We start from the raw sequence: 356,693 nt of genomic DNA, 5'->3' as shown, positions 1-356,693 counted from the left end.
GCGCCGACCTTCCCGATCGCGGGAAGGTCGGCGCTCGTCATTTCCCCACACGCACCCAGTCGCCGGTCGGAGTAGGTCATGTTCGAAGCAGTTGAGGGACTCGTCGAGGAGCACGCCGCGCTGGAGAGCCGGCTGGCCGAGCCCGAGACGCATGCCGACGCGCGCCTGGCCAAGAAGCTCAACCAGCGCTACGCCGAGCTCAACGCGATCATCGGCGCGTGGCGCGACCTCACCCAGCTCGAGGGCGACGTCGAGGCGGCGCGCGAGCTCGCCGCCGACGACCCGGACTTCGCCGATGAGGTCGAGACGCTGTCGGCGCGTCGCGTCGAGGCCGAGGAGCGGCTGCGCCGACTGCTCGTGCCCCGCGACCCCACCGATGACAAGGACGCGATCCTCGAGGTGAAGTCGGGGGAGGGCGGCGAGGAGTCGGCCCTCTTCGCCGGCGACCTGCTGCGGATGTACATGCGCTACGCCGAGCGCCTCGGCTGGAAGGTCGAGCTGATCGACGCCAACGAGTCCGACCTGGGCGGCTACAAGTCCGTCACCGTCGCGGTGAAGGCGAAGGGGACGCCCGCGCCGGGGGAGGCCCCGTACGGGCAGCTCAAGTTCGAGGGCGGCGTGCACCGCGTCCAGCGCGTGCCCGCCACGGAGTCCCAGGGCCGCATCCACACGTCGGCCGCCGGCGTCCTGGTGATGCCGGAGGCCGAGACCGTCGACGTCGAGATCAACGAGAACGACCTGCGCATCGACGTCTTCCGCTCCGGCGGCCCCGGCGGGCAGAGCGTCAACACCACCGACTCCGCGGTCCGGATCACCCACCTCCCGACCGGCATCGTCGTCTCGTGCCAGAACGAGAAGTCGCAGCTGCAGAACAAGGAGTCCGCGATGCGGGTCCTGCGCGCCCGGCTGCTCGCCGCGGCCCAGGAGGCGGCCGACGCCGAGGCCAGCGACGCCCGCCGCTCGCAGGTCCGTACGGTCGACCGCTCCGAGCGGATCCGCACCTACAACTACCCCGAGAACCGGATCTCCGACCACCGCACCGGCTACAAGGCCTACAACCTCGACCAGGTGCTCGACGGCGACCTCGGTCCGGTGCTCAACTCGGCGGTCGAGGCCGACCTCGCCGCCCGGCTCGAGGCGCTCGAGAAGTGAGGCGTCGCGAGCTGCTCGCGAGCGCGACCGACCGCCTGCGGGACGGGGGAGTCGCCAGCCCCGAGCACGACGCGGCCGAGCTGCTCGCCCACGTGCTCGGCACGACCCGGTCCCAGCTGGCGCTGGTCGATGAGGTGGAGGCCGCCCACATCGAGGCGTACGGGACGCTCATCGCGCGCCGGGCCGCCCGCGAGCCGCTGCAGCACCTCACCGGCACCGCGTACTTCCGCCACGTCGAGCTGGCTGTGGGCCCCGGCGTCTTCGTGCCGCGCCCCGAGACCGAGCTGTTGGCCGGCTGGGCCATCGAGCAGGCGTCGCTGGTCGAGGCCCCGGTCGTCATCGACCTGTGCACCGGCTCGGGCGCCATCGCCAAGGCGATCAAGGACGAGGTCCCGGGCGCCGAGGTGCACGCGGTGGAGCTCTCCGAGGACGCCTTCCCCTGGGCCGAGCGGAACCTCGCCGACACGGGTGTCGATCTGCGACAGGGCGACATGGCCACCGCCTTCGACGACCTGCTCGGCGCCGTCGACGTGGTGGTCTGCAACCCGCCGTACATCCCGCTCGAGGCGTGGGAGTCGGTCGCCACCGAGGCCCGCGACCACGACCCGCACCTGGCCCTCTTCTCCGGCCAGGACGGGCTGGACGCGATCCGCGTCCTCGAGCAGCGCGCAGCCCTGCTGCTCACGCCCGGCGGCGTGGTCGGCTTCGAGCACGCGGACGAGCAGGGCCCTGATGGCGCTGCGGGCGGCGCGCCCGCGATCTTCGCGGCCACCGGCCGGTGGATCGACGTCCGCGACCATCTCGACCTGGCAGGTCGACCGCGCTACGTGACCGCGAGGCTGGCACGATGACCTCCATGAGCAAGCGCTTCACCACCGGCACCGACGAGGAGCGCGAGGCCGCGGTCAGCGCGGCCGTGCAGGCGCTCCGCGCGGGCGAGGTCGCCGTCATCCCGACCGACACCGTGTACGGCATCGCCGCCGACGCCTTCGACGCCGCCGCGGTCCGCAAGCTGCTGGCGGCCAAGGGCCGGGGCCGTGAGATGCCGCCGCCGGTCCTCGTCGCCGCCCCGAGCACCGTCGACGCCCTCGCCATCGACATCCCCGACTGGGCCCGTGCCCTGTTCGTCGAGTTCTGGCCCGGCCCGCTGACCGTCGTCCTGCATCAGCAGTCCTCGCTCCAATGGGACCTGGGCGAGACCCGCGGCACGGTCGCGGTCCGCGTCCCCGACCATGCCGTGGCCCTGGAGATCCTCGGCCGTACGGGTCCCCTCGCGGTCAGCTCGGCGAACAAGACCGGCCGCGCCGCAGCGCTGGACGCCGACGCCGCCGAGGAGATGCTCGGCGAGGACGTCATCGTGATCGTCGACGACGGCACCGTGCCCGGGGGAGAGGCCTCCACGATCCTGGACGCCACCGCCGCCGAGCCCCGCCTGCTGCGGCTGGGCGCCCTCTCCGTGGAGCGCATCGACGCGGTCCTGGCCGCTCACGGGGTCAGTGTCCAGGGCGTGGTCTGATCCATGCGGGTCTACCTCCTGCTCTTCCTCGTCGCCGGCGCGGTCACCTTCCTGCTGACCGTGGTGGCCCGTGAGGTCGCGCTGCGCACCGGCGCCGTCGCGAAGGTGCGCGACCGTGACGTGCACGCCGAGCCGATCCCGTACATGGGAGGTCTGGCGATGCTCGGCGGCCTCGGTGCCGCCTACCTGGTCGCGCGGCACATGCCGTTCCTCGCCGAGACGCAGCCGTTCGTGGTGCACGACGCCGGCATCGTGCTGGCGGCCGGGGCGCTGATCTGCGCGGTCGGGGTGCTCGACGACATCTTCGAGCTGGATGCGCTCACCAAGCTGGGCGGTCAGATCCTCGCCGTCGGGGTGCTCATCTGGTTCGGCATCCAGTACACCTTCATCACCTGGTCCGAGGGCCGCGTCTTCTCGCTCGACCCGGCCCAGGGGGCGCTGCTGACCGGACTGGTGGTCGTGGCGACCATCAACGCGGTCAACTTCGTCGACGGGCTCGACGGTCTCGCGGCCGGGGTGGTCGGCATCGGCGCGGTCTCGTTCTTCCTCTTCTCCTACGAGCTGCTGCGCGCCAACGACCTGCCCCGCGCCGCCACGCCCGCGCTCCTGAGCGCCGCGCTCGCGGGAGCCTGCGCCGGGTTCCTGGTCCACAACTGGCACCCCGCGCGCCTCTTCATGGGCGACAGCGGCTCGATGCTGATCGGCCTGGTCCTGGCCGCCAGCGCAGTCAGTCTCTCGGGCCAGTTCTCCTCGGCCGACCTCACCTCGGGCGCCGACGGGGCGAAGGCGAGCCTGCTGCCCACGCTCCTCCCGGTGCTGCTACCGGTGACGATCCTGATCGTCCCGTTCACCGATCTGGTGCTGGCGGTCGTACGACGCACCCGGGCCGGCCGCTCGCCGTTCGCGCCCGACAAGCTCCACCTGCACCACCGACTGCTGGAGATCGGCCACTCCCAGCGCCGTGCGGTGCTGATCATGTGGCTGTGGGCCGCGCTGATCGGCTTCGGATCGGTCCTGGCCAGCCTCTATACAGGTCCATTGATGTGGTCGGCCATCGGCGTGATGGTCGTCATCACCCTCTCGCTGACCTTCCTGCTGCCCAAGGTCTCGGCCCCGGGGCACCCCGCTCCGGACGCCCCTTGATCGATCCATTTCAGGCGTGAAGCACGCTCGTGATAGCGTTCACGAGCGTTGAGGGGGACCTTCCCGAGACGTACGACGACCGCCCTTTTGAACAGAACGGCCGCCAATGTTGACGACCGAGTCGAGCATGACCAGCCGCGCCACGAGCGCCGGTCAGCTCCTCGTCGCCGCGTCATTTGCCGTGGTGGTCGGACTGCTGATCGGCCTCGGCGCCGAGCTCCTGAGCGGACACGGCGCACTCGGTGCGGCCCTCGCCGGCGCCGGCATCGGCATCGGTGTCCTGTTCTTCGGCTCCTTCCTGGTCGACCTGGTCGCGAGCGTGATGCCGGCAGCGGCACTGGTCGTCGCCCTCCTGACCTATACCTTGCAGCTGGTCCTGCTGCTCGTGCTCCTCATCGCGATCGACCACTCGCACGTCTTCGCCGCTCCGGCCGAGGCCCGTGCGCTGGCGACCTCGGTGATCGGCGTCGTGCTCGCCTGGACGGTCGCGCAGATCACGCTGGCGGTCCGTCGCCGGACGCCGGTCTTCGACCTGCCCGCCCAGAGCGCCATGGCGGGGGAGCGATGAGTGCCGGTGACTGTTATCCTCCGGGGCGTGAACGGTCCCGAGCGATCGTCTTCGGACGAACCGCAAGGGGACCCGTGGCATTCGTTCGGCTACATCACGGCGGGCGTCGGTCTCTACGGACTGATCGGCTTCCTGCTGGATCGCTGGCTGGGCACCCACTTCCTGGTAGCGGTCGGCATCATCGCCGGAGCCGCGTTCGGGATCTACATGACCTGGTCGCGCTTCAACAAGCCGCACCAACCCAAGCAACCGCCGTACGACGACAAGACATGACGAAGCAGGAGGAACAGTGAGTTCCGTGATCCGAGCCGAGAGTTTCCACGCCCCGGGCCCGGCGGACTTCGACCTCCCGGGCTTCTTCAGCATCGGTGGCACCGAGATCACCAAGCCGATGATCCAGCTGGTCCTCGCGGCCATCATCGTGTTCGCGTTCTTCGCGCTCGCGATCCGCCGCGGCACCCTGGTCCCCGGCAAGCTGCAGTTCGCCGGCGAGAGCGCCTACGGGATGGTCCGCAACAGCATCGGCCGCGACATCATCGGCAGCCATGACTTCGCGAGGTTCGTCCCCTACCTGGTGACGGTCTTCTTCTTCATCTTCGTGAACAACATCTTCGGCTCCGTGCCGCTGATCGCGTTCCCGTCCTTCTCGCGCGCCTCGATGGCGTACGCGCTGGCCGCCGTGAGCTGGGTGCTCTACAACGCGGTCGGCATCAAGAAGCACGGCTTCCTGGGCTACCTGAAGCTGCAGTGCGTCCCGGCCGGCGTCCCGGTCGCGATGTACCCGCTGCTGATCCCGCTGGAGTTCTTCTCCAACCTGCTGATCCGCCCGGTCACGCTGGCTCTGCGTCTGTTCTGCAACATGTTCGCGGGCCACCTCCTGCTGATGCTGTTCGCGACCGGCGGCCTCTACCTCATCGAGCACGTGGGCGGCATCGGCTACGCCGCCGGCCCGCTCGCCTGGGTCCTGGCGATCCTGGTCTCGTTCCTGGAGATCCTGGTCCAGTTCCTGCAGGCCTACGTCTTCACCCTGCTCAACGCGATGTACCTCCAGGGTGCACTCGCCGACGAGCACTGATCCACCCGGATCACCCGGCTCCACCACCGCTTTACCCCCTCTCAAATAGAGAACAACCGAAAGGAAGAGAGTCATGGACGGCTCCCTGAACATGGTCGGCTACGGTCTGGCTGCCATCGGCCCCGGTGTCGGTATCGGCCTCATCTTCGCGGCCTACATCTCCGGCGTTGCCCGCCAGCCCGAGGCGCAGAGCCGCCTCCAGTCGATCGCGATCCTTGGCTTCGCGCTCGCCGAGGCGCTGGCGATCATCGGTATCGCCCTCGCGTTCGCCCTCTGACCCACGCGTTTCGCGGTACCTGACAAGGAAGCTGCCCCATGCAGACAGTTCTGATCCTCAACGCCGTGGCGTCGGAGGAGAAGAAGAACCCGCTGGCCTTCGTGCCCGTCGAGTTCATCCTCTCGCTCGTCACGTTCGGCATCCTGCTCTTCCTGATCACGAAGTTCGTGGCCCCCAAGTTCGAGCAGACCTTCAGCGAGCGCGCCACCGCGATCGAGGGCGGACTCGCTGCAGCGGAGAGCAAGCAGGCCGAGGCCGACGCCAAGCTCGCCGAGCTCGAGCAGCAGCTCGCCGAGGCCCGGCACGAGGCCGCGCGCATCCGTGAGGAGGCGCGTGCCCAGGGTGCGCAGATCGTGAGCGAGATGCGTACCCAGGCCCAGGCCGAGGCCGACCGCATCGTCGAGCACGGCAAGACCCAGATCGAGGCCGAGCGTCAGCAGGCGGTCACCGCCCTGCGCGCTGAGGTCGGCTCCCTCGCGACCGGCCTCGCCGGCCGCATCGTGGGCGAGAGCCTGGAGGACGACGCTCGGCAGAGCCGTGTCGTCGAGCGCTTCCTGGCTGACCTCGAGGCCGGGGTGAACTGATGGACGTTCGTGGTGCATCCGCGGACGCCGTTGCGAGCCTGACCTCCGAGCTGGAGACGACTGTCTCCGGCTCGGAGGGTGTGGCCGCCGAGATCGCGTCCTCGCTGTTCTCGGCGTCCCAGACGCTGCGTGCCGAGGGCACGCTGCGTCGGTTCCTCACCGACCAGGCGGTCGCGGAGCAGGCCAAGTCCGGCCTGGTCCAGCAGATCTTCGGCGGCAAGCTCGCCGCCGGCGCCCTGACGATCGTCATCTCCGCCGTCACGCGACGGTGGACCCACGGCGGGGACCTGCCCGCCGCGCTCGAGCACCTCAGCGAGATCGCTGTGGTCCGCTCGGCCGGCTCCGGTGACGCCAAGCGCCTCTCCGACGAGCTCTTCGGCCTGCGCCAGCTGGTCCAGGACAACGCGGAGCTGCGCGACGCGCTCTCCGACCCGAGCCGATCGGTCGCCGACAAGTCGGCCCTGCTCGACTCGCTCCTCGGCGGCAAGGTCCTCGCGGCCACCGCCACCCTCGCCAAGCAGGCCCTCGCGGGCACCTACCGCACCGTGTCGGTGGCGCTGAACGAGTACCAGAAGGTCGCCGCCGCGGCCTACAACGAGGGCGTCGCGACGGTCCGCGTCGCCAAGCCGCTCGGCGATGCCGAGACCTCGCGTCTCGCCGCAGCCCTCGAGCGCCAGTACGGCCGCCCGGTCCACCTGAACGTGCTGGTCGACCCGGCCGTCGTGGGTGGCATCAAGGTCGAGATCGGTGACGACGTCATCGATGGGACCGTGGCCAGCCGCCTCGACGACGCCCGCCGCCTCCTGGCCGGCTGACCGCCCGCACCCACCGCAGCAGACTTAGACAGACAAGAGAGAAGGCATCTGAGATGACGGAGCTGACCATCCGTCCGGAGGAGATCCGCGACGCGCTGGCGAAGTACGTCGCCGACTACCAGCCGGAGGCTGCGAAGACCGAGGAGGTCGGCACGGTCGCGCAGACCGCTGACGGCATCGCCCGTGTGTCCGGTCTGCCCTCGGCCATGGCGAACGAGCTTCTGGAGTTCGAGGACGGCACCCTGGGCCTCGCCCTGAACCTCGACACCCGCGAGATCGGCGCCGTCGTCCTCGGTGACTTCGACAAGATCGAGGAGGGCCAGGTCGTCCGTCGTACGGGCGAGGTCCTCTCCGTCGCCGTCGGCGAGGGCTACCTCGGCCGCGTCGTCGACCCGCTCGGCACCCCGATCGACGGCCTCGGCGAGATCGCGACCTCCGGTCGTCGTGCGCTCGAGCTCCAGGCGCCGGGCGTCATGCAGCGCAAGTCGGTGCACGAGCCGCTCGCCACCGGCATCAAGGCGATCGACGCCATGACCCCGATCGGCCGTGGTCAGCGTCAGCTGATCATCGGCGACCGCGCCACCGGCAAGACCACGGTCGCGATCGACACGATCATCAACCAGAAGGCCAACTGGGCCACCGGTGACCCGTCGAAGCAGGTCCGCTGCATCTACGTCGCCATCGGCCAGAAGGGCTCGACCATCGCGTCGGTCCGCAGCGCGCTCGAGGAGGCCGGTGCTCTCGAGTACACGACCATCGTCGCCGCTCCGGCGTCCGACTCGGCCGGCTTCAAGTACCTCGCGCCGTACACCGGCTCGGCCATCGGCCAGCACTGGATGTACGAGGGCAAGCACGTCCTCATCGTCTTCGATGACCTGACCAAGCAGGCCGAGGCCTACCGCGCGGTCTCGCTGCTGCTCCGTCGTCCGCCGGGCCGCGAGGCCTACCCGGGTGACGTCTTCTACCTGCACTCCCGCCTGCTGGAGCGTTGCGCGAAGCTCTCCGACGACCTCGGCGCCGGCTCGATGACGGGTCTGCCGATCATCGAGACCAAGGCCAACGACGTCTCGGCGTTCATCCCGACCAACGTCATCTCCATCACCGACGGTCAGATCTTCCTGCAGTCCGACCTGTTCGCGGCCAACCAGCGGCCGGCCATCGACGTCGGCGTCTCGGTCTCCCGCGTCGGTGGCGCGGCCATGACCAAGGCGATGAAGGCCGTCACCGGCTCGCTCAAGGTCGACCTGGCGCAGTTCCGCGCCATGGAGGCGTTCGCCATGTTCGCCTCGGACCTCGACGCCGCCTCCAAGCAGCAGCTCGCCCGGGGTCAGCGCCTGATGGCGCTGCTCAAGCAGCCGGCCTACTCCCCGTACTCCATCGAGGACATGACCGTCTCGCTGTGGCTCGGCACCTCGGGTCGCCTCGACGCGCTACCGGTCGTCGACGTCATCAAGTTCGAGCGCGAGTTCCTCGACTACCTGCGTCGTTCGCAGCCGGGCATCCTGGACGGCATCCGCGAGACGCTGAAGTTCGAGGACTCCACCGAGTCGCAGCTCACCAGCGCGTACGACGCGTTCCTGAACGAGTTCGAGACCTCGGACGGCGAGTCGATCAAGCCGGGTTCGGCCAAGGCCGACGCGCTTGAGGACGGCGACGTCGCTCAGGAGCAGATCGTCAAGCAGAAGCGAGCCTGATCCATGGCCGTTTCGCTGCGTGAGTACCGTGCGCGGATCAAGTCGACGGAGTCGATGAAGAAGATCACGCGCGCCATGGAGCTCATTGCTGCGTCCCGCATCATCAAGGCGCAGCAGCGGGCCAACGCGGCCGCGCCGTACGCTCGAGAGCTGACCCGGGCGGTCTCGGCCGTGGCGACGTACTCCAACGTCGACCACGCCCTGACCACCGAGCCGGCCTCGCCGGACCGGGCCGCCGTCCTCGTGATCGCGAGCGACCGCGGCCTGGCCGGGGCGTACGCCGCCAACGTCCTCCGCGAGGCGGAGGGCCTGGTGGCGAAGCTCCAGGCCGAGGGCAAGTCCGTGGACCTGTACGTGTCCGGTCGCAAGGCCGAGGCGTACTTCAAGTTCCGCAACCGTCCCGTCGTCAAGACGTGGACGGGTGGCTCGGACCAGCCGACGTTCGAGGTGGCGCAGGAGATCGGCTCGACGCTGATCGACGCGTTCCTCGCGGGCCAGGAGCTGGGTGCTGAGGGCGTGCACGAGGTGCACCTCGTCTCGACCCGCTTCCTGTCGATGCTCCGCCAGGAGCCGCAGGCCGTGCGCCTGCTGCCCCTGGAGGTCGTCGAGGGTGAGGCGAAGCCGGAGCCCGGCGACGTGCTGCCGCTCTACGAGTTCGAGCCCAGCCCCGAGCAGGTGCTGGACTCGCTGCTGCCGCAGTACGTCGTGAGCCGGATCTGGTTCTCGATGCTGCAGGCCGCGGCCTCCGAGCTGGCCGCGCGCCAGAAGGCGATGAAGTCCGCCACGGACAACGCCCAGGAGCTCATCAAGAAGTACACGCGGATCGCCAACCAGGCTCGCCAGGCTGGCATCACGCAGGAGATCAGCGAGATCGTCGGTGGCGTCAACGCCCTGGCCGATGCCACCGCTGCCAACGACTGAGAACCCACTCGAGAAGGACACCGAAACCATGACCGCAACGGTTGACGAGACCCAGACGGCGACCGGACGCATCGTCCGTGTCATCGGCCCGGTCGTCGACGTGGAGTTCCCCGTCGACAACATGCCGGCTATCTACAACAAGCTCGAGACCGAGGTCATCCTCGGCGGCGAGTCCACCACCCTCCCGCTCGAGGTGGCCCAGCACATCGGTGACGGGGTCGTCCGCGCGATCTCGCTGAAGCCGACCGACGGCATGGTCCGCGGTGGCGCCGTGCGGGACACCGGCGACATGATCACCGTCCCCGTCGGTGATGTCACCCTCGGCAAGGTCTTCAACGCCACCGGCGACATGCTCAACCTCGAGCCGGGCGAGACCGTCGAGGTCAAGGAGCGCTGGGGCATCCACCGCAAGGCTCCCGACTTCGACCAGCTCGAGCCGAAGACCCAGATGTTCGAGACGGGCATCAAGGTCATCGACCTGCTCACCCCGTACGTCCAGGGCGGCAAGATCGGTCTGTTCGGTGGTGCCGGTGTCGGCAAGACCGTTCTGATCCAGGAGATGATCGCTCGCGTCGCGCGCAACCACGGTGGCGTCTCGACGTTCGCCGGTGTCGGCGAGCGGACCCGTGAGGGCAACGACCTGATCCACGAGATGCAGGACGCCGGCGTCTTCGGCCAGACGGCCCTGGTCTTCGGTCAGATGGACGAGCCGCCGGGCACGCGACTGCGTGTCGCCCTGTCGGCCCTGACGATGGCGGAGTACTTCCGTGACGTCCAGAAGCAGGACGTGCTTCTGTTCATCGACAACATCTTCCGCTTCACCCAGGCCGGCTCCGAGGTCTCGACCCTTCTCGGTCGCATGCCCTCGGCCGTTGGCTACCAGCCGAACCTCGCCGACGAGATGGGCCTCCTCCAGGAGCGCATCACCTCGACGCGCGGTCACTCGATCACCTCGATGCAGGCGATCTACGTGCCGGCCGATGACTACACCGACCCGGCTCCGGCGACCACGTTCGCCCACCTCGACGCCACCACCGAGCTCTCGCGTGAGATCGCCTCGCTCGGTATCTACCCGGCCGTCGACCCGCTGACCTCGACGTCGCGCATCCTCGACCCGCAGTACATCGGCGAGGAGCACTACAACGCGGCCATCCGGGTGAAGCAGATCCTGCAGCGCAACAAGGAGCTCCAGGACATCATCGCCATCCTCGGTGTCGACGAGCTCTCCGAGGAGGACCGCACCGTGGTCCACCGCGCGCGTCGTATCCAGCGCTTCCTGTCGCAGAACACCTACGTCGCCAAGCAGTTCACCGGCATCGAGGGCTCGACGGTCTCCCTGCAGGACACCATCGAGGCGTTCAACAAGATCTGCGACGGCGAGTACGACCACGTGGCCGAGCAGGCGTTCTTCATGTGCGGCGGCCTCGACGACGTCGACCGCAACTGGGCTGAGATCCAGAAGAGCCTCTGATCATGGCCGAGAACCTGCAGGTGGAGCTCGTCGCTGCGGACCGTGTGGTCTGGAGCGGCGAGGCCACCATGGTCATCGCCCGTACGGTCGACGGTGACGTCGGCGTGCTGCGCGGTCACGCGCCGATGCTCTCGGTCCTCACCGACGCGGTCGTCGAGATCAACCCGGCCGAGGGCCCCGTGGTCGTCGCCCAGGCTGACGGCGGCTTCATCTCGGTCGCCAACGACCGGGTGTCGATCCTGTCGGCGCACGTGCTGCTCGCCGAGGAGATCAACGTCGACGAGGCCCGTGTCGAGCTGGAGAAGGCCCAGGGGATGCTCGGCGTCGACGACGAGGCGGAGCAGCGCATCCGCCGCGCCGAGGCGCGCATCCGCGCGGTCGAGAAGGCGCACTGATCCGTCGATGACGTGGTGGGAGGAGCTGCTTGATCTCGGTGGGCTGCTGCTCCTGCTCGTCGTCGTGTACGGCGTCTGTCTGATGGTGCGTCGCCGGGTGATCGCCCGGCACGGCGGCACCTTCGAGCTGAGCTACCGCGTCCGGGCCACCAGGCCCGGACGCGGTTGGCTGCTCGGGGTCGGCCGCTACTCCGGATCCACCCTCGAGTGGTTCCGCGTCTTCTCCCTGGCCCCCGCCCCCAAGCGGACCTGGGAGCGGACCGGCCTGATCTACCTCACCAGCCGTGCTCCGCAGGGCGGTGAGGCGCTGGCGCTCTATCCCGACCATCTGGTCGTGGAGTGCCGCACGCCCCAGGGCGAGGTCGTCGAGCTCGCGATGGGGCCGCAGTCGCTGATCGGCTTCCAGGCCTGGCTCGAGTCCCGCAATCCCGGCACCGACTGGTCCCGCTGATTCGACCAGGGCGCCCTCGGCACGCTCCAATGAGAGCGTGACCAGCCCGACGCCCGCCCTGGACCAGACCCGTACGGCCGTCGGCCTCACCTTCATCTTCAACGGGCTGCTCTTCGCCTCCCTGGTCTCGCGTCTGCCCGATGTCCGCGAGAACCTCGCGCTGAGCAACTCCGCGCTCGGGCTGCTGATGGTCTGCGCCTCGGTCGGCTCGGTCGCGTCGCTGCCGCTGAGTGGCCGGATCATCGAGCGATTCAAGCCCGGCCCGACGGTCCGCGGCGGTGCGGTCCTGCTGGCCGCCGCCATCCTCGTGATCGGCCTCGGCGCCGGCGTCCTGGAGTGGGTCCCACTGACCGGTCTGGGCCTGCTGATGTACGGCGCGGGGACCTCGGTGTGGGACGTGGCGATGAACGTCGAGGGCGCCGACGTCGAGAAGCGGCTGCGGCGCACGATCATGCCGCGCTTCCACGCCGGTTGGAGCATCGGCTCGATCGCCGGCGCCGGCATCGGCATCGTGATGGCGGCCCTGGGCGTGCCGATGCTGCTGCACTACGCGCTGGTGATGCTGGTCGGCGTCGGCGGCACCATCTACGCCTCGCGCGCGTTCCTGCCGGTCGAGGAGCACCACGCGGCCGCCGCTTCGCCCAAGCAGGTCTCGGCCTGGCGCGAGCCGCGCACGCTGATGCTCGGGCTGCTCGTGCTCTGCTACGCCACCGTCGAGGGCACCGCCAACGACTGGCTCTCCCTCGCGGTCATCGACGGGCATCACACGGCGCACTGGGTCGGCGTCGCCGGCTTCTCGCTCTTCGTCGTCTCGATGACCGCCGGCCGCCTCGCCGGCACCGCTCTGCTCGACCGCCTCGGCCGCGCCCCGGTGCTGTGGGGCTGCTCGGTCGCCTCGGCCGTCGGTGTCCTGATCGCGGTGTACGGCGGCTCGCTCGCGATCATGTTCGGCGGCATCGTCATCTGGGGTCTCGGCGCGTCCCTCGGGTTCCCGGTCGGGATGAGCGCGGCGGCCGACGACCCTGCGCGGGCCGCGGCCCGGGTCTCGGCGGTGGCCACCATCGGCTACACCGCGTTCCTCGCCGGCCCGCCGCTCCTCGGTGTGCTCGGCGACCACGTCGGCACGCTCCACGCGCTGGTCGTGGTCGCGGTCCTGATGGTCCCGGCCTCCCTCACCGTCTTCGCGGCTCGCCCGCCGCGGACCGGCGTCGAGGCCGTGCGAGAGGCCGCCTAGCAGCGCTCGCCTGCGGACGAACGGATCGCTCGAACGGTCGCCTCACGGGCTCCGTTCGTGCCTCACTGCGCCCGCTCGCCTCCGGGCACCCACAGCACGTCGCCGTTCGCGCGGTTGGCGTGCCGGGCCAGGATGAAGAGCAGGTCCGAGAGCCGGTTGAGGTACTTGATGGCGAGCGGGTTCATCGTCTCGCCGTGCACCTCGTAGGCCGCCCAGGCCGAGCGCTCGGCTCGCCGGGCGACCGTACGAGCCACGTGGAGCCGCGCCGCGGTCGGCGTGCCGCCGTTGAGGATGAAGCTGCGCAGGTTCTCCAGGTCGGCGTTGTACTGGTCGCACAGCGCCTCGAGCCGGTCGACGTACTCCTGCTCGACGCGCAGCGGCGGGTACTCCGGGTCCGGCACGATCGGGGTGGCGAAGTCCGCGCCGACGTCGAAGAGGTCGTTCTGGATGCGGGTGAGCGCGGCGACGACGTCATCCTCGAGCCCGCCGTCGGCGATGGCGACCCCGATCACGGCGTTGGTCTCGTCCACATCGGCGTAGGCGCCCAGGCGCAGGTCGGTCTTGCTCGTCTCGCTCATGTCGCCGAGGCGGGTGGTGCCGGCGTCGCCGGTCCGGGTGTAGATGCGCGTCAGGTTGACCATGACCCGACTCTAGGCCAGGCGCAGTGGACTGGACCGGTGATGTCCGATGCAACCGATGGGCTGCTCACAGCGTCATATGAGTGAGAACACATCGTCTGGTGGGTACATGTACACGCACGACTCGGGGAGTGGGGAGCAGGCGATGGAGATCTATGCCGACGGGCCGCGACTCGCACTGGCAGGCGACTTCGACGTACGCAGCACCTGGCAGGTCCGCAACGCGCTCTACGAGCACCTCGCCCACCATCCCGAGGATGTCATCCTCGACCTCAGCGGCGTGACGACCATCGACGTGACCGCGCTGCGCGTGCTCGCGGTCGCGAGCCGGTACGCCGTGGGCCACGGTCACCACCTCACGCTGCGCGGCTGCCAGCCCGCCGTGCGCCGGCTGATGCTGATCTCCCGCCTGAACCGGCTGGTCGAGATCGAGCCGCTGCGCGTCTCCGCCTGAGCGGACCCGCCCGGCGCAACGTGGCGTTTTCCACATCGCGCAGGGTTACCGGCCGGTAAACAAAGGAATATCCTCCCTCCCATGAGCAGTGAGAAGCAGGAGCGTCCGGTCAAGGATCGTCCGTGGGTCATGCGTACGTACGCCGGCCACTCCACGGCCGAGGCGTCCAACGCCCTGTACCGGACCAACCTGGCCAAGGGCCAGACCGGCCTCAGCGTCGCCTTCGACCTGCCCACCCAGACCGGCTACGACCCGGACAGCCCGCTCGCCAAGGGCGAGGTCGGCAAGGTCGGCGTTCCGGTCCCGCACCTGGGCGAGATGCGCAAGCTCTTCGCCGACATCCCGCTCACCGAGATGAACACCTCGATGACGATCAACGCCACCGCGATGTGGCTCCTGGCGATGTACCAGGTGGTCGCCGAGGAGCAGAACCCCGACCTGTCGCCCGAGGAGGTCGCCGTGCAGCTCGCCGGCACCACCCAGAACGACATCATCAAGGAGTACCTGTCGCGCGGCACGTACGTCTTCGGGCCGGAGCACTCGCTGCGCCTGATCAGCGACATGATCGCGTACACGGTCAACAACATCCCGAAGTGGAACCCGATCAACATCTGCAGCTATCACCTGCAGGAGGCCGGCGCCACGCCCGTGCAGGAGATCGCGTACGCGATGTGCACCGCGATCGCCGTGCTCGACCAGGTGAAGGCCTCCGGGCAGGTCTCCGACGAGGACTTCGAGAAGACCGTCGGCCGGATCTCCTTCTTCGTCAACGCGGGCGTCCGCTTCGTCGAGGAGATGTGCAAGATGCGCGCCTTCGTCGACCTCTGGGACGAGATCACCCGGGAGCGCTACGGCGTGCAGGACGAGAAGATGCGCCGCTTCCGCTACGGCGTCCAGGTCAACTCCCTCGGCCTGACCGAGGCCCAGCCGGAGAACAACGTCCAGCGCATCGTGCTGGAGATGCTCGCCGTCACCCTGTCCAAGAAGGCCCGCGCGCGTGCGGTCCAGCTCCCGGCGTGGAACGAGGCCCTCGGCCTGCCGCGTCCGTGGGACCAGCAGTGGTCGCTGCGCCTGCAGCAGGTGCTCGCCTACGAGTCGGACCTCCTCGAGTACGGCGACATCTTCGACGGCTCGCCGGTCATCGAGGCCAAGGTCGCCTCGCTCATCGAGGGCGCCAAGGCCGAGATCGACCGGGTCCAGGGGATGGGCGGCGCGATCGCGGCGGTCGACTCCGGCTACATGAAGTCCGAGCTCGTCTCCAGCCACGCCCGCCGCCGTGCCGCGATCGAGGCCGGCGAGGAGATCATCGTCGGCGTCAACAAGTTCGACACGACCGAGCCCTCGCCGCTCACGGCCAACCTCGACGAGGCCATCATGGCCGCCGACCCGCGCGCCGAGCAGGCCGCCAAGGACTCGGTCGAGGCCTGGAAGGCCCAGCGCTCGCAGGACGAGGTCGACGCCGCCCTGGCCGCGCTCGCCGCTGCCGCGAAGACCAACGAGAACCTCATGACCTACACCCTGGCCGCCGCCCGTGCGGGCGCGACCACGGGGGAGTGGGCCGCCACCCTGCGCGGCGTCTTCGGCGAGTTCCGTGCGCCCACCGGCGTGCAGGGCGCCGTCGGCGTCGCCGAGGCCGGAGCCGAGCTCACGGCCGTCCGGGAGAAGGTCGCCGCCACGGGCGAGGAGCTCGGCCGCAAGCTGCGCTTCCTGGTCGGGAAGCCGGGCCTCGACGGTCACTCCAACGGTGCCGAGCAGGTCGCCGTACGAGCGCGCGACGCCGGCTTCGAGGTCATCTACCAGGGCATCCGCCTCACCCCGGACCAGATCGTGTCCGCGGCGATCGACGAGGACGTCGACGTGGTCGGGCTCTCCATCCTCTCGGGCTCGCACATGGAGCTCGTGCCGATGGTCGTGGAGGGCCTCAAGGCGGCCGGCATGGGCGACGTCCCGGTGATCGTGGGCGGCATCGTTCCCGACTCCGACGGCAAGGCCCTGCTCGCCTCCGGCGTGGCCGCGGTCTACACCCCGAAGGACTTCTCGCTGACCGACATCATGGGCGACGTCGTCGAGGTCATCCGCAAGGCGAACAACCTGGCCTGAGTCAGGCGTCGGCCGCGATGACGCGCTTCAGCGAGTCCTCGTCGCGGCCGACGACGGTGGTGCCGTCGGCTGCGGTGATGATCGGCCGCTGGATCAGCCTGGGCTCGGCGGCGAGCAGCGCGATCCAGGCAGCCCGCTGCTCGGCGCTCCTCTCGGGGAGCTCGACCCCGAGCCCCTTCGCATCCGGGCGGCGTGTGATGTCCCACGGCTCGAGGCCGAGGCGGCCCAGCACGTCCTCGATCTCGGTCGCGGTCGGCACGTCCTCGAGGTAGCGGCGGATGACGTACTCGCTGCCGGCGGCGTCCAGCCCGCTGATCGCCGTGCGGCACTTCGAGCAGGCGGGGTTGATCCAGATCTCGATCATCAGAAGAGCCGATCTGCCGAGTTGTCGATGCCGCGCAGGGCGTCGTAGTCCACGACCGCGCAGGTGATGCCGCGATCCTCCGCGAGCACGCGGGCCTGGGGCTTGATCGCCTGGGCGGCGAAGATGCCGCGGACAGCGCCCTTCTCGGTGAGCAGCGGGTCCCGGTTGAGCAGCTCCAGGTACCGGGTGAGCTGCTCGACGCCGTCGATCTCGCCGCGGCGCTTGATCTCGACGGCGACCGACAGCCCGCCCGCGTCGCGACACATCAGGTCGACCGGGCCGATGGCGGTGGGGAACTCCCGGCGCACCAGGGTGAGGCCGGCCGACAGCGTCGCGGGGTGCTCGGCGAGGAGCTCCTGGAGATGCTTCTCGACGCCGTCCTTCTGCAGGCCGGGATCGATCCCGAGGTCGTGGGAGGTGTCATGCAGGACCTCGTCGATGAGGATCCGCAGGGTGTCCTCGCTCTTGGTGGCCGAGACCGTCCACTCGGGGCGCCCGTCCTCAGTGGTGCCCTCCTTGAAGGTGCACGGCGGCGACATCCAGTTGAGCGGCTTGTACGAGCCGCCGTCGGAGTGCACCAGCACCGAGCCGTCGCCCTTCAGCATGAGGACGCGGGTGGCCATCGGCAGGTGCGCCGTCAGCCGTCCGGCGTAGTCGATCTGGCACCGCGCAACGACGAGTCTCACGGGCCAGGAATCTACAGCGTCGCCAGCGCGCCCCCGATGAGCGGTACGACGTCGGCGGCCGACTCCGGGCGTCCGATGAGGTACCCCTGGACGATGTCGCAGTCCAGCGTGCGCAGCCGCTCGAGCTGGGTCCTGCGCTCGACGCCCTCGGCGATCACGCTCAGGCCGAGGATGTGCGCGGCGTTGATCACCCCGGCGATCAGCTCGGCGTCGGCCTGGTCGGAGTCGATCCGCTCCACGATGCTCTGGTCGATCTTGAGCGTGCTCACCGGGAGGCGGCGCAGCATGGCCAGCGAGGAGTAGCCGGTCCCGAAGTCGTCGAGGTGGACCGTGACCCCGGCCGCCTCGAGCTCGCGCAGCTCCGCGTTCGCCAGTCCCTCGTCGAGCACGGCGCGACTCTCCGTCACCTCGACCTGCAGGAGCCTCGTCGGGATGCCGGCGGCGTCGATCGCCGCCAGGACGGCAGCCGACAGGCCGGGCGCCGCGAGCTGCAGCGGCGAGATGTTGATCGCCACCGACCAGGCGTGGCCGGCGTCGAGCCAGGCCCGCGCCTGGGCACAGGCGGTGCGCAGGACCCAGTCGCCGAGGGAGCGGATCTGTCCGGTGTGCTCGGCCACCTCGACCAACTCGCCCGCCGGGACGGCTCCCAGCTCCGGATCGGTCCACCGCACCAGCGCCTCCACCGAGGTGATCGTGCCGGTGCGCAGATCCAGCTTCGGCTGGTAGTGGAGCCGGAGCAGATCGCCGCTGATCGCCTCCGGGAGTCGCTGTCGGATCAGGGCACGCCGCTCGGACGCGCCGCTCGCGGCAGGCTCGCTGGGCCGCCCCGTACGGGCCTTGCCGGAGCGCTTCGCGTAGAGCATCGCGGCATCGGCCTGCTGCAGCAGGGCGTCCAGCGGGGTGAGCGAAGCCGTGAAGGCGGCCAGGTCGGTGCCGACGGCGATGCCGACGGTCGCGGAGAGCTGCACGTGGTGCTCGCCGAGGTCGAAGGGCTCCAGGGCGAGCTGCACGATCCGGTCGGCGACCGCGGAGGCCTCCGCCTCGGAGGTGTCGTGCAGAAGCACCGCGAATTCGTCGCCGCCGAGGCGCCCGGCCAGGTCGGCAGGGCGTACGGCCCGGGCCAGTCGCGCTGCGAAGCTGAGCAGGAGCTCGTCGCCGGCCTTGTGACCGAGCGTGTCGTTGACCTGCTTGAAGCCGTCGAGGTCGATGTAGAGGACGGCCATCCGCTCGGGATCGACGCCGGCCGCGACTAGGTCGGCGCCGCGCTCGTCGAGCATCCGGCGGTTGGGCAGCCCGGTGAGCGGATCGCGCAGGGCGACCTCGCGGAAGACGGTGCCGACCTCACGGAAGACGACCGACACCGCCACGATGCCCAGCGGGCTGCCGTCGTCCTCGACGACCAGGACGTCCTCCTCCGCGCCGCCGCGGGCCAGGATCTCCGCGGCCGCGTCGCGCAGCGACAGCTCGGCGTGGAGGCGCAGCGCGTCCTCCTCGAGGATGTCGCACACGCGCGCCCGGGAGAGCAGCGCGCGACCGAACCCCAGCCGGCCGCTGAGCATGGTCTCGAGCCGCAGCCGTGTGAGCAGCGCGGTGTCCCCGGGACCGATCACGGCGACCGCGCGCAGGTGCGGGTCGTCGCGGAAGGCGCGCTCCACCGGGCGCAGCGGATCGGACGCGGACACCTCCGGCACCCGCGTGCTGATCTCGCGCAGCGTTGGGACGCGGATCGTGGTCATGTCCGGCACCACCAAGGCGTAATCGGTCACGCTCCACCCGTCGGGCCCGGGGCGGGGCGGGTGAGCGGAACGACATGAACGATGGCCGAACATCCGGTGCGATCGCTTCGGAAAACTCGCGTGATGCCGATCACTCCGGGGTTACCCGTAAGTAGGAAGGGTGCCATGATGCCGCTCATGAGTGCCTCTGAGTCGCCCGAGCAGATCGCCCAGACGCTGATCTACCCGTACCTGAACCATGCGGTGAAGTTCCTCCAGGACGAGTACGCCACGGCCACCGACATCGACAACGGCATGCGCTTCGGCTGCGGCTACCCGGTCGGTCCGCTGGCCTACCTCGACCAGGTCGGTCCGGCCGTCGTGCGCGACGCGCTCGCCGCGCGCTTCGCCGAGACGGGGGACAGCCTGCACAAGCCGGTCGCGCTGCTCGAGCAGGTCGCGGACGCGGGCAGCACGTTCCACGCCGCGGGTGACGCGGCCGGTGCCGCCGCCACCGAGCTCAAGCACGCCATCGCGAAGGTCGGCGTCGTCGGCACGGGCACCATGGCCAGCGGCATCGTTCAGGTCTTCGCCCAGGCCGGCTACGACGTGGTCTACGTCGGTCGAAGCCAGGACAAGCTCGACGGCGTCGTCGCCTACATCAGCAAGAACATCGACCGCGCCATCGCCAAGGGCAAGTCGACCGAGGACGACAAGGCCGCGATCCTGGGCCGCCTCACCGGCGCGACCGAGCGCACGGCGCTGGCCGACGTCGACATCGTCGTCGAGGCGATCGCCGAGGACCTCGCGATCAAGACGGAGCTGTTCACCGACCTCGACGCGATCCTCAAGCCGGGCGCGATCCTGGCGACCACCACCTCCAGCCTTCCGATCACCCAGCTCGCCGAGGTCACGCAGCGCCCCAGCGATGTCATCGGCATGCACTTCTTCAACCCGGCCCCGGTGATGAAGCTGGTCGAGATCGTCACGACCACCCACACCAGCCCCGAGGTCGACGAGACCACCCGCGCGCTGACCGCCAAGGTCGGCAAGGTCGGCGTCTCGTGCGGCGACCGCGCCGGCTTCATCGTCAACGCGCTGCTGTTCCCCTACCTCAACGACGCGGTGAAGCTGGCCGAGTCGGGTCTCGAGCTCGGCACCATCGACGCCGCCATCAAGGAGCAGGTCAGCCTGCCGATGGGTCCGTTCGAGCTGCTCGACGTGGTCGGCAACGACGTCTCGCTGGCCATCGAGCAGGAGCTCTTCGCCGAGTTCAAGGAGCCGGGTCTGGCCCCGGCCGCGACCCTGGAGCAGAAGGTCGCCGAGGGCAAGCTGGGCCGCAAGAGCGGCGAGGGCTTCCACTCCTACTGACATCGGCACGCGGTCGCTCGGGCCGCCACCGCACTCCGCCGGGTCTGTCGACAAGCATCGACAGGCTCGGCGGATCCCATTTGCGGGTACCTGCGTCGCCATGAGCAGCGCGAGCACCGTCGAAACAGGCAGGATCACCACCGACATCCCGGCCCGGCTGGACCGGCTGCCCTGGGCCAGATGGCATTGGCTGGTCGTCCTGGGCCTGGGCACGGTCTGGATCCTCGACGGCCTCGAGGTCACCATCGTCGGCTCGATGTCGGACGCGCTGCGCCCGCACGACACCGGTCTGGGCATGACCGGGTGGGACATCGGCTTCGCCGGCTCCTCGTACGTCGCCGGCGCCTGTGTCGGGGCGCTCTTCTTCGGACAGCTCACCGACAAGTTCGGCCGCAAGAAGCTCTTCCTGCTCACCCTCGGCGTCTACACGGTCGCCACCGTGCTGACCGCGTTCTCGATGAACCCCGCGTGGTACTTCGCCGCCCGCTTCTTCACCGGCACCGGCATCGGCGGCGAGTATGCCGCGATCAACTCCGCCATCGACGAGCTCATCCCGGCCGCGTACCGAGGTCGCGTCGACGTGGCGATCAACGGCTCCTTCTGGGTCGGCGCGGCAGCCGGCTCGCTGCTCACCATCCCGCTGCTCAACCCCTCGATCGTGGACGCGAGCATCGGCTGGCGGCTCGCGTTCGGCCTCGGCGCGGTGCTCGCCGTCGGCATCCTGGTGGTGCGACGCAACGTGCCGGAGTCGCCGCGCTGGCTCTTCATCCACGGCCGCGACGAGGAGGCCGAGCGGATCGTCGCCGACGTGGAGCGCACCGTGCGCGACGAGACCGGCGGCGAGCTCGGCGAGGTGGGGGAGTCGATCACGATCCGGCAGCGGCGCAGCATCGGCTTCGCCACGATCGCGCACACCGTCATCAAGCGCTACCCGCGCCGGACGGTGCTCTGCTTCAGCCTCTTCGTCGGGCAGGCGTTCCTCTACAACGCGTTCTTCTTCACCTACGGCGACACCCTCTCGACCTTCTTCGGCGTCGGCCAGACCGGCTGGTATCTCGCCATCTTCGCGGCCAGCAACTTCGCCGGTGCGCTCCTGCTCAGCCCTCTCTTCGACCGGATCGGCCGGGTGCCGATGATCACGACGACGTATGTCGTGTCCGGCGTGCTGCTCGGCGTGGCCGGGCTGATCCTCGGTCATCTCGACGCCACCACCCTGACGCTGATGGGCGCGATCATCTTCTTCCTGGCCTCGGCCGGCGCGAGCGCGGCGTACCTGACGGCCAGCGAGGTCTTCCCGATGGAGACCCGCGCGCTGTGCATCGCGTTCTTCTACGCGGTCGGCACCGCCGCCGGCGGCATCAGCGGGCCGCTGCTCTTCGGCTGGCTGATCGACCGCGCGGAGGCTGACAAGGACGTCACCGAGATCGCCGTCGGCTACTTCATCGGCGCCGTGCTGATGATCGGCGGCGGCCTCGTCGAGGCCTTCCTCGGGGTCAAGGCCGAGGGCCGCTCGCTGGAGAGCATCGCCCAGCCGCTCACCGCGGACGATGACGCCGGGCAGAATGAGAGCCATGAAGAGCAGCCGGCTTGAGGCATTCAGTGATGGCGTCCTCGCCATCATCATCACGATCATGGTCCTCGAGCTGCACGGCCCCGAGGGCCCGCACCTGCAGAACCTGTGGGACAAGGCCGGCCTGAGCCTGTTCACCTACCTGCTGAGCTTCGTCTACGTCGGCATCTACTGGTCGAACCACCACCATCTCTTCCAGGTGGTTCCGCACGTGGACGGCCTGGTGCTCTGGGCCAACCTGCACCTGCTCTTCTGGCTCTCGCTGTATCCGTTCACCACGAGCTGGATGGATGAGGAGCGTCTCGCTCGTACGCCGACGATCATCTTCGGCGTCAACCTCATCGGAGCCGCGATCGCGTACTGGCTCCTGGTCGGGACGATCCGGCGCCTGCCCACCAGTGGGCACTTCGACGAGGTCTTCGGTGCCGACTGGAAGGGCAGGCTCTCGATCGTCTTCTACGCGGTCGGGATCGGGCTGTGCTTCATCAAGCCGTGGCTGGGCGTCCTGCCGTACGTGGCAGTGGCGCTGATGTGGCTGATCCCCGACCGGCGCGTGGAGCGCTGGCTACAGCAGCGCGACGAGATGCCGGTCGTCTAGGCGGCGGCCGGGCGCCACGGCTTGACGAACGGCATCTCGGGCCAGCCCTCGCGCCCGGCGAGCAGCTCGATCGAGGTGGCGCCGTCGAGCGCCTCGCGCACGATGTCGGCGTGACCCGCGTGGCGGGCGATCTCCTCGATGACGTGGAACCACACCCAGCGCACCGACCAGGACGCGACGTCCTTGGGGAACCACGGCGCGTCGGGGACGGGCGCCGGGGTGTCGAGGTCGGCCTGCGCGACCGCGGCGAGGATCGAGGCGCTCACCTCGTCGAAGGCGCGCAGCGCCTCGGCGAGCGAGTCGGACTCGGTCCAGGTCCAGGCCGCGAGCCACGCCTCGGTCGCACCCTCGGCCGACGGGCCGAACGCAGGCCGCTCGGGCGCCGCGAGCGCGACGTCGAGCCAGCTGCGCGACACGAGCGTGACGTGCTTGATCAGGCTGCCGACGGTGAGCGCGCTGGCCGTCGTCCGCAGGCCCGCCTGCTGGTCGGTCAGGCCGAAGGCGGCGTTGCGGAAGGCGTCCTGCTGCTGGCGCAGGTAGCCGGCCAGGGCGGAGCGCTCGTCGGGGGCAGCGGGGGCGTGTGCGGGCATCGTGGGTTCCTCTCGGGGTGGTTGGTGGGTCTGCGGGAAGCCTTTCGCCCCTAGCGGACAGGATCGGTCCGCTATCTCTGAGACAGTGGACCCATGAGCGAGACCGGGACCACCGAGCGCGTGTTGCGTCTGCTCGGTCTGCTGCAGCAGCGGCCGGTGTGGACCGGCCCCGAGCTGGCCCAGCGACTCGGGGTGACCACGCGCAGCATCCGGCGCGACGTCGAGCGGCTGCGCGCTCTGGGCTACCCGGTCAACGCAGCTCAAGGCGTGGGCGGTGGCTACCAGCTCGGTGCGGGCAAGGCGCTGCCGCCGCTGCTGCTCGACGACGATGAGGCGATCGCCACCGCCGTGTCACTGAGGCTGGCCGCGGGCGGCACCGTGACGGGGGTGAGCGAGGCGGCCGTACGCACGCTGGCGAAGCTCGACCAGGTGCTGCCGACCCGGCTGCGGGCGGAGGTGCGGGCCCTCCAGGAGGCGATCTCGACCCTGGTGGGCTCTCCGGTCGAGGTCGACGCCGAGGCGCTGCTCGCGCTGGCCCGGGCCTGCCGCGACACGCTGCGCGTCGAGTTCGGGTACGTCGACCGCGCCGGTGCGGCGACGGTGCGCCGTTGCGAGCCCTACCAGCTCGTCGCGACCGGGCGCAGCTGGTACCTGGTCGCTTACGACCTCGACCGGGCCGACTGGCGGACGTTCCGCCTGGACCGGCTCGCCGAGGTCCGGGCCATGACGTTCCGCTTCGCCCCGCGCGACCATCCACCGGCGACCGAGATGGTCCGGCAGGCGATCAGCCGCACACCGGAGCCGGAGACCGTCCGCGTACGGATCCAGGCCGACGCGGCGCTGCTGCGCAGCCGGGTGCCGGCCTCGGTGGCCGTCGTGGAGCCGGACGGTCCGGGCGCCTGCGTCCTCACCGCGGGCGGCGCCGAGCCGGAGTGGGTGCTGATGCACGTGGCCCGGCTGGGCTTCGCCTTCGAGGTCCTCGAGCCGGCGCGGGCGCGTGACCTCGCCGCCGACCTCGGCCGGCGCCTCGTCGCGGCCGCTCAGCCTCCGGACGCGCGGACGTAGAGATCGCGCAGCAGGCTGACCTCCGCGAGGTGGTGGATCACCTCACGGTGGATGTGGAGGACCAGCGTCGCGCGCGGCATCGCGGCGTACGGCCCCTCGCTCGGGCCGCAGGGGACGCGCAGATCCTCATCGCTCCACCCCTGCACGCCCGTACGCCAACGCTCGACCTCGGCGTCGAGCTGGGAGAGCGCCTCGGCCGCCGTGGCGGCGAGGGGATAGGTGTCGTAGGAGGCGGGCGGAGCGCCGAAGTGCGAGGCGCTGCGCATCGCGAGCACGCCGACGATGACATGCGCGAGCCGCCAGGCGATCGTGGTCACCGGTGCCGGCTCAGGAGCCGGCCAGGCCCAGTCGAGCGTCAGGCGGCCGTCCGCGGAGGGCCGCAGGCTCCAGCAGTCCGGCACCGGCTCCCAGAGGTACTCCGCGTCGCTCAGCCCCGCCAACCGTGGTCGGAGCTGATGGGTCCAGTGGAAGTCGAGCTGATCGAGGAGCTGTTCGCGCCAGAACGCCATGCCTCCAGGCTGCCACGTAAACTCCGGCCCATGGGTGGAGTGGTCCTTCTTCTGGTCGTCGCGGCGATCATCGGTGTCGTCGTGGTCAGCCGCAAGCGCAGTCGGGCGGCCGCACTCGAGCGGGCCCAGCGCGAGCTCGTACCGGTCAAGAAGCTGGCGCTGGAGGACGTGACCGCGCTCGGTGAGCAGCTGCGGGACCTCGACCTCGACACCGCCGGACAGGCACTCGACGACGGCGCCCGCGCCGACTACCAGCGCGCGCTGGACGCGTACGAGGCGGCCGGCAGGGCCGGGGAGACGATCACCCGCCCCGAGGAGATCAGCAACGTCACCAAGATCGTCGAGGACGGCCGCTACGCGATCGCATGCGTGCGCGCCCGCCTCGCCGGCGAGCCGCTGCCGACGCGACGTCCGGCCTGCTTCTTCGACCCGCGCCACGGCATCGCCGTCACCGACGTCGACTTCGCGCCCCGCGGCGGGGCGGTGCGCCAGGTCCCGGCCTGTGCCCTCGACGCCGAGCGGGTGCGCGCTGGCGCCGAGCCGGACGCCCGCCAGGTGATGGTCGGCTCGCGCCGCGTGCCGTACTGGGAGGGCGGTCGCGCCTACCAGCCGTACGCCCAGGGCTACTTCGGCGGCTTCGGCGTCCTCGACTGGATGTTCATGGGCTTCATGTTCGAGGGGCTCGGCGAGGGGATGGGTGCGCTCGCGGAGGGCCTCGGGGAGGGCATCGGCGAGATCGGCTCGGGCATGGGCGATCTATTCGGCGGCATCGGCGACGGCATCGGCGACATGTTCGACGGCTTCGACCTGTGACGTCGCTCCACACCCTCCAGTACGGCGAGGGCAGCGGCTCGGTCGTCTTCCTGCACGGCCTCTTCGGCCAGGGGCGCAACTGGAACACCATCGGCAAGGCCCTCGCCGCCGACCACCGCATCACCCTGGTCGACCTGCCCAACCACGGCCGCTCCGACTGGACCGACCGGATGGACTACGTGCAGATGGCCGACATCGTCGCCACCGAGGTGCTCGCGCCACTGGCCGCCACGGGCCCGGTCGCGCTGGTCGGGCACTCGATGGGCGGGAAGGTCGCGATGATGGCGGCCCTGCGCCACCCCGAGCTGATCGAGCGGCTCGTCGTGGCCGACATGGCGCCCGTCTCCTACTCGACGGCGCGCGAGTTCACCGGCTACATCGAGGCGATGCACGCGCTCGACCTGAACACGCTCGCCAGCCGCGAGGACGCCGACGCCGCGCTGGTGGAGGCGGTCCCGAGTGCGTCGGTGCGCGCCTTCCTGCTGCAGAACCTACGCCGCGACGGCGTGGTGTGGCGCTGGCAGCCCAACCTCGAGATCCTCGCCCGTGACGCGGCGAGGCTCTCCGACTGGCCGGCCGACGAGGTCGCCGGACTGGCGCCGTACGACGGTCCGGTGCTGTGGATCGCCGGCGCGGAGTCGGCGTACATCACGCCCGAGTTCGACGCCGCGATGACGGCGCTCTTCCCGCGCAAACGGCTCGTCACCATCAAGGGCGCCGGGCACTGGGTGCACTCGGAGAAGCCGGAGATCTTCACTGAGGCCCTGCGCCGCTTCCTCGCCGGCTGAGATTTCCGCACGCCCGGGTGCAACGAACCCTCGCGTCCGGGCGTGAGTCGTGCATGGATGTACGGGTGAGCGATCGACTCCGTCCCGTCGCCACGCCGTCGTTCGACGACTGGGTGGCAGTGCGGGGTGCGTCGCTGCTCCGGTTCGCCTACCTGCTCACGGGCAGCCAGAGCGAGGCCGAGGACGCGGTCCAGGGCGCACTCGAGCGTGCCCTCGCGTCCTGGCCGCGCGTCTCGAGGACCGAGGACCCCGAGACCTACGTGCGCCGCATGATCGTCAACCAGCACATCTCGCTGTGGCGGCGCTGGCGGCGCCGGGTCATCCCGGTGGTCGAGGTGCGCGGGACGACGCCCGACCCGGCCGATGAGGTCGCCGGCCGGGAGGTCGTGCGCAACCTGTGCGCGGGCCTGCCGCCCGCGCAGCGCGCGGCCGTGGTGCTGCGCTTCTACCAGGACATGGACTACCGCGAGATCGCCGTGCTCCTGGGCTGCGCGGAGTCCACCGCCCGATCGCACGTCCATCGGGCGCTGCAGGTGCTGCGGCGCGAGCTGGCGAAGAAGGATCGTGATGACTGATCCGGAGCAGACCCTGCGGGAGCACCTCGCGCGGCTGGCCGACGAGGTCGCGACCGGCGCGCCGTTGGCGCAGCGCGCACGCGCGGGCCGCCGTCGTCGCCTCCGCGGGCGGCTGGGCACCGCGGCGGTCGCGGTCCTCGTGGTGGCCGGTGCCGGTGCGGTCACGGTGCCGCGGCCGGACGGCAGCGGTGCGCCGCCGAGCCCGGGTGGGGCGACCCCGGCCGCCCGGGCCCCCGATGGGGCGTCCGAGGTGCGGGGCGGCTACCGCCTGGAGGTGTGGCGCGACCTCGGCGTCTACGTGCCGGCGACCTGGGGCTGGGGAGGTGCGCCGGGCGCGTGCGGCGTGTTCCCGACCCGGGGCGCTGACGGGCACAGGCTGGGCGAGGGCGAGACGGTGCCCGGGTACGTCGGCCGGCCGGTGGCCCAGGTCCCACGTTGCCCGAAGCCCCAGGGCGGGCGGCCAACGGTCCCGTACGTCTGGCTCGGCGGCCACGTGCCCGTCGGGACGGTCGACCTCGGCGGCGGTTGGGTACAGCAGACCCGATCGATCGGCGGCATGACGGTGACCGTCGGCAGCCCGGACGCGCACCTTCGCCGGAGCATCCTCACCTCGGCGGCGGTGATCCCCACGGGGCCGTGCAGCACGACCCTCGCCTCGCCGCCGACCGCGGACGAGGTGTCGACGGGTGACTCGAGCGCCGCGACCTTCGTGCCCGACAGGATGACGGTGTGCGCCTACCGCCCGACCGGGTCCGGCTACCAGCTCGTCTACCGGCAGGACCTCGATGCCGGGGCGGCCGAGGCACTCGTCGCGGGTGTGGATGCGGCGCCTCCGGCGGGGGAGTTCAGCTGCGTCGACGCCAGTGGCGGAGAGTGGGCGCTCCTCCACCTTCCGGGGGAGGACGGAGGCAGCCGCGACTACGTCGTGGACCTGTCCTGCCCGAGCATCACGGACGGCACCGGGCTCCAGCACCTGCTCACCCCGGAGGACGTCGTGCCCTGGGCGGTCGACGGGCTCAACGCCGTCCTGGACGGCAACCCGCTCATCGACGTGCCCGGAGTGCTGATCGGCGGTTGAGCGCGAGGCGACCAGGAGAGCGACAGCGCCAGCGAGGAACAAGCTCCGGCGCCGGCCGCGGGCCCGGGAGTCAGGTCCGAATCGCCTGGTCGGTCGCCGCCTGTCGGGCGCGGTAGGCCGCGACCGCGTTGCGGTTGCCGCACGCCACCGAGCAGAACCGCTTGGACCGGTTGCGCGACAGGTCCAGGACGACGCCCTCGCACGTGTCGTCCGCACACGTGCTGAGCCGGGCGTGCTCATCGGCGCGGATGACGTCGATCATCGCCATCGCGGTCTCGACGCGGATCCGGGTCGCCAGCGGCGCCTCGTTCCCGACGGCGTGGATGTGCCAGTCGAGGGGGGCGTGCCGGATCAGCTGCGGCACCGCGCGCTCCTCGCTGAGGACCGCGTTGACCCGAGCGACCGCCTCATCGCGCTCGCTGAGCAGGAGCGCCCGCAGCTCCGGGCGCAGGGCACGGACCTCGGCCAGCTCGGCACGGGTGCGGTCGTGGCGCCCGGTGTAGCCGAAGCGCTCGTAGAACGCATCCAGCTCGGCGACCGCGGTCATCGTCTCCGGCGGCTGGGCGCTGTTCACCAGGGCGACCGCGGCGAGGAGCGACTCCTCGGTGTCATGAGCGAAAACCACATTGACAGATTACCGAACGCCTCCCTAATGTCATGAGCGATGGTCACTTACGCCAATGACAGGCTCGTCCGCGTCCCCGCCGCACGATTCGGGCGCGGGCTGCTGCTCGCCGTCCTGTCGGCGGTCAGCTTCAGCCTGTCCGGCTCGATCGCCTCGAGTCTCTTCGAGATCGGCTGGACGCCGGGGTCGGTGGTCCTGCTGCGGGTTGCGCTCGCGGCGGTCGTGCTGGCGCCGTTCGGTGCGCACGCGCTGCGTGCGCATCTGCGGGCGGCCCCGCGCGGCACCCTGCGCCGTGAGCTTCCGACGGTGGTCGTGTACGGCGTGCTCGCGGTCGCGGCCTCGCAGTTCTGCTACTTCTCCGCCGTGCAGCACATGGAGGTCGGGCCGGCGATCCTGATCGAGTACACCTCGCCGGCCGCCGTCGTGATCTGGCTCTGGCTGCGACACGGCCAGCGGCCCGCGCCCCTCACGGTCGTGGGGGCCGTGATCGCCGCCGCCGGCCTGGTGCTGGTGCTCGACCTGGTCGGCGGGGGAGTCGGCCTGAGCCTGGTCGGCGTGCTGTGGGCGTTGGGCGCGATGATCGGCGCCTCGGTCTACTTCGTGCTCAACGCCGAGGGCGGCATCGACCTGCCGCCGATCGCGCTCGCGTGGCTCGGCCTCGTCGTCGGGTCGGTGGTCCTCGGCCTGCTCGGCCTCGCCCACCTGATGCCGCTGCACGCCGCGCGAGGCACCGTCGAGCTCGCCCACACCCAGATGCCCTGGTGGGTCGCCGTGCTCGTGCTCGGCATCGTCACCGCCGCGCTCGCGTACGCCGCCGGCATCGTCGCCGGCCGCCTCCTCGGGGCCCGGCTGGCCAGCTTCGTGGCGCTGATGGAGGTCGTCTCCAGCGTGCTCTTCGCCTGGCTCCTGCTCGACGAGCTGCCGGTCGGCGTGCAGGTCGTCGGCGGTCTGCTGATCCTGGCGGGCGTGGTCGCGGTGAAGCTCGGCGAACCCGCGGCCGGTGAGCCCGACGCCGCCGATGCGCTGGCGGTGGTGAGCCGTACGGCGCTCTCGGAGCCGGCCGGGCGCGACTAGCGGTAGAGCTCCTCGTCGATGCTCGCCACCTCGCCGTGCCGGCGCAGGTTGGCGGCCGTCTGCGAGCCGGCGCCGATGCCCAGGACGGCGCGATTGCCGAGCCAGAAGACCGATGACATCGGCATCAGGTTCGTGGTGCCGTCCGGGTTCAGGCTGCTGAGCAGGACCACAGGAGTCCCGAAGTAGAGGATCGCCGGGTCGATGACGACCTTGTTCGTCTCGTGCTCGGGGCGCAGGGCGGAAGCAGTCACAGCGACGATGCTCGCCGAGTCACCGGGCGTGCTCCGGCGGGATTCGGACGTCGCAGCGGCGCGGCTAGCGTTCGTCCTGTGCCTTGACGAAGACCTCGCGGACGAGCATCAGGATGGCCGCGGCGGTCGGGATGGCCAGCAGGGCGCCGACGACACCCATCAACGAGGCGCCGACGAGCGCGGCGATGACGGTGAGGACGCCGGGGATCTCCACCGAGCGTGACATCACGCGCGGGTAGATGACGTAGTTCTCGAACTGCTGGTAGGCGATGTAGAAGATGGCCGCGATGACCCCCGTCTGCACCGAGTCGGCGAAGCAGATCGCGGTCACGATGACGGCGCCGATGGTGGCGCCGATCATCGGGATCACGTCGGTGACCATCACCACGAACGCGAGCGCGACGGCGTAGCGGCCCATCCCGATGCTGAAGAGCAGGATCAGGGACGTGATCCCCGCGCACAGTGCGATCACGAACGCCCCGGAGACGTAGCCGCCGATGCCCTCGATGATCCGGTCGCCGAGCTTGCCGACGCGCTCGCGGCGCGAGCCGGGCGCGAGGCTGTACGCGGCCTTCTTGAGCGTCTCGAAGGAGCCCAGGAAGTAGAGCGTCAACACGATGATGATGAAGCTGTTGAAGAACGCGTTGAGCACGGCCAGGCCGACGCCGAGCACGCCGCCGAAGACACGGCTGGCGAAGTTGCCGTTGGTGACGAACGACTGGATGTGCTCGATGAACCCGTACTGCTCGTCCAGGTCGCGGACGCGCTGATTGTGCTGCAGCCGGTCGAGCCAGTCGGGGGCGCTGCTGCCGATCGCGCGGACCTGGTCGGCGATCACCGGTGCCAGCGCGAAGACGAAGAGCGCGATCATGCCGATCACGCCGACGATCACGACGAGCACCGCCATCGAGCGACCCAAGCCCCGGCGCTCGAGCCAGCGCACCAGCGGATCGAGGCCGGCCGCGATGAAGAGCGAGACGACGATCAGGATCAGCGTGCTGCCCAGCGAGATGAAGATCCGGCTGAAGGCGTAGGCGGTGAGCAGGCCGAAGCCGCCCAGGAGCCCCACCATGTAGGGCGCCTTGCGGTCGAACGGCCGCCCCCGGTGCCCGAGCTCCGGCGCGGGCGCCGGCTGCTCGGTCTCGGGCTGCTGCGCGTCGGCGACCGCCGTCTCGTCGCTCACTCAGCGTCCTTGTCGGACTCCTGGTCCTGGCCGAGGCCGGCGAGGAGCTTGCTCAGCGGCGCGAGCTGGGCGGTGATCGCGTCGCGGCGCTTGGCGAGGCGCTCGACCTCGGCGCGGATCGCGGCCAGTCCGCGCTCCGCCTCGGCGTGACCGGCGGAGGCCAGCGTCTCGGCCTGCGATCGGGCGCTGCTGAGCAGGTGCTCGGCCTCGCGCTTGGCGCGCGTGACGAGGCCCTCGGCGTCGGCCTCGGCCTGCGCACGTTGGCTGGCGATCTGAGCGGACGCCTGGCGGGCGCGCTCCTCGGCCGCGGAGGCGCGGGACTCGGCCTCCTCGACGAGGCGGCGGGTCTCGGCCATCGAGCTGTTGTGGTGGTCGGTCGCCTCGCGGGCGAGCCGCTCCTTCTCCACGGCCAGCATGCGGCGGGCCTCCTGGACCTCGCGGTCGGCACCGGCGCGGGCCTGCTCGACCTCGCGCTGGGTGGCGGCGCGCAGCTCGGTCGTCTCCTGCTGGGCGGCCAGGCGCAGCTGGTCGGCCTCGCGCTTGGCGGAGGCGAGGAGGTCCTCGGACTCGCTGCGGGCCAGGGCCCGCTCCTGCTCGGCCTGGGTCGTCACCCGGGCGCGGTGGTCGTCCATCTCCTGGTAGTGCGCCTTGCGCAGCTCGTCGACCTCGCGCTGCGCGTCGTTCTTGATGGCGGCGGCGTCACGGGTGGCCTGGTTCTTGATCTCGGTCGCGTCGCGCTCGGCGGCGTCCTTGATCTCGGCCGCCTCCTCCTCGGCGAGGCGCAGCATGGCCTCGGCGCGACCGCCGAGACCGGCGTACGAGGGGTTGGCGGACTCGGCGAGCTGCTCGCGCAGCGAGGCGATCTCCTTCTCCAGGTCCCCGAGGCGCTGCTGCGCGCTCTGGGCGGCGCTGTGCGCGGCGGCGTGCGCGGCCGTCAGCTGCTGGATGCGCGCGTCGACCGTGGCCGGGTCGTAACCGCCGCGGCGGACCAGGGGGAGCGGCGAGGAGGCGACGCCGGGGACGGTGGGCGTCGCCGGGCGCTGCGGCGGTGTCGTCGGAGCGGCACCGCTCGGTGCGGGACGGCTCGTCGGGGCGCTGGTGGCGGGGGAGGACGTCACGCGAGGCATGACCTGGGTCCGGTCACTCGCCTCACCGGCCGGAGCCTTCTCGGCGGCCGGCGCGGCGGCCTTCGGAGCGGCGGGCGCGCCGGGGGAGGACTTCTGCGTGGCGGCAGCGGCGCCGGCGTCGGCCGGCGTGCTCGGCTTCTTGCCGCCCGCGGCAGTGCCCTTCTCGGCAGCCGGGTTCGGCTCGTCGTCGAAGATAGAAAGGCCCTGATCGCTCATGGTCGGCGTTACCTCTTCCGTGCGGTGGGGGTGAACTGCGTCCAAGGGTCCCACATCGGTGGGCGTCGAACGACGAGGGCCGCCCCGGGATTCACCCCGGGACGGCCCCTCGAAAGAACTGGACGATCGACCAGCTCTTACGGCTCAGATGCCGCGGAACAGGTTGATCTTGTCGAGGTGCTTCTCGCGCAGCTCGGGGTTGCGGACGCCGAGGCCCTCCTCGGGGGCGAGGCAGAGCACGCCGACCTTGCCCTGGTGCTTGTTGTGGTGCACGTCGAGCGCGGCCTGGCCGGTCTCCTCGAGCGTGTACGTGCGCGACAGGGTCGGGTGGATCTTGCCCTGCGCGATGAGGCGGTTGGCCTCCCACGACTCGCGGTAGTTGGCGAAGTGGCTCGAGATGATCTTCTTGAGGTTCATCCACAGGTAGCGGTTGTCGTACTCGTGCATGTAGCCGGAGGTCGACGCACAGGTGGTGATGGTGCCGCCCTTGCGGGTGACGAAGACCGAGGCGCCGAAGGTCTCGCGACCCGGGTGCTCGAAGACGATGTCGATGTCCTCACCGCCGGTGAGCTCGCGGATGGCCGCGCCGAAGCGCTTCCACTCCTTCGGGTTCTGCTGGGTGCCCTCGTCGTTCCAGAACTTCGGAGCCAGCTCGGAACGGTTGATCACCATCTCCGCGCCCATGTTGCGCACGATCTGGGCCTTCTCCTCGTTGGAGACGACACAGATCGGGTTCGCGCCGCCGTTGAGGGCGTACTGGGTGGCGAAGCCACCGAGACCACCCGAGGCGCCCCAGATGAGGACGTTGTCGCCCTGCTTCATGTTGCCGCCGTTGGCGGAGACCAGCTGCCGGTAGGCGGTGCAGTTCACCAGGCCCGGCGAGGCGGCCTCCTCCCAGGTGAGGTGCTCCGGCTTCGGCATGAGCTGGTTGGCCTTGACCATCGCCACGTCGGCGAGGCCGCCGAAGTTGGTCTCGAAGCCCCAGATGCGCTGCGAGGGGTCCATCATCGTGTCGTTGTGCCCGTCGGGCGCCTCGAGCTCGACCGAGAGGCAGTGCGCGACGACGCGGTCGCCGGCCTTCCACTTGGTCACGCCGGGGCCGACAGCCAGCACGACGCCGGACAGGTCGGAGCCGACGATGTGGTACGGCAGGTTGTGCCGGGCGCCCAGGTCGGACTCGCGGCCGTAGCGCTCGAGGAAGCCGAAGGTGGAGACCGGCTCGAAGATCGAGGTCCACACGGTGTTGTAGTTGATGGCCGAGGCCATCACCGCGACGATCGCCTCGCCCGGGCCGAGCTCGGGCAGCGGCACCTCGTCGACGTGCAGCGACTTGCGCGGGTCCTTGTCCCTCGAGGCGACGCCCTCGAACATGTCGACCTCGTCCTTGTGGACGGTGACGGCGCGGTAGGACTCGGGAAGGGCGAGGTTGGCGAAGTCCTCCGGAGAGGAAGCGTCGCTCTGGATCGCATCGAGGATGTGCTGCACAACGGCTCCTGGGATGTCAGAGGCGGGGCTGGTCTCGGCGTAGATTACTGATGAGTAACACGCCTGGGTAGGACGTGTGACCTAAGGCTCAGTGGGCGGCGTTCTGGTGGGGCTCGACGAGCTCGAGGAGCACGCCGCCGGCGTCCTTCGGGTGGACGAAGTTGATCCGGCTGTCGGAGGTACCCCGACGGGGCGCGTCGTACAGCAGGCGCAGGCCGCGGTCCGTGAGGTGGGCCATCGCGGCCTCGACGTCGGTGACGCGCAGGGCGAGCTGCTGCAGGCCCGGGCCGTTGCGGCCGATGAACTTCGCGATCGTCGACTCCTCGTTCAGCGGCGCGAGCAGCTGGACGACGGCGGCGCCGGCGTTCGCGGGGTAGCCGATCATGGCCTCCCGTACGCCCTGCTCCTCGTTGGTCTCGCTGTGCAGCACCGTCATCCCGTAGTTCGACTCGTAGAAGGCGATCGCGTCATCGAGGTCCGGCACGGCGATGCCCACGTGGTCGATGGCGATGAAGAGGCTCTCGGGGATCAGGTCAGTCATGAGGGCCACTCTGGTCCACGCCCAGCGGGCGAGGGAAGATGTGTGAGCATGGGCACACCAGCCGACGGGCCCGACCCCTCCCCAGGATTGCTACTCGTCGGTAATGTCGGAGCCCACTGACCGCTCAGCTTGGAGGCATCATGTCCGGAACCGTCATCGTCGCCGGGGCTCGCACCCCGATCGGCCGCCTGCTGGGTGGTCTGTCGTCCCTCTCCGCCGCCGAGCTCGGCGCGGTCGCCATCAAGGGCGCTCTGGAGAAGGCCGGCGTGAGCGCCGAGCAGGTCGAGTACGTGATCATGGGCCAGGTCATCCAGGCCGGGGCCGGCCAGAACCCGGCCCGTACCGCCGCCGTCGGCGCCGGCATCCCGATGAGCGTCCCGACCATCACCACGAACAAGGTGTGTCTCTCCGGCCTCAACGCGATCGCGCAGGCCGACCAGATGATCCGCACCGGCGAGTACGACATCGTCGTCGCCGGCGGCATGGAGTCGATGACCAACGCTCCGCACCTGCTCCCGAAGTCGCGCGACGGCTTCAAGTACGGCGACACCACGCTCGTCGACTCGATGGTCTACGACGCGCTCTTCGACCAGTTCACCAAGCAGGCCATGATCAACCTGACCGACACGTGCAACGCCGCGTCGAACAAGTTCACCCGCGAGGAGCAGGACGCCTTCGCCGCGCAGTCGCACCAGCGTGCCGCCGCCGCCCAGAAGAACGGCGTCTTCGACGACGAGATCGTCCCGGTCACCATCTCCTCGCGCCGCGGCGACGTCGTCGTCAGCCAGGACGAGGGCGTGCGTGCCGACACCACGGTGGAGTCGCTCGCCGGGCTGCGTCCGGTGGTCAAGGAGGGCACCATCACCGCGGGCTCGGCCTCGCAGATCTCCGACGGTGCTGCCGCGGTCGTCGTGATGAGCAAGGCCAAGGCCGAGGAGCTCGGCCTCGACTACCTGTGCGAGATCGTCTCCCACGGCCAGACGGCCGGCCCGGACTCCTCGCTGCAGCTGCAGCCCGCCGCCTCGACCACCAAGGCGCTCGAGAAGGCCGGCCTGCAGGCCAGCGATCTCGACCTGGTCGAGTTCAACGAGGCCTTCGCCGCGGTCGGCATGGCGTCGGCGCAGCAGCTCGGCATCTCCGAGGACATCGTCAACGTCAACGGCGGCGCGATCGCGCTCGGCCACCCGCTCGGCATGTCCGGCACCCGCGTGGTGCTGCACGTCGCCAACGAGCTCAAGCGTCGTGGCGGCGGCACCGGTGTGGCCGCCCTGTGTGGCGGCGGCGGCCAGGGTGACGCCCTGATCGTCCGCGTGCCGCAGGCCTGACGGGCGCGCTGAACGCCTGAGATGGCTCGTACCGACATCGAGGTCGCCGACCTCGTGGAGACCGCCCGCGGAGGACTCGGAGATCCGGGTTCCTCGCGGGCGGTCGCCCGTTTGATCTCCCTCATCGAGGACGCCTCCGACGCCTCCACGGGACGCCTGCGCGAGGTGATGGCGGCGCTGTCCCCGTACGTCGGGCACGCGCACGTGATCGGGCTGACCGGCGCCCCCGGCGTCGGGAAGTCGACCACCACGAGTGCGCTGGTGCGCGAGCTGCGCGCGGCCGGCAAGCGGGTCGCGGTGCTGGCGGTCGACCCGTCCTCGCCGTTCTCCGGCGGGGCCCTGCTCGGCGACCGGATCCGGATGACCGACCATGCGGGGGACCGAGGCGTCTACATCCGCTCCATGGCCTCGCGCGGTCACCTCGGCGGCCTCGCGTGGAGCACGCCGCAGGCGATCCGGGTGCTCGACGGCGCCGGCTTCGACGTGGTGCTCGTGGAGACCGTCGGCGTCGGCCAGTCCGAGGTCGAGATCGCCGGACTCGCCGACACCACCCTGGTGCTGCTCGCGCCCGGCATGGGCGACGGCATCCAGGCCGCCAAGGCCGGGATCCTCGAGATCGGCGACCTCTACGTCGTCAACAAGGCCGACCGCGACGGCGCGATGAAGGTCCGGCGCGACCTGCGCGGGATGCTCGCGCTCGCCGCGCGTCCCGAGGGCGCCTGGAAGCCGGCGGTGCTGCCCATCTCCGCGCAGAGTCATATGGGGCTCGGCGACCTCGTCGCCGCCATCGCGGAGCACCGCGCCTGGCTCGACGGGTCGGGCATGCTCGCCGTACGGCGCGCTCGCCGCGCGCGCGAGGAGATCGAGGCGATCGCGGTGGCCGCACTGCGCGCGCGCTGGGAGCTGCAGGGTCGCGACCGGCTCGACGAGCTCTCGGCGGCGGTCGCGGGCGGCCGGCTCGACCCGTACGCAGCGGCCGACACCCTCCTCGGCTGAGCACGGGCTGTGTGCTCGGGCGCGCCTCCACCGATCCCAGGCGTCACACCGGCATCATGAGGCCCCATGAAGAAGCTGATTCTCGGGGTGCTCGTGCTCTTTATCGGGTTCTGGCTCTTCCAGGATCCCCACGGCCTGGCCGACACCGCCAAGAGCGCGGGCAGCAACGGCTGGGACGGTGCGTCGGCCTTCATGACCAAGACGATCTCCTTCGTCCAGGACCTGTCCGACTAGGTCATGAGCGCCTTCGGGTCGCCGGACATCCGGCGACACCTCCTTCGTGAGGAGGGCGAGGTCGTCGTCGACGAGGTCGAACGGCACTGGGTCGCCTTCGTCCGCCCTGCCCTCGAGGCGTTCGTCGCCTTCCTGCTGCTCGTCGCCTCGCTGCTGGTCAGCATCGGCGTCGCGTGGGTGCTCCTCCTCGCCGGCGGCGCGGTGGCGCTGCACGCGGGCTGGGCGACCCTGCGCGAGCGTCGTGACCGCTTCGTCGTCACCAACATGAGGGTGTTCCGCATCCACGGCGTGCTCTCGACCCGGCTCGCCACGATGCCGCTGTCGCGCATCCTGGACATCACCGTCGACAAGCCTGTCACCGGGCGGATCTTCGGCTACGGCCACTTCATCTTCGAGTCCGCCGCCCAGGAGCAGGGCCTGCGCGAGATCCGGTACGTCGGGCGTCCCGACGACCGTGACCTCACGATCCAGCGGGTGGTCCAGCGCACCGGCCTGCGTGGTCCCCGGGTCGGGTGACCTCGTGCGTGCGCTTCGCGCACGCGGCTCCCGCGCTCGCGGCCAGCGCCAGAGCTCGTCCCGCGCTCGCGGCCAGCGCCAGAGCTCGTCCCGCGCTCGCGGCCAGCGCCAGAGCTCGTACCTCGCTCGCGCTGTCGCTCGCTTGGTCTCCTAGGATCGGAGCATGACGCAGCAGCCGTTCTCCCGTCCTGGAGCGATCGACCTCGGCGCCCTCCAGCGCCCCGCGCAGCCGCCCGCGGGCGGGCCGGGCCCCGGTGCCCCCGCCGACGGCGCCGCGGCAGCCGGTGGCACCGCGTACAGCGTCGAGATCGGGCGCGACAACTTCCAGAGCACCCTGGAGGCGTCGATGCACGCCCCGGTGCTCCTCGCGTTCTACTCGCCGACCCGGATGCCCGAGTCGGCCCAGCTCGCGGCCGACGTCCGCACGCTGTCGGACGAGTTCGAGGGCCGGTTCCTGGTCGGCCTGGTCGACATCGACACCGCCCCGGAGATCGCCCAGGCGATGCAGATCCCCTCGATCCCGCTGGTCGTCGCGGTCATCGACGGGCGCCCGCAGCCGCTGCTGCAGGACGTCGTCCCCCTCGAGCAGCTGCGCACCATGCTCACCCAGGTCGCGCAGCAGCTGACCGCGTCGGGCCTCACCGGCCGGCACCAGCCGCGCCGCGTCGAGGCGCCCGAGGGCGACGAGGAGTACGTCGACCCGCGCTACGCCGCGGCCCAGGACGCGCTCGGTGAGGGCGACATCGACCGAGCCGTCGCCGAGTACCAGAAGCTCGTCGACGCCAACCCGGCCGACGCCGAGGCGGCGGCCGGTCTGGCGATGGCGAAGGTGCTCCAGCGCACCGCCGGCGTCGACGCCGACGCGGCGCTGGCCGCGGCCGAGGCGGAGCCCGACAACGTCGAGGCGCAGACCCTCGCCGCCGACCTGGACCTGGTCATGGGCCGGGTGGACGAGGCCTTCCAGCGGCTCATCGCCCTGGTCACCCGTGCGGCGGGCGACGAGCGCAACGCGGCTCGCGAGCACCTGATCGGGCTCTTCGGCGCCGTCGGCAACGAGGACCCGCGGGTGCTGAGCGGGCGGCGCGCCCTCGCCTCGGCGCTCTTCTGAGGTCGAGAGGTCACTTCTCGCGGCTCGAGAGGTCACTTCCTGCGGGACGAGAGGTCACAGCCGGGCGCCCGCCTCACACAGCGCGCCCAGCAGGGCGGCGATCGTGGGGGAGTCGGCCATGCTGCGCCGGTGCAGGGCGACCACGGCACGGGTCGGCACGGGATCGGTCATCGGCACCGCGACGAGGTCGTCGGCCAGTGGCGCCCGGCCCAACCGTGGGATGAGCGCGACGCCCAGGCCGGCCCGCACGAGCGCGAGGTGGGAGTCGAACTCCATCGCGACGTGCGCGAGGCGGGGGAGGCGCCCGGTGCCGACGTACATCCGGTTGAGCCACTGGCGACAGATCGTCCCCTCGGGCGTGGCGATCCAGCCCTCCTCGACGAGGTCCTTCGGGGTCAGCGCCGCGCGGTCCGCGAGCCGGTGCGTGCGCGGCATGATCACCTCGGCCAGATCGAGCCCGACCCGCGTCGCGGCCAGGTGATCGGGGATCTGGAGCGCGACGTCGCCCCAGCTGTGCACCAGGCCGAGATCGGCCTCGCCGCGGGCGATGAGGTCGATGGTGTCCCAGGGCTCGCTCTCGACGAGTGCGACGCGCAGGGCGGGGTGCTGGGCGAGGATCGTGGGCAGCGTCGGCGCGACGAGGCCCCGAGTGGCGGTGGAGAAGACCGCGAGCCGTACATCGCCGGCGACCGTCTCGGCCTGCTGGTGCAGGCCCGCCTCGAGCTCCTCGAGGTCGGCGAGCAGCCGGGTGCCGTGCTCGACCAGATGGCGTCCGTGGCGGGTGAGCATCACGCCGCGGCCGACGCGCTCGAGGACCGGCACGCCGGCGCTGCGCTCCAGGCGCTTGACCTGCTGGGAGACCGCGCTCGGCGTGTAGCCGAGTGCCTCGGCCGCCGCGACCACTGAGCCGTGGGTGGCGACGGCGCGCAGGGAGACCAGCGCATCCAGATCGATCATGAAGCGATGCTAACGGGTTGGGTGCAATTCTATTCGCTGGTCCTTCATGGTTGTGGCGGCGACGATGGATGCCATGAGCCGCCGTGACTCGCTCCTCGCCGCCCTGGTCGCCTGCATCTGGGGCTTCAACTTCGTCGTCATCGACTGGGGGATGGCGCCGCGGGGCGGGCACCACGTCCCGGCGCTGCTCTTCGCGGCGATCCGGTTCGCCCTGGTGGCGTTCCCGGCGCTGCTCTTCGTCCCGCGGCCGCAGGCACCGTGGCGCACGATCCTGCTGGTCGGCACGTTCATGAGCATGGGCCAGTTCGGCTTCCTCTACGCCGCGATGCACGCCGGGATGCCGCCGGGCCTGGCCGCGCTGGTGCTCCAGTCGCAGGTCGTCTTCACGATCGTGATCGCGGCCGGCGCACTGGGCGAGCGGGTGAGCTCGGCCCAGGTCCTCGGCATCAGCCTGGGCGTGGTCGGCCTGGTCACCGTCGCCCTCGGCCGTGGCGGTCACGTTCCGCTCGGGGCACTGTTGCTCTGCGTCGCGGCCGGCCTGTCGTGGGGCATCGGCAACGTCATCGCCCGTGCCGCTCGGGTGCCGGGCGGTCTCGGCCTCGTGGTCTGGTCGGCGCTCATCGTGCCGGTGCCGCTGCTGGGCCTCTCGCTGCTGCTCGACGGCCCCTCGGCGGTCGGGCAGGGGATCGTCCACCTCGGCTGGCGCGGCGGGGTCTCGACCGTCTACACGGTCGTGATGAGCACCCTGGTCGCGTACGGCATCTTCAACACCCTGCTGGCCCGGCACCCCTCGCACCGGGTGGTGCCGTGGATCCTGCTGGTGCCGCCGGTGGCGATCGCGTCGGCGTGGACGCTGCAGGGGGAGGTCCCGAACGCCGCCGAGCTCGCGGGCGCGGCGCTGCTGATCCTGGGCGTGATGATCGCCCAGGGCGTCCTACGCCTCCGGGTGCGCCCGGCCGCTCTCGGTGTACGGCGCCCCGCGCCCGTGCGCCCGCGCTAGCGCCGACTCGATCCGCCGCGCGGTAAAGTCGGCGGCGAGCTCGCGGACCTCGGCCATCGTCTTGAACTCCGCGGCCCGGATCTCGTTGGGCTGCAGCACCAGCTCCGCGGCCAGGTCCGCGGGCTGGACGCCGCCGTCGAAGACCAGGCAGACCGCGTCGTCCCAACCGCTCCACGGCGGCAGCCAGTCGGTGAGCAGCAGCTCGCCCGCGGGGATCTCGACGCCGAGCTCCTCCTCCAGCTCGCGGCTGACCGCGAGGCGGGGCGACTCGTTGAGCTCGACGACGCCGCCGGGCAGGTCCCAGTCCTTCTTGTACGTGAGCTGGCACAGCAGGACACGGTCCTGATCGTCGCGCACCAGCATCTGCCCGATCGCGCGTTTGCGGGGCAGGAAGGAGTTGAGCAGCGAGCGGAAGCTCTGCGGGTCCTCGAGCGGGACGTCGGAGGCCAGCCGGGCGTAGACCAGCCGGTCCTGGGGCTCACCGGAGACGGTGACGCCACGCATGGTGCCCTCGCGCTGCATCCCGGCCCAGGCCGCGACCCGCTGCGCGGTCTCGTCGCGCGGGTCGAGCAGCACCTCGACGCGGGCGTGCGCGGTCAGGGCCGCCGCCACCTCGCGCCGTACGACCGAGGCCGGCACGTAGGCGGGCCACTCGATCCGGGCGACCCCGTCGGCCACCGTCGTCACGATCGTCAGCGGCTCCTCGGTCACGCGCCCACCCTATCGGCGCGTCAGGAGGCGGCGGGGCGCAGCCAGACCGTGCCGAGCGGCGGGATGGTGATCGAGGCGCTGGCCGGCTGGCCGTGGGACGGCTCGTCGGTCGCCTCGACCGCACCGAGGTTGCCCACGCCGGAGCCGCCGTAGGTCTCGGCGTCGGTGTTGAGCACCTCCTCCCAGGTGCCGGTCGACGGCAGGCCGATGACATAGCCGTGGCGCGGGACCGGGGAGAAGTTGGTGACGCACACCAGCGGCTCCGCATCGCTCGAGGACCCGTACCGGACGAACGCGAGGACGTTGTTGGCCGCGTCGTCGCCGACGAGCCAGCCGAAGCCCTCCGGCGAGCCGTCCTGCTCCCACAGCGCGGGGGTCTCGCGGTAGCGCGCGTTGAGCTCCTTGACCGTGCGGTGCATCCCCAGGTGCTCGGGGTGGTCCAGCAGCCACCAATCCAGCTCGCGCGACTCGGCCCACTCGGACTCCTGGGCGATCTCGCAGCCCATGAAGAGCAGCTGCTTGCCGGGGTGGGCCCACATGAAGGCGTAGTAGGCCCGCAGGGTGGCCAGCTGCTGCCACCGGTCGCCGGGCATCTTGCGCAGCAGGGAGCCCTTGCCGTGCACGACCTCGTCGTGCGACAGCGGTAGCACGTAGTTCTCCGACCACGCGTACGAGAGGCCGAAGGTCAGCTCGCCGTGGTGGTGGGAGCGGTGCACGGGGTCGTGCTTCAGGTAGGAGAGCGTGTCGTGCATCCAGCCCATGTTCCACTTGAAGCCGAAGCCGAGCCCGCCGCCGTCGGTGGGCGCGGTGACGCCGGGCCAAGCGGTCGACTCCTCGGCGATCGTGGTGATGCCGGGGGTGCGCTTGTAGGAGGTCGCGTTCATCTCCTGGAGGAACTCGACGGCCTCGAGGTGCTCGTGCCCGCCGTGGCGGTTGGGCAGCCACTCGCCGGCGTTGCGGCCGTAGTCCAGGTAGAGCATCGAGGCGACGCCGTCGACGCGCAGGCCGTCGGCGTGGAACTCCTCGAGCCAGTACGCGGCGTTCGCGTACAGGAAGTTGCGCACCTCGGGCCGGCCGAAGTCGAAGATGTGCGAGCCCCATTCGGCGTGCCAGCCCTTGCGCGGGTCCGGGTGCTCGTACAGCGGGGTGCCGTCGAAGCGCGCCAGCGCCCACTCGTCGGTGGCGAAGTGGCCCGGCACCCAGTCGAGGATGACGCCGACGCCGGCCTGGTGCAGCCGGTCGACGAGATACCGGAAGTCGTCCGGGGTCCCGAACCGGCTGTCCGGCGCGAAGTAGCCGGTCACGTGATAGCCCCAGCTGCCGCCGAACGGGTGTTGCATCACCGGCATCAGCTCGACGTGGGTGAAGCCCAGGTCGGAGACGTAGCCGACCAGCTCGTCGGCCAGGTCGCGATAGCTGCGCCCGCGGCGCCACGAGGCCAGGTGCACCTCGTAGACCGACATCGGCCGGTCGATCCGCTGCCGCTCGCCCTTGCTCTCCTGCCAGGCCTGATCGCCCCACTCGTACTCGGACGCCCACGTCCGCGACGAGGTCGCCGGCGGCACCTCGGCGAAGCGGGCCATCGGGTCGGCCTTCGCGCGCCACTCGCCGTCGGCCCCGCGGACCATGTACGCGTAGTGGGCGCCGCTGCCGACGCCGGGCACGAAGATCTCCCAGACCCCCGACGTGCCCAGGCGCGTCATCGTGTGCGCGGCACCGGTCCAGTCGTTGAACTCCCCGGCGACCTGCACCTCCTGGGCGTTGGGCGCCCAGACGGCGAAGTGGGTCCCCTCGGCGCTGACGTGCGCGCCGAGGGCGTCCCAGAGCTGCTCGTGGCGGCCCTCGTTGATCAGGTGGATGTCGATCTCGCCGAGGCCGTGCGCGGACACGGTGTGCGATTCGTTGGGCATCAGGCTCCGATCCGCGCTACCGCCGCCAGCGGGATGTCGATCCACGTCGGGCGGTTGCGCGCTTCGTAGACGGTCTCGTACACGGCCTTGTCGGCCACGTACGCGTCGAGCAGGAGTCGCTGCTCGTCCGAGAGGTCGCCCCCGTAGGCGACCAGGAAGTGGTTGCGGGCGCGATGCGCCCACTCCTCGACCCGCTGGTGGAGCAGCGTCTCGAGGTCGGTGGTGACCTCGGGGTCGAGGTCGGGGAACTGGTGCATCACCACGTGCGGGGCGTAGTCGAAGGAGCGCAGCATGCCCGCGACGTCGCGCCACGGCGAGTCCGGCAGCGAGCGTACGAGCAGCGGCTTGGCCGGCTCGCCCTCGAAGTCGACGAACTTCCAGCCCAGCGACGTGCGCAGCGTCTGGCCCAGGTGCAGGTCACCGTGGATGCGCTGGACCTGGATCTCGCCCAGATCGGCCACCTTGGCGAAGACCGATCGCAGCGCGCCGTCGTACGGGGCCAGCTCCGGGACCGCCGCGATCGCGGCCTCCAGGCGCTCGGTCATGCCCGCGGCCAGGTCGGTGGCCGAGGCCGTGGTCACCGGGAAGTGCGCGACCAGGTCGCGGTGCACCTCGGCGAGCGCCTCCCCGAGCCGCGCCGCCTCGGCGGCGAAGTCCCCGCCGGAGGCCGAGGCGTGGACCTCGGGCTCGGCGAACATGTTGCGCACCGACGCGAGCGCCAGGTCCCAGCCGTCGGTGGCGGTCCGCAGGAAGCGTTGCAGCATCGCCAGATGCAGGGTCTCGGGGCCGCTGCCGAGGTCTGCGGTGCCCTCCACCCAGCCGTACAGATCGGCGATGTGGGTGCTCTCCGCCTTGGTCAGCACCTCGTGGATCTCGATGTCGGGGTTGATCCCCGGCGTGACCTTCCGGAACACCTTCATGATCGAGTCCTCGCCGTAGGCGACCGAGGAGTTCGACTGCTGGCCGGCGAAGAGCGTGGAGTGCGTGCTCAGGTCGAGGTCGTGCCCAGGGAGGCGGTGGAACTCGAGCGCGTCGCTGGTTGCTCCCTCGTCGAAGGAGCGCAGCCAGCAGGCCATCGCCTCGCGGTCGTGCAGCGCGTCGTAGGCGTGCACCCACCCACGCTCGTCGTCCTCCCACCAGCCGACGAAGGCGTGGTCGAGACGGCCCTGCGGCTGCTCGTAGAAGGCGAGCGGCACCTGGTATAGCTCGCTCCCGGCCTCGTCGTCGGTGAAGCGCACCTCGACGAGGTGGATCACGACGGACGGGCCCTCGTCGGCGCGGCAGGGCACCTCGCCGAGCACCCGGACCTGGCCGATCTCGAAGGACCGGCCCTTGCCGGCGAACCAGCGCGTCCGGGTCAGGTAGTCGGCGAAGATCCTCGTATCGACGCTCACAGCAGCTCTCCCTCCTCAGCCGGCTCCACCGGATCGACGAGACGGAACCAGTAGAAGCCGTAGCCGCCCAAGGTCAACAGGTAAGGCAGTTCCCCGATGGAGGGGAAGGAAACCCCGCCGAGGACCTCGACGAGCTGCTTGCCCTCGAAGCGGCGCAGATCGATCTCGGTCGGCTGCGGGAACCGCGAGAGGTTGTTGACGCAGACGATGATGTCGGTGCTGCCGTCGGGGTTCTCCAGCTCGCGGCTGTAGGCCAGGACCGACGGGTTCGAGCCGCCCAGGTCGTGGAACGTGCCCAGGCCGAAGGCCGGGTGCAGCTTGCGGGCGTGGATCATCCGCTGGGTCCAGCGCAGCAGCGAGGACTGGTCCTCCATCTGCGCCTCGACGTTGACCGCCTGATAACCGTAGACGGGGTCCATCACCAGGGGCCGGTCGAGCTTGCCGGGGTTGGCGGTGGAGAAGCCGGCGTTGCGGTCCCCGGACCACTGCATCGGCGTGCGTACGCCGTCGCGGTCACCGAGCCAGATGTTGTCGCCCATGCCGATCTCGTCGCCGTAGTAGAGCACCGGCGAGCCGGGCAGCGAGAGCAGGAGCGCGGTGAAGAGCTCGATCTGGTTGAGGTCGTTGTCGAGCAGGGGAGCCAGCCGGCGGCGGATGCCGATGTTGGCCTTCATCCGCGGGTCCTTGGCGTACTCGCCCCACATGTAGTCGCGGTCCTCGTCGGTGACCATCTCGAGGGTCAGCTCGTCGTGGTTGCGCAGGAAGATGCCCCACTGGCAGCCGGACGGGATCTCGGGGGTCTGCTCCAGGATCTCCGAGATCGGGTAGCGCGACTCACGGCGCACGGCCATGAAGATGCGCGGCATCACCGGGAAGTGGAACGCCATGTGGCACTCGTCGCCACCGAGGTCCGGGTCGCCGAAGTACTCCACCACGTCGGCGGGCCACTGGTTGGCCTCGCACAGCAGGATCCGGTCCGGGTACTCGTCGTCGACGATCTTGCGGACCTTCTTGAGCATCTCGTGGGTCTCGGGCAGGTTCTCGCCGTTGGTCCCGTCGCGCTCGTAGAGGTACGGCACCGCGTCCAGACGGAAGCCGTCGATGCCCATGTCCAGCCAGAACCGCAGGCCGTCGATCATCGCGTCGTGCACGGCCGGATTGTCGAAGTTCAGGTCGGGCTGGTGGCTGAAGAAGCGGTGCCAGAAGTACTGCTGGCGCACCGGGTCCCACGTCCAGTTGGACGGCTCCGTGTCGACGAAGATGATCCGGGCGTCCTCGTAGCGCTCGTCGGTGTCGGACCAGACGTAGAAGTCGCCGTACGGGCCCTCGGGGTCCTCCCGCGAGGCCTGGAACCACGGGTGCTGATCACTCGTGTGGTTCATGACGTAGTCGATGATCACCCGGATGCCGCGCTCGTGGGCGGCGTCGAGGAAGGCGTGGAAGTCGTCGACCGTGCCGACCTCGGGCAGGACGCCGCAGTAGTCCGCGACGTCGTACCCACCGTCGCGCAGCGGGGAGGGGAAGAACGGCGGCAGCCACAGGCAGTCGACGCCGAGCCACTGCAGGTAGTCGAGCTTCTCGGTCAGGCCCTTGAAGTCTCCGGTGCCGTCACCGTTGGAGTCCTTGAAGGAGCGGACGAGCACCTCGTAGAACACCGCTGTCTTGAACCACTCGGGCTGGTGGCCGAGGACCGACGACCCAGGCTCGCTGTGGATGGGTTCGTTCAAGACATGCTCCTGACGGTGAGGATGTGTGCTGGCTCGTGTCCGGGATCGAGCCGGACGTAGTTGTCCCGACCCCAGGTCCAATCCTGCCCGGAGATCTCGTCGTGCACGCTGAAGGCCGCGCCGTCGGACAGCCCGAGGGCGGCGAGGTCGAGTCGGACCACGCTCTCTCGGGCGGCGTGCGGATCGAGGTTGAGCACCACGATCACGGTGTCCTCGCTGCCGTCGGGGAGGGTCGCGCGCTTGGAGAAGCAGAGCGTGTGGTCGTCATCGGAGTGGTGGATCGTGATGTTGCGCAGCAGCTGCAGCGCCGGGTGCTCGCGCCGCAGCCGGTTGAGCAGCGTGAGGTACGGCGCCAGGCTGCGGCCCTCCGCCTCCGCGGCCGCCCAGTCCCGCTGGCGGATCTGGTACTTCTCGGAGTCGAGGTACTCCTCCGAGCCGGGGCGCACCGCGACGTGCTCGTACAGCTCGAAGCCGGCGTAGACGCCCCAGCTGGGCGAGGACATCGCCGCAAGAGTGGCGCGGATCTTGAACGCGGCCGGCCCGCCGTACTGCAGGAAGGCGTGCAGGATGTCGGGGGTGTTGACGAAGAAGTTCGGCCGCAGCAGGTGGTCCGACTCCGAGGACACCTCGAGGAGGTAGTCCTCGATCTCCGTCTTCTCGGTGCGCCAGGTGAAGTACGTGTACGACTGGTGGTAGCCGATCGCCCCGAGTCCGTGCATCATCGCCGGACGGGTGAACGCCTCGGACAGGAAGAGCACGTCGGGGTCGGTGGAGCGGACCTCGGCGAGCAGCCGCTCCCAGAAGGCCAGCGGCTTGGTGTGCGGGTTGTCGACGCGGAAGATCCGCACGCCGTGGCCCATCCACAGCCGCACCACCCGCAGCACCTCGGCGTAGATCCCCTCGGGGTCGTTGTCGAAGTTGATCGGGTAGATGTCCTGGTACTTCTTCGGCGGGTTCTCCGCGTAGGCGATGGTGCCGTCGGCGCGGGTGGTGAAGAACTCCGGGTTCGTCTTCACCCACGGGTGGTCCGGCGCGGCCTGCAGCGCCAGGTCGAGCGCGACCTCGAGGTCGAGCTCCTTGGCGCGGGCGACGAAGGCGTCGAAGTCGTCGAAGGTGCCCAGGTCGGGGTGGATGGCGTCGTGGCCGCCGTGCTTGGAGCCGATCGCCCACGGGCTGCCGGCCCAGTCGGCCGGCGCCGGGCCGGGCGGGTTCATCACCGCGTTGTTGGGGCCCTTGCGGTTGACCTCGCCGATCGGGTGGATCGGAGGCAGATAGATGACGTCGAAGCCCATCCCGGCGACCGCGTCGAGCCGCTTGGCGGCGGTCTGGAAGGTGCCGCTGAGCAGCCGCTTCGTCTTCGGGTCGGTGGTCGCTCCCTCGGAGCGGGGGAAGAACTCGTACCAGCTGCCGAAGAGCGCGCGCCGGCGATCGGCGTACGCCGGGAACGGGCCCTCGACCGTGAGCAGGTCGCGGATCGCGCGGCTCTCCAGGACGGCGATCAGCGTCGGGTCCTCGAGGACGGCGAGGCGGGCCTCGTCGGGACGGCGGGTGTCGAGCGCGGCCTCGATGCCGGCCGCGATCGCGTCCAGCTCGCGCTCCTTCAGCCCGCCTGCCGAGGCGACCTTCTCCAGCAGCAGCCGGATCTCGGTGTACATCAGCTCGACGTCGACGCCGGCGCGGATCTTGATGGGGCCGTCGTGGAACCAGGTGCCGAGCGGGCTCGACCAGGCCTGGACCTCGAAGCTCCACGCGCCCTCGGCGTCGGGAGTGATCCAGGCCTCGTACCGATCAGTGCCTGGGGCGATCTGCTCCATCCGCACGGGCGGCCTTCGCCTCCCGGACGGATCGATCGCGACCACCTCGCAGCCGAGCCGATCGTGACCTTCCCGGAAGACGGTCGCCCGCACCGGGAAGGGCTCGCCGAGGGTCGCCTTCGCGGGCTGACGCCCGCGGTCGACCACGGGCATGACGTCCATGACGGGGATGCGTCCGACCATGGGTACCAACTAACCAGACCCGGGTCGACCTATGCGAGGGCGGGCGTGGTCAATCGAACATGCGCCTCGTCCGTGAGGCTTCCGTCACAGCGTGATCGGGGCACGGCCGATCGTCAGCAGCTCCACCGGTGCGGCCGGCGCGGGCGCACAGCAGCCGCCGGCGGAGGCGCCCTCGGGGTCGTCGTAGAGCCCCGACCCGCCGCACACCCCCGTGTCGGGCAGGACGAGCTCCACCCGCTCGGCGGCCCCGACGTCGCCGGCCAGCATCGCGACGACCGATCGCACCTGCTCGTAGCCGGTCATGGCGAGGAACGTGGGCGCCCGGCCGTACGACTTCATGCCGACCAGGTAGAGGTTCGGCTCGCCGGCGTGGGCGAGGTCGCGGGCACCGGTGGCCTGCACCGATCCGCAGGAGTGCAGGTTCGGGTCGATCTCGGCGGCGATCGCCCTCGGCGCCTCGAGGGTGGGGTCGAGGTCGAGCCGCATCTCGGAGAGGAACGACAGATCGGGGCGGAAGCCGGTCAGCACGACGAGCGTGTCCGCGGGGGAGAGGCGGCGACCGTCCTCGGCGACGAGGACGATCCGGTCGCCGGCATCGGTCACGACGCGCTCGACGGCCTCGACGCGGAAGCCGGCCACCACGTCGACACGGCCCTCGTCGACGGCCTGCCGCGCCCGGATGCCGAGCGCGCCGCGCTGCGAAAGCTGGTCGGCGGATCCGCCGCCGAAGGCGTTGCCGGCGCTGCCGCGGCGTACGGCCCAGGTGATCCGGGTGCCGGGGTGGGCCTGAGCGATCCGGTCGAGCTCGATGATCGCGTTGAGCGAGGAGTCGCCCGCGCCGAGGACGACCGTGTGGCGGCCGGCGAACCGCCCGGCGTCGCCGCTGTCGGGCACGCCGTACGAGATGAGGTCGGTGTGGACGCGCTCGCCGAGCGCCGGGAGGCCATCGGCGCCGGCCGGGTTCGGCGTGGTCCAGGTGCCCGAGGCGTCGATGACCGCGCGCGCCTCGAGCCGCAGCTCCGTGCCGGCGCCGTCGGTGACGTGCACGGTGAAGGGCTGCTCGCCCCGGGCGGCGTCGACCAGGCGGTCGCGGCCCTTGCGCGAGACGCCGGTGACGCGGGTGTCGTACCAGACCCGCTCGCCGAGGGCGGCGGCCAGCGGAGCGAGGTAGCGCTCGACCCACTCCGCACCGGTCGGGTAGCCGGTCGCGGGGGTCTGCCAACCCGCCGGCTCGAGGAGGCGGGCGGCGGCCTGATCGACCAGCTCGGGCCACGGCGAGAACAGTCGGACGTGGCCCCATTCGCGCACGGCGGCACCGGGGCCGTCGCCGGCCTCGAGGACGAGCGGCTCGAGGCCGCGCTCGAGGAGGTGGGCGGCCGCGGCCAGGCCCTGGGGGCCCGCGCCGATCACGATGACGGGAAGACCGGTCATGTCCCGATCTTGCGGCGATACATCGATGTCTGTCAATATGGATATATGTCGAAGTCATGGGAGCTGACGGCGGTCGAGGCGGTCGCGTGCTGCTCACCGCTGCTCGCCGAGCCGATGAGCGCCGAGACCGCCGAGCGGATCTCGCCGCTGCTCAAGGCCCTCGCCGATCCCGTACGTCTGCGGCTGCTCTCGCTGGTGGCCGCGCACGAGTCCGGCGAGGCGTGCGTCTGCGACCTCAACGAGGCCTTCGACCTCTCCCAGCCGACGATCAGCCACCACCTCAAGGTGCTCCACGAGGCGGGCCTGCTGGACCGCAGCAAGCGGGGCACGTGGGTCTATTACGCGGTGCGGCGCGAGGCGCTCGCCGACGTCGCGGCCCTGCTCGGCGGGGTCGGCGCATGACGTACCTGTGGCGACGTGGCGTCGCCGAGCTGCTCGGCACCGGCTTCCTGGTCGCGGCCGTGATCGGCTCCGGCGTGATGGCGCAGCGGCTCTCGCCCGACGATGTCGGCCTGCAGCTGCTGGAGAACTCGCTGGCGACCGGTGGCGCGCTGATCGCCCTCATCATCGCCTTCGGCTCGGTGTCGGCGGCCTTCAACCCGGTCGTCACCCTCGTCGAGATGGCACTGGGCCGGATCTGGCTGGCCGAGGCGGTCCTCCTGGTGGTGGCGCAGGTCGTTGGCGGCGTGCTGGGCGCGATCGCGGCCAACCTCATGTTCGAGCTGCCGGCCGTCACCTGGGCGACGCACCACCGGGCCTCGCCGGCGCATCTCTTCGCCGAGGTCATCGCGACCATCGGCCTGATGCTGGTCATCCACGGCGCCCTGCGCCGCACGCACCTCGAGTCGGTGGCGGTCGCCGTGGCCGGCTACATCGTGGCGGCCTACTGGTTCACCTCCTCGACGTCGTTCGCCAACCCGGCGGTATCGATCGCGCGGATGCTGTCGGACACCTTCGCGGGCATCGCGCCGGCCAGCGTGGCGGCCTTCATCGCCGCCCAGGCGGTCGGCGGCGCACTGGCGTACGGCCTGATCCGCTTCCTGCAACCGCAGTCCACCACCCAGCCCCGGGAGTCCCGATGAGCGAGTCGCAGCACACCGTCCTCTTCGTCTGCGTCCACAACGCCGGCCGTTCGCAGATGGCCGCCGGCTTCCTGCGCGAGCTCGGCGGGGACCGCGTACGCGTCCTGTCGGCCGGCTCGATGCCGGGCGACCGGATCAACCCGGTCGCCGTCGAGGCGATGGCCGAGGTCGGCATCGACATCGCCGGCCAGCAGCCCAAGGTGATCACCGACGAGGCCGTGCAGGCCTCTGACGTGGTGATCACGATGGGCTGCGGCGACGAGTGCCCCTACTTCCCGGGCACCCGGTACGAGGACTGGCCGTTGGACGACCCCGCCGGCCAGGGCCTCGAGGCGGTACGCCCGATCCGTGACGCCATCGAGGCGCGGGTCCGGGCGCTGCTCGCCGAGCTCGGCTAGGCCTTCGCGACCGCAACGGCGCGGCGTGCCAGCATGCCGCCGACGAAACCGGTCGCGGTCATGCCCGCGATCAGCGCGAGGCCGCTCCACGCCGCCCAGCCGGACCAGTCGACCTGGCGGTGGCGCACGGCGAGCGCGACGAGCGCGAGGGTGCCGATGCCGGTGACGCCGAGCAGGCCGCCCCGCACCCGGACCAGGTCGTCCTCGACCAGTGCCGCGAGCAGTGCCACACCCAGGGCGAGACACCAGGCGCCGATCATCCGGGCGTCGATCGCGTTCATCCGCCACGGCATCTGCTGGGCCCAGAAGCGCGGCGTGGCGAGGAGCCCGAAGCCGAGCCCTGCCAGTCCGGTGCCCTCCAGGGCGATCAGCGGCAGGGTCCAGCGGGGGAGTGCGGCGAGCCGGCGCAGCGGCAGCGCGGGCTCGAAGAGCTGGAGGCAGAGCGCGGCGAGCGTGCCGAGGGTGAGGCCGCCGACACCGAGCAGCCAGGCCGCGCCGAGCAGGAAGGCGGGGTCCATGATGCTGCCGGTCGTGACCCCCGTACGGCCGATGTCGCCGATGGTGACGACGGTCATCAGGGTCAGCACCGAGGCGACGGCGATGACCGGAACCCGGATCTCCTCCCAGAGCACCCGAGTGACGCAGTGCAGCAGCATCGGCACGGCCCCGATGAAGCCGGCACCGAGCAGCGCGGCCGTCACGGGGCTCTCGATCGTCCAGGAGAACCACGTCAGTCGGCCGCCGGCCATCAGCCCGCCCACGAAGGCGATCAGGCCGATGAACGCCGCCGCGGCCGCCGTCAGTCCGAGCATGACGCGCAGCAGCGGCGCGGTCGCGCGCCCCTCCAGCCCCGACGGGATGTGGATGCCCGCGCCGGGCGTGTGATCGGTATGGCCGAGAGACGACATGGTGGTGCTCTCCCTTCCTGGGGTGCGGCTCACGGGAAGACCGCAGGTTACCCACAGGTAATCGGCGGGCGGCCTGGTCACCTTCGGGGTGTTGCCCATCCGTCTTCAGCGTTACGTTCGAGGACATGCGAGCGATCCGTCATTTCACGGTCCGTCCCGTCCTCCCCGAGCCGCTCTCGGCGCTCGGCGTGCTCGCCGGCAACCTCCGCTGGTCCTGGCACCCACCGACGCAGGACGTCTTCGCTGCCGTCGACCCCGAGGTGTGGGAGAGCGTCGAGCACGACCCGGTGCGGCTACTGGGCCAGGTCTCGCGTGAGCGGCTCGGCGTGCTCGCGGGCGACGAGGCCTTCCTCGCCCGCCTCGGTGACGCGCGACGCGGCCTGGAGCGCTACCTGACGGAGGACCGCTGGTACCAGCGCGAGATGGCGCAGGGCCCGCGCTCCATCGCCTACTTCTCACCCGAGTACGGCGTGGCCGCGGCCCTGCCGCAATACTCTGGCGGCCTCGGCATCCTGGCGGGCGACCACCTCAAGGCGGCCAGCGACCTCGGCGTCCCGATCGTCGGCGTCGGCCTGCTCTACAAGCACGGCTACTTCAGCCAGTCGCTCTCCCGGGAGGGCTGGCAGCAGGAGGCCTACCCGCTGCTGGACCCGGTCGGGCTGCCGATCGCCGCCCTGCGCGAGGCCGACGGCACCCGCGCCACGATCGGCATCGACCTGCCGGACGGCCAGCACCTGACCGCGCGGATCTGGGTCGCCTCGGTGGGCCGGGTGCCGCTCCTGATGCTCGACACCGATGTCGAGGAGAACACCGAGACCCTGCGTGGCGTCACCGACCGGCTGTACGGCGGCAACTCCGAGCACCGGCTGCGCCAGGAGATCCTCCTCGGCGTCGGTGGCGTCCGGGCGCTGCGGGTGCACAGCCGGATCACCGGCTGCCCGACACCCGAGGTCTTCCACACCAACGAGGGCCACGCCGGCTTCCTCGGCATCGAGCGCATCCGCGAGCTGACGGTCGACCCGCAGGGTCCGGGGCTGGACCTCGACACCGCCCTCGAGATCGGGCGCGCCTCCACCGTCTTCACCACCCACACGCCCGTGCCCGCCGGCATCGACCGCTTCCCGCGGACCCTGGTCGAGCAGTACTTCGCCGAGGGCTCCGGCGCCGTGCCCGGCGTGCCGTTGGACCGGCTGCTGGCCCTCGGAGCCGAGGACTACGAAGGCGGCGACCCCGGCGTCTTCAACATGGCGGTGATGGGCTTCCGGCTCGCGCAGCGCGCCAACGGCGTCTCGCAGCTGCACGGCCACGTCAGCCGGGAGATGTTCAACGGGCTCTGGCCGGCCTTCGACGAGTCCGACGTGCCGATCGGCTCCATCACCAACGGCGTGCACGCCCCGACCTGGGTGGCCCGTGAGCTGCTCGCCCTGGGCGCCGAGACGGGAGCCGATGCCGACGCCCAGGACGCAGAGGCGTTCGCCGCCGCCATCGAGGCGATCCCGGCCGAGCGGGTCTTCTCGCTCAAGCGGACGCTGCGCGCCCGCCTGGTCGAGGACGCCCGCCGGCGGCTGTGCGCCTCGAACCTCAAGCGCGGGATGGCTGCCGCCGAGCTGGGCTGGGTGGAGCAGGCGCTCGACCCGGACGTGCTGACGATCGGCTTCGCGCGGCGCGCGGCCTCGTACAAGCGGCTCACGCTGATGCTGCGCGACCCCGAGCGGCTCAAGCGGCTCCTGACCGATCCGCAGCGCCCCGTCCAGCTCGTCATCGCGGGCAAGGCCCACCCTGCCGACGACGGCGGCAAGAAGCTGATCCAGGACGTCGTCCGGCTCACCGACGATCCCGAGCTGCGGCACCGGATCGTCTATCTCCCCAACTACGACATCGCGATGGCGCAGCCGCTCTATCCGGGCTGCGACGTCTGGCTGAACAACCCGCTGCGCCCGTACGAGGCCTGCGGCACCTCCGGGATGAAGGCGGCGCTGAACGGCGGCCTCAACCTGTCGATCCTCGACGGCTGGTGGGACGAGTGGTACGACGGCGCCAACGGCTGGGCGATCCCGTCCGTCGACGAGCCCGCGGTGGCCGGCGACCCCGATCGCCGTGACGACCTCGAGGCCGCTGCCCTCTACGACCTGATCGAGCACGAGGTCGCGCCGAGGTTCTACGACCGTGACGAGGACGGCGTGCCGGTGCGCTGGGTCGAGATGATGCGCCACACCCTGACCTCGCTGGGCCCGAAGGTGCTCGCCACCCGGATGGTGCGCGAGTACGTGCGGGAGCTCTACGTGCCGGCCGCGGAGTCGCGCCGGGCGCTGGTCGACGCCGACGCCGCGGACGCCTCCGCCAGGTTCGCCTGCGCCCGGGAGCTGGCCCAGTGGAAGCAGCGGGTCCGGGGCGGGTGGCGCGACGTGCGCGTCGAGCACGTCGAGGGGGTCGCGCCGCGCCACCCCGAGGTGGGCGGCGTGCTGGGGGTGCGGGCCTATGTCGCGCTGGGTGACCTGACGCCCGACGACGTCGAGGTGCAGCTGGTGCACGGTCGTACCGACGAGAGCGACCTGATCGTCGAGCGCACCACCACCGCGCTGGGACTCACCGAGAGCTACGACGGCGGTCGGTACTGCTTCGGCGGCTCGCTCACCCTCGAGCGTGCCGGCGGCTTCGGCTACACCGTCCGCGTGGTGCCGCGCCACGTCCGGCTCGCCACCCCGGCCGAGCTGGGACTGGTCGCGCTCGCCTAGGGCGGCCCGGCCGCCGGGTCAGCGCCCGCGCAGGGCCAGGAACGTCTTCGGGCCGAGCTTGATCCTCGCGCCCGCCTTGACCCGGCTGCCGGTCACGATCGCGGGATCGGTGCTCAGCGCGACCTCGCCGGCCTGCACCCACTGGTTGGGCGGCAGCCGGACGGTGACCTCGTGGTCGGAGGCGTTGGACCACAGCAGGAACGACGCGTCGATCTGCTGCTCGCCGTGCGGGCCGGGCTCGCGCAGCGGTGAGCCGTTGAGGAAGGTGCCGAGCACGGCCAGACCTTCGTCGTTCCAGTCCTCGTCGCTCATCTCGCGTCCGTCGGGGTGCAGCCAGACGATGTCCTTGGGGCCGCCCACGATCGTGGGCCGGCCCTCGAACCAGTGCCGCTGGCGCAGCACCGCGTGCTGCCGGCGCAGCGCCAGCGCGGTCTTGGTGATCTCGTACACGTCGAGCCACGCGTCGTCGGGACGCCAGTCGACCCACGAGATCTCGTTGTCCTGGCAGTAGGCGTTGTTGTTGCCCCGCTGGGTGCGGCCGCGCTCGTCGCCGGCGGTGATCATCGGGACCCCGTTGGCCAGGCACAGCGTCGCCATCATGTTCGCGGCCTGGCGCCGGCGCAGCGCGTTGATCGCCGGATCGTCGGTCGGACCCTCGGCGCCGTGGTTGCCGGAGCGGTTGTTGTCCGAGCCGTCGCGGTTGTCCTCGCCGTTGGCCTCGTTGTGCTTGCGCTCGTAGGAGACCAGGTCGCGCAGGGTGAAGCCGTCGTGGGCGGTGATGAAGTTGACCGAGTTGTACGCCGAGCGGCCGTCGTCGGCGTACAGGTCCGAGGAGCCGGCCAGTCGGGTCGCGACGTCGCGGATCCCGCCCGAGGCGCCGCGCCAGAAGTCGCGGATGGTGTCTCGGAACTGGTCGTTCCACTCCACCCACGGCGGCGGCATCCGCCCGACGAGGTAGCCGTCCATGGAGGCGTCCCACGGCTCGGCGATGAGCTTCACGTGCCGCAGCACCGGGTCCTGGCCGATCGCGATCAGCAGCGCGTTGTGGAAGTCGATCTCATAGCCGGTACGACACAGCGCCGGCATCAGGTCGAAGCGGAAGCCGTCGACGTGCATCTCGGTGACCCAGTAGCGCAGCGAGTCCAGGATCAGGCGCAGAGCCAGGTCGTCCCAGCTGTTGACCGTGTTGCCGCAGCCGGTGACGTCCCAGTAGGTGTCGTTGAAGCCCGGGTTGAAGTCGTGGCCTGGGTCGTCGTGCGGATCGTCGTGCGGGATCGGCGGCATCAGTCGCTTGTAGAAGCCGCGGTCGTCGAGCCCGCGGAAGGAGAGCGTGGGGCCCATCGGCCCGGCCTCCGCGGTGTGGTTGTAGACCACGTCGAGGATCACCTCGATGCCGGCGCGGTGCAGTGCCTTGACCATCTGCTTGAACTCGGTGACCTGGCCGCCGCGATCGCCTGAGGCGCTGTAGGCGGCGTCCGGGGCGAAGAAGGAGATGGTGTTGTAGCCCCAGTAGTTGGTCAGCCCGCGCTCGAGCAGCGACGGCTCGGAGAAGGACGCGTGCACCGGGAGCAGCTCGACCGCCGTCACGCCCAGGTCCTGGAGGTACTCGACGACCGGCGCGGTGGCCAGCCCGGCGTACGTGCCGCGCAGCTCCTCGGGGACGCGATCGTGCAGCTTGGTGAAGCCCTTGACGTGCAACTCGTAGATCACGGTGTCGCGCCACCGGATCTTCATCGGCTCGTCGCCCTCCCAGTCGAAGGCGGGGTCGACGACCACGGAGCGCCCGGTCACGGAGGCGGAGTCGGCGCCGTCAGGCTGGGTCGGGTCGTCCCAGTCGTAGCCGAAGAGAGCCTGCTCGTTGCGGATCGTGCCCGAGGTCGCCAGCCCGTACGGGTCGAGCAGGAGCTTGTTGACGTTGAACCGGTGTCCCTCGGTCGGGTTCCACGGCCCGTCGGCGCGGTACCCGTAGCGCTGCCCGGGCCGGATCCCCGGCAGCCCGCCGTGCCAGATGCCGAGGGAGCGCTCCGTCAGCGGGTAGCGCGTCTCCTTGTCGACACCGTCCTCCTCCTCGAAGAGGCACAGCCATACGGCGGTCGCGCCGGGGGAGTAGACCGCGAAGTTGGTCCACTCCTCGCTCCAGTCCGCTCCCAGGGGCCAGTTGCGGCCGGGCCAGATGGCCGCTGTCTCGCCGAGCTTGCTCCAGATTCCGGGCTCCACCCGCCTCATCGTGTCAGATGCCCCTATCGTCAGGAACATGAGTGACTTCACCGGCGAGTTCGTCCGCCTCGAGGTGGCCGACGGCGTCGCCACCCTCCGGCTGGATCGACCGAAGATGAACGCGATCAGCCTGCAGGTGCAGGCCGAGGTGCGTGCGGCGTGCGCCGAGGCGACCGAGCGTGACGACGTCCGCGCGGTCGTCGTGTACGGCGGCGAGCGGCTCTTCGCCGCAGGCAACGACGTCGCCGAGATGTCGGAGATGTCGTACGCGGACATGGTGAAGGCGACCCGCGGCGTGTCGGCGGCGGCCACCGCGATCGCCGACATCCCCAAGCCGACGGTGGCCGCGGTCACGGGCTACGCGCTCGGCGGTGGCTGCGAGCTGACGCTGGCCTGCGACCTGCGGATCGCGGCTGACAACGCCACCTTCGGCCAGCCCGAGATCCTGCTCGGCATCATCCCCGGCGCCGGCGGCACCCAGCGCCTGGCCCGGCTGATCGGCCCGAGCCGCGCCAAGGACCTGATCTTCACCGGCCGCTTCGTCAAGGCCGACGAGGCGCTCGCCATCGGACTGGTCGACCGGGTCGTCCCCGCCGAGAGCGTGTACGACGAGGCGCTCGCGTGGGCCAAGCAGTTCGGTGGCGCCGCCGCGCTCGCGCTGCGAGCCGCCAAGGAGTGCATCGACCGCGGCCTGGAGACCGACCTGACCACCGGCCTGGGCATCGAGCAGCAGCAGTTCGCGGCCGTCTTCGCCACGGAGGACGCCCGTACGGGCATGTCGTCCTTCCTGGCGAACGGCCCCGGCAAGGCCGTCTTCGAGGGGCGCTGACATGGCCTCGAACCTCTTCCGGGTCCGCCGGATCATCGCCCAGGTGATCTGGACACTGGCCGTCGTCGCCGCGCTGTTCCTCGCCCTCGGGGCGCTGCTGGTGGCACTGAAGGCCAACCAGGACAACGCGCTGGTGAAGCTCGTCCTGAACGTCGCTGATGCCGTCGACCTCGGCGTCTTCGACCGCGACAACGGCATCAAGCAGTTCACCGGCAACGACGCCGCGGTGAAGAACGCCCTGTTCAACTGGGGGATCGGGGCGCTGGCCTGGCTGCTGGCCGGCCGACTCGTGGAGCGCGTGCTGCGCCCAGGCTCCACCGCGCGGGACTGACCCACGGACCTACCTACCGCTTGCTCCAGACAGCGGATGTGACATTCTGCACGCGAGGCGCTGTTAACCAGACGCCTACCCATCGGTAACATCGACGTCGTTCAACGACCGACACAGGAGGGGCCGGCTCCGGCCGCACACCATGAACATTGTTGTCTGTGTGAAGTACGTGCCCGACGCGACGGCTGACCGTCGCTTCGAGGCCGACAACACCGTCGACCGCGTCGATGTCGACGGTCTGCTGTCCGAGCTCGACGAGTATGCCGTCGAGCAGGCGCTGCAGATCAAGGAGAAGCGCGCCGACGAGGAGATCAAGGTCATCGCGCTGACTGTCGGTCCCGAGAAGGCCGCCGACGCGGTCCGCAAGGCGCTGCAGATGGGCGCCGACGAGGCCGTCCACGTCTCCGACGAGGCCATCGCCGGCTCGGACGCGATCGCCACCTCGCTCGTCCTCGCCGAGGCCGTCAAGAAGGCCAATGGCGGCTCCGTCCCCGAGCTGGTCGTCTGCGGCCTCGCCTCGACGGACGCCGGCATGTCCGTGGTCCCGGCCATGCTCGCCGAGCGCCTCGGCCTGCCGCAGGTCACCCAGGCCTCGGTCGTCGAGACCCAGGGCGACCAGGTCCGGATCAAGCGTGACGGCGACACCGCCACCGAGGTCATCGGCGGCACCATGCCGCTGGTCCTCTCGGTCACCGACCAGTCCGGCGAGGCCCGCTACCCGTCCTTCAAGGGCATCATGGCCGCGAAGAAGAAGCCCCTCGAGACCTGGAGCCTCGCCGACCTCGGCGTCGACGCCGGGCAGATCGGCCTCTCCGCCTCGTGGAGCCAGGTCCAGGAGACGGCGGCCCGCCCGCCGCGTACGGCCGGCGAGATCGTCAAGGACGAGGACGGCTCGGGCGCCACGGCGCTGGCCGACTTCCTCGCGTCCAAGAAGTTCATCTGAGAACCGGATCGATAGGAGTTATTCGACATGTCTGAGGTTCTGGTTCTCGTCGACTTCGTGAACGGCGCGGTGAAGAAGCCGACCTTCGAGCTGCTCACCATCGCCAAGCGCATCGGCACCCCGTCCGCCGTCTTCATCGGCGCTGCCGACCAGGTCGGCACCGTCGCCGAGGCCGTCAAGGCGTACGGCGCCGAGAAGGTCTACGCGATCGACGACACCGAGATCAAGGGCTACCTCGTGGCCCCCAAGGCCGAGGCCCTCCAGCAGGTCGCCTCCGGCAAGGACGTCGCCGCGATCCTGCTGCCGTCCTCCGGTGAGAACAAGGAGATCGCCGCTCGTCTGGCGATCAAGCTGGGCTCGGGTCTGATCACCGACGCCGTCGACGTGGACGCCGACGGCACCACCACGCAGTCGGTCTTCGCCGGTGGCTTCACCGCCACCGCCAAGGTCACCACCGGCACCCCGATCATCACGGTCAAGCCGAACTCGGCCGCCCCGGAGCAGTCCGCGGGCGCGGGCGAGGTGGAGACGGTCGCCGTCACCATTTCGGATGCCGCCAAGACCGCCCAGATCGTGGCCACCCAGCCGCGCCAGGCCACCGGTCGCCCCGAGCTCACCGAGGCCGCGATCGTGGTCTCCGGCGGTCGTGGCACCGGCGGTAACTTCGAGCCGGTCGAGGGCCTCGCTGACGCCCTCGGTGCGGCGGTCGGCGCCTCGCGTGCCGCCGTCGACTCCGGCTGGAAGCCGCATTCCTTCCAGGTCGGCCAGACCGGCAAGGTGGTCTCGCCGCAGCTGTACGTCGCGAACGGCATCTCCGGTGCCATCCAGCACCGCGCCGGCATGCAGACCTCGAAGACCATCGTCGCGGTCAACAAGGACGAGGAGGCGCCGATCTTCGAGCTCGTCGACTTCGGCGTCGTCGGCGACCTGCACACGGTCCTCCCGGCTCTGACCGCGGAGATCCAGAAGCGCAAGGGCTGATCCGCCCGGATCTCGCTCCACCACGTACGGGCCGCCCGGGTCACCGGGCGGCCCGTCCGTGCATTTCAGATGCTGTGAATCAGGCCTGGACACGTGGTCAAACACCCTCGGAACCGGGGGACGCGGGTAAGGTCGCCGCGAAGGTCTCGGAAACGAATGGGGTGCACTGTGCAGGCTGGACGATGGACACTCGCGGCGGTGACGGCGGCAGCAGGACTGCTCGTCGGGACGGTCGCCTGGGTGCCGATGCAGGCGAACGCCGCCGACTCGGCGGGCGCGCCGCTGGGTGCGGTGCTGACCACGGTGTCCAGCACCCTGACCGGTACGCCGACCGCGCCGCAGTCGCCCACCGCCACGAGCACCCCGACCCCGAAGCCGCCGAAGAAGCGCTGGATGCCGGACGCAGGCGTCGTGATCAACAACCCGCTCGGAGATCACGACGCGCGCGCCGTGATCGTCCAGCGGATCATGGGCGGCATCCGCCACACCCATCGGGGTGACACGATCCGGTTCGCGACGTACAACCTCGACCGCAAGGACTCCGTCGACGCCCTGATCAAGGCGCACAAGCGCGGGGTCAACGTCCAGGTCGTCGTCAACGACAACTACATGGCGCCGCAGTCGGTGCGGCTGCAGAAGTACCTCGGCAAGAACATCCACAAGGGCAGCTTCCTGCGGTTCTGCAGCGGCTCCTGCCGCGCCAAGCGTGGCAACCTGCACCTCAAGGTCTACTCGTTCTCGGGGACCGGTGCCGCGAAGAACGTGATCATCTCCAGCTCGGCGAACCTCACCAACGCCGCCCCGGTGGCGCAGTGGAACGACGCCGTCACGATCATCGGCAACACGCGCCTGTTCAAGGTCTGGACCAAGGAGTTCAACCAGCTCAAGCAGGACAAGCCGGTCAATCACCGTGTGATCACCTACTCCACCCGGAAGCTCAACGTCGCCTTCCACCGCATCAGGGCCGGCAGCGCCGACATGGTGAACCACGGCCGGACCACGGTGGCGCGCAAGACCACCTCCGGCGACCCGATGCTCGCCCGCCTCAACAAGATCCGCTGCAACACCGGTCCCCGCTTCGGCGTCAACGGCCACACCATGATCCGCCTGATGGAGTACGCCTGGTTCGGCGCTCGTGGCGCCACGCTCGCCACCAAGATCGCCTCGCTGAAGCGCCAGGGCTGCGACGTCATGTCGATCATGTCCCACAGCGACAAGCGCGTGGAGAGCATCCTCGGCGCGGCAGGCATCCCGATGAAGGACATCACCTGGGCGTACGGCGAGAAGCTCTCGACCGACGGCCACTCCATCGTCTACGGCTCGCGGCAGTACTCCCACCTCAAGGCGATCGCCATCAACGGCCGCTACGGCAAGAAGAACATGAAGACCGTCATCACCGGCTCGGAGAACTGGTCGGCCATCTCGTTCCAGAACGACGAGGTCACCATGCAGCTGGTCGGCGGCACGGTCTACAACACCTACCTGCACATGTTCCAGCACCAGTGGGCGACCGGCGCGACCCACGCGCTCGGCATCAAGCCGACCGCGCACGCCCCGATGGAGAGCGCTCAGTGACCGCTGAGCAGGTCGTACGAGAGATCGCGCTGCGGGCGCGCGAGGCCAGCTACGAGCTGGCCCTGGCCACCCGCGGCGTCAAGGACGCCGCCCTGCAGGCGATGGCCGATGCGCTGATCGCGCGCGGGGAGCAGGTCCTGGCCGCCAACGCCCTCGACGTCGACCGCGCCCGTGAGGGCGGCACGCCGGAGAACATCATCGACCGGCTCCGGCTCACCCCGGACCGGCTCGAGGGGATGGCCCAGGGCCTGCGCGACGTCGCCGGACTGCCCGACCCGATCGGCGAGGTCGTCCGTGGCTCGACGCTGGCCAACGGCCTCGAGCTGCGCCAGCTCCGCGTGCCCTTCGGCGTCGTGGGGATGATCTATGAGGCGCGTCCCAACGTCACCGCCGACGCGGCCGGCATCTGCCTCAAGTCCGGCAACGCGGTGCTGCTGCGCGGCTCGTCCTCGGCCGCGGAGTCCAACGCTGCGATCGTGGCTGTCCTGCGCGACGCCGTGGCGGCGAGCGGTCTGCCGGCCGACGTGATCCAGCTGGTGCCCGCGGAGTCGCGCGAGTCGGTCAAGGCCCTGATGCGTGCCCGCGGTCTGGTCGACGTGCTCATCCCGCGCGGGGGAGCGGGCCTGATCCGTACCGTCGTCGAGGAGTCGATCGTGCCGGTCATCGAGACCGGGATCGGCAACGTCCACGTCTACGTCGACAAGGCCGCGGACCTGGAGAAGGCACTCGCGATCGTGCTCAACTCCAAGACCCACCGCACCTCGGTCTGCAACTCGGCCGAGTCGCTGCTGGTGCATGCCGACATCGCGGACGCCTTCCTCCCGAAGGTGGTCGCCGCGCTGCAGGAGAGCGGCGTCAGCATCCACGGCGACGAGGCGTTCTGCGGCTTCGAGGGCGTCACCCCGGCGACCGACGAGGACTGGGCGACCGAGTACCTCGCGCTCGAGATCGCCGCGGCCGTCGTGCCGTCGATCGAGGACGCGATCACCCACATCCGGCGCTGGTCGAGCCAGCACACCGAGGCGATCGTCACCGAGGACCTCGCCGCCGCGCGCCGCTTCACCGCCGCGGTCGACGCCGCAGCGGTGATGGTCAACGCATCGACCCGGTTCACCGACGGCGGCGAGTTCGGCTTCGGTGCCGAGATCGGCATCTCGACGCAGAAGCTGCACGCCCGCGGCCCGATGGGCCTGCCGGAGATGACGTCGACCAAGTATGTCGTCACCGGAGACGGCCACATCCGCTGAGCCTGTCGCGGTCCGGCGGCCAGGCTCCGATAGGGTGCGGTCATGATCTCCACGCTTGCCATGCACGCCGCTGAGGCCGTCGAGACCGCTGAGAAGTCCGGCGGAGTCAACCACTGGGTCGTCGGTGGCATCGTCCTCGTCATCCTGCTGGCCTCCCTGGGCATCCTGATGGCCTTCGGTGGCGGCCGCGAGCACTCCTGAGGCTGAGGTCGACGGGGGCCGCGCTGTGGCGATGGGCGCCCGCCGTGTCGGGGTGATGGGCGGCACCTTCGACCCGATCCACCACGGCCACCTGGTGGCCGCCTCGGAGGTGCAGTCGTGGTTCGACCTCGACGAGGTCGTCTTCGTGCCCACGGGCGACCCGTGGCAGAAGTCGGACCGTGAGGTCAGCCCGGCCGAGCACCGCTACCTGATGACGGTCATCGCGACCGCCGCCAACCCGCGGTTCACCGTCAGCCGGGTCGACATCGACCGCGACGGGCCGACGTACACCCGCGACACGCTCACCGATCTGCGCGCGGCGATGCCCGAGGCGGAGCTCTTCTTCATCACGGGCGCCGACGCGCTGGCGGAGATCTTCACCTGGCGTGACGCCGAGGAGCTGTTCGACCTGGCGCAGTTCGTCGGGTGTACCCGACCGGGGTACTCGATGGACGACGAGGCGATTGCCAATATTCCGGCCGATCGGGTGACCATGATCGAGATCCCCGCGCTGGCGATCTCGTCGACCGACTGCCGTGATCGTCACCGGCGAGGCGAGCCGGTCTGGTACCTCGTCCCCGACGGGGTCGTCCAGTACATCGCCAAGCACGACCTCTACTCAGCTGAATCGGAAGTTCTATGACTGCCACTGACTACGCCATCGAGCTCGTCACGATCGCGGCCCGCGCCGCGTCGGAGAAGCTCGCCTCCCAGATCATCGCCTTCGACGTCAGCGAGCAGCTCGCGATCACCGACGCCTTCGTCCTCGCCTCGGCGAGCAACGAGCGCCAGGTGTCCGCGATCGTCGACGAGGTCGAGGACAAGCTCCGCGAGTTCGGCGCCAAGCCGATCCGCCGCGAGGGCGAGCGCGACGGCCGGTGGGTGCTGCTGGACTACGGCGACATCGTCGTGCACGTGCAGCACGAGGAGGAGCGCCAGTTCTACGCCCTCGAGCGACTGTGGCGCGACTGCCCCTCGATCGCGCTGCCGGACGACGTCCGCTCGCACGAGCGCTGATCCGTTGAGCGCCGCCCTGCGTCGTCTCGTCCTGCTCCGGCACGGGCGGACGCCCTGGAACGCCGCCCACCGCGTCCAGGGTCAGCTCGACGTCGAGCTCGACGACACCGGGCACACCCAGGCGGCCGCGGCGGCCGTCCGGCTGGCCGCGCTGAAGCCCGCCGCGCTCTGGTCGTCCGACAGCGCGCGTGCTCGCCAGACCGCGGCCTACGTGGCCAAGGAGGCGGGCCTCGAGCCGACCTACGACGCGCGCCTGCGTGAGTACTTCCTCGCGGGGCGCCAGGGGATCACCCACGCCGAGTACGCCGAGCAGCACCCCGAGGAGTTCGCCGCCTTCCGGCAGGGCGACTTCGACGTCGTGCCCGGAGGGGAGAAGGCCGCCGAGGTCGCCACCCGGATGGTCGCGGCCGTGCGCGAGCTGCTCGCGTCGGTCGCGCCGGGAGAGGTCGCCGTCGCCGTCTCCCACGGCGCCGCGATCCGCGACGCGATTCCCGCCCTGCTCGGCTGGCCCGTGGCCGAGCGTGCCGCCCTGCACGGACTCGAGAACTGCGGCTGGGCCGAGCTGACGGCCGCCGAGCCCCAGGGGCCGCTCCGGCTGACCGCGTACAACCGGGTGACCCCGATTTCCTGAAGCCGTACGGGTCGGCTAACGTTCTTTCTCGTCGGGAGCGATCCCGATGATTCCTTCGGGGGTGTGGCGCAGCTGGTAGCGCACCTGCATGGCATGCAGGGGGTCAGGGGTTCGAGTCCCCTCACCTCCACCGACACAGAGGCCCGGTCCGCAAGGACCGGGCCTCTGACGTTTCCACCGGAGTTGGCGTCAGCCGATGAGGGTCCCGCCGTCGACGACTGAGACGGTGCCGGTGACGTAGTCCTGGTCCATGAGGGCGAGGAAGGCCTTGGCGACGTCATCCGGCTCGCCGACGCGGCGTAGCGGGAGCGTGGCGGCGAGGTGGGCGTACATGCCCTCGCGGTCCGCCTCGGTCATCTGTGCCCACAGTGGCGAGCGCACCACTCCTGGCGCGACGACGTTGACCCGCAGCGGTGCGAGCTCGACGGCGAGGCTGCGCGCGACGGAGACGATCGCGCCGCAGACCGCCGTGCCGAGGGTCCAGCCGGTGCCGCCCCGGTAGGCAGCGGTGCCGCTCATGAGGGTGATCGAGCCGTTCTCGCTCAGGTGCGGCACGGCGAGGCGGACGGCGTCGAGCATGTGGAAGAGTCGCAGGGCGAAGAACTGCTGGGCGCTCTCGACGGTGTAATCGGCCAGCGGGAAGCCGGTCAGGTTCTCCGCGGCGGTGTAGGCGAAGTGGTCGAACGTGCCGATCTCGTCGAAGAACCCGGCGACGGCCTCGGCGCTGCTGGCGTCGACCGCACGGCCGACGACGCCGGCCGGGAGCTGGGCGAGCGCACGGTCGACGGACTCGGAACGGCGCGAGGCGATGGTCACGGCGGCGCCGGCCTCGGCAGCCCGGCGTGCGGTGGCGAGGCCGATGCCGCTGGTGGCGCCGATGAGGACGATGTGGGAGGAGGCGGAGACTGTCATGCCTCCAGGATCAGCGGGGCCTCGTGGTCTCGTCCAAGACCCTTTCCGTCGTCAGTGATGTCCGCAGGGCATGAGCCAGCTGGATCGCTCGCATCAGGGTCTCGGTGCGGCGATGCGCCGCCCACGCCACGCCGACCTCGCTCGATCCGAGGCCGGCGACCTCTCGGGCGACGACGTCGGGTCGGGTGTAGTAGGCGGCGGTGGACGCGGGCAAGAACGCGACGCCGAGCCCGAGGGCGACCTGTTCCAGCTTCACCTCGACGTCGTGGGGGTAGTGCGCTTCCGTCGACACCACGAGCCCGCGCCGGCGGCGGGCGTCACGCCACTCGGGTACGGCGTCCGGAGACTGCAGCAGCTCCAGCTCGGCCAACGCGTCGATGTCGATCGCCGGTTGCTCGGCGAGGGGGTGGGATCGCGGGAGGACGGCGAGCCGCCGCTCGGCGAACAGCGGACGGATCATCAGTCCACGTGAGGGGACGGGCAGCCTGACGAGCCCGAGATCCACCCGGCCGTCGAGGATCGTCTCGACCTGGTCATCCCAGCTCGTTCGCACGGTGCTCACCTCCAGATCGGGGTACGCGGCCCGCAACCCCTGGAGGATCGGAGTCGCCAGCAGTCCCGGCATGAAGCCGACGACCAGGCGCTGCGCGCCGCGGGCGGCCTGCCGTCCGCGCCGCTGGAACGCCAACGCGGACTGCAGCATTGCCTCCGCGTCGGACAGTAGCTCGCGACCGGTGTCACTGAGGGCGGTGCCCCTGCTCGATCGCTCGAAGAGCGGCACACCGAGTTCTCGTTCAAGAAGCGCGATCTGACGGCTGAGCACCGGCTGCGTCACGTGGAGGCGTTCTGCGGCGCGGCCGAAGCTCAGTTCCTCGGCAACGGCCACGAAATACGCCACCCGACGCAGGCTGAGGTCGCTCACACCGCGATGCTCTCAGACCCCGGGCAAGGCGACCCGCTATTCACACGACAGCGGCCGACCGGGGCGTCACTTTCGCCACCAACGGCGACCGTGCGGTGTGTGTGCTCTTCCACGAGCCGGTCCGCGCCATCGATCCGACCGGTCGGATCCGCCACCCCGGCGCCACGTTCACCGTCGCCGACCCAACGGGTCTGATCGCTAGCCTCGGGGAACGCTGACGCGCATCTCGGACGATCCGGTCGCCGGTGCGTGGCGCCGTCGAGCGGCGAAGTGACGCTCCGGGTGACGCTGGTTCAAACGAGGCCGAGGCGGGCGGCGAGCTTGTCGAGGTGGGCGAGGACCGCGTCGGGCTCGGCGTCGGGGACGCCCCAGATCAGCTCGTCGGCGACGGCCCACTCCGACATGTCCTCCGGAGTGGGCCGCCTGGCGACGAGTACCCGGATGTCGGGCTTACCCTCCCGTCCCGCCGACTCCCACTCGGTCTGGAGCTGCTTGACCTTGTCCCCGATGCCGGCCTCGGTGGGCGTCGTCATCCACCCGTCGGCGTGGCGCGCGATCCAGCGCATCGTCTGTGGGCCGCCGCCGGCGCCCACGATCGTCGGGATCCGGCCCTGCGGGGGCTTGGGATAGGCCCAGGACGGTCCGAAGGAGACGAAGTCCCCGTTGTAGGCGGCCTCCTCCTCGGTCCACAGTGCGCGCATGGCCTCGAGATACTCGCGCAGGACCGTGCGGCGGCGCTCGGCGGGCACGTGGTGATCGGCGAGCTCGTCGGTGTTCCAGCCGAAGCCGACGCCCAGCGTCACCCGCCCGCCGGAGAGGTGGTCGAGCGTGGCGAGCGTCTTGGCCAGCGTGATCGGGTCTGACTCGACCGGCAGCGCCACCGCTGTCGCCAGGGCGATGCGGGACGTGACCGCCGCGCAGGTCGCCAGCGAGACCCACGGGTCCAGGGTGCGCAGGTAGCGGTCGTCGGGCAGGTCGGCACCGCCGGTGGGGTGCAGCGCGTCACGTCGGACGGGGATGTGGGTGTGCTCGGGCACGTAGAACGTGTCGAAGCCGCGCTCCTCGGCCGCCGCTGCCAGGGCGGCCGGGGCGATGCCGCGATCGGACGTGAAGAGGACGAGGCCGTTGCGCATGGGCCCACGGTAGAACACGTTCTACTTCGGGGGAATGGCCGACGGGGAAATGACGCAGGCCCGGTCCTCGCGAACCGGGCCTCCGTCTTCGGTGGAGGTGAGGGGACTCGAACCCCTGACCCCCTGCATGCCATGCAGGTGCGCTACCAGCTGCGCCACACCCCCGAAGGAATCATCGGGATCGCTCCCGACGAGAGAGAACGTTAGCCGACGGGCACCAGCATGGCGAAATCAGGGCTACGACATCACGGCGGTGAGGCGCAGGCGTCTCAGTTGCCGTGCGGGTCGAGCGCATTCAGCGCGGCGACCGTCTCGGCGTAGTCGCCGCGGGCCTCGCCGTAGCGGAGGAACTTCACCCGCTCGACCTGGATCTCGGTGGCGTCCTGCTGGGTCTCGAGGATCTCCAGCACCTCGCTGACGTACTCCTCCAGCGGCATCGCGAACGGGCTCTCCTTCTGGCCCGGGACGATCTCGGTCGCGACGGACGGGGGCTCGAGCTCGAGGATCCGTACGCCGGTGTCGGCCAGCTGCAGGCGCAGCGTCTCGGTGAGCATGTGGACGGCCGCCTTCGTGGCGTTGTAGGTCGGCGTGACCTTGAGCGGGGTGAAGGCGAGGCCCGAGGAGACGGTCATCAGTGTCGCGTCGGGTTGCTTCTGCAGGTGCTCGACGAAGGCGGCGACGAGGCGGATGGTGCCCAGGAGGTTGGTCGTGACGACCTGCTCGGCGTCGGCGAGGAAGCCGGCCGTGGTCCAGTCCTCCACCTTCATGATGCCTGCCATCGTGATCAGGACGTTGAGGTCGGGGTGGGCGCTGAGGACCTCCGCCGCTGCGGTCTCGATGCTGTCCCGGTCGGTGATGTCGATCGTGACGGTGCCGAGGCCCGGATGCTCGGCGGCGAGCTGGTCCAGCAGCGCCGCCCGACGGCCGCCGATGACGACGGTGTTGCCCTTCGCCTGCAGCTCGAGGGCGAGGGCCAGCCCGATGCCGCTGGTCGCGCCCGGGATGAAGACGGTGTTGCCGCTGATCTGGTTGCCGGTGGTGTTCTCGTGGATTCGCATGACTCCACTCCACCGCCGGTCGGGCGGCCGCGGCAGAGAGCGCTTATCGGGGGATCGGCGATCCCTGGTTGTGCGTCAGGACGCCCTCGATACTGGGCGGCATGGACCGCGTTGCGCTCGCCGACTTCCTTACCCGCCGCCGGGAGGAGCTCCAGCCCGGCGACGTCGGGCTCCCGGCCGGACCTCGACGCCGTACGCCGGGCCTGCGACGCGAAGAGGTCGCCGTCCTGGCGACGATGTCGACCGACTACTACACCCGGCTCGAGCAGCAGCGCGGGCCGCAGCCGAGCACCCAAATGCTCGCCTCGCTCGCCCGGGCGCTGCGGCTCTCCGCCGACGAGCGCGACTACCTCTATCGGGTCGCCGGCCACCACACGCCCGACCGGATGTCGCCGAGCGGCTACGTGGCGCCGGCGCTGATGCGGGTCCTGGACCGGCTGACCGACACCCCGGCGCTGGTCCTGTCGGCGTTGGGCGAGGTGCTGGTCCAGAACGAGCTCTCGCTGGCGCTGCACGGCGACCGTACGCACTTCACCGGGCTCGAGCGCAGCGAGATCTATCGATGGTTCGTCTCGCCCGAGACCGAGCGCGCGCTCTATCCGGTCGACGACCGGGACCGGCAGAGCCGCGCACAGGTCGCGTCCCTGCGAGTGGCGTACGGAACGATGGGTGCCGCGTCCCCGGCCGGCGAGCTCGTGCGCGAGCTGCAGCGGGTGTCGCCGGAGTTCGCGGAGCTCTGGGACCGCCAGGAGGTAGCGCGCCGGTTCGAGGACCACAAGGTGCTGCTCCACCCCGAGATCGGCGCGATCGAGCTGGACTGCCAGGTGCTCTTCACCGAGGACCAGTCGCAGGCGCTGCTCGTCCTGACCGCGGCGCCGCGCACCGAGGCAGAGGAGCAGCTGCGCCTGCTGCGGGTGCTGGGCACCCAGCAGTTCGCCGGCACGCAGCGCTGATCGTCGAGCGTCAGGCCAGCGCCATCCGCGGGCGGCGTCCGGCGGTGATCAGCAGCCCAGCGGCGACGATCAGGAGCAGCATCAACACCCCGAAGCCGATGACGGCGGCGTGCACGGCGACCAGCTGCAGCGCGATGCCGAGCAGGACGACCGGCAGCCCCATCCCCACGTAGGCGACCAGGAAGAGGGCGGCGAGCGTCTCGCCGCGGACCGCGGGCGGAGCGAGGGCGATGACCGCGGAGACGCCGCCCTTGAAGGTCAGGCCCGCGCCGAGACCGACCACGATGCCGCCGGCGACCAGGGTGTCGAGGGTGCTGGTGAGGATCGCGCCGACGGTCAGCGCGAGACCGATGGCCAAGGTGATCAGGCCGGCCGGGTAGAGCTCGCTGGTCCGCCACTTCGCGGCGACGATCTGGGCGATCGCCGCAGATCCGAAGGCGCTCGAGGCGATGAAGCCGGCCAGGACGTGCGAGGTGTGGTGCAGGGTGCCCGCCACGAAGGACGGAGCGAGCGAGCTGAAGAAGCCGAAGCTGGCGAAGGCGACGAACGCGGCCACCGAGGCTGCCCAGAAGCCGGCGCGAGCCTCGTCGGGGATCGAGACGCGCTGCGGACGGTAGCGCCACTCGTCGGTGGGGAGCTCGACCGTCTCGGGGACCGTGGCGACCAGGAGGACGCCCGCGGTGAGCAGGAAGAGGAAGACGACGAAGGGCGTGAAGAGCGGTCGCGGGGCGTACTGGGCCAGCAGGCCTGCCGCCAGCGGGCCGATCGCCAGGCCGCCGAGGTTCGCGGCCGTCGCGACCACAGCGGCGAGGGTCGGCGTGGCCTCAGGCCGGGCCTGTCGGTGCAGCTCGGTCAGGTGAGCGGTGGCGGTCGCGGTGAGCATCCCGACGCCGATGCCGCACAGGAAGCGCGCCACCAGCAGCCAGCCCAGCTCGTGCGAGGTCACGAAGACCAGGCCGGACAGGATGTTGAACATGACCGCGGGAATCGCCAGGCGGCGCCGGCCGAAGCGGTCCGAGAGGTGCCCGGTGAGGTACAGGCTGAGGGCGACGCCGACGGCATAGACCGAGAAGATCACCGTCACGGTGAAGGAGCCGAAGCCGTCCTCGGCGGCGTACAGCCCGTACAGGGGTGCCGGGACCGTCGCGAAGGCGAGGGTGGCGGCGAAGAGCAGCGCCACGAGCCAGAAGCTGCGGGCGTGGTGCCGGCGGGCGGCCGGTGAAAGAGCCGATGCGGTGGTCATGTCCTCGATGGTGACGCGATCGCAGCATCACCTCCAACGAAAGAATCCGATGGGTTCGATCTCGTCCCGCGATAGTGTCGGAGGGTGCAGCCGCATCAGCTGGAGTACTTCCTCGCCGTCGCCGAGACCGGCAGCTTCACCCGCGGCGCGGAACGGGCCGGCGTCGTGCAGTCGGCGGTCTCGACAGCGGTCAAACAGCTGGAGCACGAGCTCGGCGTCGCGCTGATCGAACGGGGCTATCACCGGCTCGCGCTGACTCCGGAGGGCGAGGCGCTGCTGCCGCGGGCGCGGGAGGTGCTGAGCTCCTTCGCGGCGGCGAAGGACGCCGTGGCCAGCGCCCGCGGCACCGTGGTCGGGACGGTCGTCCTCGGCACCCTGGCGTACACGGGACGCTTCGACATCGCCGCGGCCCTACAACGCTGCCGCGAGGCGTATCCGCAGGTGGCGGTGCATCTGCGGCAGACCTTCTCCGGCTCGGCGAGCAGCATCGACCAGGTCCGTACGGGCGACCTCGATCTCGCGCTGGTCGCGACCCAGGGCCGGGTCGCCGGCATCGAGTTCCACGAGATCGGCACCGAACGGCTCGTCTTCGTCTGCTCACCCGGACACCCGCTCGCGCGAGCGCGCTCGGTGTCGGTGGCCGACCTCGGTGAGGAGCCGTTCGTCGACTACCCGACCGGCTGGGGCAACCGCACGACCGTCGACCTGGCCTTCGCCGCGGCGGGCGTGCGCCGCACCGTCTCGACCGAGGTCACCGACTTCCCACTCGCCCGGTCCCTCGTCGCGCGCGGCCTCGGCGTCACGATCCTCCCCGAGCACGCGGTGCCGGTGGACGCGGGTGCCGTCGCGGTGCCGCTCGCCGAGGACCTGCGGTGGGTCTGTCGGCTCGCGATCTCCTCCGAGCGGCCGCTCTCGCGCGCCGCCGACCGCGTCGCCGCGATGTTGCTCGGCACCTGACGGCGTCATCCCATTCCGCTGGCGCTGTCAGTGGGGGAGAGTGTCGCCATGACGCGCGGAACCAGCTTCTCCGTGGCACGCGGGCCGGACGACGCGGACGCGGTGCCGCCGGTCCGGTACGGAGCGCCCGATAACGAGGTGCCGGCCGTCCTCGCCGTCGAGAAGGTGCTGGGGGCCAGCGACGATCTGGTCATCTTCCTCGCCGGGATGCGGGTATACAGCAACGGTCTCGAGTTCGAGCTCGAGGCGCGCTTGCGGCCCGGGGCGCGACTGGGTGACCGGGCTGGGATCTGGGAGGTACTGACGGAGTACCACTCGCCGGGCCGACCAGCGGGTCAGCGCGCACTGCTAGGCGTGCAGTTCGCCGACGGTCGACGTGGCTCGAACGTCGAGGGCGTCGCCGACGGCGGCGTGTCCCTCGGGTCGAGCCGCAGCGGCGGCGGCCCCCGAGCGGCTCAGGCGACGTACTTCCTGTCGCCGCTGCCGCCGCCAGGGGAGCTCCGGATCATCTGCGCCCTTCCCGGGGCGGGCATCGACGAGACGGTGACCGTCGTCGACGCCGAGGAGATCCTCGCCGCAGCGGCCCGGGTACGTGAGCTGTGGCCCTGGGAGCCGGAGCGGCACGACCTGCGCCGCCCGTCGCCTCCCGCGTTCCCGGACGGCAGCTGGTTCAGCTCCTCCGCCCAGCCGGAGGTCGACTGACGGACTCAGCGGCCGCGCCGTGAGCCGCGGTAGGCCGCCTCTCGTACGCCGGAGAGGAACCGCACCGGGTGAAGGTGCGGATCGGCGTGCAGCATCGGGTCGAAGGGGAGTGACGCGTCCGCGCCGACCTCGTGCACGATCAGCCGCCCGACCGAGTGCCAGCCGCCGTGGGACTCCTCCACCGCGAAGGTGAGCGGGTGCTCGGCGTCGACGTGGTCGAGAGCCTCGAGAGAGGCGTCGGGCAGCGAGTCCTCGGTCGGGGTGAGCGCGATCAGCGTGTGCTCGTGCTCGCCGGTCTGCGGGTCGTCGGCGGCGTACGGCATGACCGTGCTGAACGATCGAGCCGTCCAGCGCGTCGACGGCAGGATCAGGCGCCGGCCCCAGCGCCCGTCCCCGGTCGTGGTGAAGAGCAGATCGATCGGCTCCTCACCGCGCTCGATCCGTACTGCCAGACCGAGGAAGTCCGCCAGGCGGCCGGGCAGCCCGACGCCGCGGGAGAGGCGCACGGTCACCGGGTGATCGGCCGCGCCCACGACCCGTCCGATCGCGGAGTCCGGGTCGGACACCACCAACAGGCCGCGGCCGACGCGTCCGTCGGGGTGGAAGCCGCGCGCGTGGCGCAGCTGGGCGAGGCGGCGGAAGCCGGCGGTCACGGGAGTCAGGGGAGTCGCCATGGGTGGCCGGTACCCACTCGGCGGTGTGGGAGGGCCGAGTCGGCGGTGCGGGAGGGCCGAGTCGGCGGTGCGGGAGGGCCGAGTCGGCGGTGCGGGAGGGCCGAGTCGGCGGTGCGGGAGGGCCGAGTCGGCGGTGCGGGAGGGCCGAGTCGGCGGTGCGGGAGGGCCGAGTCGGCGGTGCGGGAGGGCCGAGTGACTAGCCTGGCCTCCATGTCTGCTCCCACCCTCGGCGACGTCGTCGACCTGCTGCACGGTTGGTACCCGCCGGAGACCGCCGCGGGATGGGATGCCGTCGGGCTCGTGGCCGGCGACCCGGCGGCGCCGTGCGCGAAGGTCCTGTTCGCGGTCGACCCGACTCCCGAGGTCGCCCACGAGGCCGCGGAATGGGGTGCGAACCTCCTGGTCACCCACCACCCGCTCTTCCTCAAGCCGGTGCACGGCTTCGCGCCGGTCACCCCGAAGGGGCGCACGGTCTGGACCCTGATGCAGGCCGGCTGCGGACTGCTGGCCGCGCACACCAACGCCGACCAGGCGCTCGACGGGGTGAGTGAGGCGATGGCGCTCGCGCTCGGGCTGCGGGACATCCGCCCGCTGGAGCCGCTCCCGACGCCCGACAGCGAGATCGGGTTCGGCCGGATCGGCACCCTGCCCGCGCCCATGTCGCTCGCCGACTTCGCGCAGCACGTGGCCGGCGCGGTCCCGGCGACGACCGCGGGGATCAAGGCGGCGGGCGACCCGGCCCGTACGGTCCAGCGGGTGGCGCTGTGCGGGGGAGCCGGCGACTCGATGCTCGGCCTGGCTGCGGACAGCGGCGCCGACGTCTACGTCACCAGCGACCTGCGCCATCACGTGAGCAGCGAGTTCCTCGAGGACGGGACCACCGCCCTGGTCGACGTGCCGCACTGGGCGGCCGAGTGGACCTGGCTGCCCGTCGTCGCGAGGCGTCTCCAGGAGGCTCTGGGCGATAGGGTGACCACGCGCGTCTCCGAGATCGTCACCGATCCCTGGTCGCTGCGCGTCTAGTCCTACATCTCAAGAGGAGCCACCTGGTGAAGGCCGACCCGTTCGCACAGCTCAAGCTGCTGGACATCGCCGAGATCGACGCGCGGATCCTGCAGCTGCGTCACCAGCTGAAGAACCTCCCGGAGAGCAAGCAGATCGCCGAGCTCCAGATCGAGCGCAAGAAGGTCGACGACACCGCGATCGACTTCCGCATCCAGCGCGACGACCTCGCCGTGGCCGTCGCCAAGGCCGAGAAGGACGTCGAGGCCGTCCGCGTCCGCCGCACCAAGGAGCAGGCCCGCATCGACGCCGGCCAGGTCACCAATCCCAAGGACCTCGAGCGCCTCCAGGCCGAGCTGGCCAACATCGACCGCCGCATCGGCGTTCTCGAGGACGAGGAGCTCGAGGTGATGGAGCAGCTCGACGAGGCCACCAAGGCCGCCGCCGGCTTCGATCTCAAGATCGACGAGTTCGACGCCCGCATCCAGGAGCTCACCAACGCACGCACCGAGCGCGCCGCCGACGTCGAGCGGGAGCTCGCCTCTATCACCGCCGACCGTGGGCCCGCGATCGAGGGCATGCCTGCCGACCTGATGGCGCTCTACGACCGGATCCGCGAGCAGAGCGGCATCGGCGCCGCCGAGCTGCGTGCCAAGCAGTGCGGCGGCTGCCGGCTGAGCGTCGAGCCGGCTGAGCTCTCCCGCATCCGCACCGCGCCCAGTGACGAGGTCATCCGGCACGAGGAGTGCGGCGTGATCATGGTCCGGACCGCCGAGTCCGGCCTCTGAGTCCCGTGTCCGGACTCGAGCGGGTCATCGTCGAGGCCGATGGCGGGTCACGGGGCAACCCGGGACCGGCGTCGTACGGCGCCCTCGTGCGCGACGCCGCCAGCGGCGACGTGCTCGCCGAGGACGGCACCCCGATCGGCATCGCGACCAACAACGTCGCCGAGTACTCCGGTCTCATCGCCGGCCTGCGCCTCGCTGCTGAGGTCGCGCCCGGCGCGGCGATCGAGGTCCGGATGGACTCCAAGCTCGTTGTCGAGCAGATGAGCGGACGCTGGCAGGTCAAGCACCCGGGCATGAAGCCTCTCTTCGCCGAGGCCCGGCTCCTCGCGCCAGAGGGCACCACGTACGTCTGGGTGCCGCGCGAGCAGAACAAGCACGCCGACCGGCTCGCCAACGAGGCGCTCGACGGCATCCGGCACGGCGCGACCATCACGTCGCGCTCCGAGGACGAGTCGAGCCTGATCGCGTCCGTCGAGTCGGTGAAGGGCGAGGTCCCGGCCCGCGGCTGGGGCGCCCCGGGTGCCGCGACGACGCTGATCCTGCTGCGGCACGGCGTCACCCCGCACACGGCCGAGAAGCGGTTCTCCGGCGGCCTGGCCTCGGCCAACCCGCCGCTGTCCGACGACGGGCGCGCCCAGATCCGCGCCGCTGCGGAGTGGCTGCTGCCGATCAAGGACCGGATCGCCGGCATCGTGTCCTCGCCCGTCCGCCGCACCCGCGAGTCCGCCGAGATCGCCGCCGGCGTGCTCGGCAAGGAGGTCGCCGAGGAGCACGGGTTCGCCGAGATGGAGTTCGGCGAGTGGGACGGGCTGACCTTCGCCGAGGTGGGGGAGCGGTTCCCCGGGGAGCTGGAGCGCTGGCTCGGCTCGTTGGACGAGGCGCCTCGCGGTGGCGAGTCGCTGCGCGCCGCCGAGAAGCGCGTCCTGGCCGGGCTCGACCGCGTACTGGACCGCTTCCACGGCCAGACGGTGCTGGTCGTCAGCCACGTCACGCCGATCAAGGCCCTGGTCGCCCGCGCCCTCGAGTCCGAGCTGGACGCGGTCTACCGGATGGAGCTTGCGCCCGCCTCGATCAGCGTGATCACGTTCTACGACGACGGCAACGACGGATCGACCCGCGGATCGCTGCGACTCTTCAACGCCCTCCCGCCGTCGCGCGACCCGATCCTCACCGTCTCGACCTGGTGAACGCCGAGAAGTCACTTATTGCGGCTTGAGAGGTCACTTCTCGAGCCGCCACAAGTCACTTCTCGAGGCTCGAGAGGTGACCTCTCGCGCCGCAGAAAGTGACTTCTCGACCTCAGAGGTCCGTGACGACGACGTCGAGCTGGGTGCCCTTCTTGGTCGGGTCGCCGACCTCGACGGCCCAGCCGAGGTCGCGCAGGGCGTCGGCGAGCCTGGCGGGGGTCTTCGGGGCGGCACCGGACTCCATCAGCGCGCGGACGATGCGGCCCTTGGTGGCCTTGTTGAAGTGGCTGACCACCTTGCGCACGCCCTTGACCTCGTGCAGCACGCGGACCGTGGCCGTCCGGGCGGCGACCTGGTCGGGACGCCAGAAGGCTGCGTACGTGCCGGAGCGGAGATCAATGAGAAGGCCGTCGCCCCCGCCCGTCTGATCCAGCGCCTCGACCGCGGCCGGGCCGAGGTGGCTGCGCCAATGCGCCTGGACGCCGCCCAGACCGGGGAGGGTCGTGTCGCCCGACAGCCGGTACGCCGGGATGCGGTCGCCCATCCCGACCAGGCCGAAGACCGACGACGTGACCATCACGCGGGAGGCCGCGCGGCGCTTGGCCGGCGGCGACATCGAGGGCGCATCGAGAGCGTCGTAGAGCACGCCCGTGTAGATCGCGTCCGCGCGCGCCGTCGGCGCGGACGCCAGCCCGGCGTTGAGCGCGACCAGCTCGGGCTGGGTCTTCGGCACGCCGAGGACCTCCATCGCCTTCGCCTCGTCGCCCTGGCACAGCGCGACCAGCGAGTCGATGACCGCGGCGCGAGCTGCGGTCAGCGACGGCAGCGAGAGGCCCTCGAGATCGAGCGCGGCACCGCGCCTCGGCGCGGTTTTTCCCTCGGAGGGCGGGAGCAGGATCAACACGAGCCGCTATCTTTCCAAGCGTGCCGAGCAATCAAGTGATCCGGGTCGCCCAAGCCGACGATGACGTCGCCGCGCAGTCGTTGCGCGCCGGCATCCAGCAGCTCCAGACCGAGCTCCAGGTGACACCCGAGTTCCCGCCGGAGGTGGAGGCGGCCGCCGCGGCCGCAGCCGCCTCGCCGCGGCTGCCGGACCTGGACCGTACGGACCTGCCCTTCATCACCATCGACCCGCCGAGCTCGATGGACCTCGACCAGGCGATGCACCTGGTCCGCAACGACAAGACCGGCGGCTACACGGTCCACTACGCGATCGCGGACCTCGCGGCCTTCATCACCGCGGGCGACCCGATCGACGTCGAGGCGCACAAGCGCGGCGAGTCGCTGTACGGCGCCGACTCCAAGATCCCGCTGCACCCCAAGGTCCTCTCCGAGGGCGCCGCCAGCCTGCTGCCCGACCAGGTCCGCCCGGCGCTGCTGTGGACGATCGAGCTCGACGCCCACGGCGAGGGGACCTCGACGCACGTCGAGCGCGCCCGGGTGAGGTCGACGGCCAAGCTCGACTACGCGGGCGTGCAGGCCGACCTCGATGCCGGGACGGCCTCCGAGACCATCCAGCTGCTCAAGGAGATCGGGCTCAAGCGGCAGGCGCTCGAGGTCGAGCGCGGCGGGGTCAACCTGACCCTGCCCGACCAGGAGATCGAGGTGACCGGCGACCAGTGGCGCCTGGCCTACCGCAAGCAGCTCCCGGTCGAGGAGTGGAACGCCCAGATCTCCCTCCTCACCGGCTTCGGCGCCGCGGCGCTGATGGTCTACGCCCGCGTCGGCGTCCTGCGTACGCTCCCGCCGGCTGACCCGCGCGACGTCCAGCACCTGCACCGGACCGCCCGGGCACTGGGCATCGAGTGGCCGGCCGAGATGCTCTACCCGGAGTTCATCCGCACGCTCGACGTCGCCAAGCCGCAGCACGCCGCGATGATGGTGGCGTGCACCCGGCTGCTGCGCGGCAGCGGCTACGCGACCTTCGACGGCGAGCTGCCGGAGCTGACCGAGCACGCCGCACTCGCCTCGGAGTACGCGCACGTCACCGCCCCGCTGCGTCGCCTCGTCGACCGCTACGCCGGCGAGATCTGCGTCGCGCTCTGCGCCGACGAGCCGGTCCCCGGGTGGGTGCACGACGCGCTCGCCACGCTGCCCGACGAGATGCGCGCCAGCGCGCGCCGCTCCTCGGCGTACGAGCGCGGTGTCGTCGACCTCGTCGAGGCCGGCGTGCTCGCGCCGCGGGTGGGGGAGAGCTTCCAGGGCGTGATCGTCGAGGTGGACGAGAAGACCGGCAAGCGCGGCAGCGTCACGATCCAGGACCCGGCCGTCGAGGCGGGCGTCTCCAGCGACGGCCCGCTGCCGCTGGGCACCGACGTCACCGTGACCCTGGAGACCGCCGACATCGCGACCCGCACAGTGGCTTTCACGCTGGCGCCCGGGCGCACGTAAAATCCGGCCAATGAAGCGCCTCGCCCTCGTCCTCGTTGCTGCGTTCGGGGCGCTCCTCCTGCTCGCCGGTCCCGTTGCCGCGCCGGCGTCGGCGCACGCGGTCCTCGAGTCGAGCGACCCCGGCGCGGACACGGTCGTCTCGACCCTGCCGGGTGCGGTGTCGCTCACCTTCAGCGAGTCGGTCTCGCTCGTGCCCGGCTCCCTGCGCGTCTACGGACCCGACGGCGCGCGGATCGACCGCGGCGACGTCGACCACCCGGGCGGCCACGGCGACCGGATCGGCGTCTCGATCGGCGACGGCGATGATGCGGGTCAGGGCACCTTCCTGGTCGCGTGGCGGGTGATCAGCGCCGATTCGCACCCCGTGTCCGGCGCGTTCGCCTTCTCCGTGGGCCACGCCAGCCGGGCGCCGGTCGCGCCGTCCGTGCACAGCTCGCGCCCGCTCGGGATCGCGCTCGGCGTCGCCCGCTGGACCGGGTACCTCGGCTCCGCGCTCCTGATCGGCATCCTGATCGTGATCGGCTGGTGCTGGCGCGCGGGTTGGTCCTCCACCCGCGCCCGCCGGCTGATGGTCGCGGGCGGGGTGCTGCTCGCCGTCGGGTCGGTGGCGAGCCTGCTGCTCAAGGGCCCGTACGACGCCGCGCTCGGACTCGGCGCGACGTTCCGTGGCGAGCTGATCCGCGAGGTCGTCGGCACCACGTACGGCCGCGCGACGATCGCCCGGATCGTGCTGGCGCTGGTCGGCCTGGTGCTGGTGTGGCGCCGCGTCCGCTCGCTGCGCGTCGCCGGCGCCCTCGCGGCTGCCGTCGGCGTGAGCTTCGCCCTCGCCGGGCACGCCGCCGCGGGCGATGCCCGCGTCGTCGCCTCACTCAACGACACCGTCCACGTCGTCGCCGCCAGCACCTGGCTCGGCGGTCTCGTCGTGCTGGCCGTGGCGGTACTCCCGCAGCGTGACTCCGACGCCTCGCGCCTGGCCGTCTCCCGCTTCTCCGGTCTGGCGCTGGCCCTGGTCCTCGCGCTCGTCTGCACCGGGCTCTACCAGGCGATCCGCCAGGTCGGCAGCCTCGGCGCGCTGACCGGGACGACGTACGGCCGCGAGCTGCTGGTGAAGATCGCCATCGTGCTGGTCGTGTTGGCCCTGGCGCAGCTCTCGCGCCGTCGCCTGGCTGCCGGCGACACCCCGCTGCGGGCCGTCGTCGCGGCCGAGGCCGCGCTCGTCCTGGCGATCCTCGGCGTCACCGCGAGCCTGGTCGCGACCGAGCCGGCGAAGACGGCCTACCGCCCGACGATCTCGGCCAGCCTCACCGTGCTCGGCCAGACCGTCGACGTCACGGCGGTGCCGACCGGCAGCCGCGCCGTCGACCTGCACGTCTACGTCCTCGACGCCTCGGGCCAGCCGGCGGAGCCGGAGGAGCTCACCGCGAGCATCGGGCTGCCGGACAAGCAGATCGAGGCGCTTCCCGTACCGCTGACGCTCGCCGACCCCGGCCACTGGCGAGCGCCGGTGTCGGTACCGGTCGCGGGCGACTGGCGCCTGGCCATCACGGTCCGCACGACCGAGATCGACGAGGCGAGCGGCTACGCCACGCTCACGATCCGCTGATCACTCGTGCTCGCGCAGGCGCGCGAGCATCCGGTTGTACGCATCGAGGGCCTCGTCGCTGTCCGCGTCCGTGATGCCCTCGGAGCCCTCGCCGGCGTGCTCCATCAGCGTCGAGCGGCGCACGCCCTCGAGCCAGGAGCCGGTCATCCGTGCCCGCTTCGCAGGCGTCGTGATCACGGTGATCATCAGGCCCATCGCGAGGATCATCATGAGGCCGTCGCCGGCCGCCCACATCAGCGCGCCGGCGGTGTTGACGTCGCGCAGACCGTCGGGTGCCCAGTCGGGGTGCATCGCGACCATCCGCGGGAAGGGCTGATGGTTGGTCTGCAGCAGCACGATGCCGACGATCGTGTCGGGCACCATGCCGACCACGAACACCCCGAGACGCGAGAGATACGACGGGCTCGGCCGGGTCGGCTCCTCGCCGAGCAGCGGCAGCAGGAACAGGTAGCCCGCTGCCACGTACAGGACGAGCTCGGCGGTCATCGCCCACTCGTGCTCGGCCATGAAGTCCATGAAGCCGGTCAGGTGGGTGCCGATGATGGTCACCGAGTAGACGAGCAGGCCGACGGCGGGGTGGCTGAGCACGGTCACCGGCCACGAGTGCAGCGCCCGCTGCACGCGCTCGCGCGCGGGACCCTCGAAGGCCTCGAGCAGGACGGTCAGCGGGTGGCCGAGCACCAGCAGCGCCGGCACGACCATGATCATCATCAGGTGGAGCACCATGTGCATCCAGAAGACCGACATCGCGTAGGCACCGATCGCGGAGGCGACCGAGACGTACATCAGCACGACGCCGGTGATCCAGGAGACGACCCGCCACGGTCGTACGGTCGAGTCGCCGCGCCTCACCGCCCGCCGGTGGCCGAGCAGGTAGAGGCTCAGGAGCAGGATCGAGGCCTCCAGCCAGCCGGCCTCCAGACGCCAGGTGGTGAAGAAGGTGGACCAGGTCAGCGGGTCGAGCTCCGCGCCCATCCAGGGCATGCCGCTCATCAGCCCTGCTTGCGGCGCAGCGCGGCGACGGCGAAGGCCCCCACCGAGACGGCCAGAGCGATCGAGGCCAGGATCAGCGGCGTGTGGTCGGGTGCGGGCTGTGCCGCCGTCGGCACGGGCTTGCTCGGGCCGGCCTCGTCGGTGGCCCGGTCGGCCGCCGTGATCGTGAGGACGGGAGCGGGGTGCTCGGGCTCCGTCTGGCCGGCCGCCGGGACGTCGATCCAGCGCACCACCGAGCCGTCGCTGTAGGTCTGCAGGGCCTTGAAGGTCAGCGTCCCGGAGTCGGGCAGGGGGCCGACGGAGACGTCGAACTCGTCGAACTCGCCCGGCCGGATCTCGTACGCCTTGGTGATCGGGGTCCAGGTGATCTGCTCGACGGTGTCGTTCGTCCGGCTGATCGAGTAGCTCCAGCCCGGGTGCGGCTTGACCGTGACCGACTGGAAGCCCGCGTCGGCGGGGAAGTACACCTGCACCTTCGTCGTCGAGGCCGTCTCGGACTCGGTCGGCACCCGGAAGGTGAGCTTCGACCACGAGCCTCCGGTCGCCGTGCTCGGGTTGACCGTCACGTGCGCGCTCGCGCCCCCTGCGAGGGCGATGAGTGCGGCGAGGGCGAGGGCGGGTGCGGCGAGGAGGTGCTTCATCACGTTCTTTCGTACGGGCTGGGCTCAGGCGCCGGTGGCGACCGGACGGTCCTGGTTGCTCCACTGCGACCAGGAGCCGGGGTAGAGGGCGGCGTCGATGCCGGCGATCGCCAGCGCGGCGACCTCGTGGGCCGCGGTGACGCCGGAGCCGCAGTAGGCGGCGACCGGGGCCTCGGGGGAGACGCCGAGGGCGGCGAAGCGGGCGCGGAGGTCGTCGGCGCTCTTGAAGCGGCCGTCCTCGGCGAGGTTGCCGCCGGTCGGCGCGTTGACGGCACCGGGGATGTGCCCGGCCTTCGGGTCGATCGGCTCGGTCTCGCCGCGGTAGCGCTCGGGTGCGCGCGCGTCGAGCAGGACGCCGTCGGCGGCCCAGGCGCCGGCGCCGTCGGCGTCGAGCGTCGGCATGCTGCCGGGCGTGACGGTGAAGGTGCCGGGTGCGGGCGTCACGTCGTCGGTCTCCAGCGGCCGGCCGGCGGCGATCCACGCGGGCAGCGCGCCGTCGAGGATGCGTACGTCCTGCGCGCCCGCCCAGCGCAGCAGCCACCAGGCGCGCGCGGCGGCCAGGTTGCCCTCGCCGTCGTAGACGACCACCGTGTCACCGGCCGAGACGCCCCACGTCCGTACGGCGTCCTGGAACGCCTCCGGCGTGGGCAGGGGGTGCCGGCCCTGGGCGGGATCCGTGGGGTGCGAGGCGAGGTCGTGGTCGAGGTCGACGAAGACGGCGCCGGGCACGTGGCCTGCGAGGTAGTCGGCGCGGCCGTCGTACGGCGGTCCGCCCGCGGCCGTGAGCCGCCAGCGGACGTCGAGGACCACCGGCGGGTTCGGCGACTCCAGGGCGGCGGCCAGCTCGGTCGTCGTGATCAGCACGCTCACGTGCTTGAGCGTAATTGCCGATCCCCAGCGGCGACGAATGGGTACCACCCGGGGTATGAGAGTGCCGAGCTCGACCCTCGACGGGGTCTCGACCGACAAGAAGCAACCCCGGGCGGCGTGGGGCAGGCGGGGATTCCTCGGCCTGATGCTCGTCTTCGTCCTGCTCGCGCTGTTCGGCTTCCTGGGGATGCGCCAGCACACGGTCTCCGCGACGGGTGGCGGCTACCGGCTGGAGCTGCGCTACGCCTCGATCGCGCGGGCCGGGCAGGACGTGCCCTGGGAGCTGACCATCACCCGCGACGGCGGCTTCGACGGTCCCGTCACGATCGAGACCACGTCGGCGTACTTCGACATCTTCGAGTCCCAGGGCATCACGCCGGAGCCGTCGAAGGAGACCGCCGGTGGGACGTGGGATCGGATGACCTTCGACCCGCCCGACGGCGACACCCTGGTCATCGGGCTCGACATCTACGTCCAGCCCGCCAGCCAGCAGGGGAGGTCCGGCACCGCCCGGGTGCTGGGCCCCGACGGCACCCCGGTGGCGAGCGTCGACTTCCGTACGAGGCTGCTGCCGTGAGCCGGGCCGTGACGACAAGAGGAGTGCGCTGATGGAGATCGTGCTGCGTGCGCTGGTGGTGTTCTGCTTCCTGTGGCTGGTCACCCGCGCGATCGGACGCTCGACGCTGGGGGAGCTCTCGACCTTCCAGCTGCTGGTCTACGTGACGATGGGAGACCTCATCCAGCAGGCCGTCACCCAGCAGGACTACTCGGTCACCGCGGGCCTGCTGGCCGTGTCGACCTTCGCGCTGATGACGGTGGCGATCGGCTGGGTGCAGTGGCGCTTCCCGCGGGTACGCCCAGTCACGGCGGGTCGCCCGGTGATCGTGTGGCGCGACGGGCATCCGATCGAGGATGTGCTGCGCGACGAGCGCATCGACGTCGCCGACATCCTGGTCTCCGCGCGCGAGCAGGGCATCCGTTGGACGCGCGAGATCGAGTACGCGGTCCTCGAGGACGACGGCAAGATCGCGTTCTTCACCTACGACAAGCAGCAGGAGGGCGCCACCGACACGTCGCCCCAGACCTAGGGACCGATCGTGGTGGCCCTCACCTCGAGAACGTGTTTCGTTCGGGATAGTCGGGCCCTGCTTCGGGTAACGCCCAGGCATGACGCAAGCACAGAGCAACGGATACAGCGACGAGCAGCTCGAGGCGATCCAGGCCGTGGTCGACCGGGTCACGTCCTGGCAGGACGGCGCCACCGAGGGCACGGTCGTCGAGGAGCTGCGTCGCGGCCTCGACGAGGTCGGCGTCCAGGTCGGGGACTCCGACGTCGCCCGGCTGGCCGACGCCATCGAGGCGCGTCACGGAGCCATCTCGGCCGCCCAGATCCTCGGCGGCTGAGGCGAAGGAGAGGGAGAGCGATATGTCAGGGAAGTTGAACCTGCTGATCGGGATCGGCGTCGGGTACGTCCTCGGGACGCGCGCCGGGCGCGAGCGGTACGAGCAGCTGAAGGCCAAGGCGCAGACGGTGTGGCAGGACCCTCGCACGCAGGAGAAGGTCCATCAGGCCCGCGACGTCGCGGCGGAGAAGGCCGGCGAGGCGGCGCAGAGCCTCAAGGAGACCGCGCAGGAGAAGATCCGCCACTCCGGCAGCGAGGGCTGAGGCGATCAGCGACACTGGGCCCATGGAGCTTCCCACGAGCCTGGTCGCCGCAGGTCCGAGCGCCCGCGAGATCGCCGACGACGTACGCGCCGGGCGGCTGAGCGCCCGGGCGGCCGTCGAGCGGTCGCTGGCGCGGATCGCCGAGGTGCAGCCGCAGCTCAACGCGTTCTCGCTGGTGCTCGCGGAGTCGGCACTCGCGGCGGCGGACGCGGTCGACACGCTGCCTGCGGCCGAGCGTGGTCCGCTGGCCGGTGTCCCGGTCGCGATCAAGTCCGAGGAGGACATCGCCGGGGTCGTGACCACCTTCGGTGGCCGCGGGAACTCGACGCCCGCCTCCGCCGACTCCGAGGTCGTGCGGCGACTGCGCGCCGCGGGCGCGATCATCGTCGCGACGACCACGATGCCGGAGTTCGGGCAGTTCCCGTTCACCGAGTCCGTCGCGCACGGCGTCACCCGCAACCCGTACGACCTGTCGCGGAGCACCGGCGGCAGCAGTGGTGGCTCCGCGGCGGCGGTGGCCTCGGGCTGCGTGCCGGTCGCGATCGGCGGCGACGGCGGCGGCTCGATCCGGATCCCGGCCTCGGCCTGTGGGCTGATCGGGCTCAAGCCGGCGCGCGGCCGGGCGAGCATGGCGCCCCACCCGTCGTTGTGGGGCACGCTCGGCACCGCCGGGCCGCTCACCCGTACGGTCGCGGACAGCGCACTCGTCTGGGACGTCATCAACGGCGTGGTCGAGATTGACCGCTGGCGCGCGGCGCCGCCCGCGCGCCCGTATGCCGAGGCGGCCGCGGACACCGCGCCGCGCCGGATCGGGTGGCTCACGAAGCCGGCGCTCGGTCCGGTCAGGGTCGACCCGCAGGTCGCGGCGGCGGTCGAGCGGATGGCCGGTCGGCTGGCCGCCGCCGGCCACGACGTCGTCGCGCTCGACGGCCGCTGGCCCGACGTGCAGGCGTCGTTCGTACCGCAGTTCTTCGCCTCCCTGCGCGAGTGCGTCGGTCTGGTCGAGCACCCCGAGCGGCTCGAGCTGCGCAGCCGTCACACCGCTCAGCTCGGCATCTGGGCGCAGGGACCCCTGTTGCGCAAGGCCGTCGAGCTCGGCGAGCGGATGCGGGAGAGCTTCCAGGAGCGGTTCGGCGCGTACGACGCCGTGCTCTCGCCGACCCTCGCCTGCCTCCCGCCGGCCCTCGGCCAGCTCGATGGTGCCGGCTCGATCCGTGCCCTGCTGCGCAGCCTGCCGATGATCGCCTTCACCACCGTGGCCAACACCACCGGCCTGCCCGCCCTCTCGATCCCGGCCGGCCAGTCGCGCGAGGGCCTCCCCATCGGCGTCCAGCTCTCGGCCCTCAGCGACGACGAGGGCCCGCTCCTCGGCATCGCCACGTCGCTGGGGCTCTGAGCCCGGCAAAGGGTCACCGTGACACTTGCGAACTTTCACGGTGACCCTTTGGGCCGCGGGTGATGGTTTGAAGGGTCACGGTCGCCGCAATGGGTCACGGTGACCCTTTGGAAGGCGCCCGGGGTCGGGCGAGCGGCCGTTCGCTGAGACTCCGGCGGTCCCGGGGCCGAAACACGTCTGAAGCGCCCACTTTTCGAAAGCGTGACAAGAAGACCGTTGACACGGGATTAGTAAGTACGCTGAACTAACAAACGTGAGCCAGGTCACCACGCGCCGCCGAGCCCTTCGCCCCAGTGGCAAGCTGCTGCAGGAGGACGCCCGCCGTCATCACCGCGCCCTCATCCTCCAGCAGCTCTTCGGCGAGGGCCCGGCGAGCCGCGCGGACTTGGCCCGCAGCACGGGTCTGACCCGGGTGACGGTCTCCGACCTGATCGCCGAGCTGATCGAGGACGAGCTCCTCGCCGAGCTCGGCGCACCGGCCGAGACCCGGGTCGGCAAGCCGCCGACGCTGGTCGGGCTGCGGGAGGACGCTACCCACATCGTCACCCTCGACCTCAGCGTCGACGACCGCCTCACGGGTGCGGTCGTCACGCTGGGGGGCACCGTCACCCATCGCGACGAGCAGGAGCTGGCCGGCGCCAAGGGCGAGGCGGCCGTGGCGCTGCTGCACACCCTGACCCGCCGCCTCGTCGAGGCCACCGGCGCCCGTGTCCTCGGCATCGGCGTCGGCAGTCCCGGCATCGTCGACGACGCCGGCACGGTGGTCGACGCCCCCAACCTCGGCTGGAGCGACGTCCCGCTCGCCGCCGGACTGCACGCCGCGTTCGAGGTCCCGGTCTACGTCGCCAACGACGCCAACACCGCCGTGCTCGGGGAGCACACCTTCGGCGAGTCCGGCGAGGGCGGCCTGATGCTGCTCCGCGTCGGCACCGGTGTCGGCGCCGGCCTCGTCCTCGAGGGCGCGCTGCTCCACGGCCACCACGGCGCGGCCGGCGAGATCGGCCACGTGGTGGTCGACCCGGCCGGGGAGCAGTGCGCATGCGGCCGTACGGGCTGCTTGGAGACCGTCGTCGCGGTGCCCCACCTGCGGCGCCGCGTGGAGGCGAGCAACGAGCCCGCCAAGGAGCTCACCGCCGTCGGCGAGCAGCTCGGCGCGGTCCTCGCGCCGGTCGTCGGCACCCTCAACCTGCACGAGCTGGTCCTCACCGGGCCCGCGGAGCTCCTCGACGGTCCGCTGCTCACTGCGGTCGACACCGTCATCCGGCAGCGCACCATGCCGGTCACCGGCGAGCGACTCGTCGTCCGCACCAGCAGGCTCGGCGACGACGTCGTCCTGCTCGGCGGGGCCGTCCTGGTCCTCGCCGGCGAGCTGGGGGTCTCATGACCGCCCCGGCACCCCGAACCTCCCGAGGCGACCGCCCCGGGTCCGACGCGGGCACCCCGCGCAACACCCCTAGGAGAAACCTTGCGTAAGACGCGCAATCTCGTGGCCGGTGCCCTCGGCATCGCGACCGCCATCGCCCTCACCGCCTGCGGCAGCAGCGACAACAGCGGTACGAACGCCTCGGCGGACTCGACGCCCGACGGCGCAGGCAAGACCATCACGGTCTGGAACATGCAGGGTGACCTCACCGACGACACCATGAAGGCGATCAACGACGAGTTCACCAAGGAGACCGGGGCCCAGGTGAAGGTCGAGACCCAGGAATGGGCCGACATCGCCACCAAGGTCACCACCGCGCTCGCCACCGACACCCCTCCCGACGTTGTCGAGCTCGGAAACACCGACGTGCCCCTCTTCGCCGCCAGCGGTGGCCTCGCCGACCTGACCGACAGCAAGGACGCCCTCCAGCAGGGCGGCACCTGGCTCGACGGCCTCGCCGGCCCGGCGACCATCGACGGCAACCTCTACGGCGTCCCGGCCTTCGCCGCGACCCGCGCGGTCATCTACAACAAGAAGATGTGGAGCGAGGCCGGCATCACGGCGGCCCCGACCACGTACGAGGAGCTCACCAAGGACCTGGACAAGGTCAAGGCGAAGTTCGGCGGGCAGAAGGACTTCGCGCCGTTCTACCTCCCCGGCAAGTACTGGTACGACGGTCTGCAGTGGGTCTGGGACGCCGGCGGCGACGTGGCCGCCAAGGACGGCGACAGCTGGAAGGGCACGATGTCGGACAGCAAGGCCCAGCAGGGCCTCGCGGACTTCAAGGCGTTCCAGAACGCGTACTCCACCAAGGCCTCGGCCTCGATCAACACCACCGGTACGGGCCAGCCCGACCAGGACAAGGACATCTTCGCCGCCGGCAAGACCTCCGCGGTCATCGGCAACGCGTGGGAGATCGGTGTGATCGAGCAGGACAACCCGAAGCTGAAGGACGCCGACCTCGGCACCTTCCCGTTCCCGGGCAAGTCCGGCAGCACCCAGCCGGTGATGCTGGCGGGCTCCGACTGGGGCATCGCCGCCAAGAGCAAGAACCAGGACCTGGCGACGACCTGGGTGAAGATCGCGGCCAGCCAGGCCATCCAGAGCGGTCCGGTCGTGGCGCAGGGCTGGATCCCGGTGACCACCGAGATGATCGACGCCGCCAAGGGCTCGGCCGACGCACTCCACCAGGCGTACTTCGTCGCGGCCGGCAACTCGAAGTCCACCCCGGCCACCGCCGGCTGGGCCACGATCGAGGGTGACAAGGCCGTCGAGCAGTTCTTCGCCGACATCGCGACGGGGGCCAAGAGCCCGGCCGATGCCGCCAAGGGCTTCGACGACCACCTCGACTCGGTCCTGAACGATCAGGGCTGAGCGGGCGAGATCCCCGAGAAGCACTGACACGATTCCGCTATGAGCTCACCAGCTGCGACCTCCGTCGCCGCCGGCGAGCCCGTGGCCGCCGCGGAGACCCCGCGGCGGCCACGGAAGCGGCGAGGCCCCGGAGCCGTCACACGCCCCGGTCTGACCCCGCTGCTGTTGCTCTCGCCGGCCGGCTTGGTCATCACCGCCCTGACCATCGTCCCCATCGGCTACCTGATCTACCTGTCCTTCACCAACGCCGGGCAGAAGATGCTGTTCACCGGCACCTACGACATCGTCGGGCTGCGCCAGTACCGCGACATCCTGCACGACCGCGAGTTCTGGCGATCCTTCGTCCGGACGATCCTCTTCACCGCGGCCATGGTCGCCGGCAGCGTCGTGGTCGGCATGGGCGTGGCCCAGCTCCTCGGCAAGATCGGCACCGGCTTCCGCTACGCCGTCACCGTCGTCCTCATCTTCGCCTGGGCGATGCCCAACGTGGCCTCCTCGATGGTCTGGGGCTGGCTCTTCCAGCCGGGCTACGGCGTCGCCAACTGGCTGCTCACCCAGACCCATCTCTTCGGCGACGTCACCGCCACCAACTGGGCCAACAGCCCCCGGCTGGCGTACGCCTGCATCTGGATGCTGATCGTGTGGCAGGCGGTGCCGTTCATCGCGCTGACCCTCAACGCCGCCCAGACCCAGGTCGATCCGGCCTACTACGAGGCGGCTCGCCTCGACGGCGCCAGCGAATGGCGGGTCTACTGGACGATCACGCTGCACTTCCTGCGCCCGACACTGCTCCTCATCACGATCCTGTCGGTGATCTGGGACTTCAACGTCTTCAACCAGATCTGGCTGATCTCCAACGGCGGTCCCAACGGGGCCACCTCCACCCTGGGCATCTACGCCTACCGCAATGCCTTCGTCAGCTTCCACTTCGGCGTCGGGGCCGCGATCTCGGTCGTCACCACGCTGCTGCTCCTGGTCCTGACCGCCTTCTACATCCGCAGCCTGATCAAGGCAGGGGAGGACCTGTGAATCACCCCATGCGAATGCTCGCTTCGCTCCGCTTCGAACAGGGACCCCGATGAGCGCCCACACCGCCACCACGCCCGTACGGCGTCGCTCCCGCGTCAAGCTGACCCGCGGGCGCGTCGTCGCCAACACCCTGGCCGTGCTCTTCTGCGTGGTCTGGATCTTCCCGGTCTACTGGATGGTCAACACGGCCTTCAAGCCGCCGGCCGACGTCACCACCGCGACCCCCCAGTTCCTGCCGCTGCACGCGACGATCACCAACTTCCACGCCGCGATGACGCAGTCGCACTTCTTCCGCAGCCTGGGCAACAGCCTGATCGTCGTGGGCGGGACGCTGCTCATCTCGATCGCGCTGGGCATCTTCGCCGCCGCGGCGTTGACCCGGTTCCGGTTCCGCGCCCGCCGGCTGATCCTGGTCGTGATCCTGGTGGTGCAGATGCTGCCGAGCGCGGCGCTGCTGATCCCGCTCTTCCTCACCTTCAACAAGATGCATCTGCTCGACCACTACTTCGGGCTGGTGCTCGCCTACGTCGCCGCGGTGCTGCCGTTCTCGATCTGGGTGATGCGAGGCTTCTTCCTCGCCATCCCGCGCGAGCTCGAGGAGGCCGCGATGGTCGACGGCGCCAGCACCCGCCAGATCCTCTTCCGCGTGCTCTTCCCGCTGGTGGCGCCGGGTGTGATCGCGACGAGCATCTTCGCGTTCATCTACGCCTGGAACGACTACCTGCTCGCCTACTCGTTCATGAAGGACCAGGACATGTACACCCTGCCGGTCTGGCTGGCGTCGTTCTCGACCCCGACCACGGGCACCAACTACGGCGGTCTGATGGCCGGCTCGACCCTGTTCGCGCTCCCGGTCGTGCTCTTCTTCCTGCTCATCCAGCGCAACCTGGTCACCGGCATGACGTCGGGGGCGGTGAAGGGATGACCTCGATCGAGACCCTCGCGTTGGGCGTGCTGATGCCGTCCTTCGCGGGTCCGGAGCTCACCGCCGACTACGCGGAGCTGCTGGCCGAGGGACTGGGGGGCGTCTGCCTGTTCGGCTCCAACATCGCGACCGCGAGCATCGCCGACGTCCGTGCTCTCACCGACGCGATCCGCGCCGCCGGCCCGCAGGTCGTGATCACCTCCGACGAGGAGGGTGGCGACGTCACCCGGCTGCACGCGCTGGCCGGCTCACCGGTGCTGGGCGCGGCCGCGCTCGGCGCCGTCGACGACCCGGCTCTGACCCGTGCCGTGGGCGCGCGCGTCGCGGCGGACCTCGCGGCTGCCGGGATCGACCTCGATCTCGGTCCGGTCGCCGACGTCAACTCCAACCCCGACAACCCCGTGATCGGCACGCGCTCCTTCGGCGCCGACGCCCACGCCGCGGGCAAGCACGTCGGCGCGTGGGTCGAGGGACTGCAGACCGGCGGGATCGGGGCCTGTGTGAAGCACTTCCCGGGCCACGGCGACACCGGCGAGGACAGCCATCTGGCGCTGCCGGTGCTCGACGTGTCGCTCGAGGTGATGGCGGCGCGCGAGCTGGTGCCGTTCGAGGCCGCCGTCGCCGCCGGGACCGCGGCCGTGATGACCTCGCACATCGTCGTCCCCGCGCTCGATCCCGAGCTCCCCGGCACGTTGTCGGCACCCGTGCTCGCGCTGCTGCGGGAGCGTCTCGGCTTCGAGGGCGTGATCGTCTCCGACGCGCTCGACATGGCCGGTGCCTCGGCCGCGCGCGGCATCCCGGCCGCCGCCGTGCTCTCGCTGGCAGCCGGCGCCGACTTCCTCTGCGTCGGCCCCGACAAGCCGGCCGCGCTGGTCCGCGAGATCCAGGCGGCCGTGGTGGCCGCCGTCGCCGACGGCCGGCTGAGTCGCGAGCGTCTGGAGGAGTCCGTACGGCGGATCGCCGCCCTCCCGCGCGCGTCGAGCGCCGGGGCGCCCGTCGGGATGCTCGACGTGCCCGCCCAGGTCGATGCCGCCCGGGCTGCGATGACGCTGCAGGGCGACCTGCCCGACCTCGACGGAGCACGCATCGTCAGCATCAGCACGCCCGCGAACGTCGCCGTCGGCGAGGTGCCGTGGGGTCTGCCGCCCGACGCTGTCGTCATGCCGGCCGACGCACTCCCCGACGGGCCGCTCGTCATCCAGGTCCGCGACATGCACCGTCGCCCCGACGTGCTCGCGCTGCTCGCGAGGGTCTCCGACCCGACGCGGGCGGTGGTGGTCGAGTGGGGGTGGCCCGGACCGTACGAGGGGCCGCTGCCGCGGCTGTGCACCCGCGGCTACTCGCTGCCGAGCGCCGCCGCGGTCGAGACCGTGCTGCGCGAGGCCGGGTGGCAGCGATGAGCGGCACGGGATTCTCGATCGGCCTCGACATCGGCGGGAGCAAGGTGCACGGCGTCGCGGTCGACGGCGAGGGCACGATCCTCGCCGAGCGCCGTCTGCCCACCGCGCTCGGGCCGGACGGGGTCGTGCAGACCGCGGCCGACGTGGTCGCGGCGCTCACCTCCTCCGCCGACGTCCCCGCGGGCGTCCCCGGCGCCGGGCCCGCGTGGGTCGGCGTCGGCATCCCCGGTCTGGTCGACCCCGACCGCGGCGCGGTCAAGCACGCCGTCAACCTGGGTCTGGACGGCGAGTGGTTCGACCTCGGCGAGCTGCTCGCCCAACGGCTCGGCACGGCGGTCCTGGTCGAGAACGACGTCAACGTCGCCACCCTCGGGGCCCATCTCGTCGCCGGGGCCGACGACGTCGCGTACGTCTCGCTCGGCACCGGCCTCGCCGCGGGGTTGGTCCTCAACGGCGTGCTGCGTCGAGGTGCGCACGGCGCCGCCGGTGAGATCGGCCACCTGCCGGTCGACCCGAACGGCCCACCCTGCTCCTGCGGCCAGCGCGGCTGCCTCGAGCTGATCGCCTCCGGGCGTGCCCTCGCCGCGGCGTGGCCGACCCAAGACGGGCCGCCGGCCCAGGCGCTCTTCGCCGCGGCGGCGTCGGGCGACGAGCGGGCGATCGCGATCCGCGACCGCTTCGCTGCCGGGGTCGCCGACGCCGTCCGGGTGGTCGCCCTCGCCGCGGACCCCGAGGCCGTCGTGATCGGCGGAGGCGTGGCCAACCTGGGTGCGCCGTTGGGCGAGGCCGTCCGCTCCGCGCTGCGCCGACAGGCCGCGAACTCGCCGTTCCTCGCCTCGCTCGACCTCGCCGGCCGGGTCACCCTCATCCCGGCCGGGACCCCGGTCGCGGCGCTCGGCGCGGCCTCGCTCGGGCGGGGAGCGTGATGAGCGGGACCATGCGGATCACCGGCGGCGTCGACGCCACCGGCGCACCGCTCGAGGTGACGATCGTCGAGGGCCACGTCGTCGACGCAGCTGCCGGCTCGGCGGTCACCGCCGCGGACTCGGTGGATGCTGCCGGGCTGACCGTGCTGCCCGGGCTGATCGACGCCCAGGTCAACGGCGCTGTCGGTCACGACCTCACCGCCGAGCCGGAGAGTCTGTGGGAGGTCGCGACCGGGTTGGCGCGGTTCGGGGTGACGGCCTTCGTGCCGACCGTCATCACCTCGTCACCCGCGGCCCGGTCCCGTGCGCTCGAGGTGCTCGCCGCCGGCCCGCCTGACGGCTGGTGCGGCGCGGTCCCGCTCGGGCTGCACTTCGAGGGGCCGATGATCGCGGCGGCCCGCAAGGGAGCGCACCCGCATCAGTGGCTCGTACCGCCGTCGCTCGAGGTGATCGAGGGCTGGTCGCGGGAGGCCGGCGTCCTGATGGTCACGCTGGCCCCCGAGCTGCCCGGCGCGCTCGACGTCATCCGCGCGCTGGTCGCCGGCGGCGTCGTGGTCAGCATCGGGCACACCGAGGCGAGCACCGCCCAGGTCGAGGCCGCCGTCGCGGCCGGGGCCCGGATGATGACGCACCTCGGCAACGCGATGCCGCCGCTGCTCGCCCGCGAGCCCGGCCCGGTCGGCCACGCGCTGGGCGGAGACGTGCTCACCGCCGGCGTCATCGCCGACGGACACCACCTCGATCCGCTCATGCTGCGGACCGCCTGGCGGACGCTGTCCCGCGACGGCCGGTTCCTCGCCGTCACCGACACGACCGCTGCCCTCGGCGTCCCCGACGGGGCCGGACGCCTGGGCGATCAGGAGGTCGTGATCAGCGCCGGCACCGTCACGCTCGCCGACGGCACCCTGGCCGGCTCCGCGGCGAGCCTGCCGCAGTGCCTGCGCGTGATCCGCGAGGCCACCGGGGCCAGCCTCGCCGAGGCGGTGGCCACCTGCACGACCGTACCTGCCGGGCTGCTGGGCGAGGCGGACCGCGGCCATCTGCGGCCCGGCGCCCGCGGCGACCTCACCCTGGTCGACGCGGACCTGACCGTGGTCGCCACCGTCGTCGGCGGTCGACTGGTCTACGAGAAGGAGTCCTGATGGAGCTCGTCCCGCTCGCCTCGGCCGAGGAGATCGCCTCCCTCGTCGCCGACATCGTCGAGCTCGCCGTCACGCGCGACCCCGGGACCGTCCTCGGCCTCGCCACCGGATCGACCCCCCTGCCCACGTACCAGGAGCTCATCCGGCGCCACCGTGCCGGCAGCGGACCGTCATGGGACGGCGTCACCACCTTCAACCTCGATGAGTACGTCGGGCTGCCGCCTGGTCACGAGCAGAGCTACCTCGCGACCATCCGCCGCGAGCTGACCGACGACCTCGGCATCGAACCCGCACGGGTGCACGGACCCGACGCCGCCGAGGCGGGGCTGCCGACGGCGGGGGAGCGGTACGAGGCGGCGATCGAGGCCGCCGGCGGCGTCGACCTGCAGATCCTCGGCATCGGCACCAACGGGCATCTCGCCTTCAACGAGCAGGGCTCCTCGCTGGGGTCGCCGACCCGGATCAAGACCCTCACGGCCCAGACCCGGCTGGACAACGCCCGCTTCTTCGGCTCGCCCGACGAGGTCCCGCGGCACGTGCTGACTCAGGGGATCGGCACCATCCTGCGCGCCCGCCACCTCGTCCTGATCGCCACCGGGGCGGGCAAGGCCGAGGCGGTCGCGGCCGCGGTGGAGGGGCCGGTCTCCGCGTCCTGCCCGGCCTCGATGCTGCAGCTGCACCCGCACGCCACGGTGCTGGTCGACGAGGCGGCTGCCAGCCGCCTCGAGCGGCTGAGCTACTACGCGGAGGTCTACGCCGCCAAGCCCGGGTGGCAGGCGCACTGAGGGGCTCACGGGTCGAAAGGACCAAAGACCTCGCCGGTCCCGGGCCGTCGGTCCACACCCCGGCGGTACCGTGAACGCGTGAGCGAGCGTACGCGGATCCGGGTCTATCTCCTCGACGACCACGAGCTGATCCGGCGCGGGATCAAGGACCTGCTCGAGGAGAGCGGCGAGATCGTCGTGGTGGGCGAGTCGGGGCTGGCCCAGGAGGCGGCGGCGCAGATCCCCGCGCTCAAGCCCGACGTCGCGATCCTGGACGGTCGCCTCCCCGACGGCTCCGGGATCGACGTCTGCCGCGACGTGCGCTCCGAGGACCCGGAGATCAGGGCGCTGATCCTGACCTCGTACGACGACGATGACGCGCTGTTCTCCGCGATCATGGCCGGCGCGTCGGGCTACGTGCTCAAGCAGGTCCGCAGCAACGACCTGGTCGAGACCGTTCGCCAGGTGCACGCCGGGCACTCGATGCTCGACCCGGTGATCACCGCGAAGGTGCTCGACCGGATCCGCAGCGGTGACTTCGTCGCTGCCGGCGCCGGCGGTGGCGAGCCGGGCCTCGACGTCGAGGCCGCCCACCTCACCCCGCACGAGCAGCGCATCCTCACCCTCATCGGCGAGGGCATGACGAACCGTCAGATCGCCCGCCAGACCAACCTCGCGGAGAAGACGATCAAGAACTACGTCTCCTCGCTCCTCGCGAAGCTCGGTGTCGAGAGCCGCACCCAGGCCGCCATTCTCGTCACCCGCAACACTCGATGACGGCTCGCGACGAGCACCGCTGGCGCCTGCTGCTCGACGCCGTGCTGACGCTCTCGTCGGGTCGCGACCTCGACGAGCTGCTCACCCGCATCGTCGAGGTCTCCCGCGACCTGGCCGGCGCGCAGTACGCCGCCCTCGGCGTGCTCGCCGAGGGCGAGCGCCGGCTGCGGCTCTTCGTCACCGACGGCATCTCGGACGAGGAGGCCGCCCTGATCGGTCCGCGCCCGACCGGTCGCGGCGTCCTCGGCCTGCTGATCGACCACCCCGAGCCCGTCCGGCTGCACGACATCACCGAGCACCCGCAGTCGTACGGCTTCCCGCCCAACCACCCGCCGATGCACTCCTTCCTCGGCGTGCCCGTACGGACCGGCGACCGGATCTTCGGGAACCTCTATCTCGCCGAGAAGATCGGCGGGGGAGACTTCACCGAGGCCGACGAGGAGATCGTCACCGCGCTGGCGGCGGCGGCCGGTGTCGCGGTCGAGAACCGGCTGCTCCAGGAGGAGCGCGAGCGGCTCGCCGTCTTCGAGGACCGCGACCGGATCGGGCGCGACCTGCACGACATCGTCATCCAACGGCTCTTCGCGATCGGGCTGCGCCTCCAGGCCGGGATGAAGTGGACCGACGACCCGCGACTCATCGAGCGGATCGACGAGGCCGTCGACGAGATCGACACCACGATCGGCGACATCCGTCGCACGATCTTCGAGCTCGGCACCCGCCCGCGCAGCGGCGACCTGCAGACCCGCGTCACGCGGCTGGTCGACCGCGCGGCCGGGTCGCTCAAGATCCGTCCGACCCTCGCCTTCAGCGGTCCGATCCGGAGCGCCGTGCCGCCGGAGGTCGCCGAGGACGTCATCGCAGTGCTGCGCGAGGCGCTCTCCAACACCGCCCGCCACGCCCACGCCGGCCGGGTCGCCGTCGAGCTCACTGCGGGCGCGGAGGTGGTCCTGCGCGTACGCGACGACGGCGTCGGCATCGCTGCCGACGCCGTCGAGGGCGGTCTGAGGAACATGCGCGAGCGCGCCGCCGCTCACGGCGGGCGCTGCGCGGTCACGGCGGTGGAGCCGTCCGGCACCCAGATCGAGTGGGCCGTACCCCTGTCGTAGGGGTCAGGCGGCGTGCGTGCCCGTGGCGAGCACCGGCGGCACGATGGTGAGGTCGGGCGATCCGGGGACCGGCGCCGAGACGGGGTGCCACTGCACGTCGGGCATCGGCTGCATCGGCTCGGTGGGGTAGTTGGTCGCGTCGACCAGCCCGGTGCGGTGGCTCAGGTTGAAGCCGACGGCGAGGATGAGCGCGGCGGCGACCATCCACACCGGGCCGATCGAGCCGCCGAGGCCGAGGGTCGTGCCGACGACCACGAGGGCGAAGGTGGCGACACCGAGGATCAGGCCGAGGGACTGCAGCAGGACCATCCGGGTGTACTGGCGGGTCCAGACCTTCTCGCCGGCCTCGACGCGACGGACGGACTGCCACTGGTAGATGTGCTGCGAGACGGCGCCGGTGCGCTCGGCCCCGGGCTTCGCGACCGGGGCGGTGTACGTCGAGCGGAGCTCGTCGCCGAGGATGCCCTTCGCGTCGCCGCTGAAGAGGTGGGGGCGGGCCGCGTACGTCCACATGAAGATCGCCAGAGCGAACGTCCCGCCCGCGACCAGGAGGGCCACCGGCCGCGCCGGGCTCGGCGCCAGGGCGAGCGTGACGACGACGAGTGACAGGGCGAAGAGCCCGGTGACGGTCGAGACCACCTTGAGGATCCGGGCCTCGCCCGCCATCTGGGAGTTCTTGTAGATCATGACCTCAGGCTCCCTCCCCACTCGGGCGAGCACAGGAGGCATCGGTCCCTGGGTCTCAGGGTCCTTCGGCCAGGTCCTCGGTCACTCGCCGCGGGCCGTTTCCCGCTCGAAGGCCGGCGGCGGGTCTCCCTACGTCCCGGGACCTGCGTCACCTCCCGGGGCGTGCGTCGCGTACCCCGTTCCATCACGCCCCATCCGGCTGGCTACCGTCTCGCCTGTGCGTGTGCCCGTGGCTTCTGACCTCGTCCATGCGGCGCGGGTGAGTCTGGGTCTGCTCATCCCCGGCGTCACGCTCGTCGCAGCGGGCGAGCCGGACCTCATCATCTACGCGGTCTTCGGGTCCTTCGCCGGGATGTACGGTCGCGCCGACTCCCGTCCGCTGCGGCTGCTGCATCAGAGCCAGGGCGCTGTCCTGCTGCTCTCCGGTGCCCTGGCCGGCGTCCTGCTCTCGCAGGCTCACGCCGGGGGAGCGTTCGTCGTGCTGCTGGCGACGGTCTGGGCCGTGGGCGGCTCCCTGGTGGCGGACTACTTCGGGCTCCGTCCGGAAGGTCCGTTCTACGGCGTGTTCGCGCTCGGCGCCCTCGCCGGTGTGCCGGCCGGACTCGCGTCGCCGAGCGTCCTCATGCTCGTCGCATGCGGCGGAGCACTCGTCGCGCTGGCGATCGGTCTCGTCGCGCGAGGAGTCCCCGCGCCGTACGGGACCTCTCTCGCTGATCGGTTCCGGGAGCACCGGCAGCGCGACCGGGCGGCCGCCGTCACCCACGCGATCCGGTACGGCTCGGCCGTGCTGGTCGCCGGAGGCGTCGCGCTCGTGCTCGGGCTGGGGCACGTCAACTGGGCGATCGCCGGCGCAGCGGTGACCCTCGCTGCGGCCGACCCGCGGGGGCGCGTCCGACGGGCGACGCACCGGGTGGTCGGGACCGTCGTCGGTCTGGCCGTCACCGCTCTGGTGCTGGCCCCCGGCTTCCCGCCGCTGGCCCTGGCGGTCATCGTGATCTGCCTGCTCTTCCCGACCGAGCTGTTCATGGCGGTCAACTACGCGGTGGCCCTCAGCTTCTTCACGCCGATGATCATGCTGATGGCCGAGCTGGCGCACCCGATCGGCGTGCGGGAGCTCGTGACCGACCGAGGCCTGGGCACGCTGGTCGGCGTCGCCGTCGCGCTCGTCGTCAACTGGGCGATCCGCGACGCTGACCCGGGAGACACGAAAGGCCCCGCGAACGGGGCCTGACCTGCTGTGACTTCTGGTGGACGATACTGGGTTTGAACCAGTGACCTCTTCCGTGTCAAGGAAGCGCGCTACCGCTGCGCCAATCGTCCTGACCGGCCTGGGGCCGGGTGAAGCTGGAGCGGACGACGAGGCTCGAACTCGCGACCTCAACCTTGGCAAGGTTGCGCTCTACCAACTGAGCTACGTCCGCACTGTCACCGCTGGCTCCCCGTCTCCGGGCTGCCTTGGCAACGACGAGAACGTTAGCGGAGGGTGGAGCGCGCGCCAATTCCGGGGGTGTCCCGTAGTCTCACCGCCATGTTCAAGGTGATGCTCGCTCTCCACCTGCTGACCGCCATCTTCGCGATCGGCCCGCTCGTCCACGCGTCCACGACCGCCTCACGCGGTCTCCGGCAGAAGGATGCCGCCGCGCTGTCCTCCTCGGCCCGGACGATCAAGATCTACTCGATCGTCTCGGTCGTCGTGGTGATCTTCGGCTTCGGCCTGATGTCGGCCGACGCGCCGTGGGGCACCGGCGGTGAGAAGGTCGCCAGCTTCAGCGAGGCCTGGATCTGGATCTCGGCCCTGCTGTGGCTCGTCGCCGTCGGCCTGTGCCACGGCCTGGTGATCCCGCCGCTCGAGAAGGCGGCAGCGGACGTCGAGCTCGCGCCGTCCTTCACCGCCAAGGTCGCCGCCGGCGGCGGCCTCATCGGCCTGATCTTCGCCGTGATCGTCGTCCTGATGGTCTATCGCCCCGGAGCCTGATCGCCCCAGACCTACGAAGGCCCCGGACCGACCGGTCCGGGGCCTTCGCGCGTCTGGATGCGGTCGTCGCGACGAACCCGGGTGAGCGAGATGTCATGCACGCGGTCGGCCCGTCAGAAGCCGAGGGCGGCGCCGTCGCCGCGTGGGTCGGCGCCGGCCTCGTAGAACCCCGTCTCGTGGTCGATCAGGATCGCCTGCGCATGGCCCATGTTGTCGTTCCAGTCGGTGAGCGGCTGGACGGGATGGCCGCGTCGTTCGAGCTCGCGGACCACCTCGTCGGAGATCCGGCCCTCGAGCGAGAGGTTGCGCGAGGCGACGCCCCAGGTCCGGCCCATCAGCCAGCGCGGCGCCTCGATGGCCTGCTGCACGTCGTAGCCGAAGTCGATGATCCGGGTCGCCATCGCGGCCTGCGACTGCGGCTGGCCCTCCCCGCCCATGGAGCCGAACGCCAGGACCGGGCGGCCGTCCTTGAGCAGCATCGCGGGGGCGAGGGTGTGGAACGTGCGCTTGCCCGGCGCCAGGACGTTCGGGTGGTTCTCGTCGAGGGAGAAGAACGCCCCGCGATTCTGCATGATGATGCCGGTGTCACCGGCCACCACGGTGGTGCCGTAGTCCATGTAGATCGACGAGATCAGCGAGACGACCAGGCCGTCGTCGTCGGCGGCGGCGAAGTAGCAGGTGTCGCCCTCGGGGACCTTGAGCTCGTGGTCGGTGGGGTAGGGGATCCCGGCGGCCACCGAGCCCACCGCCGCGGCCGTCTCCGGGTCGATCAGCGCGCGGCGTTCGTCGATGTACTCCCTCGCGAGGAACCGCTCGAGCGGGATGTCGACGAACGCCGGGTCCGTGAGCCACGTGTCGCGGTCCGCGAAGGCGATCTTCACCGCCTCGGCCATGTGGTGGTAGTAGTCGGCGGTGCCGTCACCCCACGAGGCCACGTCGAGGCCGTCGAGCATGGCGAAGATCTGCAGCGCGCTGAACCCCTGGGTCGGCGGCGGCATCTCGTACACGTCGTGGCCGCGGTAGGCCGCCGAGACGGGCTCCACCCACCGCGCCTCGTACACCGCGAAGTCGCTCGCCGCCAGCGGTGAGCCCTCGGCGCTGAGCGCGGCGCAGATCCGGGAGGCGATCTCGCCCTCGTAGAACGAGCGCGCCCCTCCGGACGCGATCGCCTCCAGCGACGCTGCGAGGTCGCTCTGCACCAGCCGGTCGCCGTCCTTCGGGACGCCGCCGCCGGGCAGGAAGATCGCGGCCGTACGGGGCTGGGCCCGGAGCAGCGGCTCGTCCTGCGCCGTCCAGTCCGCGACCGAGCGCGACACCGGCACGCCGTCGCGCGCGAGGCCGATCGCGGCGTCGAAGAGCGAGGCCCACGCCAGCTTGCCGTGCCTCTCGTGCGCGAGCCGCCACCCATCGACCGCCCCGGGGACGGTGAGCGCCGCCAGCGCGCCACGGGCCGGGATCGCGCCGTTGACGGCCTGGGCCCGGTACGACGCCAGGGTGGCGGCCGCCGCTGCCGGGCCGCTGGCGTCGATCGCCTCGACACCCTCGATCCCGCCACCGGCGAGGAGCCAGAACCCGTCGCCGCCCAACCCCGCCATGTGCGGGTAGGCGACGCAGAGCACGGCGTTGGCCGCGATCGCCGCATCGACCGCCGACCCGCCGCGCTGCAGCGCCTCCACTCCGGCCTGGCTGGCCAGGTAGTGCGAGGTCGCGACGGCACCGTTCTGCCCGCGGAACGGGGGCCGTCCCGTACGCGGGCCGTCGGGGTTGCTCATCAGCTCACCCGCTCGTCGCGCTCAGGACCCATGTCTCGGACCTTGTCCTGGGAGTGGTCCATGGAGCGGGTGACGACCGGCAGGAGGCCGGCGAGGATCATCAGGCCGATGCCGAGGATCCAGACCGCCCGGGTGTCGTTGTCCGTGCCGTGGCTGATCACCGGGAAGGCGATGATCAGCAGCACGAAGGCGAGGGTCTCGATGGCGAGCTTCTTGTTCATGGTTACCGCCTCAGGCTCAGACGTTGACGAGGATGATGGTCGCGATGCCGGTCGGCACCAGGACGACGAGGGTCCAGCCGGGGCCTGCTCGTCGGTGTTCGCTCCAAGACGCCATCAGCATCTGGCCGACGCGAGGGTCGTGCCGAGGGTCAGGATGAGCGGCCAGGCGTGCTTGACCGCGGCCCCGTGGCCGTGCAGGTAGACGAGCAGGGCGACCACCGGCAGGACCGCCAGGATCCAGTGGCCGAGATCGACGGGTACGCCAACATCGAGGTTGTCCATGAACCCTCCCCGAATCGCCTGAGCCGCGTCCGTGCTGGGCAGCAGCCTTGACGTTCACCTTGGCCGCGAGGATGGACACCTGTCCAGCGGTTCACGGTTGTTCCTCGGGATTTGCGGCGCTCCGCCGCGGGCGGGCCAGGTGCCGGCAGACGCACGCGCGGGCGGGGCCGTCCGGGCCCGCCCGCGCGAGGTGCCGCGGTCTAGCGGAAGGCGCACCCCGACGTCACGCCGAACCGCTTGAAGATCCAGACGGCCGGGCACAGGCCGGTGATGCTGGCCTGGAGCAGGTTGAGCCCGATGAACGCGGTGAGGAGCAGCCACCAGGGGAGGCCAGGGCGACGAGGGCGACGCTGATCAACGTCATGATCCCGGCGAAGCCGAGGACGGCGCGGTCGAGGTTGAGCGACATGGGTCGGTCCTTCGTGGAGAGGGTCAGTGGGAGAAGCGGATGGTCGGCAGGATCCGCCGCAACCAGGACGGGCAGGCCCAGGCGGCGCGGCCCGTCAGACGCAACAGGACCGGCAGCAGCACGAGGCGGACCAGGAAGGCGTCGAGCAGGACGGCGACACCCAGGATCACCCCCATCTCCTTGGGCGGCAGCGGGCCGGAGAGGGAGAAGGTGAAGAACACCGCGACCATGACGGCGCCGGCAGCGAAGATGACCCGACCCGATGACGCGACGGCCCCGACCATCGCCTCCTTCGGGTCCCCGGTCCGCTCCCAGTGCTCCTTGGCCGAGGCCAGCAGGAAGACGGTGTAGTCCATCGCGATGGCGAAGATCATCGCGAAGAAGAAGACCGGCGCCCACGCGTCCAGGAAGCCCTGCGGCTCGAAGCCGAAGAGACCGGACAGGTGACCGTCCTGGAAGACAAGGCGGGCGACCCCGAAGGCGGCGGCGGTCGACAGCAGGCTGGCGAGGGTGCCGAGGAGCGCGATCAGCGGGGCCTGCAGGGCGATCAGCAGCAGCACGAAGCCCAGGCCGAGGACGATCCCGATCACCCACGGGGTGGATCGGTCGAGCTGGCTCTTGAGGTCGAGGTTCTCCACCGCTGCGCCACCGACGAGCGCGTCGGAGGGCAGGTCGGCACGCAGCCGGTCGACGGTCTCGCCGAGCTCCGGGTCGGAGGGGTCGACGGTCGGGACGGCCTGGATCAGCGCGTACGGGGCGCCGTCGCCCGCGGGCATCGGCGGCATCGCGGCGGCGATGCCGGGGTCGGCAGTGACCGTGGCGGCGACGTCGGTGGCCTGGGCCGTGGGGACGACGATCTGGAGCGTGCCGGGGGCGCCGGGACCGAAGGCGGCCTGGACGCGGTCGTACCCGATCCGAGCCGGGGCGTCGGTGGGCAGCACCTTGATCGATGGCATCGCGGTCCGCAGACCGAAGATCGGTGCGGCGAGCGCGATCAGCACGATGAGCGCAGCGACGCCGAAGGCGACCGGGCGCCGCCACAGGATGCGGCCCCACTTCTCGAACAGCGGGGAGCGGTGCTCGCCGATCTTGGACCACGGCAGGGCGAGTTTGTTGATCCGGGTGTCGAGCCCGCCGAGCACCAGCGGGAGCAGGGTCAGGGTCGCGGCCAGGACGAAGACGACCGAGAGCATGATCCCGCCGGCCATCGAACGGAACGACGGCGACGGCACGATCATGACGGCCGAGAGCGAGACCAGAACGGTCAGTCCCGACAGCAGGACCGCCTTGCCGGCCGTGTCCATGGTCTCGGCGATGGCCTGCTCGCGCGTCGCGCCCTTCGCCGCGCGGGCGGCGCGGTAGCGCACGACCAGGAAGAGGGCGTAGTCGATGCCCAGCGCCAAGGCGAACATCATCGCGAAGTTCATCGCCCAGATCGAGACCGGGACGAAGTGGTTGATGACGACCAGCGAGCCCGCGGAGGCGACCAGGCCGGCGAGCGTCAGCAGCAGCGGGAGCCCGGCAGCGACGAGCGCGCCGAAGGCGAGCACCAGGATGGCGAGCGTGATCGGCCAGGAGATCATCTCCGAGGTCATCATCGCCGTGAGGTTGGCGGCGTTGAAGTCGCCCCACAGCTGGGAGGCCCCGGTCGGGGTGACCTGGATGTCATTGCTGGACAGCGCGGTCAGCGGGTCCTTGAGATCGTCGGCGGTGCGCACCATCTCGTTGGTGTCGACGCCTGCACCGCCGATGACGATGGCCGTACGCCCGTCGTGGCTCAGTGTGGCGCCGGGCTGTGGCGCGACCACCTCGGCGATGCGCGGGTCGGCCTCGAGCGTCGCCTTGACGCGGGCGATGACCTGCTGGCCGGCGGGGGAGGTCAGGGGGCGCGCGTCACTGTGGATGACCACCTGAAGGGCCGAGCTGGCGTCGCCGCCGAAGTGCTCCTGGGCGAGCTCGCGCGCGGCGACCGAGTCCGAGCCGCTCGCCTGCCAGCCCGCGCCGGAGAGCGACGCCTCCACACGCGGGGCGAACGCACCCAGGCCGACGATCACCAGCAGCCAGATGAGCGTGGTGGCGCGCCGGTGGCGCAGGACGGCCAAGCCGAGTCGGCCGAGTGGACCGGTCGTGGTCGCAGTCGTCATCACAATTCCCTTTCTAGAACCCCCCGGGGGGATATGGATGCCAAGGTAGCAGAACCCCCCGGGGGGATATAGAATCGTGACAACGGAAAGGAACTGACATGACAGACTTCACCCTGAGCGCCACCGTCGGCGCCCCCTTCGAGGCCACCGTCGAGCGGGTGCGGCTCCTGCTCGCCGATGCAGGCTTCGGGGTGCTCACCGAGATCGACCTCGCCGCCACGCTGCACGCCAAGCTCGGGGTCGAGGTCCCGGCGCAGGTGATCCTCGGTGCCTGCCGACCCCAGCTCGCGCACCAGGCGATGCAGATCGATCCACGGGTCGCTGCGATGCTGCCGTGCAACGTCGTCGTCGCTGATGCGGGCGAGGGTCGTACCCGCGTCGAGGTCTTCGACCCGGAGGTGATGATGGGGTTCAGCGCCGATCTCGCCGCCGTGGCGGACGACGCCCGCGCGCGACTCCAGGGCATGCTCGCGGCCTTGGCCTGAGCCTTCGCTACGGTGAGCCTTGTGGTGCGCGTGCTGCTGGTCGAGGACGATCCGGCGATCCGGTCCGGGCTGGTGCGCGGTCTCGCCGAGCACGGGCACGTCGTCCTCTCGGCCTCGACCGGCGCTCAGGCCATCGCGATGCTCTCGGAGGACCGGCCTGACGTCACGATCCTCGACCTGGGCCTGCCCGATCTCGACGGCTCCCACGTCCTCGAGATGGCCAAGGTCCTCAAGTCGGCGCCGGTGATCGTCGCGACCGCACGTGACGACGAGCGCGAGATGATCCGGCTGCTGAACGCCGGGGCGGACGACTACCTGGTCAAGCCGTTCTCCGCGGCTCAGATGGACGCCCGGATCCGTGCCGTGCTGCGTCGCGTCGCGCCGCCGGAGACCGAGGACCGGGTCCTCGCCGTGGGTGGCCTACGGCTCGACCCGGTCGCACGGGAGGCGTCCCTCGACGGAGAGGCGCTGGACCTGACCCGCAAGGAGTTCGACCTGTTGCAGGCCCTGATGCAGCACGCCGGTGAGGTCGTGACCAAGCGCGCGTTGCTCGCCGAGGTGTGGCAGCAGCCGTGGGGCGGAGCGGACCGCACGGTCGATGTGCACCTGTCCTGGCTACGACGCAAGCTCGGCGAGACGGCGGCCAAGCCGCGCTACCTGGCCAGCGTGCGTGGCGTCGGCGTGAAGCTGACGGCCCCGTGAGGTCGACGCTACGGGCGCGGATCATCGCCCTGGCCGTCGGTACGGCGCTCCTCGTCACCCTGTTGGCGGCCGTCCCGATCCTCATCCTGCTGCACGCGCAGGCGCACGCCGAGGCCGACCAGCGCGCCACCTACGCCGCCCAGTCCGCGGCCGACTACTTGAGTGCCTCGAGGCAGAAGGCCGACCTCCTCGCCCCGTATGTGGCACGTCTCAACGGTCGCGACGACCCACCGGTCACGGTGATCCTGGCCGACGGCCGCACCGTCGGCGCCCGCCTCGACGCCGATGTGGCCGATGCGGTCCACGACGTCACCGGGCCGCATCTGGATGCCGATCGCGACAAGGACACGTTGCACGAGGTGTCCACCCCGTACACCACGGACGTGCCCGGTGGGCGGGTCGTCCAGGTGTTCACCCGCACCCCTGAGGGGTCGGCCCGGGCGGTTGCGCTGGTCACCGATTCGTCGGTCCGCAGCCGCCTCGCCCAGGAGTACGCCGGGGTGGGTCTGGTCGCCGTGGCGCTGCTGCTGGTGGCCTGGGCTGCTGCCGAGGTCACGGGGAGTCGCCTGGTGCGCCCGCTGTCACGGACGGCTCGCACCGCCGTCGCCCTGCGCGACGGAGATCTGTCGGCCCGTGCCGCCGTCGAGGGGCCTGAGGAGGTCGCGGCGGTCGCGATCGAGCTCAATGCGCTCGCCGCCCGGATCGGGGAGCTGCTCACCCAGGAGCGCGAGGCCACCGCCGACCTCTCCCACCGGCTGCGCACGCCACTCACCTCGGTCCGACTCGCCGTCGACGGGCTGCCCGACGACGCCCGTCGCGCCGAGGTCGAGGCCGGTCTCGATCGTCTTGAGCGCACGCTGACCCAGGTGATCCGGGCCGCCCGCAGGGGCGTGCGCGAGGGCGTGCACCCGCGGTGCGACGCGACCGCCGTGGTTGCTGACCGGGTGGGGTTCTGGCGCCCGCTCGCCGAGGACCAGGGGCGCCGGGTCACGCTCACCTTGCCGGACCGTCCGATCTGGGTACGCAGCGCCGTCGACGATCTCGAGGCCGCTCTGGACGCCCTCATCGAGAACGTCATCGCCCATACCGGCGACGGCACCGACTTCGCGGTCGCCCTGCAGGCGACCGCGGAGGGCGCCGAGCTGCGCTTCACCGACGAGGGCCCGGGCCTGCCGCGGGAGGCGGCCACGCGAGGGTGCAGCGACCGCGGCTCCTCGGGACTGGGGCTGGACATCGTGCGGTCAGCCGCGGAGGCGACCGGAGGCAGCTTCGGTCTCGAGGAGATCGATGCCCATGGCCGGGCGCACGCGGTGGTGCTGCGCCTGCTCCGCGACGGCAGCAGCTGAGACCGGCGCCGCTCTCAGACTTCTCTTGGCGAGGCTTGATCAGGGTTTAACGGTCGGCTGAGGAAGACATAGGCACCTCCGCGGCACCGTGGTGGACATGATCAGCCGCACCCGCACCTCCGTCCGCGACCGCATCGTGGTCCGCACCCGCGTGTACCTCGCCGCTGTCATCACCGGCGGAATCGCAGCCGCGGCCGGGCTGACCGCCGCCGCGGCACATGCCGACGACGCCCACGCGGGCGTCCACTCGGAGCCTCGCACCGACGACTCTCCGGCGCGTGCCAGCCATACGGACCGGCTCGCACCGCAGCCCCACACGAACAGCAGCCGGCCGGTCCGTCCGGCTCCGCAGGCCCAGAGCCAGACCCAGAGCCAGCCGGCCCCCCAGGGACGGACACACTCCTCATGAGCACCCGGACCTGGCAGGACTGGTCGTGCGCGGTGTCGGTCACGACCCTCGCCGAGTGCGACCTCGAGCCGGCGGTCGACGAGGTGCGTGCCGTGATGGCCGAGGTCGAGGCCGCCGCGAGCCGCTTCCACCCCTCCGACCTGGCCAGGATCAACGCCGAGGCGGGCCGCTTCGTCCTGGTCCGGCCGCTGACCGTACGCCTTGTCGAGCTCGCCCTCGAGGTGGCCGAGCGCACCCGCGACGCCGTCACACCGACGGTGGGCGCGGCGCTCGTGGCCCAGGGGTACGACGCCGACATCGCCGTGGTCCGCGCTCGCACCGACGCCCCGGCCGCCCAGCCGAGCCCGGCGCCGCTCGCGCTCCGGGCGATCCGCATCGACCGCACGCTCCACCGGGTCGGCGTCGCCGCCGGTGCCGTCATCGACCTGGGCGCGCTGGCGAAGGCGTACACCGTCGACGAGGCGATCGTCCGCATCACGCGGCGCCGCCTCGGGCCGACACTCGTTTCGATCGGAGGGGACCTCGCGGTCCACGGCGAGGAGAGCTGGCGTATCGCCGTCTCAGAGACCGCGGACGCTCCCGGGCAGGAGGTCACCATCGACAGCGGTGCGCTCGCAACGTCCTCGACCCAGGACCGGCGCTGGGCGCGGGAGCGACACCACGTCATCGATCCCCGGACGGGGGCTCCCGCGTCGGGGACGTGGCGCACCGCCACCGTGTGGGCGCCGAGCGCCGTGGAGGCCAATCTGTTGAGCACCTGGGCGCTGGTCGACGCCGGCGGCTTCACCGTCGATCTGGAGAAGACACCGCGCCCGGTCCGCCTGGTCGACGCCGGCGGGCACGTCGTCAGCCGGCACGGCTGGCCGGCCGAGGTCCTGGAGTCCGCGTCATGACCATGTACGCCCTGATCCGCGCGCTCGGTCTCGTCGCCTATCTGGCGTTCAGCCTGAGCCTCGCCCTCGGCCTGGCCAGCCGCTCCGGCGGGCTGAGCCCGCAGGCGCTCGACCGTCGCGTCATCCGCCAGCTGCTGCACCGCTCCGCCGCGGTCGTCGGCGTGATCGTGCTCGCGATGCACATCGGCCTGACCGTGGTCGACACCTACGTCTCGACGTCGGTCTCCGCAGTCCTGGTGCCGTTCACCGCCAGCTACAAGGGCGGATCGCTGGGCATCGGCACGCTGGCCCTCTATGCCTTCGTCCTGGCGGCCCTCTCCGGCTGGTTGCGCCTGGTCACCGCCCGGCTCGCCTCCGAGCGGGGTTGGCGCTGGCTGCACCGCGTCGCCTACCTCGGCTGGGGGCTGTGCCTGCTGCACGGCGTCCTGGCCGGTCCCGACCTCGCCCGTCCCTGGGCCTTGAGCACGTACGGCGTCGGGGTCGCCGCTGTCGCGGTCGGCTATCTCGTCCACCGGCTCGGCTCCCGGCACACCCTGCGCCGCGGGGTCGACGGCTCGTTCCGCTTCCGGGAGGCGCGATGACCATGCTCGGAGAGCACCCCGTGATCGACGCGATGCCGGCCCTGTTCACCGTCGCGGACCCGCGGCTGCTCGCCACCCGTACACCCGATGTCCCCCCGCGCGACCGGGAGTGGCTGGTCGAGGCCGCGCAGCGGGTGCGGCTGCTGGGCCGTGGTGGCGCGGCGTTCCCGGTGGCGACCAAGCTCGCCGCGGTCGGCAAGGGCGCCCGCGTCGTCGTCAACGGCAGCGAGGGCGAGCCGGCCAGCTGGAAGGACCGCGTGCTGATGCGCCAGCACCCCGACCTGGTCGTCGCCGGTGCGGCGCTCGTCGGCCGGGCGCTGCGCAGCCCGCAGATCGTGATCGCCGTCAATGACGCGACCTCGGCCGCGGCCCTGCGCGCGGCCGTGCGTCGCTGTGGCGACGAGCGCATCGAGGTACGCCATGTCGAGCACCGCTTCGTCGGCGGTGAGATCAGCGCCCTCATCAACGGCCTCAACCGCCGTACGCCGGTTCCGGACGGCGTGCGGGTGCTTCCGCACGAGCGCGGGCTGGGTGGGCGCCCGACGTACGCCTCGAACGTCGAGACGTTCGCCCACCTCGCTCTCCTCGCGGCGCTCGGCCCGGAGCGGTACGCCACGACGGGCAGTGCCGGCGAGCCGGGCACCAGCCTGGTCACCCTGCACGGGACCGAACGGGGCGCCGCCGTCCTCGAGGTGCCCCACGGCATCGACCTCAGCCGGCTGGTCGGTGAGCACCGGGGCCCGATCCTGATCGGCGGCTACCACGGCGCCTGGACGGCCCGAACCGACCTCGTCGTCGAGCGGCCGGCCCTGCGAGCCGCCGGGATCGGCTGGGGCGCGGGTGTCGTCGCGGTCCTGCCCGAGCGCACCTGCCCCGTCGGGGAGATCGCCCGTGTCGCGCAATGGCTCGCCGACCAGTCGGCGCGTCAGTGTGGACCGTGCACGTTCGGCCTGCCCACGATCGCGGCCGACCTCCAGCGGATCGTCGCCGGTGGTCATGCGGACCGCGGGGAGCTCAGCCGCCGCATCGGCCAGGTCACGGGCCGCGGCGCCTGCCACCACCCGACGGGCGCGACCGGCTTCATCGCCTCGGGCCTCACCGCCTTCGACGCGGACGTCCGGGCCCACCTCGCCGGACGCCCCTGCGGTCGTACGACCCATGGCGTCCTGCCGCTCGGAGGCGGGCGATGAGCCGGCTCGCCATCGACTGGACCCGCTGCGACGGGCACGGGCTGTGTGCCCGACTGCTGCCCGAGGCGATCAGTCTCGACGACTGGGGCTTCCCGATCGTCGGCGAGATCGGCGACCTGGACCGGGCAGTCGTCGGCACCGCCGTCGCCAGCTGCCCCCGTCTCGCGCTGCGCGTCGAGAAGTGAACCCCGTTCTGTCCAGCAACCCTCGCGAAAGATGACCCTGTGACCATCAACGGACTCCCGCTCCACCCGCTCGTCGTCCACGCCGCCGTCGTGTTCGCGCCGCTCGCGGGCCTGCTCGCCATCGGATACGCCGTGCCGAGGTGGCGCTACCACCTGCGCTGGCCGCTGCTCGCGGTGGGCGTCCTCGCCGCCCTCTTCGTGTGGCTCGCGGCTGCTACGGGCGACTCGCTCGCTCACGCCACCAGTGGTGAGATGGCGACCAACCCGGCCCTGGCGAAGGCCATCCACCACCACGAGGACCTGGCCGGGAAGCTCCAGGCCTCGACCTGGGTGCTCGCGGCGCTGGCGCTCGGCGCCTGGTGGACCCATCACCGCCCGGGCTGGTGGCGTACGGCGCTGCTCGTGCTCCTGCCCGCGAGCGGTGTCGCGGCCCTGGTGCTGGTCGTGCTGACCGGCGACGCCGGTGCCCGCGCCGTCTGGATCAACTGACCGAGCGCGCGGTTCCCGGCGGTCCGAGGAGCGCCCCGATCCGGATGGTCTCGTGCCGGATGCGCGCGCGAGCGTAGGGCTACGAGCCGTCTCGCTCCGCGCGCATCGCGGCCACGCCCTCGTCGGTGCAGAAGTCCGTACGCGAGCGCTTGAGGCACAGCAGGCCGAGCAGATGCATCCGATCCGCGGCGACGTCGTCGACGACCGCGGCTCGGCGCAGGCCGGAGTCGGCCATCGCCTCGCGCAGGGGAAGGAGCGGATCGTCGGCGGCGACCACGCGCCCGGCGAGCCGGCCCGCATCGCGGGCGGGCGCGGCCGGGTCGGTGAGGTCGGCGACGTCGTCGCGGGTCACGGTGCTGACCAGCACGCCGTCCTCGACGAGCACCAGCAGGTGCGTCTTGGCGCGGGCGGCGAAGACCGCCTGCGCCTCGCCGACCGTGAGGTCGGCGGCGTGGACGGTCGGATGCCGCAGCATCGCCGCACCGACCGTTCCCGCCTCGTTCATGAGCGTCAGCTGCCGAGCTTGGCGTCGACGTCGGCGTACATGGTCGCCTTGATCGCGGCCAGCGTGGCCGGGTCCTTGCCGGCCAGCGGAGCCACCATCGCGAGGGCGGTGCTCAGCACCTCGTCCTCGGAGGCGGTGGCGTCGGCGATGCCGGCCGCGGCCGCCTCCTCGCCGCCGTAGCGGCGACCCGTGGTCATCGCGTCGTTGGCCGCGCGCGGCGAGAGCTTGGCCTGGATCAGCGCAGCCATGCCCGTCGTGAACGGGATGTGGATGTCGACCTCGGGCAGGCAGAAGAAGCCGCGGTCGGCGCGCATCACGCGCCAGTCGTGCGACAGCGCGAGCATGGCGCCGGCGGCGAAGGCGTGGCCGTTGATCGCGGCGACCGTCGGCACGCCGAGGGTCAGGACGCGCGCGAAGACCCGCTCGACGCGGGCGGCGTACGGGATGAACTGATCGGGGTGCTGGCCCACCCAGTCGAGGTCGAGCCCCGAGGAGTACTGCTTGCCGTCGCCGACCGTCACCAGGGGCGCCGGACGGGCCGCGATCTCCTCGAGCGCCCCCTCGACGGCGGTGAGCCAGTCGGGGGAGAAGCGGTTCTCGTCGTCGCCGAGGCGCAGGACGTGGATGCCGTCGACGGAGGTGAGTGTGGGGGTTCCCATGGATCAGTTTCCCTTCGAGGAGGTGACCGCGCGCTTGGCGACCTGTTCAGTGTTAAGGCGAAGATGGTGCGGAAGGCAACAGCGAAGTGCCGTCGGTACGAGGTCTCTCTCCTCGATCAGGCGCGGAGGCCGCGCAGGCTCTGGATGCCGTTGTTGAGCATGTAACGCGTGACGTTGATGGCGGCGTGCCGATCCGGCGCCGGCTCCTTGCCCGCGGCCATCCGCCACATCTGCACGCTGTAGTAGGTCAGCTCGGTGAGGTTATCGATCAGCTTGATGCCGCTGCGTCGCGGGCTCACCACGCTCTCGTGGACCCGGCCGGCGAGCAGGTCGGCAGGGAAGTCCGGCTGCACGGTGAGGGGTCGGCCGAGGCCGACCAGGTCGATCGCCCCGGACTCGATCGCCTCCACCATGCCCGCCGCCGTACGGAAGCCGCCGGTGAGCATCAGCGGCAGGTCCGGGCGCTCGGCCCGGACCCGCTCGGCGTAGGCGAGGAAGTACGCCTCGCGCTTGCGGGTGCTCTCCTTCAGGGATGCGTCGACGCCGAGCATGGCTGCGGAGGTGTACGTGCCGCCGGAGACCTCGAGCAGGTCCAGGCCCTCCTCGGCCAGGGCGTGGACGACGGCGAGCGACTCGTCCTCGCCGAAGCCGCCCTTCTGGAAGTCGGCGGAGTTGAGCTTGATCGCCACCGGCACGTCGGGGCCGACCTCGGCACGGATCGCCCGGAACACCTCGAGCACGAAGCGGCGGCGCTTCTCGGGGGTGCCGCCCCAGGCGTCGGTGCGCTGGTTGGCGAGCGGGGAGAGGAACTGGCTGACCAGGTAGCCGTGGGCGCCGTGGATCTGGATGCCGTCGAAGCCGGCCCGGGTGACGACCCGGGCGGCGGTGGCGTAGCGGGCGATCAGGTCCTCGATCTCGGCGTTCGTGAGCTCGCGGGGCGTGGCGAAGAGCCGTGCCGAGCCGGGCAGGGCGATGGCGGAGGGGGCGACGGGGTGCGCGGTGATGGTGCGCGGCGTCTGCCGGCCCGGGTGGTTGATCTGGACCCACGCGGCGGATCCCCCCGCCTTCGCGCTCTGAGCCCACGCGGCCAGCGCGGCCAGGTGGCGTTCGTCCTCGACGAGCACGTTGCCGGGCTCACCCAGGCCGCAGCGGCGGTCGATCATCACGTTGCCGGTGATGCTCAGGCCGACACCGCTGGCGGCCCAGCGGTCGTAGAGCCGCAGGATGCGCGCGCCGGGGCTGCCGTCGCGCTCGGCGAGGCCCTCGCTGAGGGCGGCCTTGGCCAGCCGGTTCGGGATCACGAAGCCGTTGGGCAGCGTGAAGGGCTCGCTCAGCGCGGCCCGGTCGGTCGCGGTCGGGGTGAGGGTCATCGAGTGCTCCTGGTCTCGGCGCGGGGTACCGGCACCGGATCGAGGGGGAGGGCGAGCACGGCCCGTACGGCAGCGGCGATCCGCTGCTCGATGGCCGGTTCGAGGGGAAGTCCGGCGAGGAGCCGGCGGCGGATCAGCCCGCTGGGGAGATCGACGACGCACGCGGTGATGGCGTCGACCGCGGTCCGGTCGCGGCGTTGCCAGACGCCGTCGGCGAGCTGCTGGAGCAGGTCGACGAAGCGGTGCTGGCTCGCGGCCAGGGCGGTGACGAGCTCGGCGGGGATGTCGGCCGAGAAGAGCTGGTCGCTGCGCTGGCCGAAGAAGAGGAGGGCGCTGCGGGCGTGCGACCGGGCCAGCCGGACCGGGGCGAGGGCGACCGCGACGACGCAGGCCGCGCTGTCGTCGTGGGCGGTCTCGGCGAGGGCTGTCTCGATGATCTGCGCGAGCCTGGTCGAGGCGCGCAGCCAGAGCCGGGCGAGCAGGTCCTCCTTGGAGCTGAATGCGTGGTAGATCGTCCCGTTGGAGACCCCGGCGCTGGCCGCGAGTCCGCGCAGCGTCAGTCCGGCGGTGTCGCCGCCGGTGACGAGCCGCTCGGCGACGTCGAGGAGGTCGTCGAGCTCGTGGAGTCGGGGTCGAGCCATGCCGGCTAAGTTACCGAACAGTACGTTCTAGATCAATCGTTCTAGTTCAAAGAGTCGGTAGGGCGTGGGTCACGTGATGACCACGATCTGCTCCGTGCCGGCGGAGGCAACGCGGTACTCGCCGGGCCAGCCGGTGAGCGTGAGGTGACCGCTCGCGTCCGTACGGGCGGGCGTCGGGGCCACCCACCACTCGTCGCGGATCAACCGCTTGAGGGTGTCGTACCCGGGCTTGGGAGTGCCGTCGAGACGGACCAGGCCGGCGGGCGCGCCGAGCCAGGCACCGGCGTCGGGCAGGCCCCAGTAGGTGATCGCCTCGACCGCGGGGTGCGACGTGAGCGTCCGGTAGTGCCGCTCGAGCTCCTCGGCCTGGCGGGCCTCGCCCTCGGGCGTGCTCGGCCACGACGCGGGCTGGTAGTCGTTGAGGTCCTCGATCTCTGCCGGCATCAGGTCGCCGGAGACCAGCGTCGTCTCGGTCCAGTGCAGCGGCAGGCCGTAGCGGGCGAACCGGTCACACACGTCGAGCACCCGCTCCTCGCCCCAGTAGCCCTGGTGCATGTGGCTCTGCAGGCCGATCGCGTCGATCGGGATCCGCGCCTCGAGCAGGCCCTCGATCAGGCACTCGTACGCGGTGCCGAGGTTGAAGTCGTTGATCAGCAGCGTCGCGCGCGGGTCGGCCGCCCGGGCCTCGTCGAAGACCATCCGTACGGTCGCGATCCGGCCCCGCTCGCGGCAGAAGCGGCTGAGCGCGTTGGGGCCGACGTCGCCCTCGAGCGCTGCCTCGTTGGCGAAGACCGGCATGATCACGACCTCGTTGATCACGTCCCAGGTGTCGACCAGGCCACTGAACGTGGTGACGTCGCGCTGGATGCGCGCCCGTACGGCCGCCCCGACCTCGTCGGTGGACAGCGGCTGGAGCCAGGTCGGCGCGATCGTGTGCCACGCGAGCGGATGGCCCTTCACCCGTACGCCGCGCTCGGCGAACCAGCGCGCCGCGGCGAGCAGCCGCTCGGTGTCCGGCCTGCCCCTCTCTGGCTCGAACTGCCGCCAGTAGAACGGCAGCGTCGCGGTGTTGAACACGTCGAGCCACAGGTCGGCGAGCGCCTGAGCCGAGCCGTCGGCGTCCTGGCCGTTGGCCAGGTCGACCAGCTCGAAGCCGGTGCTGCCGAAGCCGAACGCGTGGGTGAGCTGGCTGATCGCCACCTCGGTGTCGGCGAGGGGTCGCCCGTCCGGGTGGGTGAGGACGACGTCGTGGGCGCGGGCTCGAGTCACGCAGAGACGCTAGCGGCGCGGTTGTGACCTGCGGTTGCATGGGCTCATGACGCCCACGACGCAACGTCGGTCGATGCTCAGCCCCGTCGCCGTCTCGGCCGGCGTGTTCGGCGGCCTGGTCGGTGCCGGCGCCCTCTCGCTGGTCGGCTGGGGAGCCGGGTGGTTCGACCACGACTCGGGGGGTGCCTGCGCCGTGGTGACGGTCGCGGATCGGGTGCTGCCGTCGGTGGTCACCCTGTCGGTGCAGACCTCCGGTGGCGGCGGCACCGGGTCGGGCATCGTCTACCGGCTCTCGGACGGCCGGAGCGTCGTCGTGACCAACGCGCACGTGGTCAACCCGCCCACCGGCGGCACCGTCTCCTCGGTCCAGCTGACCTACTCCGACGGCCACACCAGCGACGCGACGATCAAGGGCGTCGACACCACCACCGATCTGGCCGTCGTGACGCCCCAGGACACCGACCGCAACGCACCGGCGATCCGCGTCGGCGACTCCGGGGCGCTGCGGGTGGGGACACCCGTGGTGGCGCTCGGCGCTCCACTCGGGCTCACCTCGACGGTGACCACCGGCATCGTCAGCGCCACCAACCGGTACGTCCGGGTGCCCACCCAGGCGGGCGCGGCCCACCTCCTGGGCGCGATCCAGACCGACGCCTCGATCAATCCCGGCAACAGCGGCGGCGCGCTCGTCGACTGCCGCTCGCGGCTGGTCGGGATCAACTCCGCCGGCGCGGCCCCCGGCGGCGAGTCGGGCAGCGCCGGGCTCGGCTTCGCCATCCCGATCACGCTGGCCCGCCCGCTCATCCAGGAGCTCGCCGAGCACGGCCGGGTGGCGCACCCGACCCTCGGGCTGCAGGCGGTCGGCATCCCGACCACGATGCAGAGCACCGCCGGCGGGTCGGTGGGCATCGTCGGTGTCGAGGCCGGCGGCCCGGCCGAGAGCGCCGGGATCCAGCGCGGCGACATCCTGCTCTCGGTGCACGGCACGCCGATCCGTACGCCCGACGACCTGACCCATGTCGAGATCGGGCTCAGCGTCGGCGACTCGGTCGAGGTGCACGTGCTGCGTGACGGCGAGCAGAAGACGCTCGACGTCACCGTGGCCTCCTCCTGAGTCGCCGGTCAGGCGTGGTCGCGCCTGCCCTGCTTGCGTCGCCCCGGTGCCGGCCGCGGTGGCGTGGGTAGCGTGGGACATGAGGGCCTCCTTTGGTGCGGAGCGGTTTCTAGACAGCTCCACTCCACACCGGGAGGCCTTCGCCTATCTACAGATCAGACCGAGTGATCGCAGTTCCTCGACCAATGTGCTGGGCATCACACCTAGCTCGGCGGTGCGGTGGTTCCTCGCACGCGCAGGCGGGTGGGGAGGATCGCGCTGTGGGCGCTGGGGGCGTCCCCGCCGAGGATCTCCAGCGCGAGCCGGCCGGCCGTACGGCCCTGCTCGGCGACGGGCTGCTCGATGGTGGTGATGTCGGCGAGCGCGGCGAGGGGGTGGCCGTCGACGCCGATGACGGAGATGTCCTCGGGCACGCGCAGGTGCGCGCGCCGCAGGGTCTGCGTGATGGCCAGCGCGAGCTCGTCGGAGTAGGCGAAGATCGCGGTCGGACGCTGGGGGAGGCTGAGGAGCCGCTCGGCGGCCTCGATGCCGCCCTCGATCCGGTGCGGAACGGTGACCAGCAGCTCGCTCAGCTCCTCGATCCCGGCCTCGGCGAGGCCGCGGCGGTAGCCCTCGGTGCGGTCGGCGTCGGCGAAGGAGGTGTTCACCTCGGGATCGGTGGTGCGCACCATCGCGATGCGGCGGTGCCCCAGCCCGACGAGATGGCGTACGGCCTGCCGCGCGACCTCGACGTCGTCGATCCGGACGTACGGGTAGTCGTGGATCTGTGCTCCGGTGACGACGACCCCCATGCCGAGGTCGGCCAGGCGCGCCATCTGCGGCTCCGAGAGCGGCAGCGTCATCGCGATCACCGCGTCGGCCTTGCGGCGCGCGGGCAGCTGCTGGAAGAAGCGCTCCTGCGCCTCGGCGCCGTCGACCTGGTAGACGAGCACGTCGACGCCCGCATCCTGCAGCTCGGCCTGGGCACCGGCGAGCATGGTGGCGAAGAACCAGCTGTCGAGGGTCGGGACGACGATCGCGATCCGGCCCGTCGAGCCCCGGGACAGGTGCGAGGCCTCGGGGGAGACGACGTAGGACATCGTCTCGGCGAGGGCGCGGATGCGCTCGCGGGTGCGCTCCGAGACGCCGGGCAGCCCGCGCAGGGCCCGTGACACGGTCGCCACCGAGACCCCGGCCTCGCGGGCGACGTCGGCCATGTTGAGGTGGCCGGGGTGCGGAGTGGTGGCAGGCACGAGCGGCATCGTAGCGCGCAGGTGGAGTAAACGTTTGAGACCTTCTTGTTACGGTGCGGCTCTTGGTGCCGATCGACATGCGACATACAGTTGACGCAACCGTTTACGTATCCGGCCCAGGAGGGATTCGCATGCAGCAGGGGAACACCGCACCGGAGTGGTGGCGGTCCGCTGTCGTCTACCAGGTCTACATCCGCTCGTTCGCGGACGGGAACGGGGACGGGATCGGCGACATCGCCGGTCTGCGCTCGCGCCTCCCATACCTGCGCGATCTGGGGATCGACGCGATCTGGATCAACCCCTGGTACCCCTCGCCGCAGATCGACGCGGGCTACGACGTCTCCGACTACCGCGCCATCGAGCCGGCCTACGGCGACATCGCCGAGGCCGAGCAGCTGATCGCCGAGGCGCACGCGATGGGCATCAAGGTCGTCCTCGACATCGTCCCCAACCACACCTCGTGGGACCACCCGTGGTTCCAGGCCGCCCTCTCGGGTGACGAGGCTGCGCGTGCGCGCTACCTGTTCCGCCCCGGCAAGGGCGAGTACGGCGAGCTGCCGCCCAACGACTGGGAGGCCATCTTCGGCGGCCCGGCCTGGACCCGCTCGACCAACCCCGACGGCACCCCCGGCGACTGGTACTGCCACCTCTTCGCCCCGGCCCAGCCCGACCTGGACTGGACCAACCCCGAGGTCATCGCCGAGTTCGAGGACATCTTGAGGTTCTGGTTCGACAAGGGTGTCGACGGCTTCCGTATCGACGTCGCCCACGGCCTCGCCAAGCAGGAGGGCCTGCCCGACGCCGGCCTGCGCAGCGGCCGCAAGGACCGCGTCGACCACCCCGCCTGGGACCAGGACGGCGTGCACGAGATCTACCGCGGCTGGCGCCGCGTCGCCGACCAGTACGACGACCGCGTCTTCGTCGCCGAGGCCTGGGTCGAGGACAACGACCGTCTCGCCCGCTACCTGCGGCCCGACGAGCTGCACACCGCGTTCCAATTCGACTTCCTTCAGGCGCCGTTCGTGGCGCCCGTGATGAAGGCGACCATCGACGACGCCCGCGCCGCCGCGGCCGCCGTGGGCGCGCCCGCCACCTGGGTGCTCTCCAACCACGACGTGGTGCGCCACGCCACCCGCTACGCCCGCTCCCAGCCCGACCACGCGGTGTCCTCCATCTGGGAGCAGGCGCGCTGGCACGAGGGCGCCCCCGACCTGGCCCTGGGCCTGCGCCGCGCCCGCGCGGCCGCGCTGCTGACCCTGGGCCTGCCCGGCACCGCCTACGTCTACCAGGGCGAGGAGCTCGGCCTGCCGGAGTACGAGGACATGCCGGCCGAGGCGCGTCAGGACCCGGCGATCAAGCAGTCCGGCGGCGTGCAGATCGGCCGCGACGGCTGCCGCGTACCGCTGCCGTGGTCCGGCACCGAGGCGCCGTACGGCTTCAGCGAGGGCTCGCCCCAGACCTGGCTGCCGCAGCCCGCCGACTGGGCGCACTACACCGCCGCGGCGCAGGAGGCCGACGACGAGTCGACCCTGCACCTCTACCGCCGCGCCCTCGAGCTGCGCGCCAAGTGGCTGCAGGGCGAGGGCTTCGCGTGGGTCGAGGCTCCCGCAGGCGCCTTCGGGTTCTCCCGCGGCGAGGTCCAGGTCTGGCTCAACACCTCCGGCGAGCCGATCGACCTGCCGGGCGAGCTGCTCCTGGGCTCGGACGCCGACGCCGAACCGGGCACCCTGCCCAGCGACGCTGCCGCCTGGGTCCGCGTCTGATCCCAGCCCGTCCGGGCGCACAGCGCTCCGGCCCGGTCGACCACACCACCCGCGTACGGCATGCTCGGAGCATGCTCGAGCCCGCGGACTGGCTGTTGACCGTGCCGGAGCGCGCCAACGCCCGCACTCGGATCGATGATCGCCATCCCGGCGACCAGGCCTGGGCGGAGCACAACCGCGTACGCGCGCTCATCCACGGCGCGACCTACTTCCGCGAGCTCTACGACGCCGTCGAGGCGACCCGCTCCGGAGACCTGGTGCTCTTCACCGACTGGCAGGGCGACGCCGACGAGCGACTCACCGGCGAGCCCGGCTCCGAGGTCGTCGAGATGTTCACCCGGGCCCATGAGCGTGGGGTGATCGTGCGCGGACTGGTCTGGCGCTCCCACCTCGACCAGACCGGGTTCTTCGCCAAGGAGAACCGCCACCTCGGAGAGCACCTGCAGCGCCGCGGCGTCCGCGTCCTGCTGGACATGCGGGTGCGGGCCGGCGGATCACACCACCAGAAGTTCGTCGTGATCCGGCACCGCGACGACCCTGAGCGCGACATCGCCTTCGTCGGCGGCATCGACCTCGCGCACAACCGCCGGGACGACGCCGAACACGCCGGGGATCCGCAGCCGCAGCCGCTGACCGAGGAGTACGGGGAGCATCCACCGTGGCACGACGTGCAGGTCGCCATCCAGGGGCCGGCGGTCCACGAGGTCGAGACGGTCTTCCGCGAGCGCTGGGACGACCCGGCGCCCCTCTCGCTCGCCCCGTGGCGCCGGATCGCCGATCGGCTGCGTGGGCTCGACAGCAAGGCCGACGGGCTCCCGGAGCAGTGGCCGCCGCCCCCACCCGCCGGGGAGCTGGTGGTGCAGCTGCTGCGGACCTACCCCGACCTGCGCTTCGACCGCGACTACCCGTTCGCCCCGGGTGGCGAGCGCAGCATCGCGCGCGGCTACGTCAAGGCGGTGGCCCGCGCGCGGCGGCTCGTCTACGTCGAGGACCAGTACTTCTGGGGCCACGACGTCGGTCGCGTCTTCGCCCAGCAGCTGAGCGCCGAGCCCGAGCTGAGGCTCATCGTCGTGATCCCGCTGGTGCCCGACGTCGACGGCGCCAACCGGACCGCGCAGATCCTCGGCCGCGAGCGCTCGCTGCGCGCGCTGCTGGAGCGGTTCCCCGACCGGGTCGCGGCGTACGGGCTGGAGAACCACGCCGGCACGCCGGTCTACGTGCATGCCAAGGTCTGCCTCGTCGACGACGCCTGGGCCAGCACCGGCTCGGACAACTTCAGCCGCCGCTCGTGGACCCACGACTCGGAGCTGACGGCGGTGGTGCTCGACGAGGCGTACGCCCGGGACCTGCGGTTGACGCTCGCCGCCGAGCACCTCGATCGGCTGGAGGCCGTCGCGGACGAGGGCCTGGCAGCGGCGATGGCCGACTGTGCCGATCCGGCCGCGATGTTCGAGGCGTACGCCGCGTGTGCGGCCGCGCTGGAGGCATGGCATCGCGCCGGTCGTACGGGCGAGCGCCCGCCGGGCCGACTGCGCCGGCTCGAGGTGCCTCGGGTGAGCGCGGCACAGCGAGGCTGGGCCGCGGTGCTGCTCGACACCCTGCACGACCCGGACGGGCGGAAGCGTCAGTTCACCTGGCGGTCGCGGCCCTCCCAGTAGGGCGCCCGGAGCTTGAACTTCTGCAGCTTGCCGGTGGCCGTCCGGGCGAGGCTCTCGCGCAGCTCCACGACCGTCGGCGCCTTGTAGCCGGCCAGCCGCTCCTTGCACCAGGCGATGATCTCGGCCTCGGTCACCGTCTGCCCGGGGGCAGGCACGACGAGCGCGAGGATGGTCTCGCCCCACTTCTCGCTGGGGACGCCGATGACGGCGACCTCGGCGACCGAGGGGTGGCTGAAGATGACGTCCTCGACCTCGATCGAGGAGACGTTCTCGCCGCCGGTGATGATCACGTCCTTCTTGCGGTCGCTGATCGTCAGGTAGCCGTCGTCGCCCAGGGTGCCGCCGTCGCCGGTGTGGAACCAGCCGTCGCGCAGCGCCGCGGCGCTCTCCTCCGGCTTCTCCCAGTAGCCCTCCAGGACGACGTTGGAGCGGGCCAGGACCTCGCCGTCGGGCTCGATGTCGAGGGTGACGCCGAGCGCGGGCGCGCCCGCGCGGGTGAGCAGCCCGGCCCGCTCGTGCGGGTCGAGGTCGTCCCACTCGGCGCGGGTGCGGTTGATGGTCAGCAGGGGCGAGGTCTCGGTGAGCCCGTAGATCTGGATGAACTCCCAGCCGAGCTCCTCCTGCACCCGTACGACCGTCTTCGTCGGTGGCGGCGCGCCGGCCATGATGATCCGCACCCTGTCGCGCCCGGGGATCTCCCCCTCCCAGGTCTGGGCGGCGTCCAGGACGGCGGCCGCGACGGCCGGGGCCGCGCACATCACGGTGACACCGTGGTCGCGCACGCGACGCAGGATCTCGGCGCCGTCGACCTTGCGCAGCACGATCTGCTTGATGCCCAGGCCGGTGGTGGCGAACGGCATGCCCCAGCCGTTGGCGTGGAACATCGGCAGCGTGTGGAGGTAGACGTCGCGGTCGGTCAGCCCGGCGTGCAGCGCGAACGTGACGGCGTTGGTCCAGATGTTGCGGTGCGTGATCTGGACGCCCTTCGGGCGCGCCGTCGTGCCGGAGGTGTAGTTGATCGTGGCGGTGGCGTTCTCGTCGTGCTCCCAGGGCTGCGGCTCGATGCCCTCGGGCGCGAGCAGGCTCTCGTCGTCGCCGAGGACGAACCGCATCTCGGCGGTGACGTCGGCCAGCGCGCCGTCGACCTCGGGGTCGACCCAGAGCACGCGGGAGCCGGACTGCTCGACGATGTAGCGGACCTCGTCGGGGGAGAGGCGGAAGTTGATCGGCACCAGGATCCGGCCGTAGCCCGCCACGCCGAAGAACGCGGTCAGCAGACGTGCGGAGTTGTGGCTGACGACGGCGACCCGCTCGCCGGGTGCGACGCCCAGCTGGTCGAGTCGCGCCGCCATCCGGGCCGCGAGCCGGTACATCTCGCCGTACGTGATCTCGCCTCCGGCGAAGGGCGCGGCGGGCTGATCGGGCTCGTCGACCACGCCGACGCGCTCGCCGTACACGAACGCACCGCGCTCGATGAAGTCGGCAATGCTGAACGGTACGAACATCCGCGCCTCCAGAGGTGACCCACATCTCACTTGTTGGCGAGCGTAGCGGGTGGCTTCGACTCCCGGCGGGTACCTGCCGGGACCGCACGCACGACGATCCAAGGGAGCAGCACCATGCGAGCAGTGACCTGGCAGGGCCCGAAGAACATGAGCGTCGAGGAGGTCCCGGATCCGGTCATCAAGGAGCCGACCGACGCGATCATCAAGGTGACGACGACCGGGCTGTGTGGCTCGGACCTGCATCTCTACGAGCCGCTGTCGCCGTTCATGACGCCCGGTGACGTGGTCGGCCACGAGCCGATGGGCATCGTGCAGGAGGTGGGGTCCGCCGTCACGAACCTCAAGACCGGCGACCGCGTCGTCATCCCGTTCAACGTCAGCTGCGGCGACTGCTGGATGTGCAACCAGGGCTTGATGAGCCAGTGCGAGACCACGCAGAACCGCGACCAGGGCACGGGCGCCAGCTTCTTCGGCTACTCCAAGCTCTACGGGCAGGTGCCCGGCGGACAGGCCGAGTACCTCAACGTGCCGTACGCCGGCTTCTCGGCCATCAAGGTCCCGGAGGGGCCGGTCGACGATCGCTTCGTCTTCCTCTCCGACGTCCTGCCGACCGCCTGGCAGGCGGTGGACTACGCCGGCTTCGGTGCCGACTCCTCGGCCGAGGGGCGGACGCTGCTCGTGATGGGCGCCGGACCGATCGGCGACATGTCGGCGCGGATCGCGCTGCACCGTGGCGCTCGGGTGATCGTGGTGGACCTGGTGCCCGAGCGACTGGCGCGGGTCGCCGCGCGCGGTGCCCAGGTGATCAACCTCAACGACGTCGGCAAGGGCCTCGGCGACGCGGTGCGCGAGCTGACCAACGGCCGAGGCGCCGACGCCGTCATCGACGCGGTCGGCATGGAGGCGCACGGCTCACCGATGATCGAGATGACGCACAAGATGGTCGGCATGATGCCGTCCGCGATCGCGCAGCCCTTCATGAAGAAGGCCGGCATCGACCGTCTCGCCGCCCTGCACGCGTCGTTCGACGTGGTGCGTCGCGGCGGCACCGTCTCGATCATCGGCGTGTACGGCGGCGCGATGGACCCGATCCCGATGATGCAGCTGTTCGACAAGCAGGTGCAGCTGCGGATGGGTCAGGCCAACGTGCGTCGCTGGAGCGACGACATCCTCGCCCTGCTCCAGCAGGGCGAGGACGTCCTCGGCGTCGAGTCCTTCGCCACCCACCACCTGCCGCTCGACCAGGCGCCGCAGGCCTACGCCGACTTCCGCGACAAGAAGGACGGGATGGTGAAGGTCCTCTTCAAGCCGTGATCGCGCAGGGGCTTCAGTAGGAGCCCTTGATCACGAAGAACGAGCCGCGGATGGTCCCCGCGAGCTTCGACTTCTGCCGGGCGAACTTGAAGCCCGCGGCGTCGAGCTCGGCGGGGATCTCCATGCCCTCGGAGAGCTTGAAGCCGACCGCGCGCTTGCCGCCGTCCTCGATGGTCCACAGCACGTTGATCACCAGGCCGGACCGGTAGTAGAGCTCGGGCCACTTGATCCCGTCGACCTCGATGTCGGCGACCTCGAGCACGGGGGAGTCGATGACCAGGCCGCGCTCCTCCTTGAGGATCGTGTGCACCCAGTCGACCAGCTCGCTCGCCTCGGCGGCGGGCACGGTGACGTACTCGTGGTCGTACTTGGTGTGGAAGTAGCGCGCCTCGTTGGCGCGCAGGCCGGCGAGGGCCTCGGCGACCGGCGAGGACTCGAGTCCGGTGGTGGAGACGTCCTTGAAGTCGACGACGTAAGACATGTTCGCTCCTCGGGAGAGATCGGTCTGGTTCACGGTAGTGGTCATGCCTCCACGACGAAGATGTGCCGAGGTTTGTGACAAGTCGGCCTTCGATGAGTACATTGGTGGAGTGAAGGAGACGTTCGCGTCTTCCCGTGTCCACCCGGGCGCGGCACATCTCAACGATTCTTGGTCTTCGGTTTTTCTGGACATCAGGCGTAACAGATGTCTTCAGCATCGCGTCCGGCACGTTGTCGGGCGCTGGTAACACCGAAGGAAGCAACATGGCTCAGGGCACCGTCAAGTGGTTCAACTCCGAGAAGGGCTTCGGCTTCATCGCCCAGGCTGACGGCGGCGACGACGTCTTCGTTCACTTCTCCGCGATCCAGGGCAACGGCTACAAGTCGCTGGACGAGAACCAGGCCGTCGAGTTCGACGTCACCCAGGGTCCGAAGGGCCCGCAGGCGGAGAACGTTCGCGCTCTCTGATCTTCTAGATCACGCTGGCAACGGCGGTCCCGGATTCCGGGGCCGCCGTTGTCGTATTTTCCGGTTGCCGGATTTCGGACGATCAGTAGGTTGGCACCATGACCCGTCCCCTGCGCATCGGCGTCCAGCTCCAGCCTCAGCACGCCGACTACTCGACCATCCGTGATGCTGTCCGCCGTGCCGAGGACCTCGGCGCGGACGTCATCTTCAACTGGGACCACTTCTACCCGCTCTACGGCGAGCCCGATGGCAAGCACTTCGAGGCCTGGACGATGCAGGCCGCGTGGGCCGAGCAGACCTCGCGCGCCGAGATCGGCTGCCTGGTCACCTGCAACTCGTACCGCAACCCCGAGCTCCTGGCCGACATGGCGCGTACGGTCGACCACATCAGCGGCGGCCGGCTGGTCTTCGGCATCGGCTCCGGCTGGTTCGAGCGCGACTACGACGAGTACGGCTACGAGTTCGGCACCGCTGGAGGCCGCCTCGACGCACTCGCGGAGGCGCTGCCGCGCATCGAGAAGCGCTGGGCGGCGCTCAACCCGGCGCCGACGCGGAAGATCCCGGTCCTGATCGGCGGCGGGGGAGAGAAGAAGACCCTCAAGCTGGTCGCCAAGCACGCCGACATCTGGCATTCGTTCTCCGACGTGGAGACGCTGCGGCACAAGCGCGACGTCCTGGCGGGCCACTGCGCGGACATCGGCCGCGACCCGTCCGAGATCGAGATCTCCACGGCCGCCACCGACGTCGAGGGCGCGAAGGCGCTGCGCGACGCGGGTGCGGAGCTGATCACGTACGGCGTCGGGGGACCCGACTACGACCTCAAGCCGCTCGAGCAGCTCCTCGCCTGGCGCGACACCCTCGACTGATCCCTCGTTCTCCGCGAGCCTCCTCCCCGCACCGCGGGGAGGAGGCTCGCGTGCTTCTGCGGCAGATTCTGGTGATCTTCGTGCATCGGTGGGGTGGTCGGACCTGAGCGGGGTACCGCGGAAGTCCTTCCTGGACACGATCAGCCGGCGGGCATTCCTCGACCGGTGGAAACGGAGAGCCGATGACTACATCGAACTACGGGACCTCCGCAGACGGGGGAGCAGCAGTCCACGTCCGGCGGCGGGCTGAGCGATAAGAAGGAGCAGGCGCAGGAGGTCGCCGGCACTGCCACGCAGGAGGCCGGCCGGGTCGCCTCGGTGACCAAGGACGAGGCGATGAACGTCGCCGCGGAGGCGAAGCACCAGGCGGCCAATCTGATGGATCAGGCACTCTCCGAGGTCGAGCAGCAGTCGGAGACGCAACGTGACCGGCTCGTCGAGACGCTGCGCGGCTTCACCGACGACGTCGAGAAGATGCTCTCGGGTCAGGGCGGGGCGAACGGCCTGGCCGGCGATCTGGCCCGGCAGGTCGCGGACCGCGCCCGCGTCCTGACCAGCAGCCTGCAGGATCGCCGTCCCGGCGAGATCCTCGAGGATGTCCGCGGGTTCGCCCGGCGGCGCCCGGCGACCTTCCTCTTCGGCGCACTCGCAGCGGGTGTCGTCGCAGGCCGGTTGACTCGTGGGGCCAAGGACAGCGGGGCGGTCGGCTCGAACGGGACCTCGGGATCCTCCTCGACGTCCACGTCGAGCACGCCGCCGATGACCCAGCCGATGACCCAGCCGCCGGCGAGCGCCGGCGGATACTCCTCGGGTGCAGCGGGCGGCGGCGCGGGCACCAGCCCCGCGAACACGGGCGTTCCGCCCATCGACGACCTGGGGGAGACGCCGCTGGCCCCGGACTCGGGGTTCGCTGAGCCGGAGTCGGGCCTCGCGCCGCCGTCGAGTGGCCAGTACGGCGGCCCGGCATGAGCACCTTCGATCCGCGGGGCCCATCGGGCGGCGGTCTGCCGCCGCAGCCGGTCCAGCCATCCGACCCGAGTTGGGGCGGGGCCCATGTGGCTGGTGGACCGGTCGACACGGACGAGCAGCGCTCGTTGGGCGACATCGTCGGTGACATCGCCACCGATCTGACGACGCTGATCAAGCAGGAGCTCGAGCTGGCCAAGACGGAGGCCAAGGACGCCGCCGTCAAGGCCGGCAAGGGCGCCGGCATGTTCGGGGGAGCGGGCGTAGCGGCGCTCCTGATGCTGATCTCGCTGACGCTGACCCTCATCTGGCTGCTCGACGGCTGGATGCCGCGCGAGGTGGCAGCGCTGATCGTGACGGTCGTCTGGGCCGTGATCGCTGGCGTGCTGGCGTTGCGCGGCCGCACGGAGATCAAGCAGATGAACCCACCGCTGGAGACGACGCAGAAGACCTTGAAGGAGGACGTGCAATGGGCGAAGGCACAGAAGAACAGCTGAGCACCGACATCGCGGGCACCCGCGCCGACCTGACCCGTAACGTCGACGAGCTCGTCGACCGGGTCGCGCCGAGCCGGATCGTCGAGCGACGCAAGGAGGCCGTCCGCGGCCGCGTACGGAACATGAAGGAGGCGGTGATGGGCACAGCGACCAGCGGCACCGACGCCGTGACCGGTGCGGGCTCGGCGGTGGCCGGGCGTGCGTCGGATGCAGCGGGGGCGGTCGGCAGCACGGTCCACGGGGCCGGGGACGCGGTGCGCTCCCAGACGCAGGGCAGTCCGCTCGCGGCGGGTCTCATCGCGTTCGGCGTGGGCGCGCTGGTCAGTGCACTCATCCCGGCCAGCGAGAAGGAGGAGCAGCTCGCGCAGCGCGTCGTCGAGACGGCGAAGGAGCAGGGCCAGCCGCTCATGGACGAGGCCAGGTCCATGGGCCAGGAGGTCGGCGAGCACCTCAAGGACCAGGCCGGCCAGGCCGTCGACCAGGTGAAGTCCACGGCGCAGCAGTCCGCCCAGCACGTCAAGGAGCAGGGTCAGGAAGCGACCCAGCACGTGCAGGACGACGCGCAGTCCACGATGTCCTGAGACATCTGCCCGACCCGGCCTCCGCATCGATCTGCGGCGGGCCGGGTCGTCGCGTGCCTGGGAGTGCTAGAGCTTGGACAGGTGCGGGAACGGGCTCGGGATGCGGATGATCTCCGGGCGGAAGTCGACCGTCACACCGGCGGCGTCGAGGGAGACGACCCGGCCCATGCCGTGCGAGTCGTGGTTGACCAGCTCGTCGACCTCGAACTGGAGGATCACGCGCTCCGGCTCCGGCGCGAAGGGGCTGCTGGCAAGATGTCGTCGCCGCGGCGAGGAGGAGGTCACCTAGTGAGTCTGCGCCCTCGGTCGCGGATCCACGATTCCTCGTCGACGATCACGCTCAGGAGAGACCCATGGCGCACTGGATCCCGGGTTGGGACTCCTTCCCCGAGCAGCTGCACGCGTTCTGGTCCGAACGGCACCTGTGCTCGCTGAGCTCGGCACGCCCGGACGGCACCCTGCACACCGTGCCGGTCGGCGTGACGATCGATGTCGAACGCCGCTGCGCGTGGGTGATCACCGACGGCGGCTCGGTGAAGGCGCGCCGGATCGGAGCCGCCGGCGCGGACGGTCTGCCCGTCTCCGCCTGCCAGATCGACGGAGCGAGGTGGTCGACGCTCGAGGGGCGGGCCGTCGTCGATGGATCGTCTGACGCGGTGCGCCGCGCCGTGGAGTGCTACGAGCAGCGCTACCGCCGTCCTCGGGAGAACCCGACCCGGGTCGCCCTGCGCATCGAGGTGTCCCGCTTCCTCGTCTCGGGGTCCCTGCTGGACTGAGAGGGCCGCGAGCGTTTGGCGCGCCGTCCCTCGGGCACGGGAGGGGGTCCCAGTCACCGGCCAGGAGGTCCTTCGTGAGCCAGATCCAGCAGTCCATCGACGTCGACGTCCCCGTCGGCGTCGCCTACAACCAGTGGACGCAGTTCGAGTCGTTCCCCCAGTTCATGTCAGGCGTCGAGTCGATCACTCAGATCGACGCCACCCACAACCACTGGGTGACCAACATCGCGGGCGTCACCCGTGAGTTCGACACCGAGATCACCGAGCAGCACCCCGACGAGCGGGTGGCGTGGACGAGCACCTCGGGTGACAGCAAGCACGCCGGCGTGGTGACGTTCCACCGGTTGGACGAGGCCAAGACGCGCGTGATGATCCAGATCGACTGGGAGCCGTCCGACCTCGTGGAGAAGATCGGCTCGGCGGTCAACATCGACGACCACCAGGTGAAGAAGGATGCCGAGCGCTTCAAGACGTTCATCGAGTCGCGCGGTCAGGAGACCGGCGGCTGGCGCGGTGACGTGGACGCCCCCAGCTGAGGCGGGCACGGAACAGCACAGCCAACAGCACAGCCGGGCCGGCTCGTCGTAGGACGGGCCGGCCCGGTGCTGTGCTCCGGGGGAGGATGGATCAGCTCTGACGGTGGAAGGTCACCTCGCCGGGGGAGACGGAGAAGACCTCGTACCCGGCGACGGTGCCGGTCCGCCGGGCCTGCCCGCCCGTGGCGACGAACGAGTCGCCTGCCTCGGCCGGGACGTACACGGTGGCTGTGGTGCCCGCCGGGACGGTGACCTGCATCGTGCTGACGCCCCGGTCGTCGCGGTTCCACGAGCTGGCGATCGTGCCGTACGGCGTCTCACGGGTGCCGGCGACGTGGCGGAGCGTGCCGACGACCTGCGGCTTGATGACCACCTCGTCGAACCCGTAGGACCCCGCCGCCTGCTGGATCCCGGACAGGCCGGCGTTGAACCACTCGTCGATCTGCAGCAGGATCATGTGGTTCTGCGAGCCCGCCATGTCCCACGACTCGGGGATCGTGGTGCGACCCGCGGCGACGAAGTTCTGGTAGCTCGGGGCCGACGGCTCCTGCAGCACGTCCCACAGCACCTGGCTGCGGTCGTTGTCCATCAGCACCTGGTAGGTCGGCTGGAGACCGACCTCGCCCCCGGACATGTGCGGCCCGGTGCCGTTCCCGTCCTTGTTCGGACCGGGGTGAAAGCCGTAGATCCGCTTCTCCAGATCGTCCAGGACCGCGCTCTTGGACGCGGGCGGGACGATGCCCATCGCCAGGGGCAGCGCGTCGAGGGTCTGCGAGCCGGTGGTGCCCTGTGAGCCGGCGCTGGTGTACGACTGCGTCGTCGCGTTGAAGAAACGGGCGTTGAACGCGTCCGCCAGCTGCGCCGCGAGTCCGCGGTAGTCCGTGGCGTCGGCGTGGTGACCGAGCGCGTCGGCCATCTCGGCGAGCTCCGAGGCGATCATGAAGAGCCCGTAGGTGCCGGTGGCGTCCTTGGGGGTGCTCGTGTCGCCCGCGATCCAGTCACCCAGCCCGCTGACCAGCAGGCCACCGGAGACCTGCGCGCGCACGTAGGAGAGGTACTCCCGCATCGGCTCGTAGTAGCTGCGCATCGTGTCGGTGTCGCCGTAGGTCTTCCACAGCTCGTACGGCGTCAGGATGAAGGCCCCTCCCCAGTTGACGTCGTCGCGATAGCCGCCGCCGAAGTTGGGGAACTCCGGCGCCGTGCCCGGGATCAGACCGCCGGTCTGCTGGACCTCGAGCATGTTCTGCTCGGTGGTGCGCAGGAACGACGAGACGTCGAAGTTGGAGCGGATCGCGCCCATCGACTGGATCATGTCGGCGAGCCAGCCGAGCTTCTCGCGGTGCGGGCAGTCGGTGAAGATCGATTGCATGTTGGAGCGGATGGAGTACTCCGACATCGAGTGGATCGTGTTGATCAGGTCGTTGTCGGTGGTGATGCTGCCGCCACTGGGCACGTCAGCGTTGGTCTGCAGCCCGACCAGCGTGGACTCGTCGGGGACGAAGCCCTTCGGCAGGCCGCGCACCTGGACGTACTGGAAGCCGTGGTACATGAACTGCGGGCTGAACGTCTCACCGCTCGGGTCGCCCGAGGCGGTGTAGGTGTCCAGGATGCCGCCGTTCGAGCCGGCCGTGGCCGTGCTGACGGCGCCGTTGCCGCTGGCGGTCTCGCCAGGGACCATGGTGATCACGGTCCCGGCCGGCACCGTGCCGCCGTCGAGGTGCAGCTGCGGCATGCCGGCGATGTTCTGGCCGAGGTCGAAGGACCACGACCCGTCACCGACGTTCTTGATGGAGACGGGCTTGAACGTCCGCTGCACCCTCACCGGTGGTGCCTTGCGCCAGCTGAGCCGCGTGTCGAGGGACGGTGCCGAGGTGATCGACGCGTCCTCCCAGCCCTTGGCGGCGGAGAGGTCCGGGTCGGGCAGGTCCCAGCCCGGCTGCACGCGGGTCGCGTCGAAGTCGGTGCCGGCGTACCAGTTGTCGGTCACGGTCGGGCCGTGCGTGACCCGCCACGAGGGGTCGGTGCCGATGTCGGTGGTGGTGCCGTTGGTGTAGGTCACCTCCAGGCGTGCGATCAGCCGCGGGGTGACGGTCATCTCGGCGACCTTGGGCGACCCCGAGCCGAGGACGTCCGCGCCGGCGGCGTGCGCCTGCCCGAAGCCGTCCGCGACGGTGAGCGTGTTGCCGGCGCTGTCGACGGCGGTGACCTTGCGCGACTCCAGTCGGCTGCCGCCGTCGCCGGTGTCGACGTTGACCGTGTCGCCCACGGAGTAGCCACCGACGCCCGAGAGCGGGACCGTGGTGCCGCCCGCCGGGATGGGCCCGGTGAGCGTGCCGGCGGGGATCGGCGTGGAGTTGAACTTGGTGTAGACGTCCGTACGCCCGACGGGTGCGTTGGTCTGGGGGTAGACGTCGGTCTGGCCGTTGCCCAACGCGACGCCCAGGGTGTTGTCCCCGCGCCGGATCAGCCCGGTGACGTCGTAGGCGCCGTACTCGGCGGTGCGCAGCGGGTTGGTCACGCCGGGGTTGAGCACGGTGTCGGTGACCGGCTTGCCGTTCACCGTGGCCTGGTAGGCGCCGAGACCGGAGATGTAGAGGCGCGCGCTCGCGACGTTCCTCGTGGCGTCGAAGGGCTTGGCGAAGATCGGCAGCGGGTTCTCCAGGTCCGGACCCTGCGGGTTCGGCTGGCCGATGACGGTCGCGACCACGTCGGCGTCGGTCGGCTTCGCGGAGGTGGCCGAGGCACGGATGGTGAAGTCCACCGGGAAGTCGGGGATCTTGCCCTCCGGCGTCCGCGCGTCGGTACGCGGGAAGAGCACGACCCGGTCGAAGGCCTGGACCGAGCCGAGGTCGACCTGCACCCACTTCGAGGGGGAGACGTCCTGGGTGGTGGACTGGCGGCTGGCGTAGCCGGGGCTGATGATCTTGCCGTCGGTGAGCAGCTTGGTGCCGCAGCCGGGGCAGGCGAACTGGTCGTAGACCGAGACGCTCCTGCCGAGGGCGAGATTGGTGCCGTTCGGGGCCAGCACCTGCATCTCCGAGAGCATGACGCGTGAGACGAGGCCGTAGGAGGACTCGTTGATCGGCAGGCCCAGCTTGGTGACGTCCAGACGGACGTAGCGCGCGCTCTGGGTGCCCACGTCGACGCTCACGCCGCGGTTGAGCGGCGGCGGGGGGAGCTGGATCCACCGTGCGCCGTCCCAGTCGGAGCTCTTCAGCAGGCCCATCTCGAAGGAGGACGGCCGGCTCCAGGTCGACGGCACGCCGGCACCGTCCCAGACGCGAACCTGCCAGGAGACCGGCGTACGGGAGGTGAGGGGTGCGCCCGCATACGTCGCCTGCTGGGTGGTGCTGCGCACCTGGCCGGAGTCCCACAGACGCTTGCCGGCGGCGGTGCTCGCCCGCACCTCGTAGGCCGTCTGGCGCGCGTTCGTCCCCGCGCCGGACAGCTGCCAGCTGAAGGTGGGTGTCGTGTCGTCGACGCCGAGGGGCTGGTCGGTGCGGTTGTCCAGGCGCAGGTCGCCGACGGTGAGGTGGGCGCTGTGGGGATCAGCGGCCCCGGCGCCGCTGATCCCGCCCAGGGCGGTCACGCTGATGGCGAGGGAGGCCGCAAGTGACCACCGAGTGAAACGATGCACGCGGCCTGCGCCGAGCGGGGATACGGGAGAGGTAGGGGAACGCACCGAGAACATCTCTTTTCTCTGAAACGATTCAATTTGACCGGCTGTCATCCTGGCATGACAGTGATCCAGGTCACAAGAGGCAAGTTTCGACCGCCCTCGCGACCGCGCCTCAGCTCGGCGCCTGCGGTGCCGATGTGGGGGCATCGACCGGCTCCGACCCACGACGCAGCTCCGCTGCGTGCGCCGGACCCTCTGCTCCTGAGGAGGAAAGATGCCCCGTTCTGGCATCCGTACGATGGCCGCTGTCGCTGTGGTGAGCATGAGCATCGGGGGTGTCGCGTTCGCCGAGTCGGCCAGCGCCGGCAAGCCCTCATGGGCCGGCAAGCCGGTCTCCATGGCCAAGCCGCCCAAGCCGGTCAAGGCCACCGGCGAGGAGCCGTGCTCGGTCGAGCAGGCGAACCTCACCAACGCCCAGGCGAAGCTCGACTGGTTCGCCCAGCGCTTCGCCACGGAGACCACCGCCGTCGCGAAGAGCAAGAAGGCGGTCGCCTCGGCGAAGAAGTCCTCCAAGGCCCGCGCACAGAAGGCGCTGGTGGCTGCGAAGGCCGACCTCGCCCAGGCCACCCGCGACCGCCAGGCCCAGGTGGGTCGCGTCGCCGCTGCTACCGCCGCGCTGGATGCCTGCCAGGCCGGTACGCCGTCGTCGAACCCGACGACGGACCCGACGACGGACCCGACCGACAGCGCCACGGACACGCCGACCGACACGCCGACCGACACGCCCTCGCTCTGATCCCACCTGCTCTACTGAGGCGTGGCCATGACATCGACTCCCTCCCGGTTCCGCTCGCGCCGCATGACGATGCCGCTGGTGGCGCTGCTCGCAGTGCTGCTCGTGGCGGCCGGCATGGCCTCGCCCGCGCAGGCTCGATCGGCCAGGTCGAAGCCGGGGAAGACCACCACCGCCCCGCCTGCACCGACCGTTCCGCGGTCCTGGGGCATCGCCGCGCCCGGCCTGCCCCAGGACGCGAGCGCGCTGAACGCCGTGACGCAGGTGCTCGGCCAGAGTCCTGACCGGGTGATGTGGTACGACGCGTGGTCCAACGGGACCACCTTCCCGGCGGCAGCCGCGCAGACGTTCGCCGCGAGCGGCTCGACCGTGGAGGTCACCTGGGAGCCGTGGGACCCGGCCGCGGGGCTCAACCAGCCGGCGTACGCGGACGCGCGGATCGCCGATGGCGCCTTCGACGCGTACCTGAAGGGCTATGCGGCCTCGGTGAAGGCGTACGGCCGTCCGGTCGTGCTCCGCTTCGGCCACGAGATGAACGGCCAGTGGTACCCGTGGAGCGTCGGGGTCAACGGGAACACCGCCGCCGGCTACGTCGCCGCCTTCCGCCATGTGCACGACGTCTTCGTGGCCCAGGGCGTCACCAACGTGACCTGGGCGTGGACGCCCAACGTGCCCTCCTCGGGCTCCTCCACCCTGGCTGCCGCCTACCCCGGGGACGCCTACGTCGACCAGGTCGGCCTGGACGGCTACAACTGGGGGACGACCGGCACCGGCACCACCTGGCAGTCCTTCGCCACCATCTTCGGTGCGGGCCTCACGCAGCTGCGGGCGCTCACCGCCAAGCCGATCTGGCTCGGTGAGGTCGCCTCGACGGAGAAGGGCGGCGACAAGGCGACGTGGATCCGTGACATGTTCAGCACGCTCGCGGCGCACCCCGAGATCGCTGGCTTCACCTGGTTCGACTTCAACAAGGAGACCGACTGGCGCATCGACTCCTCCACGGGGTCCGCCTCGGCGTTCCGCACCGGGCTGGCGACGTACTGAGTCTCGTCCGCCGGTCGGCTGGGTAATGTGCCGACATGCGATGCGACCTCCTCCTGCTGCGAGACGGCTGCTGATCCGACGTGAGACGCGTACTGATCCTGCTCGTGCTCCTGCTCGGCGCGATCCTGGCGATGCCGGCGATCGCGCCCGCCGCATCGGCTGCCGACGCCCCGTCGCGCCCGGTCGTCCGGGTCGGCACGGAGGGCACGTACCCTCCGTTCTCCTACATCGATCCGAAGTCGGGCGAGGTGACCGGCTTCGACATCGAGGTCGCCCGGGCGGTCGCGGCGAAGGCGGGCTGGGACCTCAAGATCGTCCGCGGCACCTTCGACTCGCTGTTCCCGGCGATGGACGCCGGCCGGATCGACATGATCGCCAACCAGATCACGATCAACCCGGACCGTGAGGCGCACTACCTCTTCAGCACGCCGTACACGTACTCCCACGGCGTCATCGTCACCGCAGCCGGCACCGACGACATCACCACGCTGGCCGACCTGAAAGGGCGCACCGCCGCCCAGTCGCAGACCAGCAACTGGACGCAGGTCGCCAAGGACGCCGGCGCGAAGGTCCAGTACGTCGACCAGTTCTCCCAGACCGCCGCGCTGCTCGCGCAGGGCCGCGTCGATGCGACCATCAACGACAACATCGCGGTGCTGGACTACCTGGCCACCTCCGGCTCCACGAAGATCAAGATCGCGGGCGACGCCGGCGACGAGGTCAACAAGCAGGCGCTCGTCTTCCCGAAGTCGGACAGCGCGCTGCGCGACCAGGCCGACGCGGCATTGGCCGCGCTCAAGGCCGACGGCACCCTGGCGAGGATCTCGCAGAAGTACTTCAAGTCCGACGTCACCGTGCCCAACGCGGGCCAGGTCCACGTCAAGGGCTCGGACGTCGGGCGCAGCACCGCGCAGGTGGTGCGCGACGCCGCGTGGCCGATGCTGCGCGGGACGCTGAAGGGCACCATCCCGCTGACGATCGTCAGCTTCGTCGTCGGGTTGCTCATCGCCCTGCTGGCCGCCCTCGCCCGGATCTCGTCCAGCTGGTGGGTGCGGGCCCCGGCGCGCGTCTACATCTCCATCATCCGAGGCACGCCGCTGCTGGTGCAGCTCTTCATCGTCTTCTACGGCCTGCCCGAGCTCGGCGTCGACCTGCCGAGCTTCCCCGCGGCCTGCCTGGCGCTGAGCCTCAACGTCGGCGGCTACGCCGCGGAGATCATCCGGGCCTCGATCCTGGCGGTGCCGCGCGGTCAGTTCGAGGCAGCCACCACGATCGGCATGGGCTATGCGCGGACCATGCGGCGCATCGTGCTTCCCCAGGCGGCGCGCATCGCCGTACCGCCGCTGTCCAACACCCTGCTCTCGCTGATCAAGGACACCTCGCTGGCCTCGGTCGTGCTGATGACCGAGCTCTTCCGCGAGGCGCAGGTGGCCGCGTCGGTCAGCACCCGGTTCATGGCGCTGTACTGCCTGGCCGCGCTCTACTACTGGATCATCTGCTACGTGGTCTCGTTGGGCCAGAACGCGCTGGAGAAGCGAGTCGGGAGGTACGCGGTATGACCGCTCTGGTGGAGGTCACCGGGCTGGAGAAGTCGTTCGGCGACCACCGGGTGCTGCGCGGCGTCGACCTCGCGGTCGACAGCGGCACGGCGACGGTGCTGCTCGGCCCGTCCGGCTCCGGCAAGACGACCGTCCTGCGCTCGCTCAACGTCCTCGAGATCCCCGATCGCGGGGTCGTGCGGATCGACGACGCGAGCGTCGACTTCGCCTCCCTCCCACGCGACAAGCGGGAGCGCAACCGGGCCATCGGAGCGCTGCGCGCCCGCAGCGGGATGGTCTTCCAGGCGCACAACCTCTTCCCGCACATGACCGTGCTCGGCAACCTCATCGAGGGGCCGGTCCAGGTCCAGCGCCTGCCGCGGGAGGAGGCGGTGGCGCAGGCTCGCGTCCTGCTCGAGCAGGTCGGCCTCGCGGGGCGTGAGGACGCCTATCCCGCGCAGCTCTCCGGCGGGCAGCAGCAGCGTGTCGGGATCGCCCGTGCGCTGGCGCTGAAGCCTGAGGTGCTGTTGCTCGACGAGCCCACCTCGGCCCTCGACCCGGAGCTGGTCGGGGAGGTGCTCGCGGTGATCCGCGACCTCGCCGCCGAGGGCTTGACCCTGGTCATCGTCACCCACGAGGTGCGCTTCGCCCGCGACGTCGCCGATCAGGTGCTCTTCCTGGACGGCGGGGTCATCGCGGAGCGCGGCGGCGCGGAGGTCCTGGAGGACCCGCGCGAGGAGCGTACGAAGCAGTTCCTGGCCCGGGTGCTCGAGGCGCGCTGACGCTCAGCGGCAGAGCTCGAGACCGAGCAGCCCGATGCCGCTGCCGAGCATGAGCCCGGCCACGGCATCCAGCGGCTCGTGGGCGCCCTGCTGGACGCGGGCCAGCGCCGAGAGCAGCGTGACCGCTCCCGTCACCGCAGTCACGGGGGCCGGTACGAGGGGCGCCAGCAGCATGGTGGCGCAGGCCCCGACGGCCGCGTGCCCCGACGGCATCGAGCCGCCCTCGAGGGGCGCGTCGTCGCGCAGGGCCGTCGGCTGGACGTAGAGCGGACGGGGACGAGGGCGCACCTTCTTGGTCGCGACCTCGACGCCCTTGGTCGCGCCCAGGGCGAGGAGTGCCACCGCGGCATGGCGGGGGCGTCGTCGGGCCGCGGCGATCGCAGCCACGAGCGGGAGCGTCCAGGGGATGCCCCACTGTTGGGCCACCCGTAGCTCGACCCGCTGGTCCATGCCGTTGACCAGTGCGAACAGTGCGCGCTCGCGGCGGCCGGGGTCGCCCGGGCGGGCTGCGATCGCGCCGTAGCCGAGCAGGAGCACTGCCGCGGCCGAGAGCCGGACACGCGGGGGAGGAGGCGGCACCGTCACGACGTACCAGTGCCCGGTGCCCGTCCGGGCGATGCTTCCCCAGACGGTGTGAAGCCGGGGCGACGCGGACGCCGTGGCGGGGTACCTGATCGCATGGCCTCCCTCACCGCGACCCGTCCCGCCGCGCTCACCGACGCCCAGGTGAGGGAGCTGGCCGAGGAGCTCGACGAGATCCGCCGCGAGGTGATGAGCAGCCGCGGCGCGAGCGACGCGGCCTACATCCGGCGGGTGATCAAGGCGCAGCGCCTCCTCGAGCTCGGCAGCCGGGTGCTCCTGCTGGGCTCTCGCCGGCGCAGCCTGTGGCTGCTCGGCACCGCCTCCCTCGCGCTGGCGAAGATCCTCGAGAACATGGAGATCGGCCACAACGTGCTGCACGGGCAGTGGGACTGGATGGGCGATCCGCGGATCCACTCCACCACCTGGGACTGGGATCATGCCTCGCCCCCGGAGCAGTGGCAGCGCGCGCACAACCAGGTCCACCACACGTACACGAACATCGTGGGGCGCGACAACGACCTCGGGTACGGGATCATGCGGGTCGACGAGGCGCAGGAGTGGCAGCCCCGCTACCTCGCCCAGCCGGTGTGGAACCTGGTGACCGCCTGCATCTTCGAGTGGGGCATCGCCATGTACGACCTCGACCTGGGCGACCACCTGCGGCAGCGGGTCGCGATGTCGCCGGAGAAGAGGGTGGAGGCGCGGCGGATGGTGCGCCGGGCGCTGCGGCAGGCGGCGAAGGACTACGTGGTGTGGCCGGCGCTGGCGACCCGCAGCTGGCGAGGCGCCCTCACCGGCGCCGCCGTCGCCAACCTGACGCGCAACCTGTGGTCGCACTCGGTGATCATGTGCGGCCACTTCCCGCAGGGAGTGGAGGTCTTCGAGCTGGCGGACCTGGACCCGAACGAGAGCCGCGGCGACTGGTACCTGCGCCAGATGCTCGGCTCCGCCGACATCACCGGGCCGCCGGTGCTGCACCTGCTGACCGGGAACCTCTCCCACCAGATCGAGCATCACCTGTTCCCGGACATGCCGAGCAACCGCTACGCGGAGATCGCGCCGAGGGTCCGCGCGCTCTTCGATCGCTACGGGCTCACCTACTGCGCGCGCCCGCTCGTCCCGCAGGTGCTCTCCGCCTGGCGCCGGGTCATCCGGCTCTCGCTGCCCGATGACTGGATGCGGGAGACCCGCCGCGACAACCTGCTCCCTCAGCTACGCGAGCTCGTACGACGCTGTCGCGCGGCGTGAGCCGACGATCTGCCGGCGCACGGCTGGATCAGGAGGGGTCCTCGCGGATCACGCTGTGGTCGGCGACGACCTGGGCCGCGATGTCGGCGAGGCGGGTGTTGAGGCGGTTGGACGCGGCCCGTAGCCGCTGGAAGGCCTCCGCGTCGGTGAGGTCGTGGGTCGCCATCAGCATGCCGACGGCCTTGCCGATCTCGCGGTTGCTCATCATCGCCTCGCGCAGGCTGGTCGCCTCCTCACGCTGGGTGGCGGCGCTGAGGGCGACGGACGCGAAGCTCACCAGGAGCGCACCCATGTCGGCGGCCTCCTGGGTGAACGCGCCCGGCACGTCGGAGAACATGTTGAGCGCGCCGACCTTCCGGCCCTCGACCATGATCCGGTAGCCGATCATCCCGCGTACGGGCGTCTCGCGCAGGATCCGCTCGGCCAGCTTCGGCCAGGCCGGGTGGACGGTGATGTCGGCGTCCCACTCGAAGCGCTGGGTGACGATCGCGTCGCGGCACGGGCCCTCGCCGACCTCCCACTCGAGCTTGTCGACGTACGCCGCGATGTCGTCGGTCGTCGCCTCCAGCACCGGCTGCTGGTCGGCGCCCACCGTGGTGATGCAGGCCCGGTCGCAGCCCGGGACGACGGTGAGCGCGGTGCGGCAGATCTCACCGAAGATCTGGTCGTACGCGTGGCCCTGGTAGACCATCTGGGCGAGCGACGCGAAGGCAGCAGCCGCCTCGTCCAAGGAGACTTCGGATGTCATGCGCGTGCGGCCCTTTCGACAACGTGGTCCGCGAATCTTGCCACGAAGCGGTGCCTCTCGTCCTGATCCGGACCCTAGATCGCGACCGGTACGAGCCGCACGAAGCTGACGATGGCGCTGCGGACCACGGGAGTTGCCCAGACGACGAAGTCGCGCTCGAGGGGCAGCTCGAGCGCGAGGACGGCCTCGGTGTAGACGGCGGTGACGTGGGTCAGCAGCGCGTCGCGATCGAGGGGAGTGCCGCGGTAGCGCTTGGCCGACGCCATGGTGACGGCGGAGATGATGTCGAGGTTGAGAGCGGCCACCTCGCCGAGCCGTGCGCGCCGCTCCTCGGGGGTCGCGGCGACGGCCGCAGCGTCCAGCAGCGCCTGCGTGCGGCGGGCGCGGTCAGCGCGATTCAGAACGGGGGTCGGAGGCCCGTTCGGGTGGGGCGGTCGCTTATCAGTGCTCACGAGACTGCTCCTCGTAGAGGATGAGGGGTCTCGCCATTTGCTTAACGAGGGTGGACGACGCAAGAGCGCCGCCTACGCTGCCCACGGTAGGCCGTCTAGACCTCCCTGCCAAGACCGTACGGCTCCCGGCGCGCCGCGGCGGGCGGGTTACTTGCGGCGCAGATAGAACGCGCGGGCGATGTTGTAGAGGCCGTAGCAGGCGAAGCCGAGGCCGATCAGGATCAGCAGCGCGCTGCCCAGCGGGGCGTGCCGGGCGCGCTGGAGCGCCTGGTCGAGGCCGCCGGAGTGCTGGGCGTCCTGAGTGAAGGCGGCCCAGATGACGAGGCCGCCGACGATCCCGAACGCGAGGCCGCGGCTGGTGTAGCCGGTGCGGGCGAGCACGGTGATCACCTTGCCGAGATCGCCTCGCTTGCCGTCGGGATCGAGATCCTTGCGCCAGCCGTCGCCGAGACCGCGGATGACGCTGTAGACGCCGTACGCGAGGATGGCGAGACCGGCCGCGGCCACGATGACCGGTCCGGCGGGCAGCTCGAGGATTCGGGCGGTCCACGTCTTGGCGCCACCGCTCTTGTTGCCGCCCGAGCCGGAGGCGACCTTGGCGCAGGAGAACGCGAAGACGGCGAACACGATCGCCTTGGCCGCCGAGGCGAGTCGTGCCACGACCCGCTTGCCGCCGTCCTTGTCGTGGTGCCCGACGAGTGCGGTGGCCGCCTCCCACAGCACCAGCGCGCAGAAGCCGCCGAACGCGATCCACAGCATCGTCCCGCCCAAAGGCTGACGCGCGACCTCATGGAGCGCCCCCTGCCGCGACACCTTCGCCGAGCTGCCGCCGCTCACCGCGATCTGCACGGTCAGCCATGCGAGCACGCCGTAGACGAGTCCGTAGACCACGAACCCGATCCGCGCTCCCCACTCGAGGGCGGGGGAGTCCCGCGCCTCCTCAGCCGCAGTCTGTGTGTTCACGAGCCCCGGTTCCCGGCACACGGCCGGGCACACCCCCTGGGGCATCCGCGATCGATAACCTTTGCCCATGGCCGACCTGACCGAGCCCTGCCCCAACTGCGGCACCCTGATGCGCTGGGAGACCTCCCACGAGCGCTGCGACGGCTGCGGCTACATCCGCCCGTGCTGTGAGGGCGCTCCCTGTCACTGAGGCTCGACGGATCGCTCGTCCCGGCGCTGCGCCCCGCGCGACGGTCGGCGAGCCGGCGTCGGGCCGACCTGGCACGGTGCTGTGAGTCGACCGATTCGTCTGCGCCCGCCGTGCACGCCCTCTACGGTCGCCGAGGGAGCTTTACGTCGGAGGGAACAGCACCATGGGACATGACGCACGTACTGGGATCGGGAGCACGCGCAGGCTTCAGCGGCTCGCCGCCTGCATCGCACTGACCGTTCTGAGCGGGGCTGGCGTGACTGCGCTGGCGATGGAGGGATCTGACGCTGCCCAGGCGGCCACAGCGGCGGGGACAACGCCTTCTGCATGTCCGTCGCCGTCTGCGTCGGCCACGCCCTCTGCGCCGGCCACGCCCTCTGCGTCGGCCACGGCCTCTGCGACGGCGTCCGCGTCGGAGACCGCCTCGGCGTCGAGCTCTGACTCCGCGTCGGTCTCCGTCTCCCCGACGGCTTCGGAGTCGGCGTCCGAGTCGACCTCTGCTTCTGCATCTACATCAGCCTCTGCCTCGCCGTCCGTCTCGGCCTCCGCCTGCGCGACCGGGTCGGCCTCGTCGTCCCCGTCGGTCAAGCCCTCGACGTCGCCGAAGCCGCCGGTCGTCATCACCTACCGCACGGAGCGCTCGCGATCGGCGATCCGCTACTCCGTGCGCCATGTCGACACCGCGACCCTGAAGAAGGGCACGAAGCGGGTCAAGCAGGCCGGGCGTCCCGGTGTGCGCGTGACCGTCACCCGGATCACGCTGCGCAACGGTGTCGCCGTCTCCCGGCACGTCGTCAAGAGGTACGTGGCTCGCAAGCCCGTGCCCCGGATCGTCCTCCACGGAACGCGCGTCGACCCGCCCAAGCCGAAGCCCCACCACGTGTCGGGCGGATCGGGCTGCGACAGCAACTACTCCGGTGCCTGTGTCCCCATCGCCAGTGATGTGGACTGCGGGGGTGGAAGCGGGAACGGCCCGGCCTACGTCTACGGGACCGTCCGGGTGGTCGGCTACGACAAGTACGACCTCGACTCCGACGGCGACGGCTACGGCTGCGAGTCGTAGCAGCGACCGGCCGCCGCATTCGGATACGGGCCGCAGGTGGTCGCCGAGGACCGGTGATCGGGGAGTGGATGCTCGACGCAGTGGCGGTTGCGCGCAGACGCGGTCGCGGGTGGCACCCGCGACCGCGTCTGGACGGAGACGCCTCAGCTCACCGTGAGGGTGAGCTCCTGAGTCGCCGTCGGACTGACCTCGTTGCTGGCGCGGACCCGGACGGTGAACGTCCCAGCCGCCGTGGGCGTACCGGAGAACGTGCCCGTGCCGTCACCGTTGTCGGTGAACGTCAGCCCGGCAGGCAACCGGCCGGCGACGGAGAGGCTCGGCACCTCCTGCGCGGTGGGCGACTGCGTGGTCACGGTCGTCACCGTGAAGCTGCCGGCCGTACTCGCGATGAAGGTGGCCGCGGGCGCGGAGGTGATCTGCAGCGGCGCCACGTTCACGACGAACGACGTGCTGACCGTCCTGCCGTGGTAGGTGGCATCCACCGTCACGGTGGCCACGCCCGAGCCGACGGCGCGCAGCTCGGTGCCACCCTGCTCGACCGCGACGACATCGCGGCGGTTGGAGTGGTAGCGGATCTTCATCCCCTCCGGGAGGGGAGTGCTGCGACCCTTGGCGATGTAGCCGTGCAGGGCTTCGTCGTCGGTGGCCACGGTGACCTGCGGGTCGATGCGCGTACCGGCGTCGAAGGCGACTCGCTGCGCGACGTCGGCTGCGGCGTCGCCCGTCTCCACCGGTCGTACCGAGACGGTTGCGGGCAGGCTGCCCAGGCGTCCCGTGACCGTCACCGAGGCTCGGGCACGGACGTCGGAGGACGACGCGCCCAGCTGGAGGCCGTAGGTGCCGCGGTCCACCTTCATCGTCTGGCTCTTCTCATCGAGGAAGGCCAGCTGTGAGGCGGGTGCGGTGAAGTGGACCCGGACCGACTGGCCCGGCTTGACCACGACGCGGTCGAAGGCCAGCAGCCTCTTGACCGGCCGCTCCGCCGCGGCGGAGGCGAACGGCGTGGTCACGTAGAGCTGCGGCGTCGCCGCACCGGCGACCGTCCCGGTGTTGGTGACCGTCGCGGTCGCAGAGATCGTCCCGGAGGCCCGGACGGCGCCCTTGGCGACCTTGAGGTCCGAGAAGCGGAAGGTGCCGTAGCTCAGGCCATGACCGAAGGGGAAGCTCGGCGTGCCGGTGTAGTACATGTAGGTCCGCCCGGGTGCCGACTGGCTGGGCCGGATGGCGTAGTCGGTGATCGCCGGCAGCTGGCTGTCGTCGGTGTACCAGGTGAAGGGCAGGTGCCCGCTCGGGTTGACCGTGCCCAGGAGGACGTCGGCGATCGCCGCGCCCTGTCGCTGGCCCAGGTAGGAGCTCCAGAGGATGGCCGGGCTGGTGGCCTCGAAGCTGCGCACGTCGACCGAGCCGACGGTCTGCAGGTAGACCACGGTGTGCGGGTTGGCCGCCTCGACCTGGCTGATCATCGAGGCCTGCGCGCCCGGGAGCGCGGTGGTCGTACGGTCGTGGTCCTCCGACGCGGTGGTGTAGTCGGTGCCGGCGACGACCACGACGGCGTCGTAGCCCTTGACCGCGGCGATGGTGGCGGGGTCGACCGTGGTCAGCTTGGACGCGGTGGTGCCGCCCGTGACGCCCGGCAGGAAGTCGACCTGGGCCTGGGGGTTCCGTGCCTGGATGGCGTCCTTGATGCCGGTGTAGGCGTCGATGTTGTTCGCGGCGCCGGCGCCGGTCTGGATGCTGGAGTAGCCGCCGGTGAAGAGCTGCTGCGGGTGGGCGAAGTAGCCCACCACCGCGACCTTGGTCGGCTGGCTCTGCGGCAGGTCGAGCGGCAGCAGCGGTGCTGCCCCGACCTTGTCGTTCTTCAGCAGGACCAGGCCCTCCTGGGCGCTCTCGCGCGCCTGGGCGAGGCGCTCAGGCGTCTCGGTGATCGCGTTGTTGGTGGGCGAGGTCGTCCAGGTGGCGCCACCGAGTCGCTGGCGGGCCGCACGGACCCACGGGACCTGGCTCTCCTCGTCGAACTCACCGGTCGCGATGCGTGCGGTGAAGAGCCGGGTGACGGAGGTGTCCACATCGCCGACGTTGAAGGTGTCGACCTCGGTCTTGATCTTCTGCGCGATCGCCGTCGGCACGGTGTTCCCGTAGCTGTACTGGTCGTGATAGCCCCAGTTGCAGTCGAGGTCCTCGCCGGCGGAGATGGCGTACGCCGACCGGCCGTACTGGTCCAGCGGCGCGCTCGCTGTCGGCGGCTGCCAGTGGTGGCCGTTCTGGATCTCCCGGACGGCGTCGCAGTCCGAGGTGAAGTAGCCGTCGAAGCCGTAGGTGTCGCGTGCGAGGTCGCTCATCAGCTGGACGCTCGCGGCGGCGGGAACGCCGTTGATCGAGTTGTAGGAGCTCATGATGGAGCCCGGGTGGGCCGCCTTGACGATGTCGGCGAACTGCTTGGTGTAGTACTCCCGCAGGGTCCGCTGGTCCATGTCGGAGGACCCGTTGCGTCGGTTGACCTCGCTGTTGTTCGCGGCGTAGTGCTTCAGCGTCGCGATGGCCTTGTAGTAGCCGTTGGCCGACGCCGGCAGCACGCCAGCAGGTGTCTGGCCCTGCAGGCCGTCGACGTACTGGCTCGCGAGGGTGGCGGTGAGTGTCGGGTCCTCGCTCCAGCTCTCGTCGTTGCGGCCCCAGCGGGGGTCGCGGGACAGGTTGACGGTCGGCGCGTAGAAGTCGAGGTTGAACCGGTTCTGCGGCGCGGTGTCCCGGGCCTCGTCGCCGATGAGGGAAGCCTCGCGGTAGACGAGCTTCGGGTCCCACGTGCTGCCCATCGACAGGTCCGAGGGGTACGAGGTGGTGTTCGTCAGGGTCGTGGCGTTGCCGGTCGGAGTGATCGTCGAGGCGTTGACGCCGTGGTTGGACTCGTTCCACCAGCCCCATGCCGCGATGCCCAAGCGCGGGATGGCGGGCGCCTGGCTGCTGTTCATCTCCTGCGCCTTCTCGGCCAGCGTCATCCGCGAGACGAGGTCCGCGGCTCGCTCCGCGGGAGTGAAGGACCTGTTGAGGTAGACCGGCGTGGACGATGCCTGCGACGCGGACGGGGGAGTGGGGGCGGGCCGTGAGGCCGAGGCCGGGTTGCCGAGGGTGGTGGCGGCGAGGGTGCCGGCGACCACTGCTGTGCCGAATGCGACGACGGCATGCCTGCGTTGTCTGTTGACCATGTGTGCTCCGAGAGAAGGCGTACCGAACTGGTGCGCGCCGATAGGTCCCCATGCCCGACCTGGGACAGGTGTGTGGCGTAGGTCTCATGACCGTACGGTCCGCTATTTATCCGGGTCAAGGATCAACTTCGATTTGTTTTACCACCGTTTGTCCTGATCCGTACTTACCGCGTGAAGGCCGCTAGGCTGCCCTCCGTGGAAGCGCACGGTGTCGAGTCGCTGGTGAGCCGGAACGGCCGAGCCGTTCTTGCCGCGATCCAGTCGCGACCGCGTTGCAGTCGCGCCGACGTCGCACGCGCCACCGGGCTCTCCACCTCGGCCGTCTCGGCCCTGGTCACCAGGCTGATCGCCGCTGGCCTGCTCGTCGAGCTGGGCGCCAACCCGGCGACCGGAGGTGGGCGGCCCTCGGTCTCCCTGGGCCTGGCTCCGCGCGCCGGCTCCGTCATCGGGATCCACCTCGGCCACGCCGACCTTCGGGTGGTGCTCACCTCGCTCGACGGCACCTTGATCACCGAGCAGCGTCATGTCCTCGACGTCGACCACGAGCCGGCCGCGTCGCTGGACCGGGTAGCGCGCAGCACCGCAGACCTCCTCACGAACGCCGACGCCGACCTGGGGCGCGTCCTCGGCCTCGGCGTCGCCGTCTCCGCCCCGGTCGTCGAGTCCCGGCAGCTGGGCTCGCCGCCGATGCTGCTCGACTGGGGCGGCGTCGACATCGGGGGGATCCTGGCCGAGCGCACCGGCCTCCCGGTCCACCTGGGCAACGACGCGAGCCTCGGCGCGCTCGCCGAGTGGCGCCTGGGAGCGGGCACCGGGTTCGACGACGTCGTCTACGTGATGCTCGGCGAGGGTGTGGGCTGCGGCCTGATCCTCGGCGGCCGCCTGCACACAGGGGCGTCAGGCATGGCCGGAGAGCTCGGCCACCTCTCGGTCGTCCCCGACGGCAAGATCTGCCGATGCGGGGCGCGCGGTTGCCTCGAGACACTCGTCAGCAAGCGCGCGCTCGTCTCCGCTCTGGCCCACACGCTCGGCCCAGCCGCAACGGTCGAGTCGCTGCTCGACCTGGCGGACGCCGGCGATCGCGGAGCCCTGCGACTGCTGGCTGACGCGGGACAGGTGCTCGGGACCGCGCTCGCCGGAGTCTGCACCATCACCGACCCACGTCTGGTCGTGATCGGCGGCGACCTGACCGCGCGCCCCGACTCCAGCAACGCGCTGCTCTCAGCGGCCGGACGCGCCCTCGACGCCGCACTGCCCCCGGTGGCCAACCACGACATCCGGATCGTACGAGCGCGACTTGGCGCCCGAGCCGAAGCACTCGGCGCAGCCCTGCTCGCGGCATCCCGGGCCGGCGCCCTGCTCGCCGAGACTTCCGAGGTCATCGCGGCCCCGTAGGCGGCCCGGGTGCTCCCAGCGCGGACACACCTCGGAGACGTAGGTCTGTGGGGCGCTCGCGTAGAGCGCTGAGTCATCGGACGGTGAGTGACTCAGCGCCTCACGGCGCGACGGCCGTGCTCCCTGGCCTCAGTACGTGTACTGGCTCAGCAAGGCGTCGAGCTCGCTCGCCATCGTTGCCAGTGAGCCTGCCGCCTGCGTCGTGCCGTCGGCCATCCGCTGGGTCTCGGCTGCAGCGCGCGCGACCTGCGTGATGTCCTGGGCGATGCCGTCGGCGCCGTGAGCCGCCTCGGTGACGGAGCGAGCGATCTCGTTGGTCGTGGCGGTCTGCTCCTCGACCGCGCTGGCGATCGTCCCGGTCATGTCGTTGATCTCACCGATCACCTCGCTGATGCCGGTGATGGCCACGACGGCCTGCTGCGAGCTTCCCTGGATCGCGTCGACGCGGCGGCCGATCTCCTCAGTGGCCTTCGCGGTCTCCCCGGCCAGCTCCTTGACCTCGTTGGCCACGACCGCGAAGCCCTTCCCGGCCTCGCCGGCGCGGGCGGCCTCGATCGTGGCGTTGAGGGCGAGCAGGTTCGTCTGCTGGGCGATCGAGGTGATCACCTTGATGACCTCGCCGATCTCTGCCGACGACGCGCCCAGCCCCGAGACGGTGTCCTGGGCCGCGGAGGCGGCGGAGACGGCGCTCGTGGCGACGGTGGAGGCGCTGGTGGCGTTGGCGGCGATCTCGCGGATCGAGGCGGTCATCTCCTCCGTCGCCGTGGCAACGGTGCTGATGTTCGCGCTGACCTGCTCGGAGGCGGCCGAGACGTTGCCCGCCAGGTCGGAGGTGGAGTCGGCGGTGTGGCCCAGGTCGCCGGAGACGGCCGACAGGTCATCGGCCGCGGAGGCCACCGAGGCCGCGAGCCGGCCGAGCTGGACGAAGCTGCTCCGCAGCGTGTCGGTCAGCCGCTGCACCGAGGCCGAGGTCTGGGCGACGCTGGTGAGATGGGTGGCCTCGGCGTCGATGTCGAGGTCGAGCTCGGCGGTGAAGTCCCCGGCGGCGACCCGTGAGATGTAGGCCTCGAGCGCTCGGACGGCCTCGGTGGCCTCGGCCGCCTGCTGGGCGGTGATTCGCTGGCGCTCGGCCTCGGCCGCCAGCGCCTCGCGCTCGCGCTCGGCCTCGGCCTCGGCCTCGGCCCGCTCGCGGGCGTGTCGCTCTTCGAGGCGCTGACGCTCCTCGTCCGAGCGTGCCTCGGCGACCTCGCGCTCGCGGCGCTCCTCGTCGGCGCGGCGCTGGAGCTCGGCAGCCTCGGCCTCGCGGGCCGTCTCCTCGGCGGCGCGCTCGGCCTCCAGGGCGGCCTCGCGAGCGGCGGCCGCCTCACGGGTGGCCTCCTCGCCGGTGATGAGGTTGGCCACCACGACGTCGATCGCGGCAGCGATCTCGCCGATCTCGTCCTCGTGGTCGTGACCCACGCGTGCCGTCTCGTCGCGGGCGCCGCCGGCGATGTTGCGCAGTGCCTGCACGACCTTCTGCAAGGGGCGTGAGATCGAGCGGGCGATGCCCAACGCGATGCCGACGAAGAGGAGCACGCCGAAGATCGCCACGATGACCAGGGTCAGCCGAAGGCTCGACAGGTCGTCGTGGATGTTCTGGGTGCGCTGGTTGGTCAGCTTCTTCGCGAGCGCCTGCTGCTCCTGGAAGACCTTGTCGATGACCAGGTACGGCGGCCAGGCCTGGGTGATGGCCCAGTGCGACGCGGTCTTCGCGTCACCGGCCTGCATGGCGTTGATCGCGTTCTGCTGGATCTGGTGATACGCGTCCAGCTTCGGCTTGAGGTCGGTCAGGGCCTTCACCATCGCCGGGTCGCTCGCGTCCTTGATCGCGGCGTCGACCTCCTTGAGCGTCGCGTCGTAGTCGGCGGCGAAGTAGTCGAGGCTCTCCTTGGTGATACCCGGCTGCTCGGACTCGATGATCGGCGAGTTGAGGGCACCCTGGGTCATGTCGTCGGTGGCGATCCACAGCGCGTACGCCTGGTTGATCTCGGCCAGCACGTTGGCGTTGGCCAGGTTGGCGTTGTTGGCGCGCATCGGGCCGCCCACGCGCATGACGCCGATGGCGGTCATCGCAGCGAACACCACGGCGCCGATCACCGCCAGCGCGGTCAGGCGCTGCTTGATCGTGACCCGACCGAGCAGCGACCGGGTGGTGGAGCCGTTCGCCCGGCCGCCGCGCCGCGGCTGAACGGAGGCGGGTGCGGCCCCGTCCGTCGGACCGCTGACGACGGAAGCGTCGATCGGACGAGTGATCACATCGATGGCCACGCCGGTGGCTCCTTGCTGAGAGATCGAGAATGAGGGGGAGACATCACCATCGGCCGTCCTGCGGGCCAGCTGAGCAGACGCCGGGAGGGCCGGTCGCACGCGACGCAGCCGGGAAGGAGACCCCGTAGCGCCTCGCGGCACGGGGCGCAACGATCCGAGGGTGGCCTCGCGGGTCAGGGACGCGGGGAGTGCCTGCTCGACTAGCGTCTCGGCATGCCCCTATGGCCTGCCTCCGACCTCCACGTGAACGGCGTGACGATCTCCTACCTGCGGAGCGGTGGGGACAAGCCGTCGGCCGTGCTGCTCCACGGGTTGATGGGCAGCGGCGCCGGGTGGGCGCCGGTGGCTCGCCTTCTCGAGGCGGAGCTCGACGTGATCCTGCCCGATGCGCGCGGGCACGGCCGCTCGGATGCTCCGGAGGGCGGCTACTGCTACGAGGATCTCGCCGCTGACGTGGCCGGCCTGGTGCAGGAGCTCGGTCTGGATCGTCCGGTCCTCGTCGGACATTCGATGGGCGGGATGACCGCTGCGCTGGCCGCGACCCGCATCGGCGACCTGCTGCGTGGGCTCGTCCTCGTCGACCCCACCTTCCTGAGCCCCGCGCGCCAACGCGAGGTGTACGAGAGCGACGTCGCCGAGCAGCACCGTCACGCGCTCAGCCGGGGCAGGTCGGTGTTGCTGGAGGACGCGCTCGCGCGGCACACGCGACGCCCACGGGAGATCGTCGAGCTGCAGGTCGACGCACGGCTGAGCACCAGTCCGGCCGCGCTCGACATCCTCAGGCCACCCAACCCGCCCTACCCCCAGCTGGTCGGCGCGATCGCCGTACCGACGCTGCTCGTCATCGGTGACACGCCCGTCGTGTCCCTCGAGACGGCGACCCAGCTGTGCGAGCTCAACCCGCGTCTGCAGGTCACGCAGGTCGACGACGCCGGGCACGGTCTGCCGTTCGACCAACCCGAGCGGCTCGCCGCGTCCGTGCTCGCGTTCGTGCGCACTCTGCCGGCGCCCTGAGGCCGCTCAAGGGCACCGCACCCACAGCGCTTGCGTACGCCAGCCTCCCTCGGGGCTCGCGATGCGCAGGTAGCCGACATCGACGGCGAGCTTGACGAGGGAGAACGGAGGATGCGGCCGCGACGCGGGTGGGCGCGCGCAGCGCGGCTCAGCGCTGGACGGGGCGCAGCAGGGTCCGGGACGCCACCTCAGCGAGTCTGGACGGCGCGGTCCGCGTGGCCGGGGGAGCGGCCGGGAGCGAGGACCGGCGCCAGGTCCAGTCGGTCGGCAGGGTGATGCCGTCGAGCCCGATCGCCTGATAGATGAGCCGGTAGGCCTCGTTGTTCGTCCGCCGCTGCTGATCGAACATGCGGTGCAGGTTGGCCCACAGCGGAATGCTGCGTGGCGAGCCGAGGTACTCGCCCTCGCCGGTGCCTGGGAGCACGTTGGGCACCAGCCCGGAGGCGGACAGCAGCCGGCGCGGGCGCTCGTCCATGATCATCACGATCGAGTCGATGCCGTTGGCCTGGGCGGCAGTGACGATGCCGTGGTAGAGCGCGGCGGAGCACAGCGTGGTGCGACCCGGGGCCCGGCGCACGGCGATGGTGGCGACGTCCCAGGTGCGGTCGGGGTCGATGCCTGCGGCGCGCGCCGACCTCATGCCGTCGGCGTGCCAGGGCGCTCGGGACACGTCGTTGAGCGTCTTGAGACCGGCGGGTCCAGGGGCGATGAAGCGGGCGGTGGCCAGCGCGTCGCCGTCCTCGTCCAGCACGGTCATGAAGCCCGTGTGGTCCGCGTAGGGCCCGTACTCCAGATCGAACTCCTCGGCGGTGTTGCCGTAGGTGGTGAGGAAGACCTCGGCCTCACAGGCCAGGGCGGCCTCCAGCTCCGCGCCGACGGGATCAAGAACGAACCGGAGGGGCGTGCCGTGCATGAGGACACCTTTCGTGGACCGAGCGTCGGCTCACACTAACGGCTTTGCCTTCGGGTTCTGGACGGATCCTTCAGATGCTCAGAAGCCTTCATCGTCCTCAGGGGTCTCGACGCTGCTTCCCGTCGAGGTCGACCAGTCGCGCACCCACTGCTCGACCTCCGAGAACGGCATGGGGCGCCCGATGTGGTAGCCCTGCAGGTTGTCGATGCCCATGCTGACCAGCTCGGCGACGTCGATGTTGCTCTCGACGCCCTCTGCGACGGTCCTCATGTCCAAGGCATGCGCGAGCTGGATGGTGGAGGCGACGATCTCGCGGCCGCGCGGGTCGCTGGAGATGTCGCGGACCAGCGACCTGTCGATCTTCAGCTCTTGCACGGGCAGGTCGCGCAGGTAGGTCAGCGAGGAGAACCCGGTGCCGTAGTCGTCGATCGAGACCTGGATCCCGTGTTTGCGCACCTCGAGCAGGATGTCGCGGGCGCGCTGCGGGTCGGTCAGGAAGGAGTCCTCGGTGACCTCGAGGACCAAGCGGTCGGCGGCCACCTGTCGTTCCTCCAGCGAGGCGAAGAGTCGGGTGAGGAAGGTCTGGCTCATCAACTCGGGCGGGGCGCAGTTGATGGCGACACGCAGATCGATGCCCGCGCTCAACCACCGCTCGAGGTCGCGGATGGCGTGCCAGGCGATGATGTCGGACAGCGGTCCCATCAGACCGACCCTGCGCGCGGCCGGCAGGAACGCGATCGGACTCAGCAGACCCTGGATGGGGTGGCGCCAGCGGACCAACGCCTCGAAGCCGTGGAGGCGCATGGTCGAGGCATCCACCTGCGGCTGGTACCAGACCTCGATCTGCTGGTCGGCGATGCCCTTGCGGAGGTCCTCCGCCAGCTCGAGGCGCGAGCGGGAGTACTCATCGAGGTGAGCGTCGTAGAGCGCCGCGCCGGCGCGTGAGCTCTTCGCCTGATACATCGCCACGTCGGCTCGGCGGAGGATCTCGCCGCCGTCGGTGTCGGCATCGGTGACGACGGTGATGCCGATGGATCCGGAGGGCGAGATCTCGATGTTGTCCACCACGACGGGCTCGGCGAGCTCGCTGAGCACGCGATGGGCGGTCTCCACGAGCTCGATCTCGTCGTCGCTCTCGAGCAGGATCGCGAACTCGTCGCCGCCGAGCCGGGCCACCATGACGCCGTTGCCGACGGCCTCCTGCATCCGTACGGCAACGAACGTCAGCACGACGTCACCCGCATGGTGGCCGAGGGCGTCGTTGATCTCCTTGAAGCCGTCGAGGTCGAGGAGCATGAGGGCCATCGGCTCCCGCTCGGTGAGGCACTGGCTGAGCCGGGACCGGACGGCCCGCCGGTTGGGCAGCTTGGTGAGGTCGTCGGTCTGGGACAGGGCGAAGGCCTCCGCAGCCCGGTTGGCGTCGCGCAGCGCGAGCACCATGCGCACCCCCACCGCCACCAGGGTCAGCACGGCCGGTGGGACCGTGTAGAGCGCCAGGGTGTCGTCGGGACGCACGGTCAGCACGACCAACGCGATGATGCCGGCCGAGACGAGCAGGCGGGTGCCGGCCGCCTTCGGCATCGCCCGCATCAGCCGCCGCTCGGGCCGGCAGGCGGCGGCCACCAGCAGTGCCCACCCTCCGCCCCACAGCGCATTGCTGGTGTTGCCGAAGTCGTAGGTCGGCGTCGAGACCTGAAGCGCGAAGCCGGAGTCGGCGCACGCGAGCAGTACGAACGCGGCTCCCATCATCCAGGACTTGCGGGTGTCGCTGCGTGAGCGCAACAGAGCCTGGCCGAGCACGACCATCACCAGCGCGATGTCGGTCAGGGGATACATCACTGCCAGGAGCAGTGGCAGGCCCTCAGCCCCCGATGCGAGCCGGACCGGCGTGACCAGCAGCAGCGAGGCCAGACACGACATGGCGCCGCAGATCACCGCCACGTCGAGCCAGCTGCGGGCCGGGCGCGCCTGTCGCCGGTCCACGTCAAGCACCAGGAAGCCGACCATGCCCAGGTAGGAGCTCAGGAAGAGCCACTCGCCCGGCGCGGGGAAGTGCTGTTGCTCCTTCAGGCTGGCGGCGTTGACCACCATCGAACCGAGCGACCACACCGTCACGGTGGCCGCGAGCGTCAGCAACGGCACCCGGCGCAGCGGGTGGATGCGCGCAGCCAGCGCAAGCCGTACGACGAGCAACGGGAAGAAGGCGGTCAGCGTGGTCAGCAGGATCGTCTGCCCGGTCCGGTACGAGGCCGTCTCGGCGATCTGGTTGGCTGCCAGGCCGCCGATCAGGACAGCCCAGGAGACGCGCCCGACGCCCCGTTCGATGATCCACGCACGCGAACGCGGAGGCACCGCAGCGGGATCCGCGATAGCGGCGTTGGCGCTCGCCTCGGGTGCAGAGCTGGCTGCACTGCGTCTCATGCGTTTCCCTTAACCGTGGCGTGGATCGAAGTGGAACCCTGACGCTGCACCGGCGGCGAGAAACAACCACGAGGTGGACCGGGCGTCCGTACCGTCGGGTGCAAAGTACCCGTCACGGCTCACTGCCTGCATCCGCGAGGCTCTCCAGCAGCACGTCGACGTCGGCATGTGTCGTGCGCGGGTTGACGAAGCACAGTCTGAGCACCGGCTCCCCGGCGTACATGGACGGGGTGACGAGCCCCAGACCGCGCACGCGCGTCCGGTACGACCAGCGGTCGTAGTCGCCGGCTCTCCAGCCGACGCGACGGAACAGCACCACAGACAACTGCCGGTCGAGGACGAGATCGAGCATCGGATCGGCCTCGATCCGCTTGGCGGCGTAGGCGGCGGTCGCGAGGCATCGCTCGACGGCATCGACGTAGGCATCGGTGCCGTACGCGAGGATCGAGGCCCACAGCGGTACGCCGCGGGCGCGGCGCGTGAGGTGCACCGCGTAGTCGGCCGGATTGTCCGCGTCGTCGTCGTTGACCGCATCGAGGTAGTGGGCGTGCTGGCGGTGAGCGGCGCGGGCCAGCGCCGGATCGCGGTAGATCACCGCGGCGCAGTCGAAGGGCGTGAAGAGCCACTTGTGGGGGTCGATCGTGATCGAGTCCGCCCGTTCGATCCCGGCGAAGAGGTCTCGGTACGCGGGTGCGAGCATCGCCGCCCCGCCGTATGCCGCGTCCACGTGGAGCCAGGTCCCGCGGCTGGCGCAGCACTCTGCGACCTCGGCGAGGGCATCGATCGCACCCGTGTTCGTGGCGCCTGCACTCGCCACGACGGCGACCACATCGGTCGGATCGAGGGCGGCAAGCACCGGCTCGAGGTGCTCGGCACGCAGGACGTCATGACCTGCGCCGGCGACCACCACGGAACAGCCCATGATGGTTGCGGCGGCGCGGACCGAGGAGTGTGCTGAGGCGCCCATCACGATGATGCTGGGCGGTCCTCCGGACGTCGATGAGCGGCCGTGTCGGGCCGCGACCAGGGCGCTGAGGTTCGCCATCGAGCCGCCGCTGACGAACGTGCCGTGAGCTTCCTCGGGATATCCCAGGAGCGTGCACAACCACGCGATCGCGGCGCGCTCGACCGCGACCACGGCACCGGCCTCGAGCTCGCTGCCGCCGTAGACCGAGGCGGCTGACAAGGCAGCGTCCGTGAGCACCGCAGCCGGGGTCGGGGCACCGCCGACGAAGGCGAGGTAGCGGGCGTGGTCGCTGGGGAACGACGTCGGGAGCACCGTGTCGCGCAGGCTGGCCCACGCGGCTTGTGGACCGACCCCTTCTCGGGTCAGATCAGGCAGGACGGTGTCGCCGTGAACGTGACCCGGCGAGGGCGCTTCCGGCGGGCTGGTGAGACGTTCGGCGATCCACTGGGCAACGCTCGCGAGCGCCTCGCGGTCCTGCGCGGCGAACTCGTGCACATCGGCCTTTCGGTCGGGGGACGGAATGGAGTGTGAAGACGGTGAGGATTGTCTTTGCACACAGCACGATCATCCACTCCAGCCGCCCCTCAGCGGCGCGGGTTGGCGATGATCGCGACGCGCGCACGGGAAAACGATGGCTGAATGTGCTGAACGTCGTCTTCTCTGTGAGCCACGGTTTCCAGGGCGGCGCGGGGCACGAGCGAGTAGCGTGGTCGGTACCGACGGCTCCCGTATGGAGAATGCGTCTTCGTCGTCTTCGGTTGGGGTATCCGGCGTACAGCCCGGGGGCGGGTCGGCCGACCGTGGAAGAGTCAAGAGTCGCCGGACGTGTCGCGTGCGGTCCGCACACCCCCGGTCTCGGCCTGCTGCAGGTGGCCCTGCGGATCCTCTCGAGCTTGATGCTCGCGGTCATCATCCCGGCGACGTTGCTGTGGGCGATGATCGAGCTCTTCAACGTGACCACCGCTGTGCTCGTCTGCCTGGCGTGGATGGTGCTGGCGATGGGGTGGCGCTACGCCACCCGACGCCCGGTCTCCGGGTTGCTCCTGCTGAGCCTGGCGATCTTGACGATCAAGACGGCGTTCACGCTCATCTCGGGGAGCAGCTTCGTCTACTTCGTCCAGCCGGTCTTCGGGGACCTGGCGGTCTCGACGATCTTCCTCGGCTCGCTGTGGACCTCGCGTCCGATCATCGCTCGGCTCGCTCCGGACTTCTACCCGATGAGCGTCGCTGTCGCGGATCGGCCCGAGATCCGGGCCCACTTCTGGCGGCTCACGCTGCTGTGGGGCCTGGTGATCCTGGTCAAGGGCGGGATCACGTTGTGGCTGCTGGAGTCGCTGTCCACGGCGAACTTCGTCCTCCTCAAGGGCGGCGCGATCATCACCCTGACGCTGACCGCAGCGGTCGTCACCATCGCGTGGTCCTACGTGGTAGTGCGCCAGCAGGGCCTGTTGCGGAGTCCCGTCGCGGATGACGCGACAGCGCACTGGCCCGAATCGTCCGGCTGAAAGAGGCTCAGACCGTCCGTCGTCGTGCCGATGGGCTACCAACGGATCATCGGAGCCGTCGCCGGACTGACGCGACCTGAGCGTCGTGTCAGCTCACCGCCACCCTGGCCGACCTCGAGGATGAAGATGCCGTACCTCCGCCGTCGACGTGCCGGGCGACCGCTGTCCGGACCGATGCGGGCCGTGCTGGCTCTCGCGGTGCTGTGGTGCGCGTACCCCCTGGCCCCGTCGGGGAGTGTCCGGGCCTGGGCCTACGAGCTGTACGCCGCGGCCTGCATCGGCGTCGGGGTCTGGGGAGCGTCGCGTCTGCGTGCGCGCGTACGGTCCCGGTGGATGCTCGTCCTCGCCGGCATCGGGGGAATGGTCGTCGGGGACGGCGTCTTCTCGATCGAGCAGCACGTGTTGCACGTCAGCTTCTACCCGGTCCCGAGCGACGCGGTCTATCTCGGCTCCTACCTGGTCCTGGCCGTGGGCTTCCTGCGTCTGGTGCGTCCGCCGAGCCTGCGTACGGACGCGACCCCGCTGCTGGAGGCAGCCATCGTGACCGTCGGCTCCGGCATCGTGGTGGCGACGTTCGTCATCGCGCCCATCGCTGCCGACTCGACGCTGAGCGTGCCGGGTCGCGTCGTGGCCTCTACCTACCCGGCGGCCGACGTGCTGCTCCTCGGCGTGCTGCTCAGCGTGTGGACGACCGTGGGAGCCGGGTCGAGGGCCTTCCGGCTGCTGGTGGTGGCCCTCCTCGCGACCCTGGGCGCTGACGTCGTGTGGAACGTCGTGGCCATGACGGACCCCGAGGCGGTGACGCCAGTCTGGATGGACCTGTTGTGGCTGCTCGGCTACCTCGCCATCGCGGCCGCGGCGTGCACCCGCTCGGCCGCCCGGATCGACCGGCCGCAAGGCCACGAGCGGCAGCTGATCTCCGCCCGCGTGCGGATGGTCGTGCTCGGCTGCGGCCTGCTGCTTCCCGGGCTGACGCTGTTCGTCGACGCCCTGGTGCGCCGCGAGGTCCCGTGGCAGCTCGTCTCCGTGGGCTCGATGCTCCTGGCGGTCCTGGTCCTGTTGCGCATGGCGATGCTGCTGCGGACCGTGGAGGTCCAGGCCGTCCGGCTCTCCGCCCTCGCGCGCAACGACGCCCTCACCGGCATTCCCAACCGCCGTACCTGGGACCACGAGCTCGGCCGGGCCATGCAGAACGCCCGCGAGGAGGGCAGCCCGCTGAGCATCGCGATCCTCGACCTCGACCACTTCAAGCGCTTCAACGACAAGTTCGGGCACCAGGTCGGCGACCGGCTGCTGCGCGAGGCCGTCGCCGCCTGGTGCGAGGTCCTCGGGCCCGACGAGATGATCGCCCGCTACGGCGGCGAGGAGTTCGGACTGATCCTGCCCGGCCTGGACGCCGAACAGGCCGCCGTACGGCTCGAGGCGATGCAGGAGCTGACCCCCGACGGGCAGAGCTTCTCCGCGGGCATCGCGGTGGCGCACAGCGACCTCGACCCCGACATGCTGGTGGCTCTGGCCGACGGTGCGCTCTACGAGGCGAAGCGAGCGGGCCGCCGATGCAGCCGCGTGGCCGACAGCCGCTGCGGCGCCGACGCGCTGCCGCCGGTCCAGATCGCGCTGCAGCCGATCGTCGACCTGGAGACCGGTCTCGAGGTGGGCCAGCAGGCGGTCAAGCGCTTCCCCGACGGCAGCCTCGCCTCGATCTTCAACCAGGCGCACCGCGACGGCTACGGCCACGAGCTCGAGGCCTCGGCGCTGCGCGCCGCGCTGCGCCGGCGCTCACCGGCCGGCTACCTCTCCATCAGCCTCAGCCTGCGCGCGCTCGGCAGCACGGTCATCCAGGCGGCGCTCGTGGGGGACCTGCACGGCATCGTCATCGAGCTCGAGCACGGCAGCGACCTCGACATCCCCGAGGAGATCGCCGCGGTCATCGAGGCCCTGAAGACCCGTGGCGCCCGTATCGCCATCGGGGACTGGGGCAACAGCTTCTTCGACGCCGAGCGCCTGGCCGGGGTGCGTGCCGACGCCATCACGCTGGACCGCCGCGCCCTGGCGATCCTCCCCGAGGAGGACCAGGACGCGGTGATGCGGGCGACCATCCGCTGGGCCCACGAGCGCGGCATCAAGATCTGTGCCAACGGCATCGAGACCGCCGAGCAGTGGCGCTCCATCGCGCCCCTCGGCTTCGACTACGGTCGCGGCGTCTACTTCGATGAGTCGGTCGTCAAGGCAGAGGGTGCGTCCGCATCGGGCTGAGGAATCGCGTTGCCCGACGTGAGCGTCATTCGCGGCGGATTGACGCGGCGATCGAGCAGATTCGGGGCGATCTGACTGTATGCCCCGTATTGGGTACATCCGCATCTCGGCGCACTAGCGCCGACGATGTTAGGGCGTCTCCGTGGCTGCCACCGCGGGGTGGCAGCGATTCCACTGCGGCGAACCCTCTGAGAGGAGACACTTGACCTCTAACGCGGGACGACGACACGTCCTCGTCAAACTATGAGGTGGACACGCATGACGGCTGAAGAACTCATGTTCACGATCGACCCCACCCATAAGAAGTCGGCCACGGCGTTGCCCGCCACCGAACTCGCGAAGATGCAGTACACCGAGCGTGATCTCCAAGAATGGGTGCTAGCGCATCCTCAGATTCTTGGAGAAGGTGCCATGGTTATCGCCTCTGAAGTAGGCACATGGCAAAGCTCGGCCGGCACCTCCGTTAAAGACCGCTTGGACGTGCTGGCCTTGGGTCCCGACGGCAGGTTGATTGTGGCAGAACTCAAGCGGGGGCATGCACCGCACACGGTTCACATGCAAGCGCTGAACTACGCCGCAATGGTCGCGGCTCTAAGCGTTGAACAGGTTGCGCAACTATACGTTTCCAGGCAGAAAACATTTGGAGTCACTGTCGAGATCGAGGCCTTTATTGACACGATGGAGACCCAGTATCTGGTAACGAGTGCTACGCTCAAGAACCCCCGAGTCGTGATGATTGCCAGCTCATTTCCTCCGGCGGTGACATCAACCACGGTTTGGCTGAAGGAGCGAGGCGTCGATGTATCGCTCATCAAATTTGTGCCATATGAGTTTCCCGACGGATCCCACGCTGTGTCGTTCTCTCGTTTCTTCCCGATTCCGACGCTCGAAGAATTCCGAATTACGTTCGACTCTGGCGGCACGCAGGTCGCGCAACCCGACTCCGTGATGGTGTCAGTTGCATGGGACTTGCCAGCTATGAGAAATCTGGTCGCACTCGGAAACCCCACGACCCTCGCCCTTCTTGATCTTCTCGCCGCGGCAGACGGGGAATCGGTCTCTGCGGCAGATGTGATGGAAAGTGCGGGTTTGACAACGGGGCAGTTCCGCGGGCAACTCGCCGGTCTTACGATGATGCTAAAGAATCAGAAGTACGGCTTCGCGCAGATTGCAGCGCCTTGGGATATCACATGGTTGCCTGGCGGATTCGCCTCCTACTCGCTGTCACCAGAACTCGCTGAGCTATGGAAGGCTGCGCGCGTAGCGGGGCAGTCCGCTGGAGACGCCAGTTGAGGGGCGGGCTATCGCGGTCGCCTTGTCGCGGCTTTGTGGCGCGACCCGGACGGTACGCGGCTACTAGACGATTCTCGTAGGACCGACGTCCGGCCAGACTCGGTTCAGGTGATCGGCGGGCAGCTCTCTATGCGGCTGCCCACCGGCTGGTCTGGTGTGGCTCACTATCGGTCTGCGGCCCGTCGATCACCGTGACGAGGCGTGGCTCAAGAAGGGACTGCCCAGCTCGTAGTAGCACTGCCCACCTCGCCGTCCACATCGGAACGAGCGCAGGGAGCAGCACATGACTCAACACGTCGAGCACGTCATCATCGGGGTCGATCCCCACAAGCTGTCAGCCACCATCGAGGTCGTCGACCAACACGAGCAACTGCTCGGCTCAGGCCGATTCACCACCGACAAGGCCGGCTACGCAGCGATGCGCAAGTACGCGACCAGCTGGCCGGAGCGGGTCTGGGCCGTCGAAGGCAGCAACGGCGCCGGCCGACCGCTCGCGCAGCGCCTCCTCGAAGACGGCGAACACGTCGTGGACGTGCCCGCCAAGCTCGCCGCCCGCGTCCGGCTCTTCGACACCGGCCACAACCGCAAGACCGACGCCCACGACGCCCACGCCGTGGCAGCTGTCGCCGTCCGCACCAAGACGTTGCGGGTGCTCCAGCTCGACGGTGAACTCGAAGCACTACGGATGCTGTGCGACCGCCGCGAAGCCCTCACCAGGCGTCGCATCCAGACCGTCGACCGACTCCAGGCCCTGTTGGCCGAACTGCTGCCTGGCCAGGCGAAACGCGACCTCACCACCGGCCAAGCCAAGGCCATGATCGCCTCGGTCCGCCCGCGTGACATCGCCGGCAAGACCCGCCGTCGGATCGCCGCCGAGGAGCTCGCCGAGCTGGTCGCGGTCGAGACCAAGATCAAGAAGGCCACCGCCGAACTCAAGGCGATCGTGCTCGCCCGTGGCTCACGGCTCATGGACATCCACGGCGTGGGCCCCGTGGTCGCCGCCCGGATCCTGGCCGACGTCGGCGACATCTCCCGGTTCGCCGACCGCAACCGGTTCGCCTCCTGGACCGGCACCGCACCCCTCGACGCATCCTCGGGTGAGCAGAATCGCCACCGACTCTCACGAGCCGGCAACCGACGCGCCAACCACATGATCCACATCGCCGCGATCAGCCAGATCCGCCTCGACACCGACGGCCGGGTCTACGACCGACGCAAGCGCGCCGAAGGCAAGAAGTCCCTGGAGGCCATCCGGTGCCTGAAGCGGCGGATCTCCGATGCGATCTACCACCAACTCCTCGACGATGCCCGACGCGCAGCTGGGACGGGTCCGGGAGGGCACCGCGGGGCGTCTCAAGAATCCAGCGCGGTCGACCTGCCCCCGCACATCGACACTTCGGATCAGCCACTTCCCGGACCCGCACACGAGACGCTACGCCCGACCGGTTGACAACAGAAGGGAGCCGGTATGAAGCCGGTTGGTAAGCCTGTTCACGGCGGCACGTCCCGTCGTGGCGAGTAGTTGGCCTTCGCTATCACGTCTTCGGCTGCTGAGCGGCTGCAACTGGCGATCGAGTTGGCGTGCTCAGTCTCCCCGATGCCGTCGAGGCTACTAATTGGACGATCTCTAGGGTGGTAACTGGCCGGACCGAGCCAGCCGGGAATGACGGACAGAACGCCTGGTCGCTGCCGTGAAACGAGGGTCGTGGAGGATCGATGGATCGCAAGCTAGTCGACAAGATCATGAGGGACGGCGAGAACCGTCGGGCGCGAGCGCAGAGGGCCAGGCAGAAGCGCAAGGAGGAGGGGCGGGCGCTGTATCGGGATGACGCCGGCAACCCGGTGATGCGAGCGTCCTTCGTCGTGTACCTCGACGAGCTTGGCACCTCGGCGCGCCTTCGAGCGATGACGGACGCCGACCTGCGCTGCGACCTCGAGGCGTATGACGAACTTCGGTGGATGCTTCATGACGAGTCTGCTGGCTGGGACTCGGAGTCGCAGCGGACCCTGTATTTCAGTGACAATGTCGTCATTGTGGCGCCGTGTGATCCGCGCGTCCACGAGGACGACTTCGGCTTGTTCTACAAGGTGTTCAGTGTGGCCTGTTATCAGCTGAACATGTCGATCCGCGGCCGCTATCTGCGCGGTGGGATCGCGGTGGGCGACGCCTACGCCGATCACTCCTTCGTGACTGGTCCCGCGCACCTGCAGGCGGTGGTGATGGAAGAGCGTGAGGCGATAAATCCTCGGGTGCTGCTGGACGACATCAACGTCCAGATCGCTCGGGCCGAGATCGTTAACGGCGGCTACGCCAATCCGATCGACTCGGCCTATGCGACGTTCCTGCTGGTCGACGCCGACGACCGTGTCTTCGTCAACTACCTCCCCGCAGCGAACGAAGACGAATGGGCGCGGCCAGGGGTTACGGACTCAGGACTCACTTCACACCGGCAGCGAGTCGTGGAGGCGCTCGAGGCCACTGCAGGCTCTCCGGACGTGCACGCGAAGTACGAGTGGACCGCTGCGTACCACAACTTCGTCTGTACCGATTTCTACGGCCGCGATGACCTGGTCATCGCGGATGTCCCGAGCGTCGCGTTCCGCCGTTTCGTCTAGCTGACGGCAACGCGGTGGTCGTTCAAGGGCCGCTCGGCGACGGATCTCTGTACCGACTGCAGACGTTCGGGCGTACGTCGGCGCGGCCCGTTCGTCGCGACCCGCTTACGCGGAGCGCGCAACACTTGAGCCACGCTTACGCGGACTCGCTTGGCCGAAGTCCTTCCTGGGCTCTGATGAGCAATTCCCGCTCGAACGTGTCTGACACAAGGGCAGGGTCAACCTGAGCGAGTCGCACCAGTAGCGAGTCGAGGTCATCGTACGGACGAAGCCGATGAATAAGGCTTTCTGCGGCCTGTGCCGGAAACCCGTACTCCTCCAAGACGACCACTTGGTCCGGAAGAAAAAGGTTCAAGCACTGCGCGGCGAAGACAGAGTAATCCGCCCTCAGGTGCGCTTCTGTCAGCGTGGGATTTACGAGATTCTGTGCAGCGATGAGGAGCTTCGGGAACAAGAAGCCCGGCCAGTGGCGAAGAAAATCAAGAGTCGCTTCCACCGCCCCATCAGGATCATCGACATACTCAGAGCGCGGGTTCACGAGCTCTTGTTCGACAAGCGATCGCACGTCGCCGTCCACACTCCGAGCGAGGTTCATTCGGAATGTCAACTGGTTCGCACTCGAAACCCCATGCTGACGACCGCTGATCGGATTCAGGAAATTGATGATCAGCTGGCTGGCTGCCTGTAGTTGGTCGTACGTCGGGAGACCCGTCCAAGCGAGTTGGCGTAGACCGAACGCAGAAAGACTTCGGACGTGACGAACCAACTCAATCTGCCGAGAGGGGTCGATGCCGGCATTCATCTGCAATGTCTCGACTGGCACGATCTCCTGATCGAGCACGCCCCTTAGCCTCTCCCGTGAGCGCTCCGTCAGCTCTTGATCGTCGAGTTGAATTAGGAGACTTTCAGGTACGTCGTCGCTCTGAGAGTAGAGCGGGATGTCCACCGTGGGGAGATTCTCACTCGGGGGATCGCGAAAGACGTAGACCTTGCCGACGAAGTGTCGGCGCATCCTCCCAGAGCGTCCCTTGATGTTGGCGAATGAGAAGTAGTCGAGCACGCGCCCGTTGAGGATGTGGTCGTAGATGACAACGTTCTTCGCTGTTGTGTTTACGCCCTCGATGAGCGTCGACGTACATACAAGCCAGTCGAGCCGCCCGTCGTTGAAGGAGTCAACCTGATACTGGGCCAGCGCGCGAGGCAACTTTCCGTGGTGAATCCCGATGCCGTGGCGCATCGCGCGGCCGACGAGCCACTCAGGGTGAAATTCTCGCGCAACCCAATCCGCGGCGTCAGTTGCCCCGGCGACCTGGCGACCAAGGCCAGCGTCCAACAGGGCTGCTGCAACGTTTCTCGCCGATTCTGGTCGCGAGCAGTAGATCAGCGTCGGACCCTCAAGGTCTTGGCATAGGTTCAGGAGGGCAGCGATCCGCTCTTCCCGCCGTGGCCGGGGAAGGACAACCATGTCCACCGCCACAGTCGCATAGTCCGTCGCAATGAATGCGGCTTCAAAAAGCTCTGGGAGGCCGTCTGCGATGGTCTGCACGTTGGGGCCGGCGAAGTAGAACGGTGCACCGGTCTTCATGAGTCGATGTAGGGCATGGTTCAAGAGGGCCGAGCGGTCTGGCTGGCCCGCGGGGATCGACAGCTTGTAGAACTCGTCGATCATGAACAGGTCCAGTGGTGGGAGCGGCTCGACCTCAAGCAAACGCTCTTGCGTCATGACCAGGACATTGCGTTCTCCGAGAGATTGACTCGGATGGCTGATCACGCGGTGCCCGGAGCCTAGGCGAATCAGTCGCCGGCGAGTCTCGTCGATTAGAGCCAACGTCGGAACCACAACGGCGACGTTGTCGAACCGTCCTGATCTGAGGACTGCGTCAAGGATCAAGCTTTTTCCGAAGCTCGTTGGCGCACTGAGGATAACGCTACGTCCCGACAAGAGATATCGATAAGCGCGAGCTTGGACGGGGTGAAAGATGACGTCGGGATCGGGAAAATCGAGCGGGCGATGTGCTTCTAGTGCCAACAGGTCTCCCACTGGCAGGTTCTCCGGGGATCGGATGTAGGCGAAGAGGCCCGCTTCACGCAACAGAGCTTCGTATGCAGGTTCACTGGGCCCGAACTGGCTTCGCAGATCGAGCATGCGAATGAGTAGGTCTCGCGCGTTCGAGACGTCGCGGCGGCCACCGCTCAGCAAGCTGGCGATGAAGCTCAGGGCCCGAAACGCTTCGTCACCGAGATCACCAGAGCTGATTCGAGCTCGCAGGGCCGCGGTGGTCAGTTCGTCGCTTGTTGCCATGCCACTAGCCTTGCGTGGAGGGCCGACAAAAGTGCTTCCTTCGTGTGCAACGGCACCAGGATGAGTCGAATCCGGATCCGCTCGGGCAGTCCCTTCGCACTGAAGGCCGCGAGGCCAGCGAGGATCTCCTCCTGGAAGACACGGCGGTATTCGTCCGTCTCGGACGGTGAAGCCCCGCCCGCTAGAGCCCCAACCCGAGAGTCCACAACCGAACTCTCGTAGGTCAATAGCACCGGGACGGTGACAGCGTCGAAAATCTGGTCAAGGCTGGTGCGCCTGTCGAGGAGCGCCGCGAGTTGTTCGTGGTGTTCCCAGGTTGAGTCCAGTTTGGCGACGATCGCCGCGAACTCGCTACGCAGGTAGTCGCGGTCGGAGTGGTCGTGGAGTTCTGCGACGACATCCCGGATCGCGTCGGAGCGGCCGATGTAGAACTTCACCTCACCGAGCCACAGTTCTAGCGCCCCACCATCGGGAGCAACCACATGCACGGCGTCGAATCCCTTGACCGTATCGTTCGCGGCATCTTTGAAGAACATCTTGCTGATTGCAGGCTGGGTCCCGAAGACCTCACGCAGCACAAGATGCAGCAGGAGTTCGCCGAACTCGCCGCGCCGTTTGTACTTGTCGGTGGTATAGATCTTTCGTACAGCCACGCCCATTAGGTGCACGCCAGTGTCATCTGCAAAGTCCGCTCGTTCTCTATGGGTGAGGGCGAAAGACGGGATCTCCTCGATGAGCCGTGCGGCTAGAGCATCCGCCCGCCATACGCTGTTCTCGTAGCCGGCGCAAAGACCGGTGACGGACGGGCTAGCGCCAAGGTCTTGGACGATGACGTCGAGGAAGGGCGGGCGGGCCATAGTAAAGACAGGATAGAGCCCGGCCGTTTCAGTGGGCGGCACTTTGCGCCGAGTCGCTATGGAGCAACGGCTGCTCGCCCCGTGCACCTCACGCCTGTCGAGCGAATTCGGGCGAGGCGTGGTCACCAGGTCGCGCGCCAATAGCGCTGGATGAAGCTGCGTCACAGAGTGCTCGGGAGGGATCGTCTCGGGGCCGCCTGAGTGCGACAGACGGTGTTCGGGTTGCCCGGCATGCGCTTCAATCTGCGACGTTCGACCCACGTCTAACTGGGCGGTGTGACGCTGCCGTCGGTCACGCCGGAGTCGGCGGCGGCGGGGGAGCAGCCGATGCACCGCACCGTCCTCGTCGACCGCTCGTAGACCGCAGGGGTGCCGGCGCTGCGCGGAGCGCCGCAGAGCCGGCAGGCACCGGCGTACCGCAGCCTCATCCGCTTCTCGTCGGGCGAGTCCGTCACGCTCTGACGCTAGAGCTGATCGCCGCCGCACGGGGCCGTTCTCGCGAAGACCGCATCGGTCGGCGAGGCCGCGGGCCGGCGCTCGCGCGTGCGCGCGTAGGCAAGGGCGAGGGCGCCCACGAGGAGCGGTACGAGGAGCATCGATCCCGCGCAGGCAAGGACTCCGGTGAGGAAGACGGAGGCACCGACCGCGAGTCCTCGGCGGCGTTCACGCAGCAGCCGCACGCCGGCCAGGGTGCCGGTCAGCGTGACGGCAGCGAGCAGCGCCGAGGTCGCGCGGACCAGGACGTCGAGGCTCCATACGCCCGCGAGCACCGGGACGGTCGCCAGGGTGGAGCACACCGCGAGGAACGCCAGCGCGTGGCGCGGCTCCCGCCCGGGCTGCGTCGCGCCGACGAGGAGCCGGGGGAGTGCATGGTCGCGACCGAGTGCCGCGCCCAGCCGGGCGGCGCCGGCCAGGTAGGAGCTGACCGCGCCGAAGGTGAGCAGCACGGCGACGGTGGCGGTCAGCGCGCTGCCGGCCGTGCCGAAGGATCCCTGCAGCAGGCGCAGCAGCGGCACCGGGGTGGTCGCCGCTGCCGGCCCGAGGGTGCCGATCGTGGTGACGGCCAGGCCGAGGTAGAGCACGCTGACCACCACGAGCGTCACCGCGGTGGCGCGGCGCAGCCCGCGCCGCGGGTCGGCGAAGTCCGCGGACAGGTGCGTCGCCGCCTCCCAGCCCGCGAAGGCGAAGAACAGCACGCTCGCCGCCCGTCCGACGCCCGTCCAGCCGTACGGGGCGAAGGGGGCGAAGGCCGCCGCGTGGACCCGGTGCGCCGAGGTGGTGACCGCGAGGAGGAGTACGACGACCAGCGCCCCCGCGGTGACGACCTGGGCGCGTCCGGTCGCGCTGAGCCCGATGGCGTTGGTGGCGAAGGCGACCGCGAGGATCGTCAGACCGGCCGCCTGCGCGGTGGCCTCGCCGCCGCCGAGCACCGCGGCGATGTAGTGTCCGCCCATCAGGGCCGCCGCGACCACCCCGATCGGGACCGCCGCCAGGAACCACCAGCCGACCGGCGCACCGGCGCGACGCCCGAAGGCCAGGCCGGCGAAGTGCGCGACCCCGCCGCCGTCCGGGTGCTCGCCGCCGAGCGCGGCGAACGTGGCGGCGACCGGGATGCTGCCGAGCAGCAGGGCGCCCCACGCGACGAGGGAGGCCGGGCCGGCGGCGTCGGCCGCGAGGGCGGGGAGGGCGAGGACGCCGGGTCCGAGGATCGCGCCGAGCAGGAACACCGATCCGGTGACGACGCCGAGGGTGCCGTGGGGGGTGAGAGGCGGGCCGGGCTGCGCGCCATATGGGCGGTTCATGTCCGAAACGCTAGGCAGATGGATGCCGTACGGGAACCGAGCCGGAACAAGATTCGGCGGCGCGCGTAGATTGATGCGCATGGACGAACTTGATGCGGCGATCGTGCGCCAGCTCCAGGACGATGCACGGCAGACCAACCGCGAGCTCGCACGCCGGCTGGGCATCGCGCCGTCCACGTGCCTGGAGCGGGTGCGCTCGCTGCGCGAGCGCCGCGTCATCCTCGGCTACCACGCGCAGATCAGCAGCGCGGCGCTCAACCGCGGGGTCGAGGCGTTCCTCTCGGTGCGGATCCGGCCCAAGAGCCGCACCGTCATCGACTCCTTCAAGGCGGCCGTGATCGACCTGCCCGAGGTGGTGGCCGTCTACGTCGTCGCGGGCGACGAGGACTTCGTGGTCCACGTCGCCGTCCAGGACCTCGACCACCTGCACGCGTTCCTCACCGACCAGCTCGCCAAGCGACGCGAGGTGGTCAGCTTCCGCAGCCAGATCATCTACCAGAGCACCGAGAAGCAGGTCCGGGAGGTCCTGGCTGCACCCTGATCACCAGGCCCGGCGTAATCTCGCGGGAGAACCTCCACCTTCTCGACAGGGCCCCCACGCTATGCATCCCGCACCCGCCCGTCCGTCCCGCGTCCGACGCCTCATCGCGCCCGCGGGGCTCGTCTCGGCCCTCCTGCTGGCGATGCTGGCCGCCCCCACGGCGGCGTACGCACGCGGTGGTGGTGGCCGCGGCGGCTTCGGCGGTGGTGGCCGCGGTGGTGGCGGCTTCGGCGGCGGTGGCGGCACGCACTTCGGCGGCGGCACCGGGTTCCTGTTCCTGGGCGGCGGCGGTGGCGGCGGTGGCTTCCTGCTGATCATCATCGTGCTGGTCGTCCTCTACCTGATCTTCAAGAGCCGCTCGCAGAGCCGCGGCTCGCGCAGCCGGATGAACACCACCAGCGACCGGGTCGCGCACCGCTCGAACGACGACGCCCGCGCCCGTGCGACCCGCATCGAGGCCCAGGTCGGCGCGCTCGCCGACGACGACGTGACCTTCGACCCGACGGTCCTCAAGGCCCGCGCCACCCGCCTGTACGTCACCGCGCAGCGCGCCTGGAGCGCCCGCGACGAGCAGACGCTGCGCACGATCCTGGCGCCGGTCCTCTACGGCAAGTGGAGCGAGCAGCTGCGCGAGTACGCCGCGCGCGGCGAGATCAACGTCGTCGAGATCCTCGACGGCCCCGAGGTCGAGATCGTCAACGTCGCGAACCGCGTCGGCGAGACCAACGACACCGTCACCTTCCGGATCACCGCGACGCTGAGCGACTACCTCGTCAGCCAGCGCACCGGCGAGCGGATCAGCCGCAACGACCGCTCGACGCGTCCGGTGGAGTACTGGACGCTGCGCAAGAACCAGAGCGGCGAGTGGATCGTCGCCACCATCGAGCAGGCCTCCGAGGGCGCGCACCACCTCACCGACGACATCGAGACCGGCACCTGGGACCAGAAGTCCGTCGCCCGCGACGCGGTGCGCGAGACGGCCTCCCGTACGTCCGCCGCGACCGGGCCGGACGTGCTCTCGCTGACCGGCATCTCCTGGACCGACGGGGCCGAGGAGGCCGCCCGCGACCTCAGCCTGATCGACGCGCGCTTCGACAAGCCGATGCTCGAGGTGGGCGTCGCGACGTTCCTGGAGGAGTGGCAGCTCAACGACGGCAGCCTCGACTTCACCGCCGTGCGCACCCCTCACCGCACCGTGCTGCGCACCGCCACCATCGGCAGCATCGAGGTCCGCGAGCTCGTCTCGCGCGAGCCGATCACCTTTCGCGTGGCCGTCGCGGCGCAGGGGATCTACTACGAGGTCGACCGGCGTACGGAGGCCGTGCTCTCGGGCGACCCCCTCAAGAGCCGTGCGGTGTCGTTCGTCTTCACCGTGCGCCTCGACGCCGCCGGCTGGACGGTCATCGCGGTCGACACCGCCGGCTGACGCCCCTCGCTCCGGCGGCAGGCCGGTGCTCCCTGGAATGGAGCGTGCCGACCCGCCGGGCTAGCGTCGGCGGCGCGCGGTCAGGCCGCGGCCGGAGCGGGCGGAGCGCCGAGCGAGCGCTCCTGCAGCGTGGCCGCCATCCGGGCGTACGCCTCCTGCATCGCGTCGGAGTCCACGACGCTCAGCGCGTAGGCGCCCAGGTTGAGCGGGTGGTGGGTCTCGATCTCGATGCTGCGACCGCGCAGCTCCCGGAGGTCGCCGACACCGATCTCCGGCAGGTGCTCGACGAGGACGTCGATGATCTCCTCGTCGGTCTTGATCCGGCGCACCGCGGCCTGGACGGCGTGGAGCGCGTCCTGCTCGTCGATCTCGTGCGCGGCGGCGGTGCCGTGCACGAGCGCCAGCGCATCCCACAGCCGGTAGGTGAGCCCGTTGCCGTGGTCGCGCTGCTCCCACGCGCGCGTCGTCGTCGGCGTGAGGGCGAGCAGGTCGGCGATGAAGCCGAGCGCCGTCGCGATCTCGGCCTCTGTGGGCGCGGGAGACTCGAGCGGGTCGGTGGCGATCAGGTCGAGCTCGTCCATGAGGGGTCCTTCCGAGATGCATCGTCTGCGCCGATGGTGGCGCGACGATGTACCCGGATCGGCGCGGTCCAATCCCGCACCGGGCTCCGCGCCCGGAATCGACCTAGGAAGCATCGCCCTCGGCGCCCGGCCGGGACAGCTCCCTGGCGTGGCCGAGGACCTCGTCGGTCATCGCCTCGGTGAGGCGGCCGGTCGCGGTGTTGTGCTGGCTGGGGTGGTAGCAGCCCAGGAGGATCACCTCGCGCCCGTCGCCGCGCAGGGTGGCCCGGGCGCCGTGGCCGAAGCGCGGCTTGGGGCGGGTGCCCTGCCAGCCGAGCGCGGCGTACGAGCGCAGGGCCGCGTCCCACCCGTACGCCCCGAGCGCGACCACCACGCGGACGTGCTGGGTCAGCAGGCTGAGCTCCGCCTCGATCCACGGTGAGCAGGTCTCCCGCTCGACGACGGTCGGCTTGTTGAGCGGCGGCGCGCAGCGGACGGTGGCGACCATCCGGGCGTCGATCAGCTCGAGCCCGTCAGCCGCGTGGACGCTCGTCGGCCGGGTGGCCAGACCGACGCGGTGCAGGGAGGCGAAGAGCCAGTCGCCGCTGCGATCGCCGGTGAAGACCCGGCCGGTCCGGTTGGCGCCGTTCGCGGCCGGAGCCAGGCCGACGATGAGCAGGCTCGGCGTGGGGGAGCCGAAGCCGGGGATCGGACGACCCCAGTAGGGCTCGCCCGCGAACGACGCGCGCTTGGTCTCCGCGACGCCCTCGCGCCACTCGACCAGGCGCGGGCACGCCCGGCAGACGCTGACGCGCGCGCCGAGCTCGTCGAGGTCCGCGTCGCCGGCGGCACCGTGGGCGAGATCGCGGACGTGGGCCGCCGTGCGCGCGACCGTGGTCCCGGCCGTGGCCGGGTCGCCGGGCCAGCCGGTGCCGGGTGGGACGGGCGAGGGGAAGAGCTCCCCGGTCGCCGGATGCGGGAGCGCGACCGACGAAGCCATGGGGCGATCGTGCCACGCCCGTCGCGTACGGGCGCCTCAGGCCATCTCGGGGACGTGCAGGTGGGCGAAGGCGAGCTCGAACTCGTGCACCTCCATGATCGAGCCACTGGCCGCGGTCGCGGTCCGCTCGCGCAGCTGGTCGGCCGTCGCACGACTCGCGGCCATCGCCTCGGGCGTCGCCCACAGGGTGGTCGCGCAGCCCATCCCGCTGTCGCGGTTGATCAGCAGACTGAGGCCGCAGAACCCGGGTGTGTCGCCCAGATCGGGCAGCACGGCCATCCGGACGGTCTCGCTCATCTCCTCCATGTCGCCCTGCATCCAGCTCACCCGGCAGGCGGTGCCGTGACCGGTGCGGTGCATCATCGCGATCTCCCACTCGTCGATCTCCATGGTGGCGCCGAAGAGGTCGCGTCCGCGCTCGCGCAGCGGCCGGGTGGGGGCCATGCTCGCGGCCATGGTCTCCGCGTCCTGCCAGGAGGTGGTGGCGATGCAGTGCCCCACCTCGCGGTCGACGAGCAGCGACAGCCCACGACAGCCGTCGATCGGCTCCAGGGTGGGCCAGACCTCGTTCTTGACGAACGAGATGCCGGCATCGATGCCGCTCGGGTTCCCGTGGAACGTGATGGAACGTGCGTACACGGCCCGCTCCTCTCAAGGACAGGGCAGTGCCCGACCGGCACCGCCGGTCCTTCCTGTCTACGCCGCTTTGCGGGCCGAGGCCATACCGAAGAAGGGCGCGGGGGCGCGGTCAGTCGGTCGGCGCGGAGGGGCGGATCTCTCCCGACCCCCGGCAGACGAGGTCCACGGGAAGGACCGCATCCACCGCAGGCAGCGGATCGCCGGCTCGGCGTGCGTCGAGCTGCTCGAAGAGCCGCTCGGCGGCGGCCTGGCCCATCGCCGCGGGGCGCTGGGCCACCACCGTGATGCCCGGATCGATCAGATCGGCGAGCTCCACGTCGTCGAACCCCACCAGCGCCACGTCGTGCTGGCGACCGAGCTTGCGAAGGGCGTGCACGGCGCCGACGGTGATCCTGTTCTGAGCGCTGAAGATCGCGGTCGGAGCGGTCGGAGATCCCAGCAGCTCGAGCACGGTCGCCTCGGCCGCCTGCGGCGTGGTCAGATCGCTCATCGCGTCGAGCTGATCCGGTGCGACGCCGTATTCGGCCATAGCGCGGGCGAAGCCCTCGCGTCGCTGCTGGGAGGTCCAGATCGCCGAGCGGTCGAAGAGTCCCGCGATGCGGCGGTGACCCTGGGCAAGCAGGTGGCGGGTGGCGAGTGTGCTGCCCCCGAGGTTGTCCGAGCGCACGGTGTCGGCCGTGAAGTCGGCGGGCTCACGGTCGATGAACACGATCGGCACCTCGGGCGGGACCACCTCGGCGAGGTAGGACTGCGAGCCGGCCGCGCAGGTCAGGATGAGCCCGTCGACCTTGCGACGCACGAACGCCTCGACGGCCGCGATCTCACGCGCCGGGTCCTCATCGAGGCTCGAGGCGAACACCGCGACATCGCGGTGGATCGCCACGTCCTCGATCGCGCGGTGGATCGTGGCGGCGAAGGGGTTGTCCACGCTACCCAGCAGGAGCCCCAGCGTGCGCGTCCTGGTGTTCGTACGTCGCAGGTTGCTGGCGTGCGCGTCGGGCTCCCACTGCAGGCGGGCGATCGTCTCGCGGACGCGCTCCGCCGTCGCCGCGGCGACATTCGGCTCGCCGTTGACCACGCGCGACACGGTCTTGATGCCGACCCCGGCCTCGCGAGCCACCTCGCGGATCGTGACGCGTGCGCGTGCTGTGGACGGCTGGTCTGATACCGATGTCATAGCGCCTCACGACTATTTGCTTTGTGACCGTTGTCACGCGGCCCGCGGTGCTGCATACTACCGGATGACACCGTTGTCACAAAGACTCTGAGGAGAAGACATGCCCGTCCGCCCCGCGCCCCGCACGCGTCTGGTCGCCATCTGCACCCTGGCCGCCGCCGCCCTCGCCATGTCCGCGTGCTCGTCGTCGAGTGCGCACGACGCGCCCGCCGGTGCCAACGACCAGGTCGGCGTGTCGCTGATCGTGAAGACCACCAGCAACCCCTACTTCGTCGCCATGGAGAAGGCCGCGAAGGCCGACGCCGGGAAGAACAACGTCAAGCTGACGCTGGCCGCCGGCAAGAAGGACGGCGACACCGACACCCAGATCCAGGCGATCGAGAACGCGATCTCCCGCGGCGACAAGGGCATCCTGATCACGCCGAACGGCCCGGCCGTCAACAACGAGATCGAGAAGGCCCGCCACGCCGGGCTCTACGTCATCGCGCTGGACACCCCGCCGGACCCGGCCGACACCGTCGACATCACGTACGCGACCGACAACTACGCCGCCGGCGAGTCGATCGGCAAGTGGACCGCCGCCAGCCTGAACGGCAAGAAGGCCGTCATCGCGATGATCGACCTGTTCTCAGACCAGGTCGTCTCGGTCGACGTCGACCGCGACCACGGCTTCCTGGCCGGCATGGGCATCGACGTGGGCGACAAGTCGAAGAACGGCGGCGAGGCCGCCAGCGGCAGCTACAGCGGCGGCCAGTACGAGATCGTCGGGCACCAGGCGTCGCAGGGCGCCGAGGACGGCGGCCGCACCGCCATGGAGACGCTGCTGTCGAAGAACCCCGACATCAACGTCGTCTACACGATCAACGAGCCGGCCGCGTACGGCGCCTATCAGGCCCTCAAGGCCGCCGGGAAGCAGAACGACGTGACCATCGTCAGCATCGACGGCGGCTGCACCGGCGTGGGCTACGTCAAGGACGGCATCCTCGCCGCCACCGCCCAGCAGTACCCCTCGAAGATGGCCTCGCTCGGCATGGAGGCCATCGCGAAGATCGCCCGCGGCGGTGCGAAGCCCACGCCGACCAGCGGCCTCGACTTCTTCAACACCGGCTCGACCCTCATCACCGACCACGCCGTCACCGGCGTCGAGAGCGTCGACTCGACCAAGGGCGCCAGCACCTGCTGGGCCAACTGAGCGCCCCGGTCCCGTCTCGTCCATCAGGAGATCCCGTGTCAGCACCACACCCATCCGCATCGCTCGCTGCTCCCACCCCGCCCGAGGTCGACCTCGCGCATGAGTTCCTCAACCGCCGGACCCCGATGACCACGGTCCGGGCGATCCTGCACCGCTATCCCGCGGTCAGCCCGGCCATCGTGCTCGTCGTGTCGGTCATCGTCTTCGGGCTGATCAACGGTCGCTTCCTCGCGCCGACGAACCTCTCGCTGATCACCCAGCAGGTCGCCGTCATCGGCGCACTGGGCATCGCCGAGACCCTCGTGATCCTCACCGCCGGCATCGACCTCTCGGTGGGCTCGGCGATGGTGCTCAGCTCGATCGTGATCGGCAACGCGGCCACCGGCATGGGGATGCCGGGACCGGTCGCGCTGCTGGTCGGCCTGGCCGTCGGTCTGGCCACCGGCGTCCTCAACGGCCTGCTCGTCACCCGGCTCAACCTCCCACCGTTCATCGTCACGCTCGGCACGCTGAGCATCTTCACGGCGCTCACCCTGCTGGTCTCCAGCGGAGCGACGGTGCAGGGCGATGCGATGCCGAGCATCCTGACCTGGACCGGGCTGACCGTCTCCGTGCTCGGCGTCGACATCACGTACGGCGTGCTGATCACCCTCCTCCTGTACGTCGTCGTCTCCTTCGCGCTCGCCCGCACCGCCTGGGGACGCCACGTGTACGCCGCCGGCGACGACAAGGAGGCCGCCCGCCTGACCGGCATCCGGGTCAGCGGCGTGCTGCTGAGCGTCTACCTGGTCGCGGGTGCCATCGTCGGCATCACCGCGTGGATCCAGATCGGCCGCGACTTCGGGGCGAGCCCCAACGCCGCCACCGACGCCAACCTCAGCGTCATCACCGCTGTCGTGATCGGCGGCACCAGCCTGTTCGGCGGCCGCGGCAACGTGTGGGGGACCCTGCTCGGTGCGCTCATCGTCGGCGTCTTCCGCAACGGGCTCGCCCTGGCCGGGCTGGACGTCCTCTACCAGACGCTCGCCGTCGGCATCCTCGTCATCGTCGCGGTCTCCATCGACCAGTGGATCCGAAAGGTCCGAAAGTGAACACCACCATCGCAACCGCCACGCGGACCCCCGTCCTCGCCGCCCGACGCCTCGTCAAGACGTACGGACACGTGATCGGGCTCGACGGAGTCGACCTCGAGCTCTACGCGGGGGAGGTCCTCGCCATCATCGGCGACAACGGCGCCGGCAAGACCACCCTCATCAAGTGCCTCACCGGGGCGGAGATCCCCGACGAGGGCGAGCTCGAGCTCGACGGCAAGCCGGTGCGGTTCCGCCGCCCGCAGGACGCCCGTGAGGCCGGCATCGAGACCGTTTACCAGTCCCTCGCCGTCTCGCCGGCGCTCGACGTCGCGGCGAACATGTTCCTCGGTCGCGAGGTCCGACGCAGCGGTGCCCTCGGCTCGGTGCTGCGGATGGTCGACACCAAGCAGATGCGGGCACGTGCCCGTGCGGAGCTCACCGAGCTCGGCATCACCACCCTGCAGGACGTCACCGTCCCGATCGAGAACCTCTCCGGTGGCCAGCGGCAGGCGGTCGCGGTCGCCCGCGCCGCGGCGTTCGGCTCGAAGGTCGTGGTGCTCGACGAGCCGACGGCCGCGCTGGGCGTCCGGGAGTCCAACCAGGTCCTCGACCTGATCAAGCGCCTGCGCGACCGGGGCGTCCCCGTGATCCTCATCAGCCACAACATGCCCCACGTGTTCGAGGTGGCCGACCGGATCCACGTCCAGCGCCTGGGCAAGCGCGCCGCGACGATCACGCCGCAGAGTCACTCGATGACCGACGCGGTGGCGATCATGACGGGGGCGATGAAGGGATGAGCGATCGACGCACCCTCTACGCGGAGTTCGAGGCGCTGCCCGGCTCCGCCGACGAGGTCGCCGCACTCGTCCGGGAGTACGCCGTCGCCGTCACCGCCGAGCCCGGCAACCTCCGGTTCGACGGTCACCGCCTCGCGCAGGCCCCCGAGCGGTTCTTCGTCTACGAGGAGTACGCGTCGCAGGCGGACTTCGAGGCGCACGTCGCCTCGCCGCACTGCGCGACCTTCAACGAGGCGATCGCTCCGCTCGTCGTGGGCGGCACGTCGACGCTCACCTGGCTCGCGCCGGTCGCATGACGGGCACCGATCCGCACGCGCACCAGGTGCTGGTCATCGGGGAGTCGGTCGTCGATGTCGTCGAGCGTGACGACACCACCACGGCCCACGCCGGCGGGAGCCCGCTCAACGTCGCGTACGGGCTGGCGCGCCTGGGGCTCCCCACGGCGTTCGCCACCCAGTTCGGGGACGACGCGTACGGGCACCTGATCGCCGCCCACCTGGCCTCGGCCGGGGTGGAGATCCTGCGGCCCGAGCCGTCGGCCGAGACATCGGTGGCGACCGCCCGGATCGGGGCGGACGGCTCGGCGCAGTACACGTTCTCGCTGCACTGGGACTTCGAGGCGGCGACCGTGCCGGTGACACCGGTCGTGCATGTCGGCTCGGTGGGCGCCTTCCGGGAGCCGGGGAGCACGGCTGTCCGGCGCCTCCTGCACGGGCTGCCCGCGTCGACGCTGGTCACCCTGGACCCGAACATCCGGCCGTCCCTGATCCCGGCCGCCCCGGCGGTGCTGGAGCAGGTCGGCACGTACGCCGCACGCACCGACCTGATCAAGCTCAGCGACGAGGACGCGGCGTGGCTCTTCCCCGGCATGTCCGAGGAGGACGTGCTGGCGTGGTTCCTCGCTCGCGGGACGGCTGTCGTCGCGATCACCCGGGGCTCGGGCGGGAGCGTGCTGCGCAGCCGGCTCGGTCACGTGGAGATCGACGCCCGCCCGACGACGGTCGTCGACACGATCGGCGCAGGTGACGCCTACATGGCCGGTCTGATCGCCGCCGTGCTCGAGGACGCCGACGGCATCGACACCCTTCGCGGGGGAGCGGACCCGGTCTTCCTCGAGCGGGTGGGCCGATTCGCCTCCGCCACGGCCGCGCTCACGGTGGCGCGAGCGGGCGCGACGCCTCCGACGCGCGCCGAGATGACCGCCGCGCTCGCTGCGCTGTGACGCGCTAGACGAGAACAACCGCGAGTACCGCCCGCACCCGGCCCGCCGGTGCGGTGGACGAGTGCGCCCTCAGGCGCAGACAGGAGGTGGCCCCGCTCCGGCTGCCGGCTCGGTGCACCCGCCGAGCCTCCCCACACCCCTAGAGAGTCAAGGTCCAGCACATGACAACGCGCAAGCGCCTCCTCGCCTCCGCGGCTGCATTGGCCGCCGCAACGTGTGGCATCTCCTTCTCGACCCTGGTGCCCGCACAGGCGGCCAAGCAGGCCCCCGCGGTCACCGCGACCGCCCCTGCGACCGCCGACACGCGGCCGAACTACCACTACACGCCCGAGCGCAACTGGATGAACGACCCGAACGGGCTCATCCACTACGGCGGCCGGTATCACCTCTTCTACCAGTACAACGCCACCGGCAACACCGGCGGCAACGCGTCGTGGGGCCATGCGGTCAGCACCGACCTGGTGCACTGGAAGCAGCTCCCCATCGCCATCCCCTCCGATGCCGACGAGGAGGTCTGGTCGGGCAGCGTCGTCTACGACAAGTCCAACACCAGCGGCCTCGGGACGGGGAGGAAGGGGCCACTGGTCGCCGTCTACACCAGCGCCCCCAGGGCCACCGGCATCCAGCGCCAGTCGATCGCGTACAGCACCGACGACGGGACCACGTGGACCAAGTACGCCGCCAACCCCGTGCTGGACATCGGCTCGCACAACTTCCGCGACCCCAAGGTCTTCTGGTACGCCCCGGCGAAGCAGTGGCGGATGGTCGTGGCCCTCTCCGACCAGCACAAGGTCGCGATCTACGGCTCGCCCGACCTGAAGAACTGGTCCCAGCTCAGCGAGTTCGGACCTGACGGAGTCACCTCGGCGGTCTGGGAGGTGCCCGACCTGTTCCCGCTGCAGCTCGACGGGGACGCCGGGCAGACGCGGTGGATCATGACCGTGAACGTCGCAGGCAAGGCGGAGTACTTCGTCGGCTCGTTCGACGGCACGACGTTCACCGACAGCGAGCCGCCCTACGTCGCGCCCGCCGGTACGACGCTCGCCGACTTCGAAGGCTCGACGTACGGCTCCGGCTGGACCACGACCGGCTCGGCCTTCGGTGATGGCCCGGTGCGCGACACCGGGGCGGCGGGGTACGCCGGCTCCGGCTACGTCGACACCTTCCACACCTCCGATGCCGAGACGGGCACGCTGACCTCGCCGTCCTTCACCGTCGACAAGAACTACCTCAACTTCCTCATCGGGGGAGGGCGCCACCCGTACGTCGAGGGTGGGTCCACCGCCGCTCCGGCAGGCGAGACGTTCCAGGACTTCGAGGGCGACTCCCTGCCCGGTTGGACCGGCACCGGCGATCTCGCCGGGGCTGGCCCGAGCCACGAGTCCCTGGCCGGGCAGCTCGGGCACGGGGTCCTCGACACCTGCCAGGGCGGGTGTGACGCAGCTCAGGGCACGCTGACCTCGCCGACGTTCACGATCGCCCACCCGTACATCGACCTCCTCACCGCGGGCGGTCAACACCCGTGGGGTCAGGCGGGTCCCACCGCGGTGAACCTCGTCGTCGACGGCGACGTCGTGGCGAGCGTGACCGGCAACAACAGCGGAGCGATGGACTGGGTGCACCTCGACGCCAGCAAGTACATCGGTCGTGATGCGACTCTCGAGGTCGTGGACCAGAGCGACGGCAGCACCGGTTGGGGCCACATGATGATCGACAACATCGTGTTCGCCGACACGGTCGCCGGGCCGTGGAACACCGAGACGGGTGCCAACCTGATCGTGGACGGCAAGGTCGTGCGTACCGCGACCGGCAACGACAGCGGAGCCCTCGACTGGGCGAGCTGGGACCTCAGGGACCTCCAGGGCAAGCAGGCGCAGCTCCAGCTGGTCGACAGGAACACCGGCGGGTGGGGACATCTCATCGCCGACCAGTTCATGATGGCCGACCAGGCCGCCCGGAGCACGTCCGAGCGTGCCCACTGGCTCGACGACGGACGCGACTTCTACGCCGCGGTCACGTTCAACGACGCACCCGCCGGACAGCGGATCGTCCTCGGCTGGCTGAACAACTGGGACTACGCCAACACCATCCCCACCGACGGATGGCGCGGTACCCAGTCGATCCCGCGGGTGCTCTCCCTGCGGACCGTCGACGGCCAACCGCGCATCGTGCAGCGGCCGGTGCCCCAGCTGGAGCGCATCGCTGTCGCGCGCGGGGCCCGGCACGTCAGGCCGATCGTCATCCCGTCGGGCACGAAGGTCCTCACCGAGAACACGGGGGACAACGCCGTACGGGTCGACGCCGTCATCGACGCCGGGTCGGCCACGACCTTCGGGCTGCAGCTGCTCCGGTCGGCCGACGGCACGCGCTACCTCGGGGTCTCGTACGACACCGCGACCGGACGGCTCACCGTGGACCGCACCCATGCCGGCGACGTCGGGTTCAACGCGGCGTTCCCGAGCGTGGACGGGGCGGTCGTCCCGCTCAGCGACGGGCGTCTGCGTCTGGAGCTGTATCTCGACAAGACCTCGATCGAGGCCTTCGCCCAGCACGGCCGCACCGCCATCACCGATCTCGTCTTCCCGCACGCGGGTGACAACGCGATCGCGCTGACGGCGTCAGGTGGAACAGCTCGCCTCGAACGGCTGTCGGTGACCCCGCTCGCCGACGCGATGGCGCAGGCCTACACCAACTGATTCGCGGCCAGGTTCCGGCGCCTCGGCGTCGGAACCTGGCCGCGGCGTGCGAGGTCGGTGGCGCTGACCGTTGGTGGATGGCTGCTGCCGGTCCTGCCTCGAGCGGCAGACAGTTCAAGCCAACTGCGGGTAGAGCGCCTCGATCGGAGCCGCGAGGCCGGCCTTGACCTGCCTGCTGAGCTCATCGGCGAGGATCTCGTGGGCTCCGGACTCCAGGCCCTCGTACGCGGCATGGACCACGTCGGCCGGGTCGTTCTTCTCTGCCTCGATGCCCTGGGTCATGGGAGTGTCGGTGTAGCCCAGGTGCAGGCCCACCACCTGTGTCCCCTGGGCGGCGAGGCGCAGGCGTTCGGTGTTGGTGGCCGACCACAAGGCCGCCTTCGTGGCGCTGTAGGCATCGCCCACCGCGAGCCAGCTGAGCACCGAGAGCACATTGATCAGCGCGCCGCCTCCGTTCTCCTTGAGGACAGGGGCGAACGCGTTCGCCACTTCGAGCGGACCCCAGAAGTTGGTCTCGAAGAGCTGCCGGGCGTCGGTCAGGTCGGCGCGCGTGAGCGAGCTGCCGTTCGCGGCGCCAGCGTTGTTGATGACGACCGTGACGTCATCCGCCGTCCGGGCGGCGGCGCGTACCGACTCGGTGTCGGTGACGTCCAGGGTCAACGGAACGATCCGGTCGTCGTGCCATTCGCGTGGAGTACGGGCGGAGGCGTACACCTTCTCCGCGCCGCGCTGCAGTGCCTGCGCGACGAACTCTCGCCCGAGGCCTCCGTTGGCTCCGGTGACGAGAACGACTGCGCCCTTCAGATCTGTCATGACCGCTCCTCTTAGACGTGTGTGGACAGGTGTCCCTGGTGACGGGGGCAACGAGGATGCTGAGTTGTCTATTCCAATGCAGATGGATCTCGTCCGGCGGGTGGTCGTGCGAGGAGCGTCACCATCGCCGCCTCCCGGACGCTGGGTGGGGATCCGCAACCCAGGCACGTACAGTGAATGGATGACGAGGATCCAAGACAGCTCGTGCTCGATCGCTCGAAGCCTCGGCGTGCTCGGCGAACGGTGGACCATCCTCATCCTGCGCGACGCCTTCGACGGTCTCACTCGCTTCCAGGACTTCCGGCAGAGCCTCGGCATCGCCTCCGACATCCTCACCTCCCGTCTGGCTGCACTGGTCGAGTACGGCGTGATGGAGCGGGTCGACTACCAGGAGCCGGGCAGTCGCAGACGCCACGAATACCGCCTCACCGACGCCGGTCGTGAGCTCCTTCCGCTCCTCGCCGCGTTGCAGGAGTGGGGCGATCGCCACCTGCCGCGAGCGGAGGGGCCCAGCGTGATGCGGTACGAGAGAGGCACCCACGCGCCGGTGCGCGTCGCCTTCGTCGACCAGCGCGGCCGTGAGATTCCCTCCGACCACGTGGACTTCGTGCCGACCGCCGCCTACCCCGAGGCGCGCCTGCAGCTGCTCCAGGACCGACGCAGCGCGTGAACTCCCTCCGGTCGTCTGCCGGACGATGACCGGCCAGGCGGCGGCGCGGGCGGGTGCAGTCGCCACGGCCCGGCGGACGCGAGATCGCCGGGCCGTGGTGTCATCGCTAGGGTCGCGTCGCACCGGGGTCGTTGGGGTGCGGAGCGACCGCCGTGACCTTGAACTCCATCCAGGGCGAGAGCGGCAGCGTCCCGAGGACGTTGCTACGCAGGTCGGCCTCGTCGTCGGCCACCCAGATGCCGACGCTCCGCATCTCGCCGACTGGGCGCCATAGGCGTACCAGGTGGCCGGCTGCGGCCAGCTCGCTCGCTCGCTCGGCCTCAGCCTCCCGCCGGCGAGCGACCTCGTCCGCGGGCGTCCCCTCGGGGACCGTGGTGATGATCTCGACGATGAACTCAGCCATGGTCGGACTCCTTTCGAATGATGTCGGCGCGGGGCCGATCGCTGACGTCGGCGCTGGTCACGCGAGGGCGCGGCCGGCGTTCAGCCGGCGCGCGATGTCGATCACGCGGCGGGCCTGGTGCTTCGCAGAGGCTCGCGTCACGTCGTCGACCGGGCGCGTGCCCTGGCCGTCCACGTGCGAGGTGCCGTACGGATTGCCGTCGTCGAACTTGATCGGATCCGTGAAGCCGGGGGCCACCAGGACGCCGCCGAAGTGATGAACGAAGGTGTAGAGCGACTGCAGGGTCGTCTCCTGCCCGCCGTGCAGGCTGGAGGAGGAGACGAAGCCGCTGTACACCTTGTCGGCGAGCTGGCCCGCGGCCCACAGGCCGCCGAGGGTGTCCATGAACTGCTTGAGTTGCGCCGAGACGTTGCCGAAGCGGGTCGGCGTGCCGAAGAGGACGACGTCGGCCCACTCGACATCGGCGGGCGTCGCCTCCGGGACCCCGGCCGTGCTCAGGTGGTTCTCGGCCCACGCCGGGTTGGCCTCGATCGCCGACATCGGCGCCAGCTCGGGCACCTTGCGAAGTCGGACCTCGGCGCCAGCGCCGAGTGCGGCTTCGTTGAGCTCCCGCGCGACCTCTGCGGTCGTCCCGGTCGAGGAGTAGTAGATGATCGCGACCTTGGTCTTCTCGGTCATAGGTCTTCCTTTCCAAAGGGCGGCGGTCGTAGTTGACCGACCGTCTAGTGCAACAGACCGCCGATCGAGATATTCCAACGTCTTCGACGACGCCCTGCGACCCCACGCCCCGCCCGAGATCGAGAGCGGCTCGACTCGACCTGAACCCGCCAGGCTCCGCTCAGATGTCACCCGACACGCACAGCCATGCGCGGCCAAGCGATTCACCGCGCCCGCCGCGGTGCCGGCGGCGACGGAGGTGCTCACGGTGTGTGTGCGTGTGGGCTGACCTGTAAGCCGGGTTCTGTCCTCCCGAAGGAGTGCGACCATCCATCTAGGACCACCGTTGCCGATGGCCTCGAGCGACCTACCCGTGCTCTCAGGCGGGCAGCCCTCGGGCGAGCACTGTTCGGTCTTGCTCCGGGTGGGGTTTACCTAGCCGGCCTGGTCACCCAGGCCGCTGGTGAGCTCTTACCTCACCGTTTCACCCTTACCTCTCTTGCGAGCGGCGGTCTGCTTTCTGTGGCACTGTCCCGCGGGTCACCCCGGGTGGCCGTTAGCCACCACCCTGCCCTACGGAGCCCGGACTTTCCTCGGCACCTCCTGTCGAGACAGGAGATGACGCGGTCGCCCGGCCAGCCCACACGCGCGGACACCGTACCCCGGCGGAATGCGCGCCCGCACCTCGGCGTTGAAGGCCCCATGAGTGACCTGACCGCACCTGCTGTGATGTTCCCGGGGCAGGGCCCCGAGTCCGCGTACCGGATCGCTTATGACCTCCTTGCCCGCCGGTTCCCGCGCGAGGCGCTGGAGGCCATCGAGCCGGCCCTCGCCGACGACCCGAGCAACGCCGGCCTGCGCACGCTGCAGGCCTGGGCGTTCCTGATGCGCGCCCAGCTGCAGAAGGCCGAGGCCGTCCTGCGCGAGCTGGTCGCCGAGAACCCGAGCGACGCCTGGGCGCAGCACGCGCTGGGCCGCGCGCTCGAGCGGCAGAGCCGACACCCCGAGGCGCTGCCCCACCTGCGCCTGGCCGCGGTGATGAGCGGCGAGTACGACCACGAGGCGGCGGTCTTCCGAGTGCAGAAGCAGGTAGCGTCGGAGGCATGAGCTACTGGTACTGCCTCAAGCACAAGACCGTGGAGCCCGACGAGGGCTGCCGCAACGCCGACCGGCTCGGGCCGTACGAGACGGAGGCCGAGGCCGCGAATGCGCTCGCCAAGGTCGAGGAGCGCAACGAGGCCTGGGACAAGGCGGACGAGAAGTGGGACGACGAGGCGGAGTGATCCGCCTCGTCGTCCGCCGGTGATCAGCGCGGGCTGACCCGCAGCAGCACGTCCAGGCCGTTGCCGTTGTCGGTCGTCACGAGCAGGTCGCCGTTCGGTGCGGGCACCGTCGTGCGGATCCGCCCGTAGCGGCGCAGCTCGGCCGGCGCGGTGGCGCGGATGAGCTTCCCGCTGCGGGTGAACCGGACGAACAGCACCTGCTCGTCCTTCAGCACGCCGATGGCCAGCGCGCCACGCAGCGCGCCCCAGCGGTGCTGGCGCGCCACGAAGCTGCCGCCGCTGGTCGCCAGCGTCGGGAAGCCGCTCGACCACGCGGCCGCGATCTGCTTCCCGGGCAGGCCCTGGTCGGTCATCGGGACCGACTCGTTGTAGCCGGGCACCGGGTTGTAGCCGTAGTCGCCACCGAGCTTGATCCGGTTGACCTCGTCGTCGCGGTCGGTGCCCTGCTCGATCGACCAGAGGGTGCCGTCCGCGCGCTGGGCGAGACCCTGGACGTTCCGGTGCCCGTAGCTCGTGATGTAGCGGGTCGCCCGGTTTGAGGAGTGGATGAACGGGTTCGTCGGCCAGGGCGCGCCGGTCTTGCGGTTGAGTCGCAGGGTCTTGCCGCCGAGCGAGGCGAGGCTCTCCGGGTTGACGCCGGTCGCGGCGTCTCCGGTGCCGACGTTGAGCGCGCCGTTGCGGGTGATCAGCAGCCGGCAGCCGCCGTGGCGCCCGCTCGTGGTCGGGAAGCCGGTCACGAGCGTGCGCACCGTCGTGGCGTGCTTGTACGACCGGTTGAGTCGCCACGAGATCACCCGGACGTCATGCCCGCCGCCGGCGAGGTTCCAGCCCTGGCACGTGTAGATCCGGCGGTTGTGCTTGAAGTGCGGATCGACCTCGAGTCCCAGCAGCCCGGTCTCACCGGAGACCCAGATGCGGCTGTTGGCGAAGGCGACGTCGTGCAGCCGGCCACGGCGCAGGATCGTCAGCGAGCGCCGGTCGCGCTGGGTGATCAGCAGACGCCTGCCGGGCAGCGGGGCCACGTCCCACGGATGGTCGAGGCCGCGCGCGATCGTCCGTACGCGCAGCGCCGGCACGCCGACCCGACGCGCAGCGGGTTGGTGCGCGGTCGACGGGCGGGCGGCCGCGGCCGCGGAGCCGGTCGCCTGCGCCCCGGGTGGTGCCTGCGAGGAACCGCACGCGGCGGCGGGGATGCCGAGCAGGAGCGAGACCGTGATGGCGACACCGAGCGACCTGGTCATGCTTCCAGGATTACCCCGGATCCGCTGACGTCAAGCGGTCAGAGCCAACCGTTGCCGTCGGCGGTGAGGACGGCCTCCGTACGGTTGGCCGCGCCGGTCTTGCCGATCGCCGCCGACAGGTGGTTGCGCACCGTGCCCTCGGACAGGAAGAGCTTGGCCGCGATCGCCGCCACGCTCGAGCCGTCGCGCGCGGCGAGCAGCACCTCGGTCTCGCGCGCGGTCAGCGGCGACTCTCCGGCGACCAGCGAGTCCATCGCGAGCGCCGGGTCGACCACGCGCAGACCCGCGTGGACGCGACGTACGGCATCGGCGAGCTGGGCCGCGGGCGTGTCCTTGACGACGAAGCCGCTCGCACCGGCCTGCAGCGCGCGACGCAGATAGCCGGGCCGGCCGAAGGTCGTCACGATGAGCACCTTGATCCCGGGGGCGGCGGCCTTGAGGTCGGCCGTCGCGCTGATCCCGTCGAGGCCCGGCATCTCCACGTCGAGCAGCGCGACGTCGGGCTGGTGCGCCAGCGCGGCGGCGACGACGTCGGCGCCGCTGCCGACCTCGGCGACCACCTCGAGGTCGGACTCGAGGTTGAGCAGCGCCGAGAGGGCTCCTCGTACGAGCGCCTGGTCGTCGGCCAGCAGCAGCTTGATCGTCATCGTGCGGGGGCCTCTCGAGCGACGGTGAGGGAGAATCCGGGGGAGAGGCTACGGGTCGTCACGACCGCGCCGATCGCCGCGGCCCGCTCGCGCAGCCCGGTGATGCCGGAGCCCTCGCGCAGCTCGAGACCCGCACCGGCGCCGTCGTCGCGCACCTCCACGCCGTGCGGCGAGAGCCGGATCTCGCAACGCCGCGCGCGCGAGTGCCGGATGACGTTGGTGACGCCCTCGCGCACGGTCCACGCGAAGAGCTCGCGCAGCTCGGTCGGGACCTCGTCGGTGGACTGGGGGAGATCGGGCGCGATCTCGGCCGACTGGAGTGCCGCGCGGGCACGGGCCAGCTCGCCGGGGAGGGTGAGCTCGCGGTAGCCCTCGACGGCGCGGCGGATGTCGGCGAGGGCGTCGCGCGAGAGCCGCTCGAGGTCGGCCAGCTCCTGCTTGGCGCGGACGGGATCGATGTCGCACAGCCGCTGGGCCAGCTCGGCCTTGACGGTGATCACGGTCAGCGAGTGGCCGAGGATGTCGTGCAGGTCGCGGGCGAAGCGGTTGCGCTCGTTGTCGACCGCGAGCCGGGTGTTGACCTCGTGGGCGGAGACGAGGTCGGCGTTGCGGCGCAGCACGGTCTTGAAGCCGAAGATCGCCAGTGCACCGGCCATCACGCCGAACGCGTTGCCGACCTGGTCGGGCCAGCCGGGGATCCAGCCGACCGCGATCGTGCCGAGGACGACCAGCAGCACGGTCGGCGCCGCGACCCGTACCGGCATCAACAGCACCGACATCACCGCGACGAACGGCGCGGTCGCGGTGCCCGCGGCGCCCACCGAGTCGACGATCAGGATGCCCATGATGGCGAGCGCGCCGACGTACGCGGCGCCGGCGGTGAGCGGGATCGGCGGCGCGGTGCCGCGCAGCGAGCCCCGGACATCGACGAAGACCCGGATGTACAGCAGCGCGAAGGCCAGCGTGAGGATCATGCCTGCGATGCCGCGCGGGTCGCGGTCGTGATCCCACCGGTTCCAGCCCTCGACGAACGGGCTGATCAGGAACAGCAGCCACAGCGTCGCGATCCAGGGGCCGATGACGCGCATCCGGCGCCCCTCGCGGCCGTACGGGATCATCGGGCTGGCATCAGACACGCGCGGTGTCCTTGCTCATCCGCCATGCGGCACCGGCGACGAAGAGAGCGCACCAGCCTACCGCGTTGACGACGGCGTACCAGGGCAGCTCGTGGGTGAGCGGTGCGCGGGCGACCTCGGCGACGCCGTACATCGGGGTCCAGTACGCGACCAGGCGCACGGCGTGGGCGTACTGGCTCAGCGGGATGAACAGACCGCCCAGGAAGCTGAGCAGCGCCAGGCCCGGGCCGAGGATCTGCATGGCGTTCTCGCCGGGGACCACGTAGCCGACGAAGACGCCGAGCGCGGCGAACGTGAGGGTGCAGGCGAGGGTGAGCAGCATCGCGCCGATCCAGACACCGGTCGGCATCTCGGCCTTGCCCTGCACCTTGCCGATCACGTTGACGGCCGCGATCGCCAGGCCGCCCATCACCAGCGAGACGAGGGCCTTGGTGACGATGTAGGCGACCGGGTTGAGCGGGGTCAGCCGCAGCTGTCGGCTCCAGCCCAGCGCACGCTCCATCGCGACCATCGAGCCGGTCGCGGCGGCGGTGAGCGCGGCGCCGTACATGGCCATCGAGATGAGGATGTAGGCGGCGACGTTGCCGCTTCCGGCCCGGTCCTGCCAGCCGGACTGAGCGCCGAAGCTGAGGGTGAGCGCGGCCGGCAGGACGAGGGTGAACACGACCGTACGGCGGTTGCGCAGCATCCGCTTCAGCTCCAACCCGAGGAGGGTCAGGCTGAAGCCGCCCATCGGCGGCACGCGACGGCTCTGGATGTCGATGGTGGTGCTCACTGGTCGCCTCCGGTCAGGCTGAGGAACGCGTCCTCGAGGTTCTTGCTGGTGATCTCGACATCGCGGGCCGCTGTCGTGGTGAGGAGGTGGCGGGCGACGGCGTCGCTGTCCTTGGTGTGGACCAGGATCTGGTCGCCGCGCACGTCGATCTGGTCGACGCCGCCGAGGGCCCGGATCTGCTGCTCGATGGTGGTGTCGAGGTTCGGGACGGTGGCCCGGACCGTACGGCCGGCGGCGAGTGCCCGGATCTCCGAGCCGCTGCCGTCGGCGACCTTGCGGCCCTTGCTGATCAGCACGATCCGGTCGGCGTACTGGTCGGCCTCTTCGAGGTAGTGGGTGGCGAACAGGACCGTACGGCCCTTGTCGGCGTCGCGGCGGATCGCGTTCCAGAACGTGCGGCGGCCCTCGACGTCCATACCGGTGGTCGGCTCGTCGAGCAGGAGCAGCGCGGGGTCGGGCAGGAGCGCCATCGCGAACCGGAGCCGCTGCTGCTCGCCGCCGGAGCACTTGCCGACCTTGCGGTCGGCGATCTCGGTGATGCCGGCGCCCGCGAGGGCCTCGTCGACGGGGAGGGTGTCGGCGAAGAGCGAGGCGGTGTACGCGACGGTCTCGCGGACCGTGAGGTCCTTGAGGAGGCCGCCGGTCTGCATCACAGCCGAGACCAGGCCCCGGGCGATGGCCTGGCGAGGCTGCATCCCGAGCACCTCTGCCGTGCCCGAGGTGGGCTGGGAGAGACCGAGGATCATATCGATGGTGGTCGTCTTGCCGGCGCCGTTGGGTCCGAGGAACGCGACCACCTCGCCGGGCTGGAGCTCGAGGTCGATCCCCTTGACCGCCTCGACGCTGCCGAAGCTCTTCGTCACGCTTTCGAGGCGCACCGCTGGAACTGTCATGGCGTCAGTCTGGTCGCCCGCGGGTCGTCGTGGGGCTGTTGTGCCTCATGACGTCGAGGTGACATCTGTCAGAGGTCGAGGAATCGATCTGTCGCGGGTGCTCAGTCGGCGACGAGGTGGGGCGTCGCGGTGAGGACGGTCAGCTGCTGCGCCGGACTGGTGCGGGTGACGGTGTCGGCAAGGTGCTGCTGCGGCCCGCCGTCGATCGAGTAGCCGGCCTGGTAGACGGTCTCGAGCGTGACGCTCACCGGACCCTTCTTCAGGTAGCGGTGGACGAGCGTCTGGTCGGGGTACGCCGCCCCGGCGTCGGTGGTGGTCAGGCTGCTCCCGTCGCCGAAGTGCCAGATGTACTTCTCGACGGTGATGTGGAAGGCGACCGGCACACCCAGGGGTCGCTTCGTCACGTTAAGGCTAAAGGGATCGGTGAAAAAGATCGAGTCGAAATTCACCAAGGTCTCCCCTCCGGGAGGTTGGATGTGCACGGGCGCTGGGTGCATGGGTATCGACCGGAACGCGCGCTCCACGTCGGCAGTTGTGGGCCCTCGCCGCGCGGGACATGAGTAGCGAGTATTCGAGACGACTCCGGTGTCCGAATACGTGTAGGTGACCGTCATCACGGAGCCGTCAGAGCAGGCGTACTGCGCGCCGCATGCGCTCTCGCCGTTGAGGTCGCAGACGTTCATCGTGATGTCGTGCGCATCGCCAGGAGTCGCCGACACGGCCAGCACTGTCTTCGTTGAGTCGCCGGCGTTCTCCGCGTGGTTTTCGCTGAGTCCTACCTGAAATGAATCAGTTCCGGCACTCACGTCTGCGTGCTGCTCGTCAGCATCGGCCGGTTTGGTTCCAGCGCCAAGAGCCAGTGAGGTCGCCAGCGCCAAGGCGATCGTGATCAGCCTCATGGCAGCACCGTCCAATCAGCGATCTGCCAGCCGCTGGATGTGGGCGTCAAGACGAGCCGGTCGCGCGCTGCACCGCCCGTATATCTGTCTGTCTTACCACCCGGATACGTGACCATTTCGGGGGCAGCGTCGAATGTGAATGTCACTGCGATTGGGTCGCCCGGAACATTCAATCTCGATGGCTGGAGCGACTTCACTGTCCAGAGGCCACCAGAGACCGCCCCGCGTTGTGCCGCAATCTCTTTGACCCCGTCGGTCCCGCCCCTGCAGTTCTTGCAGTACTTCGTCGCGAGCCTTTCCAGTGGCCGGGGGTCTAGCGTTCTGAAGGAGTAGTTCACAAGATCGACGACGTAGCGGGTGAACGCCACAGCCCCCGCCTCGGTATGTGCGTTGGCGGCCTCCGGCATGACGGGCGGCGCCAGTGTCGGGCTGGCGGTGGGGGTTGGGCTTGGTGTGGGCGAGGCCGCGACGCTGGGCGTCGGGGCTGGCGCGGGCGCGGCTTCGCTGCCGCATGCCGAGAGCGCTGCGGCGAGACCGAGGGCGGTGAGGGCTGGAGCGAGCTTCCCCATGCTGGTCCTTCTTCCCGAGTTCGCGCTGGCTGAACCGCGCTTGATCGAAAGATATGGCCATCGCAAGAAACACCGCTAGGGCCGATCAGCGGCCTGTGGAAAACCGGGTGCCCTCGCAAACGGCAGCGGTGTCCGGAGCGAATGCGTGGTCGTTCGCTGCCGCGCAGTACACCGAAGTCCCATCGCGCGGCCACCCTCACGCGTGGGTCTGCGGCGGCCGTCGGCCTTCGGTGTACTGAGCGGTTGATCGGCGAGTGGTCGCGGCAGCGATGTGCTCAGCGGTCGAGGTTCTTCAATTGCTCGGCGGGGTCCCAGCCGTCGGGACGGTCGTCATCGGTGCGGCCCCAGTCCCACCGCATGCCGTCGTCGATCCACCTCTGGCGCCACGACTCGAAGGTGTAACCAGAGTTTGTGTCGGTGAAGCCAAATTGGAATCCGCAGCAGTAGCAGATCTCGTCCGACGGGCCTCCTGTAGGCGAGTAAGGCGGTGCTTCAAGGTCATCGAACCCGCACGCCGGGCACGTGAATCCGCTGGTCACTGGAGAGTTCCCTTCTGCTCGGCCCAGTATCTCGTCGGGTGGTCTGGCTTGAAGATCGTGCGCGCACGACCGTCACGGTTGTACGAAGCAAACATCTCACTCTTCGGATCAAAGATGCGGATGACGCCGTCGTCATCGATTTTTATTGGCAGGCCCTCGGCCTTCGCACGCTGAAAGAACTCCTGCGCGGCTCGCACATACGCGGCCCCAGTAGTTGCGCCAACATCCGCGCCATGGTCGCGGAGATGTCTCGTCAGCGTGCGCCGATTACCCCACCCCGCGTTGATGACTTCTTCGTCCGACAGGGCTCTGACTGTTTCCGCGCCTGATGTCGCAGCCGCGTCGAGCTCGCTCCGCAGCACGTTCGTACTGGTCCTGATGTCAGCGACGACCGGGCGGGTGTCGGCGACCATCGTCAGCCAAGAGCGGTCGGCGGCCGTCGTGGTGGCCAGGGCGGGGCGGAGGACCGGGAGGGTCTCGTCCAGGCCGGCGAGGAGCGCGACGATGCGGGCGATGTAGCGCGGGATGCGGGCGACGAGGTAGGAGTTCGCGCCCCATTCGCCGAGGGGACCGGTGAGGGCACTCGCGGCAGCACCACCGATCTCGCACATCGCGAAGGTGGTCGCCAGGTCCTTGACCACGTCGTAGATCGGGTCGCGCTGATGCTGTATCTCGTCGGCGAAACGGCTCACCGCGTTGCCCAGCGCGGTGCAGTCATCCGCGAGCGAGCGCGCGATCGACGCCAGACGCGTGCAGGCGGAGATCGCCGCGGGCAGCTCGGGGGAGCGCAGCATGCCGAGCACCTCACCCGCGCTGGTGGGGAGGACGGCCAGCGAGCTCAACCCGTCCGCGGCCCGGTGCCACGCCGCGGCGAGGGCGGCCAGCCGGGCCAGATCCGCGCCCGGCCAGCTGTAGCCCGACAGGTGGGAGACGACGATGGACCAGCCGCTCGGCTCGTCGGCGTTGCCCCCGAAGACCGGCGGGACGCCCGTCATGGCGACGGTGCACAGCGAGCGTTGCGGCAGCGCGTAGGACGGCAGGCCGTACGGCGCAGCGGCCGCTTCGGCCCGGGCGTGGTTGTGGCCGCTCACATCAAGGAGGAGGGCGGCGTTCCCCAGCGCGGAGACCAGGCTGGAGATGGCGTCGGTGACCGGCTCCGCGACGGCGGTGTACGAGTCGGCCCACGCCGCCGCGCCTGAGGTCGTGCCCGTCGACAGCGCGGCATCGGCGAGTGCACCGAAGAGCGCCTCGGCGACCGCGCCGGCGTCCTGGTTGGCGTACGTCAGGAGCCGCGCGGCATCCCCGTACGTGCTGGTGTCGATCGTGGCGAGCATCGGCCGGCCTCCCGAGAAGGACCGCCCCGGCCACGTACGGCCGGGGCGGTCTCATCTCAGCAAGGACCCCGCACGGTCCGCGACCCCCAGGAGACGACCTGTGGATAACTCCCGCGGGAGGGCCGAGTCAGCGGCGCGCGAGGGCCGAGTCAGCGGCGCGCGAGGGCCGAGTCAGCGGTGCGCGAGGGCCGAGTCGGCGGTGCGGGAGGGCCGAGTCGGCTAGAAGGTGTGCTCGGGTCCGGGGAAGCTGCGGTCCGCCACCTCGGACGCGTAGGCACGAGCGCCCTCGAGCAGGACGTCGTGGACGTTGGCGTACTGCTTGACGAAGCGCGGGGTGCGGCCGGTCGAGAGGCCGAAGGCGTCCTGCCAGACCAGCACCTGGCCGTCGGTCTGGTTGCCGCCGCCGATGCCGATCGTGGGGATCTCGAGCTCCTTCGTCACCTGGGCGGCGACGTCACCGGGGACCATCTCGAGGACGACCGCGAAGGCACCGGCGTCCTGCACGGCGTGCGCGTCGCGCAGCACCCGCTCGGCCGCCGAGTCGCCGCGGCCCTGGACGCGATAGCCGCCCAGGGTGTGCTCGGACTGGGGGGTGAAGCCGATGTGCGCGCAGACCGGGATGCCGCCCTGGGTGAGCTTCTGGATCTGCGGGGCCATCTCGACCCCGCCCTCCAGCTTCACGGCGGCCACCTGGGCCTCCTTCATCAGTCGCACGGCCGACAGGTACGCCTGCTCGGGCGAGGCCTGATAGGTGCCGAACGGCAGGTCGCCGATGACCAGTGCCCGCGAGGCGCCGCGGACCACGCCGCGGGCCATCATGATCATCTCGTCGAGCGTGACCGGAAGGGTCGTGCCGTAGCCCAGCACCGTGTTGCCGCCCGAGTCGCCGACCAGCAGGGTGTCGATGCCCGCCTCGTCGAAGATCCGGGCGGTCATCAGGTCGTACGAGGTCAGCATCGTGAACGGCCGGCCCTGCTGCTTCCACTCCCGCAGATGATGGGTGCGGACCTTCTTGACCGCCGCCTTGGCGTCGGTCGCGCCACCGTACGGGGCGCTCTCCTCTGTGCTCATCGTCGAGCCTTTCGTGACATCTCGCGGCTCCCGACTGGAGTCCACGGACCGCTGCCCACGCTAGCCCCGGACCGGCCCTCGGCACCCTATGACGCCGGTCACGCCGGCGGCGCGATCACTCCGTGGTGATCGCCGCCAGCACGTTGAGCCGCGCGGCGCGGATCGCGGGCAGGAGGGCAGCGAGCACGCCGACGACCACGGCGATCACCAGGAACATCACGAGCTGCCCGATCGGCAGCCCCAGCGACGTCAGCTGGTCGGCCAGCGCCTGACGCAGCAGCACCCCGATGACCAAGCCGAGCGCCATGCCCATCACCGCGCCCAGCACCGCGATCGCGACCGACTCCAGCGTGATCATCCGCCGCAGTCGCGCCCGCGACATCCCGATCGCGCGCAGCAGCCCGATCTCGCGGGTGCGCTCGATGACCGAGAGGCCCAGCGTGTTCACGATGCCGATGATCGCGATCACGATCGCCAGTGCGAGCAGCCCGTAGATCATGTAGAGCAGCTGGTTGACCTGACCCCGGATCTGGTCGGCGAAGGACGCCTTGTCGAAGACCTCCACGATCTTGGCGCGGTCGGTGACCTTCTTCAGATCGGAGAGGACCGTCGCGGAGTCGGCGCCGGGCTGCATCATCACGTTCAGCTGGTTGTCCTGGCGCTCCAGGCCGGTCTTGGCCAGGAGGTCCAGCGGGACCGAGATCGATCCGGTGACCTGGACCGGGTCGCTGATGCCGGCGACGGTCAGGTGGAGCGCGTGGCCCGCCGGGAAGGTCACCGTGAAGGTGGAGCCGACGTGCCAGTGGCGCTGCTTGGCGACGTCGGTGTTGATGATCGCCTCGTTGCCGCTGATCCGATCGGTGCCGGCGGTCATCGGAAGGGTGAAGATCGAGGTGAACGCGTCGTCGATGCCCATCAGCGAGCCGGTGTCGCCGGTGCCCTGGAGCGTGCCGGAGACCATCTGCTGCCGGCTCACCGTCGCCACGCCGGGGACGCTCGCGATCTCGTCGCCGATCGCGGTCGAGAACGGCATGAACGTCGAGGACTGCACCAGGAAGTCGGAGGTGAACTGCTCGTCGACGATGTCGTCGATGGTGCGGTTCATCGACGAGGCGAGCACGCCGATCGTGGAGACCAGCGCGAGACCGATCATCAACGCGGAGGCGGTGGCGCCCGTACGCCGCGGGTCGCGCAACGCGTTCTCGCCGGCCAGCCGGCCCGAGGTGCCGAAGAACCGGGCGAAGAGCGAGCGGCACAGCACCAGCACCGGGCGGCCGACGACCGACGAGGTGGAGGCCAGGGTGAGCACCCAGATCAGTGCGGCCGCGCCGACCCACGCCGCGGTCGAGCCCGGTGCGCCGGCGAAGCCGGCGATGACGAGCCCGGCACCGAGCGCGAAGAGGACCGCTCCGATCAGCACCCGCAGGCGCAGCGGAGCCGCCGTACGGGCGAGGTCGCCGCGCATCGCGGTCACCGGCGCCACCCGGCCCGCACGCCGCGAGGGCAGGTACGCGGCCACCATGGTGACGACGATGCCGACGGCGTAGCTGATCGCCACGGAGCGGGCGTCGAGCACCAGCACGCGGCTGGAGATGTCGAGGCCGACCGCGCGGAAGACCGCGGCGAGGCCGCGGGCCAGCGCCCAACCGATCGCGATGCCGATGGTGGAGGCGACGATCGCCATCGCCAGGGCCTCGGCGAGCACCGAGCGGGTGACCTGGCGCCGGGTCGCGCCGAGGGCGCGCAGCAGGGCCAGCTCCCGGGTGCGCTGGGCGACCAGGATGGTGAAGGTGTTGACGATGATGAAGGCGCCCACCACGACCGCGATGAGGGCGAAGACGAGCAGGAAGACCGAGATCACGTCGAGGAACTGACCGACCGCGTCCTTCGACTGGCTGACGACCTTGTCGCCGGTGACGGCCTCGAAGTCCGCGGGCAGCACCTTCTGGGCGGCGGCCGCGAGCGCGGTCTGGGAGACGCCGTCGGCCGCGGTCAGGGAGGCGGAGGTGAAGACGTCGCGACCACCCAGGAAGATCTTCTGCGCCGTGGCGGTGTCGAAGATGAGCAGCGTCGAGCCGGCGGTCGAGCCGCCGTTGAACTCCGCGGTGCCGGCCAGCCTCATCGTGAGCTGGTCGGTGCTGGTCGGCGGGAGCAGCGAGACGGTGTCGCCGACGTGGTAGCCGGCCCGCTTGGCGGCACCGGAGTCGAGCACGATCTCGTTCGGGCCGGGCCAGGTGCCCGTCTTGAGGACGGTCATCGGCTCACCGGCCATGTTGAGGCCGCCGGTGTGGTTGAAGGCGAGCGTGGGCGCGCCCGTGCCACCGACCAGGTCGCCATGGCTGTCGAGCAGGTTCATCCCCGCGCCGTCGATGGTGCCGTGCGCGTCGGCGACCTGCGGGAGCGCGGCCAGGTCGGCCACCACCTTGGGCGTGATGGTCGCGGTGGCGGTGCCGCCGTTGCCGGAGTCGAAGGAGTCGAGCCCCTTGGCCCGGACGGTCGCGTCCGGGGTGGAGCCCTTGATGATCGAGTCGAACGTCGACGACAGGCCGTTGCTGAAGACCAGCACGCCGGAGAGGAACGCGACCCCGAGGACGATCGCCAGGCCGCTCATGACGAGCCGCACCTTGCGCGCCATCAGGTTGCGCCAGACGAGCTTGAACATCAGTCGGCCTGCCCGGCAGTCGCGGTCGCGGCCTTCGCGAGCGCGGCGTCCTGCAACGCGGTCATGTGCTCGAGGATCGTCTCGCGGGTCGGCTGGTGCAGCTCGTCGACGATCCGGCCGTCGGCCAGGAAGACGACCCGATCGCAGTACGACGCCGCGACGGCGTCGTGGGTCACCATCACGACGGTCTGCCCGAAGTCGTCCACCGTACGACGCAGGAACGAGAGCACCTCGGCGCCCGAGGTGGAGTCGAGGTTGCCGGTCGGCTCGTCGGCGAAGACGATCGCCGGGCGCGAGGCCAGCGCGCGGGCGCAGGCGACGCGCTGCTGCTGGCCGCCCGACATCTGGGCGGGACGGTGGCCGAGCCGGTCCGCGAGACCGACGGCGGCGATCACGGTGTCGAACCACTCCTTGTCGACCTTGCTGCCGGCGAGGTCGAGCGGCAGCAGGATGTTCTCCTTCGCCGTCAGGGTCGGGATCAGGTTGAACGCCTGGAAGACGAAGCCGATCCGCTCGCGGCGCAGCGCGGTCAGCGCCTTGTCGTTGAGGGTGCCGACCTCGGTGCCGTCCACCACGACGCGTCCCGAGGAGGGCGTGTCGAGCGCGGCCAGCATGTGCATCAGGGTCGACTTGCCGGAGCCCGAGGGGCCCATGATCGCGGTGAACGCACCGCGTTCGAAGTCCACCGTCACGCCGTCGAGCGCACGCACCTCGGAGTCGCCCGAGCCGTAGCTCTTGCGCAGGTCGACCGCGCGTGCGGCCGCGTCGAGGGTGCCGTCGGCCGGAGCCGGGATCGTCGCATCGAGCGTCATGCCCACCAGCCAAGCGCATCTCGTCCCCGAGGGGCGATCCGGTATGTCCCTGATGCGTCCCCGTCATTTGTCATGGTGATCTATAGGCTCCGAGCGTGGACTTCTACTCGCCCTACGCGCACGGCTTCGCCCGGGTCGCGGCGTGCACCATCCCGGTCGCGATCGCGGATCCGGCCACCAACGCCCGTACGGTCGTCGAGCAGGCCCGGGCCTGCCACGACGACGGCGTCGCCGTGGCGGTCTTCCCCGAGCTGTGCCTGAGCGGGTACGCGATCGACGACCTGTTCCTCCAGCAGCCGCTGCTGGACGCGGTCGTCGGCGCGATCCAGTCGATCGCCCTGGCCAGCGAGGAGCTGCTGCCTGTGATCGTGGTGGGCGCGCCGCTGCTGCACGGCAACCGCGCCTACAACTGCGCGGTCGTCATCCATCGCGGCGAGATCCTCGGGGTCGTCCCGAAGTCGTACCTGCCGACCTATCGTGAGTTCTACGAGCGCCGCTGGTTCGCCCCCGGCGACGACATCGAGGCGCTGATCGACATCGGCGGGGTCGAGGTCTCCTTCTCCCCGCAGCTGCTCTTCCGCGCCACCGACGTACCGGGGCTGACCTTCCACGTGGAGGTGTGCGAGGACATGTGGGTGCCGGTGCCGCCGTCGGCGCGGGCCGCGTTGGCCGGGGCGACCGTGCTGCTCAACCTCAGTGCCAGCCCGATCACCGTCGGCCGCTCCGAGGAGCGTCGCCGGCTGGTGGCGGGCGCCTCCGCCCGCTGCAGCGCCGCCTACCTCTACACCGCGGCCGGCGCCGGCGAGTCGACGACCGACCTGTCGTGGGACGGCCAGACGATGGTCTACGAGTGCGGCGAGCTGGTCGGGGAGAGCGAGCGCTTCCCGGACGGTCCGCGCCGTACGGTCGTCGATATCGACCTGGACCGGATCCGCGCCGAGCGCATTCGGCAGGGCACGTTCGACGATAACCGGCGCACCCTGTCCGAGCACGGCGGTGGGGTGGACCTCTTCCACATCGTCGAGTTCGAGCTCGAGCCCCCGCTGGAGGCCACCGCGCTGCGGCGCAAGGTCGACCGGTTCCCGTTCGTCCCCGACGACCCGGCGCGGCTCGCCCAGGACTGCTACGAGGCGTACAACATCCAGGTCCACGGGCTCGTCGGGCGGCTGCGCGCGATCGGTCCGAACACGAAGGTCGTGATCGGGATCAGCGGGGGCCTCGACTCCACCCACGCGCTCATCGTGGCGGCCGACGCGATGGACCGGCTCGGCCGTCCGCGCAGCGACATCCTGGCCTTCACCATGCCGGGCTTCGCCACCAGCGACTCGACCAGGAGCAGCGCGCTGGCGCTGATGGAGGCGCTCGGGACGACGTACGAGACGATCGACATCCGCGAGACCGCGACCCAGATGCTCAAGGAGATGGGTCACCCGTTCGGCTCCGGCGAGCCGGTCTACGACGTCACCTTCGAGAACGTCCAGGCCGGCCTGCGCTACGACTACCTCTTCCGGCTGGCCAACCAGCGCGGCGGGATCGTGGTCGGCACCGGCGACCTGAGCGAGCTGGCACTCGGGTGGTGCACGTACGGCGTGGGCGACCAGATGTCGCACTACAACGTCAACGCCGGCGTGCCGAAGACGCTGATCCAGCACCTGATCCGCTGGGTCATCTCGACCGACAAGTTCGACCAGCAGACCAACACGGTGCTGCAGACCATCGTCGACCAGGAGATCAGCCCCGAGCTGGTGCCGGCCGGGGAGGGGGAGGGGCCGCAGTCGACCGAGTCGATGGTCGGTCCGTACGCGCTGCAGGACTTCACCCTCTTCCACGTGGTGCGGCACGGCTACAACCCCTCGAAGATCGCCTATCTCGCGTGGCAGGCCTGGCACGACGCCGAGCGCGGGGAGTGGCCGGTCGGGCTGCCCGAGTCGCGGCGTACGGCCTACGACCTGGGGGAGATCCGGCACTGGCTGGAGGTCTTCATCAAGCGGTTCTTCGCCAACCAGTTCAAGCGCTCGGCGCTGCCGAACGGACCGAAGGTGAGCAACGGCGGCACGATGTCGCCGCGCGGGGATTGGCGGATGCCCTCGGATGCCACCGCGGCGGCCTGGCTGGCCGAGCTGGAGGCGCGGGTTCCCCGCGCCTGAGTGTGTGAAGCCAAGGGCTTCATGATCGTGAAGTGAACTCCATACCTTCATTTTGGAGATCTGAAGGTAGTATCTTCACGTGATGACTCAGGCGACCGTGATCGGGGATGTGGTCGGCTCCCGCAAGGAGGCGAGCCGGGCGACGCTCCATGCCCGGCTCACGACCGTGCTCGAGCGGGTCAATGCCGAGCTGGACCCGACCACGCCCCTGCGCGTGACGGTCGGCGACGAGTACCAGGGCTGCTTCGCGTCGGTCGGCGCCGCCGTGGCCGCGACCCTGCGGCTGCGGCTCTGGCTCGCGCCCGAGGTGGAGGTGCGCCACGGCATCGGCTGGGGAGCCGTCGAGGTGCTCGAGGAGTCGCCGCGCGTCGAGGACGGCCCGGGATGGTGGGCCGCGCGGGCGGCGATCGAGACCGTCTCCCGCTACGAGGCGGATCCGTCGCTGCGCCGCCTGCGCACCGCGTACGAGCGCGCCTCCGGCGTCGCGGACGGCGCTGATCCGGCGATGGTCAACGCTGCGCTGATGACCCGCGACGAGCTGCTGGCCGGCCTGGCGCCCGCATCGCTGTCGGTGCTCGATGGCATGCTCCGAGACATGAGCCAGCGCGACCTCGCCCACGACCTCGGCGTCAGTCCCTCGGCGGTCTCCCAGCGGATCCGCCGCGACGGCCTCGCGGTGCTGGCCGAGGCCGACCGCCGCCTGGGAGCCGTGCGATGAGCTGGCTCGCGCTGCTGCTCATCGGGGTCGGCACGGCCGACCTCGTCCGCTCGGCCGGCGCCCGAGCGCTGCTGCCCGGCGGCGTCGGCGCGATCGCGCTGGTCGTGCTCGGGCTGTTCGCCGGGCTGACCTCGTTCGCCGACATCGCGGCGATGGTGGTCGGCGTCGCCGTCGTGCTCGCCTGGTCCCTGCTCTCACCGCACCGGCCGCGGTCCGCGATCTCCGTCCTGGCCGGCGCCGTCGCCCTGGCGATCCTCTTCGCTGCCGGCGCCTCCGAGGCAGGCGGGCTGGTCGGCGACTGGCTGGATGACGCGCGGCTGCCGCTGCTGCACGGCGTCGACGCCGATCGTGCCCTGCTGGTGCTCGGCGTGCTGCTCACCCAGCTCACCACCGGCAACGCCATCGTGCGGATCGTCCTGACGCTCACCGGCTCGACCCCGCCCGGCACCGGACGCTCGCTGAAGGGCGGTCGCCTGCTGGGGCCGATGGAGCGCCTGGTCATCCTCGGCCTCGGGCTCGCGGGCCAGACCACCGCGGCCGGGCTGGTGATCGCGGCCAAGGGCCTGATCCGCTGGCCCGAGCTGCAGTCCTTCCGCGGCGAGGAGGGGCCGAGCATCGACGAGGTGACCGAGTACTTCCTGGTCGGCAGCTTCGTGTCGTGGCTGGTCGCGCTCGGCTCGCTGGTGCTGCTGGCAACCTAGGTCACCAGTGGAACATCGTCCCGTCGCGCAGCCGGTTCACCGGCAGCGAGGCGGGCTTGTACGGGTACAGCGCCGCCTTCTCCAGATCGATGTCGACGCCCAGGCCCGGCTCCTCGGAGGCGTACATCAGGCCGTCCTCGAAGCGGTAGGAGTGCGGGAAGACCTCGTCGGTCTCCGGGGTGTGCGGCATGTACTCCTGCAGCCCGAAGTTCGGGATCGCGGTGTCGACCTGGAGCGCGGCGGCCAGGCAGACCGGTGAGAGGTCGGTGGCGCCGTGCGAGCCCGAGCGGATGTCGTAGAGCGCGGCCAGGTCGAAGATCCGCCGCAGATGGGTGATGCCGCCGGCGTGGACGACGGTGGTGCGGATGTAGTCGATGAGCCGCTCGGTGATCAGCGTCTGGCAGTCGTAGATCGAGGAGAAGACCTCGCCGGTCGCGATCGGGGTGGTGGTGTGGTGACGCAGGTGCCGGTAGCCGTCCTGCATCTCGGCGGGCACCGGGTCCTCCATCCAGGTGAGGTGGAAGGGCTCGAGCTCCTTGCCGAGTCGCGCCGCCTCGTTGGGGGTGAGCCGGTGGTGCACGTCGTGCAGCAGTCGCGGCGTCGGCCCCAGCTCGCGCCGGGCCACCTCGAAGAGCGAGGGGACGTGCGCGAGATACGCGTCGGTGTCCCACACGTTCTCGGTCGGCAGCGCGGCGTCGGCCGGCTCGTAGGCGTGCGCACCCGCCGCCGCGACGCCGCCGATGCCGTACGTCGAGTCGAGCCCCGGGATCGAGGACTGGAGGCGGACCGCGCGATAGCCGCGGGACAGGTAGCCGGCCGCGGCCTCGACGGTCTCCTCGACGGTGGCTCCCGAGGCGTGCCCGTACACGGTGATCCCGTCGCGTGCCCGCCCGCCGAGCAGCTGGTAGACCGGCAGGCCGGCGACCTTGCCCTTGATGTCCCACAGGGCGGTGTCGACGCCGGCGATCGCGGTCATCGTGACCGGCCCGCGACGCCAGTACGCACCGCGGTAGAGGTAGTGCCAGATGTCGTCGATGCGCAGCGGGTCGCGTCCGATGAGCTGGGCGGCGAGGTGGTCCTGGAGGTAGGAGGCGACCGCGAGCTCGCGGCCGTTGAGGGTCGCGTCGCCGACGCCGGTGACGCCGTCGTCGGTGGTGATCCGGACGGTGACGAAGTTGCGGCCCGGACAGGTCACGATGACCTGGACGTCGGTGATCCTCATCGGGAGAGCTCCTCGGTGTGCGCGGTGATGGCGGCGACCAGCTCCTGGTCGTCGGCGAGTCGGGGGTCGAGTGCGGCGAGCACCCGGGGGACGGCGTCGGCGGTGCGGCCGGTCGACAGCGCGACCAGCTCGTCGGCGCGCGGGTCGCTGACCGGAGCCCCGGCGCCGCGCAGGTGCGCGATCCAGGCGCCGAGGACGCGGGCGCCGGCGGTGTCCGTCCGTCCGGCGAGGCGCTCGGCCAGGAGCGTCGGCACGATCCGTACGGGCAGCTTCTGCGAGCCGTCCATCGCGATCTGGGACAGCAGGTGCCGGATCGCCGGGTTGGCGAACCTCTCGGCCAGCGCCACGCGGTAGCCGGCCAGCGCCTCGGCCGGCAGGGTGAGGTGGTCGCCGGCCTCGTCCCACCACGCCTCGACCCACGAGCGGCAGCGCGGGTCGGCGATCGCCTCCGCGACGGTGGTGTGGCCCAGCGCGCTGCCGGCGTAGGCGAGCAGCGAGTGCGCGCCGTTGAGCAGCCACAGCTTGCGCGTCTCGTACGGCGTGACGTCCTCGACGAACCTCGCGCCGGCGGCCTCCCATGCCGGGCGCCCACCGGGGAAGTCGCCGGCCAGGGTCCACTCGGTGAAGGGCTCGGTGACCACCGGGCAGGCGTCGTCGCGTCCGGTCGCCCGGCGCACCGCCTCGATGTCGGCCGGCGTGGTGCGCGGGGTGATCCGGTCGACCTCGGTGCTGACGAAGGAGACGTGCGCGGTGATCCAGGCGGGCAGGTCGCGATCGCCGCCGGCGGCGGCCTCCGCGGCCAGCTCCAGCACGACCCGGCGCACGACCTTCCCGTTGTCGGGCAGGTTGTCGCACGGCACGATCGCCAGGGCCCCGCCGCCCGCCCGAGCCCGGGCGGCGAGGCCGGCGACCAGACGGCCGGGGACGGACCGGCACGCGCGAGGAGGGTCGCGCTGCAGGTCGGCCAGATCGGCCTTCACATCCTCGGCTGCGAGGTCGAGTCCACCGGCCGGGCCGCGGCGATAGGCCGACTCGGTCACGGTGAGCGTCATCAGCCGTACGCCGGGATCGGCGACGGTCGAGATCCAGGAGTCGGTGTCGCCACCGGCGTAGGCGCGCGCCACCGAGCCGACCACGGTGGCCTCGTCGCCGCCGGGCGCCCGCTGGAGCAGCGTGTAGAGCCCGTCCTGGCGCTGCAGCTGCTCGGCGAGCCCGGAGCTGCGCCCGGTGAAGGCGGCGTAGCCCCATGCGTCGGCGTCCGGCGCCAGTGCGGTGTAGACCGCCTGGTGGGCGCGGAAGAAGGCGCCGAGGCCCAGGTGGACAGCGGCGATCGGCGGGGCCACGTGGCCGGTCGCGGCGCGGGTCAGGGGGCGGCTCACAGCCGGAACGCCTTGCGTGGCTGCTCGGCGACCAGGGCCACCGCGGTCTCCAGCGCCTCGTCGAGGTCGAGGCGGTGCTCGGCGACCAGGCCCGCCAGGTAGCCGGCGTCGAGGCGCCGGGCCATGTCGTGCCGGGCAGGGATGGAGCAGAAGGCGCGGGTGTCGTCGATGAAGCCGGAGGTGCGGCTGAAGCCGATCGTCTCGGTCACCGCCGCGCGGAAGCGCCGGATCGCGTCCGGGGCGTCGAGGAACCACCACGGCGCGCCCACGTAGACCGACGGGTAGAAGCCGGCCAGCGGCGCCAGCTCGCGCGACCAGACCGTCTCATCGAGGGTGAAGAGGATGAGCCGCAGGTCGGGGTGGGTGCCGAAGCGCTCCAGCAAGGGCCGCAGGGCCGCGGTGAACTCGGTGGTCTGCGGGATGTCGCAGCCGATGTCCGTCCCGTACGTGTCGAACGAGGCGGTGTGATGGTTGCGGTACGAACCGGGGTGCAGCGTCATCACCAAGCCGTCGTCGCACGACATCCGGGCCATCTCGAGGAGCATGTGGCGGCGGAAGGCGAGCGCCTCGGCGGGGGTCGCCGTGCCGGCCAGCGCGGCGGCATAGATGCGCGCGGCCTCGGTCTCGGCGAGCGTCTCGACGACGGCGTCCGCGTGCCCGTGGTCGGTCGAGACCGCCCCGTGGGCGATGAAGTGGCGCCGTCGTGCCTCCAGCGCGGCGAGGTAGCCGGCGTAGTCGCCGGTCTCGATCCCCGCGACCTCGCCGAGGCGCGCGACGTCCGTACGCCAGGTGGCGCGCTCGGGCTCGAGGTAGCGGTCGGGGCGGAACGTCGGCGCCACCCGGGCGCCGAACGTCGGGTCGTCGGCCAGCGCCCGGTGCGCGGCCAGGTCGTCGCACGGGTCGTCGGTGGTCGCCAGGAACTCGATCCCGAACCGCTCGAGCAGCGCCCGCGGCCGGAACTCCGGGCGCTCGAGGCAGGCCGCGATCCGGTCGTAGAGCGCATCCGCGTTCTCCGCGGACGGGCGCTCAGCGACCTCGAAGATCTCACCGAGCTCGGCCTCCAGCCAGAACCGCACGGGGGTGCCGGCGAAGAGCGACCAGTGCTTGCACAGCAGCCGCCAGACCGCCCTCGAGTCGGCCTCGCTCAGCGGTCCACGGCCCACGCCCAGGTCTGCCAGGGCGACACCGTTGGCGTGCAACAGCCGGGTCACGTAGTGATCGGGGGTGACCAGCAGCGAGGCGGGGTCGCCGAACGGCGCGTCGTCGGCCAGCAGCGACGCCGGCACGTGCCCGTGCGGCGAGACGATCGGCAGGTCCCGCACCGCGCCGTAGAGCTCACGGGCGACGGCCCGGACGGAGGGATCGCTGGGCAGCAGCCGGTCGGGGTGCAGTCGCAGCGGGCTCGGCATGCCGCCATCGAACGTGACTCAGTCGGGCGACGGCAATCGGTTGCCGGGAGTTGTCGCGGACTCTCGCGGCGCCGGCGACGTGACGCTCCGCCACGCTCGGCGGCGGGTCGGCGCGGCACCGGTCGAGCCCCGTGCGTACAGCCGGGTCGGGAGCGCGAGGGGACGCCCGGTCGTGGGGCTCGCGCCGCCGATCAGGGCGAGCAGGTTGTGCACCGCCATCGAGCCCAGTGTGCGCAGCGGGGGAGCGACGCTGGTGATCTCCGGGGAGGTCAGCTGGGTGACGAAGATGTTGTCGAAGCCGACCACGCTGACGTCCTGCGGCACCCGTGCCCCGAAGGAGACGAGGCGGCGGATGAAGCCGATCGCGAGCAGGTCGTTGTACGCGATCACGGCGCTGGTGCGGTGGTCGCGGAACTCCTCGGCCGCCTGCCGCCCGCCGGTCGCGGTCGGGGGATACGGCCCGACCCGGCGTACCTGCACCTCGTGCTCGGCGGCGTAGGAGCGCAGCGCGCGCCACCGCATCGCGTTGACCCACGCCGCGTCCGGGCCTGAGAGGTAGGTGATGTGGCGGTGGCCCAGCCCGACGAGGTGGTCGACGGCCTGGCGTACGGACATCGCGTGGTCGGCGACCACGTGCGGCACGTCGGTGATGTCGCGGTTGATCACGATCAACGGCCGCTGCTTGGCCACCATCCGGATCGCACTGTCCGACATCCGCGTGCTCGCCAGCACGATCCCCTCGACGGTCGGGATCGCCCGCTCGATCGACTCCCGCTCGCGGGTCACCGACTCCTGCGCGTCCGACAGCAGGGTGGTGTAGCCGCGCTCCGCCGCCGCGTCCTGGGCGCCGCGGATGATCTCGAAGTAGTACGGGTTGGTGATGTCGGCGGTGGCCAGCGCGATCATCGACGTCTGCCCGGTAGGCAGCGCGCGGGCCAGCGGATTGGTGCGATAGCCCAGGGCGGCGGCCGTCGCGCGGATCATCGCAGCGGTGTCCACGTTGACCCGATCGGGCCGGGAGAAGGCTCGCGACACCGTGGACGGCGCGACGCCCGCCGCTCGGGCGACGTCGTAGATCGTCGGGGTCTTGTCGCTCATGATGCCTCCGAGTCGGCACGGCGGTCGTGGCGCGTTCTGGCGCGGATGACGGGGACGCTACGGCGTGCGGCAACTCCCGGCAACCGCTTGCCGTCAGGTCCTGGCGGCTGGATCAATGGTGCCATCGAGTCCCAGGCAAAGGAGCGCAGTGATGTCCCGCGATGTGGTGGTGGTCGGCGAGATCCTCGTGGAGCTCGCCTCCGACGCCGCCCTCTCCGATGGCGTTCCGCTCACCCTCGGCGTCTCGGGTGATGCGCTCAACGCGGCGGCCGCCTCGGCGGCGGCCGGAGCGCGCACGGCGATCCTGACGCGGATCGCCGACGACGAGCTCGGTGACGTGATCGAGGAGCGCCTCGGCGTGCTCGGGATCGACACCTCCCTCGTGCGCCGGGTGTCCGGCCAGCAGGGGGCGTACGTCGTGCACGCCGACCCCACCGGCGGACGTGAGTTCGTCTACCTGCGCCGCGGTAGCGCGGGCTCCACGATCGGCCCCGACGACGTCGCCGCAGGGGGGCTCGAGTCGGTCGGCGCGGTCCTGACGTCAGGTGTCACCGCGGCGCTCTCGGCCTCGGCGCGGGCGGCCGTGGTGGAGGTCGCGAACCGGGCCGCGTGCCTGGTCTACGACCCCAACTACCGGCCGCGGCTGACCACCTCCGAGGAGGCGGCCGGCGTGCTGCGGATGCTCGCGCCCCGGGCCCGGGTCGTCACCCCGGCGGCGCCGGGGGAGTCGTCGGTGCTGCTCGACACGGTCGACCCGCACCAGGCCGCGCGGATCCTGCTCGGTCTCGGCGCCGAGGCCGCGGTCGTCACCCGCGGTGCCGACGGCGCGGTGGTGGCGGACGCGGACGGCGTCCGGGACCTGCCCGCCGTGCCGGCGGTCCGGCTCGTCGACCAGACCGGCGCCGGTGACTCCCTCGCGGGCACGCTCACCGCACGGCTCGTGCTCGGGGACACGCTGGACGAAGCCGTACGACTCGGCATGTCAGCCGCGTCGCTGGTCCTCGGAGGCCGTGGCGGCACCGGGCTCGTGCCGAGTCTGGAGCAGATCCGCGCGCACCTCGCTGCGGCGATGTAGCGCTCCGTCAGCGCAGCTGCCGGGCCGGCTTCGAGACCTGCGCGCGGAGCAGGCTGTTGGCAAGCCGGGTCTCGCACGTAGCGCAAGAGATGCGGGCCGTGGTCCCGCATCGGCATACGACGCGCGCCCAACTACGGAGGACTTCGCATGGCGTCGGGGGTCGTCCCACTAGGCTCACGCCCATGGGTAAGCAGGAGGACTTCGTCCTGAGGGCGCTCGAGGAGCGCGATGTCCGCTTCGTGCGGTTGTGGTTCACCGACGTGCTGGGCTTCCTCAAGTCGGTGGCGGTGGCGCCGGCCGAGCTCGAGGGGGCGTTCGCCGAGGGCATCGGCTTCGACGGGAGCGCGATCGAGGGCTTCGCCCGCGTCACCGAGTCGGACATGCTCGCGCTGCCCGACCCGAGCACCTTCCAGCTGCTGCCGTGGCGCGACCAGGGCCCCGGCCCGTCGACCGCCCGCATGTTCTGCGACATCGTGATGCCCGACGGCAGCCCCTCGTACGCGGACCCGCGCTACGTGCTCAAGCGCACCCTCTCGAAGGCGGCGGAGAAGGGCTTCACCTTCTACACCCACCCCGAGATCGAGTTCTACGTCTTCAAGAACGAGCCGAAGGACGGCGAGGAGCCGATCCCGGTCGACTCCAGCGGCTACTTCGACCACACCACCCAGGCGCTCGGCGCCGACTTCCGGCGCGAGGCGATCACCTACCTCGAGGCGATGGGCATCTCGGTCGAGTACTCCCACCACGAGGGCGGCCCCGGCCAGCAGGAGATCGACCTGCGCTACGCCGACGCGCTCTCGACGGCCGACAACATCATGACCTTCCGCACGGTCATCCGTGAGGTCGCGCTCAGCCAGGGCGTATGGGCCACCTTCATGCCCAAGCCCTTCACCCAGCACCCCGGCTCGGGCATGCACACCCACGTCAGCCTGTTCGAGGGCGACACCAACGCCTTCTACGAAGCGGGTGCCCAGTACCAGCTGTCGAAGACCGGCCGTCAGTTCATCGCCGGCGTGCTCAAGCACGCCCCGGAGATCAGCGTCGTCACGAACCAGTGGGTCAACTCCTACAAGCGGATCGTCGCCGAGGGCGAGGCTCCGGCCTTCATCTCGTGGGGGCACAACAACCGCTCCGCGATGATCCGGGTCCCGATGTACAAGCCCTCCAAGGGCCAGTCGACCCGCATCGAGATCCGGACGCTCGACCCCGCCTGCAACCCCTACCTCGCCTTCGCGGTCATCCTCGCGGCGGGCATGAAGGGCATCGAGGAGGAGTACGAGCTCCCGGCCGAGGCCGAGGACGACGTGTGGGCCCTCACCGACCGCGAGCGCACCGCGCTCGGGATCGACGCTCTGCCGCGCGGCCTCGACGAGGCGATCGCGGTCGCGGAGAAGTCCGAGCTGCTCGCCGAGACCCTGGGCGAGCACGTCTACGACTTCTTCCTGCGCAACAAGCGCGCCGAGTGGGCCGAGTACCGCGCGCAGGTCAGCGCATTCGAGCGCAGCCGGATGCTGCCCGTCCTCTAGGACGTCTGCGATGGCGCGCGTCCTGGTCGTCGTGAGCGACGACGCCCACTCGATCGGCCCGATGGCCGGTTGGCTGGGCGAGACCGGGTGCGCCGTGGACGAGCGCCGTCCGTACGACGCCGACACGATCCCCAGCCCGCGGGCCTACCACGGGCTGATCGTGCTCGGCGGCGAGCTGCAGGAGTCGGGGGAGTCGCGGGTGTCGGACGAGGCCCCCTGGCTCGCAACCCTGCGTGACCGGATCCGGGAGGCGGCCACACTCGGCGTGCCGACGCTCGGCATCGGGCTGGGGCACCAGCTGGCGGCCGTCGCGCTCGGCGGGAAGGTCGCCCCCAGCCCGTACGGCGAACTGCGCGGCCTGCTCGAGATCGGCTGGGGCTGCGAGGTGCTGCTCGACCCGCTGTTCGACCGGATCGCCGGTGACAGCCGGGCGCGGCACGCCACCCGCGAGATCGTCACCACGCTGCCTCCCGCCGGGGTCGCGCTGGCCCAGACCGAGAACGGTGAGATCCAGGCCGCGCGCCTGGCCGATACGGTCTGGGGCGTGCAGTTCCACCCCGAGGACAGTGGCCCCGACGAGGACTGGCAACCGCTGACCTGGGCCTTCGCCCGGCTGGTCCGCGGTCGCGCCGGCGCCCGCGGGGAGCTCTGGGAGTGATGGCGCCCAGAGTCGCCACCACGAAGGGCACCCTGCTGCGGCTCGGTTTCGATGAGACCGACGCCGCGCTCGCCGCCCTCACCGGCCTGCCGGTGCCCGAGGAGCTGCTCGCCCTCTTCGGGCGCACGGCCGACCCCGACCTCGCGCTGGCCGCCCTGGTCCGGCTCGCCGATGCCGTCGACGACAGCGCGGCGCTGCTCGAGGAGCTGGCCGACGACGAGGGCACCGCGATGCGGCTGCTCACCGTCCTCGGCGCCTCCGAGGCCCTCGGCGACTACCTCGCCCGCCACCCCGAGCACTGGCGCGACCTGTGCGACCCGGAGCTGGGCTCGACCCGGCCGGCGGCGTACTTCCTGCGCGACCACCTGCTCGCCGCGGTCGAGGGGCTCGGCCCGGCCGAGGCCCGCGACGCCCTCCGTGTCGACTACCGCCGGCTCCTGCTCCGCCTGGCCGCCCGCGACCTCGGCCACGAGATGGGCGTCGACGACGTCGCCGCCGAGCTCTCCGACCTGGCCGCCGGCACGCTCGAGGCCGCGCTGCACATCGCCCGCCAGGAGGTCGACCGCGCCGATGAGGTGCGACTCGCGGTGATCGCGATGGGCAAGTGCGGCGCCCACGAGCTCAACTACGTCTCCGACGTCGACGTGATCTTCGTCCACGAGGGTCCCGACGACGTCGCGGCCAAGCTGGCCAGCACCCTCATCCGGATCTGCTCGGAGCACTCCCGGGAGGGCACGATCTGGCAGGTCGATGCCAACCTGCGCCCCGAGGGCAAGGCGGGCGCCCTGTCGCGCACGCTCGCCGGGCACGTCGCCTACTACGAGCGCTGGGCGTCGACCTGGGAGTTCCAGGCGCTGCTCAAGGCCCGCCCCGTCGCGGGCGACCACGAGCTCGGCCGGGCCTACATCGAGGAGCTCTCGCCGCTGGTGTGGAAGGCGGCCGAGCGCGACGGCTTCGTCGCCGACACCCAGGCGATGCGCCGCAGGGTCGTCGAGCACATCCCGAGCCGAGACGCCGACCGTGAGCTCAAGCTCGGCGTCGGGGGCCTGCGCGACGTCGAGTTCGCCGTCCAGCTGCTCCAGCTGGTGCACGGGCGCGCCGACCCCTCGCTGCGGGTGCCGACCACGCTGTCCGCGCTCACGGCGCTCACCGACGGCGGTTACGTCGGGCGTGAGGACGGCGAGGCGCTGCACGCCGCGTACACTTTCCTGCGCTCCCTGGAGCACCGCATCCAGCTGCGCCGCCTGCGTCGGACCCACATGGTGCCGCGCGACGAGGAGTCGCTGCGCACCCTCGGTCGCTCGATGGGCCTCTTCCGCGACCCCGCCGCCTCCCTGGAGAAGCGGCTCGCCGAGGAGCGCCGCGAGGTCAGCCGGCTGCACCAGAAGCTCTTCTACCGCCCGCTGCTCGCCGCGGTCGCCCGCATCCCCGGCACCGAAGCCCGGCTCTCGCTCGCGGCCGCGGAGGAGCGGCTCACGGCTCTCGGATACGCGGACCCGGCCGCTGCGCTGCGCCACCTGGAGGCGCTCACCGGAGGGGTCTCGCGCACCGCGACCATGCAGCGCCACCTGCTGCCCGTGATGCTCCAGTGGTTCGCCGACGGCGCCGACCCGGACATGGGTCTCTTCGGCTTCCGCCGGATCAGCGAGGCCCTCGGCGACACGCCCTGGTACCTGCGCGCACTGCGCGACGAGGGGCTGATCGCCGAGCGCCTCGCCCGCGTGCTGTCGACCTCGCGCTACACGACGGCGTTGCTGGAGCGCGAGCCCGAGGGCGTACGGATCCTCGGCGGCGACCTCCACCCGACCCCGGTCGAGGCGCTGCTCGCCGAGATGCGCGGCGCCGTCGACCGGCACACCGACCTGGGTGCCGCGATCCATGTCGTGCGCGGCATCCGGCGCCGTGAGCTCTTCCGGATCAGCGCCGGCGAGCTGGCGGGCGTCCTCGACGTCACCCAGGTCGGCGAGGCGCTGGCGCACCTCACCGACGCGGTCATCGAGGCGACCCTCGGGGGAGCGCTCGCTGAGATCACGGCCGCACGCGGGCTGACCGAGGCCCCGACCCGGATGGCGATCATCGCGATGGGGCGCTACGGCGGCTTCGAGCTGTCGTACGCCAGCGACGCCGACGTGCTCTTCGTCCACCAGCCCGCCGAGGGCGCGTCCGCGGAGGAGGCGGCGACATTCGCGCGGGCGGTCGCCGAGCGCGTCCGTGCGCTGCTCAACTCGTCAGGTCCCGACCCGGCGCTCGTGCTCGACGCCGACCTGCGTCCCGAGGGCCGGCAGGGCCCGCTGGCGCGCACGCTCGACTCGTACGCCGCCTACTACGCCCGCTGGTCGGACGTCTGGGAGGCGCAGGCGCTGCTGCGCGCCGACGCCGTCGTCGGCGATGAGGACCTGCGGAAGGACTTCACCGCGATGATCGACCGGCTGCGCTACCCCGCGGGCGGGCTGCAGGAGCGCGACATCCGCGAGGTGCGCCGGATCAAGGGCCGCGTCGATGCCGAGCGGCTGCCGCGCGGTGCCGATCCGGCGACCCACCTCAAGCTCGGGCGCGGCGGCTTGGCCGACATCGAGTGGACGGTCCAGCTGCTCCAGATGTGCCACGCGCACGACGTCGAGGGACTGCGCACGCCGCGCACCCTCGAGGGCCTCGATGCCGCGTTGGAGGCGGGGCTGATCACCTCCGAGGACGCCGAGGCGCTCGGCACGGCCTGGCGCCGCGTCAGCCGGACGCGCAACGCCATCACCCTCGTGCGCGGCAAGCCCTCCGACCAGCTCCCGAGCAACGTCACCGAGCGCCGCGCGGTGGCCTCGATCCTCGGCTACGCCCCCGACGCCAGCGACGAGATGGTCAACGACTACCTGCGTGCCACCAGACACGCCTACGCGATCGTCGAGCGGGTGTTCTGGGGCATCTGAGCGCGGAAGCATGGAACGACGTCGCCCTTCCGTCCGGGTGCGTTGACCGAGACCTCGCCTCGCCACAGCGCCGCCGGCCCTCCTCGGAGGCCGGCGGTGCTGCTCAGTCCTGGACGTCTGACCAGCGGTCAGGGGCATCACCTTCGGCCGAACACGTCGTTGGGCGGTCAGGTCGTTGCTTGCAGAACTGAAACATGTTCTACTTGCGGCGCTGGTGAGCCCGGTCACAGAACCGCCGACGCGAAGAGGTGCGATATGCCGCAGGTGAGCTCGCTCGTGCGTGGCATGGGCGGCATCGGACTGATGACGGTCGAGGTCGCCAGAGCGACCTTCACGACGCGGTTCCAGACCCGCGAGTTCCTCGAGCAGGCCTGGTTCATGACCAGCGTGACGCTGATGCCGACGATCCTGGTCAGCATCCCGTTCGGCGCGGTGATCTCGCTCCAGGTCGGCAACCTGACCGGCCAGCTGGGCGCGCAGTCCTTCGCCGGCGCGACCGCCGTGCTCGCCGTCGTCCGGGAGGCGGCCCCGATCGCGGCTGCCCTGATCATCGCCGGCGCAGCGGGCTCGGCCATCTGCTCCGACATGGGCGCGAGAAAGATCCGCGAGGAGATCGACGCCCTCGAGGTGCTGGGCATCGACCCCGTCGTCCGGCTCGTCACCCCGCGCGTCCTGGCCTGCGTGTTCGTCTCGATGATGATCAACGGCATCGTCATCGCCACCGGCATCGCGGGCGGCTACTTCTTCACCGTGATGGTCCAGGGCGGCTCCGCCGGCGCCTTCCTGTCCAGCTTCAACGCACTGGCCACGCTGCCCGACCTCTACATCTCGATGATCAAGGCGGCCCTCTTCGGGTTCCTCGCCGCGATCGTCGGCGCCCACAACGGCCTGCGCGCCGCCGGCGGCCCGAGCGGCGTCGGCCGCGCGGTCAACGAGTCGGTGATCGTCGCGTTCATGTTGCTCTTCGTGCTCAACTCGGTGATCACGGCGGTCTACTTCCAGGTCGTGCCGCAGGACGGTCTGTGATGAGTGCCGTCACCACCCTGGGCCAGACCGTGGGCACGGTCGCGGGCTCGATCGTTCGGGAGCGCCGCAACCGGATCGAGCAGCTCGGCGACCAGCTCCTCTTCTACATCAAGGCCCTGGCCTGGACGCCGCGGGCGATCACCCATCACCGCCGCGAGATGTTCAACATCCTCGCCGAGGTGGCCTTCGGCGCCGGCGCGCTCAGCATGATCGCCGGCACGGCGGGCGTCATCGCGTTCATGGCGTTCTTCGCCGGCACCGAGGTCGGCATCCAGGGCTACGCCTCGCTCAGCCAGATCGGCGTCGCGAAGTTCACCGCCTTCATCTCCGCCTACTTCAACACCCGCGAGGTCGCCCCGCTCGTCTCCGCGATCGCCCTCGCCGCGACCGTCGGCTGCGGCTACACGGCCCGTCTCGGCGCGATGCGGATCAGCGAGGAGATCGACGCGCTCGAGTCGATGGGCATCCCGTCGCTGCCCTACCTGGTCACCACCCGGATGGCGGCCGGGTTCATCGCGGTCATCCCGCTCTACGTGATCGCCCTGTGCGCCTCGTACCTGTCGCCGCGCCTGATCACGACGCTGCTCTACCACCAGTCGGCGGGGACCTACGACCACTACTTCATCGCGTTCCTGCCGCCGGTCGACATCCTGTGGTCGTTCCTGAAGCTCGTCGTGCTGGCGGTCGCGGTGATCCTGATCCACTGCTACTACGGCTACACCGCCTCCGGTGGACCTGCGGGCGTCGGCCGCGCGGTCGGCCAGGCCATCCGCACCTCCATCGTCACGGTCGTCGTCGCGGACTTCTTCCTCAGCTTCGCGATCTGGGGCTCCACCACGACGGTCCGGATCACCGGGTAGTGGCGATGCTGGTCGGGGCCCAACACGACTCGCGTGCGGAGCACAACAAGCTCTTCGTCGCGGGGATCGGCTACGTCGTCATCATGGCGCTGCTGATCGGTCTCGCCATCGCGGTCTACCAGAAGGCCTTCACCTCGGTGACCTGGGTGACGATCAAGGCCGACCGGGCCGGCCTGCAGCTGCCGAAGTTCGGCGACGTGCGGATGCACGGGGTGATCGTCGGCCAGATCCGCGGGGTCAGCCAGGACGGGCACCAGGCCGTGATCAAGCTCGGCCTCGATCCCGGCCAGGCCGAGCAGATCCCGAGCAACGTCGACGCCGAGATCCTGCCGACCACCCTCTTCGGGCAGAAGTACGTCCAGTTCGTCGACCCGCCCACGCCGGCCGCCGGCGGCCTCCGCGACGGCACCGTGATCCCCGCGGACCGGGTCCGCACCAGCGTCGAACTGGAGTCGGTGCTCGCCCGGCTGTTCCCGATCCTGCAGGCCGTGCGCCCGCAGGACCTCAACAGCACGCTGACCGCGCTGTCGACAGCGCTGCAGGGCAACGGCGACCGGCTCGGCGCGACCATCACCCAGCTCAACGACTACCTCACCACCATGAACGTCCACCTGCCGACCCTGACCAGCGACATCAAGGCGTTCGCCGACGTCGCCCACACCTACGATCTGGCCGCGCCGGATCTGGTGCGGATCCTCGACAACGCGACCGTGACGGCCAAGACGGTCACCGCCAAGCAGGACCAGCTCAAGGGACTGTTCAGCAGCGTGACGGGTCTGTCGTACTCGACGACGGCGCTGCTGCACGACAACGAGGCGAGCATCGACACCGAGTCGCAGCTCGCTGTCCCGTTGGTCAAGCTGCTCGCCGACTACTCGCCCGAGTACCCCTGCCTGCTCAAGGGGCTCGACCTCTACACCAAGAACCTCAACGAGATCTTCCGCAACAGCCGGGTCAGCCAGACGATGACGCTCGGCGGCTCGCAGAAGCCCGCCTACACGCGCGCCGACCGCCCGGAGTACGGCGCGATCGGGCACGGCCCCTGGTGTGCCGGGCTGCCCGACATCGCGTACGACAAGATCCCCAAGTCGCCCCACCTGGATGCCCCGATCAAGGACGGCACCGAGGACGACCCGGCCCAGCACCCCGACATCATGAGGCTGAAGTGATGACCGGCCTCTCGAGTCGCAACATGGTGACCGCCACGGCCGCCGTGAAGCTCGGCATCTTCACGCTGACCTCGGTGATCGTCACCGGGATGCTCGCGATCATCATGGGCCACCTCGGCGGCGGCGGTCAGCACACGTACAGCGCGATCTTCACCAGCGCCAGCGAGCTCAAGAAGGGTGACGACGTCCGGGTCGCCGGCGTCTCGGTCGGCTCGGTTCGCGACGTCCAGCTCTACGACGGCGATCAGGCCAAGGTGACCTTCCGGGTCGAGAACGGCGTCCCGATGACGACCGCCTCCGGGGCCCAGATCCGCTACCTCAACCTGGTCGGTGCCCGCTACCTCGCGCTCACCCAGAGCAGCACCGCCGACGCCGGCGCGAAGGGCGCGCCGCTCAAGCCGGGCGCCACGATCCCCGTCGCGCAGACCACTCCGGCGCTCAACCTGACCGAGCTGTTCAACGGGTTCCAGCCGCTCTTCCAGGCGCTCAACCCCCAGGACGTCAACGACCTGTCGCTCAACCTGATCAAGGTGCTCCAGGGGGAGGGCGGCACCATCGCCAGCGTCCTGCAGCAGACCGCGTCGCTGACCAGCACGCTCGCGGACCGCGACCAGCTCATCGGGGACGTGATCACGAACCTCTCCGCGACGCTCAAGACCGTCGACGACCACCACACCCAGCTCTCCCAGCTGCTCACCCAGCTCAGCGGGTGGATGGGCGACCTGGCCAGGGACAAGACGACGATCGGCGACTCGGTGCACCAGATCGGCGACCTCAGCGGGCAGCTGGCCACGCTGCTCACCGACGTGCGCCCCGCGACCAAGACCGACATCGCCCAGCTGCGCCGGATCGTCACGACCCTCAACAAGCCGGAGAACCAGGCCCTGATGGACGACACCCTCAAGCGGCTGCCCAAGACGCTGCAGGCGCAGGTCCGGATCGGCACCTACGGCAGTTCGTACAACTACTACCTCTGCGACCTCGACGTCGTGATCAAGCTGCCCTCGCTCGGCAAGATCCTGGACGACTCGCCGGTGATCAAGGCACTGCAGAAGGCGCTCAGCAGCGTCGCCGTCTACTCCACCGCGAAGCGGTGTGATGCCTGATGGCCACCTATTCCGACCGGAAGCTGATGCGCGCCGGGGCCGCCACCGCGGTGGCGCTCGCCCTCGCGATGGTGCTCGCCTTCAACCTGCAGAAGCTGCCCGGGATGAAGGGCACCACCTATCACGCCCGCTTCGCCGACGCGAGCGGTCTGCATACGGGCGACCGCGTCGAGGTCGCCGGTGTCCGGGTCGGGCGGGTCGACAAGATCACGATCAACACCTCCGGCGGCGGGGCCAGCGTCGATGTCGCCTTCTCGGTCAAGGACGCCAAGCTCGGCGAGGACACCGAGGCCTCCATCGAAGTGCTCAACCTGCTCGGCGAGAAGTACCTGCGCCTCGAGCCCGGCACCACCGCCCACGACGACGGCGCCTACCTCGATGCCGGCGCGACCATCCCGCTCGAGCGCACCACCGCCGGCTACGACATCGTCGGCACCCTCGACCAGCTCACCGAGACGACCGGGAAGATCGACACCGATCAGCTCGGCACCGCGCTCAACACCGTCGCCACCACGGTCAACCAGGCGGCGCCGCAGGTGCGGGGCAGCTTCGAGGGGCTGGCCCGGCTCTCGCAGACCATCGCCTCACGCGACGACGACATCGACCAGCTGCTTCAGCACGCCCACCACGTCGTCGACCTGATCAACCAGCGCAAGGGCGATCTGGTCGGGCTGATGAAGCAGGGCGACCAGATCTTCAAGGAGCTGATCCAGCGCCGCGACGACATCCACGCCCTGCTCGTCAACGCCGGCTCCCTCGCCGACCAGCTGCGCGGCCTGGCCCGGGACAACGAGAAGCAGCTCGGCCCGGCGCTCGACGAGCTGGACCGGGCGATCACGTTCCTCAACGACCGCAAGCAGCAGATCAGCGACACGATCAAGTACTACGGCCCGTACGCCTCGATCCTGGTCAACATCATCGGCACCGGTCCGTGGTTCGACGCCTACGTCCCGAACTTCGCCAGCCTGGCCACCGGGGAGTTCGTGCCCGGCCGACGGAAGGGGCTGGACTGATGCCCGCACCGAAGATGGCGCCGATGGAATGGATCCGTGCCCTGACGCCGTGGCGGGTCGTCGCGATCGTCGTCGCGCTGCTGCTGGTCGCGGCCGGCGTGAGCGCGGTCGGCGGAGGCAGCGGCACCCGCACGGTGACCGCGCACTTCTCCCAGGCGACCAGCATCTACCAGGGCTCCGACGTCGACATCATGGGCGTCCGGGTCGGCAAGGTGACCAAGGTCGTGCCCGACGGCGACAGCGTCACCGTGACGATGGAGTACGACGCGACGTACCACCTGCCCGCGGACGTGAAGGCGGCGATCGTGACCCCGACGCTGGTCGCCGATCGCTTCGTCCAGCTGGCCCCGGCGTACACGGGCGGCGCGATGATGGCCGACGGCGGCGACATCCCGAAGGCCCGGACGGCGGTGCCGGTCGAGATGGACGAGATCTACAAGTCGGTCGCCGACCTCACCGACGCGCTCGGCCCCAACGGCGCCAACAAGAACGGCGCGCTCAACAACGCCCTCAAGGCCGGCGCCGACGCGCTGCAGGGCAACGGCAAGCTCGGCAACCAGATGCTGGCCAACGTGTCGCAGGTCCTGAAGACGTTGGACGACAACTCCAGCAACCTCTTCGACACCCTCGACGGCCTCAACGGCATCACCACCACGCTCCAGAAGAACGACCCGACGGTGCAGCGCTTCATGACGCACCTCGCGCAGGTCTCCCAGGAGCTGTCGGGGGAGAGCGGCGACCTGCAGAAGGCGTTGGCCGCGATCGCGGACGCCGTCGACATCACAGGTCGGTTCGTGCGCGACAACAAGGACAGGCTCACCGGTGGCATCTCGGACCTGACCACCACGCTGAAGGTGGTCGCCGACCAGAAGCAGAGCCTGGCCGACGTGCTCCAGCTCGCTCCGCTCGGGCTCGCCGACCTGGCCGACTCCTTCGACGCCGGGACGGGCACCGAGGGCATCCGGCTCCAGCTCGGGCCGACCGGCATGGACCTGCCGGGGCTGCTGTGCGGGATCGTGACCAACGACCGGATCCCCAACGCCCCGCTGGTCTGCAAGCTCTTCAAGCTGCTCGTGCCCGACACCGCCGCGACCACCGTCGGGGCGGGCCTGACCAACGCGCTCAGCGTGCCCTCGCTGGTCACCAACGGCACCAGCACGCTCGGCGGCCTGGCCGCCCAGGTGCAGGGCCTGATCTCGGGGACGGCGAAGTGACGATGCTCAAGCGCTGGCTCCTGGCCCTCCTCGCCGTCGCCCTCGTGTCCGGCTGCGGGATGCAGGCGTACGACCTGCCGCTGCCCGGCAAGGTGGTCAAGGCCAGTGACGGCTACCAGGTCACCGCCGACTTCGCCGACGTCGTCGACGTGGTGCCGCGCACCCTGGTGATGGCCAACGACGTCGCCGTCGGTCAGGTCGACGACGTCAAGCGCGTCGGTTGGCACGCCGAGGTGACGATGACGATCCGCAAGGACATCGTGCTGCCCGCCGACGCCGTGGCCGACGTACGCCAGACCAGCCTGCTGGGGGAGAAGTACATCTCCCTCAGCGCGCCCGGCGGCGACACCGTGAAGAGCGCCGGCCGGCTCGCCGACGGCGCCCACATCGCGCTCGACTCGACCGCCCGCAACCCGGAGGTCGAGGAGGTGCTCGGCGCGCTCTCCTCACTGCTCGCCGGCGGCGGCGTCGGCCAGCTCAAGACCATCAGCACCGAGCTCAACAAGATGATGGACGGGCGGACCGAGGACATCCGGGCCGTGCTCACCCAGGTCAACACCCTCGTCGGGACGCTGGACAAGTCCAAGGACGACATCGTCGCCGCGATGACGCAGGTCGACCGGCTGACCGCCACCCTCAACCACGAGAAGTCCACGATCGGCGACGCGCTCGACTCGTTCGGGCCCGCGATCACGGTGCTGCACCAGCAGCACCACGACCTGATGAACATGCTCCAGGGCCTGGACAACCTCGGCACGATCGCGACCCGGGTGATCAACCGCAACGGCAAGCAGCTCACCACGATCCTCGACGACCTGCGGCCCACCCTGACGAAGCTGGCCGACGCCGGCGACTCCCTGCCGCGGGGCCTGATGATGGCGGCCAGCTTCCCGTTCCCGAAGCAGGCCGAGACGCTCGCGAAGGGCGACTACTCCAACGCGCTGTTCCACATGGAGTTCGACCTCGGCAAGCTGCTCAACGGCCTGGCCACGGGTGGCGACACCGGTCTGCCGCAGGTCCTGCAGCTGTGCAGCACGTACTCCAGCGACTGCAACCAGCTCCAGCCCCTGGTCAAGACCCTGTGCAAGCTCACCGGGCTCGACTTCGCGTGCTCGATGGTGGGCAAGGCCAGCGTCCTGCCGAGCACCAGTAAGGGCTCGAAGGCCGCGACCGTGCCGCCCCGCACGTCACCCGGTGCCGGAGCGCCCCTGCTCGGGCTCACCGGTGGCCTGCTGGGCGGAGGCTCGAGCGGCACCTCCAGCGGTGGCATCGGCGGCCTGGCCGACTCCCTGCTCGGCGGGATCCTGGGAGGCTCGAGATGACGCGGGGCGTACGGATCAGGCTGCTCACCTTCGCGGTGCTGGCCGCCGTCGGGATCGTCTACGTCGCGGCCGCGTACCTGGGGGTCGTCGACAAGGTCCTGGGGCGCGGGTACGCCGTGGCCCTCGACCTGCCGGCCTCCGGCGGGCTCTACGTCGGCAGCGAGGTCGACTACCGCGGCGTCAAGGTCGGCAAGGTGACGGCGATGACGCTGACCCGCAAGGGCGCCCGCGCGACCCTGCAGCTCCAGCCCGGCACCCACATCCCGCACGACGCGCAGGTGCGGGTGCACAACCTGTCGGCGGTCGGCGAGCAGTACCTCGACTTCCTGCCCACCGCATCCGAGGGGCCGTACCTGGACGGCGGCGACGTGCTCACCGCCGGCGCGGACGCGTTGCCGGAGTCGACCGACGACCTGCTCACCAAGATCAGCGGTTTCGCCGACTCGGTCAACGCCCACGATCTCCAGGGCTTCGTCAAGGAGACGGGCGACATGTTCCGCGGCAACGCGAAGAACCTCCGCACCCTCGTCGACTCCGGCGCGGGCCTGATCGACGAGGCCAGCAAGCACGAGGACAGCACCATCTCGCTGCTCGACAGCGGCAAGCAGGTGCTCGCCACCCAGCAGGCCCACGCCGACGACATCCGTACGTTCGCCGCCGGGCTCGCCGGCGTCACCCAGGCACTGCGGGCCTCCGACCCGGACCTGCGCTCGATCCTGCAGGGCGGGCCCACCGCCGTCGACCAGGTGCAGTCGCTGGTCGAGGGGCTGCAGCCGCTCTTCCCGCTCTTCATCACCAACCTCGCCACCGTCAACCAGGTCCTCACCGCGCGCCTGCCCGAGATCGAGCAGACCCTGGTGACGTTCCCGCTGATGGCGGCCAACGGCTTCGTCGGCACCCCCGGCGACGGGTACGGCCACCTCAACATGCAGCTCACCTACACGACCCCGGTCTGCACCAAGGGCTACATGCCGCCCAAGGACTGGATCCCGGGCGCCCAGCTGACCGATCCGCGGCCGTACTTCCACGCGAAGTGCACCGATCCTCGGGCCCAGCCCGGCTACGCCGGTCCCGACCCGATCAACCAGCGCGGCGCGAACATGGCGCCGCCGGCGGCGAGCATCGACTACCCGCTGCGGCTGGGGTCGTACGATGCCGTGACGGGGACCACAGATCTCGGGAACGGGAGGACGGTAACGGTGACACCAGACAACGGCGGCGGACCGCTCTCGGTCCTCGACAGCTATGCGGCCATGCTGAGTGGAGTCTCCGGGCCTGGAGCAGGCGCCGAGTGATCACGAGGATCAACGCGGCGCTGGCCGCTCTGCTCGTGCTTGCCCTCATCCTGCTCGCAGTGGTGCTCATCGGCGGCAGTCGCGTGCTGCCGTGGACCACGGACGCCGAGAAGCGCGTCGACGCGTACGCCGACGTCCAGGCGGCCGCGACGCGCTCGGTGCTCGCCTTCCTCGACGTGGACTACCACCACATGGAGCAGAAGCAGCAGGCGGTCGAGGACCTCTCGACGGGCTCCTTCAAGGAGCAGTACGCGGGCACCGCGGTGACGCTCAAGGCCGCGGCCGAGCAGGCCAAGGCCGTCTCCAAGGGCGACGTCCGCTGGGTCGGGCTGCGCTCGGTCAAGGGCGACACCGCCACCGCGATGGTCGCCGCGAACGTCGTGGTCAGCAACGCCTCCACCACCAAGCAGAAGGCGACCGACGCGTGCCCGCACGCCGGTGCGGCGTGCGACAAGTATCGGTTCGTGGTCACGCTGACCCGCACCGGCGATGGCTGGAAGATGTCGGACCTGGCAGGTGTGTCATGACGCCCCGACGGTTGACCGCGCTGCTCGCGTTCCTGCTCCTCGTCGCCCTCGTCGGCACCGGGTACGCGGTCAAGCGCGCCAACGACTCCCAGGTCGCGCCGGACGGCGAGCTCGCCTCCTCCGCCGTGCGCGCGGGGATCATGGCCCAGGCCGGCTCGATGACGACCACCGCGATGTCCTACCGCGCCGCCGAGGCCGAGGCCGACATCGCCGCCGCCGAGAAGCTGATGACGCCGGCGATGCGCAGGAAGTACGAGGCGGACCTGCCGGCGCGGAGCCAGCGTGCCGAACAGGCCAGGATGAAGGTCACCATCAAGGCGACGGTGGCCTCGCTGTCGGACAGCAAGAAGGCGTGCGCCTCCGACGACTGCGCCGTCTCGATCGTCTCGGCCACCGAGGACCGCGCCCGCGTGCTGGTGTTCGTCAACCAGAACGCCACCGCCGCGAGCACCACGCACTCGGTGGCCAGCCCGCAGTGGGAGCTGCTCACCCTGGTGAGGCGCGACGGCACCTGGCTGATCGATGACATGGCGTCGGCCTGACTGCTAGGGTAGAACACGTTCTAGTATTGGTGATGGTGCGGGGTTATCGCCGCGTTCATCACTGGATTCGATGCGAGGGGAGTGCAGTGGCCACGGGACGAGACTCCGTACGTCTGAGCGATGAGGAGCTGGCCGCGTTCCTGGCCGAGCAGATGAAGGTCCAGGTGGCCACCGTCGGACCCGACGGCGCGCCGCACCTCACCACGCTCTTCTACGCGCTCGACGAGGCCGGCCGGATCACGTTCTGGACCTACGGCTCCTCGCAGAAGATCACCAACCTGCGCCGCGACCCGCGCGTCAGCGCGCTCGTCGAGGACGGCCAGGACTACTTCGAGCTGCGCGGTGTCAGCATCCGCGGCACCGCGCGACTGGTCGAGGAGTACGACGAGATCCGCGTGCTCGGTGCGCGGGTGATGACCCGGATGTCCGGCGGCGTCGACCTCGGCGAGCTCGGCGACCAGATCCTCGACAAGCAGGCGACCAAGCGGGTCGGCGTGGTGATCGAGCCCGAGAAGGTCGCCAGCTGGGACCACCGCAAGATGTCCGCCCTGCCCGGCCAGGGCTGAGTGGCAGAGTCAAGGAGAGTGTGATGGCCAAGATCAGCGTCGACTGGGACCTCTGCGAGTCCAACGGCATCTGCGAGGCGATGGCCCCTGACGTCTTCGAGCTGGACGACGAGGACCTGCTCCAGATCGAGGACCCGGCCGTCACCGACGAGAACCGCGAGCGCGTCGAGCGCGCGGTCGCCGGGTGCCCGCGGGCCGCGATCAGCATCGTCGAGGGCTGAGCGCGTGGGCGTCTCCTTGGACGGCAGGGTCGCCATCGTCACCGGTGCCGGAGCGGGTCTCGGTCGCGCCGAGGCGCTCGCGCTCGCCGGTGCCGGGGCGCGCGTCGTGCTCAACGACCTGCCAGGCGGCGCCGACGGCGTCGCCGACGAGATCCGGGCGCTGGGCGGCGAGGCTGCGCTGGCGCCGGGCGACGTGAGCCAGCGGGCGACCGCTGACCTGATGATGTCGACCGCGCTGGATCGCTTCGGGCGCCTCGACGTCGTGGTCAACAACGCCGGCATGACCCGCGACAAGATGCTCTTCAACATGACCGACGAGGAGTTCGACGCGGTCATCGCGGTGCATCTGCGGGGCCACTTCCTGATCTCTCGGAACGCCGGCGCCTACTGGCGCGACCAGGCCAAGTCCACGGGTGCGCCCGTCGATGCCGCCGTGGTCAACACCGCCTCCGAGGCGTTCCTCTCCGGCCCGCCGGGGCAGCCCAACTACGCCGCCGCCAAGGCCGGCATCGCCGCGCTGACCGTGTCGACCGCGCGGGCGCTCGGGCGCTCCGGCGTCCGGGCGAACGCGATCTGCCCCCGTGCGCGCACCGCCATGACCGCGGCGGTCTTCGGCGCGGACGAGTCGGGCGCCGCGATCGATCCGTACAGCCCCGACCACGTGGCCCCGCTGGTCGCCTACCTCGCCTCGCCGGCCGCTGCGAACATCACCGGCCAGGTCTTCGTCGTGTACGGCGGGATGATCGCGGCCATCGCCGCGCCCACCGTCGCGCAGCGCTGGGACCTGGGCGTCGACGCCGCCGGCGCGGCCACCTGGGACCTCGAATCGCTCGACCAGCACGTCGGCTGCTGGTTCGCCGACCGTGACCCCCGTGTCGGCTTCGCCGCCGACGCGATCATGCACCTCACGCCCGCCACACTCGCCCACTCGAACGCCGGGAGCTGACATGGGACGTCTTCAGGACAAGATCGCGATCGTCACCGGCGGCGCGCAGGGACAGGGCGCGGCGATCACCCGCGCGTACGTCGAGGCGGGCGCGCGCGTCGCGATCGCGGACGTGGCCGACGAGCCCGGCACGCTGCTGGCCAAGGACCTGTGTCAGGCGTACGGAGGCGACAGCGCCATCTTCGTGCACCACGACGTCTCCTCGGAGGAGTCGTGGCAGGCGCTGGTCGCGGAGGTCGGCGATCGTCTCGGCACCCCGACCGTGCTGGCCAACAACGCCGGCATCCTGCGCTTCAACGAGATCGTCAACCAGCCGGTCGAGGAGTTCGAGCTGCTCTGGCGGGTCAACACGCTCGGCTGCTTCCTCGGCATCAAGACCGTCGCGCCCGGAATGGTCGCCGCCGGCGGTGGCTCGATCATCAACGCCTCCTCGATCGAGGGGCTGGCCGGGATGCCGGTCGTCGCGGGCTACACCTCGACGAAGTTCGCGATCCGCGGGCTGACCAAGGCGGCCGCGCTCGAGCTCGGCCCGAAGGGGATCCGGGTCAACTCGGTCCACCCGGGCATGATCGACACCGGCATGACCCGCGGCGTCGGTGCCGACGACGCGGCGATGGAGTGGGGGGCCGCCAAGGTCGCCCTCAAGCGGGTGGGCCTCCCCGAGGACATCGCGCCGCTGTACGTCTACCTGGCCAGCGACGAGTCGTCCTTCATGACCGGCGCCGAGCTGGCGATCGACGGCGGCGCAAGCGCGACCCACGCCTTCGGCGGTTGAGAGGTCACATCCTGCGGCTCGAGGGGTCACATCCTGTGGCTTGAGGGGTCACCTATCGCGGGGAAGTGACCTCTCGACCCGCGAGAAGTGACCTCTCGACCCTCGAAAAGTGACCTCTCGACCCTCGAGAACTGACCTCTCAACGCAGGAGAAGACGAACCGCCACGTCGATCTGCTTCTCGACGTCCTCGGCGGTCGTGCGTCCGGTCACCCAGCCGACGAGCGCGGCGAGCCATACGTCGGAGATGACCCGTACGATCGCGGCCTCCTCCTCGGTGGCCTGGCTGTGGTAGGGGGAGCCGGTCATGGCGCGGCTGATCATCGTGATCAGCCGGGTGCCGACCTGGTGGATCTCGCCCGCGACCGAGGCGTCGGCGAACATGAACGCCCGTACCATCGCCTCGGTGAGCAGCGGCGACTTCTGCAGCGCCGCGGTGGTCCGCCCGAGGATGAACATGACGCGCTCATGCGGGGTGTCGCCGGGTACGGCGAGCTCGGCGGTGCGCCGTTCGGCGCGCTCGAACTCGCGGTCCAGGGCGGAGACGAGCAGGTGGATCTTGGAGGGGAAGTAGCGGTACAGCGTGCCGAGCGCGACCTCCGCGTCGTCCGCGACGGTCCGCATCTGGACGGCGTCGAAGCCGCCCTCGGAGGCGAGCGCGATGGTTGCGTCCAGGATCCGCTTGCGCCGCTCCCGCTGTGCGGCCGAGCCCGCGCTGCTCGCCTCGGTCCCCGTGGTGGTGGTCACCCTGCATCCTCCCTGTAGCAGTTGATCGGCGCCAGGCTAGCCGCTGGAGCGTCGAACTATGAAACACGTTCTCCTTTTCTGTAGAATTGAAACACGTTCTACCCTCTGTGAGGAGTGCCTCATGCCGATCGGCGTCAGCGACGAGCACCGCGACCTGACTACCAGCATGCGCGGCTGGGCCGAGGGGCTGGGCGGCCCGGCCCTGGCGCGCGCTGCGGAGGGCCAGGCCGCCGAGGTCTTCGACGCCGTCTGGGGCAAGGTCGTCGACCAGGGTGTCGTCGGGATCTGCGTGCCGGAGGCGCTGGGCGGCGGCGGGGGATCGGTCCTCGACGCGGCGGTCGCGCTCGAGGTCTGCGCTGCCGCGCTGGTGCCTGGTGCGCTCCTCGGCACCACGGTCGTCGGCGCGCTGCTGGCGCGACACGGTTCGGCGCTGCCCGACAGCGCGCGGGCCGGGTTCGCGCTCGGCCCCGACGTTGCGTACGACGCCGTCGGTGCCGAGCTGCTGCTGCTCCCGCGCGAGGGTGCGTGGTGGCTGGTGCCCGCCGACGAGGCGGCGATCGCGGCGGTCGAGGGCCTGGACCTGACCCGGCGCGCCGCGCGCGTCTCGTGGACGGGGCCGGTCGACGCGGCGACGCGGATCGACGGCCTGGCCGAGGAGGACGTACGTCGGATGGCGCTCACCTTCGCGGCAGCGGAGTGTGCCGGCGTGGTTTCGTGGTGCCTGGCGACGGCGGTCGACCACGCGAAGGTGCGCGAGCAGTTCGGCGCGCCGATCGGGAGCTTCCAGGCGATCAAGCATCTCTGCGCCGGCATGCTCGAGACGAGCGAGGCCGTCGCGGCCGCCGCGTGGGACGTCGCCTCGGCGGCGGATGCGGGCGACGACGAGCAGTGGGCGTACGCGGCCGACGTGGCCGGCGCGATCTGTCTCGACGGCGCGGTGCAGGTCGCCCAGGACTGCATCCAGGTCCTCGGCGGCATCGGCTTCACCTTCGAGCACGACGCTCACCTCGCCCTGCGCCGGGCGATCACGCTGCGCGCGCTGCTCGGTGCCGGGGATGGGTTCGCGCTGTCGCTGGCCGGGCGGGCGGTGAGCGGCGCGCGCCGGCGCGTCCGGGTGCGCGTGGAGGATGGGCACGGCGAGGACCGGGACGCGGCGATCCGCACGGAGGTCCGCGAGCAGGTCGCCGCCATCGCGGCAGCCGACGACCGCCGCGCCGCCCTCGTGGACAGCGGCTACCTGACACCGCACTGGTCCGCCCCGTACGGGATCGACGCCACGCCGGTCCAGCAGCTGGTGATCGACGAGGAGCTCGCCGCCGCCGGGGTGGAGCGCCCGGACCTCAAGATCGCCGGGTGGGCGGTCTCGACGATCCTCCAGCACGGCACGGACGCGCAGCGGGAGCGGTTCGTCCGGCCCTCGCTCCTCGGCGAGATCAACTGGTGCCAGCTCTTCAGCGAGCCCGGCGCCGGCTCCGACCTGGCCTCGCTCACCACGCGCGCCGAACGGGTGGACGGCGGCTGGCGGCTCACCGGTCAGAAGGTCTGGACCTCGCTGGCCCGCGAGGCCGACTGGGCGATCTGCCTGGCGCGGACCGACCCCACGGAGCGCCGGCACCGAGGCATCACGTACTTCCTCGTCGACATGCGCTTGCCCGGCCTCGACGTACGCCCCCTGCGGGAGATCACCGGGGACGCGATGTTCAACGAGGTCTTCCTCGACGGCGTCGTGGTCCCGGACGAGTGCGTCGTGGGCGACGTGCACGGCGGCTGGCGCCTGGCTCGGACGTCCCTGGCGAACGAGCGCGTCGCGATGGCCTCCGCGCGACTCGGCGTGAGCGTCGAGCGCTGTGTGGAGCTGGTGGGGGACTCGCCGGTCGATCGGGTACGTGTCGGCCACCAGGTCGCCCTCGCCACGGTGTGCGCGTCGCTCGGTGCCCGCGTCACCCTCCGAGCGCTCACCGGCTCCGGTCCCGGCCCGGAGTCGAGCGTCGCCAAGCTCCTGGGCGTCCGCTCCCGCCAGGAGGCCTCCGAGCTGGCCGTCACCCTTGCCGGCCACGAGCCGCTGCTCTCCGGCGCCGACTCCTCCGCGGATCTGCACGAGATGCTGCTGACGCGGTGCCTCTCCATCGCCGGTGGCACGACCCAGCTGCTCCGCAACGTGGCCGCGGAGCAGATCCTCGGCCTCCCGCGCTGACCCGGCGCCGGACGCGCGAACGCCTCCGGACTGACCGCGACAGTGGGCGGCCCGGAGGCGTTGCGGGATGTTGCTGGGGACTCAGAGCTCGCTGGAACGGCGCTCCTCGACGGTCTGGGTGCCGTCGCGGTGGGTGGTGGTCGCGACCGTGCGGTTCGCACGACCGCGGTTCCACGTGATCGCGGAGAGGACGAGGACGACTGCGCCGACCGCCGTCAGGATCCAGCCGATCATGGTGATCTCGACGCCTTGGACCTGCTTGTCGACGGCGAGGGCCAGGATCAGGCCCACCGCCAGCAGAAACGCGCCACTTCCGTAACCCATGAGGGGCTCCTTCCATCGGGTGATGAGGCCCGGTGCCCACAGGTGGCACACATCAAACCGAGTCGCGTGCAACCTCGCGCCCCGGCCGACCCGTTGTAGAGGTGTGAGACACCAGAGCGAGTACGAGGCCTTCGTACGGGCACACCGCGCCGAGCTGCTCGCGACGGCGACGTCCCTGACGGCGGGGGATCGTCATCTCGCGGAGGACCTGACCCAGGCGACCCTGGTGCGGCTGTACCTGCACTGGGGCCGGGTGCGGGAGACGAAGGCCGGGGCGTACGCCCGCCGGGCCCTGGTCAACTGCTTCCTCGACCACCGCCGCCGGGCCTGGGTGCGACGAGAGCACAGCGTCGACGCGCCCCCGGACCGAGCGGTGGACGACGGCGTCGACGACCCGGAGCTGACCGGCGCCCTGCGCGCCCTCCCGCCCCGCATGCGAGCCGCCGTGGTGCTGCGTCACGTCGAGGACCTGCCGGTCGAGGAGGTCGCCGGGCTGCTCGGCTGCTCGACCGGAACCGTCAAGAGCCAGACCGCGCGCGGGCTCGCCAAGCTCCGCGCGCACCTGTTGGAGACCGCAAACCGAGGAGGATCCTGATGAGCGAGCACCACGAGATCGAGGGCCGGCTGCGCACCCTGCGCCCCGCCCCCGGCCCCACCACCGACGAGCAGGTCGCCGGGGACGTACGACGGGGGGCTCGAGCCGCCGGCCGACGCCGGGCCGTACGCCTTGCGACGGGGAGCGTGACGCTGGCGGCGGTGGGTGCGGTCGCGTTCGTCGCGGTCGCCAACCAGCCCGACACGACCGCGCCGCCGAGCGCGGCGCCCACGCACCGCGGCGCGACGACGGCGAAGGCCGCCGGCCTCAAGCTCGTCGACTACACCGGTGCCCAGCAGCCCGGCTTCACCGTCGGCCAGGTGCCCGAGGGCTTCGTCCTGCAGGGCGTGAGCCCGGCGGTCCTGGCGGTCACCCGCCCGGGCGACGCCACCGACATCAACGACTTCCAGGACAAGCTGGTCGTGATGCTCCAGTCGCAGGACGCGACCTTCCACAAGACCGATCACCCGGTCCAGGTCCACGGCGGCACCGGGTACCTGCGCGACGAGCCGGGCACGGCGACCACCCTGGAGTACATGGACGGCAAGCACGACGTGGTCGTGCAGGCCTGGGACAGCCTCGGGCTCACCGATGATCAGCTGGTCGAGTTCGCCGACGGGATCAGCGTGACCGACGCGGCCCAGGCGGGTGTGGGCTGAGCCGAGGGCAGCGGCGGGAGGCGGGGCGGGTCAGCGGGCGGCGTGTCTGCCGCCCGCGCTCGCCCCGCCGACGTGCGTGCGGTGCCACTCCAGCCACTGCTGGACGGAGCTGATCGTGGCGTGCGAGCGGATGGAGCCGAAGATCTCGAAGGCGTGCTGGGCGCCGGGGAGCTCGGCGTAGGTCACCGAGGCCTTCGACACCGCGCGCAGTCTCTCCACGAACGCCCGGGCCTGCCGCACCGAGACGAGTGTGTCGTTGGCGCCGTGCACGACCAGGAAGTCGGGGGCGTCGGGCGTGATGTGCTCGATCGGCGACGCCTCCTTGAAGTCCTCGATCGTGGCGTCGGCCGCGAAGACCCGCTTGGCCAGGAACTTCCGCAACGCCCTCGTGTACGAGTCGTCGCCGGCCATGTCGTAGACGCCGTAGAACGGGACGCAGCCGGCGATCGGGATCCCCGAGGCCTCGAGGGAGGTCAGGGCGGCCAGCGCGGCCAGGTGCCCGCCGGCCGAGCCGCCCGTGAGGACGAGGTGGCTGGCATCCCCGCCGTACTCGCCGATGTGATCGTGCACCCAGCTGATCGCGTTGCGGACGTCGCCGATCTGGGTGGGCCAGCGGTACTTCGGCGCGAGCCGGTAGTTGACCGAGACGCACACCCAGCCGCGCGCGGCCATCCGGTTCATCAGCAGCAGGCCCTGCTGCTCCTTCTGCCCGATGGTCCAGGCGCCGCCGTGGATCTGGATGAGGACCGGAGCGCCACCCCTGCCGTCCTCGGTGGTCGCCTCCCGGGGCCGGTAGATGTCGAGCCGTGCCTTGACCCCGCCCTTGGTGTACGGGACGTCGCGGATCACCTCGACCCGCGGATCGGCCATCGCGAACGGCCGCGCGAGGCTGCGCAGCGAGGTCCGCTCGGGCGCCGTCGTCTCGTCGTCGGGGGAGACCGCGGCGTAGGTCTCCTCGAGCACCTCGCGGAAGGTCGTGTCGGTGCCGGTGGCACGCCAGGCGAGATAGCCGAGGCCGGCTGCGGAGCCGGTGGCGAGCGCGAGCCCCAGCGGGCCGACGCGGCGACGCTCGAGCGAGATCGCCGTGTCCACGGCGCTCAACGCGAGCAGGTGCGGCGCGAGCTCGGAGACCAGCCAGCCCGCCGCGAAGGCGGGCGGGGAGACCTCGCGTCGCGACAGCGGGCGGTAGGCGTTGGCCGTCAGCACAGCGAGGGCGGCCTGGCGGAGGGTGTGGGGCCGGAGTCGCATGTCACCCAAGATAGAGGGCGAGATGTAGAACGCGTTCCACCGGCGCGCTCTATCCTCTGCATCATGGACCGGCTGAGTGGACTCGATGCGAGCTTCCTCTACCTCGAGACCCCCGAGCAGCTGATGCACGTCTCGGGGCTGCTGCTGCTCGACCCGGAGACGATGCCCGAGGGGTATCGGTTCGAGGACCTGCGCGGGGCGATCGCGCGTCGGGTGCGTGACGTGCCGATGTTCACCCGCAAGATCCGCCGGGTCCCGCTCGGACTCGACCACCCGCTGTGGGTCGAGGACGGTCACTTCGACATCGACCGGCACGTGCACCGCCTCGTGCTCCCGGCCCCCGGCGGCGATGCCGAGCTCGCCGATCTCGTCGGCCACCTCGCCGGGCAGAGCCTCGACCGCTCGCGTCCGCTGTGGGAGATGTACGTCATCGAGGGCCTCGCCTCGGGCCAGGTGGCGGTGCTCGCGAAGATGCACCACGCCTCGGTCGACGGCGTCAACGGAGCCAACGCGCTCTCCTTCTTCTGCAGTCTGGAGCCGGAGTCGCCCCTGCTCGACCTGCCGCCGTCGTGGCAGCCCATCACCCGCCGCCCGCGCCGCACCGAGCTGATCGCCCGTGGCGTGGCCGCGACCGCCCGCCGGCCGTTCCAGCTGGCCGCGATGGTGCGCCCGACGGTCGGGATCCTCGCCGAGGCCAGTGCGCGCACCCGGCGGGGGATGGCGATGGCGGCCCCGCTGACCGCTCCTCGTACCTCCTTCAACGGCACGATCACCGGGCACCGCTCGGTCGCCTTCATGGACCTGCCGCTCGATCGCGTACGGGCGATCAAGAACGCCGTCCCCGGCGCGACCGTCAACGACGTGGTGCTCACCATCAGCGGCGGCGCGCTGCGCCGCTACCTCGAGCAGCGCGACGAGCTACCGGACACCTCGCTGCTCGCGACCGTACCGGTCTCGGTGCACGCGGAGACGAGTCACGAGGTGGGGCGCAACAAGGTGTCCTCGATGTTCACCCGGCTCGGCACCGACGTCGCCGACCCGGTCGAGCGGCTGCACCGGCTCGCGGTCATCAACGCGCACGCCAAGGACCACCACAAGGCGATCCCGGCCGACACGCTGCAGGACTGGGCGACCTTCGCCGGGCCGCGGACCTTCGGCACGGCGATGCGCGCCGTCACCTCGCTTCGGCTCGCCGACCACGGGCCGGTGATCCACAACCTGATCATCTCGAACGTGCCCGGTCCGCCGATGCCGCTCTACTTCCTCGGCGCGCGGATCAACGGGCTCTACCCGCTCGGCCCCATCCTGCACGGCGCCGGCCTCAACATCAGCGTGATGAGCCTCGACGGGCGCCTGCACGTCGGCGTCATCGCATGCCGTGAGTCGGTGCCGGAGCCGTCGCACCTCGCCGGCGCCTTCCCGCTCGAGCTCGAGGCGCTCTCAGCCGCACTGCTCTGAGTCCCGGCCCTCGAGGCGGGCCTGGACGCTCGCGATCGCTGCGAGCATCACCGGTACGAACGTGGCCGCCTCCAGCACGCAGCCGCCGTGGCCGACCTCGGCCTCGTGCATGGTCGCGCCCGGGATGAGCGAGGCCATGCCACGCTGGCGCCCGGCGGGGATCAGCTCGTCGCGGGTGGTGATCACGACCGCGGTCGGCACGTCGACCAGCTCCAGCCACGGCGTGGAGTGGTGCCGACCGAGCACGCCGAGGGCCTGGGCGACGGTCAGCGGGCCGGTGCTGAGGAACTCCCGGATCGCCCAGCGGCCGACCTGCTCGGCGGTGTAGGCCGCCGCCGTGGCTGCCGCCGTCGCTGCCACCGGGTCGGCCGTGCCGCGACGGGTCGGGGAGGCGATCATCCGGAGCGCCTTCGCGGCCAGCTCGACGCCCTCGTGGAAGACCAGCTCGTGCGGGGTGACCCGGAAGTGATCGCTGGTCGCGGCCAGGACCAGGCCGCCGATCAGCTCGGGGTGCTGGCGCCAGGTCCGCTGCGCGATCACGCCGCCCATCGAGTAGCCCGCCACGATCGGCTGCTCGAGGCCGAGGGCACCGATCACCGCGGCGACGTCGTCGGCGCAGTCGGTGAGGGCGAACCTCGCCGAGCGCACACCGCGTCCGTGCCAGCGCTGGTCGAAGACGATCACCCGATGTGTCCTCGACAGCTCCGCGACCGTGGGGAACCAGGTCAGCATCCCGGTGCAGCCGATCGCGTGCAGCAGGATCACCGGCCGCCCGTCCCGCGGGCCGGTGTCGGTCAGCCAGGTACGGCCGCGCCCGGGCAGCTCGATCCAGTCGCCGGGCGGCACGACCATCTCCGGTACGCCCCGGCGGCGCGCGAGCCAGTCGGAGGCGAGGTCGGTGGTGCCGCCGAGGAGGTGACCGATCGTCCGGCTCGCCAGCCGGGTGGGCATCAGATGGGTTGGCAGCCGCACCTGGTTAGAGTAGAACATGTTACAGAAATGAGTGTGGAGGAGGCCGAGTGAGCGACCAGACCGACGGTGATGTGCCCAGCGACGTCCTGGGCGAGATCGCCGGTGTGCTCGTCGACGTGCTCGCGCGCGTCGACCCCGCCACCGATCCTGCGAAGGCATGGGCGGCGCTCGCGGACGGCGGCCTCCTCGCGCTCCCGGCACCGGAGACCTCCGGCGGCGAGGGCCTCGGCCTGCCGGCTGCGGCGGTCCTGGTCCGTGAGGCGGCCAGGCGTGCCGTCGGGCTGCCCCTCGGCCCCACCCTCGCCGTGCTCGCGGCGTGTGGCGGCGCCCTGCCCCGCGAAGTCGTCGAGCGGGTGATCGCCGGCGAGCTGTTGCTCGTACCGGCCGTCTCCGAGCCGGGCGCCGCGCTCCCTGATCAACCGACCGCCGCGATCACCACCGCGTTGGTGAGCGGGCGCAAGGTCGCCGTCGTGTCCCCGCAGGTCCCGATCGCCGCCGCGACCCTGCTGGTCGTCACCGCGACCTCCGCCGACGGTCCACGGGTGGCGTTGGTCGACCCGGCCGCCGCGGGCGTCACCGCCACGCCGACGCCGGGCTCCGCCGGCACCGGTGAGGTGGCGTACGTCTTCGACGACGCACCTGCCCTCGCCGTCCTCGACCCGGAGACCGCCGGCGTGACGCGCCTGCACCAGCACCTCGCGGCCGCAGAGCTGATCGCGCTCGACGGGCTGCTCGCCGGCGCGCTGACGATGACGGCCCGCTACATCGGCGAGCGCAGCCAGTTCGGCCGCAGGCTGGCGGAGTTCCAGGCCGTCGCCCAGCAGATCGCCGACGTCTACGTCACCTCGCGCCTGACCGCGCTCGCGATCGACGAGGTGGTCCGGCGCCTCAGCGCGGGCGAGCCCGCCCAGGACGACCTGGCGATCGCCACCCTGTGGTGCACCGACCGGATCGTCGCCGAGCTCCAGACCTGCCACCACCTCCACGGCGGCGTCGGCGTCGACGAGACCTACCCGCTCGGTGCGTACACCTCGGCCGCGCTCGACGCGACACGCCACCTCGGTGGGCGCCTGGCCGCGATCAAGGCCGCGCCGGTCACGGCGGGCGAGGGCGCGGGCGCCGAGCTCACTGCCGAGCAGCGGGCGTTCAAGGCGGACGTACGCGCGTACTTCTCCGGCCTGATGACGCACGCCGACCAGGAGGAGCTGCTGGTCGACCGGCACGGCCCGGCCTACCACCGGATCATCAAGCAGATGGGCGCCGACGGCTATCTCGGCGTCGGCTGGCCGGTCGCGTACGGCGGCAAGGGGCTCGACGGCATCCACCAGGCGATCTTCGCCAACGAGGCCGCGCGCGCCGACGTGCATCTGCCGGCGGTCACCCTCCAGACGGTCGGCCCGACCCTGCAGGAGTTCGGCACCGAGAAGCAGAAGGAGATGTTCCTGCCGCGGATCCTGACCGGCGACGTGCACTTCGCGATCGGCTACTCCGAGCCCGACGCCGGCACGGATCTCGCGTCCCTGCGGACGACGGCGCGCAAGGACGCGAGCGGGGACTGGATCGTCAACGGGCAGAAGCTGTGGACCACCGGAGGCCACGTCGCCGACTACCTCTGGCTGGCCGTGCGCACCGACCCGGCCGCACCGAAGCACGCCGGGATCTCCATCCTCATCGTCGACACCCGCGATCCCGGCTTCTCGTGGACGCCGATCCGCACCATCGACGGCTCGCACCACGTCAACGCGACGTACTTCAACGACGTACGCGTGCCCGCCGACATGCTCGTCGGGGAGGAGAACGGCGGCTGGCGGCTGATCACCACCCAGCTCAACCACGAGCGCGTCATGCTCGGCCCGGCCGGGCGCCTCGAGGGGCTGCGCGACCAGGTGCTCGAGTGGGCCGCGACGCGCGGGCTCCTGGCCGACCCGGGCGTACGCGAGGTGCTCGCCTCGACGACCGCCTCCTTCCGGGTCAACGAGCTGCTCAACTGGCAGGTCGCCGGGCGTCCTGCCACCGGTCGCGCGGCGGTCGCCGATGCCTCGGCGTGCAAGATCTTCGCCTCCGCCGAGGTGCAGCGCCTCGGGCGCGAGCTGCTCGGGATCGTCTCGACGTACGGCGATCCGGCCGACCCGGAGACGGCCTGGCTGCTGCGGCTGCTGGATGCCACCGTGAAGCGCAACCTCGTGCTCACCTTCGGTGGCGGGGTCAACGAGGTGCAGCGCGAGCTCGTCGCGCAGTTCGGTCTCGGGCTGCCGCGGGTGCCCCGATGACGGGCGACATCACAGACGAGGTGGACGCGACGGTGCAGGCCGCCGCCACCGAGATCATCGGTTGGGGCGAGACCGCCGAACGGCTGGCCCGCGACCCGGTCAACCAGCCGCGGATCGACGACTGGCTCGAGGCGATGGACTTCCCGGAGGCCTCGCGCCAGCGCTTCGCCGCCGGCGAGGCGCCGCCGTCGATGGCGCAGGTCTGGACGATGTACGGTCTCGGCGGCCGTGCGCCCGAGCGCGACCCGCTGCACGCGATGATGAACATCCTCACCGACCTCGGCCTCACCGGCGTGCTCGGCACCAACTGCGAGCAGACGTACGAGCGGTACCTGACGGTGGGGGAGCAGGTCCGGGTGACGACCGCGCTGGAGTCGGTGGTCGGTCCGAAGAGGACCGGGATGGGCGAGGGCTACTTCGTCACCTCCCGCTCGACCTGGTACGTCGACACGCTCACGCCGGAGGGCGTCGCGAGCGAGAAGGTGGCCTCGATGCACTTCCGGGTCCTCAAGTTCATCCCGGCCGTTCGACGCGAGGAGGCGGCGTCATGAGCTCTGTCATCAGGCCGATGGTCAACCGCGACAGCGCCTACTTCTGGGAGGGAACCGCCCGGGGCCAGCTGCGGATCCAGTCGTGCAACGCCTGCGGCGCCCTGCGTCACCCACCCGGCCCCGCCTGCCCGGACTGTGGCGCGCTGGACCGCGGGCACGTGGTGGCCTCGGGCCTCGGTCACGTCTTCTCGTACGTCGTCCACCACCACCCGCCCGTCCCGGGCAAGGAGCTGCCGATCGTGATCGCGCTGATCGACCTCGACGAGGGTGTCCGGATGGTCGGCGAGGTGGCCTGCGAGCCCGAGGAGATCGCGATCGGGGAGCGGCTGCAGGTCGACTTCGACCGGGTCGACGCCGCCGACGGTCACGGTGAGCTGACCTTGCCGATCTGGCGGCTGCGATGAGGGCGCTGAGCGTGGGGGAGCGGCTGCCGGAGCTGGCGCTGCCGATCACGCCGACGATGGTGGTCTCCACCGCGCTGGCGACCCGCGACTTCCAGGACGTGCACCACGACCGTGACCGCGCGCAGGCGGCCGGCTCCCAGGACATCTTCGTCAACATCCTGACGTCGACCGCACTCTGCGAGCGCTATGTCAGCGAGTGGGCCGGTGCGGACGTCGAGCTGCGCGGCATCGCCATCCGGCTCGGCGCACCGGCCTACCCGTACGACACGCTCACCTTCAGCGGCTCGGTCGCCGCCGTCGAGGACGGCGTCGCCACCATCGCGGTCACCGGCGCGGTCTCGCTCGGCGACCACGTCACCGGAACGGTGCGGATCGCATGCTGAGCGGCGCTGCCGCGATCGCCGGCATCGGTGCCACCGAGTTCTCCAAGGAGTCCGGCCGCTCCGAGCTGCAGCTGTCGGTGGAGGCGGTGCAGGCGGCGCTCGCCGACTGCGGGCTGTCGCCGAGCGACGTCGACGGGCTGACCACGTTCACGATGGACACCTCGTCCGAGATCGCGGTGGCGCGCGAGCTCGGCATCCCGGAGCTGCGGTTCTTCAGCCGGATCAACTTCGGCGGCGGTGCGGCCTGCGCGACGGTGCAGCAGGCGGCGATGGCGGTCGCGACCGGGGTGGCCGACGTCGTGGTCGCGTACCGCGGCTTCAACGAGCGCTCCGGCGCACGCTTCGGCCAGGTGTCCGTCGCCGCGGCCACGCAGGTCAACACCAACGGCCTCGACAACGCGTGGACCTACCCCTTCGGGCTCGGCACGCCGGCGGCGACGGTGGCGATGCAGGCGCGCCGCTACATGCACGAGTACGGCGCGACGTCGGAGGACTTCGGCCGGGTCGCGGTCGCGGACCGGCGCCACGCCGCCTCCAACCCGGCCGCGTTCTTCTACGGTCGCCCGATCACGCTGGCAGAGCACCAGGCCTCCCGGATGATCACCGACCCGCTCCACCTGCTCGACTGCTGCCAGGAGTCCGACGGGGCGGTGGCGCTGGTGATCACCTCGGCCGAGCGGGCGCGCGATCTGGCGCAGCCCCCGGCCGTGATCGCGGCGGCGGCCCAGGGGAGCGGCCGCGACCAGTACGTGATGACGTCCTACTACCGCGACGACGTCGGCATCCCCGAGATGGGTGTGGTCGGGCGCGAGCTGTGGCGCCAGTCGCGGCTCTCGCCGGCGGAGATCCAGACCGCGGTGCTCTACGACCACTTCACCCCGTACGTGCTCATGCAGCTCGAGGAGCTCGGCTTCTGCGGTCGCGGTGAGGCGCCCGGCTTCATCGCCGACGGCGCGATCGAGCTCGGTGGCCGGCTGCCGATCAACACCCATGGGGGACAGCTGGGCGAGGCCTACATCCATGGCATGAACGGCATCGCCGAGGCGGTCCGTCAGGTCCGGGGCTCGTCGGTCAACCAGGTCGACGCGGTCGAGAACGTGCTCGTCACCGCCGGCACGGGCGTCCCCACCAGCGGGCTCGTGCTGAGCCGGAATGGGGCGCGCTGATCCGGGGTTCGTCCTGCTGTGAGCAGTCCCGATCTGAGTGACTTCGCCCGCGAGCGGTTCAGCCCGCTCGCCTTCGACGAGCGCCACGTCATCGGCGGTGACGCGGTCGAGGCGCTGCTCGAGGCCGCCGGTCGCGCGCCGTCAGCGGGCAACTCCCAGCCGTGGGCGTTCGTGGTCGGCGTCCGCGGCGACGAGGTCCATCAGCGGATGGCGCGCCACCTCGCGCGCAGCTCGTCAGCATGGGCGCCCACCGCCAGCCTGCTGCTCGCGAACCTCTCGCGCCAGCTCGTCGACGACTCGGATCTGGAGTACTCCGAGTTCGCCCGCTACGACCTGGGCCAGGCCGTGGCCCACCTCAGCTTCCAGGCGCACGCGCTCGGCCTGGCGGTCCACCAGTTCCGCGCCTTCGACCGCGACGCGATGGCCGCCGAGTTCGCGATCCCGCACGCCTGGGAGGTCACCACGATGGCCGCGATCGGCGTCCCGGCGCACGCGCCCGGCGATCTCGCCGGAGCCGGCACCAGCCGGGAGCGGCTGCCGGTCGCGGAGATCCGCTGGGAGGTCTAGGGCTCGCCGAGCTCCACCCGCAGCGGGCATGTAACGCGGTGTTACAGGCTGTTCTGCGGTGCTGCAGCACCGCAGAACATCGTGTAACACCGCGTTACAAGGGGCGCGCGTCAGGCCACCGCGAACTAGGGTCGGTCGCATGTTCGAGGGCTTCGACCTCGGCTATGCCGAGCTGCCGGACACGACCGTGCGCTATCGCGTCGGCGGGACCGGTACGCCGGTGGTGCTGCTTCACGGACACCCGCGGACCCACACCACCTGGCACGCGGTGGCCGCGCGCCTCGCTCCGCACCACACCGTGGTGTGCCCGGACCTGCGGGGGTACGGCCGCTCCACCGCCCCGCCGGACGCCCCCGGTCACGCCCAGGCGAGCAAGCGGGCGATGGCGGGCGACGTCATCGAGCTGATGGCCTCACTCGGGCACGAGCGGTTCGCCGTGGTGGGCCACGACCGGGGCGGGCCGGTCGCCTTCCGGGCCGCGATGGACCACCCCGGCACGATCGAGCGCCTGGTCGTGATGGACTCGCTGCCGCTGATCGAGCACGTCGAGCGTACGAACGCCCGCTTCGCCCGGGCATGGTGGCACTGGTGGTTCCTCGGGCAGACCGACAAGCCCGCGGAGCGCGTCATCAACAGCGACCCCGACGCCTGGTACGCCACCGCCTCACCCGAGGCGATGGGCCCGGAGAACCACGCGGACGTCTGGGCCGCGCTGCGCGATCCGGCGGTCGTGCACGCGATGGCGGAGGGCTATCGCGCCGGGCTCGGCGTCGACGTCGAGCATGACGCGGCGGACCGCGACGCCGGGCGGCGGGTGACCTGCCCGATGCTCCTGCTCGAGTCGGCCGACGACGACCTCGACATCCACGGTGACCCGGCCGCGATCTGGGGTCCCTGGGTGGCCGGACCGGTGCAGCACCGCGTCATCGCGAGCGGGCACCACCAGGCGGAGGAGGCGCCGCAGGCGGTCGCTGAGGCGCTGTTGGGGTTCCTGGCCGACTAGGCCGTCTCGCCGACGAGGCTCAGCGAGGTGGCGTTGCGACCGCCCTGCTTCGCGGCGTACAGCGCTCGGTCGGCCTGCTCGAGCACCGTGTGCAGCTCGACCTGCTGGCCGGGCCGGACCACCGCCAGCCCGACGCTGACGGTCAATCCCTCCGTGCCCGGCTCCTCGATGCGGGACACCGCAACCCTGATCCGCTCGCCGGCCTCGGCGACGCCCCTCTCGGTGCCGGCGACGAAGACGCAGAACTCCTCACCGCCGAAGCGGCCCACGATCGCGTCCGCCCCGCTCTCCTTCTCGATGCAGCGGGCGACCCCGATCAGCGCCTCGTCACCCACCAGGTGCCCCCACCGGTCGTTGAACAGCTTGAAGTGATCGATGTCGACGAACAGCAAGCCCCAGGCCTCGTGCTGGCGTAGGCGCCGATCGCTCTCGAGCGCCACCAGGCGGCGCCACGCCTCGAACCGCAGCAGCCCGGTCTTGTCGTCGTGCTCGGCCCGCTCGCGCAGGGGCTCGTGCAGCGCCGCGCGCTGGGTCAGCGCGAAGACGGGGATCAGCAGCACCAGGGCCCAGGGGGCCTCGATCCACAGCAGCGCCGACAGGCCGCCCATCGACAGCACCGCGGCCTCGGTCAGGTAGAAGGACGCGCTGCTCAGGGTCTGTCGCAGCCAGACCTCGCTCTCGGGCCGGTTGAGATAGGCGCTGGCGTGGAACAGCACGGTCTCGACGGCGAGGAACGCCGCCCCCGAGGCCACCACGACGATCAGGCCGGGCGCGCCCGCGTCGTTCAGCAGGTCCATCTCGCGTCCGGCGATGGCCGTCGAGGTCGCCGCGGCCGCGAGGCCGCACAGCACGAGATATGCGCCCGATCCGATCCACTTCAGGATCGGCACCCGCAGCCCGCGCCACCATGCGTGGGCATAGGTCACGGCCACCACCGGCAGCAACCACCACGTCGGCAGCAGCAGCGCGGCAGCGAAGGCCCAGGCCGAGAGCGCCTTGTGGGGCCGCTGGCTGCCGGCCACGCCGCCCTCGGCGATGCGGCCGAGCTCGAGGTTGAGCACGGAGACCGCGACCAGCACCAGCCCGGTGACGAGGTCGGTGCCGCGGGCGGGCACGTGGCCGACGCCACCCAGCGCGAAGGGCAGCACCACCGTCGCTGTCATCACGACCGTGAGATAGCCGCGGTAGACCCAGGCAGGCGCCCCGTGCTCACGCAGCCGCCCTGTCATCCCCATGGATCGAACGTAGCGTGCCCCGGCTCCGATGTGACGTCGATTCGAACGACGGTTGGATTCGCCCATACGGGATAACGAGGGCGACGTGGCACGGATGATGACCTTCGGCGATCTGGACATCGCCTATGACGAGCGGGTGCTGGAGCCGCGCCCGTGGACCACCATGCACGCTGAGTGGGCTGCCGAGCTGCTCGCCGGCTGGCCGGCGGGTCCGGCGCTCGAGCTCGGCGCCGGCGCCGGGCAGATCGGGCTGCTGGCGCTGCACCGGCTCGGCAATCCGGCGCGACGCCTGGTGGCGGTCGACGAGTCCGCCGCTGCGTGCGAGTTCGCGAGGGCCAACGCGGAGGCCGCGGGCCTGGCCGACCGGGTAGAGGTGCGCCAGGTGGATCTGGCCCACGCGGCCGCGCGCGACGAGCACTTCGCTCTGGTCATCGCCGACCCGCCGTGGGTCGCGAGCGCACGGACCCGCCGCTACCCGGACGATCCTCCCCGCTCCATCGACGGCGGGCCCGACGGCCTGGCGGCGCCACTGGCCTTCGCCCGCGCCGCGGCGCGCCATCTCCTGCCCGGCGGGTCCGTCCTGCTCCAGCTGGGGTCCCGGGAGCAGGCGTACGCGCTCTCCCACGAGCTCCGCACGCTCACGCTCGCCGAGATCCGGATCGGCTCCGGTGGCGTGGTGGCACTTCTCCGGCCTACCGAGGGATGACAGCGATGACGCAGACGATCACCTTCGGGGACCTGATGTCCGTGTGGGCCGAGGAACTCCTCGCGGATCCACCGATCGGGCCGGTGCTCGCCCTCGGCCCCGACGCGGCGCAGACCGATCTCTTCGCCGTCCGCGACCACCCGGGGCGTCGTCTGGTCCACGTGCGCCCCTCAGAAGAGGCAGCCGCCTCCACGGGCCTCCATGCGGACGCCGCGGGTCTGGGTGACCGTCTCGAGGCGCGCCACGGCGATCCGGCGGGTGTGCTCGGTCAGGACGAGCGGTTCGCCCTGGTGATCGCAGGCGCACCCGACGGGCTCGACGTGGCCCGGGCCTGCGTCCGGGCCGCCGCGCCCCACCTCGTCTTCGGGGGTGCGATCCTGCTCCAGCTCGGCAGCCGGGCCCAGGCCTCCACGCTGGCCCGCGAGGCCGCCGGTCTCGGCCTCGCCCTGGCGGACCTCCGTACGAGTGCGGACGGGGTGGTCGCCCTGTTCCGTCCCGAGGTGAGCCCCTTCGCCGTCGGGTACTGCTAGCGCATGTCGCTCGAGGCTTACGAGGATGAGGCGCGCGATCAGCGCGGTGAGAATGGGGAGTCCACGCTCACCGTGGCCATCGCGCTGGGGGCCAACGCGCTGCTCGCCGTCGCCAAGAGCGTCGCGGCAGCGCTGACCGGCTCCGCGGCGATGGTCGCGGAGGCCGCTCACTCCTGGTCGGACACGGGCAACGAGGTGTTCCTCGTCATCGCCGAGCGTCGAGGCCGGCGGCCGCGGGACGCCGAGCACCCGCGCGGCTACGGCCGGGAGACCTACATCTGGTCGCTCGTCGCCGCGTTCGGGCTCTTCTCCGCGGGCGCGGTGGTCTCGATCTGGCACGGCGCCACCGCCCTGCTGCGGTCGGCCGAGGAGGGCGGCGGGCACTTCACCGCCAACTACGTGATCCTCGCGGCGGCGCTCGTCCTCGAGGGCATCTCGTTCTTCCAGGCCAGCAGACAGGTCCACGGCAAGGCGAGCATGCTCGGCCTCCACCCGGCGCGCTACGTCTCCCGTACGTCCGACCCGACGCTGCGGGCGGTCTTCTTCGAGGATGCCTCGGCGCTGATCGGCATCGTCATCGCGACGATCGGCATCGGTCTGCACCAGCTCACCGGCGAGGCCGCGTACGACGCCTGCGGGTCGATCCTGATCGGCATCCTGCTCGCCGTGGTCGCGGTCTTCCTGATGCGACGCAACATGGCCTACCTGCTGGGCCAGGGGCTGCCGGAGCAGATGCACCGCGAGGTGCTGCGAATCATGCTGAGGCACCCGCAGATCGAGCGGATCACGTATCTGCACGCCGAGTTCGTCGGACCGAGCCGGCTCTTCGTCGTCGCAGCGGTCGACCTCCTCGGGGATGACAGCGAGGGGCATCTCGCCCTGCGCTTCCGCGAGGTGGAGCGGGACATCGAGCGCTCCGATCTGATCGAGGACGTGGTCCTCACCCCGGCCCCGCCGGACGAGCCGGCGCTGTTGGCCGAGGGCCCCACGGGGTAACAGCGGGGTATGGACATCCCACGCACGGTCGGTGTGGAGGAGGAGCTGCTCCTCATCGATCCCGAGACCCGCACGATCAGCCCGCGCTCGAACCAGGTCGTCCGCGCCAACCGCGAGCACGCCCTGCGCGACGAGCACGGGATGGAGCGCCCGCATGCCGCGAGCGACGAGCTCGACCAGGAGCTCTTCCTGCACCAGATCGAGACCCGCACCGATCCGAGCGCAGATCTGGCCGACATCGAGCGCCAGCTGATCGCGAGCCGGCGCACGGCCGGCACCGCTGCTGCCGAGGCCGGGCTCGCGGTCGTCGCCGCCGGCGCCGTGCTGCTCTCCGGCGGGGAGCCGCAGGTCTCACCCAACGACCGCTACCGCGACATGGTCGACACGTTCGGCGAGACCGCCCGCACGGGCAGCACCTGCGGCTGCCACGTCCACACCGCGATCGCCTCGCCCGAGGAGGGCGTCGCGATCATCGACCGCATCACGCCGTGGCTGCCCGTGCTGCTGGCGATCTCGGCCAACTCGCCCTACTTCGAGGGTCGCGACACCACGTACGCCTCCTGGCGCAGCCAGTCCTGGACGCGTTGGCCGAGTGCCGGGGCGACCGAGGCGTTCGAGACGGTCGAGGGCTACGAGGAGACCGCGCGGCTGCTCAAGATGACCGGCGCCGCCCGCGACGACGGGATGCTCTACTTCGATGCGCGGCTCTCCAAGGGCCAGCCCACCGTCGAGGTACGGGTCCTCGACGTGTGCACCGATCCGGCTGACGCGGTGCTGTGTGCGGCGCTGGTCCGCGGGCTCGTCCAGACCGCCGCCGACGCCTGGGAGCGCGGCGAGCCGCTGGACCGCTGGCGTGCCGAGGTGCTGCGCGCCTGCAGCTGGCGCGCATCCCACGTCGGGCTCGCCGGCACGCTGGTCCACCCCGGTCGCCGTGAGCTGGCCCCCGCCCGCGAGGTGCTCGCCGGGCTGGTCGACCACGTCCGACCTGCGCTCGAGGCCGCCGGTGACCTCGAGCGCGTCGAGAAGGGCATCGAGCGGGTGCTGCGCGGCGGCGGCGCCACCCAGCAGCGTGCCGCGTACGAGCGCCTCGGCAGCGTCGAGGGCGTCGTCGACGACCTCATCCAGCGCACCGAGGCGACCTGGCGCTGAGCTGCTAGAGGCCCAGCAGCCGCTGCACCGCGAGGCGCGACGCCTCGGAGGACCGGGCCTGCTCGGCGAGCCGCTCGGCGAGCGTTCGCGTCCATTCCTCGAGCCCGACCTCGCGTCGCGAGATGACCACGCCGCCGACCTCGCTGATCACCCGGGTCCTCGGCGTTGCGCCGGGAGCAGGCTCGAGCTCGAGCACCACGCCGTCGAGACGGGCGCGTAGACGCACCACCGTCCCGGCGCGCCCCGCGAGCCGGTCGCCCATCGACCGTTTGTGCTCCACCTCGACCGTGCCGGGTGGAAGCGTGTCCTCGAGGGTGGCCGCGAGCACTGCGGCGTACGTCGCGACGTCGCGGGCGTCGGCCCGCAGCGCTGCGGCGAGCATCGCGACGTCGGGCTCGGGGGAGTCGGGTGGAAGGGCGGTCATCGTCGGTCTCTCAGTCGGTCAGGGGGAGGACGAGGGCGGGCTTGGCGATGATGTGATCCTCGCGGAGCGCTCGGACCGCCGTGCCGATGGCGAAGAACTCGGTGGTGTGGCCGCCCCAGCGGTGCGGGAGGCTCAGCAACTGGACCCCGACGATGCCCTCGGCGTCGAGCCGCTCCGCCTCCGCCTGCATGCGGCCCATCGCCAGTTCGCGCGCGTCGTACAGCGCCTCGGTGAACTGGGGGATCTCGACGTTGGCGCCGGCGTTGCCGATCGCCTGCCAGAAGCGCTGGTGCCCGATGTGGTAGACGCAGGTGCCCATCGTCATGCCGAGCGGCGCGTAGCCGGACTGGAGGAGGGTCCAGAAGTCCTGGCCGGACAGGTCGGAGGTGAACGGCTGGCCCAGGTTGTTGCGCCACGAGTGTCCCGGCGGTGCCAGCGGGTGGTCCGGGTCGGCCTTGACGGCGGTGCCGACCGCGATGAACTCCGCGATGTTCTCGCCGAACTCCTTGAACTCGATCATCAGCCGCACGCCCACGATGCCGTCGGCGCCGAGGGCGTCCGCCTCAGCCTCCATCCGCGTCATGGCGAGCTCCCGGGCGTGGTACATCGCCTCTGACAGCGTCGTCATCTCCTGGTTCTTGCTCCACCGGGCCAGCTGGATCCCGACGTGGTAGACGCTGCTGCCGAGCACCAGACCGAGGGGCCGGAACCCCGCCTCGCGGACGAGGAGGAACTCATTGACGCTGAGGTCGGAGGTGAACAGACCCTTGTGGTCGCCCTCACGCATCGCGTTGAGGCGGTTGATCGCATCGCGGGGGAGCGAGGCATCCGTGCTGGTCATCGACGGTTCTCCTGGGCGCGGGTGAGAGGAAGGATGGTGAGGCTCGAGGTCGGCGCCGTGGCCGTACGGTGGAAGCGGGTGGCGGCGGTGCCGATGAAGGTCGCCTCCGCGTAGTGGTCGGTGTGGTTGTCCGACGGCTCGTTCTCCCACACGCGTAGTCCCATCGAGGAGACGAGGACCGACTCGCCACCGTGGGCGCGTGCGCGTCGCTCGAACTGCCGGCGGGCGTCGTGCCGGATCGAGGTGACCAGGTCGGTGTAGCCGTCGATTTCGGCGTTGCTGCTCCAGCGCCACCGCTGGTTCTGGGTGCGGTAGTCGTCGTGACGTACGCCTGCGGAGATTCCGATCGCCACTCCGGTCGGCACCCAGCCCGCGTGGAGCAGCTTGCTGACGTCGGCGCCGGACAGGTCGGTGGTGAAGGGACGGGCGGCCCGTGCGCCACCGTCGCCGCGTACCGCCGTGCCCAGCGCGACGAACTCGCTGGTGCGGGCATCGAGGTGGGACTGCTGGAGCGTGATGCCGACGACGCCGTCGGCTCCGAGCGCGGTCGCCTCCGCCACCAGACGGCGTAGGGCGGTCTCCCAGCCGTGGGACAGGGCCTCGACGTACGGTCCGAGCCCGGCCCAGCGGCCGCTACTGCCGGCTGTCACCGTCCGGCTGTCGCTCCAGCCGTAGGTGTACCCGCAGCCCCAACCGGTCCACGAGATCTGCTCCACGATGCAGCCCATCACCTCGCCGACAGGCCAGAAACCGACACCGGCGAGTGCGGCCGCGTCGGGCACGCTGAGCAGCGAGCCAGCCACGTGAGACTCCGCGCTGCGCGTGATCCGCTCGCGGGCGGCGGGTGGCAGTCCGACACCGTCCCAGGTCGAACCGTCGGAGGAGGGCACGAGGACAGCCTGCCCCATGTCGAGCGGAATCAATCCTCCGCCCTCGCCGTTGCAGCACACCATGACGAGCCTCTTCTCGCCCCTGACCGTCGGCGCCGTGCAGCTGAGCAACCGCGTGGTGATGGCGCCCCTGACCCGGATGCGCGCCACGCCCGGCGTGGACGTGCCCAACGCCCTGATGGCCGAGTACTACCGGCAGCGCGCCGGGGCCGGCCTGATCGTCACGGAGGGCACCCAGATCTCGCCGATCGGCAAGGGCTACTTCGACACCCCCGGCATCTACAACGACGAGCAGGTCGAGGGCTGGAAGCTGATCACCGACGCGGTCCATGCCGCCGGCGGCACGATCGCCGCGCAGCTGTGGCATGTGGGCCGGGTCTCGCACGAGTCCTTCCACGACGGCGCCCTGCCGGTCTCGGCCTCCGCGCTGCCGTACCGGAACCGCGCGACGATCAAGGGCGCCGACGGCAGCCCGCAGCGGGTCGACTGCCCGACCCCGCGCGCGCTCTCGATCGAGGAGATCAAGGCGACCGTCGAGGACTACGCCCGCGCCGCGCGCAACGCCCGCGAGGCCGGCTTCGACCTGGTCGAGATCCACGCCGCGCACGGCTATCTGCTGCACCAGTTCCTCAGCACGGCGAGCAACCAGCGCGACGACGAGTACGGCGGCTCGCAGGAGAACCGGGCGCGCTTCGTGCTCGAGGCCGTCGACGCGATCATCGACGCCTGGTCCGCCGACCGGGTCGGCATCCGGATCTCACCGCAGGGCACCTTCAACGGTCTCGCGGACGACGACCTGGAGATGGCGCTCTTCCTCGCGGCCGAGTTCAAGAAGCGCGGACTGGCCTTCGTGCACCTCTCCGAGCCCGACTGGGCCGGTGGCCCGAAGCTCGAGGACTCGTTCCGCAAGGAGCTCCGCGCGGCCTACGACGGCCCGATCTTCGGTGCCGGCGCCTACGACCTCGCCAAGGCCGAGCGCCTCCTGGACGCCGACCTGATCGACGCGGCTGCCTTCGGCCGCTCGTTCATCGCCAACCCGGACCTGCCGCTCCGCCTCCGGACGGGTGCCGAGCTCAACGAGCCGATCCCCGCCACGTTCTACGGCGGCGGCGAGGCCGGCTACACGGACTACCCCGCGCTCGCCGACTGAGCCTGCCCCGGCCACAGTCCCCGGGACAGACGAACAGCACGCGGCGGATCATCCGCCGCGTGCTGTTCGCGGTATTGCAGGTGCTCTGACGAGCGATCACCAATAGTGCGCGCGTGGGCCGATCTGACGACCCGCCGAGCCGGCGATCCACAGGACCGCGCCCACGATGATCAGGATGATGCCGATGGTCCACAGGATCGGCACGTGGAGAACCGCCCCCAGGATCAGCAGGATCAGGCCGAGGATGAGCATGGCGACTCCCTTCCACTGGCCCGCGGGGTGCGGGCCGACAGGGACCAGTACCCAGGAAGCTCACAGATATGTATCCGCTGTGCGCACCCATTGTCACCGCGCCGCGGCGGCGTGCCGGCCTGCGCGTCGCCCGAAGTACGATCCGTCGCCGAGCTGCAGGCCGGACGCGTACCCCTTCGCGTCCTGCGCCAGGTTCGCCGCGCAGGCCCCACCGGCGTAGAGCCCGCCGATGACCGAGCCGTCCTCCCGCCGGACCTGGCCGTCGACGGTGCACGCCAGGCCGCCCATCGTGAAGCCGGCGTACATCGCCTTGCCGAGGCGCAGGTCGAACACACCCCAGGGAGCCTTGTCCTGCGGAGCGAGCCACTCGGTGCCCTTGTGGAGCTGCGGGTCCTCGCCGTCCGCGGCGTGCTTGTTGTACGAGCGCAGCGTCTCGCTCAGCGCGTCCAGCGGCACCTCGAGGCCGGCCGCCATCTCCTCGACCGTCTCGAAGCCGTCCAGGAAGGGGCACAACGGGAACGACGGGTGCTCGACGTGGTCGGAGTCGACGATGAGGTAGGCCCCTGAGGCGGGCTGCTCGAGCACGAACGCCGACGTGCGCGAGTGATAGCTGTCCTCGGCCACGAACCGCTCGCCGCGCTGGTTGACGATGATGCCCTTGAGCAGGTTGCTCGGCGGGTAGAACGGCGCAGTCTGGAAGGGCTGGTCCATGAACTTCCACGCGCCGCCCACCGACGCGCCCAGGCGCAGGCCCAGCCCGTCGTCGTAGGTGGACGCGAGGGGGAAGAAGGTGCCCGAGCGCAACGACTCGCTCAGGGTCGGGACGTGCTCGGCGACCATCTCGGCGTTGCCGACGAAGCCGCCGGCGGTCAGGATCACGGCCGTGGCGCGGATGAAGCCGCGCTCGTCGAAGCGGCGCCAGCCGACGCCCACGACGTCCCCGGCGTCATCGACGACGAGGCGGACCGCGCCGGTCTCGTACCGGATCTCCGCGCTGGTCTCCGCGAGCCGGTCGTTGATCCGATCGAGCACGATCCTCGCCCCGCCGGTGTCGCCGGGCACGGGCACCTTGTGCCCGCGCGGCGCCGGCGTGGCCAGGTCGCGGTAGGGCCAGACCTTCTCGTTGCCGGTGTACATCAGCCCCTCGGTGCCCGGCTGGATGACGGCCTTCTCCGGGTAGTAGGAGCGCTCGAACGCGAAGCCGAGCGCCTCCAGCCAGTCGAAGTGCTCGACGGAGTCGTCGCAGTAGGCGCGGATCTTGTCCGCCTCGGGCTCGCGGGAGACGGCGGTGAGGTACTTCGCCATCTCCTCGGCCGAGTCCTCGATCCCGGTCGCGCGCTGCACCGCCGTCCCGCCGCCCAGGTAGAAGTGCCCGCCGGCCATCGCGCTGGTCCCGCCGTAGGTGGCGGCGCGCTCGAGGAGCAGGACGCGTGCGCTCGCGCGGGCAGCCTCCAGGGCCGCGCACCCGCCGGCGATGCCGAAGCCGACGACCACGACGTCGACCTCGTCGGACCACTCGGTGACGTCGCTGATCGCGACGGTGGCGGGGATCTCCGCGCTCACGGGGCCACCCGTACGAGCCCGTCGGCGAGGACAGGGGAGCCGGCGCGGGGTCCGTCGGCGATCGCGACGTCGACCGCCACGCCCGCCTCGGTGCGCCAGCCGCGGATCTGCAGCGCATCGCTCGGGAAGACGACGCCGGCGAACCGGGCGCGCCAGCCGCTGACCCGGCCGGCGTCGGCACCGAGCAGCCGGTCGGTCACCTCGCGGAGCGTGATGCCCCATGTGCACAGGCCGTGCAGGATCGGGGCCGGGAAGCCGGCGCTTCGCGCGAAGGCGGGGTCGGCGTGCAACGGGTTGCGGTCGCCGCACAGCCGGTAGAGCAGGGCCTGCTGCGGTGTCACGGCATACGTCGCCGTGAGATCGGGCGCCTGGTCGGGGACGGTGATCGCGGTCGACTCGCCGCGGGCGCCCCCGAACCCGCCCTCGCCGCGGGCGAAGATCGAGGACCGTACGGTCCACAGGGCTGCGCCGTCCTGGTCGACTGCCGTCCCCTCCTGCCAGATCACCGCGGCCTTGCCCTTGTCCCAGATGTCGGTGATCCGGGTCTGCAGGGTCGCGGTGCCCGCCGTCGGGATCGGGGCGTGCACCCGGATCTCCTGCGAGCCGTGCACCACCGCTGCGAGGTCGATCTCGCAGCCGGGGAAGGAGACCGCGGGCGGCTCGGTCTCGTGGAGGCTCGGCGCCACCACCCCGAAGCTGGGCAGCACCTGCAGGTCGCCGTCGTAGGTGTAGCGCAGCGCGGTGGCGTCGAGGTGGTCGCCCGGACGTGTGCCGGCACCGATGGCGAGGTGGTAGAGCAGGACGTCGCTGGAGGACCAGGAGAACGTCCGGTCGGGCAGCGCGGCGCCGATCGCGACGGAGGGATCGATGGGCATCAGGCGCCTGCTTCGGATGCGATGGCCTCGGCGGCCAGATAGCCGAAGACCATCGCCGGGCCGATGGTCGCCCCGGGGCCGGCGTACGTGCGCCCCATCACCGCGGCGGAGGCGTTGCCGGCGGCGTAGAGACCGGCGATGGGCGAGCCGTCGGGGCGCAGCACGCGGGCGTGCTCGTCGGTGACCAGGCCGCCCTTGGTGCCGAGGTCACCGGGGACGAGCTTGACCGCGTAGAATGGCGCCTGGTCGACGGCGTGCAGCGAGCAGTTCGGTCGCACCGTCGGGTCGGAGTAGTACTTGTCGTACGCGCTCTCGCCGCGGTGGAAGTCCTCGTCGACGCCGGTGGCGGCGAAGCCGTTGAAGCGCTCGACGGTCGCCTCGAGGGAGGCGACTGGAGCACCGATCCTCTCGGCCAGCCCGGCGAGTGTGGAGGCCTTCACCACCACGCCCTCCTTGAGCCACGTGCCGGGGAAGGGCTGGCGCGGGCCGAGACCGGCGAAGAGGTAGCGGTTGCGGTAGCGCTGGTCGAAGACCAGCCACGCCGGCACGTGGCTGACCCCGGTCGCTTCCCCCTTCTGGATCTCGTGCACCGCCTCCACGTACGGGAGCGCCTCGTTCATGAACCGCTCACCGGCGCTGTTGACGATGAAGGAGCCCGGCAGGTTGCGCTCGGCCAGGCAGAACCACGGACGCCCGGGCAACGGGATGGTCGGGCCCCACCAGGCCTCGTCCATCAGCGCCGTCTCGGCGCCGGCGGCGATCCCCGCCAGGATGCCGCCGCCGGTGTTGCCCAGCGCGCCCGTGGTCCAGTCGGAGTCCTGCGGCGCGGGCTGGTGCTTCGCCCGCATCTCCAGGTTCCGCTCGAAGCCGCCGCTGCCGAGGATCACGCCCCGGCGCGCGCGGATCTCCTCACGCACGCCGTCGGGGCCGACGACGATGATCCCGACCACGCGGCCACCGTCGACCAGCAGGTCGACCAGCTCGCTCTCGTACCGGACGGGCACGCCCGCCTCGATCAGCCCCTGCCGCAGTCCGATCGCCAGGGCCGCGCCCATCGCGTACATCCTGCGTCCGCGGATGCCGGCGATGAAGCGGGCGAGGGCGACCTTGAGCATCGTGAGCGGCCCGCGGACCGTGCGCATCCCGAGGCTGATCCTGCGGAAGTCGGCCTGGGTGACGATGAGGTTGGCCGGCGCCTTCGTGTACGGGGGATGGAGGCGCTCGAGCTCCTCACCGAGGAAGCGCGCGTCCATCGGGACCGGCTCGCAGCTGCGGCCGGCGACGCGCCCGCCGGGCTGCTCGGGCTGGTAGTCGGCGTAGTCCGGCACCCACTTCAGGCGCACCGGCGTCTGGTCGCGGACGAAGTCGAGCACCTCGGGCCCGCGGTCGATGTACGTGTCGCGGCTGACCCGCGGGACGACGTCGCCGACGATCGCCTGCAGGTACTCCTTCGCGCGGGCGTTGTCGTCGGGATCGACCTGCCCGGCGGCGCGCAGCGCGTAGTTGCCCGGCACCCAGACCCCGCCGCCGGAGCGCGAGGTTGACCCTCCGAACCAGGCGGTCTTCTCCACCACCACGGTGCTCAGGCCGTGCCTGCGTGCTGCGGCCAAGGCGGCGGTCATGCCGGCGCCACCGGCACCGACCACGACGACGTCGTACTCCATGAAGAAGGTTCTAGCAGAAAAGTAGAACCTGTTCTAGTCTGGCGGCATGAGCGAGTCCATGGGGTCCCACGAGTCGGCGCAGCGGGTGTTGGCCGGCGTACGAGATCTGCTGCCCACCTTCCGGGAGCGTGCCGACGAGACCGAGCGGCTGCGGGCGGTGCCGGAGGCGTCGGTCAAGGAGCTGGAGGAGACCGGGTTCTTCCGGCTGCTCCAGCCGCGCCGCTACGGCGGCCTGGAGGCCGACCCGATCGACTTCTACGCGGCCGTGCGCGACATCGCCTCGGCCTGCGGCTCGACCGGCTGGGTCTCCAGCGTCCTGGGTGTGCACCCGTGGCAGATCGCCCTCTTCGACGACATCGCGCAGCGGGCCGTCTGGGGCGACGACGACACCGTGCGGGTCAGCTCCTCGTACGCGCCGATGGGCAAGGCCGTGGTCACCGACGGCGGCTTCACCCTCTCGGGCCGGTGGAGCTTCTCCTCGGGCTGCGCGCACGCCTCCTGGGTGCTGCTCGGTGGCCTGGTCTTCGACGCCGAGGGTGCGATGGTCGACTTCCGCACCTTCCTCGTGCCGCGCGACAAGTACGAGATCGTCGATGTGTGGAACGTCGTCGGGCTCGCCGGCACCGGCTCCAACGACATCGTCGTCGCCGAGACCTTCATCCCGGCGGAGTTCACCCTGTCGATGGGGGAGACCGGCCGCTGCAAGGGCCCCGGGCAGGAGGTCAACACCAGCGATCTCTACAAGCTGCAGTTCCACTCCCTGTTCACCACCACGATCACCACGCCGATCATCGGGATGGCCACCGGTGCGTACGCCGAGCACGTCCAGATGCAGCAGGGCCGGGTGCGCGCGTCCTTCGGCGAGAAGGCCTCGCTCGACCCGTTCGCGGCCGTACGGGTCGCCACCGCCGGCTCCGAGATCGACGCCGCCTGGGCGCTGCTGATGAACAACATCCGCGAGCAGCAGGCCTTCGTCGCACGGGGGGAGAAGATCCCGATCTCCCAGCGGCTGAGGATCCGTCGCGACCAGGTGCTCGGCACCCAGCGCGCGATCGACGCGATCGACTCGCTCTTCGAGGCCTCCGGAGGGCGGGCGCTGGCCAACGGCACCCCGCTGCAGCGCGCCTGGCGCGACGCCCACGCGGGCCGGGTGCACGCCGCCAACGACCCCGAGCGGGCGCTGCAGATGTACGGCGCCTCCGAGTTCGGGCACAACGTCGACCCGGGGATGTACTGATGGAGAAGACAGACGTCCAGCGCTCCGCCAAGGCACGCGACCTGACCCTCACCTACTACGAGGCCGGGACCCCGACCGACGTGGGCGGGGGCCTGCCGCTGGTGATGCTGCACGGTGGCGGTCCGGGAGCCTCGGCGTGGTCCAACTTCGGGCGCGCGCTGCCGCACTTCGCGGACAGCTTCCGCACGCTGCTGATCGACCAGCCCGGCTTCGGCGGCTCCGACAAGCCGCCGGTGGTGGGCAACTACTACCGGTTCGCGGCCGACTATGTCGCCGCCCTGCTCGACGAGCTCGGCATCGAGCGGATCCACCTGCTCGGCAACTCGCTCGGCGGCGGGACGGCGATGCGGTTCGCGCTGTCGTACCCGGATCGGGTCGGCCGGCTGGTCCTGATGGGCCCCGGCGGCCTCTCACTCAACCTCTTCCACGCCGACCCCACCGAGGGCGTGCAGCGGCTGATGGACTTCTCGATGAGCCCCTCGCGTGAGGCGCTCAGGGCGTTCATCTCGACCATGGTCGTCGATCAGTCGCTCGTCACCGACGAGCTCGTCGACGAGCGTCTGGCGGATGCGACCGCGCCCGGCGCATCAGAGGCGATGCGCTCGATGGGGATGTCGTTCTGGAACCCGGAGACCGCCGAGGACGGCATGCTCTGGCGCGAGGCGCACCACCTGGGGCACCACACCCTGCTGACCTGGGGCCGCGAGGACCGGGTCAACCCGCTCGACGGTGCCTTCGCCGCGCTCAAGCTGATCCGCAAGGCGCAGCTGCACGTCTTCCCCAACTGCGGTCACTGGGCGCAGATCGAGGCGGCCGAGGAGTTCGCCGAGATCACCACCGCGTTCCTGGCCCGTCACCGTGAGCGGAGCCTGGCATGAGCATCGACATCCGCTCGATGGGCTACGTCCGGGTGAGCTCGACCGACACCGAGGCCTGGCGGACCTTCGCCGGCACGGTGCTCGGCCTGGCCGAGACCCGCGGTCCCGTCGCGGACCAGCTCTGCTTCCGCATCGACCAGGTCTGGGCGCGGCTCGTGGTGGTGCCGGCGGATCGCGATGAGCTCGCCTGCGTCGGCTGGGAGCTCGCCGACCACCAGGCCCTCCAGGACGCCCGTGAGCACTTGACCAAGGCGGGCGTGGAGTTCGAGGAGGGGACGCGCGTCGAGCTCGACGAGCGGCGCGTGCAGGAGCTGATCCGCTTCCGCGACCCGTGGGACAACGTCTTCGAGCTCTTCCACGGCATCGCCTACGAGCGTCGCCCGGTCGTCACGCCGTACGCCGCCCGATTCGTCACCGCCGACCAGGGCATGGGCCACATCGTGCTGCCGGTGCTCGACGACGTCGAGGCGCTGCGGTTCTACACCGAGGTGCTCGGCTTCCGGCTGCGCGACTCGATGAGCATGCCCGGCGAGTTCGTCGGCAAGGAGCCCGGCTCGAAGGTCTGGCTGCGGTTCCTGGGGATCAACCCGCGCCACCACTCGCTGGCGTTCCTGCCGATGCCGAACGAGTCGAAGTGCGTCCACATCATGCTCGAGGTCGACGAGCTCGACGACGTGGGGCGCGCGCTGGAGCGCGTCCGCAAGCACAAGGCACCGCTGTCGGCCACGCTCGGGCGGCACATGAACGACGAGATGGTCTCGTTCTACGTGAAGTCGCCGGGTGGCTTCGACGTGGAGTTCGGCACCGACGGGCTCACCGTCGACGACGCGCGCTGGGTGGCACGTGAATCGACAGCGGTCTCGTACTGGGGTCACGAGTTCGGACAGTCGTAAGAGGCCTGTGGTGACCTCGCTAGAGTCGGTTCCGATGAGTGATCCAGTGAGCGGCCGTGCGGGCGTGCCGGAGGGGGTCTCTCCCGACGCGGCGACGACCTGGCCGCCCCGCGAGCTGATCGACTCCTTCCTCGGCAGCTTCGACTTCTCCGCCGTCGCGGAGGACGCGCACGTCGACCCCGAGGACGCGCGCCACTTCCGCGACGTGCTCGGCCGGTTCGCCTCCGGCGTGACCGTGGTGACCGCGATGACCAGCGCCGGGCCGGTCGGGATGACCTGCCAGTCGTTCTCCTCGGTCTCGCTCGAGCCGCCGCTGGTGATGTTCCTGCCGGCGAGGACGTCGCGGGCCTGGCCGGTCATCCGTACGGCCGGGCACTTCACCGTCAACCTGCTGGCGCACGACCAGGAGGCGCTGTCGAACCAGTTCGCCGCCAAGGGCGTCGACAAGTACGCCGGGGTGACCTGGGAGCCGGCGTCGGCGACCGGCGCGCCGCGCCTCGCGGGCGCCCTGGCCTGGATCGACTGCACCATCCACGCCGTGCACGAGGCCGGCGACCACTACGTCGTGATCGGGCGCGTGCAGGCGATGGAGCACGGGAAGAGCGACCTGCCGCTGCTCTTCTTCCGCTCCGCCTATCACCGGCTCGCGGAGTAGCTCGCCAGCGCCTCGCCGCGCAGCTCGTGGGCCTGGCCGAAGAGCTGACCCAGCGCATGCGCGCGCTTGAACATTAGCTGGGCGTCGTGCTCCCAGGTGATCGCGATGCCGCCGTGGAGCTGGATCGTCTCGGCCGCCACGCGGGCGACGGCCTCCTTGGCGTATGCGGCGGCCGCACGGGGATCGAGCTCGCCGCGAGCCGCCGCGCGGGCGGCGGAGACGGTGCTCTCGACCAGCACGAGGAGGTCGGCCATCCGGTGCTTCAGCGCCTGGAAGGAGCCGATCGGACGGCCGAACTGCTCGCGCTGCTTCGCGTACTCGACCGTCATGTCGAGGCCCCGTCGTGCGCAGCCGGCGGCCAGCGCGGTCAGGCCGATCAGAGCCGCGTCCCGGGCACCCTGCGGATCGCCGGGGACGGGGGTCCGGGTCGCGGTGGTGACATCGACGGTGCCGAGGCGGAGCGTCGGGTCCATCGCTCGCACCGGGGTCGCGGTTGCGCCCTCGAGCAGGACCGTGCCGTCGTCGGTCAGGGCCAGGACGAGCGTCGCGTCGCCCCCATCGGGTACGAGCGGTTCCGAGACCACCACCGCACACACCTCGCCGCTCGCGATCCGCTCCAGCAGCGCCGGATCGTCGGTGGCGTACGCGGCGATGAGGCTGCTCAGCAGGGGGACCGGAGCGAGCCGGTAGCCGATCTGCTCCAGGACGAGCGCGGACTCCACGATGCTCGCGCCCGCGCCGCCGTGCTCCTCGGGGATCGGCAGCGCCGCGACGCCGATCTGCTCGGTCAGGGTGCGCCAGAGGTCGGCGTCGAAGCCGTCGGCGCGGCGGACCGCGGCGCTGTCGGCGCGCTTCTCCAGCAGGCTGCGGACGGCGTCGACGAGCGCCTGCTGCTCGGCCGGATGAATGGTCATTGGCTCGCTCCAGAAGGTCCGGCCGGCGCCTCGCTATACAGATGAGCACGCTCGTCGGCGCGGCGAACCGTGCTCATCCGTATAGCCGCGGCGGGGGTCATCGCTGCACCAGGCTCTCGAGGACGCGGGCGCGGTGGAACGGGGGCGTGCCCCAGGCCGAGCACAACGCGCGAATCCGGAGGATCCACAGACCCAGGTCGAGCTCCCGGGTGTAGCCGACCGCGCCGTGCAGCTGCAGCGCCGTGCGAGCCGCCTTCCACGCGGCGTCGGAGGCGTACGCCTTGGCGGCCGACACGTCGCGCGGCTCCCCGGAGAGGGCCGCGCCGAGCACCAGCGGCCGGGCGAAGTCGAGCGCGATGCGTACGTCGGCGAGCTGGTGCTTCACCGCCTGGAACGACCCGATCGCGCGGCCGAACTGCCGGCGCTGCTGGACGTAGGTGACGGTGTCGGCGAGCACCCGCTCGCCGGCGCCGAGGAGCTGCGCGGCACAGGCCAGCGCCGCGATGTCGGCGTCGCCGACCGGACCGCCCTCGACCCGGAACAGCCGTCGCGTGGCGTCGACGGACTCGAGCCGCTCGCCGGCCGTACCGCCGACGAGGTCAGCGACGTCCGCGTCGAGCGCGAAGCTCACGCCGGGCGCGGCGACGGTGAGCAGCTCACCGGCCGCCACCCGCGCGCCGTGGGACGACGACAGCGCCGCCGCCTCGATCCAGGGGCCGACCGCGAGGTGATAGCCGAGGGCCTCGTGCGCGACGGCGAGGTCGACGTGCGTCCCGCCGTCGACGAGCAGCCCGTTGACGCCGAGATCGGCCAGGCGCTTCCAGATGCCGAGGCCGGGGGCGTGCTCGCCCTCGGCCCACGCCCGCGCGGCGGCCACGGTGTCGGCGGAGGACAGCAGGTCGTCGAGGGCGGCGCGGAAGTCGCGCTGGTCCTCGGAGAGCTCGAACCTCATCCGCGCACCTCCTGGGGGCTCTGCTCCTTGGGCAGGCGGAGGATCCGCTCGGCGACGATGTTGCGCTGGATCTCGTTGGTGCCCGCGTAGATCGGTCCGGCCAGGGAGAAGAGGTGTCCGTCGGTCCAGGTCGACGCCAGCTCCGACTCCACGTCCAGCAGGTCGAGTGCGGTCTCGTGCAGATCGATGTCGAGCTCGGACCAGAACACCTTGTTCACCGACCCCGCGGCGCCGACGTCGCCGCCGGCGGCGAGCCGGGTGACCGTGCCCCAGGTGTAGAGCCGGTACGCCTGCGCACGGATCCACGCATCCGCGACCCGGTCGCCGAACCCGGTGGTCGGTCGCGATGCGCGCCCTCCGTCCCCGCCCGCAACCCGCGCGGCACGATCCGCGTAGAGGTCCACCAGCCGGTCCGCGGCGGCGCAGAACCGCCCGGGTGAGCGCAGCGAGAGGCCGCGCTCGTTCCCGGCGGTCGACATGGCGACCCGCCAGCCGTCGCCGACGCCGCCGAGCACGTCCTCGTCCGGGACGAACACGTCGTCGAAGAACACCTCGGCGAAGCCCGGCTCGCCGTCCAGCTGCGCGATCGGGCGCACCGTCACTCCGGGGGCGTCGAGCGGGAAGAGGAAGTAGGTGAGGCCGCGGTGCCGTTCGGCGCTCGGGTCGGAGCGGAACAGCCCGAACCCCATGTGGGCGTAGGTCGCCCGCGAGGACCAGGTCTTCTGCCCGTTGAGCAGCCAGCCGCCCCGTACGTCGTCCCGGCTCGCGGTCGAGCGCAGCGACGCCAGGTCGGAGCCGGCGCCGGGCTCGGACCAGCACTGCGCCCAGATCCTCTCGCCGGTGGCCATCGAGGGCAGGTGGCGCCGCTGCTGATCGGGCGTGCCGTGCTCGAAGAGGATCGGGGAGAGCAGGAAGATGCCGTTCTGCGAGACGCGCCCGGGGGCGCCGGCGCGGTAGTACTCCTCCTCGAAGAGCACCCACTCGACCAACGAAGCCTCGCGCCCGCCGAACTCGCGCGGCCACGACACCACCGAGAGCCGTGCCTCGGCCAGGGTCGCCTCCCAGGCGCGGTGCGCCTCGAAGCCGTCCAGGGTGTCCATCGACGGCAGCCGCGCGGGCGGGACGTGCTCGGTCAGCCATGCCCGCACCTCGTCGCGGAAGGCCAGCTCGTCGGGGGAGAGGTCGAGGTCCATCAGGCCTGTCCCTTGTTCGCCGCGGCCTTGTTCTTGGCGGCCATCGCCTTCGCGTCCAGCCCGCCCAGCGAGTCGGTCGACGTCTCGGCGTTGTGCGCGTGCGCGAAGTGGTGCAGCCCGAAGACCGAGTCCATGCCGGCCCGCATGCCCTGCAGGTCCTCGGCCTGGTTGACCGCCTTCTTGGTCAGCGCCAGCCCGAAGCGCGGCATCTGTGCGATCCGGCCGGCCATCGCCGCGACGGTCGCACGCAGCTCGTCGCGCGCGACGACCTGGTTGACCATGCCGAGCTGCTGCGCCCGTAGGGCTGAGAACCGGTCGCCGGTGAAGAGCAGCTCCTTGGCGGCGCGCGGGTTCGTCACCCACGGGTGGGCGAAGTACTCGACGCCGGGGATGCCCATCCGCACCACCGGGTCGGAGAAGAACGCGTCCTCGGAGGCGATGATGAAGTCGCACGACCAGGCCAACATCAGCCCGCCGGCGATGCAGGCGCCGTGCACCATCGCGATCATCGGCTTGGGGATCTCCCGCCAGCGCCGGCACATGCCGAGGTAGACCTCCGACTCGCGGGCCCAGCGCAGGTCGCCGCCCTCCTGGCCGACGTGGGTCCAGTGCATCACCGCGCGCCGCTCGAACTCCACGTCGACGTCACGCCCGGGCGTGCCGATGTCATGGCCCGCGCAGAAGTGGTCGCCGTTGCCCGACAGCACGATCACCGCGACCTCGTCGTCGTCGACGGCGCGGGTGAACGCATCGTCGAGGGCGTAGGTCATCGCGGAGTTCTGCGCGTTGCGGTACTCCGGGCGGTTGAGCGTCACCCACGCGACCCGGTCCCGCACCTCGACGGTGACGACCTGCGCGCCGACGTCAGCGACATCGGTCTGGCTCATGAGCAGCTCCTCAGCTCGTTCTTCAGCACCTTGCCGGACGGGTTGCGCGGCAGGGCGTCCACGAGGACCACCGACCGCGGCACCTTGAAGTTGGCCAGCCGCTCGCGGGCGTACGCGATCACGGCCTCCTCGGACGTCGTGCCCACCACGTACGCCCGTCCCACCTCGCCCATCCGCTCATCCGGTACGCCGACCACGGCCACGTCGACCACGCCGTCGAGCCGGGTCAGCGTCTGCTCGATCTCGGCGGGGTAGACGTTGAAGCCGCCGCAGATGTACATGTCCTTGAGCCGGTCGGTGATGCGCAGGTTGCCGGTCTCGTCGATGGTGCCGACGTCGCCCGTGTGCAGCCAGCCGTCCTTGTCGATCGCGGCTGCGGTGGCCTCCGGGTCGTCGAGGTAGCCGAGCATCACGTAGTCGCCGCGCAGCAGCAGCTCGCCGCTCTCCGCGATCCGCGTCTCCATGCCCGGGATCGCCCGCCCACACGTGGTCGCGACCGTCTCCGCGCTGTCGCCGTCGCGGCACATCGTGGCGACCACCGCCTCGGTCATCCCGAAGGCGGTGACGACGCTGTCGATGCCGAGTCCCTCGGGGGCGGCGGCGCGCATCCGCTCGATCAGCACGGTCGGTACGACGGCCGCGCCAGTGACGGCCAGGCGCAGCGACGACAGGTCGCGATCCGCGCGGCCGGGGGCGGTGAGCAGCGACTGGTAGATCGTCGGAGCGCCCGGGAGCACGCTGATCCGCTCGCGCTCGATCAGCGTCATCGTCTCGTCGAGGTCGAACATCGCGACCGGGTAGAGCGTCGCGCCGGTGAGCAGGCCGGTGATGATGCCGACCTTGTAGCCGAAGGTGTGGAAGAACGGGTTGACCACCAGATAGCGATCCGTGGCGGCGACGCCGCCGAGCTCGCCCCAGGCGCGGGCGACGCCGACGGTCTGCCGGTGCGCGCTCAGCACGCCCTTGGGGCGGCCGGTCGTACCGGAGGTGAAGAGGATGTCCGCGACCGTGCCGGGTCCGACGCCGTCGGCCCGGGCGCGCGCACTGATCAGCGCCGTCGGGTCGGTGCGCTGGATGGCGGGCAGGGCCCGGATGTCGATGATCTCGCGCAGGTCCGGCAGGTCGGCGGCCTCGGTGAGCTCCTTGATCTGGCTGCGGCCGAGGAAGCCGTCGGCCACCACCGCCAGGGTCGCGCCCGTGCGGGACACGATGTCGGCGGCCTCGTGGCCCGTGTAGCGGCTGTTGATCGGCACCAGCGTCGCGCCCGCGTGGTGCACCGCGAGCGCGGCGATGACCCAGTCGATGCTGTTCGGCGCCCACAGGCAGACGCGATCACCAGGGTGGACGCCGTGCGCCGCATAGCCCGCGGCGGTCGACTCGACCTCGGCGAGCAGGTCGGCGAAGGAGAGCACGCGGTCACCCTCGACGTAGGCCGCCGTGGCGCCGTGTGTTGCCGCCGCCTCTCGGAGGGCAGCGGGCGTGGTGTCGATCAATCGGACCTCCCAAGCAAGTGCTTGGTAGGCTACGGTAGCGGCAACCAACTCCGAAGGGAACAGTCCCCGATGTCTCAGGCTCACGCTGGCACCGACGCGCTGCGGGCCGAGGTGCGCGCCTGGCTCGAAAAGCACCTGAGTGGCCGGTTCGCCTCGCTGCGCGGCGCCGGTGGCCCGGGTCGCGAGCATGAGCGGTACGAGGAGCGGCTGGCCTGGAACCGCCACCTCGCCGAGCACGGCTGGACGTGCGTCGGCTGGCCGCAGGCGTACGGCGGGCGTGGACTCACCCTCGAGGAGCAGGTGGTGTTCCACGAGGAGTACGCGCGCGCCGACGCGCCCGCCCGGGTCAACCACCTCGGGGAGGAGCTGCTCGGCCCGACGCTGATCGCGCTGGGCACCGACGAGCAGCGCGCCCGTTTCCTGCCCGGCATCCGCTCGGTGACGCAGATGTGGTGCCAGGGCTACTCCGAGCCCGGTGCCGGCTCGGACCTCGCCTCGGTCTCCACCCGCGCACGCCTGGACGAGAGCGCCGGCGAGTGGGTGATCGACGGCCAGAAGATCTGGACGTCGCTCGCGCACGAGGCCGACTGGATCTTCGTGCTCTGCCGCACCACGCCCGGCACGACGCGCCACCAGGGGCTGAGCTTCCTCCTCGTCCCGATGGACCAGCCCGGCATCGAGGTCCGCCCGATCGAGCAGCTGACCGGCGGCTCGGAGTTCAACGAGGTCTTCTTCAGCGGCGCCCGCACCGCGGCCGACCTGGTCGTGGGGGAGCCGGGCGAGGGCTGGAGGGTCGCGACCGCGCTGCTCGGCTTCGAGCGCGGCGGCTCCACCCTGGGTCAACAGGTCGGCTTCGCCCGCGAGCTCGACGACCTGCTGGACCTCGCCCGTACGAACGGCGCCATCGACGATCCGGTGATCGCCGACAGCCTCGCCCGTGCGTACGTCGACCTCGAGGTGATGCGCGCCAACGTCGTGCGCGGTCTCGCCGACGGCCAGGCGCCCTCGATCGCGAAGCTGGTCTGGGGCAACTGGCACCGTCGCCTCGGTGAGGTCGCGATGCAGGTCCTCGGCGCCGGGGGCCTGGCCGCTGAGGGTGACCTCGACCGCTGGCAGCGGCTCTTCCTCTTCTCCCGTGCCGACACGATCTACGGCGGCAGCGACGAGATCCAGCGCACCATCCTCGCCGAGCGCGTGCTCGGCCTTCCCCGCGAACCGAAGGTGAATGCATGAGCACCGTCCCCTTGTACGCCGCCCCCGCATATGTGGGCGGCCACGGTCTGCTGAGCGAGAAGGTCGTCGTCGTCACCGCGGGCGCGGGTGCCGGGATCGGCGCCTCCGTCGTCCGGCGCGCGCTCGAGGAGGGCGCCCGCGGCGTCGTCGTCGGCGACACCCACGAGCGGCGGCTGGGCGAGGCCCAGGAGGCGCTGGCGAAGGAGTTCGGCGAGGACCGCGTGCGGACCCTCGTCTCCGACGTGACGCGACAGGACCAGGTCGATGCCCTGTTCGACGCGGCCGACGCCTGGGGCGGCGTCGACGTGATGATCAACAACGCCGGCCTCGGCGGCACCGCCAGCATGCTGGAGATGACCGACGAGCAGTGGTCGAAGGTGATCGACATCAGCCTCACCGGCACCTTCCGCTGCGTGCGCGCCGCCGGCCAGCGGATGCAGCGGTCCGGCAAGGGCGGCGTCATCGTCAACAACGCGTCGGTGATCGGGTGGCGGGCCCAGGAGGGCCAGGCCCACTACGCCGCCGCGAAGGCCGGCGTGATGGCGCTGACCCGGTGTGCCGCGATGGACTTCGCCGCGTACGGGATCCGCGTCAACGCGGTGGCGCCGTCCCTGGCGATGCACCCGTTCCTGGCCAAGGTCACCTCCGACGAGCTGCTCGAGGAGCTCACCAGCCGCGAGGCGTTCGGCCGGGCCGCCGAGCCGTGGGAGGTGGCCAATGTGATGGTGTTCCTCGCGTCCGACTACTCGTCCTACCTGACCGGAGAAGTGATCAGTGTCAGCAGCCAGCACGCCTGAGGCGACCAATCGGAGGGCGGAGCTCCTTCGCATCGCCGGCGACCTCTTCGCGGAGAAGGGCTTCCGCAACACCACCGTGCGCGACATCGCGGACGCGGCCGGCATCCTGTCGGGCAGCCTCTACCACCACTTCGACTCCAAGGAGTCGATGGTCGACGAGCTGCTGCAGAGCTTCCAGTCCGAGCTGTTCGCCGCGTACGACGAGATCCTGGCCAGTGAGCAGCCCGCGCGCGCCAAGATCGAGGCGGCCGTACGGCTCTCCTTCGCGGCCATCGACCAGCACCACGCCGAGGTCGCGATCTTCCAGAACGAGGCCGACCAGCTCGGCCGTCTCGAGCGGTTCTCCTACCTCGCCGACCGCAACAAGCAGTCGCGCGAGGTGTGGATGACGCTGCTGCGCGAGGGCATCTCGTCCGGTGCCCTCCGGGCCGATCTCGACCTCGAGCTGGCCTACCGCTTCGTCCGCGACACGGTGTGGGTCGCCGTGCGCTGGTATCGCCCGGGCGGGGACCTCACCCATGACCAGGTCGCCGATCAGTACCTGACCATCCTGCTCGACGGGATCGCCTCCTAAGGAGAACTCATGCCCGAAGCCTTCATCGTCGACGCCGTCCGTACGCCGGTCGGCAAGCGTGGCGGCTCGCTCGCCGCGATGCACTCGCTCGACCTCGGCGCGCACTCGCTCGCTGCGCTGATGGACCGCACCGGGGTCGACCCGGGCGCGGTCGACGACGTCATCCTCGGCTGCTGCGACACCATCGGCCCGCAGGCCGGCGACATCGCCCGGCTGGCGTGGCTCTCGGCCGGGCTGCCCGAGCACGTCCCCGGCGTCACCATCGACCGGCAGTGCGGATCCGCGCAGCAGGCGGTGCACTTCGCCGCGCAGGGCGTCATGTCCGGCACCCAGGACCTGGTCGTCGCCGGCGGCGTGCAGAACATGTCCGCCATCCCGATCTCCTCGGCGATGGTGGTCGGGCAGCAGTTCGGCTTCGAGACGATCTTTACCGGTGCCGTCGGGTGGGAGAAGCGGTACGGCGACCAGGAGGTCAGCCAGTTCCGCGGCGCCGAGCTGATCGCCGACAGGTGGAGCCTGTCGCGCGAGGAGCTCGAGGGGTTCTCCTTCACCTCCCACGAGCGGGCCCGCGCAGCCATCGCCACGGGCCGTTTCGCCGGCGAGATCGCGCCCGTGACCCTCGCGGACGGCACGGTCTTCGACACCGACGAGTGCCCGCGCCAGACCTCGCTGGAGAAGATGGCGGCCCTGCAGCCGCTGTCTCCCGGCGGGCGGATCACCGCCGGCGTGGCCTCCCAGATCTCGGACGGTTCGGCGGCTCTGCTGATCGCCTCGGAGCGGGCGGTCTCCCAGCACGGGCTGACGCCGCGGGCCCGGATCCACCATCTCTCCGTACGCGGCGACGACCCGGTCTGGATGTTGACCGGCCCGATCGCCGCGACCCAGCACGCGCTCGCGAAGGCCGGCATGTCGATCGAGGACATCGACCTCTTCGAGTGCAACGAGGCCTTCGCGCCGGTCGTGCTGGCCTGGATGAAGGAGACCGGCGCCCCGCACGAGCGGGTGAACGTCAACGGTGGCGGCATCGCCCTGGGCCACCCCATCGGCGCCACCGGCGCGCGCCTCATGACCACGCTGCTCGCCGAGCTCGAGCGCACCGGTGGACGCTACGGCCTGCAGACGATGTGTGAGGGCGGGGGACAGGCGAACGTGACGATCATCGAGCGGCTCTGACTCCTCCGCGCGGGGCTGCGCGAAGGGTCACCCTGATGGTTGGGTCGCGCGCGACCGCCCGCTGAAACCAAACGATCCGCATCCCCGGACGGGGATGCGGATCGTGTCGTGATGGAGCGAGGTGTCAGCGACGACCGGAGAAGCTGGCCGCGCTGTGGCTGCTGCCCTGGCTGGAGCCGGCGCCGGCGCCGCGGCGACCGCCCTGGCCACCGGAGCGGGACTGGCCGCCCGACTTCTGGCCGCCCTGCGAGGAGCCCTGGCTGCGACGGGCCTGGCCGCCGTTGCCGGTGCTGGCCTTCTGGCCGCCCTGCTTCGGGGCGCTGCCGCCGCGACCGCCCTGCGCGGGCGCGGAGCCCTCGCCAGCCTGACGCTTGCGGGCACGGGAGCCGGGGCGCGACTTGCGCGTACCGGTGCCCTCGCCGGCGGGGCGACGCTCGGGCTGGGTGACGACGGGCTCGAAGCCGCCCGGCCGGGTGCGCTCGCCGGGGGCGAGGGAGACCAGGATCGGGTGCGAGACGTCGTTGACGCGGGTGGTGGTCGGCTTGATGCCGGCGGCCTTGGTCAGGTCGCGGACGTCCTTGACCTGGTCGCTGGTCATCAGGGTGACGACGGTGCCCTCGTTGCCGGCGCGGGCGGTACGACCCGAGCGGTGCAGGTAGGCCTTGTGCTCGGCCGGCGGGTCGGCGTGGATGACCAGCGCGACGTCGTCGACGTGGATGCCACGCGCGGCGATGTCGGTCGCGATCAGCGCGGTCGCCTCGCCACTGTGGAAGGCGTCCATGTTCCGGGTACGGGCGTTCTGCGACAGGTTGCCGTGCAGGTCGACCGAGGGCACGCCGTTCTTGTTGAGCTGGCGGGCGAGCGCCTTCGCACCGTGCTTGGTGCGGGTGAAGATGACCGTGCGACCCGGGGCCGACGCGAGGTCGGTGAGGATCGAGACCCGGTGGTCGCGCTCGATGTGGAGCACGTGGTGGGTCATGGTCGCGACCGGCGACTGCGCGGAGTCGGCCTGGTGGGTGACCGGGTTGTTCAGGAACTGCTTGACCAGCGCGTCGATCGCCTTGTCGAGCGTGGCGGAGAAGAGCAGACGCTGGCTGTCCTTCGGGGTGGCCGCGAGGATGCGGCGCACGCCCGGGAGGAAGCCGAGGTCGGCCATGTGGTCGGCCTCGTCGAGCACGGTGACCTCGATGTCGGCCAGCGAGCAGTGCTTCTGGCCGATGAGGTCCTCGAGGCGCCCCGGGCAGGCGATGACGATGTCGACGCCCTTCGCCAGCGCGGCGACCTGCGGGCCCTGGCCCACGCCGCCGAAGACGGTGCGGGTGGTGAGGCCGGCGGCCTTGGCCAGCGGGGCGGCGGCGGCCTCGATCTGGGTGACCAGCTCGCGGGTCGGAGCCAGGATCAGGGCACGCGGTGCGCCCTTGCGGGGCTTGGCGCCGGAGGCGGCCAGGCGGGCGACCAGCGGCAGCAGGAAGCCGTACGTCTTGCCGGAGCCGGTGCGGCCACGGCCGAGCACGTCGCGTCCGGCGAGGGAGTCGGGAAGGGTGGCGGCCTGGATCGGGGTCGGCTCGGTGATCCCGAGACCGGTCAGAACCTCGACGAGGTTGGAGGGCAGGCCAAGGGTGGAAAAGGAAGACACGCGGTTGATGTCGCTCTCTGCAATGCCTCGCCGTCAGCCGGTATCCGAAGGTTTCGGGCGGCCACGCACGGAGCCGGAGCTACGACGTGCGGACAACTCGCGGCGAGAACGGTAACGAGCTGATGCAGCAACGATAGCCGACTCAGCTCAATGGACCCGCATCCACGACGTACGACGCGCCGCGACGCAGCCGCGAGACAGCCTCGGTGACGACCCGATCGATGAGCTCCTCGCAGCTCGGGAGATCGGTGAGCAGGCCGACGACCTGGCCGGCGGCGAGCACACCTGCGGACGTGTCGCCCTCGACCAGACCCGAGCGCAGCATCGTCGGGGTGTTGGCCGCGAGCGCGAGCTGGGCCAGCGAGCGGCCCTGCGCGTGCCTCATCGCCCTGCCGTCGGCGAGCAGCTGCTGCCACGTCATCTTGGAGGTGCGCTTGAACTCGAGCGTGCGCTTGAGGGTCGGGACGGCGCGCTTGACCACCGACGACTCCTCCACCTCCTCGACGAGCGGGGTGCGCAGCATCCGGTGCGGCATCCCGTCGACCTTGGCGGTGACGACGGTGCCGTCGAGCCCGGCCGCGAGGTAGCGCTGCTTGACCGGATCCGGCACCCGCGAGTCGCGGGTCAGCAGGAACCGGGTCCCCATCCCGACGCCGGCGGCGCCGTACGAGAGGGCGGCGGCGAGCCCACGGCCGTCGAAGAAGCCACCCGCGGCGATGACCGGGATCGGGGTGCCGGCGTCGGCGAGCGCGTCGAGCACGGCGGGGAGGAGAAGGGTGGTCGGCACGGAGCCGGTGTGGCCGCCGCCCTCACCGCCCTGGATCATCACCGCGTCCGCGCCCCAGGAGGCGACCTTGACGGCGTGCTTGGGTGCGCCGATGGAGGGGATGACGACGATCCCGTGCTCCTTGAGCATCGCGATCAGCTCGGGCTTCGGTGCCAGCGCGAAGGAGGCGACCTTCACGCCGTGCTCGATCAGCAGCCGGCACCGGTCCGCGGCGTCCCCGGCGTCGGCGCGCAGGTTGACCCCGAAGGGCTGGTCCGTACGGTCCGCGACCTCCACGATCGCCTTCTCCAGCTCGTCCAGGGACATGGTCGCCGAGGCCAGGATGCCGAGACCGCCCGCGTTGGCGGTGCCGCTGACCAGGGAGGGGCCCGCGACCCAGCCCATGCCGGTCTGCACCACCGGATGACGGACGCCGGCGAGGTCGGTCAGGGGAGTGCGCAGCTGCTGGTCGATCATGACGGGACCTCCTTCTCGCGAAGCCGCCGAGGATCGAGGACCTCGCGGATCAGCATCAGCTCGGTGTCGGTGGGCTCGCGGGTGGTCCCGACCTCGTCGGCGGTCTCCAGGTCGAAGCCCGTCGCCGTCCGGACGTCCTCCACGTCGACCCCCGGATGCACGCTGATGAGCCGGAGAGTGCCGCCCGCGCCCTGGAAGTCGAGCACCGCCAGGTCGGTGACGACCCGGTGCAGGGCGTGGAAACGGGTCGCGGCCGTACCGGCGGCCTCGGCGCGGGCCCGCCCGACGCCGGAGACGATGTCGACGTGTTCGACGAAGACGCGGGTGGAGTGCTGGGGCACCCAGTACGAGGTGCGGTTGTTGACCGTGTTGCCCGGCGCGCCGCGCGAGCCCAGCAGCTGGCGCCGGGGCTGGGCGAACGGGCCGATGGCCGAGATGTTCTGGTTGCCCTCCCGGTCTATCTGGGTCGCGCCCATCATCACGTGCCGGGGTCCGTTGGCGACCACGTCGAAGACCTTGCGGAACGGGATCCACCCCTCGACGGCGCCGGTGCTCGAGCCGAGCGGGGGAGGCGCGGCCAGGAAGACCGACTCCCCGTCGGAGATCACCAGGTCGGGGTTGCTCGTCATCTTGGCCAGCCGGGCGCCCAACGTGGGCAGCAGTCCCATAGGGCTGGCGAAGATCTCGCCGTCCTGCGCCCAGCAGTCGGCGATGGCCGCCGCGACGACCTCGGACCGGGTGAGGTCACTCATCTCCGAACTCCTTCACGGCCGCCTGGTACGCCGCCTCGTCACCGGCCAGGAAGCGCGCCTCGAACGCCGCCCACGCCGCGTCGTCCTTCGCCGCCTGCGCGTAGGCGCGCTGGAACCGCTCGTCGCGCTCGTAGTCGGGCGTGCAGGACGTGAAGTGCGCTCCGGCGGGTGCCTGGACGACGCCGTCGACCAGCATCCGGCTGAGCAGCAGCCGCTGCACGGGCACAGGCGAGGGGCCCGCCGTCAGCCCGGCCGTATCAAGAACCTGCTCGACGCTCACGTACGTCTTGTCGGCGGCCATCGCGAAGAGGTCGTCGAAGTACGGGTCGGGGCCGAGGTACGTCGCGTTGCCGTGCATGTCGGCGCGGTTGAGGTGGAGGAGGGCGGCATCGAGCTCGAGGGCCGGCATCGCGACCAGCGTCTCGGGCATTCCGTCCGGCCCCTCGTACGGGCTCTCGATGGTCCTGAGCCAGGGGTTGTTGGCGAGTACGTCGGAGCCGAGGCCGGCACGCGTCGGCAGGAACGGCAGCCGCTGGGCGGCGGCGCGCAGGCCGGTCTGGAACATGCCCTCGTCGAGCTCGACGACCTCGGGGATCGTGCCGTTCTGCCGCGCGGCCTGGAAGTGCGGCTCCAGCGGGATCGAGTCGAGCGAGACGAAGGCGTAGACGAGCTTGCGGATCTTCCCGGCGCGCGCGAGGAGGCCGACGTCGGGGCCGCCCCAGCTGACGATGGTGAGGTCGGTCAGGTCGGAGCGGAGGATCGCGCGCACGAGTGCCATCGGCTTGCGCCGCGAGCCCCAGCCGCCGATGCCGATCGTCATGCCGCTCTCGAGCCGTCCGACGACGTCCTCGAGGCTCATCCGCTTGTCGCGCGGGCGCATGCTCATCGGGCGCCCCCGGCCTTGCTCGTGCCCGCGAACGCGTCACGCAGCTCGTCGGAGACGCCCGCGAGATTGAGCTCGAAGGTGAAGCCCTGCTCGTACCGGTAGCTCTTGTTCACGTCGACCGGGTCGATCCCGTTGAGGGCGGCCTTGGCCGCGCGGATGACCCGGCTGTCCTTGCCCGCGATCTCCGCGGCGAGCTCGAGCGCGGTCGCGTCGAGCTCCTCGCGCGGGACGACGGCGTACACCGAGCCGTGCGTGACGAGCTCGCTGGCCTCGATCGTGCGGGCGGTGAAGTAGAGGGTGCGCATCAGGTGCTGGGGGACCAGACGTGCCATGTGGGTGGCCGCGCCGAGCGCGCCCTGGTCGACCTCCGGCACGCCGAAGTACGCGTCGTCGCTGGCCACCACTACATCCGCGTTGCCGACCAGGCCGACCCCGCCGCCGACGCAGAACCCGTTGACCGCGGCGATCACCGGGACGGCGCACTCGTACACCGCCTTGAACGCCGCGTAGCAGCCGCGGTTGGCGCCGACGAGGGCCTCGAAGCCGCTGGTCGTCTGCATCTCCTTGATGTCGACGCCCGCGTTGAAGCCCTTCCCGCTCGCGCGCAGCACCACGACCTTGGTGGCGGGATCGGTGCTGGCGGCGTCGAGGGCGGCGGCCAGGTCGAACCAGCCCGCCACGGTCAACGCGTTGACCGGCGGCTGGTCCAGCGTGATCAGGCGGATGCCGTCGTCGCGCAGTTCCGAGGTGATGGGCATGGACAAAACCTAACGCTTGCTTGGTAACGTAGCAATCGCTTGGTTGGTACGTGTTTCCGTTGTGCTGCGAGGAGGCCGCGATGGTGCTGTCCATCGATCTCACTGGTCGCGTCGCGCTCGTCACCGGTGGCGTCCGCGGCATCGGCGCCGGCATCGCCGCGGCGCTCACCGAGGCCGGCGCGACGGTGTTCACGTGCTCGCGCAGCGAGGCCGAGGTCCCGGCCGGCGTACGGCATCGGGTGTGCGATGTCCGCGATGTCGACGCGGTCGCGGAGCTGGTCAGCGGGATCGTCGCCGAGGCCGGCTCGCTCGACATCCTGGTCAACAACGCCGGCGGTGCCCCGAGCGCCGATGCCGCGACGGCCTCGCCACGTCTCCACGAGAAGATCGTCGACCTCAATCTGCTCTCGCCGCTCCTGGTGGCCCAGGCGGCCAACGCCGTCATGCAGCACCAGCCGAGCGGCGGCTCGATCGTCAACATCTCCTCGATCTCCGCGCACCGGGCCGCCCCCACGATCGCCGCCTACGGCGCAGCCAAGGCGGGCCTCGACTCGCTCACCCGCTCCCTGGCGATGGAGTGGGGCCCGAAGGTGCGGGTCAACGCGATCGACGTCGGGCTGTGTCGCACCGAGCAGACCGACGACCACTACGGCTCGGACGAGCGGGTGGTCGCCATCGAGCGCACCATCCCGCTGGGCCGGATGGCCGATCCGCTCGAGGTGGGCCGCGTCGCGGCCTTCCTGGCCAGCGATCTCGCGTCGTACGTCTCCGGTGCCCGCCTGGCCTGTGACGGTGGCGGCGAGCCTCCGGTCTTCCTGCACATCGACTGAAGGAGCACCTGTGTCCCGACTTCTCGAAGGTCGCGTCGCGATCGTGACCGGCGCCGGCCGGGGGATCGGCCGCGCGCACGCGCTCGAGCTGGCCCGGCAGGGCGCGAAGGTCGTGGTCAACGACTTCGGCGTCTCGCTGACGGGCGAGGGCACGGGGGAGTCGCCGGCGCACGACGTGGTCGCCGAGATCGTCGCCGCCGGGGGCGTGGCGGTGGTCAACGGCGCCGACGTGGCCGACTTCGAGCAGGCCGAGGCGATGGTGCGCCAGGCGATCGAGACGTACGGCCGCCTCGACATCCTGGTCAACAACGCCGGCTTCGTCCGTGACCGGATGCTGGTCAACACCGCCGAGGACGAGTGGGACGCGGTCATCCGGGTTCACCTCAAGGGCCACTTCGCGCCGCTGCGGCACGCCGGCGCCTACTGGCGTGCGGAGTCCAAGGCCGGCCGTCAGCCGGTCGCGCGGGTGATCAACACCTCGAGCGGCGCGGGTCTGCAGGGCTCGATCGGCCAGGCCACCTACTCCGCGGCGAAGGCCGGCATCGCCGGCCTGACCCTGGTCGCGGCCGCCGAGCTGGGCCGCTACGGCGTCACCGTCAACGCCATCGCCCCGGTCGCCCGTACGCGGATGACGGCAAGTGGCTTCGACAGCGAGTCACTGGGCGCGATGGCGCTGCCCGAGGACAACGCCCCGATCGTCGCCTGGCTCGCCTCCGAGGAGGCCGGGTCGGTGACCGGACGGGTCATCGAGATCGACGGCGGGAGGATCACCGTCGAGAACAGCTGGGCCCACGGCCCATCCCACGACCTTGGCCGCCGGTGGGAGGCGGCCGAGGTCGGTCCCGCCCTGGCCGAGCTCCTCGACGAAGCTCCCACCCCCGAGCCCGTCTACGGCAGCTGACTCGGCCCTTGGGCACGGCTGACTCGGCCCTCGCGCACCGCTGACTCGGCCCTCGCGCACCGCCGACTCGGCCCTCGCGCACCGCTGACTCGGCCCTCGCGCACCGCCGACTCGGCCCTCAGACGGCGCGGTGTCTCGCAACGAGGTTGCCGTACCGCCGGGCGCCCGGATCCTGTCGTGACGCCGACTGCTCGACGTCGAGGCCGAGCGGCGCGAGCAGGTCGGCGAGCGCGTCGGCCGACCAGTAGTACGCCGCCGTGACGGCGTGATCGAACCGCGTGCGAGGCTCGCCGTCGAAGAAGCCCAGCAGCAGAGCCCCGCCGGGCGCGAGCACGCGTGCGAGCTCGCGCAACTGGCCGCTGACGTCGTCCGGCGGCGTGTGAATGATCGAGAACCAGGCGAGCACTCCACCGACACTGCCCGCCGCGAACGGCAGCGCCGCGAGATCGCCGCGGGCGAAGGCGGGTTGCTGGAAGCGACGCTGCGCAGCAGCGATGAAGCTCCGTGACGCATCGAGGCCGACGACGTCGCGCCGGCCACCGTCGCACAGCAGGTCGGTCCAGTGTCCGGGTCCACACCCAACGTCGACGATCCGCCCTTCGACGCTGTCACGCCACGCCAGGATGGTCGCCCGGTCGGTGTCGGCCATCTGGTCGAGCGAGCCGAGGAGATCGATGTACTCCTCGGCTCGTCCGTCATACGCGGCGGCGACACTGATCCGGGACACGCGCCGAGGCTACGCATCGGTGCCGGCAGGCCGCCTCAGCCGCGCCGCAGGGCCGAGTCGACGGTGTGCGAGGGCCGGGTCGGCGGTGTGGGAGGGCCGGGTCGGCCGTGTGGGAGGGCCGGGTCGGCGGTGTGCGAGGGCCGGGTCGGCCGTGTGGGAGGGCCGGGTCGGCGGTGTGGGAGGGCCGGGTCAGCGCAGGCGCAGCTTCCGCATCCACCTCAGCGACATCTGCATCTGCTTGGCGTAGTCGTCGTACGTCTGCTTCGCCGTCGGTCCCATCACCTGCTTCTTGAGCACCGCGATGTTCTTCACGTCGGTGTACTTGAGCAGGCCCTGGTCGCCGTGGCGGGCGCCGACGCCGGAGGTCTTCAGGCCGCCCGACGGAGTGCCCTTGGACGCGTACGCCGTCGCCAGGCCGTCGTTGATGTTCACGTTGCCGGACTCGATCCGGTCCGCGACGGCCAGCGCACGCTTGATGTCCGTGCCCCAGACCGAGGCGTTGAGGCCGTAGTCGGTGTCGTTGGCGAGAGCCACCGCCTCGTCGAGCGTCCGGTACGAGTGCAGCGCGACCACCGGACCGAAGGTCTCGACGGTGCCGTGCAGCATCTCCTTGGTGACGCCCTCGAGCACGGTCGGCTCGAAGAACGTCGGACCGAGGTCGGGTCGCGCGCGGCCCCCGCACAGGACCTGAGCTCCGCGCGCGACCGCGTCCTCGACGTGCGACTGCACGCGAGCGAGGTGATCGGGGGAGATGAGCCCGCCGATCTCCGGGCCGAAGTCGTACGCCGCGCCCAGCCTCAGCGCCGAGGCGGCAGCCACGAAGCGGTCGCGGAAGGTCGGATACATCCCCTCCGGGACATAGATCCGCTCGATGTGCATGCAGACCTGGCCGGTGTTGGCGAAGACCGCGAACAGCATGCTCGGCATCAGGTCGTCGAGGGCTGCGTCATCGAGGTCGTCCAGGACGATCATCGGGTTCTTGCCGCCGAGCTCGAGGCAGCAGTCGATGAGGTTCGCGCCGGCGCGCTCGCCGATGAAGCGGCCCGTGCCGGTCGAGCCGGTGAACATCACGTAGTCGACGTTGTCGATGAGCGTCGGCCCGACCTCCGGGCCCTCGCCGCACACCACCTGGAAGAGCCCCTCGGGCAGTCCGGCCTGCTCGAGCAGCGAGATCCCGTACAAGGGGGACAGCGCTGTCTTGTTGTCCGGCTTGAGCAGCACGGCGTTGCCCGCCATGAGGGCAGGTACGGCGTCGGAGAGCCCGGTCGCGAACGGGAAGTTCCACGGCGCGATGATCCCGACGACGCCGCGCGGGATGTGCACCTCGGACGAGTGCGACAGCACCGGCACCGGGCCGGCGTGGCGCTTGCGCGCCAGCACCTTCGGGGCGCGCTTGAGGTAGTGCGACATCACCATCACGGGGTCGCAGGCCTCCTCGAAGGCCATCCGGCGGGCCTTGCCCGACTCGGCCTGGATGAGGTCGGCGATGGTGTGCTGGTTGGCGATGATCAGCTCGTGGGCGCGCGCGAAGACGGCCAACCGCTCCTTGAGCGGGGTGGCCGCCCACGCCTTCTGCGCCTCGCGCGCGGCGGCCGAGGCGGCCTCCACGTCGGCAGGGGTCGACTGCGGCAGCTCGATGAGCACCTCGCCGGTGTAGACCTCGGTCAGCTTCCACGTACCGCCCGAGGTGGACGGCACCCGCGAGACCAGCCGGCGCAGCAGGTCGTCGGTGATGCTCGCCGGGCGGGTCACGCCGCGCCGCCCAGGATGAGGTCGGCGGCCTTGTCGCCGATCATGACCGACGGGGCGTTCGTGTTGCCGCCGATGATCGACGGCATGATCGAGGCGTCCGCGACGCGGAGCCCGTCGATGCCGCGCACCCGTAGCTGCGGGTCGACCACCGCCCGCTCGTCCACGCCCATCCGGCACGTCCCGACACCGTGGTAGATCGAGGTCGCCCGGTTGGGGATCTCGGCCTTCATCGCCTCCATGTCGATCGCGGCGCCCGGGTGGATCTCGGACTTCACGTGCCCCTTCAGCAGGGGGTGGGCCATGATGTCGCGGATCATCCCGACGCCCTCCAGCAGCACCTGCCGGTCGTGCGGCTCGGCGAGGTAGTTGAAGTCGATGAGCGGCTCGGCGAGCGGATCGGCCGATCGCAGCCGCAGCGTGCCGCGCGAGCGCGGGTAGATCAGCGAGGACATGATCGTCAGGGCCGATCGCTTGTCGACCTCGTGCCGGATCGGGGCGTCCTGGTTCGGCGAGGGGTACGCCCACGGCAGCACGTGCAGCTGCAGATCGGGGACGGTGGTCGCCTGCGACGTACGGACGAACCCGACCGTCTCGAAGACGGTGTTCTCCAGGAACGAGCCGCCGCGCGTCACCTCCTTGAGGAAGCCGCGCGCGAAGTAGCCGGCCGTGCCGTGGTGCAGCGCCGAGGGCATCTCGAAGGTGGTCGGCACGAACATGTGGTCGTGCAGGTTGTCGCCGACCGGCAGGTCGGCCACGGTCGCGATGCCGTGCCTGGCGAGCTCCTCGGCGGATCCGATCCCGGAGAGCTGGAGGAGCTGGGCGGAGCCGAAGACGCCCGCCGAGAGGACGACCTCGCCGGTGGCCCGTACGACGTGCCGCTCGCCCTTGCCGTCGATGACCTCGACGCCGACCGCGCGGGTGCCCTCGAGCAGGACCCGGCTCGCGCTCACCTCGGTCAGCACCGACAGGGTCGGCAGGTCCCGGTCGTGCAGGTAGCCCCGCGCCGCGGAGTAGCGCTTGCCGCGAGACGCGCTCTGCTGGAAGGTCGAGAAGCCCTCCTGCTCGCCGGCGTTGTAGTCGGCCAGCACCTTCATGTCGAGCGTCTGGGCGGCCGCCTCCTTGAACATCGTGGACGCCTCGGTCGGCTGGGTGTGCCGGGTGACCTTGATCGGGCCGCCGGCACCCCGGAAGTCGGACGCGCCGTCCTCGAAGTCCTCGATCCGCTTGTACTGCTCGTTGACCGAGTCCGCGTTCCAGGCCTCGCCCGCGGCGCCCATCTCCTGGGCCCACGAGTCGTAGTTGGCACGGTTGCCGCGCACCCACAGCAGACCGTTGATCGAGCTGGATCCGCCGACGACCTTGCCGCGCGGCTGCGGCAGCTCACGGTTGAGCGCGTTGGCCTGCGGCACCGTGTGGAAGCCCCAGTCGACGAGCTTCTTGAGCTTCGGCTCGGCGTGCATCGGGCCGATCATCCCCGGCATGGTGACGAGCAGGTTGCGCACGTCCTTCTTGCCGCCCTCGATGAGCACGACGCTCCTGCCGGCGGCGGCCAGCTTGCCGGCCACCGCGCAGCCGGCGCTGCCCGCGCCGACGACGACGTACTCGGCCTCGGTGATCGTCCCGGGCCTGGCGAACCGGGTGGTGGGCTTGTTCGTGCGCTCTCCCATGGGGGTTCCTCAGATCCGCTCGATGATGGTGCCCGAGGCCTGCGCGCCGCCGGCGCACATGGCGATCAGGGCCGTGCTGGCGTCGCGCCGCTCCAGCTCGTGGAGGGCGCTGGTGATGAGCCGGACGCCGGTGGCGCCGACCGGGTGGCCGAGCGCGATCGCGCCGCCGTTCACGTTGACCTTGTCCTGCGGGACGTCGTGCACCCTCGCCCACGACATCACCACCCCGGCGAAGGCCTCGTTGACCTCGCAGATGTCGAGGTCGCCGATGCTCATGCCGGAGTCGGCGAGCAGCTTGGCGGTCGCGTCCACCGGCCCGTCGAGGTGGAAGTACGGGTCGGCGCCGACCAGGCAGCTCGTCACGATCTTCGCCCGCGGGGTGAGTCCGAGGGAGGCGGCCAGGTCGGAGTCCATGACCAGCATCGCCGCGGCGCCGTCGGAGATCTGCGAGGACGTGCCGGCCGTGTGGGTGCCGTCGGGAAGCACGGGCCTGAGGCCCGCGAGCTTCTCCAGCGAGGTGTCGCGGATGCCCTCGTCGCGCGAGATCGTACGGATCTCGCCGGTGGGCTTGCCCTCGTCGTCGAGGGCCGGGGCCTCGAGGGAGAGGATCTCGCGCTCGAAGTGGCCGGCGTCCTGGGCGGCGCGCGCCTTCTGCTGCGACCAGAGCCCGAACGCATCGACCTCCTCGCGGGAGAAGCCGCGGTGGGCGACGATCCGGTCCGCGCCCTGGAACTGGTTGGGCAGGTCGATGGACCAGTCGCCGGGCCGCGGGTCGCCGGCGCCGGCCGGCACGTTCGCGCCCAGGGGGAGTCGGGACATCGACTCGACCCCGCATGCGATGCCGGCCCTGATCGCGCCGCCCGCGATGAGGGCGTCGATCAGGTGCGCGGCCTGCTGACCCGAGGCGCACTGGGCATCGATCACCGTCGAGCCGGTGTGGTTGGGCAGGCCGGCGTGCATCCAGGCGCGACGCACCATGTTGTTGGACTGCTCTCCCGCCTGGGTGACGCAGCCGCCGACGACCTGGTCGACCAGGTCGGGGTCGAGGCCGGCGCGCTTGATCACCTCGACCATCGTCGCGCCGAGCAGGACGGCGGGGTGCACCCCGGCCAGCCCACCGCGGCGCTTGCCGATAGGGGTGCGGACAGCGTCGACGATCACCGGGTAGCCCATGCGGGCAAAACTAGAACGTGTTCCCGTTTTCGGCAAGGGATACGCGTCGAAGGGGTTGTCGCGGTTCCACATCGCGTGCCACGATGAAGTAGAACGTGTTTCAATTCGTGCGTGAGGAGCACCCAGGTGACAGCACTTCCCGTTGGCCTGCCAGCCGGCTTCGACCCTACTGATCCGGCGATCGGCGAGCAGCGCGTGCCGCTGCAGGAGTTCCTCGAGCTCCGCAGGACGGCCCCCGTGTGGTGGGTCGAGCAGCTGCCCGAGGCCCGAGCCGGATTCCTCGACACCGGCTTCTGGGCGATCAGCAAGCACGCTGACATCGCCGCCATCTCCAAGAACAACAAGGACTTCTCCACCGCGGAGAACGGCGTGATCATCCGGTTCGCCGCCGACATGACCCGCGAACAGGTCGAGCTGCAGCGCGCCATGCTGATCCACCACGACCCGCCGGAGCACACCAAGCTGCGCCAGATCATCAGCCGTGGCTTCACGCCGCGCTCGATCAACGCGCTGCACGACACCCTCGTCGAGCGGGCCGATCAGATCATCGACGAGGTCATCGCCAAGGGCGAGGGTGACTTCGTCTTCGATGTGGCCGCCGAGCTGCCGCTCCAGGCGATCGCCGAGCTCCTCGGCGTACCGCAGGAGGATCGGCGCAAGCTCTTCGACTGGTCCAACCAGATGCTCGCGTACGACGACCCGGAGTACGACGCCGATCCTGCGATGGCGGCGGCCGAGATCCTCGGGTACGCGATGGGCCTGGCCGCCGAGCGCAAGGCGGACCCGAAGGACGACATCATCTCCAAGCTCGTCAACGCGGACGTCGACGGTCACGGCGCGCTGAACGACGACGAGTTCGGCTTCTTCGTCATCCTGCTCGCGGTGGCCGGCAACGAGACCACCCGCAACGCCATCACGCACGGCATGAAGGCGTTCTTCGACAACCCCGACCAGTGGGAGCTGTGGAAGCGCGAGCGGCCCTCGACGATGGTCGACGAGGTGATCCGCTGGGCCACGCCGGTCACGGTCTTCCAGCGCACCGCCATCAACGACGTCGAGATCTGCGGCATCGACGTGAAGAAGGGCGACCGCGTCGGCCTGTTCTACGCCAGCGGCAACCACGACGAGGACGTCTTCGAGAGTCCCGAGAAGTTCGACATCACCCGCGAGGTCAACCCGCACCTCGCCTTCGGCGGCCACGGCGCGCACTACTGCATCGGCGCCAACCTGGCCCGCCTCGAGATCGAGATCATCTTCGACAAGATCGCCGATCGCCTGCCCGACATCCGGCCCAACGGCGAGCCCCGCCGTCTGCGCCACGCCTGGATCAACGGCATCAAGGAGCTGCCGGTCACCTACAGCTGATCGGCCTCAGGACCGGCCGCCGGACTCGGAAGTCCCCCTCACGAGGCCGGCGGCCGCTCCTCTTCGTCAGCGGAGTGTGCCGACCGTCGCCCGGATCTCGTCGATCGCGTCCCAGTCGTTGACGTGCATCCCGGCGACGACGCGGTCCTGGCCGCTCGCCTCGTCGTGCCGCAGCCACCAGACCTTGAAGTTCAGCCCTGCGACGTCGCCGAGGATCTCGACCCGGTCGAAGCCGTCGGGGCCGGAGTTTCCGACGTACTCCATGCCGAGGTCGTACTGATCGGTGAAGAAGTACGGCAGCGCGTCGGCCACCTCCTCGCCGCCGAGCAGGTTGGCCGCGGCGACCCGCCCGTGCTTGATCGCGGTGTCCCAGTGCTCGGTGCGGACCGCCCGCCCCAGCACGGGATGGTCGGCGTTCGCCACGTCGCCGGCGGCGAAGACGTCGGGCGCGGAGGTGCGAAGGTGCGCGTCGGTGCGGATGCCGTTGCCGACCACGATGCCGGCCGCCTCGGCGAGCTCGGTCGCCGGCGCGGCGCCCACGCCGACGACCAGGTGGTCGACCTCCACCGAGTCGCCGCCCTCGAGTCCGATCCGGGCGCCGCCCGCCTCGGTGCGCTCGATGGAGGCGACCTTCACCCCCGTACGAAGGTCGACGCCGTGGGCCCGGTGCAGATCGGCGAAGATCGTGGCGACCTCCTCGCCGAGCACGGCGAGGAGCGGCTGGGCGGCCATCTCGAGCACCGTCACCTCCGCGCCCGCCTCGCGCGCGGCCGCGGCGACCTCGAGCCCGATCCAGCCCCCGCCGATCAGCCCGATCCGGCGCCCGGGGCGCAGCTCGGCCTTGAGCGCGGTCGAGCTCTCCATCGTGCGCAGGTACGTCACCGGCACGCCCGCCTCGTCGGCCAGGGGCAGGTGCCGAGCCTGCGCGCCGGTCGCGAGCAGAAGGCTGCGATAGGCGAGCGTCTCGCCAGCGGCCGTCACCGTGTGCGCGTCGATGTCGATCGACTCCACGCGCACACCGGTGCGGACCTCGACGTCGTTCTCCGCGTACCAGGCCGCGTCGTGGACCAGCGCCTTCTCGATCGGCTCCTTGCCCAGGAGGTAGCCCTTGGACAGCGGCGGGCGCTCGTACGGGAGATGGGGCTCGGCGGTGAAGACGACCAGCGGGCCGTCGTAGCCCCGTTCGCGCAGCGAGGTGATGGCGGTGCCGGCGGCCAGGCCGCCGCCGATGATGACGAGGGGGTCGGAGCTCATGGCTCCATCCTGCCCGTCACCCGCACCGAGGCACAGGGGGCGTCGGTCAGAGCGGCTCGGAGCCCACCACCCACATCGCGAAGAACTGCGAGCCGCCGCCGTACGCGTGTCCGAGGGCGCGACGGGCGCCGTCGACCTGGTGCTCCCCGGCCTCGCCCATCACCTGCAGGGCGGCCTCGGCGAAGCGGATCATGCCGCTGGCGCCGATCGGGTTGGAGGAGAGCACGCCCCCCGACATGTTGACCGGCAGGTCGCCGGTGAGCGCGGTGACGCCCTGCGCGGTGAGCTTCCAGCCCTCGCCCTCGCCGGCGAAGCCGAGGTTCTCCATCCACATCGGCTCGAACCAGGAGAACGGCACGTAGATCTCCGCGCAGTCGATCTCGCGGCGCGGGTCGCTGATGCCGGTCGACTTCCACAGATGGGCCGCCGCGTCGCGACCGGCCCAGGGGTTGGCCTGGTCGCGCTCGGCGTACGCGAGTGGCTCCGAGCGCATCACCTGCCCGTGGATCCAGGCCGGGTTCTTGACGTCGGACGCCGACACCGCGCCCTCCGACGCGATCACCATCGCGCACGCGCCGTCGGAGGACGGGCAGGTCTCGTCGTAGCGCACCGGATCCCACAGCATCTGAGAGGCCAGCACGGACTCGACCGTGGTGTCCGGGTTGCGCAGGTGCGCGTACGGGTTCTTGAGCGCGTTGTTGCGGTCCTTGGCCGCCACCATCGCGCCGATCTCCGTGGGTGCGCCCGAGCGCCGGATGTACGAGCGCACGTGCGGGGCGAAGAAGCCGCCCGCGCCGGCGTGCACCGGCATCGTGAACGGCACCGGGATCGACAGCGCCCACATCGCGTTGGACTCCGACTGCTTCTCGAACGCCACGGTCAGGACCCGGTCGTGCACGCCCGATTGGACCAGCGAGGCGGCGACGATCGCGGTCGAGCCGCCGACCGAGCCGGCGGTGTGGACCCGGATCATCGGCTTCCCGGTGGCGCCGATCGCATCGGCCAGGAAGAGCTCGGGCATCATCACGCCCTCGAACAGGTCCGGTGCCTTGCCGACCACGACGGCATCGATGTCGGCGAAGGTGAGCTGGGCGTCGGCGAGCGCGCGGTCGATCGCCTCACGCAGCAGGCCGGGCATGGAGACGTCCTCGCGCTTGGCGCGGTAGTGGGTCTGGCCCACGCCGATCACGGCGGCTGGAGTCTTCGTCACAGTGTCTTGTCCTTGCTTGCTTCCATCACGCAGACGAGGTTCTGCTGGAGCGCGGCGCCGCTGGTGGCGTGCGCCAGCACCTTGTCGGCCTCGCCGGACCAGATCCGGCGAGCGGCCTCGCCGATCCGGATCAGGCCGGCGCTGAACATCGGGTTGCCGCCCAGCGCGCCTCCGGACGGATTGATCTGTACGCCATCCTCGGGGCCGCCGAGTCCGAGCTCTCTGCGCAGGATCAGCTCCTGGTGGCTGAACGGCGCATGCAGCTCGGCGACCGTGACATCGGCGACGCCGCTCGCGCCGCCGGCGGCTGCCCCCGCGCGCTCGGCGCTGGGGGCGCGGGTCAGGTCGCGCAGGCCGAGACTCGGGCTGTCGACGCTGTGCGCGATCCCGCTGATGACCGCGGGCCGGCTCACCTTGTCGGCGCTCGGCAGCGCGTCGGTCGCGGCGATCACGATAGCGGCCGCGCCGTCGGTCACCGGGGCGCAGTCCCAGCGCCGCAGCGGGTCGGCGAAGAGCTCCTGGGCGAGGACGTCGTCGGCCGTGGTCTCGCCGCGACGGATCGCGTACTCGTTGCTCGCGGCGCTCGTCCGCGAGCGGGCGGCGACCTCGGCCATCTCCTTCTCGCTCCAGAGCCCCTGGTCGATGCCGAGGCGTGCCTGCAGGCCCGCGATCGAGACGGTGTCGGGCCACAGCGGCGTGAGCGTGTACGGGTCGAGCTGCAGCGCCAGCGTGCGCCGCAGGGTCGAGGCCGAGGACTTGCCGAAGCCGTAGACCAGCGCGGTGTCGGCCTCGCCGGTCTGGATCTTGATCCAGGCCTCGTACAGCGCCCACGCGCCGTCCATCTCGACGTGGGACTCGCTGATCGGCGGCACCGCGCCGAGCGCGTCGATCGCCGTCACGAAGGAGAAGGAGCGGCCCGCGAGGTAGTCCGAGGAGCCGGAGCACCAGAAGCCGATGTCCTCCTTGGTCCAGCCGGTCTGCTCCCACAGCTCCTGGAGCAGCGGCACGAGCAGCTCGATGCAGTTGGGCGAGCCGTCGAACTCGCGCATCTGGCGCTGGGCGAAGCCCACCACCGCGACGTCTCGATGAGCGGATGCCGTCATCAGAGGTGCCTCCGGTAGGTCTCGTACTCGGCGTCCGGCTCGCCGGTCGGCTCGAAGTGGCTGATCGTCTCCATCGAGTAGCTGCGCTCGCCCTCGGGCCTCCAGACGGCCTTGACCCGCATCCCCATCCGCACCTCGCTCGCGTCGACGCCGAGGATGAGATGGAGGAACGCGATGTCGGAGCCGTCGAGAAGCACGTACGCCGAGACGTACGGCGGCGTGATCCGCTGGCCGAGGAACGGCACGTTGACGATGCAGAAGGTGGTCACGATGCCGGTGTCCGGCAGCTCGATCGGGTCCTTGGTCGGCACGCCGTCCACCGGGCAGGCGCCGCGCGGCGGGACGTAGACCTTGTGGCAGACCGGGCAGGCCTGCGCCAGGATCCGGCCCTCCTTCAGGCCGCGCCCGAAGGCGGACTCCTCGGGGGATGCGGCGTAGTCGTACGCGAGGCGCACAGGCGTGCTCGTCATCGTGATGCCCTCGGCGCCGGAGGTCTCGCCCGTCGGGACCGGGCCGGGTGCCGTATCGGCGGCCGGCTCGAAAGAGGCCAGGTCGCGCACCGACCCGACGCGCTCGTCGGCCCAGCGGGCGCGGACCCGCATGCCCGTACGGATGGCGTCCGGCGAGCCGGCGTCGACGGCGTGCAGCAGCGGGACGTCGGCGCCGTCGAGCAGCACGAGCGCGAAGGCGAAGGGGTGGTCGAGCGGCTGGTCCGGCAGGGGCTCGGCGACCCAGGACCACGTGACCACGACACCCTCGTCGGAGACGGGGCGCATCCGGCTGATCTGCTCGTGGGTCACCGGGTCGTACTCGGGAGGCGGGACGGCCACGCGGCCGTCGCTCAGCACTGCTCCGAGGACCTGCTTGGCGGCGAGCCCGGACATGTACTGCGACAGGACCGGGCCTAGCGAGCGGGTGTAGTCGAACTCTAGGGTCAGCGGTTGGTGCAGCACCGCCGTGGAGGGGGGCGTCATGCGCAAAAGTGAAACACGTTCTAGTCTTGCTCGCAATGGTCGATCGATGAGGAGAAGTGCATGAAGCTGGGTCTGCAGCTGGGTTACTGGGGCGCGCAACCGCCGACCGGGGTGGGCGAGCTGGTGGCCGCCGCGGAGGAGTCCGGCTTCGATGCGATCTTCACCGCCGAGGCCTGGGGGAGCGACGCGTTCACGCCGCTGGCCTGGTGGGGCCGCGAGACCTCGCGCGTACGACTCGGCACCTCCATCGTGCAGATGTCCGGGCGCACGCCGACCTCGATCGCGATGCACGCCCTGACCCTCGACCACCTCTCGAACGGCCGGGTCGTGCTCGGCATGGGCGTGAGCGGCCCGCAGGTGGTCGAGGGCTGGTACGGCGAGCCGTTCGGCAAGCCGCTGGCCCGGACGCGCGAGGTCGTCGACATCATCCGCAAGGTCCTGGCGCGCGAGGCGCCGGTGACGAACGACGGGCCGCACTACCCGCTGCCGTTCACCGGCGAGGGCTCCGTCGGGCTCGGCAAGCCGCTCAAGCCGATCGTGCACCCGCTGCGCGCCGACATCCCGATCTGGCTCGGGGCCGAAGGCCCCAAGAACGTCGCCCAGACCGCCGAGATCGCCGACGGCTGGGTGCCGATCTTCTACACCCCGAAGTCCGCGGCGATGTACCAGCCCTGGCTCGACGAGGGCTTCGCGCGCCCCGGTGCCCGGCGCACTCGTGCCGACTTCGAGATCGCCGCGACCTGCCACCTGCAGATCGTCGAGTCCGCCGAGGAGAAGCAGGGCGTCCTGGACTTCCTCAAGCACTTCGTCGCCCTCTACATGGGCGGCATGGGCGCCAAGGACCAGAACTTCCACAACGCCGTCTTCGTCCGGATGGGGTACGAGGAGCTCGCCGCCGAGGTCCAGGAGCTCTACCTCGCCGGCCGGAAGGACGACGCCGCTGCGCTGGTCCCCGACGAGCTCGTCGACGACATGCACATCGTCGGCACGGCCGATGAGGTCGAGGAGAAGGTCGCGGCGTGGGAGGCGACGGGCGTGACGACGCTGCTGTTGTCGTTGCAGTCGCCGGACGAGGTCCGGAAGGTCGCCGCACTGCTGGCGTGAGCCAGCTCGCCTCAGGCGCGGCGCTCGGCTGCCGAGGTCTGAGGTGGGTTCTGTCTCGAAGGGAGTGCACGGTGGGCGAACAGGCGATCGATGAGCTGCCTGCGCGGGGGCTGCGCCTCATCGGGTACGTCCTCGGTCCGGCGTTCCTGGTCCTGTGGCCGTGGATGGGTTTCGGCGCTCGTCCCGGGCTGCTCGGCGGCCTGCTCGTCGTCCTCCTCGCGTATGCGGTGACCGAGGTGATGATCTGGGCCAGGGGCTCGCAGGACAGGCGCAGCATCGCTGCTCACGGCAGGTTCGTCGTGGCGCGTGAGCTGCTCGTGGTCGCGCTCGGCATCGTCTCGTTCGTCTCGTACGGCAGCAACATCGCGCACGGCGGCGACGTCATCGAGTTCCCGGAAGTCGTGAACGTCGGCTTCTGGGTCGTCGTCCTGTGGGGCGTCGCCCGCAAGGGTTACGTGCGCACGTCGCTGCGTTCTGGCTGTGGCTCGCGCGGACCGTCCTGCACGGAGGTCGGCTGATGTCGTCGGTGCGCCGACGCCTCGGCGCCCGCCGGACCGTCAAGTAGCCTCGCGGCATGTACCGACTCACCGTCCAGTACGAGACCCCGACCGACCCGGCCGCGTTCGACGCGGAGTACTTCGGCAAGCACGTGGGGCTGGTGGCCGCGATCCCGGGCCTGAAGGCGATGACCTTCTCCAAGCCGACGGTGGTCGGTCCGGGCACGGCGCCGTACCTGGTCGCCGAGCTCGACTACGAGGACGAGGCGGCGTTCCTGACGACGCGGGACACCCCGGAGCAGGCCGCGGCCGCCGCGCACGCCGACACGCTGCCTGCCGGGCGGGTCATGTTCGTCGGCGAGCTGCGGGAGAACTGAGAGTCGCTGTCCGAACAGCACGACTATTCATTCTGTTCGGACCACGAGTCGCCCAGCGGTGGTCCGCCGAGCGTGACGAGCACGTGGCTCAGCGTGGCGTGCGCGCGGCCGAAAGTCATGGGGTTGCTCGGCGCGGCCATCGCACTACGCAGACCGTGCAGAGTCATCTGGATCAGCAGCGTCTCCTCGTCGCCTAACGGCCGGCCGCAGTGGCGCGAGCCCACGACGTGGAGGAACTCCCACTCCTCGCGATCGGTCTCGGCGACAATCGCGGCCGCCTTGGGGCGTCCGGCGCGAGCTTCGCCGTGGGCGAGCTCGAGCACGGCGTGCCAGGCGCGGACCCCGTCGATCGCCCGCGGCGACTCCGGCAGCCACGCGAACTCCGTCAAGGAGGGCGGCTGGCAGACACGCCACGACCAGCGATCGGCGAAGTGGCCGACCAGCATGACGATCATTCCCGCCCGGCCTCCGACGCGCGCATGGAAGCGGCTCGGCGAGTAGAGCGCCGCCTTGCCCAGGGTGTTGAGGCTCAGCCGCTCCACTCCGCCGGTACGGAGCAGATCGATGGCCTCGTTGGTTGCGCGGTGCCCGATCGACGTCTCCAGCGGCAGGCGGAAGTCGCCGCGGTCGGGGAACAGGTCGTCGAGAGAGGTGGCCGAGTCCATGACTCCACGATCGCGCGGATCGCGAGCCGGCGTCGGGCGCTATCCACAGGCCCGGGCGGCCCCGCCGCTCAGCGCTGCTTCGTGAACGCCCGCATCCGCCGGAGATAGCCGATCGTGTCGCGGCGGCGGACCGGGGCCGGCCAGGCGTCAGGACGGAACCAGGCGTCGCTGCCACCGTCGACGAAGATGATCGAGCCGCAGAGGAAGTCCGCGGCGGGGGAGAGCATCATCAGGACCCATTGCGCGAAGTGGGCGGGGTCGCCGTAGCCGCCGATCGGGACCGGGAACGATCTGATCTGCCGCGCCTCGGCGGGCGTCGCGAGCTGTCGCTCGAGCAGCGGCGTGAGCACCGCGCCTGGCGCGATCGCGTTGAGCCGGATGCCGGCTCCGGCCCACGCGGGCGTGACCGCCGCCCGGCGGACCCAGCGCGCCAGGGCGATCTTCGAGGCCGCGTACGCCAGCGCCGGGCCGATCCGGCCGAGCCGGCGGAACGGCAGCGCCGCCGCCTCCGCGTCGCCCTGGAGCAGCGCGCGGATCGCGCGTCGCGGCACCATCGGCACCGTCGTCGTCGAGTTGCTCGCGAAGACCACCACCTTCGAGGACCCGGAGGCCGCCAGCGCCGGGCGCCAGTCCTCGAGCAGCTCGACCACCCCGAAGTAGTTGACCTGCGTGATCAGACGCGCCCGGTCGTGCCCGGGCGACGGGCCGATCCCGGCCGCAAGCACCGCCCCGTCGAGTCGACCTGCGCACATCTGCAGCACCGCGGTCGCCGCGGTCCGTCGGCCGTCGGCGGTCCCGAGGTCCGCGACGACGTCCGCCTCGCCCCTGTCGACCGTGATCACGCGGTGTCCGGCCTCGACCAGTCGAGCCACCACTTCCTTGCCCATGCCGGAGTACGACCCGGTCACTGCGTACACGCCCATGGCGAGCACACTAGAACACGTTCTCATTCCGTGGTTCAATCCGTCCGTGGAAGCCCTTGCCGCTCCGGACCCGCTCGCCCCCGCGACCCTCGGCCCCATCAGCCTGCGCAACCGGGTGATCAAGGCGTCGACCTTCGAGGGCTGCAGCCCGCAGGGCCTGGTCACCGACGAGCTGATCGACTACCACCTCGCCGTCGCCGAGGGCGGCGTCGGCATGACGACCGTCGCCTATCTCGCCACGTCGCCCGAGGGGCGTACGCACGCCGAGCAGATCCACTGGCGGCCCGAGGCCGTGCCCGGCCTGCGCCGGTTGACCGACGCGATCCACGCCACCCGCGCCAAGGTCAGTGCTCAGATCGGCCATGCCGGCCCGGTCGCCAACGGCGCCTCCAACAAGATCCGCTCCATCGCGCCGAGCCGGAGCTTCAGCCCGCTCTCCCTGCGCTTCCACCAGGTCCCGACCTCGGCCGACCTCGACCGGATCATCGCCGACCACGCCCGCGCCGCGACGATGGCCGTCGAGGCCGGCTTCGACGCGATCGAGATCCACCTCGGCCACAACTACCTCGCCAGCGCCTTCCTCAGTCCCAAGCTCAACCGGCGCAAGGACCAGTTCGGCGGCAGCCTCGCCCACCGCGCGGACTTCCCGCGACGGACGGTCGCCGCGGTGCGCCATGCCGTCGAGAAGGCCGGCGGCCACATGGCGGTCACGGCGAAGATGAACATGCGCGACGGCTACCGCGGCGGCCTCGACCTGCCGGAGTCGGTCGAGTTCGCGCAGATGCTCCAGTCGGACGGCAACCTGCACGCCCTCGAGCTCACCGCCGGCTCGTCGCTGATGAACCCGATGTACCTGTTCCGCGGCGACGCCCCGGTCAAGGAGATGGCCTCGCGCATGCCGATGCCGCCGATCCTCCGGGTCGGCATCCGCGCCAGCGGCCACGCGTTCTTCAAGGAGTACCCCTGGACCCCGCTCTACCTCCTCGAGCATGCCCGGAGGTTCCGCGAGGCGCTCGACCTGCCGCTCATCCTGCTCGGCGGCATCACCGACCTCGCGGCGATGGAGCAGGCGATGAGCGAGGGCTTCGAGTACGTCGCGATGGGCCGCGCGCTGCTGCGCGAGCCCGACCTGCTCACCCGGATCGCGAAGGATCGGGGGACCACGTCGCGATGCACCCACTGCAACCTGTGCATGTCGACGATCTACACGGGCACGCACTGCCACCTCGCGGACGTCCGCGGACCCGACAGTAAAGTCCGGGTGCATGGCTGACTTCACCCCCGGCGAACGTCGCGACGACCCCGCGGGCGAGCGGGAGACGGAGGTCGCGGGCGGCCTCGCCGACGCGGTCCGCGATCTGATCGACGCGACCGTGCGCAGCGAGATCGACCTCGACGAGCAGGACGCGATCCGCGCCCAGATCGAGGCGCTCACCGCGCGCCTGCGCAAGGAGCAGCTACCCACCTCGTACGGCACCGCCTTCAGCTACTCCTCGGGCAGGCACCACTGGGGCAACGCCGTCATCGGCCAGCGCAACCCGATCGCGCCGCCGGTGCGCGTCCATCGTGACAACGGCCGGGTGTCGGCGGAGTTCAGGCTGAGCTCCGCGTACGAGGGGCCGCCGAGCTTCGTCCACGGCGGCGTCTCGGCGCTGATCCTCGACCAGATGCTCGGCGAGGCCGCGGCCTCCTCCGGCCATCCCGGCATGACCGGCACGCTCTCGCTGCGCTACCGCTACCCGACCCCGCTGGGCCGCCTGCGCGCGGAGGCCGAGGTGGCCCGCGTCGAGGGGATCAAGACGTACGCCGAGGGCCGGATCCTGGTCGAGCAGGACGACGGGAGCTGGCGGGCCAGCGTCGAGGCGGAGGCCGTCTTCATCCTGCCGCGCTGGGCGCGGGAGAGGCTCGCCGAGCGTCAGGCGACGGGTGACGCCGCTGCGAATCCCTTCGAGGCGCGTTAGCCGACCCTGCCCCTAGAACACGTTCTAGTTTCCGGCTACTCTCGGGCGCATGGACTCCCTGCGCTACGGAACCCACAACGGTCACGTCATGGTCGCGGCACTGCGCCGCCATCGCGACCGCCCGGTCATCCACCTCGGTGAGACGACGCTGACCGGCGCCGAGGTCGCCGCCCGGATCAGCCAGTACGTCCAGGCCTTCGACTCCCTCGGCGCCGGGCTCGAGGTGGGCGCCGCGCTCCTCGCGCCCAACCGTCCCGAGGTGCTCTTCATCCTGGGCGCCGGCCAGACGCAGGGCTACCGCCGCACCTCCCTGCACCCGCTCGGCTCGGCGGAGGACCAGGCGTACGTCATCAACGACGCCGGCATCTCCGTCCTCATCGTCGACCCCTCCTTCGGCGACCGCGCCGCCGCGCTGCTCAAGCTCTGCCCGGGCCTGGAGCGGGTCCTGACGATCGGGCCCGTACCGGCCGTGCTGGACGGGACGGGCATCGACCTCACCGAGGTCGCCGCCGGCTTCGAGCCGACCCGCCTCGAGGCCCGTACGCTCGCGCCGGACCACATCACGTCGATCACCTACACCGGCGGCACCACCGGCAAGCCGAAGGGCGTCATCGGGATGGCGCAGTCGTTCGCCACCATGGCGCAGATCCAGATGTCGGAGTGGGAGTGGCCCGCGCAGCCACGCTTCCTGATGTGCACGCCGCTGTCGCACGCCGGCGCCGCGTTCTTCGTGCCGGTCGTGCTCCAGGGCGGCACCCTCTTCGTCGCGCCGCGCTTCGACCCGGCGGAGGTGCTGCGGATGATCGAGGAGCTGCGGATCGACTCGCTGATGGTCGTGCCGACGATGCTCTACGCGCTGATGGACCATCCCGACTCGCGCACCCGCGATCTGAGCTCCCTGGAGACGGTCTACTACGGCGCCTCGGCGATCAACCCGGTCCGGCTGGCGGAGGCGATCGAGCGCTTCGGACCGATCTTCGCCCAGTACTACGGCCAGTCCGAGGCGCCGATGGTGATCAGCTACCTGGCCAAGGGTGATCACGTCGCCGCCGACGGCACGCCGATCCCAGGGCGCCTCACCTCCTGCGGGCGGCCCAGCGCCTACCTCCGTACGGCCCTCCTCGACGGCGACGGCGAGCCGGTCGCGCCCGGTGAGCCGGGGGAGATCTGCGTCGCCGGCCCGCTGCTCGCCGGCGGCTACTTCAACCTTCCTGAGGCGACGGCTGAGACGTTCAGGGACGGCTGGATGCACACCGGCGACGTCGCCCGGGAGGACGAGGACGGCTTCTGGCACATCGTCGACCGGACCAAGGACATGATCGTCACCGGGGGCTTCAACGTCTTCCCGCGCGAGGTGGAGGACGCGGTGGCCACCCATCCCGCCGTCGCCCAGGTGGCCGTGATCGGCACCCCGGACGACAAGTGGGGCGAGACGGTCACCGCCGTCGTGGTCGTACGCCCCGGTGCCGAGCTCACCGATGCCGTGGTCGCTGAGATCCAGGACGTGGTGAGGGTCAAGAAGGGGTCGGTCCACGTCCCCAAGCGGATCATCGCCGCGGACGCCATCCCGATGACCGCTCTGGGCAAGCCCGACAAGAAGGTGCTGCGCGCCACGCATGCGTAGCCTCCGGCGGGCCGGGTAAAGGGGTGCATGGGTCCCTGCCGCCGGCTCGTTCTCACCGTGGTGCCGCTGCTGCTCACCCTCACCTGCGTGGCCCCCGGCGCGCACGGTGACGTGAGTCCTCCGGCCCCGGCCCCGGCACCGATCAACCCGGCGGCACAGTGGACGCCGCCACCCGAGCCGGAGCTGGAGCCCGTCCCGGTGTCGGCGTGCCCCAGCCGCCCGGTGCCCGGCGCGGCGACCTGCCTGAGTCGCGTGGACGGCGAGGTCGCAGACGCATCGGCCGCGTCGGCGGCGCGTGCCGACGCGATCGGGTCGGCCGGCACGGCCGAGGCGCCGCTGCCCACGCAGGCGTTCCCGCAGGCCGTCACGAAGTCCGGGTACTACTCGCCGGCGGACCTCGCCAGCCTGTACCGCATCCCGGCCGGACTCACCACGGATGCCACCGTCGCCATCGTCGATGTCGGCAGCGACCCGAACACCGCGGCGCAGATGTCCTACTACCGCAGCTACTTCGGGTTGCCGCCGTGCAGCAGGGCAAGCGGCTGCTTCCGGGAGGTCGCCCAGGACGGCAGCAGCACGCTGCCACCCACCGACAGCGGCTGGGTCACCGAGATCGCGTTGGACGTGCAGGCCGTCTCCGCGATCTGCCCGACGTGTCACATCCTGCTGGTGGACGCGCGCTCGGCGCGTTCGACGGACCTCGGCGGCGCCGTCCAGACGGCCGTACGGCTGGGCGCGTCGTACGTCTCGATGTCCTTCGGCGCTCCCGACGGCACGCAGAACGCCACCCTCAACGTGAAGTACTACAACGCCGCCGGTGTCACCTACGTCGCGGCGGCGGGCGACAGCGGGTACGCGGGCGGCACGATGTTCCCCTCCTCGGCGGGCAACGTGGTCGCGGCCGGTGGCACCAGCGCCCAGCTGGTCTCCGGCCACTGGCAGCAGAGCGCGTGGGCGGGCACCAACTCCGGGTGCTCGTCGGTGGGCCTGCTGGGCAGCATCACCGGGCTCGTGCAGTCCCTGCTGAGCGGCTCCTCGTGCCCCGACGGCCGCGCGGTCACCGACCTCTCCGCGCTCGCCGATGCCGACACCGGGATCCTCTTCTACGTCGGCGGCGGGTGGTACAGCGGCGGCGGGACCTCACTCGCGGCGCCGATCCTGACCGCCCTCTACGCGCTGGCCGGCAACCACACGGACCCGCTGGCGATCTACCAGAACGCGACGGCCGTGCCGACCGCGTTCGTCGACATCACCTCGGGACGCAGCGGGACCTGCAGCACCGCGCTCTGTGTCGCCGGCAGCGGCTGGGACGGGCCGACCGGCATCGGGACGCCGGCCGGACTCGCCGGACTGCGACCCGGTGGTGCCTCCGCGACGCCGCTGACCCGCGCCACGACCGCCTCGGCTCTGAGTCACAGCGGGACGTACCCCACCACCCTCGTCTACCGACTGGCCGACGCGACCACCGGAGCCCCGGTGAGCGGGGCGCTCGTGCAGGTGGAGGCCGACACGGGGCGGGGGCTCGTGGCGATCGGCACCGCCCGCACCGGGAAGGACGGCTCGTTGCGCTACGCCGTGAGCCCGCACGGCCCGACGTCGTACGAGGTGCTCTACGGCGGCGACCTGTCGCATGCCGCCAGCATCTCGCCGTCGGTCCGGGTGGCCACCTTCGCGCCCGCGGTGCGCCTGACCCGGGCGCGGGGAGGGATGAGGATCGTGGCACGGGCGCCGTGGGGTGCGGCCGCCTCCGGCCTCCCGGTCTCGCTGCAGCGGCGCGCCGGTGCGCGCTGGCACACCGTCCGCCACGTGCGGACCGGCACCGCGGGGACGGCGCGGGTCAGGATCCGCACCTCGCGTCGCACCGCCTACCGTGCGATCTACGGTGGCGGGATCTGGACGTCGGGCCGGACCGCCGTGCTCCGGGTGCGCCGCTGAGCGCTTGGCGTAGCGCTTGCACGCCGCGGTCGTTGGACCCGACGTGCGCAGTCTCCTCTCGGGCTTGCTGGCGGGTCTGCTGATCCTCTCCGTCGGCTCGGCAGTCACGTCGGGGCCGGACGGCCCCGTCCGGCAACCCGTCCGGGCAGTGCCGTGCGTGAGCGATCCTCCGCCCGGCGTCGCCGCCTGCATGAGCCTGGTCCACCTGCTTCCCTACGGCGCGGCGAGGGCCGCGTCGCACACTGGGACGAGCAAGTCCGGCAGTTACACCCCCGCGGACCTGGCCAGCCTCTACCGCATCTCGCCCGTCGCCACCTCGCGCGCGACGATCGGCATCGTGGTCTCCGGCCACGACCCGAGCACGCCGGCGCAGCTGGCCTACTACCGCGACTACTTCGGCCTCCCGGCCTGCACCAGGGGCAACGGGTGCTTCCGTGAGGTCGGCCAGGACGGCAGCACCCGGCTCCCGGGCACCGACAGCAACTGGGTCAGCGAGACCGCGCTCGACGTCCAGGCGGTCTCCGCGATCTGCCCGACCTGCCGCATCCTTCTGGTCGATGCGGACAGTGCGCACGCGAGCGATCTCGGCGCCGCGGCCCGCACGGCGGCGCGACTCGGCGCGACGTACCTCTCCCTCTCCTACGGCTCCACCCGTAGCCTCGACGACAACCGGATCAACCTCGCCGACTACAACACCCCGGGCGTCACCTATGTCGCGGCGACGGGCGATCACGGGTACGGCGTGCCGACCTTCCCCGCCTCGGCGAGCAACGTGATCGCCGTCGGCGGCACCACCGCCAAGCTCGTCTCCGGCACCTGGAGGCAGAGCGCGTGGCCGGGCAGCGGATCGGGTTGTGCGAACAGCCTGCTGGGCGGCGTCACCGGCGCGCTCCAGGAGCTGCTCGGTGGGAGGGTCTGTGCCAGCGGGCGGCCGGTCAGCGACATCTCGGCGCTCGGCGACGACCAGACGGGGATGATGTTCTACCAGGGCGGACGCTGGTGGAGTGGTGCCGGCACGTCGCTCGCCACGCCGATCATCGCCTCGTTGTACGCGCTGGCCGGCAATCACGTCGACCCGCAGGCGATCTACGACAACGCCGCCGCCGACCCCGCCTCCTTCGTCGACATCACCAGTGGCTCGAACGGCTCGTGCGCCAACGTGCTGTGCGACGCCGGGCCCGGTTGGGACGGCCCGTCCGGCATCGGCACGCCGGCCGGTCTGGCCGGGCTCACCTCCTCGGGCACCGTGGCCGCACCGCTGACGCAGCTCTCCACTGGCACATCCTTCACCCGCTCGGGCCGCCGGCCGGTCACGCTGCGCTACCGCCTCTTCGACCGAGGCACCGGCTCGGCGATCGCCCACGTCCCGGTGCGCGTGCGGGCCCGCCGCGGGCACGCACGCTTCGCGACGGTCCGCAGCACCTTCACCAACGCGAGCGGCGCGGTCGTCTACCGCGCGAGGCCTCAGCGCCGTACGACGTACCGCGTGGTCTTCGCCGGCGACGGCGTCCACCGCCCCGCGACCTCCCGCACCATCACGGTCAGGCCGCGACACCGCTGACGGTGGAGGTCAACGGCCGTGGAAGACCGGCGTCCGCCTCTCCAGGAAGGCCTTCGGCCCCTCCTTGGCGTCCTGGGACATGAAGACGGCGCCGCCCACGCGGGCATCGTCCTTCCAGCACTCGTCCTCGTGCCGGCCCTCCGAGTCACGCATCGTGCGCAGGATCGCCTGGACCGCGAGCGGGCCGTTGGCGGCGATCATGTCGGCCAGCTCGTGCGCCTTCGCGAGCGCGCCCCCGTCGGGCACGACGTGGCCGATCAGGCCGATCTCCTTGGCCTCGGCGGCGCCGAGCGTGCGACCGGTCAGCAGGAGCTCGGCGGCGACCGTGTAGGGGATCTGGCGGGGGAGCCGGACGGCCGATCCGCCCAGGGGGTAGAGCGACCAGCGCGCCTCGGCGACGCCGAACTTCGCGGACCCGCCGGCCACCCGGATGTCGGTGCCCTGCAGGATCTCGGTGCCACCGGCGATCGCCGGGCCCTCGACCGCGGCGATGAGCGGCTTGGTGAGCCGGAAGCCCTTGAGCAGTCCCTTGATCACGCTCGCGTCGAACGCGCCGGACTCCAGCGACTCCGAGGGCGGCTTCTCGTCGGCGGCCTTCAGGTCCATGCCGGCGCAGAAGTAGCCGCCCGCACCGGTCAGGATCGCCACCCGGATCTCGGGGTCGTCATTCACCCGGTCCCAGGCGGACTCCATGATCCGCAACATCTCCCCGGAGAGCGCGTTGCGGCGCTCGGGGCGGTTCATCGTGACGACCAGCTTGTGGCCGTCCTGCTCGACGAGGCAGTCAGTCATAGGCGTGACGGTAGCGAAAAACTGAAACGTGTTCTAGTCTCGCCGTCGTGGCCCTGAACATCGCCGATCTCTTCGAGCACGCCGTCGACGCAGCGCCGGACAAGCCCGCCGTGCAGGTGGGCGACCGCGTCGTCACCTATGCCGAGCTGGAGCGCGAGTCCAACCGGCTCGCGCACTACTTCCTGGCCCAGGGCATCGAGCCAGGCCAGCACATCGGCCTGTACGCCAAGAACTCCGCCGAGCACGTGATCGGCCTGATGGCGATCTTCAAAGTGCGCGCGGTCGCGATCAACGTGAACTACCGCTACGTCGCCGGCGAGCTGGAGTACCTCTTCGACAACGCCGACCTCGTCGGCCTCGTCCACGACCGGGTGTACGCGCCGCTGGTCGCCGAGCTGCTCCCGAAGACGCCGCAGCTGCGCGTCGTCGTCGCCGTGCCGAACGTCCTCGACGAGGAGACCGATGACCGGGTCCGGCTGATCAAGGGGTACGACGGCGTGCTCCTCGACGATGCCCTTGAGGGCCAGAGCGAGGCTCGCGACTTCGACGCTCGCAGCGCCGACGACATCCACATCATCTACACCGGCGGCACCACCGGGTTCCCCAAGGGCGTGATGTGGCGCCATGAGGACTTCTGGCGGGTGCTCGGCGGCGGCATCGACTTCATGAGCGGCGAGTACCTCACCGAGTACGACCAGTCGGAGAAGGCCAAGCAGCCGAGCCTGGTCACGCTCCCGCTCAGCCCGCTGATGCACGGCGGCGCCCAGGCCAGCCTCCTGATGCACCTCTTCGCCGGCACCGTCACGATCCTCGAGCCGCGCTTCGACCCCGTGCGGACCTGGGAGATCATCGACAAGCAGGGCGTCCACATGGTGTTCATGACCGGCGACGCGATGGCACGCCCGCTGATCGAGGCGTACGAGGCCTCCCTCGACACCGACCACCCGTTCTCCGGCCAGACCCTGTTCGCGATCGCCTCGAGCGCCGCGATCTTCTCCAAGACGGTCAAGGAGCGCTGGATGGCGCGCTTCCCCAACGCCGTCTTCACCGACTCGGTCGGCTCGACCGAGACCGGCTTCCAGGGCACCGGCCTGCAGGACGCCAGCGCCATCTCCAACGACGGCCCGGTCATCGGCCTGGGCCCGCACACGGTGATCATCGCCGACGACGGCACCCTGCTGGACCCGGCCACCGACATCGGCAGGATCGGGCGTACGGCTCGCGGGGGGCATGTCCCGCTCGGCTACTACAAGGACCCGGCCAAGTCCGCGGCCACCTTCATCGAGATCGACGGCGCCCGCTACTCGGTGCCCGGCGACTACGCCCGGATCGAGGAGGGCAACCGGATCACGCTACTGGGCCGCGGCTCGAGCAGCATCAACACCGGCGGCGAGAAGGTCTACCCCGAGGAGGTGGAGGCCGCGATCAAGGCCCACCCCAGCGTCTACGACGCGCTGGTCGTCGGCGTGCCCGACGAGAAGTGGGGCCAGGCCGTCGCCGCCGTCGTGCAGGTGCGCGAGGGCGACACGGTCGACCTCGCCGGACTGCAGGACTTCCTCCGCGCCCACCTCTCCGGCTACAAGCTGCCGCGACTGCTCTCGATCGTCGACGAGGTGCCGCGCAACGCCGCAGGCAAGGCGCAGTACCCGGCCGCGAAGCAGATCGCGCTCGACTCCATGACTGTGACCAAGGAAGGGGCCAACGCATGAGGACCGACCTGTGCGAGCGCTTCGGCATCGAGTACCCGATCTTCGCCTTCACCCCGTCCGAGCACGTGGCGGCCGCGGTCTCGCGCGCCGGCGGCCTCGGGGTGCTGGGCTGCGTCCGCTTCAACGACCCCGAGGAGCTCGACACGACGCTCTCGTGGCTCGATGAGAACACCGACGGCAAGCCGTACGGCGTCGACATCGTGATGCCGATGAAGGTGCCGACCGAGGGCACCGCCGTCGATCTGGCGTCCTACATCCCCGAGGGACACAAGGAGTTCGTCGACAAGACGCTGCTCGCCCTGGGTGTGCCGCCGCTACCGGAGGGCGAGGGCCGCGAGGGCGTGCTCGGCTGGCTGCACTCGGTGGCGCGCTCCCACCTCGACATCGCGTTGCAGCACCGTCCGGTGCTGATCGCCAACGCGCTCGGCTCGCCGCCGGTCGACGTCATCGAGAAGGCCCATGAGCACGGCATCGCCGTCGCGGCACTCGCCGGGGCCGCCAAGCACGCCCTGTCGCACGTCGCCAACGGCGTCGACATCATCGTCGCGCAGGGGTATGAGGCGGGTGGCCACACCGGCGAGATCGCCTCGATGGTGCTCCAGCCCGACATCGTCGACGCGGTCGGCCCGGACGTGCCGGTGCTCGGCGCCGGCGGCATCGGCTCCGGCCGCCAGATCGCGGCCTCGCTCGCGCTGGGCTGCCAGGGCGTGTGGACCGGCTCGATCTGGCTCGGCACCGAGGAGTACCAGAGCCTCAACAGCCACGCCGGCTGGGTCGAGGCCTTCACCCGTGCCACGTCCGCCGACACCCGCCGGGTGAGGATCTACACCGGCAAGCCGGCCCGGCTGCTCAAGTCGAGGTGGACCGACGCGTGGGAGGCCGAGGACGCCCCGGCGCCGCTCCCGATGCCCCTGCAGAACCTGCTGGTCGCAGACGCCCACAACCGGATCAACGCCGCCGGCGACCCCGACGTCGTCTCGATGCCGGTCGGCCAGATCGTCGGCCGGATGAACGAGGTGCGGCCGGTCGCCGAGGTGATCGCGAGCCTGCTCAGCGAGTACGACGAGGCCGTCAAGCGCCTCGAGGCGCTGCGCTAGCGGGTCCAGGTCGTCCCGAGGCCGGCGTCGAGGTCGCGCAGGCTGCGCTTGAGCACCTTGTTGGTCGCCGTGCGCGGCAGGGTCTCGAGAACGCGTACGACGCTCGGCCAGGCCTTGACCGACAGGTCGGGCTGGGCGGCGAGGAACCCCCACAGCTCCTCGGCCGACAGGGGAGCGCGCAGCACCAGGGCGGTGGCGACCTTGTCGCCGACGTGGTCGGGCAGCGCGTAGACCGCGGCCTCGGAGACCGCCGGGTGGCGCAGCAGGATGCGCTCGATGGGTGCGGTCGCCATGTTCTCCCCGTCGACGCGCAACCACTCACCGCTGCGCCCGGCGAAGTAGATCCACCCCGCCGCGTCACGGTAGGCCAGGTCGCCCGACCAGTAGATGCCGCCGCGCATCCGCTCGGCCTCGGCCGCAGGGTCGTTGTAGTAGCCCGCGAACGCGCCGGCGCCGGCGGTGTTCGCCAGCTCGCCGATCGCCGTGGCGGCGTTGAGGAGGCGCCCATCGGCGTCGAAGCGGGCAGCCGGCGTCTCCCGCCCCGTCTCCGGGTCGAGCACCCTCACGCCGTCGAGCGGCCAGCCCAGGCTCCCGGGCGGCATGTCAGGACGGCGCTGCACGACCACGGCGTTCTCGGTCGAGGAGTAGGAGTCGACGACCAGGCACCCGAAGCGCCGCGCGAAGTCGGCGATGTCGCCCTCGTTGGCCTCGTTGCCGAAGACGATCCGCAGCGGGTTGTCGGCGTCGTCGGGCCGCTCGGGCGTGGCCAGGACGTACGAGAGCGGCTTGCCGACATAGTTGGCGTAGGTCGCCCCGAACCGCCGCACGTCGGGCAGGAAGCCACTGGCCGAGAACCGTGGCGCGAGGGCGAGCGTCGCGCCAGCGGCCAGGCCGACCGCCCATCCCGCCATGATCGCGTTGGAGTGGAACATCGGCATCGCGACGTACACGACGTCCTGCGGTCCGAGCCCGAAGCGGTCGGCGAGCATCAGCCCGGGGATGGTGATCTTGGCGTCCGTCACCCGTACGGCCTTCGGCTCACCGGAGGTCCCGGAGGTGAAGATCAGCATCACCAGGTCGCCGGGCGTGGCCTCGCGTGCCGGTGCCGGGGTGCCCTGGTAGCCGGCGAGGGTCGCCTCCCACTCCGGCGAGTCGGCGTCGATGACCGGCACGCCGACGTCCTCGGGTAGGAGGTCCCGGTGCGCGGCATCGGTGAGGACGAGCTGGCAGTCGGTCCGGGCGATGTCGCCGGCGAGGGCCGGCCCGCGACGGGTCGTGTTGAGGCCCACGACCACCTGCCCGCCCAGAGCCGCGCCGCCCAGCAGGAAGGCGAGCTCGGGGACGTTGTCGAGCAGCACCCCGACGTGCGGCGGCCGATCCGGCGTCAGCATCGACGTCAGCGCAGCGGTGCGGGCCGCCGACTCCGTGACGATTTCGCGCCACGACCAGGCGGCGTCCTCGACGAGCAGGCCGGGCCGGTCGTCGCCGGCTCGGGCGAGCAGGAGGTCGCGGACGGTTCCCGGAGTCATCGGGCGAACGCGCGGCCGATCCGCAGCGCCTGCTCGGTCGCGCCGCCGTACGCCATCTCGAAGCGCTTGGCCGCGGTGAAGTAGCGATGCGTCGTGCCGTCGAGGTCGATGCCGACGCCACCGTGGACGTGGACGGCGGTGTGCGCGAGCCGGTGGCCGGCGTCGGCGGCCCAGAGCTTCGCGGTGGCCACCTCGACCTCGGCGGGCAGGTCTTCGGAGAGCCGCCAGATCGCCTGCCAGGTCGTCAGGCGCAGGCAGAGCACGTCGATGTAGCCGTCGGCCAGGCGCTGCGAGACGGCCTGGAAGGACCCGATGGGCCGGTCGAACTGCTCGCGGGTGCGGGCGTAGTCGGCCGTCTCGGCGAGCGCGCCCTCGACGATGCCGAGCTGCTCGGCGCAGGCGAGCGCGGTCAGGAGGTCGCCCAGCCGTGCGGCCGCGACGGCGTCGCCGATCCGGGTGGAGGGTGTGCGGTGGAGGAGGATCTGCGCCGTCGTGTCGCCGTCGCTGGTGTGCTGCGCGGCGCGGACAAGATCGGGCGCGTCGGCAGTCCTGATCAGGTGGACGCCGACCCCGTCCGGCCCGGTCGCGGTCACCAGCAGGGTGTCGGCCACCGTGCCCGCCCGTACGAGCGTCTTCGTCCCGGTGAGCAGGCCATCGGCGTCCGCGGTCACCGTGGGGGAGACGGGCAGGTGCTCCAGGTCCTCGGCGACGGCGGCCGCATACAGCCCCGCGGTGGCCTCCAGGCTGAGCGAGCCGAGCAGCGCGACGCAGGCCGCATGGGTGGCGAGCGGGACCGGTGCGATCACCCGGCCCGCCTCGACGAGCACGCGCGCGACGGTGATCAGGTCGAGGTCGGTCCAGTCGAAGGCCTCGCCCAGGGTCGCCCAGAGCTCGGCGTCGAAGCGCGCCCCGCTCGCCTCGGCCGCACGCTGGCGCTCGAGGGTGACCTCGCCGGCGAGGATCTTGGCGGCGAGAGCGGCGGCCTCGTCCTGCTCGGGGGTGAATGTGAAGTCCATGGGTGATCGCCTTATCGCCGTGACGTGGTCTGGCCGAGACCGACCATGCCGATGATGTCGCGCTGGATCTCGTTGGTGCCTCCACCGAACGTCATCACGAGCGACGAGCGGGCGTACCGCTCGAGCCGCCCGGCGAGCACCGCGCCGGCGGAGTCTCCGGTCACCGACGCGGCCGGGCCGACGACCTCCATGAGCGTCCGGTAGATCTCGGTGTTGAGCTCGGACCCGTAGACCTTGGTCGCGGAGGCGTCGGCGGGCGACATGGTGTCGATCTCGGCGGCGAGCTTCCACTGGATCAGGGTGAGCGCCTCGATCCGGGCGTGTGCGCGTCCGAGCAGCAGCTGCACCCACTCCGAGTCGATGACCCGCGAGCCGTCGGGGCGCCGGGTCCCGATCGCCCAGGCCCGGACGAGATCGAGCGAGTGCACCGTCGCCGCGCTCGACGTGAGCGCGACCCGCTCGCGGTTGAGCTGGTTGGTGATGAGCCGCCAGCCGCCGCCGCGCTCGCCGACCAGGTTCGAGGCCGGGACGCGGACGTCGGAGTAGTAGGTCGCCGACGTGCTGACGCCGGCGACGGTGTGGATCGGGGTGTAGGTCACGCCCGGGCCGTCGGCCGGGACGAGGATCATCGAGATGCCCTGGTGGCGCGGCCGGTCGGGCTCGGTGCGGCAGGCCAGCCAGATCCAGTCGGCGTACTGGATGAGCGAGGTCCACATCTTCTGGCCGTTGATCACCCACTCGCCCCCGTCGCCCGCCGCCTCGTCGAGCACCGCCTTCGTCTGGAGCGAGGCCAGGTCGGTGCCCGAGCCGGGCTCGGAGTAGCCGACGGAGAAGTGCAGCTCTCCGCGCAGGATCCGCGGCAGGAAGTACTCCTTCTGCGCGTCGGTGCCGTACTGCATGATCGTCGGCCCGATCGTGTTGAGCGTCAGGTAGGGGATCGGCACCCCGGCCACCGCCGCGACGTCGGTGAAGATCAGCTGCTCGACCATCGAGCGGTCCTGCCCACCCCACTGCGTGGGCCAGCCGATCCCCAGCCAGCCGTCCTCGCCGATCTGCCGGATCACCTCCCGGTAGACGCCGGCCTCGCCCATCTCCCCGCCGGGTGCACTCCCGAAGTCGCCGGTGGCGCCGGACAGCGCTGCCCGTCGCTCCGGGGTGACCAGCTCGTTGAAGTAGGCACGCAGCTCCGCACGCAGGGCCTCCTGCTCGGGTGTCAACGCGATCCGCATGTGATAAAACTAGAACATGTTCTCATTTGCGTCCATGGGAGGGCTGAGATGACCGCGACCGACACGGCGGCACGCATGCTGGACCGGGGTGTCACCCCGGAGCGCTACGCCCGCGGCTGGCACTGCGCCGGCCTGGCCGACGCCTTCCGCGACGGCAAGCCGCACGCGATCGAGACGTTCGGCGCCAAGCTGGTCGTCTTCCAGGCCGCGAACGGCGAGTTCGGCGTCCTCGACGGCTACTGCCGGCACATGGGCGGCGACCTCACCCAGGGCGAGGTCAAGGGCGACGAGCTCGCCTGTCCGTTCCACGACTGGCGGTGGGGCACCGACGGGCGGTGCAAGCAGATCCCGTACGCCCGGCGGGTCCCGCTCCGGGCGCGCACCCAGCGCTACGAGACGGTCGTACGCAACGGACAGCTGCTCTTCTGGCACGACCCCGAGGGCTCGCCCGCCGACCACGACCTGCTCCCGCCCGAGCTGCCGGGCGTCGGCACCGACGAGTACACCGAGTGGTTCTGGGAGACCGTGCCGATCAAGGGGTCGCACTGTCGCGAGCTGATCGACAACGTCGTCGACATGGCGCACTTCTACTACGTGCACTTCGCGTTCCCGACCAGCTTCCGCAACGTCTTCGAGGGCACCCGGGCCACCCAGTTCATGGAGAGCAAGGGCAGGCCGGACAAGGCTGCCGACGCTGGGGGCTACGGCGACGCCGACATGGTGCTCACGTCCGAGGCGACCTACTACGGACCGGCGTACATGATCAACTGGCTCGAAGTGGACTACAAGGGCTTCGTCACCGAGGTCGTCCTGATCAACTGCCACCTGCCCACCGGGCCGGACTCGTTCACCCTGCAGTACGGCATCACCGTCAAGAAGCCCGAGGGCCTCGACGACAAGACGGCGCAGTACATCGCCAAGAAGTACGCCGAGATGTTCGGCACCGGCTTCCTCCAGGACGTCCACATCTGGCAGAACAAGGCGCCGGTGCAGAACCCGCTGCTGTGCGAGGAGGACGGCCCCGTCTACCAGCTGCGTCGGTGGTACGAGCAGTTCTACGTCGACGTCGCCGACATCGCGCCCGACATGGTCGCGCGCTTCGAGTTCGAGGTCGACACCACCAAGGCCAACGAGTTCTGGCACGAGGAGGTCGCCGAGAACCTGCGACGCCGCGACGCCGCGTCCGAGGCCGACGCGCCGCTCGAGGGAGCCGGCCACTGATGGCCTCCTTCGTCCCGACCAGCGAGGAGACGCTGGCCGACCAGCGTCTCTACACCGCCGGCTGGCTCACCTCCGTCTCCTGCCAGGACTGCCTGGCCGTGGTCGGCGTGCAGAAGAACTCCGCCCACCACACGTCGATCCAGTGGAGCGCCGAGGCGCTCGCGGCGTGCCCCGAGATGGGGCGGCGGCCCCGCGAGCTGCACGCGGGCTGCCCGCGCCTGCAGGCCTCCATCGAGCAGGCCGTACGCGCCGGCCAGGTGCCGATCGGAGCCGGCGATGGGTTCTGAGTCGGGCATCGAGCTGAAGGTCCTCGACGTCGTGCGCGAGACCGAGGACGCCGTGTCGGTGGTCTTCGACTCCTGCCTCGAGTTCAAGCCGGGGCAGTTCCTGACGCTGGCGATCCCGAGCGACCGTACGGGCCTCGTCGCGCGCTGCTACTCCCTGTGCAGCGTCCCGGGGGAGCCGCTCACCGTCACGGTGAAGCGGACCGCCGACGGTTACGCGTCGGGCTGGATCAACGCGGAGCTTCGCCCCGGCGACACCATGCGCGTCCTGGAGCCGTCCGGCATCTTCACGCCAACCTCGCTCGACGCCGACCTGCTGCTCTTCGCCGGCGGCTCGGGCGTCACCCCGATCATGTCGATCGCGCGCACCGCCCTGGAGCGCGGCCGCGGTCGGATCACCGTCCTCTACGCCAACCGCGACGAACGCTCGGTCATCTTCGCCAGGCAGTGGGCCGAGCTCGCCGCCGCGCACCCCGACCGCCTCGAGGTGATCCACTGGCTCGAGTCGGTCCAGGGCCTCCCGACCCAGGAACAGCTGCGCGCCTTCGCCTCCCGCTTCACCTCCTACGACGCCTTCGTCTGCGGCCCCGCGCCCTTCATGAAGATGGTCACCGCCGCGCTCAAGGAGCTCGAGTTCCCGCGCGAGCGCCGCCACCAGGAGAAGTTCGTCAGTCTCGGCGGCAACCCCTTCGGCGATCTCGACCAGGCGGAGGAGGCCGCCGAGGAGATCGCCGCCGCCGAGTCCGACGACGACACCGCTCCTCGGGTGGTCGACGAAGGAGACGTATCGACGCCCGGTCCGGTCCGGCTCGCCGCCGAGCTCGACGGGCGGACGTACGACTACGACGACTGGTCCCCGACCGCGACGCTGCTCGAGCATCTCGAGTCCAAGGGCGTCAAGGCGCCCTACTCCTGTCGTGAGGGCGAGTGCTCCGCCTGCGCGTTCCGGCTGCTCGATGGTGAGGTCAAGATGCTCAAGAACGACGTCCTCGAGACCGAGGACCTCGACGACGGCATCCGCCTGGGCTGCCAGTCGGTCCCGGTCACCGACAGCGTGAGCATCACCTACAGCTGAGGTCAGTGCCGGGCGGCGACGGCGATCCGGCCGTTGCGCAGCGAGGTCGCGTGCGCGGTGGGCGTGCCGATCCGCTCGGCGACAGTGAGCAGGTCCTCGTCGGTCTGGACGCCGAAGCCGGCGTCGGTGAGCAGGTGCGCCATCGCGCCGGGGGAGAGCAGGGTGTGCCACGGCTCGCCGACGTGGCGCGCGAGGAGCCGGCCGGCACGGGCGCGCAGGGACCGGGTCTGGTAGCTCACGATCAGCGTGCTGCCGCGCGCGGACCGCTCCGCGACGGCCACCAGCGTTCGCTCCACATCCGCCCGGCGCAGGTATGGGACGACGCCCTCCCAGATCCAGGTCGTCGGGGAGTCCGCATCGTGCCCGGCCGACTCCAGCGCGTCGCCGAGCGACGAGACCGCGAGGTCGGCGGACTGGAAGCGATGGGTCCGCGCCAGGGAGGGTCGAGCACCGAGCCGGCCCTGCTTGTCCCGTTGCGACGCGGGGTGGTCGATCTCGGTGACGTCGACGTCAGCCAGCTCCGCCATCCGCCACGCGCGCGCGTCGAGCCCGGCGCCGAGGATCACCAGCTGGGGGTGCGCATGGGCACGGATCGCGGCATCGATCGCCACCGTCCGCGGGACGACGACGGCCGCGCACGCCGCCACGGACTCGTACGCGATCCGTTCGCGCCACGCGGCGGGCACCGCAGCGGCCCGGACCGCCGCCACGACCGCCCGCTCGTCCTCCCGCAGCAGCTCCATCGCGACCGGGTCGGAGAACGACCCGACCGCCAGCCGCCCGTCGCCGACCGCCCGCCCCTGGCAGACCAGCACGGCGGTACGACTCGCGGCTCGCTCGGTCGGCATGCGACCGATTCTGCCCCTCAGAAGCCGCGGGTCCAGACCACCTGCTCGCGCAGCCGGCGCGAACGCCAGCCGTCCGGCGTACGGGTGAAGGTGTGGTGGTAGATCCCTCCGACCTCCACGACGCGCTCGCCGCCGGCGCCGCGAGGTCCGTCCGGGATCACCATCGGGTTGTGGAAGTAGGCCTGCACGTTGGCCGCGTCGCCGGCGAGCGCGATGTCGACCTGGCCCATCGTGTGCATGCAGCGGATCGCGAAGGCGTAGAGGTTCTCCGCGAGCCAGGCCTGCACGTCGGGGAAGACGCCGATCGTGCCGCCGGACTCGGAGTAGTCGATCTGAGCGTCGGGGGTGAAGACCTCGTCGAGGTCCTGGAAGTCGCCGGCGTCGATCGCCAGCGTGTAGCGAGTGAGCGCCTCGGTGATCTCGGCGCGATCCAGCAGGTCCTGCAGCTCCATGGTCCCTCCGCTCAGCGCGGGTCGAGGATGACGATCGGGATCTCCCGGTCGGTCCAGCCCTGGTAGGTGTCGAAGTCGGCGTAGAGCGCCACCATCCGCGGCCACAGCTCGGCCTTCTCCTCGGCGGAGGCCACCCGGGCGCGCACCTGCCGGCGGCCCTCGCCCTTGAGGATCACGGCCGTGTCGGGAGTGACCTGCACGTTGCGGAACCACTGCGGATGGGTGGGCAGACCACCCTGGGAGGCGACCACGATCAGCCGCGGCCCGTCCTCGAGGTAGACCAGGGGAGCGGTGAACCGCTTGCCGCTCGTGCGACCGACGTGTTCCAGCAGCAGGATCGGCACCGGGTTTCGCCAGCCGGCGGAGATCCGCCAGGTAGCGCCGAGGCGTCCCTTCGTCGCGCGGAAGATCGCCGTGTTGGCCTTCGCGCCGTACTTGATCAGCCGGGTCGTCCAGGGGGAGTCGAGACCCGGCGGGCGTTCGGAGGGCAGCGGCATGAGGCTTACTCTGGCACAAACTTAGAACACGTTCTACTGTGGCGGTCATGCGGTTCACCTACGCCGAGGCGATGACCCAGGCGGACTACTACGCCCCGCTGGCCCAGGCAGCGGAGGAGGCCGGCTACACCAGCATGACGGTGGCCGACAGCCTCATCTATCCCGAGGAGTCGGACTCCACCTATCCCTACACCGACACCGGGGAGCGGGGGTTCCTGCAGGGCAAGGAGTTCATCGAGGCGATGATCCTGTGCGCCCACCTCTTCGCGGTCACCTCGACGCTGCGGCTGACGCCGTTCGTGCTCAAGCTGCCCGTACGCCCGCCCGTCCTCGTGGCCAAGCAGGCCTCGAGCCTGGCCGCCCTCTCGGGCAACCGGCTCGGGCTCGGCGTCGGGCTCAGTCCGTGGCCGGAGGACTTCGCCACCCTCGGCGTGCCGTGGGCCAAGCGCGGCAAGCGGATGGACGAGTGCATGGAGATCCTGCGCGGCCTGACGGCCCCGGTCGCGCCCGGCGAGGAGCAGGGCTTCTTCGGCTACCACGGAGAGTTCTACGACTTCGAGCCGCTGCAGCAGTGCCCGGCCCCGGCCGAGCGGATCCCGCTTCTCGTCGGGGGGCACAGCGACGCGGCACTGCGCCGCGCTGTCCTGCTCGGCGACGGCTGGATGCACGCCGGCGGCGACGGCGACGAGCTCGACCTGCTGCTCGCGCGGCTGGCCGAGATCCGCAAGGCGGAGGGTGACACCCGCGGCCCCGACGAGTTCGAGGTGCACGTCATCTCCTACGACGCGTACACACCCGAGGGCGTGCGCAAGCTCGAGGAGAAGGGCGTCACCGACTGCATCGTCGGCTTCCGCCTCCCGTACGTCGTCGGTCCCGACACCGAGCCGCTCGCGAGGAAGATCGAGCACCTGGCCCGGTACGGCGAGAACATCATCGCGAAGGTCGCCCGGTGAGCGAGCAGATGACGACGGCGTTGCGCGACGCCATCGCCGAGGCCGAGGCCCTGATCGCGAGCGCGCCCTTCATCAAGACCGAGCAGGACCTGCTCGAGGGTTACGACTACCTCGCCGGCCGGATCCGGATGGCGCTGCAGACCGCGTTCGACTACGACCTGGAGCAGCCGCTCTTCATCAACCCGACCCACCAGTTCTCGCGCCAGGGCCTCGACAACCCGGACGCGATCTACCTCCACGCCTACCTCAAGCCCGGCGTCGAGTACGTCGTCCGCGGCCGGCGCGGCACCAGCGCGGACCTCTCCTTCCAGGTGATGGGCGGGACCTACTCCGCGGACTCGGCCGCCACCAGCCTGCTCGCCTTCGACGACCGCCGCCTCGAGGTCGCCCCCGACGGCGCCTTCGAGTTCCGTCACGTCGCCGAGCCGGAGGCCAAGACGCTCATCGTGCGGGAGGTGTTCAACGACTGGGAGAGGGAGACCCGCGGCTCGATCACCATCGAGCGCCCCGACACCCTCGGCCGCCCGCGCGCCCCGCTCACCCAGGCGACGGTGCGCAAGAGGTACGAGGTGGCCGCGCGCAGCCTGGTCGGCTCCATCCGGACCTGGCTCGCCTTCCCGCACTTCTTCCAGTACAAGGAGCCGGTCAACACCCTGACCGCGCCCACGTCCACACCCGGCGGCCTGGCGAGCCAGCGCTCCTCGATCGGCCACTACGAGCTCGCCGAGGACGAGGCGATGATCGTCTCGGTGCCACGCTTCGACGCCTGCGGCTACCAGGGCATCCAGATCGGCTCGGACTGGTACGCCTCCACCGACTACGAGACCCACCAGACGTCGCTGACCAAGGCGCAGGCGGTGACCGACCCGGACGGCACGATGCGCTTCGTCATCGCCGAGCACCTCGACGATCCCCTCGCCAACTGGCTCGAGACCACCGGCCACCGCACCGGCCCGATCATGCTCCGCTGGCAGCGGATCGAGGCGGGTCAGGAGGACACCGTCCCCGGCCCGAGCGTCGAGATCGTCCGGGCCGCCGAGGTCGCCAAGCACCTCCCGCACCACGCGCCGCTCACCCCGGAGCAGTACGCCGCCCGGATCGCCGCGCGTCAGCGCGCCGTCGCCCGAAGGATGATCTCGTGACCGAACCGGACCTCTCCGGACTGCTGCAGGACAAGGTGGTCGTCCTCTCCGGCGTCGGGCCCGGGCTGGGCCGCGCGCTGGGGGAGCAGGCCGCGCTGATGGGCGCCGACCTGGTGCTCGCCAGCCGCACCGAGAAGCGCCTGGAGAAGATGGCGGCCCGCGTGCGCGAGCACGGCCGGCGCGCGCTCGTCGTACCGACCGACATCACCGACGACGACGGCCGGTCCCGCCTCGTCGAAGCGGCCCTGAGCGAGTACGGCCGGGTCGACTGCCTGATCAACAACGCCTTCGGGATCCCGCCGATGGACCCGCTCACCACGATCCGGCTCGACGCGCTGCGCGCCGCGCAGGAGACCAACGTCTTCGCGCCGCTGCGCCTCAGCGCCCTCTTCGCCGACGCCCTGGCCGAGACGCCCGACAAGGAGGGCGGGTCGATCATCATGATCAACTCCGCGGTGCTCTACCAGAGCCAGCCGGAGTTCGCCGGCTACAAGCTCTCCAAGGGCGCGCTCGCCCACCTGGCCTCGAGCCTGGCCACCGAGCTCGGCCCGCGTGGCATCCGGGTCAACTCGGTCGCGCCCTCCTACATCTACGAGGACGTCAACAAGGCCTACTTCGACTGGATCGCCAGCGAGACCGGCCGCACGCACGAGGAGGTGTACGCCGAGAAGGCCGGCCCCACCGACCTCAAACGGCTCGCCACCGCGGACGAGGTCGCCCGCGCGGCGCTCTTCTACGCCACCGACCTCGCCAGCGCCGTCACCGGGCAGGTCCTCAACGTCGACTGCGGAGAGTTCCATGCGGGAGCGTGACGGCGTCGGGTCCTTCGAGGACATCCAGGCCGCGGCCGTCCGCACGACCGGTCTCAGCGACTTCGGCGACACCGCGTACGAGGAGGGCTTGCGGATCCTGGTCGACGACCTCGCCTCGCCCGAGGCCGGCCTGACCCCTCAGGGCAACTACTTCCATCGAGCCCAGGTGAAGAGCGCGCTCGTCGGGCGGCTGATGACCGAGGCCCGGTTCGCGCAGTTCCCGGAGCATCGCGACGTACGGATCGAGCGACCGATCTTCGTCACCGGGCTCCCGCGCACCGGCACCACCGCGCTGCACCGGCTGCTGTGCGCCGACCCCGATCATCAGGGGCTCGAGGCGTGGCTGACGGAGTTCCCCGAGCCCCGCCCGCCGCGCGCGACCTGGGGCGACGACCCGGTCTTCCAGGCCCTGCAGGCCGCCTACCAGCAGCACCACGTCACCAACCCGGAGTTCATGGGGATCCACTACATGGACGCCACCTCGGTGGAGGAGTGCTGGCGGGTCCTGCGCCAGACCGGGAAGTCGATCGGCTTCGAGTCGCTGGCCAACATCCCGCGCTACTCCGCCTGGCTCGCCGGGCAGGACTGGACCGACGCGTACGAGCGGCACCGCCGCAACCTGCAGCTGGTCGGCCTGCACGACGCCGAGAAGCGCTGGGTCCTCAAGAACCCGAGCCACCTGGTGGCGCTCGACGCCCTGATGAGCGTCTATCCCGATGCGCTGGTCGTCGTCTGCCACCGGGACCCGGTCGCCTCGATCGCGTCGGCCTGCTCGCTCTCCGCCGAGGCCACCGCGGGCACCTCGACCACCTTCGTCGGCGAGACGATCGGCACGACCCAGCTGGAGATGCTGAGCCGCTCCTGGCGCACCTTCGCCGCTGCCCGGCCCGCTTACGACCAGGACCAGTTCGTCGACGTCGACTACCGCGCCTTCGTCGCCGACCCGGTCGGCACCATCAGCGCGATCTACGACCGCTTCGACATCCCCTGGAGTGCGGCGGCGCAGCAGCGGGTGAAGGAGATCGACGCCGATTCGCGTACGGGCAAGGCGCGTCCCGCGCATGCCTACGAGCTGACTGACTACGGCCTGACCGACGCGGACGTCCAGGTCGCGTTTACGTGGCCGTAACATAAGGTCTTCGGGCTGGAAACAAACCTCACGGATGCTTTCGGACCGTGTTCTCCCTGCTGAGCGTCCCTGCCCTCGAGGTCCCGATCGACGCCGGCGACACCGCCTGGCTCCTCGCCGCAGCGGCCCTGGTGATGCTGATGGTCCCGGGCCTGGCGCTGTTCTACGGGGGCATGGTCCGCTCCAAGAGCGTGCTCAACATGATGATGATGACGTTCGCAGCGCTCGGCGTGATCACCCTCGTCTGGGTGCTCGTCGGCTACTCGCTGGCGTTCGGCGACGACGTCGCCGCCGGCGTGCTGGGCAGCCCCCGGGAGTACTTCGGCCTCCAGTCCCTCGTCAGCGGGGAGCACAACTGGATGAGCGTGCCGACCATCCTCTTCGCCTGTTTCCAGGGGCTGTTCGCGGTCATCACCGGCGGCCTGATCGCCGGCGCGATCGCCGACCGCGCCCGCTTCGGCGCCTGGATGGTCTTCTGCGCGTTCTGGACCGTCCTGGTCTACGCGCCGGTCGCGCACTGGGTCTTCGATGCCTCCCGGACGGGCCACGTCGGCGGCTGGCTGATCAACAAGGTCCACGTCATCGACTTCGCGGGCGGCACCGCGGTGGAGATCTGCTCGGGTGCCTCGGGCCTGGCCCTCGCGCTCATCCTCGGTCGGCGCGTCGGCTTCGGCCATGACGCGATGCGCCCCCACAACCTCACCCTGGTGATGCTCGGCGCCGGCCTGCTGTGGGTCGGCTGGTTCGGCTTCAACGCCGGGTCGGCCTTCGGCGCGGACCAGAACGCGGCGGTCGTCTTCGCCGCCACCCTCGTCGCCGGTGCTGCCGGCGCCGGCAGCTGGCTGGTGGTCGAGCGGCTGCGCGACGGCCACGCCACCTCCCTCGGCGCCGCCTCCGGCATGGTCGCGGGGCTGGTCGCGATCACGCCCTCCTGCGGCTCGGTCACGCCGCTCGGCGCGATCGTGGTCGGTCTCGTCGCCGGCGCCGTCTGTGCCTGGGCGATCGCGCTGAAGTACCGCTACAAGTACGACGACTCGCTCGACGTCGTCGGTGTCCACCTCGTCGGTGGCATGGTCGGCACGATCCTGGTCGGCGTGCTTGGCAGTGCCGGCGCCCCGACCGGTGTCGACGGCCTCCTCTACGGCGGCGGCATGACCCAGCTCGGTCGCCAGTCCGTCGGCGCTCTGGTCGTGCTGGTCTACTCCTTCGTCGCCTCGGGTGTCCTCGGGCTCGTCATCCACAAGGCGATGGGCTTCCGGATCGACCCCGATCATGAGGTCCAGGGCATCGACCTGGTCGTCCACGCCGAGACGGCGTACGACCTGCACACGACCGGCGGCACGCGAGCGGGAAGCATCTTCGGCCACCACAGCTGATCGGGTCTGATCCTGCGCGATGCGGGGAACCGGGCCCGCATGAGCACTGATGCCTCCTCCGCCAACCCGCTGGTCGCTGTGACCCACGCCCTCGAGCAGGACAGCGCCCTCGACGCCGGGGTCGACCTGCTCGCAGCGGCGGGTCGGGCCATCACGGACCGTCCGGTCGTCCATGAGATCCTGACCGGCGCGTGGCTCGGCCACTCGCTGCACCCCCCGCTGACGGACCTCCCGCTCGGCGCGTGGATGTCCGCCTCCATGCTCGACCTCCTCGGCCCCGAGGGCAGCGAGGACGCCGCGACCCGGCTGGTCGGGATCGGCCTCCTCGGCGCCCTGCCGACCGCGCTCAGCGGCCTGGCCGACTGGCGTTCGCTGAGCAAGCAGACCGACCGTCGGGTCGGCGTGGTGCACGCGGTCGGCAACTCCGCCGCCCTCGCCGCGTACACCGGCTCGTGGGTCGCCCGCCGCAAGGGGAAGCACCGCCTCGGCGTGTTGCTCGGCCTCGCCGGCGCAGCGCTGTCGGGCGGCGCCGGCTACCTCGGCGGGCACCTCGTCGCGCACGGGACGTTCGAGGGCTGAGCGACCGGGCAGGTGCCGAACGTGCCCCGGCGCGTGCGCTGAGCGACCGCGTGCCGCCGCCGCACGCAGCGGGCTGACCTGCGGGTTCGCCCGTCGCTGCCACGCCTGTCGGCGGTCTCTGCCAGACTTTGCCCCTCGTACCGGTAGATGACGACCGCGAGGGGAGGCCCGTGAACCAGATCGCCGCCGAGCTGGCGCGGGTCAAGGGCGCCTTCGCGCAGCCCACCCTCCAGCTGCTCCACCAGCGGCAGGCCCCCGTCGTGATCACGATCTTCCGGTCGGCCTTCGGGCGCAACAACAACCCGATCCCGACCGCGCGGCTGCACACCCAGGTCGAGGAGCACCTCGCCGAGATGCGGCTCGCCGGGGAGAGCGACGTCCCCGCGGGCAGCGGTCGCGAGATCTGTCAGCGCTGGATGCGCGGACAGTGGCTGGTGCGCTCGCTCGACGAGCTGGGCCGCGAGGTCTACACCCTCACCTCCCACGCCCAGCAGGCCCTGGAGTTGGTCAAGAGCCTCACCCGTGACCGTGCGACGCTCAGCGAGCACCGGATCACGACCATCCTCGGCACCGTCCGGCGGTTCAACTCCGAGGCCAACCCCGACCGCACGGCGCGGGTCACCATCCTCAACGAGGAGATCGCGCGCCTGCAGGCCGAGCGCGACCGGCTCGTCGACGGCGCGGAGATGGTCGGCGCCACCCAGGACTACATGGTCGAGGGCTTCACCGAGCTGCTTTCCCTGATCTCGGCGCTGCCGAGCGACTTCGCGCGCGTCGAGGAGCGGTTCGCCCAGATCCGTACGGAGATCCTGGCGGCGTTCCGTGCCGAGGACCGCCCCGCCGGCGAGGTCATCGACGACTACCTCGCCCGGGCCGACGCGCTGATGACCGCCACCCACGAGGGCCGCGCCTTCGAGGGTGCCTTCGCGCTCCTGCGCGACGACGCCCTGGTCGCCCAGCTGCGCGAGGACCTGACCGCACTGCTCGAGCACCCCGCCGCCGACGGCGTCCTCGGCGACGCCGACCGGGCCGAGCTGCGCGGCACCGTGCGACTCGTCCGCGACGGTCTCGACCGGGTCCTCTCCCAGCGCTCGCGGGTGACCGCGACGCTGAAGGAGTACATCGTCTCCCACGACGCCGCCCGCGACCGCGAGCTGGAGCAGACCCTGCGCCAGGTGGAGTCCGAGCTGATGACGTGGATGGCGAACACCGGCCCGCGCGCCTCCCACGACGTGCCGCTGCTGCCCGGTCGCGCCGGCGTCGAGCACCTGCGCGAGCGGTTCTACGACCCCGCCGACGACGTGCTCCCCGATCGGATCGCGGCCACCGACGCCGACGTCACGCTCTCGCTCTCCGACGTGCTCGCCCAGGGCGGCCCGCAGCTCGGTGAGCTGCGCGAGCGACTCGACACCGCCCTGCACGCGCTCATCCCGCCCGCATCCCTGGGGGAGATGTTCGCCGAGCTCGAGCCGTCGCTGCGCCGACCGGTGGAGATCTTCGGCCTGCTGCACCTGGCCGCGTCCCGCGACTGGGAGGTCGAGGAGGACGCCGAGGCCTATCCGTCCGTGCGACCCGACGGCACCACCCGTACCTTCGCCGTGCCCCGCACGCCGCTGCCCGACCCCGACCTGGAGAAGCGCTGATGAGCATCGACGACGTCGAAGACATCGAGGTGTCCGAGGAGGAGCTGGTCGACGAGTACGTCGGCTCGGTCTCGCTCTTCGAGGGCGACGAGGGCGGCCTGGAGATGGCCCAGCGCCAGACCCTGGTGACCCTGCTCAAGCAGCGCTTCATCAGCGCCCGCACGCACCCGCGCGACTGGCCGGTCCTCATCGAGCACGAGCGGCTGCTGCGCGGCCGGCTCAACGACCTCTTCCTCGACCTCATGATCGACCGCGACCGCGAGGTCGCCTGGAAGCGCCAGGCCGTCTCCGAGTCCGGAGCCCGCTTCCCGACGCTCCTGCACGACACGGCCTGGTCGCGCGAGGAGACGCTCGTCCTGGTCCACCTGCGTGACCGCTACCGCGCCGGTCGCGCCGCCGGTGACACCCGGGTCTTCATCGACCGCGAGGACGTCGTCGACCACATCGCGAGCTTCCGCCCGACCCACGCCACCGACGAGTCCGGCGACGAGAAGCGCGCCCGCGCCGCGCTCGCCTCGGTCGTCAAGAGCGGCCTGCTCATCGGCGCCGTCGGCGACGAGCGCTACGAGATCAGCGAGGCCATCGAGCCGCTGCTGCCGCTGGACCTGCTCGCCGAGCTGCTGAGCGCCCTGCGCCAGGCCAACAGCGGTGAGGCGACGTACGAGACCGACGACTCCGTCGACGCGGACGAGCCGGGGCTGTTCGACGAGAGCGACGAGGAGGCGGACGCGTGACCGCGATCGACGAGAAGGACGGGCTCTTCGCCGAGGAGAGCGTCTCCCTGCCCTCCGACGAGACCCTGCAGTGGCGCGCGACCACCCTGCAGCTGATCAACTGGGGCGGCTTCGGCGGCCTGACCGTCGTGCCGCTCGGCGGCGACGCCACCATGATCTCCGGCGCCTCCGGTGTCGGTAAGTCGACGATCCTCGACGCCTACACCGCACTGATGATGCCCTCGGACACGAAGTTCAACGGCGCCTCCAACGACGCCGTCGCCGGGCGGGCGCGCAGCGCGGGCCAGCGCAACCTCCTCTCGTATCTGCGCGGCGCCGTCGACGTGGTCGACGACCCCAAGACCGGCCGTCCCGTCGAGCAGCTGCTTCGCGGCAAGGGCGCGGACACGTGGGGCGCGGTCGCGATGACGTTCGTCAACGACAAGGGCGCCCGCTTCACCGCCGCGCGCACGTACTACGTGCCGCGGCGCGCGACCCGCTCCAGCGACGTCCAGATGGCCCTGCTCAGCCTCGAGGGCCAGCTCGACCTGGCCTCCCTCGAGGTCGCGGTCGCCGACCGGTTCCACGCCAACACCCTGAAGAAGCTCTTCCCCGGGCTGCGGGTGCACCGCACGTACGCCGAGTTCTCCGCGGTGCTGCACGCCCGTCTCGGCATCGGCGCGAACGGCGACGGCGCCAAGGCGCTGCGACTGCTGGCCCGGATCCAGGCCGGCAACCAGGTCCGCAGCGTCGACGAGCTCTACAAGGAGATGGTGCTCGAGCGGCCCGCGACCTACGCAGCGGCCGACCGGGCCATCGAGCACTTCGACGACCTCGACTCCGCGCACACCGCGATGCGCACCGAGCAGCGCAAGCTCGAGATCCTCGAGCCGATCACCGACCTGCACCACCGCCGTGAGCAGGCGCTCAAGCGCGCCGCCGAGCTGGACGCCTTCGGCGTCATGCTCCACGGCGCCACCCCGGTGCGCCTGTGGCTGCTGCAGCACCACCGGCGGCTGCTCGCCGACGCCGTCGTCGCCAATCGGGCCGAGCACGCCCGTACGGTCGATGAGCTCGGCTCCGTCCGCACCGCCGAGGCGCAGCTGCTCGGCGACCTCGAGGCGGCCAAGGACGCCCACCGCGCTGCCGGCGGCGGTGACCTGCAGGCGCTGGCCACGCAGGCCGAGTCGGAGAAGGTGGTCCGCGAGGAGCGCCGCACCCGCCTCTCCGAGCTGGAGGAGCGGCTCTACCCCCTGGTGGGGCTGACCGACGCCGACGTACCGGACCTCGAGTCGGCGCTCGCGTCGGCCGAGGCGTTCGCCGGGCTGCAGGAGCACGCCCGCGCGAAGGTCGCCGAGAGCGGCGCCGCGGCTGATTCCCTGAGGGCCGAGCGCGACGAGGTCCGTGACCGGCTGGTGCCGCTCAAGAACGAGCAGAAGGCCGTCCGCGAGGAGCGGGCCTCGCTCGAGAGTCGCGCCGGCCGGGTGCCGGCCTACCTGCACGACCTGCGCACCCAGGTCGCCACCGCCGCCGGGATGAGCGCCGAGGAGCTGCCCTTCGTGGCCGAGCTCATCGACGTGGCGCCCGAGGAGGCGCGCTGGCGCTCGGCGATCGAGACCGTCCTGGGCGGCTCCGCGCGCGTGATGCTGGTGCCGCTCGATCGGCTGCGGGACTTCTCCAGCGCGATCGACGGCCAGCAGATGCGTGGACGCCTCACCTTCGAGGGCGTCCCGACCGGTCTGCCGTCCGGCGGACCCGCCGACCCGGAGCGGATCGCGGGCAAGCTGCTCTACAAGGACAGCCCGTTCACCGGCTGGGTCGAGGCGCACGTCGCCGAGCCCTCCCGCAACGCGCTCTGTGTCGAGACCACCGACGAGCTCGACGGTCCGGGCTACCGGGTCACCGTCGCCGGCCAGACCCGCAGCGGCAACCGCGGCTCGCACGGGCGCAACGACGCGCGCAACATCATCGGCTTCTCCAACGAGGACGCCATCGCCGAGCTCGACGCCCAGCTCGCGCGGATCGAGGACTCGCTCACCGAGCTCGACACGCGACTGGCCGGCATCGAGAGCCGCGCGCGCGTCCTCGAGCTGCAACGCAAGGCGTACGACGTCATCGCGATGGTGCGCTTCGAGGACGTCGACGTGGCCGGCAGCGAGCGCCGGATCGCCGACCTCGAGGGGCGCCGGCAGCAGATCCTCGAGGCCGACGACCAGCTGCAGGTGCTGCAGGGCCAGATCGACGACCTCGCCGCCCAGCTGGAGTCGACCCAGCGCGACCGCTTCGGTCTGGAGAGCCGGCAGAAGCAGGTCGCCGCCGCGCACGGAGAGCTCGTCGACTCCGAGGACATCGTCGCCGACCAGCTCGACGCGATGGAGCGCACCGGCGCCGTCGTCCTGACCGAGGAGCAGGCGGCCGCGCTCGCGCTCGAGATGCGGCTCGCGGTCGAGCCGGGCGATCCCGACGACCTGGACCAGTTCCCGGTGAACGCGCAGCGACTCCAGGACCGGCTGCACGGAGCCGTCGGCGACTCCGAGGCCGAGATCAAGCGGGTCGAGGAGGAGCTGAGCCGGGTCTTCGCGATGTACAAGTCGCTGTGGGACTCTCCCAACCTCGGCTCCGGGCCCGACTCCTATCCGGATTTCGCCCGGATCCTCGACGACATCCGGGCCAAGGGGCTGGCGGACCGCCGCTCGGAGTGGCGGCGCCGGCTCACCGAGTGGAGCGGCCAGGACCTGGTGCCGCTGCTCGGCGCGATGGCCTCCTCGATCGAGGAGATCGAGGACCGCCTCGGCCCGATCAACGACATCCTGCGCCGCCTGGAGTTCGGCGCGACCGGCGACCGGCTGCGGATCCGGCTGCGCCGGCTCGCGCCGGCGCACGTGCAGGTCTTCATGAAGGACCTGCGGACGCTGGCCTCCTCACCGACCGGCGAGTTGAGCGAGGAGGCGCTCGAGAAGCGCTTCAACGATCTGAGCCGGTTCATGGCGCAGCTGCGCCCCGGCAACAGCGGCCCGACGGGCAGTGACGTGGTGGGCGAGCGCGACCGGCTGCTGGACGTACGCCGCCACGTCGAGATCAGTGCCGAGCGCTACGACCACGTCTCGGGGGAGCTGCGCGCCACGTACCGGACCCTGGGGGAGAAGTCCGGTGGTGAGTCGCAGGAGCTGGTGGCGTTCATCGTCGGCTCGGCGCTGCGCTTCCGCCTCGGCGACGAGATGCGGTCGCGGCCTCGGTTCGCCCCGGTCTTCCTCGACGAGGGCTTCGTCAAGGCCGACTCGGAGTTCGCCGGGCGTGCGGTCCAGGCCTGGCGCGGGCTCGGCTTCCAGCTGATCGTGGGTGTCCCGCTGGACAAGGTCACCGGACTCGAGCCGCACATGGACGAGCTGCTCGCGATCACCAAGAACCCGGTCACCCATCAGTCCTGGATCACGCCGATCAGGGACGCGGCGAAGCGCTAGCGCGGGCCATCAGCGTGGCGAGTCCTCGGCGGGCCAGCGCCATGCAGAGCAGAGCGCCGGGCAGCTCGAGCAGCACGGCCGCGACGATCGCACCGGTCCGGGCCTGGGCGGAGACCGCGGTGGTCACGTCGAACCACGCATCCGCGGCCAGCAGCGTCGCCCCGGCCGCCGCGGTGAGCACGACCCGGGGGTCGCGGCGCCACGCGAACCAGCCGATCCGTGCGAGCACGACGATCAGGATGACGTCGAAGCCGACCCAGGCCAGTCGGTAGTGCGTCGCGGTCGCGTGCACGGGCAGTGTCACGGCCAGGTAGAGGGTCCAGGGGATCAGCGCGACGGCGACGCCGAGGTAGGCCAGCGGCACCCAGCGTCCGGCCCACGCGCGGGCGGCCGGGTCGAGGGGCCGGTCGATGGAGCCGGTCAGCGGAAGCACGCCACCACGCTAGACCGGCAAGAACGGTCGCGGCAGTCCGGCGCAGTGGTAGGAAGTCCTCATGCGGATCGCTGTCGCCGGTGGCACCGGCCTGGTCGGGAGCAGGGTCGTCTCGCGCTTGCGGGAGCGGGGTGACGAGGTGGTCGTGCTGGCGCGCTCGGCGGGGGTCGACCTCGTGTCCGGCGCCGGCGTCTCTGACGCCCTGGCCGGGGTCGAGGTGGTCATCGACGCGACGTCGATCGTGGCGAAGACGTCCGAGGAGTACGTCGAGTTCTTCGGCTCGGTCGCGCGCACGCTGCAGTCGGCCGGCGAGGCCGCCGGCGTACGACGCATCATCACGCTGTCCATCGTCGGGATCGACGGGCTCGGCGGGGGCGCGTTCGCCCATTACGACGGCAAGAACGCCCAGGAGGCCGCCACCGAGGCCGGCCCGGTGCCGACGGCGATCCTGCGGGCGACCCAGTTCCACGGCTTCGCAGGCCAGCTCATCGACTGGGTCGCCAAGGGCCCCCTCATGCCATGCCCGAAGCAGCCGGTCCAGACCGTCGACGTCGAGGTCGTCGCCGACGAGCTCGCGGCGCTCGCGCACGAGGAGCTCACCGAGCAGCACGTCCGGCGCGACCTGGCGGGTCCGGTGAAGCGCACCCTCGCCGAGCTGGTGCGGGCCACCGCCCACGCGCGGGGCCGCCGGCTCCTGGTCGTCCCGGTGAGGCTGCCCGGCGCGGCGGCGAGGAGGGTCCGCGCCGGTGCCCTGCAGGCCCCGCCCGGTGCGAAGATCGCGGGCGGCACCTTCGAGGAGTGGCTCGTGCGGGAGTACGGACCGCGCTGACGCTCACCGTCGGCGTCGTCCGGTCGGGTCGGCTGGGCTCCCGGGCCGGGTCCGTCAGATCCGGGTCGTGAGCAGCTCACGGGCGCCAGCATCTCCCATCTCGAGGGGCCGGGTGTTCGTCGCCTTGTACGCCGGCTAGGACGGACAGGGCCGACTCCGCTCTCCTCGGTGGAACCCGACGGGCCCAACCCTAGGGCGAGACCGGCTCCTGCGGAGCAGGCGAGGCGTCGTCGGCAGGCGCGGTGACGGGAGCGGGCTCGAGACCCGGGACGGATGCCGCGAGACCTGCGACGAGATGGGGCAGCGCGTCCTCGGCCCGGTCGTCGCTCAGGCCGGTGATGGCCTGGATGCATGCGGCGACGGCGGAGGCGACGGCGTCCGTGCTCGCCCTCGGGTAGGCCGCCACGATCGCGTTGCGACAGGCGGCCTCACGTACGAGGGGAGCCGGGGTGTCGGTCGGAGGCGTGGTCGGCGGCTCGGGTGCCGTGGCGGGCGGCTCGGGTGCCGTGGCCGGCGGCTTGGGTGCCGTGGCCGGCGGTTTGGGTGCCGCGGTCGGTGCCGGAGGAGCGACGGGATGCTGCGGCGCGGGATGACTCGTCTGGTGCCACACCGCGTGCTGCTCCGGCGCGTGGGGCTTCACGTGCTGCTTCGGCGCGTGGGGGTGATGCTTCGGCGCCTCGGCCGCGGGCTGGGCGTCGACGGCGCTCACCACCCCGCCACCCGAGGTCACGAGACCGACGAGGCTGGTGGTGCTGGTGTCCTGCCCGTATCCGGCGGCCAGGCCGAGCACGGTGTCGGCGTACATCGCGCTGTGGTTGTAGCGCAGCACCGCTGCTCGGGCGCCGGCCGGCGTCGAGAGGTCGTCGCCGGCCGAGCACAGGTAGACCGCCGCGGCCAGCGCCGCGTCGTTGATGTCCTGCGGGTCGCGTCGTCCGTCCCCGTCGGCGTCGACCGCGATCTGCAGCCAGGTGGCCGGGAGGATCTGCATCGGGCCGAGCGCCCGGTCGTAGCGGTTGTCGTGGTCGAGACGGCCGGCGTCGGTGTCCGCGATCCGTCGGGTGTGGTGGCGGCCGTCGAGCACCGGACCCTGGATCGCCGGGGTGGCCATGCCGGCCGTGTCGAGCTCGCTGCCGCCGTACGTGCCGTGACCGGACTCGACCGCGCCGATCCCGGCGAGCAGCGTCCAGTCCAACCGGCAGGAGGTGTTCGCCTGGTCGACGACCGCGGCCGCGCGCTGGTAGGCCGCCAGAGCGGTCACCCCGATCCCTGCGACCGCCGACGCGGCCGGCGTCGTGTCGATCGCGGTCAGGGCGCGGCGGCCGGCGAGTGGGGCGACGGCGCTGGAGGCGACGTTCGTGACGTGGCCGGGCCGTACGCGGGTGACGCTCGCGCCGGGGATGACGGTCGCCGGCGCCAGGCCGGCTCCCGGCATCAGCGTGACCGCGGCCGCCGGTGCCGGCGCCAGCGCGAACGCCGGGGTGGATGCGGGGGCGGATGCCGGGGTCGATGACGGTGCCGTCGTCGGATCAGCGACCGAGCGCAGACCTGCCGTCTCGTCCTCGTGCTGCACCGCGACCACGACGCCACTGACGCACAACGCGGTCGGGAGGAGGACGAGTGCGCGGGCGATACGGGTGCTTCGGAGGCTGCGGCGGGTCATGATGCCTTCGGATCTTGAGCTGGTGCGGCTGAGCCGGGGGAGGGAGCGGGCCGAGCATCGATGCTCGGTCGTCGACAGGTTTCTTCGATGGATCCTAGGTTGACGGCGGGTGAAGACAACCGGTCGAACGGACGGACCTCCTACCCACAATGGGTCAGGCGTCACCGTCAGATGACGCCATAGGGCAGGCCGCCCTAGAGATACCTGTCCCACGAGCCCGCGAGGACGTCGTCCAGCTCCTCGGCCGGCCGCGGGTGCGAGACGTAGAAGCCCTGCACCCAGCCGACCCCGTGATCGCGCACGATGTCGAACGTCTCGGCGTCCTCGACGCCTTCGGCGGTCACGGTGAAGTCGTAGGCACGGCCCACGTCGACGATGGCGCGCAGGACCGTACGACTGGCCGGGTCCGTCCTGAGCCGCTGCACCAGACCCATGTCGATCTTGATCCCCTGGACGGGGATGTCCGTCAGCCGGGCCAGCGTCGAGTGACCAGCGCCGAAGTCGTCGATCACCACCCGGAATCCAGCCTCGCGCAGACGCAACAGAGCTGCGCGCGCCACCACGGGGTTGGCTATCACGGCCGACTCGGTGACCTCGAGGGCGAAGTGCGAGCCGTCGGCCCCGCCGGCGGCGACCCGCTCGATGAGGCCCTCGGCGAAGCCCGGGGTGCTCAACTCGATCGCGGAGATGTTGAGCGAGATCCGCAGGTCGGGCAGCGGCGCGCGCCAGGCGCGGGCCTGCTGGACGGCGAGGTCGACGACCTGCTCACCCAGCGGGAGGATCAGGCCGGTCGCCTCGGCGAACGGGATGAACACGTCGGGGCCGACGATGCCGCCGGTCGGCTGCTGCCACCGCACCAGTGCCTCGGCGCGGCTGAAGGTGCCGGTCGCGAGCTCGACGGCGGGCTGGAAGTGCAAGCGGAACTCGCGACGCTCCAGTGCGCGCCTGAGGGTGACGTGCCGACTCGTGCGGCTGCTCGCCCACGAGCGCAGCTCGGGGTCGTAGCTGCGGACCGAGCCCGGGCCGTTGACGCGGGCGGCGGTCAGGGCGATGATCGCGTTCTGGAGCAGCACGAACGGGTCGGTGCCCGGCTCCCAGGTCGCCACCCCGATCATCGCAGACAACGCCACGTCGTCGGCGTCGTCAGCTCCCTCGACGGCGGCATGGACCGCACGCGTCAGCTCATCGAGGTCAGCGGGGGTGGCGACCGGGAGCAGGGCAGCGACGCGGCACTCGTCGAGGAGTCCGATCGGGGTGCCGGCGCCGCCGAGCGCGGCGATCTGCGCCACCAGCCCTCGCAGTACCTGCTCCCGCGCGTGAGCCGCACGCTCGCGCCCGAGCAGCTCGAGGCCGAAGACGTCGACGACGTACGCCGTCATCGTGACCAGCTCTCGGCTGGCATCGGCACCGGCGAGGCGCTGCTCCATCCGGGTCAGCAAGGCGGCGCGATCCGGCAGACCGATCGTCGTGCCGAGCTCGGAGGTGCCCGACCCGGCCTCCTCCGGATGTTGCTGGTGCTTGCCCCAGCCCGCCGACCGGGCGCCGCCGGCGCTCTTGGCGGCGTACATCGCCTCGTCGGCGCGGCGCAGCACCAGCGTCGGGTCGGCGTCGTCGGTGAACGCAGCGACCCCGATGCTCGCCGTCACGGGGTGCTCGGGGTCGGGCGAGACGCCCTCGGCGGCGCCGGCGATCGCGCTGAGCAGCTGGTCGGCGACCGACCGTGCCGCGTGGGGGTCGCGGCCCGGCAGCAGCACGGCGAACTCGTCGCCGCCGATCCTGCCGATCGCCTCCTCAGGGCCGAGGTGCTCCTGGACCGCGGAGGCGATCGCGACCAGCAGTGCGTCGCCGACCGCGTGGCCGTACGTGTCGTTGTGGTGCTTGAAGTGGTCCAGGTCGATCATCAGCAGAGACCCGGAGTCGGGCACCGCGTGCTCGGCGGCGTAGCGGGTGAGGAGGTCCTCGAAGCCGCGACGGTTGAGGGCGCCGGTCAGGGAGTCGTGGAGGGCGAGCCGGCGCAGCTGCGCCTCCTGGGCCCGCTGCTCGGTGACGTCGCGCTCGACGCCGACGAAGTAGCCCGGATGACGCGGATGGTCGGTCTCGGCGTCCACAGCGAGCCAGCGTCCGGAGATCTCGAAGATCCGGGTGCTGATGCCGTCGGGGCACAGGAAGCGGTAGTCGACGGTGAAGTCCTCGCGGCTGCCGGCCAGCCCCATGATCCGGTCTCGGTCCACGGGGTGGACCGACCGCAGGAACTCCTGGCCGGACAGCGTGAGCAGCGCGGGATCCCAATGGTGCAGCCGCGCGACCTCGCGGGAGATGGTGAGCTCGCCGGTCGCCAGATCGGCCTCGAAGGTGCCGACGTGGGCGGCCTCCTCGGCGATCTCCTGCCGCTTCAATGCGCGCTCGAGGCGGGCCCAGTCTGCGGGGTGGGGCGCGGGATGCAAGGGCTCCTCCGTCGTCGGTAAAAGACCTATCGGACGGGACAGGAGTCACCGAAGTGAATCGCGCGGCACGCGGCGTCTACGGTCATCCTCGTGCTCCACTCCGCCATGACCGGCCTGCTGACCGGCCTGACCCTGATCGTCGCGATCGGCGCGCAGAACGCCTTCGTCCTGCGCCAGGGCCTGACCCGCCGGTTCGTGCTGCCGGTGGTGCTGGTGTGCGCCCTGTCGGACGTCGTGCTCATCGCGGCGGGCGTCGCCGGCATCGGCACGGTCATCGAGCAGGCGCCGTGGGCGATCACGACGGTCCGGTGGTTCGGCGTGGTCTTCCTCGCCTGGTACGGCGTGCGGTCGCTGCGCAACGCGCGCCACCCGCAGACCCTCGCCGCGGCCGAGCGCGGCGCTCCCACCCGCCGGTCGGCGATCACCACCGCGCTCGCGTTCACGTTCCTCAACCCGCACGTCTATCTCGACACGGTGCTGATGCTGGGCTCGATCGCCAACGGCCAGGACCACCGCTGGTGGTTCGCGTACGGCGCGATGACCGCGAGCATCTGCTGGTTCTCCCTCATCGGCTTCGGGGCCCGCGCGGGGGAGCGGCTGCTCGCCACCCCGCGGTCCTGGCAGATCCTCGACATCCTGATCGGGATCACGATGCTCGGCATCGCCCTGAAGCTCGCCCTGGGCTGACGTCCTGGTCTGAGTCACACCGGTGTAATCGCCCCGCCCGCTTGGATCCGCCGGACGCCTGCCGATGGGCCCGAGGCGATGAGTAGAGCGAAGACGAAGGCCGGGCCCGCAGCCGTCATGAGGAGCGTCATCGGACGCGCCTCCAGTCGAGCGCGCGCCGGTGCGGGCGGCGGGCTCGCCCTCGCCACGGTGGTAGCCCTGCTGGCGCTGTTGCCCACCGGGGCTGCCCGGGCCGTCACGGAGGCGAAGGACACCAAGCTCGGCACCCTGAGCGCCACGGCGGCCACCGCGACGCCGGACGGGCGGGGCATCCTCGTCGCGACCCACGCACTGGGCACCACGACCATCCCGCAGAACTCCCGCATCTCCCTGGTCGACCAGGTCACGAACTCCGTCACCTCGAGCGTCCTGCTCCACAGCGGTGCCGCCTCGGTCTCGATGATGGAGGCGGCGACCCAGAGTGACGGCCGTACGGCGATCGTCGCGCTCGAGGCGGTCAGCACGACCAGCTTCGGCATCGAGGTCGCGTACGCCCCGGCCGGGACCCTCGATCTCGGACAGGTCGCCTCGCCGACCACGTACAGCGGCACCCGGCCGGGCAAGCCGATCGCGCTCGTCGTCTCTCCGACCGGATCCGCGTACCTCGAGCTCGCCTCGGGCGAGATCGACACCATCAACCTCGCCGACGCCAGCGTGAGCGCGCTGACGACGACCGCCGTCACCAGCCCCTCCGGTGGCCTGGCCCTCTCGCCGGACGGCAACACGCTCTACGCCGGCAACTACGCGGCCGCTGCGGCGATCAACCTCGGGACCGTCGCACAGATCCCGGTGGGCAGCCCGACGAGCGTGACGTACGCCGCCTTCGGCACCGCGAAGGCGTCGATGAGGCCGAACTCCCTCGTCGCCACCAGCAGCGACGTCTACGTCGCCGGCAGCACCGGCCTGGTCCGGCTCGGTGTCGGCAGCAGCTTCGCCGCCGACCTCACCGACCCCGCCACGTGGGAACCGATCTGGCTCTACCCGATCAGCACGATGACCTGCGGCGATCTCTCCCTCGCCGGTGGCTACCTGTTCTGCGCGCCGGCGACGACCACGGACGCGCACGTCTACCGCTTCGAGCTGCCCGCGGCCGCGGGCAGCGGCCCGACCCACGCCGTGGGCGTCCCCGTCACGGTCCGCCCGTCGCAGGTGTGGGGTCGCGCCAACGGCGCGGTCTACCTCTACCAGGCGCCCAACATCGGCTACGTGGAGATCGACCCCCTCGCCGACAAGTACGCGATCGACACCTTCCCCCAGCCGGTGAGCAGCGTGGTGGCCGCCGCCGTCGCGGTCCAGGACCCGAGCTCGTCCAGGATCGGCGCGGGCATCCAGATCACCTGGACCGAGCCGGCGCTCGACCCGGACCTGGTCGACGGCTACTCGGCCACCGCGACCTCCAGCAGCGGCGCGGTGTACTCCTGCGGCACCATCACGCAGGTCGCGCCGACGCAGTTCACCTGCGTGGTCCCGGGCCTGGTGCCCGGCAAGCCGTATACCGTCGCGGTCCAGTCGCGTAACGGCGTCGGCTTCAGCACGCCGATGCTGGCGCCGGCCCTGATCAACGCCGGTACGCCGGGCCCGGCCGTCGCGGTCGCGGCCGGGGCGTACCGGATCGGCGCCGGCAACTCGACCTGTCCCGCGATGGGCAACGCACCGGCCGGATCCGGGTTCGTCGTGCCCACCTACACGACCGCGAACGGCACCGCCGGGACCTCGGTGGCCCTGACCTGGCCCAGCATCAGCAACGCGACCTGCGATCCCTTCACCGGCAGCCGGCTCTCGACAGGCGCGGGGACGTACGGCCCGGGCAGCACCGCACCCACCGGCGGCGTGACCTTCTGGGTCCTCAACGCGATCGACGCGGCGACCGGCAAGGTGGTGGTCTCCACCTCGGTGAAGCAGGGCGACTCCACCAAGGTGGCGACCCTCAGCGCGGGCCAGACCTCCACGGGTGTGCCGTCGTACCGGGCCACCCTCAGCGGCCTCACGGCCGGCAAGGCGTATCTCTTCTCGGTGGCGGGCAACAACTCGCCCACCAGCGCCACGACCGGCACGGCGACCTACTCCGCCTCCTGGACCGGCACCGCGACCTACGCGGTGCCCGATCAGCAGCAGAGTGTCACCGTCCCCTCGCTCGGCACCGTCCCGGTGATGGACGCCGATCCCGCCGACCTCGCCACCGGCACCTGGGACTACGTCGCCGCCGGCGCCCAGCCCGTCGCCTACGCCAGCCAGGTCGACCTCTACGCCTCGGCGCTCTACCGTTCGACCGCGTCGGGGGGAGCGACGGTCGACCCGTCGTACCTCGCGGCGACGCCGACCCCGGTCAAGGAGGTCAGCGCCGACGCCCGCGCCGGCGCGATCCAGGTCTACTGGCGCTCGCCGGCCAACTACAGCGCCGGCATCGGCTGGGGTCTGCAGACGGTGAAGAGCTACGTCGCCACGGCGCGCTACGTGGACCCGGCCGGCAAGGTCACGGCCAAGACCTGCACCGTCACGGGGGTCGGCACGGGCACCAGCAACTGCGTGATCACGGGTCTGACCAACGGCGTCGGCTACCAGGTCTACGTCCAGGCCATGGGCGGCGCCCTCGGCCCGGCCGCCTACGTCGCCGACGCCGGTGTCGGCACCGACACCCCGGTGCCCCCGTCGTACGTCGGCGGAGACCCGGCCGTCACGCCGGCCCTGGTCATGCCGATCGGCCTGCCCGGGGCGCCGACCTCGGTGAAGGCCACGATCCCGGCGGTCTCGCCCAACTCCGCCGCGCCACAGCCGTGGGGGACCGCGACCGTCACGTGGCTCGCGCCGGTCGACAACGGCGGGCGGGCCATCACCGGGTACCGGATCACCGCCACGCCGACCGATCCCACGGTCGGGAGCACGTTGATCAGCAACCAGCTCACCGCGTACCTGTGCAAGCCGCCCTTCGACCCGGACCTGGCCACGGCCGCGAGCTTCGTCAATCCGATCGCCGCGCGCACCCAGGGCGCCGACGCGTTGGACATCTCGGACACCACCGGTGCGGCCCTCTCACCGAGCTGCGACCCGAGCACGAGCGCCAAGTGGGGCCTGAGCTACACCTTCCCGAAGGGCTCGCTGAGCTCGCAGACCGGGTGGAGCTTCAAGGTCGCCGCCTTCACCGGCTACCACGACACCACGCTCGCCGACCCGGTGTGGTGGGGCGCCGACTCCGCGGCCAGCACCAAGGTCGTCCCCAATGGCGCGCCGATGCCTCCGACCAAGGTGTCCACCACGGTCAAGCCGACCGCGATCACCGCCACCTGGACGGCGCCGACCGTCCTGGGCGGCTGGCCGCTCGCGGGCTACCAGGCGAACCTGTACCACTACGTCGGGGGAGTGGCCGCTGCCGCCGGCTTCTGCCGCACGGCGGTCGCCGTGACCAGCTGTAGCGTCGCCGCCGGCAGCGACCCCGGCGCCAACGCCGACGGCGGCTCGTACTTCTTCATGGTGCAGGCCTACAACCAGGGGTACGCCGGCGGCATCCCGGCGAGCAACGAGTCCGTCCCCAGCAACACCGTCGCCTGGTACGACACCCCCGACAGGATCCAGAGCGTCGACAGCGCGGTCCCGGCCGACAAGTCGATCTTCGTCAGCTGGACCGCGCCGTCGCCCGGAAGCCAGTCCCTGGGCAAGGAGCCGATCAGCTCCTACACCGCCTCGGCGACCGCCGGAGGGACGACGAAGACGTGCACGACGGCACCTCCGGCGTCCTCGTGCGACATCACCGGCCTGACCAACGGCACGCCGTACCTGGTCAGCGTCACCGAGTCCAACCCCGGTGCCACCAGCGGTCCGGAGTACTTCACCGGGAACCCCAGCATCGGCAAGCCGGCGACGGTGACGCCGGGCACCGTCCCGGCGGCCCCGGCCAGCGTGGGCGTCAGCCCGCGCGACGGCGGCGTCGACGTCTGGTGGACAGCGCCGAAGAGCAACGGCGGCGCGGTCGTCGAGCAGTACGTCGCGACGGTCTACCCCGGCGGCGCGAGCTGCACCGTCGAGATGCCGGGCCCGCTGGCGTGCGCCGTCGAGCCGCTGACCAACGGCGTCAACTACGTCGCCTCGGTGGTGGCGGTCAACACCTTCGGCACCAGCCCGGCCTCGGCCTCGAGCCCGATCTTCGTGCCCTTCGGGCTGCCGCGCGAGCCCCTCAACGTGCAGGCGTTCCCGCAGAACCGGACGGCCACCGTCACCTGGGAGGCGCCCGTCGAAAACGGCGGCAAGCCCCTCACCAGCTACCAGGCCACCGCGATGCCGCTGGTCAGCGGCGCGGGCACCCTGCGCAGCTGCACGTCCGGCAACCCGAACCCGACCACGACGACCACCAAGACGACGACGCCTGCCCCGATCGTGCAGGTGCCGCTGACCTGCGACATCACCGGCCTGACCAACGGCGTGGACTACGTCGTCTACGTGACCGCGACCAGCGCCGCCGGTCGCAGCGGGCGCTCCGCGATGACCGCACCGTTCCGTCCGATCGGGTCGCCGGACGCCCCGACCGGCGTCGTCGCGTACACCGACCTCGGCGGCCCGACGGCCGGCACCACGACGCTGCACATCGGCTGGAACCCGTCGATCAACGACGGCGGCTCGCCGCTGGTCTCGTACACCGCGACGGCCAGCAACGGCAAGAGCTGCACGGCGTACGGCGGCCAGACGTGGTGCGACATCCACGGCCTGACGGCCGGGATCAAGTACACCGTCTACGTCACCGCCGTGAACACCGACGGGTACGTCTCGCCGGCCTCGGCCAGGTCGGCGCCCTCCGCGCCGGCCGGACCGCCGACCGCCCCGTCCTCCGTGGTCGCGACCGGCCTCGAGGGCGGCATCACGGTCAAGTGGGCCGCGGGCAAGAGCCACGGCGCCCCGATCACCCTCTACGTGGTCACCCTCCAGCCCACCGGCGACGTGATCCGCGTGCCCGGCAACAAGACCTCGATCATCGTGCACGATCTCGACCCGGCGCTGACCTATCGCGCGCTGGTGCAGGCGGAGTCCGGACCGACCTTGGTCTCGGGCATGAGCCGGATCAGCAACGCGGTCCGGCCGTTCCTGATGCCTGCGCGGATGGTGAAGCCGAAGGCGAAGGCCGTGAAGACCGGGCAGCGCTACAAGGTGATCGTGGGCTGGCAGGCGCCGGCGTCGCCCGGCAACCCGATCACCGGCTACATCGTGAAGCTCGTCGGCGGCCCGCAGAGGCAGGTCGCAGGGCGCAAGCGCCGAGCCGTGTTCAAGGGGCTCGCACCCCGTCACCGCTATGCGTTCACGGTCACCCCCATCGGCCGCTTCGGACAGGCGAACGCCAGCCCCGCCGTGGTGGTGCGGACCCGTGGCTGACAGCTCGTTCAGGAACATCACGCTCGGGAGGAGCGCAAGGATGCAGGGTTGGAAGCGGACCGCACGGTGGGGTGCCCTCGTCGCGCTCCTCGCGCCCGCCGCGGTCACCGGACTCACGTACGCACCGGCGGCCCAGGCCACCGCGCCGCTGGATCCGTCCCACGTCACCGCGCTGCCCACCGGCACCGCGAGCGGACCGATGGCGGTCTCCGTCGACGGATCCGTCCTCGCCGTCGCCGAGGGCGCCGACGTCGCGCTCTACCGGACCGTCGACGACTCCCTGATCGGCGCGCTGTCGGGCGTGGATGCGGGGCAGGTGCGCTCGCTGAGCCTCGTCGCGGCCACTGCGAACGGTGGCGGCAGCGTCGTCATCGCGGGCGACCAGGGCGTCGAGTTCGACGCCTGGACGATGCCGGTCGTCGCGACGACGCCGACCTTCACCCCGGGCACCAGCCGCTTCGTCGCGTCTCCGGACGTGGTCGACGTGGCGCCGGTGAGCGTGAGCAAGGCGTACGTCCTGCTCGACCCGACCACTGCGGGCATCAACGACAGCATCGCGGTCGTCGACGTCGCGCCGACGACGCCGCCGACCGTCCCAGCGGTGGTGCCGCTGATGCTGCCCGACGTCTACAGCGCGATCGCCCTCTCCCCACGGAGGCCGGGCTCGCTCTACGCCCTCACCGTCCCGGGCGCCGGCGGCTCCTCCTCGATCGTCACCGTCAACACGTCGACCGGGGCGCCGAGCGCACCGGTGCGGCTGAACACCAGCAGCACGACGAACCGGGCGCTCTCGCTGGCGATCAGCCCCGACGCCACCCGCCTGTACGTCGGCGAGGAGAAGCAGCTCGTCGTCGTGCCGCCGGCGACCTGGACGCAGGCCACCCTGACGCTGCCGCCGGCGAGCGCGGGCTACCCGAGCACGGTGACCGCGCCCCAGGCCAAGGTCAACCCCCTCGGGATGCAGCAGGGCGGCTTCGGCGACCGCACGGCGTGCGAGTCGATCTCGGTGGCGACGGACGGCACGAAGGTCCTCTGCAGCGGCAGCACGACGGCGGCCGGCGCCACGGCGCCGAGCACCAACCTCTACTGGTTCGATGCCACCACGCTGAAGTACCAGGGCACGATGCCGATCGTCGGCTCGCAGGGCGACAAGCACAGCATCGCCGCGACCGCTGCGCGCGCGTACGTGGCCCTCAACGACAGCTCCGTCACCAGCATCCCGGTCCCGACCGTCCTCAGGGACAACGCGGTCCCGTACGGCTCGACGCCCGACGCCCCGCGCACCGTCTCCGTCGACGCAGGCAACGAGCAGTTCACCGTCTCGTGGGCCGCGCCGGCGAGCAACGGCGGCCTGCCGATCGTCGGGTACGAGGTCGACGCCTGCGTCGGACCGACGTGTCTCCCGACCGCTGCGGCACAGCTCGCCGCACTCTGCACCGCCGGCGGCACGGGCACGACGTGCACGCTCGCGGTCGACGTCAACGGCGCGGCGCTCGTCTCGGGCTCGACCTACCGGATCGTCGTGACGGCGCTCAACGCCGTCGGCGCCGGCACGGTCAGCGCGGTCGTCGATGCGAAGCTGGGCGTCCCGACGGCCCCGACGGGCATCACCCTCGGCACCAGCCAGCTGACCACGGTCGCCAAGGTGACCACGCTGGCCCAGCAGGTCAGCTGGACCAAGCCGAGCAGCAGCGGCTCGAACGCGCTCACGTCCTACCAGGTCTGCGCGGATCTCGTGACGCCCACCCAGGCGTACTGCAACAACAGCACGACCCGGACCACGGTCCTCGCGCCGGCGACGAGCGCGACCCTGTCCGGGCTCACCCTGGCGGCCACCTACGTGCTGACCGTCCACGCCATCTCACCGAAGGGTGACGGCGTCTACAGCACCCCGCTCACCTTCATCGCCGGCACCCCGTCGGCGCCGACGAGCCTGACCGCGAAGGGCACCAACCAGTCGCTCTCGCTCACGTGGTCGCCGCCGGCCACCACCGGCGGCTCGGCTGTGACCGGGTACGTCACGACGATCTCGCCCGCGGGTGGCAGCGGGTGCGCCACGCTGACCGCCTCGGCGACGAGCTGCACCATCACCGGGCTGAAGAACGGCACGGCGTACACCGTCACGGTGGCCGCGACCAACGCCAACGGCACCGGACCGGTCGCCTCCACGACCGCGACGCCGGCGTCCGGACCCGGCAAGCCGACCATCGCCACCGTCACCCCGAACGGCAACGGCGCGGACGTCACCTGGATCGCCCCGACCGACGACGGCGGCTCGCCGATCACCAGCTATACCGTCACCGCGAGCTACGGACCCGAGGTGCACAGCTGCACCGCGACGCCCTCCGGGGGCACCTGCACGCTCACCGGTCTGAAGACCGCGCAGCCCTACTCCGTCACGGTGCGTGCCTACAACGCCGTCGACAAGGGCTCGCCGTCCAACCCCTACCTGCTCACCCTGCCCGGGGCCCCGACACCGGTCACCGGGGTCGTGACCCAGGTCAAGGGCTCCAGCGTCCTGGTGCAGTGGAACCCGCCGTCCTCGGCGGGCGCCGAGTCGATCGCCGGCTACCGCGCGGTCGCCTACGACAGCGTGACCGGCGAGGAGCGCACCTGCGTCACAGCCTCGGTCCCGGCGTGCTCGATCACCGGCCTGCGGCCGGGTGCGCGGTACCTGGTCTCGGTCTACGCCACCAACAGCGACGACATCGAGTCGAACGCCTCGAGCACCCGCAGCGTCACCGTGATCGCGACGCCGGGTCGTCCGACGGCCACCACCCGCCGGGCCGGCGACCGTACCGACGTCACCCTGCGCTGGAGCGCCGTCCCCGGAGCGACCGCCTACCGCGTGCGCCGTACCGGCGGCCCGGTCCTCCAGGTCGAGCGGGTGGTGAGCGCGAGCACCCGCACGCTCACCTTCCCCAAGCAGCGCCCGGGCCTCTACCACTACACCGTCACCGCCCAGGCGGGAGCGACCAGCAGCGGCACGAGCGCCGAGCTGATCGTCAAGGTGAAGGCACCCAAGCCGCCCAAGAAGGCCAAGAAGAAGAACCGCCGCTGAGCGGCGTTCCCCGAGGTGGTCAGGCCGCCTCGGGGAGCGCCGCGTGCAGGTCGGGGAGCGCCGGCAGCAGATGGTGCGGGCGCTCGCCCAGGACCAGCCGCAGGCCGGGGATCCGGGCCGCGCGCCACAGCGCCCAGCCGATGCAGCCGCCGACCGAGGTGAGCGTGCAGACGACCCCGAGACCGCTGGTCAGCGCCACCGCGCCGTTCGTCGACAGGGTCAGCGCCCACAGGCCGAGCGCGGCGCAGACGAGGTGGGCGGCGCCCCAGATGCCGGAGAGCTGGGCGAAGATGCCGCGCAGGGCCGGGTGATGGGGGAGCGTGCCGGTGTAGTCGGTCGCGAGCCGCATCATCAGCGGCCGCTGGGCGACCGAGGACCCCAGGAAGACGAAGCCCTGCATCGCGCACAGCACGATCGGGACCACGAGGTAGAGGCTGACGGAGCCGAGCGCGAGCCCGGCGACCGTACGGGTCAGGAAGAGCCCGAAGGCGAGCCAGCACGTCGCCGGCACCCGTACGCCGGAGCCCTTGCGGCTGACGATCCAGGAGGCCCGCCAGGCGAAGACGGCGAGCAGCCCGAGCATCGGGTGCCCGATCGTGACGAAGGCGTAGAGCAGCACGCCCGGGACCAGGACGACCTCGCCCATGATCAGGGCACCGCGTGCGACGAGCGACCTCAGGCAGCCGAGGTGGACGACGACGGGTGTGGTGATCATGCAGTACTCCTCCGAGACGAACGGCCATGCGGACGGCCACGCCTATGGTCTGTGAATCGGCCACTGTCGCGGCACCCGTAGTCGTGTGCGTTCGAATGGCCCCTTCGGGCCATGCGCCTCGACTTTAGGACGAGTGGCCTGAAAACGACCTGTCCTGGCCGGGTCCGCCTCGCGGATCAGCCCAGCACGTCGTCCAGGGCGGCGAGCAGCAACGCGACGGACGCGGGGCTCGCGTTCGGTCCCATCAGGCCGATCCGCCACACGGTGCTGGCGAACTCCCCGGCGCCCGCGCCGATCTCGATGTCGTAGCGCTCCAGCAGCGCGCGACGGACCGCGGCGGAGTCCACGCCGCCCGGCACCCGTACCGTGGTGAGCTCCGGGAGACGCGCCCCGGCCGCGGCGAACAGCTCGAGCCCGCGTGCCTCGAGACCGTCCTGGAGCGCCTGGCCCGCGGCGGCGTGCCGGGCCCAGACCGCCTCGAGCCCCTCGTCGAGGATCCGCCCGAGGCCGGCGTGGAGCGAGGAGACCATCGCGGTCGGTGCCGTGTGGTGGTACGTCCGCCCCGCCGCCCCGGTGGCCCCGGCCTCGCCGACGTAGCCGCCGAGCAGACCGAGGTCGAGGTACCAGGAGCGAGGGCGCTCGACGCGGCGCGCGAAGGCGCGGTCGCTGATGGTGAAGGGCGCCAGGCCGGGCGCGACCCCGAGACACTTCTGGGTGCCGGCGTAGCCGATGTCGATGCCCCAGTCGTCGGCGCGAAGCTCGATCCCGCCGATCGAGGTCACGGCGTCGACCAGCAGGAGTGCGTCGCCCGCATCCCGTACGGCCGCGCCCAGCGCCGCGATGTCGGAGCGGACTCCGGTCGAGGTCTCGGCGTGCACTGCGGCCACGATCGCCGGGGAGGGGTGAGCCGCGACGACCCGCTCCGGATCGAGCGGCGTGCCCCAGGGATGCTCGACCGCCACCACCTCGGCGCCGCAGCGAGCCGCCACCTCGCACATCCGCTGGCCGAAGAGGCCGTTGACCGCCACCACGACCACGTCGCCGGGGTGGACGGTGTTGACGAAGGCCGCCTCCATGCCCGCCGATCCGGTCGCGGAGAGCGGCAGCGTGCGGGTGTTCGCGGTGCCCCAGACCGTGCGCAGCCGATCGCAGGTCTCGTCCATCATCGCCACGAAGACCGGGTCGAGGTGGCCGAGGAGGGGGCGGGCGAGACCCGCCGTCGCCTCCGGGTACGGGTTGGTCGGACCGGGTCCGAACAGGCGCCGCTCGACGATCGCTGCCATGGGTGCTCCTCAGATGATCGCGCCGGGATTGAGGATCCCGGCCGGGTCCAGGGCGTGCTTCACACGCGTGGTCAGGGCCATCACGTCGGGGCCGAGCTGGCGCGGCAGGGCGCCCTTCTTGGCCCGTCCGACGCCGTGTTCGCCGGTGATCGTGCCGCCCAGGTCGATCGCCAGGGTCATCACGTCGTCGAAGGCGGCCCGCGCCCGTGCCTGCGCACCGCGATCGGCCGGATCGTGGATCAGGACGGGATGGGTGTTGCCGTCGCCGGCGTGCGCGACCAGCGCGATCTCGATGGCATGGCGGCGCGCGATGGCGGTGATGCCGTCGACGAGCTCCGGCAGCAGCGGGATCGGCACGCCGACGTCCTCGAAGAGGAGCGTCCCGCGGGCCTCGAGCGCGACGAAGGCGCTGCGCCGCGCCGCGACGAAGAGCTCACCCTCGGCGGGATCGGTCGTGGTGAAGACCTCCCCGGCACCGCCGGCCACGCAGCACTGCCGGATGGTCTCGATCTCGCCCTCGCATGCGGTGCCGGGGGCGTCCGACTGGGCGACCAGGAGCGCGCCGCTGCCCCGGTCGAGGCCGTGCGGGCGCCAGTCCTCGACGGCATTGATGGTGGTGCGGTCCATCAGCTCGAGCATCGAGGGTCGCACCCGTGACCGGATGGCGACCACGGCCCGGGAGGCGTCCATGACGGTCGCGAAGCTCGCCAGCAGGGTCGCCCCGGCCGCCTGGGCCGGGATCAGCCTCAGGATCGCGCGGGTCACGACGCCGAGGGTGCCCTCGCTGCCGACGAAGAGCTTGAGCAGGGAGAGGCCGGCGACGTCCTTGATCCGCTTGCCACCGAGCTCGACGAGGGTCCCGTCGGCGAGGACGACGTCGAGACCGAGGACGTAATCGCTGGTGACGCCGTACTTCACACAGCACAGGCCGCCGGCGTTGGTGGCCACGTTGCCGCCGATCGAGCAGATCTCGTACGACGAGGGGTCGGGCGGGTACCAGAGCCCGTGCTCGGCCGCGGCGTGCTTCACCGCGGCGTTGAGGGCACCCGGCTCGACGATCGCGACCTGGCTCTCGGTGTCGATCTCGATGCCCCGCATCCGGTCCAGGGAGAGGGTGATGCCGCCCTCGACGGCCGACGAGCCGCCGGACAGCCCCGTGCCGGCGCCGCGGGGCACGACCGGCACGCCGTACTCGCCCGCCCAGCGCAGAGTCGTCTGGACGTCGGCTGCGCACGTCGCCCGGACGACGGCCTGGGGCCGGCCCGCGGACCCGGCGCGCGCGAAGTCCTCGCGGTACTTCTCCGTCGCCGCCGGATCCGTCACGACGGCGCCCTGGGGCAGCGCCGCGATCAGCCGGGAGAGCATGCCTCGATTCAAACAGCCGCGTGCGCCCGTCGCTAGGCTCGCGACATGTCCGTCGTGAAGATCAACGCCATCTCCGTCCCCGAGGGCGCGGGCGCCGAGCTCGAGAAGCGCTTCGCCGCCCGGGCCGGCGCGGTCGAGAAGTCGCCCGGCTTCCTCGGCTTCCAGCTGCTGCGTCCGACCGCGGGCGACACCCGGTACTTCGTCGTCACCCACTGGGACTCCGAGGAGTCCTTCGCGGCGTGGCGCGACGGCGACGCCCGCGCTGCCCACGCGACCCCCGAGGGCGAGGCCCCGAAGCGGCCGGTCTCCACCGGCGCGGACCTGCTGGAGTTCGAGGTCGTGCTGGACGTCAAGCCCGCCCGCTGAGGGCACGGCCACGCAGCGTCGACCTCCGCAACCCGGGGATCCTCACGGCCGCGCGGGGCTGTGCTCCTCGTCGCTGCTCGCGGCCCGGTCCGCCCCGATCAGGGTCCGGGTATGGGCCATCCATGCCTGACGTGCCGGACCGTCGAGCGCAGCGAAGAACGCTTCGTCGGCCTCCTCGACCGCGCGGATGGCCTCGCCGGTCAGCGCCGTGCCCGACGCGGTCAGCGCCACCTCGGTGGCACGGGCGTCGCGGGCGGAGGCGAGCCTCGCGACGAGTCCGTCCTCCTCGAGGCGTCTGATCGCCTTCGACAGCGTCATCTTCTCGATCTGTGCCTGCTCGGCCAGGCGGCTCTGGGTGGGTGGTCCGCCGTGCTCCTCGAGCCAGCGCAGCGAGGCGAGGATCGCGTGCTGGGTCTGGGTGAGTCCGAAGCGCTGGAGCGCGGTGGCGATCCGCGCCTGCCAGCGCGAGGTCAGCTGCCAGAGCAGGAAGCCCGGGCTGGCCTCGGCGTCATGCCGAAACGGTGTCTCGGCCATGGCGTGCCTGCTCGACCAGGCGGGCGGTCTGCTCGGGAAGGCTGGCAGCGACGTCCTCGGCGACCAGCTGGCGCCACACGAAGGCCAGGGGGCCCGTGATGCTGATCCGGTTGCGGACGATGACGCCGTCCCCGTGCACCTCGAGCTCGTGGACGTCCTCCATCCGGGCGAGCAGCAGGTGGGTGACGTCGACGTAGCGCCGCGGTGCCTCGACCTCGGTCAGCTCGATCCGGACCCGGGGACCTCCCTTGGGCTTGAACCGGATCATCGAGCCGGCTGCGAACGGCCCCTCCAGGCGGGCGGACTCCACATCGCCTTGCCAGGCCGACCACCGCTCGACGTCGGTCCACACCGCCCAGATCCGGGCGGCATCGACGCCGTTGAACGTCGCTTCGTACGTGCTGCTCCACATGGTGACTCCCTCATCGCTGGTAGCCCCGATAGTAACCTGGTTTACGATTGTTGTAAACCGGGTTACTAAGCCCTGGAGCTCAGTCCCGAGAGGCGCGCCACTCGGATCGCAGGATGCTGTAGAGCACGCCGTCGCGGAAGTCGCCGTCGCGCCACTGCCCGCCGCGCACGACGCCCTCGGCGGTGAACCCGGCCTTCTCCAGCGAGCGCTGCTCGGCATGGTTCTCCACGTCGGTGTGCGCCTCGATCCGGTTGACGTTCGTGTGCCGGAAGAGGAGGTCGACCAAGGCGACCTGTGCCGCCGTGCCGATGCCCCGGCCGCGGGCCTCGGGACGCAGCCAGATCCCGATCATCGGGTTGCGCGAGGCGCTGTTGGGTCCCCACTGGACGAAGTGCCAGCCGACGTCGCCGAGCACGTCATCGCCGGTGGCGTCCGCCGCGGCGATCACCAGGCCGCCGGGCCGGTCGAGGGCCGTCGACGGCACCTCGGCGCGGGTCTTCGGGCCCCAGTCGTCGAACGGCGAGTCACCGCCGGGGAGGAGCCTCAGGTCCTCGGCGGTGAACGGGCGCAGCGTGATGGGCAGGCTCATGACCCTCCGGGTCTCAGATGATCGGCATGGCGGGGACCTCGTCGTCCTCGCCCTGGGTGGGTGCGGTCGCCTCGTGGCGCCGCGGCAGCAGCAGCGACACGAACAGTGCCACCACGATGACGGCCCACGCGACCCAATAGGTGTGGGCGAAGGCGCGGGCGGCATCGGGCAGTCCCCGGGCGCCCTGCAGGTTGTTGGTCAGGACGACCGACATCGTGGCCACACCGCAGGAGCTGGCGATCTGTTGGTTGATGTTGAGCAGCGTCGAGCCGCGTGCGACCTCGTGGGGGCGCAGCGTGCGCAGAGCGGTGGTCATGATCGGCATCATCGTGGCGCCCATGCCCCAGCCCATCACGACGAGCACGGCGATGATCACGCCGTACGACGTGGTGTCGGTGATCTGGGTGAGGCCGAACATGCCGATGATGATGAGCGCGATGCCGACGGGCACGATCCGCCCGATCGGGATGCGGTCGGAGAGGCGACCCGCGATCGGCATCGTCATCATCGCGCCCAGGCCCTGCGGCGCGACCAGCAGCCCGGCGTGGAGCGTCGACTCGCCGCGCACCTCCTGGAAGTACGTCGGCACCAGCAGCAGGCCACCGAAGAACGCCCCGGCGAAGAGGAACATCGTGGCGAGCGAGACGGCCAGGTTGCGGTTGGCCAGCAGGCGCAGGTCGAGCAGCGGATGCTGCGGCCGGAACGACCACCACACGAAGGCCGCCATCAGGGCGAGGCCGACCAGGGCCGGCAGCCAGACGTGGGTGTTGCCGAAGTCGCCGCCGTGGCCGGGGAGCGAGGAGACGCCGTACAGGAAGAGCGCCAGACCCGGCGACATCATCAGCATGCCGATGACGTCGAAGGACTCCGACGGCTCGGGGGCGTCCTTCTCCAGCACCAGGAAGGCGTAGATCAGGGCGGCGACGCCGAGCGGCACGTTGATCAGGAAGATCCAGTGCCAGCTGGCGATCTGGATCAGCCAGCCGCCGAGGATCGGGCCCATGATCGGGCCGAGCAACATCGGCACGCCGAGGATCGCCATCAGCCGGCCCATCCGGTGCGGTCCGGCCGCGTGGGTCATGATCGTCATGCCCAGGGGCATCAGCATGCCGCCGCCGAGTCCCTGCACGACCCGGAACGCGATCAGCACGTCGATGCTGTTCGCGGTCGCGCAGAGCGCCGAGCCGGCGGTGAACAGCAGGATCGCGGTCATGTAGAGCCGCTTGGTGCCGAACCGGTCCGCGGCCCAGCCGGTCATCGGGATGACGGTGGCGAGGGCGAGCGTGTAGCCCGTCACCGTCCACGCGACGTGGGAGTACGCGATCGGCGTGCCGCCGTCGCTGAAGACGTGCTGGAACGTCGGCAGCGCGACGTTGACGACCGTGATGTCGAGGATCGACATGATGGCGCCCAGGACGACGACGCCCGCGACCTTGAGCACCGCGGCGTCGATGTGGTCGGGGTAGGCGGTCTGGGTTCCGGGCTGTGGCGTGTGCGATGCCATGGGAGGATCCCTTCGCAGATGCTGGTGGGGGTGCCCGTACCGCTCTGTTCTACACCGCGCCCGATACGGTGAGGCGTGTTCCATGTCATGTTTCTCGAGCCCCGGATCCCGCCGAATACCGGGAACGCGATCCGGATGGTCTCCGGCACCGGCGCCACGCTGCACCTGGTCGAGCCGCTCGGCTTCGACCTCTCGGACGCGAAGCTCAAGCGTGCGGGGCTGGACTATCACGACCTGGCCTCGGTGAAGGTCCATCCGTCACTCGGGGCGGCGCTGGCGAGTGCGGAGCTCTCCGGGTCCCGGGTCTTCGCGTTCACCGCCAAGGCGACGACGTGGCACACCGCCATGGAGTTCCAGCCCGGCGACGTCCTGCTGTTCGGCCCCGAGCCGACCGGCCTGCCCGATGAGGCGCTCGAGCATCCCCGGGTCACCGACCTGGTGCGCATCCCGATGCTGCCGGGCCGTCGCTCGCTCAACCTCTCCAACGCCGCCGCCGTCGTGACGTACGAGGCCTGGCGCCAGCAGGGCTTCCCGGGCGCGTCGTAGGTCAGCAGTCCGGGCAGGCGGCGATCGCGGCGAGGACCCGGCTCCGCAGCAGCTCGTACTGCTCGCGATGGCGGCCGGTCGCGCCCGGCGGGCGGACCAGCACCTCGCCGCCCACGAGCATCTCCTCCGAGAGGAACTGGTCGCTGGCGAGGTCCAGGTCCGAGCCGTCAGGCAGGCGGTTCCAGTAGTGGTGGCCGATCTGCCGGCCGCCCACGTGGACCTCCGCGTGGACCAACGTGCCGCCGGCGATGTCGTGGACGACCAGGGCCGTCATGCCGCATTGGTCGCGCGCGGGGTTCTCCGGACTCCACTCCGCGCTCATGTGGGGGTAGCAGGTGTCGGCACCCCAGGCGCCGAGGAAGTGACTGCGGAGATGCTCGCTGTCGAGGGGCACGCACGGATCGTGCCAGCCGGCACCGACAGTCCTACTCGTCCGCCGTGCGTGCGAAGACCAGCTGCGCGACCCGGACGTCCTTGAACACGACGTCGCTCCTGGACTCCTGGCTGAAGCCCAGCCGACGCAGCAGGCGCGCGGACGCCTCGTTGCCCTCGATGCAGACCGCCGTGATCCGCCGCAGGCCGAGCTCCTGGAACCCCAGGCGGAGCATCGCGCGGGCGGCCTCGGCGGCGTAGCCACGCCCGTGATGACCACGCGCGAACGCGAAGCCGAGCTCGCCCTCGCGGTCCTCGGCGCTGACCCACTTGAGCAGGACCTCGCCGATCACCCGGCCGGTCTCGCGCAGTTCGACCGCCAGCACCAGCCACTGCCCCGGGGCCTCGATGGTGCCCCGGGGCAGCTTGGCGGCGAGAGCCTCCTGCGTCGCCGCGCGGTCGCGGACCGGCCAGGGGATGAAGCGCACCACCTCCGGATCGGAGTGGAAGACGAGCAGGTCGTCCAGGTCCTCGGGAGCGTGCGGTCGCAGCCGCAGCCGCTCGGTCTCGAGGGGATAGGTCGGTCGCAGCCCGGGCATGCGAGCGAGGCTACGGGGCGAGGACGGTGTGAGCGGCGTGCCCCGGGACGCTCGAGCCGCTGGCGCCGGTGACGGGCACGGCCCGTTCAGTGGGCGACTCCGGGTCAGATCCTCTCGATGATGGTGGCGTTGGCGAGACCGCCGGCCTCGCACATGACCTGGAGGCCGTAGCGCCCGCCGGTCTGCTCCAGGTTGTTCAGCAGCGTCGTCATGAGGCGCGCGCCCGAGCCGCCGAGCGGATGGCCGATGGCGATCGCGCCGCCGTTGATGTTGACCTTCGCCGGGTTGACCCCGGTCTCCTTCTGCCAGGCGAGGACGACGGAGGCGAAGGCCTCGTTGACCTCGAAGGCGTCGATGTCGTCGATGCTCAGCCCGGCCCGGGCGAGCACCTTCTGCGTGGCCGGGATGATGCCGGTCAGCATGAAGATCGGGTCGTCGCCGGCGACGGCGAAGGAGTGGACGCGAGCCCGCGGCGTCAGGCCCAGCCGGGTCACCGCCTCCTCGCCGGCCACGAGGATCGCGGCGGAGCCGTCGTTCACGGGCGAGCTGTTCCCGGCGGTCACGCGCCAGTCGAGCTCGGGGTAGCGCTCGACCCAGTGCTCGTCCTTGAAGGCGAGGCGCAGCCCGGCGAGGGTCTCGGCCGTCGTGTCCGGCCGGATGCTCTCGTCGATGCGCAGGTCGTTGACGGGCGCGACCTGTGAGTCGAAGAGCCCATCCTTCCAGGCGCGCGCCGCGCGCTGGTGCGAGGCGGCGGCGAACTCGTCGAGCTGCGTGCGCGACAGATCCCATCGATGGGCGATCAGCTCCGCACTGATGCCCTGCGGCACGAGGCCGCGGTCATAGCGCGCGCCGACCTTCGGGCCGGCGAAGTCCTTGCCGAGGAACTGCGAGCCGATCGGGATGCGGCTCATCGACTCGACGCCCGAGGCGATCGCCACGTCGTACGCGCCGGCGATCACGCCCTGTGCGGCGAAGTGCAGCGCCTGCTGGGACGAGCCGCACTGGCGGTCGACGGTCACGCCGGGGACGGACTCCGGGAAGCCCGCACCGAGCAGCGCCCAGCGGGCCGTGTTGCCGGACTGCTCGCCGACCTGGCCGACGGCGCCGCTGATGACGTCGTCGACGACCGCGGGGTCGATGCCGGTGCGCTCGACGAGGGCCGCGAGGACGTGGGCGTGCAGGTCGACCGGATGGATCTCGGAGTAGGCGCCTCCGGGCTTGCCCTTGGCGACGGGGGTGCGGACGGCGTCGATGATGTATGCGGGCTGCTGACTAGTGGATACCATAGTCAGACAGTACGCTCTGACTTCTGGTTTATATAGCCAGATGCGGGATGGTGTGCAGGATCACGCTCGGCAGCCTGAAGGTCGGCGCCGGGCCCGCGTCGCGGCGTCGCGCTGCTCGACACACCCAGCCACGCCACCCGCGTGGTCGCGCGGCGTGCCGTGCGTGCGCGCGGTGTGGTCCGGAGGCGGCCGATGAGACATGATGTGGATCACACCGTCGCGCAACCCCTGCGGCGATGAACCCACGGGCCGTCCTCACCCGGACGACCCGCCATTGCCCCGGCGCGGACCACCAGCTCCGTCCGGGAAGTGAGGAGTGACACGCATGTCCGCATCCGCAGCACCCGCCCGCCTCAACGGGCTCGTCTTCGATCGGGCCGATGAGCTCGGTGCCGATGTCCACGAGCAGGTCGTCTTCTGCCACGACCGCGACAGTGGCCTCAAGGCGATCATCGCCATCCACGACACCACGCTCGGTCCGGCGCTGGGCGGCACCCGCATCTACCCGTACGCGAGCGAGGCCGACGCGCTCACCGACGTGCTGCGGCTCTCGCGCGGGATGACGTACAAGTCGGCCGCCGCGGGCATGGACCTCGGTGGCGGCAAGGCCGTCATCATCGGAGACCCGGCCCGCATCAAGACCCGCGACCTCCTCCTCGCCTACGGCCGCTTCGTCGACACGCTCGGCGGCCGATACGTCACCGCCGCTGACGTGGGCTCGACCGCGGACGACCTCGACATCGTGGCCGAGGCGACACGCCACGTGGTCGGCAAGAACACCGGCGGCTCGGGTGACAGCGGCTACTCCACGGCGTACGGCGTCTTCTGTGCGATGCGCGCCGCCGCCGAGCACCGCTACGGACCGGCGGGCCTCGCGGGCCGCACGGTCGGGGTCGAGGGCGTCGGCAAGGTCGGCTCCCGCCTGGTGGCGCTGCTCTCCTCGGCCGGGGTCGATCGGATCCTCGTCGCCGACCCCTACCAGCCGGCCCTCGACCAGCTCACCTCGACGCTCGGTCACGTCAGCGCCGTCGAGTCGATCCTCGTCGAGGACGTCGACATCTACGCACCCTGCGCCCTCGGCGCCACCCTCACCGCGCCGCACGTGCGCGACCTCAAGGCCGCGATCGTCTGCGGCGCTGCCAACAACCAGCTCGCGACCGCGGATGTCGCCGACGAGCTCCGGGCGCGCGACATCCTCTGGGTGCCCGACTACGTCGCCAACGCCGGCGGCGTGGTGCAGGTCGGCGCGGAGCTCTACGGCAAGGACCACGAGGAGGTCGAGGCGAAGATCGCCGCGATCGCCACCACCACGACCGAGATCCTCCTCAGTGCCGAGCGCGAGGGCATCAGCACCCGCGCCGCGGCCGACGCCGTCGTCGAGCAGCGCCTTGCCGCCCGCCGTGCGGAGCTGGCCGACTCGGAGCCGGCCCGGTGACCGCCGTCTTCGAGCCCGGCACCTCGTTCGAGGCGTACGACCTGGCGGATCGCTACCGCGTCGGCGCCGGCCCGGTCCTGCTGACCGGCATCCAGGCGATCGCCCGGATGCTCGTGGAGCAGCGGGCCCTCGACCGACGCCGTGGCCTGCGCACCGGCACCTTCATCTCCGGCTACCCGGGCAGCCCGCTCGGCGGGCTGGACCAGCTGCTGCTGAGCCTGCCGACGGAGATGGCCGACAACGACATCACGGTCGTGCCGGCGCTCAACGAGGAGCTGGCGGCCACCGCGGTGTGGGGGAGCCAGTCCGCCGTCACACTCGACACCGAGCGGTACGACGGCGTGACCGGCGTCTGGTACGGCAAGGGTCCCGGCGTCGACCGGGCACTGGACGCGTTCCGGCACGCCACCATGTACGGCGCCCACCCGCAGGGCGGCATGCTGATGCTGGTCGGCGACGACCCGGCGGCGAAGTCCTCGACGGTGCCGGCGGTGAGCGAGCGCACCCTCGCCTCGCTCGGCATCCCGGTGCTCTTCCCGCGCAACGCCGCCGAGATCGTCGAGTACGGCATGGAGGGCATCGCGCTGTCGCGCGCCTCCGGCTGCGCGGTCGCGCTGAAGATCGTGGCCGACGTCGCCGACGGCGCGTGGGTCGTCAACCCGGAGATCGGCGTGCTCGACCCGGTCGTGCCGCAGATCGAGTGGGACGGCGCCCCGTACACGTACGAGCCGACCAAGATCGAGCTCTTCCCCGACCGGATCGTCGGCGCCGAGGCCAAGCTGTACGGCCCCCGCATGGCCGTCGTGAAGGCCTACGCCGCCGCCAACCGGCTCAACCGCATCGAGGTGAAGCCCGAGCGCGCCCGGATCGGCATCATCGCCGCCGGCAGCTGCTACGACTCGATGCGACAGGGCCTCACCGACCTCGGCCTCGGGCACGACGACCTCCTCGCCGCGGGTATCCGGGTGCTGCGACTCGGCATGATGTGGCCCATCGAGCCGACGATCATCGACACCTTCGCCGAGGGGCTGGAGGAGATCGTGGTGGTGGAGGACAAGACGTCCTTCATCGAGCAGGGTGTCCGGGAGCTGCTCTACGGCCGTCCCGACGCGCCCGCCATCATCGGCAAGCGCGACCGCGCCGGCGCGCCGCTGGTCCCGTACGACGGCGAGCTCACCGCGGGCCGGCTGCTCGCTCCGCTGCGCCGTGCCCTGCAGGGCCGCGTCGAGCTCGCGCCGCCCCCGCCGACCCGGATCGACCTGCCGCTGCTGTCCACCTCGCGGACGCCGTACTTCTGCAGCGGCTGCCCGCACAACCGCTCCACCGCGCTGCCCGAGGGCTCGCTGGGCGGGGGCGGGATCGGCTGCCACACCCTCGTGACGGCCTCGCAGCGCGAGGACAGCGCGGTCGTCGGCATCACCCAGATGGGCGGCGAGGGCGCGCAGTGGATCGGGCAGGCGCCGTACGCCAAGGCCGAGCACCTGTTCCAGAACGTCGGCGACGGCACGTTCTTCCACTCCGCCCAGCTGGCGGTCCAGGCCTGCGTCGCGGCGGGCGTCAATGTCACCTACAAGCTGTTGCACAACGACGTGGTGGCGATGACCGGCGCCCAGAAGCGGCAGGGCGAGGTGCGGATGGCCCAGCTGACGCACAAGCTGATGAACGAGGGCGTCGCGGCGATGATCGTGGTCGCCGACGAGCCCGAGCGCTACCGCCCGCGTGACCTGGCTCCTGGCGTGAAGCTGTGGCACCGCGACCGCCTCGACGAGGCGCAGCGTGCGCTGCGCGAGATCCCGGGTGTGACGGTGCTGATCTACGACCAGCACTGTGCCGCGGACGCGCGCCGGCAGCGCAAGCGCGGCACGCTCCCGGCTCGCACGCAGCGCGTGGTGATCAACGAGGCCGTCTGCGAGGGCTGCGGGGACTGTGGCGTGAAGAGCAACTGCCTCTCGGTGCAGCCGGTGGACACGGAGCTGGGCCGCAAGACCCGCATCGACCAGACCGGATGCAACACCGACTACACCTGCCTCGAGGGGGAGTGCCCGGCCTTCGTGAAGATCGACACCGACCCGAGCGCCACGACGGCGCGCCGCGAAGTGCCCACGCCGCCGGCGGCCACCGACCCGGCGTACGCGCCGCTGGACCGGACCCACAGCGTCTTCATGGCGGGCATCGGAGGCACCGGCATCGTCACGGTCAACCAGGTGCTGGCCACCGCCGCCCTGCGTGCGGGCTACGCCGTGGAGTCGCTCGACCAGGTCGGGATGAGCCAGAAGGCCGGGCCGGTCACCGGCCACCTGCGCTTCGCGCCCGGTGCCGTCGAGCCCTCCAACCGGGTCACGCCGGGCTCCGCCGACACGCTGCTCGGCTTCGACCTGCTCACCCTGGCCGAGGGCAAGAACCTCGCGTACGGCTCGCCGGACCACACGCGGGCGGTGGTGTCGACGAGCAAGACGCCCACCGGCCCGATGGTCTACGACAAGTCGATCGCCTACCCCGGCGACGACGAGCTGCTCGGTCGGGTGCGTGACGTCGCCGGCGAGGTGGTCTCGTTCGACGCACTCTCCGCGGCCGAGACCCTGTTCGGCAGCACGGCGGCGGCCAACTTCCTGCTCGTCGGGGCGGCCTACCAGGCCGGCGCGCTGCCGATCGCCGCGGAGGCCATCGAGGAGGCCATCGGCATCAACGGCGTCGCCGTCGCGGCCAACATCGCGGCGTTCCGGTGGGGACGCGTCGCCGTCACCGACCCGTCGGCCTTCGCGGCGGCGACCGCGGTCGCCTCCGTGCCGGTCCAGCGGCCCGAGGTGCCTGCCCTCGCCACGGCGTCCTTCGACGGGGAGGTGCGCCGCCTCGTCGAGGTGCGTGCTCCGCAGCTGGTGGACTTCCAGGACCTCGCCCTGGCCACCGAGTACGTCGGGTTCATCGACCGGCTGTGGCGGGCCGAGCGCGCAGTGACCACCGAGACCCGGTTCACCGAGGCGGCGGCCCGGTACCTCTTCAAGCTGACCGCGTACAAGGACGAGTACGAGGTGGCGCGGCTGCTCACCGACCCGGCCGCGGTCGCGGCGGTCCGGGCGCAGGTCCCGCACGGCACCACGATGAGCTTCCAGCTGCGACCGCCGGCGCTCGAGTCCTACCTCAAGGGCAAGAAGATGTCGTTCGGCCCGGGTCGTCAACCCGCGCTGAGGGCGCTGGCCCGGATGAAGCGGCTGCGCGGCTCGCGACTCGATCCGTTCGGCCGCACCGAGATGCGTCGCCTGGAGCGTGCGCTGGTGGGGCACTACCGGGCGCTGCTGTCCGGGCTCGCCGACGGTCTGACTCCGGAGACGTACGACCGGGCCTGTCGGGTCGCGGCGCTGCCCGACGTCGTCCGCGGCTACGAGAGCGTCAAGATGCGCAACATCCAGCTCTACCGCGAGCAGCTGCGCGCGGAGGGTGTCGACGACGCCTTCTGAGCGCTCCCACGCCGGGCCGGGAGACGACTTCCGGCCCGGCGTGCCGCTCGTAGCCGCTAGCGTGCGGGCGTGCTGATCTTCCCGATCGTGACCGAGCGGCTCGAGCTCGCGCCGCTCTCAGCAGCGGACCGGGACGCGTTCGTCGCCTACCGCCGCGACCCCGACGTCGCCCGTTGGCAGGGCTGGAGCCCGGGCTACTCCGTGGCCGACGCCGACGCGCTGCTCAGCGGGCAGCCCGCCACCGTGGAGCCGGGCTCGGGGCGCTGGTTGCAGGTCGGCGTGCGGCGCGCCGGGATCCTGGTGGGTGACGTGGCCGTCCATGCGCTCGCCGACCAGCCGGACACGTACGAGGTGGGCGTGACGTTGGCCCCTGCGGCCCAGGGGTCGGGGTACGCGACCGAGGCTCTGTCGGCGCTGGTCGACGGGCTCTTCGCCGGCGGTGCGCACCGCGTCTTCGCCATCACCGACGCGCGCAACGAGCCGGTCGCCCGGCTGTTCGACCGGCTCGGCTTCCGTCACGAGGGGCGCAACGTCGACGCCGACTGGTTCAAGGGGGAGTGGACGAGCATCGACACCTGGGCCCGGCTGCGGAGCTGAGCCCTGACGTCAGCTGTCAGCCGTGCCCGAACGCGACGCGCCTGTGCGGCCGGCACCGGCCCTGAGCGGCTGAACGTTCGTTCGACGACCGAGGGCACTCTTCGGCCGTCGGACGATCGTTCGATCACCGCCGCGGGGCGCACAGCTCGAGGTCCGACCTTCAGGACACAACGACCTCGTCGCCGATGCGGATCTCGCCGCCCTCCAGGATCCGGAAGCAGGTCCCCGCGCGTCGGCGCAGCGCCGCGGCGGCGCCGGGGGCGATGGTGTCGTCGAGGATCCGGCAGGGCGCGGCGATCCGGACGACCTCGAGGTCCACGTCGCCGATCCGCAGTCGCTCGCCCGGCTTCGACGGGATGGGGCCGTGGTCGACGGTGATGTTGCGTCGCGTCTGGCCCGGCTCGAACTCGACGCCCAGCTGCGCGGCCGCCTCGTCGAGCTCGTCCTGCGCCTGGAGCGTCACGTGACGGTGCTTCGCGCCGTGGTAGCGATCGCCGATCAGGCCCTTGCCCGCCTCGGCCGTCACCGACGGGACGTACGTCACGGGCAGCCGGCGTCCCGGGGCGATGTGGATGGCGGTCACGCGCATCGGGCCATCATCCCAAACGGCCGAAGGCCCCGGCATGATGCCGAGGCCTTCGGGTGCAGACAGGTGAGAAGGGCTCAGATGTCGTAGTAGAGCTCGAACTCGTGCGGGTGCGGGCGCAGCTGCACGGGCAGGATCTCGTTGTTCGTCTTCCAGTCGATCCACATCTCGATGAGGTCCTCGGTGAAGACGTCGCCGACGGTGAGGAACTCGTGGTCGTCGCGCAGGGCCTGGAGCACGTCGCTGAGCGTGGTCGGGACCTGGGCGATCTCGGCCATCTCGTCCGGCGGCAGCTCGTAGATGTCCTTGTCGATCGGCGCGGGCGGCTCGATCTTGTTCTTGATGCCGTCGATGCCGGCCAGGAGAAGCGCGGAGAACGCGAGGTACGGGTTCGACGACGGGTCCGGGAAGCGGGTCTCGATGCGCTTGGCCTTCGGGTTGGAGCCCGTGATCGGGATCCGGACCGCGGCGGAGCGGTTGCGCGAGGAGTAGACCAGCGAGATCGGGGCCTCGAAGCCCGGGACCAGGCGGTGGTAGGAGTTCACCGTCGGGTTGGTGAACGCCAGCACGGCCGGGGCGTGCCGCAGGATGCCGCCGATGTACCAGCGGGCCAGGTCGGACAGGCCGCCGTAGCCGTTCTCGTCATAGAACAACGGCTCGCCGTTGTTCCAGATCGACTGGTGCACGTGCATGCCCGAGCCGTTGTCGCCGAAGAGCGGCTTCGGCATGAAGGTGACCGACTTGCCGGCCTCCCAGGCGGTGTTGCGGACGATGTACTTGAACTTCATGATGTCGTCCGCGGCCTTGAGCAGCGTGTCGAAGCGGTAGTTGATCTCCGCCTGCGCGCCGGTGCCGACCTCGTGGTGGGCACGCTCGACCAGCAGGCCGGAGTTCTCCAGGTGCTTGACCATGTCATCACGCAGGTCCTGCGTGCCGTCGGTCGGCGTCACCGGGAAGTAGCCGCCCTTGGTGCGGACCTTGTAGCCGCGGTTGGGGGTGCCGTCCGGGTTGGTCGCGGCGCCGCTGTTCCAGGAGCCCTCGAAGGACTCGATCTCGTAGAACGACTTGTTGATGCCGGTGGAGAAGCGGACCGAGTCGAAGATGAAGAACTCCGCCTCAGGTGCGAAGAACGCGGTGTCGCCGATGCCCGTGGTCTCGAGGTACGCGAGCGCCTTGCGGGCGATGTTGCGCGGGTCGCGGGAGTACGCCTCGCCCGTGATCGGGTCGTGGACGAAGTACATCATCGCGAGCGTCTTGTTCTTGCGGAACGGGTCGATGTACGCCGTGGTGACGTCCGGGTAGAGCGCCATGTCGGACTCGTGGATGCTCTGGAAGCCGCGGATCGACGAGCCGTCGAACGCTGCAGGCTCCAGGCTGAACGAGGAGACCGGGACGGTCAGGTGCTGCTGGATGCCGGGAAGGTCGACGAAACGGATGTCGACGAACTCGACGCCCTCGTCCTGGATGAACTGCATCAGCTCATCGTTGGTCTTGAACACGATTTCTCCTTGTGAGTCCGGTCGGAAACCTGCGAAGCAACCTACACAACCCACAACGGGGGCCGACACCCGCGCGGGGTGACGGCCCCCGTTGTGGAGCAAACATTCAGTTCAACTGCATCAGCGGATGAAGAGCATCTCCTGGTAGGTCGGGAGCGACCACAGGTCGTCGGCGACGATGCCCTCGAGGGCGTCGGCGACCGTGCGGAGCCGCAGCATCGCGGGCAGGACGGCGTCGCGGTAGTACGCCGCCTCGGCGATGCCGGCGCCGGCGTCGTGGGCGCCGGCCTTGGCCGCCTTGAGGGCTGCGATGCCGGCGCGGAGCTCGGTGACGAGCTCGCTGACGGCCAGAAGATCCGTGGTGTCCACGGCGCTGTCCGGGAGGTCGGCGGCCTTGAGCGCGGAGACGTTGCCCGCGAGCTCGGTCTGGTGACGCAGCGCGGCCGGCAGGATCGTGGTCTGGGCGATCTCGGCGGTCAGGTTCGACTCGACGTTGATGGCCATGACGTACTGCTCGACGCCGATCTCGAAGCGGGACTCGACCTCGGCCTCGGAGAAGACGCCGTACTTCGAGAACAGCGCCTTCGACTCCGGGGTGAGGTACTCCGGCAGGGCGTCGACGGTGGTGCGGAGGTTCTTCAGGCCACGCTGCTCGGCCTCGGCGTGCCACTCCTCGGAGTAGCCGTTGCCGTTGAAGATCACCGCGCCGTGCTGCTCGATGATCGAGGCGAGGACCGCCTGGACGGCAGCGTTGAACTCGGTGCCGCCCGCGACGGCGGTCTCGATCTCGGTGGCGATGTGGTCGAGCGCCTCGGCCATGATCGTGTTGATGACGACCATCGGGGCGGCGACGGTCTGGTTCGAGCCGGCGGCGCGGAACTCGAAGCGGTTGCCGGTGAAGGCCATCGGGGAGGTGCGGTTGCGGTCGCCGGCGTCCTTGGTCAGGACCGGGAGGCTGTCGACGCCGACGGACAGGGTGCCCTTCTGCTTCGAGGAGGTCGCACCGCCCTTGGCGATCTGGTCGAAGACGTCGGCGAGCTGGTCGCCGAGGAAGATCGAGATGATCGCCGGCGGGGCCTCGTTCGCGCCCAGGCGGTGGTCGTTGCCGGCCGAGGCGATGGTGAGGCGCAGCAGGCCGCCGTACTGGTGGACCGCGCGGATGATCGCGGCGCAGAAGACGAGGAACTGGGCGTTGTCGTGCGGGTTGTCGCCCGGGTTGAGGAAGTTGCCCTGGTTGCCGTTGCCGAACGAGAAGTTGACGTGCTTGCCCGAGCCGTTGACGCCGGCGAACGGCTTCTCGTGGAACAGGCACTCGAAACCGTGCTTCTTGGCGATCGACTTGAAGGTCGACATCAGCAGCTGCTGGTGGTCCGAGGCCAGGTTGGCGCGCTCGAAGACCGGGGCGATCTCGAACTGGCCCGGGGCGACCTCGTTGTGGCGGGTCTTGGCCGGGATGCCCAGCTTGAACAGGGCGCGCTCGGTGTCGTGCATGAACGCCAGGACGCGCTCGGGGATGGCGCCGAAGTAGTGGTCGTCGAACTCCTGGCCTTTCGGCGGCTTGGCGCCGAAGAGCGTACGGCCGGCGATGAGCAGGTCGGGGCGGGAGTTCACGAAGGCCGAGTCGATCAGGAAGTACTCCTGCTCGGGGCCGCAGTACGAGACGACGTTGTCGATGTCCTTGTGGCCGAAGAGGCCGAGGACGCGCTGGGCCTGCGCCGACATGGCGTTCTGGGCGCGCAGCAGCGGGGTCTTGTGGTCGAGGGCCTCGCCGGTCATCGAGACGAAGATCGTCGGGATGCACAGGGTGGAGCCGTTCGGGTTCTCCAGGATGTACGCGGGGGACTGGACGTCCCAACCGGTGTAGCCGCGGGCCTCGAACGTGGCGCGGATGCCGCCGTTGGGGAAGGAGGAGGCGTCCGGCTCGCCCTGGATGAGGGTCTTGCCCTGGAACTCCCAGATGGCCGTGCCGTCGCCGACCGGCTCCATGAAGGAGTCGTGCTTCTCGGCGGTCAGGCCGGTGAGCGGGTAGAAGACGTGGGCGTAGTGGGTGACACCGCGCTCCATCGCCCAGTCCTTCATCGCGGAGGCGACGATGTCGGCCACGGCGGGGTCGAGCTTCTCGCCCTTCTCGATGGTGGCGGCGACGGACTTGTAGACCGACTTGGGCAGACGCTTCTGCATCACCGAGAGGCTGAAGACGTTCTCGCCGAAGATGGCGCCCGTCTTCTCAGCGGCGTCGAAGAACGGGGCAGGGGCCTCGTTCGCCGAGATCTCGCGGATGGCGGCCAGACGTACGGCGTTGGCGGTCATGTGGTGGTAGCTCCTCGCATGGACGCAGAGTTGCGCGTCGGGGTCTGTCGGTCTTCGAGCGAACGTTAGTGACCGAAGGTTTCACGAAGTCGCCGGAATGTTTCAGGCATGTAAACAAGGCCGTTTCGGGGCCGGCCACCTACTCTTGCCGGGTGAGTTCGACCCTGCCTGCCGCCACGGATCGTCGTGCGCTGCCCTTCGAGACCGCCTCCTGGCCCCGTCGCGCGCTCGCGCTCCTCATCGACTGGGTGCTCTCCAGCCTGCTGGTGATCTTCGTGGTCGGACCGCACCGTTTCTTCACCGCAGGCGACCACGCCAGCACCTTCGCGCTCCCGGTGTACGTGGTCGAGTCCGCGGTGCTGACCATGCTGGCCGGCGGCTCGTTCGGCAAGCTCGCCACGCGCCTGCGGACCGTGCGGATCGACGGCGACCCGCGACCCCTGGACCCGCTGCGCTCGCTCGCGCGGCAGCTGATGATCGCGGTCGTCATCCCGCCGCTCGTCTTCCGTCCCGACGGCCGCGGCCTGCACGACATCTCCTGCAACACCGCGACCGTGACCCTGCAGACCTATCGCTCGTTCTTCCGCCGACTCGCTGGCTGAAGGGACCCGTCCAGATGACGCACACACGACGTACGGCGCTCGCCGGCCTGGCGATCGGGCTCGCGCTGACCGCCTCGGCCTGTGGAGGTGGCTCGGCGGTGAGCAACAGCGCTGCCCCCTCCGGTGCCGGCTCGAGCGCCTCCGCCCGGACCACCGGTGACGCCTTCGCTCCCGGGTCCGCGGTGGACGCCGCGAGTGTGAAGCAGATGTTCAGCGCGGCGATGTCCTCGGCGACCACGGTGCACGTCGAGATGAGGATGACCGGTCAGGTCGCGATGTCCGGCTCCGGCGATATGGACATGGCCGCCAAGCCGCTCAAGGCGGCGCTGCATCTCGCGTCCAGCAGCCTCGGTGGCGACATCACGATGCTGATGGTCGACAACCACATGTACCTGAAGTCGAAGACCTTCGGCGACAAGTACGTGGGCGTCGCGATCGACGACAAGAACAGCCCGCTGGCCCGGATGGGGCTCGACTCCCTCGACCCGACCGCGATGTTCGACCGGTTCGGTGACGCCGTCACCGGCGGCACGTACGTCGGCAAGGAGACGATCGACGGCACCGAGACCGACCACTACCGGATGACGGTGGACACCGAGGCGCTCGCCTCGGCGATGCCGAGCGCCGCCGCGGGTGCCACCGGGTCGATGCCGACGTCGGAGACGATCGACGTCTGGTTCGACCAGGACGGGCGCTACAAGCAGATGTCCACCGCGGTCGGCGGCGAGAAGGTGACCGAGTCCTTCTCGGAGTGGGGCGAGCCGGTCACCGTGACCGCGCCCCCGGCCGGCCAGGTCAAGGACATGACCAGTTTGATGAACGGCGCGACGGGGAAGAGCGCACAGTAGGAACGGGTCGCCATGGGGCGGTCCGTCGACTCCCGGAGGCCGCCATGTACCGAACCATCCGCCGTACGACCGCTGCGGGCATCGCCGTCGCTGCCCTAGGCGTGTTGGGCGCCTGCGGGGACGGCGGCGCCCCGACGACCGCGACCGACAACCCCGCCGTCGACGGTCTCAAGCCCGGGGCGGCCGTCCCGGCCGCCGATGCCAAGGACCTGCTGACCGCCGCGACCAAGGACCTGACCTCCATGCGGATCTCGGCCGACATGGCAGCGGGGCCGATGGGGTCGATGCACATGGAGGGCGTCGAGCAGGCGAAGCCGTCGCTGCTCGCCCAGATGTCGATGACGGTCGGCGCTCAGAGGATGGAGGTCCGGATGATCGGGACCGACATGTACATGCAGCTGCCGGCGGCCGCCGCCGCGGCCGTCCCGGGTGGCAAGTCGTGGTTCTCCATGAGCTTCGACGAGCTGGGCTCGATGGCCGGCATGGACACCTCGGGCCTCACCGACGCGCTGCAGAACCCGGCCGCGAGCATCGACAAGTACGCGAAGTACGTCACCGGCGGCACCTACGTCGGCCCGGCCACCGTCGACGGCGTCGACGCCAAGCAGTACGACTTCGTGGTCGACACGAAGGGTGCGATGGCTGAGATGATGCCCAGCGGCCTGCCCACCGAGTCCGGCGTGACCATGCCCGACTCGGTGCACGAGAGCGTGTGGATCGACGACGAGGGCCACCCGGTCCAGATGAAGATGGACATGGGCACCCTCGGGACGACGACCATGCACCTCAGTGACTTCGGCGCCAAGGTCGACGTCGTCGCGCCGCCGGCGGGCGAGGTCGCCGACCTGGCCGAGCTGATGAAGGGCGCCGGCGCGAAGTTCGCGGGCTGAGGATCAGCGACCGCGGAGGTTGCCGCGCTGGCCCTTCATGCTGGTCGGCACCGGGCCCTTGGGCAGCGGCAGCGTGCCGCGCTGGGCGTCGAGGGCCTTGAGCCGGTAGAGGATGTCGGTGATCTCCGCGGGGCGGACCTCACGCTTCATCCGGGTGAAGTGGCGCATCAGCTTCTCCAGCGGGACCTCGCCCTCGCCCTTGCCGGCGATGACCTCGGTGATCGGGGTCTCGGGCAGAACGCGCTGGTGCTTGGTGCGCTCGGTGGCGAGCAGCGCCTTCACCCGCGCGGGGCTGGTGCCCTCGCCGACCAGGACGACTCCCGGAGGGCCGACGACGCGGTGCACGACGTCCTGGTTCCTGGTGAAGCCGACCGCCGGGGTGACGGTCCAGCCGCGGCGAAGCATGTTGAGCGCCGCGGCGGCGGCGCCGGGCTGGCCCTCGATCCGGGCGTACGCGGCCTTCTGCGCACGGCGGGAGAAGATGATCAGCGCGGCGACGACACCGAACAGGAGCGCACCGATGACGGTGAACACGACGCCGAGGATGCCGGTGCCGGGGAGCAGCCAGAAGGCGACGCCGCCGATGATCGCGCCGACCAGGAACCAGATGGCGATGACCAGCCCGATCTTCGGGTCGGCCTGCTTGGTCATCCGGTAGGTCTCGGCGAACTGCTGCCGACGGCTCATCGAGCTCGGGTCGAGCTGGGACATCAGAGGTGGTGCCTCTCTAGCAAGGTCGGATTCAGATGGCGGCGGGCGTCTCGCGACGCTCGATGGCCTGACGGTACAGGCGACCGGCGCGGTACGACGAACGTACGAGCGGACCGGACAGGACGCCGGAGAAGCCGATCTCCTCGGCCTCCTCCTGGAGCTCGAGGAACTCCTCGGGCTTGACCCACCGCTCGACCGGGTGGTGGCGCAGGCTCGGGCGCAGGTACTGGGTGATCGTGATCAGCTCGCAGCCGGCGTCGTGCAGGTCCTGCAGCGCCTGGCTGATCTCCTCGCGGGTCTCGCCCATGCCGAGGATGAGGTTGGACTTCGTCACCAGGCCGAAGGCACGCGCCTGGGTGAGCACGTCCAGGGAGCGCTCGTAGCGGAAGGCCGGGCGGATCCGCTTGAAGATCCGCGGCACGGTCTCGAGGTTGTGTGCGAGCACCTCGGGGCGTGACTCGAAGACCTCCTGCAGCAGGTCGGGCTTGCCGTTGAAGTCGGGCACGAGGTTCTCGACACCGGTGCCGGGGTTGAGCTCGTGGATGGCCCGTACGGTCTCGGCGTACAGCCACGCGCCGCCGTCCTCCAGGTCGTCGCGGGCGACACCGGTGATGGTGGCGTACTTGAGGCCCATGGACTGGACCGACTCCGCGACGCGACGCGGCTCGTCGCGGTCCAGCGGCTGCGGCTTGCCGGTGTCGATCTGGCAGAAGTCGCAGCGGCGGGTGCACTGGTCGCCGCCGATGAGGAAGGTCGCCTCGCGGTCTTCCCAGCACTCGTAGATGTTGGGGCAGCCGGCCTCCTGGCAGACCGTGTGCAGGCCCTCGGACTTCACCAGCTTCTGCAGCGCGGTGTACTCGGGGCCCATCTTCGCCCGCGTCTTGATCCACTCCGGCTTGCGCTCGATCGGGGTCTCCGCGTTGCGGACCTCCAGGCGGAGAAGCTTGCGTCCTTCAGGGGCGAGAGTCACTGATCCATCCTACTTCGCGGGGGTGAGGAGCTGGATCTTGGGAGCGTGCTTGGGCTCCGGACGCGGCTCGTAGTCGGGGGTGGCGTCGTACGGCTGCCAGGCCAGGTAGGTCACGAGGTGGCGGCGCAGCACCGGCTCGAGCTCTTTCACCGTCACGTCGCGGCCGAGCTCCAGGCTCAGGCTGGTGACGCCGGCGTCGGCGATGCCGCAGGGCACGAAGCGGTCGTACCAGCTCATCTCGACGTCGGCGTTCATCGCGAGGCCGTGCATCGTGACGCCCCGGCTGACCCGCAGCCCGATCGCCGCGATCTTGCGCTCGGGACGAGCAGACGGGTCCGTGGAGTCGTCCGCTCGGAGCCAGACGCCGCTGCGGCCGGGGACACGGGCGGTGGTCACACCCAACTCGGCGCAGGTCCGGATCATCGCCTCCTCGAGGCGGCGGACGAAGTCGACCACCAGCACGTGGTCGGGCAGGCGCACGATCGGGTACGCGACCAGCTGGCCGGGGCCGTGGAAGGTGATCTTGCCGCCACGGTCGACGTCGATGACCGGCGCGCCGCCGGAGTCCGCCGGGCGCTCCCACGGATCGGTGCGCTTCCCGGCGGTGTAGGTGGGCGGGTGCTCGAGCAGCAGCACGGTGTCGGGACGGGTGCCGGCGACGACCTCGGCATGGATCTGCTTCTGCAGCTCCCAGGCCTCGAGGTAGTCGATGATCCCGTGGTCCTCGAAGCGCAGCTCACTCACGCTGTCGAGGCTACGCCGGGGCCCACGTACGGGCGAGTAGCGGTCCACCCAGCCGGATGGCTAGGTCAGCGCGCGGCCCAGGAAGCGCAGCTCTGCCGGCAGCATCCGGCGCCAGAAGCCGGCGTCGTGCGTGCCGCGGGGGAACGAGCTGACCACGTGCGCCGCCGGCGCGAAGCCGGCGACGTACTGCTTCGTCGCGACGAAGAACGGGTCGTCGCGGCCGATGTCGACCCGTACCCGGATCCCGTCGAGCTCGGACTGGTCGTGGAAGACCGAGTAGGTGTCGTACTCCTGAGCGGTGGAGAACCCTGCGGAGGAGACGCCGGAGGAGTCCACCCACAGCGCCGGGCTCGCGACCGCGACCCCGCGCACCCGCCTCGACCCGAGCAGGCCGGCGAGCCGCAGGGCGCCGTACCCGCCCATCGACCAGCCGTAGAGACCGAGCCGGCTCGCGTCGAGGCGCGCCGCGAAGCGCTCGCCGAGCATCGGGATGAGCTCGCCGGTGACCATCGCGCCACTGTCGACACCCTCGTGGAGATGCCAGTACGAGTCACCGCCGTCGACCGAGGCGACCGCGAACGGCGGCACGCCGTCGGCCACCGCCTGCGCCAGGAACTGCGGGATGCCGAGCTGGTGCATCGCCGTGTCGTAGCTCCCGCCACGTCCGTGCAGTGCGACCACCAGCGGCAGGTCGCGGTGCTCTCCGGGCGGCAGGGCCAGCGCCCACCGGGTCTGGGCGCCGCCGCGGTGCGTCGAGGCGAACGAGCCGGTGTCGGTCCGTCCGGGCGTGATGTCCGGGATGACGCCGTCCGGGCCGGTCAGCCCGAGCAGGTCGTCGATCCGGGTCCTGCCCGGCAGCGCACCGGACTCGACGCCGCCGAAAATGGCCGCCGCCGCGGCCACTCCCACGGTCGGAAGACCGAGGAGCAGCGCGCGGCGGCGGATCATGGGGCGAGGCTAGCGCCTCGCACCGGTGAGATCTCAGATCTCGAAGGCGGCAGCCTCGAGGCGCTTCTTGACGTCCTGCAGGAAGCGGCCGGCGTCGGCGCCGTCGACCAGGCGGTGGTCGTAGGTGAGCGAGAGGTTGACCATGTAGCGGACCGCGATCGTCTCGCCGAGGTTCGGGTCGTCGATGACGACGGCGCGCTTCACGACGGCACCCGGGCCGAGGATGGCGACCTGCGGCTGGTTGATGATCGGCGTGTCCTGCAGCGCGCCGAACGAGCCGAGGTTGGTGATCGTGAAGGTGCCGCCGGAGAGCTCGTCCGGGGTGATCTTGTTGGTGCGGGTGCGCTCGGCGACGTCCGCGATCTTCTTCGCGATGCCGGCGATCGACAGGTCGCCCGCCTCCTTCACGACCGGCGTGAGCAGGCCGCGCTCGGTGTCGACGGCGAACGCGACGTTCTCGACGTCGTAGTACGTGACCTCGCCGGCCTCGGTGTCGATCGTGGCGTTGAGCTTCGGGTGCACCTTGAGCGCGTCGACGACGGCCTTGGTGAAGAACGGCAGGTACGAGAGGTTGACGCCCTCGCGCGCCTTGAACGCCGCCTTGTTGGCGTCGCGCAGGCGGGCGATGTTGGTGACGTCGACCTCCATGACCTGGGTCAGCTGCGCCGAGACCTGGACCGACTCCACCATGCGCTGGGCGATGACCTTGCGCAGGCGGGAGAGCTTCTCGGTGGTGCCACGCAGCGGCGACGGGGCGGCGGCGGGGGCGGCAGCGGCCGGAGCAGCCGCGGCGGGCGCGGCCGGGGCAGCAGCGGCGGGCGCGTTCTTGGCCTCAGCGGCCGCGAGCACGTCCTCCTTGCGGATGCGGCCGCCGACGCCGGAGCCGGTGATGGAGTTGAGGTCGACACCGTGCTGGTTGGCGAGCTTGCGCACCAGCGGCGTGACGTAGCCGCCGGCCTCGATCGTGTTGACCGGGGCGAGCGGCGCGGACTCGGCGGGGCTGGTCGGCGCCGGAGCGGCCGGCGCAGCGGGAGCGGGAGCGGCCGGCGCAGCGGGAGCGGCCGGCGCAGCGGGCGCCTCGGCGGCCGGGGCGGGAGCAGCAGGCGCGGGAGCAGCAGGAGCGGCCGGGGCCTCGGCGGCAGGGGCCGGAGCGGCCGGCTCGGCGGCGGCCGGCGCAGCACCGGCGTCACCGATCAGCGCGAGCTCGGCACCGACCTCGACGGTCTCGTCCTCGGCGACCTTCTGCTCGAGCAGGGTGCCCGCGACGGGGGAGGGGATCTCGGTGTCGACCTTGTCGGTGGACACCTCGAGCAGGGGCTCGTCGACCGCGACGGCGTCGCCGACGTTCTTCAGCCAACGGGTGACGGTGCCCTCGGTGACCGACTCGCCCAGGGCGGGCAGGGTCACCGACGTGGCGTTGCCGCCGGCGGCCGGGGCCGGGGCAGCAGGAGCGGAGGGGGCCTCGGGAGCCGCCGGCGCCGGAGCAGCCTCGGCAGCGGGGGCGGCCGGCTCGGCGGGTGCAGCCTGCTCGGCGGGCGCCTCGGGAGCGGCCGGGGCGGCGGCAGCGCCGGCCTCGTCAGCCGCGCCGATGACGGCGAGGATCGCGCCGACCTCGACCGTGTCGTCCTCAGCGGCCTTGATCTCGAGCAGCGTGCCCGCGACCGGCGAAGGGATCTCGGTGTCGACCTTGTCGGTGGAGACCTCGAGCAGGGGCTCGTCGACGGCGATCGTGTCACCGACGTTCTTCAGCCAACGGGTGACGGTGCCCTCGGTGACGGATTCGCCGAGTGCCGGGAGGGTGACTTCGGTGGCCAT

General features: G+C 71.0%; 340 protein-coding genes, 4 tRNA genes, 1 other RNA gene and 1 pseudogene. 200 read left to right on the top strand and 146 right to left on the bottom strand.

What is annotated here, in order from left to right:
* Nucleotides 1–78 precede the first annotated feature (78 nt).
* The 16 genes from prfA (at nt 79) to KSO98_RS05540 (ending at nt 13,296) form a co-directional block, all read left to right on the top strand.
* Nucleotides 79–1,152, top strand: coding sequence for a peptide chain release factor 1 (prfA, locus tag KSO98_RS05615; RefSeq protein ID WP_225284038.1), 1,074 nt, complete (start codon nt 79–81; stop codon nt 1,150–1,152).
* Nucleotides 1,149–2,003 carry a peptide chain release factor N(5)-glutamine methyltransferase gene (gene prmC, locus KSO98_RS05610; protein WP_225284036.1) on the top strand — a complete coding sequence of 285 codons (855 nt, stop codon included), beginning with the start codon at nt 1,149–1,151 and terminating at the stop codon, nt 2,001–2,003. The genes prfA and prmC overlap by 4 nt, the downstream gene beginning before the upstream one ends.
* Nucleotides 2,004–2,008: 5 nt before the next feature.
* On the top strand, nt 2,009–2,668 hold the full coding sequence (locus KSO98_RS05605; RefSeq protein WP_225284034.1) for an L-threonylcarbamoyladenylate synthase: 660 nt from the start codon (nt 2,009–2,011) through the stop codon (nt 2,666–2,668).
* A gap of 3 nt (nt 2,669–2,671) precedes the next feature.
* A complete protein-coding gene (locus tag KSO98_RS05600) occupies nt 2,672–3,811 on the top strand; it encodes a glycosyltransferase family 4 protein (RefSeq protein WP_225284033.1) in 1,140 nt (379 codons plus the stop codon).
* Nucleotides 3,812–3,938: 127 nt separating this feature from the next.
* Nucleotides 3,939–4,379 carry a hypothetical protein gene (locus tag KSO98_RS05595; protein ID WP_225284031.1) on the top strand — a complete coding sequence of 147 codons (441 nt, stop codon included), beginning with the start codon at nt 3,939–3,941 and terminating at the stop codon, nt 4,377–4,379.
* Nucleotides 4,380–4,406: 27 nt separating this feature from the next.
* Entirely contained in the window at nt 4,407–4,652 is a 246-nt protein-coding gene (locus tag KSO98_RS05590; protein ID WP_225284030.1) for an AtpZ/AtpI family protein, read from the top strand.
* Nucleotides 4,653–4,677: 25 nt separating this feature from the next.
* Nucleotides 4,678–5,454 (top strand): F0F1 ATP synthase subunit A, encoded by a 777-nt coding sequence (gene atpB / locus KSO98_RS05585; RefSeq protein ID WP_225284029.1) that lies wholly within the window; start codon nt 4,678–4,680, stop codon nt 5,452–5,454.
* Between the two features lie 73 nt (nt 5,455–5,527).
* Nucleotides 5,528–5,731: an ATP synthase F0 subunit C gene (gene atpE, locus KSO98_RS05580; RefSeq protein ID WP_225284028.1), complete on the top strand. Its 204-nt coding sequence runs from the start codon at nt 5,528–5,530 to the stop codon at nt 5,729–5,731.
* A gap of 38 nt (nt 5,732–5,769) precedes the next feature.
* Complete coding sequence (locus KSO98_RS05575) at nt 5,770–6,315, top strand: F0F1 ATP synthase subunit B (RefSeq protein ID WP_225284027.1); 546 nt, start codon at nt 5,770–5,772, stop codon at nt 6,313–6,315.
* Nucleotides 6,315–7,130: a F0F1 ATP synthase subunit delta gene (locus KSO98_RS05570; protein WP_225284026.1), complete on the top strand. Its 816-nt coding sequence runs from the start codon at nt 6,315–6,317 to the stop codon at nt 7,128–7,130. The genes KSO98_RS05575 and KSO98_RS05570 overlap by 1 nt, the downstream gene beginning before the upstream one ends.
* A 53-nt stretch (nt 7,131–7,183) precedes the next feature.
* Nucleotides 7,184–8,824, top strand: a complete 1,641-nt coding sequence (gene atpA, locus KSO98_RS05565) for a F0F1 ATP synthase subunit alpha (RefSeq protein WP_225284025.1) — start codon at nt 7,184–7,186, stop codon at nt 8,822–8,824.
* A 3-nt stretch (nt 8,825–8,827) separates the two neighbouring features.
* On the top strand, nt 8,828–9,745 hold the full coding sequence (locus KSO98_RS05560; RefSeq protein WP_225284024.1) for a F0F1 ATP synthase subunit gamma: 918 nt from the start codon (nt 8,828–8,830) through the stop codon (nt 9,743–9,745).
* A 28-nt stretch (nt 9,746–9,773) separates the two neighbouring features.
* Nucleotides 9,774–11,216 (top strand): F0F1 ATP synthase subunit beta, encoded by a 1,443-nt coding sequence (gene atpD / locus KSO98_RS05555; RefSeq protein ID WP_225284023.1) that lies wholly within the window; start codon nt 9,774–9,776, stop codon nt 11,214–11,216.
* Nucleotides 11,217–11,218: 2 nt separating this feature from the next.
* Nucleotides 11,219–11,611, top strand: a complete 393-nt coding sequence (locus KSO98_RS05550; protein WP_225284022.1) for a F0F1 ATP synthase subunit epsilon — start codon at nt 11,219–11,221, stop codon at nt 11,609–11,611.
* A gap of 7 nt (nt 11,612–11,618) precedes the next feature.
* A complete protein-coding gene (locus KSO98_RS05545) occupies nt 11,619–12,062 on the top strand; it encodes a DUF2550 domain-containing protein (protein ID WP_225284020.1) in 444 nt (147 codons plus the stop codon).
* Between the two features lie 37 nt (nt 12,063–12,099).
* Entirely contained in the window at nt 12,100–13,296 is a 1,197-nt protein-coding gene (locus KSO98_RS05540) for an MFS transporter (protein WP_225284018.1), read from the top strand.
* Nucleotides 13,297–13,358: 62 nt separating this feature from the next.
* Here the strand turns inward: KSO98_RS05540 and KSO98_RS05535 are convergent, their stop codons facing one another.
* Nucleotides 13,359–13,937 carry a cob(I)yrinic acid a,c-diamide adenosyltransferase gene (locus KSO98_RS05535; protein WP_225284016.1) on the bottom strand — a complete coding sequence of 193 codons (579 nt, stop codon included), beginning with the start codon at nt 13,935–13,937 and terminating at the stop codon, nt 13,359–13,361.
* A 106-nt stretch (nt 13,938–14,043) separates the two neighbouring features.
* Between KSO98_RS05535 and KSO98_RS05530 the strand changes: the two genes are divergently transcribed.
* Nucleotides 14,044–14,388, top strand: coding sequence for an STAS domain-containing protein (locus tag KSO98_RS05530; protein WP_225284015.1), 345 nt, complete (start codon nt 14,044–14,046; stop codon nt 14,386–14,388).
* An 81-nt stretch (nt 14,389–14,469) separates the two neighbouring features.
* The gene (locus KSO98_RS05525; RefSeq protein ID WP_225284013.1) at nt 14,470–16,488 is read left to right on the top strand and encodes an ethylmalonyl-CoA mutase; all 2,019 of its coding nucleotides are present in this window, start codon (nt 14,470–14,472) and stop codon (nt 16,486–16,488) included.
* A 1-nt stretch (nt 16,489) separates the two neighbouring features.
* Here the strand turns inward: KSO98_RS05525 and KSO98_RS05520 are convergent, their stop codons facing one another.
* Genes KSO98_RS05520 through KSO98_RS05510 form a run of 3 tightly spaced genes read right to left on the bottom strand, consistent with a single transcriptional unit; the run spans nt 16,490 to nt 19,304 of the window.
* Nucleotides 16,490–16,852, bottom strand: a complete 363-nt coding sequence (locus KSO98_RS05520) for an ArsC/Spx/MgsR family protein (RefSeq protein ID WP_225284012.1) — start codon at nt 16,850–16,852, stop codon at nt 16,490–16,492.
* A complete protein-coding gene (nucS, locus tag KSO98_RS05515) occupies nt 16,852–17,538 on the bottom strand; it encodes an endonuclease NucS (protein WP_225284011.1) in 687 nt (228 codons plus the stop codon). Before nucS ends, KSO98_RS05520 begins: the two co-directional genes overlap by 1 nt.
* A gap of 11 nt (nt 17,539–17,549) precedes the next feature.
* Complete coding sequence (locus KSO98_RS05510; protein WP_225284010.1) at nt 17,550–19,304, bottom strand: putative bifunctional diguanylate cyclase/phosphodiesterase; 1,755 nt, start codon at nt 19,302–19,304, stop codon at nt 17,550–17,552.
* Nucleotides 19,305–19,451: 147 nt separating this feature from the next.
* On the opposite strand from KSO98_RS05510, the gene KSO98_RS05505 reads away from it, so the two are divergent.
* The 3 genes from KSO98_RS05505 to KSO98_RS05495 all read left to right on the top strand — a co-directional run bounded on the left by KSO98_RS05505 (nt 19,452) and on the right by KSO98_RS05495 (nt 22,792).
* Nucleotides 19,452–20,624, top strand: a complete 1,173-nt coding sequence (locus KSO98_RS05505; protein ID WP_225284009.1) for a 3-hydroxyacyl-CoA dehydrogenase NAD-binding domain-containing protein — start codon at nt 19,452–19,454, stop codon at nt 20,622–20,624.
* A 100-nt stretch (nt 20,625–20,724) separates the two neighbouring features.
* Nucleotides 20,725–22,215, top strand: coding sequence for an MFS transporter (locus tag KSO98_RS05500; RefSeq protein ID WP_225284008.1), 1,491 nt, complete (start codon nt 20,725–20,727; stop codon nt 22,213–22,215).
* The gene (locus KSO98_RS05495; RefSeq protein ID WP_225284007.1) at nt 22,196–22,792 is read left to right on the top strand and encodes a TMEM175 family protein; all 597 of its coding nucleotides are present in this window, start codon (nt 22,196–22,198) and stop codon (nt 22,790–22,792) included. Before KSO98_RS05500 ends, KSO98_RS05495 begins: the two co-directional genes overlap by 20 nt.
* Here KSO98_RS05495 and KSO98_RS05490 read toward each other — a convergent pair.
* A complete protein-coding gene (locus KSO98_RS05490) occupies nt 22,789–23,382 on the bottom strand; it encodes a DinB family protein (RefSeq protein WP_225284006.1) in 594 nt (197 codons plus the stop codon). The two genes, KSO98_RS05495 and KSO98_RS05490, sit on opposite strands and share 4 nt — an antisense overlap.
* Nucleotides 23,383–23,475: 93 nt before the next feature.
* Between KSO98_RS05490 and KSO98_RS05485 the strand changes: the two genes are divergently transcribed.
* On the top strand, nt 23,476–24,447 hold the full coding sequence (locus tag KSO98_RS05485; RefSeq protein WP_225284005.1) for a helix-turn-helix transcriptional regulator: 972 nt from the start codon (nt 23,476–23,478) through the stop codon (nt 24,445–24,447).
* On the opposite strand, the gene KSO98_RS05480 is transcribed toward KSO98_RS05485, so the two are convergent.
* Entirely contained in the window at nt 24,423–24,956 is a 534-nt protein-coding gene (locus KSO98_RS05480) for a DinB family protein (protein WP_225284004.1), read from the bottom strand. The genes KSO98_RS05485 and KSO98_RS05480 overlap by 25 nt on opposite strands.
* A gap of 30 nt (nt 24,957–24,986) precedes the next feature.
* On the opposite strand from KSO98_RS05480, the gene KSO98_RS05475 reads away from it, so the two are divergent.
* The 4 genes from KSO98_RS05475 (at nt 24,987) to KSO98_RS05460 (ending at nt 28,210) form a co-directional block, all read left to right on the top strand.
* On the top strand, nt 24,987–25,769 hold the full coding sequence (locus KSO98_RS05475; protein ID WP_225284002.1) for a hypothetical protein: 783 nt from the start codon (nt 24,987–24,989) through the stop codon (nt 25,767–25,769).
* Complete coding sequence (locus tag KSO98_RS05470) at nt 25,766–26,557, top strand: alpha/beta fold hydrolase (RefSeq protein ID WP_225284000.1); 792 nt, start codon at nt 25,766–25,768, stop codon at nt 26,555–26,557. Before KSO98_RS05475 ends, KSO98_RS05470 begins: the two co-directional genes overlap by 4 nt.
* A gap of 65 nt (nt 26,558–26,622) precedes the next feature.
* A complete protein-coding gene (locus tag KSO98_RS05465; protein ID WP_225283998.1) occupies nt 26,623–27,132 on the top strand; it encodes a SigE family RNA polymerase sigma factor in 510 nt (169 codons plus the stop codon).
* A complete protein-coding gene (locus KSO98_RS05460; RefSeq protein ID WP_225283997.1) occupies nt 27,125–28,210 on the top strand; it encodes a hypothetical protein in 1,086 nt (361 codons plus the stop codon). Before KSO98_RS05465 ends, KSO98_RS05460 begins: the two co-directional genes overlap by 8 nt.
* 70 nt (nt 28,211–28,280) lie before the next feature.
* On the opposite strand, the gene KSO98_RS05455 is transcribed toward KSO98_RS05460, so the two are convergent.
* Nucleotides 28,281–28,835, bottom strand: a complete 555-nt coding sequence (locus KSO98_RS05455; protein WP_225283995.1) for a CGNR zinc finger domain-containing protein — start codon at nt 28,833–28,835, stop codon at nt 28,281–28,283.
* Between the two features lie 39 nt (nt 28,836–28,874).
* Between KSO98_RS05455 and KSO98_RS05450 the strand changes: the two genes are divergently transcribed.
* The gene (locus tag KSO98_RS05450) at nt 28,875–29,909 is read left to right on the top strand and encodes an EamA family transporter (protein ID WP_225283993.1); all 1,035 of its coding nucleotides are present in this window, start codon (nt 28,875–28,877) and stop codon (nt 29,907–29,909) included.
* On the opposite strand, the gene KSO98_RS05445 is transcribed toward KSO98_RS05450, so the two are convergent.
* The 5 genes from KSO98_RS05445 to mce all read right to left on the bottom strand — a co-directional run bounded on the left by KSO98_RS05445 (nt 29,906) and on the right by mce (nt 34,712).
* A complete protein-coding gene (locus KSO98_RS05445) occupies nt 29,906–30,160 on the bottom strand; it encodes a flavin reductase family protein (protein WP_225283992.1) in 255 nt (84 codons plus the stop codon). The two genes, KSO98_RS05450 and KSO98_RS05445, sit on opposite strands and share 4 nt — an antisense overlap.
* A 64-nt stretch (nt 30,161–30,224) precedes the next feature.
* Nucleotides 30,225–31,343: an AI-2E family transporter gene (locus KSO98_RS05440; RefSeq protein WP_225283991.1), complete on the bottom strand. Its 1,119-nt coding sequence runs from the start codon at nt 31,341–31,343 to the stop codon at nt 30,225–30,227.
* Nucleotides 31,340–32,686, bottom strand: a complete 1,347-nt coding sequence (locus tag KSO98_RS05435; protein ID WP_225283990.1) for a coiled-coil domain-containing protein — start codon at nt 32,684–32,686, stop codon at nt 31,340–31,342. Before KSO98_RS05435 ends, KSO98_RS05440 begins: the two co-directional genes overlap by 4 nt.
* Nucleotides 32,687–32,830: 144 nt before the next feature.
* On the bottom strand, nt 32,831–34,171 hold the full coding sequence (ccrA, locus tag KSO98_RS05430) for a crotonyl-CoA carboxylase/reductase (RefSeq protein WP_225283989.1): 1,341 nt from the start codon (nt 34,169–34,171) through the stop codon (nt 32,831–32,833).
* A gap of 88 nt (nt 34,172–34,259) precedes the next feature.
* Nucleotides 34,260–34,712, bottom strand: coding sequence for a methylmalonyl-CoA epimerase (gene mce / locus KSO98_RS05425; protein ID WP_225283988.1), 453 nt, complete (start codon nt 34,710–34,712; stop codon nt 34,260–34,262).
* 140 nt (nt 34,713–34,852) lie between these two features.
* Between mce and KSO98_RS05420 the strand changes: the two genes are divergently transcribed.
* The 5 genes from KSO98_RS05420 to KSO98_RS05400 all read left to right on the top strand — a co-directional run bounded on the left by KSO98_RS05420 (nt 34,853) and on the right by KSO98_RS05400 (nt 38,891).
* Nucleotides 34,853–36,037: an acetyl-CoA C-acetyltransferase gene (locus KSO98_RS05420; RefSeq protein ID WP_225283987.1), complete on the top strand. Its 1,185-nt coding sequence runs from the start codon at nt 34,853–34,855 to the stop codon at nt 36,035–36,037.
* A gap of 21 nt (nt 36,038–36,058) precedes the next feature.
* Complete coding sequence (gene meaB, locus KSO98_RS05415; RefSeq protein WP_225283986.1) at nt 36,059–37,033, top strand: methylmalonyl Co-A mutase-associated GTPase MeaB; 975 nt, start codon at nt 36,059–36,061, stop codon at nt 37,031–37,033.
* A gap of 66 nt (nt 37,034–37,099) precedes the next feature.
* The gene (locus KSO98_RS05410) at nt 37,100–37,267 is read left to right on the top strand and encodes a hypothetical protein (RefSeq protein ID WP_225283985.1); all 168 of its coding nucleotides are present in this window, start codon (nt 37,100–37,102) and stop codon (nt 37,265–37,267) included.
* A 3-nt stretch (nt 37,268–37,270) separates the two neighbouring features.
* Nucleotides 37,271–37,783, top strand: a complete 513-nt coding sequence (locus KSO98_RS05405) for a PH domain-containing protein (protein WP_225283984.1) — start codon at nt 37,271–37,273, stop codon at nt 37,781–37,783.
* A 163-nt stretch (nt 37,784–37,946) separates the two neighbouring features.
* Nucleotides 37,947–38,891 (top strand): tetratricopeptide repeat protein, encoded by a 945-nt coding sequence (locus tag KSO98_RS05400; protein ID WP_225283982.1) that lies wholly within the window; start codon nt 37,947–37,949, stop codon nt 38,889–38,891.
* Nucleotides 38,892–38,945: 54 nt separating this feature from the next.
* On the opposite strand, the gene KSO98_RS05395 is transcribed toward KSO98_RS05400, so the two are convergent.
* Complete coding sequence (locus KSO98_RS05395; protein WP_225283981.1) at nt 38,946–39,848, bottom strand: LysR family transcriptional regulator; 903 nt, start codon at nt 39,846–39,848, stop codon at nt 38,946–38,948.
* A 73-nt stretch (nt 39,849–39,921) separates the two neighbouring features.
* On the opposite strand from KSO98_RS05395, the gene KSO98_RS05390 reads away from it, so the two are divergent.
* Entirely contained in the window at nt 39,922–40,848 is a 927-nt protein-coding gene (locus KSO98_RS05390) for an EamA family transporter (RefSeq protein ID WP_225283979.1), read from the top strand.
* Here KSO98_RS05390 and KSO98_RS05385 read toward each other — a convergent pair.
* From KSO98_RS05385 to KSO98_RS05360, 6 genes are all read right to left on the bottom strand, one after another.
* Complete coding sequence (locus tag KSO98_RS05385) at nt 40,783–41,559, bottom strand: NUDIX hydrolase (RefSeq protein ID WP_225283977.1); 777 nt, start codon at nt 41,557–41,559, stop codon at nt 40,783–40,785. The genes KSO98_RS05390 and KSO98_RS05385 overlap by 66 nt on opposite strands.
* 20 nt (nt 41,560–41,579) lie before the next feature.
* Nucleotides 41,580–43,469: a 1,4-alpha-glucan branching protein GlgB gene (gene glgB, locus KSO98_RS05380; protein WP_225283975.1), complete on the bottom strand. Its 1,890-nt coding sequence runs from the start codon at nt 43,467–43,469 to the stop codon at nt 41,580–41,582.
* Nucleotides 43,469–44,863: a maltokinase N-terminal cap-like domain-containing protein gene (locus tag KSO98_RS05375; protein ID WP_225283973.1), complete on the bottom strand. Its 1,395-nt coding sequence runs from the start codon at nt 44,861–44,863 to the stop codon at nt 43,469–43,471. Before KSO98_RS05375 ends, glgB begins: the two co-directional genes overlap by 1 nt.
* Complete coding sequence (gene treS, locus KSO98_RS05370) at nt 44,860–46,590, bottom strand: maltose alpha-D-glucosyltransferase (RefSeq protein ID WP_225283971.1); 1,731 nt, start codon at nt 46,588–46,590, stop codon at nt 44,860–44,862. Before treS ends, KSO98_RS05375 begins: the two co-directional genes overlap by 4 nt.
* Complete coding sequence (locus tag KSO98_RS05365) at nt 46,587–48,587, bottom strand: alpha-1,4-glucan--maltose-1-phosphate maltosyltransferase (RefSeq protein WP_225283969.1); 2,001 nt, start codon at nt 48,585–48,587, stop codon at nt 46,587–46,589. Before KSO98_RS05365 ends, treS begins: the two co-directional genes overlap by 4 nt.
* Before the next feature lie 84 nt (nt 48,588–48,671).
* Complete coding sequence (locus tag KSO98_RS05360; protein ID WP_225283967.1) at nt 48,672–50,018, bottom strand: FAD-dependent oxidoreductase; 1,347 nt, start codon at nt 50,016–50,018, stop codon at nt 48,672–48,674.
* 45 nt (nt 50,019–50,063) lie between these two features.
* Between KSO98_RS05360 and KSO98_RS05355 the strand changes: the two genes are divergently transcribed.
* The 3 genes from KSO98_RS05355 to KSO98_RS05345 are packed head-to-tail and all read left to right on the top strand — an operon-like array spanning nt 50,064 to nt 51,498.
* Complete coding sequence (locus KSO98_RS05355) at nt 50,064–50,420, top strand: ArsR/SmtB family transcription factor (RefSeq protein ID WP_225283966.1); 357 nt, start codon at nt 50,064–50,066, stop codon at nt 50,418–50,420.
* Nucleotides 50,417–51,100 (top strand): aquaporin, encoded by a 684-nt coding sequence (locus tag KSO98_RS05350; protein ID WP_225283965.1) that lies wholly within the window; start codon nt 50,417–50,419, stop codon nt 51,098–51,100. Before KSO98_RS05355 ends, KSO98_RS05350 begins: the two co-directional genes overlap by 4 nt.
* Nucleotides 51,097–51,498 (top strand): arsenate reductase ArsC, encoded by a 402-nt coding sequence (locus tag KSO98_RS05345; RefSeq protein WP_225283964.1) that lies wholly within the window; start codon nt 51,097–51,099, stop codon nt 51,496–51,498. Before KSO98_RS05350 ends, KSO98_RS05345 begins: the two co-directional genes overlap by 4 nt.
* Here KSO98_RS05345 and KSO98_RS05340 read toward each other — a convergent pair.
* On the bottom strand, nt 51,495–52,406 hold the full coding sequence (locus KSO98_RS05340; RefSeq protein ID WP_225283963.1) for a hypothetical protein: 912 nt from the start codon (nt 52,404–52,406) through the stop codon (nt 51,495–51,497). The genes KSO98_RS05345 and KSO98_RS05340 overlap by 4 nt on opposite strands.
* 125 nt (nt 52,407–52,531) lie before the next feature.
* On the opposite strand from KSO98_RS05340, the gene glgP reads away from it, so the two are divergent.
* A complete protein-coding gene (gene glgP, locus KSO98_RS05335) occupies nt 52,532–55,141 on the top strand; it encodes an alpha-glucan family phosphorylase (RefSeq protein WP_225283962.1) in 2,610 nt (869 codons plus the stop codon).
* An 18-nt stretch (nt 55,142–55,159) separates the two neighbouring features.
* Here glgP and glgX read toward each other — a convergent pair whose 3' ends face one another.
* Nucleotides 55,160–57,367, bottom strand: a complete 2,208-nt coding sequence (glgX, locus tag KSO98_RS05330) for a glycogen debranching protein GlgX (protein ID WP_263642338.1) — start codon at nt 57,365–57,367, stop codon at nt 55,160–55,162.
* 28 nt (nt 57,368–57,395) lie between these two features.
* Between glgX and KSO98_RS05325 the strand changes: the two genes are divergently transcribed.
* From KSO98_RS05325 to KSO98_RS05275, 11 genes are all read left to right on the top strand, one after another.
* The gene (locus tag KSO98_RS05325; RefSeq protein ID WP_225283960.1) at nt 57,396–58,187 is read left to right on the top strand and encodes an enoyl-CoA hydratase/isomerase family protein; all 792 of its coding nucleotides are present in this window, start codon (nt 57,396–57,398) and stop codon (nt 58,185–58,187) included.
* Between the two features lies 1 nt (nt 58,188).
* Nucleotides 58,189–58,518, top strand: coding sequence for a hypothetical protein (locus tag KSO98_RS05320; protein WP_225283959.1), 330 nt, complete (start codon nt 58,189–58,191; stop codon nt 58,516–58,518).
* Nucleotides 58,519–58,678: 160 nt separating this feature from the next.
* Nucleotides 58,679–59,461, top strand: a complete 783-nt coding sequence (locus KSO98_RS05315) for an electron transfer flavoprotein subunit beta/FixA family protein (protein ID WP_225283958.1) — start codon at nt 58,679–58,681, stop codon at nt 59,459–59,461.
* A 27-nt stretch (nt 59,462–59,488) separates the two neighbouring features.
* Nucleotides 59,489–60,442: an electron transfer flavoprotein subunit alpha/FixB family protein gene (locus KSO98_RS05310; protein ID WP_225283957.1), complete on the top strand. Its 954-nt coding sequence runs from the start codon at nt 59,489–59,491 to the stop codon at nt 60,440–60,442.
* A gap of 198 nt (nt 60,443–60,640) precedes the next feature.
* Nucleotides 60,641–62,017: a phospholipase D-like domain-containing protein gene (locus KSO98_RS05305; protein WP_225283956.1), complete on the top strand. Its 1,377-nt coding sequence runs from the start codon at nt 60,641–60,643 to the stop codon at nt 62,015–62,017.
* Entirely contained in the window at nt 62,014–63,264 is a 1,251-nt protein-coding gene (locus KSO98_RS05300; protein ID WP_225283955.1) for a glutamate-5-semialdehyde dehydrogenase, read from the top strand. Before KSO98_RS05305 ends, KSO98_RS05300 begins: the two co-directional genes overlap by 4 nt.
* A 42-nt stretch (nt 63,265–63,306) precedes the next feature.
* Nucleotides 63,307–63,465 carry a hypothetical protein gene (locus KSO98_RS05295; protein WP_225283954.1) on the top strand — a complete coding sequence of 53 codons (159 nt, stop codon included), beginning with the start codon at nt 63,307–63,309 and terminating at the stop codon, nt 63,463–63,465.
* A gap of 31 nt (nt 63,466–63,496) precedes the next feature.
* Nucleotides 63,497–64,108 (top strand): nicotinate-nucleotide adenylyltransferase, encoded by a 612-nt coding sequence (gene nadD, locus KSO98_RS05290; protein WP_225283953.1) that lies wholly within the window; start codon nt 63,497–63,499, stop codon nt 64,106–64,108.
* Entirely contained in the window at nt 64,105–64,482 is a 378-nt protein-coding gene (rsfS, locus tag KSO98_RS05285; protein WP_225283952.1) for a ribosome silencing factor, read from the top strand. Before nadD ends, rsfS begins: the two co-directional genes overlap by 4 nt.
* A 4-nt stretch (nt 64,483–64,486) precedes the next feature.
* Nucleotides 64,487–65,113, top strand: coding sequence for a histidine phosphatase family protein (locus tag KSO98_RS05280; protein ID WP_225283951.1), 627 nt, complete (start codon nt 64,487–64,489; stop codon nt 65,111–65,113).
* Nucleotides 65,114–65,170: 57 nt separating this feature from the next.
* Nucleotides 65,171–65,243: transfer RNA gene (locus KSO98_RS05275), tRNA-Ala, on the top strand.
* 59 nt (nt 65,244–65,302) lie between these two features.
* Here the strand turns inward: KSO98_RS05275 and KSO98_RS05270 are convergent.
* The 5 genes from KSO98_RS05270 to KSO98_RS05250 form a co-directional block, all read right to left on the bottom strand.
* On the bottom strand, nt 65,303–66,025 hold the full coding sequence (locus KSO98_RS05270) for an SDR family oxidoreductase (RefSeq protein ID WP_225283950.1): 723 nt from the start codon (nt 66,023–66,025) through the stop codon (nt 65,303–65,305).
* A gap of 10 nt (nt 66,026–66,035) precedes the next feature.
* Nucleotides 66,036–66,947 (bottom strand): LysR family transcriptional regulator, encoded by a 912-nt coding sequence (locus KSO98_RS05265; protein ID WP_225283949.1) that lies wholly within the window; start codon nt 66,945–66,947, stop codon nt 66,036–66,038.
* Nucleotides 66,948–67,240: 293 nt separating this feature from the next.
* Nucleotides 67,241–68,080, bottom strand: coding sequence for an LLM class F420-dependent oxidoreductase (locus KSO98_RS05260; RefSeq protein WP_225283948.1), 840 nt, complete (start codon nt 68,078–68,080; stop codon nt 67,241–67,243).
* A gap of 92 nt (nt 68,081–68,172) precedes the next feature.
* Nucleotides 68,173–68,245, bottom strand: a tRNA-Ala gene (locus tag KSO98_RS05255).
* A gap of 104 nt (nt 68,246–68,349) precedes the next feature.
* A complete protein-coding gene (locus tag KSO98_RS05250; protein WP_225283947.1) occupies nt 68,350–69,138 on the bottom strand; it encodes an SDR family oxidoreductase in 789 nt (262 codons plus the stop codon).
* A gap of 101 nt (nt 69,139–69,239) precedes the next feature.
* Here KSO98_RS05250 and KSO98_RS05245 point away from each other — a divergent pair, with 101 nt between their 5' ends.
* Nucleotides 69,240–70,091 (top strand): helix-turn-helix transcriptional regulator, encoded by an 852-nt coding sequence (locus KSO98_RS05245; protein ID WP_225283945.1) that lies wholly within the window; start codon nt 69,240–69,242, stop codon nt 70,089–70,091.
* A 10-nt stretch (nt 70,092–70,101) separates the two neighbouring features.
* Here KSO98_RS05245 and KSO98_RS05240 read toward each other — a convergent pair whose 3' ends face one another.
* A complete protein-coding gene (locus tag KSO98_RS05240) occupies nt 70,102–71,334 on the bottom strand; it encodes an MFS transporter (RefSeq protein WP_225283943.1) in 1,233 nt (410 codons plus the stop codon).
* A gap of 84 nt (nt 71,335–71,418) precedes the next feature.
* On the opposite strand from KSO98_RS05240, the gene KSO98_RS05235 reads away from it, so the two are divergent.
* Nucleotides 71,419–72,291, top strand: a complete 873-nt coding sequence (locus KSO98_RS05235; RefSeq protein ID WP_225283942.1) for a LysR family transcriptional regulator — start codon at nt 71,419–71,421, stop codon at nt 72,289–72,291.
* A 48-nt stretch (nt 72,292–72,339) separates the two neighbouring features.
* Entirely contained in the window at nt 72,340–72,993 is a 654-nt protein-coding gene (locus tag KSO98_RS05230) for a hypothetical protein (protein WP_225283941.1), read from the top strand.
* Nucleotides 72,994–72,998: 5 nt separating this feature from the next.
* Here the strand turns inward: KSO98_RS05230 and KSO98_RS05225 are convergent, their stop codons facing one another.
* On the bottom strand, nt 72,999–73,667 hold the full coding sequence (locus tag KSO98_RS05225) for a hypothetical protein (RefSeq protein ID WP_225283940.1): 669 nt from the start codon (nt 73,665–73,667) through the stop codon (nt 72,999–73,001).
* Nucleotides 73,668–73,877: 210 nt separating this feature from the next.
* On the opposite strand from KSO98_RS05225, the gene KSO98_RS05220 reads away from it, so the two are divergent.
* The 3 genes from KSO98_RS05220 to KSO98_RS05210 are packed head-to-tail and all read left to right on the top strand — an operon-like array spanning nt 73,878 to nt 76,644.
* Nucleotides 73,878–74,690 carry a Nif3-like dinuclear metal center hexameric protein gene (locus KSO98_RS05220; RefSeq protein WP_225283939.1) on the top strand — a complete coding sequence of 271 codons (813 nt, stop codon included), beginning with the start codon at nt 73,878–73,880 and terminating at the stop codon, nt 74,688–74,690.
* Nucleotides 74,691–74,716: 26 nt separating this feature from the next.
* Nucleotides 74,717–75,457, top strand: coding sequence for a zinc ribbon domain-containing protein (locus KSO98_RS05215; RefSeq protein ID WP_225283938.1), 741 nt, complete (start codon nt 74,717–74,719; stop codon nt 75,455–75,457).
* Nucleotides 75,458–75,462: 5 nt separating this feature from the next.
* Nucleotides 75,463–76,644, top strand: a complete 1,182-nt coding sequence (locus KSO98_RS05210) for a bifunctional RNase H/acid phosphatase (RefSeq protein ID WP_225283937.1) — start codon at nt 75,463–75,465, stop codon at nt 76,642–76,644.
* 112 nt (nt 76,645–76,756) lie between these two features.
* Here the strand turns inward: KSO98_RS05210 and yaaA are convergent, their stop codons facing one another.
* Entirely contained in the window at nt 76,757–77,548 is a 792-nt protein-coding gene (gene yaaA, locus KSO98_RS05205) for a peroxide stress protein YaaA (protein WP_225283936.1), read from the bottom strand.
* Between the two features lie 20 nt (nt 77,549–77,568).
* Between yaaA and KSO98_RS05200 the strand changes: the two genes are divergently transcribed.
* A complete protein-coding gene (locus KSO98_RS05200; RefSeq protein ID WP_225283935.1) occupies nt 77,569–79,035 on the top strand; it encodes an RNB domain-containing ribonuclease in 1,467 nt (488 codons plus the stop codon).
* Between the two features lie 10 nt (nt 79,036–79,045).
* A complete protein-coding gene (locus KSO98_RS05195) occupies nt 79,046–80,638 on the top strand; it encodes a copper resistance CopC/CopD family protein (protein WP_225283934.1) in 1,593 nt (530 codons plus the stop codon).
* Here KSO98_RS05195 and KSO98_RS05190 read toward each other — a convergent pair whose 3' ends face one another.
* From KSO98_RS05190 to KSO98_RS05180, 3 genes are read right to left on the bottom strand one after another with little or no spacing between them, the layout of a single operon-like run.
* Entirely contained in the window at nt 80,639–81,631 is a 993-nt protein-coding gene (locus tag KSO98_RS05190) for a cytochrome c oxidase assembly protein (RefSeq protein WP_225283933.1), read from the bottom strand.
* On the bottom strand, nt 81,631–82,272 hold the full coding sequence (locus KSO98_RS05185) for a YcnI family copper-binding membrane protein (protein ID WP_225283932.1): 642 nt from the start codon (nt 82,270–82,272) through the stop codon (nt 81,631–81,633). The genes KSO98_RS05190 and KSO98_RS05185 overlap by 1 nt, the downstream gene beginning before the upstream one ends.
* Before the next feature lie 24 nt (nt 82,273–82,296).
* Nucleotides 82,297–83,142 (bottom strand): sulfurtransferase, encoded by an 846-nt coding sequence (locus KSO98_RS05180; RefSeq protein WP_225283930.1) that lies wholly within the window; start codon nt 83,140–83,142, stop codon nt 82,297–82,299.
* Between the two features lie 55 nt (nt 83,143–83,197).
* Here KSO98_RS05180 and KSO98_RS05175 point away from each other — a divergent pair, with 55 nt between their 5' ends.
* The 15 genes from KSO98_RS05175 to KSO98_RS05105 all read left to right on the top strand — a co-directional run bounded on the left by KSO98_RS05175 (nt 83,198) and on the right by KSO98_RS05105 (nt 97,073).
* Nucleotides 83,198–83,719: a hypothetical protein gene (locus tag KSO98_RS05175; RefSeq protein ID WP_225283928.1), complete on the top strand. Its 522-nt coding sequence runs from the start codon at nt 83,198–83,200 to the stop codon at nt 83,717–83,719.
* A gap of 31 nt (nt 83,720–83,750) precedes the next feature.
* A complete protein-coding gene (locus KSO98_RS05170) occupies nt 83,751–84,230 on the top strand; it encodes a DUF421 domain-containing protein (protein WP_225283925.1) in 480 nt (159 codons plus the stop codon).
* Nucleotides 84,231–84,309: 79 nt separating this feature from the next.
* Nucleotides 84,310–84,546 carry a hypothetical protein gene (locus KSO98_RS05165; protein WP_225283924.1) on the top strand — a complete coding sequence of 79 codons (237 nt, stop codon included), beginning with the start codon at nt 84,310–84,312 and terminating at the stop codon, nt 84,544–84,546.
* Nucleotides 84,547–84,568: 22 nt separating this feature from the next.
* Nucleotides 84,569–84,808, top strand: a complete 240-nt coding sequence (locus KSO98_RS05160) for a YtxH domain-containing protein (protein WP_225283922.1) — start codon at nt 84,569–84,571, stop codon at nt 84,806–84,808.
* 22 nt (nt 84,809–84,830) lie between these two features.
* Nucleotides 84,831–86,204, top strand: a complete 1,374-nt coding sequence (locus tag KSO98_RS05155; protein ID WP_225283920.1) for an amidase family protein — start codon at nt 84,831–84,833, stop codon at nt 86,202–86,204.
* Nucleotides 86,205–86,457: 253 nt separating this feature from the next.
* A complete protein-coding gene (locus KSO98_RS05150; protein ID WP_225283919.1) occupies nt 86,458–87,588 on the top strand; it encodes an ROK family transcriptional regulator in 1,131 nt (376 codons plus the stop codon).
* A gap of 81 nt (nt 87,589–87,669) precedes the next feature.
* A complete protein-coding gene (locus KSO98_RS05145) occupies nt 87,670–89,001 on the top strand; it encodes an extracellular solute-binding protein (RefSeq protein ID WP_225283918.1) in 1,332 nt (443 codons plus the stop codon).
* A 39-nt stretch (nt 89,002–89,040) separates the two neighbouring features.
* Complete coding sequence (locus KSO98_RS05140; protein WP_225283917.1) at nt 89,041–90,030, top strand: carbohydrate ABC transporter permease; 990 nt, start codon at nt 89,041–89,043, stop codon at nt 90,028–90,030.
* 49 nt (nt 90,031–90,079) lie between these two features.
* Nucleotides 90,080–90,955: a carbohydrate ABC transporter permease gene (locus KSO98_RS05135; RefSeq protein ID WP_225283916.1), complete on the top strand. Its 876-nt coding sequence runs from the start codon at nt 90,080–90,082 to the stop codon at nt 90,953–90,955.
* Entirely contained in the window at nt 90,952–92,355 is a 1,404-nt protein-coding gene (locus tag KSO98_RS05130; RefSeq protein WP_225283915.1) for a glycoside hydrolase family 3 N-terminal domain-containing protein, read from the top strand. The genes KSO98_RS05135 and KSO98_RS05130 overlap by 4 nt, the downstream gene beginning before the upstream one ends.
* Entirely contained in the window at nt 92,352–93,281 is a 930-nt protein-coding gene (locus tag KSO98_RS05125; protein WP_225283914.1) for an ROK family protein, read from the top strand. The genes KSO98_RS05130 and KSO98_RS05125 overlap by 4 nt, the downstream gene beginning before the upstream one ends.
* Nucleotides 93,281–94,423: an N-acetylglucosamine-6-phosphate deacetylase gene (gene nagA / locus KSO98_RS05120; RefSeq protein ID WP_225283913.1), complete on the top strand. Its 1,143-nt coding sequence runs from the start codon at nt 93,281–93,283 to the stop codon at nt 94,421–94,423. The genes KSO98_RS05125 and nagA overlap by 1 nt, the downstream gene beginning before the upstream one ends.
* Entirely contained in the window at nt 94,423–95,208 is a 786-nt protein-coding gene (gene nagB, locus KSO98_RS05115; protein ID WP_225283912.1) for a glucosamine-6-phosphate deaminase, read from the top strand. The genes nagA and nagB overlap by 1 nt, the downstream gene beginning before the upstream one ends.
* A gap of 78 nt (nt 95,209–95,286) precedes the next feature.
* Nucleotides 95,287–95,964, top strand: a complete 678-nt coding sequence (locus KSO98_RS05110) for a response regulator (RefSeq protein ID WP_225283911.1) — start codon at nt 95,287–95,289, stop codon at nt 95,962–95,964.
* A complete protein-coding gene (locus KSO98_RS05105) occupies nt 95,961–97,073 on the top strand; it encodes a GAF domain-containing sensor histidine kinase (RefSeq protein ID WP_225283909.1) in 1,113 nt (370 codons plus the stop codon). The genes KSO98_RS05110 and KSO98_RS05105 overlap by 4 nt, the downstream gene beginning before the upstream one ends.
* Nucleotides 97,074–97,076: 3 nt before the next feature.
* Here KSO98_RS05105 and KSO98_RS05100 read toward each other — a convergent pair whose 3' ends face one another.
* On the bottom strand, nt 97,077–97,760 hold the full coding sequence (locus tag KSO98_RS05100; RefSeq protein WP_225283907.1) for a hypothetical protein: 684 nt from the start codon (nt 97,758–97,760) through the stop codon (nt 97,077–97,079).
* Between the two features lie 229 nt (nt 97,761–97,989).
* On the opposite strand from KSO98_RS05100, the gene KSO98_RS18790 reads away from it, so the two are divergent.
* A complete protein-coding gene (locus tag KSO98_RS18790; RefSeq protein WP_225283904.1) occupies nt 97,990–98,991 on the top strand; it encodes an FUSC family protein in 1,002 nt (333 codons plus the stop codon).
* A 14-nt stretch (nt 98,992–99,005) separates the two neighbouring features.
* On the opposite strand, the gene KSO98_RS05090 is transcribed toward KSO98_RS18790, so the two are convergent.
* Both KSO98_RS05090 and KSO98_RS05085 read right to left on the bottom strand, forming a co-directional pair.
* Nucleotides 99,006–99,080, bottom strand: a tRNA-Val gene (locus tag KSO98_RS05090).
* A 25-nt stretch (nt 99,081–99,105) separates the two neighbouring features.
* Nucleotides 99,106–99,181: transfer RNA gene (locus KSO98_RS05085), tRNA-Gly, on the bottom strand.
* A gap of 107 nt (nt 99,182–99,288) precedes the next feature.
* Between KSO98_RS05085 and KSO98_RS05080 the strand changes: the two genes are divergently transcribed.
* Entirely contained in the window at nt 99,289–99,735 is a 447-nt protein-coding gene (locus tag KSO98_RS05080) for a hypothetical protein (protein ID WP_225283902.1), read from the top strand.
* Between the two features lie 113 nt (nt 99,736–99,848).
* On the opposite strand, the gene ggt is transcribed toward KSO98_RS05080, so the two are convergent.
* The 4 genes from ggt to KSO98_RS05055 all read right to left on the bottom strand — a co-directional run bounded on the left by ggt (nt 99,849) and on the right by KSO98_RS05055 (nt 104,563).
* Complete coding sequence (gene ggt / locus KSO98_RS05075) at nt 99,849–101,507, bottom strand: gamma-glutamyltransferase (protein WP_225283901.1); 1,659 nt, start codon at nt 101,505–101,507, stop codon at nt 99,849–99,851.
* Nucleotides 101,507–101,728 (bottom strand): hypothetical protein, encoded by a 222-nt coding sequence (locus KSO98_RS05070; protein WP_225283900.1) that lies wholly within the window; start codon nt 101,726–101,728, stop codon nt 101,507–101,509. Before KSO98_RS05070 ends, ggt begins: the two co-directional genes overlap by 1 nt.
* 114 nt (nt 101,729–101,842) lie before the next feature.
* The gene (locus KSO98_RS05065) at nt 101,843–102,010 is read right to left on the bottom strand and encodes a hypothetical protein (protein WP_225283899.1); all 168 of its coding nucleotides are present in this window, start codon (nt 102,008–102,010) and stop codon (nt 101,843–101,845) included.
* A 432-nt stretch (nt 102,011–102,442) separates the two neighbouring features.
* Nucleotides 102,443–104,563 carry an MMPL family transporter gene (locus KSO98_RS05055; protein ID WP_225283898.1) on the bottom strand — a complete coding sequence of 707 codons (2,121 nt, stop codon included), beginning with the start codon at nt 104,561–104,563 and terminating at the stop codon, nt 102,443–102,445.
* Between the two features lie 98 nt (nt 104,564–104,661).
* Here KSO98_RS05055 and KSO98_RS05050 point away from each other — a divergent pair, with 98 nt between their 5' ends.
* From KSO98_RS05050 to KSO98_RS05010, 9 genes are all read left to right on the top strand, one after another.
* On the top strand, nt 104,662–105,048 hold the full coding sequence (locus KSO98_RS05050; protein ID WP_225283897.1) for a DUF302 domain-containing protein: 387 nt from the start codon (nt 104,662–104,664) through the stop codon (nt 105,046–105,048).
* 12 nt (nt 105,049–105,060) lie between these two features.
* On the top strand, nt 105,061–105,750 hold the full coding sequence (locus tag KSO98_RS05045) for a response regulator transcription factor (protein ID WP_225283896.1): 690 nt from the start codon (nt 105,061–105,063) through the stop codon (nt 105,748–105,750).
* Entirely contained in the window at nt 105,747–107,096 is a 1,350-nt protein-coding gene (locus tag KSO98_RS05040; RefSeq protein WP_225283895.1) for a sensor histidine kinase, read from the top strand. The genes KSO98_RS05045 and KSO98_RS05040 overlap by 4 nt, the downstream gene beginning before the upstream one ends.
* A 97-nt stretch (nt 107,097–107,193) precedes the next feature.
* Nucleotides 107,194–107,505, top strand: a complete 312-nt coding sequence (locus KSO98_RS05035; protein ID WP_225283894.1) for a hypothetical protein — start codon at nt 107,194–107,196, stop codon at nt 107,503–107,505.
* Nucleotides 107,502–108,398: an FAD:protein FMN transferase gene (locus tag KSO98_RS05030; RefSeq protein WP_225283892.1), complete on the top strand. Its 897-nt coding sequence runs from the start codon at nt 107,502–107,504 to the stop codon at nt 108,396–108,398. The genes KSO98_RS05035 and KSO98_RS05030 overlap by 4 nt, the downstream gene beginning before the upstream one ends.
* Nucleotides 108,395–108,979 carry a ferric reductase-like transmembrane domain-containing protein gene (locus KSO98_RS05025; RefSeq protein ID WP_225283890.1) on the top strand — a complete coding sequence of 195 codons (585 nt, stop codon included), beginning with the start codon at nt 108,395–108,397 and terminating at the stop codon, nt 108,977–108,979. The genes KSO98_RS05030 and KSO98_RS05025 overlap by 4 nt, the downstream gene beginning before the upstream one ends.
* The gene (locus KSO98_RS05020; protein ID WP_225283889.1) at nt 108,976–110,169 is read left to right on the top strand and encodes an NADH-ubiquinone oxidoreductase-F iron-sulfur binding region domain-containing protein; all 1,194 of its coding nucleotides are present in this window, start codon (nt 108,976–108,978) and stop codon (nt 110,167–110,169) included. Before KSO98_RS05025 ends, KSO98_RS05020 begins: the two co-directional genes overlap by 4 nt.
* Nucleotides 110,166–110,354 (top strand): ferredoxin, encoded by a 189-nt coding sequence (locus KSO98_RS05015; RefSeq protein WP_225283888.1) that lies wholly within the window; start codon nt 110,166–110,168, stop codon nt 110,352–110,354. Before KSO98_RS05020 ends, KSO98_RS05015 begins: the two co-directional genes overlap by 4 nt.
* A 39-nt stretch (nt 110,355–110,393) precedes the next feature.
* Nucleotides 110,394–110,843, top strand: a complete 450-nt coding sequence (locus KSO98_RS05010; RefSeq protein WP_225283887.1) for a DUF2231 domain-containing protein — start codon at nt 110,394–110,396, stop codon at nt 110,841–110,843.
* Nucleotides 110,844–110,922: 79 nt separating this feature from the next.
* On the opposite strand, the gene KSO98_RS05005 is transcribed toward KSO98_RS05010, so the two are convergent.
* The 5 genes from KSO98_RS05005 to KSO98_RS04985 all read right to left on the bottom strand — a co-directional run bounded on the left by KSO98_RS05005 (nt 110,923) and on the right by KSO98_RS04985 (nt 115,287).
* Nucleotides 110,923–111,348, bottom strand: coding sequence for a CBS domain-containing protein (locus tag KSO98_RS05005; RefSeq protein ID WP_225283886.1), 426 nt, complete (start codon nt 111,346–111,348; stop codon nt 110,923–110,925).
* A gap of 5 nt (nt 111,349–111,353) precedes the next feature.
* Nucleotides 111,354–112,007: an enoyl-CoA hydratase-related protein gene (locus KSO98_RS05000; protein WP_225283885.1), complete on the bottom strand. Its 654-nt coding sequence runs from the start codon at nt 112,005–112,007 to the stop codon at nt 111,354–111,356.
* A gap of 116 nt (nt 112,008–112,123) precedes the next feature.
* Entirely contained in the window at nt 112,124–113,377 is a 1,254-nt protein-coding gene (locus tag KSO98_RS04995) for an NADH:flavin oxidoreductase/NADH oxidase family protein (protein WP_225283884.1), read from the bottom strand.
* The gene (locus KSO98_RS04990; RefSeq protein WP_225283883.1) at nt 113,374–114,018 is read right to left on the bottom strand and encodes a TetR/AcrR family transcriptional regulator; all 645 of its coding nucleotides are present in this window, start codon (nt 114,016–114,018) and stop codon (nt 113,374–113,376) included. The genes KSO98_RS04995 and KSO98_RS04990 overlap by 4 nt, the downstream gene beginning before the upstream one ends.
* A 69-nt stretch (nt 114,019–114,087) precedes the next feature.
* Nucleotides 114,088–115,287 carry an endo-1,4-beta-xylanase gene (locus KSO98_RS04985; RefSeq protein WP_225283882.1) on the bottom strand — a complete coding sequence of 400 codons (1,200 nt, stop codon included), beginning with the start codon at nt 115,285–115,287 and terminating at the stop codon, nt 114,088–114,090.
* 73 nt (nt 115,288–115,360) lie between these two features.
* Between KSO98_RS04985 and KSO98_RS04980 the strand changes: the two genes are divergently transcribed.
* Nucleotides 115,361–116,401: a S1C family serine protease gene (locus tag KSO98_RS04980; RefSeq protein WP_225283881.1), complete on the top strand. Its 1,041-nt coding sequence runs from the start codon at nt 115,361–115,363 to the stop codon at nt 116,399–116,401.
* Between the two features lie 203 nt (nt 116,402–116,604).
* Here KSO98_RS04980 and KSO98_RS04975 read toward each other — a convergent pair whose 3' ends face one another.
* Complete coding sequence (locus KSO98_RS04975) at nt 116,605–117,633, bottom strand: LacI family DNA-binding transcriptional regulator (protein ID WP_225283880.1); 1,029 nt, start codon at nt 117,631–117,633, stop codon at nt 116,605–116,607.
* A gap of 131 nt (nt 117,634–117,764) precedes the next feature.
* Here KSO98_RS04975 and KSO98_RS04970 point away from each other — a divergent pair, with 131 nt between their 5' ends.
* Nucleotides 117,765–119,396: a glycoside hydrolase family 13 protein gene (locus KSO98_RS04970; protein WP_225283879.1), complete on the top strand. Its 1,632-nt coding sequence runs from the start codon at nt 117,765–117,767 to the stop codon at nt 119,394–119,396.
* A 71-nt stretch (nt 119,397–119,467) separates the two neighbouring features.
* Nucleotides 119,468–121,054 (top strand): phospholipase D-like domain-containing protein, encoded by a 1,587-nt coding sequence (locus tag KSO98_RS04965; RefSeq protein WP_225283878.1) that lies wholly within the window; start codon nt 119,468–119,470, stop codon nt 121,052–121,054.
* On the opposite strand, the gene KSO98_RS04960 is transcribed toward KSO98_RS04965, so the two are convergent.
* Nucleotides 121,021–122,559 (bottom strand): AMP-binding protein, encoded by a 1,539-nt coding sequence (locus KSO98_RS04960; RefSeq protein WP_225283877.1) that lies wholly within the window; start codon nt 122,557–122,559, stop codon nt 121,021–121,023. The genes KSO98_RS04965 and KSO98_RS04960 overlap by 34 nt on opposite strands.
* Nucleotides 122,560–122,673: 114 nt before the next feature.
* On the opposite strand from KSO98_RS04960, the gene KSO98_RS04955 reads away from it, so the two are divergent.
* The gene (locus tag KSO98_RS04955) at nt 122,674–123,873 is read left to right on the top strand and encodes an alcohol dehydrogenase catalytic domain-containing protein (protein ID WP_225283876.1); all 1,200 of its coding nucleotides are present in this window, start codon (nt 122,674–122,676) and stop codon (nt 123,871–123,873) included.
* 13 nt (nt 123,874–123,886) lie between these two features.
* Here KSO98_RS04955 and KSO98_RS04950 read toward each other — a convergent pair whose 3' ends face one another.
* Nucleotides 123,887–124,354: a DUF8821 family protein gene (locus tag KSO98_RS04950; protein WP_225283875.1), complete on the bottom strand. Its 468-nt coding sequence runs from the start codon at nt 124,352–124,354 to the stop codon at nt 123,887–123,889.
* Nucleotides 124,355–124,617: 263 nt separating this feature from the next.
* On the opposite strand from KSO98_RS04950, the gene KSO98_RS04945 reads away from it, so the two are divergent.
* The 5 genes from KSO98_RS04945 to KSO98_RS04925 all read left to right on the top strand — a co-directional run bounded on the left by KSO98_RS04945 (nt 124,618) and on the right by KSO98_RS04925 (nt 127,731).
* The gene (locus tag KSO98_RS04945) at nt 124,618–124,821 is read left to right on the top strand and encodes a cold-shock protein (RefSeq protein WP_225283874.1); all 204 of its coding nucleotides are present in this window, start codon (nt 124,618–124,620) and stop codon (nt 124,819–124,821) included.
* A 98-nt stretch (nt 124,822–124,919) separates the two neighbouring features.
* Nucleotides 124,920–125,687: an LLM class F420-dependent oxidoreductase gene (locus KSO98_RS04940; protein ID WP_225283872.1), complete on the top strand. Its 768-nt coding sequence runs from the start codon at nt 124,920–124,922 to the stop codon at nt 125,685–125,687.
* Between the two features lie 318 nt (nt 125,688–126,005).
* On the top strand, nt 126,006–126,656 hold the full coding sequence (locus KSO98_RS04935) for a hypothetical protein (protein WP_225283871.1): 651 nt from the start codon (nt 126,006–126,008) through the stop codon (nt 126,654–126,656).
* Nucleotides 126,657–126,742: 86 nt separating this feature from the next.
* Nucleotides 126,743–127,150: a phage holin family protein gene (locus tag KSO98_RS04930; RefSeq protein ID WP_225283870.1), complete on the top strand. Its 408-nt coding sequence runs from the start codon at nt 126,743–126,745 to the stop codon at nt 127,148–127,150.
* Nucleotides 127,123–127,731 (top strand): DUF3618 domain-containing protein, encoded by a 609-nt coding sequence (locus tag KSO98_RS04925; protein WP_225283869.1) that lies wholly within the window; start codon nt 127,123–127,125, stop codon nt 127,729–127,731. The genes KSO98_RS04930 and KSO98_RS04925 overlap by 28 nt, the downstream gene beginning before the upstream one ends.
* Nucleotides 127,732–127,797: 66 nt before the next feature.
* Here the strand turns inward: KSO98_RS04925 and KSO98_RS04920 are convergent, their stop codons facing one another.
* Nucleotides 127,798–128,016, bottom strand: coding sequence for a hypothetical protein (locus KSO98_RS04920; protein WP_225283868.1), 219 nt, complete (start codon nt 128,014–128,016; stop codon nt 127,798–127,800).
* A gap of 68 nt (nt 128,017–128,084) precedes the next feature.
* Here KSO98_RS04920 and KSO98_RS04915 point away from each other — a divergent pair, with 68 nt between their 5' ends.
* Complete coding sequence (locus KSO98_RS04915) at nt 128,085–128,507, top strand: pyridoxamine 5'-phosphate oxidase family protein (protein ID WP_225283867.1); 423 nt, start codon at nt 128,085–128,087, stop codon at nt 128,505–128,507.
* Between the two features lie 74 nt (nt 128,508–128,581).
* On the top strand, nt 128,582–129,043 hold the full coding sequence (locus KSO98_RS04910; RefSeq protein ID WP_225283866.1) for an SRPBCC family protein: 462 nt from the start codon (nt 128,582–128,584) through the stop codon (nt 129,041–129,043).
* Between the two features lie 91 nt (nt 129,044–129,134).
* Here KSO98_RS04910 and KSO98_RS04905 read toward each other — a convergent pair whose 3' ends face one another.
* Nucleotides 129,135–132,632, bottom strand: coding sequence for a family 78 glycoside hydrolase catalytic domain (locus KSO98_RS04905; protein ID WP_225283865.1), 3,498 nt, complete (start codon nt 132,630–132,632; stop codon nt 129,135–129,137).
* Between the two features lie 304 nt (nt 132,633–132,936).
* On the opposite strand from KSO98_RS04905, the gene KSO98_RS04900 reads away from it, so the two are divergent.
* The 4 genes from KSO98_RS04900 to KSO98_RS04885 all read left to right on the top strand — a co-directional run bounded on the left by KSO98_RS04900 (nt 132,937) and on the right by KSO98_RS04885 (nt 136,819).
* Complete coding sequence (locus tag KSO98_RS04900) at nt 132,937–133,458, top strand: hypothetical protein (RefSeq protein WP_225283864.1); 522 nt, start codon at nt 132,937–132,939, stop codon at nt 133,456–133,458.
* 27 nt (nt 133,459–133,485) lie between these two features.
* Entirely contained in the window at nt 133,486–134,499 is a 1,014-nt protein-coding gene (locus KSO98_RS04895) for a glycoside hydrolase family 26 protein (RefSeq protein WP_225283862.1), read from the top strand.
* A gap of 80 nt (nt 134,500–134,579) precedes the next feature.
* Entirely contained in the window at nt 134,580–136,058 is a 1,479-nt protein-coding gene (locus KSO98_RS04890; RefSeq protein ID WP_225283861.1) for an ABC transporter substrate-binding protein/permease, read from the top strand.
* Complete coding sequence (locus tag KSO98_RS04885; RefSeq protein ID WP_308012727.1) at nt 136,055–136,819, top strand: amino acid ABC transporter ATP-binding protein; 765 nt, start codon at nt 136,055–136,057, stop codon at nt 136,817–136,819. Before KSO98_RS04890 ends, KSO98_RS04885 begins: the two co-directional genes overlap by 4 nt.
* A gap of 3 nt (nt 136,820–136,822) precedes the next feature.
* On the opposite strand, the gene KSO98_RS04880 is transcribed toward KSO98_RS04885, so the two are convergent.
* A complete protein-coding gene (locus KSO98_RS04880) occupies nt 136,823–137,398 on the bottom strand; it encodes a phosphatase PAP2 family protein (RefSeq protein WP_225283860.1) in 576 nt (191 codons plus the stop codon).
* 99 nt (nt 137,399–137,497) lie between these two features.
* Here KSO98_RS04880 and KSO98_RS04875 point away from each other — a divergent pair, with 99 nt between their 5' ends.
* The gene (locus tag KSO98_RS04875) at nt 137,498–138,649 is read left to right on the top strand and encodes a fatty acid desaturase family protein (RefSeq protein ID WP_225283859.1); all 1,152 of its coding nucleotides are present in this window, start codon (nt 137,498–137,500) and stop codon (nt 138,647–138,649) included.
* 28 nt (nt 138,650–138,677) lie between these two features.
* On the opposite strand, the gene KSO98_RS04870 is transcribed toward KSO98_RS04875, so the two are convergent.
* The 3 genes from KSO98_RS04870 to KSO98_RS04860 form a co-directional block, all read right to left on the bottom strand.
* The gene (locus KSO98_RS04870; RefSeq protein ID WP_225283858.1) at nt 138,678–139,397 is read right to left on the bottom strand and encodes a GAF and ANTAR domain-containing protein; all 720 of its coding nucleotides are present in this window, start codon (nt 139,395–139,397) and stop codon (nt 138,678–138,680) included.
* 74 nt (nt 139,398–139,471) lie between these two features.
* Nucleotides 139,472–139,849 carry a hypothetical protein gene (locus tag KSO98_RS04865; protein ID WP_225283857.1) on the bottom strand — a complete coding sequence of 126 codons (378 nt, stop codon included), beginning with the start codon at nt 139,847–139,849 and terminating at the stop codon, nt 139,472–139,474.
* Nucleotides 139,850–139,996: 147 nt separating this feature from the next.
* Nucleotides 139,997–140,812 carry a DUF1206 domain-containing protein gene (locus KSO98_RS04860; RefSeq protein ID WP_225283856.1) on the bottom strand — a complete coding sequence of 272 codons (816 nt, stop codon included), beginning with the start codon at nt 140,810–140,812 and terminating at the stop codon, nt 139,997–139,999.
* A 67-nt stretch (nt 140,813–140,879) separates the two neighbouring features.
* Here KSO98_RS04860 and KSO98_RS18420 point away from each other — a divergent pair, with 67 nt between their 5' ends.
* Entirely contained in the window at nt 140,880–141,002 is a 123-nt protein-coding gene (locus KSO98_RS18420; protein WP_263642334.1) for a hypothetical protein, read from the top strand.
* Between the two features lie 207 nt (nt 141,003–141,209).
* Here the strand turns inward: KSO98_RS18420 and KSO98_RS04855 are convergent, their stop codons facing one another.
* On the bottom strand, nt 141,210–141,626 hold the full coding sequence (locus tag KSO98_RS04855; RefSeq protein ID WP_225284159.1) for an MSCRAMM family adhesin SdrC: 417 nt from the start codon (nt 141,624–141,626) through the stop codon (nt 141,210–141,212).
* On the opposite strand from KSO98_RS04855, the gene KSO98_RS04850 reads away from it, so the two are divergent.
* Nucleotides 141,622–142,065, top strand: coding sequence for a G5 domain-containing protein (locus KSO98_RS04850; RefSeq protein WP_225284146.1), 444 nt, complete (start codon nt 141,622–141,624; stop codon nt 142,063–142,065). The two genes, KSO98_RS04855 and KSO98_RS04850, sit on opposite strands and share 5 nt — an antisense overlap.
* A gap of 143 nt (nt 142,066–142,208) precedes the next feature.
* On the opposite strand, the gene KSO98_RS04845 is transcribed toward KSO98_RS04850, so the two are convergent.
* A complete protein-coding gene (locus tag KSO98_RS04845; protein ID WP_225283854.1) occupies nt 142,209–145,265 on the bottom strand; it encodes a glycoside hydrolase family 3 C-terminal domain-containing protein in 3,057 nt (1,018 codons plus the stop codon).
* Between the two features lie 195 nt (nt 145,266–145,460).
* Here KSO98_RS04845 and KSO98_RS04840 point away from each other — a divergent pair, with 195 nt between their 5' ends.
* Nucleotides 145,461–146,660, top strand: coding sequence for an ROK family transcriptional regulator (locus KSO98_RS04840; RefSeq protein WP_225283852.1), 1,200 nt, complete (start codon nt 145,461–145,463; stop codon nt 146,658–146,660).
* A gap of 129 nt (nt 146,661–146,789) precedes the next feature.
* Here KSO98_RS04840 and KSO98_RS04835 read toward each other — a convergent pair whose 3' ends face one another.
* Nucleotides 146,790–148,967 (bottom strand): methyl-accepting chemotaxis protein, encoded by a 2,178-nt coding sequence (locus KSO98_RS04835; RefSeq protein ID WP_225283850.1) that lies wholly within the window; start codon nt 148,965–148,967, stop codon nt 146,790–146,792.
* A 213-nt stretch (nt 148,968–149,180) separates the two neighbouring features.
* Between KSO98_RS04835 and KSO98_RS04830 the strand changes: the two genes are divergently transcribed.
* Nucleotides 149,181–149,981: an alpha/beta fold hydrolase gene (locus tag KSO98_RS04830; RefSeq protein WP_225283849.1), complete on the top strand. Its 801-nt coding sequence runs from the start codon at nt 149,181–149,183 to the stop codon at nt 149,979–149,981.
* Nucleotides 149,982–150,129: 148 nt separating this feature from the next.
* Here the strand turns inward: KSO98_RS04830 and KSO98_RS04825 are convergent, their stop codons facing one another.
* The 3 genes from KSO98_RS04825 to KSO98_RS04815 all read right to left on the bottom strand — a co-directional run bounded on the left by KSO98_RS04825 (nt 150,130) and on the right by KSO98_RS04815 (nt 154,777).
* Nucleotides 150,130–150,894, bottom strand: coding sequence for a hypothetical protein (locus KSO98_RS04825; protein WP_225283848.1), 765 nt, complete (start codon nt 150,892–150,894; stop codon nt 150,130–150,132).
* 78 nt (nt 150,895–150,972) lie between these two features.
* On the bottom strand, nt 150,973–153,315 hold the full coding sequence (locus KSO98_RS04820; RefSeq protein WP_225283847.1) for a putative bifunctional diguanylate cyclase/phosphodiesterase: 2,343 nt from the start codon (nt 153,313–153,315) through the stop codon (nt 150,973–150,975).
* A gap of 112 nt (nt 153,316–153,427) precedes the next feature.
* Nucleotides 153,428–154,777, bottom strand: coding sequence for a pyridoxal phosphate-dependent decarboxylase family protein (locus KSO98_RS04815; RefSeq protein ID WP_225283846.1), 1,350 nt, complete (start codon nt 154,775–154,777; stop codon nt 153,428–153,430).
* 305 nt (nt 154,778–155,082) lie between these two features.
* Between KSO98_RS04815 and KSO98_RS04810 the strand changes: the two genes are divergently transcribed.
* The 5 genes from KSO98_RS04810 to KSO98_RS04790 all read left to right on the top strand — a co-directional run bounded on the left by KSO98_RS04810 (nt 155,083) and on the right by KSO98_RS04790 (nt 161,952).
* Complete coding sequence (locus KSO98_RS04810; RefSeq protein ID WP_225283845.1) at nt 155,083–155,787, top strand: VC0807 family protein; 705 nt, start codon at nt 155,083–155,085, stop codon at nt 155,785–155,787.
* Nucleotides 155,788–155,913: 126 nt separating this feature from the next.
* Nucleotides 155,914–158,043 (top strand): GGDEF domain-containing protein, encoded by a 2,130-nt coding sequence (locus KSO98_RS04805; RefSeq protein ID WP_225283844.1) that lies wholly within the window; start codon nt 155,914–155,916, stop codon nt 158,041–158,043.
* Nucleotides 158,044–158,301: 258 nt separating this feature from the next.
* Nucleotides 158,302–159,336 (top strand): PDDEXK family nuclease, encoded by a 1,035-nt coding sequence (locus KSO98_RS04800; RefSeq protein WP_225283843.1) that lies wholly within the window; start codon nt 158,302–158,304, stop codon nt 159,334–159,336.
* A gap of 283 nt (nt 159,337–159,619) precedes the next feature.
* The gene (locus tag KSO98_RS04795) at nt 159,620–160,786 is read left to right on the top strand and encodes an IS110 family RNA-guided transposase (protein WP_225283842.1); all 1,167 of its coding nucleotides are present in this window, start codon (nt 159,620–159,622) and stop codon (nt 160,784–160,786) included.
* 266 nt (nt 160,787–161,052) lie between these two features.
* On the top strand, nt 161,053–161,952 hold the full coding sequence (locus KSO98_RS04790; protein ID WP_225283841.1) for a hypothetical protein: 900 nt from the start codon (nt 161,053–161,055) through the stop codon (nt 161,950–161,952).
* A gap of 136 nt (nt 161,953–162,088) precedes the next feature.
* Here KSO98_RS04790 and KSO98_RS04785 read toward each other — a convergent pair whose 3' ends face one another.
* From KSO98_RS04785 to KSO98_RS04770, 4 genes are all read right to left on the bottom strand, one after another.
* The gene (locus tag KSO98_RS04785) at nt 162,089–164,254 is read right to left on the bottom strand and encodes a DEAD/DEAH box helicase (RefSeq protein ID WP_225283839.1); all 2,166 of its coding nucleotides are present in this window, start codon (nt 164,252–164,254) and stop codon (nt 162,089–162,091) included.
* Nucleotides 164,233–165,111 carry a HamA C-terminal domain-containing protein gene (locus tag KSO98_RS04780; RefSeq protein ID WP_225283837.1) on the bottom strand — a complete coding sequence of 293 codons (879 nt, stop codon included), beginning with the start codon at nt 165,109–165,111 and terminating at the stop codon, nt 164,233–164,235. Before KSO98_RS04780 ends, KSO98_RS04785 begins: the two co-directional genes overlap by 22 nt.
* 263 nt (nt 165,112–165,374) lie before the next feature.
* Nucleotides 165,375–165,566 carry a hypothetical protein gene (locus tag KSO98_RS04775; protein ID WP_225283836.1) on the bottom strand — a complete coding sequence of 64 codons (192 nt, stop codon included), beginning with the start codon at nt 165,564–165,566 and terminating at the stop codon, nt 165,375–165,377.
* Nucleotides 165,567–165,575: 9 nt separating this feature from the next.
* Nucleotides 165,576–166,913, bottom strand: coding sequence for an amino acid permease (locus tag KSO98_RS04770; RefSeq protein WP_225283835.1), 1,338 nt, complete (start codon nt 166,911–166,913; stop codon nt 165,576–165,578).
* Nucleotides 166,914–166,992: 79 nt separating this feature from the next.
* Between KSO98_RS04770 and KSO98_RS04765 the strand changes: the two genes are divergently transcribed.
* Both KSO98_RS04765 and KSO98_RS04760 read left to right on the top strand, forming a co-directional pair.
* Nucleotides 166,993–167,454: an Lrp/AsnC family transcriptional regulator gene (locus tag KSO98_RS04765; protein ID WP_225283834.1), complete on the top strand. Its 462-nt coding sequence runs from the start codon at nt 166,993–166,995 to the stop codon at nt 167,452–167,454.
* 61 nt (nt 167,455–167,515) lie between these two features.
* Nucleotides 167,516–168,880, top strand: coding sequence for a Tim44 domain-containing protein (locus tag KSO98_RS04760; protein ID WP_225283833.1), 1,365 nt, complete (start codon nt 167,516–167,518; stop codon nt 168,878–168,880).
* Nucleotides 168,881–168,960: 80 nt separating this feature from the next.
* Here KSO98_RS04760 and KSO98_RS04755 read toward each other — a convergent pair whose 3' ends face one another.
* The 4 genes from KSO98_RS04755 to KSO98_RS04740 all read right to left on the bottom strand — a co-directional run bounded on the left by KSO98_RS04755 (nt 168,961) and on the right by KSO98_RS04740 (nt 172,199).
* Nucleotides 168,961–169,461 carry a hypothetical protein gene (locus tag KSO98_RS04755; protein ID WP_225283832.1) on the bottom strand — a complete coding sequence of 167 codons (501 nt, stop codon included), beginning with the start codon at nt 169,459–169,461 and terminating at the stop codon, nt 168,961–168,963.
* Nucleotides 169,462–169,564: 103 nt separating this feature from the next.
* Complete coding sequence (locus KSO98_RS04750) at nt 169,565–170,440, bottom strand: uracil-DNA glycosylase (protein WP_225283831.1); 876 nt, start codon at nt 170,438–170,440, stop codon at nt 169,565–169,567.
* Nucleotides 170,441–170,476: 36 nt separating this feature from the next.
* Nucleotides 170,477–171,079, bottom strand: coding sequence for a hypothetical protein (locus KSO98_RS04745; protein ID WP_225283830.1), 603 nt, complete (start codon nt 171,077–171,079; stop codon nt 170,477–170,479).
* A gap of 109 nt (nt 171,080–171,188) precedes the next feature.
* A complete protein-coding gene (locus KSO98_RS04740; RefSeq protein WP_308012726.1) occupies nt 171,189–172,199 on the bottom strand; it encodes a LacI family DNA-binding transcriptional regulator in 1,011 nt (336 codons plus the stop codon).
* 157 nt (nt 172,200–172,356) lie between these two features.
* Between KSO98_RS04740 and KSO98_RS04735 the strand changes: the two genes are divergently transcribed.
* The 6 genes from KSO98_RS04735 (at nt 172,357) to KSO98_RS04710 (ending at nt 179,236) form a co-directional block, all read left to right on the top strand.
* A complete protein-coding gene (locus tag KSO98_RS04735) occupies nt 172,357–173,448 on the top strand; it encodes a substrate-binding domain-containing protein (RefSeq protein ID WP_225283828.1) in 1,092 nt (363 codons plus the stop codon).
* A 35-nt stretch (nt 173,449–173,483) separates the two neighbouring features.
* Nucleotides 173,484–174,539: an ABC transporter permease gene (locus tag KSO98_RS04730; RefSeq protein WP_225283827.1), complete on the top strand. Its 1,056-nt coding sequence runs from the start codon at nt 173,484–173,486 to the stop codon at nt 174,537–174,539.
* The gene (locus tag KSO98_RS04725) at nt 174,536–175,318 is read left to right on the top strand and encodes an ATP-binding cassette domain-containing protein (protein WP_225283826.1); all 783 of its coding nucleotides are present in this window, start codon (nt 174,536–174,538) and stop codon (nt 175,316–175,318) included. Before KSO98_RS04730 ends, KSO98_RS04725 begins: the two co-directional genes overlap by 4 nt.
* Complete coding sequence (locus KSO98_RS04720; protein WP_225283825.1) at nt 175,315–175,614, top strand: putative quinol monooxygenase; 300 nt, start codon at nt 175,315–175,317, stop codon at nt 175,612–175,614. Before KSO98_RS04725 ends, KSO98_RS04720 begins: the two co-directional genes overlap by 4 nt.
* Entirely contained in the window at nt 175,611–176,540 is a 930-nt protein-coding gene (locus tag KSO98_RS04715) for a carbohydrate kinase family protein (RefSeq protein WP_225283824.1), read from the top strand. Before KSO98_RS04720 ends, KSO98_RS04715 begins: the two co-directional genes overlap by 4 nt.
* Nucleotides 176,541–176,701: 161 nt before the next feature.
* Entirely contained in the window at nt 176,702–179,236 is a 2,535-nt protein-coding gene (locus tag KSO98_RS04710; protein ID WP_225283823.1) for a GH32 C-terminal domain-containing protein, read from the top strand.
* Between the two features lie 114 nt (nt 179,237–179,350).
* On the opposite strand, the gene KSO98_RS04705 is transcribed toward KSO98_RS04710, so the two are convergent.
* Nucleotides 179,351–180,049 carry an SDR family oxidoreductase gene (locus KSO98_RS04705; protein WP_225283822.1) on the bottom strand — a complete coding sequence of 233 codons (699 nt, stop codon included), beginning with the start codon at nt 180,047–180,049 and terminating at the stop codon, nt 179,351–179,353.
* A gap of 181 nt (nt 180,050–180,230) precedes the next feature.
* On the opposite strand from KSO98_RS04705, the gene KSO98_RS04700 reads away from it, so the two are divergent.
* Nucleotides 180,231–180,719, top strand: a complete 489-nt coding sequence (locus KSO98_RS04700; protein ID WP_225283821.1) for a winged helix-turn-helix transcriptional regulator — start codon at nt 180,231–180,233, stop codon at nt 180,717–180,719.
* Between the two features lie 106 nt (nt 180,720–180,825).
* On the opposite strand, the gene KSO98_RS04695 is transcribed toward KSO98_RS04700, so the two are convergent.
* From KSO98_RS04695 to rnpB, 3 genes are all read right to left on the bottom strand, one after another.
* Nucleotides 180,826–181,122 carry a muconolactone Delta-isomerase family protein gene (locus tag KSO98_RS04695; RefSeq protein ID WP_225283819.1) on the bottom strand — a complete coding sequence of 99 codons (297 nt, stop codon included), beginning with the start codon at nt 181,120–181,122 and terminating at the stop codon, nt 180,826–180,828.
* Between the two features lie 57 nt (nt 181,123–181,179).
* Entirely contained in the window at nt 181,180–181,800 is a 621-nt protein-coding gene (gene wrbA / locus KSO98_RS04690; RefSeq protein WP_225283814.1) for an NAD(P)H:quinone oxidoreductase, read from the bottom strand.
* 256 nt (nt 181,801–182,056) lie between these two features.
* Nucleotides 182,057–182,422: RNase P RNA component class A (gene rnpB / locus KSO98_RS04685), an RNA gene on the bottom strand.
* Between the two features lie 59 nt (nt 182,423–182,481).
* On the opposite strand from rnpB, the gene KSO98_RS04680 reads away from it, so the two are divergent.
* The gene (locus KSO98_RS04680) at nt 182,482–182,886 is read left to right on the top strand and encodes a tetratricopeptide repeat protein (protein WP_225283813.1); all 405 of its coding nucleotides are present in this window, start codon (nt 182,482–182,484) and stop codon (nt 182,884–182,886) included.
* Nucleotides 182,883–183,062: a hypothetical protein gene (locus KSO98_RS04675; RefSeq protein WP_225283811.1), complete on the top strand. Its 180-nt coding sequence runs from the start codon at nt 182,883–182,885 to the stop codon at nt 183,060–183,062. Before KSO98_RS04680 ends, KSO98_RS04675 begins: the two co-directional genes overlap by 4 nt.
* A 23-nt stretch (nt 183,063–183,085) precedes the next feature.
* On the opposite strand, the gene KSO98_RS04670 is transcribed toward KSO98_RS04675, so the two are convergent.
* From KSO98_RS04670 to KSO98_RS04620, 11 genes are all read right to left on the bottom strand, one after another.
* Nucleotides 183,086–184,303 (bottom strand): PQQ-dependent sugar dehydrogenase, encoded by a 1,218-nt coding sequence (locus KSO98_RS04670; RefSeq protein ID WP_225283808.1) that lies wholly within the window; start codon nt 184,301–184,303, stop codon nt 183,086–183,088.
* A 38-nt stretch (nt 184,304–184,341) separates the two neighbouring features.
* Nucleotides 184,342–184,950 carry a response regulator transcription factor gene (locus KSO98_RS04665; RefSeq protein WP_225283806.1) on the bottom strand — a complete coding sequence of 203 codons (609 nt, stop codon included), beginning with the start codon at nt 184,948–184,950 and terminating at the stop codon, nt 184,342–184,344.
* Complete coding sequence (locus tag KSO98_RS18785) at nt 184,947–186,086, bottom strand: sensor histidine kinase (protein ID WP_225283804.1); 1,140 nt, start codon at nt 186,084–186,086, stop codon at nt 184,947–184,949. Before KSO98_RS18785 ends, KSO98_RS04665 begins: the two co-directional genes overlap by 4 nt.
* Complete coding sequence (locus tag KSO98_RS04655; RefSeq protein WP_225283802.1) at nt 186,079–186,861, bottom strand: ABC transporter permease; 783 nt, start codon at nt 186,859–186,861, stop codon at nt 186,079–186,081. The genes KSO98_RS18785 and KSO98_RS04655 overlap by 8 nt, the downstream gene beginning before the upstream one ends.
* On the bottom strand, nt 186,858–187,754 hold the full coding sequence (locus KSO98_RS04650; protein WP_225283800.1) for an ABC transporter ATP-binding protein: 897 nt from the start codon (nt 187,752–187,754) through the stop codon (nt 186,858–186,860). The genes KSO98_RS04655 and KSO98_RS04650 overlap by 4 nt, the downstream gene beginning before the upstream one ends.
* A 101-nt stretch (nt 187,755–187,855) precedes the next feature.
* Nucleotides 187,856–188,653, bottom strand: a complete 798-nt coding sequence (locus KSO98_RS04645) for a hypothetical protein (protein ID WP_225283798.1) — start codon at nt 188,651–188,653, stop codon at nt 187,856–187,858.
* Nucleotides 188,650–189,222 carry a DUF6318 family protein gene (locus KSO98_RS04640; RefSeq protein ID WP_225283797.1) on the bottom strand — a complete coding sequence of 191 codons (573 nt, stop codon included), beginning with the start codon at nt 189,220–189,222 and terminating at the stop codon, nt 188,650–188,652. The genes KSO98_RS04645 and KSO98_RS04640 overlap by 4 nt, the downstream gene beginning before the upstream one ends.
* 535 nt (nt 189,223–189,757) lie before the next feature.
* Nucleotides 189,758–191,095: a WXG100-like domain-containing protein gene (locus KSO98_RS04635; protein ID WP_225283795.1), complete on the bottom strand. Its 1,338-nt coding sequence runs from the start codon at nt 191,093–191,095 to the stop codon at nt 189,758–189,760.
* Between the two features lie 219 nt (nt 191,096–191,314).
* Nucleotides 191,315–192,166, bottom strand: coding sequence for a 3-methyl-2-oxobutanoate hydroxymethyltransferase (gene panB / locus KSO98_RS04630; protein ID WP_225283793.1), 852 nt, complete (start codon nt 192,164–192,166; stop codon nt 191,315–191,317).
* 115 nt (nt 192,167–192,281) lie between these two features.
* Complete coding sequence (locus tag KSO98_RS04625) at nt 192,282–194,828, bottom strand: ABC transporter permease (RefSeq protein ID WP_225283791.1); 2,547 nt, start codon at nt 194,826–194,828, stop codon at nt 192,282–192,284.
* Entirely contained in the window at nt 194,828–195,640 is an 813-nt protein-coding gene (locus KSO98_RS04620; protein ID WP_225283789.1) for an ABC transporter ATP-binding protein, read from the bottom strand. Before KSO98_RS04620 ends, KSO98_RS04625 begins: the two co-directional genes overlap by 1 nt.
* A 95-nt stretch (nt 195,641–195,735) precedes the next feature.
* On the opposite strand from KSO98_RS04620, the gene KSO98_RS04615 reads away from it, so the two are divergent.
* The 3 genes from KSO98_RS04615 to KSO98_RS04605 all read left to right on the top strand — a co-directional run bounded on the left by KSO98_RS04615 (nt 195,736) and on the right by KSO98_RS04605 (nt 199,206).
* Nucleotides 195,736–197,787, top strand: coding sequence for an NAD(+) synthase (locus tag KSO98_RS04615; protein WP_225283787.1), 2,052 nt, complete (start codon nt 195,736–195,738; stop codon nt 197,785–197,787).
* A gap of 82 nt (nt 197,788–197,869) precedes the next feature.
* The gene (locus tag KSO98_RS04610; protein WP_225283785.1) at nt 197,870–198,505 is read left to right on the top strand and encodes a SatD family protein; all 636 of its coding nucleotides are present in this window, start codon (nt 197,870–197,872) and stop codon (nt 198,503–198,505) included.
* Nucleotides 198,502–199,206 (top strand): hypothetical protein, encoded by a 705-nt coding sequence (locus KSO98_RS04605; RefSeq protein ID WP_225283783.1) that lies wholly within the window; start codon nt 198,502–198,504, stop codon nt 199,204–199,206. Before KSO98_RS04610 ends, KSO98_RS04605 begins: the two co-directional genes overlap by 4 nt.
* Nucleotide 199,207: 1 nt before the next feature.
* On the opposite strand, the gene manD is transcribed toward KSO98_RS04605, so the two are convergent.
* From manD to KSO98_RS04585, 4 genes are read right to left on the bottom strand one after another with little or no spacing between them, the layout of a single operon-like run.
* Nucleotides 199,208–200,428 (bottom strand): D-mannonate dehydratase ManD, encoded by a 1,221-nt coding sequence (gene manD / locus KSO98_RS04600; RefSeq protein ID WP_225283782.1) that lies wholly within the window; start codon nt 200,426–200,428, stop codon nt 199,208–199,210.
* Nucleotides 200,425–201,807, bottom strand: a complete 1,383-nt coding sequence (locus KSO98_RS04595; RefSeq protein ID WP_225283780.1) for a mannitol dehydrogenase family protein — start codon at nt 201,805–201,807, stop codon at nt 200,425–200,427. The genes manD and KSO98_RS04595 overlap by 4 nt, the downstream gene beginning before the upstream one ends.
* The gene (gene uxaC, locus KSO98_RS04590) at nt 201,804–203,216 is read right to left on the bottom strand and encodes a glucuronate isomerase (RefSeq protein ID WP_225283778.1); all 1,413 of its coding nucleotides are present in this window, start codon (nt 203,214–203,216) and stop codon (nt 201,804–201,806) included. The genes KSO98_RS04595 and uxaC overlap by 4 nt, the downstream gene beginning before the upstream one ends.
* 18 nt (nt 203,217–203,234) lie before the next feature.
* Nucleotides 203,235–204,314, bottom strand: coding sequence for a LacI family DNA-binding transcriptional regulator (locus KSO98_RS04585; RefSeq protein ID WP_225283777.1), 1,080 nt, complete (start codon nt 204,312–204,314; stop codon nt 203,235–203,237).
* Between the two features lie 151 nt (nt 204,315–204,465).
* Here KSO98_RS04585 and KSO98_RS04580 point away from each other — a divergent pair, with 151 nt between their 5' ends.
* From KSO98_RS04580 to KSO98_RS04495, 18 genes are all read left to right on the top strand, one after another.
* On the top strand, nt 204,466–205,389 hold the full coding sequence (locus KSO98_RS04580; protein ID WP_225283776.1) for a PfkB family carbohydrate kinase: 924 nt from the start codon (nt 204,466–204,468) through the stop codon (nt 205,387–205,389).
* Nucleotides 205,390–205,571: 182 nt separating this feature from the next.
* Nucleotides 205,572–206,915: a type I glutamate--ammonia ligase gene (gene glnA / locus KSO98_RS04575; RefSeq protein ID WP_225283775.1), complete on the top strand. Its 1,344-nt coding sequence runs from the start codon at nt 205,572–205,574 to the stop codon at nt 206,913–206,915.
* Between the two features lie 10 nt (nt 206,916–206,925).
* On the top strand, nt 206,926–207,573 hold the full coding sequence (locus tag KSO98_RS04570) for a type 1 glutamine amidotransferase (protein WP_225283774.1): 648 nt from the start codon (nt 206,926–206,928) through the stop codon (nt 207,571–207,573).
* Nucleotides 207,573–210,494, top strand: coding sequence for a bifunctional [glutamine synthetase] adenylyltransferase/[glutamine synthetase]-adenylyl-L-tyrosine phosphorylase (locus KSO98_RS04565; RefSeq protein ID WP_225283773.1), 2,922 nt, complete (start codon nt 207,573–207,575; stop codon nt 210,492–210,494). The genes KSO98_RS04570 and KSO98_RS04565 overlap by 1 nt, the downstream gene beginning before the upstream one ends.
* A gap of 255 nt (nt 210,495–210,749) precedes the next feature.
* Nucleotides 210,750–211,520, top strand: a complete 771-nt coding sequence (locus KSO98_RS04560; RefSeq protein ID WP_225283772.1) for an MlaE family ABC transporter permease — start codon at nt 210,750–210,752, stop codon at nt 211,518–211,520.
* Entirely contained in the window at nt 211,520–212,380 is an 861-nt protein-coding gene (locus KSO98_RS04555) for an ABC transporter permease (RefSeq protein ID WP_225283771.1), read from the top strand. Before KSO98_RS04560 ends, KSO98_RS04555 begins: the two co-directional genes overlap by 1 nt.
* A gap of 5 nt (nt 212,381–212,385) precedes the next feature.
* Nucleotides 212,386–213,549 (top strand): MCE family protein, encoded by a 1,164-nt coding sequence (locus KSO98_RS04550; RefSeq protein ID WP_225284145.1) that lies wholly within the window; start codon nt 212,386–212,388, stop codon nt 213,547–213,549.
* Nucleotides 213,549–214,655 (top strand): MCE family protein, encoded by a 1,107-nt coding sequence (locus tag KSO98_RS04545; protein WP_225283770.1) that lies wholly within the window; start codon nt 213,549–213,551, stop codon nt 214,653–214,655. The genes KSO98_RS04550 and KSO98_RS04545 overlap by 1 nt, the downstream gene beginning before the upstream one ends.
* Nucleotides 214,655–215,668, top strand: coding sequence for an MCE family protein (locus KSO98_RS04540; RefSeq protein WP_225283769.1), 1,014 nt, complete (start codon nt 214,655–214,657; stop codon nt 215,666–215,668). Before KSO98_RS04545 ends, KSO98_RS04540 begins: the two co-directional genes overlap by 1 nt.
* Nucleotides 215,668–216,882: an MCE family protein gene (locus KSO98_RS04535; RefSeq protein ID WP_225283768.1), complete on the top strand. Its 1,215-nt coding sequence runs from the start codon at nt 215,668–215,670 to the stop codon at nt 216,880–216,882. Before KSO98_RS04540 ends, KSO98_RS04535 begins: the two co-directional genes overlap by 1 nt.
* A 2-nt stretch (nt 216,883–216,884) precedes the next feature.
* Nucleotides 216,885–218,204: an MCE family protein gene (locus KSO98_RS04530; RefSeq protein WP_225284144.1), complete on the top strand. Its 1,320-nt coding sequence runs from the start codon at nt 216,885–216,887 to the stop codon at nt 218,202–218,204.
* Complete coding sequence (locus tag KSO98_RS04525; protein ID WP_225283766.1) at nt 218,201–219,499, top strand: MCE family protein; 1,299 nt, start codon at nt 218,201–218,203, stop codon at nt 219,497–219,499. The genes KSO98_RS04530 and KSO98_RS04525 overlap by 4 nt, the downstream gene beginning before the upstream one ends.
* On the top strand, nt 219,496–220,026 hold the full coding sequence (locus tag KSO98_RS04520; protein WP_225283764.1) for an Rv1363c family protein: 531 nt from the start codon (nt 219,496–219,498) through the stop codon (nt 220,024–220,026). The genes KSO98_RS04525 and KSO98_RS04520 overlap by 4 nt, the downstream gene beginning before the upstream one ends.
* Complete coding sequence (locus KSO98_RS04515; RefSeq protein WP_225283763.1) at nt 220,023–220,568, top strand: hypothetical protein; 546 nt, start codon at nt 220,023–220,025, stop codon at nt 220,566–220,568. The genes KSO98_RS04520 and KSO98_RS04515 overlap by 4 nt, the downstream gene beginning before the upstream one ends.
* A gap of 86 nt (nt 220,569–220,654) precedes the next feature.
* Complete coding sequence (locus KSO98_RS04510; protein ID WP_225283762.1) at nt 220,655–221,134, top strand: pyridoxamine 5'-phosphate oxidase family protein; 480 nt, start codon at nt 220,655–220,657, stop codon at nt 221,132–221,134.
* A gap of 23 nt (nt 221,135–221,157) precedes the next feature.
* Entirely contained in the window at nt 221,158–221,355 is a 198-nt protein-coding gene (locus KSO98_RS04505) for a ferredoxin (RefSeq protein ID WP_225283761.1), read from the top strand.
* Nucleotides 221,356–221,359: 4 nt separating this feature from the next.
* Nucleotides 221,360–222,301, top strand: coding sequence for an SDR family oxidoreductase (locus KSO98_RS04500; RefSeq protein ID WP_225283760.1), 942 nt, complete (start codon nt 221,360–221,362; stop codon nt 222,299–222,301).
* A gap of 1 nt (nt 222,302) precedes the next feature.
* Complete coding sequence (locus KSO98_RS04495; RefSeq protein WP_225283759.1) at nt 222,303–223,076, top strand: SDR family NAD(P)-dependent oxidoreductase; 774 nt, start codon at nt 222,303–222,305, stop codon at nt 223,074–223,076.
* Between the two features lie 139 nt (nt 223,077–223,215).
* On the opposite strand, the gene KSO98_RS04490 is transcribed toward KSO98_RS04495, so the two are convergent.
* A complete protein-coding gene (locus KSO98_RS04490; protein WP_225283758.1) occupies nt 223,216–223,821 on the bottom strand; it encodes a TetR family transcriptional regulator in 606 nt (201 codons plus the stop codon).
* A 121-nt stretch (nt 223,822–223,942) separates the two neighbouring features.
* Between KSO98_RS04490 and KSO98_RS04485 the strand changes: the two genes are divergently transcribed.
* Nucleotides 223,943–226,015 carry an acyl-CoA dehydrogenase family protein gene (locus KSO98_RS04485; protein WP_225283757.1) on the top strand — a complete coding sequence of 691 codons (2,073 nt, stop codon included), beginning with the start codon at nt 223,943–223,945 and terminating at the stop codon, nt 226,013–226,015.
* 81 nt (nt 226,016–226,096) lie between these two features.
* On the opposite strand, the gene KSO98_RS04480 is transcribed toward KSO98_RS04485, so the two are convergent.
* Nucleotides 226,097–226,339 (bottom strand): DUF6458 family protein, encoded by a 243-nt coding sequence (locus KSO98_RS04480; RefSeq protein WP_225283756.1) that lies wholly within the window; start codon nt 226,337–226,339, stop codon nt 226,097–226,099.
* Nucleotides 226,340–226,442: 103 nt separating this feature from the next.
* Here KSO98_RS04480 and KSO98_RS04475 point away from each other — a divergent pair, with 103 nt between their 5' ends.
* Together KSO98_RS04475 and KSO98_RS04470 are read left to right on the top strand one after the other, a co-directional pair.
* A complete protein-coding gene (locus KSO98_RS04475; RefSeq protein WP_225283754.1) occupies nt 226,443–226,934 on the top strand; it encodes a SigE family RNA polymerase sigma factor in 492 nt (163 codons plus the stop codon).
* Entirely contained in the window at nt 226,934–227,593 is a 660-nt protein-coding gene (locus KSO98_RS04470) for a hypothetical protein (protein ID WP_225283752.1), read from the top strand. Before KSO98_RS04475 ends, KSO98_RS04470 begins: the two co-directional genes overlap by 1 nt.
* Before the next feature lie 30 nt (nt 227,594–227,623).
* On the opposite strand, the gene KSO98_RS04465 is transcribed toward KSO98_RS04470, so the two are convergent.
* A complete protein-coding gene (locus KSO98_RS04465; RefSeq protein WP_225283751.1) occupies nt 227,624–228,841 on the bottom strand; it encodes an alpha/beta hydrolase in 1,218 nt (405 codons plus the stop codon).
* A 63-nt stretch (nt 228,842–228,904) separates the two neighbouring features.
* Here KSO98_RS04465 and KSO98_RS04460 point away from each other — a divergent pair, with 63 nt between their 5' ends.
* Entirely contained in the window at nt 228,905–230,299 is a 1,395-nt protein-coding gene (locus KSO98_RS04460) for a WS/DGAT/MGAT family O-acyltransferase (protein WP_225283750.1), read from the top strand.
* Here the strand turns inward: KSO98_RS04460 and KSO98_RS04455 are convergent.
* Nucleotides 230,282–231,271 carry an alpha/beta fold hydrolase gene (locus KSO98_RS04455; RefSeq protein ID WP_225283749.1) on the bottom strand — a complete coding sequence of 330 codons (990 nt, stop codon included), beginning with the start codon at nt 231,269–231,271 and terminating at the stop codon, nt 230,282–230,284. The genes KSO98_RS04460 and KSO98_RS04455 overlap by 18 nt on opposite strands.
* Nucleotides 231,272–231,318: 47 nt before the next feature.
* Here KSO98_RS04455 and KSO98_RS04450 point away from each other — a divergent pair, with 47 nt between their 5' ends.
* The 7 genes from KSO98_RS04450 (at nt 231,319) to KSO98_RS04420 (ending at nt 237,615) form a co-directional block, all read left to right on the top strand.
* A complete protein-coding gene (locus tag KSO98_RS04450) occupies nt 231,319–233,541 on the top strand; it encodes an acyl-CoA dehydrogenase family protein (protein WP_225283748.1) in 2,223 nt (740 codons plus the stop codon).
* Nucleotides 233,538–234,092 (top strand): FAS1-like dehydratase domain-containing protein, encoded by a 555-nt coding sequence (locus tag KSO98_RS04445; protein WP_225283747.1) that lies wholly within the window; start codon nt 233,538–233,540, stop codon nt 234,090–234,092. The genes KSO98_RS04450 and KSO98_RS04445 overlap by 4 nt, the downstream gene beginning before the upstream one ends.
* A complete protein-coding gene (locus tag KSO98_RS04440; RefSeq protein WP_225283746.1) occupies nt 234,089–234,496 on the top strand; it encodes a Zn-ribbon domain-containing OB-fold protein in 408 nt (135 codons plus the stop codon). The genes KSO98_RS04445 and KSO98_RS04440 overlap by 4 nt, the downstream gene beginning before the upstream one ends.
* A complete protein-coding gene (locus KSO98_RS04435; protein WP_225283745.1) occupies nt 234,493–234,879 on the top strand; it encodes a MaoC family dehydratase in 387 nt (128 codons plus the stop codon). The genes KSO98_RS04440 and KSO98_RS04435 overlap by 4 nt, the downstream gene beginning before the upstream one ends.
* Complete coding sequence (locus KSO98_RS04430; protein ID WP_225283744.1) at nt 234,873–236,045, top strand: lipid-transfer protein; 1,173 nt, start codon at nt 234,873–234,875, stop codon at nt 236,043–236,045. The genes KSO98_RS04435 and KSO98_RS04430 overlap by 7 nt, the downstream gene beginning before the upstream one ends.
* An 18-nt stretch (nt 236,046–236,063) precedes the next feature.
* A complete protein-coding gene (locus KSO98_RS04425; protein WP_225283743.1) occupies nt 236,064–236,612 on the top strand; it encodes a nitroreductase family protein in 549 nt (182 codons plus the stop codon).
* Between the two features lie 139 nt (nt 236,613–236,751).
* Complete coding sequence (locus KSO98_RS04420; protein ID WP_225283742.1) at nt 236,752–237,615, top strand: alpha/beta fold hydrolase; 864 nt, start codon at nt 236,752–236,754, stop codon at nt 237,613–237,615.
* Here the strand turns inward: KSO98_RS04420 and KSO98_RS04415 are convergent.
* On the bottom strand, nt 237,612–238,850 hold the full coding sequence (locus KSO98_RS04415; RefSeq protein WP_225283741.1) for a GGDEF domain-containing protein: 1,239 nt from the start codon (nt 238,848–238,850) through the stop codon (nt 237,612–237,614). The genes KSO98_RS04420 and KSO98_RS04415 overlap by 4 nt on opposite strands.
* Before the next feature lie 94 nt (nt 238,851–238,944).
* Here KSO98_RS04415 and KSO98_RS04410 point away from each other — a divergent pair, with 94 nt between their 5' ends.
* The 4 genes from KSO98_RS04410 to KSO98_RS04395 are packed head-to-tail and all read left to right on the top strand — an operon-like array spanning nt 238,945 to nt 242,231.
* The gene (locus KSO98_RS04410; RefSeq protein ID WP_225284143.1) at nt 238,945–239,556 is read left to right on the top strand and encodes a methyltransferase; all 612 of its coding nucleotides are present in this window, start codon (nt 238,945–238,947) and stop codon (nt 239,554–239,556) included.
* A 5-nt stretch (nt 239,557–239,561) separates the two neighbouring features.
* Nucleotides 239,562–240,086, top strand: coding sequence for a methyltransferase (locus KSO98_RS04405; RefSeq protein WP_225283740.1), 525 nt, complete (start codon nt 239,562–239,564; stop codon nt 240,084–240,086).
* Nucleotides 240,087–240,089: 3 nt separating this feature from the next.
* Nucleotides 240,090–241,082, top strand: coding sequence for a cation diffusion facilitator family transporter (locus KSO98_RS04400; protein WP_225283739.1), 993 nt, complete (start codon nt 240,090–240,092; stop codon nt 241,080–241,082).
* A gap of 9 nt (nt 241,083–241,091) precedes the next feature.
* Nucleotides 241,092–242,231 (top strand): carboxylate-amine ligase, encoded by a 1,140-nt coding sequence (locus KSO98_RS04395; protein ID WP_225283738.1) that lies wholly within the window; start codon nt 241,092–241,094, stop codon nt 242,229–242,231.
* Between the two features lie 4 nt (nt 242,232–242,235).
* On the opposite strand, the gene KSO98_RS04390 is transcribed toward KSO98_RS04395, so the two are convergent.
* Genes KSO98_RS04390 through KSO98_RS04380 form a run of 3 tightly spaced genes read right to left on the bottom strand, consistent with a single transcriptional unit; the run spans nt 242,236 to nt 244,404 of the window.
* On the bottom strand, nt 242,236–242,655 hold the full coding sequence (locus KSO98_RS04390) for a hypothetical protein (protein WP_225283737.1): 420 nt from the start codon (nt 242,653–242,655) through the stop codon (nt 242,236–242,238).
* Nucleotides 242,656–242,665: 10 nt separating this feature from the next.
* A complete protein-coding gene (locus KSO98_RS04385) occupies nt 242,666–243,496 on the bottom strand; it encodes a heavy metal-binding domain-containing protein (RefSeq protein ID WP_225283735.1) in 831 nt (276 codons plus the stop codon).
* Nucleotides 243,493–244,404, bottom strand: a complete 912-nt coding sequence (locus KSO98_RS04380; RefSeq protein ID WP_225283733.1) for a heavy metal-binding domain-containing protein — start codon at nt 244,402–244,404, stop codon at nt 243,493–243,495. The genes KSO98_RS04385 and KSO98_RS04380 overlap by 4 nt, the downstream gene beginning before the upstream one ends.
* Nucleotides 244,405–244,447: 43 nt before the next feature.
* On the opposite strand from KSO98_RS04380, the gene nemA reads away from it, so the two are divergent.
* Nucleotides 244,448–245,536: an N-ethylmaleimide reductase gene (nemA, locus tag KSO98_RS04375; protein ID WP_225283731.1), complete on the top strand. Its 1,089-nt coding sequence runs from the start codon at nt 244,448–244,450 to the stop codon at nt 245,534–245,536.
* 96 nt (nt 245,537–245,632) lie between these two features.
* On the opposite strand, the gene KSO98_RS04370 is transcribed toward nemA, so the two are convergent.
* The 4 genes and pseudogenes from KSO98_RS04370 to kstD form a co-directional block, all read right to left on the bottom strand.
* The gene (locus KSO98_RS04370) at nt 245,633–245,788 is read right to left on the bottom strand and encodes a DUF6131 family protein (RefSeq protein ID WP_225283729.1); all 156 of its coding nucleotides are present in this window, start codon (nt 245,786–245,788) and stop codon (nt 245,633–245,635) included.
* A 93-nt stretch (nt 245,789–245,881) separates the two neighbouring features.
* A complete protein-coding gene (locus KSO98_RS04365) occupies nt 245,882–247,351 on the bottom strand; it encodes an FAD-binding protein (RefSeq protein WP_225283727.1) in 1,470 nt (489 codons plus the stop codon).
* Nucleotides 247,348–248,226: an enoyl-CoA hydratase ChsH3 gene (chsH3, locus tag KSO98_RS04360; RefSeq protein WP_225283725.1), complete on the bottom strand. Its 879-nt coding sequence runs from the start codon at nt 248,224–248,226 to the stop codon at nt 247,348–247,350. Before chsH3 ends, KSO98_RS04365 begins: the two co-directional genes overlap by 4 nt.
* Nucleotides 248,226–249,902, bottom strand: a pseudogene (gene kstD / locus KSO98_RS04355) (3-oxosteroid 1-dehydrogenase); the annotation flags it as partial. The pseudogene kstD and the gene chsH3, both read right to left, overlap by 1 nt.
* Before the next feature lie 34 nt (nt 249,903–249,936).
* Here kstD and hsaA point away from each other — a divergent pair.
* From hsaA to KSO98_RS04335, 4 genes are read left to right on the top strand one after another with little or no spacing between them, the layout of a single operon-like run.
* Complete coding sequence (hsaA, locus tag KSO98_RS04350) at nt 249,937–251,127, top strand: 3-hydroxy-9,10-secoandrosta-1,3,5(10)-triene-9,17-dione monooxygenase oxygenase subunit (RefSeq protein ID WP_225283721.1); 1,191 nt, start codon at nt 249,937–249,939, stop codon at nt 251,125–251,127.
* Nucleotides 251,127–252,005, top strand: a complete 879-nt coding sequence (gene hsaD / locus KSO98_RS04345; RefSeq protein ID WP_225283719.1) for a 4,5:9,10-diseco-3-hydroxy-5,9,17-trioxoandrosta-1(10),2-diene-4-oate hydrolase — start codon at nt 251,127–251,129, stop codon at nt 252,003–252,005. The genes hsaA and hsaD overlap by 1 nt, the downstream gene beginning before the upstream one ends.
* The gene (gene hsaC, locus KSO98_RS04340) at nt 252,002–252,898 is read left to right on the top strand and encodes an iron-dependent extradiol dioxygenase HsaC (protein WP_263642332.1); all 897 of its coding nucleotides are present in this window, start codon (nt 252,002–252,004) and stop codon (nt 252,896–252,898) included. Before hsaD ends, hsaC begins: the two co-directional genes overlap by 4 nt.
* Before the next feature lie 34 nt (nt 252,899–252,932).
* Nucleotides 252,933–253,553 (top strand): flavin reductase family protein, encoded by a 621-nt coding sequence (locus KSO98_RS04335; protein WP_225283718.1) that lies wholly within the window; start codon nt 252,933–252,935, stop codon nt 253,551–253,553.
* On the opposite strand, the gene KSO98_RS04330 is transcribed toward KSO98_RS04335, so the two are convergent.
* The 5 genes from KSO98_RS04330 to KSO98_RS04310 form a co-directional block, all read right to left on the bottom strand.
* Nucleotides 253,535–254,467: an acyl-CoA dehydrogenase family protein gene (locus KSO98_RS04330; RefSeq protein ID WP_225283717.1), complete on the bottom strand. Its 933-nt coding sequence runs from the start codon at nt 254,465–254,467 to the stop codon at nt 253,535–253,537. The genes KSO98_RS04335 and KSO98_RS04330 overlap by 19 nt on opposite strands.
* 97 nt (nt 254,468–254,564) lie before the next feature.
* The gene (locus tag KSO98_RS04325; protein ID WP_225283716.1) at nt 254,565–255,419 is read right to left on the bottom strand and encodes an acyl-CoA dehydrogenase family protein; all 855 of its coding nucleotides are present in this window, start codon (nt 255,417–255,419) and stop codon (nt 254,565–254,567) included.
* Complete coding sequence (locus KSO98_RS04320; protein WP_225283715.1) at nt 255,416–256,612, bottom strand: acyl-CoA dehydrogenase family protein; 1,197 nt, start codon at nt 256,610–256,612, stop codon at nt 255,416–255,418. The genes KSO98_RS04325 and KSO98_RS04320 overlap by 4 nt, the downstream gene beginning before the upstream one ends.
* On the bottom strand, nt 256,612–257,499 hold the full coding sequence (locus KSO98_RS04315) for an enoyl-CoA hydratase (protein WP_225283714.1): 888 nt from the start codon (nt 257,497–257,499) through the stop codon (nt 256,612–256,614). Before KSO98_RS04315 ends, KSO98_RS04320 begins: the two co-directional genes overlap by 1 nt.
* The gene (locus KSO98_RS04310; RefSeq protein WP_225283713.1) at nt 257,496–258,992 is read right to left on the bottom strand and encodes a FadD3 family acyl-CoA ligase; all 1,497 of its coding nucleotides are present in this window, start codon (nt 258,990–258,992) and stop codon (nt 257,496–257,498) included. Before KSO98_RS04310 ends, KSO98_RS04315 begins: the two co-directional genes overlap by 4 nt.
* A gap of 69 nt (nt 258,993–259,061) precedes the next feature.
* Between KSO98_RS04310 and KSO98_RS04305 the strand changes: the two genes are divergently transcribed.
* The 4 genes from KSO98_RS04305 to KSO98_RS04290 are packed head-to-tail and all read left to right on the top strand — an operon-like array spanning nt 259,062 to nt 262,769.
* The gene (locus tag KSO98_RS04305; RefSeq protein ID WP_225283711.1) at nt 259,062–260,225 is read left to right on the top strand and encodes an acyl-CoA dehydrogenase family protein; all 1,164 of its coding nucleotides are present in this window, start codon (nt 259,062–259,064) and stop codon (nt 260,223–260,225) included.
* Complete coding sequence (locus KSO98_RS04300) at nt 260,222–261,022, top strand: SDR family oxidoreductase (protein WP_225283709.1); 801 nt, start codon at nt 260,222–260,224, stop codon at nt 261,020–261,022. Before KSO98_RS04305 ends, KSO98_RS04300 begins: the two co-directional genes overlap by 4 nt.
* Nucleotides 261,000–261,596 (top strand): TetR/AcrR family transcriptional regulator, encoded by a 597-nt coding sequence (locus KSO98_RS04295; protein ID WP_225283708.1) that lies wholly within the window; start codon nt 261,000–261,002, stop codon nt 261,594–261,596. The genes KSO98_RS04300 and KSO98_RS04295 overlap by 23 nt, the downstream gene beginning before the upstream one ends.
* A 9-nt stretch (nt 261,597–261,605) precedes the next feature.
* On the top strand, nt 261,606–262,769 hold the full coding sequence (locus tag KSO98_RS04290; protein ID WP_225283707.1) for an acetyl-CoA C-acetyltransferase: 1,164 nt from the start codon (nt 261,606–261,608) through the stop codon (nt 262,767–262,769).
* A gap of 124 nt (nt 262,770–262,893) precedes the next feature.
* Here KSO98_RS04290 and KSO98_RS04285 read toward each other — a convergent pair whose 3' ends face one another.
* The 5 genes from KSO98_RS04285 to KSO98_RS04265 form a co-directional block, all read right to left on the bottom strand.
* Complete coding sequence (locus KSO98_RS04285; protein WP_225283706.1) at nt 262,894–264,405, bottom strand: DEAD/DEAH box helicase; 1,512 nt, start codon at nt 264,403–264,405, stop codon at nt 262,894–262,896.
* A 142-nt stretch (nt 264,406–264,547) separates the two neighbouring features.
* Nucleotides 264,548–265,648 carry an NAD(P)H-dependent flavin oxidoreductase gene (locus tag KSO98_RS04280; protein ID WP_225283705.1) on the bottom strand — a complete coding sequence of 367 codons (1,101 nt, stop codon included), beginning with the start codon at nt 265,646–265,648 and terminating at the stop codon, nt 264,548–264,550.
* On the bottom strand, nt 265,645–266,400 hold the full coding sequence (locus KSO98_RS04275) for a CoA-transferase subunit beta (RefSeq protein ID WP_225283704.1): 756 nt from the start codon (nt 266,398–266,400) through the stop codon (nt 265,645–265,647). Before KSO98_RS04275 ends, KSO98_RS04280 begins: the two co-directional genes overlap by 4 nt.
* Nucleotides 266,393–267,286: a CoA transferase subunit A gene (locus KSO98_RS04270; RefSeq protein ID WP_225283703.1), complete on the bottom strand. Its 894-nt coding sequence runs from the start codon at nt 267,284–267,286 to the stop codon at nt 266,393–266,395. The genes KSO98_RS04275 and KSO98_RS04270 overlap by 8 nt, the downstream gene beginning before the upstream one ends.
* Nucleotides 267,283–268,044 (bottom strand): enoyl-CoA hydratase family protein, encoded by a 762-nt coding sequence (locus KSO98_RS04265; RefSeq protein ID WP_225283702.1) that lies wholly within the window; start codon nt 268,042–268,044, stop codon nt 267,283–267,285. The genes KSO98_RS04270 and KSO98_RS04265 overlap by 4 nt, the downstream gene beginning before the upstream one ends.
* A gap of 80 nt (nt 268,045–268,124) precedes the next feature.
* Between KSO98_RS04265 and KSO98_RS04260 the strand changes: the two genes are divergently transcribed.
* Both KSO98_RS04260 and KSO98_RS04255 read left to right on the top strand, forming a co-directional pair.
* Nucleotides 268,125–268,874 carry an SDR family oxidoreductase gene (locus KSO98_RS04260; protein WP_225283701.1) on the top strand — a complete coding sequence of 250 codons (750 nt, stop codon included), beginning with the start codon at nt 268,125–268,127 and terminating at the stop codon, nt 268,872–268,874.
* 10 nt (nt 268,875–268,884) lie between these two features.
* Nucleotides 268,885–269,775 (top strand): SDR family oxidoreductase, encoded by an 891-nt coding sequence (locus KSO98_RS04255; protein ID WP_225283700.1) that lies wholly within the window; start codon nt 268,885–268,887, stop codon nt 269,773–269,775.
* A gap of 118 nt (nt 269,776–269,893) precedes the next feature.
* Here KSO98_RS04255 and KSO98_RS04250 read toward each other — a convergent pair whose 3' ends face one another.
* From KSO98_RS04250 to KSO98_RS04235, 4 genes are all read right to left on the bottom strand, one after another.
* Nucleotides 269,894–270,502 (bottom strand): class I SAM-dependent methyltransferase, encoded by a 609-nt coding sequence (locus KSO98_RS04250; protein ID WP_225283698.1) that lies wholly within the window; start codon nt 270,500–270,502, stop codon nt 269,894–269,896.
* Nucleotides 270,503–270,691: 189 nt separating this feature from the next.
* Nucleotides 270,692–272,254: a succinic semialdehyde dehydrogenase gene (locus KSO98_RS04245; RefSeq protein ID WP_225283697.1), complete on the bottom strand. Its 1,563-nt coding sequence runs from the start codon at nt 272,252–272,254 to the stop codon at nt 270,692–270,694.
* On the bottom strand, nt 272,251–273,921 hold the full coding sequence (locus KSO98_RS04240) for a GMC family oxidoreductase (RefSeq protein WP_225283696.1): 1,671 nt from the start codon (nt 273,919–273,921) through the stop codon (nt 272,251–272,253). Before KSO98_RS04240 ends, KSO98_RS04245 begins: the two co-directional genes overlap by 4 nt.
* Nucleotides 273,922–273,930: 9 nt before the next feature.
* Entirely contained in the window at nt 273,931–275,094 is a 1,164-nt protein-coding gene (locus tag KSO98_RS04235; protein ID WP_225283695.1) for a steroid 3-ketoacyl-CoA thiolase, read from the bottom strand.
* 126 nt (nt 275,095–275,220) lie between these two features.
* On the opposite strand from KSO98_RS04235, the gene KSO98_RS04230 reads away from it, so the two are divergent.
* On the top strand, nt 275,221–276,459 hold the full coding sequence (locus KSO98_RS04230; RefSeq protein WP_225283694.1) for a cytochrome P450: 1,239 nt from the start codon (nt 275,221–275,223) through the stop codon (nt 276,457–276,459).
* Nucleotides 276,460–276,525: 66 nt separating this feature from the next.
* On the opposite strand, the gene KSO98_RS04225 is transcribed toward KSO98_RS04230, so the two are convergent.
* From KSO98_RS04225 to KSO98_RS04210, 4 genes are read right to left on the bottom strand one after another with little or no spacing between them, the layout of a single operon-like run.
* Nucleotides 276,526–277,713, bottom strand: a complete 1,188-nt coding sequence (locus KSO98_RS04225; protein ID WP_225283693.1) for an NAD(P)/FAD-dependent oxidoreductase — start codon at nt 277,711–277,713, stop codon at nt 276,526–276,528.
* A gap of 46 nt (nt 277,714–277,759) precedes the next feature.
* On the bottom strand, nt 277,760–278,923 hold the full coding sequence (locus tag KSO98_RS04220; protein WP_225283692.1) for a thiolase family protein: 1,164 nt from the start codon (nt 278,921–278,923) through the stop codon (nt 277,760–277,762).
* Nucleotides 278,920–280,026, bottom strand: coding sequence for a thiolase family protein (locus KSO98_RS04215; RefSeq protein ID WP_225283691.1), 1,107 nt, complete (start codon nt 280,024–280,026; stop codon nt 278,920–278,922). The genes KSO98_RS04220 and KSO98_RS04215 overlap by 4 nt, the downstream gene beginning before the upstream one ends.
* The gene (locus KSO98_RS04210; RefSeq protein ID WP_225283690.1) at nt 280,026–281,000 is read right to left on the bottom strand and encodes a Zn-ribbon domain-containing OB-fold protein; all 975 of its coding nucleotides are present in this window, start codon (nt 280,998–281,000) and stop codon (nt 280,026–280,028) included. The genes KSO98_RS04215 and KSO98_RS04210 overlap by 1 nt, the downstream gene beginning before the upstream one ends.
* A gap of 60 nt (nt 281,001–281,060) precedes the next feature.
* On the opposite strand from KSO98_RS04210, the gene KSO98_RS04205 reads away from it, so the two are divergent.
* The 3 genes from KSO98_RS04205 to KSO98_RS04195 all read left to right on the top strand — a co-directional run bounded on the left by KSO98_RS04205 (nt 281,061) and on the right by KSO98_RS04195 (nt 282,978).
* A complete protein-coding gene (locus KSO98_RS04205) occupies nt 281,061–282,104 on the top strand; it encodes an LLM class F420-dependent oxidoreductase (protein ID WP_225283688.1) in 1,044 nt (347 codons plus the stop codon).
* Between the two features lie 71 nt (nt 282,105–282,175).
* Entirely contained in the window at nt 282,176–282,622 is a 447-nt protein-coding gene (locus KSO98_RS04200; RefSeq protein WP_225283687.1) for a hypothetical protein, read from the top strand.
* Nucleotides 282,623–282,678: 56 nt separating this feature from the next.
* On the top strand, nt 282,679–282,978 hold the full coding sequence (locus KSO98_RS04195; RefSeq protein WP_225283685.1) for an EthD family reductase: 300 nt from the start codon (nt 282,679–282,681) through the stop codon (nt 282,976–282,978).
* A 23-nt stretch (nt 282,979–283,001) separates the two neighbouring features.
* Here KSO98_RS04195 and KSO98_RS04190 read toward each other — a convergent pair whose 3' ends face one another.
* Together KSO98_RS04190 and KSO98_RS04185 are read right to left on the bottom strand one after the other, a co-directional pair.
* Nucleotides 283,002–283,643 (bottom strand): hypothetical protein, encoded by a 642-nt coding sequence (locus tag KSO98_RS04190; RefSeq protein WP_225283683.1) that lies wholly within the window; start codon nt 283,641–283,643, stop codon nt 283,002–283,004.
* Between the two features lie 68 nt (nt 283,644–283,711).
* Nucleotides 283,712–284,566, bottom strand: coding sequence for an SDR family oxidoreductase (locus KSO98_RS04185; protein ID WP_225283682.1), 855 nt, complete (start codon nt 284,564–284,566; stop codon nt 283,712–283,714).
* Between the two features lie 46 nt (nt 284,567–284,612).
* Here KSO98_RS04185 and KSO98_RS04180 point away from each other — a divergent pair, with 46 nt between their 5' ends.
* The 5 genes from KSO98_RS04180 (at nt 284,613) to KSO98_RS04160 (ending at nt 291,647) form a co-directional block, all read left to right on the top strand.
* Nucleotides 284,613–285,839: an NADH:flavin oxidoreductase gene (locus KSO98_RS04180; RefSeq protein ID WP_225283681.1), complete on the top strand. Its 1,227-nt coding sequence runs from the start codon at nt 284,613–284,615 to the stop codon at nt 285,837–285,839.
* Nucleotides 285,832–286,527, top strand: coding sequence for a PaaI family thioesterase (locus KSO98_RS04175; protein ID WP_225283680.1), 696 nt, complete (start codon nt 285,832–285,834; stop codon nt 286,525–286,527). The genes KSO98_RS04180 and KSO98_RS04175 overlap by 8 nt, the downstream gene beginning before the upstream one ends.
* Nucleotides 286,528–286,576: 49 nt before the next feature.
* On the top strand, nt 286,577–288,151 hold the full coding sequence (gene fadD8 / locus KSO98_RS04170) for a fatty-acid--CoA ligase FadD8 (RefSeq protein ID WP_225283679.1): 1,575 nt from the start codon (nt 286,577–286,579) through the stop codon (nt 288,149–288,151).
* A gap of 27 nt (nt 288,152–288,178) precedes the next feature.
* The gene (locus KSO98_RS04165; RefSeq protein WP_225283678.1) at nt 288,179–290,086 is read left to right on the top strand and encodes a S53 family peptidase; all 1,908 of its coding nucleotides are present in this window, start codon (nt 288,179–288,181) and stop codon (nt 290,084–290,086) included.
* Nucleotides 290,087–290,243: 157 nt separating this feature from the next.
* Entirely contained in the window at nt 290,244–291,647 is a 1,404-nt protein-coding gene (locus KSO98_RS04160; protein ID WP_225283677.1) for a S53 family peptidase, read from the top strand.
* Nucleotides 291,648–291,656: 9 nt separating this feature from the next.
* On the opposite strand, the gene KSO98_RS04155 is transcribed toward KSO98_RS04160, so the two are convergent.
* Nucleotides 291,657–292,439 carry a crotonase/enoyl-CoA hydratase family protein gene (locus tag KSO98_RS04155; RefSeq protein ID WP_225283676.1) on the bottom strand — a complete coding sequence of 261 codons (783 nt, stop codon included), beginning with the start codon at nt 292,437–292,439 and terminating at the stop codon, nt 291,657–291,659.
* 47 nt (nt 292,440–292,486) lie between these two features.
* Here KSO98_RS04155 and KSO98_RS04150 point away from each other — a divergent pair, with 47 nt between their 5' ends.
* Nucleotides 292,487–294,148, top strand: a complete 1,662-nt coding sequence (locus tag KSO98_RS04150) for an acyl-CoA synthetase (RefSeq protein ID WP_225283674.1) — start codon at nt 292,487–292,489, stop codon at nt 294,146–294,148.
* Nucleotides 294,145–295,245, top strand: coding sequence for an NAD(P)H-dependent flavin oxidoreductase (locus KSO98_RS04145; RefSeq protein ID WP_225283672.1), 1,101 nt, complete (start codon nt 294,145–294,147; stop codon nt 295,243–295,245). Before KSO98_RS04150 ends, KSO98_RS04145 begins: the two co-directional genes overlap by 4 nt.
* Here KSO98_RS04145 and KSO98_RS04140 read toward each other — a convergent pair.
* Genes KSO98_RS04140 through KSO98_RS04130 form a run of 3 tightly spaced genes read right to left on the bottom strand, consistent with a single transcriptional unit; the run spans nt 295,242 to nt 299,019 of the window.
* Nucleotides 295,242–296,774, bottom strand: a complete 1,533-nt coding sequence (locus tag KSO98_RS04140) for a long-chain-fatty-acid--CoA ligase (RefSeq protein WP_225283671.1) — start codon at nt 296,772–296,774, stop codon at nt 295,242–295,244. The two genes, KSO98_RS04145 and KSO98_RS04140, sit on opposite strands and share 4 nt — an antisense overlap.
* A complete protein-coding gene (locus KSO98_RS04135) occupies nt 296,771–297,790 on the bottom strand; it encodes an acyl-CoA dehydrogenase family protein (RefSeq protein ID WP_225283669.1) in 1,020 nt (339 codons plus the stop codon). The genes KSO98_RS04140 and KSO98_RS04135 overlap by 4 nt, the downstream gene beginning before the upstream one ends.
* Nucleotides 297,791–297,801: 11 nt before the next feature.
* A complete protein-coding gene (locus KSO98_RS04130) occupies nt 297,802–299,019 on the bottom strand; it encodes an acyl-CoA dehydrogenase family protein (RefSeq protein ID WP_225283668.1) in 1,218 nt (405 codons plus the stop codon).
* Between the two features lie 48 nt (nt 299,020–299,067).
* Between KSO98_RS04130 and KSO98_RS04125 the strand changes: the two genes are divergently transcribed.
* Genes KSO98_RS04125 through KSO98_RS04115 form a run of 3 tightly spaced genes read left to right on the top strand, consistent with a single transcriptional unit; the run spans nt 299,068 to nt 301,599 of the window.
* Entirely contained in the window at nt 299,068–300,240 is a 1,173-nt protein-coding gene (locus KSO98_RS04125) for a 3-ketosteroid-9-alpha-monooxygenase, oxygenase component (protein WP_225283667.1), read from the top strand.
* Nucleotides 300,240–300,527 carry a hypothetical protein gene (locus KSO98_RS04120; RefSeq protein ID WP_225283666.1) on the top strand — a complete coding sequence of 96 codons (288 nt, stop codon included), beginning with the start codon at nt 300,240–300,242 and terminating at the stop codon, nt 300,525–300,527. Before KSO98_RS04125 ends, KSO98_RS04120 begins: the two co-directional genes overlap by 1 nt.
* Nucleotides 300,517–301,599, top strand: coding sequence for a ferredoxin--NADP reductase (locus tag KSO98_RS04115; protein WP_225283665.1), 1,083 nt, complete (start codon nt 300,517–300,519; stop codon nt 301,597–301,599). Before KSO98_RS04120 ends, KSO98_RS04115 begins: the two co-directional genes overlap by 11 nt.
* A gap of 2 nt (nt 301,600–301,601) precedes the next feature.
* Here the strand turns inward: KSO98_RS04115 and KSO98_RS04110 are convergent, their stop codons facing one another.
* From KSO98_RS04110 to KSO98_RS04100, 3 genes are read right to left on the bottom strand one after another with little or no spacing between them, the layout of a single operon-like run.
* The gene (locus KSO98_RS04110) at nt 301,602–302,447 is read right to left on the bottom strand and encodes a class I SAM-dependent methyltransferase (protein WP_225283664.1); all 846 of its coding nucleotides are present in this window, start codon (nt 302,445–302,447) and stop codon (nt 301,602–301,604) included.
* Nucleotides 302,448–302,464: 17 nt separating this feature from the next.
* Nucleotides 302,465–302,899, bottom strand: a complete 435-nt coding sequence (locus tag KSO98_RS04105) for a nuclear transport factor 2 family protein (protein ID WP_225283663.1) — start codon at nt 302,897–302,899, stop codon at nt 302,465–302,467.
* 11 nt (nt 302,900–302,910) lie between these two features.
* Nucleotides 302,911–303,396: a nitroreductase/quinone reductase family protein gene (locus KSO98_RS04100; protein ID WP_225283662.1), complete on the bottom strand. Its 486-nt coding sequence runs from the start codon at nt 303,394–303,396 to the stop codon at nt 302,911–302,913.
* Nucleotides 303,397–303,443: 47 nt separating this feature from the next.
* Here KSO98_RS04100 and KSO98_RS04095 point away from each other — a divergent pair, with 47 nt between their 5' ends.
* The 9 genes from KSO98_RS04095 (at nt 303,444) to KSO98_RS04055 (ending at nt 315,204) form a co-directional block, all read left to right on the top strand.
* Nucleotides 303,444–304,349 carry a TIGR03619 family F420-dependent LLM class oxidoreductase gene (locus KSO98_RS04095; RefSeq protein WP_225283661.1) on the top strand — a complete coding sequence of 302 codons (906 nt, stop codon included), beginning with the start codon at nt 303,444–303,446 and terminating at the stop codon, nt 304,347–304,349.
* Nucleotides 304,346–305,491, top strand: a complete 1,146-nt coding sequence (locus tag KSO98_RS04090) for a hypothetical protein (RefSeq protein ID WP_225283660.1) — start codon at nt 304,346–304,348, stop codon at nt 305,489–305,491. The genes KSO98_RS04095 and KSO98_RS04090 overlap by 4 nt, the downstream gene beginning before the upstream one ends.
* The gene (locus KSO98_RS04085) at nt 305,488–306,303 is read left to right on the top strand and encodes an SDR family oxidoreductase (RefSeq protein ID WP_225283657.1); all 816 of its coding nucleotides are present in this window, start codon (nt 305,488–305,490) and stop codon (nt 306,301–306,303) included. The genes KSO98_RS04090 and KSO98_RS04085 overlap by 4 nt, the downstream gene beginning before the upstream one ends.
* Nucleotides 306,290–307,432, top strand: coding sequence for a sulfotransferase family protein (locus KSO98_RS04080; RefSeq protein ID WP_225283655.1), 1,143 nt, complete (start codon nt 306,290–306,292; stop codon nt 307,430–307,432). Before KSO98_RS04085 ends, KSO98_RS04080 begins: the two co-directional genes overlap by 14 nt.
* Before the next feature lie 47 nt (nt 307,433–307,479).
* Complete coding sequence (locus KSO98_RS04075; RefSeq protein ID WP_225283653.1) at nt 307,480–308,808, top strand: ammonium transporter; 1,329 nt, start codon at nt 307,480–307,482, stop codon at nt 308,806–308,808.
* A gap of 39 nt (nt 308,809–308,847) precedes the next feature.
* Nucleotides 308,848–309,387: a DUF2231 domain-containing protein gene (locus tag KSO98_RS04070; RefSeq protein WP_225283651.1), complete on the top strand. Its 540-nt coding sequence runs from the start codon at nt 308,848–308,850 to the stop codon at nt 309,385–309,387.
* Between the two features lie 170 nt (nt 309,388–309,557).
* Nucleotides 309,558–311,030, top strand: a complete 1,473-nt coding sequence (locus KSO98_RS04065) for a DUF3375 domain-containing protein (protein ID WP_225283650.1) — start codon at nt 309,558–309,560, stop codon at nt 311,028–311,030.
* Nucleotides 311,030–311,764 carry a DUF4194 domain-containing protein gene (locus tag KSO98_RS04060; RefSeq protein ID WP_225283649.1) on the top strand — a complete coding sequence of 245 codons (735 nt, stop codon included), beginning with the start codon at nt 311,030–311,032 and terminating at the stop codon, nt 311,762–311,764. The genes KSO98_RS04065 and KSO98_RS04060 overlap by 1 nt, the downstream gene beginning before the upstream one ends.
* Nucleotides 311,761–315,204 carry an ATP-binding protein gene (locus KSO98_RS04055; RefSeq protein ID WP_225283648.1) on the top strand — a complete coding sequence of 1,148 codons (3,444 nt, stop codon included), beginning with the start codon at nt 311,761–311,763 and terminating at the stop codon, nt 315,202–315,204. The genes KSO98_RS04060 and KSO98_RS04055 overlap by 4 nt, the downstream gene beginning before the upstream one ends.
* On the opposite strand, the gene KSO98_RS04050 is transcribed toward KSO98_RS04055, so the two are convergent.
* Nucleotides 315,182–315,637 carry a hypothetical protein gene (locus KSO98_RS04050; RefSeq protein WP_225283647.1) on the bottom strand — a complete coding sequence of 152 codons (456 nt, stop codon included), beginning with the start codon at nt 315,635–315,637 and terminating at the stop codon, nt 315,182–315,184. The two genes, KSO98_RS04055 and KSO98_RS04050, sit on opposite strands and share 23 nt — an antisense overlap.
* 61 nt (nt 315,638–315,698) lie before the next feature.
* On the opposite strand from KSO98_RS04050, the gene KSO98_RS04045 reads away from it, so the two are divergent.
* Nucleotides 315,699–316,466, top strand: a complete 768-nt coding sequence (locus KSO98_RS04045) for an SDR family oxidoreductase (RefSeq protein WP_225283646.1) — start codon at nt 315,699–315,701, stop codon at nt 316,464–316,466.
* A 190-nt stretch (nt 316,467–316,656) separates the two neighbouring features.
* Here the strand turns inward: KSO98_RS04045 and KSO98_RS04040 are convergent, their stop codons facing one another.
* Together KSO98_RS04040 and KSO98_RS04035 are read right to left on the bottom strand one after the other, a co-directional pair.
* Entirely contained in the window at nt 316,657–318,126 is a 1,470-nt protein-coding gene (locus KSO98_RS04040) for a lytic transglycosylase domain-containing protein (protein ID WP_225283645.1), read from the bottom strand.
* Nucleotides 318,127–318,320: 194 nt separating this feature from the next.
* On the bottom strand, nt 318,321–320,570 hold the full coding sequence (locus KSO98_RS04035) for an EAL domain-containing protein (protein ID WP_225283644.1): 2,250 nt from the start codon (nt 320,568–320,570) through the stop codon (nt 318,321–318,323).
* A gap of 90 nt (nt 320,571–320,660) precedes the next feature.
* Here KSO98_RS04035 and KSO98_RS04030 point away from each other — a divergent pair, with 90 nt between their 5' ends.
* The 3 genes from KSO98_RS04030 (at nt 320,661) to KSO98_RS04020 (ending at nt 329,712) form a co-directional block, all read left to right on the top strand.
* Nucleotides 320,661–321,257: a LysE/ArgO family amino acid transporter gene (locus KSO98_RS04030; protein ID WP_225283643.1), complete on the top strand. Its 597-nt coding sequence runs from the start codon at nt 320,661–320,663 to the stop codon at nt 321,255–321,257.
* Between the two features lie 78 nt (nt 321,258–321,335).
* The gene (locus KSO98_RS04025; protein WP_225283642.1) at nt 321,336–326,651 is read left to right on the top strand and encodes a fibronectin type III domain-containing protein; all 5,316 of its coding nucleotides are present in this window, start codon (nt 321,336–321,338) and stop codon (nt 326,649–326,651) included.
* A gap of 40 nt (nt 326,652–326,691) precedes the next feature.
* Nucleotides 326,692–329,712 carry a fibronectin type III domain-containing protein gene (locus KSO98_RS04020; protein WP_225283641.1) on the top strand — a complete coding sequence of 1,007 codons (3,021 nt, stop codon included), beginning with the start codon at nt 326,692–326,694 and terminating at the stop codon, nt 329,710–329,712.
* Between the two features lie 19 nt (nt 329,713–329,731).
* Here KSO98_RS04020 and KSO98_RS04015 read toward each other — a convergent pair whose 3' ends face one another.
* From KSO98_RS04015 to KSO98_RS04005, 3 genes are all read right to left on the bottom strand, one after another.
* The gene (locus KSO98_RS04015) at nt 329,732–330,427 is read right to left on the bottom strand and encodes a DUF3159 domain-containing protein (protein WP_225283638.1); all 696 of its coding nucleotides are present in this window, start codon (nt 330,425–330,427) and stop codon (nt 329,732–329,734) included.
* A gap of 176 nt (nt 330,428–330,603) precedes the next feature.
* Nucleotides 330,604–331,710 carry a pyridoxal-phosphate-dependent aminotransferase family protein gene (locus KSO98_RS04010; RefSeq protein WP_225283636.1) on the bottom strand — a complete coding sequence of 369 codons (1,107 nt, stop codon included), beginning with the start codon at nt 331,708–331,710 and terminating at the stop codon, nt 330,604–330,606.
* Nucleotides 331,711–331,719: 9 nt separating this feature from the next.
* Nucleotides 331,720–333,075, bottom strand: coding sequence for an FAD-binding oxidoreductase (locus tag KSO98_RS04005; RefSeq protein WP_225283634.1), 1,356 nt, complete (start codon nt 333,073–333,075; stop codon nt 331,720–331,722).
* A 45-nt stretch (nt 333,076–333,120) separates the two neighbouring features.
* Here KSO98_RS04005 and KSO98_RS04000 point away from each other — a divergent pair, with 45 nt between their 5' ends.
* Nucleotides 333,121–333,441, top strand: a complete 321-nt coding sequence (locus KSO98_RS04000; protein ID WP_225283632.1) for an antibiotic biosynthesis monooxygenase family protein — start codon at nt 333,121–333,123, stop codon at nt 333,439–333,441.
* Between the two features lie 42 nt (nt 333,442–333,483).
* Here KSO98_RS04000 and KSO98_RS03995 read toward each other — a convergent pair whose 3' ends face one another.
* The 4 genes from KSO98_RS03995 to KSO98_RS03980 form a co-directional block, all read right to left on the bottom strand.
* Nucleotides 333,484–333,975, bottom strand: coding sequence for a MarR family winged helix-turn-helix transcriptional regulator (locus KSO98_RS03995; RefSeq protein ID WP_225283629.1), 492 nt, complete (start codon nt 333,973–333,975; stop codon nt 333,484–333,486).
* Entirely contained in the window at nt 333,950–334,387 is a 438-nt protein-coding gene (locus tag KSO98_RS03990) for an SRPBCC family protein (protein WP_225283628.1), read from the bottom strand. Before KSO98_RS03990 ends, KSO98_RS03995 begins: the two co-directional genes overlap by 26 nt.
* Nucleotides 334,388–334,466: 79 nt before the next feature.
* A complete protein-coding gene (locus tag KSO98_RS03985; protein ID WP_225283627.1) occupies nt 334,467–334,976 on the bottom strand; it encodes a GNAT family N-acetyltransferase in 510 nt (169 codons plus the stop codon).
* A 13-nt stretch (nt 334,977–334,989) separates the two neighbouring features.
* On the bottom strand, nt 334,990–336,480 hold the full coding sequence (locus KSO98_RS03980) for a DHA2 family efflux MFS transporter permease subunit (RefSeq protein WP_225283626.1): 1,491 nt from the start codon (nt 336,478–336,480) through the stop codon (nt 334,990–334,992).
* Between the two features lie 87 nt (nt 336,481–336,567).
* On the opposite strand from KSO98_RS03980, the gene KSO98_RS03975 reads away from it, so the two are divergent.
* A complete protein-coding gene (locus tag KSO98_RS03975) occupies nt 336,568–337,026 on the top strand; it encodes a tRNA (cytidine(34)-2'-O)-methyltransferase (RefSeq protein WP_263642330.1) in 459 nt (152 codons plus the stop codon).
* Between the two features lies 1 nt (nt 337,027).
* Here KSO98_RS03975 and KSO98_RS03970 read toward each other — a convergent pair whose 3' ends face one another.
* The 3 genes from KSO98_RS03970 to KSO98_RS03960 form a co-directional block, all read right to left on the bottom strand.
* A complete protein-coding gene (locus KSO98_RS03970; RefSeq protein WP_225283624.1) occupies nt 337,028–337,420 on the bottom strand; it encodes a YunG family protein in 393 nt (130 codons plus the stop codon).
* A gap of 31 nt (nt 337,421–337,451) precedes the next feature.
* The gene (locus KSO98_RS03965; protein ID WP_225283623.1) at nt 337,452–337,997 is read right to left on the bottom strand and encodes a GNAT family N-acetyltransferase; all 546 of its coding nucleotides are present in this window, start codon (nt 337,995–337,997) and stop codon (nt 337,452–337,454) included.
* Nucleotides 337,998–338,101: 104 nt separating this feature from the next.
* Entirely contained in the window at nt 338,102–339,283 is a 1,182-nt protein-coding gene (locus KSO98_RS03960; protein ID WP_225283622.1) for an acetyl-CoA C-acyltransferase, read from the bottom strand.
* Between the two features lie 325 nt (nt 339,284–339,608).
* Between KSO98_RS03960 and KSO98_RS03955 the strand changes: the two genes are divergently transcribed.
* The 3 genes from KSO98_RS03955 (at nt 339,609) to KSO98_RS03945 (ending at nt 344,770) form a co-directional block, all read left to right on the top strand.
* Nucleotides 339,609–340,718 carry a Glu/Leu/Phe/Val dehydrogenase dimerization domain-containing protein gene (locus tag KSO98_RS03955; RefSeq protein WP_225283621.1) on the top strand — a complete coding sequence of 370 codons (1,110 nt, stop codon included), beginning with the start codon at nt 339,609–339,611 and terminating at the stop codon, nt 340,716–340,718.
* The gene (locus tag KSO98_RS03950; RefSeq protein WP_225283619.1) at nt 340,715–344,173 is read left to right on the top strand and encodes an indolepyruvate ferredoxin oxidoreductase family protein; all 3,459 of its coding nucleotides are present in this window, start codon (nt 340,715–340,717) and stop codon (nt 344,171–344,173) included. The genes KSO98_RS03955 and KSO98_RS03950 overlap by 4 nt, the downstream gene beginning before the upstream one ends.
* 69 nt (nt 344,174–344,242) lie before the next feature.
* The gene (locus KSO98_RS03945) at nt 344,243–344,770 is read left to right on the top strand and encodes a GNAT family N-acetyltransferase (protein WP_225283618.1); all 528 of its coding nucleotides are present in this window, start codon (nt 344,243–344,245) and stop codon (nt 344,768–344,770) included.
* Between the two features lie 160 nt (nt 344,771–344,930).
* Here the strand turns inward: KSO98_RS03945 and KSO98_RS03940 are convergent, their stop codons facing one another.
* The 3 genes from KSO98_RS03940 to KSO98_RS03930 all read right to left on the bottom strand — a co-directional run bounded on the left by KSO98_RS03940 (nt 344,931) and on the right by KSO98_RS03930 (nt 349,165).
* Entirely contained in the window at nt 344,931–345,359 is a 429-nt protein-coding gene (locus tag KSO98_RS03940; protein ID WP_225283617.1) for an MOSC domain-containing protein, read from the bottom strand.
* Nucleotides 345,360–345,433: 74 nt separating this feature from the next.
* The gene (gene glnA, locus KSO98_RS03935; RefSeq protein ID WP_225283616.1) at nt 345,434–346,855 is read right to left on the bottom strand and encodes a type I glutamate--ammonia ligase; all 1,422 of its coding nucleotides are present in this window, start codon (nt 346,853–346,855) and stop codon (nt 345,434–345,436) included.
* 120 nt (nt 346,856–346,975) lie between these two features.
* Nucleotides 346,976–349,165 (bottom strand): glutamine synthetase III family protein, encoded by a 2,190-nt coding sequence (locus tag KSO98_RS03930; RefSeq protein WP_225283615.1) that lies wholly within the window; start codon nt 349,163–349,165, stop codon nt 346,976–346,978.
* 152 nt (nt 349,166–349,317) lie between these two features.
* Between KSO98_RS03930 and KSO98_RS03925 the strand changes: the two genes are divergently transcribed.
* Genes KSO98_RS03925 through KSO98_RS03915 form a run of 3 tightly spaced genes read left to right on the top strand, consistent with a single transcriptional unit; the run spans nt 349,318 to nt 351,505 of the window.
* Nucleotides 349,318–349,767, top strand: coding sequence for an RDD family protein (locus tag KSO98_RS03925; protein ID WP_225283614.1), 450 nt, complete (start codon nt 349,318–349,320; stop codon nt 349,765–349,767).
* Between the two features lie 14 nt (nt 349,768–349,781).
* Nucleotides 349,782–350,615, top strand: coding sequence for an SCO4651 family lipoprotein (locus tag KSO98_RS03920; protein ID WP_225283613.1), 834 nt, complete (start codon nt 349,782–349,784; stop codon nt 350,613–350,615).
* Between the two features lie 44 nt (nt 350,616–350,659).
* A complete protein-coding gene (locus KSO98_RS03915; protein ID WP_225283612.1) occupies nt 350,660–351,505 on the top strand; it encodes an SCO4651 family lipoprotein in 846 nt (281 codons plus the stop codon).
* Between the two features lie 3 nt (nt 351,506–351,508).
* On the opposite strand, the gene KSO98_RS03910 is transcribed toward KSO98_RS03915, so the two are convergent.
* From KSO98_RS03910 to sucB, 5 genes are read right to left on the bottom strand one after another with little or no spacing between them, the layout of a single operon-like run.
* Nucleotides 351,509–352,216 (bottom strand): DUF4191 domain-containing protein, encoded by a 708-nt coding sequence (locus KSO98_RS03910; RefSeq protein WP_225283611.1) that lies wholly within the window; start codon nt 352,214–352,216, stop codon nt 351,509–351,511.
* A gap of 31 nt (nt 352,217–352,247) precedes the next feature.
* Complete coding sequence (lipA, locus tag KSO98_RS03905) at nt 352,248–353,186, bottom strand: lipoyl synthase (RefSeq protein ID WP_225283610.1); 939 nt, start codon at nt 353,184–353,186, stop codon at nt 352,248–352,250.
* Between the two features lie 9 nt (nt 353,187–353,195).
* Nucleotides 353,196–353,930: a lipoyl(octanoyl) transferase LipB gene (gene lipB, locus KSO98_RS03900; protein ID WP_225283608.1), complete on the bottom strand. Its 735-nt coding sequence runs from the start codon at nt 353,928–353,930 to the stop codon at nt 353,196–353,198.
* 60 nt (nt 353,931–353,990) lie between these two features.
* Complete coding sequence (locus KSO98_RS03895; protein WP_225283606.1) at nt 353,991–354,878, bottom strand: alpha/beta hydrolase; 888 nt, start codon at nt 354,876–354,878, stop codon at nt 353,991–353,993.
* Nucleotides 354,879–354,911: 33 nt separating this feature from the next.
* Entirely contained in the window at nt 354,912–356,693 is a 1,782-nt protein-coding gene (gene sucB, locus KSO98_RS03890) for a 2-oxoglutarate dehydrogenase, E2 component, dihydrolipoamide succinyltransferase (RefSeq protein ID WP_225283604.1), read from the bottom strand.

The sequence above is a fragment of the Nocardioides nematodiphilus genome (genome assembly GCF_020216525.1).
Lineage (GTDB): Bacteria > Actinomycetota > Actinomycetes > Propionibacteriales > Nocardioidaceae > Nocardioides > Nocardioides nematodiphilus.
Note: the sequence above shows the minus strand (reverse complement) of the source record. Positions and strands in the feature narration are given on the sequence as shown.

Bases quoted from the DNA above. Each gene is read 5' to 3' on its own strand.
- prfA (WP_225284038.1), top strand. From the start codon at position 79: ATGTTCGAAGCAGTTGAGGGACTCGTCGAGGAGCACGCCGCGCTGGAG.
- KSO98_RS05605 (WP_225284034.1), top strand. From the start codon at position 2,009: ATGAGCAAGCGCTTCACCACCGGCACCGACGAGGAGCGCGAGGCCGCG.
- KSO98_RS05600 (WP_225284033.1), top strand. From the start codon at position 2,672: ATGCGGGTCTACCTCCTGCTCTTCCTCGTCGCCGGCGCGGTCACCTTC.
- KSO98_RS05595 (WP_225284031.1), top strand. From the start codon at position 3,939: ATGACCAGCCGCGCCACGAGCGCCGGTCAGCTCCTCGTCGCCGCGTCA.
- atpE (WP_225284028.1), top strand. From the start codon at position 5,528: ATGGACGGCTCCCTGAACATGGTCGGCTACGGTCTGGCTGCCATCGGC.
- KSO98_RS05575 (WP_225284027.1), top strand. From the start codon at position 5,770: ATGCAGACAGTTCTGATCCTCAACGCCGTGGCGTCGGAGGAGAAGAAG.
- KSO98_RS05570 (WP_225284026.1), top strand. From the start codon at position 6,315: ATGGACGTTCGTGGTGCATCCGCGGACGCCGTTGCGAGCCTGACCTCC.
- atpA (WP_225284025.1), top strand. From the start codon at position 7,184: ATGACGGAGCTGACCATCCGTCCGGAGGAGATCCGCGACGCGCTGGCG.
- KSO98_RS05560 (WP_225284024.1), top strand. From the start codon at position 8,828: ATGGCCGTTTCGCTGCGTGAGTACCGTGCGCGGATCAAGTCGACGGAG.
- atpD (WP_225284023.1), top strand. From the start codon at position 9,774: ATGACCGCAACGGTTGACGAGACCCAGACGGCGACCGGACGCATCGTC.
- KSO98_RS05550 (WP_225284022.1), top strand. From the start codon at position 11,219: ATGGCCGAGAACCTGCAGGTGGAGCTCGTCGCTGCGGACCGTGTGGTC.
- KSO98_RS05545 (WP_225284020.1), top strand. From the start codon at position 11,619: ATGACGTGGTGGGAGGAGCTGCTTGATCTCGGTGGGCTGCTGCTCCTG.
- KSO98_RS05535 (WP_225284016.1), bottom strand. From the start codon at position 13,937: ATGGTCAACCTGACGCGCATCTACACCCGGACCGGCGACGCCGGCACC.
- KSO98_RS05530 (WP_225284015.1), top strand. From the start codon at position 14,044: ATGTACACGCACGACTCGGGGAGTGGGGAGCAGGCGATGGAGATCTAT.
- KSO98_RS05525 (WP_225284013.1), top strand. From the start codon at position 14,470: ATGAGCAGTGAGAAGCAGGAGCGTCCGGTCAAGGATCGTCCGTGGGTC.
- KSO98_RS05520 (WP_225284012.1), bottom strand. From the start codon at position 16,852: ATGATCGAGATCTGGATCAACCCCGCCTGCTCGAAGTGCCGCACGGCG.
- KSO98_RS05505 (WP_225284009.1), top strand. From the start codon at position 19,452: ATGAGTGCCTCTGAGTCGCCCGAGCAGATCGCCCAGACGCTGATCTAC.
- KSO98_RS05500 (WP_225284008.1), top strand. From the start codon at position 20,725: ATGAGCAGCGCGAGCACCGTCGAAACAGGCAGGATCACCACCGACATC.
- KSO98_RS05495 (WP_225284007.1), top strand. From the start codon at position 22,196: ATGAAGAGCAGCCGGCTTGAGGCATTCAGTGATGGCGTCCTCGCCATC.
- KSO98_RS05490 (WP_225284006.1), bottom strand. From the start codon at position 23,382: ATGCCCGCACACGCCCCCGCTGCCCCCGACGAGCGCTCCGCCCTGGCC.
- KSO98_RS05485 (WP_225284005.1), top strand. From the start codon at position 23,476: ATGAGCGAGACCGGGACCACCGAGCGCGTGTTGCGTCTGCTCGGTCTG.
- KSO98_RS05480 (WP_225284004.1), bottom strand. From the start codon at position 24,956: ATGGCGTTCTGGCGCGAACAGCTCCTCGATCAGCTCGACTTCCACTGG.
- KSO98_RS05475 (WP_225284002.1), top strand. From the start codon at position 24,987: ATGGGTGGAGTGGTCCTTCTTCTGGTCGTCGCGGCGATCATCGGTGTC.
- KSO98_RS05460 (WP_225283997.1), top strand. From the start codon at position 27,125: ATGACTGATCCGGAGCAGACCCTGCGGGAGCACCTCGCGCGGCTGGCC.
- KSO98_RS05450 (WP_225283993.1), top strand. From the start codon at position 28,875: ATGGTCACTTACGCCAATGACAGGCTCGTCCGCGTCCCCGCCGCACGA.
- KSO98_RS05435 (WP_225283990.1), bottom strand. From the start codon at position 32,686: ATGAGCGATCAGGGCCTTTCTATCTTCGACGACGAGCCGAACCCGGCT.
- mce (WP_225283988.1), bottom strand. From the start codon at position 34,712: ATGACTGACCTGATCCCCGAGAGCCTCTTCATCGCCATCGACCACGTG.
- KSO98_RS05420 (WP_225283987.1), top strand. From the start codon at position 34,853: ATGTCCGGAACCGTCATCGTCGCCGGGGCTCGCACCCCGATCGGCCGC.
- meaB (WP_225283986.1), top strand. From the start codon at position 36,059: ATGGCTCGTACCGACATCGAGGTCGCCGACCTCGTGGAGACCGCCCGC.
- KSO98_RS05410 (WP_225283985.1), top strand. From the start codon at position 37,100: ATGAAGAAGCTGATTCTCGGGGTGCTCGTGCTCTTTATCGGGTTCTGG.
- KSO98_RS05405 (WP_225283984.1), top strand. From the start codon at position 37,271: ATGAGCGCCTTCGGGTCGCCGGACATCCGGCGACACCTCCTTCGTGAG.
- KSO98_RS05400 (WP_225283982.1), top strand. From the start codon at position 37,947: ATGACGCAGCAGCCGTTCTCCCGTCCTGGAGCGATCGACCTCGGCGCC.
- KSO98_RS05395 (WP_225283981.1), bottom strand. From the start codon at position 39,848: ATGATCGATCTGGATGCGCTGGTCTCCCTGCGCGCCGTCGCCACCCAC.
- KSO98_RS05390 (WP_225283979.1), top strand. From the start codon at position 39,922: ATGAGCCGCCGTGACTCGCTCCTCGCCGCCCTGGTCGCCTGCATCTGG.
- glgB (WP_225283975.1), bottom strand. From the start codon at position 43,469: ATGCCCAACGAATCGCACACCGTGTCCGCGCACGGCCTCGGCGAGATC.
- KSO98_RS05365 (WP_225283969.1), bottom strand. From the start codon at position 48,587: ATGGTCGGACGCATCCCCGTCATGGACGTCATGCCCGTGGTCGACCGC.
- KSO98_RS05360 (WP_225283967.1), bottom strand. From the start codon at position 50,018: ATGACCGGTCTTCCCGTCATCGTGATCGGCGCGGGCCCCCAGGGCCTG.
- KSO98_RS05355 (WP_225283966.1), top strand. From the start codon at position 50,064: ATGTCGAAGTCATGGGAGCTGACGGCGGTCGAGGCGGTCGCGTGCTGC.
- KSO98_RS05350 (WP_225283965.1), top strand. From the start codon at position 50,417: ATGACGTACCTGTGGCGACGTGGCGTCGCCGAGCTGCTCGGCACCGGC.
- KSO98_RS05345 (WP_225283964.1), top strand. From the start codon at position 51,097: ATGAGCGAGTCGCAGCACACCGTCCTCTTCGTCTGCGTCCACAACGCC.
- KSO98_RS05340 (WP_225283963.1), bottom strand. From the start codon at position 52,406: ATGTCGTCTCTCGGCCATACCGATCACACGCCCGGCGCGGGCATCCAC.
- glgP (WP_225283962.1), top strand. From the start codon at position 52,532: ATGCGAGCGATCCGTCATTTCACGGTCCGTCCCGTCCTCCCCGAGCCG.
- glgX (WP_263642338.1), bottom strand. From the start codon at position 57,367: ATGAGGCGGGTGGAGCCCGGAATCTGGAGCAAGCTCGGCGAGACAGCG.
- KSO98_RS05325 (WP_225283960.1), top strand. From the start codon at position 57,396: ATGAGTGACTTCACCGGCGAGTTCGTCCGCCTCGAGGTGGCCGACGGC.
- KSO98_RS05320 (WP_225283959.1), top strand. From the start codon at position 58,189: ATGGCCTCGAACCTCTTCCGGGTCCGCCGGATCATCGCCCAGGTGATC.
- KSO98_RS05310 (WP_225283957.1), top strand. From the start codon at position 59,489: ATGTCTGAGGTTCTGGTTCTCGTCGACTTCGTGAACGGCGCGGTGAAG.
- KSO98_RS05295 (WP_225283954.1), top strand. From the start codon at position 63,307: ATGATCTCCACGCTTGCCATGCACGCCGCTGAGGCCGTCGAGACCGCT.
- nadD (WP_225283953.1), top strand. From the start codon at position 63,497: ATGGGCGCCCGCCGTGTCGGGGTGATGGGCGGCACCTTCGACCCGATC.
- rsfS (WP_225283952.1), top strand. From the start codon at position 64,105: ATGACTGCCACTGACTACGCCATCGAGCTCGTCACGATCGCGGCCCGC.
- KSO98_RS05270 (WP_225283950.1), bottom strand. From the start codon at position 66,025: ATGACAGTCTCCGCCTCCTCCCACATCGTCCTCATCGGCGCCACCAGC.
- KSO98_RS05260 (WP_225283948.1), bottom strand. From the start codon at position 68,080: ATGCGCAACGGCCTCGTCCTCTTCACGTCCGATCGCGGCATCGCCCCG.
- KSO98_RS05250 (WP_225283947.1), bottom strand. From the start codon at position 69,138: ATGCGAATCCACGAGAACACCACCGGCAACCAGATCAGCGGCAACACC.
- KSO98_RS05245 (WP_225283945.1), top strand. From the start codon at position 69,240: ATGGACCGCGTTGCGCTCGCCGACTTCCTTACCCGCCGCCGGGAGGAG.
- KSO98_RS05240 (WP_225283943.1), bottom strand. From the start codon at position 71,334: ATGACCACCGCATCGGCTCTTTCACCGGCCGCCCGCCGGCACCACGCC.
- KSO98_RS05230 (WP_225283941.1), top strand. From the start codon at position 72,340: ATGACGCGCGGAACCAGCTTCTCCGTGGCACGCGGGCCGGACGACGCG.
- KSO98_RS05225 (WP_225283940.1), bottom strand. From the start codon at position 73,667: ATGGCGACTCCCCTGACTCCCGTGACCGCCGGCTTCCGCCGCCTCGCC.
- KSO98_RS05220 (WP_225283939.1), top strand. From the start codon at position 73,878: ATGTCTGCTCCCACCCTCGGCGACGTCGTCGACCTGCTGCACGGTTGG.
- KSO98_RS05195 (WP_225283934.1), top strand. From the start codon at position 79,046: ATGAAGCGCCTCGCCCTCGTCCTCGTTGCTGCGTTCGGGGCGCTCCTC.
- KSO98_RS05190 (WP_225283933.1), bottom strand. From the start codon at position 81,631: ATGAGCGGCATGCCCTGGATGGGCGCGGAGCTCGACCCGCTGACCTGG.
- KSO98_RS05185 (WP_225283932.1), bottom strand. From the start codon at position 82,272: ATGAAGCACCTCCTCGCCGCACCCGCCCTCGCCCTCGCCGCACTCATC.
- KSO98_RS05175 (WP_225283928.1), top strand. From the start codon at position 83,198: ATGAGAGTGCCGAGCTCGACCCTCGACGGGGTCTCGACCGACAAGAAG.
- KSO98_RS05170 (WP_225283925.1), top strand. From the start codon at position 83,751: ATGGAGATCGTGCTGCGTGCGCTGGTGGTGTTCTGCTTCCTGTGGCTG.
- KSO98_RS05165 (WP_225283924.1), top strand. From the start codon at position 84,310: ATGACGCAAGCACAGAGCAACGGATACAGCGACGAGCAGCTCGAGGCG.
- KSO98_RS05160 (WP_225283922.1), top strand. From the start codon at position 84,569: ATGTCAGGGAAGTTGAACCTGCTGATCGGGATCGGCGTCGGGTACGTC.
- KSO98_RS05155 (WP_225283920.1), top strand. From the start codon at position 84,831: ATGGAGCTTCCCACGAGCCTGGTCGCCGCAGGTCCGAGCGCCCGCGAG.
- KSO98_RS05140 (WP_225283917.1), top strand. From the start codon at position 89,041: ATGAGCTCACCAGCTGCGACCTCCGTCGCCGCCGGCGAGCCCGTGGCC.
- KSO98_RS05135 (WP_225283916.1), top strand. From the start codon at position 90,080: ATGAGCGCCCACACCGCCACCACGCCCGTACGGCGTCGCTCCCGCGTC.
- KSO98_RS05130 (WP_225283915.1), top strand. From the start codon at position 90,952: ATGACCTCGATCGAGACCCTCGCGTTGGGCGTGCTGATGCCGTCCTTC.
- KSO98_RS05125 (WP_225283914.1), top strand. From the start codon at position 92,352: ATGAGCGGCACGGGATTCTCGATCGGCCTCGACATCGGCGGGAGCAAG.
- nagA (WP_225283913.1), top strand. From the start codon at position 93,281: ATGAGCGGGACCATGCGGATCACCGGCGGCGTCGACGCCACCGGCGCA.
- nagB (WP_225283912.1), top strand. From the start codon at position 94,423: ATGGAGCTCGTCCCGCTCGCCTCGGCCGAGGAGATCGCCTCCCTCGTC.
- KSO98_RS05105 (WP_225283909.1), top strand. From the start codon at position 95,961: ATGACGGCTCGCGACGAGCACCGCTGGCGCCTGCTGCTCGACGCCGTG.
- KSO98_RS05100 (WP_225283907.1), bottom strand. From the start codon at position 97,760: ATGATCTACAAGAACTCCCAGATGGCGGGCGAGGCCCGGATCCTCAAG.
- KSO98_RS05080 (WP_225283902.1), top strand. From the start codon at position 99,289: ATGTTCAAGGTGATGCTCGCTCTCCACCTGCTGACCGCCATCTTCGCG.
- ggt (WP_225283901.1), bottom strand. From the start codon at position 101,507: ATGAGCAACCCCGACGGCCCGCGTACGGGACGGCCCCCGTTCCGCGGG.
- KSO98_RS05070 (WP_225283900.1), bottom strand. From the start codon at position 101,728: ATGAACAAGAAGCTCGCCATCGAGACCCTCGCCTTCGTGCTGCTGATC.
- KSO98_RS05065 (WP_225283899.1), bottom strand. From the start codon at position 102,010: ATGGACAACCTCGATGTTGGCGTACCCGTCGATCTCGGCCACTGGATC.
- KSO98_RS05055 (WP_225283898.1), bottom strand. From the start codon at position 104,563: ATGACGACTGCGACCACGACCGGTCCACTCGGCCGACTCGGCTTGGCC.
- KSO98_RS05050 (WP_225283897.1), top strand. From the start codon at position 104,662: ATGACAGACTTCACCCTGAGCGCCACCGTCGGCGCCCCCTTCGAGGCC.
- KSO98_RS05035 (WP_225283894.1), top strand. From the start codon at position 107,194: ATGATCAGCCGCACCCGCACCTCCGTCCGCGACCGCATCGTGGTCCGC.
- KSO98_RS05030 (WP_225283892.1), top strand. From the start codon at position 107,502: ATGAGCACCCGGACCTGGCAGGACTGGTCGTGCGCGGTGTCGGTCACG.
- KSO98_RS05025 (WP_225283890.1), top strand. From the start codon at position 108,395: ATGACCATGTACGCCCTGATCCGCGCGCTCGGTCTCGTCGCCTATCTG.
- KSO98_RS05020 (WP_225283889.1), top strand. From the start codon at position 108,976: ATGACCATGCTCGGAGAGCACCCCGTGATCGACGCGATGCCGGCCCTG.
- KSO98_RS05015 (WP_225283888.1), top strand. From the start codon at position 110,166: ATGAGCCGGCTCGCCATCGACTGGACCCGCTGCGACGGGCACGGGCTG.
- KSO98_RS05005 (WP_225283886.1), bottom strand. From the start codon at position 111,348: ATGAACGAGGCGGGAACGGTCGGTGCGGCGATGCTGCGGCATCCGACC.
- KSO98_RS05000 (WP_225283885.1), bottom strand. From the start codon at position 112,007: ATGGGAACCCCCACACTCACCTCCGTCGACGGCATCCACGTCCTGCGC.
- KSO98_RS04995 (WP_225283884.1), bottom strand. From the start codon at position 113,377: ATGACCCTCACCCCGACCGCGACCGACCGGGCCGCGCTGAGCGAGCCC.
- KSO98_RS04990 (WP_225283883.1), bottom strand. From the start codon at position 114,018: ATGGCTCGACCCCGACTCCACGAGCTCGACGACCTCCTCGACGTCGCC.
- KSO98_RS04980 (WP_225283881.1), top strand. From the start codon at position 115,361: ATGCTCAGCCCCGTCGCCGTCTCGGCCGGCGTGTTCGGCGGCCTGGTC.
- KSO98_RS04970 (WP_225283879.1), top strand. From the start codon at position 117,765: ATGCAGCAGGGGAACACCGCACCGGAGTGGTGGCGGTCCGCTGTCGTC.
- KSO98_RS04965 (WP_225283878.1), top strand. From the start codon at position 119,468: ATGCTCGAGCCCGCGGACTGGCTGTTGACCGTGCCGGAGCGCGCCAAC.
- KSO98_RS04960 (WP_225283877.1), bottom strand. From the start codon at position 122,559: ATGTTCGTACCGTTCAGCATTGCCGACTTCATCGAGCGCGGTGCGTTC.
- KSO98_RS04955 (WP_225283876.1), top strand. From the start codon at position 122,674: ATGCGAGCAGTGACCTGGCAGGGCCCGAAGAACATGAGCGTCGAGGAG.
- KSO98_RS04950 (WP_225283875.1), bottom strand. From the start codon at position 124,354: ATGTCTTACGTCGTCGACTTCAAGGACGTCTCCACCACCGGACTCGAG.
- KSO98_RS04945 (WP_225283874.1), top strand. From the start codon at position 124,618: ATGGCTCAGGGCACCGTCAAGTGGTTCAACTCCGAGAAGGGCTTCGGC.
- KSO98_RS04940 (WP_225283872.1), top strand. From the start codon at position 124,920: ATGACCCGTCCCCTGCGCATCGGCGTCCAGCTCCAGCCTCAGCACGCC.
- KSO98_RS04925 (WP_225283869.1), top strand. From the start codon at position 127,123: ATGGGCGAAGGCACAGAAGAACAGCTGAGCACCGACATCGCGGGCACC.
- KSO98_RS04915 (WP_225283867.1), top strand. From the start codon at position 128,085: ATGGCGCACTGGATCCCGGGTTGGGACTCCTTCCCCGAGCAGCTGCAC.
- KSO98_RS04900 (WP_225283864.1), top strand. From the start codon at position 132,937: ATGCCCCGTTCTGGCATCCGTACGATGGCCGCTGTCGCTGTGGTGAGC.
- KSO98_RS04895 (WP_225283862.1), top strand. From the start codon at position 133,486: ATGACATCGACTCCCTCCCGGTTCCGCTCGCGCCGCATGACGATGCCG.
- KSO98_RS04885 (WP_308012727.1), top strand. From the start codon at position 136,055: ATGACCGCTCTGGTGGAGGTCACCGGGCTGGAGAAGTCGTTCGGCGAC.
- KSO98_RS04875 (WP_225283859.1), top strand. From the start codon at position 137,498: ATGGCCTCCCTCACCGCGACCCGTCCCGCCGCGCTCACCGACGCCCAG.
- KSO98_RS04870 (WP_225283858.1), bottom strand. From the start codon at position 139,397: ATGACATCCGAAGTCTCCTTGGACGAGGCGGCTGCTGCCTTCGCGTCG.
- KSO98_RS18420 (WP_263642334.1), top strand. From the start codon at position 140,880: ATGGCCGACCTGACCGAGCCCTGCCCCAACTGCGGCACCCTGATGCGC.
- KSO98_RS04845 (WP_225283854.1), bottom strand. From the start codon at position 145,265: ATGGTCAACAGACAACGCAGGCATGCCGTCGTCGCATTCGGCACAGCA.
- KSO98_RS04830 (WP_225283849.1), top strand. From the start codon at position 149,181: ATGCCCCTATGGCCTGCCTCCGACCTCCACGTGAACGGCGTGACGATC.
- KSO98_RS04825 (WP_225283848.1), bottom strand. From the start codon at position 150,894: ATGCACGGCACGCCCCTCCGGTTCGTTCTTGATCCCGTCGGCGCGGAG.
- KSO98_RS04820 (WP_225283847.1), bottom strand. From the start codon at position 153,315: ATGAGACGCAGTGCAGCCAGCTCTGCACCCGAGGCGAGCGCCAACGCC.
- KSO98_RS04805 (WP_225283844.1), top strand. From the start codon at position 155,914: ATGCCGTACCTCCGCCGTCGACGTGCCGGGCGACCGCTGTCCGGACCG.
- KSO98_RS04800 (WP_225283843.1), top strand. From the start codon at position 158,302: ATGACGGCTGAAGAACTCATGTTCACGATCGACCCCACCCATAAGAAG.
- KSO98_RS04795 (WP_225283842.1), top strand. From the start codon at position 159,620: ATGACTCAACACGTCGAGCACGTCATCATCGGGGTCGATCCCCACAAG.
- KSO98_RS04790 (WP_225283841.1), top strand. From the start codon at position 161,053: ATGGATCGCAAGCTAGTCGACAAGATCATGAGGGACGGCGAGAACCGT.
- KSO98_RS04785 (WP_225283839.1), bottom strand. From the start codon at position 164,254: ATGGCAACAAGCGACGAACTGACCACCGCGGCCCTGCGAGCTCGAATC.
- KSO98_RS04780 (WP_225283837.1), bottom strand. From the start codon at position 165,111: ATGGCCCGCCCGCCCTTCCTCGACGTCATCGTCCAAGACCTTGGCGCT.
- KSO98_RS04770 (WP_225283835.1), bottom strand. From the start codon at position 166,913: ATGAACCGCCCATATGGCGCGCAGCCCGGCCCGCCTCTCACCCCCCAC.
- KSO98_RS04765 (WP_225283834.1), top strand. From the start codon at position 166,993: ATGGACGAACTTGATGCGGCGATCGTGCGCCAGCTCCAGGACGATGCA.
- KSO98_RS04760 (WP_225283833.1), top strand. From the start codon at position 167,516: ATGCATCCCGCACCCGCCCGTCCGTCCCGCGTCCGACGCCTCATCGCG.
- KSO98_RS04755 (WP_225283832.1), bottom strand. From the start codon at position 169,461: ATGGACGAGCTCGACCTGATCGCCACCGACCCGCTCGAGTCTCCCGCG.
- KSO98_RS04750 (WP_225283831.1), bottom strand. From the start codon at position 170,440: ATGGCTTCGTCGGTCGCGCTCCCGCATCCGGCGACCGGGGAGCTCTTC.
- KSO98_RS04735 (WP_225283828.1), top strand. From the start codon at position 172,357: ATGCCCGTCCGCCCCGCGCCCCGCACGCGTCTGGTCGCCATCTGCACC.
- KSO98_RS04720 (WP_225283825.1), top strand. From the start codon at position 175,315: ATGAGCGATCGACGCACCCTCTACGCGGAGTTCGAGGCGCTGCCCGGC.
- KSO98_RS04715 (WP_225283824.1), top strand. From the start codon at position 175,611: ATGACGGGCACCGATCCGCACGCGCACCAGGTGCTGGTCATCGGGGAG.
- KSO98_RS04710 (WP_225283823.1), top strand. From the start codon at position 176,702: ATGACAACGCGCAAGCGCCTCCTCGCCTCCGCGGCTGCATTGGCCGCC.
- KSO98_RS04705 (WP_225283822.1), bottom strand. From the start codon at position 180,049: ATGACAGATCTGAAGGGCGCAGTCGTTCTCGTCACCGGAGCCAACGGA.
- KSO98_RS04700 (WP_225283821.1), top strand. From the start codon at position 180,231: ATGACGAGGATCCAAGACAGCTCGTGCTCGATCGCTCGAAGCCTCGGC.
- KSO98_RS04695 (WP_225283819.1), bottom strand. From the start codon at position 181,122: ATGGCTGAGTTCATCGTCGAGATCATCACCACGGTCCCCGAGGGGACG.
- wrbA (WP_225283814.1), bottom strand. From the start codon at position 181,800: ATGACCGAGAAGACCAAGGTCGCGATCATCTACTACTCCTCGACCGGG.
- KSO98_RS04680 (WP_225283813.1), top strand. From the start codon at position 182,482: ATGAGTGACCTGACCGCACCTGCTGTGATGTTCCCGGGGCAGGGCCCC.
- KSO98_RS04675 (WP_225283811.1), top strand. From the start codon at position 182,883: ATGAGCTACTGGTACTGCCTCAAGCACAAGACCGTGGAGCCCGACGAG.
- KSO98_RS04670 (WP_225283808.1), bottom strand. From the start codon at position 184,303: ATGACCAGGTCGCTCGGTGTCGCCATCACGGTCTCGCTCCTGCTCGGC.
- KSO98_RS04665 (WP_225283806.1), bottom strand. From the start codon at position 184,950: ATGACGATCAAGCTGCTGCTGGCCGACGACCAGGCGCTCGTACGAGGA.
- KSO98_RS04650 (WP_225283800.1), bottom strand. From the start codon at position 187,754: ATGACAGTTCCAGCGGTGCGCCTCGAAAGCGTGACGAAGAGCTTCGGC.
- KSO98_RS04645 (WP_225283798.1), bottom strand. From the start codon at position 188,653: ATGAGGCTGATCACGATCGCCTTGGCGCTGGCGACCTCACTGGCTCTT.
- KSO98_RS04640 (WP_225283797.1), bottom strand. From the start codon at position 189,222: ATGGGGAAGCTCGCTCCAGCCCTCACCGCCCTCGGTCTCGCCGCAGCG.
- KSO98_RS04635 (WP_225283795.1), bottom strand. From the start codon at position 191,095: ATGCTCGCCACGATCGACACCAGCACGTACGGGGATGCCGCGCGGCTC.
- panB (WP_225283793.1), bottom strand. From the start codon at position 192,166: ATGAGCACAGAGGAGAGCGCCCCGTACGGTGGCGCGACCGACGCCAAG.
- KSO98_RS04625 (WP_225283791.1), bottom strand. From the start codon at position 194,828: ATGTTCAAGCTCGTCTGGCGCAACCTGATGGCGCGCAAGGTGCGGCTC.
- KSO98_RS04620 (WP_225283789.1), bottom strand. From the start codon at position 195,640: ATGACGCTCGATGCGACGATCCCGGCTCCGGCCGACGGCACCCTCGAC.
- KSO98_RS04610 (WP_225283785.1), top strand. From the start codon at position 197,870: ATGACTCAGGCGACCGTGATCGGGGATGTGGTCGGCTCCCGCAAGGAG.
- KSO98_RS04605 (WP_225283783.1), top strand. From the start codon at position 198,502: ATGAGCTGGCTCGCGCTGCTGCTCATCGGGGTCGGCACGGCCGACCTC.
- manD (WP_225283782.1), bottom strand. From the start codon at position 200,428: ATGAGGATCACCGACGTCCAGGTCATCGTGACCTGTCCGGGCCGCAAC.
- uxaC (WP_225283778.1), bottom strand. From the start codon at position 203,216: ATGCCGAGCCCGCTGCGACTGCACCCCGACCGGCTGCTGCCCAGCGAT.
- KSO98_RS04585 (WP_225283777.1), bottom strand. From the start codon at position 204,314: ATGAGCGACAAGACCCCGACGATCTACGACGTCGCCCGAGCGGCGGGC.
- KSO98_RS04580 (WP_225283776.1), top strand. From the start codon at position 204,466: ATGTCCCGCGATGTGGTGGTGGTCGGCGAGATCCTCGTGGAGCTCGCC.
- glnA (WP_225283775.1), top strand. From the start codon at position 205,572: ATGGGTAAGCAGGAGGACTTCGTCCTGAGGGCGCTCGAGGAGCGCGAT.
- KSO98_RS04570 (WP_225283774.1), top strand. From the start codon at position 206,926: ATGGCGCGCGTCCTGGTCGTCGTGAGCGACGACGCCCACTCGATCGGC.
- KSO98_RS04565 (WP_225283773.1), top strand. From the start codon at position 207,573: ATGGCGCCCAGAGTCGCCACCACGAAGGGCACCCTGCTGCGGCTCGGT.
- KSO98_RS04560 (WP_225283772.1), top strand. From the start codon at position 210,750: ATGCCGCAGGTGAGCTCGCTCGTGCGTGGCATGGGCGGCATCGGACTG.
- KSO98_RS04555 (WP_225283771.1), top strand. From the start codon at position 211,520: ATGAGTGCCGTCACCACCCTGGGCCAGACCGTGGGCACGGTCGCGGGC.
- KSO98_RS04550 (WP_225284145.1), top strand. From the start codon at position 212,386: ATGCTGGTCGGGGCCCAACACGACTCGCGTGCGGAGCACAACAAGCTC.
- KSO98_RS04545 (WP_225283770.1), top strand. From the start codon at position 213,549: ATGACCGGCCTCTCGAGTCGCAACATGGTGACCGCCACGGCCGCCGTG.
- KSO98_RS04540 (WP_225283769.1), top strand. From the start codon at position 214,655: ATGGCCACCTATTCCGACCGGAAGCTGATGCGCGCCGGGGCCGCCACC.
- KSO98_RS04535 (WP_225283768.1), top strand. From the start codon at position 215,668: ATGCCCGCACCGAAGATGGCGCCGATGGAATGGATCCGTGCCCTGACG.
- KSO98_RS04530 (WP_225284144.1), top strand. From the start codon at position 216,885: ATGCTCAAGCGCTGGCTCCTGGCCCTCCTCGCCGTCGCCCTCGTGTCC.
- KSO98_RS04525 (WP_225283766.1), top strand. From the start codon at position 218,201: ATGACGCGGGGCGTACGGATCAGGCTGCTCACCTTCGCGGTGCTGGCC.
- KSO98_RS04515 (WP_225283763.1), top strand. From the start codon at position 220,023: ATGACGCCCCGACGGTTGACCGCGCTGCTCGCGTTCCTGCTCCTCGTC.
- KSO98_RS04505 (WP_225283761.1), top strand. From the start codon at position 221,158: ATGGCCAAGATCAGCGTCGACTGGGACCTCTGCGAGTCCAACGGCATC.
- KSO98_RS04495 (WP_225283759.1), top strand. From the start codon at position 222,303: ATGGGACGTCTTCAGGACAAGATCGCGATCGTCACCGGCGGCGCGCAG.
- KSO98_RS04485 (WP_225283757.1), top strand. From the start codon at position 223,943: ATGCCGATCGGCGTCAGCGACGAGCACCGCGACCTGACTACCAGCATG.
- KSO98_RS04480 (WP_225283756.1), bottom strand. From the start codon at position 226,339: ATGGGTTACGGAAGTGGCGCGTTTCTGCTGGCGGTGGGCCTGATCCTG.
- KSO98_RS04470 (WP_225283752.1), top strand. From the start codon at position 226,934: ATGAGCGAGCACCACGAGATCGAGGGCCGGCTGCGCACCCTGCGCCCC.
- KSO98_RS04465 (WP_225283751.1), bottom strand. From the start codon at position 228,841: ATGCGACTCCGGCCCCACACCCTCCGCCAGGCCGCCCTCGCTGTGCTG.
- KSO98_RS04460 (WP_225283750.1), top strand. From the start codon at position 228,905: ATGGACCGGCTGAGTGGACTCGATGCGAGCTTCCTCTACCTCGAGACC.
- KSO98_RS04445 (WP_225283747.1), top strand. From the start codon at position 233,538: ATGACGGGCGACATCACAGACGAGGTGGACGCGACGGTGCAGGCCGCC.
- KSO98_RS04440 (WP_225283746.1), top strand. From the start codon at position 234,089: ATGAGCTCTGTCATCAGGCCGATGGTCAACCGCGACAGCGCCTACTTC.
- KSO98_RS04435 (WP_225283745.1), top strand. From the start codon at position 234,493: ATGAGGGCGCTGAGCGTGGGGGAGCGGCTGCCGGAGCTGGCGCTGCCG.
- KSO98_RS04430 (WP_225283744.1), top strand. From the start codon at position 234,873: ATGCTGAGCGGCGCTGCCGCGATCGCCGGCATCGGTGCCACCGAGTTC.
- KSO98_RS04420 (WP_225283742.1), top strand. From the start codon at position 236,752: ATGTTCGAGGGCTTCGACCTCGGCTATGCCGAGCTGCCGGACACGACC.
- KSO98_RS04415 (WP_225283741.1), bottom strand. From the start codon at position 238,850: ATGGGGATGACAGGGCGGCTGCGTGAGCACGGGGCGCCTGCCTGGGTC.
- KSO98_RS04410 (WP_225284143.1), top strand. From the start codon at position 238,945: ATGATGACCTTCGGCGATCTGGACATCGCCTATGACGAGCGGGTGCTG.
- KSO98_RS04405 (WP_225283740.1), top strand. From the start codon at position 239,562: ATGACGCAGACGATCACCTTCGGGGACCTGATGTCCGTGTGGGCCGAG.
- KSO98_RS04400 (WP_225283739.1), top strand. From the start codon at position 240,090: ATGTCGCTCGAGGCTTACGAGGATGAGGCGCGCGATCAGCGCGGTGAG.
- KSO98_RS04395 (WP_225283738.1), top strand. From the start codon at position 241,092: ATGGACATCCCACGCACGGTCGGTGTGGAGGAGGAGCTGCTCCTCATC.
- KSO98_RS04390 (WP_225283737.1), bottom strand. From the start codon at position 242,655: ATGACCGCCCTTCCACCCGACTCCCCCGAGCCCGACGTCGCGATGCTC.
- KSO98_RS04385 (WP_225283735.1), bottom strand. From the start codon at position 243,496: ATGACCAGCACGGATGCCTCGCTCCCCCGCGATGCGATCAACCGCCTC.
- KSO98_RS04380 (WP_225283733.1), bottom strand. From the start codon at position 244,404: ATGGGGCAGGCTGTCCTCGTGCCCTCCTCCGACGGTTCGACCTGGGAC.
- nemA (WP_225283731.1), top strand. From the start codon at position 244,448: ATGACGAGCCTCTTCTCGCCCCTGACCGTCGGCGCCGTGCAGCTGAGC.
- KSO98_RS04370 (WP_225283729.1), bottom strand. From the start codon at position 245,788: ATGCTCATCCTCGGCCTGATCCTGCTGATCCTGGGGGCGGTTCTCCAC.
- chsH3 (WP_225283725.1), bottom strand. From the start codon at position 248,226: ATGCCCATCGATCCCTCCGTCGCGATCGGCGCCGCGCTGCCCGACCGG.
- hsaA (WP_225283721.1), top strand. From the start codon at position 249,937: ATGAGCGAGTCCATGGGGTCCCACGAGTCGGCGCAGCGGGTGTTGGCC.
- hsaD (WP_225283719.1), top strand. From the start codon at position 251,127: ATGGAGAAGACAGACGTCCAGCGCTCCGCCAAGGCACGCGACCTGACC.
- hsaC (WP_263642332.1), top strand. From the start codon at position 252,002: ATGAGCATCGACATCCGCTCGATGGGCTACGTCCGGGTGAGCTCGACC.
- KSO98_RS04335 (WP_225283718.1), top strand. From the start codon at position 252,933: ATGAGTGATCCAGTGAGCGGCCGTGCGGGCGTGCCGGAGGGGGTCTCT.
- KSO98_RS04330 (WP_225283717.1), bottom strand. From the start codon at position 254,467: ATGACCATTCATCCGGCCGAGCAGCAGGCGCTCGTCGACGCCGTCCGC.
- KSO98_RS04325 (WP_225283716.1), bottom strand. From the start codon at position 255,419: ATGAGGTTCGAGCTCTCCGAGGACCAGCGCGACTTCCGCGCCGCCCTC.
- KSO98_RS04320 (WP_225283715.1), bottom strand. From the start codon at position 256,612: ATGGACCTCGACCTCTCCCCCGACGAGCTGGCCTTCCGCGACGAGGTG.
- KSO98_RS04315 (WP_225283714.1), bottom strand. From the start codon at position 257,499: ATGAGCCAGACCGATGTCGCTGACGTCGGCGCGCAGGTCGTCACCGTC.
- KSO98_RS04305 (WP_225283711.1), top strand. From the start codon at position 259,062: ATGTCTCAGGCTCACGCTGGCACCGACGCGCTGCGGGCCGAGGTGCGC.
- KSO98_RS04300 (WP_225283709.1), top strand. From the start codon at position 260,222: ATGAGCACCGTCCCCTTGTACGCCGCCCCCGCATATGTGGGCGGCCAC.
- KSO98_RS04290 (WP_225283707.1), top strand. From the start codon at position 261,606: ATGCCCGAAGCCTTCATCGTCGACGCCGTCCGTACGCCGGTCGGCAAG.
- KSO98_RS04280 (WP_225283705.1), bottom strand. From the start codon at position 265,648: ATGATCGACCAGCAGCTGCGCACTCCCCTGACCGACCTCGCCGGCGTC.
- KSO98_RS04275 (WP_225283704.1), bottom strand. From the start codon at position 266,400: ATGAGTGACCTCACCCGGTCCGAGGTCGTCGCGGCGGCCATCGCCGAC.
- KSO98_RS04270 (WP_225283703.1), bottom strand. From the start codon at position 267,286: ATGAGCATGCGCCCGCGCGACAAGCGGATGAGCCTCGAGGACGTCGTC.
- KSO98_RS04265 (WP_225283702.1), bottom strand. From the start codon at position 268,044: ATGCCCATCACCTCGGAACTGCGCGACGACGGCATCCGCCTGATCACG.
- KSO98_RS04260 (WP_225283701.1), top strand. From the start codon at position 268,125: ATGGTGCTGTCCATCGATCTCACTGGTCGCGTCGCGCTCGTCACCGGT.
- KSO98_RS04240 (WP_225283696.1), bottom strand. From the start codon at position 273,921: ATGGGAGAGCGCACGAACAAGCCCACCACCCGGTTCGCCAGGCCCGGG.
- KSO98_RS04235 (WP_225283695.1), bottom strand. From the start codon at position 275,094: ATGGGCTACCCGGTGATCGTCGACGCTGTCCGCACCCCTATCGGCAAG.
- KSO98_RS04225 (WP_225283693.1), bottom strand. From the start codon at position 277,713: ATGAGCTCCGACCCCCTCGTCATCATCGGCGGCGGCCTGGCCGCCGGC.
- KSO98_RS04215 (WP_225283691.1), bottom strand. From the start codon at position 280,026: ATGACGGCATCCGCTCATCGAGACGTCGCGGTGGTGGGCTTCGCCCAG.
- KSO98_RS04210 (WP_225283690.1), bottom strand. From the start codon at position 281,000: ATGACGCCCCCCTCCACGGCGGTGCTGCACCAACCGCTGACCCTAGAG.
- KSO98_RS04205 (WP_225283688.1), top strand. From the start codon at position 281,061: ATGAAGCTGGGTCTGCAGCTGGGTTACTGGGGCGCGCAACCGCCGACC.
- KSO98_RS04195 (WP_225283685.1), top strand. From the start codon at position 282,679: ATGTACCGACTCACCGTCCAGTACGAGACCCCGACCGACCCGGCCGCG.
- KSO98_RS04190 (WP_225283683.1), bottom strand. From the start codon at position 283,643: ATGGACTCGGCCACCTCTCTCGACGACCTGTTCCCCGACCGCGGCGAC.
- KSO98_RS04185 (WP_225283682.1), bottom strand. From the start codon at position 284,566: ATGGGCGTGTACGCAGTGACCGGGTCGTACTCCGGCATGGGCAAGGAA.
- KSO98_RS04175 (WP_225283680.1), top strand. From the start codon at position 285,832: ATGGCTGACTTCACCCCCGGCGAACGTCGCGACGACCCCGCGGGCGAG.
- fadD8 (WP_225283679.1), top strand. From the start codon at position 286,577: ATGGACTCCCTGCGCTACGGAACCCACAACGGTCACGTCATGGTCGCG.
- KSO98_RS04165 (WP_225283678.1), top strand. From the start codon at position 288,179: ATGGGTCCCTGCCGCCGGCTCGTTCTCACCGTGGTGCCGCTGCTGCTC.
- KSO98_RS04155 (WP_225283676.1), bottom strand. From the start codon at position 292,439: ATGACTGACTGCCTCGTCGAGCAGGACGGCCACAAGCTGGTCGTCACG.
- KSO98_RS04145 (WP_225283672.1), top strand. From the start codon at position 294,145: ATGAGGACCGACCTGTGCGAGCGCTTCGGCATCGAGTACCCGATCTTC.
- KSO98_RS04140 (WP_225283671.1), bottom strand. From the start codon at position 296,774: ATGACTCCGGGAACCGTCCGCGACCTCCTGCTCGCCCGAGCCGGCGAC.
- KSO98_RS04135 (WP_225283669.1), bottom strand. From the start codon at position 297,790: ATGGACTTCACATTCACCCCCGAGCAGGACGAGGCCGCCGCTCTCGCC.
- KSO98_RS04130 (WP_225283668.1), bottom strand. From the start codon at position 299,019: ATGCGGATCGCGTTGACACCCGAGCAGGAGGCCCTGCGTGCGGAGCTG.
- KSO98_RS04125 (WP_225283667.1), top strand. From the start codon at position 299,068: ATGACCGCGACCGACACGGCGGCACGCATGCTGGACCGGGGTGTCACC.
- KSO98_RS04120 (WP_225283666.1), top strand. From the start codon at position 300,240: ATGGCCTCCTTCGTCCCGACCAGCGAGGAGACGCTGGCCGACCAGCGT.
- KSO98_RS04115 (WP_225283665.1), top strand. From the start codon at position 300,517: ATGGGTTCTGAGTCGGGCATCGAGCTGAAGGTCCTCGACGTCGTGCGC.
- KSO98_RS04110 (WP_225283664.1), bottom strand. From the start codon at position 302,447: ATGCCGACCGAGCGAGCCGCGAGTCGTACCGCCGTGCTGGTCTGCCAG.
- KSO98_RS04105 (WP_225283663.1), bottom strand. From the start codon at position 302,899: ATGGAGCTGCAGGACCTGCTGGATCGCGCCGAGATCACCGAGGCGCTC.
- KSO98_RS04100 (WP_225283662.1), bottom strand. From the start codon at position 303,396: ATGCCGCTGCCCTCCGAACGCCCGCCGGGTCTCGACTCCCCCTGGACG.
- KSO98_RS04095 (WP_225283661.1), top strand. From the start codon at position 303,444: ATGCGGTTCACCTACGCCGAGGCGATGACCCAGGCGGACTACTACGCC.
- KSO98_RS04080 (WP_225283655.1), top strand. From the start codon at position 306,290: ATGCGGGAGCGTGACGGCGTCGGGTCCTTCGAGGACATCCAGGCCGCG.
- KSO98_RS04070 (WP_225283651.1), top strand. From the start codon at position 308,848: ATGAGCACTGATGCCTCCTCCGCCAACCCGCTGGTCGCTGTGACCCAC.
- KSO98_RS04060 (WP_225283649.1), top strand. From the start codon at position 311,030: ATGAGCATCGACGACGTCGAAGACATCGAGGTGTCCGAGGAGGAGCTG.
- KSO98_RS04045 (WP_225283646.1), top strand. From the start codon at position 315,699: ATGCGGATCGCTGTCGCCGGTGGCACCGGCCTGGTCGGGAGCAGGGTC.
- KSO98_RS04040 (WP_225283645.1), bottom strand. From the start codon at position 318,126: ATGACCCGCCGCAGCCTCCGAAGCACCCGTATCGCCCGCGCACTCGTC.
- KSO98_RS04025 (WP_225283642.1), top strand. From the start codon at position 321,336: ATGAGTAGAGCGAAGACGAAGGCCGGGCCCGCAGCCGTCATGAGGAGC.
- KSO98_RS04020 (WP_225283641.1), top strand. From the start codon at position 326,692: ATGCAGGGTTGGAAGCGGACCGCACGGTGGGGTGCCCTCGTCGCGCTC.
- KSO98_RS04015 (WP_225283638.1), bottom strand. From the start codon at position 330,427: ATGATCACCACACCCGTCGTCGTCCACCTCGGCTGCCTGAGGTCGCTC.
- KSO98_RS04010 (WP_225283636.1), bottom strand. From the start codon at position 331,710: ATGGCAGCGATCGTCGAGCGGCGCCTGTTCGGACCCGGTCCGACCAAC.
- KSO98_RS04005 (WP_225283634.1), bottom strand. From the start codon at position 333,075: ATGCTCTCCCGGCTGATCGCGGCGCTGCCCCAGGGCGCCGTCGTGACG.
- KSO98_RS04000 (WP_225283632.1), top strand. From the start codon at position 333,121: ATGTCCGTCGTGAAGATCAACGCCATCTCCGTCCCCGAGGGCGCGGGC.
- KSO98_RS03995 (WP_225283629.1), bottom strand. From the start codon at position 333,975: ATGGCCGAGACACCGTTTCGGCATGACGCCGAGGCCAGCCCGGGCTTC.
- KSO98_RS03990 (WP_225283628.1), bottom strand. From the start codon at position 334,387: ATGTGGAGCAGCACGTACGAAGCGACGTTCAACGGCGTCGATGCCGCC.
- KSO98_RS03985 (WP_225283627.1), bottom strand. From the start codon at position 334,976: ATGAGCCTGCCCATCACGCTGCGCCCGTTCACCGCCGAGGACCTGAGG.
- KSO98_RS03980 (WP_225283626.1), bottom strand. From the start codon at position 336,480: ATGGCATCGCACACGCCACAGCCCGGAACCCAGACCGCCTACCCCGAC.
- KSO98_RS03975 (WP_263642330.1), top strand. From the start codon at position 336,568: ATGTTTCTCGAGCCCCGGATCCCGCCGAATACCGGGAACGCGATCCGG.
- KSO98_RS03965 (WP_225283623.1), bottom strand. From the start codon at position 337,997: ATGCCCGGGCTGCGACCGACCTATCCCCTCGAGACCGAGCGGCTGCGG.
- KSO98_RS03960 (WP_225283622.1), bottom strand. From the start codon at position 339,283: ATGGTATCCACTAGTCAGCAGCCCGCATACATCATCGACGCCGTCCGC.
- KSO98_RS03955 (WP_225283621.1), top strand. From the start codon at position 339,609: ATGTCCGCATCCGCAGCACCCGCCCGCCTCAACGGGCTCGTCTTCGAT.
- KSO98_RS03940 (WP_225283617.1), bottom strand. From the start codon at position 345,359: ATGCGCGTGACCGCCATCCACATCGCCCCGGGACGCCGGCTGCCCGTG.
- KSO98_RS03930 (WP_225283615.1), bottom strand. From the start codon at position 349,165: ATGACCGCCAACGCCGTACGTCTGGCCGCCATCCGCGAGATCTCGGCG.
- KSO98_RS03920 (WP_225283613.1), top strand. From the start codon at position 349,782: ATGACGCACACACGACGTACGGCGCTCGCCGGCCTGGCGATCGGGCTC.
- KSO98_RS03915 (WP_225283612.1), top strand. From the start codon at position 350,660: ATGTACCGAACCATCCGCCGTACGACCGCTGCGGGCATCGCCGTCGCT.
- KSO98_RS03910 (WP_225283611.1), bottom strand. From the start codon at position 352,216: ATGTCCCAGCTCGACCCGAGCTCGATGAGCCGTCGGCAGCAGTTCGCC.
- KSO98_RS03895 (WP_225283606.1), bottom strand. From the start codon at position 354,878: ATGATCCGCCGCCGCGCGCTGCTCCTCGGTCTTCCGACCGTGGGAGTG.
- sucB (WP_225283604.1), bottom strand. From the start codon at position 356,693: ATGGCCACCGAAGTCACCCTCCCGGCACTCGGCGAATCCGTCACCGAG.